The organism is Achromobacter deleyi (assembly GCF_902859705.1).
Taxonomy (GTDB): Bacteria; Pseudomonadota; Gammaproteobacteria; order Burkholderiales; family Burkholderiaceae_B; genus Achromobacter; species Achromobacter deleyi.
Genome location: NZ_CADIJO010000003.1, coordinates 1 through 442,863, shown reverse-complemented (window position 1 = coordinate 442,863; position 442,863 = coordinate 1). Strand labels below are relative to the sequence as shown.

The following is a 442,863-nucleotide window of genomic DNA, read 5'->3' as shown; positions in this document are numbered from 1 at the left end:
CGCCCTCGCAGGCCCAGGCCCCCGACGACGAGCCGCGCCTGCCGCCGCGCAAGCCGGCCCAGTCAGCGCCCGCCCAGTCCGCCCCTGCGCCCGCCCAGGCGCCCGCGCCGGTGCCCAATCCCTATATGCCCAAGGAAACCGCGCCCGCCGCGATTTCCGATGAGCAAAAGGCGATCAATGCCGCCGCCCTGATGATCCAGGCAGGCAGTGGCACCAACGAAGAAGCCATGAACTTCACGCGGGAGTTCTACGCCGATACGGTCGACTACTTCAAGAAGAAGCGCCCGAAGTCCGAGATTCTGGCCGACAAGCAGGCGTATTTCGCCCGCTGGCCGGTGCGGCGCTTCGTGGTGGACCAGAATTCGCTGAAGGCCAAGTGCCAGGATCAGATGTGCATGGTGGTCGGCCTGTACGACTACAAGGTATCCAGCCCGGAACGCGGCAAGACCGCCACCGGAACGTCGAATTTCACCTACGTCCTTGACCTGCGCAACCGTTACCGCATCGTCATGGAAGACAGCGAGGTCATCAGCCGCTAAGGCAGCGGCCGATGCCAGGGAGCATTGCAATGAGTTTGAAAATCCGCACGGCGCAGTTGTTGTGCGTGGTGGGACTGGGTGTGTTGTCCGCGCAGGCCGTGGCCATCAATTGCCAGAAGGCCGGCACGCAGGCCGAGAAGCTGATCTGCTCGGACCGCAAGGCCGTGGCGGCGGACGCCGAGCTGAATCGTGCCTATGCGGCGTTGTTGAAGCAGGCGCCCGACGACGAGATCCGCACGGCGATCAAGGATGGCCAGCGGCAATGGGTGAACGCGCGTGACCGTGAGCTGGAACGGATGGCCGACAACCCGGACTCGCTGCAGGATGATGACGCCACGCCGGGCAGCATCGCGGCCAAGCTGATCGCGGCCCGCACGGCAGACCTGAAGGCGCATCCGAAAAACAGCACCACGCCCGCCATGATCAACGCGGCACTGCGCCAGCGGGAATTCCGCAAGCAGTTCACGGGCGGGCCGTTCTCGGGCTACGACGTGTCTTGCGACGTGTTGCCGCCGTATGAGGTCTACGGCTGCTTTGCGATCCGCCACTACCAGAACAACGACCGCGTCTGCAGCGTGGAAGACTACTGGGCCACGGGTTCGGTATACGTGCAGCGCTATGTGGCCAAGCTGGTCGACAACAAGCCGGTACCGGTGGCCTCGTGCTCGTTCAACGGCAATGACGCCAACTGCCCGGGCGGTATTGCGGACGATGCCCACTGGAACACCGGCCCCGAGGTGCACAAGGTCGATTACCCGACGTCGCCGCTGGCCAGGCTGGCTGTGGATATCGACGACAGCGACGACTACACGTGGCTGCAGGCTTGCCTGACGGACAAGACGTTCCCGCTGTCGAACCCGACGTCCGCCGGCAAGTAACGCGGCGTCAGGCCCTGGCGCGCCGTGTCGCGTGGCGCTTGGCGTAGTCTTGCAACGCGTCCCGCAGTACCACCGCCTGGTTGTGGGCGGTATTGCGGGCGCCGTACAGCAGGGTCAGCGGGCGCTCGCCCGCGGCGTCCAGCAGGGCGGCCATGCGGGCCTGCTGCTCGGGCGTGGCCAGCTCGGCCAGGTATCTTTCGCGAAATTCGTCCCAGCGTTCGTCCACATGGCTGAACCACTTGCACAGTTCGGCGGTGGGGGCGATGTCTTTGGCCCATTCGTCCAGGCCCAGGTCGGCGCGGCGCAGGCCGCGCGGCCACATGCGGTCGACCAGCGCCCGGTAGTGGGTATCCGGGCCGGTGCCTTCATAGACGCGTTGCACTGAAATAGCGGACGGTTTCATGGCGGCTCCTGCAAAGGGTGCGGCCAGTCTACTCCCGCGGCGGCGCCGGTTGGCGCCACCGCGGCGGGGCGGTCAGGCGGGGGCGTCCGCCGCCGGCTTGCCGCTGGCGCGCAGCAGCAGGAAGCCCACTACGGCCGAGGCCAGCGACCCGGTCAACACGCCGATCTTGGTGGCGTCGATGGCAGCCGGGTCGGTAAAGGCCAGCGCGCCGATGAACAGGCTCATCGTGAAGCCGATGCCGCACAGCAGGGCCACGCCGTACAACTGCGTGAAGTTGGCATGGCGCGGCAGACTGGCCATGCCGGTCTTGATGGCCAGCCAGGCAAAGCCGAAGACGCCCAGCTGCTTGCCCAGGAACAGGCCCAGCGCCACGCCCAGCGGCACGGGCTGCGCCAGGCTGGACAGGCCCATGCCGGCAAACGACACACCGGCGTTGGCGAAACCGAACAGCGGCACGATCAGCAGGGCCACGGGCTTGTGCAGCGCGTGTTCCAGCGCATGCAGCGGCGAATGTGCCCCGGCATGGCCCTGGTTCTGCGGACGCAGCGGGATGGTCAGCGCCAGCGCCACGCCGGCCAGCGTGGCGTGCACGCCGGACTTCAGCACGAAATACCACAGCACCACGCCGATCAGCAGGTAGGGCGTCAAGCGCAGCACGCCGGCCCGGTTCAGGCAGAACAGGCAGGCCAGCAGCGCACCGGCCATGGCCAGCGCGAACAGGTTCAGTTCAGACGTGTAGAACAGTGCAATGATGACGATGGCGCCCAGGTCGTCCAGGATGGCCAGGGCCGTCAGGAAGATCTTGAGCGACGTGGGCACGCGGCTGCCCAGCAACGCCAGGATGCCCAGGGCAAAGGCGATGTCGGTGGCGGCGGGAATGGCCCAGCCGCGCAGGGTGTCGGGGCTGCCCAGGTTGATCAGCACGTAGATCAGGGCGGGCATCACCATGCCGCCCAGCGCCGCGATGCCCGGCAGCACGATGCGCGACACGCCGCGCAGTTGGCCGTCGAGGACTTCGCGTTTGATTTCCAGGCCGACCAGCAGGAAGAACACGGCCATCAGGCCGTCGTTGATCCAGTGCAGCACGGATTCCTTGAGCATGACGGTGCCCAGGTGGAAGCCCAGCTTGGTGCCGAGGACGTCGAAATAATGCGGGGCGAGCGGGCTGTTGGCGATGACCAGGGCGGCGGCGGCCGCCAGCATCAACACGTATCCGCCCAGGGCTTCTGAGCGGAGGAATGCCTGCAGGAATGAAACGGGCCGGGACGACGATGGGGGGGCCTGCAGGGTCACTGGAGCATCCTTTATTGCCTTTGAAGCGATTCAATTCAAGAAGCTGAATTTTACCTTAAAGGCAGTAGTCGGTCGTCAAATATCGGGAATTTCGGCGAAACACATGTTAATTATCGGAAATTTCTACAGGCCGGCGGGTGAGGAGATTCAATGCCACAGCAGGGCGTTCATGGCTTCGACCAGCCGGTTGCGGTAGCGCGGCAGCAGCGCCTGCACGCGGGCCTGGCGGTCGGTCCATTCGGCGGGTTCGCTGCCCTTGGCTATGCGCGGGGGCGCCCAGATCGGGTCGGGAAAATGGCGGTCGCCGCGCCAGCGCGGAATCACGTGCCAGTGCAGGTGCGGCACCATGTTGCCCAGGGACGCCAGGTTGATCTTGTCGGGCGACAGGATCGACTGCTGCGCTTCTTCCACCACGTACACCGCCCGCATCAGCAGGTCGCGTCCGTGGGTGGACAGGCTGGTCATTTCGGCCAGGTGGGCGTTCCAGATCACGCGGGTGAAGCCGGGGTAGTCAGGATCGTCGACTTCGATCAGGCGCAGGTGCGGCCCCCGCCACAGCAGCGTGCCGCCATCTTCCTGGCAGAGCGGACAGTTGGGGTCGCGCGCGCTCACGGCAGCACCTTGCGGTATTGAATGAAGCCGGAACGGTCGGCGATGCGGTCGTACAGCTGCATCGCCGTGGCATTGGTTTCGTGGGTCAGCCAGTACACGCGGGCGCAGTTGGCGGCGGCGGCCTGGGCGTAGACGTGTTCGATCAGCTTGCGGCCGGCGCCGGTGCCGCGGGTGTCCGGGTCGACATACAGGTCTTGCAGGTAGCAGTAGTCGCCAGCGGTCCAGGTGGACCGGTGGAAGATCCAGTGCACCATGCCGACCGCCTTGCCGCTGTCGTAGGCCAGGGCCGCGTGCATGGGTTCGGCGGGGTCCAGGAAGCGCGCCCAGGTGTTGCGCGTGACGGCATCGGCGATGTCGACGCGGTAGAAGTCCTGGTAGCCCTTCCAGAGGGGCAGCCAGACGTCGAAATCGGCGGCGACCACGGGGCGGATGTCGGCGGAACTCATGGGGCGGGTCCTCTTGTCGGTCAGAGTTGGCTTTCGAGGGCTTCGACGATGTGCCGCAGCACTTGAAGGCGAGCGTACCGCTTGTCGTTGGCCGACACCAGATGCCAGGGGGCGTGCTGGACGTCGGTGCGGGCCAGCATTTCGTTGGTGGCCGCGGCGTATTCCTTCCATTTGTCGCGGTTGCGCCAGTCGTCGGGGGTGATCTTGAAATTCTTGAAGGGCGATTTCTCGCGATCCTTGAAGCGTTCAAGCTGCACGTCGGCCGTGACGGCCAACCAGAACTTCAGCACCAGCGCGCCGCTGCTTGCCAACTGTGCTTCAAAGTCGTTGATTTCGGCATAGGCGCGGCGCCAGTGCGACGGCGGGGTGATTTTCTCGACGCGCTCGACCAGCACCCGGCCGTACCACGAGCGGTCGAAGATGGCGATGCGCCCCAGGCGCGGCACATGGCGCCAGAAGCGCCACAGGTAGGGGCGCGCCAATTCATAGCTGTTGGGCGCGGCGACCGGCGTGATGTCGAACTGGCGCGCGTCCAGCGCATGGGTGATGCGGCGGATGGCGCCGCCCTTGCCGGCGGCGTCCTGGCCTTCGAACACCAGCACCAGCGAGCGTTCCTGGAATTTCTTCGAGCGGGCAGCGCGCGCCAGCCGGCCTTGCAGCAGGCCGAGTTCGGATTCGTAGTCGTCGCGATCGACCTTGGCGTCGTAGTCCAGCTGGCCCAGGCGGTCCAGGATGCGGGCCGGACCGGTGTGCGCGACGAACGACGCTGGAATGCGCGGCACGGTGTGTTGGCGCAGGGCGGCCAGCACGGCTTCAGCGGTGCGCGCGGCGCGCATGTTCTCGTCGGCGCTGGGAATGACGACCCAGGGCGCGTGGCCGCTGTCGGTGTGGTTGATGACGACCTGGCCGCTGTTGCGGATGCGATCGTATTTCTTGTGGACTTTCAGGTCCACGGGGCTGACCTGCCATGACGTCTCGGGGCTGGCCAACAGGCGCTGCGCGCGAGCCTGCTGGGCTTCGGACGACAGGTGGAACCACAGCTTGATGATCTGCACGCCCTCGGCGGCCAGCATGGCTTCGAAGCGGCGGATGGCCACCGACTGCGCTTCGATGTGATCCTGGTTGGGCTTCTTGCGTGCGGCTTCGCGGATCAGCGGCGTGTACCACGAGCCGAACACGATGCCGGTGCTGCCCTTGGGCGGCAGGTCCTTCCAGTAGCGCCACATGGGCGGGCGGTCGAGCTCGTCGCCTTCGGGCGGGCCGTAGGCCAGCGTCTTGATGTGACGCGGGTCCATCCATTCATTGAGCAGGTTGACCGTGGCGCCCTTGCCGGCGCCATCGATGCCGGCCACCACCACCAGCAGGGATTTCTCGGCCTTCTGCAGGCGCTGGTACTGCGCGTTCAGCAGCGCCACGCGCAGCCGCGCTTCGAGGGGTTTGAAGTCTTCTTTCGACAGGCTGGGGTCGGCTTCGGCTTCGGCGAACATAGGGGATCCGTCAGGTCGGCAATCGTGCGATCGGGCGATCTTGCGGGATATCCCGGCAGCGCGCAAGTGCGCGGCCGACGCGTGCGGCCTACAGCGAGTCGAGCGGAATCTTGAGGTAGCGCACGCCGTTGTCTTCGGGCGGGGGCAGGTGGCCGGCGCGGATGTTGACCTGGATGGCGGGCAGGATCAGGGTGGGCATCGACAGCGTGGCGTCGCGCCGCGTACGCATGGCCACGAAGTCGTCTTCGGCCACGCCGTCGTGCACATGGATGTTGGCGCGACGCTGCTCGGCCACGGTGGTCTGCCAGGCGGCCTCGCGCCCGGCGGGCGGGTAGTCGTGGCACATGTACAGGCGGGTGTCGGCGGGCAGGCCCAGCAGGCGCTGGATGGACTGATACAGCTGATGGGCGTCGCCGCCCGGGAAGTCGCAGCGCGCGGTGCCCACGTCGGGCATGAACAGGGTGTCACCCACGAACACCGCATCGCCGATGCGGTAGGCCATGTCGGCCGGCGTGTGGCCGGGCACGTGCAGAGCGGTGGCCGTCAGGGCGCCGATGCGGAAGGTTTCGCCATCCGTGAACAGATGGCCGAATTGCGAGCCGTCCAGCTGGAACTGCGGTTCCAGGTTGAAGATCTGCTTGAACACGCCCTGCACCGTGCGGATGCTCTGGCCGATGGCGATCACGCCGCCCAGCTGGCGCTGCAGGTAGGGCGCGGCTGACAGGTGATCGGCGTGGGCGTGGGTCTCGAGCAGCCATTCGGTTTTCAGGCCGTGCTCGCGCACGTAGGCCACGACCCGGTCGGCGCTGGCGGTGCTGCTGCGGCCCGACTTGGGGTCGTAGTCCAGCACCGAATCGATGATGGCGCAGGCGCCGCCCGGCGTGGCTTCGTGGACCACGTAGGTGACGGTGGCCGTGGCCGGGTCGAAAAAGGCTTGGATCTGGGGATTCATGGGCAAGGCGCCTTGGCCGCAGGGCGGCCGTCAACATCCATCAATATATATTTTTCAATAATATTGTTGGATAGTTTATGCGTCAATATAATGATCAAATCCTATCCGGCCGGTTGATCCTCATCAAATGAATGCCCCCCTGACCGAATGCGAAGTCGCCGTGCTGCGCGAATCCGCCTCCCAGGCCTGCGCGCTGCTCAAGGCGCTGGCCAACGAAGACCGGCTGCTGCTCTTGTGCCAATTGGTGCAGGGCGAGCGCAATGTGGGTGAACTGGAATCCCTGACCGGCATCCGCCAGCCGACCCTGTCGCAGCAACTGGGTGTACTGCGCGACGAAGGCCTGGTGGCGACGCGCCGTGATGGCAAGTACGTCTATTACCAGATGGCCAGCTTCGAAGTCAGCCAGGTCATGAAAACCCTTTCCAGCCTGTATTGTGGCCGCGCGATGGCGTCGCTGAAATGATGGTCGATTGGGCCGCCTTCACTCCCTGGACGGCTGCGGCGGGAGGCCTGCTGATCGGCGCTGCCGCCGTGGGGTTGATGCTGGGGGCCGGCCGCATTGCCGGCATCAGCGGCATCCTGGGCGGCCTGCTGCCCCCCGGGCGTGACCGCGCCTGGCGCCTGGCATTCCTGTTGGGCCTTGCCGTATCGCCGTGGCTGTATCGCCTGGCGGCGGACTTGCCCGCCATTTCGGTGGATGCCGGCACCGGCCGGTTGATCGTCGCAGGCCTGCTCGTGGGCCTGGGCACCCGGTATGCATCGGGTTGCACCAGCGGCCATGGCGTGTGCGGCCTGTCACGAGGCTCTGCCCGCTCTCTGGTGGCCACCGCGCTCTTCATGGGGGCGGGCTTTGTCACCGTGTATGTGGTGCGCCACCTGATCGGAGCCTGACATGCCTGCGCTGTTCGCCTTCGCTGCTGGGCTGATCTTCGGGCTGGGCCTGATCGTTTCCGGCATGGCCAATCCCGCCAAGGTGCTGGGCTTTCTTGACCTGGCCGGCCCGTGGGACCCGTCCTTGGCGTGGGTGATGGGCGGCGCCGTGCTGGTGTCCGCGCCGGGGCTGGCGTGGTTGCGCCGCCGCCGCGTCAGCCTGTCCGGCGAGCCGTTGCATTGGCCCACCGCGTCGCGCATCGATGTGCGCCTGATGGCCGGCAGCCTGGCGTTCGGCGCGGGCTGGGGACTGGCGGGTTTCTGCCCCGGCCCTGCGCTGGTGGCGGCCGCGGCCGGCGTGCGCGAAGCCGGGGTGTTCGTGGCCGCCATGGTCGTTGGCATGGGGCTGTTTTCAGCCATTGAATATTTCAGGCGCCAGCCCTGACGGGGCGGCGCCGACAACAGGAGACAAGCATGCAGACAGCCGCACAGGCGCAGCGCGATTTCGATGTGGTGGTGGTGGGTGGCGGGTCGGCGGGCATCGGCGTCACCGCCAGCCTGCTGCGCCGCCGGCCCGATCTGCGCATTGCCGTCATCGAGCCCAGCGACAAGCATTACTACCAGCCCGCCTGGACGCTGGTGGGCGGCGGCGCGTTCGACATCGCCAAGACGGTGCGGCCAACGCGCGCGGTGATGCCGGGCCGGGCCACCTGGCTGCAGGCCGCGGCCGCCGGCTTCGAGCCCGAGGCCAACCAGGTCCGGCTGGCCGACGGCAGCGCTGTCAGCTACCAGCAACTGATCGTCTGCCCGGGCTTGCGGTTGGCGTGGGACAAGGTCGACGGCCTGACGGACACGCTGGGCAAGCACAACGTCACGTCCAACTACCGCTTCGACCTGGCGCCCTACACCTGGGAACTGGTGCGCGGCCTGAAGGGCGGCACGGCGCTGTTCACGCAGCCGGCCATGCCCATCAAATGTGCCGGCGCGCCGCAAAAGGCCATGTACCTGGCGTGCGACCACTGGCGCCGCTCCGGCGTGCTGGACCGCATCCAGGTCGAATTCGACCTGGCCGGCGCCGTGCTGTTCGGCGTGCCCACCTTCGTGCCGCCGCTGATGCGCTACGTCGACAGCTACGGCATTTCATTGGCCTTCAATTCGGCGCTGGTGGCCGTGGACGGCCCGGGCCGCAAGGCCTGGTTCGACGTCAAGGACGCCGAAGGCGCCGTGACGCGGGTCGAGAAAACGTTCGACATGCTGCACGCGGTGCCGCCTCAGGTGCCGCACGATTTCCTGCGCCAAAGCCCGCTGGCGGACGCGGCGGGCTGGTGCGAGGTCGACCCGGCCACGTTGCGCCACGTGCGCTACGGCAACGTTTTCGGCCTGGGCGACGGCATCAGCACCACCAACGCCAAGACGGCCGCGGCGGCGCGCAAGCAGATCGTCACGGTGGCCGAGAACCTGCTGGCGGTGCGCGAGAGCCATGCGCTGCCGGTCGCGTACGACGGCTATGGCTCGTGCCCGCTGACGGTCGAGCGCGGTCGCATCGTGCTGGCTGAATTCGGCTACGGCGGCAAGCTTCTGCCCACGTTCCCGCTGGACCCGACCGTGGCGCGCAAGAGCGCCTGGTTCCTCAAGGCCACGATGCTGCCCTGGATCTACTGGAACGGCATGCTCAAGGGCCGCGAGTGGCTGGCCCGTCCGTTGGGCAACTGAGCGGGGCAGCATGATCTATTCGGTGACGCTCATCAGCCTGGGGCTGGGTGGCGGGGTGGGCCTGATCCTGGGGCTGACGGGGGCGGGCGGGGCCATCATGGCGGTGCCGCTGCTGGTGTTCGGGCTGCACCTGAACGTGTCGCAGGCCGCGCCGATCGCGCTGCTGGCCGTGGGCCTGTCGGCGGCGCTGGGGGCGGTGCTGGGGCTGCGGGCCGGCAAGGTCCGCTACCGCGCCGCCGGCTTCATCGCGGCGACCGGCATCGTCGTGTCGCCGCTGGGCCTGTGGGCCGCCCGGCGGCTGCCCAACGCGCCGCTGGCCATCATCTTTGCCGGCGTGCTGGGCATGGTGGCCTGGCGCATGTGGCGCCAGGGTTCCGGTGCGGCGGCTGCCACGGCCGCACCGCCGCGCACGCCGCCCTGCCTGCTCAATGCCGACACCGGGCGCCTGCGCTGGACAGCGCCCTGCGCCCGCGCGCTGGCCGGCACGGGCGTCATTGCCGGCTTCCTGTCGGGTTTGCTGGGGGTGGGCGGAGGCTTTGTCATCGTGCCCGCGCTGCGCCGTGCGACCGACCTGCCGATGCAGGCCATCGTGGGCACGTCATTGGCGGTGATTGCATTGGTGTCGGCCAGCGGCGTGGTGGCTGCGGCCGCGGGCGGCCACCTCGATTGGGCCATCGCGCTGCCGTTCACGCTGGCCGCGGTGGCAGGCATGCTGGCCGGCCGCGCAGTGGCGGATCGCTTTCCGCCGCGGCGGCTGCAGCAAAGCTTCGCGCTGTTCGCGGCGCTGGTGGCCGCGGCCATGCTGGTCAAGGCCGTGATGGCGCTGGCTGCCTAGGCAGGCCCACGGCCGGCGCATGCGGCGCCGGCCGGCTCGCCCCATTACTCGTAGGTACGGATGTCGTCGATGACCTTGCCGTCGTTCGGCAGGGCGCCGGCTTCGGCCCATTCCACATCGCCGCGCAGCTTGGTGACGTCGCGCATGGATTCCGCAATGCGGGCGCTGAGTTCTTCACCGCGCACCCGCGATTCCACTTTCAGCACCATGCGGTCCGAGCCGGTGGTGCCGCTGATGACCAGCCTGGCCCGCTGGATTTCCGGATGGCGCCGCACCACGTCGGCCACCTGCGACGGATGCACGAACATGCCGCGCACCTTGGTGGTCTGGTCCGCGCGGCCCATCCAGCCCTTGATGCGGGTGTTGGTGCGGCCGCAGGGCGAGATGCCGGGCATGACGGCCGACAGGTCGCCGGTGCCGAACCGCACCAGCGGGTAGTCCGGGTTGAGCGTGGTGACGACCACTTCGCCGACCTCGCCGTCGGGCACGGGTTCGCCGGTGCCGGGGCGCACGATCTCGACGATGATGTCTTCGCCCAGCACCAGGCCCTGGCGGGCTGGGGTCTCGAAGGCGATCATGCCCAGGTCCGCGCTGCCGTAGGCCTGGTAGCCCTCGATGCCGCGGGCGGCCAGCCAATCGCGCAGCGATGGCGGAAACGCCTCGCCCGACACCAGCGCGCGGCGCAGCGAATCGAGCTTCACGCCCAGTTCGTCGGCCTTTTCCAGAATGATCTTCAGGAAGCTGGGCGTGCCGGTGTAGCCGCTGGGCGCCAGGTCCTGGATGGCGCGCACCTGCTGTTCGGTCTGGCCGGTTCCGCCAGGAAACACGGTGCAGCCCACGGCATGCGCGGCGGTTTCCATCATGGAGCCGGCCGGGGTGAAGTGATACGAAAAGCAGTTGTACGCCAGTTCACCCGCGCGGAAGCCGGCCGCGTACAGGGCGCGGGCAAAGCGCCAGTAGTCGGCGCGGGCGCTTTCCGGTTCATAGATCGGGCCGGGCGAGGCGAACACGCGCATCGCTTCGCCCCAGCCGATGGCCGAGAAGCCGCCAAAGGCTTTGTCGGGGCCGGCGGCGCGCGCGGCGTCATCGCGGCTGTGCTGCTGGCGTTCCAGCAGTTCGTGCTTGCGCAGCACGGGCAGGCGCGCCAGTGCGGCGCGGGACGTGACCGTGGCGGGATCGATGCCGCGCAGCTGCTCGGCAATCGCCGGTGCACGGGCGATGGCCCGCGCGATGGCGGCGGGCAGGGCTGCCATCAGCTCGCGCTCGCGTTGCTCGGGCGCTCGGGTTTCCAGAACATCGAAAAACTCGGACATGGGATCGCACCCTCTCGTGTGCCGTACTGCGGTGTCGTTGCCGGCGGCAGGCCGGACCGCGCCGGCATGCCGCTCCAGGGATCAGGCCAGCCAGCGTTTGCGGCGGCGGTAGAACTTGTTGTCGCGGAAACTCTTGCGCTCGCCGCTGGATATGCCCAGGTAGAACTCTTTGACGTCCTCGTTCTGGGCCAGGTCCTGCGCGGCGCCGTCCATCATCACGCGCCCGTTTTCCAGGATGTAGCCGTAATCGGCATAGCGCAGCGCGATGTTGGTGTTCTGCTCGGCCAGCAGGAAGCTGACGCGCTCGCGCTGGTTCAGGTCGCGCACGATCTCGAAGATCTCTTCGACGATCTGCGGCGCCAGGCCCATCGACGGTTCGTCCAGCAGGATCATGTTGGGGTTGGCCATCAGTGCGCGGCCGATGGCGGTCATCTGTTGCTCGCCGCCCGACGTGTAGCCGGCCTGGCTGGCGCGGCGTTGCTTCAGGCGAGGAAAGTACTGGTACACGCGGTCCAGCGCGGCGTTGGTGTCGCCGCGGCTGATGTTGCGGGTGTAGGCGCCGGTCAGCAGGTTCTCTTCGATGGTCAGGTGGGCAAAACAATGCCGGCCTTCCATCACCTGCACGACGCCGCGTTTGACCAGCTCGGCCGGCGACAGCCTTTCGATGCGCTGGTCGCGGTACTGGATGTGGCCTTTGGTGACGTCGCCGCGTTCGCCCTTGAGCAGGTTCGAGATCGCGCGCAGCGTGGTGGTCTTGCCGGCGCCGTTGGCGCCCAGCAAGGCCACGATCTTGCCTTCAGGCACCTGCAGGGAAACGCCCTTGAGCACCAGGATGACGTGGTTGTAGATCACCTCGATGCCGTTCACATCGAGCAGCACCTTGGGGGCGCTGGCGGGCGTAGCGGTAGTGGTTGCTGCGGTCATGGCATTTCCTGCGGCATGGTGGCGGCCGACGCGGATGCGCCGGCCGCCGGTTCACATCAGTTCTCGCAAGTGCGGGGCGTGATGTTCTTTTCCTTGGCGTACTTCGCCGCGGCTTCCTTGACCATCGGGTCCAGCAGGGTCTTGTCGGCCTGGTACCAGTCCGAGGCGACCTTGAACTTCGCGCCGTCCCACTGCACGATGCGGGCCCAGTCGTCACCCTTGTGGTTGCTGCAAGAGGTCTTGACCGGACGCATGATCTGGCCAAAGCCCAGCTGGTTCAGACGGTCCTGGGTGATGTTCAGGTTCTCGAAGCCCCAGCGCACCTGCTCGGGCGTCAGCGCCTTGCCCTTGCCGTACTTCTCTTGCGCGGTGCGGATCGCTTCCACCTGCAGCATCGAGATCATCATGCCGCGGGTATGGGCGATGGTGCCCAGCGTGGTCTTGCCCGACTTGTCCGAACCCTGGCCCTTGTCGTAGACGTACTTCTTCAAGTCGTCGTAGACCTTGTCGTGCTCGGCGCCGCTGTTGTGCACGGTGATGGCGTTGTAGCCCTTGGCGACGTCGCCCAGGTCCTTCACGTCACCTTCCGAGCCGGCCCACCAGATGGCGTACATCTTGTCGCGCGGATAGCCGCTGGCCTGCGCTTCGCGGATGGCGGTGGGGGTCATGATGCCCGCGCTCCACAGCAGCACATAGGCCGGACGGGCCTGGCGGATCTGCAGCCAGGTGGACTTCTGTTCCACGCCCGGCGCGGTCACCGGATACAGCAGCAGCTCGAAGCCTTCCTTGGCGGCGCGCTTTTGCAGCAGCGGAATCGGTTCCTTGCCGTACGGCGAGTCGTGGTAGACCAGGGCGATCTTCTTGCCCTTGAGCTTGTCCATGCCGCCTTCTTTCTTGGCGATGTCCTGGATCATCACGTCAGCGGCGGTCCAGTACGTGCCGAGCAGCGGGAAGTTCCACTCGAACACGCTGCCGTCGACCGACTGCGACAGGCCGTAGCCCATCGTCTCGACGGGCACCTTGTCGACCATGGCCTTGTCGCTGACGGCGAAGGTGATGCCGGTGGATTGGGTGTCAAAGCCCGATGCGCCGGTGCCCTTGCTCTTCAGGCGTTCATAGCATTCCACGCCGCGGTCGGTGGCGTAGGCGGTTTCGCATTCCTCGTAGGTGATCTTGACGCCGTTGACGCCGCCGTCGCGCTCGTTGACCAGCTTCAGGTAGTCCAGCTTGCCGTCGGCCCAGGGGATGCCCAGGGGTGCGAAGGACCCGGTGCGGTACACCAGCAACGGAACGAACTGCTCTTCCGCCGCCATCGCCGGCGTGGCCACCGCGGTCACGGCGCCGGCTGCGGCCACTAAGGCTGCCGCCAACTTCAGGTTAAGACGCTTCATCTCCATTTACCTCCTGCGTGGTGTTTGGGTCAATAAACCCTCGGACACCGGGGTTGGCCCGGTCTGGAGCCGGGTATTCAGGATGTGGGCCGCGGCGCTTTTGCCGCCACGGCCCGCAGAAATCAATGCGAAATCAGTGCGGGAACGGCCAGATACGGAGCTTCTCCTTGCCGATGCTCCACAAGCGGGCGAGCCCGTGCGGCTCGGCGATCAGGAAAAACACGATCAGCGCGCCGAACACCATGTGCTCGATGTGCGCGGCGGTGTCCACCGACAGCGGCAGGCCCAGCATGTGCGGCACGTTGGACAACGCCACCGGCACCAGCACGATGAAGGCCGCGCCGAAGAAGCTGCCGATGATCGAGCCCAGGCCGCCGATGATCACCATGAACAGCAGCTGGAAGGAACGGGTCAGGTCGAATGCCAGGGGTTCCCACGAACCCAGGTGGATGTAGCCCCACAGCGCGCCGGCCACGCCCACGATGAACGAGCTGACCGCAAACGCGGTGAGCTTGGCGTACATGGGGCGGATGCCGATGACCGAGGCGGCCACGTCCATGTCGCGGATGGCCATCCACTGGCGGCCGATGGCGCCGCGCACCAGGTTCTTGGCCAACAGGCTGAAGATCACCACCAGGATCAGCACGAACAAGTACTTTTCCAGGGCGCTTTGCACCGGCAGGCCGAAGGCGGTCAGGGGCGGCACCGACACGTTGCCCGACGACGAATAGTTGGTGAAGAACGGAATGCGCAGGAAGGCCCAGTCGACGAAGAACTGCGCCGCCAGGGTCGCCACGGCCAGGTACAGGCCGCGGATACGCAGGCTGGGAATGCCGAAGATGACGCCGACCAGCGTGGCAAAGCAGCCGCCCAGCAGGATCTGGATGATCAGCGGCATGCCGGGAAAGCGCACGCCGAAGTTCCAGGCCGCATAGGCCCCCACCGCCATGAAGGCGCCCGTGCCCAGCGAGATCTGGCCGCAATAGCCCACCAGGATGTTCAGGCCCACCGCGGCCAGCGACAGGATCAGGAACGGAATCAGGATGGCGCGCAGCAGGTAATCGCTGGACAGCGCCGGGATGGCGATGAACGCCACGGCCAGCAGCAGCCAGATGAAGATGCGGTCCTGGCGGATCGGGAAGATCTGCTGGTCAGCGCGATAGCTGGTCTTGAATTGGCCGTTTTCGCGATAGAACATGTTTTTATCCTAGAAGGCCGGGTTCAGACGCGGTCGATGATCTTCTCGCCGAACAGCCCTTGCGGACGGAACAGCAGGAACACCAGCGCCAGCACATAGGCGAACCAGATTTCGATGCCGCCACCCACCAGCGACCCCAGATACACCTCGGACAGCTTTTCGCCCACGCCGATGATCAGGCCACCCAGGATGGCTCCCGGCACGGACGTCAGGCCGCCCAGGATCACCACCGGCAGCGCCCGCAGCGCCGCGGTCGACAGCGTGAACTGCACCCCGAACTTCGATCCCCAGATGATGCCGGCCACCAGCGCGACCAGGCCGGCCACGCACCAGACGATGACCCAGATGCGGTTCAGCGGAATGCCGATGGACTGCGCGGCCTGGTGATCGTCCGCCACGGCGCGCAGCGCGCGGCCGGTGGAGGTGAACTGGAAGAACAGCGCCAGCGCCGCCACCAGCAGCGCCGCGATGACCGCGGCGGTCAGGTCTTCCAGGTTGATCAGCAACCCGCCTTCGAACACCGAGTCCAGGATCATCCACGGATCTTTCGGCATGCCCACGTTGATGGAATACACCGAGCTGCCGAACGAGATCTGGCCCAGGCCGTCCAGGAAGTAGCTGATGCCCAGCGTGGCCATCAGCAGCGTGGTGGCTTCCTGGTTGACCAGGTGGCGCAGCACGAAGCGTTCGATCGCCACCGCCAGGAGGAACATCAGGATCGCGCTGACGATGAACGCCAGCACATTGGCCAGGATCATGTTCTCGAAGCCGAACCAGCGCGGTATCCATTCGGAAAAGCGCGCCATGGACAGGGCGGCCACCAGCACCATGGCGCCCTGCGCGAAGTTGAAGACGCCGGATGCCTTGAAGATCAGCACGAAGCCCAGGCCGATCAGGGCATACATCATGCCGCTCATCAGGCCGCCGAATAAGGTCTCTAGAAAAAATCCCATGTCTCGTCCGCCTTAGTGCGACACGCCGAGGTAGGCGCGGATGACGTCTTCGTTGGCGCGGACTTCGTCCGGCTTGCCGTCGCCGATCTTCTTGCCGTAGTCCAGCACCACCACGCGGTCGGAAATATCCATCACCACGCCCATGTCGTGCTCGATCAGGACGATCGTCGTGCCGAACTCGTCGTTGACATCCAGGATGAAGCGGCTCATGTCCTGCTTCTCTTCGATGTTCATGCCGGCCATCGGCTCGTCCAGCAGCAACAGGCGCGGTTCCATCGCCAGCGCGCGGCCCAGGTCCACGCGCTTTTGCAGGCCATAGGGCAGGCGGCCGACCGGCGTCTTGCGAAACGCCTGGATTTCCAGGAAGTCGATGATGTTCTCGACGAACTGGCGGTGTTCGATCTCTTCACGTTCGGCCGCGCCCAGGCGGAACGCCTGCGACAGCAGGCCGCATTTCATGCGCAGATTGCGGCCCGTCATGATGTTGTCCAGCACGCTCATGCCCTTGAACAACGCCAGGTTCTGGAACGTGCGGGCAATGCCCATTTCGGCTGCACGGCGCGGATTCATGCGCGAAAAGCGCTCGCCGCGAAATTCGATGCCGCCTTGCTGCGGCGTGTAGACGCCGTTGATGACGTTCAGCATCGAGCTCTTGCCCGCGCCGTTGGGCCCGATGATGGCGCGGATTTCGTGTTCGCGCACATTGAAGGAAATGTCCGTCAGCGCCTTGACGCCGCCGAAGGACAGCGAGATGTTCTGCATGTCCAGCATCACGTCGCCGATGCGCTGGTCGCGGTCGTTGTTGCTCATGGTGTCTACGCGGCTCGGGCGGTGATGGCGGGGAACGTCTTGACCGGATGGATGCGCAGGTCGGCGGAAATCTTGCCGGTGCGCCCATCCTCGAACTTCACTTCGGTCTCGATGTACTGCGACGACTTGCCGCCGAACAGCGCATCGATCAGCACGCCGTACTTCTGCGCGATGAAGGCGCGCCGCACCTTGCGGGTGCGCGTCAGCTCGTCGTCGTCCGGATCCAGCTCTTTGTGCAGGATCAGGAACCGGCTGATCTGCGAGGCCGACAGTTTCGGGTCGGTGGCCAGGTCGGCATTGACCTGTTCGACGCACTCGGCGATCAGTTGGTAGACCTCGTCCTTGCCCGCCAGGTCGGTGTAGCCGGCGTAGGGCAGGCCACGGCGCTCGGCCCAGTTGCCCACGGCTTCCAGGTCGATGTTGATGAAGGCGCACACGTCTTCGCGGTCGGCGCCGAAGGCCACCGCTTCCTTGATGTGCTGGAAGAACTTGAGCTTGTTCTCCAGGTACTTGGGCGCGAACAGACTGCCGTTGGCCAGCTTGCCCACGTCCTTGGCGCGATCGATGATCTTGAGCTGGCCGTCGGTGTCCAGGTAGCCCGCATCGCCCGTATGGAACCAGCCGTCGGCGCTGCGCGCCTCTTCGGTGGCCGCGGGGTTGCGGTAGTACTCCTTGAACAGGCCCGGGCTCTTGACCAGGATCTCGCCGTTGTCGGCCACGCGGATTTCCACGCCGGCCACGGGCGGGCCGACGGTGTCGTCACGCACCTGGCCGTCGGGCTGCACGCAGACGAACACCGACGTTTCGGTCGAGCCGTAGAGCTGCTTGAGGTTGATGCCGATGGACCGGTAGAACACGAACAGGTCCGGGCCGATAGCCTCGCCGGCCGTATAGGCCACGCGCACGCGGCTCATGCCCAGCGCATTGCGCAGGGGGCCGTAGATCAGCACATTGCCCAGCGCGTAGCGCAGGCGGTCCCAGGCGTTGACGGATTCGCCATCCAGGATGCGCGTGCCCACGCGGCGGGCCAGCTTCATGCAGGCCTGGAACAGCTTGCGCTTGATGTAGCCCGCGTCTTCCATGCGGATCATCACATGGGTCAGCAGGCCTTCCAGCACGCGCGGCGGCGCGAAATAGTAGGTAGGTCCGATGTCGCGCATGTCGATCGACACCGTGTCGGGCGATTCGGGATGGTTCACGGTAAAGCCCGTGACCAGCAGCTGCGTATACGAGAACATGTTCTGCCCGATCCAGGCCGGGGGCAGATACGCCAGCACGTCTTCCTGGTCCGTCAGCTTTTCCATGTCCGACACCGCACGGGCGCGGTCGATTAGCGCATGGTGCGTCAGCACCACGCCCTTGGGCTTGCCGGTGGTGCCCGACGTATAGAACATCGCCGCCGCGTCATGCGGCTGCACGGCGGCCACGGCGCGCGCGAAGAAGTCGGGATGCTGCGCGGCGTAGCCGCGGCCCAGTTCCTCCAGCTTTTCGTACGACAGCAGCATCGCGTCCGAGTAATGGCGCAGACCGCGCGGATCGTCATACACCACATGCTTGAGCGCGGGACATTGCTCGCGCACTTCCAGCATCTTGTCGACCTGTTCCTGGTCTTCGACCACCGCCACGCTGATCTCGGCGTCCTGCAGCACATAGACCATTTCCTGGGCCACGGCGTCCTGGTAGAGCGGCACGGGAATTGCGCCCAGCGATTGCGCGGCCATCATGGCCATATACAGGCGAGGGCGGTTTTCACCGATGACGGCCACGTGCATGCCGGGCTTGATGCCCAGCGACGCGAATCCGTGGGCCACCTGGCGCACGTGCTCCGCCACATCGGACCAGGTAAGGGTTTGCCAGATCCCCAGATCTTTCTCGCGTATCGCGGGCCGCGACCCGCGCACGTTGGCATGCGCGAACAGCAGCGCTGGAAAGGTGTCCAGCGCGGCCGGCACCTGTGCAGATGCGGGCGATGAATGTGCCACGTTGTCTCCTCCGGTTTGGGCGCGCCGGGCCGGCAGCCGCGAAGAGCGGCGCGGGCGATATCGCGCTTGACCAGTTGGTTTTAGATTTACGGCAGGAGTTAAGGTATAAGGTTGGGTTGCTACCAACTGTCACCATCGCGACATTCAAGGAACTTTTAGGGTATTCCCGATGCAGCTATCCGACTCCCTGCAACTTGCCGCGGCCTGGTTTCGCGTGCTCAACGCCGAGCAGCAAGCGCGCGTCGAGCGAGACCTTTCCGTGCAGCAAGCGGCCGCCGGGTCGATCATAGAGCGCAAAGGCGAACTCGCCCAGGCATGGATCGGCGTGCTGGCCGGCCTGGTGAAAGTATCGGTGGGCAACGCCGAAGGAAAAGTCGCCTCGCTGACCGGCGTGCCTGCCGGCGGCTGGATCGGCGAAGGCTCGTTGCTCAAGCGCGAAGTCCGCAAATACGACATCGTGGCGTTGCGCGATTCCGTCGTCGCGCGCCTGCCGGCGGCCACCTTCGACTGGCTGCTCGATAGCAGCATCCCGTTCAACCGTTACCTGCTGCATCAACTGAACGAGCGCGTCGCGCAATTCATCGGCAAGGCCGAATACGACCGCCTGCTCGACCCCGACGCCCGCGTGGCGCGCTGCCTGGCCGAACTCTTCAACCCGCTGCTGTATCCCGGCATGGGCATGCGCCTGACCATCACCCAGGAAGAAGTCGGCTACCTGGCCCGCGTCTCGCGCCAGCGTGCCAACCAGGCCCTGCGCAAACTGGAAGAGGCGGGCCTGTTGAACGTCGAATACGGCGCCGTACGGGTGCTGGACCTGGACGGCCTGAAACTCTACGGCTCGGACCGCAGCGCGGTCGAAGGCGAGCACATCGCCTGACACGGGCGGCCCCCCAGCCAGTCCGACCCCGGATACCCCTTGCGCAGCGCACCATAAAAAAACGCTTGACGTTAAATAGTGCGCTATTTAATATTGCGCAATGAAATCCAGATCCCAGCCGAAAGGCGCCTTCAACCCGCTGCTGCTAGACAGCCAATTGTGTTTCGCCCTGTACTCGACCTCGCTGGCGATGAACAAGGTGTACCGCAAGCTGCTGCGCGGCCTGGATCTGACCTACCCGCAGTACCTGGTCATGCTGGTGCTGTGGGAAGGCGACGAAATCACCGTCACCGACATCGGCGAACGCCTGTTCCTGGACTCGGCCACCCTCACGCCCCTGCTCAAGCGGCTGGAAGCGGCAGGCCTGGTCACCCGCACGCGGGCCCAGGAAGACGAACGCCAGGTCATCGTGACCCTGACCAAACAAGGCCGCGACCTGCGCAACCAGGCCGAAGCCGTGCCCCACGCCATCGCACAAGCCGCCCAGTGCTCGCTGCAGGAAGCCCAGGGCACCATGAAAGCGTTACACGAATTGCGGGAAAAGCTGGTCAGCAGTCTTTGAACCTTAGTCTTTGAAGTGGATGATGGCAGGTGCCGTCATCCGGCATTAAAGATAGCGCGCGATGAAATTGTGTGCTATTTAATCAGGAAAGGCCGAGCCGGGAAGGGTCCCGCCAGCCTGGCAGTCCCACCATCACCTTCCAAAAGGAACGCATCATGTCCATCGAAAAAGTCCTGTACCGCGCCCACGCCCACGTCACCGGCGGCCGTGAAGGCACCGGCGTATCCAACGACGGCAACCTGAACGTCAAGCTGACCACCCCCAAGGAACTGGGCGGCGCCGGCGCGGCCGGCACCAACCCCGAACAACTCTTCGCCGTCGGCTACTCCGCCTGCTTCATGGGCGCCATGAAGTTCGTCGCCGGCCGCGACAAGATCGCCATGCCCGCCAACGCCACCATCGATGGGTCTGTGGGTATCGGTCCTATCCCGACCGGCTTCGGAATCGAAGCGGAACTGAAGATTTCGTTGCCTGGGATGGATCGGGCTGAAGCGGAGAAGCTTGTCTCCGCCGCTCACATTGTCTGCCCTTACTCGAATGCTACGCGTGGCAATATCGATGTGACGCTGACGATCGAAGTCTGAGTGGGATTGTTTTGATCGCTGCGCGCGATCTGGGGCGCGGCCTGATTGGGCAGATTGGGTTGCTTGGGTAACGCAGTTTGTTCGTAGGCCGCTTCTCGGGGCGGGTGGCTTGTGGGCGAGCGCCCACGATTGCGGTCCGGAGCCTTCGCTCCGGACTGCCCCATCGTCATCCTCGTACGCCTGCGGCTCCCTACGGATTCCCTCGGGCGCATCGAGGTTGCTCGCCCACAAGCCACCCGCCCCGAGAAGCTACCGTTTTCGAGAAATGGGGCGTTGTTAGGCCGGGGTGTGGGGGAGAGGTTTGCGTCGCTCGCCCCAGGCCGGCCGCGCGGGCGGCCTTGTGGGGCTTCGGCACTGTGCGGCGTCGTGACGATGTGCGCGGTGCGCTTGCGTGGAGCGCTTTGTTTGCCAGCGTTACCTTCACGGTACGACCCGGGCAGATTCTGCTGTTTGTCGGCGCTAGCGGCGGGGCATGATCTGGGCAGACGCCTGTGTTGGTCAACGTTACCGACGGGGCACGACCCACGCCAGCAAGTCACCGCCACCCCCCCTTGAACGGCGCTACTTCCTCCATCAGCGCGCAGCGTCACCCGTGACCGCAAGACACCGCGTAAGCCCCAAAAGGCCGCCCGCGCGGCCGACCTGGGGCGGGCCCCGCAAGATCTTTGGCGGAAAGTCAGCGCAGCAAAAAAACGCCAAGCACACAGCTCGCCCCAACGACGCCAAAACCAAAGCAATCCTGAGCCCGGGGCGTCAACAGAACGCCAGCCCAAGCCAGCAAGCAGCCCTTAATGCCCTCCACCCAGATAAGCCGCCACCACCGCCGGATCATGCTTGAGCTTGTCAGCACTTCCATGCACTGAAATCCGCCCGTTCTCCAACACATATCCGTAGTCGGCTACGTTCAGCGCTGCTGCCGCGAACTGTTCGACCAGCAGCATCGTTACGCCTTCGTCCTTCAGGCGGGCAATGATCCGGAAAACCTCTTCCACCAGGATCGGCGCCAGGCCCATCGACGGTTCGTCCAGCAGCACCAGTTCCGGGTTCAGCATCACCGCGCGCGCCATGGCCAGCATCTGTTGCTCGCCGCCAGACAGCGTGCCCGCCAATTGTTCGCGCCGCTCCTTCAGCCGCGGAAACAGATCCATCGCCCGGCCCAGGTCCGCTTGCACGTCTCCTTTAGGCCGGCTGCCCGTCAAACGCGGAAACGCGCCCAGCAGCAGATTGTCTGTCACCGACAGCGTCGGGAACACCCGCCGGCCTTCCGGTGAATGGGCCAGCCCCAGGCGGGCAATGCGATGCGACTCCAGGCCGTCGATCCGCTTGCCGCTTAGCGTCACCTCGCCCGCCGTCGGCCGGATCATCCCTGACAGGGCCCGCATCGTCGTCGTCTTGCCGGCTCCGTTCGAGCCGATCAACGTCACCACCTTCGCCTTCGGGACCTCCATGCTGATGCCGTGCAGCACCTTCACCTTCCCGTAGCCCGCTTCCAGATTCTTGATCGATAGCATGTTGTTGTCCTTGGCGTCAGGCGGGCGCGCCGCCCAGATACGCCTCGATAACCTTGGCGTTGCTCTGCACTTCGTTCGGCAGGCCTTCGGCGATCTTCTGGCCGAAGTCCAGCACCGACACTGTGTCGCATACTCCCATCACCACATCCATATGGTGTTCGATCAGGATCAGCGTAATGCCGTGATCGCGCACCTTGCGGATGATGGCCAGCAGCTCCACGATGTCTGGCGCCGTCAGGCCGGCAGCCGGTTCATCCAGCAGCAGCAGTTGCGGGTCCAGCGCCAGCGCGCGGGCGATTTCCAGCAGGCGTTGCTTGCCGTAGGGCAGGTTGCGCGCCTCTTCGTTGGCCATCGTGTCCAGCCCCACGAATTCCAGCAGCGCCAGTGCGCGGGCTCGCGCCCCTTGCTCTTCGCCCTTCCACTTCGACGTGCGCAGCGCAATGCCCGCCAGCCCCGTCGTGAACGTGTGGTGCAGGCCTACCAGCACGTTCTCCAGCGCCGTCATCTCGCCGAACAGCTGCACGTTCTGGAACGTGCGTGCAATGCCCGTTGCCGCGATATCGGCGGGCGCCAGGCCCACCAGCGACTTGCCCGAGAACTCCACCACGCCCGCCGTCGGCACATAGATGCCCGTCAGCACGTTCATCATCGTGCTCTTGCCCGAGCCGTTCGGCCCGATCAGGCCGTGGATCGTGCCGCGCTTGATCGTCAGGTCCACCTCGTTCAGCGCCTTCAGGCCGCCGAACTGCATCAGCACCCCCTTGGCCGCCAGCAAGGTCTCGCCCTTGCCCTTGGCCGCTTCCGGCACCGCGTCCTGTTCCTTCACCAGGTCCTTCTTCACCGACAGCGCCGCGCGGCGGGTCGAGAAGAACAGGTTGCGCACGAAACCCACGATACCGTCGGGCAGGTAGTACACGACGAACAGGATCATGGCGCCGAAGATCGTCAGGCGCCAGTCCGTTACCGCGTCCAGCCAGTACGAGAACACCGCCAGCAGGATCGTGCCTGCCACCGGCACCGCCACCCGGCGCGCCTCGGTGCGGCCCTTGGACACGGCGATCGCGCTGCCCACCGTCACCAGGATCGCCACGGCCAGCGCGATCAGGCGGAAAGTGCCGATGTCGTCCAGCATCTTGGGCAGCAGCACGATGATCGACGCGCCCAGCAGCGCGCCCGTGCGGCTCTTGCGTCCGCCCATGATGATCGCCAGCAGGAACAGGATCGTCAGTTCGAAGTTGTAGGTGTTGGGCGAAATGTATTGCTCGGAATACGAATACAGAGCGCCTGCCAGCCCCGCGAAACCGGCGCTGATCACGAACGCGAACACCTTGTGCCGGTACACCGACACGCCCATGCAGTCCGACGCGATCGGGCTGTCGCGCAGGGCCTCGAACGAACGGCCCAGGTGTGACTTCAATATCCGGTGCACCACGATCAGCGACAGCACCAGCAGCGCAGCGACCAGCCAGAAGTATTCGCTCTTGGTCAGGATGTGCCCGCCGATCGACGGCTTGGGGATCTTGATGCCCAGCGGCCCTTCGGTCATGAAGGTCATTTCGTTGATCAGGATCTGGATGATCGTGCCGAACGCCAGCGTCACCATCGCCAGGTACGGTCCCGTCACCCGCAGCGCCGGCAGCGCCAGCACCGCGCCGAAGGCCGCCGCGATCAGGATGGCGGCGGGCAGCGTCACCCAGATGGGCATCTGCAGATGGAAGAACAGCACGCCGGCCACGTACGAGCCGATGCCGAACAGGCCGGCGTGGCCCAGCGACACCTGGCCGGTATAGCCCACCACGATATCGAGCCCGAACAGCAGGATCGAATAGATCATGATCGTTTCGATCAAATGCAGGTAATACGTGTTGGTCACGCCCAGCGGCACGGCGGCCAGGCAGGCCACGGCCACGACGGAAAGCAATAGGTGCAGGGGTTTCATCGCTTACACCTTCTTGATCGCGGTCTTGCCGAACAGGCCGGCGGGCTTGAAGGTCAGTACGAGCAGCAGCAGGACCAGTCCCGGCACGTCTTTGTACCCCGTCGAAAGATAGAAGCCGGTGGTCGTCTCGGCGATCCCCAGGATCAGGCCGCCCACCACCACGCCCATGCCGCTGGACAGGCCGCCGATGATGGCGACCGCGAAGGCCTTCAGGCCCAGCACCGCGCCCATGGTGGCGCCGGTCAGCGTCAGCGGCGCCACCAGCACGCCTGCGAAGGCGGCGGTCAGCGACGACAGGGCATACGAAAACGTGATCACCATGCCGGTGTTGATGCCCATCAGGCCGGCGGCGTCGCGGTCGTTCGACGTCGCGACGAAGGCCTTGCCGTAGATGGACTTGCGGTTGAACACTTCCACCAGCAGCATCATGGCCAGCGCGCCGAACACCACCAGCAGTTCCATCGGCAGCACGTTGGCGCCCAGCACCTGGATCGGCGCTTCAGGCAGCGGCGAAGGAAAGCGCAGGTCGTCGCGGCCCCAGATGTTCTCGGCGACGTTCTTGAAAATGATGCCCAGGGCGATCGTGGCCATGATCCAGCCGAACTCCGACCGCGTCTTGATGGCCGGCCGCACGCCGATGCGTTCGACCAGCGCGCCCTGCGCGAATCCGAAAATGCAGACGATGGGAATCATCACCCAGTAGTTCACGCCCAACCCGACGAGCGTCAGCCCGACCAGCGCGCCCAGCATCAGGGCTTCGCCCTGGCCGAAGTTCAAGGTGCCTGAAGTGGCGAAAGTGAGCTGGTATCCGAACGCGATGACGGCATAGATCATGCCTAGCGCGATACCGCTATAGATAAGCTGTAGAAGAATCATGGTGTTTTTCGTGAGGCGCTTTGGTCCGGCCCAACCCCCTTGGGCAGAACGCTGTTGTCAGGCGGCTGCAGGCCGGCGCCCCGGGTGGGAGGCGCCGGCGGCGGCGGCCGGGCAGCCGCCGCGTCGTTGCTTCAGACGAACTTAGTTGGCCTTGACCACGCGGCCGCCCTTGACCTCGCCGATGACCACTTCCTTCGCGGTGATCGCGTCGTGGTTGTCGTGGGTGAACGGCTTGTTGTAGGTCATCACCACGCCTTCGACGGGCGTTTGCAGGTTTTCAAGCGCTTCGCGGATCTTCGGGCCGTCGGTCGAATTGGCCTGCTTGATGGCCGCGGCCAACAGGAAGATCGAGTCGTAGCCCTGGGCTGCCGACACCGGCGAGTCGATGCGGTTGTTCTTGGGCTTGAACTTGGTCAGGTAGGCGTCGATGAACGCCTTGCGCTTGGGGGTGTCCGGGTCCTGGATGAAGGTCTGCGGCATGCGCGCGCCTTCGCCGTTGGCGCCGGAGTTGTCGATGTAGTTGGCCATCGACAGCGTCCAGCTGCCGATGATCGGCACCTTCCAGCCCAGCTTGGTCATGCCGTTGGCGATCTGGGCCAGCTCGGGGCCGATGCCGTAGGTCAGCACGGCTTCAGCACCCGCGGACTTGGCCTTGAGCAACTGGGCCGTCATGTCGACGTCCTTGATGTTGAACTTTTCCACGGCCACGGGCTTGATGCCCTTGGCGTCCAGGGCCTTTTCCAGATCTTCGCGGCCCAGTTGGCCGTAGTTGGTCGAGTCGGCCAGGATCGCGACCTTCTTGAAGCCGCGGCGGGTCACGGCTTCCTCGACGATCATCGGGGCCTGGATGCTGTCATGCGCCGCGTTGCGGAACACATAGTTGTCCGGGAATTCCGGCGCCTTGAACTGGTGCGTGATCACGCTGCCGGTGGCGACGTTGTTGAACACCGGGATCTTGGCGTCCTGGTAGAAGCGTTGCGACGCCAGGGCCACGCCGGTGTTGATGTAGCCGACGGTGGCGGTGACCTGTTCCTTGTTGATCAGTTCCTGGGCGATCTGCACGCCGCGTTCATTCTTGGCCTCGTCATCGCGTTCCACGGCCACCAACTGGCGGCCGAGTACGCCGCCGCTCTTGTTGATTTCCTCGATGGCCAGGCGCACGCCGTCGCGCATGCTCACGCCCATGGACGAAGAGCCACCCGTGTAGGGGCCGGCCACGCCGATCTTGATGGGGTCGGCGGCGTAGCCCGCGGCCGATACGGCAAATGCAAGGGTTCCTGCTAGCAGCTTCAAACGAAAATCCATGGATGTCTCCGTTGTAATTAGTAGAACTGCGTGGAAAACCGTGTGCCGGCGCCTGGCGGCGTGAAATAGGGGGTGAGGCGGCGCGCTCCTGTGTTGCGTGTTGTGACTGTCTGCTTAATCGCTTACGCGAATCTGACCCGGCGGGGTTTTTCCGTGTAAATACCTAGTACGCGTGCACGGGTTGCGGGCCGGGCGCGGCGATGCAGCATGACGCACAAAGGAATCGGGGTGGGGGCCGCGCGCGACGCCGGTTTTGCACGCGCGGCCATGTTCGGCGCATCCTAGCCAGCGATGCGCCTTGGTGCGCGGAATTTCCTTCCGCCCGGGGCTGGAAATTTATTCCGGCTTGGCCGCCAAGCCGCGTGGCCATTGGGCCGCGCGTTCGCAGACCTCGCCCAGCCATAGGGAAAACGCTTGCACCGCGCCACGCGGCGGACGCGAGATCTCGGTGCACAGGTGGTACTGCGATTCGCCGGGCGTCTCGATGTCCAGCACCCGCAGCAATTTGCCCTCGTCCAGCCATTCGGCGGCCAGGGTGCGGCGGGTCAGGGCGATGCCCTGGCCGGCGCGGGCGGCCGCCAGCATCATGCCCAGGTCCACCAGCCAGACGCCGCGCGCCGGCTCGGGCCAGTCCAGGCCGGCGGCAGCCAGCCACGGGCGCCACGGTTCCATGGGGCAACGCAGCAGGGCGGCATTGGCCAGATCGGCGGGGCGCCGGAAGGGGCCGTGCGCATCGCGGTACTCGGGCGAGCAGACCGCGAATATGGGGTCGGATGTCAGCGGCTGTGCATGCAGGCCGGGATACTTGCCGCTGCCGAATCGGACCCAGGCGTCGGCATTGGGCGGCATGATGTCCAGATAGGGAATGGACAGCATGATTTCCAATTCGACCTCCGGATGGGCGGCGGTGAAACTGGGCAGGGCGGGAATCAGGACCTGGCGGGCGAAGGTGGGCGTGGACACGACCCGCAGGGGCTCCAGCTTGGGTTCGCCGCGCTTGTGCAGCGAGGCATCGGACAGCAGGTCCAGCGCCGTGCGCACTTGTTCCAGGTATTCGCGTCCGGCGGCGCTGAGGGTGGCACCGCGGCTGCTGCGGATGAACAGGGAAACGTCCAGCAGGGCTTCCAGCGCGGCGATGCGCTTGCCGATGGCGCTGGCGGTAACGAACAGCTCTTCGCTGGCGCGCTCGAACGAGCCCAGCCGGGCGGCCGCTTCGAACGCCTGGATGGCGGCCAGCGGCGGCAGGCGCACGTCTTTGGAAGGGGAGGGTCCGCGCATGATCGTCTGGCGGGCCGGCCATGCGCCCGACGAAAGAGTGGCAACCCGGCGATTATAAAAGTGCTGGGCCGGGCAGTCTGTCCCCGTATTCCCTAAGTACCTGCGAGATCACGACCCGGTAGCCGTCCAGCCAGCGTGATTGCGCAGCCTTGGCCTGCTGGTGGACGGGGTGCCGGATCAGGGCGTCCAGGGCGTCCAGCGATTCCCAGTAATACACATTGGCATACAGGCCGCGGGCGGCATCTTCCCAGGCTTCTTCGCCCAGGTAGCCCGGCATGCTGCGGGCGGCCTGGGCGATGGCCTGGTCCAGGCGGTGGAAGTCTTCGTCGAACTGTTTCTTGGCGAAGGTGAATGTGGCGGTATAGATGGCGGGCCTCTGAACGCGCTTACACGCCCTTGATGGCCAGGCTGACCGCCAGGCCCGCCATGACCACGGCGATGACGCCGTCCAGCACGCGCCAGGCCGACGCGCTGGCAAAGAAGCGGGCGAACAGGCGCGAGCCGATGCCCAGCACCGCCAGCCACAGCAGGCTGGCCGTGAAGGCGCCGGCGGCGAAGGCCATGCGGGCGTCGTCAAAGCCGTGGGCCAGCGAGCCGACCACCACCATGTCCAGCCAGAAATGCGGGTTCAAGAGCGAAAAGCCCAACGCACCCAGCATGGCGGCGCGGCGCGAGGGCACCACGTCGCGCGCAGCGGCCAGGCCGCCGGTGGCGGTCCAGGCGCGGCGGGCCGACTGCACGGCGTACCAGGACAGGAAGGCCACGCCGAACCACAGCACGGCGGTGGTCAGCCACGGGAACCAGGCGGTCAGTGCCTGCAGGCCCGACACGCTGGCGAAGATGAAGACGGCGTCGATCAGGGCGCAGATGGCGACCACCGACAGCAGATGGGCGCGCATCAGCCCCTGGCGCAGGATGAACGCGCTTTGCGCGCCCACGACGGCGAACAGGCCCAGCCCGGTGGCCGTGCCGCTGGCCCAGGCGGTGAGAAATAGGGGGGATGACAACGTGGCAAACATGACGCGAACCTCTCGACTGCAACGCCTTATGGCGGCGCTTGAAAACCGGGCCGGCAGCGTTGCGCATACCGGCAATGCATCATTTTCGCTTGCGAAGGATATGAAATACAGCTAATTTTCCTTCACTATCTTAAGCAAAACTAATCTCATGAAACTCGATCACGGCAACCTGCGCGCCCTGGCGGCGGTGGTGCGCGAAGGCAGTTTCGACCGCGCCGCGCTGGCCCTCAGCGTGACCCCATCGGCGGTGTCGCAGCGGATCAAGGCGCTGGAAGACCGCATGGGGCGCCTGTTGGTCCAGCGCACCGTGCCGGCGGCCGCCACCGCCGACGGCCAGGTGCTGGTGCAGCTTGCCGAGCAGACGGCGCTGCTCGAGCACGACGCCCTGAACCGCCTGGGCGTGGCGGACGACGACGTGCCCCACGCCAGCATTCCCGTCGCGGTCAACCACGACAGCCTGGAAACCTGGTTCGTCGACGCGGCCCTGCAGTTCGCCAGCCGCACCCGCGCCACGCTGGACATGCTGTCCGAAGACCAGGACCACACCGCCGCATTGCTGCGCAACGGCTCGGTGCTGGGGGCGGTCACGACGCTGGCCGATCCCGTGCAGGGCTGCCGCATCCATGCCTTGGGCAGCATGCGCTACGTGGCCACGTGCAGCCCGGCCTTTCACAAGCGCTACTTCGCGCAGGGCGTGAACGCGCAGACGCTGGCCCAGGCGCCCGTGCTGGTCTTTAACCGCAAGGATGCGTTGCAGGCCCGCTTCGCACACAAGATCTCGGACCCGACGCCGTGGCAGCCGCCGGTCTGGTGGGTGCCGTCCACCCGCGCGTTCGTGCAGGCCACCCTGGGCGGACTGGGCTGGACCATGAATCCGCTGCCGCTGGTGCAGGAACACCTTGACGCAGGTCATCTGGTCTTGCTGCGGGGCCGCGCCTGGGAAGATGTGCCGCTGTATTGGCAGCATTGGCGGGTAAACTCCGAGGCGATGGAAGCTTTGACCGACTCGGTTCTGTCAGCCGCCCGCAGCCTGGTCCGGCGGCGTTAACCCAATAGGAGAACACCCCATGAACATCCGCAAGTTCGCCGCCGTTGCCGCTTTGAGCCTGTGTGCAGCCGGTTCGGCCTGGGCCAAGGACTACAAGGTCGGCGAGGTCGAGATCGACGACCTCTGGGTGCGGGCATCTGCCCCGGGCCAGTCCAACGGCGCCGGCTACATGGATATCGACAACGACGCCAAGACGCCCGACCGCCTGTTGTCCATCACGTCCGACGCCGCCGAGCGCGTCGAGCTGCACACGGTGGAAACCACGAACGGCGTGGCCAAGATGCGCCAGGTCGAAGACGGCATCGCGCTGCCGGCCGACACCGAGGTCAAGCTCAGCCCGGGCGGCTACCACGTCATGTTCATCAAGCTGAAGGCGCCCTTCGCCGACGGCGGCACCGTGCCGGCCACGCTGAAGTTCGAAAAGGCGGGCGAAGTGGCGGTGCAGTTCAAGGTCAAGCCCGCGTCCTACAACCCGGGCATGAGCCACGACCACGGCGCGATGAAGCATTGATCCTGGCGAGCGGCCCTGGCCGCGCCATGTGAAAACGGAGCCTCGCGGCTCCGTTTCTGTTTGGGCGTCGGCCCCGCGCCGGTCGGGCGCGGGAGCGTGGCCTGGCGGCCACGCCGGGCCACGCGGCTTAGTACAGGCCCTGCTGGCGCATCGCGTCGGCCACCTTGACGAAACCGGCGATGTTGGCGCCGTCCAGGTAGTTGACGTATTCACGCTCGCTGTGGCCGTGGCGCACGCAGTTCTCGTGGATGTCGCGCATGATGGCGTGCAGGCGCGTGTCGACCTCTTCGCGGGTCCACGACAGGCGCGCCGAGTTCTGGGCCATTTCCAGGCCCGAGACCGCCACGCCGCCAGCGTTGCTGGCCTTGCCCGGCGCATACAGCACGCGGGCGGCGATGAAGGCCTTGGCGGCGTCCAGGGTGGCCGGCATGTTGGCGCCTTCGGCCACGCACAGCACGCCGTTCTTGATCAGCGTCTGGGCATCGGCCAGTTCCAGTTCGTTCTGGGTGGCGCAGGGCAGGGCCACGTCCACCGGCACGTGCCAGGGGCGCTTGCCGGCTTCGTAGACCAGGCCGAATTGGCGGGCATACGTATCCAGGCGGCCGCGCAGGTCGTTCTTGATGTGCATCAGCGCCACCAGCTTTTCGTGGGTGAAGCCGGCTTCATCGACCACGGTGCCGTTCGAGTCGGACACGGTCACGACCTTGGCGCCCAGCGACATGGCTTTCTCGATGGCGTATTGCGCCACGTTGCCCGACCCCGAGACCGACACGCGCAGGCCGTCGAACGACTTGCCGACGCGCTTGAGCATTTCTTCGGCGAAGTAGACGGTGCCGTAGCCGGTGGCTTCCGGGCGGATCAGGCTGCCGCCGAAGGTCAGGCCCTTGCCGGTGAACACGCTGGCGGTGGAGTTGGACAGCTTTTTCATCATGCCGGCCATGAAGCCGACTTCACGCGCGCCCACGCCGATGTCGCCTGCGGGCACGTCGGTGTCCGGGCCCAGGTGGCGGTACAGCTCGATCATCAGGGCCTGGCAGAAGCGCATGACTTCGGCGTCGGACTTGCCCTTGGGGTCGAAGTCGGAGCCGCCCTTGCCGCCGCCCATGGGCAGCGTGGTCAGCGAGTTCTTCAGCGTCTGTTCGAAGGCCAGGAACTTCAGGATCGACAGGTTCACCGACGGGTGAAAGCGCATGCCGCCCTTGAACGGGCCGATGGCCGAGCTGTGTTGAATGCGGAAAGCGCGGTTGACTTGCGCCTGGCCCCGGTCATCGGTCCAGCACACCCGGAACTGGATCACACGTTCCGGTTCCACCAGACGCTCGAGCAGGGCGTGCTCGGCGTAGTGGGGGTGCTTTTCGATGAAGGGCCACAGGCTCAGCATCACCTCCTGGACGGCTTGCATGAATTCCGGCTGCTGCGGATCGCGCGCGGCAACGCCACGCAGGAAGTCGTCCAGACTCTGCACTTTCAACATGATCTCCTTGGGGGTGCTTCGAATAGGTGCGGACATGCGCCGTTTTGGGGCGGCTTCTGCCCGTTTTGGTGCGTTTGGCACCGGCTTGGTGCGGAATTGTAGGGCTAATTTGTTGCCCTGCGCAAAGCCGAAAGATGCGCCATCACCTTGATATCAAAGCGCTTTTTTCTTTAATAAGTGGGGACGCATTGGGTAATGGCGGGTAAGGGCCAAGACCTGGCTGCCACAGGGAAACCCGGGAGGCCTTGAAATCATAGGGAAATTTAATACGTCCCCAATATGTTAGAAGAGGATATTTCGTCGCCGGATCAGGGCTTCATAGGGAGAGCCGGGGAAAAATGACCCTGTACCGGGAATGCTGACTAAGCGTCAGGTAGTTATATGTCCCTGTTATTATTTTGCGAAAAATCAGACGGACGACCCGGTTCGGGCCGTCCGTCTTCGCGTTACAGCGTGGCGTCGTAGTCGATGGTCAACGGCGCGTGGTCGGAAAAGCGTTCGTCTTTATAGATGGCAACGTTGCGCGCACGGGCGGCGATGCCCGGCGTGGCGATCTGGTAGTCGATACGCCACCCGACGTTCTTGGCCCAGGCCTGGCCACGGTTGCTCCACCAGGTGTATTGGTCCGGGCGGTCGTCGATGGTGCGGAACACGTCCACAAAGCCGCGCTTGTCGAACACGTCGGTCAACCACGCGCGTTCTTCAGGCAGGAAACCGGAGTTCTTCAGGTTGCCCTTCCAGTTCTTCAGGTCGATTTCCTTGTGGGCGATGTTCCAGTCGCCGCAGATGATGAATTCGCGGCCGGTCGTCTTGTGTTCGTGCATCAGCTGGTCGATCCACGGGCCGAAGCGGTCCAGGAAGCGGTACTTGGCCTGCTGGCGTTCGTCGCCGCTGGAGCCCGAGGGCAGGTAGGCGCTGATGACGGACAGGTTCTTCCAGTCGGCACGAATGATGCGGCCTTCTGGATCGAATTCCTCGCAATCCAATCCGCTGACGACGCGCTCGGCCGCGTCGCGCAGGTAGATGCCCACGCCGCTGTAGCCCTTTTTCACGGCATGGTGGAAGTGACCGGTGTAGCCGGGCGGGTGGCGCAGATCTTCGGTCAGGTCTTCGTCCGACACCTTGATTTCCTGCAGGCACAGCACGTCGGCGGCGTGCTTTTCCATCCAGGGTTGCAGGCCCTTGCGAAAGGCGGACCGAATGCCATTGAGGTTGATCGACGTGATGCGCAGCAAAGCGGGACTCCTGTAGAGCGGCCGAGGGCGGCCGGAACAATGCCAGGAATTTAACCGACTCGGCGGCGCGGCCTGGGAAAGCCCCCGACAACGGATAAAATGCGGGGGTTTGCCATCTCTCGGACCTTCCTCGCATGTCTGCCGCCCAATCCGCCCACCACGCTTCCGCTACCTCGCTCGATTTCGTCCGCTTTGCCTTGAACGAAGGCGTGCTGCGCTTCGGCAGCTTCAAGGTCAAATCGGGGCGCATCAGTCCCTATTTCTTCAATGCGGGCCTGTTCAACAGCGGCGGTTCGGTCGGCAAGCTGGCGGGCTTCTATGCCCAGGCGCTGCTGGATTCGGGCGTGTCGTTCGACATGCTGTTCGGCCCCGCCTACAAGGGCATTCCCCTGGCGACGGCCACCGCCGTGGCGCTGGCCGGTCACCCGGCCATGCAAGGCCGCAGCGACGTGCCGTTTGCCTACAACCGCAAGGAAGCCAAGGACCACGGCGAAGGCGGCACCCTGGTCGGCGCGCCGCTCAAGGGCAAGGTCGTGATCATCGACGACGTCATCACGGCGGGCACCTCGGTGCGCGAATCGGTAGAGATCATCCGTAACGCAGGCGCCGAACCGGCGGCGGTGCTGATCGCCATGGACCGGATGGAACGCGCCGGCCCGGACGACGCCCTGTCGGCCCATTCCGCCGTGCAAGACGTGGCCAAGACCTACGGCATTCCGGTAGTGGCCATCGCGTCGCTGGCAGACATCATGGCGCTGCTGCAAGACGATGCCGCGTTTGCCGAGCACCGTGACGCCGTGCTGGCGTATCGGACCAAGTACGGGGTGAAGTAAGGCGCTTGCGAGCCTGAAATGCAGGGCGGCCGAGTGCCGCCCTGTTGTTTTACGGCGGCGTTCAGCCGTAGCGCGCGATCGGTTCGGCCACACCATGGGGCTGGCCGTAGACCGCGATACCACTTGCTCGCGCAGCGTCGGCCAGCTTGCGGTCGAATGTTGCCAGGCAGGCGTTGTTGCGCCACGCCAGTTCGACATAGCTGGCATCGTAGGTGGTTAGCCCGTGAGTCCGAGCCAGTTGATAGACGCGCCATATGCTGGACGTCGCAGCGTCCGGATCGGCGGAAATAGGTAGTCGGTCCAGCAACCGGGCGAACGATAATCGTTGGCCTTCGGTGATGCGTTCGCCGCGTTCGGCGCGCAACATGCCGTTTGCCACTTCCACTGGCCAGATGTGGGGCACCAGGTTCTGTGAGGCGTGGGCCACTTCAAGCAGATGCCGAGCCAGGTTTGACTCATGCATGTCAGTGCGGCCCAGCAGCCAGGCCAGGGCGACGGACGCGTCGGGTACCAATCGGATCGGGTTCATTCGCGGCCTTCTTCGATCCAGGCGCGGATGACTTCGTGCGGGACGGGCGCGCCAGGGGCGAAGTGCTTCATCGCTTCCAGGGCATCATGGCCATCGAGCGTGGTCGTGGACGAAGCAGGCGTGAGCCGGGCATAGGGCACGCCATCGATCGAGATGATGAAATGCTGGCCCTGGGTGACGGCTTGCAGGTGGTCGGCGAACCGGTGCAGCAGATCGCTGCTGCTGAGTTCGATGTAATTCATGGCCAAATCTCCAGTCGGAATCGACCAGATCATTCTTGGCCAAACAAAAGGCCGCGACAAGGTGCCGCGGCCCTAGGATTGGTCTGATCTTGCACGCCGCCCCGTGGCCGGGACGGCGCATGGGGATCAGCTGTCCAGCTTCTGCTTGAGCAGGTCGTTGACCTGCTGCGGGTTGGCCTTGCCGCGGGCGGCCTTCATGATCTGGCCCACCAGCGAGTTGAACGCCTTCTGCTTGCCCGCGCGGTATTCCTCGACGATGGCCGGGTTGGCGGCCAGCACGTCGTCGATCATGGCGCCGATGGCGCCGGTGTCGCTGATCTGCTTCAGGCCGCGGGCCTCGATGATGGCGTCGGCCTGACCGCCGTTTTCGCCGGCCCACATGGCGCCGAACACTTCGCGCGCGATCTTGTTGGAGATCGTGCCGTCGATGATGCGGTTGATCAGGGCCGCCAGGGCGGGGGCCTGCACCGGCGAATCGGCGATGGCCTTTTCTTCCTTGTTCAGCGTGGCGGCCACTTCGCCCATGATCCAGTTGGCGGCCAGCTTGGCCTGGCCGGCCGGCAGCGCGTGCGCCACGGCTTCGAAGTAGGCGGCCAGGTCGCGGCTGACGGTCAGTTGCGCGGCGTCGTAGGCGGGCAGGCCGTATTCGGTTTCGAAGCGGGCGCGCTGGGCAGCCGGCAGCTCGGGCATGGCGGCGCGCACGTCGTCCACCCACTCGCGCGAGATGACCAGCGTGGGCAGGTCGGGGTCGGGGAAGTAGCGGTAGTCGTGCGCGTCTTCCTTGCTGCGCATGCTGCGGGTCTCGTCGCGGTCGGCGTCGTACAGGCGGGTTTCCTGGACCACGGTGCCGCCGTCTTCGATCAGTTCGATCTGGCGCCGCGCTTCATAGACGATGGCGCGCTCGAGGAAGCGGAACGAGTTGACGTTCTTGATCTCGGTGCGGGTGCCGAATTCCTTCTGGCCCACCGGGCGCACGGACACGTTGGCATCGCAGCGGAACGAGCCTTCCTGCATGTTGCCGTCGCAGATGCCCAGCCAGACCACCAGGCTGTGCAGCGCGCGGGCGTAGGCCACGGCCTCGGCGGCCGAGCGCATTTCGGGCTCGGTCACGATTTCCAGCAGCGGCGTGCCGGCGCGGTTCAGGTCGATGCCGCTGGCCGGAGAGCCGTTGGCCAGGGTGAAGTTGTCGTGCGAGGACTTGCCCGCGTCTTCTTCCAGGTGGGCGCGCGTCAGGTTGACGGTTTTTTCTTCCTCGCCCACGAAGAACGACAGCGAGCCGCCCACCACCACCGGTAGCTCGTACTGGCTGATCTGGTAGCCCTTGGGCAGGTCCGGGTAGAAGTAGTTCTTGCGCGCGAACACCGAGCGCGGCGCGATCTCGGCGCCTACCGCCAGGCCGAAGCGGATGGCGCGCTCGGCGGCGCCGCGGTTCATGACCGGCAGGCTGCCCGGCAGGGCCAGGTCGACTTCGTTGGCGTGGGTGTTGGGCGCGGCGCCGAATTGGGTGCTGCTGCCCGAAAAGATCTTGGAGTCGGTGGAAAGCTGCGTATGCGTTTCCAGGCCGATGACGATTTCCCAGTTCATTGTTTAGGCGTCCTGCTGGGCCGGCGAGGCTTTGTGCCAGTCGGTGACTTGTTGGTAGCGGTCGGCGATGGCCAGAAGGCGGCCTTCGTCGAAGTAGTTGCCGATGATCTGCAGGCCGACCGGGCGCTTGGCGCTAGTGGACGAACCGAAGCCGCACGGGATCGACATCGCGGGCAGGCCGGCCAGGCTCACGCCCAGCGTGTAGACGTCGGCCAGCCAGTCGGCAGTGGGATCGTCGCGGTTGTCGCCGATGTTCTTGGCGACCGTCGGGGTCACCGGGCCCATGATGACGTCGCACTGGCCGGCATAGGCGCGCTGGAAGTCCTGCGCGATCATGCGGCGCAGGCGCTGGGCCTGCAGGTAGTAGGCGTCGTAGTAGCCGTGGGACAGCACGTAGGTGCCGATCAGGATGCGGCGCTTGACCTCGTCGCCGAAGCCTTCGGCGCGCGAGCGGCTGATCATTTCGTTCAGGTCGCCGTACTGCGCGGCGCGGTGGCCGTAGCGCACGCCGTCGTAGCGGGCCAGGTTGCTGGACGCTTCGGCGGGGGCAATCACGTAATAGGCGGGAATGGCCAGCTCGGTGCGGGGCAGCGACACCGGCACGCGCACGGCGCCCAGGGCTTCGAACTGGGCCAGGGCGGCTTCCACCGCGGCGGCCACGTCCGGCGCCAGGCCGGCGCCGAAGTATTCGGCGGGCACGCCGATGCGCAGGCCCTTCAGGGGCTGGCTGCCGGCGGCATCGTATTGGGCCTGCGCGGCGTCGAAGTCGCGCCGCACGCGGCCCGGCTCGTTGACGGCGCCGTCGCATTTTTCCAGGCTGGTGGCATCGCGCGGGTCAAAGCCGCTGATGACGTCCAGCAGTTCGAGCAGGTCGCGGCTGCTGGGGGCCAGCGGGCCGGCCTGGTCCAGGCTGGAACCGAAGGCGACCATGCCGTAGCGGGATACGGTGCCATAGGTGGGCTTGATGCCGCTCACGCCGCACAGCGCGGCGGGCTGGCGGACCGAGCCGCCGGTGTCGGTGCCGGTGGTGGCCGCCACCAGGCGGGCCGCCACGGCCGCGGCCGAACCGCCCGACGAGCCGCCGGGCACGGCGGCCGGGTCCCAGGGGTTCTTCACGGGGCCGTAGGCCGAGTTCTCGTTGCCCGAGCCCATGGCGAATTCGTCGCAGTTCAGCTTGCCCAGCGAGACGGCGCCGGCCGCTTGCAGGCGCTCGACCACGGTGGCATCGAACGGGCTGACGTAGCCGTCCAGCATCTTGCTGCCGGCGGTGGTGCGCCAGCCGCGGGTGACGAAGGCGTCTTTGTGGGCGATGGGCACGCCGGCCAGCGGGCCGGCGTTGCCGGCGGCCAGTGCGGCGTCGGCGGCGCGGGCCTGGGCCAGCGTCAATTCGGCGTCAATGTGTAAGAAGGCGTTCAGGCCGCTGGCCGCGTCGGCGGCCGCCAGCGAGCTTTGCGCCAGCTCGACGGCGCTGACCTGGCGTTGGGCGAGGGCCGCGCGCAGGGCGGCGATCCCCTCGAATTGGGTGTGCAAGGCGGGTTTCGTCATGGCTTAATCTAGGACCTTGGGAACCAGGAAGAGGCCGTCCTGGGCGTCGGGGGCGTTGGCCAGCAGGTCTGCGCGGCGGGCCTCCGAGGCGGTTTCGGTCACGGCGTCCTGGCGCAGGCGCAGCACGATGTCTTCGTGGGCCGACAGGGGGTGGGCCAGGGGTTCGACGCCTTGGGTGTCGACGGCTTGCAGCCGTTCGATCAGGTGGAGGATGCCATTGAGCTCGGCCTGCGCGTGGGTGCGCTGGTCCGGGGTCAGTTCGATTCTGGCCAGCTTGGCAATGCGGGCCACATCTGTGTCATTGAGCGCCATGGGGATTGCAAATATCGAGAAGCGAAGGCCGAGGGGCGGGACTGGGCAGTATGCACATGCCAATACCGTTACAAAGCTTGAATAGCCTGCATTTATGCGCTATTTCCGGGGAAATTATAAGTTATGATTCACGGTTTAATCGCCGTGATGACAGGCGGACCCGACCTTTCTCGGGTCGTACGCCCCGCGGCATGACCCCAATTCCCCCCAGAATTTAGCTGAGCTCCCATGTTCGGATTCCTGCGCAGTTATTTTTCCAGCGATATGGCGATCGACCTCGGTACCGCCAATACGCTGATTTACGTCCGCGGCAAGGGCATCGTGCTCGATGAGCCCTCCGTGGTCGCAATCCGTCATGAAGGCGGGCCTCACGGCAAAAAGATCATCCAGGCCGTCGGCCACGAAGCCAAGCAGATGCTTGGTCGAGTGCCCGGCAACATCGAGGCCATCCGGCCCATGAAGGACGGCGTCATCGCCGACTTCACGGTCACCGAACAGATGCTCAAACAGTTCATCCGCATGGTGCACCCCCGCAACATGCTGGCGCCCAGCCCGCGCATCATCGTGTGCGTACCCTGCGGCTCCACCCAGGTTGAACGTCGCGCCATCCGCGAATCGGCGCTTGGCGCCGGTGCGTCCCACGTCTTCCTGATCGAAGAACCCATGGCCGCGGCCATCGGCGCCGGCCTGGCCGTGTCCGACGCCAGCGGCTCCATGGTCGTCGACATCGGCGGCGGCACCACCGAGGTGGCGGTCATCTCGCTGGGCGGCATGGTCTACAAGGGTTCCGTGCGCGTCGGCGGCGACAAGTTCGACGAAGCCATCGTCAACTATATCCGCCGCAACTACGGCATGCTGATCGGCGAACCCACCGCCGAACTCATCAAGAAGGAAATCGGTTCCGCATTCCCGGGTTCCGAAGTCCGCGAAATCGAAGTCAAGGGCCGTAACCTGGCCGAAGGCGTGCCGCGCAGCTTCACGGTCTCGTCCAACGAGATCCTCGAATCCCTGACCGACCCGCTCAACCAGATCGTCTCTGCCGTCAAGATCGCCCTTGAGCAGACCCCGCCCGAACTCGGCGCCGACATCACCGACAAGGGCATCGCCCTGACCGGCGGTGGCGCCCTGCTGCGCGACCTGGACCGCCTGCTCCAAGAAGAAACCGGCCTGCCGGTGGTGGTCGCCGATGATCCCCTGACCTGCGTCGTGCGCGGTTGCGGCGAGGCGCTGGAACACCTTGAGAAACTGGGCGCGATCTTCATCAACGACTAATCCTGCCCGCCAGCCCGGAGCCCCGCTTTTCTACGGCTCCGGCCGCTGCGGGGGCGGCGGGCGCGGGCGCCCGGGCTGAGATTCATGCAACGACAAGGGACTCCCCCCCTATTCAGGCGCGGTCCACCCGCTGAGGTGCGGCTGGTCGTCCTGGTCGCCTTGGCGTTGGCCCTGATCATCATGGATTCGCAATGGCGCATGCTCGAACCGGCGCGCCGTGCGGTATCCGTGGCGCTGTACCCGTTCCAGCGCGCCGTCATGGCGCCGCGCGACCTGGTCCAACAGGTCAACGAATGGGTCAATGCGGCCAACCTTATCCGTAGCGAAAACGAAGCGCTGCAACGCCAGCGCATCGAATTGGCCCAGGTGGCCACCCATGCGGCGCAGCTGGCCGCCGAAAATGCGCAATTGCGCCGCCTGCTCGGCGTGACCGATACCGTGGCCCAGTCGGCCGTGGTGGTGGAAGTGCTGTACGAACCCACCAACGCCTTCAACCAGCGGCTGGTCTTCAACAAGGGCAGCAAGGCTGGCCTGGCCCCGGGCATGCCCGTCATCGACGAAGGCGGCGTGGTCGGCCAGATCGTGCGCGTCACGCCCATGACGGCCGAGGCCGCCCTGGTCACCGACGAACAGGTTTCCATTCCCGTGCAACTGCTGCGCAACGGCCTGCGCCTGATTGCGTTCGGCGGGAACTCTCCGGGCAAGATGGAGGTCCGTTACCTGGCGGCCAATGCCGACATCAAGGAAGGCGATACTATCGTCACCAGTGGCGTCGGCGGCCTGTTTCCCGCCGGCCTGCCGGTGGCCAAGGTAACCTCGGTCGAACGCGACACCGCTTCCGGCTTCGCGCGGGCCGTCTGCGAACCGCTGGCCCACCCTGAACGCTATCGCCACTTCCTGGTCCTGCAGGTGGATGTGGAACGTGCCGAGTCCAACCGTCAGGAGGTCGATTCCGGTGGATCGGACTAATCAATCATCAGGGCAACCCCGGCGCCGCCTGGGCACGCCCAGCAATGTGCACCCCGAACGCCTGTCCGGGCCGGCCCACGGCGTGTTCGTCTGGGGCACCATCGTCCTGGTCTGGCTGGTGTCGCTGCTGCCGTGGCGGCTGTGGCAGGGCGCGCCCGACGTCCTGATCCTGATCATCGCCTTCTGGTGCGTGCACGAGCCGCGCCGCGTGGGCCTGTTCACCGCGTTCTGCTTCGGCCTGCTGATGGACGTGCACGATGCCGGCCTGCTGGGCGAACACGCGCTGTCCTACACCCTGGTCGCCTATGGCGCCGTGGTGCTGCACCGGCGCCTGCAACGCTTTGACCTCTGGAGCCAGGCCATGCACATGCTGCCTGTGTTCCTGATTGCGCGCTTCGTCACCCAGATCATCCATGCGTGGCTTGCCGGCAAGTGGCCGGGCTGGGACTGGGGCATCAGCGTCGCCATCACCGCCGCCTTGTGGCCGCTGGCGGGCTGGGTTCTGCACTTGCCGCAGCGCGGTGCCGACGACGCCGAATCTTCCTCCGCCTGACGGCGGCGCCGCTTCATGTTTGAATTCAAGAAAACCGGCCAGCAGCAGAAGCAGCGTTTCCGCCTGCGCGCCTGGGTGGGCGGCGTGTTCGCGCTGGCCTGCTTCGGTGTGCTGGTGGGCCGGTTCTGGTACTTGCAGGTCGACCGCTACGAAGGCCTGTCCGAGCGCGCCGACCGCAACCGCATCGCGGTGGTGCCGATTCCGCCGCGCCGCGGCGAAATCCTCGACCGCAACGGCGAAGTGCTGGCGCGCAACTACCGCACCTACACGCTTGAAGTGGTGCCGGCCCAGGCCGGCAACATGGCCGCGCTGTTCGAGCGGCTGACCCAGGTGGTGTACATCAGCCCCGCCGACCAGCGCCGTTTCAAGCGCCGCGCGGCAGAATCCAGCCGCTACGCCAGCCTGCAACTGCGCAACAACCTGAACGAAACCGAAGCCGCCTGGTTCGCGGCGCACGCCTTCCAGTTCCCGGGCGTGGAACTGCGCGCCCGCTGGGTCCGCGAGTACCCGCAAGGCGTGTCGGCCGCCCACGTGGTGGGCTACATCGGCCGCATCGCCGAAGGCGACAACGAAGAGCTCGAACGCGCCGGCCTGCTGGGCAATTACCGTGGCACCGATGTCATTGGTAAGAAAGGTATCGAAAAAACCTGGGAAGAAGCGCTGCACGGCCGCACCGGGCTCGAAGAAGTCGAAGTCACCGCCGGCGGACGCCCCATGCGCACGCTGCGCCGCATCGACCCCGTGCCCGGCTCGGACATCATGCTGTCCATCGACCTGGGCCTGCAGAAAGTGGCCGAAGAGGCTTTCGAAGGCCAGCGCGGCGCGCTGGTCGCCATCGACCCGGACACCGGCGAGGTGCTGGCCTTCGTGTCGCAGCCGTCGTTCGACCCCAACCTGTTCGTCGACGGCATCGACGTGGACAACTGGCGCATGCTGAACGAATCGCCGGACCACCCGCTGATCAATCGCCCGCTCTACGGCACCTATCCCATCGGTTCCACCTACAAGCCCTTCGTGGGCCTGGCGGCGCTGGAACTGGGCAAGCGCCGCGCCACCGACCGCATTTCGGACCCCGGCTACTACGAGTTCGGCGGCCAGAAATTCCGCAACGCGGGCGGCGCGGCCTACGGCATGACCGACATGCACAAGGCCATCGTCGTGTCATCCGACACCTACTTCTATTCGCTGGGGCCCGAAATCGGCGTGAACGCGCTGCACGATTTCACCAAGCAGTTCGGCTTCGGCCAGATCACCGGCATCGACCTCGAAGGCGAGAAGCGCGGCGTGCTGCCCTCTACCGACTGGAAGCGCTCGGCCTACAAGGACAAGGACCGCCAGCGCTGGTACGCCGGTGAAACCATTTCGGTGGCTGTGGGCCAGGGCTACAACGCGTTCACGCTGCTGCAGCTGGCGCAGGGCACGTCCACGCTGGCCAACAATGGCCTGTACCGCCGCCCGCACCTGGTGCACGCGGTGCGAGACCCGCGCACCGGCGTGGCCAAGCCCACCGAGTCCGCACCTGACTACCGCATTCCGCTCAAGCAGGCCAACGTGGATGTCATCAAGAACGCCATGGCCGACGTGGTCCGTGCCGGCACGGCCCGCCGCGCCTTTGCCAACGCGCCATACCAGGCCGCCGGCAAGACCGGCACCGCCCAGGTGTTCAGCCTGCGCGGCGGCCACTACCGCGCCAGCGCCATCGACGAACGCCTGCGCGACCACGCGCTGTTCATGGGCTTCGCGCCGCTCGAACACCCGCGCATCGCCGTCTCGCTGATCGTCGAGAACGCCGGCTGGGGCGCCAGCGTGGCCGCCCCGGTCGCCCGCAAGGTGTTCGACTACTGGCTGGCCAAGGATCGGCAGGACAAGATCGTGCGGCCAGACCGCAACGTGCCGCTGGCCACCGTTGAAACCATTACTTCCGACGTGGTGCGCCGACCATGAAGCGTCTCGGCCTGATCCTGTTGCGCGTCTTCACGGCGTTTGACTGGCCGCTGCTGGCCATCCTGATGATGTTCGCCGCGCTGGGCCTGACCGTCATGCACTCGGCGGTGGGCGGCACCGACTGGCGTTTCGCCGAACAGTCGCGCAATTTCATCATCGCGTTCTTTGCCATGTGGATCATGGCGCTGATCCCGCCCAAGTGGCTGATGAAGCTGGCGCTGCCGTTCTATGTGGTGGGCGTGGTGCTGCTGCTGGGCGTGGAATTCTTCGGCGAAACCAGCAAGGGCGCCACCCGCTGGCTGAACCTGGGCGTGACCCGCATCCAGCCCTCCGAGATGATGAAGATCGCCGTGCCCATGATGCTGGCCTGGTACTTCCAGCGCCACGAGGGCGCGGTACGCATCCGCGACTTCCTGGCCGCCGCCGCCATGCTGGCCGCGCCGTTCGGCCTGATCGTGCTGCAGCCCGACCTGGGCACCGCGCTGCTGGTGTTCGGCGCCGGCTTCTTCGTCATCTATTTCGCCGGCCTGTCATTCAAGCTGCTGGTCCCGGTGATGCTGGCCGGCATCATCGGCATCGGCACGCTGGTCTACTACGAAGACCAGCTCTGCGAACCCGACGTCAACTGGGTGGTGCTGCACGACTACCAGAAGCACCGCGTCTGCACGCTGCTCAATCCCAGTTCCGACCCGCTGGGCAAGGGCTTCCACACGATCCAGTCGATGATCGCGGTGGGCTCGGGCGGCGTGTACGGCAAGGGCTACATGAAGGGCACGCAGACGCACCTGGACTTCATCCCCGAACGCACGACCGACTTCATCTTCGCGGTCTACGCCGAGGAATTCGGCCTGTACGGCGGCATTGCGATTCTGGTGCTATACGGCCTGATGATGGCCCGCGGCCTGACGATCGCGTCCCGCGCCTCATCCCAATTCGGCCGCCTGCTATCCGGCGCGCTGACGATGATGCTATTCATCTACGTGTTCGTGAACGTGGGCATGGTGACAGGCATCCTGCCAGTGGTGGGCGTGCCACTCCCCTTCATGAGCTACGGCGGCACAGCCCTCTTCACAATGGGCATAGCATTCGGGATCATGATGAGTATTAGTCGGCATAGATCGGTTAAGGCTTAAAGACGTTGTCTTCGTAGGTCGCCGAGGGCGAGGGGCTTCGTGGTGGCGGGCGCCCACGATTGCGGTCCGGCGCGCCGGCGCCGGACTTCCCCTTCGTCATCCTCGTACGCCTTCGGCTCCCTACGGATTCCCTCGGGCGCATCGAGGTTGCCCGCCACCACGAAGCCCCTCGCCCTCGGCTACGAGCGTGCAGAAATGAGATGCCGCTAGAACTGTTGGGGGCGGAGAGGTTTACGTCGCTCGCCCCAGGCCGGCCGCGCGGGCGGCCTTTTGGGGCTTTCGCATTGCGGTGCGTCGTGACGGTGTTCGCTGCGCGCTGATGGTGGTCCTGCTTGAGGCCATGCGCGCTCTAGGCGCATAGCCCGCAGTGCCACGACGCAAGACGGCGTGTAAGCCCCAAAAGGCCGCCCGCGCGGCCGGCCTGGGGCGAGCCCCGCAAGATCTCTCTCTTCCCCCCGCCGCTGGCAAAAACGCCAAGCACACTGACCGTCCCAGCACCCGGCAAATTGCAGCTGCGGTGAGCCTGTTGCGTTGGTGGCCTGTGAGGGCGGGGCGTGTAGATGCGCCCGAGGGAATCCGTAGGGAAGGCCGAAGGCCTGTACGAGGATGACGAAGGGGCAGTCCGGAGCGAAGGCTCCGGACCGCAATCGTAGCCCCGCCCTCACAGGCCACCAACGCAACAGGCGGCTCAAGAACCCCTGAGCCGCCCGTACAAAACAACCATCAAACCAATACAAAAAAACTACGGCAACGCATCCGCCACACCCAAGTCAGCAGCCAGCGTCTTCAATCCGTCCCAGATGCGGGAGTCGAATTCCAGGGAGTCTGCGTTCAGGGCGCGGTTGCGGGCTTCGTATTCGCCGGGGTATTGGACGCCGTCCACGCCTGGTTGCGGCGGGCAGGCGTGCAGGTAGTCGATGAACGCGCCCACTTCCATCGAGCGCCAGTCCGTATTGAAGTCCACCTGCGGGTCCAGCAGCAGCGCGAACATGTTGTTCGTTGCCACCCCGTTGCGCGGATGTTCCGGCTGGATCGTGCCGCCGCCCGACAGCACGCCGGCCAGCAGTTCCGCCACCAGGCCCATTGCGTAACCCTTGTGGCCGCCGAACGGCAGCAGCGCGCCCGGTGGGTCCGAGAACAGCGCGTTCGGGTCCGTCGTCGGGTTGCCCTGGGCGTCGATCAGCGATCCCGGCGGGGCTTGTTCGCCCTTGGCGGCCAGCACCCGGGCCTTGTTCACCGCGATCGAGCTCGTCGCCATGTCCACGATGAACGGCGGGCGGCCGCCAGGCAGCGGGCCGGCGAAGCACAGCGGGTTCGTCGTCAGGCAGGCGCGGGCACCGCCGAACGGCGCGACTGTGGGGGCGCGATTGATCACGTTGGTGAAGGCCAGCAGGATCAGGCCCTTGGCCGCCACCATCTCGCCGTAGTGGCCCATGCGGCCCAGGTGGTGGCTGCGGCGCAGCGTCAGGATGCACTGGCCGTGTTCCTGCGTGCGTTCGATCGCCTTTTCGATCACGACCTTGCCTACGTGCTGGCCCAGGCCGTTGTGGCCGTCGTATGCCAGCATCGCGCCGCGGTCGTTCAGCAGTTCGGGGCGGCCGTCGGCTTGCGCCAGGCCGTCGCCCAGCACGCGGCGGTAGTTCGTCAGGATCGACAGGCCGTGGCTGGTGTAGCCGACCCGGTCCGATTCCACCAGGTGCTCGGCCACGTCGCGGGCGATGTCTTCCGGCACGCCTTGTGCGACCAGCACGCGGCGTCCGAATTCATTGGCTTGGGCAATAGAGATTTTCATGATGCGGCCTCCTTACAGCCAGCCCAACCAGCGCCAGTAGGTCATGCCCATCAGGATCATCAGCGCGTAGCCGATGATGGTGACCAGAATGCCCACCTTGGCGAACTGCTTGGCATTGAAGGTTTCCGTGCCCAGGCACACCATGTTCTGCGGTGCGTTGATCGGCAGGATGAAGCCGTAGCTCACCACGAAGCCCAGCAGCATCGTCATGCCCAGGCGGCTGAAGTCGCCCGGCAGCGTGGCCAGCACCGAGATCAGGATCGGCAGCATGGCCGAGGTCAGCGCCGTGGCGCTGGCGAAACCCAGGTGGATGACAATCAGGAAGGCAGCCAGGATCGCGAAGATCGCCAGCGGTCCCAGGTGGTCCAGGCCCGTGTGTTGCACGACCTGGTTACCCAGCCATTGGCCGGCCTGCGTCGTCAGCAAGGCGGTGCCCAGGCTGATGCCCACGCCGAACACGATCACCGTGCCCCATGGGATACGCGATTGCACGTCTTTCCAGGTCATCACGCCAAAGCGCGGCAGCATCAGCAGCACCAGGCCGAAGTAGGTGGTCGAGGTCGTGTCGAAGCTGTGCAGCTTGCCTTCGGTGGACCAGAACAGCAGCAGCATCACCGACACCGCCATCAGGCGCTTTTGCGCACCGGTCATGGGGCCCAGTTCAAGCAGCGATTTTTCGACAGCTTCCTTGCCCCCCGCGATGCTGTCGCTTTCCGGCGGCAGCAGCTTGAGCACGATGATGATCAGCACGGCCGACATGATCAGCGACCACGGAGCGCCCGCGATCAGCCAGTCCGACCAGGCCACGCGCTGGCCCAGCATCTTTTCCATGAAGCCGACCGTCAGCAGGTTCTGCGCGGCGGCGGTCTGGATACCGACGTTCCAGATGCTGGTGGCCTGCGCCACGATGATCATGATGCCGGCGGCAATGTTCGAGCGCTTGTCCACGCCGAAAGCGGCAATGACGCCCATCATGATGGGCACCACGGCGGCGCTGCGGGCGGTGGCGCTGGGCACCACCAGGCTCAGTACGATCGTCACTGCGATACACCCGATCAGGATGCGGCGCGTGCTGGTGCCGACCTTGGACAAGGTCACCAGCGCGATGCGCCGGTCCAGTCCGGTGAACGTCATGGCCGCGGCGATGAACAGTGCGCCGGTGACCAGGGCGAGTGCCGAGTTGGCAAAGCCCGTCAGCGCCATGCTGATGGCGGCGGACGTGCCGTACAGCACGCCCGGGTCTTTGATTGTCGGAGCCGTGCCCAGCAGGAAGGCCATCAGCGTCGTGATCATGATCGCGCTGGCTTCGTAGGACACGGCTTCGGTAATCCAGACCACCACCGCGAATGCCAGGATGGCCAGCATGCGGTGGCCGGCGACCGGCAGGTCAGCCGGCAACGGCATCATCAGCACGCCGATCATCACGAGGAAGCCGGCGATGAGTCCGATTGGGATTTTTGCTTTCTTTGGGGCTTGCGAGGCAGGGACAGCGGCTGGCGCAGTCATATCCATCTCCGGTTGAGGTCAAACTGACGGCACATCGCAACCAGGCCTGGGGCGTGATCAAAGCGAAGTGCCGACGCTACAGAATGATCGTGACGGCATTAAGGAAAACCCGTATTGATATGGGTCAAACCGGTGGAGATTCGCGCTTGTGGAAAACCCATCCCGCGCATTATGCTCGTCCGCCCGCGTTGGTCGCAAGCGTGAGATTGTTGCGTATATGCAATCAAATAGCCCAAGGGCGGGCTGCAACAAGCGTTTAATTCGTTCGTGTTATGAAATGAACGGGCGTCAGCCCAGCGCCAGACGCAACTGCTCGTCCAGGTGCAGCGTGGGCGCAACGCGCCAGCCGCTCTGGGCATAGCGCAGCCAACGGCCCAGCACCAGATGCGTCAGCAGGCTGGCATGCGCGGCCACATTGGCCTCGGGCGGCAGGCCGCCGTCGGTGACGGCGATGCGCAGCGATTGCTTGAGCGACGCCTCGATGCGGTCGTTGATGTGGTTGATGCGTTCTTGCAGGCGGTTGTCTTCGGTGACCAGGGCGTCGCCGGTCAGCACCCGCGTCATGCCCTTGTTGCGTTCCGAGAAGGTCAGCAGCATCGACACCGTCTTGTGGGCTTGCGACAGGCCGTAGGGCTCGGCGGTCGCGATCTGGTTCACCAGCGTGAAAATGCTGGTTTCGATGAATTCGATCAACCCTTCGAACATCTGCGCCTTGCTGGCGAAGTGCCGGTACAGCGCGGCTTCGGAGACTTGCAGCCTGGCAGCCAGCGCGGCGGTGGTGATGCGCGACGCGTGCGGCTGCTCCAGCATCTCGGCCAGGGTCTGCAGAATCTGGGTCTTGCGCTCGCCGGGTTTGCTCGCCATGGACGGGTCTGGTCTTACGCAGGCTGACGGTGGATGAGAAGAGGGGGCCGGCCGCTATCCCCGCAAGGGACGCCGGCGCAACAGCAAATCACTGACGGAGTTTACCCGCAAGTCGACGTAAGCCGGCCGCTGCGAACGGCCGCGCGCGAACGGTGTGCCGGGGTGGAAAACGTGCACCGTGCGCAGCCCCGCCTGGCGTGCGCCGCGCAGGTTGGCCAGCGTGTCTTCCACCAGCACGGCCTGGCGCGCCGGCACGCCTTCGCGCGCCAGCACGTAGCGCAGCAGCGCGGGCGAGGGCTTGGGGCGGAACTCGCCGTGCAGGCGCATGTGTTCGATGGCCCACAGGCTGTCGAACTGGCGCAGGATGCCCAGGCGGCGCAGCACCGCGCGCGCATAGTGCAGCGGCGCGTTGGTCAGCAGCACTTTGCGACCGGGCAGCTGGCGCAGCTTGTAGGCCAGCCCCTTTTCGGCGCGCACCAGCGGATTGACGTCGAAGTCGTGGCTGCGGTGCAGGAAGGCGTGGGGGTCCACGCCATGGTTGCGCACCATGCCGATCATGGTGGCGCCGTAGCGCTTCCAGTATTGCTTGCGTACCTGGTTGGCCGTGTCGACATCAACGCCCAGCGCTTCGGCCACCGCCAGGGTCATGCCCTGGTCGATGTGGGGAAAGATCGCGTGCGAGGTGTCGTGCAGCGTGTTGTCCAGGTCGAACAACCACAGGCGCCCGGGGGCGCCCGTGGCCGTGCGGCGCGAGCGGCGCTGGCGCACCGCCGGCCGCAGCAGGGTACGCTGCGCTCGCATCAATGCGAGCTGATCATCGTGCCAACGCCTTGGTCGGTCAGGATTTCCAGCAGCAGGCAGTGCGGCACGCGGCCGTCGACGATGTGCACCGAGTTGACGCCGTTCTTGGCGGCGTCCAGCGCGGACGAGATCTTGGGCAGCATGCCGCCCGAGATCGTGCCGTCGGCGAACAGTTCGTCGATGGTCTGGGCCGACAGGCTGCGCAGCAGCTTGCCCGCCTTGTCCAGCACGCCCGGGGTGTTGGTCAGCATCAGCAGCTTTTCGGCGCCCAGCACTTCGGCCATCTTGCCGGCGACGACGTCGGCATTGATGTTGTAGGCCGTGCCGTCTTCGCCGTAACCGATGGGCGAGATGACGGGGATGAACTGGTCATCCTGCAAGGCCTTGACCACGGCCGGTTCGACCAGCGTGATGTCGCCCACGAAGCCGATGTCGATCGGTTCAGCGGGGTTTTCCTTGTTGGCCATCAGCTTTTTCTGCGCCTGGATCAGACCGCCGTCCTTGCCGGTCAGGCCCACGGCCTTGCCGCCGACCTCGTTGATCATCATGACGATGTCTTGCTGAACCTGGCCGCCCAGCACCCACTCGACCACTTCCATGGTCTCGGCGTCGGTGACGCGCATGCCCTGGATGAAGGTGCCTTGCTTGCCGATGCGGCGCAGCGCGTCGTCGATCTGCGGGCCGCCGCCGTGCACCACCACCGGATTCAGACCCACCAGCTTGAGCAGCACCACGTCATGCGCAAAACTGCGCTGCAATCGCTCTTCCGTCATGGCGTTGCCGCCGTACTTGACCACGATGGTTTTGCCGTGGAATCGTCGGATGTAAGGCAGCGCTTCGGAAAGCACCGCGGCTTTGACAGCAGGAGACGAGACGGCAGCAGGGTCGGGGGTGTCGGTCATGGCAGCTAAGTCGGCAATAAGTAGAGTATGAAAGTTAGAGGTTGGAAGCCCGCGCGCCGCTGGCGGCGCGATGGCGTTGCCCCCCGAGGGGGCGTAGGGTCCCGCAGTAAAAAATGCCTGCACAGGAACGCGTCGGGACGCGGTAGCGCAAGCATACGACGGATTGTAGACCCCACAGGTTCCTTATGCTTTAAACCCATGTTTATATGCCCGACAAATAACCGGCATTCGGGTAAATTGGGGGCGTTTTCACAACGGAGCGCCCCTCACAAGGGGGAATCTCCCCACCGGCTGGGCATATGCCCCCAATTTCTACCTATAAAAGAGGCAACTCATGCGTTTGAATTTCGTCCGCTCTGCCCTGGTGGCGTCGGCCCTCCTGGTGTCGGCCACCGCCGCCCACGCTGAAAAGATCGTGGTGGGCGCCACCCAGGTCCCGCACGCGGAGATCCTGGAAGTGGTCAAGCCCCAGCTCGCTAAGGAAGGCGTGGACCTGGACATCAAGGTCTTCAGCGACTACGTGCAGCCCAACCTGCAATTGGTGGACAAGCAGCTGGATGCGAACTTCTTCCAGCACAAGCCCTACCTGGACAGCTTCAACAAGGACCGCAAGGCCACGCTGGTGCCGGTCGCCCTGGTGCACGTCGAGCCCTTCGGCGGCTACTCCAAGAAGATCAAGAGCCTGGCCGAGCTGAAGGACGGCGCCACTGTCGCCATCCCGAACGACCCGTCCAACGGCGGCCGTGCGCTGGTGCTGCTGCAAAAGCAGGGCGTCATCAAGCTGAAGGACCCGTCCAACATCCTGGCCACCGCCGCCGATGTGGTCGAGAACCCCAAGAAGCTGAAGTTCCGCGAACTCGAGGCCGCCATGCTGCCGCGCTCGCTCGATGACGTCGACCTGGCCCTGATCAACACCAACTACGCGCTGGAAGCCGGCCTGGTGCCGACCAAGGACGCGCTGTTCATCGAGGGCGCCGATTCGCCCTACGCCAACGTGCTGGTGACCCGCTCGGACAACAAAGACGCGCCCGGCATCAAGAAGCTGGTCAACGCGCTGCACTCGGCCGAGGTGAAGAAGTTCATCCAGGAAAAGTACAAGGGCGCGGTGGTCCCGGCGTTCTGATACCCCGCAAGGCCTGACCCCGTTGTTGAAACCGCCCGCTTGCCGGGCGGTTTTCTTTGTCACAGGCGAAAAAAACCGCCCGGTAAACGGGCGGCTTCTGTTGCGATCGGGGCAGGGTCAGCCTGCCGCCAATGCCTTTTCGACGGTGGCGTGGAATTCGGCCACGTCGTATTCGCCCAGATAACGCTTGATGACGTGTCCCTTCTTGTCGATCAGGAACGCCGTGGGCGTCAGGCGGATGTCGCCGAAGGCGCGGGCGATGTCGCCCTTGGTGTCCAGCGCCACCGGGAAGGGCAGCTTGCGGCTTTCGGCGAAGTTCAAGACGAAATTGGGCGGGTCGTAGTTCATGGCGACCGCGATGGCCTCGTAGCCCTTGCCGGCGTATTCGTTATAGGCCGAGATGGTCTCCGGCATCTGCTTGACGCAGGTGACACAGCTGGTGGCCCAGAACTTCACCAGCACCACCTTGCCGCGCAGGTCCTGCATCGAGAAGGTCTTGCCTTCCAGCGTGGTGAAGGTGACGTCGGGCGCGGTTTGCGCCGGCCGCATGACGAACCAGGCGCCAATGCCGACCGCTACCAGGACGGCCAGGGCTACGATGGCTTTTTTCATTTGATGGGCATGGCTTCTACGGCGCTGCCACCGCTGGGCGCGGGAGCGCTGCCGCTGCTGCTGCTGCTGGCTGCGCCCGAGCTGTTCTCGATGGGGGCCTTGGTTTCAGTGGAATTCGACTTGCTGCTGTTCGACAGGCGAATGGCTTCTTCGCGGCTGATGGTTTCGAACAGTTTTACCACCTTTGCGACGCCGCCGACATCGGCGGCCGCGTTGGCGGCGTAGTCGCCTTCGGCCTGGGTCAGCTTGCCCATCAGGTACACGACGCTGTGGTCGGTGGTCAGGGCGATGGTGCCGGACGGCACGTACTTGGTGTTGATCAGCGCCGTCTTGACCTTGGAGGTCAGCCAGGTGTCGTTCGAGCGGACGCCGAACGAGGCGATCGGGCCGACATTGAGCTGGTTGACCACCTGCTTCACGTTTTCGATGCCCTGGGCGATGGCGGTGGCTTGCGACTTGGCTTCTTCGGTGGGCACGTCGCCGGTCAGCAGCAGATGGCCGCCGTAGGCCATGGCATTGACGCGGGCGGTATCGCCCAGCTTCTGGGAGATCTGGCTTTGGGCCTTGAAGGCCATGTTCTGGTCTTCGAGCTGGATGCCCGAGGTGCGCCGGTCGGTCACGACCACCGCCGTGGTGGCGGCGGCGCCGCCCACGATCAAGGGCGCGCAGGCCGACAGCGACAGTACGGCGCCCGACAGGGCGGCGGCAAGCAGCAGGGGGCGGGCGGCGGTTCGGACGTCAGGAATCATTCGGTGTCTCCAAGCAGAAGAGCGTCAATGCCGTCGCAAAGCGCGTGCAGCAGCAGTATATGGACTTCCTGGATGCGCATCGTGCGATCGCTGGGAACACATAGATGGACGTCCATCGGCGTAATGAGTTCCCCCATGACGCCGCCGCCCTTGCCGGTCAAGGCCAGCACATGCATCTCTCGGCTGGCCGCGGCTTCCATGGCGCGGACCACGTTGGGTGAATTGCCGCTGGTGGAAATGGCCACGAGCACGTCGCCGGCCTGGCCGAAGGCGTTGACCTGGCGTTCGTAGACCTCGTCGAAGCCGTAGTCGTTGCCCACGGCCGTCAGGATGGAGGTGTCGGTGTTCAGGGCAATGCCGGCCAGGGGCAGGCGCTCGCGTTCGAAGCGGCCCACCAGTTCAGCGATGAAATGCTGGGCGTCGGCCGCGGAACCGCCGTTGCCGCAAGCCAGAATCTTGCCGTTGTTGGCCAAGGCGCCGAATAGCACGTCCACCGCCACTGCCAGCGGTTCGGCCAGGACGTTCATACTTTGTTCGCACGCAGCCATGGCGTCGCGAAAGTGCGACGTCATACGAGAGGTCATATCCATGGGCGCGATTATCTCACGCGCCAGCAAAAATCAGCCCAGCTCGAATGCGGCGCGCAGCCATTGGACCTGCCCGCCCTCGAAGAGCACGGCGTCAAAGCGCACGGCGGGCGGGGTGCCGCCCCAATGGCGCCGGGTCAGTTCCGGCAGCCAGTGGGCCGCAGCGCGGGCCAGCCGGGCCTGCTTGGCCCGGTCGATGCTCGCGGCGGCCCCGCCGAAAGCGCCCGCCTGCCGCGAGCGGACTTCGACGAAGACCAGGATGTCGCCCTCGCGCATGGCCAGGTCGATTTCCCCCGCGCGGCAGGCCAGGTTGCGGGCCAGCAGCGCCAGGCCGCCCGCCAGCAAGAGGCGCAGCGCCGCATCTTCGTGGCCATCGCCCGTGCGTTGGCGGGGCGAGCGCCGTGGGGGCGGCCGGTCGGGCGGAATCGGACGCCGGGCGCTGCGGCGGCGTCGCTTGTCGGCGCGCTGGCGGACGGCCAGGGCCAGTTCGAAGGCAAGGGTGTCATCCATCAGGCGGGTTCCGGAAGCGGGCGTCGATGGCGGCTACACTGGCATGGTTTTCCGTGTAAGCAGGCAGCAATGAATCAAAATGTCTCACCCCCGGTGGCCGGCGATGCCTGGACCCGCGTCGCTGAACGCGTGGCCGGCCAGCATTGGCCTGCGCAGGCGCTGTATGTGGTGGCCACACCGATCGGCAATCTGGGCGACCTGGGGCTGCGCGCCTGGCACGCGCTGCAGCGCGCCGACGTGATCGCGGCCGAGGACACCCGCGCCAGCCGCACCTTGCTGGACGCCTGGGGGGTCACGACGCCCTTGATGGCCGCCCATCGCCACAACGAGGCCGCGGCGGCGCAGGCCATCTGCGAACGCCTGGCGCAGGGCCAGCGTGTGGCGCTGGTGTCCGATGCCGGTGCGCCCGCCGTCAGCGATCCTGGCGCCCGCGTGGTGCGCGCGGTGCGCGAGGCCGGTTTCACCGTCGTGCCGGTGCCGGGCCCCAGCGCCGTGATCACGGCGCTGATGGGCAGCGGGGTCACCACGGATGAAAACCCCGCCTATGCCTTTGCCGGCTTTCCGCCCTCCAAGGCCGTTGCCCGCCAGCGTTGGCTACGCAGCTGGTGTGCGCTGCCCGCGCCGGTCGTGATGTTCGAATCGCCGCACCGCCTGGCGGCCACGTTGGCCGATCTGCTCGAGGTCTGCGGCCCCGAGCGCCACCTGACCGTTGCGCGCGAGCTGACCAAGCGCTTCGAGGAAATCGCCACGTTCACCCTGGGCGAGGCCGCGGCGTGGCTGGCGGCCGATTCGCACCGCGAGCAAGGCGAGTTCGTGCTGATCGCGCACGCGCGCCCTGGGCAAGAGGCCGACGACGAGGCCGACCCGCGCACCGACGCGTTGCTGGACGCCTTGCTTGAAACGCTGTCCCTGCGCGATGCTTCCAAGGTCGCGGCCAAGGTCACCGGCCTGCCGCGGGACGTCCTGTACAACCGGGCCCTGGCCCGCAAGAATTCGTAAGACATGGTTTACACAGCTGTCGCTCCCAAGCGTTCCGGCCAACCCGACGAACGCATCGTCTATCGCGATATCCCCACGCCGCTGGGTGAAATGCGCCTGGTCGCCAGCGCCAAGGGCTTGCGCGGCGCCTGGTTCACCGACCAGACCCTGCTGCCCTCGGCCGAGGGGTGGACCCGCGTGGACGCCGATCCCATCCTCGAGCAGGCGCGCCGCGAACTGGACGAGTGGTTTGCCGGCCAGCGCCGCGACTTCGACGTGGCGCTCGACCCGGTCGGCACGCCGTTCCAGCATGAAGTGTGGCGCGCGCTGTGCGCCCTGGATTTCGGCCAGCTCGCCAGCTATGGCGAACTGGCGCGCACGGTGGGCCGTCCCAAAGGCGCGCAGGCCATCGGTGGCGCGGTGGGGCGTAATCCCATCATCATCATCATTCCGTGTCACCGCGTGATCGGCGCCGACACCTCGCTCACGGGTTTCGGCGGCGGCTTGCCGCGCAAGCAGGCATTGCTGGAACACGAGGGCAGCCGCTATCTCAGCCGCAACCCGCGCGCGCGGCGCGTGTGCGATGGCCAGGTCGAACTGCCGTTCGAGCCGCCGGCCTTCGACTGGCCGCGGGCCCAGTAAGCCCGCGATACCAAACGGGCTTATTGCGCCGCGATGCTGGGCGTGATGCCGATGCGGTCGGAGACGAGCTGCACGGCATTCATGGCGCTCTGGCGATCAGGGTAGGGCCCGATCTTGACGCGGTACAGGTTGTTGGATTGTTCGACGCTGGCGGGCGGCGCACCCTCGGTGCCCAGCTGCGTATTGATGCGGCTGACCAGCGACTGCGCATTGGCCGGCTGGCTGAAAGCACCCACTTGCAGGTAGACACTGCCGATGCCGCCCGCGGCCGGTTGGCGTACAGGCGCGCTGCCCGGCGCGGGCGCCGGTTGCTGAGCCAGCGGTTGCGGGTCCAGGGAGATGGGCGCGGCGGCCACGGGCGTGGCCACCGGCGTGGAGCCGATGGCCGACGCGGGCGTTGCCGCCGGTGCGCCCGATGAGGCCAGGCGGCGAATCTCGTCTTGCGGAATGCTCTCGACCACGACCTGGCCGCTGCCCGGTCCGATGATGCCCAGCTTGTAGGCCGCCACGTACGACAGGTCCATGATGCGGTCGCTGTGGAACGGGCCGCGGTCGTTGACGCGCACGATGATCGTCTTGCCATTGACCAGGCTGGTGACCCGCGCGTAGCTGGGAATCGGCAGCGTCGTGTGCGCGGCCGTCATGGCGTACATATCGTAGGCTTCGCCGATCGACGTGGAGTTGCCATGGAATTTCTTGCCGTACCACGACGCAATGCCTTGCCGCTTGTACGGCTGGCCGGTGGTGTCGGGCACGTAGCGCTGGCCGAACACCACGTACGGACGATTGGCGCCGCTGGCGTAGGGTTCGATGCGCGGCACCGCGTCCGGCACCTGGTCCAGGTTGGACGGCGGGTTGGCGTCCGGGCCGTCGTCTTTGTAGTACCCGCCGCCTTTCTTGCGGCCTCCGGTGGAAGAGCAGCCGGCCACGGCAATGGCCAGCAACAGCATCATCAGGAAAGTCAGCGGGCGGGGCAGGGTCATGCGGATTCGTCGGGCAGTTGGGTGCGATGGCGCACCAGCAGCGGGTCGTGGTCGGCAAAGCGCTTGGCGAGCTGTTCGACCACGTAGACCGAACGGTGCTGCCCGCCGGTGCAGCCGATGGCGACCGTGAGGTAATTGCGGGTGTCTTGGGTGTACTGCGGCAGCCAGCGGTTCAGGAAGCCGGCGATGTCGTCGATCATCTGTCCCACCTGGTCGTAGCCGGACAGCCAGGTCGCGACGGGCTCATCGCGGCCCGTCAGCGGACGCAGGTTGCGGTCGTAGTAGGGGTTGGGCAGGCAGCGCACGTCGAACACCAGGTCTGCGTCGCGCGGCACGCCGCGCTTGTAGGCGAACGATTCGAAGGTCAGCACCAGCGGGGCGCGATCGGCCTGGATCAGGTCGCGAATCCAGGCGCGCAGCTGGCCCGGGGTCAGTTCCGACGTGTCGATGACGTGTTCCTGCTCGCGCAGCGGCGCCAGCAGTTCGCGTTCCAGTGCGATGCAGTCGGTCAGCGACGGCGCGGTGCCGCCGCGTTGCAGGCGGTCGGTCAGGGGATGGCGGCGGCGCGATTCCGAATAGCGCTGCACCAGGGTGGCGGTGCTGGCATCCAGGAACACCACGCGCAGGCTGGTGCCCATGGCGCGCAAGGCGGTGACGACGTCGGGTAGTTCGGCCAGTTCGCCGGGCGACCGCACGTCGATGGCGACCGCCACGCGCTCCAGGCCGTCGTCGCGGGCGTTGGCGATGAATTCGGTCAGGAACCGGACGGGCAGGTTGTCGACGCAGGTATAGCTGGCGTCCTCGAGCATGCGCAGGGCGACGGATTTGCCTGAGCCTGATATGCCGGTTACGAGGACGACTTTCAACATGGACATGATTGTGGCACGCTTTTCCAGGACGATGCCGGCGGGTTGGCATCTGATATGGCCGTAAACTGCAAATCTGCGCCTGTACCGGTCAGTACGCCCTGACGTAAGCTCGGGCATCCGCACAAGAGAGATTCACCTACGCGCCCCGCCGTCATGCGCCTTGGGGGGGTTGGAATTTGACTTAGTGTTAACTGGTCCTAGATGTTAGCCCTCATTTCCTTTTGTAGTGTTTCACTGCCGCGGCATTGGGCAAAATCCCGCCTGTTGGCCGCCGCGCTTGTCGTGTTTTCGACAGCGCCCGCGATGGCCCAGGACACCGCGCCATCGCTGCAGCCGGGCACGATGCAGGCCCGCGTGGCGGCCTGTACGGCCTGTCACGGCGCACAGGGCCGGGCTGGCGCCGACGGCTACTACCCCCGCCTGGCGGGCAAGCCGCAGGAATACCTCTATCACCAACTGCTGAATTTCCGCGACGACCGCCGCCAGTACCGGCCGATGGCACACCTGCTGGCGGGCTTGCCGGATGCCTATCTGCATGAAATGGCCGCCTACTTTGCGGGCCAGCATGTGCCCTATCCGCCGCCCGCGCGCGTGGACGTCCCCGGCCCCACCTTGGAGGCCGGACGCAGGCTGGCCCTGTCCGGCGACGCTGCCCGCGGCCTGCCGGCCTGTGCGTCCTGTCATGGCGCGTCCCTGGGCGGGCTGCTACCCGCCATTCCTGGCTTGCTGGGCCTGCCGCGCGACTACATCAGTTCGCAGATCGGCAGCTGGAAAAGCGGCCAGCGCCGCGCCGCCACGCCTGATTGCATGGCCGACATTGCCAACAAGCTCACACCCGAAGACATCGGCGCCCTGACGGCATGGCTGTCGTCGCAACCGGTTGCCGACACCTACGGCCCCGAGCCTGCCGGCTCTCTGCACCTGCCCGCCGAATGCGGCAGCCAGGCGCAACGGTAACGGGGGCGCACGATGACATTGATGAAAAGAATCCTGGGGTCCCTGTTGGCGCTGATCGTGGTGGTGCTGGGCGCCCTGTATTGGCTGGGCACGCGCGATGACGCCAGCACAGGTCCTGCCGCCGCGCCGTCGGACCCGCAGCAGCGGATCGAGCGCGGGCGCTACCTGGCGCTGGCCGGCAATTGCGTGGCGTGCCACACGGCGCGCGGCGGCCCGGCCTATGCGGGAGGCACGCCCATTCCCACGCCGTTCGGCACCCTCTACGGGCCCAACATCACGCCCGACGACAAGACCGGCATCGGCGCCTGGACCGCCGATGACTTCTGGCAAGCCCTGCACAATGGCAAGTCGCGCGACGGCACGTTGCTGTATCCCGCCTTTCCGTACACCGAATACACCCGTGTGAGCCGCGCGGATGCCGATGCGCTGTTCGCCTACCTGCGCACCGTCACGCCGGTCAGCCAGGCCAATCGGCCGCCTGAGCTTGAATTCCCGTATGACCAGCGCATCTTGCTGGCGGCGTGGCGCGCGCTGTATTTCAAGCCTGGCGCACTGGAGCCCGATCCCGGTCAATCCGAGCAATGGAATCGCGGCCGCTATCTGGTCGAAGGCGTGGGCCACTGCGCGGCTTGTCACGCACCGCGCAACAGTCTGGGCGCGACCCGTCCGGCTGACGGCCTGACCGGTGGTGTGATTCCGGGACTGGAATGGTATGCGCCACCCCTGACCAACGACCCGCGTACCGGTTTGGGCCGATGGTCCGCGCAAGACATCGCCGATCTGCTGCAAACCGGCATCGCGGCGCATTCCAGCGCCAGCGGCCCGATGGCCGAAGTCGTTCTGGGCAGCACGCAGCACCTGACGGGTGAAGATGCGCTGGCGATGGGGGTGTACCTCAAGTCGCTGCCGGATACCCCGGCATCTACCGCTGCGTCCGCCGCGCCTGTGTCGGCCGCCGCCATGGAACTGGGGGGCAAGCTCTACCGCCAGCAATGCGTGCAGTGCCACCAGGCCGCAGGCGAGGGCAGCGCGGGCGCCTGGCCTGCATTGGCCGGCAACCCCACCGTGACCGCGCCATCGCCCGTCAATGCTATCCGCATCGTGCTCGATGGCGGCTTTGCGCCCGCTACGGCGGCCAACCCCCGGCCGCACGGCATGCCGCCTTTCGGCCAAATGCTGAACGACAACGACATCGCCATGCTGGTGTCCTACATCCGCAACAGCTGGGGCAATTCGGCAGGCGGGGTCACCTCGCTTGAGGTCAAGCGCGCGCGGGCCGCGGCGACCCGTAACTGATCAGCGCGACCGCGTGGCCTGGCTGCAGGCCGCGCGGGCCATGTCGCCCAGGGTGCGAATCGCATCGGCCTGGCCCGGGTCCCAGGGGTGGCCGTAGTTCAGGCGCAGCGCGTTGCCGAATTGGCCGCTGGCCGAGAAGATCGGGCCCGGCGCCACGCTGATGCCGCGCGCCAACGCCTGCCGGTGCAGCGCCAGCGCATCGACGGCAGCGGGCATTTCCAGCCACAGGAAGAAGCCGCCTTGCGGCCGCGTCACTCGGGTGCCCGCCGGAAATTCGCGGGCGATCGCGTTGGCCATCAAGTCCTGCTGGGCCTGCAAGGTCTCGCGCAGCCGCCGCAGGTGACGGTCGTAACCGCCTTGCTCAAGGTATTCGGCGATGGCGCCTTGCGCCGGGCTGGACGCCGACAGCGTGGACGACAGCTTCAGGCGCTGCACGCGTTGTGTGTAGCGCCCCGCGCTGGCCCAGCCAATGCGGTAGCCCGGCGCCAGGCATTTCGAGAACGACGAGCAGTGCAGCACCAGGCCCTGGGTATCAAAGGCCTTGGCGGGCACGGGGCGCGTCGCGCCGAAATACAGCTCGCCGTAGACGTCGTCTTCGATCAGCGCAATGTCATGGCGCGTCAGCAGCTCGACCAGCTGGCGCTTCTTTTCGTCGGGCATCAGGCTGCCCAGCGGATTCTGGAACTGCGTCATCAGCCAGCAGGCCTTGGGCGCATGGCGCGCGATGGCAGCTTCCATGGCGCCCAGGTCTACGCCGGTGCGTGGATGCGTGGGCACTTCCAGCGCTTTCAGCCCCAGGCGTTCCAGCGCTTGCAAGGCGCCATAGAAGGTCGGCGCTTCGACGATGACGGTGTCACCGGGCTGCGTGACCGCTTGCAGGCAAAGATTCAGCGCTTCCAGCGCGCCGTTGGTGATCACGATGTCGCTGGCCGGCACGTTGATGCCCGCGATCAGGTAGCGCAGCGCGATCTGCCTGCGCAGGCCTGGGTTGCCCGGCGACAGGTCTTCCATCGTGGCCAGCGGGTCCTGGCGCTTCAGGTGCGCGGCCATGGCCTGCGCCAGCCGCGGCAAGGGGAACAGCAGCGGCGAGGGAAATGCCGAGCCCAGCGGCGCGACGTCGCGGTTGCGCACCGAATCCAGGATGTCGAAGATGCGTTCGCTGATCGCCAGCTCGGTGGATTCGCCGTCGGGGCAGGATGTGTCAGGCTCGGGCGGCAGGCTGTCGCTGCGCGTGTTGACGTAGTAGCCGGAGCGGGGGCGCGCGCGGATCAGGCCGCGCGCTTCAAGCAGGTAATAGGCCTGGAACACCGTCGACGGGCTGACGCCGCGGCTGGCGCAGGCATCGCGCACCGACGGCAGCTTGTCGCCCACGCGCAGGACGCCATCGCGGATCGACTGGGCGATTTCGTTGGCGAGTTTTTCGTAGAGGCTCACGGGGCCGCTGGGCGACGCGCGATTACTTGCTGCTTTGCAGGATCGCCATAGCCTGGCGTTCCATGAATTCGCCCAGGGTGTCGATGCCGCGCAGCTTCAGGATGGTGTTGCGCACGGCGGCCTCGACCAGCACCGCCAGGTTGCGGCCGGCGGCCACTTGCAGCATGACCTTGCGCACGGGCAAGCCCAGCATGTCCTGGGTGATGTCCTGCAGCGGCAGGCGTTCGAACTTGTCCTGTGCCGTGGCGCGCACCAGGTGCACGATCAGCTTCAGGCGCATCTTGCGGCGTACCGAGGTCTCGCCAAAGATGGTGCGGATGTCGAGCAGGCCCAGGCCGCGCACTTCCAGCAGGTTCTGCAGCAGTTGCGGACAGTGGCCTTCGATCATGTTGGGAGCGGTGCGCGAGAATTCCACCGCGTCGTCGGCCACCAGGCCGTGACCGCGGGAAATGAGTTCCAGCGCCAGTTCGCTCTTGCCCAGGCCCGATTCGCCGGTGATCAGCACGCCCAGGCCCAGCACGTCCAGGAACACGCCATGCACGGTGGTGGTGGGCGCCAGCTTCTTGCCCAGGTAGATGCGCAACAGGTCGATCAGTTGCGCGGCGGCGACCGGCGTGGACAGCAACGGCACCTGATGCTGGTCGCATTGATCGACCAGGTCCTGCGGCGGCGTCAGGCCGTCAGCCAGCAGGATGGCCGGGACGCCGCCGATCAGCAGCTCGTCCATGTGGTGCATGCGGCGGCGCAGGTCGAAGCGGGTGTAGTACGCCAGTTCTTCCTGGCCGAACACCTGGATGCGCGAGGGGTGGATCAGGTTCAGGTGACCCACCAGGTCCGCGGCTGCCATGCCGTCATCGGGAATTGCGCGGTCTGCGGCCCCTTGTCCGGAAATCCAGTTGAAGGGGATTTTGTCGGCGTTGTCGTCGACGAGTTCCTGCACCGTAAGCATGGCAGCGTTTCCGCGAGGGGTCAGAGTTGGCCGGTGGTAAGCATCTTGTGGACGATGGCCGGATCGGCCTCCGTGGCCAGCGCTTCGCGCAATGCCTTGTTGGACATCAGCTGCGCCAGTTCGGCCAGGATATCCAGGTGCTGTTGCGTGGCGGTTTCCGGCACCAGCAGACAGAGCAGCATCGAAACGGGCTGGCCGTCGGGTGCGTCGAATGTGATGGGTTGCGCCAGGCGGATGAACGCGGCCAGGGCTTGTTCCAGGCCCTTCACGCGGCCATGCGGCACCGCGACGCCTTGGCCCAGGGCGGTCGAACCCAGGCGTTCGCGTGCGAACAGGCTGTCGAACACGAGCGCGCGCGCCAAGCCATGGTTGTTTTCAAAGAGAAGGCCAGCCTGTTCGAACGCGCGCTTCTTGCTCGTGGCGAGCATATCGAGGACGACGTTGCCGGCGGGAAGGATGCGCGACAAATGATTCATCGGACCATTATAGGGTTATATGATGCACTGCAAAAATGCCGGGCCAAGATGCCTTGCGCGGCGGGCTTCGGGTGGCCCGGCTCGACGCTTGCCAGGGCGGATGGGCCCCGGGGCGAGAGCGACAGCATAGACCGATCGCGGCGCGTTGTGGGCATTCTCGTGCACCCGCTCGCAGTCCGGGCCGCAAAGTGCGGCGATTTCACGGGCGAGGGATGGGCGAAGCGGATTCGTCGACGCACGTCGAGAATCGGGGACAAAAGATGGGGGCAAATCCGGGGAGGGGCACTGCAGGAGGGGAGTTTGCCGATGCCCCGGCTGGACGAATCGTCTAGCGGGACACCGGGACTTAGGCAGGATTCAAGAATCGCTGTTTAGCTTGGCTCGCACGGCGAGCGGGTCATGAAGCGCGTTACTGCTGGGGTGGCGAGAGGCTCGCCGCTTGCCGCTTCACGGACTCTGCCGTGTGACTTCGTACCTTGTCCTTGTGCTTGATGACCTGACGGTCGACTTTGTCAGCAAGAAGGTCTATCGCTGCGTAGAGATTTTCATCGGTTGCTTCACAATGAATATCCTTGCCGCTAAGACGCATGGTGATTTCGGCTCTGTGCCGCAGGGGCTCTACTGAGAGCATGACCTGGGTATCGATGACGTGATCGAAATGCCGCAGCACTCGCGCCAATTTGTTCATGACATATTCCCGGATGGCCGGGGTGACGTCGAGGTGACGACCGCAGATGCTCAGGTTCATAGTGTGCTCTCCTTCTAAAAGAGGAAAAAATGGTGCGCAAAATGCGCGGTGGGGTCGTTAGGCGTTCTCCTTGTTTGAGAGGGTTCGTTTAGTACTAGTGTATAGACTCGGGCCGATAAAACAAGCTGACCTAGCGCAAGTTCATGGCATTTTTATGGCGGATTCCCAGGGGGCGCTCCCAGGGGGCCACGAAGGGCCCTAGGGGCTTTCCCCAGGGGCCTGTTACATGCGGAAGTGCTCGCCCAGGTAGACGCGCCGCACGGCCGGATCGCCGACGATTTCGTCGGGGTGGCCGTCGGTCAGGACCTTGCCTTCGCTGATGATGTAGGCGCGGTCGCAGATGCCGAGCGTTTCGCGCACGTTGTGGTCGGTGATCAGCACGCCGATGCCGCGGCCCTTCAGGAAGCGCACGATGCGCTGGATTTCGATCACCGCGATGGGGTCCACGCCGGCAAAGGGTTCATCCAGCAGGATGAAGCGCGGGCTGGTGGCCAGTGCGCGCGCGATTTCCACGCGGCGGCGTTCGCCGCCCGACAGCGAGATGGCGGCGTTGCTGCGGATGTGGCCGATCTGCAGTTCTTCGAGCAGCAGTTCCATCTGCTCGTTGATCTTGGGCGTGGACAGCGGGCGGCCATCAGGCCCCAATTGCAGTTCAAGCACTGCGCGGATGTTCTGCTCGACCGTCAGGCGGCGGAACACCGAGGCGTCCTGCGGCAGGTACGACAGCCCCATGCGGGCACGCTTGTGGATCGGCATGGCGGTGATGACCGAGCCGTCGATTTCAATGCGGCCGGCGTCGGCCGGTACCAGGCCCACGATCATGTAGAAGCTGGTGGTCTTGCCGGCGCCGTTGGGGCCGAGCAAACCGACCACTTCGCCGCTGACGACGGACAGGGACACGTCCTGCACCACGGTGCGGCCGTTGTAGGTCTTGCGCAAGCCGGTTGCGCGCAGGCTGCCCTGCTTGACGCCCGAAGGGGCGGAGGTCACAGGAGTCTGCACAGAGGGTTGGTTCATCGTGGCTGCGTATGGTGGTGCATGGGAGGCGCTTTAACGCCCTTTCTTTGATTCTTGCTGCTTGCGGCATTCGGCCACGGCAGCATCGGACTTGGCGCGCGGTTCGGCCACCGAACGGACCCGTCCGCCCGCGGCGGCCGAATTCGGGCCGCCCTGGGCTTCGTAGGTGCCGCTCTTTTCGTTGTAGCGTACCCGTTCCCCGCGGATGGTGTCGAAAGGCTTGCCACAGACGTAGCGCACGACCACGGCCTGGCCGATCAGGTCGAACGTGCTCTTGGTGCCGTCGTATTCGGCGCGCAGGCCCTTGCCTTCGATCAGCTCGAAGGTCTCGGGGCGTTCCTGGCGGATGGTCACGACCTTGCCCTTGTTCGCCGTGGCGGTGCCGTACTGATTGCCGGCGGCGTCTTCGCGCATTTCGAGCACGTCGGAGGTCAGCGTCATCAGGCCGCGCGTCATGTTGACGTTGCCGGTGAAGACGCTTTGCTTCTTGACGTCGTCGTAGTGCAGGGTGTCCGACAGGATCGTGGTGGTGGGTTCCTCGGCGGGCGCGGCCTTGGCCGTGCTCGCGGCCGGCTTGGGGTCGGCCGCAAGCGCCGGCGCAACCGCCGATGCCATCAGCAGCACCGCGCCCAGCAGGCGCGTGGTGGGGGCAATGCGAATCCGAAGGTCGGTCATGGTTTCTTCTGGTCAGAGGTGTTGGCAGGCGTCTCGGTCTGGCGGCGCGACTTGTTTTCCGTGCCGGCGATCTCCACGTCGGTGGAGGCCGATACCTGCAGTTGGCGTGTCTTGTTGTTGTAGTGCATGCCCTTGCCGTTCATGCGCGAGCGTCCCTTGATGACCTCGGCCGGCAGGTCGGTATAGACCACGTCGTCGTCGGGCAACAGGATGAGCTGCTGGCTGCGCACGTCCAGCACGTCGTTGTTGGCGTCGGGCTGGCGGTGCACATGGGCGTCGCCATTCATGACGATGCGCTTGCCGCCCTGTTCCATGACGGCGGTCTTGGACACGCCCACGGTGATCGGGTTGGCTTCGCGCTGGCCAATGGCTCGCGGCTGGGTGATGTGGTACGAGTCGTCGTCCGGGAAATGCTCGGCGTATTCGCCTTCCAGGCGGTTGATCGGACGGCCGGTGGGGTCGGTGCGCAGCATCACGAAATTGCGCGACCACGCGTCCATTTCGTGCGTGACGCGGCGCGGCGGATCCGACTGGATGGCGCGCTGCGCGTAGTCGGCCGCCCAGTACGTGCTGGCGACAAGCACCAGCAGCAGGAACAGCGCGATCAGGGAAGGAAAACGATCTTTCATCAGGTCTGCCGGTCAGGGCGTAGTTAGGGGCGCTTACTGGATGGCGCCCGGGCCGAGCAGGCCCGGCGCCGCCAGGAAGCCGCCCAGGCGGCCTTGCGAGGCCAGCACCAGGTCGCAGCATTCGCGCACCGCGCCGCCGCCGCCCGGTTGCGTGGCGATCCAGTGGGCTGCCTGGCTGACGTAGCCTGGTGCGTTCGGCACGCTGGCGGCAAAGCCGGCGCGTTGCATGGCCGGCAGGTCGATGATGTCATCGCCCATGTAGCCAGTCTGGTTCAGTTGGACCGCACTGCGCTGCGCAAGTTCGGCCAGCGCCGCGCCTTTGTCGCGCACGCCCTGCATGACTTCGGAAATGCCCAGTTCGGCTGCGCGGCGCGCCACGATGGGGCCGGAACGGCCGGTCATCAGCGCTACCTTCAGGCCGCCTTCCATCAGCAGGCGCAGGCCGTGGCCATCCAGCGCATGGAAGCGTTTCAGCGCTTCGCCGGTTTCGCCGTAGTACAGGCTGCCGTCGGTCAGGACGCCATCCACATCGAAAACCATCAGGCGCACGGCGGCGGCGCGTTCGCGCACGGCCGGGGTGATACGGGCCAGGACCAGCGCTTCGGCCGGGTGGGTGATCGAAGGAGGAAGGGTCATAGTCATACCACTTTGGCGGCCATCAGGTCGTGCATGTGCAGGGCGCCGAGCAGGGCGCCGTCGGCGTCCAGCACCAGCATGTGATTGAGCCGCTGGTCGTCCATCTGGCGGGCGGCCTCGACGGCCAGCGCATCCGGATTGACGCTGCGGGGGGAGCGGGTCATGCCTTCGTCGACCGTCAGGCTGCGGATGTCGCCGTAGCGGGCGATCAGGCGGCGCAGGTCGCCGTCGGTGAAGATGCCCAGCGGGCGGTGTTGCGCATCGGTGACCACGGTCATGCCCATGCCTTTGGCGGACATGACTTCCAGCGCCTGCGACACCGGCGTGCCCGCTGCCACGATGGGCAGGGCGTCGCCCTGGCGCATGACGTCGCGCACGTGGGTCAGCAGGCGGCGGCCCAGCGCGCCGCCGGGGTGCGAGCGGGCGAAGTCCTGCGGGCCGAAGCCGCGGGCTTCCAGGCAGGCCACGGCCAGCGCGTCGCCCAGGGCCAGGGCCGCGGTGGTGCTGGCGGTGGGCGCCAGGTTCAGCGGGCAGGCTTCCTGCGCCACGCTGGCGTCCAGGTGGACGTCGGCCAGGCGGGCGAGTTCGGATTGCGGGTTGCCGGTGATGGCGACCAGACCCGCGCCCATGCGGCGCGCCACCGGCAGGATGGTCAGCAATTCCTGGCCGGAGCCGGAATACGAAATGGCGATCAGGACGTCGTCGCGGGTGATCATGCCCAGGTCGCCGTGCACGGCCTCGGCGGCATGCACGAAGAACGCGGGCGTACCCGTGGACGCCAGCGTCGCGGCGATCTTGCGGGCGACGTGGCCGGTCTTGCCGATGCCGCTCACGACCACGCGGCCGCGGCAGGCCAGCAGCATGGCGACAACCTGCGCGAAACTGTCGTCCAGGCGGGCAGACAGGTCGAGGATGCCCTGGCTTTCGATTTGCAGCGTCCGGCGCGCAGATGCCAGCGCGGTGTCGGACGATGTGGTGGGATGGTCGGTCATCAGGGGATTTTAATATCAGGTTGCGGGTTTGCCCCGGGCAGGGGGGTATGGCATCCTGGCGGCTCTTTTATCCGGCTATCAATCTTTCCTTTCCAGGCCCGCTCCATGTCCAGCATTCCCAGCCCCGTCCTTGGCACGCCCCTGTCCCCCCTGGCCACCCGAGTCATGCTGCTCGGATCGGGCGAATTGGGCAAAGAGGTCATCATCGCCCTGCAAAGGCTGGGCGTGGAAGTGATTGCGGTGGACCGGTATGCGGACGCGCCAGGCCACCAGGTGGCGCACCGCGCCCATGTGGTGTCGATGACGGACCCGGAAGCCCTGAAACGGGTCATCCAGCAAGAGCAGCCGCACGTTATTGTCCCCGAAATCGAGGCCATTGCCACCAGTTTGCTGGTGGAACTGGAATCGGCGGGCGTGGCGCGGGTCACCCCGACCGCCCGGGCGGCCCAACTGACCATGAACCGCGAAGGCATCCGCCGCCTGGCGGCCGAGACCCTGGGCCTGCCGACCTCGCCCTACCGTTTCGTGGATACCGAGGACGAACTGCGCCAGGCCATCGACGACGGCATCGGCTATCCGTGCGTCATCAAGCCGGTCATGTCCTCGTCGGGCAAGGGCCAGTCGGTCATCAAGAGCGTGGACGACGTCGCGACCGCCTGGCGCTATGCCCAGGAAGGCGGCCGGGTGGGCGGGGGCCGCGCCATCGTCGAAGGCTTCATCCGCTTCGACTACGAAATCACCCTGCTGACCGTGCGCGCCCGTGGCGCGGACGGCCAGGTCGAGACCCGCTACTGCGAGCCCATCGGCCACAAGCAGGTCGACGGCGACTACGTCGAAAGCTGGCAGCCGCACCCGATGTCGCCCGCCGCGCTGGAGCGGTCGCGCGATATCGCGCTGGCGGTCACGTCCGAGCTGGGCGGCCTGGGCATCTTCGGCGTCGAGCTGTTCGTGGCCGGCGACCAGGTCTGGTTCTCGGAAGTCAGCCCGCGGCCGCACGATACCGGCATGGTCACCATGATCACCCAGGCCCAGAACGAATTCGAGCTGCACGCCCGGGCCCTGTTGGGCCTGCCGGTGGACACCTCGCTGCGCCAGCCCGGCGCCAGCAGCGTCATCTACGGCGGTGTCGATGCGCAGGCCGTGTCGTTCCACAACGTGGCGCAGGCGCTGGCCGAGCCGGGCACCGACATCCGCCTGTTCGGCAAGCCGGAATCCTTTGTCCGCCGCCGCATGGGCGTGGGGCTGGCCGTGGCCGAAGACGTCGCCGCCGCCCGCGCCAAGGCCAAGCGCGTATCGGCCGCCGTGACCGTCAAGGCCGGCTGACCTTTCCTTCGCCGGGCGCCGCGATGGCGCCCCGCAGTTGCGATAACCTCGCCACCCGCCTGACCGGCGGGTGGCTTTTTTTCGTCGTGAGATTGCAACAGGAAGGCTCTAATTTGCAGGGGCGAACGGCGGATTCACCTGCGCTTGCGGCAATACCCCTTCCACGAGTGTGGTTTGCGCTTTCGCACAGTTTGTTCGATAATTTCAGGAATTTCTGAAAACGGCGTAACTAGTTATATCCGACCATTCAGGTCGGGAATGGCCGCCGTGGTTGCTGACTGGTCTGGATTGCCCATGGTGCTTACCCCTCAAAACGAACGTTTCGTCCTGCATTTCGGCGAAATGGGCAGCCGTTGGGGCGTGAACCGCACCGTCGGCCAGATCTACGCCCTGCTGTTCCTGTCGCCCGAGCCGCTGCACGCCGACGACATTGCCGAAACGCTGGGTTTTTCGCGTTCCAACGTCAGCCTGGGCCTCAAAGAGCTGCAGTCCTGGCGCCTGGTCAAGCTGGTGCACCAGGTCGGCGACCGCCGCGACTACTTCGAGACCCCCAAGGACGTCTGGGAGATCTTCCGCATCCTCATGGAAGAAAAGCGCAAGCGCGAAATCGATCCCACCCTGACCCTGCTGCGCGACACACTGCTCGAACCCCCGTCGGGGCCCAACGAAGCCTATGCGCAGCAACGCATGACCGAAATGCTGGAGCTCATCGAACTGTCCACCGGATGGTTCGATGAGGTTCAACGCCTGCCGCCCGAGACGCTGCAGAACCTGATGAAGTTGGGTTCGAAGGTGCAGAAAGTGCTTGGATTCGCCGGCAAATTGCGGGGCAAAAGCTGATTTCGATCCGCCCCGATTTTTCAGGAAACCTCTATGAAGTTGTATACATCGCCCGTATCATGGCGCGAGAGACGGCCTGGGAACCATGCCGGTTGCTGTGGCTACTCACCTGCATGGGAGCGCCCCAATGATTGATCTCGACGTAGTGAACCTGTCGCGATTCCAGTTTGCCGCGACCGCGCTTTACCACTTCCTTTTCGTTCCCCTCACGCTTGGCCTGTCGTTCATCCTGGCCATCATGGAAAGCGTGTACGTCATGACCGGCCGCCCCATCTGGAAGCGGATGACCATGTTCTGGGGCACCCTGTTCGGCATCAACTTCGCGCTGGGCGTGGCCACGGGCGTGGTCATGGAGTTCCAGTTCGGCATGAATTGGTCCTACTACAGCCACTATGTGGGTGACATCTTCGGCGCGCCGCTGGCGCTCGAAGGGCTGATGGCCTTCTTCCTGGAAGCCACCTTCGTCGGCCTGTTCTTCTTTGGTTGGAACCGCATGTCCAAGGTCAGCCACCTGGTGGTGACCTGGCTGGTGGCGTTCGGCACCAACTTCTCGGCGCTGTGGATCCTGATCGCCAACGGCTGGATGCAGAACCCGGTGGGGTCCGTGTTCAACCCGGACACGATGCGCATGGAAATGACCGACTTCGCCGCGGTGATCTTCAACCCGGTGGCCCAGGCCAAGTTCGTGCACACGGTCAGCGCGGGCTACGTGGCCGGCGCCATGTTCGTCATGTCGATCAGCGCCTGGTACCTGCTCAAGGGCCGTCACACCGACCTGGCCAAGCGCTCGATGGCGGTGGCGGCCAGCTTCGGCCTGGCGTCCGCGCTGTCGGTGGTCGTGCTGGGGGACGAAAGCGGCTACCTCACGACCGAACACCAGAAGATGAAGATCGCGGCCATGGAGTCCATGTGGCACACCGAGCCCGCGCCCGCTTCCTTCAACCTGATCGCGATTCCCAATCAGGCCGAGCGCAAGAACGACTTCGCCATCGAGATCCCGTACGTCATGGGCATCATCGGCACGCGTTCGCTGACCACGCCGCTGCTGGGTATCGACGACCTGATCCTGCGCGCAGAAAACCGCATCCGCGATGGCATGGTGGCGTATGACGCCCTGCAGAAGATCCGTGCCAATCCCAAGGATACCGATGCGCGCATGGTGTTCGACCGGACCTGGCCGGACCTGGGCTACGCACTGCTGGTCAAGCGGCATCAGCCCGACATGAGCAAGGTCACGGAAGACGACATCAAGAAGGCGGCCGTGGACACCGTGCCGAACGTGGCGCCGCTGTTCTGGGCGTTCCGCATCATGGTGGCTGTGGGCATGTACCTGATCCTGTTCTTCGGCGTGGCGTTCTGGCTGGCCTCGCGGGGGCGCCTGGACAGCCGCCGCGGCCTGCTCAAGGTTGCGCTGTGGAGCTTGCCGTTGCCGTGGGTGGCGATTGAAAGCGGCTGGTTCGTGGCGGAATACGGCCGCCAGCCCTGGGTGATCGAAGGCGTGCTGCCGACGTATTACGCGGCATCCGGCCTGACCATCGCCGACCTGGCCATCAGCCTGGCGATCTTCTTGGTGCTGTACACGGTGCTGCTCATCATCGGCGTCAAGGTGATGCTGCACGCGATCAAGGCCGGACCGAAATCCGACGCGCCCGCGCCTGCCGGCGCCGCCGCCGATCCTGTCCGCGCCGCCGTGCGCGCTTAAGGGGAGAGAAGCCATGGATACCCTTATTCCTTTCGACTACGCCACCTTGCGGGTGGTCTGGTGGGCGCTCTTGGGCGCGCTGCTGATCGGCTTTGCCGTCATGGACGGCTTTGACCTGGGCGTGGCGGCGCTGCTGCCGGTGGTGGCCAAGACCGACGCCGAGCGCCGGGTCGTCATCAACGTCGTCGGCCCCGTCTGGGAAGGCAACCAGGTGTGGCTGATCACGGCGGGCGGCGCCATCTTCGCCGCATGGCCCTTGCTGTATGCCGCATCGTTCTCGGGCTTCTACCTGGCGATGATGCTGGCGCTGATCGCGCTGATCCTGCGTCCGGTGGGCTTCAAGTACCGCAGCAAGATGGAAGGCACCCGCTGGCGCAATACCTGGGACGGCGTGCTGTGCTTCTCGGGTGTGGTGGCCTCGCTGGTGTTCGGCGTGGCGGTCGGCAACATCATCCTGGGCGTGCCCTTCACGTTCGACGGCAACGCGCTGCGCATGGTCTACCAGGGCCATTTCTACCAGCTGTTCACGCCGTTCGCCTTGCTGTGCGGCGTGCTGAGCGTGGTGATGCTGGCCATGCACGGCGCGGTGCTGCTGGCATGGCGCACCGAAGACCCGATCTCGTCGCGGGCGCGCAACTGGGGCCGCCTGGGCGCGCTGCTGACACTGGCGCTGTTCATCGCGGGCGGCTTCTGGGTGGCTGGCGGCATCGGCGGCCACGCCATCACCAGCACGGTCGACATGCAAGGTCCGTCGGACCCGATGCTCAAGACGGTCGCGGTGCAGACCGGCGCCTGGATGGCCAACTACGCCACCTGGCCGCTGATGTGGATCGCGCCCATCCTGGGCGTGGCCGGTGCGGTGCTGGTGCTGCTGTTCCTGACGCTGCGCGCCAACGTGCTGTCGTTCCTGGCGTCGTCGGTGTCGATTGCCGGCGTCATCCTGACGGTGGGCTTCTCGCTGTTCCCGTTCCTGATGCCGTCCTCGACCAATCCCAAGGCCGGCCTGACCGTCTGGGACGCGTCGTCCAGCCACATGACGCTGTGGATCATGGTGATCGCCGTCGTCATCTTCCTGCCGATCGTGACGCTCTACACCGCCTGGGTGTACCGCGTCATGCGCGGCAAGGTGACCCATGAATCCGTGGGCGACACGCCCAACTCATACTGACAAGGAGCCTGCACCATGTGGTATTTCTCATGGATACTCGGCCTGGGGCTGGCGTGTGCGTTCGCTATTCTCAACGCCATGTGGTTCGAGCTGCGCGAAGGTCACTCGCATGACCCGCGTGCCAGCCGTGAAGACGAGTGAGCGGCGGCGCTAGCAGCCTCGAGCACGACCCTTCGGCAAGCCTGCGCAAGCCGCCGCGCGAGCAATCGCGCTGGCTGATGTCCCTGGCCCGGGCGGCCCGGTTTCCGCTGATGCTGGCGGGGGCCGCGCCGCTGGTGTCGGGCGTGTTGCTGGTGGTGCAGGCCTGGCTGCTGGCGAACGTGCTCGACGCGGCCATTGCCAGGCAGGTGCCGCGCCAGGAACTGCTGGCCGGCATCCTGGCCATCGCGGCCTTGATGGGCGTGCGCGCCTGCATCACCTGGCTGGGCGAGCGCGCGGGGGCCGATGCCTCTGAACGCATCAAGCGCCACGTGCGCCAGGCATTGTTCACACGCTTGCTGGACAAAGGCCCCGACTGGAGCCGCAGAAAGGCGTCGGGCGAAATCGCCAGCGCGCTGGTCGACCAGGTCGAGGCCCTGGACGGATTTTTCGCCAAGTATCTGCCGGCGATGGCCGCGGCGGCATTGCTGCCCGTGGCTTTTGCCGTGGTGCTGTTGCCCGTGGACGTGGTGGCAGGCCTGGTGCTGCTGATCACCGCGCCTCTGATTCCGTTGTTCATGGCGCTGGTGGGGTGGGGCGCGCAAGGCGCCAGCCGCCGGCACCTGCGGGCGTTTGCACGCCTGTCGGGCTTTTTTGCCGACCGGTTGCGCGGCCTGTCCACCCTGAAGCTCTACGGCCGCGCCGAAGCCGAGGCGGCGTCGGTCGCTGCCGCCAGCGACGCGCTGCGCCAGCGCACGATGTCGGTGCTGCGCATTGCCTTCCTGTCGTCCGCGGTGCTGGAATTTTTCGCCGCGCTGGGCGTGGCGGGCGTGGCCGTCTATATCGGCCTGACCTACCTGGGCTTCCTGGACGTGCGCTGGTCGCCGCTGACGCTGCAGGCCGGGCTGTTCTGCCTCTTGATGGCGCCCGAAGTCTATGCGCCGCTGCGCCAGTTCGCGGCCCACTACCATGACCGTGCCGCGGCGCTGGCCGCGGTGACGCAGATCGCCACGCTCTTTGACGGGCTGCCTGAAGGGCTGCCGCAAGACGCAGCCGCCCAGGCCGAGCCGGCCGCGCCTGCGGTTGTCACGCCGGGCGCTGCCGCCTTGGCGGTGGCGGGCCTGAGCGTGACCGCGCCCGGCCGCCCGCTGCCGGTGCTGTCCGATGCCACGCTGTCGCTGGCGGCGGGCGAACACGTCGCGTTGATGGGCGAAAGCGGCATCGGCAAGTCGACGCTGATCGAAGCCATTGCCCGCCTGCGGCCCTGTACCGGCGACGTGCGGATCGACGGCGCGCCGCTCACCCAGTGGCGTGAAGCCGACCTGCGTGCGCGAGTGGCGCTGATCGGCCAGAAGCCGCAATTGCTGGCAGGGTCCATTGCCGACAACATCCGGCTGGGTCGCCCGTCCGCGTCCGACGCCGAGGTGCTGGAGGCCGCGCGCCGCGCTTGCGTGCTGGAATTCGCAGAGAGCCTGCCGCAGGGCCTGGCCACGCCGCTGGGCAGCCGCGGCCATGGCCTGTCGGGCGGCCAGGCGCAACGCGTGGCGCTGGCAAGGCTGTTCCTGCGCGACCCGGGCCTGATCCTGCTGGACGAGCCCACCGCCCACCTGGACGAGGCCACGCAAGCGCGTGTGCTCGATGAAATCCTGGCGTTCGCCGCCGGCCGCACGCTGCTGCTGGCCACGCATTCGCCCGCCGTCGCCGCGCGGTTCTCCCGCGTGCTGCGCATTGCCGACGCGAAAGTGAAAGACGCATGAAGAACCTGTTGTTGCTGTTGCCCCTGTATGTCCGCCGCAAGAGCGGACTGTTGCTGGCCTTGTTTTGTGCCCTGGCGACGGTGGCCGCCGGCGTGGGGCTGCTGGGCGTGTCCGGCTGGTTCCTGACCGGCGCGGCGCTGGCCGGGGCGGGCGGCGCGTTCAACCTGTTCGCGCCGTCGGCGCTGGTGCGCGGGCTGTCGTTCCTGCGCATCGTGTCGCGCTATGCCGACCGGGTGGTGGGCCATTCGGCCACGCTGCGTCTGCTGGCGGACCTGCGCGGGACCGTATTCAACGCCTTGATCCGGCTGACGCCGCGCCAGCTGGCCCGCTACCGCAGCGGTGATCTGGTGGCCCGCATGACGGGCGACGTCGATGCGCTCGATACGGTGTTCCTGTTCGTGTTGGCGCCGTTGGCGACCGCCATCCTGGCCGGCGCAATCCTGACCGCAGTGCTGGGCTACTGGGTGCCGGCGGCGGCGCTGGCGTTCGCGCTGGCCCTGTTGACCGCCTGTCTGCTCGTACCGCTGTGGCTGGTGCGCGCGGCCCGCAAGCCGGGGGCGGCCGCACAGGAAAGCGCGGCCGGGCTGCGCGCAGCGACGCTGGATGCCGTCGATGGCCATGCCGACATGGTCGCGTTGCACGCACAAGCCCAGACCTGCGAGCACTTCGAGCAATTGTGCGCGGCCAGCGCCCGGGCGCGCGCCAGCCAGGCCAGGGTCGCCGCGCGCGGTCAATGGTTTCTGCAGATCGCGGCCGGGTTGTCGGTGCTGGCGCTGCTGTGGTTCGGCCTGGACACCTTCGAGGCGGGCGCGTTGGCGGGGCCGCTGCTGGTGGGGCTGTTGCTGGCGGTCATCGGCATCTTCGAAGTCGCGGGCCCCATCATGCGCGGCGCCTCGCGCATGGGTTCGGCGCTGTCGGCCGCTGCGCGCATCCGTGATGTGGCGCAGCGCGAGCCCGACATGACGGACCCTGCCATGCCAAGCCCGCTGCCGCTGCGCGGGGCGCTGGAACTGGATGGCGTCGATTTTTCCTATCCGGCACGTCTGCAAGGCCAGGCCGTGCCCGTGCTGCGGGATCTGCACCTGCGCGTGGCGCCGGGCGAACGCGTGGCCATCGTCGGCGAGAGCGGCGCGGGAAAATCGACGTTGCTGCATCTATTGCTGCGCCTGGAAGATCCGCTGGGCGGCCACGTGCGCTTTGCCGGCGTGGATGCTCGCGCGTGTGCGCAGGCGGACTGGCATCGGCGCATCGCGCTCTTGTCGCAGGACGCGCCGGTATTTCTGGGCACGCTGCGCACCAATCTCTTGATCGGCGACCCGCAGGCCGACGACGCCGCGCTGTGGCGCGCACTTGATGCCGCGCGCCTGGGCGAGTTCGTGCGCGGCTTGCCCGACGGCCTGGATACCTGGGCCGGAGAAACCGGCTCGCAGCTGTCGGCGGGCCAGGCGCGGCGCCTGTGCCTGGCGCGCGCGCTGCTGTCGCCCGCCGCCGTCATCGTGCTGGACGAACCGACGGCGGGCCTGGACGCGGCGACCGAGGCGCAATTTCTGGCCGACCTGGGCCCGGCAGTGCAGGGGCGCACCGTCGTGCTCGCGACGCATGCGGTGTTGCCGCCCGGCGCGGTCGACCGTCGCTATGCATTACGCGACGGTCGGCTCCATGAATTGTCATCACAGGCGGCAATCCTGGCTTAAGCGCGGTGGCAAGGTTATAGTTCGCCTTGCTTCAATTCTTCAGGGCCGTCTTACCATGCAGACCGACAACGCCGAGTACATCCGGCGCACTATCCGCAGCGTTCCAGACTGGCCCCAACCTGGTGTCATTTTTCGCGACATCACGCCCGTGCTGCAGGATCCTCGCGCATTCCGGGTGCTGATCGATCTCTTCGTCTACCGTTACATGCGCCAGCGCCTGGATCTGGTCGCGGGGGTGGATGCGCGCGGTTTCATCATCGGCAGCGTGCTGGCCTATGAACTGAACCTGGGTTTCGTGCCGGTACGCAAGAAGGGCAAGCTGCCCTATCGCACCGTGGCCGAGGAATACTCGCTGGAATACGGCAATGCGTCGGTCGAGATGCACACCGATTCCGTGCGCACCGGTCAGCGCGTCCTGCTGGTCGACGACCTGATCGCCACCGGCGGCACCATGCTGGCCGCCATCAAGCTGCTGCAGCGCCTGGGCGCCAACGTGGTCGAGGCTGCGGCCATCATCGACCTGCCCGACCTGGGTGGTTCGGCCAAGGTCGCGGCCACGGGCACGCCGCTCTATACCGTCTGTAAATACGACAGCGAAACGGCGTAGTTCGTTCGGTGTGCCTGGGCAGGCAATGCTCAGTTGTCCGACAGGCGCGGCTGGATGAAGTCCAGGAAAGCCTTGGTCTTGGCCGGCAGCATGCGCGACGGCAGCAAGGCAAACAAGGGCAGCGGGGTGAGGCTCCAGTCGGGCAGCACCCGCACCAGGCCCGCTTGATTGATCGCCCGTTCCATTGCATCGAACACCAGCAGCGGCGTGATGCCCAGGCCTTGCCCGGCCAATCGTCCCAGCATGCCGACGTTGTTGGCCGACAGTCGGCCGGATACCTGCACGCGTTCCACCTTCTCGCCCGAATGCAGCATCCAGAAGGATGACTCCTCGCGCATGGTGGGGCGCAGGCATTCGTGGTGGCTCAGGTCGGCGGGCACGCGCGGTTCGCCATGGCGCGCCAGGTAGTCGGGCGAGGCATACAGCTGGTGGGCCATCAGCACGATCTTGCGCGAAATCAGGCTGGAATCAGGCTGCTGGCCAAAGCGCAGGATCAGGTCGAACGGATTGCTGATCGGGTCGATCGGCCGCATGCTCAGGTCGAAGTCGCATTCGATATCCGGATGCTGTTCGCGGAACTCGCGGATCACGGCGGGCAGGAACAATTGCGCCAGGCTGGTGGGCAACGAAATGCGCAGGCGGCCCTTGGGCTGCACCGCCATGTCCAGCAATTGATCGTGTGCGATGCGGGCTTCTTCGACTATGTGGCGGCAGCGCTCGAAATAGATGGCGCCGGCCTCGGTCAGGTCGATCTTGCGGGTGCTGCGGTTGAGCAGGCGCATGCCGACGCTGCGTTCCAGTTCGCTGACACGGCGCGACAGCGTGGAGGTCGGAATATTCAGGGCCTCGGCCGCATGGCTGAAGTTCTTGCGCTTGGCGACTTCGACAAACAACGCGATGTCGTTAAGCTGGATATCCATGGGGCCCTCGAAAGTCAAAATTCCATTTCTGGCAGGTTTGTATCATAAATGGAATTATTGTCCCGGCAGTGGAAATGTCTATTTAGCCACGCCGAATGAATCCCTCATCACGTGGTGAATTCATCTTCCGTTACCTAACTGGCTGGCGCCTGAACGCTTGCCAGCCTTGCCGCCATTGCTTGTGCGAGGGGATTGCGCAATTGATGAGCAGACTGAACCGGATACGGCTTGCAATTGTCCCATCAGTGCAAATATGTTCACCAAAATAAGGGTTTTTACTAGGGCCTAATAACCAGATACTTCATCCCAGCAATCAAATTGTCATATCGCAGCAGCCGTCCCGGCCGCCGACGGTATGCAAGGTTTAGGATGGAGTCATCACAATGAAAGCCCTAGCTACCGCACTCATGGTTACCGCAACGCTGGTGGGTATGTCCGCCGCCCACGCCGACGGCAAGACCCGCGAACAGGTTCAACAGGAACTGCAAGCCGCCAAGGCCGCAGGCCAGGTCACGTTCGGCGAACAGGACTACCCGCCCGCTACCGTGCAGCGCACCAGCCTGTCGCGTGAACAAGTCCAGCAAGAACTGCAAAGCGCCAAGGTTGCCGGCCAGGTCACCAGCGCAGAACTGGATTACCCGCCCCGCGCCGCCGCGCCGGAATCGGTGGGCAAGACCCGCGAACAAGTGCGCGACGAATTGGCCCGCGCCAAGGCCAGCGGCGAATACACGTTTGGCGAACTGGACTACCCGCCCAAGGGCCGTTGAGTCGACGCCGCCGTTGCAGATCGGACAGAACCCCTGGCGCGACTAGGGGTTTTTTGTCTCAGTGGCATGAGTCGATACGGCGCGGGATGTCGCGTTTATGCCGCAAAAACTGTGCGGCCGGCGCAACAAGTGATGTCGCGACACAGCCCGAAATCGCCGCGTCAAACCCCGTCAATAGCGCAATTGCGAGTAAGACTTCACATTTGATATCAAGGCGTTAACACGGATTCCTGCCGGCTGGGCCCAGCCGGGCGACGGGCATTATCCCACCCATGGAAAGTAGTTCGTCGAAATCCGGGTTACTTCAAATTGTTCCAAGATCGACACTAGATTCAGTGCACAGGCCGCTCGCTTTTTCGTAGCGGCCCGCTACCCGCGGCGGCTGTCGCCGTGCGGTTGCGGATTGCCTTTTATCTTGCCATTTTGGGGACTTTTATGAAGAAGACGCTATTGGCTGTCGCGTTGCTGGCCGGCTTTGCCGGCGCTGCGCAAGCCGCCGACTCCGTGACGCTGTACGGCTTGATCGACGCCGGTGTCGGCTACGAGCAAGTGAAGTTCGACGGCGCCAAGCAAAGCCGCTTTGGCGGCACGCAGGGCGTGAGCAGCGGTTCGCGTTTCGGCCTGCGCGGCTCGGAAGATCTGGGCGACGGCCTGCGCGCCGTGTTCAACCTGGAAGCCGGTTTCGGTCCGATGAACGGCCAGTCGTTGCAGAACGGCCGCCTGTGGGGCCGCCAAGCTACCGTGGGCCTGGACAGCGATAGCTGGGGCCGCCTGGAATTCGGCCGCCAGACCAACCTGGCTTCGAAGTACTTCGGTTCGATCGACCCGTTCTCGATCAGCTACAACACCGCCAACCTGGGTACCACGTTCGGCAGCGCCAACACGATGCGCCTGGACAACATGGTGCTGTACCAAACCCCCAGCATGGGTGGCTTCAAGGCCGGCGTGGGCTACTCGTTCAGCGCCGACGACAGCGTCAATGATTCGAAGCAGACCGGCTTTGCCACGGGCAACAACAACCGTGTCATCACCGCTGGCGTGCAATACCTGAACGGCCCGCTGAACCTGGCGGCCGCCTATGACCGTTTCGATCCGTCCAACGATCGCGCCGGCGGCCAGTCCAATGCCCGCATCCAGGAATACATCATCGGCGGTTCGTACGACTTCGAAGTGGTGAAGCTGGCTGCTGCCTTCGGCCAGACCCGCGACGGCTGGTTCATCGGCCAGAACATGGGCACCACGCCGGACGGCATGCAGAAGCTGGGTTCGTTCAAGCTGGCTGACGGTTTCCGCGCCAACTCGTACATGATCGGCGCCACCGTGCCGCTGGGCCGCCACGCGGTGTTCGGTTCGTGGCAGCGCGCCACGGCCAGCAACGACAAGCTGACCGGCGACGATGCAACGTTCAACGTCTACAGCCTGGGCTACACCTACGACTTCACCAAGCGCACCAACCTGTACGCGTACGCCTCGTATGGCGACAACTACGCGTTCCAGAAGGATGCGCGCGACACCGCGTTCGCCGTGGGTGTGCGTCACCGGTTCTAAGCCAAAGCCGGTCCGGCTGCACCTTGCTGAATGCGCGGCACATTCTCCGTGAGCCGCCGAGTGACAGCGAACCCCCCCTTCAGGTTGCAGCCGGGCGGGTCTTGAGCAAAGAAGGGAAGGGCCTCCATCTGGAGGCCCTCTCGCTTTCTACGCGCGGCAAACGCTACAGGAACAGCTTGTAGGCCGGGTTCTCGGTCTCGTTCCAGTGCGGATAGCCCAGTTCGGCCACGAAGTTGCGGAACTGCTTCTTGTCGGCCGCCGGCACCTGGATGCCGATCAGGATGCGGCCATAGTCGGCGCCCTGGTTGCGGTAGTGGAACAGGCTGATGTTCCAGTCCGGATTCATCGCGTTCAAGAAACGCATCAGCGCGCCCGGGCGTTCCGGGAATTCGAAGCGGTACAGAAGCTCGTCGCGCGCCTGCGTCGAACGCCCGCCGACCATGTGGCGCAAGTGGGTCTTGGCCATTTCGTCATGCGTCAGGTCCAGCGTGTCGAAACCGTGGCGGCGAAAGTGGCTGGCGATCTTGTCGGGTTCGGCCGGCGACGAGACTTGCAGGCCGACGAACACATGAGCGCGGTCGGAATCGGAAATGCGGTAGTTGAATTCGGTCACGCTGCGCTCACCCACCAGTTCGCAGAAGCGGCGGAAGCTGCCGCGCTGCTCGGGCATGGTGACGGCGAACACGGCTTCGCGCATTTCGCCGACTTCGGCGCGTTCGGCCACGAAGCGCAGGCGGTCGAAGTTCATGTTGGCGCCGCAGGCAATCGCCACCAGGGTCTTGCCCTTCAGGTTGTGCTCGGCGGCGTACTGCTTGGCGCCGGCCACGGCCATGGCGCCGGCCGGTTCCAGTACGCTGCGGGTGTCCTGGAATACATCCTTGATGGCGGCGCAGATCGAATCGGTGTCCACCACCACGAAGTCGTCGACGTACTTGCGCGTGAGCTTGAAGGTTTCGGCGCCGACCATCTTGACGGCCGTGCCGTCGGAAAACAGCCCCACGTCGTTCAGTTGCACCCGGCGACCGGCGCGCACGCTGCGCAGCATGGCGTCGGAATCTTCGGTCTGCACGCCGATGATCTTGATCTCGGGGCGCAGCTGCTTGATGTAGGTTGCCACGCCCGCGATCAGGCCGCCGCCGCCGATGGCCACGAAGATGGCGTCGATGGGGCCGGGGTGCTGGCGCAGGATTTCCATGCCCACCGTGCCCTGGCCGGCGATCACGTCGGGATCGTCGAAGGGATGCACGAAGGTCAGCTTTTCTTTCTTTTCCAGTACTTGCGCATGGGCGTAGGCGTCGGAAAAGCTCTCGCCCGCCAGCACCACTTCGCCGCCCAGGCGGCGCACGGCGTCGACCTTGACCTGCGGGCTGGTGGTGGGCATGACGATGACGGCGCGGCAACCCAGGCGGGTGGCGGCCAGCGCCACCCCTTGCGCATGGTTGCCGGCCGAGGCCGCGATGACGCCGCGGTTGCGCGCCGCGGGCGTCAGGTTGGCCATCTTGTTGTAGGCCCCGCGCAGCTTGAAGCTGAAGACCGCCTGGGTATCTTCGCGCTTGAGCAGAATCGTGTTCGACAGGCGCTGCGACAGCAGCGGCGCGGCTTCGAGCGACGATTCGACCGCGACGTCGTAGACCTTCGAGGTCAGGATGCGTTTCAGGTAATCAGTGGACATGGACTGCGCTTGGGGGTTGGGGCCAGAAAGGAGGGCCGCGAGGGCGTGGGGCTGATTATTGCAGGGAAAGCCGGGGCAGCCCGCGATTTCGCGGCGGATCGCCACGCATCGGACACGCTTGGCAGGCCGGCCAGGGCCGCGCCGCGGCTACACTCATAGCCCTATGGAAGAAAGTCTCCTCTTTGCCGTTCACTGGCTGCTGGACCTGTTGGCCCTGCCCTCGGTGGGCCTGTCCGCCATTTTTGCCGTCTCGTTGATTTCGGCCACCTTGCTGCCGCTGGGGTCCGAGCCGGCGGTGTTCGGCTACATCAAGCTGTCGCCGGATATGTTCTGGGCGGCGATCCTGGTGGCGACGGTGGGCAACACCATTGGCGGGGCCATCAGCTACGCGATGGGGTTAGGGGCTGAAAAGGCGGTCCACCGTTGGAAGGAGGATAGGGCCCCCACGCCGCACCCGCCTGGCGGGCTTGCTGCCCCCCAAGGGGGCGCTTTCCCCTTGGGGCGGCCCGGCGGGGAAAGGCACCTGGCTGTCGAGCAAACACACCCCGATGCCACCGCAGATGGCCGCATGCGCGGCCGCTGGAACGAACGGGCCCACGCCTGGATCCACCGCATGGGGCCGCCGGCCTTGCTGCTGTCGTGGCTGCCGGTGGTGGGCGATCCGCTGTGCGCGGTGGCCGGCTGGCTGCGGCTGCCGTTCTGGCCCTGCGTGGCCTACATGGCCATCGGCAAGTTCCTGCGCTACCTGGCCATGACGGCCAGCCTGTTGTGGCTGTTCCCGGGGCAGCTCTAGCGCTGACGGTGGGCTTAATGGGGGACGTATAGAGTCGGAATATTCCGGTTTTCGAGCGCTTCCCTGGGGGTATTCGGGGGCAGTTCCGGCCAATGGCATAAAATAATTTTTTAAGGGCCCCCTCTTGCCGCCATGAACGCCCCACTCGCTAGCCACATCTTGAACGGGGCGATGCCGCCCGCCGCTCCCGCGCGACTGCGCGAAATCCCCTACAACTACACGTCGTTCTCCGACCGCGAGATTGTCGGCCGGCTGCTGGGCGATGACGCCTGGAGCCTCCTGGGCGACCTGCGCGGCGAACGCCGCACGGGGCGTTCCGCGCGGATGCTGTACGAGGTGCTGGGCGATATCTGGGTGGTGCGCCGCAACCCCTACCTGCAAGACGACCTGCTCGACAACCCCAAGCGCCGCAAGCAGCTGATCGATGCATTGCACCATCGGCTGGGCGAAATCGACCGCCGCCGCGAACCCGGCGCGCCGGCCGAAGCCGGCCACGACCCGCATCGCGACGAGAAGGTCGTGGGCCTGTTGGGCCGGGCGCGTTCGGCCATTGCCGCGTTCGAAGGCGAGTTCGACCAGACCGCCATGCTGCGCAAGCAGGCGCAAAAGGTGCTGGGCCGCATCACGGCGCGCGACAACATCAAGTTCGACGGCCTGTCGCGGGTGTCGCACGTCACCGACGCCACCGACTGGCGGGTCGAATACCCGTTCGTGGTGCTCACGCCGGACACCGAAGACGAGATCGCCGCGCTGGTCACGGCCTGTATCGAACTGGGCCTGACCATCGTGCCGCGCGGCGGCGGCACCGGCTATACCGGCGGCGCGATTCCGCTGACCTGGAAGTCGGCAGTCATCAATACCGAAAAATTCGACAAGCTGGGCAAGGTCGAGTCCTGTATCTTGCCCGGGCTGACCGAGCCCGTGGCCGTCATCCATGCCGGCGCCGGCGTGGTCACCAAGCGCGTTTCCGAAGCCGCCGAGGCGGCCGGCTTCGTGTTCGCCGTGGACCCGACCTCGGCCGAAGCCTCGTGCGTGGGCGGCAACATCGCCATGAACGCCGGTGGCAAGAAGGCCGTGCTGTGGGGCACCGCGCTGGACAACCTGGCCTGGTGGCGCATGGTCGACCCGGACGGCAACTGGCTGGAAGTCACCCGCCTGGCGCACAACATGGGCAAGATCCACGACGTGGACGTGGCCCGCTTCGAGCTCAAGTGGTTCGATGGCCGCGGCAAGCCCGGCGAGCGCCTGCTCAAGACCGAAACGCTGGAAATCGCCGGCCGCGTGTTCCGCAAGGAAGGCCTGGGCAAGGACGTCACCGACAAGTTCCTGGCCGGCCTGCCGGGTATCCAGAAAGAAGGCTGCGACGGTCTCATTACGTCGGCGCGCTGGGTGCTGCACCGCATGCCCAAGCACACCCGCACGGTCTGCATGGAATTCTTCGGCCAGGCGCGCGACGCCATCCCGTCGATCGTCGAGGTCAAGGGCTACCTGGACGGCGAAGGCCGTGCCCGCGGCGCCATCCTGGCCGGTCTTGAGCACCTGGACGAACGCTATCTGCGTGCGGTGGGCTACGCCACCAAGAGCAAGCGCGGCTCGCTGCCCAAGATGGTCCTGATCGGCGACATCGTCGGTGATGACGACGACGCCGTGGCGGCCGCCGCCAGCGAAGTGGTGCGCCTGGCCAACACGCGCCACGGCGAAGGCTTCGTGGCCGTCAGCGCCGAGGCCCGCAAGAAGTTCTGGCTGGACCGTTCGCGCACCGCCGCCATCGCCCGCCACACCAACGCCTTCAAGATCAACGAAGACGTCGTGATTCCGCTGCCCCGCATGGGCGAATACACGGATCACATCGAACGCATCAACATCGAGCTGTCGACCCGCAACAAGCTGCGGCTGCTCGATGCGCTGGACGACTACCTCTGTACGCCGTTGCCGGTGGGCAAGGCGGAAGACGCGTCCGACGACGACGAAACCCGCGCCCAGGTACTGGCCGAGCGCACTCGCCAGGCGATTGACCTGCTGGCTGCCGCGCGCCAGCGCTGGCAGTGGCTGCTGGACAACCTGGACCTGCCGCTGGCGCAAGCCATGCCACAGCTGGACGGCCTGGGCCTGTCGCCCGTGGCGGCCGCACTGGCCGAGCGCCTGGCGGCCCAGCCGCAGGCGCGCGTGTTCGACGTGGTGCAAGACCGCACGATCCGTGTGTCCTGGAAAGCCGAGGTCCTGGCCGGCCTGCAGGCCGCGTTCTCGGGCGCGGCGCGCAAGCCCATCCTCGACGAACTGATCGCCATCCACGGCCGCGTGCTCAAGAGCCGCGTGTTCGTGGCGCTGCACATGCACGCGGGCGACGGCAACGTGCACACCAACATCCCGGTCAACTCCGACGACTACGGCATGCTGCAAGAGGCCCACCAGGCCGTCGAGCGCATCATGCAGATCGCGCGCGACCTGGACGGCGTCATCTCGGGCGAACACGGCATCGGCCTGACCAAGTACGAATTCCTGACGGAAGCCGAACTGAAGCCGTTCCAGGACTACAAGCGCCGCGTCGACCCCAACGGCCACTTCAACGCCGGCAAGCTGATGCCGGGCGCCGACCTGCGTCACGCCTGGACGCCCAGCTTCAACCTGATGGGCCACGAGTCGCTGATCATGCAGCAAAGCGACATCGGCGCCATCTCGGATTCCATCAAGGACTGCCTGCGCTGCGGCAAGTGCAAGCCGGTGTGCGCGACCCACGTGCCGCGCGCCAACCTGCTGTATTCGCCCCGCAACAAGATCCTGGCGACCTCGCTGCTGGTCGAGGCCTTCCTGTACGAAGAGCAGACCCGCCGCGGCGTCAGCCTGAAGCACTGGGAAGAATTCGAAGACGTGGCCGACCACTGCACGGTCTGCCACAAGTGCTACAACCCCTGTCCGGTCGACATCGACTTCGGCGACGTGTCGATGAACATGCGCGCCGTGCTGCGCCGCATGGGCCGCAAGTCGTTCAACCCCGGCACGGCCAGCGCCATGTTCTTCCTGAACGCCAAGGACCCGGCCACCATCAACGCCACCCGCAAGGCCATGGTGGGCGTGGGCTACAAGGTGCAGCGCGCCGCGCACGACCTGCTGTCGGGCCTGGTCAAGAAGCAGACGGCCGCGCCGCCCGCCACGGTGGGCAAGCCGCCGCTGCGCGAGCAGGTGGTGCACTTCGTCAACAAGAAGATGCCGGGCGGGCTGCCCAAGCAGGCCGCGCGCAAGCTGCTGGACATCGAAGACGCCAACTACGTGCCGATCATCCGCGACCCCAAGGCCACCACGGCCGACACGGAAGCGGTGTTCTACTTCCCGGGTTGCGGTTCCGAGCGCCTGTTCTCGCAGGTCGGCCTGGCCACCCAGGCCATGCTGTGGCATGCCGGCGTGCAGACCGTGCTGCCGCCGGGCTACCTGTGCTGCGGCTATCCCCAGCGCGGCAACGGCATGACCGACAAGGCCGAGCAGATCATCACCGACAACCGGGTGCTGTTCCACCGCGTCGCCAATACGCTGAACTACCTGGACATCAAGACCGTGGTGGTCAGCTGCGGCACCTGCTACGACCAGCTGTCGGGATATGAGTTCGACAAGATCTTCCCCGGCTGCCGCCTGATCGACATCCACGAGTACCTGCTTGAAAAGGGCATCAAGCTCGAAGGTGCCAAGGGCGTGCGCTACATGTATCACGACCCCTGCCACACGCCCATGAAGCTGCAGGACCCGATGAAGACGGTGCGTTCGCTGGTGGGCGACGGCGCCGTCAAGAGCGACCGCTGCTGCGGCGAATCGGGCACGCTGGCGGTCAGCCGGCCCGACATCTCCACGCAGGTGCGCTTTCGCAAGCAGGAAGAGCTCTTGAAGGGCGACGCCGCGCTGCGCACGGACGGTTTCACCGGCGACATCAAGGTGCTGACCTCGTGCCCGTCGTGCCTGCAGGGCCTGTCGCGCTACGAAGGCGATACCGGCATGGACGCCGACTACATCGTGGTCGAAATGGCGCGCCACATCCTGGGCGAAGGCTGGATGGAAGACTACGTGCGCCGCGCCAACGCGGGCGGCATCGAGCGCGTGCTGGTGTAATCCGTGCAATGCCTGCGCGCCGCGGGGCGCGCACGGCACCTGCCAAAAGAAACGCGGCCCTCGGGCCGCGTTTTTTCATTGCCAGGCAGCGCCGGGGCTGCTTATTCCAGCTTGATGTTCGCCTTCTTGATCACGTCTGCCCAGGTGGTGCGTTCCTGTTCGGCGTAGGCCTTGAAGTCCTTGGCCGACAGCGGCATGGGGATCACGCCCATGTCCAGCATCTTCTGCGACACGGCCGGCGACTTCAGCGCGGCATCCAGTTCAGCCGACAGTTTCTTGACGACGGGCTCGGGCAGGCCGCCGGGGGCGACCAAGCCTTGCCAGGCGTAGGCGGTGAAGTCGGGCACGCCCTGTTCGGCCATGGTGGGGGCGTCGGGCAGCACGGCCACGCGCTCGGGCGTGGCCGAGGCCAGCACGCGCAGCTTGCCGGCCTTGACGTTGGGCAGGCCTGCGGCCAGGTCGATGAACATCACGTCCACCTGTCCGCCCAGCAGGTCCTGGATGGCCGGGGCGGCGCCCTTGTAGGGCACGTGCAGCAGGTTGGCGCCCGTGCGCTGCTTGAACAGTTCCAGCGCCAGGTGGTGCGGCGAGCCGGCGCCGGCCGAGGCGGCGGTCAGCTTGCCCGGTTCTTTCTTGGCGGCCTGGATCACGTCGTCCACCGTCTTGTACGGCGAATTGACGTTCACGGCCAAAAGCAGCGGGAACTTGGCGATGCCGCCGATGTACGTGAACTTGGACGGATCGTAGGACAGCTTGGCGTACAGCGACGGGTTGAAGGCCAGGGTGCCCGAGTCGGCCGTGCCGATCACGTAGCCGGTGGGTTCGGCCTGCGAAATGGCGGTGGCGCCGATGATGGTGGCCGCGCCGGGGCGGTTTTCGACCACGATGGTCTGGCCCAGCGGCTTTTCAATGCCGCTGGCAACGGTGCGCGCGACCACGTCGGCGCCGCCGCCGGCCGGGTAGGGCACGATCCAGCGGACGGGCTGGGCAGGCCAGGATTGGGCGGTGGCCGCGGTAGCGGCCAGCGACAGGGCGGCAAGCGCCAGAAGGCGCCGTGCTTGCTTTTGCATGGGGTGTCTCCTCGTTTTTAGCGACGTCATTATGCCCCGCACCCGGGGCAATATGCGTCTGTTTCGAGGCCCGGAATCAGCGGCTTATTGCGGATCGGGGTAGCTGCGGACGCCAAAAATGGCGGTGCCGATGCGGACCTCAGTGGAACCTTCTTCGATCGCCAGCTCGAAATCGCCGCTCATGCCCATCGACAGCCGGTCCAGAGAGACGTCCTCGATGGCGTCCTGGCGCAATTGGTCGCGCAGTTCGCGCAGGGCCCGGAAGCAGGCGCGCACCTCGGCCGGATCGGGCGAATTGACCGCCATGGTCATCAGGCCCTGCACGCGCAGGGTGGGGAATTCGGTGGCGATGCGGCGCAGGAAGGCGGGCACCTCGGCGGCGTCCATGCCGAACTTGCTGGGCTCGGACGAAGTCTTGACCTGCACCAGCACATCCAGGGTCCGGCCCTCATTGACCAGGCGGCGGTGCAGGGCCTCGGCCAGGTCCGCGCGGTCCAGCGACTGCAGCTCGGTGGCGTCGCGCGCCGCGTCCTTGGCCTTGTTGGTCTGCAAGTGGCCGATCAGCACCCACTGCACGCCCTGGCCCGCCAGCGCGGCGGCCTTCTGGCGCAGTTCCTGCGTCTTGTTTTCGCCAAAACGGGTCAGGCCCAGCGCCATGGCTTCGCGCACGGCGTCCACCTCGAACGTCTTGCTGACCGGCAGCAGCGTCACGCTGTCCGGCGCGCGGCCGGCGCGTTCGCAGGCCTGGGCAATGCGTTGCTGGATGCGGGCAAGGCGCCCGGCCAGGGTGTCGACAGCGGTCATGCAGTTCTCTTGGGGTCGGAATGTCCCATAGTGTAGGACCTGGGCAGCCGGTTTCACCACAGTCGGCCTTCTAGGACCGTATCTTCGTTGACCCTGTTTGATCGGCAGGCTTAGAATTTGTGGATATTTGTTTAGATTTCAATGTTTTAAAACCCCGGCGTGGTCTTGAAGGGCTGCGCGGTCCATCCCTTTTCCTTATCCCCTCCGCCATGTCCAGTGTCGCGCCCGACTACGCTTTCGCCACGCCTTTCCTGAATCCCCCCGCGTCCCCGATCCGCTCGCTCATGCCGTACGCGATGCGTCCGGGCACGATTTCGCTGGCGGGCGGCTATCCCGCCCAGGAACTGTTCGACGTGGATGGCCTGTCGATCGCCTCCACCCAGGTCATGGCGCGCCTGGGCGCCTGCCTGCAGTACTCCAACATCGACGGCCAGGCCAGCCTGCGCAATGAGCTGGCGCGCCTGTCGGCGGTGCGCGGCCTGCATTGCAACCCGGATACCGAACTGGCCGTCACCGGCGGCTCGCAGCAAGCCATGGCGCTGTTGACCCGCGTGATGCTGCAACCCGGCGACCACGCCATCATCGAATCGCCCGCCTTCCCCAATTCCGTGCAGGCGCTGCGCTATACCGGCGCCACGGTGCACACGGTGCCGTCGGGCCCCGACGGCATCGACATCGACGCGCTCGACGAACTGGCCGCGCGCATCAAGCCCAAGATGGTCTGCGTGGTGGCGTCGTTCTCGAACCCCTGCGGCGCCACCATCTCGCGTCAGCGCCGCCTGCGCTTGCTGGAGCTGGCGGTCAAGCACCGCTTCCTGATCGTCGAAGACGACCCCTACAGCGAACTGCGCTTTGCCGGCGAAGCCGTGCCGCCCATCATGGCGCTGGCCGAAGGCGAGGCCCGTCACTGGGCCGTGTACCTGGCCAGCATGTCCAAGACCATGGCGCCGGCCCTGCGTATCGGCTGGCTGGTGGCTCCGCCCGAAATCCGCCGCCGCTGCGTCGGCGCCAAGGCTGCCGACGACATGGCTTCGTCCGCCTGGATCCAGGAAGTCGTGGCCCAGTACCTGGCCAACGGCCGCTACGAAGAGCACGTGCCGCGCATCCGCGCGGCCTACGGCCAGCGCTGCGATGCCATGGCCGACGCGCTCACGCGTGAATTGAACGGCCGCATCGTCTTTCGCAAGCCCGAGGGCGGCATGTTCTTCTGGGCCCGCCTGACCGGCGAGGTCGACGCCACCCGCCTGTTGCCCTATGCGATCGAACACGAAGTGGTCTATGTGCCCGGCAAGGCGTTCTACGCCGATGCGGCGCAGGCCGACGTGCATGCCATGCGCATGTCGTTCGCCACCATGAACGAAAGCCAGATCGCGCTGGGCATGCAACGCCTGAGCCGTGCGCTGGACGCCTGCGAGGCCAATCAACCCGTATCCATCTCGCTGGCAGCCTGATATACCTAAATAAGCGCTTGTTATTTGGCGCGGGCGCTTCATGTCTATAAGCTTCTCGCCTTGGCGCGCATGCGCGCCCCGCTACAACAGGGCGCTGGCGCGTCCCGGTACAACAGGAATCCAGGTCATGAATATTGCTAAAGGGTTGGTGGGCGCGGCGCTGCTGTTGGCAGCGGTACAGGGTGCACAGGCGGCGACGCTGGACGTCGTGCGCCAGCGCGGGGCGGTGGCCTGCGGCACCACCACGGGTTTTGCGGGCTTTTCCGCACCCGACGCGCAAGGCAAGTGGCAAGGGCTGGACGTAGACCTGTGCCGGGCGATCGCCGCGGCCGTGTTCGGCGACGCCGACAAAATCAAGGTGGTGCCGCTCAATTCGCAGCAGCGTTTCACCGCGCTGCAGTCCGGCGAAGTCGACGTCCTGACGCGCAACACCACCGTGACGCAGCAGCGCGACACCGCGCTGGGCATCATCCATGCCGGCATCAATTTCTATGACGGCCAGGGCTTCCTGGTGCCCAAGTCGCTGGGCGTCAAGAGCGCCAAGGAAATCAACGGCGCCACGATCTGCCTGCAAACCGGCACGTCCAACGAAAACACGCTGGCTGACTGGGCGCGCGCCAACAACGTGACGTACAAACCGGTCGTGATCGAGACCTTCAACGAAGTGGTCAACGCGTTCGCGGCCGGTCGTTGCGACGTGTTCTCCACCGACGCCTCGGGCCTGGCTTCCATCCGCATTTCCAAGCTGCAGAATCCTGACGATTACGTCGTGCTGCCCGAGATCATCTCGAAAGAGCCGCTGGGCCCGTTCGTGCGCCAGGGCGACGACGCCTGGCTGAACATTGTGCGCTGGTCGTTGTCGGCCATGATCGAAGCCGAGGAATACGGCGTCACGTCCAAGAACGTCGACGAACAGGCCAAGAGCGCCAACCCCAACATCAAGCGCATCCTGGGCGTCACGCCCGGCGGCGGCGCCAACCTGGGGCTGGACGAAAAGTGGGCCTACAATATCGTCAAGCAGGTGGGCAATTACGGCGAAAGCTTCGAGCGCAACGTCGGCCAGGGCAGCCCGCTCAAGATCAAGCGCGGCCTGAATGCGCAATGGACGCAGGGCGGCCTGATGTACGCGCTGCCGATCCGCTGATCTAGTAAATCCCGTAGGGAACCTCGACCGCCAAGGGCTTGCCGCCCTGGGCGGGCCGCAGGGCGTAGGTGTGCACCACGCCGTCGTCGCTGGCAAGCGGCTCTTCCTTGCGCTCTACGGTGTAACGCTTGCCGTCCAGCTGCAGCGTATTCGGCGCGACGGCCTGGGCCTGGGCGGGCAGCAGCAGGCCGCCCAGTTCGTCGGCCATCTCCGAGAATTCGTGATCGACCAGTGCGCCTTCCGCGCGCAGCAACTGCACGTGTGGCCGATATGGCGCGGCGTCCAGGTTCCAGCCGTTCACCAGATCGGTGATCCACGGGCCCGGAATGTTGTAGGTGGTGTCCAGCTCGGCCTCGCTGATCTCAGGCCCGACCACGACCAGGCAGCACACGGTCTTGCCGGCCTTGGGGTCGTAGGCGGCCCATCGGCTGCCCGCAGCCGCCACAGCGGGCAGCATCGAGTAGCGGTATTGCTGATTGAGCTGGGCATCGGACACCTTGCGCCAGGCGCCGACGACGGGCGGCTGCGATGGGGGGGATTCCGATGCGGGTGCCTGCGCGGGCGCTTGCCCCTGGCAGGCCAGCGTCATCGCGATGCCTGCGATCAGGGTGGCGGTCTTGAGCGGTAAACGGATCATTGCCTGTCTTGGGTGTCTGGATGTGATGGATGACGTCAGGGATCGGCCAGCGTGCGGCTGCGTTTTACCCTGGCAGCTTGCCTGGCTTGCGCGTTGCGCGTTCGGCCAGCCGCTGCGCCATGTCCTGCTGGCGCTGCATCAGGTCGGCAATCTGCTCGGCGTAGAGGTCGGTAAAGTCGCCGTCCAGCGGCTGCGGATCGGTCAAGTCATCGATCACCACCACGGTCCCTGTCTGATCCACGCCCCAGATCCGGCCGCCATCGCCCACGATTTTCAGCAGGGGCAGGATGCCGGGCAGACCGGCCTCAGCCAGCCGGCGCTGCTGCGCCGAGATGCTGGCCCATTCGGGCAAGTCCGGGGTGTCGATGCCCAACAGCACCAGGCCGCGCCAGAACGTCCACGCGGGGCCGACCTCGAACTCTTTCGCGTGTGGCCAGACAGCTTCGCGCGCCATCACGCACAAGCCGTTGGTGCGCTGGCAGAAGGCGGCAAACGCTGCCGGCAGCGCAAAGCCCAACGCGGCTTCAAGCGCCCCGATCGCTTCTGCGTCGGGGGCGGGCGCGGCGACGACCTCGAAGAACTGGGTGTCCACGGGCTCCAGGATTTCCCACATGCGTTGGTGAAACTGTTCGGCGGTCTGGGTCATGCAAGTTTCCTTAATCGATTTACAACGCCAGCAGCGCCTTGGCGGCTTTGGCGGCGGCGGACGTGCCAGTAAAGCCCGCCAGCCAGCCGCGCAAGTCTGCGGCCTGGACGGGGTGCGCGTGGCGCAGCGACTCATCCAGCAGCACGGTAAGCAGGGAGCCAATACCGCGCGTCTTGGGGTCCAGGCGTGGCAGCAGACCGCCCAGCACGGCGATGACGGCCGCAGGCGCCATTGTCGCCGCGTCCGTGAAGGACGTTGCCCAGCGGGTCAGGACGATCGCGGGCACGCAGGCGGCGTAGGCCTGCGCCGCAGCGGTTGCATCCACGCGGTGCGGAATCGCGGCGGCAAACGCTTCCACGGCCTGCGCGCGTACCTCGGCCTGCTTGGCCGCCATGCCCAGGGCAAGCAGCTGGACGGTTTCCGCGTGCCACGCGCCCGGATGCCCGGCAAGAACGCGCAGCACGGTGGGGGCGCGATGCTCGGCCTCGTCGCCTGCCGCCGTGTTCATGATCGCCATGCTGGCTGCGGCCAGCGGCAAGGTCGACGCGGGGTTGGCCAGGCCGAGTTCGGCGCAGACCAGCGCGTGGGCGTCGCCCCAGTCGTTGTATTGCAGCGGACCCGACGCAATCAGCGCCGGTTGCGTGGCCGAAGGCGCTTCGTCGGGCGCGGCATGGATCACGGGACTCCACCACACCCACTGCGGCGAGCCGTCGGCCTTCAAGGTGCTCGATCCGCGGCTGCGCCATTCGATCTGCACGGTGTCGGTGATCTGCGGCCACGCGCCACCGGTCGCCTCGACCGCCCGGGCCCGATGCTCGGGATGCACGCGCAGCAATGCCTGGGTGAGATCCACCGGCAGCGGGGCGCCGCTTTCCCGGCCCGCCTCGAAGCGGGCCAGCAGGGCGTCGGCATCGACCCAACCCTGCGTGTCGGTGGGCGTGGCGAGCAGCGGGCGGCGCGACGCCTGGCCCTGCACGATCGCGGCCACCTCGCGCAGGCGGGTGATGAAGCTGGGCAGCAGGGTGGATTGCTCGGCGCTCGGCAGCGCCTGGCGTTTGCCCTCGCGTTCTTGCACCCACTCACCGTTGACCAGGCTGGTGGAGGTGTTCTGCCAATACTGCAGTGGCAGGAATGGGACCTTAGGTTCATGCGCCGCCAGCAGCAGTGCGGCCGCGTAGTGCTGTCTATCGCGCTCGGCCAGGCGGCGGGCGCGCTTGACCAAGGGCGCGATCATCGCCGCCACCTGCCGGGACGTTGCCAGCCACGCCAGTGCAAGCTCGAATTCCAGGGCGTCGGCGGGCGCCTCCAGCAGCGCGGCATAGCGTTCCTGGGCGTCGTCGTCCGTCCAGGGATTCAGGGGCGCGGGTGATGGCAAATCGGATGGCGTGCCCGACAGGCCTGGGGCACTGGCGCTTGCTGCAAGACCTTTGTCCACCGGTTCTTCGGTCTCGGCAGCCTCGGCTTGCGGCAGTAGGACGGCCACCGCTGGCGCCAGGGCGTCGCGCTGCTGTTGCGCCAGATCCACCCGGCCCATCTTCACCAGCGCCTTTACCGCCGCCCGTTGCACGTCGGCATGCGGATGCCCCAGACCCAGGGCCAGCGCCTGCGCCAGGGCCTGCGAATCGACCCGTGCCTGTGCGCCCAGTGCTTCCAGAATGCGCAGCACCGACAGCGCCGCGGCCTTTGGCCCCGAGAATGCGCCGCCGCAAGCGTCCACGAAAGGCGTGGCGTCGAGCAGGTCGTGCTTGTGCAGCGTCTCGAACTGCTTGACTGCCAGCGACACGGTGGCAGTGATCGACGAGCCCAGGCACAGCCGCAGCAGTTGCTGGTCGGCTGCCACCTCGTCGGGCGTGGGGGCCAGCGTGGCATAGACGCGCGAGTACCAGCCGGCGCGATAGGCGGAGAAATCCCGGTTCAGCGCTTCAAGGCAACTGCGCAGCACCCGGCGCCGGTCCAGCGTGCCTTCGTTGGCCAGCAGCACGACCGTGTTGTGCCAGTTGAATTCCTCGCGCGAGAACTTGTCGATGTTCGCCAACGAGATCTCGCCGCCGCCCTCCACCTCGAAGACGCGCCAGAACACGTTGTCCCGCAGCGCGTGGTCGTGGCGCAGCATGAACAGGCGCACTTCCTGTTCGTGGCGTCCGCCCAGCCCGCCGACCAGGGCCAGCACGTAGTCATCCGTCGGGTCGACCTGCAGGCCGTTGAACAGTTCGTTCAGGCGGATCGGCAGGAAATTCGGGCGCTGGGACCAGCTTTGCGTCATTTCACGCAGCCGCTTGGGCGACGCGTCCACTGTGCGCATATCGTCCGACTGTACCTGAAGCAGGGCGTCGTACAGGGTGCGCAGGGTCGCGCCATCTTGAATCAGCCGCGCGGTGTCGCGGTAGTAGTCCCAGAGGTTCTTGTAGGGCGTCATGCGTGTGGTCATCCCTCTTGAGTCTGCCGCGCGGCGGCTGCGGCGGTTTCGGCCAACGGCGTTGCCCGCGATGCGACGGCTTCCAGGCTGCGCAAGGTCACTGCCAGCACGGACGCACCGTTGCGCCGTGCGGCCAGCGCGTCGGGCAGCGCCACCGGCATGCCATAGTCATTGGACAGGCGGGCGGCAAGTTCGATGAGCTTGACCGCCTGGGCCAGCGGCTTGCCTTGGGCGTCGAGCAGATGCGGCAGCAGCGCCGCCAGCGTTTGCAGTACGCGGCAACCGGCAAGTGCGCTGATGGACGCGGCGTCGGCCAGCGTCTGCGCGAGCCGTCCGGCCAAGGCGAAGCCCTGCGCCAGATGCGCCGCGATCTGCTCGGCGAACGGCGCGGGGTCGAGCAGGCCGGCGTCGGCCAGGCGTGCGATTGCCTCGGCGGCCTGGGCGCGCTGCTCGGACATCTTCGCCGATGCCGCCAGGGCCAAGGCCGAGTACACGGGCGTACCGGGCACCTGCCGGGACGCGCCCAGCGCCGTCAGCAACGGTGCAAGGCCGCGCACGTTGATGACCTGCACCGCCGCGCACAGCATCGGATGGAAATGCGCGGCCAGCGTGTCGGGGTTGAACCGCAGCAGCCAGGCCGTCCATTGCACGACCTGGTCGTAGCCGTCCTGCTGCCGGGCCTCCTGGACGCGGAAGGTGAATTCGGCCGCTACGTCGGCGACATCCAGGGCCGGCGAGGCGGACGCGTGGGTCACTGCGGCGGTGTCCGTCGGCATCCAGAACGGCTTGGGGCCCTCTCCCAACACCTCCAGGTCGCGCGAGAACGTGCCTTCGCCCGGCGTGGCAACCATTCGCTGCCAGGCGAAGCGATGCGCCGGCACGGGCGCCGGGGCTACGAAGGGTTCACCCCGTGCCCGACTCGACCGCAGGTCGTGGAAAGCCCCCGCCAGCAGGGCCAGCGGCGAATGCGTCGGAAGGTATTGGTAGCCCGAGCGCGAGGTCCAGGTTTCGTTGACCGTCCAATCTCCGGTCTCGACGTCGTAGCCGCTGCTGGTGAAGGTGTTTTCCTGCAATACCACGCCCACGGGGTCCGGCTTGCCTGCGCTGGCCACGACATACCGGGCATAGCCATTGAAACTGACGTCGTCCCGGCCCAGCAGCGCGGCGGCCAGAAGGCGCCGCGGCGAGGCATTGTGTTCATCCCACACCGACGCGATGATTTCGGCGGCGCGGTGTTGCAGCGCCTCAGGCAGCGCAATCTGCGGACGGCGGGCCAGGTAGTCGAAGAGGCGCGGTAACTCGGCGCCGTGTCCGACGCCCTCGAACTGCGCCCCGATCAAGGCGTGCAGTGCCTCGTCGTTGCTGATGTCGGGCGCAGGCTCGGGAAGGTCCGGCAGCGACGTGCTGCGCGGTGCCGGTATCGTGATTGTGCGGCTGACGTCGTCCTCTTTCGTGCGAGCCTCGCCCTCTGCATCGGCGGGTTGCATCTCGTCTGTCGCAACCATGAGCTTGCGCGCCAGCGGCGCCAGGTCCAACGGCATGCCTTCCAGCGCTTCGCCGAGCATCTGCGAGATGCGATCACTTTGCCCGGCATCCGTCTTGAGCGCGGCAAGCAGCGCGAGCTGGGCCTTGACCAGCTTCTTCTCCGTACGGGTCAGGACGGCGGGCGCGGCCTCGATCATCGCGTCCACGTCCAGTTGTGCGGCGGCGCGCTTGAGCATGTCCTGGGCCAGGCCTACCGCCGTGCTGGGCGCCGTGGCGAGCACCGAGAAATACGTGTGTTGCCTGGCCGCGACTTCGTGCGCGGTCGGATCGGCCAAGCGATGCACGCGCAAGTACCAGGCAATGACTTTCGCCGAGAAGTCTCGCAGCAAGGCGTCCAATGACTCGGCCAGCAGGCGTTCCCGGAACACCGGGCTGGCCTGGCATAGCGTCAGGATGGCGGCGTCCCAGGCAAGGCCGGTGCGCTCGATGAGCTGGTAATCGGCGCCCATGCCATCGACGCGGAACAAGGCCCAGAACTCGCGTTCGACCCAATCGGGGTGCGCCTGCAGATGCGCGGCCATGAGCTTGCCATGGTCTTCGTCCCGTTGCCCATCCGCACCGATGGCGCTGACCTGCTGCACGAAGCACCGAAGATAGGCCTGGGACAGCGGCGCCTCGTCATCCAGCCGAACCAGCGCGTGGCATACGGGCCAGACCAGAGGTTCGGCCCACCAGGACTGTTCCGCAAACAGCTCGACGAATGCGGCCCGCCAGGATGCGTCCCGTTCGCTCGCTGCCGCGATGACGGCTGGCGCCATCACGGTATGGCGTGCGGCATAGTCTTGCTTGCGCGTCATATCCGCAGGCGCCAGGGTCTCGGCCACGAGCTTGGGCTTGCCCAGCGCGGTCAACACGAAACATGCCCTGGGCGTTGGCCCCTCTGCGCTGAACAGGCGCGATGGCGGCAAGGTCTTGGCCAGCGCGGCGCGGTCTTCTTCGTTCGCGCCGGCCAGCGCGCGGGCAATGGCGGTGACGTCCGTCGCGTCGCCGCCAGCGGCCTCGCGCAGCGCCGCGCGGCGTTCGGTCAGGCTCAGGGTCATGCGTCGGCTCCAGGCGCGTTCAGCGGATCGAGAAACATGCGCACAGCCAGTGTGTGCTTGCAGGGGCCGCGCGCGCCTTGGTATTTGGCGTTCCACGGGCAGGTGCAGCGATCGTGCGACGGTTCGACGCCCAGCGCCACGCGGTAGCGCTGCGGCCCCGACTGCACCGTATACCGCCCCTCGCCCTCGGGCAGTACCGCGCCGTCCGTCAACAGCTTGCGCGCATCGGCCAGCCGCGGATGCAGCGTGTCGAGCAGGCCCGCCTGCACCGGCAGCGGACGATGGAAATACGCGCCCGCCGCCAGATCGAAGCCCACCTGGCCGGACGACGCCAGCACGCCCAGCGCAGACGCGATCTGTGCCTGCGGCAGCAGGGCCCGCGCGGCCAATTGGGCAATATCGATGCGGGGTTCGAAGGCCAGCAGCGTCGAGACGAATGCCGCGTCCTCGTTCGCATCGCCGCCCGCGATCAGATGCAGTACCGAACCCTCGCCCGAGAAGCCGCGAGATTTCTCCGGGCTCAGCCCCAACGTGATCCGTGCGCCGGGCAGTTCCAGCACCCAGGCGCTGGCCTGGGGTTGGCCACCCGCCGCTACATCCGCCCCGTAGGCGCGCAGCGCCGTGGCGTAGCGCAGCAGTGGCTCCAGCACCCGCAGCCGCTCTGGGCCCGCCACGCACACCGCGCCGGGCGTCGCCTGCGTGGCCAGCCGCAGCGAACGGGCGGCCTGGGTTGCCCACATCACCGTCTTGGTCGCCGATGAGCGCGGCAGCGCCTGCACGAACTGGCGCAGTGCGGCGCCGGTGAGCTCGTGACGCGCCGTCATGCCCGCCGACAGCATCTGCGTTTCGGCAAACCCCTTGAGCCAGCGCGTGGGCAGCGGGACTTGCTCTTCGACGATCTCGCCCGCTGGCGTCGCCACCCGCAGCGCATCGTTGCCCACGTTCAGGTGCAGGGGTTCGGACGCGCGCAGCCCGGCCAGCGCCTGGCGCAGCGGGGGATTCACGTCTACGTTGGTGACGCCCGGCGCCGAGTGCGTGGCGTCCAGCGCCGCCGCGTCCACGTCCAGGCGCGCGTACACGCCGCAGCACACACTGAAGGACTCGAAGCGCAGGCCCTCGGGCGTGGACGTCACGACCGGGTCTGCCGCCCGCAGCACCGCCGCCAGCGTGTTCGGCGGCACATAGAAGCGCGTGCGCGCCACCCGTGCCTGCATCAGCAGCGCTTGCGCCACCACGGCGGGCTGGGCCACGAATCCGGAAAAGAAAAAGGGATGCGCCACCGCGCCCGACGGGGCAAGCCCGCCGCTGGTGGCCAGGCTCAGGTCGGCCTGGCCCTGCCGTTGGGCGAATTCGGAGGGGGCAAGATAGGCATAGGCCAGCTCCGTCATGCGTCAGGGCTCCTGGGTAGGGGCGCGACGGGCCTCTGCCGTCGCGAGGGCTTGCGGCTCAACTGCGCCGGTACAGTTCGGCAATCTTGGTGAATGCGTTGCGCAGTTCGCGTGTGCCGCCCTGGAAGATCACGGGCCGTCCGCTATGCGTGAACACCACCAGCCGCTTGGAAAACAGCATCGGCACGAACCGCGCGCCGCGCACGTCTTCCCAGGCGACCTCGCGGCGCGCGAACCAGCTTTGGCGCAGGCCATGTTCGTCGATGGTGGTGATGGATGTCTGCATGTGCCAGGAGATGAACAACAGGCCGATGAAGCACAGTCCCACGCCCACGGCCAGCGCAGCGTCGAATGGCTGCGCGGGGGCGCGGATGGCGGTCGTGACGACCTGCACGCCCAGCACGGCCAGGATGACCCAGGTCAGGATGCGGACCCAGTCCGGCCATGCCTGTCCCGACAGGGGCAGGGGGCCGATGGCGCGCAGCAGGGCGGCAAGTTCCTCGGGCGGAGGGGCGGAGACGGGGGACGTCATGCGGCTGCGGAATTCCGATAGCGTTGCGAGAAGATGCGCGCCAGGCGGTCCTGGCGCTCACGCGAAACGCGCGCAGCCATTCTACGAGGTTTCGCGTCAGGCGGCCCGCTTGGCGGCAATGGCGTTGCCGGCCCGGCTGGAGCCCTTGCGGTTCAGGTTGGCCGACATCCATTGGCCGATGTCGACCACGGCGTCGAAGTCCACGCCCGTGTCGATATCCAGGCCGCGCAGCATGTACAGCACGTCTTCGGTGGCCACGTTGCCGGTGGCGCCCTTGGCATAGGGGCAGCCGCCCAGGCCCGCCACCGACGCGTGGAAGATCGAGATGCCGGTTTCCAGCGATGCCAGGATGTTGGCCAATGCCTGGCCGTAGGTGTCGTGGAAATGGCCCGACACGCGCGCCGGGTCCACCACGCGGGTGACCGCCGCCATCACATCGCGCACACGTTGCGGCGTGCCCACGCCGATGGTGTCGGCGACGTCGATTTCATCGACCTGCATGGCCAGGTAGCGCTGGGCCACGTCGACCACCGCGTCGATCGGCACTTCGCCCTGGTAGGGACAGCCCAGCGCGCAACTGATGCTGCCGCGCACGCGGATGCCGGCTTCGCGGGCGGCCTGCACCACGGGCTCGAAGCGCGCGATGGATTCGGCGATGGAGCAATTGATGTTCTTTTGCGAGAAGGCTTCGCTCGCCGCACCGAAAATGACGATCTCGTCTGCGCCGGCGGCCAGCGCGCCTTCGAAGCCCTTCATGTTGGGCGTCAGCACCGAATAGATCGTGCCGGGGCGGCGCTCGATGCGCGCCATGACGTCGGCGCCGTCGGCCATTTGCGGCACCCATTTGGGCGACACGAACGAGGCCGCCTCGACATTGGGAAAGCCGGCCGCGGCCAGGCGGTTGACCAGTTCCACCTTGATGTCGGTGGACACGAATTCTTTTTCATTCTGCAGGCCGTCGCGGGGGGAAACCTCGACGATCTTGACGCGGGAGGGCAAAGCCATGTCTCTTCCTGTATCGGTATCGGGCGGCGGCCGCGGCAACTCGACGGCGCCATCGTCAATATTAGCGCCAACGCCTATTTCAGGCGCTGGAAGCGGCCATCGTCCAGGCGCGCCACGCGGGCGGCCAGTTCCAGTTCCAGCAATTGCGCCTGCAGCGTGGCCGTATCCAGGCCGCAGCGCGCCTGGATGGCATCCAGGTGCAGGGGGTCGAACCCCAGGGCATCGAGCACGGGGTGGTCGGGCAAGGCGGCGGGCGCCGGCGCCTTGGTGCGGGCGGTGCCGGGTGTGGGGCCGCCGCCCAGTTCGTCGGTGATGTCGGCGGCGGTCTCCACCAGCTTGGCGCCCTGGCGGATCAGGGCATGGCAGCCCCGCGACAGCGGCGAATGGATGGAACCCGGAATGGCGAAGACCTCGCGCCCGCTTTCGCCGGCCAGTCGCGCGGTGATGAGGGACCCGCTTTGCTTGGCGGCCTCGACCACCAGCACGCCGCGCGCCAACCCCGCCACGATGCGGTTGCGCTTGGGAAAGTGCTGCGGCAGGGCGCCCGTGCCCAGCGGCAGTTCGGACACCAGCGCGCCGTGGGCGGCAATGCGGTGCGCCAGGTCGCGGTGCTTGGCGGGATAGATGCGGTCGATGCCGGTGCCCATCACTGCGACCGTGCCTGCGCCGCCCGGGCCGGCATCCAGCGCGCCTTCGTGAGCCGCCGCGTCGATGCCCAATGCCAGCCCGCTGATGACCCGCCAGCCGCTGCCCGCCAGGTGGCGAGCGAAGGCGCGGGCATTTTCCTGGCCGCCCGGCGTGGCGTTGCGCGCGCCCACCACGGCCAGCGCCTGTCCTTGCAGATAGGCCGGATCGCCGGTCACGTAGAGCAGGATGGGCGGGTCGGCGATGGTGAGCAGGCTTTGCGGATAGGCGGGGTCGGCCAGGGTCAGGATGTGGTGACCGGGGGTGTCGACCCATTGCAGGGCGCTGTCGACCTGCGCGGCCATGTCGGCGGGCATGGGGGCGGCCAGCTGGCGCGCCAGCGCGTCGGGCACCTGGCGCATCAGGGCGCTGGCCCGCTGCGCGTAGATCTGTTCCGGCAGGCCCAGCGCACCCAGCAAGGTACAGGCTGTGGCGGAGCCGACCCCGGGTTCCAGGGACAGGCGCAGCCAGGCGGACAATTCGGCAACAGTGTGGGTCAGCGGCATGAAAACGAGCGCCGGCGGGCCGGCAGGGACGGTGGGCAGGGGAGGGGCGCGCGGCGCCGGTCGTCCGAGAGTGTCGCACGGCCACGGCACAGGCCAGGATAGGGGCGGATCGATTCGTCCCGGATCGGTGCCCGAAAACGGGGGCAGGTTGATCCGTGCAATCTTCCGTTTAGCCGAAAACTATTAGAAATCAAGACTCTAATGAATTAAACTCTTATCCAGGCACTTATTACTGACGACCCCTTTCAATGGCTTTACTTCCTATTCTTCGCTACCCGGATCCGCGCTTGCACAAAGTGGCCAAGCCGGTCGCCGAGGTCGATGACCGCATCCGCCAACTGGTGCGCGACATGGCCGACACCATGTACGACGCGCCGGGCGTGGGCCTGGCCGCAACCCAGGTCGACGTGCACGAGCGCGTGGTCGTCATCGACGTGTCTGAAGAAGGCAACCAGCTGCTGGTGCTGATCAACCCCGAGATCACCTGGCACAGCGACGACCACAAGATCTACGAAGAAGGCTGCCTGTCCGTGCCCGGCGTGTACGATGAAGTCGAGCGCGCCTCGCGCATTCGCTGCAAGGCGCTGGATATCGACGGCAAGCCTTTCGAATTCGACGCAGACGGCCTCCTGGCGGTGTGCGTGCAGCACGAACTGGATCACCTTGAAGGCAAGGTGTTCGTCGAGTACCTGTCTTCGCTGAAGCAGAACCGCATCAAGACCAAGCTGAAAAAGGCCGAGCGCGAAGCGCTGCGCGCCTGATGCCCGTTTCCTTTCTTCTGGTCAGACCCCCATGCGCCTAGTTTTCGCCGGCACGCCGGAATTCGCCCGTATCGCCTTCGACGCCTTGCGGGCGGCGGGCCACGATATTCCCCTGGTCATGACGCAGCCTGACCGTCCCGCGGGGCGGGGGCTCAAGCTCACGCCCAGCCCGGTCAAGCAGGCCGCGCTGGATGCCGGCATTGAAGTCGCCCAGCCGCGCAGCCTGCGTCTGGACGGCCGCTATCCCGACGAGGCCGCCCAGGCTCGCGAACTGCTCGAGCGCGTGGCGCCCGACGTCATGGTGGTGGCGGCGTACGGCCTGATCCTGCCGCAATGGGTGCTGGACCTGCCGCGCCTGGGCTGCCTGAACATCCACGCCAGCCTGTTGCCGCGCTGGCGCGGCGCCGCGCCCATCCAGCGCGCCATCGAGGCGGGCGATGCCCGTACCGGCGTCACCATCATGCAGATGGATGCGGGCCTGGATACAGGTGACATGCTGCTGGAACGCGTGGTGCCCATTCATGACGACACCACGGCAGCGCAATTGCACGATGCCTTGGCCGTGGCCGGCGGCGAGGCCATCGTCGCCACGCTGGCCGCGCTGGAACAAGGCGGCCTGACGCCGGTTCGCCAGCCCGAGGACGGCGTGACCTACGCCGCCAAGCTGGACAAGGCCGAGGCGGCGCTCGATTGCAGCCAGTCTGCCGCTTTGTTGGCGCGCCGCGTGCGTGCGTTCAATCCCGTGCCTGGCGCCAGCATCCGCTTGCCCGGCCTGGACGACCCGGTGAAGGTGTGGCGCGCCCAGGCGCTGGACCAGGCCGCCGCGGCCGCGCCTGGCAGCGTGCTGCGCGCGGATGCCCAGGGCATCGATATCGCGACCGGCGACGGCGTACTGCGCTTGCTGGAATTGCAGAAGGCGGGTGGCAAGCGCCAGCCCGTGGACGTGTTCGTGCGGGGCTGGCAGCCGGCCTGACGCTGCTTGTGGCGGCCCTGGCGCTCCAGGCGCCGCTCGCCGGCTCTCCAGCGGGTAGGGTTTCAGCCCTGCGTGGCCAATAGATCCAGATACGCACCCGACAGCAACTGTTCGGGCTTGACCTGCAGGCTGGCCAGCAGCTCGTGGGCTTCGGCCATGCCGGCCTCGACGCTTTCGCCGTCGCGCAGCACCACTTCCAGTTCCAGGAAATCCCCCAGCCCTTCGACCCGGTCCAGATGGATGCGGGTGCGGCCTGTCATATGCAGCAGGCGTGTCTTGCGTACGCGGCCCGCAAGGCCATAGGCCAGCGTCAGGGTCTCGCGCAGGGTGTCCGGCGATGAGGTCGGTGAAATGACGTAGAAGCTTTCTTTCGGCCCGGTGGCGTCTGCGCGGCGATAGAAGATCAGCTCGCCGGTGCCGTCGGCAAAGACGCGCAGCTTGAGCCGGCCGTTGGGGCAGGCAAAGAACGTGTCATCCTGCACGATGGTGACAGGCGGCTTGCCGGACAGCGCCGCCGCCAGCGGTTCGACGGCGTCGACGCTGGAGATGCGGGCCTTGATTTCCACATTGCGTGCCATGCGGTTTTCCCTTGGCGACGGGCGCGTCAGTCTGCCAGCGCAGGCAGGTCGGCGACGCGCAGGAACAATTCGTCGGGGCCGCGTTCGCGCAGCGCATCGACGTGGTTGTAGCCCCAGGCCACCGACGCCACCCGTACGCCGGCCTTGCGCGCGGCATCGATGTCACGCATTTCGTCGCCTACCAGCAGGAAGCGTTCGGGCGCGGTGTCGTGGCGCTTGAGCAGCCGGTCGATCTTGGCCGGCTTGCCGAACAGGTCCGTGCCGCATTCGTAGTCGTCGAACAGGGCGACGGTATCGGGGCCCAGCACGCGCTGCACGTTCTCGAGTGAATTCGAGCTGACCACCGCCAACCGCATGCCGGCGGCCTTCAGGCGCGCCAGGGCATCGGGAATGCCGTCGAACAGGTGAACGCTGGGGTCGATTTCCTGCATGAGCGTGCGCACGTGCGCCATGATCGCGGGCAGCTTCCACAGCGGGATGCCCAGGAATTTCAGGATTTCCGAGGCTTCGCGGTGACGCAGCTGGTCGCGTTCGGCCGCGTCGATCTTGCGAAAGCCGTACTTGTCCGCGACCGTGTTCAGGATGGAATTGAACCAGGGCATGGTGTCTGCCAAGGTTCCGTCAAAATCAAAAGCTGCGATGTCGTATTTCAAGTAAGCAATCCGTTGCCGGTCTACATGGGGTGAAGCAGATACTGCACCACGGGGGCCAGGTCTTCAAGCGGCGGGGCGCCGGCCACCACGCGCTGCGCGTTGGTCCAGGGATACTCCAGCGCCAGCAGCCAGCCGAATACCGCCTCGGCATCGCCGGGCGGCAGCGTCACCATGGTCTCGATGGTGATGGTCAGGCGGTTGGCACGATAAGGGTCCGGCTGGAAGCCCCAGTCGTACCGGCCACAGCCCACGCGCACATTGCCGGTGGCCTTTTCCGTCATGCCGACAATCCAGTCGCAACGGTATTCCGGCAGGCACGCGCCGGCCTCGGGCCGGGCCAGGTAGAAGGTGTAGACGTTGTCGTAGGTCTGGCCGAACTTGCGCACCAGCGTGTCGGTGATGGCGGCCAAGCCGTGCGATTCAGGGGGAAAGGCGATGGCCTGTGTGCGCAGGGCCATCTTCAGCACCGCCTGTGGGGCGAAGGCGCGCGCCATGTAGTGCGGGCGGTTTTCGTCCTTGGCGTGGAAGTAGTCACGCAATACAGACTCGGTGCAGGCGAAAGACAACGGGCCGGTGGACATTGCGGGGGCGTTCCTTGGGGCGGGGTTGAGGGGGGCGTCAGGCCTTGACCGGCTCGAACCACTTCGAGACGTTGGGCGGTTCGTAGATCGCGTAGCGGTCCAGCAGCGTGGCGGGGTCGCTTTCGACCACCAGCATGTCGCGGTGCTGGGGGCGCATGAAGGCTTCGTCGACTGCGTGATCGACGAACTGCATCAGGGCGTCGTAGTAGCCGGCAATGTTCAGCAGCCCGCAGGGCTTCTGGTGCATGTTCAGCTGGGCCCAGGTCCAGACTTCGAAGAATTCTTCCAGCGTGCCGGCGCCGCCGGGCAGCGCGATGAAGCCATCGGCCTTTTCCATCATCATGGCCTTGCGCTCGTGCATGCTCTGCACCAGGTGCAATTCGGTCAGGCCGCGGTGCGCCTGCTCTTTCTTTTGCAGCAGTTCGGGAATGACCCCGATCACGCGGCCGCCGCCGGCCAGCACTTCGTTGGCGATCACGCCCATGATGCCGACCACCGAACCGCCATACACCAGGCCCAGGTCGCGCTTGACCAGCTCTCGGGCCAGCACACGGGCCTGTTCCAGGTACTCGGGGCGGGCGCCGGGGTTGGAGCCGCAATACACGCAGATGTTCTTCAGTGTCATATGACGCTATTTATAGCCTAGCCCGTTACAGATTGCGTCACGGGTCTTACGGGAAGCCGATAGTTTACGAGAAGCGTCGCCAGCGGTTTTTACCGGGGAAGCGAGGCCTGCAAACGGGGCCGTGGGCAATGTTTGGACACAGCATCTTTTCGAGCGGTAGGTAGACTGGATCGTTCGGAACGACTGGAAGTCCAGCGTCGTATGACCCACTCAAAAGGAGCTAACGATATGGAAAACACGACCCGCAACCGCGAAGCTGCACACCGCCCCTTCGAGATGGATGTGAAGGCGATCCGCGCCAAGGCGCGCCAGGACATCGAGTCTGGCGCGGTCACCGATACCTACCGCGCCGACCGCGAGCAAGTGCTCAAGCTGCTGAACGAAGCGCTGGCCACCGAAATCGTCTGTGTGCTGCGCTACAAGCGCCACTTCTTCATGGCCCGCGGCCTCAATGCCGAGCCGGTGGCCGCCGAATTCGCCGAACACGCCACCCAGGAACAAGACCACGCCGACAAGCTGGCCGAACGCATCGTGCAGCTGGGCGGCGAGCCCAACCTGTCGCCCAAGGGCCTGCTTGATCGCAGCCACTCGGAGTACGTCGAAGGCAAGACGCTCGAAGAGATGATCAAGGAAAACCTGATCGCCGAACGCATCGCCATCGACAGCTATCGCAAGATGATCGAGTACATCGGCGAACAGGATTCGACCACGCGCCGCTTGCTCGAAGAGATCCTGGCGGTCGAGGAAGAGCACGCCGACGATATGTCGGATTTCCTGGCCAAGCACTAGTCGCGGGGCAGGATGCGCCGGGCGGTACCGCCTGGCGTTCGCGCGGCGGGCATCCCGACGGGGTTGTTCGCCGTTGACGTTTCAGGGCATCGCTGCCCTTCAGTGTGGCGGGTGTGCCGCGTCGTGGCGGCGCGCTGCCGCGTCCAGCTGCGCATGATGCTGCTCGGCCCAGCGGTCCAGCGCCACCAGTGCCACGTTCAACGACCGGCCCAGTTCCGTCAGGTGGTAGCGCACGTGCGGCGGCACCGTGTGCAGGTCTTCGCGCCGCACCAGCCCGTGGCGCTCCAGCTCGCGCAGCGTCTGCGTCATGATCTTCTGCGAGATGCCGTCCAGCCTGCGCAGCAGTTCGCCATTGCGCAGCGGGCCTTGCGCCAGCGCCGGCAGGATCAGCGGCACCCACTTTCCGGAAATCAATTCAAGCGCGCGGCGCGAGGGGCAGGCGGCGTCAAAGACGTCTGCCGGTGCGCGATGCGAGGGGGGTGCCATGGAAGCCTTCCTGTAGTTACCAAAAGGTGCGTACTTGTGCCTGGGTAACTATAGGTCCTAATCTGGCCGCTGGTTGATTCTTGGGAGGCCGCGATGGCCTGGTGGATCTTGCTGGCCGCGAGCGCGGTGGAAATCGTGATGGCGCTGGCGTTGAAGTATGCGGACGGGTGGACGAGGTTCTGGCCCAGCGCCATCGGCATTGCCGCGGCCTTGGGCAGCATCTTCCTGTTGACGCTGGCGATGCGGAACCTGCCCGCGGGCACGGCCTATGCAGTCTGGACCGGCATCGGCTCGGTCGGCATCACGGTGTTGGGGATCGTGCTGTTCGGCGATTCGCCGTCTGCCGCGCGCCTGGCATGCATTGCGCTGATCGTGGGCGGGGTGGCGGGCTTGAAGCTGCTGGAAGCATGAGCGGCCAGCGGCCGGCGGCCAGGGCCGCCGGCAGGGTCTTGCCTCAGATCGTATCGGCCCAGAGGTCGTACTCGTCCGAGTCGGTGACGCGGGCGCGCACCAGATCACCGGGCTTGAGCACGCGGTCCGAGCTGACGTAGACGCAGCCGTCGATTTCCGGCGCGTCGGCGCTGCTGCGGCCCACGGCGCCATCTTCGTCCACTTCGTCGATCAGCACGTCGATCTCGCGGCCGACCTTACGGGCCAGGCGCGCGGTCGAGATGGACTGCTGCAGTTCCATGAAGCGTTCCCAGCGGTCCTGCTTGACGTCGTCGGGCACCGGGTTGTCCAGCAGGTTCGCGGGCGCGCCTTCCACCGGCGAATACTGGAAACAGCCGACGCGGTCGAGCTGGGCCTCTTGCATCCAGTCCAGCAGGTACTGGAAGTCTTCCTCGGTTTCGCCGGGAAAGCCGACGATGAAGGTCGAACGGATGGTCAGGTCCGGACAGATCTCGCGCCACTTCTTGATGCGGGCAAGCGTCTTGTCTTCAAAGGCCGGGCGCTTCATGGCCTTCAGGATGCGCGGGCTGGCGTGCTGGAACGGAATGTCCAGGTAGGGCAGGATCTTGCCCTCGGCCATCAGCGGAATCACTTCGTCCACGTGCGGGTACGGATACACGTAGTGCAGGCGCGTCCAGACGCCCATGTCGGACAAGGCCATACAGAGCTCGGTCATGCGGGTACGTACGGGCCGGCCGTTCCAGAAGCCGCTGCGGAACTTCACGTCCACGCCGTAGGCGCTGGTGTCCTGCGAGATCACCAGCAGTTCCTTCACGCCGGCCTTGACCAGGCGCTCGGCTTCGCTGAGCACGTCGCCCACGGGCCGGCTGACCAGGTCGCCGCGCATCGACGGGATGATGCAGAAGCTGCAGCGGTGATTGCAGCCTTCGGATATCTTCAGGTAGGCGTAGTGGCGCGGCGTGAGCTTGACGCCCTGCGGCGGCACCAGGTCCAGGTAGGGGTTGTGGTCTTTCTTGGGCGGGGCGGCATCGTGCACGGCCCGCACCACTTCTTCGTACTGCTGCGGTCCGGTCACGGACAGCACGCTGGGGTGCACCTTGCGGATCACCGATTCCTCGACGCCCATGCAGCCGGTGACGATGACCTTGCCGTTCTCGGCCAGCGCTTCGCCAATGGCTTCGAGCGATTCGGCCTTGGCGCTGTCGATGAAGCCACAGGTGTTGACCACGACGACGTCGGCGTCGTTGTACTCGGGCGTGACTTCGTACCCTTCGGTGCGCAGTTGGGTCAGGATGCGTTCGGAGTCGACCAGGGCTTTAGGACAGCCCAGGCTGACAAAGCCGACTTTGGGGGAAGACATGGAATACCTCGGTGGGCGCTAGCCGGCGCCAGTGATCAAATACTGCGCAATTTTAGCGCGGCAGGGCGGGGGGCCGTTATTTTAGCGGGTCGTCGGGCGGGACGCCGGATTTAATGCGTCCCTGAATAAATGAAAGGGGGTGGCCTTGGGGCCGACGCGAGGGCCGGTCCGAAGGCGCTTTGGCGCAGTGTCAGCGGCGCTTCTTGTCGCTGTCTGCCTGCTGTTCCAGTTCGTGGATGCGCTGCTGCAACGCGTCCACTTGCTGGCGGTAGTCGCTGACATCGCTGTAGACGCACAGGATACGTCCTTGTGCGTCATCGGCCTGGTCGCGTTGCAGCGCCGCGTGCACGCGCACCCAGGTATAGCTGCCGTCCTTGCGGCGCAGCCGCTTTTCCATGACGCTTTCGGAAATCTCGCCCTTGAGCAGGCGCGACAGGGTCTGCAGGTTGGCGGGCAGGTCGTCGGGGTGGGTGAGGGCCTGGAAAGTCTGCCCGGCAAGTTCCGCCGGGTCATAGCCCAGCAGGGCGCACAAGGGCGGGTTGACCCGCCGCCAGCCGCCGTCCAGGTCCAGCCAGGCCATCGGTACGCCGGCCTGCTCGAAGAAGGTGCGAAAGCGCTCTTCGCTGCGACGCAGTTTTTCTTCCGCCAGCTTGCGGTCGGTGCTTTCCATGCTGATGCCGATCATCTTGACCAGCCGGCCGGCACTATCGCGCAGCGAGGCGCCGCGCGAGGTGATCCAGCGCACCGAGCCATCGCTTTGAATGATCCGGAAATCGTATTCGTAGCTGCTGCCGTCTTCCATGCATTGGCGATAGATGCGTTGCAGCGCTTCGACGTCTTCCGGCACTACGTGAATCCAGAAGTCTTCGTTGCGGCGCACCGGCCAGCCGTACACGTCTTTCACGTTCGCGGAATACGACACCGCGTCCGTCAGCCAATTCCATTCCCACGTGACGATACGGGCGTTTTCCTGCGCCAGTTTCATGCGGGCTTCGTTTTCCATGATTTCGGCCGTGTAGCGACGGCGCACTTCTGTCATGGGCAGTTCGACGACTTCGGTCTGCTGCACATCGCGCAGCGCGTCTTCGCCGTAGCGCAGCCAGATCCAGTTGACGTCCAGCAGTTGCGCCAGCTTGCGCAGATTGCCGTAATCGATTTCGCCGCCGCGGGTCCATTTATGCACGGCCGTGCGGGAGACGTCCAAGGCGTTGGCCACGGACTGCAAGGAGAGTTTGCGGTGTTCCAGTAATTCTTTGAGGTGTAGTGAAAAGCTGTTTTCCGTCATGACTCTGCTGTCCCCGACCAGCGGTCAGTATAGCCGAGCGTCCCATAATGCAGCCTCTTCTATTGACAGTGAAAATGCAATGCAGTAGCGCCTTTTCAAGCGCTTCAAACGTGGTATTTGGCGTGCCATCGGCCGCGATGCCGCGCAGTCAGAATATCGGCAGCGGGTATTCGAAAATCAGGCGAAATTGATTGGATGAGGCGCCTGACGTGCCCTGCGTCATGCGATGCACGGCGTAGCGCAGCCGTATGGCCAGATTGCGTGCGCTGCCCGATTGCACCAAGTAGCGCAGGTCCACGTCGCTTTCCCAGTGCTTTTCACCGCTGGCGTAGTAGGCGTAGGGGCTGGTACGGTCGAGATGGCTGCCATCGGCGCCCGAACCGCGCACGTAGCGCAGCTGCACGCTGGCGCCGGGCACTTGCAGGGCGTCGAGCTTGCCCAGGTCCAGCGCGTAGAAGAATCCCCACGATTTCTCATGCGGGCCATTGAAGTCGGCAAGCTGCGATGAATTGGGCAGGAATATCGAGTCGTGATAAGTGCCTGGCCCCATGCCCAGGTAATCCAGCGGCTGGTCGCCATGCACCTGCTGGCGCGCGATCTTGAAGGTATGGGCGCCGGCTGTGTAGGACAGCGCCAGCCCCCAGGCGGTCACGTCGATGTCGCCCGCGCGCTTGGCGCCGGCATCGACCGACCGGTAGGCGGACAGGCCAGGTTCAAGGCGTTGTCGCGGGGCAGCTTCCAGGTGTGGCCTGCCGATAGGTAGAGCTGCTTCCAGATGTCCCGGAATTCGCTGCCATAGGCACTGAGGCGGGTGGCAGGGTCCAGCTCGTGGCGGCCGCCCAGGAACACCACCTGGTCGGTGCTGACGCCGGAGTAGGACGCATAGAAGCGGCCGTCGTGGCTGACCTGGTTGAAGTCGCGGGCTTTGGTCATGCGGCCTGCTTCCAGGAAGGTGTCCGAGCGAGGCTGGCTGGTCAGCCACAGCCCGGTGGCAGACGAGGGCAACAGACGCGTGTCGGCTGGCGCGAATACCGGGTTGTAGGGGCGCAGGTTGTTGCCGTAGCGCAGCTCGCTGGCAAACCCCTTCAGCTTGAGCGCCCCTTCGGCCGTGCTGGATTCATCGTGCACGCCGCCCTTGCCGTCCGGCACCAGCACGCCCGCCCGTCCAAGATATTGGCTGTCGCCACCCAGCCGCACGACGCCGTAGGCATTCAGATCCACCCCCAGCCCCACCACACCGGGCGTATAGCCGGACTGGAACGCCAGGCGCAAGGCCTGCCCCCACTCGCGGTTGTCGGGCAGCCCATGCTTGCGGTCGTGGTTCCAGTAGAGATTGCGCAGCAGCAGGTCCAGGTGCGAATCCCGCACGAAAACCGGCGTGTGGTCGGGTTCTGCTGGCGAGGTCTGTGGATAGGCCGGTGCGGCCAGCAAGGCGACCAGCAATGCGGCGCCTGCAAACGAACGGCAGATCAGCTTTCTCATCGTTATTCTCTTTGGCTGGGCAAAACGGGGTCTGCGCCGCTTGCCGGCAGGCAAGCGGACGGGGGGGGTGACGGGGTGGGATGACGGGGTGGGTTGACGGGGTGGGTTGACGGGGGATAGGGCCCGGCGGCGCCCGGCTTATAGATCGAGCACGAGGCGATCTCCGCGCGCGCGGGACACGCAGATCATCATGGTCTGTTGGGCGGCTTTTTCTTCGTCGCTGAGGTATTGGTCGAAATGTTCGGCCTGGCCTTCCAGGATGCGGGTCTCGCAGGTGCCGCATACGCCTTCGCGGCACAGGCATTCGACGTCGGCGGCGTTGGATGCCTCGATCGCCTGCAAGATGCTCGAGCCGGCCTCTACGCGCAGCTCGGTGCCCGAGCGGGCCAGCACGACCGTGAACGCCCCGCCGGGGGCGGGCGCGGCGGCAAACTGTTCCCAGTGCACACGGTCAGCCGGGATGCCGACCGCTGTGGCCGCGGCAATGACCGCATCGATCAGCGGCCGGGGGCCGCATACATACAGGTGGTCGTGTTCTTGCAGGCCTTGCGCCAGGGCGGCCAGATCCAGCTTTTCGCCTTGGCTGTCGACGTGAAAGCGCACGCGGGCCGCATACGGACTGCCGATCAGGTCGTCGCGAAACGCGGCGTGTTCGGGCGCGCGGTAGGCGTAGTGCAGTTCGTAGTTGGCCGCGCGGCGATGCAGTTCGGGAAGCTGGGCCAGGAACGGCGTGATGCCGATGCCGCCCGCCACCATCACGTGGCGTCCGTGGCTGTCGGCCAGCGCGAACAGGTTGTTGGGGGCGGTAATGACCAGCTCGCTGCCGGTGCTGACCTGCCCGTGCATGAACGCCGAGCCGCCGCGCGACTGCTCTTCCAGCCGCACGCCGATCTGGTATTGCCGCGTATCGGCCGGGTCGCTCATCAGCGAATAGGCGTTGCTGAACCGCTTGCCCTGGGCATCATGCATCTGCACGATGACGTGGCTGCCGCCCGTGAATGGGGGCAAGGGTTCGCCGTCCAGGCGCTCAAGGGTAAAGCGCTTGACCCGTGCGCTGACCTGTTCGACGTCGGTGACGCGCACGTCGATGTTTTCGTGGGTTTTAGTCATGGGGCATCTCTACGCAGGCCTTAGACGGCCTGGCATACATATTTCATTTCCAGGTAGTCTTCGATGCCATGGCGTGAGCCTTCGCGCCCCAGCCCGGATTGCTTGACGCCACCAAACGGCGCGACCTCGTTCGAGATCATGCCGGTGTTGATGCCGACCATGCCGTACTCGAGCTGTTCAGCGACGCGCCATACGCGGCTGGCGTCGCGGGTGTAGAAGTACGCGGCCAGGCCGAACTCGGTGTCGTTGGCTTGCCGGATGACATCCTGCTCGTCGCGAAAGCGCACCAGCGGCGCCACAGGGCCGAAGATTTCCTCGCGCAGCACCCGCATGCCCGGCCGCACGTCGGCCAGCACGGTGGGGGCCATGAAGGTGCCGCCCAGAACATGCGGATCGCCGCCGGTCAGCAGGCGCGCGCCTTGGGCGCGGGCGTCGTCGACCAGCCCCTGTACCTGGGTCAGGGCCTTGGGGGTGATCAGCGGGCCGATCTGGCTGTCGGCCTGCAGGCCGGGGCCCACGCGCAACGTGGCGGCCTGGTCGGCAAAGCGGCGGGCGAAGGCGTCGTAGACCGCATCCTGCACGTAGATGCGGTTGACGCAGACGCAGGTCTGGCCGGCATTGCGGTACTTGGCCGCGATGGCGCCTTCCACGGCTGCGTCCAGATCGGCATCGTCGAACACGATGAACGGCGCGTTGCCGCCCAGTTCCAGCGACAGCTTCTTGATGGTGGGCGCGCACTGCGCCATCAAGAGCCGGCCGACGGCGGTGGAACCGGTGAAGCTGAGCTTGCGCACATCGGGGTGGCGAGTCAGCTCGCCGCCGATGGCGACCGCGTCGCCGGTGACGATGTTGAACACGCCGTCGGGGACGCCGGCCTGGGCGGCCAGCTCGGCCAGCGCCAGTGCGGAAAAGGGCGTTTCGTTGGCCGGCTTGAGCACCATGGTGCAGCCCGCGGCCAGTGCAGGGGCGACCTTGCGGGTGATCATCGCGGCCGGAAAGTTCCAGGGCGTGATGGCGGCGCAGACGCCGATGCCCTGACGCAGCACCATCAGGCGGCGGTCGGCGCGCGGGGCCGGGATCAATTCGCCGTAGACGCGTTTGCCTTCTTCGGCGAACCATTCCAGGAACGACGCGGCATAGCGGATTTCGCCCAGCGCCTCGGCCAGCGGTTTGCCTTGTTCGCGCGTCATCAAGTGCGCGAGTTCGGCCTCGTGCTGGATCATCAGGTCGAACCAGCGGCGCAGGATGTGCGAGCGTTCCTGGGCGGGGCGCGCGCGCCACGCGGGCAGGGCGCCGTGGGCGGCGGTGATGGCGCGGCGGGTTTCGGCTTCGCCCATGTCGGGCACCTGGCCCAGCGGCTGGCCGGTGGCGGGGTCGGTCACCGTGACCGTGGCGTGATTGTCGGCGTCGCACCAGTGGCCGGCAATGAAGGCCTGCTGGCGAAACAGGGAAGATTCGGTCGTGCGCATGGGAATCCTGGGCAGAATGGAAAAATGGCGTGCCCGGGCGGCAAGGCCTCGGGCACGCGGGCAGATCAGGTGCGGTCCTGGTGCGCTTGGGCCACCAGATGATGGAAGTGCGCAATGCCGTGTTCGCTTTGTCCGCTGCGCTGGCGGTCGACCATGATGCGGCCGCGGCCACGGTAGCCACGAGACTTCAGCCCCTTTTGCACGCTTTCCACCAGGCGCAGGTCTTCGGGGCGGAAGACGTCGCGATACCACTCGATCAGGGATTTCTGCTCGGCGGTCAGTTCCTTGTTCAGGAAGTAGATGTCGTAGTGCTGCAGGGTGATGCCGGCGCTGGACGGGAATTCATAGATGACCGTCATGAAGTTGCCCCCGGGCGGCGCATTGAACATGGTGCACGGCCAGGCCCAGAAGCCGGCGAATGACGGGTCTTTGACGCTGTCGTCGAACTGGAACGACTTGGGGGACGACTTGGCAACGCCGAATTGCAGGCTCCAGTTGCCGTGCATGGTGTGCGTGTACTGGCCGACGTCGACGGAATCGGCAAAGCCGGGGTGGGCCGGCGCGCAGTGGTAGCACTCCATGTAGTTGTCGACGATGCTTTTCCAGTTGGCCGGCGTTTCGGTGACGAAGCGCGCGGCCAGATGCAGGTCGTCGACGACCGGGCAGGCCTGGCGCAGGCGCGCCTGCAGGCCGGGCAGCTGGGATTCGACCGAGCCGGCGTCGGCGTTCATGTTGATGAAGATGAAGCCGGCATATTCCTCGACGCGCAGCCCGACCAGGCTGGAATTGGCCTTGTCGAAATCGACGACGTTGTCGCAGTTGCGCGCGTGGGCCAGGTCGCCATCGAGCTTGAAGGTCCAGGCGTGGTACGGGCAGGTAATGACGTTCTTGGCCTTGCCGTCGCCTTGCAGCAACTGATGGCCGCGATGGGGGCAGACGTTGTAGAAGGCGCGCAGCACGCCGTCGCGGCCGCGCACGACGATGATGCTTTCGCCAATGACGTCGCGGGTGATGTAGGCGTTGTTGTCGGCGACTTCGCTGCGATGGCCCACGCAGATCCAGCTGTTGGCGAAGATCTTTTCCTTCTCGTAGTCGTAGATGGCGTCGCTGGTGTAGTAGCTGGCGGGAATGGTGTGCGCCACGTCGACATTGGTGCAGAAGTCGGCGGGCAGGCGTTCGATGGTGTTCGTATTGGAATTCATGATGGGCTCCATGAGGTCAGGGGTACGGGAAAGCGGGGGTCAGGCCCGGGGGACGGGGATGGCGGCCGGCTCGGCTTGCGTGGCCGCGGCCTCGGCGGGCGGGGCGCCGACGGGGTCGGTGGCTGCCAGGCGGCGGGATTGCTCTTCGATCTGCTGGGCAGACAGGGCGCCGTAGTCTTGCGACAGCCAGCGGAACAGGCCGAACAGCATGATTCCCAGCACCAGCAGGAACGGGATGGTGGTGAGCACCACGGCGGTCTTCATGGTGTTCAGAGACACGTGGGCGAACAGCATGGCCAGCGGCAGCAGCGCCAGCATCACGCACCAGAACAATCGTAGCGTGGGGCTGGGGTCTTGCCCTTCTTTCAGGTTGCGGGTGCTGGTGGCGGCAATGGCGTAGCCGACCGCGTCCATGTGAGAGGCGCAGAACACGGCCATGATGAAAAGGAAGGCCGCCAGGAACACACCGCCCCAGGGCAGGCTGGTCAGCAGGGTGACCACCGCGGTTTCGCCGCTGTGTTCGGCCAGCAGGCGGGGCACGTCGACCGCCTGGGTCAGGTACTGATGCATGCTGAAGCTTTCCAGCGCACCGAAGAAGAACCAGCAGCCGGCGCTGCCGCCCAGCACCAGGGCGGCGATCACTTCCTTCATCGTGCGGCCGCGCGACACGCGGGTGACGAACATGGCGACGCCCGGCGCGTAGGAAATCCACCACAGCCAATAGAACACCGTCCAGCTGCGGGTGAACGCGCCATCGCCGGACGGATCGGTGAACAGGCTCATGCGCACCCAGTTCTGGATCATCAGGCCCAGGCCGTTGGTGATGTTGTTGATGGTGAACTGCGTGGGGCCGACAACCAGCACGATGGCGGAATAGGCCAGCGCGCCGATACAGACGATCTTGCTCAGGCGCTGCATGCCGCCGTCGATGCCGACGTAGGAACTGAGCGAGAACACCACCGAGATGATCGCGATGACGATGAACTGGGTCGTGAAGGTGTCCGGCATGCCGGTCAGCGCGGACAGGCCGCGGGTGAGCGTCGAGGCGGTCAGCGCCAGCGACACCGTCAGGGCGCCGAACATGGTGAAGACGAAGATCAGGTCGACCAGGCGGCCGACCCAGCCGTTGGCGCGCAGGCCGGTGACGGCTTCGACGATGGACGCCATGCCCAGGCCGCTCTTTTTGCGGACATGGAAGTGATACGCCAGGGCCAATGACGCGATGGCGTAGAGCGCCCAGGCGCTGATGCCCCAGTGAAAGAACGAATAGCTGATGCTGTACTCAAGCGCGTCGCGCGAACCGGCTGCCAGGTGCAGCCCGGGCGTCTGGTAGTAGTAGGCCCATTCCATGACGCCCCAGTACAGGGTGGACGAGCCCATGCCGGCACAGATGAACATGAACACCCACGTGGCGGTGGCGTATTCGGGCTTGCCGCTGCCCAGCCGGATGTTGCCGTACTTGCTGAAGGCGAGATACCCGGCGGCCAGCGCCGCCGCGAACACGAACACCAGCACCAGGGTGCCGAAGGCGCGGGTGGAAAACTCGAACAGCGTGCCGGCGAAGGCCTCGGCGGCGGCGGGAAAGGCCGCCAGGCCGATGACGGGAAGGGCGACGGCCACCAGGCTGGCGGCTATCAGGAAAAGGTCTGGCTTGGGGCGGTGCATGGGTTGTCTCCTGCTCCTCGGGGCTGTCCGGGGGAAGCCCCCTTGCAGTCGTGTTGTTAACTTATAGTTTACGTATAACCATAGATTAACTCGCAGGCCATAAGTCGACGAGCTAGGGAAAATCCCAAGCGGCACGGAATGTGTCGGGTCAGAATGCGGGTGGGGCCAGGGCTAGCCTGGGGCGCAGGGGGCAGGTCGCCGGCGGCGTGCAGGGCAAACCAGTGGGGAATATCAGACCGATTCCCGCCGTGGCGGGTCAGTCGACCATCAGGGAACGGCAATGGCGCAGGCAGCATGCCGCTTTTGGGGCGTGCCCCGTATGTCATGCGCCCAATGGCGCGGCCGGCTCAGGAACCGCTGCGGCGATACAACGCCAAGGTGCCGGCCAGGCCGATCATCAGCGTGCCGCAGACGCGGTTCAGCCAGCGCAGGCCCGACCCCTGGAATGCCCGCACCAATTGGGCGCCCAGGGTGGCATAGGCCAGCATGGTCGCCAGGTTCATCAGCGCCAGTACGCAGGCCACGGTCAGGTATTGCGGCAGCAAGGGAGCCTGGGTATTGATGAACTGCGGCAGGAATGCCGACATGAACAGCAGCAATTTCGGATTGGTGACCGCCACGACGAAGCTGCGCAAGCCGAGCTTCAGACCGTCGGGCCGGGCGGCGTCCGGCGCAGCGGCGGGCATGACCAGCGCTGCGTCCGATCGCAACATTTTCCAGCCCAGGTAGGCCAGGTAGGCCGCGCCCGCCCACTTCAGGAGGTGGAAGGCGACTTCGGAGGCCGCCAGCACCACCCCCAGCCCGGACGCCACCGCAGCGACCAGGATCAGGTCCGCCATGATGGCGCCGCCCATGCCCCAGCAGGCGGTGCGCACGCCGTGGCGCGAGCCGTTGCTCATCGCAAGCAGGACGGTGGGGCCGGGCGTCACGATGGCGACGGCCGAGGCCAGGATGAACAGCAGCAGCGTGGCGGTGGACATGGCGGGCTCCGTGGCAAGCGGCCAGTGTGACGCGGGCCGGGCGCTTCGTCCAGAGGGTGGGGCTGGCCGCCAACCTGGCTGCCGGCGCGTCTGGCTGCGCGCTGTCCGGGGCGCGCGGGCCGCGCCGGGCTACCATAGCGGTCTTATCCTTTGATTTCCTGCCATGTCCACGCGTTCCGACACCCCCCATCTCGCCCCGCCGCTTTCCGCCGTCCTGCTTTCCAGCGCGGGGGTGGTCGAGGACGTCCTGGACGGCCGGTCCCTGACTGACGCGCTTGTGGATGTCGATTCGGCCTTGCGGCCCGCCACCCAGGCGGTGTCGTTCCATGCCATGCGTTACCTGGGCTGGGCCGATGCGGTGGGCCGCGAGCTGGTGCAACGCTACCCCAACGTGCTGTTTGAATCCCTGTTACTGGTGTCGCTGACCCTGCTCAAAGCCGAGGGCGATGCTGCGGCGGCCATGCCGGGCATGCCGGTCTACGCGCCGCACACGGTGGTGGACCAGGCCGTGACGGCCGCGTCCAATACGCGCAGCCTGGCCTCGTTCAAGGGCCTGCTCAACGCCTGCCTGCGCCGCTTCCTGCGCGAGCGGGCGGCGCTGGACGCCGCCGTGGCGGACAGCCTGGAAGCCCAGTGGAACCACCCGGGCTGGTGGGTCAAGCAACTGCGCGTGGCCTATCCGCAGCAATGGCAGGCGATTTTGCAGTCGGCCAACGTACCGGCGCCGCTGACCCTGCGCGTGAACCGCCGCCGTGCCAGCCGCGAGCAGGTGCTGGCGGCTTTCGAGGCGGCAGGTCTGGCGGCCGATCCCGTGGGCGTGGCCGGCGTGGTGCTGGCTTCGCCCAAGCCCGTGACCCAGCTGCCCGGCTTTGCCGAAGGCTGGTGGTCGGTGCAGGACGCCGGCGCGCAACGCGCCGCGGAACTGCTGGCGCCCGCCGACGGCATGCGCGTGCTGGACGCCTGCTCGGCGCCCGGCGGCAAGACCGCTCATCTGCTGGAACTGGCCGACATCGACCTGCTGGCCCTGGACGCCGACGCCGATCGCCTAGTGCGGGTCGGCCAGAACCTGGACCGCCTGGGCCTGTCGGGCGACCGCGTGCGCCTGGAGGCGGCCGACGCCGCCGACCTGGACGCCTGGTGGGACGGCAAGCCCTTCGACGCCGTGCTGGCCGACGTGCCCTGCACGGCATCGGGCATCGTGCGGCGCCACCCGGACATCCGCTGGCTGCGCCGCGAAAACGACGTGCGCCGCACCGCCACCCTGCAGGCCAGGATCCTGGACGCGCTGTGGGCGACCGTGGCGCCCGGCGGCCGCCTGCTCTATGTGACGTGCTCGGTCTTTCCGATCGAGGGCGCGCGCCAGGCGCTGGAATTCCTGCAGCGCCACCCCGAGGCCCAGCGACTGGACGCGCCCGGCCAATTGCTGCCAGTTGCGGTCGATGCAACACCTGCGGAGCAACACGACGGGTTTTTCTACGCCTTGTTTGCCAAGGCGTCCTGAATCGCCAAGAATAGGGGCATGACAGGGTTTCGGTGTCGTATGTCCATCATTTCACGCTTATTTCTGGGGTTGTTGTTCGTATCTGCCTTGCTTTCGTTTGCGCCGGTCGGCCAGGCGCATGCGGCCGAACCGAAAGTCGTGCGCGTCGAACCGGTGGTGCGCGGCGACAAGCTTGAAATCGACGCCGATATCCAATTCGAACTGAACCAGCAGCTGCGCGACGCCGCCCAGCGCGGCGTGCCGCTGTATTTCACCGCCGACGTCACCATCACGCGCGAGCGCTGGTGGTGGTTCGACAAATCCCTGGTGGACACCTCGCGCACCTGGCGGGTGATCTACAACGCGCTGACCCGCCAGTGGCGGGCCGGGGTTGGCGAGCTGTCCTTCCCGGTGGCCTCGCTGGACGACGCCATGAGTGTCATCCGCCACGTACGTAATTGGCAGGTCGCCGATGCCGATGATTTCGACGAAGGCGTGGTCTATGGCGGCCAATTGCGGCTGCGGCTGGATACCTCGCTGTTGCCCCGGCCATTCCAGGTCAATGCCCTGAACAGCAGTTCGTGGGCCCAAGGCACGCCGTGGACGGACTTCTCGTTCTCGCTCGGCGACAAGGAGAAAGACCCCTCATGAGGCTGCTGCTTCGGCTGGCCCTGATGGTCGGCGCCGTGAGCGGCCTGGCATTGCTGGGCCTGTTGGCATGGTCCACCGGCAATGCCTCGCGCTTTGCCCGCTATTACGACATCCTGCTGGTGTTGAACGGCATCTTTGCCTTGGCGCTGTTCGTCTGGGTGGTGGCGCTGACGGTCCGGCTGGCCCGGCAGATCCGGCGACGCCAGTTCGGCGCCCGGCTCACGGCCCGGTTTTCCCTGGCGTTCGCCCTGATCGGCGTCGTGCCCGGCGCCCTGATCTATACGGTCTCGGTGCAGTTCATGTCGCGCTCGATCGAGTCCTGGTTCAACGTGCGGGTCGACACCGCCCTTGAGGCTGGCCTGAACCTGGGCCGCGCGGCGCTGGATTCCCTGTTGGCCGACCTGGACGCCCGGGCGCGTTCCATGGCAGCCGAACTGAACCGCAATTCCGATACCGGCGTGACCCTGGCGCTGACGCGCCTGCGTGAAGCCAATGGCGTACAGGAAGCCATGGTGTTCACCGGCAGCGGCCGCATGGTGGCGTTTTCGACCAGCCAATATGGCCAGTTGCTGCCCGCCATGCCCCCGCCCACCGTCATGAACCAGCTGCGCCTGTCGCGCGGCTATTCGGCCGCCGAGGCCGACGACCCCGTCAAGCCCGGCATGGACAGCGGCCTGCACCTGCGGGTCGTGATTCCCCTGACGGGGCCCGACCGCTACGACAACCTGCTGGGCGCCGCGTCCGAACCCCGCTGGCTGCAACTGCTGCAGCCGGTGCCCGAGCAGATCGCGCACAACGCCAACCTGGTGCAGCAAGGCTTTCGCGACTACCAGGAACTGGCCCTGTCGCGGCTGGGCCTGCGCAAGCTCTATGGCATCACGCTGACCCTGGCGCTGCTGCTGGCGGCGTTCGGCGCCATTGCCGTGGCCCTGTCGCTGTCCAAGCGGCTGGTGCGCCCGCTGCTCAGCCTGGCCGGCGGCACCCAGGCGGTGGGCGTGGGCGACTACCGCCCGCTGCCCGAGCCGCCCGAGCGCGACGAAGTCGGCCAGCTCACCCGGTCGTTCAACGCCATGACGCGCCAGCTCGACGAAGCCCGCCGCATGGTCGAAAGCAACCGTCAGCAGCTCGAACGGTCCAACGTCTACCTGGAAAGCGTGCTGTCCAATCTGTCTTCCGGGGTGCTGGTGTTTGACGAGTCGTTCCGCGTCACCACCGTCAACCAGGGTGCGCAGACCATTTTGCAGGCCGATCTGCGGTCGGTGATCGGGCGGCCCCTGGAAACCGTGGACGGCATGCTCGAATTTGCGAACATCGTTCGGCAGGCGTTTTCGACCCACGCGGCGGTCGGGTCCGAGCGCCAGCACTGGCAGCAGCAGTTCGAGATCGCGCCCAAGCAGGGCGATACCCCCAATGGCCCGCAGCCCCTGACGCTGCTGGCGCGCGGGACCCACCTGCGGGTGGACGGCCGCGGCAATGGCTATCTGGTCGTGTTCGACGACATCACCGAAGTCATTTCGGCCAACCGCACCGTCGCCTGGGGCGAGGTCGCGCGCCGCCTGGCCCACGAGATCAAGAACCCGCTGACCCCCATCCAGCTGTCGGCCGAGCGCCTGGCCATGAAGCTGGAAGGCAAGCTGCAGCCTGCCGAGGCCCAGATCGTCGAGCGTTCCACCAACACCATCGTCAACCAGGTGGCCTCGCTCAAGCAGATGGTGGATGACTTCCGCGAATACGCCCGCACGCCGCCCGCGGTGATGCAACGCATCGATTTCAATGCCCTGGTGGCGGACGTGCTGTCGCTGTACGGCTGGGACCCCGATGGCGGCGCGTCCGCCCGTGTGGCCGGCAAGGCCTTGAACCTGGACGTCACCCTGGGCCCGGACCTGCCGGCCATCGAAGGCGACCCGACCCAGTTGCGCCAGGTGATCCACAACCTCTTGTCCAATGCCCGCGACGCCATCGCCGAGAAGGGCGGCGAGGGCCGCGTCAGCGTCACGACCCAGCTGATGCGCAGCGAACAGCCCGACCGCGCCGACCAGCAGGCCCTGCGCTTCACGGTGGCCGACACCGGCCCGGGCTTCCCGCCCCAGGTGATGCAGCGCGCTTTCGAGCCCTACGTAACCACCAAGTCCCACGGGACTGGGTTAGGATTGGCAATCGTACGCAAGATTGTGGAAGAGCATGGCGGGCGAATTGACCTTGCGAACCGCAAGGAAGGGGGCGCGCGGATTTCCATCTTGTTGACCCGGCTTGCAGCCGGGGCCGATACTATGGACGCGACCGCGCAAGAAAAGGATAATGCGGCTACGCAATAGGTGGATGCTTTATGGCCAGAATTCTGGTGGTTGACGACGAAGTCGGTATTCGCGAGCTTTTGTCGGAAATCCTTTACGACGAAGGACACACGGTCGAATTGGCCGAAAACGCGGCGCAAGCGCGCGCCGCGCGCCTTCGCATGCGTCCCGATCTGGTGTTGCTGGACATCTGGATGCCCGACACCGATGGCGTGAGCCTGCTCAAGGAATGGGGCTCGCAGGGCCTGCTGGACATGCCCGTCATCATGATGAGCGGCCACGCCACCATCGATACGGCGGTCGAGGCCACCCGCATCGGTGCGATGGACTTCCTGGAAAAGCCCATTACGCTGCAGCGCCTGCTCAAGACCGTGGCCGCGGGCCTGGCCCGGGGCCGGGCCCCGCATCCGACGCCGGCCGCGGCGCCCGCCATGGCCAGCGCCGCCGTGGCGCTCGAAGACGAACTCGATCCGCCGGTGCTGTCGGCAGCCCCGTCCAACGAAGTCCCGGTCACCGCCAACGGCCAACTGGGCAGCATCTCGCTGGACCAGCCGCTGCGCGAGGCCCGCGACGAATTCGAACGCATCTACTTCGAATACCACCTGGTCCGCGAAAGCCACAGCATGACGCGGGTGTCCGAACGCACCGGCCTTGAACGCACCCATCTTTACCGCAAGCTCAAGCAATTGGGCATCGAATCCGCCCGCAAGCGGGGCGCATGAAGATCCTCATCATGGGCGCTGGTCGCGTAGGCACCAGCGTGGCCGAGAACCTGGTGTCGGAACAGAACGACATCACGGTCATCGACTCGGACCCGGCCCAGCTCCAGTACCTGCAAGAACACTTTGACCTGCGGGTCGTCCATGGCGACGGCTCGCAGGTGTCGGTGCTGGAAGCGGCCGGCGCTGCCGACACCGACCTCTTGATCGCCTGTGCCGCGTCCGACGCGGCCAATATGGTGGCCTGCAAGATCGCACGGCAGCTGTTCAACATTCCCCGCCGCATCGCCCGCATCCGCTCGGCCGAATTCCCTGAACACCCTGAACTGATGAGCGAAGAAGGCTTCTGCATCGACGCCATCATCAGCCCCGAGCGCAGCGTCACCACCTACCTGCACAGCCTGATCGAATTCCCCGAAGCGCTGCAGGTCGTGGAATTCGCCGAAGGCCGGGTCAGCGTCGTGACCGTCCGGGTCGGCCATGGCAGCCCCATGGCGCACCATCCCGTGGACAAGCTGCGCGAAGTCTGGCCCGACGTCACCGCGCGCGTGATCGACGTGCTGCGCGGCGGCCGGCCGCTGCGGGCCGGGTCCGGCACGGTCATCGCGCCCGGCGACGAAGTCGTGCTGGTGGTCGATACTCGCCACGCCCGCCGCGCCGTGCGCCAGCTGCGCGAGGCCGAAAAGGCCGTGCGCCGCGTGATGATCGCGGGCGGCGGCAACATCGGCCTGCGGCTGGCGCGCGCACTGGCCGAAGAAAACTACAGCGTGCGCATCATTGAGCGCGACCTCAAGCGCTGCGAATACCTGGCCACGCAATTGCCCGACAGCGTGCTGGTGCTGCACGGCAGCGGCACCGACGAGGCCCTGCTCGAGCGCGAAAACATCGAAGACATGGACACCTGGCTGGCGCTGACCAGCGACGACGAAGACAACATCATGTCGTCGCTGCTGGCCAAGCGGCTGGGGGCGCGCAAGGTGATCGCGCTGATCAACCGCCAGGCCTATGGCGAACTGATGCAGGGCAGCCATATCGATATCGCCGTGTCGCCGTCGCAGGCCACCATGAGCGAACTGCTGCGCCACGTGCGCCGCGGCGACGTCGCGGCCGTGCACCGGCTGCGCCAGGGCGTGGCCGAGGCGCTCGAGGCCATCGCCCACGGCGATCGGTCCACCTCGAAGGTGGTGGGCCGGCGGGTTGGCGAGATCAGCCTGCCCAAGGGTGCCAGCATCGGCGCCCTGGTGCGCGAAGACGAAATCATCCTGCCCGATGCCGATACCGTGATCGAAACCGACGACCACGTGATCGTCTTCGTGCCCTCGCGCAAGCAGATGCCGCGCGTGGAAAAGCTGTTCCAAGTGTCGGCGTCGTTCTTCTGATGAACCCGCACGCCACCCTCTGCCGCAGGCCCGGGGCGGCTGGATAACTCCCATGAAGCGCGTTCTGGCCACTCTGCATATCCTGGGCCTGACCATGGTGATGTTCGCACTCACCATGCTCATTCCGCTGGTGGTCGCCTATGTGGGCGGCGATGCGGCACGTGACGCCTTCCTGCACGGCTTCCTGATTTCCATCGGCATCGGCGTGGTGCTGGCCGCGGTGACGCGGCGCGCGCGCAGCGAACTGCGGGCCCGCGACGGCTTCGTGCTGGTGTCGGCCGTGTGGGCCGGCCTGCCGCTGCTGGCGGCGATACCCCTGCTGATCTATTTCCACCGCGCCGGCCTGCCGCTGTCGTTCACCGGGGCGTATTTCGAGGCCATGTCGGGGCTGACCACCACCGGCGCCACCGTGCTGACCAACCTGGACGCGCTGCCGGCGTCGATCAACCTGTGGCGGGCGACGCTGGTCTGGATCGGGGGCATGGGCATCCTGGTGCTGGCGGTGGCGATTCTGCCGCTGCTGGGCGTGGGCGGCCACCAGGTGGTGCGGGCCGAAACGCCCGGCCCCATGAAAGATGAACGGCTGACGCCGCGCATCGCCAGCACGGCCAAGGCCCTGTACGCGGTGTACTTTGCGTTTTCGATCCTGTGCCTGCTGGCTTACCGCGCGGTCGGCCTGTCGTGGTTCGAGGCTTGGTGCCACATGGCCACCACCATGGGCCTGGGCGGGTTTTCCACCTGGGACGACGGTTTCGCGCATTTCGATTCGGTTGCGGTCGAAATGGTGGCCATGGTGTTCATGCTGATCGCCGGCATCAACTTCGCCACCCACTTCAATGCGTTCCGCCAGCGCAGTCCGCGGGCCTACCTGCGTTGCCCCGAGGCCATTCCGTACCTGGTCGTGGTGTTGGGCGTGGGGCTGGTGATTTCGGTGTTCCTGTACGTCAAGGGCGTATACCAGGAACCCCTGGAAGCGCTGCGCTACGGCATGTTCAACACCATTTCCATGGCCACAACCACGGGCTACGCCAACACCGATTTCGCCCAGTGGCCGCTGTTCGCGCCGCTGACGATGCTGCTGCTGTCGGGTTTTGCGACGTCGGCGGGGTCGACCGGGGGCGGCATCAAGATGATCCGGGCCATCCTGCTGGTCAAGCAGGCGCGCAACGAGCTGGTAACAATGTTGCATCCGCACGCGGTCAGCCCGGTGCGGATCAACGGCCGGGCCGTGGAATCCCGGACCATGTCGTCGGTGCTGGCGTTCATGCTGTTCTACGGCCTGTCCATCGCCGTCTTCACCAGCCTGCTGCTCCTGTCCGGGCTGGACCCCATCACGGCCTTCTCGGCCGTTTTCGCCAGTGTCAACAACACCGGCCCGGGCCTGGGGCCGGTTGGCCCCATGGGCAACTTCGCGGTGCTGTCGGACTTCCAGATCTGGGTCTGCACGTTCGCGATGCTGATCGGTCGTCTAGAACTGCTGACCGTCCTGGTCTTGTTCACCCCCATCTTCTGGCGAAAGTAGAGGGGCCCCCACGCTGCAGCCGCTGCGCGGCTTTGCTGCCCCCCGAGGGGGCTACCCGGCCTTCGGGCGGCCGGGCGTCCGGGTGGCTATTTTTGTGGGCAAAATTTGTGCGGGTAAACCCTTATAAGGGTTATCCCACCCGCGGCCAAAAGCCCCATCCAGACTGCGATTTCGGGCGGCATCGGCCGGAAAGCCCCATCGTTTCTAGCTTGTGAGTGCTTGCTCACTTTGTTCTAGAGGGCAAAACCGAATGCTTCGCGATGTTGCACACAAATGTCACTATTTTCAATCGTTTTGCCACAAACATGCGGCTATTATGCGTTCACAAGCCGCCGTCTAGTGCCCCCCGGGAAGTTGCCGGGCTTCAAGGTCGAACGGCGCACCCCCTCATCACACATTGAAGGAGTCCGAGATGGAACAGATCCCGTTCATTTCGTCGGCCCCCAACACCCTGGGCATCGAACTCGAGCTGCAACTGATCGACCCCCGCAGTTTTGACCTCACCGCAGCTTCGGACGAGCTGCTGGCCCAGATGGCCAATCACCCCATCGCCGACCGCGTCAAACCGGAAATCACGCGGTCCATGATTGAACTGAATTCCTCGGTGCACGAGCACCCGATGGGCCTGTTGGCCGAAATGCGCGAAATGCGCGACGCCCTGGTCGAAGCGGCCGATGCCGTCGGCGTTTCGGTGGCGGGCGGCGGCGCTCACCCCTTCATGCGCTGGCAAGAGCGCTCCATCTCGGATACCCCGCGCTTCCAGTACCTGGCAGAAATGTATGGTTACCTGGCGCGTCAATTTACGGTCTTCGGCCAGCACATCCACCTGGGCGTGAAAAGCGGCGACGACGCCATCAAGCTGCTGCGCCGGCTGTCGCCCTATGTGCCCCACTTCATTGCGCTGTCGGCCTCGTCGCCGTATTGCGAAGGCGTGGATACCCTGTTCTCGTGCTCGCGCCTGAACGCGGTCAACAGCTTCCCGCTGGCCGGCCACATGCCGCCCGAGGTCAAGGACTGGTATCAGTTCGAGGCCCACCTGTCGCAGTTGCGCGCCTATGGCCTGGCCGAGAGCATCAAGGACCTGTACTGGGACATCCGCCCCAAGCCCGAATTCGGCACGGTGGAAATCCGCGTCTGCGACACCCCGCTGACGGTCGAGCGCGCCTGCCAGATCGCTGCCTTCGCCCAGGCGCTGGCGGTGCTGCTGATGCGTGAGGACGATCCCAGCGACAAGGCCTGGCTGTCCTACCGCAGCAACCACTTCCAGGCCTGCCGCTTTGGCCTGCAGGGCAGCTACGTCACGCCGGACGGCCAGCGTACCCGCCTGATGGACCACCTGCGCGCGCTGTTCCAGCGGCTGATGCCGGTGGCCGAAGAACTGGGCACGGGCGACATGATTGCCGCGCTGCGCGACGAAGCCATGCGCAGCGGCAACGATGCGCGCTGGCTGCGCAGCCAGTTCCATCGCCTGCGCGATCTGCCGTTGGTGGTGGAATCGATGTCGCACGCCTGGCGTGGCGAGGCGCCCCAGGCGGCCGCGCCGGCCGAGCCGACCGCGGTGTTGCGGCGGCGTATCCGGGCCAACTCTGAACCCATGCAGCCCCTCTCGGCGGCGGAGCCGGGCGTGACGGCACCCTTGCCGGAACGCCTGCACTAGGGACAAGGCCAATAGAAGGGCCACGCAAGAAATAGGGCCGCCGATGGGCGGCCCTATTTCTTGTGGGCTCAGGGCGTGCCGCGCTGGCGGCCGCCGATGGCGCTGACCGACAGCCGGGTTTCTCCCGCGATGCCGCGATGGGTCGCGGCGCGCCAGGCATGGCCATAGGCCACTTCGATGCTCAAGGCGATGACGCCGTCGGGCCGGCGCTGCGCTTCCAGTGCCGCGCACAGGCGCTGCTGCCAATCGCGTCCGACCAGGCCGCCGCGGCGGCCTTCTGCCGGGTTGCCGCCCAGGGCGCGCACGTCCTGCAGCAGTTTTTCAGGGGTCCGGTAGGTCAGGGTCAGGATTTCCTGGTCCATCACCGGGTCCGCGAAACCGTTCTCGACCAGCAGGTCGCCAAAGTCATGCATGTCCACGAAGGCCGGCGTGGCGGTGCGCAGGCCGGCATCGGTCAGCGCCTGCCGCAGCTCGCGCAGCGTGGCAGGCCCCAGACAGGAAAACATGGCCAGGCCGCCCACTTTCAGGATGCGGCGCCATTCGGCCAGCACGGCATGCGGTTCGCGATGCCAATGCAGCGCCAGGTTGGACCACACCAGTTCCAGCGATTCCGGCGCCAGGCCGGTTGCGGCCAGGTCGGCATTGACGAAGCCGACGGCCGGGCCACGCCGGGCCAGCTTGCCGATCCAGGCGGTCAGGCCGGCGGGGGCGTGGCGCTTGCGGGCGATGTCCAGCAAGGCCTCGCAGTTGTCCAGTCCGGTGTAGGCGGCGTCGGCATAGCGTTCGCGCAGCAGGGGCAGGTTGTCGCCCGCGCCGCAGCCGGCATCCAGCATGGCCTGCGGCTGCACGCGGATGTATTGCAGCCGGCCGAGCATGCGCCGGGCGACCTCGCCATAGAGGAATTGCGCGTCGGACAGGTCGCCGCGGCGAGCGAACTGGCGCGGCACATCGGCGGCAACGAGGGGAAGGGAAGGCGGGGTGGCGGGTGCTGGCAGGGACATTTCGGTCGCGCCCGGGCCTGCGGCGCGGGGCGGATCATGATTTCATGGGGGATGACAGACATTATTGCGCATCCCGGCGGCCACCGCCGATTGTCCCTACTGGGCATGGGGCGGGGGCTGCTCGCCCGGGTGCCTGGGGATTGCCCGCTGTGCGGGGCGCGGGTGCGCGGTGCCAGGCTGTGCGAAGGGTGCGAGACAGACCTGGCCATCGATCCGCGAACGCCTCGTTGTCGGCGCTGCGCATTGCGGCTGGGCCTGACTGCGCCGCACTGCACGGCCTGCCTGGCGATGCCGCGGGCCTTCGCGCGGACGATCGCGGCGTTCGACTACGAACCGCCGGCCGATGCGCTGGTCAGCCAGCTGAAGACCCAGTTGCGGCTCAGCGCGGCGCCGGTGCTGGCGCACTTGTTGGCGCAGGCGGTGCGGCGCCACGAGGCGTTGCCGCCAGGCCTGTTGCTGGTGCCGGTGCCTGCCAGCCGGGCGTCGCTGCGCCGCCGCGGCATGAACCCGGCGGCAGAGATCGCACGCGGCCTGGCCGCGCAGTTGATGCTGCCGCTGGCGTGCACCGCGCTCAGGCGGCGGCGCGAGACGCCCCGGCAGACGGCGCTGGGGCGGCATGCCCGGGTGCGAGGGGCGACGGGGGCGTTTCACTGTGTGCGAAATCTTGCCGGGCGCCATGTCGGGCTGGTGGACGACGTGATGACCACCGGCAGTACGGTGCACGCGGCGGCCAAGGCGTTGCGGGCGGCGGGAGCGGTCAGCGTGACGGTGCTGGTGGCGGCGCGGACGCCGCGGGCGCCTGGGTAAATCGGCGACAATCCGCCATGCGCGGCCCGTGTGGGCCGCAAGTCTTTCAACGTTTTCGGCCCTATCGCGATGTTCCACGTCATCCTCGTCTGCCCCGAGATTCCGCCCAACACGGGCAACGCCATCCGTCTATGCGCCAATACGGGCGCGCAGTTGCACCTGGTGCGCCCGCTGGGGTTCGAGCTGGACGATGCGCGCATGCGGCGCGCCGGGCTGGATTACCACGAGTGGCAGCCGGTGCGGGTGCACGATACGTTGCAAGAGGCGCTGCAGGATACGGGGGCTGAGGCGTCGCACATTTATGCGTTGACGACGCACGCGCAGCGCAGTGTGGGGGATGTGCGGTTCGAGCCGGGGGATGTGTTTGTGTTCGGGCGGGAGACCGCGGGGTTGTCGGATGAACACCAGGCGATGTTTGCGCCGCAGCAGCGGTTGCGGTTGCCGATGCGGGCGGGGCAGCGGAGCTTGAATCTTTCTAATGCGGTGGCGGTTACTGTGTTTGAGGCTTGGAGGCAGCAGGGATATGAGGGTGGGGTTTGAGTTTTTGTGAGCTTGAGGCGGTTTTTTTGCGTCGGTTTGAGTTCTTGAGCCGCGCGTGACGGGGCAGGCGGGTGAGGGCGGGGCTACGATTGCGGTCCGGAGCCTTCGCTCCGGACTGCCCCTTCGTCATCTTCGTCACCGCCTTCGGCGGTTCCTTCAGATTCCCTCGGGCGCATCTACACGCCCCGCCCTCACCCGCCTGCCCCGTCACGCGCTCTTGATGTGCCTTACTGCCGGACGTTGGGGCGGGCGGTGTGCTTGGCATGCTAGCCAACATCGGAGGGGGTTGGCGGGGTGGGACGGTGCCCGCCTCGTGCCGGCCGCGCGGGCGGCCTTACGAGGCTTACGCGGTGTCTTGCGGGTGCCGATGCCGCTGCGCGCGGTTGGGGGGGGCGGGTGATTGCGCGCAGGGGGGCGTCGGTTATTTGCCTAGTCCAGCGACAGGTTCAGCTTTTGGATCACCTGGTCCCAGCGGGCCTTTTCGTCCTGGATGCGGACGGTCAGGGCTTCGGGGGTGGAGGGGGCGGGGGTGAAGTATTGCAGGGCCATCTGCTTGCGGACCGTGTCGCTGTTGATGATGCGGGTCAGTTCGCTGTTCAGGCGGTCGATGATGGGCATCGGAGTTTCGGCGGGGGCCAGGATGGCGTTCCAGGAGATGGCCTCGAAGTCGGGGTAGCCCTGGGAGGCCATGGTGGGGATGCCGGGCAGGGTGTCGCTGGGTTCCAGGCTGGTGACGGCCAGGACTTTGACTTTGCCGTCGCGGGTCTGGGGCATGGCGATGGCGGGGACCATGAAGCCGGCCTGGATGTCGCCGCCGATGATGGCGCTGATGACCTGCGGGAAGCCTGCGTAGGGGATGTGCGCCATGTCGATGCCGGCGCGTTCCTTGAACATTTCCATGGCCAGGTGGGCCGAGCTGCCGGGGCCGACGGAGCCGTAGTTCAGCGAGCTGCCGTGTTCCTTGACCATCTTGACGAAGTCCTGGACGTTGTTGACGTTCTTCAGGTTGCCGGGCACGGCCAGTACGTTGGGGCTGGTGCCGACCAGGGTCACGGGGGCCAGGTCATTGAGGGGGTCGTAGCCCAGGGTCTTTTTGTAGAGCGTGGGGGCGGTGACCAGGGGGCCGTTGATGGTGTAGAGCAGGGTGTAGCCGTCGGGCTTGGCCTGGGCGACGATGCGGGTGCCGATGTTGCCGCCGGCGCCGGTCTTGTTGTCGATGACGATGGGTTGTCCCAGCGCCTGGGCCAGCGGTTCGGCGATGGTGCGCGCCAGGATGTCGGGCGACGAGCCGGGCGGGAACGGCACCACCATGTGGATGGGGCGATCGGGCCAATCGGCGTGGGCGGCGGCGGGCAGAATGGCCGCCAGGCTCAGGCAAAGGCCGCGCAGCAGGGGGCCGACCCGGAATTTGCGGGTTTGCGTCATGAAGGATGTCTCCTGGGGTGTCGTGCGTCGTGTTGTTCTTGGACGGGAAGGGGGCCTGGCGGCGGGCGGGAATCAGCCGCCGCCGTCGCTTTGTTCGTCACGGGCGTTGCGCGCCAGCAGGGCGGACACCGCGGTCATGGGGGCCACGCCGTCGAACAGCACGGCGCAGACGGCCTCGGTGATCGGTAGCTCGACGTTGATGGCGCGCGCGCGTTCCAGGGCGGCGCGGGCGCAACGCACGCCCTCGGCGGTGATGCCGCTGGCGAGAATGTCGGCCAATTTGCGGCCGGCGCCGATTTCCAGGCCCACGCGGCGGTTGCGCGAGAGTTCGCCCGTGGCGGTCAGCACCAGGTCGCCCAGGCCGGTGAGGCCGGCGAAGGTTTCGGCTTGCGCGCCCAGCGCGACGCCGAAGCGGGTCATTTCGGCCAGGCCGCGGGTGATGAGGGCGGCGCGGGCATTGGTGCCCAAGGCGAGGCCGTCGCCGATGCCACAGGCCACGGCGATGACGTTCTTGAGGGCGCCGCCGACTTCCACGCCGACCAGGTCGCTGCTGGCGTAGACGCGCAGCGCGGCGCCGTGAAAGGCCTGGGTGGTGGCGGCGCGCAGCGCGGCACTGTCGCTGGCGACGGTGAGGGCCACGGGCAGCCCTTGGGCAACCTCGCGGGCGAAGGACGGGCCGGACAGGGCGCCGCCGACGGCGCCGGGCAGGGCTTCGCGGATGATTTCGTGGGGCAGTCTGGCCGTGTCGGCTTCGAAGCCTTTGCACGTCCAGACGATGGGGGTGTCTTGCAGGCCCAGGGCGGGCAGGCGGCGCGAGAGTTCAGCGCAGGTGGCGGCCAGGCCGGCCACGGGTACGCCCAGCACGATCAAGGGGGTGGCGCCGGCTTGCTGCAGGCTGTGCAGCGTGGCGTCCAGGTCGGAAGAAATGTCCAGCGACTGGGGCAGGGCGATGCCGGGCAGGTAGCGCGCGTTTTCGCGGCGAGCGGCCATGTCGGCGGCTTGCGCGGGATTGCGGGCCCACAGTACGGTGGGGTGGCGGCGGCTTGCGGCCGCCGCCAGCGCGGTGCCCCAGCTACCCGCGCCCAGGACGGCGACGCGCAGGCTGGGCGGATTGGGCAGGTTCATGGGGTGCCGCGGCGTGCCTTACTGGCGGGTGGCGCTGGCGGGCAGGATGATGCCCGAGTCGCTGCCATTGCCGTTGCCGTTGGCGCCGCTTTGCTGCTGCTGCAGTTCGGCCAGGCGTTGTTCGTACAGGGCCTGGAAGTTGACTTCCGTCAGGTGCAGCGGCGGCATCGAGGTGCGGGTGATCGCATCGGCGATGTTGGCGCGCAGGTACGGGTACAGCATGGTCGGGCAAACGATGCCCAGCAGCGGGTCGAGCTGCTCTTCGGGGATGTTCGCGGCTTCGAAGATGCCGGCCTGCGTGCCTTCGACCAGGTACACGACCTTGTCGTTGACGCGGGTGGTGACGGTGACGGTGACCGTGGTTTCGAACACGGTTTCGGCCAGGCGCTGGCCGCCCACGGTGATGCTCACTTCAACCTGGGGCGCTTCTTGTTCCAGGAAGACGTGGGGCGCGTTCGGCATTTCCAGCGAAAGGTCTTTCAGGTAGACGCGCTGCAGATTGAACGAGGGCGCGTCGTTGCCGCCTTCTTGCTGGGTGTTTTGGTCTTGATCAGCCATGAGTGTTTCCGTTGGTGGGAGGGGGCAAAAAGGGGCGATGGGCCAGGGCCGGGGCGCTTAGCCGTTGAGCAAGGGGGCAAGGCCGCCCGAGCGGTCCAGGGCCATCAGGTCGTCGCAACCGCCGACATGGGTATCGCCGATGAAGATCTGCGGCACGGTACGCCGGCCGGTGCGTTCGATCATGAGATCGCGCTGGCCGGGTTCCCGGTCGATCTGGATGATTTCCAGGTCGGTCACGCCGCGCTGCTCCAGCAGCGCCTTGGCGCGGGCGCAATAGGGACAATAGTCCTTGCTGTACATGACAACTTTATTCATAGGCGCTCCAGGCGGATTCTATCGGTAAGGTGGGGGCGCGGCGCGCGGGTTCAACCCTTCTGGGTGACCGGCAGGCTGGCGGCCAGCCAGGCGCGCATGCCGCCTTCCAGCGGCACTACGTCGGCAAAGCCCTGGGCGCGCAGCTTGGTGGCGGCGCGGGCCGAATCGCGGCCATTGTCGCAAACCACGACCAGCGGCTTGTTCTTGGGCAGCGAAGCGATCTTTTGTTCCAGGTCGGCGGCCGGCAGGCTGCGGGCCTGGGCGATGTGGCCGGCCTGGAATTGTTCGGCGGGGCGCACGTCGACCCAGACGGCCTGGCGCTGGTTGACCATCTGGATGGCTTCCGTGGTGCTCACGGCCGAGCCGGTACGGCCCTTGCGCAGGGCCGGAATGGCCAGCATGACGCCCGAAACGAGGGTTACGGCGACAATGAAGATGTTGTTTTTATCGAGCAAGAATTGCAGAAGGTCCACGGGGCATCCTGAAGTGCGGCGTCTAGCCTGGTAAAGGCGAACCCTGAAGCGCCGCGCCGGGAAATCGACGGGTGCGCCGGGGCAAAATCAAGGGCAAAATCGCTCAATTATAAAATGAGCGCATTCCCTCACTTTAACCCGCGTTACAAGCGTGCCAAACCATGCATAAACTTGTCCTCATGCGCCACGGCGAAAGCCAGTGGAATCTTGAAAATCGTTTCACCGGCTGGACCGACGTCGACCTGACCGACACGGGCCGCGAACAGGCCCGCAAGGCGGGCGAACTGCTCAAGAAAGAAGGCTACACCTTCGACCTGGCCTATTCGTCGGTGCTCAAGCGCGCCATCCGCACCCTGTGGATCGCCCTGGACGCCATGGACGCCATGTACACCCCCGTGGGCGTGAACTGGCGCCTGAACGAACGCCACTACGGCGCCCTGCAAGGCCTGAACAAGGCCGAAACCGCCGCCAAGTACGGCGACGAGCAGGTGCTGATCTGGCGCCGTGCCTACGCCATTGCGCCCAACCCGTTGTCGCTGGACGACGAACGCCACCCCCGTTTCGACAGCCGCTACGCCAAGATTCCGGCTGACCAGCTGCCGGCCACCGAGTGCCTGAAAGACACCGTGGAACGCGTGCTGCCATTCTGGAACGATTCCATCGCCCCCGCCATCCGGGCCGGCCGCAAGGTCCTGATCGCCGCTCACGGCAACAGCCTGCGCGCCCTGATCAAGCACCTGGACAACGTCTCGGACGACGACATCGTCAACCTGAACATCCCCACCGGGCAGCCGCTGGTGTATGAACTGGATGATGACCTGCGCCCCATCCGCCACTATTATCTGGGCGACGCCGCCGAGATCGAGGCGGCCATGGCCGCGGTCGCGGCTCAAGGCAAGGCTAAGAAGGACTGATATCCATGGTGCGCATGGCGGGGTTGTTGTTGGCGGTCATGCTGGCCGGCGGAGCGCTGTCGGCGCACGCCGCGCCCAACGACCTCGCCGGTCGCCAGTCCGAGGCTGAAAAACAGCAGGCCCAGCTGCGCGACCGCATCGATAACCTGCAAAAGGATATCGACACGCGCGAGGCGGCCCGCAAAGAGGCCGCCGACGCGCTGAAACAGTCCGAATCTTCAATTTCCAAGATCAATCTGCGCCTGAAGGAACTGGCTGACGCCAACCGCCAGGCCACGGCGGACCTGTCCAGCCTGGAAAAGCAGATCTCCGCGCAACAGACCGTGCTGGCCAAGCGCCGCGTGGAACTGGCCGACCAGTTGCGCACCCAGTACACCAGCGGCCTGTCGCCCTGGACCGCGCTGCTGTCGGGCGACGATCCCCAGGTGCTGGGCCGCAACCTCGGCTATCTCGACTACGTGTCGCAGGCCCGCGCCCGCGCCGTCGACGCGCTGCGAGCCGATATCGACCGGCTGGCCGCCTTGCAGGGCCGGGCCGACGCCCGCCGCGCCGAGATCGAAAAAGGCGTGGCCGAGACCTCCGAACAAAAGACCGCGCTGGTGGGCCAGCAAAAGGCCCGCGCGACCTTGCTGGCGCAACTGGAAGGGCAGATCGCCGCCCAGCGCGCCGAAGCCAACAAGCTGGGGCGCGACGACCAGCGCCTGTCGCGCCTGATCACCGATCTGGACGCGGCCATCGTCAAGCAGGCCGAAGAGGCCCGCAAAGCGGAAGAAGCGCGGCGCCGCGCCGAAGAAGTGCGCCGCGCCGAGGAAGCCCGCCGCGCCGAAGAGGCCCGCAAAAAGGCCGAAGCCGACCGCCGCGCGGACGAAGCCCGCAAGAAGGCCGAGGCTGACCGCAAGCTGGCCGCCGACAAGGCCGCGGCCGACAACGCCCGCCGCGACCGTACCGCCCGCGAGGCCCGCGAAGCCGCCGAGGCGCGCGAGCAGGTCGAAGCCGCATCGCGGCAATCCCGCGGCCCCGTCGCCGTGGCCGACCCCGATGCCGCCGGCTTGCGCCCAGCTGAACAGCGCCAGACGCGCCTGACCGGCCCGGCCGAGGCGCCGCCTCCGGTAAAACCCGCGGACCCCCCCAAAAAGGCGGAACCAGTTCCAGAGGAAGCCGCTCCAACCCGTAGTGCATCCACCCAGCCGACCCAGCGTGCGGCGCCGCCCGTGGGCGGTGGCAACGGCTTGCGTCACGGACTGGCCGCGCCGGTGCGGGGGCAGGTGCAGGGTCGTTTCGGGGTCGATCGCCCGGACGGCGGTGTCTGGCGGGGCGTGGTGCTGCGCGCGGCCGAAGGCACGCCCGTCAAGGTGGTGGCCCCCGGCACGGTGGTCTACGCCGATTGGCTGCGAGGTTTCGGCAACCTCATCATTGTGGATCATGGGCAGCAATACCTGACCGTCTATGCTTACAACCAAAGCCTGCTCAAACGGGTGGGCGATTCCGTCGCGGCAGGGGATACTATTGCTACGGTCGGCGCGACCGGCGGCCAAGTGGAATCCGGCCTATACTTTGAAATTCGCCATCGTGGCGCTCCTGTGGATCCGGCCCAGTGGCTGGCGCAGTAAAGCAGTAAAGGGGCTGGTACAGCCAAACCCTCGCCAAACCCTCATCGGCGAAAACAAATTCGGGAAGTGTGCATGAGCACTCGCAAGTTTCGCGGTTTCGGTCTGATTGCCATCGGTGCGGTGGCAGGTGTCTTGCTCAGCGTGGGCGTGACGGCTGTCGCCCAGCGCGGTAGCCCCCTGCCGCTGGACGAACTCAGGCAACTGAGCAACGTCTTTGCCGCGATCAAGAACAACTACGTCGAATCCGTCGACGACAAGACCCTGATCGACAATGCCATCTCGGGCATGGTGTCGAACCTGGACCCGCACTCCGCCTACCTGGACGCCGACGCATTCCGTGAAATGCAGACGGCCACGCAAGGCGAATTCGGCGGCCTGGGCATCGAGGTCGGCGCCGAAGACGGTTTCGTCAAGGTCATCTCGCCCATCGAAGACACGCCCGCCGCGCGCGCAGGCGTCATGGCCGGCGACCTGATCATCAAGATCGACGACACGCCCACCAAGGGCATGTCGCTGAACGACGCCGTCAAGCTCATGCGCGGCGCGCCCAAATCGCCCATCACGCTGACCATCATGCGCGCTGACCGGCCGCAGCCGATCGTGCTCAAGATCGTTCGCGACATCATCAAGGTGCGCAGCGTGCGCAGCAAGATGCTGGACAACAACGTGGCCTACGTGCGCATCGCCCAGTTCCAGGAAAAGACGGGCGTCGACCTGGCCAAGCAGCTCAAGGACCTTGGCGCCAAGGAAGCTCCCAAGGGCCTGGTGCTGGACCTGCGCAATGACCCGGGCGGCCTCTTGACCAGCGCCATCGGCGTGTCCGGCGCGTTCCTGCCGTCCGATGCCCTGGTGGTCTCGACCGATGGCCGTACGCCGGATGCCCGCCACAAGTACCTGGCGGTCCCGTCGGAATACGCCCGTGGCGAAAGCAACTACCTGTCGGGCCTGCCGGCCTGGACCAAGACCGTGCCGATGGTGGTGCTGGTCAACGTCGGTTCGGCCTCGGCCTCGGAAATCGTGGCGGGCGCGCTGCAAGACCACAAGCGCGCCAAGGTGCTGGGCAACCGTACCTTCGGCAAGGGCTCGGTGCAGGTGATCCTGCCGCTGTCCGAAACCACCGCGGTCAAGCTCACCACGTCGCGTTACTTCACGCCCAGCGGCCGTTCGATCCAGGCGACCGGCATCGAACCCGACTACGTCGTGGCCGATACCGCCGATGGCGACCTGTTCCGCCTGCCGCGCGAAGCCGACCTGCAACGCCACCTGTCCAACCCGGGCACGTCCAACGAAGTGAAGTCCAATTCCGACCAGGACAACGTCGACGTTCCGACGAAGGTGTTCGAATTCGGCGGCAAGGACGACTTCCAGCTGCAGCAGGCGCTGAACGTGCTGGCCGGCAAGCCGGTGCAGAAGGGCACGGCCCGCGCCCAGGCCAAGGCGGATGCCAAGCCTGGCACGGGCAACACCCAGCGCATGAAGATCACGCCGACCGGAGTCGAGCCCAGCAAGGACAAATGAACGACGAGCAACTGCTGCGCTACGCCCGCCACATCCTGCTCGACGAGCTGGGTATCGAAGGGCAGGAAAAGCTGCTGGCGGCGCGTGTGCTTATCGTAGGGGCGGGCGGACTGGGTTCGCCTGCCGCGCTCTACCTGGCCACGGCCGGCGTCGGCGACATCACGCTGGCTGACGACGATGTCGTCGAGCTCAGCAACCTGCAGCGCCAGATCCTCCACACCACGGCCAGCGTCGGCCGGCCCAAGGCCGAATCGGGCCGCGACATGCTGGCCGCGTTCAACCCTCAGGCCCGCGTGCATGCCCGCGTCGAGCGCCTGCAGGGCCAGGCCCTGTCCGACGCCGTGGCGCAGGCCGACCTGGTGCTGGACTGCACCGACAACTTCACCACCCGCCACGCCATCAACCGCGCCTGTGTGCAGCACCGCAAGCCGCTGGTGTCGGGCGCGGCCATCCGTTTCGACGGCCAGGTCAGCGTGTACGACCTGCGCGACGACAACGCGCCGTGCTATCACTGCCTGTTCCCCGAAGCCGATGACGTCGAAGAAGCCAATTGCGCCACGATGGGCGTGTTTGCCCCCGTGGTAGGCATCATCGGCAGCATGCAGGCCGCCGAGGCCCTGAAGCTGCTGTCCGGCGTGGGCGAGAGCCTGTCCGGGCGCCTGCTCTGGCTGGACGTGCGCACGATGCAGTGGCGCAGCGTCAATGTGCAGCGTGATCCGGAATGCGCCGTCTGCGGCCATCGCGGACATTGAGCGGGCTGGGGCGCGGGTATTCCGTCCCCCTAAAATCCGGAAGGCATTGCCCTTGCGGACAATATTAAAGGTTTGAAATACCTGCTATAACGCCAGCCAGCCTATCGCATATGGACGGGCAGCTTTGGACGTGACGGTGTGGAAACAGCAGGATTGAGCTTCAGCCTGCCCAAGTGGCGGCTGACCCGTTGGTTGACGCATTCCGGGCAAGATACTCCCGCGGATATCCGCGCCGCGTTGATCGCCAGCCTGTTCGGCACCCTGCCCATCTTTGCCGGCGGTGTCATCAATACCCTGATGATCTCCGGCGTCGTGACCTGGCGGCGCCCCGAGCCGCTCTACATCTCGTGGCTGGTACTGGAAATCGTGCTGGCCCTGGTGCGCGTCACGATCCTGCGATCGGCCCTGCGCAACGCCGCGCGCGGCGGCAATACCCACACCGACATCTACATCCTGCTGGCCTTGCTGTGGGCGTTCAGCGTGGGCTACGGGGTGTTCATCACGTTCCTGAACCACGACTGGCTGGCGGCCACGCTGGCCGGGGTGTCCTGCGGCGCCATGGCCGGGGGCATCTGCTTTCGCAATTACGGCGCGCCGCGGCTGGTTGCCGCGATGATCTTCCTGAGCCTGGGCCCGATGTGCCTGGGCGCGCTGTTCGCCGGTGAAATCGTCACGGCGATTGTCTTCATCCAGATCCCGTTCTACCTGGTCAGCATGAGCATCGCGTCGCAGCGGTTGCGGCGCATTCTGGTGTCCACCATGCTGGCCGAGCGCGAGAACGAGCGTCGCGCCAGCCTGGACGCCCTGACCGGACTGGCCAACCGTGCCGGACTGGAAGCCGCGCTGGAACGCATCTGCACCAGCGCGCGCGAACACGACAGCGCGGCTGCGTTGTTCTACATGGACATGGATGACTTCAAGATCATCAACGACACGCACGGCCACGCGGCCGGCGACCATGTGCTGAAAACCATCGCGCAGCGCATGCGCGCCATGCTGCGGGTGGACGACGTGGCCGCCCGCATCGGCGGCGACGAATTCATCGTGCTGGCCACCGGCATCGATGCAACCGCCGCGCTGCGCCTGGGCAACCACCTGCTGCGCGATGCCACGCAGCCCATCACCCTGGCCGACGGCACGCGCGTCAGCGTGGGGCTGTCCATCGGCATCTCCATCATTTCAGGCGCCAACCGCAAAGCCCAATCGGTATTGGACTCGGCGGATGCGGCGCTTTACCGCGCCAAGGCTCGGGGCGGACGCCGCTGCGCCGTGGCGGGGGCGCCGGAGCTGGAAGAGGCCGAGGCCGGCGGGGCTGCCGCCGCCGCGTGAGGGCAGCGGGGTGTCTCATGGGCATGCCTGCTGGCAGCGGCATGCGGCGAGCCATACCCGTCGCGGTGGGTCGACCAATCGGGTGACCCAGTCTCTTCAAAGTTATCAGATAACCTGAAAAGTCTGCGCTATACTGGCGGCGCCATGCTGACCAAGACCCTTACCCTGACCGAACAGGTCGCCCGCCAGATTGCCGACGACATCGCCCAGGGCGTCTACCCCGTGGGCGCCAAGCTGCCGCCGGGCCGGGTGCTGGCCGAGCAATACGGTGTCAGCGCCGCGGTCATTCGAGAAGTGACCGAGCGCCTGCGCGCCCAGGGCCTGATCCAGAGCCGCCAGGGGTCGGGCAGCGTGGTGCTGTCGCGCACGGGCGCGCAAGGCTTTTTGGTGCCGGCCGATATCGCCGTCAGCCGCGAACAGCTGGCCAACGTCTACGAATTGCGCATGGAACTGGAGGGCGGCGCCGCGGCCCTGGCCGCGCAGCGTCGCACCTCCGCCGACCTGGATGCCATGGCCCGCGCGCTGGCCGACCTGGAACGCGACCTGGATCATCCCGATCACAGCGTGGAACACGACATTGCATTCCACCTGGCCATCGCGACCGCCACGCACAACCCGTTCTACCAAGACTTGCTGCAATACCTGAACCTGCAACTGCGCCTGGCCGTCAGCACCGCGCGTTCGAACAGCCGGCGCCAGGAAGGCATGACCCACTCGGTGCACCAGGAACACGTGGCCGTGTTCGACGCGATTCAAGCGCGCGACGCGGACAGCGCCCGCGCCATGGCGGTGCGCCACCTGCGCCAGGCCGCCGGCCGCCTGCAACTCGATTCCCTTTTCCCCGTTTCTCCATAGACATCATGAGCTCAACCGATATTGCACAGCGCCTGGTCCAGGCCCTGGGTTCCGATACCGTCTACACCGCCCAGGCCGACATCGCCCCGTGGTTGTCCGACTGGCGCGGCCTGTACAACGGCCACGCGCAGGCGGTGGTCCGCCCGCGCACGACGGCCGAGGTCTCGACCTGCCTGGCGATCTGCAACGAGGCCGGCGTGCCGGTGGTGCCGCGCGGCGGCAATACGGGCCTGTGCGGCGGCGCCACGCCGGATGCGGCGCCGGTGAATGTGGTGCTCAGCCTGGATCGCATGAATGCCGTACGGTCGATCGACACGGTGGCCAATACGATGGTGGCCGAAGCCGGTTGCATCCTGGGCAACCTGCGCCGCGCCGCGCAAGACGCCAGCCGCCTGCTGCCGCTGAGCCTGGCCGCGGAAGACTCGAGCCAGATCGGCGGCAACGTCGCCACCAATGCCGGCGGCGTGAATGTGGTGCGCTACGGGATGGCGCGCGAGCTGGTGCTGGGCCTGGAAGCGGTGCTGCCCAACGGCGAGGTCTTCAACGGCCTGCGCACGCTGCGCAAGGACAACACGGGCTACGACCTGAAGCAGCTGCTGATCGGTTCGGAAGGCACGCTGGGCGTGATTACGGCAGTGGCGCTGCGTCTGTTCCCGCGCACGGACGTGCGTTCGGTGGTGCTGGCGGCGGTAGAGTCGCCGGCCCAGGCATTGCAGCTGTTCGAGATCCTGTTCGAGCAATGCGGCGCGCGCCTGCAAGCCTTCGAGTATTTCTCGGGCGACTGCCTGGACCTGGTGCTGACGCACGCGGCAGGCGTACAAGAACCGTTCGACCAGCGCTACCCGGCCTATGTGCTGGTGGAATTGGCGGACACGGCGGACGAGGCTGCGCTGACGGCGTTGCTTGAAAACGTGATCGGCACGGCGCTGGAACGCGGCCTGTGCCTGGACGCGGCGGTGTCGGCATCGCTGGCGCAACTGCAAGCGCTATGGAAACTCCGCGAGGAAATCTCGGAAGCCCAACGCGCGGACGGCCCCCACCTGAAGCACGACGTATCGCTGCCGATCGAAAGCATCCCGGACTTCATGGCATCGGCCGAAGCCCGCATCCGCGCACTCTACCCGGACCTGCGCCCGTTCATCTTCGGCCACTTCGGCGACGGCAACCTGCACTACAACCTGTCCAGGCCGGCGGGCGCAGACAAGGGCTGGGTGGCGGAGCATGGGGCGGCGATTACGGATGCGGTGCTGGATGAGGTGAACCGGTACGGGGGAAGCATCAGTGCGGAACACGGGATCGGGCAGTTGAAGCGGGATCATTTCTTGCATAGCAAGGATGCGTTGGAGTTGCGGGTGATGCGGGAGATCAAGCGGGTGTTGGATCCTAAGGGGATCATGAATCCTGGGAAGCTGCTTTAACGCTTGGCGTTGTAGGTTGGGGATTGCTTCGTCGATTGTCCGGTGTTTCGTCGGTCGCTCGGTGCTTCGTAGGTCACCCGGTGCTTCGTAGGTCGCCCGTCGCGGGGGTGGCTTGCGGAGTGGGCGCCCACGATTGCGGTCCGGAGCGTTCGCTCCGGACTTCCCCTTCGTCATCTTCGTCCGCCTTCGGCTCCCTTCAGATTCCCTCGGGCGCATCGAGGTTGCCCACTTCGCAAGCCACCCCCGCGCCGGGCTACGCGTGTCTCGGTTCGTTGCGCTGCTAGACCTGTGGTCAGGGCATGAGATCTACAGGGTCGCCAAGCCGCGGCCGCGCGGGCGGCCACGTTTGGCATTTGTGTTGCTGACAGTGTTGCGGTTGCGCTTCGCGCTGGTGGAGATTGGTTTTCTAGTGGGTCCGCATGTTGGGGGAGGGGCGGTGATGGGCGGCGCGAGCGGGCACTGGCTTGCGCATGTTGACTGTCTCGCGCGCCGCCCATCGGGCGCTGCACATTGATGTGGAACGCAGCGGCATCCGCGCCGATAGAAGATCGGTGGGAAGGCGGCGTCAATTCAGCTGTGGATTAAAAGATGTGATGCCTCGCAAGCGCGAGAGCGGCATCGGTGCCCGCAAGACACCGCGTAAGCCTCGTAAGGCCGCCCGCGCGGCCGGCACGAGGCGGGCACCGTCCCACCCCGCCAACCCCTCCTCCGATGGTGGCTAGCATGCCAAGCAAACCACTCGCCCCAGCAATCGAGGTTAATCCTCATCGTGAGCGCGTGGCGGGGGCGGTGTGGGGTAGGCGGGGCGTTAGATGCGCCCGACGGAATCCGTAGGGAAGGCCGAAGGCCTGGACGAGGATGAGGACGGGGGAGTCCGGAGCGAAGGCTCCGGACCGCAATCGTAGCCCCGCCTACCCCACACCGCCCCCGTCACGCGCGGCTCAAGAACAGAACCCACGCGCTTCAAACAACGATCAGAAGATCACTGCCGATGATAAACCTCGGCCCCTTTCTTAACGAACTCGATTGATTTTTCCTGCATTCCCTTTTGCAGCGCATCCTTCTCGCTGACGCCCTGGGCAGCCGCGTAATCACGGACGTCCTGCGTGATCTTCATGCTGCAGAAGTGCGGGCCGCACATCGAGCAGAAGTGGGCCACCTTCATCGAGTCTTTGGGCAGCGTTTCGTCGTGGAACTCCTTGGCCGTGTCCGGGTCCAGGCCCAGATTGAACTGGTCGTCCCAGCGGAACTCGAAACGGGCCTTGGACAGCGCGTTGTCGCGGATCGCGGCGCCGGGGTGGCCCTTGGCCAGGTCCGCGGCGTGGGCGGCGATCTTGTACGTGATGATGCCGTCCTTCACGTCCTTCTTGTTCGGCAGGCCCAGGTGTTCCTTGGGCGTCACATAACAGAGCATCGCCGTGCCGTACCAGCCGATCAGCGCCGCGCCGATGCCCGACGTGATGTGGTCGTAGCCGGGGGCGATGTCGGTCGTCAGGGGGCCCAGCGTGTAGAACGGCGCCTCGTGGCAGTGTTCCAGCTGCAGCTCCATGTTTTCCTTGATCATCTGCATCGGCACGTGGCCGGGGCCTTCGATCATCACCTGCACGTCGTGCTTCCAGGCCACTTGCGTCAGTTCGCCCAGCGTCTTCAGTTCGGCGAATTGGGCTTCGTCGTTCGCGTCGTAGCCCGAACCCGGGCGCAGGCCGTCGCCCAGCGAGAAGCTGACGTCGTAGGCCTTCATGATTTCGCAGATTTCCTCGAAGCGCTCGTAGAGGAAGCTCTCCTTGTGGTGCGCCAGACACCACTTGGCCATGATCGAACCGCCGCGCGACACGATGCCGGTCATGCGGTCGGCCGTCATCGGGATGAACGGCAGGCGCACGCCTGCGTGGATCGTGAAGTAGTCCACGCCTTGTTCGGCTTGCTCGATCAGCGTGTCGCGGAAGATTTCCCAGGTCAGTTCTTCGGCCTTGCCGTCGACCTTTTCCAGCGCCTGGTAGATCGGCACCGTGCCGATCGGCACCGGCGAGTTGCGGATGATCCATTCGCGGGTTTCGTGGATGTGCTTGCCGGTGGACAGGTCCATCACGGTGTCGCCGCCCCAGCGGATCGCCCAGGTCATCTTCTCGACTTCTTCGCCGATGCCGGAGCTGACGGCCGAGTTGCCGATGTTGGCGTTGATCTTCACCAGGAAGTTGCGGCCGATGGCCATCGGTTCGACTTCGGGGTGGTTGATGTTCGCGGGGATGATCGCGCGGCCGCGGGCGATTTCGTCGCGCACGAATTCCGGGGTGATCGCGGCGGGGATGGCGGCGCCGAACGATTGGCCGGGGTGCTGGCGCAAGAGGCGCTTGACCATCTTTTCGCCATCCGGGCCGCTGTCGCGCAGCGTTTGCAGGTAGTGCTCGCGGCGCAGGCTTTCGCGGATGGCCACGTATTCCATTTCCGGCGTGATGATGCCGCGGCGGGCGTAGTGCATCTGCGAGACGTTGGCGCCGGCCACCGCACGGCGGGGCGGGCGTTGCAGGTCAAAGCGCATGGCCGTCAGCTTGGGATCGGTCAGGCGTTCCTTGCCGTAATCGCTGGTGGGGCCGGACAGCACTTCCGTGTCGCCGCGCTCTTCGATCCAGGCGCGGCGCAGTTCGGGCAGGCCGCGGCGGATGTCGATCTTGGCGTCCGGGTCGGTGTAGGGACCGCTGCAATCGTAGACGGTCAGCGGCGGATTCTTTTCGCCGCCGAACATGGTGGGGGTGTCGTCTTGCTCGATCTCGCGGAAGGGCACGCGGATGTCGGGGCGGGAACCGACTTCGTAGACCCGGCGGGATTTGGGCAAGGGGGCGACCGCGGCCGCGTCGACTTCGGCGGTGGCGGCCAGGAATTTGGGATTGGCGTTCATGGAAAGCTCCAAGCGAATGGTTTGGAGCCGATCGGGAATGGACTCCCGCCATGCGTGGCATGGCGGGAATACGGCTCCCAGCATCGGCATTATCCGTACTGGTACGAAGGGACTCTCTCAACACGTCGGGCCGTAATGGCGCGACGAGTACCCCTGCGCGAAAGCGAAGTATAGAGCCTGCCAGGGCGGGAGGCGAATGCGGGGCGATGCTGCATCGCGGTAACGCGGGCGGCTGGCGGACGGCAGCAGGCGCATGTGGGGTGGCTCCGTGTCATGGCGCTGGCGGTAGTACCGGTTTACATTTGGAATCAGACTGCGGAGACACTGCCATACATGTTCTGTACACTTTTTCCCGTCAGCCGGGGGTCAGTCCTTCGGCTCCAGTCCACTTAAGAAGGAATCGAGCATGCAACTGACCCTACGCAAATTGGCGCCTGCACTGGTCGTCATGACCCTTGCGCTTGCAGGTTGCAAGACCGCCCCGACCAAACCCGGCGCTGCCGCCGCCACGCCCGACACGGCGGGCCAACAGCAGCCTTCCGGCCAACAACCGGCTACCGCTTCGATCGTCGAGTTCTATGTGGCACAGGCCCAGCCGGGCGCCGGCCTGGTCGAACTGAGCCTGCCGGATGGCAAGATCTACCTGCAGCAGCAACCGGCGCTGACCCGTGCGGATCTGACCGAAGCCGCCGCCCTGGTCGACCGTCAAGGCGCCAACTTCGTTGGCCTGCGCTTCTCGGAAGCCGGCGCTCGCAAGTTGAACGAAATCAGCAGCCAGAACGTTGGCAACATGCTGGCCTTGGTCATCGACCGCGAGTTGATCGCCGCCCCGAAAATCGGCGAACCCCTGAACCGTGGCGTGCTGGCCTTCGGCGTGCCGTCGGCCCAGGCCGCGTCCGACATCGCTGCCAAGATCCGCGGCGAAAGCGCACCGGCTGCAGGTGCCGCGCCGGCTCCGGCGCCCGCCAAGCCCTGATCGGGCCCACGCGCAAGAAACCCGGCCTTGGCCGGGTTTTTTTTGTCCTGCTGCGGTGGGGGCGGGCCGTGGTCAGCCGGCCTTGCGGCCGCGGGGTTTCACGCCGCGGCGCGCTTGCGCCATTTCAATGAAGGTCTGCGTCAGGGCTTCGAGCATGGCCCGGTCGTCCGGGGTCAGCGTATCGAACTGCGCGGGGGCAATGTTGGGAAACGGCCATGGCGCCTGCGGACGCGGACGGCGGCCGGCAGGGCGCGGCAGCGATTCGGATACGCCACTGACAGGCGGCAGCGTATCGGTGAGATCGTAGCCTTCCATGGGAAGCTCCATGGGGCCTTTGCCGGTTTCGAGCCATTCGAGCTCGACCTTCAGGACTTGCGCCAGTTTGCGCAGCGAACGGCTGGAATGCCGCAGCCCGCTTTCATAGCTGCCGATCGCGCTTTGCGAGAGGCGCGCCAGGCGTGCGACGGTCTTCTGCGTGTGGCCACGCAAGAGACGAGCATGCTTCAGTCGGTCTGAAAATGTTTTCACGCGTCGATTGAAGCTTGCGCCGTAGGCACTTTGGTAGCTATAAATATTACTTACGTGATAAGTTCGGGGAGACGATCGCATGCAGGAAATAGGTCACGTCCTCGTCGTGCAACGTGATGGAATGGCGTGCAATAACTTCGTGCATACCTTACGTCAATTTCATTGGCGGGTCAGCCTGTGCGAGTCGCCCGACGATCTGCTGGCGCGGCTGCGTCACACCTGCGCCGAGGCCGTGGTGGTCTTCGGCGCAGGGCAGGATCTGCCGGCATTGATCCTGGCGCTGCGCATCGCGGCACCTGCGGCCGCCGTGGTGTGGCAGCCTGCTTCCGATTGCCCGCAAGCGCGTATCGCCGCGCTGGATGCCGGTGCGCATGCGTGTGTGCCATCCAATGCCACGGACGAAGAGTGGGACGCCGTCCTGCGCAATCTGATCCGCGGCGGGCGTCCTGCACCCGTCGCGCGGCCGCAATGGCGGGTCGATGCGCCGGGCCGCATGCTGGCCGGGCCGGATGGCGAACGCCTGCCCTTGACGCACACCGAGCGCGCTTTTTTTGTCAGCTTGCTGGGCGCGCCGGGCCAATGCCTGCATCGCGAAGGGTTCTTTCCCGACGCGGCGCGGGATCCCCAGGACGGCGCGCGGCGCGTGGATGTCCTGGTGTCACGTCTGCGCACCAAGGCGCGGCGGCGCAATTTCGAATTGCCGGTGCTGGCGGTGCGGGGGTGGGGCTACATGCTGCTGCCGCAGGGCGGGGCGGAGCCGGGCTAGTAGCAGGCCGTCAGGCGGGTGCAGCCCAAAGCCAGCAAGGGAACGCGAGGAGAATAGGGCGGCAGGAAGAGGGCGGCAGGCTGGCGCATGCCAGCCTGCGCAGTGGCTTGCTAGAGCACCACCAGGTTGTCGCGGTGCATGAGCTCGGGGTCGGTCATGCTGCCCAGGATGCGGGCGATCTGCGACGAGGGCTGGCGCAAGATGCGGCGGGTGTCCGCCGACGAATAATTGATCAGGCCGCGGGCGCATTCGCGGCCCTGGCTGTCGACGCAGGCGACGACATCGCCGCGGCCGAATTCGCCTTCGACCTCGACCACGCCGATCGGCAAGAGGCTCTTGCCTTCGCGCAGCAGCGCCTGCACGGCGCCGTCGTCCAGCACCACGCGGCCGCGCAGCCGCAGGTGGTCGGCCAGCCATTGCTTGCGGGCAGACCACACCGGCAGCACGGCGCGCAATTCGCTGCCGATGCATTCGCCTTGTGCCAGGCGGGTCAGCACATTGGGTTCGCGGCCCGAGGCGATGATGGTGTGTGCGCCGCTGTGCGCGGCGCGCTTGGCGGCCAGCACCTTGGTCAGCATGCCGCCGGTGCCGATGCCGCTGCCGGCGCCGCCCGCCATGGCTTCCAGCGACGCATCGCCAGCCTGCGCATGCGCCATGAACTTGGCGTCGGGATTCTTGCGGGGGTCCGAGTCGTACAGGCCACGCTGGTCCGTCAGGATGATCAGCGTGTCGGCTTCGATCAGGTTGGTGACCAGGGCGCCCAGCGTGTCGTTGTCGCCCAGGCGGATTTCGTCGGTGACGACCGTGTCGTTCTCGTTGACGATGGGCACCACGCCCAGGCGCAGCAGCGCGAAGATGGTGCTGCGCGCGTTCAGGTAGCGGTGGCGGTCGGCCAGGTCTTCGTGGGTCAGCAGAATCTGCGCGGTGCGCAGGCCGTATTCGGCGAAGGCGGCTTCATAGGCCTGGCACAGGCCCATCTGGCCTACCGCGGCGGCGGCCTGCAGCTCGTGCATGACCGACGGGCGCTTGCGCCAGCCCAGCCGCGCCATGCCCTCGGCGATGGCGCCGCTGGAAACCAGCACGATCTGCTTGCCCTGCTTGTGCAGGGAAGCGATCTGCGCGGCCCAGTGGGCGACGGCGGCGCGGTCCAGGCCGCGGCCTTCGTTGGTGACCAGCGACGAGCCGACTTTGGCGACCAGGCGCTGGGCGTGGGTGACGACGGAAACGGCGGGTGATTCAGCAGACATGTTGGGGCCCGGCTGCGGCGAGAAAAGACGTAATCGGAAGGACTGCGATTATGGCTTATTCGTCACCGCCACGCGGCGCGGCGGGCTTGTCGGCGTCGGAACGCTTGTCGTCGAAGCGGGGGTCCGGCGCCACGTAGGTGCCGTCGGCCTGGTCTTGCGACACGTGTTCCTTTTCGCGCTCGGCGTCCAGGTAGTCTTGCAGCGCGTACAGCATGTCCTGCGTGCCTTCGCCCGTCAGGCCGGAAATGGCGAACACGGGGCCCTTCCAGTCGTAGAGCTCGAGGAAGCGGCGCTTGGTGTCTTCGGGATCGGGCACCATGTCCAGCTTGTTCAGGACCAGCCAGCGCGGCTTGTCAGCCAGTTCCGGATCGTAGCGGCGCAGTTCTTCGACGATGGCGCGCGCGTCATTGACGGCCTGCTCGACGGGATCGGCGTCCGGATCGGGGGTGGACACGTCCACCAGGTGCAGCAGCACGCGGGTGCGCGCCAGGTGGCGCAGGAACAGGTGGCCCAGGCCCGCGCCTTCGGAGGCGCCTTCGATCAGGCCGGGAATGTCGGCCACGACGAAGCTGCGCGACGGCGAGGTGCGCACGACGCCCAGGTTGGGATGCAGGGTGGTGAAGGGGTAGTCCGCGATCTTCGGCTTGGCATTCGAGATGCGCGTGATCAGCGTGGACTTGCCGGCGTTGGGCAGGCCCAGCAGGCCCACGTCCGCCAGCACCTTCAGTTCCATGCGCAGGTAGCGGTGTTCGCCTTCCTTGCCGGGCGTCCATTGGCGGGGCGCGCGGTTCAGGCTGGACTTGAAGTGGATGTTGCCCATGCCGCCCTGGCCGCCGGCGGCCAGCACGACCTTCTGGTCGTGCGTGTTCAGGTCGAACAGGACTTCGCCGGTTTCGGCGTCATGGATGATGGTGCCAACGGGCACGCGCAGCGTGATGTCCGGGGCGGCGGCGCCGTATTGGTCCGAGCCGCGGCCGTTTTCACCGCCCTTGGCGCGGTGCAGGCGTGCGTAGCGGAAGTCGATCAGCGTGTTGATGTTGCGGTCGGCGACCGCGTAGATCGTGCCGCCGCGTCCGCCGTCGCCGCCGTCCGGGCCGCCTTTGGGGATGAATTTTTCGCGGCGAAAGCTCGCCACGCCATTGCCGCCTTTGCCGGCGACGACTTCAATGGTGGCTTCGTCTACGAATTTCATGATGTCTGCGCGTGTATGAATTTAGAGGCTGCGCCGCGATGGCGCTGGCCTGGAAGGAAAAAAGCCCTGCCGCGTGCGACAGGGCTTTTGCCGTTCTGGCGTGGGGCAGGTCGCCGGGGCGACCTTGCCGTGTGCCGGATCGTGCTGCGTCCGCCGCGTGGGCCGCGGACGCGATTGCCGATTACTCGGCGGCGACGATCGAAACGGTTTGCTTGTTCAACGCGCCCTTGAAGCCGAATTGAACCTTGCCGTCGATCAGCGCGAACAGGGTGTGGTCCTTGCCCATGCCGACGTTCACGCCAGCGTGGAAACGGGTACCGCGCTGACGCACGATGATCGAACCAGCGGGAATCAGTTCACCGCCGAAAGCCTTGACGCCCAGACGCTTCGATTCTGAGTCGCGTCCGTTTCGCGTAGAGCCGCCGCCCTTTTTCTGTGCCATTTTTAGCTCCTGCTAATGTGGTACCGAGTCGCTTCTTAAGCCGTGATGGCTTCGATGCGGATTTCGGTGTAGTTCTGACGGTGGCCCTGACGCTTCTGGTAGTGCTTGCGACGGCGCATCTTGAAGATCTTGACCTTGTCGTGGCGGCCTTGCGCAAGAACCGTTGCCTTGATCACGGCGCCCGAGACGAGGGGCGTGCCAACTTTCAGTTGGTCGCCTTCGCCCACGGACAGCACTTGATCCAGGGTGATTTCTTGCCCAATGTCTGCCGGTATCTGTTCTATCTTGAGTTTTTCGCCAATGGCAACACGGTACTGCTTGCCACCGGTTTTTACGACCGCGTACATGGGGTATTCCTTAAATAGGTAAATGGGCTTATTCGCAGCCGGCCCTGCTGGGCTGGCGGTACTTGCTATAGAGAGATTGCCGGGCCAGGATGTTCTGGCTGGCTGATGCCGGGCGGGGGCCTCGCGCAGATTCTGCGATGCAGAATTTGCGTGGGGCCGCCAGGCATTTCGCTAAGCGCGTAGTGCGTAATTCACCGACGTAATTCGGCCATCACTGACCGAATCCGGGATATTAGCGTGGGGCTGGGGAAAAGTCAAAAAGCGCTTGCAGGGTAAGGGCTTAGGTGTCGCGTGGGCGCCGCGGACAGGCCAGGGTGGCGTCAAATAACGGGGTCTGATCATGGGGCCGCAAGCGCTGGGCGTTGTGCCGTCCGGCCCCTGGGCGCAGGGGCGACGAGGCCCGGCTACGGTTCGTGACACCCCGTATAATCGTTGGTCGAATCCCCCCTGCCATCCCGGCGGGCCCAGCGGTAAGAGCTGTTACATGCGGCTCGTTTCACACTCCGGATACGTCTTGAATCTCCCCGCGCTCATTGCCCCCATAGCTGACGATATGAAAGCCGTCGATGCGGTTATCCGCGAGCGGCTGAATTCCGATGTGGTGCTGATCCGTACGATCGGCGATTACATCATTGGGGCGGGCGGCAAGCGCATGCGCCCGGCGATGGTGCTGATGGTGGCGCGCGCCCTGGGCTATGAAGGGACGCATCACCAGCTGCTGGCCGCCGTGGTGGAATTCATCCATACCGCGACGCTGCTGCACGACGACGTGGTCGATGAATCCGACCTGCGCCGTGGCCGCGAGACCGCCAACGCGGTGTTCGGCAACGCCGCCAGCGTGCTGGTGGGCGACTATCTCTATTCCCGCTCGTTCGAGATGATGGTCGAGGCCGACTCGATGCGCATCATGAGCATCCTGTCCGAGGCCACCACGGTGATCGCCGAGGGCGAGGTGCTGCAGCTCTTGAACGTGCACGACCCGGACGTGTCGCAGGAACGCTACCTGCAAGTGGTGCGCTACAAGACCGCCAAACTGTTCGAGGCCGCTGCCCAGGTCGGCGCGGTGCTGGCCGGCGCCACGCCCGAGCAGGAAGCCGCCGCGGCCGCCTACGGCCGTCATGTGGGCACGGCCTTCCAGTTGGTGGACGACGTGCTGGACTACAGCGGCGACGCCACCGCGCTGGGCAAGAACGTGGGCGACGACCTGCGCGAGGGCAAGCCCACGCTGCCGCTGATCCGCGTGATGGAAGTGGGCACGCCCGAGCAGCAGCAACTGATCCGCGACGCCATCAAGACGGGCGACGCCGACTTCGCCGCCGTGGCCGCCGCCATCCAGGCGACCGACGCGCTGGACCACGCCCGCCAGGCCGCCGTGGCCGAGGCGGATCGCGCCCGCGAAGCCCTGTCGAACTACCCCGTTTCCCCTTTTCTAAATTCTCTGTTAGAATTCTGCGCTTTCGCGGTGAATAGAGATCGCTAACCGAAAGGCAGCGAAAGAAGTTCACCAAAACCCGAGGATCTTGGAACCCCCAAGCCCTTTGGTGGAAAGCGAAAAATGATTTGGTTGCACTGAGCGCAACGAAGTCGAAGTAGTAAGTAGTAAGACTCGGGGCGTAGCTCAGCCTGGTAGAGTACTGCGTTCGGGACGCAGGAGTCGGAGGTTCGAATCCTCTCGCCCCGACCACTTGAAGTGGTCGAATTCTTGAAAGTGTTTCCCGACACTTTTAGCTGAAAGCCGGTATCGCGAAAGCGGGCCGGCTTTTTTGCGTCTGCGCGCTTCGCGCGTTGTTTACTTCGCACGGCTTTTGACGTTTGAGCTACTTGTTATCGGTCAGATAGTCGGCAGTGACTGCCTCGCCTTCGAACCAAGTGTCCCAGGCAGTCTTGGTGGCCGTGGGAGTACCGGACCGATTGGCTTCCGAGGTATCAAGCCGAACAAGGCCAACTGACCGGGTGGTGATTTTGGGCTGGTGCGCCGCGTGGCCCTGATCGGACTTGCAAACATACACGTTGTCCATGGTGTTCTCCTTGTGCCCGTGTGGGTGGTCAATTGTGGGCTGATCGCGCGAGGTATCCAAGGGTGGGTGAACCGCATCACCTCAGGATCACCGTATAGCGGCGCATCGGGGCTTCGAAGAAGGCGTAGCCGATTTCGTTGACCCGGGCGCGCAGCACGATTGTTTTGGTTTCCATTGCGACGTCCTGGCCGTCGTCGGCCTGGATCGTGGCTTCGATGCAGTCGCCGGGGTGGTAGCCGGAGGTTTTGACGACCAGGTTCAGGTCGACGTAGTGATCGACTTCGTCGGTGTCGACGCGGGCGTTGTAGGGGCCTTGGGTCCAGTAGATGTCGTCGACCTTGCCGCCGCTTCTGCGGGTGGTGACGGGGCAGGCGGGGGAAGCGGCAAGAATGCGGATTGGCGTCAGTGATTCGCTTGGGGCAGGAGTGGGCGGGTCGAATGGCGGTTGTCCTGCCGCGCTGGCCTGGGACGCAAAGAGCGTGCTGGCCATGAGCAGGGCGCAGCGCAACGTCAATGGCGCGCGCCGCGTGGTGGGCGATGGCGGGCAGGATGATTTCATGACGGCGCCTTCATGATGCGGACCTGACGATGCTGGCTTGATGATGCCGGCCTCATGGCGAACCGCCAGCTTCGACACCGCCCGCCGTGTCGGCACGCTTGGGCGGCAGCGGAGCGAAGTAGCCGACGACGAGCAGCAAGGCGCCTACGCCGATGAACGAGACGATGCGTGCCAGGCCGCCGCTGTTGCTCAGTTCCACGAAGACCAGCTTGGCGACGACCACCGCGATCAGTGCCGCGCCGGCCAGCCAGACGGTGCGGCGATGGCGCAGGTGGCCGCCGATCATCAGGCCCAGGGCGATCAGGGTCCAGACGAGCGACAGGCTGGCCTGCACCAGCATGGATTCGAGCAAGGCGCTCAGTTCGTAGGGTATGCCTGCCCAATGGTGGGCCGTGCGCATCACGACGGCGGTCAAGAACGCGAACAACGACACGCCGGCAATGGCGTCGAGGTTGATGGCCGGGTACACGAAAGACCCCTTGATGCCCTTGGGGTTCAGCGACAGGGCGGCCTGGCCCTGCGCGCTACGCGACCACCTGACCACGCCGAACAGGGCGAACAGCAAGCCGATATCCAGCGGGTTGAGCAGCGGTACGTAAGGCAACGGCGCGGCGTCGCCCGCGCTGGCGATATTGGCCAGCCAGAACCAGCCCAGCGTGAGCGCGGCGAGCGGCAGTGGGGCAAGCCGTCGATACTCGCGCGCATGGGTGGATACGGGCCATGGCCAGGCGCGTGGCGAGGTCATCAGTACCAGGTACAGGCTGGGCAGGATGGCCCAGCCGAGCCAGCGCCACGCGCTGCCCGGCGGGGATGCCAACACCAGGCCATACCGCAGTTCCAGCGTCAGCACGCCGATCAGCAGCCAGCAGCCCAGGACATGGGCGGCGCTGGCCGCCCATGTCGGCATGCGCGCCGCCAGCAGGCGTTGCGACAGGAAGTGCACGCTGAACACCGCGGCCCACGCGAGCCAGCCAAGGTTTGCCGCGGGGTGGCCGTGCGGCTGCCAGGTCAAGAGCAATACCAGGGCTGCTGCCGGCATGAGCGCGCAGCACAGCGCGCCCAGCGCGGGCCAGTCCAGGCGACGCGCCAGCCCGGTCCACAGCGCCACGCTCAAGGCGGCGGCGCCCAGCCATAGCGTGGCGATGAGTTCTGTGGGGGCGAAGCGCAGCACTTCGGTGGTCAGCGCCAGGGTCCACCACGCGGCGCCCCAGGCGAGCAGCGAGACGGACAGGCGGGGCAGATCCGGCAAGGCGAGTGAACGGGCTCGGTGGGCCGCGTGCAGGCGCCATGCGCCGATCATGGCGGCGAGCGCCAGGGTCATCGGCATCCAGAACAGGCCATTGATGAAGGGTTGCAGCGCGGGGTTGCCGGGGCGGCCCGGCAGATAGGGCGAGGACGCCATCGCGGCCGCGGACGCGCCACCGACGATGCCCAGCCATTGCAAGAGAAAGAGCAGGCTGCCCAGGCCCTGCACGGCCAGGGCGGTGAAGACGAACGTGCGCGACGGCAAACGCAGACCAATGAGCAAGGTGGCCAGCCCGGCCAGCGCCCAGCTGATGGTGGTGCCCTGGTACGAGAAGAACAAGGGCGCCAGCAGATACAGGAAGACCAGGCCGGCGCATGCCAGCAGCGGCAGGATCGGCTTTTCCCAGGCGTGCGTCTGCGTGGGCGGGGTGGTGCGCAGCAGGTTGAAGCTGCACAGCAGCGCCGCACCCAGCATCAGGGCGCCCAGCCACGAACCGTGGATCAGGCTGGCGCCGCCGGCATCCAGTTCGCTGATGAACGCCAGCGCCGAGCCCAGTTGCAAGAGCAAGGCGAAGGCGCGAGCGATGGGGCGGGGCTGGCGCAGGCCCAGCCAATAGACGCCGGCCCCTTCCACCGCCCAGGCGGCGGCGGTCCAGTTGGCGTCCAGCGCCAGGGGGATGGCCAGGCTGGCGAAAATCAGCCCCAGCACCAGGCAGGCCTCGCCCAGCAACGCGCCACGACCGCCGCGCAGAAAGCGGGCAAGGCTCATGTAGAGAATGCCAAGCACCAGCGCGCTGAAGGCCGTTGCGTATTCCAGATGCTGCACCAGCGCCACCTGCAGGCCAAAGCCGACCAGCGGCGGGCCGAATAGCAGCGTGCCGTCGACATAGTCGTTCTTGTGGGCGGCCCAGTGCGAGCGGGCCTGTTGGCTACCGTCAGCGGGCGCTGCGGGAAGGTCGCGCAGTTTCCGGCGGGCGAAAAGAAGGCCAATGGCCAGGTACATCACGAAGAAGAGGATCAGGAACGGTTCGGTGCTCCATAGCAGTGCCGGGGTGTAGGACCGCAGGCCCCAGGTCAGGCCGATGCTGAAGGTGCCGGCAAAGCCGATCACGTTCAGCGTGCGCCAGGCCTTGAACCAGGCGATGGCCAGGATGCCCGCGTTCAGGATGGCGAAGTAGCTGAACAGGGCGATGTGGCTGCCATCGCCGCTTGAGGTCAGGATGGGGGCGGCAAAGCCCCCCAGGGCGGCGGCGCAGGCCAGGGGCAGGGAGTCTTGCCGGACCGCCAGGAGCGCCGAGAACACCGTCACCGCCACCAGCAGGCCGAAGGCCGTTGCCGGGCCGAGCAGGGGATGCAGGCGCATGGCCGCGAAGACGGTCAGGTACAGCACGGCGATGCCGGTGCCCTGCAGCATCAAGGCGTACTGCCGGTTGCGGGGGCGCAGCCAGCCGCCCAGGCCCAGCAGCACCAGGGCGGCTGCCGCGACGCCGGCATAGCGCAGTTCGATCGGCACCACCATGCCTTCGGTGGCGTAGCGCAGCAGGAAGGCCAGGCCGAAGAACAGCAGTACGGCGCCCACGCGCAGCACGGAATTGCCGCCCAGCAGCCAGTCGCGTGCATGGGCGTAGGCTTTTTCCGCCAGGCTGGGGCGCCGCGGTTCGTTGACGGGCGGGCGTGCGGGGATCGGTTCGAGGGGCAGCGCTGGCGGCGCTTGCGTCAGGGGGGCGGCCGTCAGCGGTTCGGCGGGTGCGGATTGAACGTCGGCCGGGGGCGCCGTAAACCGGTGCGAGGTGTGCTCGTCGCGCGGCGCCGTTCTCGGCTCAGGCGCGGCAACCGGGGCCGATTCAAGATCTGGCACGGGGACGACGCTGCGGTCATCCAGTTGGGCCAGGCGCTGCTGGACGGCTTCCATGGCCGCGAGGGTCTGCTTCTGCGCGATGTCCTGCCGTGCCAGCTGCGCTTTCAACTGCCGAAGCGCCAAGGCCTGGCCGATGATCAAGCCGAATAGTCCGCCGGCGATGATTGCCTCGTTGGACCCGTCCAGTTCCAGGCCGAGGCCCATCCCCGCCAGCATCAGTATGAATTGCACGATCGGTGTCCCCGAAGCGCCCGTTTGTGGCCTTCGAGAGAGCATATAGAAATTGATCGCTTTTATGTGTCACTAATTCTTTTGGGCCGGGCCGCTTCACGCTCCGCCATCGATCCGCATGACCGACTTGCCGATCTGCTGGCGCGCCTCGATGCGGGCATGCACCTGCCACACCTCGTCCATGGCGTAGCGGCCTTCGATGTCGATACGCAGCGAGCCTTCGAGGATGGCACCGAAAACGGCGTCGGCGCGGCGCTGCACGGTGGCGCCGTCCTGCAGGTGGTCGGCCAGGCGCGGGCGGGTCAGGAACAGCGAGCCGGCTTCGCCGAGTTCGATGGGGTCCAGGTCGGTGACCGAGCCGGACACGTTGCCGTAGTTGATGACCAGGCCGCGGGTGCGGCAGGCCCGCAAGCTGTGGCGCAAGGTGGCCTTGCCCACCGAGTCGAACACGACGTCGACGCCCTGGCCGCCGGTGGCCTCGCGGATGCGGTCGGCAAAGCCGCCGTCGTCATAGGGCAAGGCGTGGTCGGCGCCGCGTTGCAGGGCGATGGCGCATTTTTGTGCGGTGCTGCCTGTGACGAAGACCGTGGCGCCGCGGCGTTTGGCCATCTGCACCAGCAGTTGGCCGATGCTGCCCGAGGCGGCGTGGATGAGGCAGCTGCAGCCGGGTTGCAGCCGGGCGATGTCTTCGACCAGGTAGTGGGCGGTGGCACCCTGGAAGATCGCCGCCGCGGCCAGGTCGAAGGGGATGGCATCGGGAATCCTGGCGACTTTGGACACCGGCACGCTGGCGTATTCCGCGTAGCTGCCCCAGGCGATGCACCAGGCTACGCGGTCGCCCGGAGCCAGGTGGGTGACGTCCTCAGCCACTTCGACGACCTCGCCTGCGCCTTCCATGCCCAGGATGCAGGGCAGGCGCACGGGGTAGGTGACGGACGTGGCGTATTTGCCCTGGCGGGTGTGCACATCCATGAAGTTGATGCCGGCGCAGGCGACCTTGACCAGGACGTGGCCGGGGGCGGCGACGGGCTTGGGCAGGTCGGTGCGCAGTTGCACGACATCGGGGCCGCCGTAGCTTTCTATGAGGATGGCTTTCATGGATGGGAAGATCCTGATGAGGCAGGCCGGTTCAGGTTGGGAAGCACCGGCGATGAGAAATCTGGGAAAGAATCCGGACTGACCGCATGGTAAAAGCAGCGAAAAGGTTAGAAAATTCCCCAATTGTTCGCCTGATCTGTGCAGGAATAACCCGATGTTCGATTGGCAAGACCTGTATTGCTTCACGGTGCTGGCGCGCACCGGTTCGCTGTCGGCGGCGGCCCGCGAATTGCAGGTCGAACATGCGACGGTGGGGCGGCGCATCGATGCGCTGGAAAAGTCGCTGGGCCTGCGCCTGGTAGATCGCCTGCCCCGCAGCCGGCCATTGACCGAGGACGGTCTGGCGTTGGCCCGGTTGGCCAGCGGCATGCAGGACATCGGCAATGGCATCGCGCAGTTGGCGCGCGTGGCCTCTATCGAGGTGGCCGGCACGGTCAAGGTGAGTGCGCCGCCGTCGCTGGCCAGCCACTGCCTCGCGCCGCGCATGGCCGCGCTGCGCGAGCAGTATCCGAAGCTCAATGTCGTGCTGCTGCCGTCGCTGTCACTGGTGGCGCTGGATCGGGGCGAGGCCGATATCGCCCTGCGCACGGTGCGGCCGGAAGAAGACGCGTTGATGCGCCGGCGCATCGGCGTGGTGCGCTTCGGCCTGTACGCCAGTGCGGCCATGAGCGAGCTGCCGCCCGAGCAGTGGCGCTTCATTGCCTACGACGACAGCGCCGATCATCTGCCGCAGCAGGCCTGGCTGCATCAGGTCCGGCGGCACCGGCCAGTGGTGTTCTCGGCCAGCGACCTGACGGCGCAGCAGATGGCGGCCCGGGCCGGCGTGGGGGCGGTGGTATTGCCGACGATCGTGGGCGATGAAGATGCCGCTTTGCGGCGCTTGCCGGTCGATAGCGCGGCGCCGGTGCGCGACATCTGGCTGACGGTGTATCCCGACCTGCGCCGGTCGCCGTCGGTCAAGGCGGTGATGGATTTCCTGGTGGCTTGCGTGCAAGCGGAACCGCGTTTGCAGGCGTGAACGACCGCAAGGGTTCGTGACCCTCTGAGGCACTGCCCGGACCCGGCAGCGGATGACGTTACTTTGGCGCCGTCGACGCGCCTTGCGCCAACATTTGCCGCAGCCGCGCACGGCGGCGTTCAAGTTCGGCGATCTGCTTTTCCACCGACGCCAGGCGTTGGCGTTGGGTCTCTGACGTTTGTGAGCAGGCCGCCGCCCCTTCGATCATGCGCATGCAGTCGGGAAAGCTCTGGATCTCGGCCAGGCTGAAACCGGTGGCGATCAGGCGCTGGATCTGGCGCACCTGCGTCACTGCCACGGCTGAAAAGGTGCGATAGCCATTGTCGGCGCGGGCCGACGCCAGCAGGCCGTGGTCGTCGTAGTGGCGGATCGAGCGCAGGCTGGCGCCGGTCGCTCGGGCAAGGGCCCCGATCGACATAAGGGGGGCCGCGCTGTCTGGCTGGGCGGCGGAGGGCTTGGGCTTCATGGCTGGCGGGGCGGACGGCGTCCGGCGGGGAAATACACGGCTTGACTCTAACACCGGTGTGAGGGTTGAGACTGGAATCCCCTTATGGAATCCAGGAGTCAGCCTTGATGCTGCATCACTCGCTTTTTCATCGCTTGCGCCCGACGCTGGCGGCGTTTGTCTTGACGGTTGGCGTCGGGGTGGCCCCGGCCATAGGACAGGCCGCAATGATGCCGGCCGCGCCGACGCAGGCCACCGCCATGCCTGTCGCCGCGACATCGCCTGCCCTGAGCAGGCAATACACGGTGACGGCACCCGACGGCGTCACGCTGGCCGTGCAGGAATCCGGCAACCCCGAAGGCCCGCCCGTCGTGTTCGTACACGGCTTGCTGGGCAGCCGCCTCAGCTGGGACGCCCAGGTGGCCAGCCCGCAGCTGCAACGCTACCGCTTGATCACCTATGACCTGCGTGGCCATGGCTTGTCCGGCAAGCCGGTGGCGGCAACGGCCTATACCGATGGCCGCCGCTGGGCGGACGACCTGGCGGCGGTGCTGGCCGCGTCAGGGGCGCGCAACCCCGTGCTGGTGGGCTGGTCGCTGGGCGCGGCTGTCGTGACGAACTACCTGGCGGCCTATGGTGATGGCCACATCGCCGGCGCCGTGTATGTCGGGGGCGTGATCGAACTGGACCCGGCGCAGATCGCGCCCCATCCCGACGTGTATCGCGACCTGGTGTCGCCAGACCTGAAGACGCACCTGGATGCCGAGCGGGCTTTTGTGGCGTTGTGCTTCCATACGCAGCCCGATCCGGTCACGTTCCAGCGCCTGCTCGCCAACGCGGCCTTGGCATCGCCCGAGATGGTGGCCGCAGTGCCGTCGATGTCGATCGCGGCCCAGGCCGGCGTGGGCGGCATGCGCAAGCCGCTGCTGCTGATCTATGGCGCGCGCGATGCGCTGGTGCAGGCGTTGCCGTCGATCGAGCGTGCCAGAGGCTTGAATCCAGGCCTTCGCAGCACGGTCTATGACAAGGCGGGCCACGCGCCGTTCCTGGAGGAAGCGCAACGCTTCAACAGCGATCTGGCTGCGTTCGTCGATGCGGCGGTCTCGCACTAAGGCGGGCAAGGCCGGCTTGCGGCGGGTGTGCCCGGGCGATGGGGCGATCTATGCCTGTATCGACGCCGGCCACGCCACCGTCAACGGGTGCAGCGTGTGACGCAGTGCGTCGACGTCCTCGGGCGTATCCAGGTCCGTCACATACGCGCGTTGGTCGCTTGGGAAAGGCGCCACCCGGTCGCGCTGTTGCTGCATCCAGTCGCGTATCCCCAGCTCGGGCGGCAAGCCGTTGGCGGTTGCGGCACTGTGCGCCGAGAGGATGACCGGGTGGCCACGCACGCCTTCGACGACGGGCTGCAGGATATCGATGCCGGGCGGCCTGGCGTGCCAATGGCGTACCAAGGCCTGCACGGCATGGCTGTCCAGCAGCGGCAAGTCGCCCACCAGCAGCATCAGGTCATGGTCAGGGCGGGCCTGGGCGTGCGCCGCCAGGGCCAGCCGTTGCGAGTCGATGAGGCTGCTGTTGCGCTCTGGATGCGCCAACGGATGGATGGCGCCTCTTGCGGCCAGGGGCAACAAGATGTCGGCATACGGGCCGATGACGACGCTGACGGACGCAATGCCGTTGGCGCGCAACGCCGCCGCCAAGCGTTCGAGCAGGCTGGCGCCGTCGACAAGCAGCGCCGTCTTGGGCCGGCCACCCAGGCGGGAACCCTGGCCTGCGGCCAGGATGGTGGCGGCGATGGGCGGCGTCATGGCGTGCCTACAGGCCGCAGACGCTGTCTTGCGTCAGGGTGTCGGCGTGACCTGCATGGTGCACACGTGCCTTGCCGTCCGCTACGTTTTCCAGGCCGGAACGCTCGGCGCCATTCTTCGCGGCCACCACTTCGGCCATGATGGACAGGGCAATTTCGGCGGGGGTCTTGCTGCCGATATAAATGCCGGCCGGGCCGCGCAATCGGGCGAGGTCGGCATCCGTCATGCCGAAGTGTTCGCGCAGGCGCTCGCGGCGATGCTGGCTGTTTCTGCGCGAGCCGATGGCGCCGATATAGAACGCGTCGGACTGCACGGCGTCGATCAGCGCCAGGTCGTCGAGCTTGGGGTCGTGCGTCAGCGCGACCACGGCGGTGCGCCGGTCGGGTTGCAGCCGCAGGATCAGGTCGTCGGGCATCTCGCGGGTGTAGGCAATGCCTTCGGGCCGCCAGGTGTCGTCGTGCGCGTCGCGGGGATCGCAGACGATGATCTCGAAACCCAGCGTCAGGGCAATCTGGCACAGGAAGCGGGACGTGTCGCCCGCGCCGATCACGATGAGGCGGGCGGTGGGGCCGAAGTGGGACACCAGCGCGGACCGGGTCAGTTGCGGCATGCCGTCGGGCGGACCGTCCTGCAGCATGGCGTGGCCGGTTTCCAGGTCCAGGTGGCGTTCCAGGCAGCGCCGTTGGCGGCAGCCTTCAAGCAGCGCGGGCAACTGGCTTTGCGGCCCGACGCATTCGAGCACCAGTTCTATCGTGCCGCCGCAGGGCAGGCCGAAGCGATGCGCGTCGTCGGCCTGCACGCCGTAGCGCACGACTTCGGTGGGCGCACCGCCGGGGCAGGCCTGCAAGCGGCCTTCGCGGATGCGGTCCAGCAGATCGTCTTCGATGCAGCCGCCGGACACCGAGCCGGCTACCTGGCCCTGCCCGTTGATCGCCATGATGGAGCCGGGCGGGCGGGGCGACGAGCCCCACGTTCGCGCCACGGTGACCAGCCAGACGGGCAGGCCGGCGTTGTGCCAGGCAACGGCTTTTTCGAGAACCAGCAGGTTGATGTCGATCATCGTCGTCTCACGCGTTGAGCACGGCGCGCACGGCGTCGGGCGTGAAGGGGGCGGCATAGAAGCGCCGGCCGGTGGCATCGAACAAGGCGTTGGCGATGGCGGCTGGCCCTGGCACCGACGCGGATTCGCCCGCGCCCATCGGCGGTTCGTCCTGGCGGGGCATCAGCAGCACGTCGATGGGCGGCAGGTCCTTGAAGCCGATGATGGGGTAGCCGCCCCATTCGCGGCTGGCCACGCCGGCCTCGTTGAAGTCCACCTTCTCAAGCAGGCAGCGGCTGAGCGTCTGGTTGATGTTGCCGTGGATCTGGTGGCGCACGCCGTCGGGGTTGACCACCATGCCGGTGTCCTGGCCGACCACGATACGGTCGATGCGGATGCGGCCGCTGTCGGGGTGCACGCGCAGGTCGATGACCCAGGCGGCCCAGGCGGCGCCGAAGCCGGGGAATTTGCTGTGCACATAGCGGGCGTAGGCCACGCCGCGGCCGTGCAGCAGGCCATCGGCGCCCGGCTGGCCGCGGCTGCCGGGCGTTTGGCGGCGCCAGCCGGCGCGGGCAGCGGTGGCCTCGATGAGGTCGACGGCGCGGCGGTCGTCCAGATGGCGGGTGCGGTAGTCGACGGGGTCTTCGCCGGCCGTGTGGGCCAGTTCGTCGATCATGCAGTCGTGCGCGAACGAGTTGGGCAGTGCCGACACGCCGCGCAGCCAGGATGCGCGCATGATCGGCGCCATGTCGTGGCAGACGATGCGCCGATGCGCGTAGCGGTAGGGCGGCGCGGCGGTGCGGTCGCCCATTTCCAGGGTGCGCGGCTCGCCGGACACGCCGCCCGTCAGCAACAGGGCGAGCAGGGGCGCGTCGTTGGACGGGTAGCGCACGCCGAAGTCATAGGCCAGCAGGTTGCCGTCGGCATCGATGGCGGCGGCCACGTCCATGAGCTGGCCCGTGCCCTTGGGTTCCCACTGGTGTTCCTGCTCGCGGGTCAGTTGCACGCGCACCGGCGTGCCCGTTGCGATGGCCAGCAGGGCGGCGTCCGCGCAGACATCGTCGGCGCAGTTGCGGCCATAGCAGCCGGCGGCTTCCAGGCGGACGATGTCGATGTTGCCTTCGCCCAGTTTCACCAGGCGGTCCAGGTCGGTGCGCAGCATGTGCGGGTTCTGGGTGCCGGCCCAGACCGTCAGCCGGCCATCGCGGCAGTCGGCCACGGCGCACGACGGGCCGATGGACGCATGCATCTGGTACGGCCAGACATAGTGGCGTTCAAGGCGGTGCGCCGCGGCGGTACAGGCGTCGTCCAGGCCCGGGTCGTCGATCAGCACGCGGGCGCGGGCCGGGTTGGCGCGGATGGCCCGGGCCAGGTCGCTCAGGTCGGGCGCGGGCGGTACGGGGTGCCAGCGCACCTTCAGCGCCCGCATCGCGGCGATGGCCTGTTCTTCGCGATCGGCCACCACGCCGATGAAATCGCCTTGCACCACCACCTGGACATGGCCGGGCAGGTGGGCGACCGATGCGCGATCCACGTCGATCAGGCAGCGGCCGATGAAGTCGCCCGCGTCGCGGCCGGGATGCGGCGGGCGGATGACGCGGCCGTGGCGCATGCCCGGCACGCGCACGTCGTGCACGAAACTGAGTTCGCCGGTGGCCTTGGCGGGGATGTCCACGCGGGCGGCGCCCTGGCCGACGATACGGTATTCGGCGGCGGGCTTGAGCTTGACGGGCTGGTCGGGCGCGGCCAGTTCCAGCCGCACGTGCTGGCCCCGCAGCAACTCGCCGTAGTGCAGCGTGCGCGTGTCGTCGCCTTGCGCGAAGCGCACCACGCCGTCGCGCGCACACAGCGCATCGGCGCTGACGCCCCAGCGCCCGGCCGCCAGCGTCAGCAGGTGTTCACGCGCCTGGGCCGCGGCGCGGCGCAGCGGCACGGCGGATATCTGGATGCTGGCGCTGGCGATGGTCGGTCCCTGGTTGGGGACGGCGCTGGTGTGCCCCAGCACCATGTCCAGCTGCGGCAGCGGCACCTCGAGTTCTTCCGCCACTATCTGGGCCAGCGAAGTACGAATGCCCGTGCCCAGGTCCACATGCCCATTGAAGGCGGCGGCGCGCCAGCCCGGCTGGGCGTCCTGGGCGATCACGGCTACGAAGATCTCGGGCGTGTCCTGGACGTAATCGGAGGCCGTCCCCGGTTGTCCGGGGGCGGGCTTGGGCGGGGCCGACGGCTTGCGCACCACCAGCAAGGCATCGGGATGCTCGAGCAGGGCGGCGTGCAGCGCGTGGGGCTGGGGCAGGTTCATGAAGCGGCGACGTTCCGGGCCAGGGGCTGATTATGCCGACAATTGCGGGCGCCAGAATCGGGGTCAACCCGCCACGGCGCGTGTGTCGGCCAGCGCCTGGGCCAGCGGCATGACCGCGGCGTATTTCTGCGCCATGTCGAACAGGTTGCTTTCGTGCGGGCCCAGGGCGCGGTCGCCGCAGCAGTCGGACACGACCAGCGGCCGGAAGCCTGACTGCATGGCGTCGACCACGCTGGCACGCACGCAGCCGCTGGTGACGCAGCCGGCCACCAGCAGCGTCTGCACGCCGCGCTGCGCCAGCCACGGCGCCAGCATGGTGCCGAAGAAGGCGGAAGGCGTGCTCTTGCGCACCACGTACTCGCCAGCGGCGGGCGTCAGCTCGGGCACGATGGCGCTGTGCGGGCTGTCTTCTTTCAGGGTGAGCATGCCCGGCACTTTCAGGCAGAAGATGTTGCTGTCAGCGTCGTCGTCCGAGAACACGATGCGGCTGTGCGCCACCGGCCAGCCTTGTTCGCGCGCATGAGCCAGCAGGTGGCGGGTCTGGGCAATCGCCGGGGGGATGTTGCCGCCGCCGAACACGGCTGGGTCGGCGAAACCGTTGACGAAGTCGATGATCAGCAGGCCGAAGGGCGCTTTCAACGGCAGCGGCGTGCCGAAGCCTTGGCGGGCATAGGCCGAGATATCACCGGCAACGCCGTCGGCGGGAATGGTCTGGGTCGAGGAAGTGGATGTCATAGGGTTTCCTTGCGGCGGGCGGCGCGCGAGAGGCCAGCTTCGTCCTGCACCACGCCGTCGATGACGACGGCGCGGCCATCGAGCGCAACGCTGCAATGGCGCATCGGGATGTCGATATGGCATGCGGTGGTGCGGTGGCCGCCGGCCTCGTTGTTGGGCCCCATCGACCACAGGAAGTTGCCTTCGAAGGCGCGCGCATCCATGCCGATGTGGGTTTCCTTGTTGTAGTGGGCCAGCATCGACCAGTGCGCGCGGGGTTGCAGGCCCCAGCCGATGTGCGAGACCGCGTAGGCTTCGGGGTCCTCGTAGCACGCCATGTATTCCTTGAGCAGGTCGGCCTGCAGGCCGCCTTCGATGCGGACCACGTAGCCGTTCTCGATGCTGAGCGTGATGGGGTCGGTGACGTAGTCCTTCATGGGCAGCAGGATGTCGCCGCGGTCGAGCACGACGCGGCCCTGGCTTGCGCCTTCGTCGGGCCAGGTCAGCACGAAGCCGCTGGGCCAGTGGTCCCAGCGGCCGGGCTGGTCGACAAAGCCGTATTCGCTGATCGCTGGAAAATCGCCCAGGCGGCACACCAGGTCGGTGCCGGCGCGGGACGTGATGCGCATCTGGCTGGCCGCTTCGATTTCCTTGGCGGCGGCCTGCACGCGGGCCCGGTCGGCCTCGGTGGGCACCAGCCGGCACAGCACTTCCGGCGGCTCGATGGCCAGCAGGATCTTGGTGCCCGTCTGCAGGATTTCATGCTGTTCGGGCGAGAACAGCAGCGTCATCAGGTCCAGCACCAGGTCGCTGGCCTTGAGCGCGGCGATGGCGGCCGGGTTGCCGGTCAGCGGCGTGGTGCCCAGGTAGGCCAGCGAGTCGCGGCTGAGCGATTTCTCGGCATTGACGGGCGGCAGGTCCAGCCGGTTGACGCGCGCCTGCATGTCGCTGGCGGCGGCGATGGCGCAGCGCAGGGTCTGCGGGTGCGTGTCCGCGCCGGTCAGCACGGTGACGATCTGGCCGGGTTCGAGCCGGGAAAGGGACAGCACCTGCTTCCAGGCGTGGATCAGGTCGGTATCGCTCACGGACATGGCGTGCTCCTAGGGTCGCGAAAGAATGGGGCGGTGCGGCCTCAGGCCACCTTGGCGCCCAGGAAGTCGCCCAGGGCGGCATGGAAACCGGCTTCGTTGTCCCAGGGAATCATGTGGCCGGCATCGGGCACCCGGACGTGCTGGGTCTGCGGCGCCAGGGTCTGCCATTCGGCCACGTCGTCATCGCCGACCACGCCGCCGCGCTCGGCGGTCATGAGCAGCAGCGGCACCGTGACGGCGGGCAGGTTGGCGTGGATGTCGTCGCGGCCGAAGTCTTCGAAGCTCTGGACGATGGCCGGTTCGAAGCAGGTGTGCAGCCACTGGGCCCGCAGGGCGCGCTGTTCGTCGGTCCAGGTGGGGCAGAACGCGCGCATGTCTTCCGCGCTCATGCCGTGCGTGGCCTGGCGGATGGAATCCACGTACCAGGCCAGGTTGGCGGGGTAGGCGCGGCGGCCCGGGCCGGACACCGGCGGGTCGACGATGACCTGGCGCGTCAGCCCCTGCGGCGCCCGGCTGGCGGCGCGCACGGCGATGCGCCCGCCCATGGAGTGGCCGACCAGCGCGTAGCGCGTCAGGCCCAGGGCCTGCGCCAGCGCGATGACGTCGGCGGCTTGCGCATCCAGGCCGTAGTCCAGGTCGGGGCCGGATGAGGTCAGGCCGCGGCCGCGCACGTCCAGCACGTAGGTGTCGAACTGGCGGCCCAGGCGTTCGGCGACGAAGCCCCAGGTGGCGGCGGGGCTGGTGATGCCGGGAATGACGATGACCGCGTCGCGGCCCGCGCGTTCGCCGCCGTAGCGCAGATAGTGCTGGCGGATGCCGTTGGCGTGGACGTGGGCGCCGTAGAGATAGGTGCTGGTGGGCGGATTCATGGATGGCCTCGTTAAGCGGGCTGGGATGTTGAGCAGGCTAGGGTTTTCGATTAATTGAAAAACAGCGTATACGCTCTATTCTTGCAGGCATCGAATCGAATCGCCAACATGAGTTTCATCATGGTTTTCACCTAATTTGCCCTTTATTGGTGCAAGTTTGGAAGGGTAAACACTATGTGGGCACGATTAACCTGGTTCTCTGCCTGACCCGAAAATTAAAGCGTGTACGGGCTAATTTTCAAAACGCTACAAGGAGATATCCGTGTCCAAATCCCCTCGAATCGCCGTTGTCGGCGCCGGCCTTGGCGGCGCGGCCACCGCTGCGCTGCTGCTCAAGGAAGGCCTGAACGTGCGCGTCTATGAGCAGGCGCCGGGCTTTTCGCGTCTGGGGGCCGGCATCCACGTGGGCCCCAACGTCATGAAGATCCTGCGCCGCATCGGCGTCGAAGACGCACTGAACGAGCAGGGTTCGCATCCGGATTACTGGTACAGCCGTCATTGGGAAACGGGCGATGTGCTGGCGCAGATTCCCCTGGGCGACTACGCGGTCAAGCACTATGGCGCGTCGTACCTCACGGTGCATCGCGGCGACTTCCATGCCCTGTTGATCGATGCGCTGCCGTCCAGCGTGATGGCCTATGGCAAGCAGCTGACTCGGGTCGAGGACCGCGGGAACGTCGTCGTGATGCATTTCACCGATGGCACCTCGGAAGAGGCCGACATCGTGATCGGCGCCGATGGCGTGAATTCGTGCATTCGCGAGGAACTGCTGGGCCCTGAATTGCCCAAGTACGCCGGCTACCTGGCGCATCGCGCGGTGTTCCCCACCCCCCAGGTCAAGGCCGGCATGATGCCGTTCGACGACTGCGTGAAGTGGTGGAGCGACGATCGCCACATGATGGTCTACTTCGTCACCAGCAAGCGCGACGAGCTCTATTACGTGACGGGCGTGCCGGTCGAGCATTGGGACCTGAACGACCGCTGGCTGGCCAGCAGCCAGGAAGAAATGCGCGAGGCCTTCCAGGGCTGGCATCCTACGGTGCAGGCGCTGATCGACTCCACCGTGGAGGTGACCAAGTGGTCGCTGCTGGAACGCGACCCGCTGCCTCTCTGGAGCCGCGGCCGCCTGGTGCTGCTGGGCGATGCCTGCCACCCGATGAAGCCGCACATGGCGCAAGGCGCGGCCATGGCCATCGAAGATGGCGCCATGCTGGTGCGCTGCTTCAAGGAAGTGGGCGTGCACAACCACGAACTGGCCTTCGCGCTGTACGAGGCGAACCGCGCCGAGCGCGCCAGCAAGGTGCAGCGCATCTCGCACGACAATACGTGGCTGCGCACCAACGAGGACCCGTCGTGGTGCTTTGGCTACGACGTGTTCTCGGTGCCGCTGGTTGACCCGGCGGCCAAGGCCGTGGCCTGATATTTTTACGGGTTCGGGGAAAACCGTTTTCCCCGACCCGCGCAGCCGCCGCCCGCCGCCACCCTGAAGACCTGCCAAGCCATGGGAACCCCCGCCAATTCCGACTGTGCCGTTTCGCCCATCCGCCTGCGGGTCAATGGCCGCGCCTGCGAGGTGCCGACCGCGCCCGACACGGCGCTGCTGCACGTGCTGCGCAACGATCTGGAACTGAATGGCCCCAAGTACGGCTGCGGACTGGGCGAATGCGGCGCCTGCACGGTATTGATCGACGGCATGGCGGCGCGTTCCTGCGTGATTCCGGTGCGGGCGGCGCAGGGGCGGCAAGTGACCACGCTGGAAGGCCTGGGCACGCGCGAGCAGCCCGGGCCCACGCAGCAGGCGTTCATCGACTGCCAGGCGGCGCAGTGCGGCTATTGCCTGAACGGCATGATCATGACGGTCGAGGCGCTGCTGCGCCGCAATCCGCAGCCGTCCGAAGCGGACCTGCGCAGCGAACTGCATCACAACCTGTGCCGCTGCGGCACGCATGTGGAAATCATGCAGGCCGCATGGCGGGCCGTGCAATTGAAGGCGGAAGCGGCCAAGGCCCTGCCGGCCGGCACCTCGGGCGGGGCGGCATGAATCAGCCCTTGCACGCCTCGGTGACGTTGTCGGGCGGCCTGCCCGCCACGTTGCCGCCCGACACGCTGCATGGCCTGGCCCTGCGTGCCCCCGATGCGGCCTGGGACGGTGCGCGTTATCGCGGGCGCGGCCTGGCCAGCATCGACCTGGCGGGGGCCAGGAAGATGGCGGGCGTGGTGGCGGTGGTGCACCAGGGGCACTTTGCAGGCGTGATCGCGGCGTCGCCGTTGCAGGCGCGCCAGGCGGTGGCCGGCTTGAATCCGGTCTGGCTTGCCGCCGACAGAAATCCGACCGTTCATGCTCCGGCGGGCGACGTCGACGAGGATGCGTATCGCTGGCGTGTGCCGGCCGATGACAATCATCCCGCTGCGCGCGTCGCCGTCTGGTGCCTGAACGGCCACGTGGGCGCTTGGGTGCCGGCCTGCGCGCCGGACGTGCAGCGCCAGGTTCGGCGCGAATTGGCCCAGTTGCTGCAATGTCCCGAAGCCGTCATCGGCCTGACGGTGTGGCATGACGATGCGGCTGCCGGCGACAGCCAGCCCCCGCATCCGTTGAGCGTGCTGGATGCCGCCGCGGACGCGGCGCTGCTGTCACAGGCCATTGGCCGGCCGGTGAGCGTCGCGTGTGTGGCCGTCGCGGGCGGTGAACTCGCGTTGCGGGTGGCGCAGGCGGCGGCGCCTGCGACCGTCATCGATCCCACGAACAGTGACGCCGCAGACGTTGCCCCGGCAATGCCAACCGATGTGGCGCGCGCCGCCGTCGCCGCGCCGGACATGCCGCGTGGGCAACCGGCACACCAGGGTTTCGTGGCGGACGCGCCCTGGGCCGTGCGCCCCAGCCTGGCCCGCCTGCTGAGCCAGCCGAGCATCGCCTCGGCCAGCGCGCAGGCCACGGTACGCACCGATTTCGCCGTGCAGTCGCCCCGGTCGGCGTCGGCACCCGTGCACGCCGGGGTGCACGACCTGAATGCCGCGCAGGTGTTCGCACAGGAAAGCCTGTGGCACGAGCAGGCGCTGGCCCGGGGCGCGGACCCGCTGGCGTGGCGCTTGCAGCACTTGCCGGAAGGCCCGGGCCGCGATCTGGCCATGCAGGTGGCCGAACAGGCGTCGGTCATCGGCGGCGGCATGGCCCAGGGGGCCGACGGCCGCTTGTGGGGCCGCGGCTTCGCCACCGCCGCGGCGCAGGGTGTGGATGACACGGGCGCCGACCAGATGGTGTGGAGCGCCTGGGTGGCCGAAGTGGCCGTGCAGCCGCAGACCGGCCATATCGAAGTGACCCGCGTGGTGGCCGGCCACGACAGCCGGCATCTGCAAGCGGCGCAGGGCGCGCCGATGCAACGAGAGATCACGCATCAAGCGCCGCAATGCCTGGAAGATGCGCGGCGGCTGCTGGCCGCGCCCGCGGCCTTTGACGACTGGGGGGCGACGGCAGCGTCGGTGCCAGACTCGGCCGCGTCGGCCACCCACGCGCTGACCGCCCGCGAGGCGCGCAACGACCTGACCGGCCTTGACGCCAACACGGTAGGCCCGTTGACGCAGGGGCGCCTGGCGCTGGACGGTGTGATGACGCTGCCCGCCGCGGCCGCCATCGCCAATGCCATCCAGGACGCTACCGGCGTGCGCTTGCGCCAGGCGCCGTTCCGGTCCGAACAACTGCGCCTGGCGCTGGCCGGACGCGAGACCGCGCCCGCGGGAAAACTGTGGCGCCGCAGCTGGGGCTGGGCCACGGCCGCGGCGGCCGGGCTGGCGGGCCTGGCCGTCATGGCGTGGCCGGCCAAGCCGGCGTTGCCGCTGACGGCAGGGCCGGATGTGTCGCTGTATTCCCCGCAGGCCATCGCGCGCGGCCGGCTGGTGGCGGCGGCTGGCGATTGCGTGGTCTGCCATACGGCGCCGGGCGGCGCGCCCAATGCCGGCGGTTTTGCGCTGGAAACGCCCTTCGGCACGGTGTATTCCACCAACATCACGCCGGACCACGACACCGGCATCGGCCGCTGGTCATTTGCGGCCTTTGATCGCGCCATGCGGCAAGGCATTCACCAGGACGGCCGCCAGTTGTACCCGGCGTTTCCGTACACGGCTTTCGCCAAGCTCACCGACGCCGACATGCAGGCGCTGTATGGCTACCTGATGTCGCAGCCGGCGGTGGCATCCACGCCGCCCGAGACCCGGCTGGCGTTTCCGTACAACCTGCGCCCGATGATCGCCGGCTGGAACCTGCTGTTCCACGACGCCGCGCCGTATACGCCCGATCCCGACTACAGCCTTGAATGGAACCGCGGCGCCTACCTGGTGCAGGGCGCCGGCCATTGCGCCGCCTGCCATTCGCCGCGCAATGCGCTGGGTGCGGAAAAGGGCGGCCTGGATTACCTGGCCGGCGGCGAGGCCGAAGGCTGGACCGCGCCGCCGCTGAACCGGCTGGCCGACGGCAAGCTGCCCTGGACCCGCGAAGGCCTGACCCAATACCTGCGCACGGGCTATTCGCCCCGGCATGGCGTGGCCGCGGGGCCGATGGCGCCCGTGATCCACGGGCTGGCGGAACTGCCCGAGAGCGATGTGCGGGCGATTGCGACGTACTTGATGGATCTGCCCAGGCCCGCGGGGGCGGCGGTTCAGGCGGTTGCGGAACCCGCGCCCGTTGTTGCCGTGCCTGCCCCGCTTTCGCCGCCGGCCCCCTTTGCCGACCTGTCCGGCCAGGTGCGCAACGCCAAGGGCGAACGTCTCTACCAGAATGCCTGCGCCGCCTGTCACGAGGCAGGCAGCGGCCCCACGCTGTTCGGCGCCAAGCCGCTGCTGGGCCTGAACACCAATCTGCATGCCGCCACGCCGGACAACCTGATCCAGGTGATCCTGCACGGCATCCAGGCGCCCGCCAACGATGAGCTGGGCTACATGCCCGGCTTCAAGGACAGCCTGGACGATCGGCAGGTGGCGGACTTGATCGAATATTTGCGCGAGCGGTTTGCGCCGGAGGAAAAGCACTGGCCAGTGGATATGAAGATGATTAGCACGCTGCGCGAGCACGCGCCGTAGCAGCAAGGGGAAGCACCAGGGCATATCTGCCCGCCACTGTGCACATGCCGCCGGCCATGCTGCACAGCCATGAACATGCGGCTCGTATCGGCCCGGATTTGGCGCCGAGGGGAACGCTTGCGCCGTTGAATTCGCTCAATACAAGGGGAGTCCTCTCATGACAGGTTCATTTGTTTCCGTGGAAAAAGGCATCCAGCTAGCGGGTGTCGGGAAATTCCAGTACCGCTTGTTCGTGATCTTCGGCCTGGTCTGGCTGGCGGATGCGATGCAGGTGCTGTCGATCGGCTTTTCGGCGCCGTCGATCGCCAAGACGTTTGGCGTGACCGTGCCGCAAGCCTTGCAGACCGGCACCGCGTTCTTCGTCGGCATGCTGATCGGCGCCTTCGTGTTCGGCCGCCTGGCCGACCGCATCGGCCGCCGGCCGGTGCTGATGATGGCGGTCGTCATCGACGCCTGCGCGGGTGTGGCGTCGGCCTTTGCGCCGGAACTGAGCTGGCTGCTGTTGCTGCGCTTCGTGACGGGCATCGGCGTGGGCGGCACGCTGCCGGTGGACTACACCATGATGGCCGAATTCCTGCCCAGCGACCGCCGCGGCCGCTGGCTGGTGCTGCTGGAATCGTTCTGGGCCGTGGGCACGATCTGCCTGGCGTTGCTGGCGCTGGCCGCCGTGTCGTGGGGCGACGACGCCTGGCGCGTGATCTTCTTCGTGACCGGCCTGCCGGCCTTGATCGGCGTGGCGCTGCGTTTCTACATTCCCGAATCGCCCATGTACCTGAACCGCAATGGAAAATCGGACCAGGCGCGCAAAGTGCTCGAACGGGTGGCCCGGGTCAACGGCCGCGACGCCGAGATTCCCGCGCTGCAACCTGAACTGCAGGCCCGCAAGCCGCTGTCTGCTCTGTTCTCGGCCGATTACCGCCGCCGCAGCCTGGCGCTGTTCCTGGCGTGGGCGTTGATTTCCATCGCCTACTACGGTGTGTTTGTGTACCTGCCCGTCAAGCTCAGCAGCGAAGGCTTTGCCTTCATGCGCGGCCAGGAATTCCTGGTGCTGCTGGCGCTGGTTCAGTTGCCCGGGTTTGCGCTGTCGGCCTATGGGGTCGAGCGCTGGGGCCGCAAGCCCACGCTGGTCGGCTTCCTGCTCTTGAGCGCGGTGGGCTGCATGCTGTACAGCCTGGGCACCGCGCCGTCGGTGGTGGTGGGGTCGACCTTGCTCATGAGCTTTTCGCTGCTGGGCACGTGGGGCGCGCTGTACGCCTTCACGCCCGAGGTCTATCCGACCGACCTGCGCGCCAGCGGCATGGGCATGGCGGGCGCCGTGGCGCGCTTTGGTGGCCTGTTCGCGCCGGCCATCATTGCGCCGCTGATGGCCAACCATTTCACGCTGTCGCTGGTGGTGCTGTCCAGCATGCTGCTGGCGGGCGCGGTGTCGATCTGGGCGGTGGACGTGGAGTCGCGCAACCGCGCGCTGGACTAAGAGGCCAAGGGACTACGGGGCCCGCGCGACGCCCTGGCCGGCGTCGGCGGGCCCTGTGTCGTTCTCCAGCATCTTCTTGAGCAGGAACACGAGCGCCAGGCGTTCGGCGGGATTGAGCTTGCCGAAAGTGCCTTCGGTGATCTGCTTGGCAAAGGGTTCCATCTGCCGCACCAGTTCGTGGCCGGCCGGGGTCAGGTTGATGACGACTTTGCGGCGGTCTTGCTGGTCGTGGTCCACCTGCACCAATTCGCGCTGCTTGAGCCGGTCGACCACGCCACGCACCGTGGCCTGGTCGATCACCGTGGACTTGACCAGGTCGACCAGCGAACTGGCGCCGTTGTCGCGCACCGAACACAGCACCACGAACTGCGCGGCGGTCAGCTGCGAGTCCGGGATGAACTGCTGAAACAGTGCGGTATGCCGTTGATAGACACGGCGCAGCAGGTGGCCGATCTGATCGGAAAACAAATAGTCATCCCTGGTGGACGCGGACTTGCCTTTCATGTTGCGCTCAAGCCTATTCGAAGCGGTGCAGCAAGCACCATGATCTTGCTCAATGAATCTTGTGCGAGTGTACGGGCACGGTGCGGCGTCATCGGGCGTTTTATTGCGGATCTAGCGGGGTTCTTCAGCGCGGCGGGGCGGCAGGGACGCCAGCAGTGCGCGGACGCGGCCGGCATCGGCGTCGGTGGCGGGGTGGTAGACCACCATCGCCAGGTCCGGCCGGCCGTCGACCGAGAAGCCGGAATATTCCAGTTCGATCTGCCCGGCGCTCGCATGGTGCAGGCGCTTGGTGCCTTCACCGTAGGCGCTCACGTCGTTGTCGCGCCACAGCGCCGCGAATTCGGGGCTGGCCTGGCTGAGTTCCTCGACCAGTTGGGCCGCTTCGGAGGCCGCCCCGGCGCGGATCACGTCCGCGCGAAACGCGCCCACCACAAAGCGTGCAATGCCTTCCCAGTTGTCTTGCGCGCCGCGCACGCGCGGGTTGCAGAACACCAGCCGCAGGATGTTGCGCTGCTCGGGCGGCAAGGCGCCGTAGTCGGTCAGCACGGCGCAGGCCGCGCGGTTCCAGGCAACCACGTCCCAGGTCGGGGTGCGGATGATGGCGGGGCTGACTTCCAGGGCGTCCAGCAAGCGCTGCAGGCGCGGGGTGACGCTTTTGGCGGATTGGTATTTGACGTCCGCCGGGTGCCCGCGGCCCAGCATGAACAGATGCTGCCGTTCGGGTTCGGTCAACATCAAGCCGGTGGCGATGCGGTTCAAGACGTCGACCGACGGGGCGCCGCCCCGACCCTGTTCAAGCCAGGTGTACCAGGTGGCGCTGATGTTCGATAAGTGCGCGACTTCTTCGCGCCGCAGGCCCGGCGTGCGGCGGCGGCGGGTGGAAAAGCCGAAGGTGGCCGGATCGAGCCGGCTTCGGCGATCTTTCAGATAGGCCCCAAGGGGGCTGTCGACAGAAGGTGCCATGGTGAGCCAGTGAAGATTTATACCCCTATAAGCTCACTACTTTAACTGGATATCGCCTGGCCGCAAGATGGCGGCTTCACTATCCAGGAGAGCGGTCATGCGCATCTTTCTGACCGGGGCAACCGGTTTCATCGGCTCGAAAATCGTGCCGGAACTTATCGCGGCGGGGCATCAGGTGCTGGGTCTGTCCCGTTCGGAAGCGGGCGCGCAACAGTTGCGCGCGGCGGGCGCCGAGGTCTATCAGGGCACGATCGAGGCTCCGGACGGCCTGCGCCGCGGCGCCGCCGACTGCGACGGCGTGATCCACACGGCGTTTGATCATGATTTCGACCATTTCGTCGCCAATTGCGAGAAGGACCGCCGAGTCATTCTGGCCCTGGGGGATGCCCTGCAAGGATCGGCCCGGCCCTTGATCATTACGTCCGCCACGCCAATGGGTGTCGCGGTGCCGGGCGAGCCTGCCACCGAAGACTATTTCAATCCCGACCATCCCAATCCTCGCAAGGCGTCGGAGCTGGCGGCTGAGGTCTTGCTGTCGCGTGGGGTCAATGTGTCGGTCGTGCGTCTGTCGCAGATCCACGATGCGCGAAAACAGGGCCTGGTGACCGAATTGGTCGCGCGGGCTCGGGAAAAAGGCGTGTCGGCCTATGTGGGGGATGGCACGAACCCGTGGTCCGCCGCGCACGTGTCGGATACCGCCCGGTTGTACCGGGCGGTGCTGGAAAAAGGCGTGGCGGGGGCGCGGTATCACGCCACCGCGGAAGGCTGCATTCCCTTTATCGAGATTGCGCAGGCCATCGGCAAGCGGTTCGGCGTGCCGGCCGTGAGCGTGCAGGAAACCGAAGCGGCCGCGCATTTTGGCTGGCTGGCCCGGTTTGCGGGACATGACATGTCCGCATCAAGCGTAAAGACACGGGAGCGGCTGCAGTGGCAGCCCGTGGGGCCGGGCCTGCTGGCCAGCCTGGCAGCCATACGGGATTAGTGCCTGAAGGGGGCGTTATGGGCCCTTATAGGACGTTTCCGATTCAGGGTTAGGAAATTTCCTCAATGAAAAAACGGCCGGTTTTCGCGGGGTTGAATCTCCTACCATCCGCAGCTTCATACGAACAGATGAGGGTGCGGCAATGGAAAAGTACGCGGGGTATAGCCAAAAATTTAAGGAGTGCTTTGAGTTCTTTGATCAGCATGGCGCACCGGGAACGCGTCCTTACAGTCAGGCGTTGAAGGCGATGCCTTTCGGCAAGCGATTCTGGTTCATGACCAACTTCATGGCCTTTTTCTTTGGTTTTATCTATTACTTCGTAAAGGGCCTGTGGAAGCAGGGGCTGGTATTGGTCGGCATCACCGTGCTGTTGGGGGCCGTGCTTGCGGTGTTGCCTCAAGGGGCTGGCTACGGCGTGGGTGTGGGGTACTCGATACTCATGGGGATGTCCGCAAACTACCAGTTCTATCTCAAAGAAATAAAAGGCGTGGATACCTGGAATCCGTTCAAGGGCATTGGCTGGCGCTGAAAGCGCGGCGACCTTTGTCAACCCACCGGGAATCCAATGCTATGAATGTTCACCTGAAAAGACTGCTGATCCTCGTCGCCGTTCTTGCGCTCGGCGCATGGGCGGCCTATGCCTATACCATCCACAAGGTGGAATCGACCTTCAAGACCGGCGTGTCCGAAATGCCGCCAGTGATCGACCGCGTGGGCAACATCAAGAAGATCGACATCGAGCTGAGCGAGGACAGCGTCATCGGCCAGCACTGCTCGCGTGACGACGGTTGCGAACGCTACGTGGCGCATGTGTCTGGCGACAAGGGCAGCGTGTGGGTCATCGCTGACGTCGACGCGGCATCGGACACGGTCAGCAGCGCTATCGTCTGCGCCGAAGACCGTTCATTGATCGTCAAAATGGAAGGCGTACCCGACACGGACTGCCGCTGACCACGCAGCGGCCCCGTTGCCACCTGCTGTTGCCGCTTCAGGTGCCGGGCGCCTGCGTGGCAGGGCGCTTGCTTGGCCGGGAACCCCAGTCGCTCGATGCCGTGCCTTCGTCATCCACGGTCAGCCCGTCGCTGGCCATGATGCCCTTGGCGATCTCTTCGGCCGACTTGCCGGCAAAGCCATGTTCGCCTGCGACGATGCGAAAGCTGTCGCCTTCCAGCGGGCTTTGCAGCGTGGCCGATGACAGCAGTACGCCGTTCGAACGCAGCTGCACGCGCTTGCCCACGCGGTTGCGGGTGAAGTCGGCCAGGGCCTGGCGGCTGCCGGGTTTGAGCACCACGTCGACGAAGCGCATCGACGTGACCTGATCCGTGCCGGGGGTGGCGCTTTCGGCTTGCAGCGTCACGGTCTCGGCCAGAACGGCGGCAGGCGCCAGCATCAGCAGCGCGGCGCAGGCGAAGGATCGGAAACCGGTCATGGGGGACTCTCCAGGAAGCGTACGGACAATGCCGGCATCCTAGCCGGGCTGGGCGGGGCAGGGCATTACGAGTTGTATTCAGCCGTTGGTTTCATCGTCGTTCGCCCGCTACTATGGCGGCTCGATCATCGAAGGTGGCCAGCGCAGACCCGGCCGCCACAAGGAACCCTGGTCCATGAAACTGCGTGCGTCCTTCTTCCTGTCTGGCCTGTTGCTGGCGGGCGTTGCCCATGCTGGCTCGGCGCCGGCCGAACTGTCCTGCGTCTCGGAAAGCGGCAAGGTGGCGCTGCGCGGCGTCGTGCCATCGCCTTCGTCCGACGAACTCAACGTGGTCCTGACCTACGTCGGGGCCAAGATGACGTTCGACATCGACAAGCAGCCAGGCTATGTGGTGGCCGATTTTCCGCAGGGAATCTTCACGCTGGTCGCGCCGTATGAGGATTGGCCGCTGACGCTGTACGCCTTGCCGGCCAGCGTCACGGTGAAAAAGCAGGAAAACGGCGACGTGGCGGGCACCTTCCAGGCCAAGCTGTCGGGGCCGCGCCCGGGCGTAACCGTGGCGCCAGGCGCCGCCAATCCGCTCAAGGCTACGTTGAACTGCAAATACAAATACTCGCTGTAAGGCCGTCTTCAGGGCGCTCGCCCGCGGTCTGGCTTTCCGGGTAATCCCGCTATCGGGATTTTCGGCAAGATTTGTATGATGACCATATGACATCAGAATCGCAGGTCCGTGAAGAAATCTGCACCGTCGGCGCCAGCCTATACCAGCGCGGCTACACGGTGGGGGCTGCCGGCAACATCAGCGCCCGGCTCGACGATGGCTGGCTGATCACGCCCACCGATGCGTGCCTGGGCCGGCTCGATCCGGCCGACCTGGCCAAGGTCGATCTTGCCGGGCAACACGTGTCGGGGGGCAAGCCGTCCAAGACATTGGCGTTGCACCAGGGCATCTACCAGGCCGACCCCGCCGCACGCGGCGTGGTGCACACGCATTCGACCCATCTGGTGGCGCTGACGCTGGCCGGCGTGTGGCGCCCGGACGAGGTGCTGCCGCCGATCACGCCGTATCAGGTCATGAAGGTGGGCCGCATTCCGCTCATTCCCTATCGCCGGCCGGGCGATCCCGTTGCGGCGGCGCAGGTGGCGGCGCTGGCGGCGCAAGTGCGCGGCGTGCTGTTCGAACGGCTGGGGCCGGTGGTGTGGGAACGCTCGGTGTCGCACGCCTCGTTCGCGCTGGAAGAACTGGAAGACACGGCGCGCCTGTGGCTGATGTCCGACCCCAGGCCGGCGCCCTTGTCCGAGGCCGCCATTGAAGAATTGCGCACGGTGTTCGGGGCGCGCGACTCCCAACCCCCACTCGCGGGAGGCAAGTCATGAAGATACTGATTACCGGCGGCGCAGGCTTTCTGGGCCAGCGATTGGCGCGCAAGCTGCTTGAGCAGGGCCGCTTGGCGCTGGGCGGTGCGGCGCCCCAACCCATCACGCAGATCGACCTGCTGGACGTCGTGCAGACCGACGCCATCAACGACACCCGGGTGCGTTCGGTCAAGGGCGATGTGGCGGACCCCGCGGTGCTGGAATCGTTGATCGATACCGACACCGCCGCGATCTTTCACCTGGCCGCGATCGTCAGCGGACAGGCCGAGGCCGATTTCGACCTGGGCATGCGCATCAACCTGGATGCTTCGCGCGTGCTGCTGGACACCTGCCGCCTGCGAGGCCACCGGCCGCGCGTGGTCTTCACCAGTTCGGTCGCCGTCTACGGCGGCGCGTTGCCCGACATGGTGCGCGACGATACCGCGCTGAATCCGCAGTCTTCCTACGGCACGCAGAAGGCCATTGCCGAACTGCTGCTGGCCGACTACACGCGCCGCGGCTTCGTCGACGGCCGGGCGCTGCGCCTGCCCACCATCAGCGTGCGGCCGGGGCGGCCCAATGCGGCGGCCTCGTCGTTTGCCAGCGGCATCATTCGCGAGCCCTTGAATGGCGAGCCGGCCGTGTGCCCGGTGGGGGCCGACACCCGGCTGTGGCTGCTGTCGCCGCGCCGCGCAGTGCAGGCGCTGATCGCGGGCTGCGAGCTGGATGCGGCATCCGTGGCAGACCGCCGGCCGATCAACTTGCCTGGCGTGTCGGTGACGGTGGCCGAGATGGTGCAGGCGCTGCGCGACATCGCGGGCGATGCCGTGGCCGACCGCATCAGCGGGCAGGCCGACCCGCGCATCGAGGCCATCGTCGGCAGCTGGCCCGGCCGCTGGGACACCACGCGCGCGACCCAGCTGGGGCTGACGGGCGACGCCAGCTTTGGCGATATCATCCGCGCCTATATCGGCGACGACCTGCGGGGAACGCTATGACCACAGATAGGCAATCCCCGCGCCCGGTCGGCGTGATCGGCCTGGGCGCCATGGGCGCGGGCATCGCGGCCAGCCTGCGGCGCGCGGGATGCCGCGTGCATGCCTACGACATCCGCCCCGGCGTGGCCGCGGCGTTTGCCGAACAGGGCGGGGTGGCCTGCGCGACGCTGGCGGACATGGCGGCCGATTGTGACATCGTGGTCAGCGTAGTCGTGAATGCCTCGCAGACCGAAGCCGTGCTGTTCGGCGAAGGCGGCATCGCGTCGACGCTGCGCCCGGGCAGCGTGTTCGTGATGTGTTCCACCGTGGCCCCGACCTGGTCGGCCGCGCTGGAAACCCGTCTGGCGGCGTTGGGCATTCATTACCTGGACGCGCCGATCTCGGGCGGCGCCGCCAAGGCCGCCGCCGGCCAGATGACGATGATGACCGCCGGCACTGCCGCCGCCTACGCCGCCTGCGGCGACGTGCTGGAATCCATGGCGGGCAAGGTCTATCGGCTGGGCGACCGCGCCGGCGCTGGCAGCAAGGTCAAGATCATCAACCAGCTGCTGGCCGGCGTGCACATTGCGGCCGCGGCCGAAGCCATGGCGCTGGGCCTGCGCGCGGGCGTGGACGCCGAGGCGCTGTATGACGTCATCACGCACAGCGCGGGCAACAGCTGGATGTTCGAGAACCGCATGCCGCACGTGCTGGCGGGCGACTACACGCCCCTATCGGCCGTGGACATCTTCGTCAAGGACCTGGGCCTGGTGCTCGATACCGCGCGCCACAGCAAGTTTCCGCTGCCGCTGGCGTCCACCGCGCACCAGATGTTCATGCAGGCCTCGACCGCGGGGCATGGTGGCGAAGACGACAGCGCGGTCATCAAGATCTTTCCGGGCATCACCTTGCCGGAGTCGCCATGACGATCAAGCTGGGCTGCATTGCCGATGACTTCACCGGAGCCACCGACCTGGCCAACAACCTGGTGCGCGCCGGCATGCGCACAGTACAGGTCATTGGTGTGCCGTTTGCCCCGCTGGACGCTCCCGCTGATGCCGTGGTGGTGGCGCTGAAGACGCGCACGATCGACCCTGCCGAGGCCGTGACGCAGTCGCTGGCGGCATTGGCGTGGCTGCGGGAGCAGGGCGCCGAGCAGATCTATTTCAAGTATTGCTCCACGTTCGACAGCACGCCGCAAGGCAATATCGGGCCGGTCACCGACGCCTTGATGACGGCGCTTGATACTCCCTTCACCATCGCCACGCCCGCCTTTCCGGACAACAAGCGCACGGTGTTCAAGGGCTATCTGTACGCGGGCGACGTGCTGCTGAACGAATCGGGCATGCAGAACCACCCGCTGACGCCGATGACCGACCCGAATCTCGTGCGCGTGCTGTCCGCACAGACGCGGCGCCGTGTCGGGTTGATCGACTACACGGTGGTGGCGCGGGGCAGCGACGCCATCCGCACGCGCATCGGCGCACTGCAAGCCGAGGGCGTGCAGATCGCCATCGTGGACGCGATTTCCAACGATGACCTGCTGGCCCTGGGCCCGGCGTTGCGGGGCATGCCATTGGTGACGGCCGGGTCGGGTGTGGCCATCGGCCTGCCGGCCAACTGGGGCCTGGCCGCGGGCGCGGCGGCCGGCCTGGTGCGCGAACCCGGCTTGCAGGCCGTGGTGGCGGGCAGTTGCTCCACCGCCACCCAGGGGCAGGTCGCCGCCTTTATCGATACCGGGAGGCCGGCGTTGGCGCTGGACCCCTTGCGCATCGCGGCCGATGGCGGCGTCGCGGCGGTCGTGGCCGAGGCCCTGGCCTGGGCCTCGCCGCGGCTGGCGGACGGACCGGTGCTGATCTATTCCACCGCCCGGCCCGCCGCCGTCCAAGCGACGCAAGCCGCACTGGGCGCCCCGCACGCCGGGGCGCTGATCGAAGCGGCGCTGGCGCAGATCGCGAAAGGCCTGGCGGCGCAGGGCGTGCGCCAGTTGATCGTCGCGGGCGGCGAGACGTCGGGGGCGGTGGTGCAGGCGTTGGGGCTGACGCAGTTGGCCATCGGCGAGCAGATCGATCCGGGCGTGCCTTGGTGCGCCGGCCATGCCCAGGCGGTACGGGCGCGGATGAGCGTCGTCTTGAAGTCCGGCAATTTCGGCGGTGCGGACTTCTTTACGCGGGCCTTTCAATAGGGAACGCGATAGGGAATGCGATAGGGCGTGCGCCCGTTGCACGGCCGCAGCCCGCGAGATGAACCCTGGACGGCTAGCGGTACGCCTGCCGCAGCCGCTTGGCCGCATTGACCATATGAACGCGCGCCGCCTCGCGCGCGCCTTCCACGTCTTGCTGTCGGATGGCGTCGACGATGGCCTGGTGTTCTTGCAGCACGGCGCGCATCAGGTCCGCATGGCGGGCTTCGTTGCCGCGCGTGACGCGGGTGGCGGCTTCCAGGAACTGGCTGACGAACGCCAGCGTCGTCAGGAAATACGGGTTGCCGGTGGCCCGCGCAATGCTGCGATGAAACGCCACGTCTTCCTTGACGCCGTCGCCGCCGTTCTCGACCGCCTGCGAAATGGCCGCCAGCGCGTTGTCGATGGCGGTCAGGTCGCGTTTGCTGCGCTGCGCGGCGGCCTGGGCCGCGATCTCGGTTTCCAGCGCGCGGCGCAGGTCCACGATGTGCAGCACCGCGTCCAGTGACGACAGCTCGGTCGCATCGATGCGCAGCGCGCGGTTGCCGCCCTGCGCCGTGACGAACACGCCGCTGCCCTGGCGCGCCTCGACGATGCCATCCTGGCGCAGGCGCGATACGGCCTCGCGGATCACGGTGCGGCTGACGCCGAACTGTTCGGCCAGGCGGGTCTCGGTGGGCAGCTTTTCACCAGGCAGCACGCGGCCTTCGTCGATTTCGGCGCGCAGTTGCTTGGCGACGGTGTCGGTCAGCGTGGGGGGCGTATGCAGTCGGGGAAACGCCATGGAAGGGGGCGGCTGGGAAGGACTTTGCATGATACCCCGCAGCGTCAGGCGGCCGCGCGCGCCGCGTTCAGGCAATCGATGAAACACTGCGCCGCCGGCGTCGGCGGCGATTCGGCCCGCGTCAGGATCGATACCCGTGCGGCCGGCAGCGGATGCGCCAGCGGCATCACGCACAAGGGGTGCGGCACCAGCTCGCGATGAAAGCCGTTGCGCACGAAGAAACCCACTGCATCGCTTTGGGCCAGGATTGCCAGCGCGATGGCGATCGACTGGCACGGAATCACGTCCGTCGGCGTGGGCAGCCCGCGCGACGCGTAGGCCAGGTGCAGCAGGTTGGTGGGCGCCTGCGTATTGCCCGGCATCAGCCACAGCAGGTCGCGCAACTCGGCCAGGTCGGTGGCGTGGCGCAGCGGATGGTCTGCCCGGGCGCCCACCACCAGCGGCAGGGTGAAGAGCGTGGTGCGCGCAAAACCGTCGTAGATGTCGCCGTCGTATTCCGTCTGCACCACCAGGTCGTAGCGGCCGGCGTCCAGCTGTTCATGGCTATAGGGCGCCGCCACTTCGTGGAACGCCACCGCCACCCGCGGCATGCGGGCGCGAAACGCCGCCAGCGCGGCGGGCAGCACGGTCAGTGCCGACGAACTGATGGCCAGGTTCAGCGTGCCGCCTTCGCCGTCGCGCATCTGGTCGATGTCTTCCTGCGCCCGCCGGGCCTCCTGCAGGATCAGCACGGCGCGCTTGTGCAGGGCCTCGCCATAGGGGGTGAGTTCCACCCCCTTGGCGCTGCGCCGCACCAGCTCGGCGCCCAGGCTTTGCTCCAGTTCGCGCAGGCTGCGCGTGGCGGCCGGCTGGGTGACGCACAGGGCGCGCGCGGCGGCGCGGATGCTGCGGTGTTCGGCGATCAGCACGAAGGCGCGTAACTGGCGCAGGTTCATCGGGGCAGGCACGGGACAGGGATATAAGCAAAAGTCATCGCTGCAGCAAAAATACTGTCTTTCGCGTTTCAAGGGCCATCCGTATATTCACTAGCACCGCACGGCGCCCGGGATAGGGCCTGGCGGCCAGAGGATCGGACATCAAGGGGAAAACATGTCTATCGCCATCGCAGCCGGCGCCCGTGCGCCCAGCCTGCATACGCCGTCCATGCGCCGGCGCGTCATTGCCGGCACCACCATCGGCAATGCGCTCGAGTTCTTCGACTTCACCGTCTTCACGTTCCTGATGCTGGTGATCGGGCCGCTGTTCTTTCCGGCGGCCTCCAGCTATGGCCAGCTGCTGCTGACCACCGCCACGTTCGGCGTGGGCTTCCTGATGCGGCCGGTGGGCGGCATGCTGATCGGTTCCTATGCCGACCGCCACGGCCGCCGCGCCGCCATGACGCTGACGCTGTGGCTGATGGGGCTGGGCTGTGCGCTGATCGCCGCTGCGCCCACCTACGCGCAGATGGGCCTGGCCGGCCCGGTCATGATGGTGCTGGCGCGGCTGATCCAGGGCTTCGCCGCGGGCGGGGAAGTCGGCGCGTCGACCACGTTGCTGGTCGAGCATGCGCCGGCCTCGCGGCGCGGCTTCTATTCCAGCTGGCAGTTCGGCAGCCAGTCGCTGGGGGTGGCGCTGGGCGCGCTGGTGGTGGGTGGCCTGACGGCCGTGCTGACCACCGAGCAGATGCAGGCCTGGGGCTGGCGCCTGCCCTTCGTGATCGGCATCCTGACCGTGCCGGTGGGCGCATACATTCGCCGCAACCTGGAAGAGACGCTGACCCCCCAGGATGCACCGGACCGGCCCCGCGCCTCCGGCCACCAGCCGCTGCGCCGCATCTTCGCCGAACACAAGGCCGAGGTCGCCAAGGGCATCCTGCTGATGATCGGCGGCATGGTGTGCGCGCAGATCATCGGCTTCTACATGCCCGCCTATGCGCACCGCGAATTGGGGTTGCCCGCGACTTCCACATTGTCGGCCAGCGTGGTGGTGGGCGCGGTCGGCTTTTTCTGTGCGCCGCTGGTCGGCATGCTGGCCGACCGAGTCGGGCGCAAGCGGGTGATCTTCTGGTCGCGCGTGGTGACGGTGGCGGTATTGCTGCCGTGCTTTCAGTGGCTGGTGGCCGAACCCAGCAGCGCGCGCCTGATGATCGTGGTTGCGCTGCTGTCGGTGCTGCTGGCGCTGCAATCGGCGCCGGGCATCACCATGCTGCCCGAGCTGTTCCCGAAGTCCGTGCGCACGACCGGCATGTCGGTCGTGTACGGACTGGGCATTTCCGTTTTCGGCGGCTTCGCCCAGTTCTTCGTGACCTGGCTGCTGCACGTGACGGGCAACCCCATGGCCCCCGCCTGGTACCTGATGGTGGCGGTGGCGATTTCCACGGTGGTGCTGTTCTGGATACGCGACCGCACCGGCGACGATATCGACAACCAGGAGACCTGATGCAATCCGCAACCCCTTATTTTTCCCGCAGCTACGCCCAGGCGCGCGAACGCTTTGCCGCCGCGGCCCGGCCGCTGGCCGCGCACTTCGCGTCGTATGCCATCGAGCCCAAGGGCCGCGAGGGCGAGGCCTTGGCCACCGATGTGGCGCTGATCGGCGATCCGCGCGCCGAACGGCTGCTGATCATGACGTCGGCCACCCATGGCGTGGAAGGCTTCTGTGGCTCGGGTTGCCAGCTGGCCTTGCTGGACGACGCCGACATGCTGGCGCGCGCCCGCGCAGCCGGCGTGGCGCTGCTGCTGGTGCACGCCGTGAATCCGCATGGTTTTTCGTGGATCGCCCGCACCGACGAAGGCAATGTCGACCTGAACCGCAACGCGCAGCCCTTCGGCGCCCAGCCCTTGCCCGCCAACCCGGGTTATGCGCAGATCCATGATCTGCTGCTGCCCGCGCAGTGGCCGGCAAACGACACCAACCGCGCGCAGATCGGCAGCTATATCGCCGAACACGGCCTGCCGGCGTTCAAGCAGGCGGTCACGCGCGGCCAATACACCCATGCGGATGGCTTGTTCTACGGCGGCGATCGTCCCGCCGCGTCGCTGCTGAACCTGCGGCGCATCCTGGCCGAGCACGCCGCGCGCTACGCGCAGATCGGCTGGATCGACGTGCATACGGGGCTGGGGCCGCGCGGGCATGGCGAGAAGATCTACGCGGGCCGGCGCGACGAGGCCGAAGTGGCGCGCGCCCGCCGCTGGTGGGGCGCCGACATCGCGGTGCCGTACCAGGGCACGTCGGCGTCGGTGGACATCACCGGCCATCTGGCCGGCCTGGTCTACGACGCCTGCCCGGCGTCGGTGCCGACCTTGATGGCGCTGGAATTCGGCACGCTGCCGTCCGAAGACGTGGTGGACGCGCTGCGCGGGCGCAACTGGCTGCGTGCGCACCCCGACGCGGATGCCGCGCAGCGCGATGCGATTCTGCAGGCCACGCTGGAAGCTTTCTATTGCGATGCGCCAGACTGGCACGGTGCGGTGCTGGGCCAAAGCCGCGTGGCGGTGCTGCAAGCGTTGTCCGGGCTGGAAGGCGCGGGCACCTGAGCGCGTGATGGCCTGACGCGGTATCGGCCGATCCTTTCGGATCGGCTTGATTTACTTTCAGAATGTTATATCATCCTTCAGCTATTTGTAATGATATAACATCCAAGAGAGTGACGATGAAAGGCAAAACGCTGGGGATTGCACGGGCAGACGGCAAGCGAGGAGGCGGCAAGGCCGCGGGGCGGCGGGCAGGCCGCAAAAGCGCGCTCAAGCCCTTGATGTGTTCTCTGATGCTGGCCGCGCCGATGGCGCAGGCCGAAACCGAAGCGGACCCCGCCCGCGCCAAGACCCTGGCGCCCATCACGGTGTCGGCCAATCCGCTGGGGCTGGACCTGAACAGCACCACCTTGCCGGCTTCCGTGCTGGAAGGCGATGAATTGATCGAGCGCCGCGCCGGCACCCTGGGCGAATCGCTCAAGAGCCTGCCGGGTGTCAATAGCGACACCTTCGGCGGCGGCGCCAGCCGGCCGGTGATCCGCGGCCAGACCGCGCCGCGCGTGAAGGTGTTGTCCGATGGGTCCGACGTGATGGACGCGTCCGGTATTTCGCCGGACCACGCGGTGACCGTCGAACCGCTCTTGGCCGAGCGCATCGAGGTGCTGCGCGGCCCGGCCACCTTGCTGTACGGCGGTGGCGCGATCGGCGGCGTGGTCAACGTGGTCGACAAGAAGATTCCCACGGCCGTGCCGGAAAAGGGCATCGAAATGGAAGGCGAGCTGCGCGGCGCCACCGGCACCAAGGAACGCGCGGGCGCCATCGGCATCACGGCCGGCGAAGGCCAGTTCGCGGTGCGGGTGGAAGGCATGAAGCGCCGCACCAGCGACTATGACGTGCCGGATTGGCCGGGCGGCAAGCTGGCCGGCTCGTACAGCGAATCCACCCAGGGTTCGGTCGGCCTGTCGTGGATCACGCCGCGCGGCTACGTCGGCCTGGCGTTCACCCACCTGGAAAGCAAGTACGGCCTGCCCGGCCACAACCACGAATACGAAGGCTGCCACCCGCACGGCACGCACCTGCACTGCGGCGGCCATGACCACGATCACGGCGACGAAGAAGCGGGCCACGACCACGACCATGACCACGAGCATGGCGGCGTGCCCTACGTGAAGCTGCGCAGCGACCGCGTCGACCTGCGCGCCGAATACCAGGATCCCTTTGCCGGTTTCGAGAAGATCCGCTTTCGTGGCGGCCTGACCGACTACCAGCACGAGGAAATCGAAGGCGGCCAGGTTGGCACCCGCTTCAAGAACAAGGGCTATGACCTGCGCGTGGAGCTGCAGCACAAGCCGATCGCCGGCTGGCGCGGCGTGGTCGGCCTGCAGAACGCCTACAGCGACTTCCGCGCCGATGGCGAAGAAGCCTTCCTGCCGCGCAGCCGCACGCGTTCGAATGGCCTGTTCGTGCTCGAGGAATACCAGTTGAACGATTGGCGCTTCGAGGTCGGCGCCCGCCAGGACTGGCAGCGCATTTCCCCGTCGGGCGGCGCCTCGCGCAGCAGCCTGTCGGGCACGTCGCTGTCGGCCGCTGCCATCTGGGACTTCGCGCCGCAGTACTCGGTGGCCCTGTCCCTGTCGCGCTCGCAGCGCCTGCCGACCGCGCAGGAACTGTATGCGGACGGCGTGCACCTGGCCACCAATACCTACGAACTGGGCAATGCCGGTCTGACCCGCGAAACGTCGCACAACATCGATCTGACCCTGCGCAAGCATTCGGGCGACACGACGTTCTCGGCCAGCGTGTTCCACAACCGCGTCAAGAACTACATCTACGCCGACACGCTGGACCGCTACGAAGATTTCCGCCTGATCGAATACACCCAGCGCGATGCGGAATTCACCGGCGTCGAAGGCGAGATCCGGCACCAGTTCACGCCGGTGTTCTCGGCCGCGGTGTTCGGTGACTACGTGCGCGGCAAGCTGACCGGCGGCGACGGCAACCTGCCGCGCATTCCGGCGGCGCGTGCCGGGGTGCGGGGCAACGTGAAGTGGCAAGCGTGGTCGGGCGGCCTGGAGTACGCACGCGTGTTCTCGCAAAAGGACATCGCGTCCTACGAGAACAGCACGCCGGGCTACAACCTGGTCAACGCCGTGGTCGCCTACCGGGGCCGCTACGCCGCCACGGGCTACGAGGTCTATCTGCGCGGCACCAACCTGCTGAACAAGCTGGCTTACAACCACGCGTCGTTCATCTCGTCGGTGGCGCCGCTGCCTGGCCGCAGCGTGATGTTGGGCGTGCGCCTGACGTACTGAGCCTGACGGAACCCTGCGTGGCCCATCGGGTGCGCAGGGCTGACAGGCGCGCGGCAGGGCCGCCGCGGCGGGCAGGTGTGCTAATTTCCAGGCATGCTGCCCGTCACGGAAAACGCCATGCTGAAATTCGCCGCCAACCTGTCGATGATGTACACGGAACACGCCTTCCTGGACCGCTACGCGGCGGCCGCCGCCGACGGTTACGCGGGCGTGGAATGCATGTTCCCCTACGAGGCGCCGGCCGCCTTCGTGCGCGAGCGCATGGACGCCGCCGGCGTGTCGCAAGTGCTGTTCAACGCGCCGCCCGGCGTGGCTTCGCGTGGTGAACGCGGACTGGCCGCGCTGCCGGGCCGGCAGGACGAATTCCGCGCCGGCATCGAACAGGCGCTGAGCTATGCCACCGCGCTGGCCTGCTCGCAGGTCCATGTCATGGCGGGCCTGGCGCCCGAAGGCGCCGAACGCGCCGCCTTGCTCGATTGCTACCGCGAGAACCTGGACTGGGCTGCCCGCCAGGCGCGCTCGGCGGGCGTGACCGTGCTGATCGAACCCATCAATACCCGCGACATTCCCGGCTACTTCCTGAACCGGCAGGACGAGGCGCACCAGGTGGTGCAGGCCGTCAACGCGCCCAACCTGAAAGTGCAGATGGATCTCTACCACTGCCAGATCGTCGAAGGCGATGTCACCGCCAAGCTGCGCCAGTACCTGCCCACCGGGCGGGTCGGCCACGTGCAGATCGCCGGGGTGCCGCTGCGCCAGGAACCGGACCGCGGCGAGCTGGATTACGGCTGGATCTTCTCGGTGCTGCGCGAGCTGGAATACAGCGGCTGGATCGGCTGCGAATACCGGCCCGCGGCAGGCACGTCCGCCGGCCTGCGCTGGCTGGCCGCGGCACGCGCCTGAGTTGCGCTGATGTCCCGCGTGTAATGGTCTTTCCGGATGTCAGGCGCTTGCCCCGTCGAAATATAATTAATGTGTTAACTAAATAAAGAACATCAGGAGACAACCCATGTCCAGAAGAGGCTTCATCCGCCGTACGCTGGGAATCGCGGCCGTCTTGGCGCTGGCCACGGGCGCCGGCCCCGCAGCCGCAGAATATCCCGACCATCCCATCCGCTGGCTGGTGCCCTTCAGCGCCGGGGGTGGCAGCGATCTGGCCACCCGCATCGTCGCCCGCCACGTCAGCCAGACGCTGGGCCAGCCTGTGGTGGTGGAAAACCGCCCCGGCGCCGCCACCATCGTGGCCGCCCAGGAAACCGCTCGCGCGGCGCCCGACGGCTACACGCTGATGACCGCGGGCATGAGCACGCTGGCGCTGAACCCCTGGCTGTACAAGCAGTTGCCGTACGACCCCTGGAAGGACCTGAAGCCCGTGTCGACGCTGGTGGCGCTGCCCATCGTGCTGGTGGCCTCGCCCGCGTCCGACCTGGACAACCTGCCCGAAGTCATGGCGTTCCTGAAAAGCGGCAAGCAGGCCAGCTATGCGTCGCTGGGCGTAGGCAGCCCGCACCATCTGGCGATGGAATTGTTCCTGTCGCTGTTCGGCGCGCAGGCCACCGCCATTCCGTACAAGGGAACGCCGCCGGCCTTGCAGGACGTGGCCTCGGGCGTGGTGCCGCTGATGATGGCCGACCTGGCCGCGGCGCGGCCGCTGATCCAGGCGGGCAAGCTGCGCGCCATCGCGGTACCTGCGAACCAGCGGTCGGACCAGTTGCCGGACGTGCCGACCTTCGGCGAGGCCGGCGGCCCGCCGCTGGAAGCCACCGCCTGGCAAGGCGTGGTGGCGCCGCCGCGCACGCCCAAGGCCGTGGTGGAAAAGCTCAGCCAGGCCATCGTGGCGGCGTTGCAGTCACCGGACGTCATCAAGCAGTTGAAGCTGCAAGGCATGGAGCCCATGGGCAGCACGCCTGACGCGTTCTTCGACTATGCCCACCGCGAATACACCAACTGGGGCGTGGTGATCCGGCAGAAGAATATTTCGGTGGATTGATGCGGGCCGAGTCCGGGCGATTGCCCGGACCTGCCTGGGTTGCGGCGAGATTGCGGCCGTGGGCTCAGCCCGCCGCGGCGGCGCGATTCTGGCGGCGGGCGGTGGCCGCGCAGCCGGCCGAGGCGATGATGATGCCGCAGATCGCCAGCCATTGCGTGCTGGACAGGTGTTCGTTCAGCACGATCACGCCGGCCAGCGCGCCCATCGCGGGTTCCATGCTGAGCAGCACGCCGAATGTCTTTTGCGGCAGGCGCCGCAGCGCCACCATTTCCAGCGAATAGGGCAGCGCGCTCGACAGGATGCCCACGCCGATGCCGGCCAGGATCAGCTTGGGGTCCAGCAGCGCCATGCCGGCGTGCGCGGCGCCCACCGGCAATGCCACCATGGTGGCGGCCAGCAGGCCCAGCGACGTGGCCTGGCCGCCGTGCACATTGCCCGCCATCTTGCCGAAGATGATGTACAGCGCCCAGCAGACGGCGGCGGCCAGCGCGAAGCCGATGCCGGCCGGGTCCAGGTCGTGCACCGACTGGCCGGTGGGAATCAGCAGCACCAGCCCGGCCAGCGCGCAGGCAATCCAGACGAAGTCGATGGCGCGGCGCGACAGCACCACCGCCAGCGTCAGCGGCCCGGTGAATTCGATGGCGATGGCCACGCCCAGCGGCAGGGTCCGCAGCGCCATGTAGAACAGCAGGTTCATGCACGCCAGCGTCACGCCGTAGAGCGCGATCTTGGCGGCATTGACGCGCGTCAGCGGAAAGCGCCAGGGGCGCCAGAAGGCCAGCAGGATGATCGCGCCGATGACGATGCGGTACGCGGTGGTGCCTTGCGCGCCCACTTCGGGAAAGAGCGACTTGGCGAACGACGTGCCCACGCAAAGGGATGCCATCGCCGCGATCAGCGACAGCGTCGGCATCAGGGTGGAGGCGGACGCATTGTGTCCGGGAGTGATCGTGGCGGCGGTCATGGTGCTGCTTCAGGAAAATGGCTGAAAATCAAAGGGGAAAACTCAGGGACGTCAGGGACTTCAGGGACTCAGCGTCGCGGCGGTGGAGTAGATCACATACAGCGCCAGGCCCAGCATGATCGCGCCCAGCAAGCCCTGCTGCATCCGCAGGAACCACGGGTTGCGTCCCACCCACCCGCGGATGCGCGAGGCCCCGTAGGCGAAGCAGCTGCCGTACGGCAGGCTCAGCGCCTTCATCGTCACGCCCAGCACCAGCATCTGCACCCAGACCGGCCCATTGTCCGGCGTGGTGAACTGCGGCAGGAAGGCGATCATGAACAGCAGCACCTTCGGGTTCAGCAGATTGGTCATGAAGCCTTGCCAGAACGCATCGCGGGCGTCGCCGGGGCGCGCGGTGAGCGACACGTCGGCGTCGCGGGCGCAGCGCAGCATGGCCTTGATGCCCAGGTAACCCAGGTACAGCCCGCCGGCCGCCTTGATGGCCAAGAACAGCGTGGGAAACGCCTGCAGCACCGAGGCCAGCCCCAGCACCACGGCCGGCACCTGGATGAACCCGGCCGCCACATTGCCCAGCACGCTATGGAACGCCGGCCGGAATCCCTGCGTCATGCCCCGCGACAGCGTCAGCGCCATGTCCGGCCCGGGGGTGAGTTTGAGCGCCGCGTCGGCGGCCAGGAAAAGCAGGAAAAGCTGGAGTGACGGCATGGGAATCGGGCTGCGCCTGGCCGCGAGGTCGACCAGAGGGTTCCCAGTGTAAGCAAGCCGGCTGATTATTTCCTGCAGCCGGCGGGCCGGAAATGAAGTTTCCCGTCAAATTTGGGGGCAGGTCATTGGGCGCACCCGTTTAGAATCCTTGCACAGGCCCGCCCCGCCTGGACCGCCGCCGTCCGAGACGCCCATGGAACTAGACGATTTCGACCTTCAGATCCTGCAAAGCCTGCAGGAAGACAACCAACGCACCAGCCAGGAAGTCGCCGAACGGGTGAACCTGTCGCCCGTGTCGTGCCTGCGCCGCATGAAGCGGCTGCGCGAATCCGGCGTGGTGCTGGGCGACGTGTCGGTGGTGGATCCGGCCGCGGTGGGCCGGGGCATCATGATGGTGGTGCTGGTGTCCCTGGAAAGCGAGCGCGCCGACAAGCTCGACCACTTCAAGCGGGCCATGCAGAGCGCGCCCGAGATCATGCAGTGCCTGGCCGTCACGGGCGAAGTCGATTTCGTGGTCAATATCACCGTGCGCGACATGGCCGAATACGACGCCTTCGCCCAGCGGCACTTCTGGGGCAATCCCAACGTGAAGCGGTTTTCGACGCTGGTGGTGATGAGCCGGGTGAAATACGGCCTGACGGTGCCGGTGGGGCCGGCGGACGAGTGACGCGTCATCGGGCGGGCTTGCTTGGCCGCGGATTGTCGCTGTCCCTGTCTGCCGGTCGCTGACGCTTACGCCGGTTCGCGGGCTCCCAGTTCCTGCGCGAGCGCTTGCATGGCGGGCGTGTGGGGCGCGCCCTTGCGAAACACCAGTTCATAGGGTTCGCTGCGCGAGCGCAAGGCCAGCGGCAGTACGCCGACCATGCCGTGGCTGGCGCAATAGTTGGCCACGTCCACCGACACCAGGGCCACGAACGTGGCATTGCGGTGCAGGAGCGACAGCGTGGCCAGCACCGACGTGGTTTCGACCAGGTGCAGCGGAAACGGCAGGCCGGCCTCGTGGAATTCGCGTTCCAGCAGGCGCCGCATTGGCATGTTGGCGCGATACACCACCCAGCGGCTGTCCGCCAGGTCGGCCAGCGATAGCGGCGCCGCGCCCAGCAGCGGATGCGCCACGTTGGCGATCACGGCCAGCGACTCTTCCTTCACGTGCAGTGACTGATAGAGCTGGGGCGTGCCGCTGACGGTGGTGCGGCACAGGGCGGCATCCAGGCGGCCGCTGTCGATCATGGCCAGCAGGGTTTCGCTGGTGTCTTCCACCACTTCCACCGACAGGTCCGGCTGCGCCGCCAGCAGCGTCGACACCGCGTCCATCAGCAGCGGCACAGCGCCCATGATGCTGCCCACCAGCAGGCGGCCGCCGACGCCTCGGGCGATGGCGTTGAGTTCGAATCGCAGGTGTTCCAGATCGGCCTGGATGAGGCGGGCGCAACGCGCCGCGCTGCGTCCGGCCGCGGTCGGCAGCAGCCCGCGATTGGTGCGGGTGAACAGTTCGGCGCCGAATGTGGTCTCCAGTTCCTTCAGCGCCTTGCTGGCCCCGGGCTGGGTCAGGCCGACTTTTTCGGCAGCGCCCAGGAGCGAGCCCTGTTCTTCCAGCGCGACCAGCAAACGCAGCTGCTTGGCATGCAGGCGGGACATGACGGAGTTCAGTGTAGGGACCATTTGACTTGAGTAAAAGTTATAGCGCTATCGAATGTTCTCAGTATCTCGCGTTCATTTCGCTACGTAAAATTTTCCTCGTTGCCTTGATATGAGGCGTTGTTATGAAACACGAGGGGGAAGGCATGTCGCTCATCGCTTATGTCACGCAGATCCAGTTCGGGCCGGGGGTGTTGTCCACGTTGCGGGAAGAATGCGCCCGGGTGGGCATCCGCCGGCCGTTGATCGTGACCGACCGCGGCGTGCGCGCCAGCGGCATCGTCGACAAGGTGCTGGCCGCGCTGGGCCAGCTGGATGCGCCGGTGTACGACGGCACGCCGCCGAACCCCAACGAGGCGGCGGTGCGCGACAGCGTGGCCGCGTTCACGGCGGGTGATTGCGACGGCATCATCGCCGTGGGCGGCGGTTCGCCTATCGACCTGGCCAAGGGCACGGCGGTCTGTGCCCGCCATCCCGGGCCGCTGCGCAGCTTCGCGCTGATCGAAGGCGGCCTGCAGAACATCACCGCCGCGACCGCACCGGTGATCGCCGTGCCGACCACGGCCGGCACCGGCAGCGAAGTCGGACGTGGCGCGATCCTGATCCTGGACGACGGCCGCAAGGTCGGCATCCTGTCGCCCTTTGTCGTGCCGCGCGCCGCGATCTGCGATCCGGAACTGACGTTCGGCCTGCCGGCCGGGCTGACTGCCGCAACCGGCATGGACGCCATCGCGCATTGCATCGAAACCTTCCTGTCGCCCGCCTTCAATCCACCGGCCGAGGGCATCGCGCTGGATGGCCTGCGCCGCGCCTGGCGCCATATCGAGACCGCCACGCGCGAGCCTGGCAACGTCGAGGCGCGCGTCAACATGATGAGTGCGTCGCTGCAAGGCGCGCTGGCCTTCCAGAAAGGGCTGGGCTGCGTGCACAGCCTGAGCCACTCGCTGGGCGGCATCAATCCGCGGCTGCATCACGGCACGCTGAACGCCATCTTTCTGCCCGCCGTGCTGCGTTTCAACCGTGCAGCTGCCAGCGTGATCGCCGACGACAAGATGGCGCGCCTGGCGCAGGCCATGGACCTGGCGGGCGGCGATCAGCTGGAGCAGGCGCTGAAGGACAAGTCGCGCGCGCTGGGCCTGCCCCAGGGCCTGGCCGCGCTGGGTGTGACCGAAGACCTGTTCCCCCGCATCGTGGCCGGCGCGCTGGCCGATCACAGCCACCGCACCAATCCGCGCGACGCCAGCGCCGACGACTACCTGCGCATGCTGGCCGAATCGATGTAGGGCCCGGCCCGCGCTGCGGGCCCAAAAAAATAGAATTCAAACGGAGGAGACATGAGCAATCTCGACGCAGTGGCGGGCTATCTGCCCAAGGAAAGGCAGATCACCGACCAGGACCGGCGCCGCGCGCTGTTCGGCAGCGCGGTGGGCAGCACCATCGAGTGGTACGACTATTTCCTGTACGGCACGATGTCGTCCATCGTGTTCGCCAAGCTGTTCTTTCCCACGACGGACGCGCTGACCAGCCAGCTGCTGGCGCTGGCGTCATTCGCGCTGGCCTTCCTGGTGCGGCCGCTGGGCGGCATCATCTTTTCGCACATCGGCGACCGCATCGGCCGCAAGAAGACGCTGGCGGTCACGCTGTCGATGATGGGCCTGTCGACGGTGTTCATGGGCCTCTTGCCCACTTACGACCAGATCGGTGTCTGGGCGCCGGTGCTGCTGACCGTGCTGCGCCTGATGCAGGGACTGGCCCTTGGCGGCGAATGGGGTGGGGGCGTGTTGCTGGCGGTGGAGTATTCGCCGCGCGAGAAACGCGGCCTGTACGGCGCCGTGCCGCAGACGGGGGCGGTGCTTGGCCTGGCGCTGGGCAACATCATCACGTCGGCGCTGGCCTCGTCGATGCCGCAAGAGGCCTTCCTGGCCTACGGCTGGCGCATTCCGTTCGTGGCCTCGATCGTGCTGGTGGTGCTGGGCATGTGGCTGCGCAACCGGGTGGATGAAACCCCGTCGTTCAAGAAGATCCTGGCCACGCACGCCGCCGCCAAGGTGCCGCTGGCGCAGACGCTGCGCTATCACTGGCGCGAAGTGCTGATCGCGGTGGGCGCCAAGGTCATCGAGACGTCCACGTTCTTCCTGTACGCCACCTTCTCGGTCGCCTACATGATCGGCCTGGGCTATCCGCAGGCGCAGGTGCTCAACATCGTGCTGGTCTGTGCCTTGCTGGCATTTCCGGTGATGCTGTTCTTTGGCCGGCTGTCCGATCGCATCGGGCGGCGCAAGGTGTTCATGTTCGGCACGGTCGCGTTCATTGTCTGGGTCATGCCGTACTTCTGGCTGCTGAACCAGCACTCCGTTGCTGCCGCCATCCTGGCCATCGGCGTGGGCTTCACGCTGATCTGGTCGTCGTACGGCGCCATGATCGGCACGCTGCTGGCCGAGGCCTTTCCCGCCGCGGTGCGCTACACCGGCATGTCGCTGGGTTACCAGATCGGCGCCGCGCTGGTGGGCGGGCCGATGCCGCTGATCGCCACCGCGCTGGTGGCGCATTACGGCGGCAGCTACGTGCCGGTGGGCGTGTTCCTGATCGGCTGCGGCGTGGTGTCCTTGATCGCCGTGGGCCTGACGCGTGACCGCAGCGGGCAGGAACTGGACGACTGACCCGCTTTTCTTCCGATGCATGAACCCCGGGGCGCCATGATCGGCGCCCCTTTCCTGGAGCCTGATGATGGACCGCTACTTCAACTACATCGCCGGCGAGTGGACCGCCGCCGACGAATACACCGTGAACCGCAACCCGTCCGACCTGGACGACGTCATCGGCGAATACGCTCGCGCTTCCGAGGGTCAGGCGGCGCAGGCCATCGACGCCGCCGACACGGCGTTCGCCGCGTGGTCTCGCACGACCGGCCAGCAGCGCCACGACCTGCTCAAGCGCATCGGGGACCAGATCCTGGCGCGCAAGGAAGAGCTGGGCCGCCTGCTGGCGCGTGAAGAGGGCAAGACCCTGCCCGAGGCCATAGGCGAGGCCGGCCGCGCGGGCCAGATATTCCTGTTCTTTGCCGGCGAAGCGCTGCGCCTGGCCGGTGAGAAACTGCCGCAGACGCGTCCCGGCGTGGATGTCGACGTGACGCGTGAAGCGCTGGGCCCGATCGGCATCATCGCGCCCTGGAATTTCCCGCTGGCGATTCCCGCGTGGAAGATCGCACCCGCACTGGCTTACGGCAATACCGTGGTCTTCAAGCCCGCCGACCTGGTGCCGGGTTCGGCGTATGCCTTGGCCGAGATCATTGCCCAGGCGGGCGTGCCGGCCGGCGTGTTCAACCTGGTAATGGGGCGCGGCTCGCGCATCGGCCAGGCGCTGATCGACAGCCCCAGACTGCGCGGTATTTCCTTCACGGGCTCGGTCGACACTGGCCGCAAGGTGGCCGCCGGCTGCGTGGCCGGCCTGCACATGAAGAAGTTCCAGCTGGAAATGGGCGGCAAGAATCCGCTGGTGGTGCTGGACGACGCCGACCTGGCCACCGCCGTGGAATGCGCCGTCAATGGCGCGTTCTTTTCGACCGGCCAGCGCTGCACCGCGTCGTCGCGCCTGATCGTCACCGACGGCATTCATGATGCGTTCGTCGCGGCGGTCAAGGCGCGCCTGGCGCAACTCAAGGTCGACCATGCGCTCAAGGCCGGCACCGACATCGGCCCGGTGGTGGACGAGCGGCAACTGGCGCAAGACCTGGACTACATCGCCATCGGCCGCTGCGAAGGGGCCGAACTGGTGGCAGGCGGCGAGGTGCTGGCGCGCGACACCCGCGGCCATTTCCTGAGCCCGGCGCTGTTCACCGGTGTGACGGCCGACATGCGCATCGCACGCGAGGAAATCTTCGGGCCGGTCGCCACCGTGACGCGTGTGCGCGACTACGACGAGGCGCTGGCGCTCAGCAATGCCACACCTTTCGGATTGTCGGCGGGCATCTGCAGCACCAGCCTCAAGCACGTGACGCATTTCAAGCGCAACGCCGAAGCCGGCATGGTCATGGTGAACCTGGCGACGGCGGGGGTCGACTATCACGCGCCTTTCGGCGGCCGCAAGGATTCGTCGTATGGGGCGCGAGAGCAAGGTCGGTACGCGGCGGAGTTCTACACCACGGTGAAGACGGCTTATACGTACGCGGGTTAGGGGGCGCTTGGCGGGAGAAATGCCCATCGATGGGGCAATGGGATGGCGCATCGGCCATTGGCAACTGACCCGACGTGGTGGGGATAAGCGCATTGCTCGCCCGCGGAGGCGGCGCTAGACTGGCCGCTTCCATTTCTTTAGCGTCTCGCGCCATGGCCCTGCACAGCTGGCTCATCTACCTGGTTGCCGTCACCGGCCTGTCCGTCACGCCCGGCCCCAACACCCTGCTTGCGCTGACCCATGGCGCCTTGCATGGACATCGCAAGGCCCTGTGCACCATCGCCGGCGGCGCGGTCGGCTTCATCCTGCTCATCGCCTTGTCGATGCTGGGCATCAGCGCGCTGCTCAAGGCCTGGGGGCCGGCGCTCACGGTGCTGAAATGGGCCGGCGGCGCCTACCTGATCTGGCTGGGTATCCAATTGTGGCGCGCGCCAGCCGTGCAGTTGCGCCCGGCGCCCGACATGCCGCGCCTGCGCGGCACGCGCATGTTCAGCCAGGGTTTCCTGTCGGCCATCTCCAATCCCAAGGCCTTGCTGTTCTACGGCGCCTTCCTGCCGCAGTTCATCGACCCGGCGCGCAGCCTGTTTGCGCAATTCGTGATCATGGCCGCGACCTTCGCGGTGATCGAATTCGTGGTCGAGTACGTGCTGGCCCGCCTGGCACACCGCGTACGCCCGTGGCTTGAACGCTGCGGCCGGCGGTTCAACAAGGTGTGTGGGGGATTGTTTGCAGCGATGGGCGTGGCGTTGCCGGGGGCCTGATGAATTGCTGATCACGCCTGGTTGGTACGTGATCAGCGGTCGTCAATGTGCGGGGTGTACGAGTGGCTGGGTCTGATATCGCCGTCGAATCTTGCCTAACATTCTTGCTGAGAGCTGGCCCGCCATTAGAATGGTGCAGATTCCTGCTGCCAGGGTGCTCCAGTACAAATATCGGAAGTCAGACGCAGGAGCAATAATCAAGTAAGGCAGCGCATAAAGTAGTCCCGAGCCGGAAGCCATGATGATCAGCACGCCTGAGCGAATACTCTTGACGGCCATGATCAGGCCGGCCATCAACTCCAGTGTCAACAGCACCACCCAAATCCAACCCGTGTATAGGTCCGACTGCGTTGCCCATACCGTCGAGTCTGCGACAAACTCTTGCGCACTTTGCGCGCCGGGCAATTGGTAGTCCGGAAGCTCAACCTGCTCAGGACGCACCCCATTGGCCTCCAAGACTGCTGTTCGGTCTGTGGCATTCTGAGGCCTTTCGGTCGGATATGCTCCTACCAAAAACATCGATTTCATTACCGCCATGCGGTGCTGAAGATAGGCGAACGGTTCGTCAAAGATCGCAGAAAGCCAAGCCTTGCGTAGCAGGGCCTGTTGATCCGGATCTGTGTTGAGAGGCACCAACGGCTGCGAACCTTCCGGGCCCGAAAAAACCAAATTATTCGCATTTCCGAAGACGCTTATTGACTGAGAATAGCCTGCAGCGATGAGGGGCAAGTCATGCTGAGGCACATTCTTTATGAAGTCGGGAAAATAATCTTGTCCTGAGATGGATGATATACCGGCTATGTCGTAAAGCTCTAGATACTGGATGGGGTAACGTTTTTGCGCGTCCAGGTAGGTATACGTAAAGGCATGCATCCCGCCAACCATCGCTAAAATAATTACGATCGATGCGAACGCGCTGGCAGTCAGCTTGCCTATCTTTGGTAAGAGAGGCTTGCACTGCCTCACAGCCAGCCAAGCAAGCAATCCGACGATTGGCATGATGGAAAAGATGCCATTGGGTCTTACGCCAAACGCGTAAACAAGCAACATGCTTGCCAGGATAGAGTCGATCCACGATAGCGAGTTTCTGATCCATGCCAGACTGATCACCCCGCATGCCAGCAATAATGCGAAAGCAAAGCCCACGTCTTTCCATACGACACCTGAAAAATTCATCACGGTGGGGCCGGCTACGAAGATAGGTATTGCGAATGCCAGGTATCCTATATTTAAGCGTTGAAATACCCGAGCCCAAACAAGTGCTCCTGCAAGCAGCAGTAACAGGTGCAAAAAAAACAGACTTTCGATTCGGGAAGTCGTCGCAATCAATAAGGACCACAACCAAGACATAATCGGCGGGTGCCAGTCATGATAGGTTCCGGTCAGGGCCTGTTTCAGTTGGTCTGCCGAGTCATTCGTGTATACGCCGGGGAAAAATGCCGCAATGGTCAAATAAAGTGAAAAGACGAGCGACAGAAAAAAAATACAGTGATAGGTATATTTCCATCCCAAGTGCACGATTCCGGCGGCTAGACCGATGCCAATAAGAACGAAGCATCCCAGTATTAGAGGGTATAGCGAAGAATTCGTGTAGCTCGAGCGGCCATCGATCGTGAGGGGTTTGGTCGTTGTTGCGCTCGAATACAGATTGATTTTTTTCTGATTCTCTCCCCACTTGACGAGTACCACACCGGAATAAGGGTGAGAGCCGAATTCCAGGCGCGTCGCTCCGCGATAAGTCAGTGTGGCCGTGCTCGGTTTGTCGCCGGGAGCAACATAGGCATCGCCTCGTTGTAGCCACGAGGCGTCCAGTTCTACCTGATCCCATGGAATTCGCCGTCCGTCACTGACGCTAAAGGCTCCATAGAACCAGACTTCGGAGCCTTTCGAACGCATCGACTTGTCGCCTGTCGCCTCGACGCGAATCGTGTCGATGACCTGTGTAGTGTCCGTGGGCCTCAGGAATCCATAATCCAGCAAAAAATTCCCGAATAAACCAAGCAGTGTGGCTAAAAGGAGGGCGTGCAGGAGAAAGGGTTGGAGTGCGGCGAAGTGCTTTGTTTTAACCGCCTCGGCACGTTCGGGATCGCGGCTGATCTCGCGATTTTTGGTCATTTAGGGGAGTAGGATCCAAGGCAAGCGTGGAATAAAATCGAAAGTACCGAGAGATTTCCTCGGAAACTGGAGATCTTGGTCGGCACTTCACCCTTCGGGTAGCGACGGACCGTCGGTAACTCAAGGCACTTATATCCGAGTCTGGGCGCACGATAGGATAAATACGCAAGCAACTCATACGTCATGAATACATCGCGGAAAGGAGCGATCTGCGGATCGAGCAACATTTTTCTGCTGTATGCACGGAAACCCTGCGTGGTGTCGGTCCATTTGAATCCGGAGGAGAAGCTCAGCATCGGGGCGTGGATGTAACGGATAGCGAAATCCCGCGACTTTGGTGTGTTCTCCGCAACACCACCTTTCAGGAAGCGTGACGCTTGCACGAAATCAGCCCCTTGTTGCAGTGCTTCGATGAAGGCCGGAATTGCTGCGGGGTCATCCTTGTCGTTGCCGTCAATGGTCACGATTCCTTCATACCCCTGTCGCAGAGCAAACGCGTAGGCACATCTGAGCTGCGCGCTCAGTTTTCCAGCCCCGGTCTTCAAGATCAGCCCATGGACTTCCATGCTTTGTAGGTCGTCAAGACCCAGTGAGCCGTCTGTACTGCCGCCATCAATGATGATGATGTCGGCAATCTCGGCGATTCGAAGGTTCTTCATCCGTGCGAGCAGATTCTTGATGCGTTCGCCCTCATTGATGACAGGAATGACGACGCAATACGCATGCCCTTTACCTGACCAGAACAAGACGTCCATGGAAGGAACCTGCCAAGCTTCGCTGACAGCTTTGGGGACGCTGGGGGAGGTATCGGTCTCGTTCATGCAACACGTGCCGTGATAAGTGCTACGCCAAGGGCGACAAGGACAATCCCGACTACGGTTGTCCAATGGAATGGTTCACGAAAAAGAAAAAGCGAAAATAGAGCAACAGCTGCGACCGCTCCGCACGTCAACACCGGGTGCGCCACATTCAGGGGGAATCTCGCGAGCGCTGCGGCGTAGAGCAGAAAAGCACCACCATAGAGCGCAAGGCCTAGCCAGAAGGGCCAATTGCTCAAAGCTGCCATCGGCTCGGAGATTGACGGAAATCTTCTGGGGGGTGTCATGGCGATCTTGACCAAGACACTTGCGGTGGAGTTGGCAAGGATGCCGAACAGGAGAATAAGCCACTTCATGCTGCTGGCCCTCCGGTCGGCCGATAATGATTTACAGCAAATGACAGCGCTCGCTCAATAGAGGACAAGTGCCCTTCACTTTTGGTCGCGACCATTTCTATGGATACGATGTGGTCAGGAAGGCGGCGAGCGATGCTCTCATGTAGAACTTCATGATTGGTTTCCGCATCGCCCAGCGGTACCAGATCGGGTTCACTTGCGTGAATGTGGCCGATTAGATCGGCGTATCTGTCCAACATCGGATCTATAGATTCTCCGTTAATCGACAGCGCACCGGTATCGAGCTGCATCCGGATGGAGGGGTGGTTCACGGCCTTTACGACTTCTGCGGTTTCGGCGCTTGTTGTCATGAAATTGGCGCCATAACAGGCTGGATTAGGCTCCAGGCAGATGATCACACCATGCTGAAGCGCGATGTTTCCGGTTCGTCGAAAGAAGGAAACGGCTTTGGCAAGTGCCTGGTCGTCGCTCAATCCCGAGCGGTCTCGATTTTTGGGCGATCCAAATACAAGACGTGTCGCACCCAAGCCCTCTCCGATACGGCAAATGGCCGCCAAGTGCTCTTGCAGGGCATCTTGTACCTCATTTGTGCCGAAGACATTCAGACCCACTGTGCCGAACAGGAGCGCTTGCATGCCAGTGATCTCAATACCGCGGTCGCCCCACCAGTTCTTGACCGCCGCAATGTCAGTCGAGGTGGCACGCATTGGGTTCGCAAAATATTTGGCTGGTGCGACGTCGATCGCATCCACGTCAAAGCGTTGCAGGAGCTTCAGAATTTCGGGATCTTCGAAGACGTCCCACGCGATATTCGAGATAGCGAGTCTCATGCCGTGACTCCGTCTTGCGGTTTGATTGTGATCGGCTCCGATTGGGCATACGACCTGACTGCGAGGATGGTTTCTCGACCGCTGTATTGGTATTGGCCGGAAGCACCAAACAGCGCAGCATGGCGCGTTTGCATATCGTATTTGGCAGGTGTGGAGCCAAGCTGCTGCGTGAATTCTCGACCAAAGCCTTCGCTGGCAATGTCAGCGACGCTGAGAGGGGCTGCCGTGAGATGGATGAGGCTCAAGCCCGCCTGAAGTGCCGTTTTGATGTCATACCAGAGATTCACCATCGGATAGAACTGGAACACTCCGCGGCTCTCAACGGCCTGAAGGTTGTTGTCATTGAGAAAATCGAAAATCACATTTTTTCGCAGGCCGGGTCCGACCAGGCCCGGCAAGCGAACGATCAGGTACTTCGAAAAGTGCTGCTCGACGAATTTCTCGAGCAGCCGGCGGTGTGAGCCGTAGGCGTGGAGATCTGTTTCATCGATCGTCGAGGATTCGTCTACACCCTGCGGGTGTTTGAATACGTCGACGGTGCTGATCAATACGAAGGTGTTGCATTGGATGGTCTTCAAGTGGCCGATGAGGGCTTCGATCTTTTTCAGATCGTCGGCGGGATCCTTGTTGGCAATCCATTTTTGCGCTGGTGCGCCAGCGCAAACGACCAAGTCAAATTGGCCCTTGTCGATCTCGTGGATGTTGGTGGAGCGGTAAAGCTCTTTGAAGTCCGCCTGCTTGCGCAGGGTGCTACCAACGAAACCTGAAAAGCCTATCAGAGCGTTGTTCATCGTCTTACTCCTTGGTGCCCTGGATCGCTTCTGCGTCGAGTTTTTCCAGCACATCGTAAATGTTGTCGATCTTGCCCCCCAGCACGGAAAAACAACCGGGCAATTGCGGATATTTTTCGTACAAGATAGGCCGGCCGTCATCGCTCTCATTCTTGATAAGGACCGTTTTTATCTCGAACAGCGAGTCGACATGTTTGGCCGCGAGTATCGATGGCAGGTAACGGCCCACATCTCTCACCATTCGATCAACCCGCGATTCTTTGTCGTATGCAGCCAATTTTTCATAGGGGTCGATTCCGAGTTGGTCTTGCCAACTGAAATGTGGCGTATAGCGGACATGAGACAGTGTGTGCAAGCCACGGGCCGGAAATGGCATCATGGAAAAAAAAGGGCCATCCATAACAGTGATGCCGATCTCGGCAAGCTCCGTTGGTACCTGGACGAGCGCCATCTCCGTGATTTCCTGTTTGAGTCCGGTATGCGTACCAGGGAAATCGCCGCGCAGTTGATTCAGGCCGCTGTAGGTGCAGTTGAAGACATATCGGCAACTCAAGATTTCAGTTTCGCCCGAGTTGTCGCATGCTGAAACGCTCAGCACATCGTTGATCCGGGAAATTTTCGTGGCTTTTGTCGAAAGACGGACCTGCACTCCGGCCTCTTCGAGTTCACGGGCGGCCCAGGCGGCCAGCAGCGTCGAGTCGAATGCATACTCTTCTACCAAATACACGGCCTCCACAAGCCGTGGCTCGAACATTTTGGCCAAGGAAGATTCCGCCGGCCGCAGCGTGGCACCGATTTCGCCACAAAATCTCTCGAACTGGCGGGCTGTTACCTTCGAGTTGCGTTTTGCGATGGCATAGAGTTTGGTGAAGTCGCGTTTGACGGCGTCAGGCCAATCAAGCACGAATTTGGGCAAATTGACGCGGCTGCGATACGCAGTCGTGAAGCTGCGAGGGTAGTGATAGCCATTGTGAACGCGCGCTTGGTTATGGTACGAGGCGCGTTGCAGCAACTGGGGTTCTCGTTCAAGCAGAACAATACGGCGCAAGCCTCGCTGTTTTGCAAGATAGATTGCAATGGTCGCGCCGTAGAACCCGCCACCGATGATTACTGCGTCTGCGTCAGTCCTGCCCACCGTCATGCACTCACGCGTTCGTAGCGATCATCGGTGCTTTCCGGGTGAGGAGCCACCGTTTCGATATTCAGCTTCTCTTTGCGGGTCAGGCGTGCACTGGTGAACTCTTGGCCCACATGATAGAGAGGGCCTTCGTTGGAAAGGCTCGTCATGTGCAGGATGTATTCGCCCAGCACCAAGAGAACTAGGGAAATCAAAAAAAACATGCCGGATTGTTGCAGTGACAGACTTACCCAGCCTGGAGCGACATTCGTCTTGAAAAGGCCGACGGCGACTACGTAGATGCTGTAAAAGAAATTCGCCGCCGCGCCGAATAGCGACAGTGTTGTCACCAACCGCATGGGTGCCTGGGTCGTGGACACTAGCAAGCGCATGCCGCGGTCAATGCTCTCGCCAAGCTTCTTGGGGGATTTGGCAAGAGGTCTTGCGCTGTAGGTCATATACGCTCGCGCAAAACCTCCCGTCGCAGGCAGGTGCTTGTACGTGACGGAGGGTTGCGGATGCTGCAGGATGAAGTTGATGATCCGCTTGTTCAGGATACGGTAGCTCGGTGCTTCTTTGTCGAGGTGCACCCCATTGAAACGCTGGTAAACCATATTGAAAATGCCAAAGGCAGCACGATAAGCAAGGCTTTGACGTGGCTTCAGTTCGTTGTTGGCGAATACCACATCCGCGCCGGTCACGGCCTTTTCAAGCATCTGAGGCAGAAAGTCAATTTCGTCGACTAGGGGGTCAATGACTGCGACAAAATCGCCTAAAGCATTTTCCAGCCCGACCCACGCGGCTGTGTCGCTACTGACCTCTTTGGTCAGCGCGTAGACCTGTAGATTTGGCAGACCTTCCAGGGAGGTCAGTCCTTTCAGCGAGTGCACGCTACCATCGTTGGATGCATTGTCGACGATGATTAATTCGTAGTCGCTGACATACGAGGAGATACTGGTGTGCGCGCGACGGAGAATGCCTTCCAGTTGCGCTTCCTGGTTACGAACCACGAAGACGACTGATAGAAATACAGGATAAAAAGCCATAAGTTTCTCCGTTTGCCCATGAGACAGCGAGCGCATCGGGCTTAGCTAGCAAAGGGCATGATTTTAAGCTGCCCGAGGCGGAGGGGGCCACCCATATTTTTTGGTGACCCCTGGCTTATAAATATCCTATACGCCTTGATCTGGCGCGACTCGTTGAGGATTTCTTGAGGCCATGTCTAGGGCGTGGAGGGCTGGGCGGCGCCCACCTGCACTGCACCCAGGGCATCAAAGCCATAGCCGGATTGTGCTCTCGGCGGCTCCCCCGGGCGGCTTCCCATGTGAAAAGCCCCAGTGCTCTTGCGAGCGCTGGGGCTTTGTATTCTGGTGGCCTGGGGCGGAATCGAACCACCGACACAAGGATTTTCAATCCTCTGCTCTACCGACTGAGCTACCAGGCCAACGAAGTCCGCAACTATACACAATTTTTTGGACTTGTGCCAGTCGGAGCGAAAAAACTTCAAATATTTTTGCCTGACCTGGAAAGCGGCCTGGCTTGAGGCCGAGCCGCCAACTGTTGGGCGAAAGGCACGCTTGGGTGCGACCCAGGGTCGCGGCCGGGGGGCTGGTTGGTCTGGGGATAACCCGCAGGGGTATAATCATTAGCGGTCTGCTGTTACATGCGTGCTGTACCGCATGACCCGCAGGGACCACCGCTCTTATTACTTACGGCCTCGTCCTTTACATGTCGGTAGCTGTTCTAGCCTTCGGTCTGAATCACACGTCCGCGCCGGTTTCGGTTCGCGAACGCGTGTCCATGCCCGTTGATCTGGTCAAGCCGGCGCTCGAAGGCTTGCGTTCTGCGTTTGGCGGATCGGTGCGCGAAGCGGCCATCCTGTCGACCTGCAACCGCACCGAAATCTATTGCGCTGCCGACGGCCACGTGGCCGACCAGTTGCCCGCGTGGCTGGCCGAGCACAATCGCCTGGACGCCGGCACGCTGCGCCCCCATCTGTATCGCCACCATCAAGACGACGCCGTGCGTCACGCCTTCCGCGTGGCCAGCGGGCTCGATTCCATGGTGCTGGGCGAAACCCAGATCGTCGGCCAGATGAAAGACGCCGTGCGCGCGGCCGGCGAAGCCGGTTCGCTGGGCACGTTGCTGCACCAGATGTTCCAGCGCACCTTCTCGGTGGCCAAGGAAGTGCGGTCACAGACCGCCATCGGCGCGCAGTCGGTGTCCATGGCCGCCGCCGCGGTGCGCCTGGCCGAACGCGTGTTCGGCAATCTGGACCAGGCCCGCACGCTGTTCATCGGCGCGGGCGAAATGATCGAACTGTGCGCCACGCACTTTGCCGCGCAACGTCCGCGCAGCATGGTGGTGGCCAACCGTACGGCCGAGCGTGCCGAGCTGCTGGCCAACCGCTTTTCGGCCAGCACCATGAAGCTGTCGGACCTGACCGACCGGCTGTCCGAATTCGACGTGATCGTCTCCTGTACGGCAAGCTCCCTTCCCATCCTCGGGCTGGGGATGGTGGAACGGGCTACGCGCCTGCGCCGCCACCGCCCGATGGTCATGATCGACCTGGCCGTGCCGCGCGATATCGAACCCGAAGTCGGCCGCCTGGACGACGTCTACCTCTATTCCGTCGATGACCTGGGCCGCCTGGTGCAGACCGGCACCGATGCGCGCCGCGCCGCGGTGGTGCAGGCCGAGGCCATCATCGAAACCCGCGTCCAGGGCTTCATGCACTGGATGCAATCGCGTGAAGTGGTGCCCGTCATTCGCGACCTGCACCAGGCCGCCGAAGACGTGCAGGCCGCCGAACTCGAACGCGCCCGGCGCCTGCTGGCGCGCGGCGAATCGCCCGAGGCCGTGCTCGAACAGCTGGCCCACGGCCTGACCCAGAAGTACCTGCATGGCCCGCTGGCGGCGCTGAACCGCAGCGAAGGCGACGACCGCAAGCAACTGCTTGCCTGGATGCCGCGCCTTTTCCCCGGCCGCGATTCGCGCCGTTAGCGGCGCTGTCCCACGCCCCGCCTCTCGGCGGGCGTTCGTCTTGTGGGCGCCCGCTATCGTCGTTTTTCCTTTGCAGAATCCCCATCATGAAATCTTCCATGCGCAGCCGGCTGGAGCATCTGTGCCACCGCCTCATCGAGGTGGACGCGTTGCTCGCCGAACCGGAAACCGCGTCCGACATGGATCGCTTTCGCAAGCTGTCGCGCGAACGCGCCGAGCTTGAGCCCGTGGTCGAGGCCTTCACGGCCTTCGTGCGTGGCGAGGAAGACCTGGCGGCCGCCCAGGAAATGCTGTCGGACCCCGAACTGAAGTCGATGGCCGAAGACGAGATCAAGACGGGCCGGGTCAAGCTGGAATCGCTGGAAGCGGCGTTGCAGCTGTTGCTGCTGCCGCGCGACCCCAACGACGGCCGCAGCGTGTTCCTGGAAATCCGTGCGGGCACGGGCGGCGACGAAAGCGCGCTGTTCTCGGGCGACCTGCTGCGCATGTACACGCGCTACGCCGAACAGCGCGGCTGGCGCGTCGAGCTGATGTCCGAAAGCCCGTCGGAACTGGGCGGCTACAAGGAAGTGATCGCGCGCATCAATGGCGACGGCGCCTATGGCCGCCTGAAGTTCGAATCGGGCGCGCACCGGGTGCAACGTGTGCCCGCGACCGAGGCGCAGGGCCGCATCCACACGTCGGCCTGCACGGTGGCGATCATGGCGGAAGCCGACGAGGCGTCGGAAATCGTCATCAACGCCAGCGACCTGCGCATCGACACGTTCCGCGCCAGCGGCGCGGGCGGGCAGCACATCAACAAGACCGATTCGGCCGTGCGCATCACGCACTTGCCGACCGGCCTGGTGGTGGAATGTCAGGACGACCGTTCCCAGCACCGCAACAAGGACAAGGCCATGCAGGTGCTGGCTGCGCGCCTGAAAGACAAGGAAACCCGCGAGCGCCAGAGCAAGGAAGCGGCCGAGCGCAAGAGCCTGATCGGCTCGGGCGACCGGTCCGAGCGCATTCGCACCTACAACTTCCCGCAGGGCCGTGTGACCGACCACCGCATCAACCTGACGCTGTACAAGCTGCAGCAGATCATGGAAGGCGACCTCGAAGAACTGACCGGCGCACTGATCGCCGAACACCAGGCCGAGCAGCTGGCGGCGCTGGGCGACGACATCTGACGCATCGCGCTGACATGACCGCACAGATCAAGAGCCTGCTGCTGGATGCGCGCCTGCCGCGCCTGGAAGTACGCATGCTGCTCGAGCACGTGCTGGCCAAGCCGCGCGCCTGGCTGCTGGCGCATGACACCGATCCGCTCGAGCCGGCCACGGCCGCCGCTTATGAGGCGCTGGTGCAGCGCCGCCTGGCCGGTGAGCCCATGGCGTACCTGGTGGGTCAGCGCGAGTTCATGGGGCATACGTTCCGGGTAACGCCCGACGTGCTGATTCCGCGCCCGGACACCGAGGTGCTGGTGGAAACCGCGCTGGAGTGCGTGGCCGGGCAGGCCGCGCCCGCGGTGCTGGATCTGGGCACCGGCAGCGGCGCCATCGCGATCTCGATCGCGCTGGCCCGGCGCGATGCCCGCGTGATGGCCAGCGACGTCAGCGCCAAGGCGCTGGCGGTGGCGGCGGGCAATGCCTGGGACCTGACGGCGTCGCTGCGCTTCGTGGAAGGCAGCTGGTACGACGCGGTGCCGGCCGGCGAAGGCTTTGACCTGATCGTGTCCAACCCGCCCTATGTGGCCAGCGATGATCCGCACCTGGGGCAGGGCGACGTGCGCTTCGAGCCGCGCGGGGCGCTGACGGACGGCGCCGATGGCCTGGAAGACCTGCGCCGCATCGTGGCCGGCGCCCACCGCCACCTGAAGGCAGGCGGGGCGCTGTGGATGGAGCACGGCTGGGACCAGGCCGAGGCCGTGCGGACGCTACTGGCCGACGCGGGCTTTGCCGACGTGCACAGCCGCCAGGACCTGGCGGGCATCGAACGCATCTCCGGCGGCCGCTGGCCGGGGCGCCGCTGACGCGGGTTCCAGCGCCAACGGGTGCCGGCCGTTGCCGCCGAGTCTTGCAAGACCGCTTATCCGGACGTCGCCAGGGCGATTTGTAACTGCCGACCGTCCCATTTCCCGGCCCCGTCCCGGGGAATCCGGGCGGTTTTCCCGCCTGTACCTATAATTGGCGTATTCCGTTATGCCTGTCCAAGAGACCACCATGAGCGACGTTCAAGAATTCATCCGCGAAACCGTGACCCAGCACCCCGTCGTGCTGTTCATGAAGGGCACCGCCCAGTTCCCGCAATGCGGCTTTTCCGGCAAGGCCATCCAGATCCTCAAGGGCTGTGGCGTGAAGAAGCTGGTGACCGTGAATGTGCTGGAGGACGACGAAGTCCGCCAGGGCATCAAGGAATTCTCCAACTGGCCCACGATTCCGCAGCTGTACGTGGCGGGCGAATTCATCGGCGGCTCGGACATCATGAACGAGATGAACGAGTCCGGCGAACTGAAGACCCTGCTGGAGCAATCCGGCGCCACGGCCTGATCCCGTGCGGCGTCTGGTTATCGGCATCACGGGGGCCACGGGGTCCCTTTACGCAGTGCGCATGCTGCAGGCGCTGCGCGGCGTGGACGATGTCGAGACGCACCTGGTGGTATCGGCCTCGGGCGTGCTGAACATCAAGCACGAGCTTGATGTCAGCCGCCATGATGTCTACGCGCTGGCCGACCACGTGCACAGCGTGCGCGATGTGGGCGCCACGCTGGCCAGCGGTGCGTTCCAGACGGCGGGCATGGTGATCGTGCCGTGTTCGATGCGCACGCTGGCGGCGGTGGCGCATGGCCTGTCGGACAACCTCATCACCCGCGCGGCCGACGTGACGTTGAAAGAACGCCGGCGCCTGGTGATGATGGTGCGCGAAACGCCCTTCAACCTGGCGCACCTGCGCAACATGACGGCCGTGACGGAAATGGGTGGTATCGTGTTTCCGCCGTTGCCGGCGTTCTATCACCGGCCTGCCAGCATCGAGGAAATGGTGGACCACACCGTGGCCCGCGTGCTGGAACTGTTCGATATCCACGTGCCCGGCCCGCACTGGGAAGGCACGAAGTAAACACCGCGGCGGCCAGCGCCACCGCGGCAAAACGCCCCGGGGATCCATCCGATCCCCGGGGCGTTTTTCCTGGCGGGGGCGGCGAGCGGCCGCGCGGGTTATTCGACCAGCCCCAGCCCGTTCAGGGCGGCCAGGTTCTCCGGCCAGCGGCGCGCGCGCGCGTTTTGCAATTCGATGCGGGCCCACGCCATCCAGCCGGCCCATTCGATGCGCTTGTCCCAGGCGGTGCCCCAGGCTTGCAGGGCGGCCAGGCCCGCCGCGGCATGGCGTTCGGCGGCGTCGAAATCGTCGGCGGTCAGCGCCAGCTGGGCCAGCAACAGACGCGGCTCGCCCACCCACGGGTTGTGTTCGACTGCGGCTTCCAGCATGTGGCGGGCGCTGTCCATTTCGGTCAGGGGCTGCATGCGCGTGACGACCTGCCAGTACAGCGCGCTGGCCGCGGCTTCGTCGCGCGGCGTGAGCGTGGCGCGGCAGTGGTCGAAGGCCGGCGGCACGGGTATGCCGGTATCGGCCGGCAAGGTGGCCAGCGGCGCCAGCAGGTGCGACAGCATCGACAGGATGTTTGACGGCGGCTTGAGCGGCCCGGGCCAGAGCGACGCGGCCCAATTCGTTTTCAGGTCGCGGCGCTGCTGTTGCGGATAGCCGGCGAAGATCTCGTCTTGCCAGCTGTGCCATTGCTCGCCGATGTCGGCGGCGGACACCACGATGAAGGCGGCGACCTGGCGCGGCGTGAAGGTGAACACCTGGCCGTCGGCGCCTTCGAGCGTGAGGCCATCGGGGCCTGCGCCCTGGCCTTGCAGGATCGCCTGGACGAATCGGGTGCGCGGCATGGCGCAGAACAGGCTGACCCATTCTTCGGCTTCGGCGCCCAGCACGTCGCGCAGGGTGTTGCGTTCGCGTTCGCGGTCGAACAGGGTCAGGTCGACGTATTCGTTGCCATAGACGCTGTGGAACAGGCCCAGCAGCCGGACTTCGCGCGGCTGGTTCCAGAGCGTGAGCGTGCGGTACACGCCCAACAGGTGATGCTTGAACGTGCCGGCCTTGTGCCAGTCTTCGCCCGCGCTGCGGGCGAACAGCAGGTCGAGCAGGGCGGGCAGGTCGGCATCCACCGCGGCGTAGTGATCGGCCAGCAGGGCGCGCGCGTGCGGGTGCAGTTCGGTAGGGGTGGACATGGACGTAGCGGGTGGGTGATGAAGGTCAGCCGCTATTGTGTCGCGCCAGCGCAAGCTTGTCATGGCGATGCGTCTTATATGGGTTTGAACATATCAATATGAAAATTCATCGCTTCCGGTTTTGAAGCGTGGTCACTAGAATCCGGGGCTTCCTCTACCCGTTTGATTCGTCGAGACCCGCCATGCGCCTACGCTACACCCTGGCCGCCTTTGCCACCCTTATCGGATTTGCCGCCGCCGCGCCGGCCCTGGCGCAGGACGCCGAACTGAAGGTCGGCGTGACCGTCGGCCCGCACGCCCAGATCGGCGAAGTGGTGCAGCAGGTGGCCGCCAAGCAGGGCCTGAAGGTCAAGCTGGTGGAGTTCAGCGATTTCATCCAGCCCAACGCCGCGCTGGACGCCAAGGAGCTGGACCTGAACATCTACCAGCACAAGCCTTTCCTGGAATCGCAGAACAAGGCGCGCGGCTACAAGCTGGTGCCGGTGGCGACCGCGGTGGTGCAGCAGATGGGCATCTATTCCAAGCGCGTGAAGTCGCTGGACGACCTGAAGCCGGGCGCCAAGGTGGCGATTCCCAATGACCCGACCAACGGCGCCCGCGCGCTGCTGGTGCTGCAGGCCGCCAAGCTGATCAAGCTGAAAGACGGCGTGACGGTGACGGCATCGTTGTTCGACGTGGTCGAGAACCCCAAGAACCTGAAGTTCGTCGAGATCGAAGCGGCGCAGCTGCCGCATTCGCTGGCCGACGTGGACGCCGCCGCCGTGAATTCGGCCTACGCGATTCCGGCCGGCCTGTCGCCCGCCAAGGACGCACTGGCGCTGGAAAGCAAGGATGCGCCGTTTGCCGCCGTGGTGATCGCCGCCCGCGAAGACAACAAGAACGACCCGCGCATTGCGCGCTTCATCAAGGCGTATCAGTCCGATGAAGTGAAGGCATTCGTGGCCAAGCAGTTCCCCGGCGCGTACACCACGTCCTGGTAAGCGCGGCGCCCATGTCTTCGCTGACGATCTATCCGCAGGATGATCCCGCCGCTGGCCGCCGCATCGACGAGGCCGGCGAGATCCGGCGCGAGTTGGCCGCCATCGGCGTGACCTTCGAGCGTTGGCAGGCGCGGGCGCCCGTTGCGCCGGGCGCGCCGCAGGCCGACGTGCTGGCGGCGTATCGGCCCGAGATCGACCGGCTGGTGGCCGAGCGCGGCTACCGCAGCGTCGACGTGGTCAGCCTGGACCCGTCGCATCCGGACCGCGAGGCGCTGCGCCGCAAGTTCCTGGCCGAGCACACGCATGCGGATGACGAGGTGCGCTTCTTCGTGGCCGGCAGCGGCCTGTTTACCTTGCACGCGGCCGGCCGCGTCTATGCGGTGCTGTGTGAAAAAGACGACCTGATCTCGGTGCCCGCCGGCTTGCCGCACTGGTTCGACATGGGGTCGGCGCCGGCCTTCACCTGTATCCGGCTGTTCAACGACCCGGCCGGCTGGGTGGCGCAGTTCACGGGCGACGCCATCGCGGCCCGTTTCCCGGCGCTGCCGTAGCGCGGCCGCCTGGCCTTACGCGTACTTGCCCGTCAGCCCGCCATCCACCAGCAATTCCGTGCCGGTGATGTAGGACGCTTCGTCCGACATCAGGAACGCCACCGCGTTCGCCACTTCCCAGGGCGTGCCCATGCGGCCCATCGGCACCTGCCGGTCGCGCGCGGCGCGGGCGGCTTGCAGGTCGTCGGCGTCGAACATGCGCGCCACGTTCCTGGCCACGCGCGGGGTGTCGATCAAGCCCGGAATCACCGTGTTCACGCGGATGCCGTCGGCGGCGTACTGCTGGGCCGTCATGCGCGCGAAGTGAATGACGGCGGCCTTGCTGACGCTGTAGGCCAGGTGCGGATAGCCGGTGTAGCGGATGCCGGCCACGGAAGAGACCGTCACGACGGACCCGCCGCCCTGCTGCCGCATCAGCGGCGCCAGCAGGCGCAGGGCGATGAGCAGGCTGGTGACGTTGACCTGCTGGATGCGGTCCCAGTCGGGCAGCGAGATGTCTTCGGGGCCGCCCACCTGGCCGATGCCGGCGTTGGCCTGCAAGGCATCGATGCGGCCGTAGCGGCGCATGGCGGCGTCCACCGCGGCCTGCATGGCGTCCGGATCGGCCACGTCGGCCTGCACGGGCAGGGCGCTGCCGCCAGCCTGTTCGACTTCGTGCGCCGCGTCTTCGGCCGCGGCCAGGCTGGAGTCCAGCGCGATGATCGCGGCGCCCTGGCGCGCCAGCGTCACGCAGCTGGCCTTGCCGATGCTCCAGCCCGCGGCCGACGCGCCGGCGCCGGCCACCAGCACGACCTTGCCGGCCAGGCGGGCGCCGGGCGCGGCGGGCATGGGCATCACGACGCGTCCCCGCTGTTCTGGTGCGACTTGCCCTGGCCGACGTAGGGAATCGCGTGGTCGATGGTTTCCCAGATGTAGCGGCCGGAGGGGCTTTGCTGTTCCTCGGCCACGTGCGACACCAGGCCGGCGGCGCGCGAGATGACGGCAAAGCCGCGCATCAGGGCCGTGGGCACGCCGATTTCACTCAGCAGCGCGGCGACCGCGCCAGTGGCGTTGATGGTGATGTGCTTGCCGTAGACCTCGTCCACCGCCGCCGCCAACAGGCGCAGGGCCCTGAGCGAGTCGCCCGGCAGGTCGGGCTCGGCTTCGGCCAGCGCCAGCAGCTTGATCGAGCGGGGATCGTCAGGCTTGTGCAGGTGGTGGCCGAAGCCGGGCAGGGCCTGGCGGCTTTGGCGGAATTCACGCGCAATCGCCTGGGCCTCGGCCGCGCCGTCGGCGGCCTGGCGGATGCGGTCCAGCAGGCGCGAGCAGTTTTCCATGGTGCCGACGAACTGGCTGCCCACCGCCATCAGGCCGGAGGCCACGGCGCCTTGCAGGTTTTCGGGCGCGCTCATGTAGATCAGCCGCGTGGCGATGGCGCTGGGCGTCATGCCGTGTTCCATCAGCGTGACCAGCACCGCGTCGACGATGCGCATGTCCACCGGCCGTGCCTCGCGCCCCAGGATCTGCATGATCATCACTTCGGTGAAGCTTTTCTTGCCGATCAGGTCTTCGACCAGGTCGACGTCGCGGTACGACATGCCGGTCAGGTGATGGGCGCACAGGCGGGTTTCGGGCGTGTTCATGGGGTCTCCTTCAGGGCCGCGTCGCGCACGGCGTTTTTCAGCACCTTGCCGACGGGCGAACGCGGCAGGCTGTCGTGGATATGGAACTGCTTGGGCGTGGCGACCGGGCCGAGCAGGCCGCGCACGTGGGCCTTGAGGGCTTCGGCATCGGCCATGGCGCCGGGGTGGAACTGCACCGCGGCGTGAACGGCTTCGCCCCATTTGTCGTCGGGCAGGCCGAAGACCGAGCATTCGTACACGGCCGGGTGCGCCGACAGGGCGTTCTCGACGTCCACCGGGTACACGTTGAAGCCGCCGGTGATGATGACGTCGCGCAGGCGGTCTTTCAGGAACAGGTAGCCGCGGGTGTCGATCAAACCGGTATCGCCGGTGTGCAGCCAGCCGTCGATGAGGGTCTCGGCGGTTTTCTCGGGCAGGCGCCAGTAGCCGGACATGACCAGGTCGCCGCGCACCACCACTTCGCCGATCTCGCCGCGCGGCAACAGTGCGCCATCGGGCGCCATGATGGCCACGTCCGACAGCCAGGTGACGCGTCCGACCGAGGCGCGGTTCTCGGGGGCTTCCAGGTCGGCGGGGCGCAGCACGGTGACGATCTGCGGCGCTTCGGTCTGGCCGTAGGTGGTGCCCAGCACGGGGCCGAAGAACGCGCGGGCGCGTTCGATCTTCTCGGGCGGCATGGGCGCGCCGCCGTAGATCAGGTTGCGCAGCCGGGGAAAGTCGGCGCGCGATACGCCCGGCTGCGCCATGATCATGTAGATCAGGGTGGGCGGCATGAAGCTGAGCGTGCCGCCGCGTTCGCGAAAGGCGGCGGTGATGGCGGCGGGCGTGGCGGCATCCAGCAGCACGTGCGCGCCGCCGCTGGCCAGTACCGGCAGCAGGTAGGTGCCCGTGCCGTGCGTGACGGGGGCGGCGACCACATAGCGGTCGTCGGGCGTCAGCCCCCAGTTGGTGATCTGGTTGATGATGCCGGCGTTCCAGGCGTGGTACGGCTGCATCACGCCCTTGGGCAGGCCGGTGGTGCCGCCGGTGAACTTGATGGCCTGGGTGGCCTCGCGCGGCAAGGCATGGCGCAGCGGCTCGCGGCCGGCGGCGCCCGCCAGCAGGGCATCCACGGCCAGGCCGGCCGCGTCGGCCCCCAGGCTGATGCGCTGGCCCACGCCGGCCGGCACCAGCGCGTCGCCGGCCGCATCGACGATGACGATCGACGGCTCGGTAGCATCCAGGATGCGCCCGATTTCACGCGCGGTGCTGCGGTAGTTCAGCGGCACCCAGATCTTGCCGCTGGCCAGCACTGCCAACAGCGCCAGGATATGGCGGCTGGAATTGCCGGCGCACAGGGCCACGCGGGTCTGCGGCAACGGGTCCAGGTCTTGCAGGGCGGCCGCCAGCGCCCGCACGTCCGCGGCCAGCCGCGCATACGTCACCTGGCCTTCGGGCGCGTCCAGCGCCACGCGGTCCGGGTATTGCTCGGCGGCGCGGAAGAAGAAATCAATCGGGTACACCCTGTGCTCCTCAGTTGGCTTTGATGTCGGCGCTCTTGACCACGGCGCCCCATTTGTCGATTTCGCTGGCGATCATCCTGGCGAATGTCTCTTGCGTGTTGGGCGGTTGCGGCGCGTAGAAGCCGGATTGCTTGTAGGACGCTTGCAAGGCCGGATTGGCCAGCGCCTTGTTCATGGCCTGGTTCAGGCGGTCGACGACGGCTTGGGGCGTGCCGGCCGGCGCCATCAGGCCGAACCAGGATTCGACGTCGAAGCCGGCCAGGCCCGATTCGGCCAGCGTCGGCACGTCGGGTACGGCGGGCAGGCGCTCTGGCGAGGTGACGCCGATGGCGCGCAGCTTGCCGGCCTGCACGTGCGGCAGCGACGAGGGCAGGTTGTCGAACATGGAATCCACCTGGCCGCCCAGCAGGTCGGCCACGGCCGGGCCGCTGCCGCGATAGGGCACGTGCAGGATGTCGGTGCCGGTGCGCATCTTGAACAGCTCGCACGACAGGTGGATGGACGAGCCGCTACCCGACGAGGCGCAGGTCAGCTTGCCGGGGTTTTTCTTGGCGTAGGCAATGTATTCCTGCACGCTCTTGATCGGCACCTTGGGGTTGACCACCAGGATGTTCGGAATGGTCGCCAACAGGCCGATGGGCTTGAAGTCTTTGATGAAGTCGTAGTTCAGCTGGCTGTAGAGCGTGCGGTTGATGGTGTTGGCGATGGAACCGACATACAGCGTGTAGCCGTCGGGCGCGGCGCGCGAGACGATTTCGGCGCCGATGTTGCTGTTGGCGCCCGTCTTGTTTTCCACCACGATGGTCTGGCCCAGTTCTTCGGTCAGCGCCTTGGCTACCAGCCGGGCCACGATGTCGGTGGCGCCGCCCGCGGCATAGCCCACCACCAGCGTTACCGGGCGTTCGGGGTAGGGCTTGGCGGCGGTGGCGGGTGCGGCCAGGGCCAGGGCCCCCGCGAGGGCTGCCGCCGCGGCGGTGAGCCGCTTGCTCAATGTCTTCATGGTTGTCTCCGTCCTGTTTGTCTAATATTTGGACAGATCTTTGCCTGCCCGACTTCATAGTGGGCTTTGATAGGCGCGTCATCAACGCAAGGTGTCCAGAAAATGAACAAGACGGAGACAGAGGGCGATGGGCCGCGTGTGCTGCGGCGCGGCCTGCGGGTGCTGGGCGTGTTGCGCCAGGCCGGCGCGGTCGGCATGCACGTGACGGACATTGCGCGGGCGGCGGGCATGCAGCGGTCTACGGTGTACCGCTATCTGGATGTGCTGGCCGAAGAAGGCTATGCGCTGCGCGAGGCCGACGCGCCGCGCTGGCGCATGGCGGAACTGGGCGTGATGATGGCCGGCGATCCGCATGCCCAGGCCGTGCGCAGCCTGCGGCCGGTGCTGCGGCAGATCAGCGATGTCAGCGGCGATTCGGCCTTTCTGATCTGCCGGGCCGGCGGCGATTCACTGTGCCTGCATCGCGAGGTGGGCAACTACCCCGTGCAGGTGCTGGCCGTGACGGTGGGCCATCGCCAGCCGCTGGGCGTGGGCGCGGCCGGGCTGGCGCTGCTGGGGGCGTTGCCCGCGGCCGAAGCCGACGAAGTCATCCTGCAGAACGAACAGGCCTTGCGGGCCTATGGCGGCATGACGGTGGCGCAGATGCGGCGCCTGGCGGAAAACACCCGCGACCGCGGTTGGGCGGTGGTGGGCAATGCGGCGGTGCCGGGCGTGCTGGGCGTAGGGGTGGCGCTGTGCGATGCCAGCGGCTATCCGCGGCTGGCGGTCAGCGTGTCCAGCCTGATCAGCCGCATGCAGGCGCCGCGCCAGCGCAGCATCGCCGACCTGATCCGCGCGCAACTGGCGCAAGACGAGATCAAGCGCCAGCGCTGGACCATGCCGGGGGAGCAGGCCTGAGGGTCGTCAGGAAGGCGGGGGCGCTGTCGACCCAGGTATGAATCCCGGGTCGGCGCGTGGGGATCAGACCTGGGCCGGCGCCGGGGCGCGGTAGGTCTTCTGGTAGTGCACCGTGAACGTCTTGAACGCATCCAGCGCCTTGCGCGGGTCGTGGCCCGGCTTGACCAGGAAGCTGTCGAAGCCGACGCGCGCCTGGTAGTGGATGGTGTCGATCATCACATCGCCGACGGCGCGCAATTCGCCCGTCCAGTGGTAGCGCGTGCGCAGCAGCTGCGCCAGCGAGTAGCCGCGGCCATCGGTGTAGACGGGAAAGTCCACCGCGATGAAGGCGATGCCGGCGGGGTTGAGCGTGCCGTCGGCATCGAGCAGGTCGCGCAGGTCGGCGTCCGGTGCCAGCAGCACGGCCACCGGGTGCTGGTGGCGGCGCAGCGTGGCGTGCGAGGCCTTCCAGGTGGCAAGCGGCACGATCCAGCCCGGTTCGTCGCTGGGCACCTGGCCTTCGGCGGCCACTTCAGGTTCGGGCACGAAGCTGCGCGCGGTGTCGGCTTGCAGCTGGCCGTTGCGGATCAGGTGCGGGCCGGGCGCGTCATGGGCGTAGACCTCAGACATGGGCGGCCTCCTGGGCGGGCTTGGCGAAGGCGGGGTCGGCGTAGACGTCCTGTTTGAAAGGGTCGATGCCGACGCGGTCCACCACGTCGATGAAGCGTTCTTCTTCGCTGTCGCGCAGGCCCAGGTAGGTCTGGATCAGGCGGTCGACCACGCCGGGCACCTGGTCGCGGGCGAACGACGGGCCGATGATGCGGCCGATGGCGGCGCCGCCGCCCTTGGTGGATTCAATGTCGGGCAGCGGCTTGGCGGCGCCGTTCTGGCGTCCGCCGATGGTGACCTGATACCACTCTTCGCCGGCCTTATCGACACCCAGGATGCCGATGTGGCCCACGTGGTGGTGGCCGCAAGAGTTGATGCAGCCGGAGATGTTCAGGTCCAGCTCGCCGATCTCGAACAGGTAGTCCAGGTTGTCGAACTGGCGCTGGATGGCCTCGGCGACGGGGATCGACACGGCATTGGCCAGCGCGCAGAAATCCCCGCCCGGACAGGCGATGATGTTGGTGAGCAGGCCGACGTTGGCCGTGGCCAGGTTCAGCGCGTCCAGCTTGCCCCACAGTTCGTGCAGGCGCGCGCGGCGCACGTCGGCCAGGATCAGGTTCTGTTCATGCGACACGCGCAGTTCGCCAAAGCCGTATTCGTCGGCCAGCGCCGCCACCGCGTCCATCTGGTCGGCGGTGATGTCGCCCGGCGGCACGCCGGTGGCTTTCAGCGACACGGTCACGGCGGCATAGCCGGCCGCCTTGTGGGCATGCACGTTGGTGCGGACCCAGCGCGCGAAGCGCGGGTCGGCGGCGGCCAGGGCGGCCGTGTTGTCGGGTTCGTCCGCGGCGCTGGCGTCGTACTGCGGCCAGACAAAGCGCGCGGCGATGGTGTCGACGAATTCCTGCGTGATGGTGTCCGGGCCGCCCTTGATGAGCTGCCACTGTTCATCCACCTGTTGCGCGTAGACCTCGGGCGTCAGGTCCTTGACCAGGATCTTGATGCGCGCTTTGTACTTGTTGTCGCGGCGGCCGTGCAGGTTGTAGACCCGCAGCGCGGCCTGCATGTAGGTCAGCAGGTCCTGCCATTCGACGAAGGGATTGATCAGCTTGCCGACGATGGGCGTGCGGCCCATGCCGCCGCCCACCCACACGCGAAAGCCCAGCTTGCCGTCGCGCTCGACGGCCTGCAGGCCGATGTCGTGCACGCCGACGGCGGCGCGGTCCTGCACGGCGCCACTGACCGCGATCTTGAACTTGCGCGGCAGGAAGGCGAATTCGGGATGCAGCGTGGACCACTGGCGGATGATCTCGCACCACACGAGCGGATCGATCAGCTCGTCAGGCGCGACGCCCGCGAAATGGTCGGTGGTGGTGTTGCGGATACAGTTGCCGCTGGTCTGGATGGCGTGCATCTGCACCGTGGCCAGCTCGGCCAGGATGTCCGGCACGTCTTCCAGCTTGGGCCAGTTGAACTGGATGTTCTGGCGCGTGCTGAAGTGGCCGTAGCCGCGGTCCCACTTGCGCGCGATGTGCGCCAGGGTGCGCAGCTGGCGCGAGGCCAGGATGCCGTACGGAATCGCCACTCGCAGCATCGGCGCATGGCGCTGGATGTACAGGCCGTTCTGCAGGCGCAGAACGCGGAAATCATCTTCGGTGAGCTGGCCGTCGAGGAAGCGGCGCGTCTGGTCGGCGAACTGCGCCACGCGTTGCTCGACGAGCTGCTGGTCGACGGGGTCATACACGTACATGTCTACTGCCCTTGAAGTCTTCTCGGTCTGAGTCCCCAAGGCAAGGCCCGCCGCAGGCGGGCAATGGGGGGATTCATAACCGTAACAGGCAGCCCGGACGACCGTCTAAGTCATTCTAGTAATAAGTGTATGCCCCCACGCCGCACGTGCTTCGCACGCTTGCTGCCCCCCAAGGGGGCTGTCCGGCCTTCGGGCGGCCGGGCGGCCGGACGGCTGTTCTGGCCATGGGCGGCGCAGGTCGCTCGCGCTGCTTATACATGGGCGTTACAACGCCGCGTTGACGGCCCAGCGGGCGACGAAGACCAGGATGGCGACCAGGCACGCGGCCATCAGCAGCCCGGTGAGAATCAGGGGGGCGGGCTTGTTGTGGGCGATGTCGGCGTCGTAGCCGCGGCCGCGGCGCACGCCGAAAAAGCCCCACAGGACGGATTTGGCCGTGCGCAGGAAGCTGAGCATGAAGGTCTCCAGGCAAGGATGGGGATGCAACCACTGTAGGCGTTGCATCCTGGCGGCGACAGAGGCAGATCCGCGCAAAGAGACCGTATCAGATGCGGCCCGATGCGCCTTCTCAAAGCGCGGAAGACGGCGGGGCGCCGATGCCGCGCACGATATGGTCCAGCAGTTCGCGGGCGGCGGGCGAGATATGCCGTCCGGCCCGGCTGAGCACGTGCAGGCTGCCCTGGTTAAGGATCGGGTTGGCCAGCGGCAGGCTGGCCAGGCGCTGCGCGGCCATGTCGGCGGTGACGGCAATCGGCGGGGTCAGGGCGTAGCCGATGCCGGTGGCGGCGAACTGCCACAGCGCCTTGAAGGAAGACGTCGTCAGCACGTTGCGCAGGCGCACCTGTTCGCTGATCTCGGCGGCCTGGATGTGCTGGCGCACGCCGAAGCCTTCCTGCATGGACGCGCCGGGGTAGTCGACCAGGTCGGTCAGCAGCAGCGGGCGTTGCAGCCGCGTCAGCGGATGGTCCTGCCGCACGATGGCGCGGATGGGTTCGGGCCGCGAGTAGTGGGTACGCAGGCGGGCATCGTTGGGCGGCTGGAACACCAGGCCGATGTAGGCCTGGTCATCCACGATGCGCTGCACGATTTCCGAGGTGCGGGCCACGTCGATGTCCAGCGTCACTTCCGGGTGGCTGCGCCAGTAGCCGGGCAGCACGCGGTCGAACATCAGTTCGACGAAGCCTTCGCCCAGCACCAGGTCGATGTGGCCGCGTTCGGCCTTGCGCAGGCTGTCGATTTCCGAGAAGAAGCTTTCCTGGATGTTCTGCTGGCGCTTCACATAGCGCGCCAGGATGTGGCCGGCATCGGTGGGCACGACGCCGCGGCCCCGGCGCTCGAACAGCGCCATGCCGCAGTCGCGCTCCAGCGCGGCGATGGCGCGGCTGACGGCGGACGGGTCCATGTTCAGCACTTCGGCGGCGCCGCGCACCGAACCCCGGCTCATGACCTGCATGAAGTAGTGGGTGCGGCGGGCGTCGAGTTTTTCGTCCATGGGAGCGGCTCCGTGGCGGCAGGGCATCGAAAAATTTGCAACAATACCGAGGGTTTACCCTGATTTATTGCGTGATCTTGCAAAAAATTCCCAGGAAAAGCCCATCCGTTGCATTTTACGCAACGCAATAGCCCCGGTGGTGTCATGGTTGGCTTGCAGCCCCCCGGCGAAAATCGCCGCTGCCGCCCGCCGCGCCGTGGGCGGCCCTAAAACCTACTCACGTTCATCAGGGGAATTCGATGTCTCATGCCAGCGCCAGCTTGGCCGCGCCCACCATGTCGCTGTCCAGCCGCGTCCGCATGCTCGCCGCCATCTTGCTGGTGGTGATCGTGTCCGAAGCGATCGGCAGCGTCACCTTCGCGGTGGGCCCGGGCAAGATCGTTCTGCAGCCCATGCTCTGGGCCATCTTCATCGGCGCGATCGTGGCCGCCTTCGGCCAACGCCTGCCCGCGGGCGCCGGCATCGACACCGCCATGCAGACCCGCATCAGCGGCTATCTGCAATACGCCCTGCTGCCGTTCCTGGCCAAGCTGGGCCTGATGGTGGGCGGCTCGCTGCCGCAGGTGCGCGAGGCCGGCTGGGCGCTGGTGTTCCAGGAATTCGGCCACTTCTTCGGCACCATGGCCATCGGCCTGCCGCTGGCCCTGCTGCTGGGCATCAAGCGCGAAGCCATCGGCGCCACGTTCTCGGTGGGCCGCGAGCCCAGCCTGGCGATCATCGGCGAGCGCTACGGCATGAATTCGCCCGAAGGCCGCGGCGTGATGGCCGAGTACATCACCGGCACCGTGATCGGCGCGCTGTTCGTGGCGCTGATGGCCGGCTTCATCACCAGCCTGAACATCTTCGATCCGCGTTCGCTCGCCATGGGCGCCGGCGTGGGCTCGGGCAGCATGATGGCCGCGGGCGTGGGCGCGATCGCCTCGCAGCAGACGCCGGAAGTGGCGCACCAGGTAGCCGCGCTGGCCGCCGCCGCCAACCTGCTGACCACCGTGGTGGGCGTGTACTTCACGCTGTTCATCTCGCTGCCGACGACCATCTTCCTGTACGGCAAGCTGGAACCCGTGCTGGGCCGCTTCTCGCGCGCCAAGGACGAACCCGCCGCTGCCGCCGCTGCGGATACGGCGGACGGCGAAGTGCCCTCGCACTCGGTGAAGATGGGCTTTGGCGATCGCCTGACCGCCTACGCCATCTGCGGCCTGTTCGCGCTGGTGGGCAACCGCCTGGGCTACAACGTGCCGTTCCTGGACGCGCTGCCCGGCATGGCCATCATCATCCTGCTGGTCGTGATCGCCGACCTGCTGCTGCGCGTCGTGCCCAAGCTGCCGGCCGTGGCCGTGCTGTCGCTGATCGCGATGACCGTGGGCTGCCCGGGCGTGCTGCCGTACTCGGACCAGATCATCGCCGCCGTCGGCAAGGTGAACTTCCTGCCGTTCACGACGGTGATCCTGGCGATGGCCGGCCTGTCGATCCTGAAAGACCTGCCTGCCTTCCGCAAGCTGGGCTGGAAAATCGTGGTGGTGTCGCTGGCCGCCAACGCCGGCACCTTCATGGGCGCCACCGTGATTGCCGAGTTCTTCCACTGATCGTGACGGGCTGTCCGGCCGATGGCCGGGACGGCAGGGGCGGTGAGACTCACCGCCCGCCCAACAGAAAGCCGCCCTTTGCAGGGCGGCTTTTTTTTCGCGCATCAGGTGCGTGCGCCGGGACGGTAGCGCGCATTGTCGGTGACGTTTTCCGTGGGGCCGATGTTCTCGACCTTGGGAATATTCAGGCCGGCGGCCTTCATGGCAACGGCGGTCTGCAATTCCTGCACTTGCGGATTGCCCATCGCCACGCGATACGGCTGCAACGGCGTCAGGCCTTCGATGGTGCCCAGGTCGTTGGCGGTGTCGCCACGCAGCGCGACGGGATCGGGGCGCGCCGAGAAGTCGTCCACCGCGCGGCGCAGGCGGGCGTCGGCGTACAGGTCGCGCAGTTGGTCGACATTGACGGCGGCGGGGGCAGCCGCCAGCGCTTGCGGCGCTTGCGTCATGGCGGGCTGGGCGGCGCGTACGTCGCGGTCGGCCTGGGCCGAGTCCGTGGCCGTGCGGGCAATGCGCTGGGCTTGCCAGGCGGCCTGGGCCTGGGCGCTGCGCTGGGCCAGGCGGGTGGCGGCGTTGCGCGCGGCCCATTCGGCTTCCCAGACCGGGCGGGTGTCGTCCAGCAAGGGAATGCGCGCGGCATAGGGCGCGGCGACTCGGCTGATGGGGGAGACGGCGGTCACGTTCATGCGTGGCTCCCTGGGCGGGTGGGTCTATCGGTTGGGCTGGCAGGCCCCGCGAAAGTTCAATATAGACGTCGGCTCCGGCACCGTCATTTCCATCTGTAAGAAAAAAAAGCCCCTGGCAAGCGCCAGGGGCCAGCGGCGGGTTCAAGCGAACGCGCCGTACCAGGCAGCCGCCCTTCCTGAAGCCCGGCGGGTTCTTCAGGCGTCGCGGCTGCCCAAACCGTGTTCAGGCGTGCGGCAGCGTGGCCTGCATCGACGGACGTTGGTTGAACGTCTTGAACCAGGCCGCAACGGCGGGGTGGCCGGCGCGCCAGTCGAAGTCGGGATAGCGGAAATCCAGGTAGCCCAGGGCGCAGCCCACGGTGATGGTGCCGATGTCCAGCCGGCCTTCCAGGCTGGCGGCGGTCTTTTCCAGTTGCGCCAGGCCGTCGCGCACCTTGCCCAGCTGGCCTTCGTACCAGCCGTCCCAGCGCAGGGCTTCGGGGCGCAGCACGGTTTCGTAGCGGGCCAGCAGGGCCGCGCCCAGCATGCCGTCGCCCAGCGATTGCTCGGCCAGGGCACGCCAGCGGGCGGCGCCGGCCGGGAACAGCGCGCCGCCGCCCAGCTCGTTCAGGTATTCGCAGATGACGCGGCTGTCGAACAGCGCCTGGCCGTCATCGGTGAGCAGGGTGGGCACCTGGCCCAGCGGATTGCTGGGGATGATGGTCTGGTCGCGGGCCACGGGGCCGGCGGCGCTGGGCAGCTTTTCGATGCGGTCGACCAGCCCCAGCTCGTGCGCGATGACCATGCATTTGCGCACAAAGGGCGAGGCGGGCGAGAAGTAGATCTTCATGTGGGGTCCTTGAGGGTTGGCGTAGCGTCAGTGTTGGCCGTGGGCCAGGTGTTGTCCAGCGACCCAGCCGAAGGTCAGCGCGGGGCCCAGCGTGATGCCGGGCGCGGGATAGGCGCCGCCCATGACCGAGTGCATATCATTGCCGACCACATACAGGCCGGCTATCGGCTGGCCGGCTTCGTCCACGGCCTGGGCGTTGCGGTTTGCCGCAATGCCGCATGCCGTGCCGATGTCGCCGGGGACCACCTTGACCGCGTAGTACGGGCCGGCGCCCAGCGGCGCCAGGCAGGGGTTGGGGGCGTGGTCGGGGTCGCCCAGGTAGCGGTTGTAGGCGGTGCCGCCCTTGCCGAAGTCGGGGTCGTGGCCTTCTTCGGCATGCTGGTTGTAGCGTTGCACCGTGGCGGCCAGCGCGTCGGCGGGCACGCCCAGTTCTTGCGCCAGGGCTTGCAGCGTGGGCGCTTGCAGCAGGTAGCCGGCGTCGATCAAATGCTGCCGCGGCCGGCCGCCGGGCAATGCCAGGCCCAGGCCCCAGGTGTCGATGAAGCGCTGGTCGCACAGCAGGTAGGCGGGCACCGTGGGCGTGTCGGCGTGGCTGCGGTACATGGCTTCGACGAACGCGTGGTACGAGGTCGATTCGTTGACGAAGCGGCGGCCGGCGCCGTTGACGGCAATCAGGCCGGGCTTGGCGCGGTCCCACACCAGGTGCGGATAGTGCAGCGGTGCGCGGCCCGGCTGTTCCAGGATGGACACCGGCGCCCAGAATGCGGGGCTGCAATGGCCCTGGCCCAGCGCGGCACCCGCGCCTTCGGCCAGGCGGATGCCGTCGCCGGTATTGTCGCGCGGCGACATCGACCAGTCGCCGGTAGGATGTGGGTAGGCCTGTTGGCGGCGCGCGGAATCCCACGGAAAGCCGCCCGTGGCCAGCACGACGCCGCGGCGGGTGCGGATGTTCATCTGCCGGCCCTGGTGCTCGACGGTAGCGCCCAGCACCGCGCCGTCGTCGCCGCGCACCAGTCCCAATGCTGGCGTATTAAGCCAGTACGGGATGTTGCGCGACAGCAGGGCATGGAACAGCTGCGCGGCCAGCGCATTGCCCAGCAGCAGGCGGGTGCCGCGGTGATAGCCGCGCAGGCGGTCGGCGTAATAGCGCAGCACCAGCTTCATGGCGTGCCGCCAGGAGGTGAAGGCGCGCGTGGCGCGCAGCAGATGCCGCACGTCGGTGATGTTGACCATCATGCCGCCCAGCACGGTGAATTCCTTGAGCGGGTCGCGCAGCGTCCTGAAGTGGCGGCCAAGCTTGCGGCCGTCGAATTCCACCGGGTCCAGCGACCGGCCGCCCAGGGCAGCGCCGGGCCGGTCGGGGTAGTAGTCGGGCGACGCGGTGCGCGCGGCGACCTGCAGGAAACCGCGTTCGACCAGATCGTCCATCATGCGCGGCCCGGCTTGCAGGTAGGCGCGCTTCATGTCGTCGGACGCCGCGGCGCCGACGGTTTCCTGCAGATAGGTCCAGACCTTGTCGAAACTGTCGGGATGGCCGGCGGCGTCGGTCTGCGCGTTCAGCGGTATCCACAGCGCGCCGCCCGAAATCGCGGTCGAACCGCCGATGTGGCCGGTCTTTTCCACCAACAGTACGTCCAGGCCTTCGACGCTGGCAGTGAGCGCGGCGCTCATGCCGCCCGCGCCCGAGCCGACGACCAGCGCGTCGACTTCCTTGTCCCACTTGATGCTGTCCATGCCGCTTATGCTCCCGACCCGCCCAGCGATTTGCCGCCGTCCACGAAAATGACCTGGCCGGTGATGAAGTCCATGTGCGGCGCGGCCAGGAAGGACACGGCATTGGCGATGTCTTGCGGTTGGCCGGCACGCCCGGTGGGCTGCAAGGCCAGTTGCGCGGCCAGGCGCTCGGCGCTCAGGTTGCGCAGCAGCGGCGTGTCGATCAGGCCGGGCGCGATGGCATTGACCAGGATGCCGCGCGGCGCCAGTTCCATGGCCGAGGCCCGCGTGTAGCCCACCAGCGCGGCTTTCGAGGCCACGTAGTGCGGATGGTTCTTCGCGCCCAGATAGGCGCGCGAGGCGATGTTGACGATCTTGCCGCCAGGGGCCAGGTCGCGCGCGGCTTCCTGCGTGAGCGTTGCCACGGCCAGCAGGTTGACGTTGAACATGCGGCGGTAGTCGTCGCTGGTCACGTCAAAGAACTTGCGCTCGTCGAACAGGCCGGCGTTGTTGACCAGCGCGGCCAGCGGCGCCAGTTCGCGCACCAGCTGGCGGGTGGCGTGTTCGTCGGTCAGGTCCACCACGCGGTAGTCGACGGCAAGGCCCTGCGCTTGCAATGCCTGGGTTTCGCGGGCGGCCAGGTCGGCGTTGCGGTCGGCCATGACCACGCGAAAGCCATCGCGCGCCAGGCGTTCCACGATGGCCAGGCCCATGCCGCTGGCGCCGCCCGTGACCAGCGCGGTGCCTGAAGTGTTGTCTGCTTGCATGTCGATTCCTATACGGCCAGGTAGCCGCCGTCCACGGGCAGCACCACGCCGTTCACGTAGCTGGCCATGTCGGAAGCCAGGAACAGCACGGGGCCGACGATTTCGTCGGCGCGCCCGGCGCGTGCCATCGGGGCGCGCTGCATGTACCAATCGGTGCCGTGCGCTTGCGAGCGCTGGCCGGCCGTCATTTCCGTTTCCATCAGCCCGGGCGCGACGGCGTTCACGCGCACGCCGTGCGGCGCCAGGTCGCGCGCCAACACCTCGGTGAACGAGCGCACGCCGCCCTTGGACACCACGTAGCCCGCCGTCGAGATGCCGCAGCCATACGCCACGATCGAGCACAGATTGACGATGGCGCCGCGCGTGGCCTTGAGCTGTTCGACGAAGGCGTGGGTGACGTTGAACGTGCCTTGCAGGTTCACGCTCATGACGCGGTCCCAGATCTGCGGCGTCTGCGGGTCGTCGAACGGGGCGCGCGCCGAAATGCCGGCGTTGTTGACCAGCACGTCGATATTGCCGTGGCGGCTGGCGGATTCGGCGGCGAAGGCGCGCACCGCATCGGCATCGGTCACGTCCAGCGCAACGTCGAACGCACGGCCGCCCTCAGCCGCGATGGCCTGCGCGCTGGCGCGTGCCAACGCGGGGTCCAGGTCGGCCACGATCACCGTGGCGCCCTGGCGGGCAAAGCCCTGGGCAATGGTGGCGCCCAGGCCGCGGCCGGCGCCGGTGACGAGGACTCGCTTGTCTTGCATCATGCTCATGGCAATTTCCTAGGCGCCCAGGTAGGCGCGTTGCACGGCTTCGTCGCTGGCCAAGGCGGCTGATTCGCCTTCCAGCGCGATTTCGCCGTTTTCCAGGATGTAGGCATAGCTGGACACCGACAGCGCCAGCTTCACGTTCTGTTCGACCAGCAGGATGGTGATGCCCTGTTCACGGTTCAGGCGCAGCACGATGTCGAAGATCTGCTCGACCACCAACGGCGACAAGCCCATGGACGGTTCGTCCAAGAGGATCATGCGCGGGCGCGCCATCATGGCGCGGCCGGTGGCCAGCATCTGCTGCTCGCCGCCCGACAGCGTGGCCGCCTTTTGCTCGAAGCGTTCGCGCAGCCGCGGAAAGGTGTCGCACACCATGTCCAGGTCCTGCTTGACCGCCTGGCGGTCGTGCCGCAGGTAGGCGCCCATTTCCAGGTTTTCGCGCACGCTCATGTCGCGGAAGATTTCGCGGCCCTCGGGCACCTGTACGATGCCGCGGCCGACGATGGCGTCCGCCGGCTGGCGATGGATGGCCTCGCCGTCGAAACGCACGCTACCCGCCGTGGGCGACACCAGCCGCGAGATCACATTGAGCGTGGTGGACTTGCCCGCGCCGTTGGCGCCCAGCAGCGCCACGATGGCGCCTTGCGGCACTTTCAGCGAGACGTCCTGCAAGGCGCGGATGTTGCCGTAGGCGGCGCTGACCGACTCGACTTCAAGCAGATACTCAGCCACCGGCGGCTCCCTTGCCCAGATAGGCTTCGATGACGCGGGGGTTGCTGCGCACCTCCGCGGGCGTGCCTTCGGCGATCTTCTCGCCGAACGACATGACGGTGATGCGATCCGAGATCGACATCACCAGCTGCATCACGTGCTCGACCAGCAGCACCGTGATGCCGTCGCGTTCGCACAGCTCGGTCAGGATGCGGTCCAGCGTTTCGATTTCGCGGTTGCGCAGGCCGGCGGCCGGTTCGTCCAGCAAGAGCAGCTTGGGCGAGATGGCCAGTGCGCGCGCCAGTTCCAGCATCTTCTGGCGGCCGAAGTCCAGGCTGCAGGCGGGGGTGTCCAGGAAGTCGGCCAGCCCCACGCGTTCAAGCAGGTGCTCGACGCGTTCGCGCGCTTCGGCGCGGGCGGGGCGCAGCAGGCGCGACGCCGTGGATGCGCCGTGTGCGTAAGTGCCCAGCAGGGCGTTCTCGCGCACCGTCAGCGCGCTGAACAGCTCCAGGTTCTGGAAAGTGCGCGCCACGCCCAGCGCGGCCATTTCGTGCGGCTTTTTCGTCGTGATGTCGACGCCGTCGAACACGATGCGGCCCTGGGTGGGGCGGTAGTAGCGCGAGACGCAATTGAAGGTGGTGGACTTGCCAGCGCCGTTGGGACCGATCAGCGCGTGGATGCGGCCGCGTTCCACCTGCATGGACAGGCCGTTGATGGCCGTCAGGCCGCCGAACTTCACCGTCAGGCCCTGGACGTCGAGATAAGGCTGGGCGCTCATGCGGCGCTCCTTTGCGTGGGTTTGGCGGCCGGGGCGGCGGCGCCCGTGCGCGTGGGCAGCGGGGTGGCCGGCGGGGGCGCGCGGCGGCGCGCGTCGCGGCTGGCGAACAGGCCCTTGGGCGCGAACATCATGAAGCCCATCAGGATCACGCCGTAGATGATTTCCTGGAACGACAGCGCCTGGCGCAGCAGTTCCGAGATCAGGCCGAAGCCCAGCGCGCCGGCAATGGCGCCGCGCACCGAGCCGATGCCGCCTACGACCACCATGGTGAGAATCAGGATGGTGGTCTGGAAGCCCAGGCTTTCGGGGTGGATGAACGAGGCAAAGGTGGTGTACATGCCGCCCGCGATGCCGGCGTACGCCGCCGACAGCGTGAAGGCGGTGCGCTTGATGGCGTTGACGTTCACGCCCATGGCTTGGGCGGCCACATCGCTTTCACGCACGGCCCGGAAGGCCGACCCCAGCTGCGAGCGCGACAGCGCAATGGTGGCCCACAGCAACAGCGCGGCGATTGCCACGACAAACGGATAGGCCTTGATGTCGGACACCAGCTCGTAGCCGAACAGCGTGGCGGGCGAAATCCGAAAGCCGTTCGAGCCGTTGGTGACCGACTGCCAGTTCAGGAACACCCACTGCATCGCCTCGCCAAAGGCAAAGGTGGACAGCGCCAGGTAGATGTCGCGCATGCGCAGCGCCAGCGCGCCGATGATGTAGCCCAGCACGGCGGCCAGCAGGCCGCCCGCCACGATGGACACGAAGAAGGGCGGATGCCAGAGATTGTTGATGAGGCCCGCGGTGTAGATGCCCACGCCGTAGAACGCGGCATGCGACAGCGCGAACTGCCCGGTTTCTCCGATGACCAGGTGCAGGCCCAGGGCCAGCACCACGAACACCATCAAGAGGTTGACGACGTAGATGACATAGCCGCTGGCCACGAACGGCAGGGCGACGAGCACCACGGCCATCAGCGCCAGCAGGGCGGGATCGAGCTTGGATTTCATACTTTCTTCACCTGCAGTTTGCCGCCCAGGAGGCCTTGCGGACGCAGCAGCAGCACCACCATGATGGCGACAAAGGGCGCCACGACGATGGCATTGGTCGAAATGAACAGCCCCACCAGGTTCTCGGCCACGCCGATCACGAAGCCGCCGACCACGGCGCCCGGCAGGCTGGTGATGCCGCCGACGATGGCGGCCGCGTAGGCCAGGATGGCGATGTGGCCGATGTCGGGCGTGATCAGGATCTTGGGCGTGATGAGCAGGGCCGCCACGGCCGAGATCAGGCCGGACAGCGCCCACACCATCATGCGGATGCGCGTCAGGTTCACACCCACCAGGCGCGCGGCCTTGGGGTTCATGCCGACGGCGCGCATGGCCTTGCCCACGCGGGTGTAGGTGAACATCACGTACAGCAGCAGCATCACGCCGACGGCCACCGCGAAGATCACCAGGTCCAGCTGGGTCAGCACGGCGTCGCCGATGATGACGGCGTCGGTGGGCGCCAGCGGCGGCAGCGAGCGCGGCGTGTCGCCCAGCCCGGTCTGGCGCACCAGGCCCTTCAGGGCATAGGCCAGGCCCAGGGTAGCGATGACCATCTGCACGCCCACGCCCTTGGAGGCGATGACGCGTTCCATCACCACGCGCTGGAACAGGCCGGACACCCCCGCCACGACGGCCAGCGTCACGGGGATGACCACTAGGTAGGGCCAGCCCATGACCAGGGTCAGGAACAGGGCGATGTAGCCGCCGACCATGAAGATTTCGCCTTGCGCGAAATTGGGCACGTCGGTGGTCTTGAAGATGATGACGACGGCAACGGCCAGCAGCGCGTACACGCTGCCCGTCACCAGCCCTGACAGCACCCCTTGCTGCAGGAACAACCAGAAATCGGCAAAGCTCATGATGGTCTCCGGCGGTCCGCGCGGCGCTGCGCCGCGGCGCGGACCTGGCCTGTGGCCGTGGTAGCGGCAGGTTTACGGCTGGTACTTCCAGACGCTCTTGAAGGCGCCGGGCACCAGCGACATGTTGGTGCCGTCGAACTTGATGTAGATGGCCGATTCCTGCGCGGCGCGGTCGTTGGGACCGAATTCGATCGGGCCGGCCATGACGCCGGAATCGAACTTCATCGTTTCCAGCGCCGCCAGCACCTTCTCGCGGGTGGGTTGCGGGCCGGCGGCCTTCAGCGCATTGACGACCGCCATGGCGGGCGGCAGGCCATAAGGCATGTAGGTCTGCGGATGGCCCGGCTTGGCGGCCAGGTCGGGGTAGGCCTGCTTGTACATGTCATAGACCCAGGTCAGCTTGGGGCCGCCTGGCATGTCGGCCAGCACGTCCTGGATGTAGACGTTCTTGAAGGCGTCCTTGTTGCCGACGTTCTCGACCAGCTGCTTGAGGTCGGCGGTGCCGTTCACGGCCAGCACGATGGGCTTGTTCCAGCCCAGTTCCTGCGCCTTCTTGATGATCAGTGCGGCGGGGCGGGCGTAGGTGGTCAGGAGCAGCACGTCGGGGTTGGCGGCGCGGATCTTGAGCATCGGCGCGGTGACGTCGGTGATGTTCGGATTGACCGACTGCACCTGCAAGCCCAGGTTGTCCAGCTGCTTGGCCTGGGCCTGCGCGGCTTCCAGGTTCCAGCCGCCGTAGGCGTCATCGTGGTTGATGTAGCCGATCTTTTTGGCTTTCAGGTGTTCGGCGGCAAACTGCACCATCGATCCGCCCACGGCGTGCTGCGAGATCGAGAACGCGCCATAGATGTACTTGGACGGCGGATACAGCGCGCCGTCGCCGGATGCGTTCAACATCACCAGCGGCATCTTTTCGCGTTCGACGTATTCGCGTGCGGCCACGACCGCGGCCGAACACGAGCCGCCATTCAGCAGAAAGACCTTGTCCTGTTCGGTCAGCTTCTTCACCGCGGCGACCAGGTCATTGGCGTTGCAGCGGTCGTCTTCGATCACCAGTTCGATCTGGCGGCCGTTCACGCCGCCTTCCTTGTTGACCTTGGCGTACCACATCTTGGCGGCGTTCAAGACGTCAAAGCCATAGGCCATGCCGCTGCCCGACAGGGGCGCGAACAGGCCGATCTTGATGGTCTTGTCGGTGATGCCCGGTTCCTGCTGGGCCTGGGCGGTGGCGCCGACGGCCAGGGCGCAGAGCGCGGCGGCCGCATAGCGGCGGGGGTGGATCATGGTGTGTCTCCCGTTTTATGTGTGCGCGCCTTTATGCATGGCGCGTTGCTGCGTAGGCGGCCTGGCCGCCGGATAGGGGTTACTGCATGCGATAGCCGCCGTTGACGTCGATGACGCTGCCGGTGATGTAGCCGGCTTCTTCCGAGGCCAGGAATCGCACGGCGGCGGCCACGTCGTCGACGGTGCCGATGCGGCCCAGCGGAATGGCTTGTGCGGCGGCGGCCAGGGCGCCGCTGCTGGTGACGGTGCTGCGCAGCATGTCGGTGTCGATCAGGCCGGGCGCGATGCCGTTGACGGTGACGCCCAGGTGCGCGGATTCGCGCGCCATGGCCTTGGTCAGGCCCAGCACGGCGGACTTGGCGGCGATGTACGAGGCGCTGGAACGGTAGCCGCCCAACTGCGCGGCGACCGAGGTGAAGGTGACGATGCGGCCATGCGCCAGCGGCGCGGCTTCGCGCCGGCGCAGGTAGGCGCGGCCGCACAGGAAGACGCCGCGCGCGTTGACGGCGAAGCTGCGTTCCCAGATGTCCAGGGTGGTGTCTTTGATGAGCGGGCGTTCGCCGTTGGCCTGGAACAGCAGCAGGCCGGCGGCGCTGACTAGGACGGCGATGGGGCCGTGGGTCTGTTCGATCTGGTCGAAGGCGGTCTCGACGGCGGTTTCGTCGCTGACGTCGAAGGCGTGGGCAGCGTGCGGGGCGCCCAGTTCGTCGGCGACGCGGCGGGCCCGCTGGGCATCGACGTCGGACACAATGACGCGGTAGCCGGCGCGCGCCAGTTCCTGGCAGATGGTGGCGCCGATGCCGCCGCCGCCGCCGGTGACGAGCGCAAGACGCGGGGCCGGGCCCGCGGCCGGCGTGGATACATTGGACATGCTGTCTCCTGTTGCACGGGTCGCCTCGCCTTGGGGAGTGCGCCCGTCTGTCTGAATTTTTTGCGATTATGTATACATGGAGGGTGTGGAGGTATAGGGGGTTTCCCTTGGTTCCATACGGATTGAGGCTATCTCATAGGGGAGATCCCTATCAGCGTTTCGCTTGAGACCGTCGTATGTATTCTTCATGTATACAATGAGGCCATGGATACGCTCTCTCAACACGTTACCGATACGCTGCGGGACTGGGTGCTGCACGGCAAGTTCAGCCCCGGCGCCCGCCTGGAGGAAATCCCGCTGGCCGAGAAACTGGGGGTGTCGCGCACACCGGTGCGGGCGGCCCTGGCGACGCTGGGCAATGAGGGGTTGCTGGAACATCTGCCCAAGCGCGGCTATACGGTGCGGGCTTACGACATTGCCGAGATCGTGGCGGCGTACGAGGTGCGCGCGGCGCTGGAAGGGCTGGCCTGTCGGCAGGCGGCGCTACGCGGACTGTCGAATGATGCGGTGGCGGTGCTGAAGAATTGCCTGGATGAAGGGGATCGGATTCTGGGCAAGGGGGTGCTGCTGGCGGAGGACCATCTGCCTTATCAGCAGGTCAACATTACCTTGCACAACGGGATTCTGGAGGCGGCGGGGAATCCGTGGGTGAAGCGGTTTGCGACGCAGGCGCAGGCGATTCCTTATGCGTCGGATCGGATCATCCTATGGGAGGATCATGGGATTATCTTGCGGTCGCATGATGATCATCACCGGATCGTGAACGCGATCATCGGGCGAGATGGGGCGCGGGCTGAGGATCTCATGCGGGAGCATGTCTACTACGCTGGGATCATTCTTAAGAATAATTATGAGAGGTTGGCGCAGGCTTATCGGGTTTAGGGTTTTGCTTTGGCGGCTGTGGGTTCTTTAGCCGCGCGTGACGGGGCAGGCGGGTGAGGGCGGGGCTACGATTGCGGTCCGGAGCCTTCGCTCCGGACTGCCCCTTCGTCATTCTCGTCCGCCTTCGGCTCCCTTCGAATGCCCTCGGGCGCATCTACACGCCCCGCCCTCACCCGCCTGCCCCGTCACGCGCTCTTGATGTGCATTACTGCCGGTTGTTGGGGTGGGCGGTGTGCTTGGCGTGGTGGCCTGGATCGTTTGGGGTTGGAGCGGGTTGCGGGGCTCGCCTCGTGCCGGCCGCGCGGGCGGCCTTGCTCGGCTTACGCGGTGTCTTGCGTCGGGGGGTGACGCTGCGCGCTTGCGGAGAGTGGGGGGCGCTGGCGACTTGGCGGAGTTTGCGCCGTGAGGCTCGTGCCTGTGTTGTTGCCAGCGTTTGAAAAGTGCGTACGCCTTTGGGCGTGGCGATGTCAGTGCTTGCGTTCAGCACGGCGGCTTGGCCGCCGCGCTGGGGGTGTGGCTTAGGCGGGCAGGCCGGTTTCCAGGCAGGGGTGGAATTCGCCGGTGGCGGGGTCGCGCAGGAAGAGGACGCCGGTGGCGACGCCGAAGTAGGTGCCGTGGAGTTCGAGTTCGCCCTTTTCCACGCGGCGGCGGATGGAGGGGAAGGTCATCAGGTTGTTCAGGCTGTGGCCGATGACGGCGAGTTCCAGGCGCTTGAGGTTGGCGGCGCGGTCGTCGGTGCCGGGGCCGATGGCTTCGGCGACGGGGGCGATCTGGGACATCCACTTGCCGATGAAGTCGCCCTTGGTGAGGGGCTTGGCGTCGTCGAAGAAGGCGCGGATGCCGCCGCAGGAGGCGTGGCCGAGGACGACGATGTGTTTGACGTTCAGGCCGTTGACGGCGAATTCGATGGCGGCGCTGGTGCCGTGGTACGAGGATTCGGAGTCGGGGTCACAGGGCGGGACGAGGTTGGCGACGTTGCGCACGACGAACATTTCGCCGGGGCCGGCATCGAAGATCGCTTCGGGCGAGACGCGGGAGTCGCAGCAGCCGATGATCAGGATTTCCGGGCTTTGCCCAGTTTCGGCCAGTTTTTCGTATCGGCTGCGTTCGGAATGGAAACGTCCTGCGAGAAACGATTGATAGCCTTCGGTGAGTCTTTTGGGAAACATGATCTTCACTTCCTTGGTAACGATGCCAGGCGTGCTGGCGCGCCGCGGACGCAACAAGGGGCTTCGTGTGGAAGCCCCTTTTGTCGAGTCGGCATGCGGAATTTTCCCATACTTGGACCCGGACTTGTTTGACTAAACCCTGATGTCGCCAGGGTTTTTGGTGCCCGCCCCACTATCTAGCCCGGATATCGAGGGCCGTCACTTTGGCGAATTGCAGGGGGGTGATGGCGCGGATCATCTTGATCTGGCCGGGGGCGAGGGGGCCGATGTCGTCGTCGCGGACGCGGCCGACTTCGCGGCCCTGGTCGTCGTAGAGGACGAAGGTGAGCATGACGTTGTTGACGGCGCGGGTGGACTGGTTGGCGAGCGAGCCGGTGATGGTGGAGACGTTTTCGTTGGTGTCGCGGATGGCCTGGATGTTGCCCAGGGTGACGCCGTAGAAGAAGCTTTGCGCGCTGGCAGCGCCGGTCAGGCCGGCCAGCAGGGCGACGAAGGCGAGGGCGGTTTTCATGCGGGTCTCCTGTGAGGCCGGCGCGGCGCGAGCCGGGCTGCCTGGGACGCGGTCTTGTGCTTGGCGTTGCCGCGGGTATGCGCCTATCTCACACCTTTCAGCGCGCGGGCACAACGGCCTAAAAGGATGAATGGGTAACAGGTTGCGCGGGATTGCCGCAGATTTCTCTGCGGATGCCACAAGTGCATCGGAATGTCTCCAAGTTGTGGGTGGTTGGGCGCATTTTCGGGGATGTTCGTGCGCGGGCGTGACGGTGATCTGTGGCGAAGTTGCCGCGTTTTCTCGGGCGGATTGGCGGTGTGGGCCCGGGCGTCTTTGCTGCGCCTTTCCGCAAGCTGAATGGGGCTGCGGCGTTAGCATTTGTTGTCTTTTGGGCGCTTGCGAAGCGGTCTGGTTTGTCCGATGATGACCGGGCCGGCACCTTGGCCGGCGGAACGTGCGGCCCGGTTGTGCGCGTGGATGGCGTCGGCGGGCGCTCAAGGGAGGAACTCATGCTTTCCCGTACTAGCCAGTTGGCTTCGGCCATTGTGTTGTCCGCCAGCTTCCTGGGCGCCGCCTATGCCCAGACGCCCGCCGCCACCACGCCCGCACCCGCCAAGACGCCTACCGCGCAGCAGCAGCGCATGGCCGATTGCAACAAGTCGGCGGAAGGCAAGAAGGGCGACGATCGCAAGACCTACATGAGCGCGTGCCTGAAGGGCGAGGCCCCGGCGCCCGCCAAGCAGCTGACGCCGCAGCAGCAGAAGATGAAGGACTGCAACGCCAAGGCCGGCGAACAGAAGCTGACCGGCGACAAGCGCAAGACGTTCATGAGCACCTGCCTGAAGGGCTGAACGCCGCTTGATGCAAAAAAAGCGCCGACCGTTGAACGGGTCGGCGCTTTTTCTTTGGGGGATACCGCGTGGCTTACACCGTCGCGATCGGCGTGACCGGCGATCCGATCGCGTGCGGCAGGCGCAGCGGCGGGGCGGTCAGCATGAAGCGGTGGCGGCCGTTGGCGTGCAGCCAGTCGGCCAGGTCTTTGAGATACCAGAGTTCGGCCAGGGGCAGGCCCAGCTTGAACAGGCAATGGTGGTGCAGCGGCAGCATGGCGCGCGGGCCGGTCTTTTCGCGGGCGGGGTAGGCCTCGACCGCGTAGTTGTCGGCGCAGATGGCGGCGATGCCGCTGTCGGTGATCCATTGCAGCAGCGCGGCATCGGTGCCGTCCAGCGCGGCGCCGTAGGTGTGCAGCACCTGGGCGTCGGGCGTGCCGTTCATGGCGACGACCGCTTCGGCGTAGCCGGTGCGCAGCACCAGCATGTCGCCGGGTTCGACCTCGATGTGGTCGGTGGTCAGCACGTGCATGAGTTCGGCGTGGCCGATCAGCGTGCGGCCGGGGCCGTAGTGGCGAAACAGGTCGACCAGTACGCCGCGGCCCTGCATGCCTTTCTGGGCCAGGTTTTCCACGCCCAGCTTCAGTGCGGCCGACGGGCCGCCGCTGTTGCAGCCGCAACCGGTGTGGTCGCCATCGGCCGGGCCCAGCACGTCCACGCCGGCCTGGAAGCCGTTGTAGTAGCGCAGTTCGGGCTTGCCGTCGCCGTCGGCGTCGAACAGTGCGCCCACGTGCGCCAGGGCGTCCCACTGGGTGGAATACTGCATGGACAGCAGCACCTGGTCGTCGCTCAGCACGTCCACCGCATCGGGGTTGACGTTGCGCAGCGGGAAGTTCAGGTAGGGCGTGTCCTGCAGCTTCGTCGGGCTCAGCTGCGGCGGATGACGGCGCGGGTTGAGCACGTTGCCGCCGGGCAGGTCCAGCGGCAGGGACAGGCAGAACGTCTTGCCGGCGCGGATTTCGCGCGCGCCCTTCAAGACTTGTTCTTCGGTGATGAGGTTCAGGCGGCCGAGTTGGTCGTCGGGTCCGAAATCGCCCCAATTGGAGCCTTCGGGCCGGTGGGTCCAGCGCTGCATGCGGTTCACTCCGTCAGGAAGTCGACGACCGCGCGGGTGAAGGCTTCCGGTTGCTCCCAGTTGGAAATATGGGAGGTATTCAATTCCAGGTATTGCGCGCCGGCGATGGCATCGGTCAGTTCGCGGCCCTGGGCGGGCGTGGCGGCCAGGTCGTGGGTGCTGGCGATGACCAGCGTGGGGGCCTTGATGGCCGACACCTGTTCGCGGAAATCGGCGTCGCGCAGCGCGGCGCAGTTGCCCGAATAGCCGGCGTCGGGCGTGCGGCGCAGCATGTCGATCAGCACCTGGGTCAGGCCCGGTTCGGCGGCGCGGTAGTCGTCGGTCAGCCAGCGCTGGACCAGCGTGGGCGCCATCTTTTCCAGCGTCTGTTCGGCCACGGCGGCGATGCGGGTGCTCCAGCCTTCGGCCGAGCCGATGCGCGCGGCGGTGTTGCACAGGATCAGTTTGTTGATCAGTTCGGGGCGGTTCAGCGCCAGCCACAGGCCGGTGGGGCCGCCCATCGACAGGCCGCAGAAGTGCGCCTGCTTGATGTTCAGGTGGGCCAGCAGTTCGGCGACGTCGTTGCCCAGCTGGGCAAAGGAGTATTCGCCATCCGGCACCGAGGATTTGCCATGCCCGCGGGTGTCGTAGCGCAGCACGCGAAAGTGCTTGCTCAATTCGGGCACCTGGCGCGCCCACATGTCGGCGCAGGTGCCGAGCGAATTGGACAGCACCAGCACCGGCGCGTCGGCGGGGCCGTCGATGACGTAGAACAGCCTTGCCTGGCTGAGATCGGCGTAAGACATGGGGAAATCCTCGGGAATGGGCAACGGCCGCCCGGGGGCGGCCGTGTCTTGATTACAGATGGCAGGTGCCGTTGACGTAGGCTTTGCGCCAGCGGGTGATGGTCACGCGGTCAAACAGCTGGGCATGGGCGAACGGGTCGGCATCGATGAACTGCTGCGCGGCTTCGCGCGTGTCCAGGTCGACGATGTACAGGCCGCCGCCCGCATCCGTGCCATCGTCCTGCAGCTTGGCGCCGCAGGCCAGCAGCAGGTGCTTGTTGGCATCCAGGTATTCCAGGTGCGCGGCGCGGTGCTGCTGGCGCACGGCCTGGTGGCCGGGCTTGTCGAAGGTTTCGATGATGTAGGGCATGGGCGGCTCCGGTCAGATCGCGGACGGATGGCGCGCCAGCGCCGTGACGTTGATGTCCATGTACGGGAACAGCGGCAGCGACGACAGCAGCGTGTGCAGTTCGTCATTGCTTTCGACGTCGAAGATGCTGACGTTGGCGTAGCGGCCGACCACGCGCCACAGGCTCTTCCATTTGCCATCGCGCTGCAGTTGCTGCGCCAGGGCCTTTTCGTCGGCCTTGAGTTTGTCGGCGCGTTCAGCCGGCATGTCGACGGGCAGGTTGACTTGCATTTGAACCATGAACAGCATTGCTTATCTCCTTATTGGGAAAACTTCAGCGGCAGGCCGGTCAGGCGCAGCAGCTCATCGGCGGTGACCTCGCCGAACATGTCGATGACGGTCACGCCGTCGGCGCGGATGTCGAACACGGCCACGTCCGTGTACACGCGCGACACGCAGCGCACGCCGGTCAGCGGATAGGTGCAGGCCTCGACCAGTTTGCTCTGGCCTTCGCGGGTGGTCAGTTCCATCATGACGAACACGTCCTTGGCGCCGATGGCCAGGTCCATCGCGCCGCCCACGGCGGGGATGGCGTCGGGCGCGCCGGTGTGCCAGTTGGCCAGGTCGCCGTGCTGCGACACCTGGAAGGCGCCCAGCACGCAGATGTCCAGGTGGCCGCCGCGCATCATGGCGAACGAATCGGCATGGTGGAAGAACGAGCAGCCGGGCAGTTCGGTGACGGGCTGCTTGCCGGCGTTGATCAGGTCGTAGTCTTCTTCGCCCTTGGCCGGAGCCGGGCCCATGCCGAGCATGCCGTTTTCGGTATGCAGGATGACTTCGCGGTCGGCCGGCAGGTGGTTGGCCACCAGGGTGGGCAGGCCGATGCCGAGGTTGACGTAGGCGCCTTCAGGGATGTCCTGCGCAACGCGGGCGGCGATCTGGTCGCGGGTCAGTTTGGTGCTCATTGCTGCTCCTTGGCGGCCGGGGTGGCAGCGATCTGCACGACGCGCTGCACGAAGATGCCGGGGGTGACGACGGTTTCCGGGTCCAGCGTGCCCAGTTCAACGACTTCACGCACCTGGGCCACGGCTACGCGCGCGGCGCTGGCCATGATGGGGCCGAAGTTGCGGGCGGTCTTGCGATACACCAGGTTGCCCCAGCGGTCGCCGCGCTCGGCCTTGATCAGCGCGTAGTCGGCGTGCAGCGGATATTCCAGCACGTACTGGCGGCCGTTGATTTCGCGGGTTTCCTTGCCGTCGGCCAGCGGGGTGCCGTAGCCGGTGGGCGAGAAGAACGCGCCGATGCCGGCGCCGGCGGCGCGGATGCGCTCGGCCAGGTTGCCCTGGGGCACCAGTTCAAGCTCGATCTTGCCGCTGCGGTACAGGCCGTCGAAGATCTGCGAGTCCACCTGGCGCGGGAACGAGCAGATGATCTTGCGCACGCGGTTGGCGCCTAGCAGGGCGGCCAGGCCGGTGGTGCCGTTGCCGGCGTTGTTGTTGATGATGACCAGGTCCTTCGCGCCTTGTTCGAGCAGGGCGTCGATCAGTTCCATGGGCTGGCCGGCGGTGCCGAAGCCGCCGATCATGACGGTGGCGCCGTCGGGGACGTCGGCGAGGGCGGCCGCCGCGCTTGCAACAAGCTTAGAAATCATGGTGTTCGCTCATAGGTGGCGTGTCATAATTTGTTCTTAATTAGAACTTTCGTTCTTCTGAAGAACATCGTTTCATGGGGATAGTCGACCGTCAAGGCAAGCCGGCGCGGTGCGATCTCCCCCGTTCAGGGTTGCCGGCAACGGCAACGCTTCTTTTCGCGGTAGACGGATGGCCGAGCAAGAAACCCAGCAACCCAGCGACAGCTACGTTCAATCCTTTGCGCGCGGCCTGTCCGTGATCCGGGCCTTCGGCCCCGAGCGTTCGCAGATGACCTTGTCCGAGGTCGCCGCCGTCACCGGCCTGACCCGCGCGGGCGCGCGCCGCATTCTGTTGACGCTCGAACATCTGGGCTACGTCACGGTCGAAGACCGCAAGTTCGCCCTGACCCCGCGCATCCTGGAACTGGGCTACGCCTATCTGTCGGGCACGCCGCTGTGGAACCTGGCGCTGCCCTACATGGAAGAAGTGGCGGAACTGACGCGCGAGTCGTGTTCCGTGTCGGTGCTGGAAGGCGCCGACATCGTCTACATCCTGCGGCTGTCGACGCACAAGGTCATGACCATCAACCTGGCGGTGGGCAGCCGGCTGCCGGCATGGGCCACGTCGATGGGCCGGGTGCTGCTGGCGGGCTTGTCCGCCACCGAGCTGGACCGCGTGCTGGCCATGAGCCAGATCCAGGCGTACACGCCGCACACTGTGACCGACGTCGCTGAACTGAAGCGGCTGCTGGCCGGCGTGCGCGCCGACGGCTACGCCTGCGTCGCGCAGGAACTGGAACCCGGCCTGCAATCGGTGGCCGTGCCCATCGTGGACCGCAGCGGCCGCGTGATCGCGGCCATGAACGTCAGCGGCCATGCCAATCGCTTTTCGCGCGAGGAAATGCTGGCCGCATTCCTGCCGCCGCTGCGCCGCGCCGCCGACCAGATCAACCACGCGCTGCTGCGCCGCTAGGCGGCGCGTACGCGCGGTGAATAGGTTGCGGGCGCGCATGGCGGCGGGCCTCAGATCGGGGCGACGCCCAGCGTCGTGCCGCCGCAGACATACAGCATCTGGCCGGTGACGAAGCCGTTGTCGGGCGACAGGAAGAACATCGCGGCGCGTGCCACGTCTTCGGGCGTGCCCAGGCGCTTGACCACGATGCTGTTGATGATGCGTTCGGTCTGGGGCGCGCCGGCCGGGTTGCTCTTGGTGAACAAGTCGGTGGCAATGGGGCCGGGGCCGATGGCGTTGACGGTGATGCCGTCGCCGCCCAGTTCCATGGCCAGCGTGCGCGTCAGTCCGACCAGACCTGCCTTGGTGGCCGAATAGACCACGCGGTCCGGCTTGCCCAGCGCGGCGCGCGACGACATGTTGACGATGCGGCCGAAGCCGGCTTCGCGCATGGCGGGCAGCGCGGCCTGCACCAGGATCAGCGCGGTGCGCAGATGCAGGTTCACCACATAGTCCAGGTCGGCCAGCGTGGCCGTATCGGCGGTGCCCGGGCGCGTGGCGCCGGCATTGTTCACCAACCCGACGATGTTGTAGGCCGCGGTGACCTCGGCGGCAACCGCCTTGGTACGCGCTTCATCGGTCAGGTCGGCCTGGTACGACACCAGCCCGGCCGGCGGATTCTCGGGCAGTTTGTAGTCGATATTGACCACCTTGTGCCCCGCGTCCAGCAGCATGCGGATGATGGCGGCGCCGATCCCGGCGCTGCCGCCGGTCACGAGATATGCGGTAGGTTTGCTCATATCGGTTTCCCGTTCCAGTCTTTGGTGCGCGGCGCCCCGCGGGGCGCCGCGGCTATCAGTGGGTCAAGTAGCCCCAGGCCAGCACGGCGGTGATGTGGATCACGCCCACCCACAGCATCATGATGACCGTGTAGCCCATCACGTCGCGCAGCTTCAGCTTGGACAGCGCCAGGGCCGGCAGGATCCAGAAGGGCTGCACGAGGTCGTTCCAGGCGTTGCCCAGCATCACGGCCATGGTGGTCTGGTTCAGCGCGCTGCCGATTTCGCGGGCGGCGTCGATCATGAACGGACCCTGGATGACCCAGTGGCCGCCGGCCGACGGCGCGAAGAAGTTGATGACGAACGAGCTGATCAGGCCCCAGAACGGCAGCGTGGCCGGCGTGGCGACGTCGACGAAGACCTTGGAGATGGTGGTGACCAGGCCCGAGGCGGCCATGATGGCCATGATGCCGGCGTAGAACGGGTACTGCAGGATGATGCCCGAGATCGTCTTGATGCCTTCGGTCAGCTTGGCCACGTAGGCGGCCGGCGTGCCCAGCAGGATGATGCCCAGGAACAGGATGATGAAGTTGATCAGGTTCAGGTCGAGCGAACCGCCGTCGATGAAGTGGAACGCCACGTAGGCCACGCCCAGCGCGCCGATCAGCAGGCTGAGGATGCGGCTGTTGTTGAGCTTGGAGGCAATGGTGCCTTTTTCCAGCATGTCTTCGGCCGCGTTGGACGCGTTGGCGTCGCGGTCGATGGCCGGATCCACTTCGACGATCTTCTCGCCCTTCTTCGGGTGCAGCCAGGCGTTGAGCAGCGGCAGCGTCACGATGATGACCAGGCTGGTGATCAGCATGGGCACCGAGAAGATGGTTTCGGTCAGCGGGATGATGCCCATCTGCTTGGCGGTGGGGTGGCCGGGGGTGGCGACCAGCACGGGGATGCTGGCGGACAGGCCCAGGCCGTACATGGTGAAGCCGCTGTAGGCCGAGGCGATGATCAGGGGGTAGTGCACGCCCTTGACCTTCAGTGCCAGCTTCTTGGCGACGATGCCGCCGATGACCAGGCCGAAGCCCCAGTTCAGGTAGCTGCCCACGCCGCCGACCAGGGTGGCGACGATGATGGCGGTGTGCGGCTTGTGCACGTGGCTGACGATGCGGTTGAGCAGGCGGTCGGTCAGCGGCGCGGTGGCCAGCACGTAGCCCATGGCCAGGATCACGGCCATCTGGGTGGTGAATGCCAGGAGGCTCCAGAAGCCCTTGCCCCAGGCGCGGGTGACGTCGCCGATGCCCTGGCCTTCGATGCCCATGGCCAGCAGCACGGTGAGCAAGGTCAGCGCGATCGCGAAAACGAAAGGATCGGGCAGATACTTGCGCATCAGCTCAGTAAAAAAAGATGCCAATTTATTCATGATGCCTCCAACGAACTCCGGTAAGGCGTATTGCTCTGGTGTCTTGCGCCGCGACGCGCCGGGTAGGGGCGCGCAGCGGGTGGGACGATCGGTTTCTTTGTGTGGTGGGCTCGTGGCCCGCTGGCGCGTCTGGCGGGTTGCCGCGCGCCTTATGTAATGGGTATTCGGGGTGCCTGCGGGGCGGCGTCAGGAATCGCCGGCTTTCTGGTTCAGCCAGGCGGCCAGTTCGCCCAGGGCGGCGCTTTTCTCGCGCAGCACCTGTTCGCGGCGCTCGGGGCTCCAGGTATAGAAACCCTGGCCGCTCTTGGCGCCCAACTGGCCCTGTTCGACTTTGCTCGTGAGCAGGTCGGACGGCGTGGTGCGGTTTTCGAGGTCTTGGTAGAGATAGCTGGCAATGGCGTGATGCACGTCGATGCCGTTCATGTCGCGCTGTTCGAGCGGGCCGGACAGGGCCAGGCGGATGCCGAGGCTCCATTTCACGACTTCGTCGATGTCTTCGGCGCTGGCCACGCCCTTTTCCAGCAGCGAGATGGCTTCGCGGGCCAGGGCGTGCTGGATGCGGTTGGCGATGAAGCCGGGGATGTCCTGGCGCACCAGCACGGGCCGCTTGCCGCCAAAGCGCAGGGTGGCCATGACGCGGGCGACGGTGTCTTCGGACGTGTCGTCGTTGCGCACGACTTCGACCAGCGGGATGACGTCGGCAGGCGTGAAGAAGTGGGTGCCCACGAAGCGGTCGCGGCGCGCCACGGCGCTGGCGATGGCGTTGATGGACAAGCCCGAGGTGTTGGTGGCGAAGATGGCCTGGGGCGGACACAGGGCGTCGAGCTTGGCGAACAGGCTGCGCTTGAGTTCCAGGTTTTCCGGGACGGCCTCGATGATGAGGTCGCTGTCGACGGCGGCGGACAGGTCGGCTTCCATGCGGATGCGCTGCAGGGTCTCTTGCACCTGGCCGGGGGCGTAGACGTTGAGCTGGCGTTCGATGGTGCCGCGGGCGCGTTCGAGGGCGCCGGCCATCGGATCAATCAGGACGATGTTCAGTCCCTTCGAGGCGAAGAGGGCGGCGATGCCGCTGCCCATGGCGCCGGCGCCGATGACGGCGAGATGCTTGAGGGGAGTATCCATGAGGGTTCGCTTGGGCCTTACATGGCGCGCGGCAGGCAGCACAGGCGGAACCAGGGAAATGCGATCTGTCTCTTCCGTCGGTGTCTTCCTGTGCGCGGGCCAGAAAAATCGTTGTGTTCTATATACGAACATTTGTGCGTATATAGAATTTCTGAGGAAGATAGTACTAAAAGTTGCCGGGGGTGGACAAATGGGGTTTTTGGGGTGTACGCCAGGTGGACGGCGGGGGCCGTTCGCCCCCGCCGGTCACGGCGTTACCAGCGATAGCTTGCCGTGCCGATCACCCGACGCGGCTCGCCATAGAAGCAGCCGTAAGTGCAACTGCCGATGTAGGTCTTGTCGGCCAGGTTGGTGGCGTTGAGCGCGAACCGCCATGGTCCGGTGGTGTAGCTGACCATCGCATCGAGCAGCGTGAACGACGGCACCTCGACCGCCGTGCCGTGCGCCATGCCGCGTGTGCTGCCGACATAGCGCACGCCCGCGCCGACTCGCAGCCCCGGCAGGCCGAAGGCGCCGAAGCCATAGTCGCCCCACACCGAGAATTGATTGAAGGGCACCGAGTTCAGGCGCTTGCCGACCTCGTCGGGCTGCAGCGGGCTGGCCTTGAGCGTGCGCGCATCGGTATAGGCGTAGGCGGCGATCAGGTTGGCGTGACGGCCGATGCGGGTGCGGGCTTCCAGCTCAAGGCCGCGTGCACGGGCCTGTCCGGCCTGGATTTCATAGTTCGTGTCGAACGGGTCGGCCACCGTCACGTTCTTGCGCGTCAGCTGGTAGATCGCCGCGGACAGCATGGTGTCCGACCCCGCCGGCTGGTAGCGCAGGCCGGCCTCGTATTGTTGGCCGGTGGTGGGCTTGAAGCGGTTGCCCTGGCGGTCCTGGCCGCTGGTCGGCTCGAACGATTCGCTGTAGCTCAGGAACGGCGCGAGGCCATTGTCGGCCAGGTAGACCACGCCGGCGCGGCCGGTGAAGGCCTGGCTCTTTTCATTGTCCGCGAGCTTTTCACCCGTGAAGAAATTGCGCTCGTTGAGCGTGACCCAGTCGTGCCGCCCCCCCAGCAGCACGACCCATTTGTCGGCGATCTTGATCTGATCCTGGAGATAGACACCCAGACGTTTCATGTCGCTTTTAGAGGACGATCCCGGGAAGGGTTGCGCGGGCCCCAGGGGCACGCCGTAGACCGGGTCGTAGAGATCGATGTTGTTGTTGGCGCGCACATAGCGCTCGGTCTCATGCTTGGGCAGCGAATAGTCCAGGCCGGCCAGCCACGTGTGGTGCAGCGGGCCGGTATCCAGGTCGTACTGCAGCGACGTATCGGCCACCACGGCGGATGAACGGTCCCAGCGCGGCATGGCGCCGCGGTCGGCCGTGTGGCGCTGATCGGCCTGCAACTGCCAGATGTCGGTAGAGAAATAGGTGCTGTCTGCGTGGAAGTAGCGCACGCTGTTGCGCAGCTTGAGCTGGTCCGTGAACGCGTGTTCGAACAGGTAGCCGACCGAATAGCGCTTCATGACGAATTTGTCGAAGCCCGGTTCGCCGGTGTATCGGTTGCGGGGGATCTTGCCGTTGATGTTTGGCAGCACCGTGCCCTGGGCCGGCAGGCCATAGACATAGGCCGTGCGATCTTCCTGGTATTCGGCCAGCAGCGTCAGGGAGGTAGCATCGGTGGGCTGCCACTTGAGCGCCGGGGCCACGTAGGTCCGGTCATCCGGGACGTAATCGATGAAGGCGTCGCTGTCGCGCTTGAGGGCGGTCAGGCGATAAGACCATTTGCCCTCGTCGTCGAGGGCGCCGCCAAAGTCGCCGGAAATCTGCTTGCGGCGAAAGTTGCCCGCCTCGATGTTCAGTTCATGCAGCGGTTCGACAGTGGGCCGCTTGCTGACCGTGTTGATCACGCCGCCCGGCGGCGCGGCACCATAGAGCACCGAGGCTGCGCCCTTGAGGAATTCGACCCGTTCCAGGCCGTACAGCTCCTGGCGCCCGTTGTAGATGTTCACTGTGTACAACGTACCGTCGCGGAAATAGTTGCCCTGGCTGCCGCGAAAGCCGCGCAGGAACAGGCTGTCGGAGGTACGGTCCTGGCCTTCCGCGCGGCTCACGCCCGCCACGTAGCCCAGCGCGTCCTGCAGGCTCTGCGCTTTGAGCGTCTCGATTTCTTCCGCCCCCACCACGGTGATCGATTGGGGCGTTTCGATGATGGGCGTGTCGGTCTTGGTGCCGGTGGCACTGACGCGGGCGGCGTAGCCATGCAGCGGACCGGTGGCGCTTTCCGGCCGTGCGGTGACGGTGACGGCCTCCAGCGTGGTGGCGTCCGACGACGTGGCTGGCGCGGGCGCGAGGGTGTAGCTGCCGTTGGCTTCGCGCCGGGCTTGCAGGCCGTGGCCGCGCAGCAGCGCCGCGAAACCTTCGCCCACGGTGTAGGTTCCGGCGATGCCGTCGCTGCGCTTGCCTTGCAGCAGGCCGTCGTTCATGGTCAGTTCGACGCCTGCCGCGCTGGCGTAGGCATTGAGCGCCTGGCCGAGCGGGCCGGCGGCCACGGTGTAGGGGCGGCGCGCCTCGGCGCTGGCCTGGGCCTGTGCCAGCGGCGCGGTGGCGCAGGCGGCCAGCCCGCCGCCCATCAAGAGCGCCAGCCGGATCGCGGCGGCGCGCTGCGAGGCGGCCAGGCGACGAAGCGGGCGGGAAGACGGCGCGGCAGGTGGGCGGCGACGGAACGGCGGGTGAACGGACATGAAGTAAGCCTTGCTGATCGGGTCGAGGGAAAAGGGAGTCACCCTGTATCCCGAACGAGCCGGCCTGAGGGACAAGCGATCGCGCAGAAAAGTTGTAACGGCGGCGGGCGTCAGTCTGCGGGACGATCCGCCGCGCGCAGCGTGACCCAATAGCGCGTGCGATACACGACGGCCACCGGTAGCCCGCGCGTCAGGTTCTCCAGCGCCCTGTCGGTGTCGCGCAGTGAAAACACGCCGCTCACGCGCAGGTCGGCGACCGCGGGGTCGCAGCGCACGACGCCGGACCGGTAGCGCGCCAGTTCGGCGGTGAAGTCCTCCAGGCGCATGCCGTCGGCCACCAGCAGGCCCCGGCTCCAGGCGGCCGCGTCATCGTTCGCGGCCGCGGGCGGCTCGACGCGGTCGCGCGAAAAGCGCGAGCCCTGGCCGGCATCCAGGCGGACGGCCTGGCCCGGCGCGTCCATGGGGCGGATTTCAACCGCGCCTTCGAACACCGCCACGCGCGTGGTGTCGTCGTCATCGCGCACGCTGTAGCGCGTGCCCAGCGCCTGTACCGAGCCGTGCCGCGTGCGGACCAGGAAGGGGCGCGCCAGGGCGGCGGTATCGGGCGCGGTGGCAATCAGGATTTCGCCTGCGCGCAGCACCACCAGCCGTTCGGTATCGGAAAAGCGCAGGTCGATGGCCGACGCGGTGGACAGGGTGACGCGCGTGCCGTCCGGCAGGGTCAGGTCGCGGATTTCGCCCGTGGCGCTGCGGTAGTCGGCTGTTGCGCGCTGCCAGGTGCCGGTGCTGCGTGCGGCATAGCCGGCGCCCAGCACGATCACTCCCAGGCTCAGCGCGCGCAGGGCGCGGCGCCGGCCGGCGCTGGTTGCGGGTCGGCGCAGGGCATGGCGGGCGGCGTCCCGCGGCAAGCCCAGGAGCTTGCCCTCGAACGCCAGCAGGCGCTGCCAGGCCTGTTCATGATCGGGGTGCCTGGCGCGCCAGCGGGCGCAGTCGGTGCGGTCCTGGTCGGTGACGTCGTCCGACCACAACTGGGCGATCCATTCGGCCGCCTGCTGCAGGATGGCGGGGTCCAGGGCCGGTTGGGCCACGCGGGAGGCGTCTGTCATGGCGTCAACCGTGCGCCGCCCACTGCGCCTGGTAGCAGGCCAGCAGGGCGGCAGCGATGTATTTCTTCACCGACGACACCGACACGCCCAGCCGCGCCGCAATGTCGCTGTAGGGCAGGCCGTCCAGCTTGCACAGCAGCAGCGCTTCGCGCGCCTTGGCCGGCAATTGGTTGAGGATGGCGTCGATCTCGACCAGGGCCTCGATGGCCAGCGCGCGCGCTTCTTCCGACGGCGCCTGCGGGCGCGGCAGGTGGGCGATGGTTTCCAGGTAGGCGGCTTCGATCTGGCGGCGGCGGTGCAGGTCGATCACCAGGCAGCGGGCGATCTGTGCCAGATGCTGGCGCGACTGGTGCGGTTCGGGCAGGCGGCCGCTGTGCAGGATGCGCAGGTAGGTGTCGTGCGCCAGGTCGGCCGCGTCCCAGGCGTCGCCCAGCCGCCGCCGCAACCAGCTGCGCAGCCAGCCATGGTGTTCGGCATACAGGCTCTCGATGCCCTGTCGCGGCACGGCGGATTCGGGGGGGGACATGGCACGGCCTCCGGCGCAAAGGCATGCGGAAGGCCCGGCGCAATGAGATGAGAATAATACTCATTTTATAGCGTAGGCCGGCACCCCCGCAATGCATGGCCGGGCGCCGTGCCCAGCCATGCGCGGTCACTCAACCCGAATTGCGCAGCCCCGCCGCGATGCCGTTGATGGTCAGGTGGATCGCGCGTTGCACGCGTTCGTCGGCGTCGGGATTGGGGTGCTTCAGCGCGGCGCGATGGCGGCGGATCAGGTCGATCTGCAGGTAATTCAGCGGGTCGATGTAGGCGAAGCGCTCGCGCAGCGAGTCTTGCAGCGTGGGGTTGTCGGCCAGGAGTTCGCGGCGGGTCAGCAGTTTCAGCATGGCCAGTGTGCGCGCGTGTTCGGCGCTGATCTGGCCGAAGATCTTTTCGCGCAGGCCGCGCTGGGGCACGAGCTGGGCGTAGCGGGCGGCGATGGCCAGGTCGGATTTGGCCAGCACCATTTCCATGTTGGACAGCAGGGTGCGGAAGGCGGGCCAGTCCTGCGCCATTTCGCGGAGTTGGGCCAGGCGGCCGCGCTTGGAGCGAGGGGCGTCGGGGGCGCCGGTTTCCAGGTAGGCCTCGATGGCCGAACCCATGCCGTACCAGCCGGTGAGCATCAGGCGGCATTGGGCCCAGGAAAAGCCCCAGGGAATGGCGCGCAGGTCTTCGATGCGCTGGCCCTTCTTGCGCGAAGCAGGGCGCGAGCCGATGTTCAGGCCGGCGATTTCGGCGATGGGCGTGGCGGCAAAGAAGTATTCGGCAAAGCGCGGCGTGTCATAGACCAGGCCGCGGTAGCTGCGCTGCGCGGTTTCGGACATGAACGTCATGGCCGGGCCGTGGTGGGCCATGTGCGCGTCTTCGGCGCTGGTGGCTTCGGCGCGCGGCGCCAGGCTGGATTCCAGGGTGGCTGCGACCAGCAGTTCCAGGTGCCAGCGGCCGACCTCGGCGTCTTTGTATTTGCTCTGGATGACTTCGCCCTGTTCGGTCAGGCGGATCTGGCCGGCGACCGTGCCGGGGGGCTGGGCCAGGATGGCGTCGAAGCTGGAGCCGCCGCCCCGGCCGACCGAGCCGCCGCGGCCATGGAACAGGCGCAGCCGCACGTGGCGCGCGGAAAAGACGTCGACCAGGGCGCGTTCGGCCTGGTAGAGCGACCAGTTGGACGTGAGGAAGCCGCCGTCCTTGTTGCTGTCGGAATAGCCCAGCATGACTTCCTGGGCGCCGTTCTGCGCCTGCTTCACGCGCTGGCGGATTTCGGGCAGGTCGAGCCAGGCGGCCATGATCTCGGCGCCGCGCTGCAAGTCGGGAATAGTTTCAAACAGCGGCACGACCATCAGGCCGTCTTCGGGCGGAATGTTCTGGCCCGCGGGGGCGATCAGGCCAGCCTCTTTCTGCAGCACCATCACTTCGAGCAGGTCGCTGAGGGTTTCGGTGTGCGAGACGATGGTCTGGCGCACCGCCTGCTTGCCGTAGCGCTGGCGGCCGGCGGCGGCGGCGCGCAGCACGGCCAGTTCGCGGGTGGTGTCTTCGCTGTAGGCGATCCAGGGCGAGGCCAGCGGGCGGGCCTGCGCCAGTTCGGTGCGCAGCAGCGCGACGCGGGCGGCTTCGTCCAGGGCCAGGTAGTCCAGCGGCTGGCCGTCGTGGGTGGCGCCCGCGCGGGTGAACAGTTCGGCCAGCGCGCGTTCGTGCACGTCGGAGCTTTGGCGCAGGTCGACGGTGGCCAGGTGAAAGCCGAACACTTCCACGGCCTGTTGCAGGCCGGCCAGGCGCAGCTTGCCGATGGGGGCGCCGTGGTGGGCGGCCAGCGATGCGGCGATGACGGCGAGGTCGGCGGCCAGCTCCTGGGGCGCATCGTACGGCGCTGCGGCCACCGTGCTGCGCCGGGCCAGGTTCTGGCCGGTCAGGCGCTGGGCGGTGGCGGCCAGGCGGGCGTAGACGCCGACCAGCGCGCGGCGGTAGGGCTCGTCGCTGCGGTGGGGGGAGTCGTCGCCGCTGCGGTCGGCCAGGGCCAGCAGGTCGGCATCGGCGGCGATGAGCAGGGTGGTGATGGAAAGCTCGGCGCCCAGCGCGTGGACTTCCTGCAGGTAGTGCTCGAACAGCACGGTGGCCTGGCGCAGCAGAGCGCGTTCAAGCGTGCCGGCATCGACGTTGGGGTTGCCGTCGCGGTCGCCGCCGATCCAGCTGCCCATGCGCAGGAAGGGTTCCAGCGGCGCGGGCGGGGCGGCAAAGGGCTTGGGGCCGTCGCGGTTGAGCAGCTTGGACAGGTCGGCGTACACGCGCGGAATGACGGGCAGGAAGGTGCTGCGGTAGTACGACAGCGCGTTCTCGATTTCGTCGGCCACCGTCAGGCGGGTGTAGCGCAGCATGCGGGTCTGCCACAGCGTGGCAACGCGGCCTAGCAGCGCGGCGTCGAGTTCGGCCAGTTCTTCGGGGGTGAGCGGCGTGTCCCGCTGGGCCAGGGCGCTGGCGATTTCGCGGTGCACGTCCAGCGTGCTCTTGCGCTGCACTTCGGTGGGGTGGGCCGTCAGCACTGGCATGACGCAGGCATCGGCCAGCAGGCGGCGGATGCGCGCGGCCGATACGCCTTGGCGGCCCAGCGCTTGCACGGCATCGCGCAGGCTGCCGCGCGCGGGGACGTCACCGGTCAGGGCGCGGGCCCGTTGGCGGCGGTTCTGGTCGCGGTCTTCGGCAATGTTGGCCAGGTGCAGGAAATAGCTGAAGGCGCGCGCGACCGAGTTCGGGTCGCTGCCTTCCAGGCGCTTGACGCGCTGTTCCAGCAGTTTGCCGTCGGCATCGTTGCCTTCGCGGCGGAATTTGACGGCGGTGCGGCGCAGCGTTTCGATGGTGTCGAAGACGCGTTTGCCTTCGCATTCGGCGATGACTTCGCCCAGTAACCGGCCTAGCAGCCGGATGTCGTGACGCAAGGGTTCTGCTGAATCGGACTGCGGGCGGCTGGCATTCATCGGGCGGGAGATCCGTCGGGCTGCGGGAATGGGAAGGGTGGGAACGTGCGCGCTGCTGTGAAACCGTGATGAAAAACGGAATCGATTTTACGCAGGCTTCCTTACGGGAGAGGCGCCTGGCTGCGGTAAAGTCTGGCCTATCCCTTCGTCTTTCCAGAAACCCCCTTTCATGCAAAATCACCAACGTCGCGCGCTCGTGCTGTTTTCGGGCGGCCAGGATTCCACCACTTGCCTGGCCTGGGCGCTGGACCGCTATGCCCATGTGGAAACCGTGGCGTTCGATTACGGCCAACGCCACCGCATCGAGCTCGATGCGCGCCTGAACGTGCTGCGCGAATTCCGTGCGCGCTTTCCCGAGTGGGCGCCGCGCCTGGGCGAAGACCATCTGCTGGACCTGAAGGTGCTGGGCCAGGTGGGCGACACCGCCATGACCAGCGACCGCGCCATCGAGATGCAGGCCAACGGCCTGCCCAATACGTTCGTGCCGGGCCGCAACCTCTTGTTCCTGACGCTGGCCGCCGCGCTGGGCTACCGACGCCAGCTGGACGTGCTGGTGGGCGGCATGTGCGAAACCGATTTTTCCGGCTACCCCGATTGCCGCGACGACACCATCAAGGCGCAGCAGGTGGCGCTGGGCCTGGGCCTGGGCAGCCGGGTCACCATCGAAACCCCGCTCATGTGGATCGACAAGTCCGAAACCTGGGCGCTGGCGCACACCTTGGGCGGCGACGCGCTGGTCGAGACCATCGTCGAAGAAAGCCACACCTGCTACCTGGGCGAGCGCGGCGCGCGGCATGCCTGGGGCTACGGTTGCGGCACCTGCCCGGCCTGCAAGCTGCGGGTGGCCGGTTGGGAAAAATGGGTGGCGGCGAAAGGGGCCTGACAGGCCGCCACGGATATCGCTACGTTTCGCCGATCGCTGAATTCTATTTCGATATATTGAATTTTCTTCATTTTAAAATGAGGAAAATTCAATGATTTAGTTCGTTTAGAACGCTGTTTAAGGATTGAGTGCGCTTTTTTTGCGACCCTGTTCCAAGTGTTGAGATGCAAATAAACATTTCAATACCGTTCGATGGAAAGGCGTCATTAATCAGGGCTCAATCTCATGACTCGGTCGCGCATCATCCTCATCTTCGACAATGAATTTGCCAAGCAGGGCATCTCGAATTCCCTGGAGCAGATCGGTTTCGTCCTGAACCCCGTTTCGTTGCAGGATTCGGCGCCGCCGCGCCATCCCGGCGACATCCAGGTGCACCTGTGCCTGCCTCGGGACCTGGACATCACGATCGGGCAATTGCGAGCGCGTTTCTCGCATTCCACGATCATCGCCATCCGCAACATGGAAAGCCCGGCCGTGCGCATCAATGCGCTCCTGGCCGGCGCCGACAGTTGCTACGGCACCAGCATCAGCTACAGCGAGGTCGCCGCGGCAATCCAGTCGGCGCAGCGCAAGCTGTCGCTGTGCCTGCCGGTGCAACCGGCGGCGCGCCGTGTCGAGGCGCCCGCCTGCGTGCTGGAAACCCGCGTGGCGGACAACGCCTGGCGCCTGTGCGACAACGAGTGGACCTTGCTGTCGCCGGCGGGTGCGGGCGTGAACCTGACGCCGATGGAGCGGGCGGTGCTCAAGGGCATGCAAGGGCATCCCGACAAGGTCGTGCGCCGTAGCGATTTCGCGGTCGACGACATGGACATTCCGGGCAATGGGCGCGCGCTGGACCTGGTCATCAGCCGCCTCAAGCGCAAGGGTGAGGCGGCGGGGCTGTCGATTCCTATCCGCAGCATGCGCGGATCGGGCTATTCGTTTTCGGGCGCGTTGGTGCAGGACGCGGACGATGGCCGCGCGCCCATCATTCTCGCGTCCGGGCGATGAAGCGCCAGCGCAATGCCAGCGCCGCGGCCAGGATGGCCGTGGCCAATCCGGCCGACAGGCCCATCGCGGCGCGTGCCCCGTGCTGTTCGACCACGTAGGCATAGGCTACCGGCGCGGCTGCGGTCAAGAGGAAGCTGGGGATGAGCAGGGCGCCCACCAGCGCGCCGTAGCTGCGAAAGTCGAACAACGCCAGCGGCAACGTGCCGCGGGTGATGGTCATCAGGCCGTTGCAGGCGCCGTACAGCAAGGCGTAGGCGGCCAGCGCAACCAGGCTGCCGCCGGACAGCAGCGCCAGCCCGAAGCACAGCGGCAATAGCGCCGCCACCGCCAGCGTGAGCGTCAGCGGATGCAGGCGCGAGCCCAGCGCCACGTCGGCCAACCGCGAGGCGAACTGCCCGACGCCCCACAGGGCCGCGATATTCACGGCCATTGCGCCGGGCAGGCCCTGCCCCGACAGCAGCGGGATCAGATGAGCCGCGTTGCCGGCCGCCAGGAAGTTGGTGAGCATGGCGATTGCCGCGTACAGCAGGCCAGCCAGACGGCGTTCGGCCTTGTCGCGCGCCAGGCCCGTGCCGGCCTGGCCGGCATCCTTGATGGGCGCGGCGTAGCGGGCGCGCGGCAGCGCCAGGTAGAGCGGCAGCGTGGCCAGCGCCAACGCGCCATAGGCCAGCACGGCGCCGCGCCAGCCCAGCCAGCCCGACAGCGCATGGCCCACCGGCCACATCACCGTGGATGCCAGTCCGCCGAACAGCGTGATCTGCGACATCGGCCGCCGCGCGGCAGGCCCGGCGGCGCGCGCCAGTGACGCGAAGGCAGCGTCGTACAGGCACAGCCGCATGCCCACGCCCAGCAGCATCCAGGCTGCGAAGTACGTCACGACGCCGTGGGTGGCGGCCAGCGCGGCGCAGCCGGCGGCGGCCAACACGGCGCCCGCGGGCATGACGCGGTGGCCGCCCCAGTGGTCGACCGCGCGGCCGGCCAGCGGCGACACCAGCGCCATGACGACGATGGCGGCCGAGAAGCCGCCGTACACGGTGGCGGCGTTCCAGCCCAGGTCCGCGGCCATGTCCGGGCCCAGCGCGCCGATCAGGTAGAAGGTGACGCCCCAGCCGACCAGTTGGGTCAGCCCCAGGCAGACGATGGCCCGCGGGGCGATCACGGGCGTTGCGGCGGCGTCGCGTCGCCCTCGCCCAGCGCGCGTTGCATCAGCACCGTGTCGCGCCATTCGCCATGCTTGTGGCCCACCGACCGCAGCGTGCCGACCGGATGAAAGCCCTGGCGCGCATGCACCGCCAGCGAGGCGGCGTTGCGGCTGTCGCCCACCACCGCCAGCATCTGGCGCCAGCCGGCCGCGGTGCAGCGGTCGATCAGCGCGGCCAGCAGCTTGCCGCCGATGCCCAGGCCGGCGCGGCCGGCCTTGACGTAGACGGAGTCTTCGACGGTGTGGCGATAAGCCGGGCGCGGACGGTAGGCGGTGACGTAGGCATAGCCCACGACTTCGCCGTTGATCTCGGCCACCAGGTAGGGCATTTCCTTTTCCAGGATGCCGGCGCGCCGCTGGCGCATTTCGGCAATGGACGGCGGGTCCAGTTCGAATGACGCGGTGCCGTGCTGCACGTGGTGCGCGTAGATGGCCTTGATGGCGGGCAGGTCGGCTTCCGCGCTATCGCGGATCAGGACGGTGGGGGCGGGTTGCGACATGGAAACGGAATGCGAAAAGGGTGGGCAGGCAAATCGCCATGCAGGCGGGACAAGCAGCCGCCAGTGTGGCGCAACGCCATGCATAAATAAAGCTTTGGTTTATTATGAAAATCATAAGTAAAACTTTGGTTTTTGCCGACCCTTGACCGGTCGCCATGGGGCACGGCACGGGGCCGGGAAATCTCACGGAGCGGGCACATGCGGGGACTGAACCTGGACGCCCTGCGCACCTTTGCGCAGGTCATCGAACTGGGCAGCTTTTCGGCCGCCGCCGAGCGCGGCGGCATCACGCAGCCAGCGGTCAGCCTGCAGGTGCGCCAGCTGGAACGCCGCTTCGGCCTGAAGCTGGTCGAACGTGTGGGCCGCCGCGCGGGTCCCACCGCCGCCGGGCTGGAATTGCTGACCCACATCCGCGCCATCGACGCTGCGCTGACGCAGGCCGAACAGGCCATGACGGCGCATGCCTCCCAGGTGACGGGCCGGGTGCGCCTGGGCACCGGCGCCACCGCCTGCACCTACTTGTTGCCGCCGTTGCTGGCCGACCTGCGGCGCCGTTTTCCGGCGCTGGACGTGGTGGCCAGCACCGGCAACACCGCCGACATGCTGCGAGGTCTGGAAAACAATACGCTGGACATCGGCCTGGTGACGCTGCCGGCGCCGGGCCGCATGATCGAGGCCACGCCGGTACTCGAAGACGAGTTCGTGGCGATCTTTCCCGTCCGCGGCGCGCTGGCCATTCCCGATACGGCTACGCCGCAGGCCTTGGCCGCGCTGCCGCTGGTGCTGTTCGAACCGGGGGCGCGCACCCGCCGGCTGGTGGACGACTGGTTCGAAGCCGCAGGCGTGGCGGCCAAGCCGGTGATGGAACTGGGCAGCACCGAGGCCATGAAGGAAATCGTGGCCGCCGGCCTGGGCTGCGCGGTGCTGCCCAGGCTGGCGGTGTCAGGCGCGGGCCAGCGCAGTGCCTTGGTCGTGCGGTCGTTGACGCCGCGCCTGTCACGCACGCTGGCCATCGTCGTGCGCCGCGACAAGCCGCTCAGCCGGGGCTTGCGGCACCTGCAAGAGGCCTTGCTGGCGCTGCGGCGCTGAACGCATAGGGGTGGAATACGTCCACCGGCAACTGGTTGCAGGCCTCGACACAATCGCGCACGGCCGCCATGTCGGTGAAGTCCAGGCCGCTGGCGATGCCTTGCCTGTCCAGGTTCATGGCCAGCGTCACCAGGTCGACGTTGCCGGTGCGTTCGCCGTTGCCGAACAGGCAGCCTTCCACGCGGTCGGCGCCGGCCAGCACCGCCAGTTCAGCCGAGGCCACGGCGGTGCCGCGATCATTGTGCGGATGCACGCTCAGCACGATGCTGTCGCGCCGCGCCAGGTGCCGGTGCATCCATTCGATCTGGTCCGCATAGACGTTGGCGCTGCTGCATTCCACGGTGGACGGAAGGTTGATGATCATCTTGCGTTCGGGCGTGGGCCCCCAGATGGCGCTGACCGCATCGCAGACCTCCAGCGCGAAATCCAGTTCGGCCAGGCTGAAGGTCTCGGGCGAATACTCGTAGGTCCACGCCGTGTCCGGGTGCGCATCGGCCAGCGCACGGATCTGGCGCGTGCCGGCCAGGGCGATCTCCTTGATCTCGGCGCGGCTCATGCCGAAGACGATGCGACGCCACTGCGGCGCGATGGGGTTGTACAGGTGCACGATGGCGCGGGGCGCGCCGCGCAGCGCCTCGAAGGTGCGGGCGATCAGGTCGGGTCGCGATTGCGTCAGCACTTCAATGGTGACGTCGTCCGGAATGCGCCGCTCTTCGATCAGCTTGCGCACGAAATTGAAGTCGGTGTCCGAGGCCGACGGAAAGGCCACCTCGATTTCCTTGAGTCCCACGGCCACCAGTTGCTCGAAGAAGCGCAGCTTGCGGGCCGCGTCCATCGGTTCGATCAGGGCCTGGTTGCCGTCGCGCATATCGGTGCTCATCCACACGGGCGGCGCTTGCAGGCGCCGGCTGGGCCAGGTGCGCTGGGCGTAGTCGTGCGTGAAGGGTTGGACAGGGCGGTATTTGTGTTGGGGATGGTCAAGCATGCAAACCTCCGGCCGCGCAGGAGAGCGCGGCGTGTGTGGGCCGCCGGTCTGCGGCGGTCGGGCAAGGGAGGTGGCGAACGGGCCCGTCAGAGGGCCCGGGGCTGCCGGGCGGCCACGGGGCGCAAGGCCCGGCAACCGCGCGCTAGTCGTAGCGCGGCACGCTGTCCGTGCCCGGCCACGGCGGCCGTGACCGATCCGCGCAGGGCGGAACGGGTGGGGGCGACGGTCGGGCGGGCAGACATGAATCGGACAGGCCAACAGGGGAATCAGACAGGTTGGCCAGGATGGTAGGTACACTGGAAAAGACCGTCTAACGCCATTCAGGCATCAATCGTCGAGAAATGGACAAATCCAACCCGTCGCCCACGCCGACCAAGGCCCGCAAGCCCGCCGGCCTGGACCTGTTTCCTTATGAATCATCGCTACGCCCGGTGGCCGGGCTGGCGGTGGATTACGAGGACGGCCATCGCGTGCGGCGCCACCGGCATCGCCGGTCGCAGCTGCTGTACGCGATTTCGGGGGTGATGGTGGTGGATACCGACGCGGGCATCTGGGTGGTGCCGCCTACGCGCGGCGTCTGGGTGCCGGCCTGGATGCCGCACGCCATCCGCATGAGCGGCGAGCCGCGCATGCGCACGGTGTTCGTCGAACCGGGCGCGGTGGCGCATCTGCCGGCCGAATGCTGCGTGCTGTCGGTGTCGCCGCTGCTGCGCGAGCTGATGGTGGCGGCTGCCGAGGTGCCGCTGGACTGGAAGCCCGGCACCCGCGACGGCCGCCTGATGATGCTGCTGCTGGACGAACTGAAAGAAGATCCGGTGCTGCCGCTGCACCTGCCGCAGCCGTCCGAGCCGCGCCTGGCCCGCATCTGCCGCGCCATCGTGCGCCATCCCGAGCGCCAGGCGGGCGCGGCCGACTGGGCGCGGGAATTGGGGGTGGATCCCAAGACGGTGCACCGCCTGTTTCTGCGCCATACGGGCATGACCTTCGGCCGCTGGCGCCAGCAGGCGCGGCTGCTGGCGGCGATGGAGCGGCTGGCGCGCGGCGACCGGGTGCTGGACGTGGCGCTGGACCTGGGCTACGAAAGCCCCAGCGCGTTCGCGGCGATGTTTCGCAAGGCGTTGGGCGAGCCGCCCAGCGCATTCGCGGCCCGCGGCACGGCGTCCGCCTGATGGCCATGTAGCGGCCCCAGGGTGGCCTGCGGACGCTGCCGGCCGGAACCAGCGTATTATTTACCGTTTTGCCGCCCACGCTAACCGCCTGAGACAAGATCATGCCGCACTACCGTTCCCGCACCTCGACCCACGGCCGCAATATGGCCGGCGCCCGCGCCCTCTGGCGCGCCACCGGCATGAAGGACGGAGACTTCGGCAAGCCGATCATCGCGGTGGTCAACTCGTTCACGCAGTTCGTGCCGGGCCACGTGCACCTGCGCGACCTGGGCGCGCTGGTCGCCAAGGAAATCGAAGCCGCCGGCGGCGTCGCCAAGGAATTCAACACCATCGCCGTCGATGACGGCATCGCCATGGGCCACGGCGGCATGCTGTATTCGCTGCCGTCGCGCGAACTGATCGCCGACTCGGTCGAATACATGGTGAACGCGCACTGTGCCGACGCGATGGTCTGCATCTCGAACTGCGACAAGATCACCCCGGGGATGCTGATGGCCGCGATGCGCCTGAACATCCCGGTGGTGTTCGTGTCGGGCGGCCCGATGGAAGCGGGCAAGGTCAAGTCGCCGACCGACGGCAAGGTCATCGCCAAGATCGACCTGATCGACGCGATGATCAAGGCGGCCGACCCGAAGGTGTCGGACGCGGAAGTGGCGGAAGTCGAACGCAGCGCATGCCCGACCTGCGGCTCCTGTTCCGGCATGTTCACGGCCAACTCGATGAACTGTCTGACCGAGGCCATCGGCCTGGCGTTGCCGGGCAACGGCACGATCGTGGCCACGCACGCGTGGCGCAAGGGCCTGTTCGAGCAGGCTGGCCGCCTGGTGGTGGACCTGTGCCGCCGCTATTACGTGGAAGAAGACGAATCGGTGCTGCCGCGCAATATCGCGACCAAGTCCGCGTTCCAGAACGCGATGGCGCTGGACGTGGCGATGGGCGGTTCGACGAACACGGTGCTGCATCTGCTGGCCGCGGCGCAGGAAGCGGGCGTGGATTTCACGATGGCGGACATCGACCGCATTTCGCGCAAGGTGCCGTGCCTGTGCAAGGCGGCGCCGGCCACCGACAAGTACCACATCGAAGACGTGCACCGCGCCGGCGGCATCCTGGGCATCCTGGGTGAACTGGCGCGTGCGGACCTGCTGGACCTGTCCTGCGGCAACGTGCACAGCGGCACGCTGGGCAAGGCCATCGAACAATGGGACGTGGCGGGCGGCGCGGGTGAAGCGGCGCAGAAGTTCTACCGCGCGGCCCCCGGCGGCATCCCGACGACGGTGGCGTTCAGCCAGGACGCCACGTTCCTGACGCTGGATACGGACCGCAAGACGGGCTGCATCCGCAGCAAGGAAAACGCCTACTCGAAGGACGGCGGCCTGGCAGTGCTGTACGGCAATCTGGCCGAGAAGGGCTGCATTGTGAAGACGGCTGGCGTGGACGAGTCGCAATGGGTCTTTACGGGCCGTGCGCGGGTGTTCGAGAGCCAGGACGACGCGGTGGAAGGCATTCTGGGCGACAAGATCGTGGCGGGCGACGTGGTGGTGATCCGCTACGAAGGCCCGAAGGGCGGTCCGGGGATGCAAGAGATGCTGTACCCGACGTCGTACTTGAAGTCCAAGGGCCTGGGCAAGACGTGCGCGCTGTTTACGGACGGGCGCTTTTCGGGCGGTTCGTCGGGGCTGGTGATCGGGCATGCGTCGCCGGAAGCGGCGGAAGGCGGCACGATCGGGCTGGTGGAAGACGGCGATACGATCGAGATCGATATTCCGAATCGGAAGATGCATCTGGCGGTTTCTGATTCGGAGCTGGCTCGGCGTCGGGCTGCTATGGAAGCTCGGGAGAATGCTTGGGAGCCTGTGGGGCGGGAGCGGGTTGTGTCGTTGGCGTTGCAGGCTTATGCGGCGTTGGCGACTTCTGCGGATCGGGGGGCTGTGCGGGATTTGTCGCAGTTGAAGCAGAAGCGGTGATGCTTTGCTGGTGAATTAGGGAACGGCGCCTTGAGGGCGCCGTTTTTTTTGTGCGTTGGATTGTTTGTTCTTCGTAGGTCGCCCGGCGCGGGGGTGGCTTGCGGAGTGGGCGCCCACGATTGCGGTCCGGCGCGCCGGCGCCGGACTTCCCCTTCGTCATCCTCGTACGCCTTCGGCTCCCTACGGATTCCCTCGGGCGCATCGAGGTTGCCCACTCCGCAAGCCACCCCCGCGACGGGCTACGGTTTTCGAAGTTTGTCGCGCCGTTAGACCTGTGTTCAGGGAATGGAATCTGCGGGGTCGCCAAGCCGTGGCCGCGCGGGCGGCCACGTTTGGCATTGCGTTTCTAGAAAGTGTTGCGGGGGCGCTTCGCGCTGCTGGAGATCGGTTTGCTAGGGGTTCTGTTCGTCGTGGGGGGGGCGGTGATGGGCGGCGCGGCACGGACTGGCTTGCGCATGGCCTTTGTCTCGCGCGCCGCCCATCCGGCGCTCAAGAGCTTGTTGGGATTCATGGCATCCGCGCCGCTGGATAAGCGGTGGGCGGCTATAGAATTTGGGTATTCGTGACTGGGGGTCAAAAATGAGCCTGAATTCTGATGCTTTGCGGTTGTTCCTGGGCGTGGTCGACGCGGGGTCCATGAGTGCTGCGGCGGAGATGTTGGGGCAGACGGCTTCGGGGGTGAGTCGGGGGTTGTCGCGGTTGGAAGAGGATTTGGGGGTGGCGTTGTTGACGCGGACGACGCGGCGGATGGAGTTGACGGCGGAGGGGGCGCACTTTTTGCAGAAGGCGCGGCAGATTGTGCAGTCGTTGGAAGAAGCTGAGGAATGCATGCGCATCGTGAATCAGCAGCCGGCGGGGCGGTTGCGGGTGGATGCGTCGGTGCCGGTGATGCTGCATTGCGTGGTGCCGCATGTGGCGGATTTTCGGCGGGAGTATCCGGCGATTTCGTTGGAGTTGACCAGCAATGATCGGATTGTGGATCTGATCGAGCATCGTACGGATGTGGCGTTGCGGATGGGGCCGTTGAATGATTCGACGTTGCATGCGCGGCCGTTGCGGCCGCGGCCGCGGTGGTTGATGGCGAGTCCGGATTATCTGGCGCGGCGAGGGGTGCCGAAGACGGTGGACGATCTGGAAGGGCATGAGCTGCTGGGGTTCACGCAGCCTGAAAGCCTGAATGTCTGGCCGCTGCGGCATGCGGGCGGGTCGAGTTATCTGGCGACGCCTACGTTGGCGACGTCCAGCGGTGAAACGCAGCGGCAGCTGGCGTTGCGGGGGGTGGGGATTGCCTGCCTGTCGGACTTTGTGTCGCAGGAAGATCTGGAAGCGGGGCGGCTGGTGCGGATCATGGAAGATATCCACACCGATTACCTGCAGCCGATGCATGCGGTGTACTACCGCAATACGCAGTTGTCGCGGCGGATTGCGTGCTTTCTGGATTTCTTCGCCAGCCGGTTGTGAAAGAGGCGTGCCAGGGGCGATTGCACCCGGCACGCAGCGTTGGGGACGCAGCGCTCAGCTCGCGGCATCCTGCACGCAGGTGGTAGCACGGCATCCTGCACGCAGGCCGTTGCACGGCATGCCGCGCGTCGGGTGCTGCGATGCTTTATCCGTGCAGTGCGCGGCCGAACGCGGACAGCACCGATTCGTGCAGCGTTTCCGACAAGGTCGGGTGCGCGAAGATGGTGTGCATCAGGTCTTCTTCGGTGGCTTCGAGCGCAGTGGCGACGCCGTAGCCGGTGATCAGTTCCGAGGCTTCGGGGTGGATGATGTGGGCGCCGAGCAGTTGGCCGGTGGCGGCGTCGAAGACGGTTTTGACCAGGCCCTGGTCTTCGCCCATGGCGATGGCTTTGCCGTTGCCGGCGAAGGTGAATTTGCCGATGCGGATGTCGCCGCCGGTCTGCCTGGCGTGTTCGCGGGCGCGGGCTTCGGTCATGCCGATGCTGGCGACCTGGGGATGTGAGTAGGTGCAGGCCGGGATGCGCAGCGGGTCGATGGGGTGGACGGGCTGGCCGGCGATGGCTTCGACGCACAGCACGGCTTCGTGGCTGGCCTTGTGGGCCAGCCAGGGGGCGCCGGCCACGTCGCCGATGGCATAGACGCCGGGTTCGGCGGTGCGGCACAGGCCGTCGGTGACGATGTGGGTCTTTTCGACTTTGACGCGGGTTTGTTCCAGGCCCAGGTTTTCGACGTTGCCGACGATGCCGGCGGCGACGATGACGCGGTCGACTTCCAGTTCGGTCTGTCTGCCCTGCTGGTCGAGCACGACCTTGACGCCGGTGGCGGTCAGGCTGGATGACTTGACGGCGCATTGGGTCAGCACGCGGATGCCCTGTTTCTCGAAGGCCTTGCGGGCCAGGGCGGATATGTCGGCGTCTTCCTGCGGCAGGATGTCCGCGGTCATGTCGATCAGCGTGACGTCTACGCCCACGGCGCGGTAGAAGCTGGCGAATTCGGCGCCGATGGCGCCTGCGCCCACGACCAGCAGCGACTCGGGCAGGGCCGGGGGCGTCAGGGCCTGGCGGTAGGTCCAGATGCGCTCGCCGCTGGGCAGGGCGGGCAGTTCGCGGGCGCGGGCGCCGGTGGCCAGGATGATGTGGCGGGCAGACAGCGTCGTGCCGTTGTCCAGCGCCACGCGGCCGCTGCCAGCCAGTTTGGCGTTGGCAGTAAAGACGCTGATGGCATTCTTTTTCATCAGGTGGGCCACGCCCTGGCCCAGGCGGCCGGCGACTTTGCGCGAGCGGGCCACCATGGCGGCAAGGTCGGGCTGGGCGTCGGCGGCGCCCGTCACGCCGTAGTGGGCGGCGTCGCGGCAGGCGCGCAGCACGGTGGCGCTGTGCAGCAGGGCCTTGGTGGGAATGCAGCCCCAGTTCAGGCAGATGCCGCCGAGTTCGGCGCGCTCTACCAGCGCGGTGGACAGGCCTAGTTGCGCCGCGCGGATGGCGGCCACGTAGCCGCCGGGGCCGCCGCCCACGACCACCAGGTCAAACGTCGTTTTGGTCATGGCGGGGCTCACAGCAGGATGCGCACGGGGTTTTCGATCAGCGACTTGAAGGCCGCCAGCCAGCGCGCGCCCACGGCGCCGTCAACGGCCCGGTGGTCGGCCGACAGCGTCACGGTCATCACCGTGGCGGCTGCCAGGTCGCCGTTTTCGGTCACGATGGGGCGGCGTTCGGCGGCACCCACGGCCAGGATCGCGGCTTGCGGCGGGTTGATGATGGCGGCGAACTGCTTGATGCCGTACATGCCCAGGTTGCTGACCGTGAGCGAGCCGCCGGTGAATTCCTCGGGCTTCAACCGGTTGATCTTGGCGCGGCCGGCCAGCTCCACGATTTCCGTGGCGATGGCGGACAGGGGCTTCACGTCGGCGTCGCGCACGATGGGCGTGACCAGGCCGCCGTCGGTGGCCACTGCCACGCTGACGTCGGCGCCGGCATGGAATTCGATGGCGTCGTCGTGCCAGCTGACATTGACCTCGGGCACTTCGCGCAGCGCCAGGGCGGCGGCGCGCACGATGAAGTCATTGACCGACAGCTTGACCGTGCCGCCGTGGTTGGCCTGCGAACGCAGGGCCAGCAGCGCGTCCATGCGGCAGTCCAGCGTCAGGTAGAAATGCGGTACATGCTGCTTGCTTTCGGTCAGGCGGCGGGCAATGGCGCGGCGCATGCCGGTGTGCGGGACGCGGCGGGCGGGCGCGCGGGCGGATGCCGGCTGGGCGATGGCGGCCGGGGCCTGGTCGCGCGCGGCTTCGACGTCGCGGCGCACGATGCGGCCGTGCGGGCCGGTGCCGTTCACGGCCAGCAGGTCCACATGCCATTGCGCGGCCAGGCGGCGGGCCAGGGGGCTGGCGAAGACGCGGGCGCCGGGCGTAGCGGAACGCGATGCGGTGGCGGTCGATGCGACAGCCGACGTTCGGCCGGCCGATGACGAGGCAGAGGCAGCTGCGGCTTCGGCAACTGGCGCTGCCGCCGCGGATGTAGAAGCACCCGTCGACGCGCCGGCCTTGCCGGCCTCTGACGCTTGCGCTGGCGTTCCCGCGCCGCCAGCGGCAGCGCCGCTTTCCGCCAGCGCACGGTCGATATCCGCCGCGCCTTCACCTGGCGCCAGCAGCACGCCGATGACGGTGTTGATGGGCACCGAGGCGGCGCCGGCCTGCACGACGATGCGGCCCAGCACGCCGGCCTGTTCGGCGTTGATCTCGACGATGGCCTTTTCGGTTTCGATTTCGGCCAGCGCGTCGCCGACGGCGACGCTGTCGCCTTCCTGCTTGAGCCACTGGTGCAGCGTGCCGCCATCGGTGTCGGCAGCGACAGAGGGGAGTTTGATCAGGGTTGCCACGTTGTTCGTCCTATTCTGCGTGCGCGGCCAGGTCGGGCCGGTAGGCCGCCGGGTCGTCGTATTCGACCAGTTCCAGCACATTGCCTTCGGGGTCGCGGAAGAACGCCAGCCAGGTGCCGGGGCGCACTTGCATCGGCGCGGGCGCGCTGTCGAACGCCACGCCGCGCGCTTGCAGGCGCGCCACGGTGCCCGCCAGGTCGCGCACGATGAAGGTCAGGTAGGTGGCGCCCTGGCGGTCCAGGATGGCGGCGCCGCGCACCGCGGGTTCCGGGGCTTTGGTGGGTTGCAAGAGCTTGATGCGCTCGCCGTAGCTTGTCTGCAGGCGTGCCACGTCGTAACCGTGTTGCGTCAGGCCGGTGGCCCGGGCCTTGTCGGCGGGCACGCTCACGCGGTTCACCAGCGTCAGGCCGACCACGTCGGTGTAGAACGCCAGCATGGCGTCCAGGTCGGCGCAGCACAGGCCGACTTCCATCGGCACGGTCATGTCCAGGGGGGCGCTCATGCTTGTTCTCCCAGGTCGGCCAGCACGTCGGCCAGGCCGGCGATGACTTCTTCGGTGTCGGCGAAGGCCGCACGTTCCAGCACCTTGGAGATGCTGGGCGAGGCTTCGCCGCCGGTAACGCGCTTGACCGGCTGGTCCAGCCAGTCGAAGTAGCGACGCTGGATTTCGTCGGCCAGCATCGCGCCGTACGAGGTGCCGCGCGCGCCTTGCTCCACGATCAGCACATTGTTGGTCTTCTGGATGCTGGCGCCGATGGTGTCCCAGTCCAGGCTGGCGCGGTCCAGCGTGCGCAGGTCGATCACTTCGGCGTCCACGCCGGCCTCTTCGGCGGCCTTCAGGGCGCGGCTGACCATCGACAGGTAAGTCAGCACCGTGACCTTGTTGCCGCTGCGACGCACGCGTGCCTTGCCAAAGGGAATGGCGTAGTCCAGGTCGCCATCGGGTACGTCGCCCGACGAGGCGTACAGGTCGACGTGTTCGATCACCAGCACCGGGTCCTTGGAGGCCAGCGCGGTGTTCATCAGGCCGATGTATTCGTAGGGCGTGGACGGCGCGACGATGCGCCAGCCGGGCGCGGTGGCGAACACGCCGGCCGGGTCCATCGAGTGCTGCGAGCCGTAGCCCGTGCCCATCGCGACCTTGGTGCGCAAGACGAAAGGCATGTCGATGTCGCCGCCGAACATGTGGCGGGCCTTGCCGATCTGGTTGAAGATCTGGTCGGCCGCGACCCACATGAAGTCGGGGTACATGAATTCCACCACCGGCTTGTAGCGGCCGTCCATGGCCAGGCCGCCGCCCAGGCCGGCGAAGGCGTTTTCGGAAATGGGCGTGCCCAGCACGCGGTCGGGGTACTTGTCCTTCAGGCCGCGCGTGGCGCCGTTGGTGCCGCCCTTCAGGCGGTGCACGTCTTCGCCCAGCACGACGACGCCTGGGTCCGTTTCCATGCGGCGGTCCAGCACGTCGGCCACGGCATCGACGAACTTGCGTTCGACGCGGGCGCCAGTGTGGTCATCAGTATCCTGGTAGCGCAGGCCTTCCAGTTCCGAGCCGTCGCTGCGCAGGCCCACGTCACGGAAGTCGGGGCGCGGCCACAGGTCGGCGCGCACGCGCCGCTTGCCGCCGTCGGCCGCTTCGGTCAGGCGGCCCGATACGTCCTTCATCACGTCCTTGCATTGCTGGCGCAGCGCATCGACCTCGGCCTGCGTGATCAGCTTGCGGCCGATCATCTCGGCAGCGATCCTGTCCAGCGGATCGCGGCGGCGCCACGCGGCTTCTTCTTCCTTGCTGCGGTAGCCGAAGGCGCTGCCGGGGAAGGGGCCGTTCTGGTGGAAGAAGCGGTACACATCCACTTCGATGATGGTCGGGCCGTTGCCGGCGCGCATGTGGGCCACGGCTTCGGACATGGCCAGGTGCACGGCGAGGGGGTCCATGCCGTCGACCTGCCAGGCCGGGATGTTGAAGGCCTGGCCGCGGGCCGACAGGCGCGGCTCGGCGGTGGATTCTTCCACCGTGGTCGACACGGCATAGCGGTTGTTTTCGATGAAGAAGCACAGCGGCGTTTTCCACGCGGCGGTCAGGTTCATCGTTTCCAGCACCGAGCCGATGTTCACCGCGCCGTCGCCGAAGTAGGTGACGGCCACGCGGTCGGTGCCGGCATGGCGATGCGCCCAGGCCGCGCCGGCCGCCAGCGGCACGCCGCCGCCGACGATGGCGTTGGTGCCCAGCGCGCCGGCTTCCAGCCAGCGCAGGTGCATGCTGCCGCCGCGGCCGCGGCAATAACCCTGCGCCAGGCCCATGATCTCGGCCAGCGTCTTGTGCAGCACTTCGTCGATGGCGGGCGTGAGCGGGTGGCGCGGGTCCAGGCCCAGCGGCGCGACATGCTGCAAGGCCTTGGCCAGGAACTGGTGGTGGCCGCGATGCGAGCCGTTGATCTGGTCGCCGGCGCCCAGCGCCAGCACCGAACCGACGGCGCCGCCTTCCTGCCCCACGGACGAATGCGCCGGGCCGTGCACCAGGCCTGCGGCGGCCAGGTCCAGCACCGCCTCTTCAAAGGCGCGAATCCAGTGCAGCTGCGTCAGCATGGTGGCCAGCAGCGCGGGGTCCGCCTGCTGCCAGTCGCTGGCGTCGACCGTCAATTGCCGCCAGGGCGCTTGCGAGCCGAGCGGTTGGTAGGTGGCCATGAATGAATCTCCAGAAGATAGGTAAGCGTCGATGCGGTCAGAGGTAGCTGTAGCGGCTCCAGCCGCCATCGGCCACCAGGGTGTGTCCGGTGATGTAGGCGGCCTGGCGCGAGGCCAGGAAGACCGCCAGGTCGGCCATTTCGGCCGGCTGCGCCATGCGGCGCAGCGGCGTGCGCTGCTTGAGGCGTTCGGGGTCCAGGCGGCCGCGCGCGGCCAGGTCGCGCACCAGGTCCGTTTCCACGTAGCCCGGCGCCAGCGCATTGACGCGCACGCCTTGCGGGCCCCATTCCACGGCCAGGGTCTCGGTCAGCAGCACCACCGCGCCCTTGGTGGCGCAGTAGGCCGCGCGGTCGGGCGCCGCCACCACGCCGTACATGGACGCCAGGTTGATGATGCAGCCTTCGCCCTTGGGCACCATGCGGCGCCCGGCAGCCTGGGCGCACAGGAACACGCCGGTCAGGTTGATGTCGACGGCGCGGCGCCATTCGTCCACGGTGACGTCCAGCGTGGGCTTGTTGGCCGAGATGCCGGCGTTGTTGACCAGCACGTCGATGCGGCCCCAGGCCTGTTCGACCTGGGCGAAGGCGCGCTCCACGGCATCGGCGTCGGTGACCGAGGCCTGCGCGGCCAGGGCTTCGCCGCCGGCGGATTGCAGGCCGGCCACGGCCTCGGCCAGCGCGGCCGGGTCCATGTCCAGCAGCGCGACGCGCGCGCCCTGGCGGACGAAGGCCTGGGCGGTGGCGTAGCCGATGCCTTTGGCGCCGCCGGTGATCACTACGGTCTTGCCGCGCAGATCGGGGTGGATGACGTCGGACTGCGGTACTTCAGGGGTCGTGTCCAAGTGCTTGCCTTTAACGGTGCGTGATAGAGGTCTGTCGTGAGCAGGTTCGCGGGCGGCGTCAGACCGCCAGCCATTCCTGCACGACGTCCTGGCGCTCGTGCAGTTGCGCGGGCGGCCCTTCGAAAACAATGCGGCCGTGGCCCATCACGCTGACGCGGGTCGAGACCTTCAGCGCGATAGTCAACTTCTGTTCGACCAGCACCACCGATACGCCGCGCTGGTGGATGTCGCGGATCACATCGGCGATCACTTCCACGATCTTGGGCGCCAGCCCTTCGGTGGGCTCGTCGATCAGCATGACCTTGGGGTTGCCCAGCAACGAGCGGCACATGGTCAGCATCTGCTGTTCGCCGCCGGACAGGTTGCCGGCGCGGGTGTTGCGCCGCTCTTTCAGACGGGGGAAGTAGCCGAACATCTGCTCGATCGTCCATGCGGGCGCGTCGGGGCGCGGCGGCTGTTCGCCCATGCGCAGGTTCTCGTCCACCGTCAGGTTGGCGAAGACCTCGCGTTCTTCCGGCACGAAGCCCAGTCCGGCGCGCGCGATCTCGAAGGGGCGCTTGCCGGTGATGTCGCGGCCTTCGACGGTGATTTGGCCGGCGGTCACGTCCACCAGCCCCATGATGCTTTTCATGGTGGTGGAGCGGCCGGCGCCGTTGCGGCCCAGCAGGCTGACCACTTCGCCGCGATTCACTGTCAGATCGATGCCATGCAGGATGTGGCTCTTGCCATAGTGGGCGTGCACGCCTTGCAGCGCCAGCAGGGGGGATTGCATGCTCATACCGTTTCCTCTCCCAGGTAGGCTTCGCGCACGCGGGCGTCGCCGCGGATCTCGGCCGGCGTTCCGGTGGCCAGGATTTCGCCGTAGACCAGCACGCTGATGCGGTCGGCCAGCGAGAACACCACCTGCATGTCGTGTTCGACGATCAGCAGCGTGCAGTCGCGCGTCACGTCCTTGATGAGTTCGACGGTGTAGTCGACCTCGTGCTGCGACATGCCCGCCATCGGCTCGTCCAGCAGGATCACCTTGGGACGCGAAGCCAGCGTCATGCCGATTTCCAGCGAACGCTGCTCGGAATAGTTCAGGTCGCCTGCCGCGGTGTGCTGCTTGGGCGCCAGGCGCACCTTTTCCAGCAGCTGGTCGACGTTTTCGTTCACCGCGCGGTGGCGGGCGATGGGGCGCCAGAAGTTGTAGACCAGCCCGTGCATGCGCAGCACCGCCAGGCGCAGGTTCTCGCGCACCGACAGGCGCGGGAACACGTTGGTGATCTGGAACGAGCGTGCCAGGCCCAGGCGGTTGATCTGCTCGGGCGGCAGGCCGCCGATGGAACGCGAACGCAGGGTGATGTCGCCCGAGGTCGGCGCGAACGAGCCGGACATCAGGTGAAACAGCGTTGACTTGCCGGCGCCGTTGGGGCCGATGACGGCATGGCGTTCGCCGGCTTCCACTTGCAGGTTCACGCCGCGGATGATCTGTGCGTCGCCGAACGACTTGCGCACATCCGTCAGTGTCAGGATTTCGTGGCTCATCGCGCGGCCTCCAGCACGGGCGCGGCATCGCTGCCGCTACGCCACAGGGCGATGGCCCAGCGGCAGGCGGCCAGGCCGGCGGCGAACAACGCCAGCGGCACCAGCCAGGTGGACAGCGCCAGCGGCGCCCAATCACGGCCGAACAGCGCGATGGCGGGCCAGCCGGCATCGGGGTTCATCGCCAGCAGCGCACGGTAGTCGCGGGCGAACATGCGTTGCAGCAGTTCCACGCTGAAGACCGTGGCGGCCGTCAGCAACAGGCCGCTGGCGACCGACACGGCGGCGCGCGGCAGCCAGTCGGCCAGGCCGCGCTCGCGCAGCGACTTGGCGGCGCGCTGCACCAGGCCCACCAGCCCGTCCGGCACGAACAGCATCACCAGCACGAACAGCACGCCCTGGTACAGCAGCCACGAACGGGTGATGTCGGCCAGCGTCTGCGACAGGAAGGTCAGGATCGATGCGCCCAGCACCGGGCCCAGGAAGGCGTTGACGCCGCCGATATAGGCGAACAGCACCGCGTCGGTGGACAGCTTGACTTCGAACAGCACGTAGTTGCCGGCTTCGATGTTCAGCGCCTGCAAGCCGCCGGCAATGCCGGCAAACATGGCCGACAAGGCGAACACCAGGGTCTTGAGCGCATGCGGCCGGTAGCCCAGGTAGCGCAGGCGGTTGGCGTTTTCGCGCAGGCCCAGCGTCAGGCGGCCCAGCGGCGTGCGGGTCAGCCCGTACAGCGCGGCCAGCGACACCAGCACCCAGGCCAGCACCAGGAAATACACCTCGATGTCGGACCCGAAGGAAAAGCCCCAGGCCGGCATGCGCATGGCCGACAGGCCCGCTTCGCCGCCGAACACGCCTTTCAGGTGCGGGGCCAGCGCGTGCAGCAGCTCGGCCAGCGCCAGCGTGATCATCGAAAAATACACGCCGGACCGCATGGTGGCGAACCAGCCGGCGACCAGGCCGAACAGCAGGCCGGCCACGCCGCCTGCCAGCGGCATCAAGGGCGTGGGCAACAGGCCCGCGCCGCCCAGTGCGTTCATGGCGTGGATGGTGGCGAAGGTGCCCACGCCGAAATACGCCGCGTGGCCGAACGACAGCATGCCGCCCTGGCCTGCCAGCAGGTTGAAGGCGCAGGCAAACAGCGCCGCGATCAGCATCTGCACTGCCGCGACCAGCTGGCCTGCCGGCAGCAGCCAGGGCAGGGCGCACAGCGCGGCGACACAGACGACAAGCAGCAAGGCGGCCGAGATGCGGCCAGTGGAACTCATGGCCTGGCTCATGCTTGCTCTCCTTTCAGGCCCGACGGCTTGACCAGCAGCACCACCAGCATCAGCAGGAAGGGCAGCGTGGCGGCCAGGCTGGATATCTTCACGGTCATCAAACCGCCCACGCTTTCGGCCCACTCGCCGGCGCCGAACAGGCCGAACAGGGTTGCGAGGCTGGCGTCGATGCCGACCGAGAACGAACTGATCAGGCCGATCAGCAGCGACGCGATCATGGCGCCGCCCAGCGACCCCAGCCCGCCCACCACGACCACCACGAACACCAGCACGCCCAGTTCCAGCGCCATGTTCGGATTGGTGGTGTAGAAGGCGCCGGCCACGGCGCCGGCCAGCCCGGCCATGGCCGCGCCCACGCCGAACACGCTCATGAACACCAGCGGCACGTTGTGGCCCAGGGCTTCTGCCATGCGCGGCCGGTAGATGGCCGAGCGCACCACGATGCCGACGCGGGTGCGCGACAGCAGCAGGTAGATCACGCCGAACATCGCCAGCGACACGCCGCCCATCAGCAGGCGATAGAAGGGGTAGTCGGCATCGAACACGCGGAACGCCGCGAAATTCAGGAAGGCCGGCACGCGGTAGTCGACCGGGAAGTCGCCGTAGAACAGCTTGATGAGCTCGGCGACGATGAACGCCAGGCCGAAGGTCACCAGCAATTCCTGGGCGTGGCCGAACTTGTGCACGCGGCGCAGGAAGAAACGTTCCACCCCCATGCCCAGCACGCCCGCGATGACGGTGGCCAGCACCAGCGCCGTCCAGAACCCGGTGACGGGCGCCAGGGTGTAGGCGGCGTACGCGCCTATCATGTAGAACGAGGCGTGCGCGAAGTTGAGCACGCCCATCATGCCGAAGATCAGCGTCAGGCCTGCCGACACCATGAAAAGTAGCAGGCCGTAGATCACGCCGTTCAACAGCGAGACCGTAAAGTATTCCATGTCCGCTCCAAAATTCTTGCACGCCAGGCGCTGTGCACCTGGCGATTCATCACGCCCTGTTTTTGTCCGGCCCCGCGCCGGTGAGCGTTGTTGTGATGCCGCCGCGAGCCCTGCGGCCCGCGGCGGGGTCCATCAGTCCGGGCGCACCATCTTGCACGTGGCCTGCACCGGCGCGGACACGTCCGCCGCGGCCAGCACCTTGACCGGCTCGAAGCCCATGTCGGTGCCATCGGCCTTGTACTTGGCGTTCTTGCTGACCTTGGACACCACCATCGGCAGTTGCACCTGGTGGTCTTCGGCGCGCATGGTATAGGTGCCCAGCGGCGAGGTGTAGGTGACCTTTTCCAGCGCACGGGCCAGGTCCGGTACCGACAGCTTGCCGTCCTTGGGTTGGACCTGCTTGAGCGCTTCGCCCAGGAAGGTGATGCCGATGACGGTCTGCGGTTCGGTGTAGCTGGGGTAGTGGCCGGTCTTGGCCTTGTAGTCTTCGGCGAACTTGGCGCCGTCTTCGCCCGCGGCTTCGATGTTGTAGGGGTGGGCGATGTAGTGGCCCAGCGCCACGTCGCCTGCATTGGCCAGGTTGCCCACCTGGTCCAGGAACACCGTGGCAAAGCGCACCTTCAGGCCGGCCGATTGCGTGGCCTTCATGAGCAGCAGCAGGTCGTTGGACCAGTTGCCGGTGATGACGGTGTCCGGCGTGGCTGCGCGGATGCGGGCCACGTAGGGCGCGAAGTCCTGGATCTTGTTGACTTCGTGCAGCGTCTTGCCCACCACTTCATAGCCGTACTGCTTGGCAAAGCGCTCGGTGGCGCCTTCCATGTCCTGGCCCCAGGAATAGTTCTGGTTGATGGCGTACACGCGCTTGCCCAGCGTGCCGTCGGCCGACATGACCGAGGCCAGCGCCTTCACGCGCAGGTCGGCATTGGTGGTGAAGCGGAAATGATAGAAGTGGCACTTCTGGCCCGTCAGTTCCAGGGCTTCGCCGCCGACGTTCAGGAAGACGACTTCCTTGCCCGGGTTGCGCAGGTTGTGCTTGCGCACGTCTTCGGTCAGCTGGCCCGATATGGCCGACGACGAGCCTTGCACCAGGATCTGCACGCCTTCGGCGGCCGCTGCGCGGAAGCGATCGGATGCGCCCACCGGGCCGCCCTGGTTGTCGAATTCGACCAGTTCCAGCGGCTGGCCGTTCCAGCCGCCGGCCGCATTGATGCGGTCCAGTTCATATTTGACCGCAGCGCGGAACATCAGGCCGGTCGAGGCCTGCGGGCCCGACAGCGTTTCGATCAGGCCGATCTTGACGGGCGCGGCCTGCGCGGATGCGGCAATGCCGGCCAGGCACAGCAGGCCGGTAGTGAAAGCCAATTTCATGCGTGTCTCCTCCGTGGGACGGGAGTGTGGGGTCCGTGAATCAATCAAGCTGCTTGATGCGGCTCTTGTATGCCCAGGAAGCGGGCAATTTCCGTGAGCTGGCCTTCCAGCATGTACAGGCCGGGATGCGTGCGGCAGCCGCGCGCGGCAGCGGCGCGCAGCAGCGGCGTGTCGACGCGGCTCATCACGGCGTCGGCCACGACGGTGCCGGGCGCCAGGGCGTCCAGCTGGAAGGGCAGGGGATCGGTGTCGGCCAGGCCCAGCGAGGTCGCGTTGATCGCGATGTCACAGGCCTCGGGGCGTGGGCCGCCCACGCGGATGGCCAGCGCGGGGCAATGGCGCGCCAGGCGTTCAGCCAGGGCCTCGGCCTTGTCCGGCGAACGGTTGTACAGGCAGAGGCTGGCCGGGCCGGCCTCGGCGATGGCGCAGGCGATGGCCTTGCCGGCGCCGCCCAGGCCCGCCAGGTAGACGTGGCGTCCGGCCGGGTCGTGGCCCTGGCTGCGCAGGCCGGCCACGAAGCCCAGGCCGTCGAAGTTGCCGCCGGTCAGGCAGCCATCTTGCAGGCGCACGGCGTTGACCGCGCCGATCAATTGCGCGGCCGGGGTCAGTGCATCGCACAGGGCGGCGGCGCTTTCCTTGTGCGGCACGGTCACGACGATGCCGCCCAGGTTGGCCAGGCCGCGCAGGCCCGCGAACAGGGCGGGCAGCGCGGCGGCCTTGACGTGGAAGGGGACCATCACGCCGTCCACGCCGCGCTCGCGCAGCAGGGCATTGAGCCGCTGGGGCGTCCTGACGTGCGCGATCGGGTCTGCCGCGATCGCGAATACGGTAGTGCTGCCGGTGATGTCCACCTGGTTGTCCCCTGCCTGTCCTGCGGCCCTAGGCCGTGCTTTTTGCTGACGCCCTTGCCTGGAAGCGCGGCTTGATTTACGCTTTCATCACAAGTTGTCAGGCAACTTTATTAAGTTGTCCGATAAATCATAGGGCAAGCGTTTTTCCCGTGTCAAGCAACGGATTCGGCGGTTCAATCGAATTCGTGGGCGGCCGCCGGGATCCGGCGCGGGCCGCTCGAACAAAGCTTTGGAGACAGCATGATTTCGTTCGAAGGACAGGTAGTGGCCATCACTGGCGCGGGCAATGGCATCGGTCTGGCGACCGCGCGGCTGATGGCCGCACACGGCGCCCGGCTGGTGCTGACCGATATCGACAAGGCGCGCCTGGAAGAGGTGGCCGCCGAGCTGGACGCCAGCGGCCAGCGGGTCTACACCCATGCGCTGGACGTGGCGGCCTCGGCCGACTGCGACCGCGTGCTGGAACGCGCCGCGCAGCACTTCGGCGGGCTGGACCACCTGGTGCACTGCGCCGGCATCTACCCCGAACAGCTGGTCAAGGACACCAGCGACGAGGCCTGGAAAAAGCTGATGGGCGTGAACCTGGACGGCACCTTCTACGTCTGCCGCGCCGCCCAGCGCCACCTGCGCCAGAATGGTTCGGTGGTGCTCCTGACCTCGCTGGCCGCGCAGCGCGGCAGCTACGCCCACGCCGCCTATTCGGCGTCCAAGGGCGCGGTGCAGAGCTTCACCCGCAGCCTGGCGCTGGAACTGGCGCCGCAGATCCGCGTGAACGCGGTGGCGCCCGGCATCATCGCCACGTCCATGACCCACGATCTGATCGGCCAGAAGGGCGCCCAGTTGCTGGAAAGCACCCCGCTCAAGCGCTTTGGCACCGCCGACGAAATCGCCGGCGCCATCGCCTTCCTGTGCTCGCCCTTGGCGGGCTTCGTCACGGGCGAAGTCATGCAGGTCAACGGCGGCATCTATATCGCGTAAAGTCTCAAACCGCCGTGCCCTTGCAACCCGGCAAAATCCTATAATTTTCAAGGGCGCGGCCGCAGTGAAACGTCGAAAACTCCTATAACCCAAGGCAGCCGCCCAGCGAGCCGCCTTACGTTTTAATGAACCTCATGCAGCCCATATCCGAACAGGACCGGCGGGACCCCGACCCGCAACGCGCCGCGCCCAAGCATTCGCTATCCGCGGGCGTGGCCGACGCGCTGGCCGAGCAGATCCGCCAGGGCGCGCTCGCGCCCGGCGACCGCCTGCCCACCGAAAAGCAACTGACCGAGATCTACTCCGTCAGCCGCGCCGTGGTGCGCGAGGCGCTGGCGCGCCTGAAGTCCGAAGGCCTGATCACGTCGCAGCAAGGCAGCGGCGTCTTCGTCGACCCGAACTTCCAGCGCAACGCCTTCCGTATTGCCGCGCCGTCCCCGGGCGACAGCCAGGACCTGGAACACATCCTGGAACTGATGCTGTCCATCGAAGTCACCGCGGCCCGCTACGCCGCGCAGCGCCGCACCGACGCCGACCTGAAAAAGATGCGCCAGGCGCTGGTCGGCATGGAGTACGCGCTGATCAACGACAAGCTGGGCGACGAAGAGGACTACCAGTTCCACCAGTCCATCGTGCAGGCCACCCACAACCCGCACCTGGTGGCGCTGAACGACTACCTGGAAGCCAATGTGCGGCGCGTCATCCGCAGCGCGCGCAACAACACCGCGCGCCGGTATGCCGAACGCATGGCGGCGGTGCAGAGCGAACACCAGGCGATCTTCGCCGCCATCGAAAACGGCGATCCCGACGCCGCGGGCCGCGCGGCCGAACAGCATCTGCGCAACGCGGCCGACCGGCTGCGGCTGTTCCAGGCGGAACGGCCGGCGCCGGTGTGAACCCGCTAGGCGTGGAAGGATAAGCGCGCTGCGGCGGGCGAGTCGTTGTAGCGACCGCCGCAGGCCAGGCCTCAAGCGAAGGTCTGTTCCATCTCGCGGCGGAATTGCACCGCCTGCGAGCGGTCGTCGTATTCGACGTCGCTCCAGCGGATCGCCTGCGACTGGCGCACCGCGTGCTTGAGCTTGACCTGGTGCGACAGCCCCAGCGGCAGGTAGCCTTCTTCGACCGAATCGCGCGCCGGCATCAAGCGGCCGTACACCGTGTAGCCGCCTTCGCCGTCCAGCAGTTGCCCGGCCTGCAGATCGCGCTTGGCCGTGGCCACCACGTCGCCGTGCCAGCCGGCCGGCGCACCCGTGGGTTCGCGGCGCAATCCCACGCTGGCCACGCTGATGCCCAGTTCCAGCCCGATCAGGTGATAGGGCTTGTACATGGCGGTGTAGTTACCGCCGGGGTCGGTGACCAGCCCGTATTCCTTGAAGCAGCGGCGCACATAATCGCTATCGGCCGCCAGCGTCACGTACACGCCCCAGCGCAGGTCGCGAAACACCGGCCGCCCATCGCGCTCAAGTGAGGAAATCACCTCGACCTGCCCGCGATGATGCAGGATGCCGCCGTCTTCGCGCGGCCGCAGCACCCGCGCCAGGTCATCCACCCCGCAAGGCGGAAAGTGCAGCCCCGACGGCGACGGCAACAGCCCCGTGGCATTGGATACCGCCGCCATTTCGATGGCGCTCTTGGTGCCATCGAGGAAGCTGTTGAACATCTGCGCATTGAAGTCGCCGGCCGCCACCATTTCGGCGGTAAAGCCGTAGTACGGCCACACGGTATCCGGCGTCGACGTATGGAATTCGGGCAGATACTTGGTGCCCTTGCCCGCCGCCATGACCTCGAAGCCACTGGCGCGCGCCCAGTCCACCATTTCGCAGATCAACGCCGGCTGGTCGCCATAGGCCAGCGAATACACAATGCCCGCCTCGCGGGCGCGCCTGGCCAGCAACGGCCCCGCCAGAGAGTCGGCTTCGACATTGACCATGATGATGTGCTTGCCATGTTCGCAGCAGGCCAGCACGTGCCCGATGCCCGCGGCCGCCTGGCCGGTAGCATCGATGACGATATCGACATCCGGGCTGGCGATGACCGCGTACGGGTCGTCGCTGAAATACACCTTGCCGTTCTTGAACGCGTCATTGACGCTGGCCGCATTGAGCGCCGTCGCCGGCCACCCCACCCGGGTCAGCGCCGCGCGGGCGCGGTCGGGCGCCAGGTCAGCCACCGCCACCAGGCGCATGCCCGGCGTGCGCGGAGCCTGGCTCATGAACATCGCGCCAAACTTCCCGGCGCCCAGCAGCGCTACGCGCAAGGGCTTGTGGTCGGCTTCTCGCTGCTTGAGCAGACGGTGCAGATTCATGGTGCAGGCTCCTCCAGGAAATGGGGATACAGCACCACAGAATAGTCCTAAAACATGACGGCTGAACAGGCCCGGATTGGCCACCCATCCGATGTCATTCGTCCGCGGTATAAAGCTCCCCGGCCAGCACGTTGCGCCAGTTGCTCCAGTTGATGCGCGGCCGGTCGGTAACCCCCCGGTTGTAGGGTGCATCGAACAGAATATGCTTCCAGCGCGGCTTGACCGCCCCCTGGATCAGCGGCTTGTCATCGATCAGCAGGTCGCCCTGCACCAGCGTCTTGTCCTTGGTCAGGATCAGCCGGTTGGTCGCCTCGCGCCCCAGGTGCTTTTCCACCCACAGATACTTCTCGGCCACGCAGTTCTCGAATTGCGACAACGGCGACGTGCAGATGCGCACATCCATGCCCAACGCCAGCAATTCCTTCACCGCATCCAGCGCCCCCGGAACGGGAGGCAGATTGCGAATGAACCCCGGCGCCGTATAGATGGCCTCGGCCATACCGCGCAGTTCCGGCGCATAGTCTTCACGAATGTAGAAAGACTTGCGGTCTTCAAACGCCACCGGCGCAATATCGGGATGACGCTCGTGCCAGGCATCGATAAACGCATGTTCGAAGTCGGCGAGCACGCCGTCTTGGTCGAGCAGGATGATCATGAAGATCCTAAGTCGTTGCGACGCGCTCGATTGTGCCAGAGTGCGTCAAGGCCAGTCAGCCGCGCCTACCCAGACCCAGGCGACGCCTAAACCGGCTGCGGCCGCGACTGGGCCACCACGCGATAGCGGCTGCCCCCCGTAGACGACTCCGACGCCACCAGCACCATCCGGTCATAACGCCACACCTGCGGCGCAGGCACCGCCACCGGCGGCTCGACCTGCTCGATGTTGCGCAGCAAGGTCACATGCGGCCGAAAGGGCTGCGTCGGCGGCACCAACCCAAACGCCGACAACCACAGCCACAACCCATCATGAGTCGCCTGCAACAGATCCGGCACCTGACTGGGCCCCGCCCACAAGATGCGCTGCCGCGCAAAAACCCCGTACTGATCCAGGGTCACCGCCCCCGGAATCAACCGATGGTAGGGCGTGGCATCAATCAATTCGTCAGCAATCTCCTGGTCAACCGCCCCAAGAAACGCCAACGTCATATGCAAGGTCTCGGTCCGCATGACCCGCCCCTGCGCGTGCGCCCGAGCTTGATCCGCCCAAGAGGCAAGCGTGGTGGCCAGCTGAGCGTCAGGCCAGAGCGCGTAGAAAAGGCGAGTCGTAGACATGGCGGTGATTGTAGGACCGTGGGGGAGTTTTTGGTGTGCCTTGGCTTTGGTTCTTAAGTCGCGCTTGGCGGGGTCGGCTGGCAGAGGGCGGGGCTACGATTGCGGTCCGGAGCCTTCGCTCCGGACTTCCCCTTCGTCATCCTCGTCCGCCTTCGGCTCCCTACGGATTCCCTCGGGCGCATCTACACGCCCCGCCCTCTGCCAGCCGCCCCCGCCAAGCGCTCACACTGTGGATTAGCTTCGGATTCTGGGGAGGGCGGTGTGCTTGGCATGGTAGCCACGGTCAGAGTGGGGTGGGCGGGGTGGGACGGTGCCCGCTTCGTGCCGGCCGCGCGGGCGGCCTTACGAAGCTTACGCGGCGTCTTGCGAGCGCCGATGCCGCTCTCGCGTGTGGGTAGCGGGGTTGGTGGCATCAGCAATGCTGTTGGCCTGTAGCGGCGCGGATGCCGTGGCGTTCGACATGAATGAGCAGCGCCCGATGGGCGGCGCGCGAGACAGTCAGCATGCGCAAGCAGGACCTTGCCGCGCCGCCCATCACCGCCCCACCCCCACGATGTGGGACCCAATAGAAAACCAATCTCCAACAGCGCGAAGCGCCCCCGCAACACTTTCAGCAACACGAATGCCAAACGTGGCCGCCCGCGCGGCCGCGGCTTGGCGACCCTGTAGATCTCATGCCCTGACCACAGGTCTAGCAGCGCAACGAACCGAGACACGCGTAGCCCGGCGCGGGGGTGGCTTGCGGAGTGGGCAACCTCGATGCGCCCGAGGGAATCTGAAGGGAGCCGAAGGCGGACGAAGATGACGAGGGGGAAGTCCGGAGCGAAGGCTCCGGACCGCAATCGTGGGCGCCCACTCCGCAAGCCACCCCCGCGACGGGCGACCTACGAAGCCCACCCCTCTGCCCAAACATCAAATCACCGCCAAAAAAAAGACCCCGCAGGAACTACTTCCCGCAGGGCCCACCATCCAAACAAACACTCAAGGATTAGCAGCAACAGCATCAGGCACAGGATTCCCCCACCCGCCCCCAATCGCCCGAATCAGATCCACAGCCGACCGCGCCTGCTCACCACTCAACTGCACCGCAACCCGCTGCTGCAACAGCACACTACGGTCAGCCTCGATCACATCCAGATAGCTGATCGAACCTTCACGGTATTGCGTATGCGACAGCTTCGCCGCCCGCGCCGATGCTTCCACTGCTGCATCTTGCGCCCGCGTCTGGTCCGCCAGGATTCGCAGATTTGCCAGATTGTCTTCCACCTCGCGGAACGCGTTCAGGACCGTTTGGCGGTATACCGCCACGTCTTCCTCGTAGACTGCGCGGGCGCGGTCCAGGCCGGCCTGGCGGCGGCCGCCGTCGAAGATCGGCATCGACAGCGCGGCGCCTACCAGCGGGCCCAAGAGGAACGTGCGGCTTGACCATTGGAACAGGTTGCCCAGTTCCGATGATTCGTAGCCGAATGCGCCCGTGATATCCAGACGCGGGAAGAATGCCGACTTGGCTGCGCCCACTCGCGAGTTTGCTGCCGCCATCGCGCGTTCGGCGGCCGCGATGTCCGGACGGCGTTCCAGCAGCGTCGATGGCAGGCCTGCCGGGATCGACAGGGCCACCTTCTGGATCGGTTGCGGCGGCATCGTGAATTCAGACGGCGCGCGGCCCAGCAGCACTGCCAGCGCATGCTCGCCCGCCGCGCGGCGGCGGTCGATGCCCAGCGCTTCCGATTGCGCCGAGGCCAGTTCTGCCTTGGCGCGGGCCAGGTCCAACTCGCTGATATCGCCCGCATCGTAGCGGCGCTGGATCAGCTGCAGCGTGTCCGTGCGCAGCTTCACCGTCTGGTTGTACAGCGCCGATTCTGCGTCTTGCTCGCGCACCAGGAAATACGTGCTTGCCACGTCGGCTTGCAACGCCAGCAGCACCGAGCGGTACAGCGCCTCGCTTTGCTGCGCGTCTGCCGTCGCTGCGTCCGACGTCGAAGCCACGCGGCCGAACAGGTCGGCTTCATAAGACACCGTGCCTTGTGCGCGCCAGGTCGTGCTCGGGCTCGTCGGCGTGCCGTCCGGCAGGCCTTGCGACACGGCCGACGGGCGTTGGCGGCTGGGGCCGAAGGCCGCGTCCAGGCTCGGGAAGAAGCCGGCGCGCGCCTCGCGTTGCAGCGCGCGGGCCTGCTTCAGGCGAGCCGCGGCGGCCTGCAGGTTCTGGTTGGCCTTTTGGGCCTCGTCCTGCAATTGGTTCAGGCCTTCGTCGCCGAACACCTTCCACCAGGCGCCCCGCAGCGCGTCTTCCGACGGCTCGGCGGCCTTCCAGGTGCCCGCTTCCGAAGCGGGCAGGGCGGCTTCCTTGTAGGCCGCCGGCGCGGCGGCCGCGGGCCGTTCATAAGTCGGGCCCACCGCGCAGCCGGCCAGCACGAGCAGGACGGCAAGCAGGGCGGAACCGCGGATCAGTCTTTTGGTCTTCATGACGATTCTCTTGGGCGCGCGCCCCGCCGTTCAAGACGGGGCGCGCTGGCTATTTTTCCAGGCTGGCTCAGGCGTTGTGCTGCGTGGCGGGCGGCGCGTTCGGGTCGATGTGCGGCACGCACACCGGCGCTTCATGCTGCGCGGCCGAGTGCAGCGTCTTGCCGCTCATCGAACGCAGCAGCACGTAGAACACCGGCGTCAGGAACAGGCCGAACAACGTCACGCCCAGCATCCCGAAGAACACCGCGACACCCATGGCATGGCGCATTTCCGAGCCTGCGCCCGACGACAGCACCAGCGGCACGACCCCCATGATGAACGCGATGGACGTCATCAGGATCGGGCGCAGACGCAGGCGGCTGGCCTCGATGGCGGCTTCCAGCGGGGAGCGGCCGTCGTTCATTTCCAGCTCGCGGGCGAACTCCACGATAAGAATCGCGTTCTTCGCCGACAGCCCCACCAGCACCATCAAGCCGATCTGCGTGAAGATGTTGTTGTCGTTGCCCGTCAGGTACACGCCTGTCAGCGCGGCCAGGATGCTCATCGGCACGATCAGGATCACGGCCAGCGGCAGCGTCAGGCTTTCGTACAGCGCCGCCAGCACCAGGAACACCAGCAGCACGCTGATCGGGAACACCCACAGGCCGGCGTTGCCCGCCAGGATCTGCTGGTACGTCAGGTCCGTCCATTCGAACTTCACGCCGCGCGGCAGGGTTTCCGCCGCCACGCGCTCGGCCGCGGCTTGCGCCTGGTCCGACGAATAGCCGGGGGCCGGGCCGCCGTTGATGTCGGCGGCGGTGTAGCCGTTGTAGCGCACCACCATTTCCGGACCGAACGTCTGCTTCACCGTCACCAGCGACGACAGCGGCACCATGTCGCCCGCGGCATTGCGGGTCTTCAGCTGCAGGATGTCGTCGGCGTGGGCGCGGAACGGCGCATCAGCCTGGGCCCGCACCTGGAACACGCGGCCGAAGCGGTTGAAGTCGTTGACATACATGGAACCCAGGTAGATCTGCATGGTGTCGAACACTTCGGTCACCGGCACGCCCAGCTGCTTGGCCTTCACGCGGTCCAGGTCGACGTCCAGCTGCGGCACGTTGATCTCGTAGCTCGAGAACGCGGGGCCCAGTTCAGGCGTCTGGCGAGCCTTGGCCAGGAAGGCCTGCTTGGCCTTGTCCAGCTCGGCATAGCCCAGCGCCGCGCGGTCTTCCAGTTGCAGCTTGAAGCCGCCCAGCGTACCCAGGCCCAGCACCGGCGGGGGCGGGAACACGGCGATGAACGCCTGCTGGATGGCGCCGAACTTCTGGTTCAGCGACGCCGCGATGGCGTTGCCGGACAGCGCCGCGCCCTTGCGTTCGTCGAACGGCTTCAGGGCCACGAACACGATGCCCGCGCTGGAGCTGTTGGTGAAGCCGTTGATCGACAGGCCGGGGAACGCGATCGCGCTTTGCACGCCCGGTTCCTTCAGGGCGATGTCGCTCATCTGGCGGATCACTTCTTCCGTGCGGTCCAGCGACGCGCCGTTGGGCAGCTGGGTAAAGCCGATCAGGTACTGCTTGTCCTGCGCCGGCACGAAACCGCCGGGCACCAGGTACGACACCCCGATCGTGGCCGCCACCAGCACTACGTAGACGCCCATGGCGCCGGCCTTGCGGCGGATCACGCCTGCCACGCCCACGCCGTAGTTCTCGGAGGCGCGGCCGAACATGTTGTTGAACCAGTTGAAGAAGCGGCCGAACACGCGGTTCATGCCCCGGGTCAGCCAGTCCGGCTTGTCGTGGTGGCTCTTGAGCAGCAGGGCCGACAGGGCCGGCGACAGCGTCAGCGAGTTGAAGGCCGAGATCACCGTCGAAATGGCGATGGTCATGGCGAACTGCTTGTAGAACTGGCCGGTCAGGCCGGTCATGAAGGCCAGCGGCACGAACACGGCGCACAGCGTCAGCGCGATGGCGATGATGGGGCCGCTGACTTCACGCATGGCGCGATAGGTCGCATCGCGTGGACTCAAGCCCGCCGCAATGTTGCGTTCGACGTTTTCCACCACCACGATCGCATCGTCGACCACGATCCCGATGGCAAGCACCATCCCGAACAACGACAACGCGTTGATCGAATAGCCGAACATCAGCAGCAGCCCGAAGGTACCGACGATGGACACCGGCACCGCCAGCAGCGGGATGATCGACGCACGCCAGGTCTGCAGGAACAGGATCACCACCAGCACCACCAGCGCGATGGCTTCCAGCAGCGTGTGCACCACGGCTTCGATACTGGAACGCACGAACTGGGTCGGGTCGTATTCGATGCGGTATTCCACGCCCGGCGGGAAGTCCTGGGCCAGCTCGGCCATGGCGGCGCGCACCTTGGACGACACGTCCAGCGCGTTGGCGCCCGGCGACTGCATGATGCCCATGCCGACCGCCTGCTTGTTGTCCAGCAGCGAACGCAGGCCATATTCCTGCGCGTCCAGTTCCACGCGGGCCACGTCCGACAGGTGCGTCACGGCGCCGTCGGGCGAGGTCTTCAGGATTATGTCGCGGAATTCCTCTTCGGTCTGCAAGCGGCCGCGTGCGTTCACGTTCAGCTGCAGCGGCACGTCGCCCTGGGTGGGGGACGCGCCGATCACGCCGGCAGCGACCTGCACGTTCTGTTCGCGGATGGCGGCCACCACTTCGCTGGCCGTCATGCCGCGCTGCGCGACCTTTTGCGGGTCGAGCCAGACGCGCATGGAGTAGTTGCCCGAACCCCACACCGTCACTTCGCCCACCCCGGTAATGCGCGCCAGGCGGTCCTTGACGTTCAGGATCGCGTAGTTGCGCAGGTAGGTGATGTCGTAGCGGTCGTTGGGCGAGATCAGGTGCACCACCAGCGTCAGCGTGGGCGAGCTCTTGGTCGTCGTGACGCCCAGGCGCTGCACGTCCGGCGGCAGGCGCGGCAGCGCCTGCGACACGCGGTTCTGCACCAGCTGCTGCGCCTTGTCCGGGTCCACGCCCAGCTTGAAGTTGACCGTCAGCGTCAGGTTGCCGTCGCTGTTGGCCTGCGACTGCATGTACAGCATGTTTTCCACGCCGTTGATGGATTCCTCCAGCGGCGAGGCGACGGTTTCGGCGATGACCTTGGGGTTGGCGCCCGGATACTGCGCGCGCACCACCACGGACGGCGGCACCACTTCCGGGTATTCCGAGATGGGCAGCTGGAACATGGCCAGCAGGCCGCCCAGCAGCACCAATATTGACAACACCCCGGCGAAGATCGGCCGGTCGATGAAGAATTTCGAGATATTCATGAACGTTCTCGTTCTGCTTGTCTTGTCACCGGCCGCTTAGTTGGCGTTGGCCGATGCGGTCTTGACCGGGTTGCGCTGGGCCGTGACCATGGGCACCACGGTCGGGCTGACGGCGTCGCCGGGGCGTACGCGCTGCAGGCCGTTGACCACGATGCGGTCGCCAGGGGCCAGGCCGGAATCCACGACCCGCAGGCCTTCCTGGTTGGCGCCCAGCTTGATCTGGCGGTAGTTGGCGTGGTTCTTGTCGTCCAGCACCAGCACGTAGCGCTTGTCCTGGTCGGTGCCGATGGCCTTTTCGTCGATCAGCACGGCGCTGCGCGGATCGCTGCCGCCCAGGCGGATGCGGGCGTACAGGCCGGGCAGGAGCGAACCGTCGGCGTTATCGAACTCGGCGCGCACGCGGATGGTGCCGGACGTGGCGTCCAGGCGGTTGTCCACCGATTGCACGAAGCCGGTGCGCGAATAGCCTTCCTCGTTGGCCAGGCCCAGCTCGACCGGCACCGAGCCGGCCTTGCCATTGCGGGCGGGGTTCACGTACTTCAGGAAGGTCTGCTCATCGACGTCGAACGAGGCGTACATCTTCGAGACCGACACCAGCGTCGTCAGCGGCACCGAGGTGGCGCCGGCGGCGACCACGTTGCCCACCGTGACTTCCGCGCGCGACACGCGGCCGGCGACCGGGGCTTCGATGCGGGTGTAGCCCAGGTTCAGCTTGGCGTAGTCCAGTGCGGCTTGGGCGCCTTGCAAGTTGGCGGCGGCTTCGCGGGCGGCGTTCTGCTTTTCCTCGAAGTCGCGGCGGGCGATGGCGTTGTCGGTCAACAGGCGCTGGCCGCGGGCCAGTTCCGTGGCCGTGTACGAGGCGCGGGCCTTGGCGGCGGTCAGGGCAGCGGCGGCGCGGTCCACTTCGGCCGCGTAAGGGCGCGGGTCGATGGTGAACAGGACGTCGCCCTTCTTGACGATGCTGCCGTCCTGGAAGTGCACGGCGGTCAGGGTGCCGGAGACCAGCGGACGGATGTCCACGCGGTCGATGGCTTCCAGTCGGCCGGAATACCGCTGCCAGTCGACAATGGTCTTGCTGACCACTTCGGCCACTTCGACGGGAGGCGCCGCCGGGGCGCCTTGCGCCTGGGCAGCATTGGCGCCGGCAGGGGCGCGAAACAGGGCGTAGCTACCGCCGGCCGCAATGACGGCCGCGAAAACGACGAGCACAGCAATACGATTACGCGAAACCATGATGTTCCTTGAGGGTGGTGTCGGGGTGAAGCGCACTTGCCGGGGACCGCGAGGGGGGCGGGTGGCGGCGGGGGCGGCATCGCGGCGGGTCTGTCAGTCCTGAAACACCGATGTCATACTGCGGTGCAGCATGCAACACTGTTACGTTTCCCTTGGCTGAGAGTGTCTTTGGGGGACGAGCTCTCGCGTGGTCGGAATCTGAGGATTGACAGGCCCTTTGATGGCGCCGGGCGGCACGGGCACTTCAAGATGGTTTGAATTCTGAGTGTTTTGCCCGAGCGGATAAACATGTGTTGTTCGGCAACACTGTTCGGTAGATTTGTCTAATCCCGGCCGGAAACGCGTTATGCTCCGTACACCCCGACCAACTGCCCTAATAGGACACCGTCGCCATGGACCGTTTTCAGGCTATGCAGGTGTTTGTGCGCGTCGTGGATGCCAATAGCTTCACCCGGGCGGCCGACAGCCTCTCGCTTCCGCGCACCACCGTCACGACCATCATCCAGAATCTCGAACGCCTGCTGGGCGTGCGATTGCTCAACCGCACCACGCGCCGTATCGGCCTGACGCCCGACGGCGCGGGCTATTACCAGCACTGCGTGCGCATTCTGGCCGACGTCGAAGAAACCGAGGCCTGCTTCCAGGAAGCGGCCCTGCGCCTGAAGGGGCGCCTGCGCATCGACGTGCCCACGTGTATCGGGCGGCTGATTCTAATCCCGTCATTGTGTGATTTTCACGACAAATACCCGGACGTCGAGCTGGTGCTCGGCCTGGGCGACCGCCCCGTGGATATGGTGCAAGAGGCCGTGGACTGCGTCATCCGCGCCGGCGACCTCGAAGATTCCAGCCTGGTCGCGCGCCGTATCGGCACCTTGCAGACGGTCACCTGCGCGTCGCCCACCTACGTGGCGCGCCACGGCATGCCGCAGACCATCGAAGACCTGCGCGACCACCACGCGGTGCACTATTTCTCCAGCCGCAGCGGCCGCAATTGCCCCTGGGACTTCAAGATCGACGGCAAGCACCAGGAAGTCGACATGCGCGGCACGGTTGCCGTGAACGAAGCCGGCGCCTACCTGGACTGCGGCCTGAAGGGCTTTGGCCTGATCCAGACGCCGCGCTACATGGCGCTGCCGTATCTGCAATCGGGCGAGCTGATCGAAGTGCTGCCTCAGTGGAAACCCAGCACCACGGCAATCTCGGTGCTGTACCCGCAAAGCCGCCAGTTGTCGCCCAAGGTGCGGGCATTTGCCGACTGGGTCGCCGAATTGTTCGCCAGCTGCCCGCTCTTGAGCGGCCGCGACGAAACCGATCCGGCCGCCGTCAGCTGCGGCGTGTTCCAGCAACGCCAGATCAGCCAGGCCAAGCAGATGGCCGTGGCGGGCGTGGCCGCTGCCAATTCGCCCGAAATGCCCCCGCGCCGCCGCACCGCCCGGGAAGAGGCTGCCGAGTACGCGTTGTAGTCGGCAAAAGCGTCGAAAACGCGGGAAACCCCGTAGTAAATACAGGGCTTGCGTCCCTCGTATTTCGTGAAACGTATGTATAGTCCGACAGTCAAAGCCTAAACGCATTCACTGTCGATCTTCTATGCAGCCTGTACTTCCCGCTTACCTGATCGCCCGTTGGCTTTTGCTCCTCGTCCTGCTGGCGGGGGTGTATTTCCTTAGCGGATTCCTGGTGCCCGCGCTGGCCGCGCTGATCATCGGCCTGGCCAGCTGGCCCCTGTATCGGCGCCTGGTCGACCGCTGCGGCGGCCGCACGATGCTGGCCGCCTCGCTGGCGCTGCTGGTGGTCATCGTGGTGCTGATCGTGCCGCTGTCGCTGGCGCTGTCGTACGCCATCAAGGAAGCCAGCACCTTTTTTGCCTGGGCCATCGCGGCCAATCGGCACGGCGTGGCCGTCCCCGCCTGGATCACCTCGATGCCCGTGGTGGGCGACCGCCTGGGTGAGTATTGGGAAGCCTATATCGGCCAGCCCCACGCGCTGGGCGCGCTGGTCGAAGCCGTCAGCGGCGAACACCTGGGCAACATCTACCGCATGGTGCTGGCCGCCACGGGCAACGTGTTCCAGTTGCTGCTGACCGTATTGTTCATGCTGATCACGCTGTTCTTCGTCTACAAGGACGGCGTGCGCATGGTGGCCCAACTGGACGTGCTGGGCGAACGCATCCTGCCCGCGCGCTGGCAGCGCTTTTCGCGCGTGGTGCCGGCCACGATCAATTCCACCGTCACGGGCATGGGCCTGATCGCGCTGGGCGAAGGCCTGGTGCTGGGCATCGCCTACTGGGTGGCGGGCGTGCCGTCGCCGGTGCTGCTGGGCGTGGTGACCGGATTCATGGCGCTGATCCCGGGCGGTGCACCGCTGTCGTTCACGCTGGTGTCGCTGTACCTGGTGGGCTCGGGCCATGTGGTGGCGGGCATCGCGCTGATGGTCTGGGGCAGCGTCGAGCTTTTCATCGTCGACAAGACGCTGCGTCCGCGCCTGGTGGGCGGCCCGGTCAAGCTGCCGTTCCTGCCGACGTTCTTCGGCCTGGTGGGCGGCGTCAAGACCATGGGCATCGTGGGCCTGTTCGTGGGCCCGGTGCTGATGGCGCTGCTGGTGGCGGTGTGGCGCGAATGGGTGCACCACGAAGAAGTCGAACGCGACACCGCACGCTTGCGGGCCGCCGAGGCCCCCGACAAGACACCGGCGGGTTGACGGCAACCTGAGTCCTTGCGCCGGTTATTCGAACGCGCAGGCACGGGCCTGATTGAATGCCGATCCTCGTAGCGCCGACGGCCGCCTTCTTCCCAGGATTGCGGCCGCATTTCTGATAACGGTCCGGCCCGCACATTTGGTAATCTAGCTCTCCCCGCGCTCGCCGGCGCCTTGCCCGGCACGCGCCTGCCGTGTGCGCAGACGCTTTGCAGCTTACGCCGCGGGGTGTGAGGGTCGAGATGTCCGGGTCACTGCAAGATGAAGAGTTAGCGGTCCTGCGCGAGCAGGGCTTTTTCGTGGCGCGCCAGTTCGTGGACGCGGCGCAGGTCCAGGCGCTGCGCGCGCTGTCCGAACGCCATCTGCACGACCACGTGGCGCCCATCGAATACGAAGCGGATCTGCGCTACCCCGGCGCGCCCGAGTCTCGCACGGCCGAAGGCGGCCTGACGGTGCGGCGCCTGCTCAACGCCTACGCGCGCGACCCGCTCTACGCGCAATGGGCCACGGACCCCCGCATCGGCCAGTCGCTGGCGCGCTATTTCGGCGAAGCGCCGCTGCTGTCGACGGTGCACCACAACTGCGTGATGACGAAGCATCCGGCCTACGGCAGCCTGACGGGCTGGCACCAGGACATCCGCTACTGGTCTTTTTCCGACACGGACCTGGTGTCCTGTTGGCTGGCCCTGGGGCCCGAGATGCGCGAAAACGGCGGCCTGTCGTTCATCCCCGGTTCGCACGCGGCGGCGTTTCAGACGCGGCAATTCGACGACAAGAAATTCTTCCGCGACGACGCGCCGGAAAACGCGGACTGGATCGCACGCGCCGTCTGTCCCGAACTGCAAGCGGGCGACGTGGTGTTCTTCCATTGCCGCACGCTGCACGCCGCCCAAGGCAACCGCAGCGACCGCGTGAAGCTGTCGGTGGTGCATACGTATCACCCGCAATCTTGTCACCCGTTGCCGGGCACGCGTTCGGCCAGCCAGCCGGGGGTGCCGTTGGCAGGGTAGGGCGCGGCGAACCGAGCTATTAAGTCATTGGAATTCGCTATTAATAATTGAATTACAATTAAATAGTGTGCACTTCGCGCGGTCGCTGCCGGCAAGACGGCATCGCGCGCCCCCGGCCCGTGCACGTTCCTTCACTGAATAGGCTGTTTCCCGTGCCCAACCGCAAGCCCGACGATACGGACAAGACGCAGGCAACGACCGAAACCCGGTCCTCGCTATTCGTAGGCTCTACCGAAAAAGCCTTCCAGGTGCTGCACGCATTCGACGGCCCGAAGCGCCACATGACGCTGGCCGACATCGCCCGCGCATCGGGCCTGGACCGCAGTGCAACGCAACGCCTGGTCTACACGCTTGAAACGCTGGGCTATCTGCGCCGCATTCCCGACACGCGCAATTACGGCCTGACGCCGAAGGTGCTGCAATTCTCGTACAACTATGTGCGCGCGAACGAGCTGATCGACAAGGCGTCGCCCTACCTGCTGGACATCAGCCGCACGCTGGGCGAAACGACGAACCTGCAAGAGCTGGACGGCCACGAAATCGTATTCGTGGCCCGCTTCCCCGGCCACCACCTGGTCAACGTGGACATCGCCGTAGGCAGCCGCCTGCCGGCCTATTTCACGGCATCTGGCACGGCCATCCTCTCCCGCCTGTCAGACGAGCAGCGCCGCGAAATCCTGTCCCAAACCCGCCTGGACCCCATCACCCCCTACACAGAGGTGAACCCCGAAAAGCTGCTGGAACGCGCGCAACGCGTGGCCGAGAAGGGTTACGCAATCATCGTGAACGAAACGGTGCTTGGGGATATTTCGGTGGCGGCGCCAGTGATAGACCATCGAGGGTTGGCGGTGGCTGCTATCAATATTTCTGTGCCGACGACGCGGTGGACCGTGGCACGAGTCGAGGCTGAATTGGCGCAGCATGTGCAGGTGGCGGCGACTTCTATTTCGAAGTCTAAGTTTTCGGCTTATTCGCGGTAGTTGTGATCTTCGTAGGTCGCCCGTCGTGCAGGGCTTCGTGGCAGCGGGCGCCCACGATTGCGGTCCGGCGCGCCGGCGCCGGACTTCCCCTTCGTCATCCTCGTACGCCTTCGGCTCCCTACGGATTCCCTCGGGCGCATCGAGGTTGCCCGCCGCCACGAAGCCCTGCACGACGGGCTACGCGCGTCTGGGTTCGTTGCGTCGTTAGACCCGTGTTCAGGGCATGAAATCTACAGGGTCGCCAAGCCGCGGCCGCGCGGGCGGCCACGTTTGGCATTGCGTTGCTGGAAAGTGTTGCTGTGGCGCTTCGCGCTGTTGGAGATTGGTTTTCTAATGGTTCGCAGTCAGGGGGGAGGGGGCGGTGATGGGCGGCGCGAGCAGGCACTGGCTTGCGCATGCTGACTGTCTCGCGCGCCGCCCATCAGGCGCTGCACATTGATGTCAACGCCACGGCATCCGCGCCGCTACAGGCCAACAGCATTTCTGATGCCACCTGCTCCGCTCACACGCAAGAGCGACTTCCTGACACCACCAACACCACTACCTACACGCGAGAGCGTCATCGGCGCCCGCAAGACGCCGCGTAAGCTTCGTAAGGCCGCCCGCGCGGCCGGCACGAAGCGGGCACCGTCCCACCCCGCCCACCCCCCTCTGACCGTGGCTAACATGCCAAGCACACTGACCGCCCCAGGGTCCGCCATTAAGTCGCATCAAGAGCGCGTGGCGGTGTCGGGGTGGGGTGGGCGGGGCGTGTAGATGCGCCCGAGGGAATCCGTAGGGAGCCGAAGGCGGACGAGGATGACGAAGGGGGGGGCCGCCTAGGCAAGTCCGGAGCGAAGGCTCCGGACCGCAATCGTAGCCCCGCCCACCCCACCCCGACACCGTCACGCGCGGCTTAAGAACCCAATTCTTCAAACGCCCTCAAACTCCCTCAACAACGGCTCAACAACCGCCCGCAAAGACGCCTGCAACTCAGCCCCCGGCTCCACCAAAGGATCCAAAACACAAGGAGAATCGACGCCGATAAGATCCATCACAGACTTCATCGGTCCAGGATTCGTCTCCGCGAATGCAAGGTTCATCAGGGGGATCAGGCGGCGGTGCAGCAGCATCGCGGCTTGGGTTTGGCCGGCCGCGGCCAGGTCGTAGACCTGGCGCCAGGCCTTGGGCAGCAGGCTTGCCGTCACCACGATGCCGCCGCGGGCACCGGCGGCCAGGTGGACGGGGAGCAGGGTGTCTTCGCCGCTGAAGACGGCGAACGAATCGTCTACGCCTGCCACCGTGCGCAGGAAGTGGTACATGTCCGTGTTGCAGGCCTTCATCCCGATGATGTTCGGGTGGCGCGACAGCTCGTGCAATACCTCCGGGGCAATCGCGATGCGCGTGCGGTACGGGATTTCGTAGATCATGATCGGCAGCGGCGAGGCGTCTGCGTAGCGCAGGAAATACTCGCGGATGCCGGCTTGCGTCGGCGTCGTGTAGTAGGGCGTCAGCACCATCAGTGCGTCCGCGCCTGCGTCGGCGAATTCCTGGCCGGCTTGCAGTGCATCGTAGAAGCCGGGGTCCAGTACGCCGGGGATCACCGGCACGCGGCCGGCGACGGCGTCTACCGTCAGCTTGCACATGCGGATGCGTTCGGCTCGGGCCAGCGCGCCGTATTCGCCCGTGCCGCCCAGCGGCACGATGCCGTCGATGCCTTGCTTGAGCAGATAGGCGATCAGCGCCTGGGCGGCCGGGGCGTTGATCGTGTCGTCGGCGTTGACCGGGGTGGGAATCGCGGGGAACACGCCGCGCAGTTGGCTTGCATTCAACATGGAATAAGTCCTGATAAAGAGGAAACGGCGCCGCGTGTCAGCCCGCCAGGCTGCGGCGGCGCAGCCGGTCGGCGAGCCAGATCAGCGCGGCGATGAAAATGAACAGGCAGGTGGAGACGGCGGCGATCACTGGCGAGATCTGTAGCGTCACCTCGTCCCAGAACTGCTTGGGCAGGGTGGCGTTCAGGCCACCCGAGGCGAACAGCGCGATCGTCAGCTCGTCGAACGACGTTGCAAACGCGAACAGGAACGACGACATCAGGCCCGCGCTCAGGATCGGGAACGTCACGAATCGCAGCGTCGACCACGGGCCGGCCCCCAGGCTTTGCGCCGCCAGGTCCAGCCGTGTGTCGTAGTTGCGCAGCACCGCCATCATCGTGATCACCACGTACGGCACCGCCACCACCGTATGGGCCAGGATCAGGCCGATCGTCGAACCCACCAGGCCGACGCGGGCGAAGAAATAGAACATGCCCACCGCGATGATCATGCGCGGCACCACGATGGGCGATAGCACGAAGGCCAGCATGGCCGACTTGCCGCGCATGTCCGCGCGCACCAGCAGGAAGGCGGCGGGCGTGCCGATCAGCATGGCCAGCAGGCCGGTGCCCACACCCACGATCAAGGATCGCGTGATCGCCTGCATCCATACCGGCGACGTGAACATCTGTTCGTACCATTGCAGCGAGAAGCCCTTGGGCGGCCAGGTCAGGCCGGAACCCGAATCGAACGACAGCGGGATCATCAGGAACGCGGGCGCGGACAGGAAGGCCAGCACCGCCAGCACGATCCACCACAGCGTGCGGGACTGGCCGGTGCCGGACACCGAGCGGCGCAGGCGCGATGGCAGCAGCGAGAACAGGCGGTCCGATAGCGAAGCCAGCAGGTCCAGCAGCGCTTCGCCTGCGCGGCGCATCAGGCCGGGCTTGCTGGACGTGCGGGGGCGCGATGCGCTGCCGCCGGTCATGGTCGACAGGCCCAGGATCTTGTCGTACAGCGCGAACACCGCCAGCACCACCACCAGCAGCAGCACCGAGACCGCGCCGGCGAATTCCCAGTTCATGGTCTGCTGGACCTGGTCGATGATGATCTGCGTGATCATCGTTTCCTTGCGGCCGCCCAGCAGCGCGGGCGTGATGAAAAAGCCGATCGCGGTGACGAACACCATGATGGCCGCGGCGGCCACGCCGGGCATCGACAGCGGGAAATAAATCTTCCAGAACGCCGTGCCGGGACGCGCGCCCAGGGTCGATGCGGCGCGCGGCAGGTTGCGGTCGATGTTCTCCATGACCGACAGCATCGTCAGCACCGCCAGCGGCATCAGCGCATGCACCATGCCGACCAGCACGCTGCCGAAGTTGTAGAGCAGGTTGGCCGGCGCATCCAGGATACCCAGCGCCTGCAACAGCTGGTTGACCACGCCGTTGCGGCCCAGCAGCACGACCCAGGCGAAGGTGCGCACCAGGAAGCTGGTCCAGAACGACAGCAGCACCCAGAACAGCAGCGACGTCTTGCGCCGGGCCGACAGGCTCGAGATCAGGTAGGCGACCGGGTACCCGGCCACCACCGCAAAGAACGTCGTCCACAGCGAGATCTTCAGCGTGATCAGCAGCACGTTGACGTACACCGACGACTCGAACAGCCGGTGGTACTGGGCCAGCGTGAAGCCCTGGTCGCCGTAGAAGCTGAGCAGCAGCAACTGGCCGACCGGATAGATCAGCAGCACCAGCAGCAGGATCACCAGCGGCGCGGCCATCAGGAAATGGCGCCGGCCCTGGCTCATGCGTTTGCGGGGAGGGGCAAGGGGGCTCATGCCGTCACTCCGCGATGGCGACCGCGTCGGCGGCCTGCCAACTGACCGACAAGGGTTGGCCGATGGCGTATTGCTCGGCCTCGCGGCGGGTGGGGTAGGCCACCACGACCGGGGCGCTGTCGGGTACGCCCGTGTCCAGGTAGAGCTTGGTCAGGCTGCCCGTCACCATCACGTCGAGCAGCTTGCCGGTCAAGGCCGGGCCATTCGGGCCAGGGGCCGCGGCGGGGCCGGCCTGCAGGTTCTGCGGCCGCAGCATCAGCGTGACCTTCTGGCCGACCCGGATGGCGGCGCCATTGGACAGCGCCTGGCCGGTGATGCCCTGGTGGGCGAGCTTGACCGTCAGCGTGTCGCCGTTCACCGCGGTGACTTCACCCGGCAGCAGGTTGGATTCGCCCAGGAAGTCGGCCACGAACAGGGTGCGGGGACGGAAATACAGATCGGCCGGGGTGCCCAGTTGCTCGATCGCGCCGCCGTTCATCAGGCAGATGCGGTCGGACATGGTCATGGCCTCTTCCTGGTCATGCGTCACGTAGACGATGGTCGTGCCGAGTTCGCGGTGGATGCGCTTGATCTCCAGCTGCATCTGGTCGCGCAGCTTCTTGTCCAGCGCGCCCAGCGGCTCGTCCATCAGGATGATCGCGGGGCGGTAGACCATGCAGCGCGCCAGTGCGATGCGCTGCTGCTGGCCGCCGGACAGTTCGCGCGGCAGGCGCGCGCCGACCTGGGGCAGGCGCACCATGTCCAGCGCTTCCTGGGCGCGGCGCTTGGCCTCGGCCGCCGGGACCTTGCGCATCTTCAGCGGAAACGCAATGTTCTCCAGGATGGTCATGTGCGGGAACAGCGCGTAGTTCTGGAACACCATGCCGATATCCCGCTCGTACGGCGCGCCGTGGGTGACGTCATTGCCGTCGATCAGCACGCGGCCTTCGTCTGGCCGGGCCAGGCCGGCGATCAGGCTGAGCAGCGTGGTCTTGCCCGACCCGGACGGGCCCAGCAGGGTCAGGAATTCGCCGCGGGCGACGTCCAGGTGGGTCGGCGCCAGGGCGACGAAGTCGCCATAGCGTTTGCCCAGGCCGGAGATTTGCAGATTGGAAGAAGACATGGTGTTCGGCGTTTGCGGAGATTTACTTCAGGACCCAGCCGTTGAAGCGCTCGAGCACATCGCGCTGCTTGTCCAGCCAGTACGCGGCGTTGATGTGCAGGCCGGTCTTGATGTTGTCGGGGTGGGTGGGGCAGTTGCGTGCGACGTCGGCCTTGATGAAATCAAACGCGGCGGGCTGGGTGACGCCGGCGGCGAAGTATTCGACCAGCGCGGCCTGGCGCTTGGGGTCGGACGCGAACTTGATGAATTCGCGGCAGGCGTCGGCGTTGGGCGTGCCCTTCAGAATCGACCAGTTGTCGCAGCCCCAGATGTTCTGGTCCCACACGATCTGCACGGGGGCGCCGTTGGCGATGGCCGATTGCGCGCGCGAGACCCAGGTGGCGATCATGTCGACTTCGCCGGAACCGAGCATCTGTTCGACCTGCGCGCCGGTGTTCCACCACACATCGACCGACGGCTTGATCTTGTCCAGGCTGGCCAGGGCGCGGTCGATGTCGCAGGGGTAGACCTTGTCGGTGGGCACGCCGTCGGCCATCAGCGCCTCTTCGATGGTGTCGAACGGATGCTTGCGCAGGCCACGGCGGCCGGGGATGTTCTTGACGTCCCAGAAGTCGGCCCACGAGGCCGGTGCGCGGCGGCCCTTGAAGGCGTCGGTGCGGTAGGCCAGCACGGTGGTGTAGACGTTGTTGCCCACGCCGTACGGCGACATGTACTGCTTGGGAATCGTGGCCACGACAGGGTCGGATTCCAGGCCGTGCTTTTCCAGGTAGACCTTGCCGCCTTCGGTCAGCATCAGGATGGCAGGCTGGCTGATCTTGGCCATGTCCCAGGTGTAGTTGCCGGTGTCGACCATGCTGCGGATCTGCGCGGTGGGCTCGGCGTTGGCCTGCACGCCCACCACCTGGATGCCGGTGGCCTCGGTGAACGGCTTGTAGAACACGGCGCCGTAGGCCTTGCTGTAGATGCCGCCGTCATCGCGCACGACGATGCGCTTGGAGGCCGCGCGCGACGGCGTCCAGATCATGGGCATGGCCAGGGCGGCGACGCCGGCGGCGGCGGTCTTGAGCGCGCTGCGGCGCGAGGCGTTGTACGAAGTGCGTTTCATGGAAGGCTCCAGCGGGGCGGGGACGGCGGACGGGAAGGGCGCTTCAGGGCAGCAAGCGGCCGGGATTGAAGAGAGCGGCGGGGTCGAAGCCGGCTTTCAGCGTGCGCATCATGGCCAGCTCGACCGGTGACTTGTAGTGCGCCATTTCGGCCAGCGACGTGCGGCCCACGCCGTGCTCGGCGCTGAAGGTGCCGCCCAGTGCATCGGCGGCATCGTTGACGGCGCGGCGGATGGCGGCGGCCGTGGCGTCGCGCTCGGGCAGCGCGTTCCAGGCGTCGAACGTGAAGAACGGAATGAAGTGCACATTGCCGTCGCCCAGGTGGGCCACGATCAGGATGGGCAGGCCTGGCACCAGGCGATGGACGGCTGCGGTGGCGTCGGCAATGAACTGCGGTACGCACGAAACGGGCACGGCGCTGTCGGTGGTCAGGCCGACGCCGGCCTTCTTGTTGCCTTCGGACACGCTATGGCGCACTTCCCAGAGCGCGGCGCGCTGGTTGTCATTGGTGGCTAGTACGGCGTCGTGCAACAGGCCTTGTTCCGAGGCCTGTTCCAGGATCCGTTGCAGCACGTCCTGCAGTTCGGGGCCGTTGCCGGTGTCCGACAATTCCACCAGCACGTGCCACGGATGTGCGCCGGTCAGCGGATTCTTGCGCCCTGGCACGTGCGCCATGACGATATCCAGCTGGTTGCTGTCGATCATTTCGAAGCCGGACAGGCGCGAAGCGCATTGCTGCTGGAACAGGCCCAGGATGTCCAGCGCGGCCTGCGGATCAGTGGGTGCGAGCCACGCGACGGCGTGGCGGGTCGGCAGCGGATGCAGCTTGAGCACTGCCGCGGTCACGATGCCCAGCGTGCCTTCGGAACCGATGAACAGGTGCTTGAGATCAAAGCCGGTGTTGTTCTTGCGCAGCGCGGTCAGGCCGTTCCAGATCGTGCCGTCGGGCAGCACCACTTCCAGCCCCAGGATGTTGTCGCGCGTGTTGCCGTAGCGCAGCACGCCGGTGCCGCCGGCATTGGTGGCGATGGTGCCGCCGATCTGGCATGAGCCTTCGGCGCCCAGGCTGATGGGGTAGAGGCGACCCGCGTCGGCGGCGGCTTGCTGCACGGTAGCCAGCACGCAGCCGGCTTCGACTTCCATGGAGTTGTTGGCGGGGTCGATGCGGCGGATCTTGCGCAGGCGTCCCAGGTTGACGATGACGGGCGGCGGGCCTGCCGCATCGGGGACAGCGCCGCCGCACAGGCTGGTGTTGCCGCCTTGCGGCAGCACGGGAGTGGAGTAGGCATTGCACAGGCGCACGATGTCGGCCACCTGCTGCGTGGACCCCGGCAGCGCCACGCACAGGGCCGGGCCCTTGTAGCGGCCGCGCCAGTCTTCGGTGTAGCCGGCCATGTCGGCGTCATGGCGCAGGATGGCGTCGGCGCCCAGGGCCTGGGTCAGCGCGTCGAGCAGGGAAGTGCTGGTCATTTCTGTCGTCCCGTGGGGATCGGAAGGGAAGGAAACCCCGATCACGTTGAGACACAGCATACGATTACTTAAATCGCTTTTCGATTTGATTAATCGTATATCAATTGATTTTAGGGTATGTCCTAGGGCGGAAGGTCCGAATGGTGGTTTTTAAAATAATCGAAATACAATCGATACGTTCGATATGTAATTTAAACGGAATCCGGCCAACAAGGAAGAGCCATGCTGCCCAGCGTGATGGATTACCGGACGCAGGCGCGCAAGCGACTGCCCCGGCTGGCGTTTGATTATCTGGAAGGCGGGGCCGAGAACGGCGTCACCCTGCGGCGCAATATCGCCGCCTATGGCGAACTGGAATTCCTGCCGCAGGTCCTGGCGGACGTGACCGGCTGCGCGTTGGGAACCACGGTGCTGGGCGCCACCGCGGCGATGCCCGCGATCGTCGGGCCGACCGGCCTGAACGGCCTGTTCTGGCCGGACGCAGACGTGCATCTGGCGCGCGCCGCCCACCAGGCAGGACTGCCGTTCGTGCTGTCCACCGCATCGACCTCGTTGCTGGAAGAGGTGCGTGCGGCCAGCGCGGGCGAACTGTGGCTGCAGCTCTACGTGCAGCGCGACCGCCGCATTGCCGAACACCTGATGGACCGAGCCTGGGCCAGCGGCTATACCGTGCTGCTGCTGACCGTGGATGTGCCGGTGCATGGCAACCGCGACCACGACAAGCGCAACGGCTTCAAGCTGCCGCTGCGCCCGTCCGCCCGCCTGCTGCTGGACCTGGCGGCGCACCCCGGCTGGTGCTGGCGCATGCTGCGTGGCGGCGGCCCGCAATTGAAGAACCTGGCCGTCAGTTCCAACGCACGCGAAGACATCACCGAACAGGCGTCTGCGCTGAGCCGGCAGATGGATATGGCATTGACCTGGGACGACATCGATTGGCTGCGCCGTAAATGGCGGGGGCGTATCGTCGTCAAGGGCATCCAGACGCTGACCGATGCGAGTCGTGCCCGGGCCCGCGGGGTGGACGGCATCGTGCTGTCCAACCATGGCGGCCGGCAACTGGAAAGCGCGCCCTGCGTGCTGGAGGCCCTGCCCGAGGTGGCAGCCGAACTCGGGCAGTCGATCGAAATCCTGGTGGACGGCGGCGTGCGGCGCGGCAGCGACATCGCCAAGGCGGCGGCGCTGGGCGCGCGTGCCGTGTTGCTGGGCCGGGCGCCGTTGTACGGGCTGGCTGGGCGCGGGCCGCGCGGCGCGGGCGAGGTGCTGGCGATTCTGCGCGCCGAGCTGGAAAACACGTTAAGGCTGCTGGGCCGTGATCACATCGGTGCGCTGGACGGCGCTGCGGTGCGCCGGCGCCGGGCCATTTTCGATTGACCTGAGGAACGGAACATCATGCGCGAAAAAATGGTTTTCATCGGCGGCGGCAACATGGCCAGCGCCATCATCGACGGCTTGCTCGGACAAGGCCGCAAGCTCACCGACTTCCTGGTGGTGGAACCCTACGAGCCCACCCGCGCCAGCCTGCTGGCGCGCGGCCTGGCGTGCCGCGAAAGCGTCGGCCCCGAACTGGCCGACGCGGCGTTGTGCGTGCTGGCAACCAAGCCCCAGGGTTTGCGTGAAGCCTGCGCGCAGGTTCAGGCGCACTTGCCGGCGCACGCCACGGTGGTCAGCATCGCGGCCGGCGTGAACCTGGCTTCGCTGTCGCAATGGCTGGGGGGCCACACGCGCATCGTTCGCGCGATGCCCAACACGCCCGCCAAGGTGGGGTTGGGCATGACGGGCCTGTACGCCACCGCGGCTTGCGAAGCGGCGCAGCGCGACCACGTGGACAGCCTCTTTGCGGCGGTGGGCGAACGCATCTGGGTCGACACCGAAGCCATGATCGACGCGGTCACCGCCGTGACCGGCAGCGGCCCGGGCTACGTGTTCTATTTCATGGCGGCGCTGGAAAAGGCAGCGAGGGAATTGGGCTTTGGCGCGGCCGATGCGCGGCGCCTGGCGGTGGCGGCGTTTCGCGGCGCGGCCGAACTGGCCGCGGGCGACGATGCGGCGCTGACCGAGTTGCAGGACCGCGTGACGTCCAAGGGCGGCACCACCTACGCCGCGCTGACGCACCTGCGCGAGGCCGGCGTGGCGCAGGCCATCACCGAGGCGGCCTTGAAGGCCGAGCAACGCGCGCGGGAATTGTCGGCGGGGTAGGTCGACGGGGTCAGCGCTGGCGGCCCAGCCACGTCAACAGCAACACCGATGCTGCGATGGCGGCCACGTTGAATTGCATGGCGCTGGCGAACGCGTGCGCATAGCGATCGCCGACCGCAGCATCGGCATACGCATCCAGCGCGCCGCTGAACAGCATGCCTGCTGCGGATACGCCCAAGGCCGCGCCCACCTGCTGCAAGGTCGCGACCACGCCGGCGGCCATGCCGGCGTGGCGGTCTTCGACCAAGCCCAGCGCCATGTTCACCAGCGGCGTGTTCACCGCGCCTTGCGCCGCACCGAGCCACACCAGCGCGGGCACCAGCGACCAGGGCGCCAGTGCGCCGCCCGCCGCATCCACCTGCAGCATCAACGCCGCCGTCGCGCCGCCATACAGCACCGCCGCCACCAGGATCGCGCGTGTGCTGAAGCGCGCCACCAGCCGCGGCGCCGCCATCGAGCCGGCCACGAAGCCCACGCTGGCCGGTGCGAACACCGTGCCCGCCGTCAGCGCGTCCACGCCCAGGCCGGTCTGCAAGAGCAGGGCGTAGCAAAGGAACATGGCGCTGGCGGTGGAAAACACCAGCGTCACCAGCAGGCAGCCCGCCGCAAAGCGCGGTTGCGTCAGCAAGGCCATGTCCACCAGCGGCGTGCGGCCTGCGGCAGCGGCGCGGCGCTGCAATTGCGTGAACCACGCCAGCAATGCGATCGACGCGACACCCGCGGCCCAGGTCCACACGGGCCAATGGCGCGCGGGGCCTTCGACCAGCGCCAGCAACAGCAAGCCCAGGCCCAGGCCGACCAGCGCGGAACCCGGCCAGTCCATGCTGGCGCCCGCGGCATCGCGCGATTCGGGGATGTGGCGGGCGAGCCGCCACGCGATCAATCCCAGTGGGACGTTGACCAGGAAGATGGTGCGCCAGGCCAGCCCGAACCAATCGGCGTGCACGATCCAGCCGCCCAGCACCTGGCCTGCAATGGCGGCCAGCCCCAGCGTCATGCCGAGCAGGCCGAAGGCGCGGCGGCGCGCATGGCCGTCGTAGCTGACGCGGATCAGCGCATAGACCTGCGGAAACAGCATCGCCGCGGCCGCGCCTTGCAGCACGCGCGCGGCGATCAGCGCGTTGGCGTCCGGCGCCAGGCCGCACAGGGCAGACGCCACTGCAAAGCCCGCCATGCCCAGCATGAACAGGCGTCGTCGGCCGTGGCGGTCGCCCAGCCGGCTGCCCGCGATCAGCAGCACGCCATAGGCCAGCTCGTAGGCCACGATGATGAAATTGATCTGCGCGAAGCTGGCGTCCAGCGTGGCCTGCATGCTGGGAATGGCGACGTTGACCACGAACAGGTCGAAGATCGTGATGAAGCCGCCGGACAGCAGCACGGCCAGGCCGAGCGGACCTGGCGTGGCGGGCGTCGAGGCGGGGGCGGGGCAGGCAGCGGGCAGGGCGTTGGAAGACATGGATTGGCCGGTAGAAAGACGATTGGCGCTATTCTGGAGAGTCCCGCAGCCTTATACAATTTAGCTGTTTATGCTATTACTGAAGGCAATAGCCGATGCCCCGTTCCCGCAAGTCCGATACCGTGAGTGATGCGACGCCTGAGGTGGCGTCTGACGTGACGCCCATTGCGGCATCGGCTGGCGCTGTCGATGCCGTTTTCGCTTCGACGTCTCCATCCGCTGCACGCCTGGATCGCACACGCACCGACCTGGCCGAATTCCTGCGCCTGCGTCGCGAACGGCTGAGTCCGGCCGCGCTGGGCCTGCCCGCAGGAGGCCGCCGCCGCACGCCGGGTTTGCGGCGCGAAGAAGTGGCGGCCCTGGCCGGCGTAGGCCTGGCCTGGTACACCTGGTTCGAGCAAGGCCGCAACATCAGCGTGTCGGCGACGTTCCTGGAAAATCTGGCGCGGGTCCTGAAGCTGGACGCGGCCGAGCGCCGCCACCTGTACCTCCTGGCGCATCAACGGCCGCCGGCCGAACCCGGGCGTACCTGGTGCACCGTGCCGCCGCAGGTGCGCCGGCTGATGGACGATCTGCCCACGCGCCCCGCTTACATCCTGAACCTGCGTTGGGACGTGGTGGTGTGGAACGCCGCGGCCGAGCGCGTGTTCGGTTTCGGTGCGCAAGCGCCGGGGCGACGCAATCTGCTGTGGATGCTGTTCACCGACCCTGCGATGCGGCAGCTGTTCGTCGACTGGCCGGCGCAGGCGCCCGCCATGTTGTCCACGTTTCGGCGTGACTTCGCGTCGGCCGCGGGCGTGCCCGACATCGCCGAACTGGTGGATGAGCTGGAACGCGTGTCGCCGGACTTCAAGACGTGGTGGCGCGAGCACGACGTGCATGGCAACTGCATGGGCGTGCGCAGCCTGCACATCGATCCGCTGGGCGACGTGGCGTTCGAACACTCGACATTGTCGGTGGACGAAAGCCGCCATCTGCGGCTGGTGGTGTATGCGCCCGCGCCGGACGAACCGCAGGCCCGCGCCTTTGCGCAGTGGCTGTCGCGCAAGCCTGCGCGGCAGCCGCGTGGCTCCAGAGAATAAGCGCCGCGTGGGTCTACGGCGGGGGCGCGGCGCACTCCTATAGTCGGCGCCATGCCTACCGAAAACCTGTCTCGCCGCCAAGCCCTGACCCTGCTCGCCATCGTGGTGCTGGCCTGGGGATTCACCTGGGTCGTCAGCAAGCTGCTGCTGCAATACATGACGCCGATCTGGGCGGTGGCGGCGCGCAGCGTGGTCGGCACCGCCGCGTTGCTGGTACTGGGCCTGGCGTTGCGGCGGGTGGTGTGGCCGGTCAAGGCTGACATTCCCGTGATTCTCAGCGTGGGCCTGCTGCACATGGGCGCCTTTGCCGCGCTGGTCAGCCTGGGGCTGCAATACGTGCCCGCAGGCCGATCGGTGGTGCTGGCTTACACCACGCCGCTCTGGGTCATTCCCGCCGCGCGGCTGTTCCTGGACGAACCCATCGGCCGTGGCCGCCGGGCGGGCCTGGCGCTGGGCCTGGCCGGACTGGTGGTCATCTTCAATCCCCTGGCATTTGACTGGCACAACGCCGACGCCGTGTTCGGCAACGGCCTGGTGCTGCTGGCCGCGTTGTGTTGGGCCGCCAACATCGTCTACGTGCGGGCGCATCGCTGGGTCACGCCACCGTTTGAACTGGCGTTCTGGCAGGCGCTGCTGGCGTCCGTGGTGCTGGTGGCGGTGGCGTGGGCGGCCGAGGGCAGGCCGCGCGTGGTCTGGAGCCCGGACCTGGGCTGGCTGCTGGGCTACGGCGGCGTGTTCGGCATTGCCGTGGCGTACTGGGCGGCGGTGAATGTGAACCGCTCGCTGCCCGCCGGCGTCACGTCCATCGGCTTGCTGGGCGTGCCGGTGGTGGGGCTGCTGTGTTCGGCGGCCATCCTGCACGAGCCGCTGAGCACGCCGCTGGTCGTGGGGATGGCGCTGATCGTGGCGGGTATCGCGGCCGGGGTGTTGGACAAGGGGCGCGGCTAGCGAGATTTGAAAAAGGCGCTTGACGCCGGGAAGTCGGGCTGTGTATCGTAAGATATATATCTTAAGATGCATCGTAAGTCATATCCCAGATAACCAGCGAGGCCATGCCATGCGCCACTTCCACTTCCTGGCCGCGTTTTCGCGCGGTCTTCGCCATGAATCCCGCGACGGCCACGGCCGCGGCGGCCACGGCGGCCGCCACCACCACGAACGCGGCAGTCACCATCACGAATACGCCGGGAACCCGTACGCTGGCCATGGCCGGCATCACGATTACCTCGGCAGCCCATACGAACAGCCTGGCTCCCGCCACGCCCAGGACATGCCTGACGGCAATTTCTGCGAAGGCGGCCGTGGCCGTCATCGTCGCCATGCCGGGGGCGGCGGCGGTTGGTTCGGCGGCCCCTGGGGCGGCCGTGGCGGCGATGCCGACGACAGCTTCGGCGGCGATGGCCGCGGCTGGGGCCGTAGCCGCAAGGTGTCTGCCGATGACCTGCAACTGATGCTGCTCGGCCTTCTGGAACAGAACCCCAGCCATGGCTACGAGCTGATCAAGGCGCTGGGCGCACTGTCCAATGGCTTCTACACGCCCAGCCCCGGCATGGTCTACCCCGCGCTGACCTACCTGGAAGAGCTGGGCTACGCCACGGTCGAACAGGAAGGCACCAAAAAGCGCTACCACCTGGCCGAGCCGGGTCGCGCGCACCTGGAGGCCAACCGCGAGCGCCTGTCGGTGATGTTCAACAAGCTCAAGCACGTGGCGCGCAAGATGGACTGGATGCGCCAGGCCTGGAGCGGCGAATCGCGCGCGGCGCCCGCGGACGACGAGAACGCCACCGGCTGGATCGACGAATTCGTGCACGCCCGCCAGGCGATCCGCCATGCGCTGCTGGAACGCACCGAGGCCTCGCCGGCCGAACAGCGCCGCATTGCCGCGATTCTGCGCCGCGCCACCGAGGAAATCACCGGCAAGAAGGACTGTGCCTGATTCCGTTCACCCCATTGGAGTACCCATGACCCGTAGCGACCTGACTGTCGAACGCGTGCGCCATTCGCTGAAGATGCGCATCCTGACCGTGGCGCGCGTCGAGCGCATCGCGGGCCTGCTGGCCCGCGTCACCTTTACCGGCGAAGACCTGCACGACTTCGTCTCGGCGTCTTTCGACGACCACGTGAAACTGTTTTTCCCCGCCGATCCATCCCAGCCGCCGGCCCTGCCCGAAGTCGGTCCCGACGGCATCAAGTTCCCCGAAGGCGTGCCGCGTCCGGCCGCGCGCGACTACACGCCGCGCCGCTTCGATACGGCCCGCCAGGAACTGGATATCGACTTCGTGCTGCATGGCGATGGGCCTGCGTCCACCTGGGCCGAGCAGGCCGAGGCGGGCCAGCGGCTGGGCATCGGCGGCCCGCGGGGTTCGTTCGTCGTGCCCACGGGCTTTGACTGGCATGTGCTGATCGGCGACGAGACCGCGCTGCCGGCCATCGCGCGCCGCCTGGAGGAACTGCCCGCCACCGCGCAGGCGCTGGTGCTGATCGAGGTGCCCGGCGCCGACAATGAAATCTCGCTGGCCACGCGTGCGCAGGCCAATGTGCGCTGGTTGCATCGCAACGGCACGGCCGCCGGCTACAGCACGTTGTTGCTGGAGGCCGCGCGCGAACTGACGTTGCCGCCGGGCGAGGGCTATACCTGGATCGCGGCGGAATCCGCGGCGGCCAAGGCGGTGCGCGAAATCATGGTGGCGCAGCACGGCATCGACAAGAGCCGCATTCGCGCCGCCAGTTATTGGAAGCGCGGCGCGGTGGCCGTGCACGAGTCGCACGAAGACTGACGCAACTCGCCCATCGGCCCCGGGCTGTCGTGCCACCGCGGCGCATGTCGGCCGCGTGCGGGCGTCTATCCCTGCGCCAGCGCCAGCAGATTGGCCACGCGCCCGCCTGGCGTGTCTTCACGCACCGCCAGCCCCAGCACGGCGCGCGGCCAATCCAGCGCGAACGGGCGGAACACCACGCCGTCCGGCCGCAGGTGGCGCAGCGACGCGGGCACGATGGCGACGCCCATGCCCGCAGCCACCAGGTTCACCGCCGATGACAGCTGCGGCGCGCGCTGCCCTGGCAGCGGATTCAGACCGTGCTGGCGGCAGGCCGCCATGATGTCGGCGCTGAGCCCGTAGCCGGATTTGCGCGAATACTGAATGAAGCGTTCCTGCGCCAGGTCGGCCGGCGCCAGCCGCTTGCGTCGCGCCAGCGCGTGGCCCAGCGGCAAGGCCACCATCAACGGCTCTTCGGTCAGTTGCAGAAAGCGCAGCCCGCCGTCCATCGCGAAAGGCGGCCGTACGAATGCCGCGTCGATCTTGCCGTCGCGCAATTGCGTGACCAGCGTTTCGCTGTCGTCCTGCGACAGCGTCATTTCCACGTCGGGATATTGCTGCCGATACAGGCGGATCAGCTCGGTCACGACCGGATGAAACGAGGCCGACTCGGTAAAGCCCAGCGCCAGTTCGCCGACCTCGCCGCGTGCGGCGCGCCGGGCCGTCTGCACGGCGGCTTGTGCGCGTTGCAGGATGTCTTCGGCGCACACCAGGAAGGCGCGGCCGGCGTCGTTCAGGCTGACGCCGCGCCCGCGGCGGTCGAACAGCGGGGTGCCGACTTCTTCTTCCAGTTGCCGGATCTGCTGCGACAACGGCGGCTGCGCCATGCCCAGCTGTTCGGCGGCGCGGGTGAAGTGCTGGGCCTCGGCCGTGGCCACGAAGTAGCGCAGGTGGCGCAGTTCCATATTGATACCTGAAAAGTACTGATTATCAATTTTCCATATATTGGACATTCTATTGCAGCGGAACGATCATGCAGGCATCGATCTTTCGTTTTCAAGGAATGCACATGGCTCCCTCTCTGACCCCCGGCGCGCGGCTGCGCCAGCATCTGGCCCAGGACATCGTCGTGGCCCCCGGCGCCTACGACGGCATGTCGGCCCGCCTGGTGGCGGCCGCCGGCTTCAACGCGGTGTACGCCAGCGGCGGCGCCATTGCCCGCGCGGCCGGCTACCCGGACATCGGGCTGCTCAGCTTCACCGAGGTGATGGACCGTGTGGAAAAGATCGTCGACGCCAGCGGCCTGCCGGTGGTGGCCGACGCGGACACGGGATTCGGCGGTTCGGCCAACGTCGAGCGCACCGTGCGCATCATGGAGCGCGCCGGTGTGGCCGCCTTTCATATCGAAGACCAGTCGTTTCCCAAGCGCTGCGGCCACCTGGACGACAAGAGCCTGGTGGATGCCGAGGAAATGTGCCGCAAGGTGCATATCGCGCGGCAGACGCTGGCCGACGCCGACACTCTGGTGATCGCGCGCACTGACGCCATCGCGGTGGAGGGCTTTGACGCGGCCATCGCGCGCGCCGAGCAATACGTGAAGGCGGGCGCCGACATGGTGTTCGTCGAAGCGCCGGAAACACTGGAGCAGATCCGCGCCATCGCCGACCGGCTGCCCGGGCTGAAGCTCATCAACATGTTCTACGGCGGCAAGACGCCGCTGGTGCCGCTGCCCGACCTGGCGGCCATGGGCTATCGCCTGGCGATCATTCCGTCTGACCTGCAGCGCGCAGCCATTCACGCGATGCAGGCCACGCTGGCCGCCATCCGCGAGACGGGCGACAGCAGCGCGCTGGCCGACCGGCTGACCAGCTTCAAGGAACGCGAAGAAATCGTGCAGACGCGCCGCTACCTGGCGCTGGATACGCAGTAACGGCGCGCTGTGGACCGGGCGTGGAACGTCCGGCCACGGCAATGTATCCGGCAGCCGCAGCGCACCCGGTGACCGCGCCGCTGCGACTGCGCGCTACCGCTGGCAGCGTTGCGGCATCGACAGCGGCCACAGCCGCTGGTTGTACGCACCGTACAGCGTGCGGATGCCGCATTCCATGCCGACCCGCGCCACCATCGCGCCTTGCTGATCCAGGATCATCGACATGTCGCGCGTGGACACCACGGCGCGTTGGCCCGAGAACGGCGTGGCGTATTGGTACACCGGCGCGATCGCCAGCTTGCCCTGGCCGTCGGCATAGCCCAGCAGGCCGCCCACGCGGGCCAGCGCCAGGCCGTCGCGCCGCAAGCCCAGGTATTCAAACACCGGGCCATCGGCCACGGCCTTGTCGTTGACGGCGCGCTCGGTGCCGTTGGGCAGCGTCATGACCGCGCGGCCTTCCGAAAAGCCCGAGCCGAAACCGGCCAGCGTCATGCGCGTCTTGCCCGTCAGGTCCGCGTAGTGGGTGATGTGCTGGCCCTGCTGCTGGTCGCGCCGCACCAGCCAGGGCGAGCCTGTCGGCCAGCTCCATTCGCCCGCAGGCAGCGTGGCCACGGTCTTGCCGTGTTCGTCGATGATGCGTGCGCCTTCGTCGTCGCTGAGCAGCGCGCGAGCGGGCTTGCCCTGGAAGGGCGTGCCCGCGACCGGGCCGGGGGCGATCTGCCAGCGGCCGGCGCCGTCCAGATAGCCGTAGCGATCGGCGCGGCGGATGGACATCCAGTTGCCCATCGGCGTGTAGCTGGCGTCCTGCACGTCCAGCGCATCGGACGCATCGGGCGCGATCATCCAGCGCTGCTTCTGGCTGTAGGCCAGGTAGGCGCCGTCGTCGGTGCGCGAGACGTCCATGCCCGACTGGAACGTGGTCAGCGCGCGGCCGCTGGTGTTGATGACGGCTTGCGGCCGTTGGTAGTCCTCGCCTTTCCAGCCGGCCTGCGATACCAGCCAGAGCTTGTCGTTGACGCGCGTGGCGCCGTGATGGCTGGGCGGCACGACCCACTTGCCTTGCTGGTCGATCACACCGACCTTGTCCGCGCCCAGCGCGGCCACGGCCTGGCCCTTTTGGAAGACGCCTATGAACTGGAATGCCGGCGCCGACACTTCCTTGCCGGCGATGAAGTCGTACAGGCCCCAGGGATCGCCTTCGGCCGCGGTCTTCAGGTAGCGCACCAGGCCGGGCGCCACGACCTCGGCTTCGAAATAGTCGGGCAGCGCATAGGTCTTGCCGGCGCGATCGATCAGGCGCGCTTCGCCCTTGGCGTAGATCAGCGCGTAGCCGTGGCGGAAGGCGCCGATGTGCTGCTGCAAAGGCAGGTCCATCGGTTTGCCGCGTGCATCCAGCAACTGCATGCCGTCTTCGGTCTGCGCGGCGTAGCGCAGCTGGTCGGCGGCGGGCGTGTCGCCGGTCTCGTCTTTCGGGGCGTATTCGTCTTCTGCGCCATCCAGCGGCAGGACGGCGGTCCAGGTCTTGTCGGTGGCTACGCTGCCATCGGCCAGCAGCAGGCCGGCGCTGCTGTCGCCGCACTGGCAGTAGCCCTGGCCCAGCAGGCCCAGCGGGCCACCGGGCACATCCAGCGGCATGTCGCGCAGTTGCGAACCCTGCGCGGCCGCCAGGGCCTCGGGCTGCAGTATCGCGCGGCCCTCGGCATCCAGGGCATTGAACAGCTCACCGTCGTCGCCGGATAGCCACAGCTTGCCCTGGCGCAACGCAAGTCGGCTGACTTGCGCCAGCCACGGCGGCGCGGTGTCGCCATGCAGCCACGTGCCCTTGGGCGTGAGCAGCCCGGCGACGCGGCCCGCGGGGTCGCGGAACAGCACGTAGTTGCCTTCATTCTCGGCGGCCGTCATGCTCGTGCCCAGGGTCACGGGTTCGGCGCGGCCCGGCACGTAGGCCTTGAGCGTGTCGCCCGTGGTGTAGACCAGCGTGTCGCCGTGCAGCACCGTCGACTGCGCCTCGGCGTCGGTCAAGGTGCCCAGCGGCTGGCCGGCGGCGTCGAGCAGCGCATAGCCGCCGCGCGGCAGCTGTGCGCTCCAGAACGCCTCGCCCACCTTGATGATGCGGCGATAGTCCTTGCCCTGGCCGATGACGTTGCCGGCGGTGTCGATCAGCGCCACTTCGTCTTCGCCCATGGCCAGCGCCAGGGTGTCCTTGGACCGCCGGGAAATGTCGAGGTACTGCGGTTTCACGCGCCAGTTCCAGTCGCTGTCGAGCAGGCCATAGCGCCCGCGCGCGTCGGCCGCGATGAACAGGTCGGGGCCGTAGCTGGACAGGATGCGGATGTCGTCGGTGGCGTAGCGGCGTTCGCCGGTGTTGGACCGGTATTCCTCGCGGTACGTGATGGCCGCCTGCGCCGGCTTGCCTTCGCCCAGCTGCACGCTTTGCACGCTGGCGTCGAGCGCATCGCCCACGGCCTTGCCGCTGCGGTCGATCACCTGGTATTGGCCGTCCAGCGTCACCACGGCCAGCCCCGCTTCGACGAAGTCCGACGCGCTGCTGTAGCGCGGCGGCACGGCCATCTTGCCCTTGGCGTCGATGTAGCCCCATTTGCCCTTCCAGCGCACGGCGGCCAGGCCATGGTGAAAGTCGCCTACCGCTTCGAATTGCGGATTGACGGCCAGCTTGCCGTTGCCGTCCAGAAAGCCCCAGGCGTGCCGGCGCAGCGATTCATCGGTGGGCACGCGGTCGATCTCTTCCAGCGCCGACGGCAGCAGCACGGCGGCGCGGTTGTCGGACAGCGCGCGGATGCAGCCCAGGTCTGCATTGCGGGTGCCGTCGCGGTCTTCGACCATGGCCATGGTGTTGACGGCCGACGCATCGACGCAGACGCTGCGCGCCTGGCGGTACTGGGCGTGGACGGACAGGGAGACGCCCAACGCGGCGACGGCGCAGGCGATGCGGGTGGCTTGAAACGCGCGTGAGGTCATGGTCATTCTGCTTTGGCGGAGGCGGGGACGGGCGGCTGTTCGATCTCGGCGGCTTCGGGGCAGGTCAGCTTTTCGCGCGGCCAGGTCTGGTTCTCCTGCGCGTCCAGCACCACGATTTCATCGCACAGCTTGCCGAACAGCGCGGTGGTCTTGCCCTGGGGGTCGATGAATTCCAGCAGGCGGCCACGGCGCACCAGCGCGCGTTCATCCTGGAAGTCGGACGCCCAGCCGAAGTCCGGCGCGATGGCGTAGCGGCCGGTCAGGTCGATGTAGCCGTATTGTTCGCCGGTGCGCTGGGTGCGCTGGGCCAGCGCCCGCCCATTGCGCAGCGGGCCCAGCTTGTCGAAGTAGGGGCCGACGATGCGCTTGCCGTCGGCGTTGATGAAGCCATAGCGGTCGTTCTGGCCGCGATACGGCACGACCCCTTCGCTGGCCTTGCGTTCCTCCAGCGAATACTTGCCCTTGATGCGGGTGATCTCGCGGCCCTGCAGGTCGGTGATGATGCCCTCGGACGTCTCTTCGTCGTCAAACACCAGGCGTTTCATCGACGCCAGCGGCGTGCCGTCGCCGCGCTGCGCAAGCAGCGTCTTGCCGTTTTCGTCCATCAGCCGGTAGCTCTGGCCGTCGTAGACGCGGGCCAGGCCTTCGGGTTGCACGAAGAACGGGTTGAATTCACCGTTCACTGCGGCGATCTTCATGTTGCCGCGCGCATCGATCGCGCCATTGCGCGAGCGGTACTGCACGTAGATCCAGTCGCCATACTGTTCCTTGCGGTCAGGGCTGCCTTCCCACAGGCGGGTCGTGCCGCCCTGGCGGTCGAACAGCAGCGTGGCGCCGTCCTGCCCTTGCCCCAGGAAGCGGCCCTGGCGCAGGTTCTGCGGCTTTTCGCGCAGCACCGGGCTGTGCTGGCCGGTACGCAGGTTGATCAGGCGATAGCCTTCGCGATAGCTGCCGGATGCCCCCTTGGCCCGCGGCTCGCGCGCCAGCAGGTAGCCGTTGCCCAGGTATTCGAGTTCGTAGCTGCCGGAATACGTGGCCGGCACCACCCACTTGCCCTGGCGGTCGATGACGCCCCAGCGGTCATTGTCCTGGGCGTTGGCCCAGTCATCCTTGAATTCCTCGATGCGTTCCAGCGTCGGCTTGACCGCCACGCTCGCGCTGCGGATGTTCCACAGGCCCCAGCGCTGGCGGCGGTTGTCGTCCTGCGTGTAGTAATAGAGCAGGTCGCCGTCGATCTTCTCGCCGTTGACCTCCACTCGGGCGGGCAGCTTCTGCACCTGGCCGCGGGCGTCGATCAGCAAGGCTGCGCGGCGGTCCATGTCGGCCGTACGGGCCCAGGAATACGGGCCATCGAAACCGCGGATGCCTTCGTAGTCGGGCGGCAGCAGCCAGTTGCCTTCCGCGTCGATCAGGCCTGCGCCGCGCTTGCGGGTCTTGACCACCAGCGGCGCGCTGGCGTTGTAGGTATTCATGTCGTCCCAATCCGGGTTGGTGACGATCTTGCCGGATGGCGTCAGGATGCCGGAAGGCTGCGTGTAGTCGTCGGGGCGCAGCAGCGCCAGGGGCAGTTGGGCGTTGTCTTGCGTGCCGGCCTGGGCCTCGTCTGGTGCGGCGTCGGCTGCGGCCCGGGGCGTGAATTCCGACACCCGGTAGCGGGCCAGGCGCGCCGCGGTATCGGCGTCCAGCAGCGTCGTGCCGTCGGGCCGGTAGATCTGCACCAGGCTGGCTTCGGTCTGCGTGCTGCTGCCGGTGACGTCGATCGCGGTTGCGGTGTCGGCGGCAGCAGTGGCGGCGGGGACGGCCTGGTCCGAGGCGGCATCCACCGCGGCATCGGCGACGGTGGCGGTGTCCGCGGCGGCGGTGGCCTCTGCGGGAACCGTGTCGGCGGCAGCGGTGGCCTCGGCCGGGACCGCGGCCGTGACGTCCGTTTCTTGCGGCGGGCGCGCGGCATCGCTGGCGCCGTTGGCGGGCGGCGTCGGGGCAAAGGCGTACACCCAGGCCAGGCCATTCTTGATCGTCACCTGAGGCATGTGGCCGGGAATCTTGCGCATCTTGCCGTTGGGGAAGACGAGCATCACCGCATCGGCGTCGCTCAGGACCTTCCAGCCGTTTCGTTCTTCAACGGCTGCGTAGTTGACCGAGAAGGTGTGCAGCGTGGCCAGCTTGCCGTCGAGCAGCAGGGACGGGCCGTCGTTCTTGGACCTGACCAGCCACAGGCCGGGCGCGACTTGCTGCACGTCGCTGTAGCGGGTGTCGGACAGCGGTGTGCCGTCGGGGCGTACGAAGACCCAGGTCTCGTCGCGGCGCACGGCGATCGTGTCGCCATCGCGTCGCGGCGGTTCGTGCGAACGCAGCACATCGGGGGCAATGGCCCAGCGGCCTTCGGCGTCCAGCAGCCCCCAGGCGCCGCCGTAGCGGGCGCTGCGGCGCTGCGCAGGCAGGTAACCATCGGTGGGCTTGGACAGGGCCATGACGTCGCCGGGCAGCGTCAGGGCGCGTCCCGTCGTCGTGTCGAACAGCCGTGGCGCTTGCGGCACTTCCATCGAGGCCAGTTTCTGGCCGGGCTCGAAGCCCCACGAACGCATGCCCAGCTCGAAGGTCTTGATGATCTGGCCCTGGCGATTGACCAGCACGTCGCGCTCGTCCAGTTCGACCAGCGCGGTGCCTTCGGCATTGAAGCCGGTGGCGCGCGTGAAGCGCGGCTTGATCGCCCACTCGCCGCGGGTATCGATGTAACCCCACAGCTCGCCCTGCTGCACGGCGGCCAGCCCGTTCTGGAAGGATTCGGCTTCCCGGAAGGCGGGCGCGATCGCCATGCGACCTTGCTTGTCGATGTAGCCCCAGGTGCCGGCCGGGTCGCTCGTCTTGCCGACCTGCACGGCCGCCAGCCCGTCGGTATAGGGGCGGTTGCAGGGCGTGTCCGGGTTGATGGCATAGGTGCTGCCGATGCACGCGCGCTGCCAGTCTCTGTCGTATTGGGCGCTGGCGGGGGCCGCATACAGGCCGGCAAGGGCCGTAGCGAGCGCCAACAGGCGGAATGAGCGAAGCCGGACGTGCCGCATGGTCGGTTTGCCTGCCAAAAAATGGGGGAAGGCAGCACTGTAACCAGCAGTAGCAGTCAAAAAACCGAGAAATGTAACGATAGAAAACGAACCGTTAACACCTGGAGAAAGGGCGGGGGACTACGCGGGATTTCCTGGCATGGTCAGTACGCCGCCGGTCGCACAAGTCGCCCGAGCGCCGACGGATCTCAATCGTCCAGCCAGGCGTCCTGGGCGCGCATGCGTGACCGTATCAGTGCACGGGCGCGCGAAAGGCGGCTGCGCACCGTGCCCACCGGCAGGCCCAATTGGATGGCGGCCTCTTCATACGACAGCTCGTCCACGCAGATCAGCACCAGCAGTTCGCCCAGGTCGGAGGGCATCGCCGCTAGCGAGCGGTCCAGGATGCGAATCAGCTGCAGCAGCTCGACGCGGCTGGCCGGATCGGATTGCAGATCGGCCTCGTCGGTCAGCGCGGTGTCGCTCACGAAAGTGAAGCGCCGTTCGGGCGAACGCGACAGGTGGTTGCGGATCAGGTTGCGCGCGATGCCGAACAGCCAGGTCGACGGTTTGCTCTCGCCTCGGAACTGGTCGTAGCAACAGGACATCTCGACGAACGCCTGCTGCGTGATGTCGTCGGCGTCCGAGCCGTTGCCCACGTGCCGCAGCACGAAGCGCCGCAAGCGTTCGGATTCCTCGCGCACCAGCTGGCTGACTGGATCGGGTTGGGGGGAGGCGGCGTAACGGAGAGCAGGGTGCATGGTGACGGTGCAGCTGTACATGGACGGGATGCTCGGCACGCCGGGCAGGGGCCGGCGCCTGGCGCGGGCGCGCAACGTCCCGGCACGGAACCGGAGCGGTCCGCGCACGTTCGGATGGGCGTGGGGGGAATTCAGTGCAGGCCCGTGATCTCCCATGGCCCCTTGCGGAAAGAGAACGCAGGACGCTGCGAAATCAGTCTACGTTTGGAAGATTCGGTAGCAAATACGACGAGTGCCGTATTTTTGGAAGACTTTTTTCTTCAGGCGCTGGGCAGGCCCAGCCGAACCGCATACGCCACCAGTTCGGCCGTGCTGTGCAGCGCCAGCTTGCGCATCAGGTTTTCGCGGTGCTTGCGCGCCGTCAGCGGACTGATGTGCAGCGCCTGGCCGATCTGCGCCGCGGTGGCGCCTTGCGCGGCCAGGGCCAGCACCTGTTGCTCGCGTCGGGTCAGGGTCTCGGCGGGGGCGGGCACGTGGTTGGCGTGGGCGCGGGCCGGCAGGCGGGCCTGCCCATCGTGCAGGCGCTGGATGGCCGCCATCAACTCGCGCGAGCTGCCGATCTTGGCCAGGTATTCGTCGGCGCCGGCTTCCAGGATGGCCTGGCGGCTGCGCGCGTCGGTATTGGCGGTCAGCACCGTGATGTACAGCGACGGATGGCGTTCGCGCAGGGCGCGCACCCAGCCCGATCCCGCCACGCCCGGCATGCCCAGGTCCAGCACCAGTACATCGGCGCCATGGGCGGCCAGCAGGGCCAGCACCTGTTCGCCCGTTGCCGCTTCATCCACCGACCCGATCAGGCCGACCGCCTGCTGCATGACCATTTTCAAACCCTCGCGCACGATGCCGTGGTCGTCGGCCAGCAGGACGCGCAGCAAGGGAGGCGTAGAGGTCAGGGTCATGGCAGGCGGACGAGGGGCGGCGCCGCAAGGTTGTGTCAGAATGATGCACCATTATAGGGACCGATCAACGCGCATGACCGCCCCTTCCGCACTGCCCCCGCCCCGCTTGCCAGGCAAGCCCGACTTCGACGCCCCGGCGGTTGACGACGCCATCGCGGCCGAACTGGCGACGCTGCTCTACAAGCAGTCCCACGGCGTGCTGTTCGCCAATTTCGCCATCGTGGTGCCCGTGGCCTATGTCATGCGCGACAGCGTGCCCGCCTGGCTGCTGGCGTCGTGGGCCGCCATTCTGTATTTGCTGACCTTGCTGCGGGTGGCGGTCAGCCATCGTTTTTCCCGGCGCGGTCTCGGACCGCTGCGGCCCTGGGTCTGGGGGTTCTGCCTGCTGTCCTGGACGTCGGGCCTCTTGTGGGGGCTGGCGGGCGTGGCCGCGGTGCTGTCGGGCCAGGACATGCTGCTGGCCTTCGGCTGCGTCATGCTGGCCGGCATGTGCAGCGGCGCCGTGCCGTCGCTGTCGGCCTATCCGCCCGCGTATGCGGGGTCGGCGCTGGGCATGGTGGCGCCCTTCATCATCGCCTGCCTGGCAGCAGCCGACGGCCTGAACTGGGTGTATGCGGTCTTTGGCGTCTGCCTCCTGGGCGTGAACCTGTACTACAGCGCCGTCACGTATCGCAGCCTGCAGACCACGGTGGCGCTGCGCTTTGAGAACTCCGCCTTGATCCACAGCCTGGAGCGCGAGCGCGACCGGGTGGCGGCGGCCGACCGCGCCAAGACCCGCTTCCTGGCTGCTGCCGGGCACGACCTGCGCCAGCCGGTGCATGCGCTGGGCATGTTCACTGATGTGCTGGCCAGCCGCGCCGAACAGGGCAGCGTCACCCCGCAGGACGCGCTGCACGTGGCCCGTCGCCAACAGACGGTGCTGGACGGCCTGAACCGCCTGCTCGACGGTCTGCTGGACCTGTCGCGCATGGATGCGCATGCGCTGCGGGTGGAACGCCAGGCGGTGGCGCTGGACGCCGTGTTCGACGACGTGCGCCAGGACTTCGAGCCGCAGGCGCGCACGCGCGGCCTGCGGCTGTCGGTGACGCCGACCACCGCAGTGGTGGATACCGATCCCGCCTTGCTGCGCCGCATCCTCGACAACCTGCTGGGCAATGCGCTGGCATACACGCCAGCGGGCGGCGTGCTGTTGGCAGCCCGACGGCGGCGCGGCGGCGTGCTGATCCAGGTGTGGGATACCGGCGTGGGCATCGCGCCCGACCTGCAGGAATCCGTGTTTGCGGAATTCACGCGCGGCGACGCGCCGTCCGGCGTGGCCCCGACCGTCCAGGGGCTGGGCTTGGGGCTGGCCATCGTGCGCCGGTTGACCGACTTGCTGCACGGCCAGGTGTCGCTGCGGTCCGTGCCGGGCAAGGGTTCGGTGTTCTCGTTGTGGTTGCCGCCTGGCATTCCCGCCGCGCATGCAGCGGGCGATAAATAATCAGTTGAACGCTGGCCGCGCCGGCCCTGTAATAGCGCAAGCTGCCCGCGCGTGCGGGCGTTGCCGTTTCCCATCAGAGGTCCGCCATGCCTGCCGCGCCATTTGCCACGCCCGCTCATCCCGCCTCGCGCAATCTATGGGTCATGGTATTGGCCGGCGGCATCGTCATGGGCCTGGCGCTGGGCGTGCGGCACGTGCAGGGCCTGTTCCTCTTGCCCATCACGATGGACCGCGGCTGGTCGCGCGAAACCTTCGCCATGGCGCTGGCATTGCAGAACCTGACCTGGGGTGTCGTGCAGCCGTTCACCGGCATGATCGCCGACCGCTATGGTTCGGCCAAGGTCATCCTGGGCGGCCTGGCGTTCTATGCCCTGGGCCTGGTCGGCATGGCGCACGCCGCCAGTCCGGCGGCCTTCATGTGGACGGCCGGCGTCTGCATCGGCATTGCGCTGTCGGGCACCGCATTCGCCGTCATCTATGGCGTGCTCAGCCGCCTGGTTCCGCCCGAAAAACGGGGCTGGGCGTTGGGGGTGGCGGGGGCGATCGGCGGGTTGGGGCAGTTCACCATGGTGCCGGCCGCGCAATGGCTGATCGGCGGCTGGGGCTGGGTCAGCGCGCTGCTGACCTTTTCGGTGGTGCTGGCGGTGGCGCTGCCCCTGGCCTGGCCGCTCAAGGAAAGCGCGCGGCGTGCGGCGCCGGCCGCCGCAGGCGCTGCCGGCCTAGGCGCCAAGCCGGCCGATCTGCCCATGGGCGCCGCCATCCGCGAAGCCTTTGCTCAACCCGGCTTCTGGCTGTTGAACCTGGGTTTCCTGGCGTGCGGCTTCCAGCTGGCGTTCATCGGCACGCACCTGCCGGCCTACCTGATGGACAAGGGCCTGCGCGCCGCCGATGCTGTCGCGGCCCTGGCCATCATCGCGCTGACCAATGTCATCGGCACCTATGTCTGCGGCATCCTCGGCGCGCATCATCGCCGCAAGTACCTGCTGGCCGGCATCTATCTGCTGCGCACCGCCGCCATGGCGCTGTTCTTCCTGTTGCCGCTGTCGACCTGGTCGGTCTATGCCTTCGCGGCGGTCATGGGGTTCGTGTGGCTGGGCACCGTGCCGCTCACCAACGGCCTGATCGCGCAGGTGTTCGGCGTGCGCTACATCACCACGCTGTTCGGCTTTGTCTTCTTTGGCCATCAGGTGGGGTCATTCCTGGGCGTGTGGCTGGGCGGCGTGGTGTTCGAAGCCACCCATTCCTACGACCTGATCTGGCTGGGGGCGATGGCGCTGGGCGTGCTGTCGGCGGCGCTGCACTGGCCCATCGACGATCGCGAGCTGCCGCGCGTGCGGGCGGCCATGGCCAGTTGACCGGTTGATCCGCCGTCGCGCCCAGGGTGCAAAGGGCGCAAGGGGAATCCGCGCTATAACGGTGGCATGCGCCGCGCTGGCGGCGGCCGTTCTGCCAAGGAGCCCCGCATGCAGATCGAATCCCGTTGGCTGTTTCCGTGCGAGCCGCATCATATCTGGCCGCATTTCCTGCATGCCCGCATGGACGACACCCGGCCGCTGCTGTTTCGCCTGGGCGTGCCCAAGCCCATCAGCTGCAAGGTGCTGGAAGGCGAGGCGGCCGTGGGCAACACGCGCCAGTGCACCACCGACCGCGGCACCATCGATCAGCGCATCCTGATATTGCAGCCGGACGAGCGCCTGCGCTACCAGATGCAGAAAAGCACCGTATGGTGTGCGGACTGGGTCGGCCTGCTGGTCGATACCTTCGAACTGCGCGAGGTGCCCGGGCGGGGTACCGAAGTGCGCCGCACCACCCAGTTCGAAGCCGCGGGCAATTTGCGCTGGGCCAAGCGGCTGGGCCTGTGGGCAGGCCTGCGCCAGGCCCATGCCTACGCCAGCCGCAACTGGCGCCGGCTGGCCATGCAGGCGCAGTTGGCCGAGGCGCAGGCCAGGCTCAACGGTGTCCCAATGCGCTGACGATCGTCGGCAGGCGGGCCGAGGCCTGCTCGTGCAGCTGGGCATACAGGCTGTTGCCGTGCGCATCGATCGCGACGGTGGCCGGCCCCAGGTTTTCGACCTCCAGGGTCAGCAGCCGGAATTGCGAAATGTATTCGGTCCAGTGCATGGCCACCACCCGGCGCAATGACCGCGACAGCAGATTGACCCCGCCTCCCAGGAACGACAGGTACGCGCAGCCGGATTCGCGCATCGCCTGTGCGCTGGCCGCATCCAGCCCGCCCTTGCCGCCCACCAGCCGCAGGCCCAGGCCGCGGATCAGCGTTGGCATCCACGGGTTGTAGCGCGTGCTGGTGCTGGGGTTGAGATACAGCGGCACCGGACCATCGGCGGTCTCGTCGACATAGGTGCTTAAGTGAAAGAACGCGCCGCCCTGAAGATCGAGCGGCGGCGGCTCGCCCTGCGCCACCAGGTCCGCCAGGCGGCGGTGGGTCGGCAGGCCGATGCTGACGGTGATCTGGCCCGACAGGCACACCATGTCGCCCAGTTTCAAGTCCAGCACCTGCGCGGGCGTCAATGGCAGTTGCAGTGTTCGCATGGCGGGCATGGTCAGTCCTCGAGGAATTCGACGCGGCCGTCGCCGTGGATGCGGGCCGCGGTACGCCGGTTGATCCAGCAATTGATGCACACGGCCACCGGCACGAAGCCGTGGCTGGCGGCGTAGTCCACATGCACCGCCATGACCGAGGTATCGCCGCCCGTGCCCATCGGACCGAACCCCATTGCGTTGACGGCATCGCGCAGGCGGTGTTCCATGCGCGCCAGCGCAGGTTCCGGATTGGTCTGGCCAAAGGGCCGCAGCACCTGTTCCTTGGCCAGCCGGGCGGCGTAGTCGAAGGTGCCGCCGATGCCCACCCCGATCACCAGCGGCAGGCAAGGCTGCGAGCCGGCGCGCAGCATGGTGTCCAGCACGAAGCGCTCGATCTGCTCCAGCGTCGGGTAGACGAATGCATCGATGGCTTCCCAGCGGCCGGTGCCCATCGCCTTGGGGGCACAGACGATATCCATGAAGTCGGCGTCATCGAGCAGGTCGACGCTGACGATCGGCATGTCCTTGCCGGCATAGCTGCGTTCATGGGTCAGGGGGTTGGTGACCATCTTCAGGATCGGCGGCGAGATGTGAGCCGCCAGATCGGCGAAGCCGTCGCGGATGGCGGCGCGCACCGGGCCGTCGAACTGCACGCGCGTGCCGATCTTCAGGCTGTAGGTGGGTATGCCGACGTCGGTGCACACCAGGGCATCGTCGCGCTGCGCGCCATCGGCGCTTTCCAGCATGATCGCCAGCGTGGCGCGGCCGGTAGGGCTGGTTTCCGTGCGGGTCGCCCGCTGCAGAAAGGCGCGGGTGTCGCGCGGAATCGTCTTGAGCGAACGTTCGTAGAGCTGGGCCGTGACGCGCTTTATGGTTGCGCTGCTGATGGGCATATCGGGTTCCGGAAAAGAAAAGGGCAGCCCGGGATGGCAGGGCAGATCCCGAGGGAGGGCATTTGCGTTTGGGACGCGGTTTTCCCCCTGGCCAGATTTCGGCAGGAGAAATCTGGCCAGAAAATGCTGGACGGCCAGGGCGGCGTGAGGACAATGGGCAGACCTTGTTTCTGCTGCTGACGCTTCCATGAATCAGACTTCCATTTCTGCCCGTCGCATTGCCATCATCGGGGCCGGCGCCATCGGCGGCCATTTCGCCGCGCGCCTGGCCCTGGCCGGACATCGTGTGTCGATGCTGGCGCGCGGCGCCACCTTGCAGGCATTGACGGCATCGGGGCTGCGCTACGCCGCACCGGGCGAACCGGAACGCACGGTGCCCGTGAATGCCTGCGCGGACTGCGCCGCCATGGGTCCGCAAGACCTGGTGGTCATCGCGCTCAAGTCGCATGCCCTGCCGGGCGTGGTCGATTCGCTTGCGCCGCTGATCGGTCCCGAAACCGTCGTGCTGCCCGTCGGCAACGGGCTGCCATGGTGGTATTTCCTGACGCCCGGCAACCCGCTGCAAGGGTTGCGCCTGGCCAGCGTCGACCCCGACGGCCGAATCGAACGCGCCTTGCCGTTGGGGCAGGTGCTGGGCGGCAGCGTGATGGCGTCGTGCAGTTGCCCGGCCCCCGGTGTGGTGCGGCACCATAGCGGCGGCAAGGTCGTCATCGGCGAACCCGCGGGCGGCGCCAGCGACCGTGCCAGCGATTGGGCACAGGTGCTGACGGCGGCCGGCTTGCCCACCACGGCCAGCACCGACATCCGCCGCGATCTCTGGATGAAGCTGCTGGGCAACGCGTGTTCCAACCCGCTCAGCCTGATCACCCAGGCCACCACGGACCGCATCGTCGACCACCCCGGCACCCGGGCCGTGTTCAAGAACCTGCTGAGCGAATGCCTGGCGCTGGGCCGCCGCGCGGGCCTGACGCTGGATGTCGACGTCACGCAGCGCATCGCCCAGACGCGCGAGCTGGGCGCCATCAAGACTTCGATGTTGCAAGACCTGGAAGCCGGCCGCTGGGTCGAGCTGGACGCCATCCTGGCCGCGCCGCTGGAATGCGCGGCACGGCTGGAGTTCGACGCGCCCTGGATGCGGACGGTGTTCGCGCTGGCCGGACTGCGGGCGGCACAAGCAGGTCTGTATGGCGATCACGGCGTAGCGGGCTGAGCGTCAGGGGCGGCTGTAGTCGGCGGCGTTGGCCACCCAGCCTTTGCCGATGAAGTCCTGGCGGGGCGGCGAGAATACGTCGATCAACAGGTGCCGCCCCGGCCCCACGCCCTCGGTGGTGTGGATCATCTGCACCGGAATCGTCATCATCGATGCGGGTCCGGCTTGCAGGTGCAGGTCGTCGCGCCACTGGTCGGCGTCCGGGCCCCATTGCACCCGCAGGTGGTGAATGAAGTGCCCATCGATGGCCAGTGAGCCTTGTTCGAAATCGGCGTGGCTGTGCGGGCTGAGGCTGCTGCGATCGCGCGCGCCCTGGTATTCGACCCAGTTGATGCTCAGGGTTTCGGTCTGCAGCATCTTCAAGCGCGGTTTGTCGGCCGGCGGCCGGATGGCATCAATGGCAATCACCTGCAATTCACCGGTGCCGCGCATACGCCGATAGCCACTGTCGCCGGCCACGATGCGAGGGTCTGGGGCTGCGTAGTCGGCCGCGTTGGCGATGCCGTCCTGCGCCAGGTCCGGCCGTGACGATGCGAGCAGGGCGGCGCGCACTTTGGGCTTGAGCTGCACTGCCGCGTCGCCGGCAGGCAAGACACAGACGCTGCGGCCGGGCACGGCTTGCCAGTCGCCGTCGCCCACGCGTACCTGTGCGCCGTCATCGGGCAGCAACAGCAGCATTTCGTGGCCGCTGCGGGCGGGATAGGGCGTTTCGCGGCCTTCCAGCCATTGCACGAAGAAATTCTGGCCGCGTGCCACGGCGCCAGGCGCCAGGCCATAAACGGCAGTCTCGCGGACGGCATTGTCGGAAAGCGTAGTCATGTGGGGAATCCGTGGTGTGCAGAAAAGGAAGGGAGTCGGTCGGGGTTCGTGCGCGTCAGTCGCGTCGCGGGCTGGGACGGCCCAACACGTCCAGGGGGCCGACCGTGGCGTAGCGGTTGCCGTCCAGGCGGGTCAGAGGTTCGGTGCGGGCCGTGTCGAAGTAGCCGTCGGCATCGACATAGCGTTCGTCCAGGTGCACGCCCACCACCAGGCCAAGGACGACGTTGCTGCGGGTGTCGTCCGGGCCGATGGGGTCGATGTCGATGATGCGCAGCAGCCGGCATTCCATGCTGGCCGGCGACGCTGCCACCCGCGGCGGCTTCACCAGCACGCAGGGCGCTTTGGCCAGGCCGGCCAGTTCGAACTCGTCGACCCCGCGCGGGGCATTGAACGAACTGGCGTTCATGGGCTGGCGCAACGACCAGGTCACCAGATTGGTGACGAATTCGCCGGTTTCGCGAACATTCGCGATGGTGTCCTTTTCAGGGCGGTCGGCCGGCGCATTGCACGAGAACATCACGACCGGCGGCGCGGTGGACACCAGGTTGAAATGGGAAAAGGGCGCCAGGTTGACGCGGCCCAGGGCATCGACCGTGCTGATCCAGCCGATGGGGCGCGGCGCCACGATGGCATTGAACAGCGTGCGTTTGAAGCCAGGGGTGGCGGCGGGGTCCAGGAACATCGTGGCGTCTCCGGTCAACCGCGCGCGTTGGGCTTGGCGAACACGCGCTTGCCAGTCTGGTACAGCACGGCGTCGCGCTCGGCGTCGGTCAGCAACGCCGTGGCCGCCAGCATGCGCTGCACCATGTCCTGGTAAGTGCCGGATGACGTGCCGATGTCCGACCCCCACATGATGCGGTCGGCGCCGAACAGGTCTACGGCGCTGCGCAGCGCCTGGTCCGCGGGCAGGCCGGCTTCGCGGTACAGGTCCAGGTTGATCGAGGTGAACTTGAAATAGATGTTGGGTTCGGCGGCGAGCGGTTCGAAGCGTTCGTCCAGGCCGAAGTTGGCGTCTTCGGCTTCGGGTTCCAGCATATGGTCCAGCACCACCCGCAACCGCGGATGCCGCCGGGCCAGCGCGATGATGGCCGGCACCGATGGGCCGCCGCCGCCGGCGGCCAGCACTTCGATGTCCATCACGATGCCGTGTTCGTCGGCCACGGCCCACGCCTGCAGCGCGCGGGGGGAATCCAGCCACGGCATGCTGCCGTCGGCCTCGCGGCCGCCGAACAGGCGCACGCCGACCAGGTCGTGGCGCGCAATATAAGACCGGATCAGGTCTGGCGTGCCGGCGTCTTCGGCGTCAAGAATGACGACGGCGGAAAACGTGTCGGGATGCGCGTCGGAAGAATCCAGGATGTAGCGGTTGTCGTAGCGGTAGACCATGCGCTTTTGCACCGCCACCGCGCCTTCGACGCCGGCTTCGCGCATCCAGGGCAGCATGCGGGATACGTCCGGGATCTCGTTGATCGGGTGGTCGCCGTGCTTGCCGCCGGGCAGCCCGATCACGCCGGGCGGGCGCGGCGGCGCCAGCGGCGAACGCTTCATGGGATTGCGCGGGTAGCGGGTCTGGTCGTCGGCGACCAGATGGGCGTGCGAATCGAAGATCCGCTGGGTGGAACGCGGCGAAGAATCGAGTTTTTCCAGGTGGGCGGGCATTGTTTGTCTCCATGCAACGGTGCCAATCCTCCCACGCGGCCAGCCGCCATCCAAGCACGTTTCCGAGACTTTCCGCGTGGCGAAATCACGCGTGGGGGGCGATGCATAAGACCAATCCTAGGCCTCGATTCCGCCACGCGAAATGTCCAAGATTCGCGCTTGGAAAGGGGCGTGTTGGCGGCATAGGATGGCTCGCCGTGGTGGGCTTGAACCTGCCTCGCATCCATCAAATAAAGGCCGGCACTGCGCCCGGCCAGCCCGCAGCAACGGAGAAGACATGGAAACAAAAGCGGCCGCCGCGGCCATCGCGTACAGCGCGCAAGACGAAGCCCTGATACGGCAGGTGTGGTGGCGCATCATGCCGCTCATCCTGGTGACCTACCTGGTTTCCATCATCGACAAGGCCAACGTCAGCTTCGCCAAACTGCAGATGGTGAGCCAGATCGGCCTGTCCGAAACCGCCTATGGCCTGGCGTCGTCGCTGTTCTTCATCGGCTATCTGCTGTTCGAGATTCCCAGTGCGCTGGCGGTGCACCGCTACGGCGCACCCAAGTGGTTCTTTCGCATCATCCTCAGCTGGGGTATCGCCACGGTGCTCATCGCCTACGTGGCCTCGGGGTCGGCCTTTGCGGCGCTGCGGTTCCTGGTTGGCGCGGCCGAGGCCGGCCTGTATCCGGGCGTGGTCTATTACCTGTCGGTGTGGTTTCCTCGCCGCTACCAGATCCGCGCGCTGGCACTGCTGACGCTGGGCAGCGCCCTGGGCAACATGCTGGGCTCGGCATTCGGCGGACTGCTGCTGTCGCTCGATGGCCTGTGGGGCCACGCGGGCTGGCAATGGGTGTTCCTGGTGACCGGCGTGATGGCGTTGGCGCTGGCGCCGGTGGTGCTGTGGCTTCTGCCGCGCAATATCGAAAAGGCCGCATTCCTCGCGCCGCAACAACGCGACAGGCTGGCGCAGATGGTCGCCGTCGAAGCGCCGGCCGCTCGCCACGAAGGCAGTGTGTGGGCGGTGTTGAGCGACCGCAAGGTGCTGGTGCTGGGCGCCGCCTACGCGCTGCTGCTGACGTCGCTGTACGGCATCATCTATTGGCTGCCCACCGTCATCAAGGGCTTTGGCGTGTCCAACAGCCTGAACGGCCTGTTGACCATGGTGCCCTGGGCGTTCACCGGCGCGCTGCTCTTGACGGTGCCGCGCCTGCTCAAGAGCGAACGCCATGTGCAGCTGGCTGCCGCCGTCATCGGCGCGGTCGGCGGGCTGGCATTCCTGACCAGCCTGCTGGTCGCCGACCCGGTGGTGCGCTATATCGCCATCGTGCTGGGTACGCCCTGCACGTCCTTGCTGCTGCCGTGCTTCTGGTCGCTGCCGTCCAAGTACTTCAGCGGCCGGCGCGCCGCCGCCAGCCTGGCCGCCATCAGCTGCATCGGCAACCTGGGCGGGTTCCTGGCACAGAACGCCATGCCGTGGTTGGGCAAGACCCTGGGCCACCCCAGCTACGCCATGCTGTTGCCGGCGTTCTGCCTGCTGCTGGTTGGCGTCATCGCGTTCATCATCCGCGCCACCACCACCCGCCAGCCGGCGCCGGTGGCTTCCTGATCCCTGTTTCCGCCCATCGCCATGCCTATCGACTCCCGCATTCCTGCTTCCCGCCAGACCGGTACCTTCGTCAAGACGGGGGCCCCTCAAATCATCGAGATCCTGGGCGGCGCCGGGCTGGATTTCGCCGTTGTCGACGCCGAACATGCACCGTTCGATCGCGCCACCCTCGACATCCTGGTCATCGCCGCGCGGTCGGTCAGCCTGCCGCTGTTCGTGCGCATTCCCGACGTGGCGCCGGCCACCATCCAGTCCGCGTTGGACCTGGGCGTGGACGGCCTGCTGGTGCCCCATGTGGATTCCGCAGAGGCGGCGCGTGTCGTGGTGGCCCGCAGCCGGTTCATCGGTGGCGAGCGGGGGTTTTCCAGTTCGCCGCGGTTTGCAGGCTACGGCGCGATGGGCATGAAAAAGGCCGTCCAGGCGGGCGATGGCACGGCCATCATGTGTCAGATCGAAAGCCGCGCGGGCTGTGACGCCGCGCGCGACATCGCCGCCGTCGACGGCGTGTCCGGGCTGTTCGTCGGCCGCGCGGATCTTGCCCTGTCCCTGGGCCTGACCGACGCCCGCGCTCCCGAGGTCATGCAGGCCACGGTGGATATTCTTGCCATTGCCCGCCAAGCCGGCAAGATTGCGGGCGTTGCGCTGGGCGACGCCGCCGAGCGTGCGGAATTCGAAAGCATGGGCGCCAGCTGGTTCGTGGTGGGTTCGGACCTATCGCTATTGCGCAAAGGCGCGCTATCCCTGATGCTCTGACGAAACTGCGATAATTCGCGTTTTCGACGGGTCCGCGCCGTGGTGGCTGAAGCGGGCCCGGACAACAGGGCAAGGCGATACGATGGGCGAGCGCGAGTCTTCGATCCGGGCAGTCGAGCGGGCGATTACATTGTTGCGCGCCTTGAACCAGATGCCCATTTCCACTCTGGACGGGCTGCATCAGCTGACCGCGCTGCCCAAGCCTACGCTTATCCGGCTGCTGCGCACCTTTGCCGACCAGGAACTGGTCGCACGCGGTTCCCGCCCTGGCGAATACCGCCTGCTCAACGGCGTCAACGCGCTCAATTCCGGCTACCACCATGTGCCGCGCGTCGTCGAAATCGCCTCGCCACTGGTGCGCGAACTGACCGAAGACATCAAGTGGCCGATCGCCGTGGCAATGCTCGACGTCGACGAAGTCGTCATTCGTTGCAGCACCATTCCCTATTCGCCGCTGTCGCTGCTGCATTCGTCCATCAACATGCGCCTGAGCCTGATCTCCCGGGCGTTGGGGCGCGTCTATCTGGCGTTCTGTTCGCCCGACGAGCAGGAGATGCTGCTCGAAGTCGTGCGCCAGCGTGGCCACCCCGAAGACCAGCTTGCGCACGATCCTGTGGCCGTCAAGGCCATGCTGGACGATATCCGGGCCTGTGGCTACGCGTTGCGAGACCCGGCCTTGCGCCCGGTTTCCGGTACGCTTGCGGTACCTGTCATGGCCCGCGAATTCGTGGCAGCGTCCATCGGGGTCACGTGGTTTTCGTCCGCCTTGACGCCTGCGCAGGCGGTTGAGCGCTACCTGGGGCCGCTGCAGGACGTGGCCCACCGCATATCGGAGCAATTATCGGCATGAACCAAGGGTTCGACGGCGTACGGCCGGCTTCCGAGTCGTCTATCGAGATCGGCTTTGTCTACCAGGGCCGGCATTGCGTGGAACGCATCCGCGTCAAGCCCACGGCGGCCAACCTGAAACGCGCGGCCGAGCGGCGTGCCGCGATCCTGGCCGCCATCGCCCGCGGCGACTTCGACTACGACGCCGAGTTTCCCAAGCGCGCCGCGTCCAGCCTGCGCACGCCATTGGACCCTTCCGCCCCGCCCACCCCTTCCACCAAGGACGACGCATGACCCGCGCTGCCGCATTGCCTGTACACGACCTGACCGACGATGCCTTCAAGCCCTATGGCTGGATGCTGGGCAAGCCCATGCCGCAGGGCAACGGCATCCCGCTGTTCAGCAACGACGCCACCGATTTCTGGCAAGAACACGTGTTCAACACCGGCGCGGGCGGCGATGCGGAAGTGCTGTGGGTCAACTACCGCAGCGCCTCGGCCGACATCGCCAGCCTGGAAAAGCACTTGCTGACGCAGCAGGCCATCGTGCCGCTGACGGGCAACATCATCCAGGTCGTGGCGCGCAGCGCGGCGGACGGCAGCCCCGACCTGTCCACATTGGCCGCCTTTCATGTGCCTCAGGGGCAGGGCGTGTGCATGCGGCCCGGGTGCTGGCATGCCACCCGCGTGACCGACGCTGAAGTCACCTGCCTGATGTTGACGCGCCGCTCCACCACCGTGGACCTGATCCAGCACCTGACCACCGACGCGGCCGCCACCGAAAGCGCCATCACGCCGATTCCCCCGGCCCAGCTTGAAGGGCTGCCCGTGCCCGGTTGAGGCCGTCTGGCGCCAAGGAATCAGACGGCAGGTAGTGCGGCTGGCGGGGCATTGTTTCACTATGGTCACAAAAAGTGTGCCAGAATTTCGGCCACTATTCCGTCTTGCCGCGACGCTGCCGCCATCTGGGCGTTGCCAACATCTGCCCATGTTGGAGCATCGAATGCGCGACCGCCTGGTTGGCACTGCCCTTTTTTTCACCTTGCGCAGCATGGCCGGTGTGGCGTTGGTAGCCGCGTTGGCAGGATGCAGCTTCACATCGCCCGACGCGGCCACGGGGTCGCAATTCGTCGGCATCGACGGCGTCTCGGCGCCCGAGGCGCGCCGCATCGCGAAAGAGGCCTATGTGTACGGCTACCCCATGGTCGCCAGCTACCAGGCCCTGTACGCCACGAATATCGATTCCGCCAGCCCGCAGTATCGCGGTCCCTTCAATACCCTTGACCATGTTGCGCGGGTGTACACGCCCGAAGATGCCGGCATTGCAGCGCCCAATCTCGACGTCGCCACGTCATCCGCCGTGCTGGACCTGCGGGCCGAACCGGTCGTGGTCAGCGTGCCGCCCATGGACTCCCAGCGCTATTTCGCGCTGCAACTGACAGACCTGTACGGCCAGAACTTTGCCTATATCGGCAGCCGCGCCACGGGCAATGGCGGCGGTCATTTCCTGATCGCCGGCCCGCGCTGGAAGGGTACGGCGCCCAAGCACGTGGCCAAGGTCCTCGTCGCCGAGACCGAGCTGGTCACACTGTCGGGGCGCACCTTGCTGTATTCCGCCTCCGACCTGGCCAACGTGAAGCGTATCCAGGCGGGCTACAAGATTCAGCCCTTGTCGGCCTTCCTGAAAAAGGCCGCGCCGCCCGCGCCGGCCCTTGTCGCGTGGATCGCACCCGAAGCCCCGGCGCAGATGCGCAGCTCGCTCGAGTTCTACAACCAGCTGGCCTTCCTGCTGCAGTTCGCGCCCGTCGAGCACAGCGAAAAAACGCTGCGCCGGCGTCTGGACAGCCTGCGCATCCGGCCGGGCGAACCCGTCGTGACCGATCGCATGAACCCCCGCTTGCGGAAGATGATGCAAGAAGGCATGCACGATGGCCAGAACGATATCGACAAGCGCCGCGTGGCGCTGGCCGGCAAGACCGACACGTTGTTCGCCGACCGCCGCACCTTCAAGAATGATTACCTGGCCCGTGCCACGGGCGCCCAGGTCGATCTGGGCGGCAGCAGCCGCGAAGAAGCGCTGGCTCCGGCGATCGACCAGGACAGCGCCGGGCAACCGCTGGATGGCGCGCGCGCCTACACCCTGCGCTTTGCGCCGAAAAGCTTGCCGCCGGTCAATGCCTATTGGTCGGTGACGCTGTATCAACTGCCCGGGCAAACGCTGGTGGCCAACGCAGCCAAGCGCTACACGATCAACGCGGCGACGCTGTCGTCGCTCAAGCGCGACCGCGACGGCGGCGTCACGCTTACCTTGCAACCGACATCGCCGGGCAAGGGCCAGGAGGCCAATTGGCTACCCACGCCACCGGGCCCGTTCATGGTGGCGATGCGCTATTACTGGCCCAAGCCCGCGCTGCTGGATGGCTCGTGGCAAACCCCGTCGCTGCAACGGGTCGCGCAGTAGGGGGAGTGCGGCGCTGCCGTGAATCAAGCGGGCGAATCGGGTGGCGAAGCGCCGGCCGCGCCAAGCAGGCCAGCACGCGTCGGATCGCACGCATGCGATCACGCGCCGCAGACGATCGCGCGCCTCAGAAATCGTCGCTGCGCCACACCTTCAGTACGCGCCCGAAAATCTGCAGGTCCATGTCTTCGGTGATGTCCCAGGCGTCGTACTTGGTGTTCTCGGATTTGGCGCGAATCAACAACCCCTGCGCGCTGGGAATGCGTTGCAGACGCTTGATGAACCCTTCGTTGCCCACCCGAAAGAAATAGATGCCGTCGATGTCGGCCTTGGCCACGCCCAGGTCCACCAGCAGCGGATCGCCGGGGTTGTACATGGGCCGCATGCTGTCGCCAAAGCCGGTGACCACGCACAGGTTGCCCACCGACGTGTAATGCCGCAGGTTCTTGTGCAGCCATTCCTGGCTGACGCGCAGGCTTTGGATCACGCCAGGCTGGTCGCGCAGTTCGACCCCGGCGCCCATGGCGCCTCCGGTATCGAAGCGCGGGATGCGCAAGTCGTCGGCCATGCCGTCGTCCAGACGCACCAGCGCGTCGGGCGCTGACAGCACGGTGTCAGGCGGGTACTGCGCGGCCTCATCCAGCAGCTGTTCCAGCGACAAGCCCAATCCGGCGGCCAGCCGAGCCGCGTATTTCGAGCGTTCGCTGTCGCGCCCTTCAAGCGCGGCGATGGTGCCCACGCCCACGCCTGTACGAGCTTCCAGCTGTTCCAGGGTGAGACCGAGCGCGGCGCGGTAGCGCCTGATTTGTTTTCCGAGAGCCATGGTGCGGACGCTAAACAGTTGTGGAATGTTGTGCAACAACAAGTGTTGAAAAGGCGATTATACACTTGTAGAATTCTAGGCATGAATTACCCAAAACGCGTGCTGTTATCAGACGGAAGCGTAGGTAGCGTTTCGCTACCAGAAGACTTCTCCCGACAACCTTTCCGACCGGCGATTGCGCCGGTCCGCGCACCAGGCGCCCGCGCGGCGCACTCCCGGGACAGCCCTCAGGCAAATCACCCCGGCAACGAACTCAACGGCAAGGAGCGGCATATGGATCAGGCGGCAAACATGGCATTGCGGGCACCGCAAGGCTGGGCAGTGGCGGCATCGCAGGCGGGGGCCGCGATTGCGCGCTCGATCGCCGCGCGGCCGGCGGGCAATGCGGACCGCACGGCCCGCGCAAGCATTCAGAAGGGGCAGGGCATGACGCGAGAAGAATCGGACCAGGTCGAAGCGTTGATCATGGAGTGGTATCACTGGAGCCGTGGCTACCGCCCCAAGTTGGGCGTGGGCCGAGTGTCGGCCTTTGCACGAGGCATGATGCCGGACGACGCCTACATCGACGATGAAGACATCGATGCGCGCCTGACCGCCGCGCGCGGTGAGCAGACCGAACTGTGCATCGACGAACTGCCCTGGCAGCAGCGCTCGGCCATCGGTGTGCACGCCGGCAACAAGGCGGCAGGGGCACGCGTATTCAGCAACCCGCGCATGACGCCCGAACAGCAGCACGCCGCCTACCAAGAGGCCAAGATCGCGCTGTTGCCCGCGCTGCGCCGCCGTTCGCTGGTGACCGCCCCGCAAGTGCGACACGCTGATCGCGCAAACGCTTGCAGCCCCTGCAAGGCCCGCGCATAATTCAGTCGTCGGGGCAAGTTGCGCCCGAAGAAAACAAACCCGCTGGCCTACACGAAACCCGTGCTTGCCCGCGGGTTTTTTCTTTTCAGCATCCGTGCAGCGCCGGTATCGCGCAGCGTGCGGGCGCTGCGGCTTCGACATTTCATCCTCAACACGCTGACCAGGCCTCGTGGCATTCGCCACGGGGCCTTTTTCATGGTTGCGCCGGAACCCCGGGGTAGCCACAGCTGCCCGCCCATGGCGGGCTTTTTTCTGGAGTCTGCAATGGCAGGTACTACCGTTTCGCAATTCGTTCAAACCCAAGGCACGCAGCTGGAAGTGTCCACCACGGCCACCGAAGACCTGGGTGCCGCCGGCCTGACCTACGCCGATCTGGCGATCACCATCAAGGACCCGAACTTCCAGGGCGGCCAGACCACCGAGATCGACGTCACCGTGCTCAAGTCCACGGCCAAGGAATACGCCCTGGGCCTGGACGACAGCGGCACCTTCAGCATGGCCGGCAACTGGAAGGCCGGCGACCCCGCCCAGAAGGCGCTGGTGGCCGCGCGCAGCGACAAGAAGACCCGCGCGTTCCGCGTGACCTTCGCCGACGGCGCCAAGTTCGAGTTCCTGGGCCTGGTCACCCAGTACCAGTGGCAAGGCCAGCTGGACAACGTCGTGTCCGCCACGTTCAACGTGCGCGTCACCGGCGCCGTCAAGCTGACCGACGCACCCGCCAACGGGGGCTGAGCGCCATGACGGACACGTCGATCAATGCCCTGGGCCGCGGCCCGGGCCTGCGCGGCTTGGCCGCTGACCCCCTGGCCGGCTTTCATCACGAAACCGTCACGGTGCCGCAATGGCAGGACGCGCGCGTCATCGTGCGTGCGCCCAGCGCTGGCGACCACCTGTTCCACATCCGCGCCATCTGGGCGGCCGCGGGCGTGGTGGCGGGCGAAGACAACGACACCGTGCGCGCCAAGCTGGATGCGCCGGGCGTGGATTACACCCGCGCCTCGGCCAGCCTGCTGGTGCGCACGCTGTTCGAGCAGACCGCCAATGGTCCGCAGCGTGTCTTTCGCGACGAAGACGTGGATATCGTCGCGGCGGCCTACGGGCTGGCGCACGCCACGCTGGTGGCCAAGGCGATCGAACTGGGCAACCTCGGGGAGGGGGCGCAAGAGCGCGCAAAAAAGCCCTCCAGGAAACGCCAGACCTCCGTTTCCTGATGGTCCTGGCGCTTCGGCTGGGGCGCACGCTGGGCGAGTTGATGCTGGCCATCGACACCCATGAACTGTCGTTGTGGCGCGAACTGGACCGCACGTCTCCCCTGGGCGACGAACGGGCCGACCTGCTCGCCGCCAGCCTGGCCGCCACGGTGGCGCAGGCTGCCGGCGCCAAGGTGCGCGCCACCGACATGCTGGTGCGCTGGGGCGCCGACGACGCGGAAACGCCGGCCGAGGCCGGTGCAGACGCGTTGAAGGCGTTCCTGCTGTCGAAGGTCAAGAAGGGGTCTTGACGACGTGTCCGGCCCGCGCAAGCGGGCCGGAGGCGACGCAATGAAAGAGGCAAACCATGGCAACAAGCAATTCCGGCGGGCTTTCCGCCAGCGACCTGGCACGGCTGGTCAACGCGACCAACCTGCAGACGGCCGCCTACAAGAACATGACGGCCGCCTGCAACGCGTATTCCAAGAGCGTGGCGCAGTCGACCGCGACGGCGAAAGCCGACACGACGGTGCAGCAGAAGTCTGTCGCCGAGCGCGACAAAGTATCGAAGGGACTGAACGAAGAGGCACGGGCGCAGACGCGTCGATCCGCTGCGGTCGAGCAGACACTGGCAGATCTTGATCGGACCTGGCAGTTGTTTGGCATAAAGACCGAAGAAGGAAAGATGCGGTATGAAACTCGCTCCGGCAAGTTCGCGGGGGAGGACGAGAAGACTCGGGAAGAGCTGCTTTGGCGTGCCAGGGAACTGGATCAGCAGCAGCAAGGCAAGGATCGACAGGCATACATCAACGGGATTACCGGAAAGGACCCGGCGAAAGACGCACAGATCATGCAAAAGCGTGACTGGCTGGAAGAGGCACGCAACACGGGCGAAATTACGGAAGGTCAGTACGCACAGTCGTTGAAGGGCCTGGAGGAGAAAAAGCCCGACGAAGACTTCATGTCCAAGCTGAACGGAAAGCTCGTCGAATCCGCGCGCGACGGAGCGGGAAAAATTCAGGACGTCCTGGGCACGAAGATGTACGACTTTGTCGCCGACAAGTTCGACAAGATGGGGCTCTCGTTCCTGAACAACGTGGCCAAGATGGCGACCTCAGCTGCCTCGGCCAAGCTGATGGAAACCCTGCTGGGCGGCGACTTCATGTCGGGCAAGAACGGGGGCGGACTGGGCGGCTGGATCGGTGCGGCAGGCTCGTGGATATCCGGCTTGTTTGGAAGCGGCGCCGGCGCCGGCGCGAGTGCGGCCTCCGGAGTGGCGCAGGCATTTCCAATCTCCATGAACGCCAAAGGCAACGCCTTCACCAACGGCATGGTCAGCAGCCCCGTGGCCTTCCCCATGGGCGTCATGGGCGAGGCCGGCCCCGAAGCCATCATGCCGCTGCATCGCGGCGCTGACGGCTCGCTGGGCATCCGCGCGGCGTTCCCCACTGTGGGTGGCGACACCGGCCAGATGGGCGGCGGCGTATCCGTCAACGTCTATGTGCAGGACGGCAACGTGAATTCCGAAACCGAGTCGGGCGAAGGCGGCTGGAAGCAGTTCGGCCAGCAGATCGGCGAATACGTCAACCAGCTGGTCGACCGCCGCATGACGCAGTCGTACCGCCAGGGCGGCCTCGCATGGCAGGCCAGCAACAACCGTTTAGCAGGGGCATGAGCATGGCAATCGAAACCTTCACTTGGTCGCCGCGCGTCAACCCGCAGGGCCGGACCAAGTTCCGCGTGTTGAACGTGCAGTTCGGCGATGGCTACAGCCAGTCGGCGGCCGATGGCATCAACAACAAGGTCGCATCCTGGCCGTTGCAGTTCGCAGGCTCGGCAGCGCAGATCAGTCCGATCATCGCCTTCCTGGACCGGCACCACGGCTATCGCGGTTTCCAGTGGCAGCCGCCGCTTGGCGAGCTGGGGTTCTATAGCGCGACGGACTACGACCTGACCGCGCTGGGCGGCGAGATGTACACGCTGGCCGTCACCTTCCAACAAGTCTTCAGGCCTTGAAAACCATGGCGAATACGCAACCCATCAATGTCGGCAAGACCGACAACGACCAGACGGGCGATCCGCTGCGCGTCGCCCTGCAGAAGGTGAACGGGAATTTCACCCAGGTGCAGGCAGCGCTGGACGCGGTCTGGAATGCCGCACCGCTCGGCGCCGCGGTGGACTTGAACACGGTCATCGCACCGGGCCGGTATCACCAGAGCACGAACGCCGCGGCACAGACCGGCAGCAATTATCCGCTCGCCAATGCAGGCTTTCTGGAAGTCGGCGCATCCGGCGACGGGGCGTTCGTGTACCAGGAATACACGCAGTACCGTTCGGGCGCGTATTCGCGGCGTTTCTGGCGGTCGTTCTATGGCGGCACCTGGGCGGCCTGGCAGGAACTGGCGCCGTTGTCGCAGAAGGGCGCCGCCAATGGCCTGGCCACGCTGGATGCGAGCGGCAAGGTGCCGGTCGGACAGATTCCGGCCGTGTACTCGGCCGTGTTGCCCACGACCGCGCATGACCTGAACGAGTACGTGACCCCGGGATCGTTCTATCAGACCACGGTCGCCGGTGCCACTGAGGGGGCCAATTACCCGGTCGCCAATGTGGGGTTCCTGGAAGTCACGGCCACCGGCACGCCTGTCGTGCAGGTCTACACCACACGCACCAACGTGCCGGCCGCCATGCAGCGATTCTGGCGTGTGCGCGTATCGACAACGAGCTGGTCAGTGTGGAAAGAGCTGGCAGACACCGCGACCGTGGTGTCGTATGCAGGGGGCATGATCGCCGCGCAAGACCTGAACAGCTACACGCAGCGCGGCCTGTGGGCTGTCGGCGGGTCGGCGATTGCCGCGGGAGGCTCCAACTTTCCAGTCGGGCAGTCGGGCTATCTGCTCGTCATGTCGGCTTCGCCGCTGGGCGGTCCTGGCGTCACCTCGGGCGTGTGCCAGGTCTACTACGCTGCCAATGGCAACAAGGTCTATAACCGTTCGCTGATCAACGGCAGCTGGTCGCCCTGGGTGGCCAGCCTGGATTCCAGTCTGCTCGCGGCACCGAGCGGCGTTGCAACGCTGGACAACAACGGCAGGATTCCGCCCGCACAGGTGCCGGCATTGAACGCCACGCCGCTGGGTGCCACCGAAGACCTCAATACCTATTCGACGCCGGGAGACTATAGCCAGAACGCCAATGCGGGTGCGACGACGGGTACGAATTACCCCGCCCCGCTGGCCGGCCTGCTGTCTGTGAAATTCGGCCCGGGCAGCAACAGCGCGGTGTATCAGGAATACACGACGTACACCTTGGCCAATCCGCGCAGGTTCATCCGCAATCGTTTCCTGGCCGCGGGCGTTGCGACCTGGGGCGCCTGGTTCGAGCTGGCGCGTGCCGACCAAGCCATGGCGCACGTCCTGCTGACGGGTGCTGCGGATGCCAACACGCTGATTGCCGACAATACGTTCTACACCTGGGCTACGGCCACGCCGCTGTCGGCGGGTTCGAACTGGCCCGCCAGCGCGGCCGTGAATGCAGGCTACATGAACGTCTACTGGTTGGCGGCGGGGACCGTGTGCCAGGAACTGTCGATCCTGTTTTCCGGCCAGAAGCCTCGCAAATATGCGCGCTACGGCAACCCCGTCAGCGGCACTTGGCAACCCTGGCTTGCCGTCGGCGCCTGGAGCAATGCGGTCCAGATGCCGATGGCGGATTGCGGCGACATCTACGTTGACGGCCTCGGACCACATCGCTGGAATGGCACGGCGTACACGCGCTTCGATCCGCCGGTCGCGGCGGATCTGTCGCTGCTGCAATCGAATGCCCGCATCCTGGGGAACTGGACGTGGAACCTGGCTGACACCAATGTCGCCGGGTTCAAGAAAAACGGAACAGGGCCTACCTACGTGCAGGCGTTCCCGGCGACCGGCAGCGCCATCAGCGGCTGGATTGCCAATAGCGCCGAAGGCCCGAATCGCGCCTATACCGCCTTGCGTATCGATGGGCAGGGCGGCGTTGTGTCGCTGGAAAGCGTGGGCACGGGCACCAGCCCGACCTTGCCGTTGGTATTCAGGATGGGGGCCTACCACGCCGGCCGCATCACGCCTGCGACGACGTGGGTACTTGGTCCCGATGCCGCCACCGGTCTGTACTGCCGTACGCAAGTCACCTTTGACGGCGCGGGCAGCCAGTACGGCACGGTCTACCGGCCCACGCAGGACGGATCGACGCTGGCGCTCGTGTTCCAGAGTTTCGTGGCCAATACGGTGGGGTCGATTCTGACGACGGCCACCGCCACCGTCTTCAACACGACGTCGGATTATCGCGTCAAGCACGATGTCGTGGACATGGGCGGCGCGTGGGCGCTGGAATCCGTCTTGCGCATGCGGCCGGTCCGATACAAGTGGAACGCGGACAACTCCAACGGCGAGGGCTTTATCGCACACGAGTTGCAAGCCGAGGCGCCGGACGCAGTGTCGGGCGAGAAGGACGCCATGTTGCGTATGCCCGGGATGGAAGAAAAACCGGCGTTGCAAGGCGTCGATCCATCAAAGATTGTCGCCCGCCTGGTGGCGGCGGTGCAGGAACAACAGCGGCAGATCCTGGCGTTGACCCAACGGGTCGAGCTTCTGGAAGGCCGCAGCGCAGTGACGCAAGCGATGGCGATGCCATCGGACAGGGAGAGTTAGAAAATGGGCATCAACGCAGACGTACAGAAACTGGAGCTGGGTGCGCTGGTAGAACTGTTCGAGCTGGACGCCAGCGAAATCGGCGGCGCCGTGCAGAGGTTTCACAGCTATACGCAGGTAGGCCCGATCTACTGGCAAGGCAAGCAGTACGACCCCTGGGCCATCCAGGCCGAAGGCTTCGAGCAGGTGGGTGAAGGCCAGCAACCGTCGCCCACCCTGCGCGTAGGCAACATCGGGCAGGACGAAAAGGGCAACCCGCTGGCCGGGGTGATCTCGGCCCTGTGCATCCACCTGGACGATCTGGTGGGCGCGCGGGTGGTGGTGCGCCGCACGCTGGGCAAGTACCTGGATGCGGCCAACTTCCCCGAAGGCAATCCCACCGCGGACCCGCAGGAAGAGCTGCCGCCCGAAGTGTGGATCGTGCAGCAAAAGACCGCGGAAACCGCCCAGGTGGTGGAATTCTCGCTGTCCAGCGCGCTGGACTTCAACGGCCAGAAGCTGCCCGACCGGCCGATCATTGCAGGCGTGTGCTCGTGGCTGCGCAAGGGCGGCTATCGCGGCCCGTATTGCGGCTACACGGGCAGCCGGATGTTCGACCTGGACGGCAAGCCCGTCAACGATCCGACGCTGGACCGGTGTTCCGGCCTGATGTCGGATTGCAAGAAGCGCTTTGGCGAATACGAAATCATCAACTTCGGCGGCTTTCCGTCCGCCGACCTGGTCAGGGGATAAGCATGCGCAAGAGCACGATGCAGGCCATCCGCGACCATGGCGTGGCGACGTATCCGCAGGAATGCTGCGGGCTGGTGGTCAAGGCCGGCCGCCGCGAATGGTATGTGCCGTGCCGCAATACGGCCGCCAGCGAAGAACATTTCGTCATGTCGGCCGAAGACTACGCGGCCGCCGAGGAAACCGGCAAGATCGCGGCCGTGGTGCATTCGCATCCGGATGCCGCGGCGGTGCCCAGCGAAGCCGATCGGGTGGCCTGCGAGGCCTCCGGCCTGCCCTGGTACATCGTGGCCGTGGACAAAGGCCTGGACGGCAAGGTCCGGGCCGGGGAAATCCGCGGCTTCACGCCTGAAGGTTTCCAGGCGCCGCTGCTGGGCCGCCAGTTCGCCCATGGCGTGCTGGACTGCTATTCGCTGGTACGCGACTGGTATGCGCGGGAACGCGGCATTCGCCTGCGCGACTTTGCGCGCGAGGACGGCTGGTGGGAACCGGGCCGGGCGGGCGATCTGTACATGGACCATTACGCCGAAGCGGGCTTTCGGCCGCTGGCGTCGGATGAAACCCTGGCGCCTGGTGACGTGGTGATCATGCAGGTGCGCTCCGACCGGGCCAACCATGCGGGCGTCTTCATCGGCGCGGAGCCGCTGGCCGAAGCGCCGGGCCTGTTCCCGCTGCCTGATGCCATGCTGCACCACCTGTACGGACGCGATTCCGAACGGGTGGTGTACGGCGGATTCTGGCGCGAGGCGACGCGCATCGTATTGCGTCATGGGGGGATGGCATGAGCGAAAAACTACGTTTGGTGCGGCTGTATGGCTGGCTGGGCGCGCGCTTTGGCCGCGAGCACCGGCTGGCGGTGGCCAGCCCCGCCGAAGCCGTGCGGGCGCTGTGTGCGCTGTTGCCCGGCTTCGAGAAAGCGCTGGCGCATAGCGACGCGCGAGGCGTGCGCTTTGCCTGCTTTGCCGGCCGGCGCAACCTGTCGGAAGACGAGCTGGCGTATCCGGTGGGCGGCGACGCCATCCGCATTGCGCCGGTGATGGCAGGTGCCAAGAACGGCGGTCTGTTCCAGACCGTGCTGGGCGCCGTGCTGATTGCGGCAGCGGCGTGGTACAGCGGCGGTTTGGCGGCGGCCTTCCAGGCTGGGGGCATGGTGCAGGCCACGGCGACGCTGGGCCTGTCGATGATGCTGGGCGGCGTCGCCCAGATGCTGTCGCCGCAGCAACGCATGCTAAGCGCCAAGGACGGCCCGGAAAACGGCGCGTCCTACAACTTCAACGGCCCCGTGAACACTACGGCGCAGGGTAACCCCGTGCCGCTGCTGTACGGGGAAATGTTCGTCGGCAGCGCCACGATCTCCGCAGGCATTTATTCGGAAGACCACGTATGAAACAACGACATCGCATCAGGAACAAGGCGCCCGCGGGCGCTTTTGCTTTTGGCGGCAAGCGGGCGGCCGGCAGCCAGGACCTTATCGGCCACAAGGGCAAGGGCGGCGGCGGCGGGCGAGCCCCGGTGGAATCGCCAGATAGCCTGCACAGCACCGCCTATGCGCGCGTCATCGACCTGCTGGGCGAGGGCGAGATCTACGGCCCCGTGCACGGGCTGGACAACGCCTTGCGCGACGTCTACCTGAACGGCACGCCCGTGGCCAACGAGGACGGCTCGCTGAACTTCACCGGCGCGTCCATCGACTTTCGCACGGGCACGCAGTGGCAGGACCCGCTGCCCGGCTTTCCCGCGTCGGAAAGCACCATCGGCATCAATGCCGAGCTGAAGTCCGGCCAGCCGTGGAACCGCCTGTTCACCAATCTGCAGGCATCCGCCGTGCGCATCACGCTGGCCGTCGAGGGCCTGAGCCAGGCGGATACCAAGAACGGCGACATCAACGGCTATCGGGTGGAATACCTGATCGAGGTGAACACCGACGGCGCCGGCTACCAGGTGGTGCTGTCCACCGCGTTCGACGGCAAGACCACGCAGCGCTATACCCGCTCGCACCGCATCGACCTGCCGCGCGCACGCCAGGGCTGGAACATCCGCGTGCGCCGCATCACGCCCAACGCCAACAGCAACACCATTTCCGACCGCACGGTGGTGGATACGGTGACCGAGATCATCGATGCCAAGCTGCGTTATCCGATGTCGGCCGTGGTGGGCATCAAGATCGATGCGTCGCAGTTCCAGAGCATTCCGACCCGCGCCTACCACGTGCGTGGCCGCATCATCCGGGTGCCATCCAACTACCACACGGACCTGCGCAGCTACGACGGTGTGTGGGACGGCACCTTCAAGCTGGCCTGGACCAACAACCCGGCCTGGGTGTTCTACGACCTGATCAGCAACGACCGCTATGGCCTCGGCACCCGCGTGCCCGCCGGCTGGCTGGACAAGTGGGGCCTGTACCAGATCGGCCGCTATTGCGACGAGATGGTCGACGACGGCTTTGGCGGCAAGGAACCGCGCTTCACCTGCAACGTCTACCTGCAGCAGGCGGCGGATGCGTACCGCGTGGTGCAGGACTTTGCGTCGATCTTTCGCGGCATGGCGTACTGGGCGAACGCCGCGGTGTTCGCGTCGGCCGACATGCCGGGCGACCCGGTCTACACGTTCTCGTCGGCCAACGTGGTCGAAGGCAAATTCAACTACGTCGGGTCCGCGCTGACCACTCGCTATACCGTGGCGCTGGTGTCCTGGAACGACATGTCCGAAATGGGCCGCCAGAAAGTCGAATACGTCGAGAACCGCGAAGGCATTGCGCGCTACGGCATCCAGCAGATCGAGGTGACGGGCTTTGGCTGCACCTCGCGTGGCCAGGCGCATCGCATCGGCAAGTGGATGCTGCTGACGTCCAACATGGAAACGCGCTCGGTGACGTTCTCGGTGGGCCTGGACGCCTGCCGCGTGCGGCCGGGCAGCGTCATCCGCGTGGCCGACCAGCATCTGGCCGGCCGCCGCATCGGCGGCCGCATCCACGAAGGCAGCGCCAGCAAGATCACGGTGGATGCTGAACTGGGCGTGCGCCCGGGCGACCGCCTGACGGTCAACCTGCCCAACGGTCTGTCGGAAACCCGCGTGGTCGCCAAGGCGGTGGGCACCGGCCTGACGGCGGACAACACCGTCTTCACGGTGGATTCCACTGAGTTGACGGCCGACCTGGTAGGCCTGCCCGGCACGGTGCTGCACATCACCGTCGCCACGCCGTTCTCGCAGGCACCGGAAGCGGATTGCGTCTGGACGCTGGAATCCGAAGTGCTGTCGGCCCAGACCTTCCGCGTGCTCAGCGTGAAGCGCAAGGAAGGCCTGGTGGCCGAAATTTCGGCTGTGCAGCACGAGCCCGGCAAATTCGACAACGTGGACTTCGGCACCCGCCTGGACCCCAAGCCCATCACGGTGGTGCCGCCGTCGGTGCAACCCGCGCCGACGAACATCCGCCTGGCCTCGCGCTCGGTGATCGACCAGGGCATGGCGCGGCACGTCGGCGTGATCAGCTGGGATGCGGCGCCGTCGGCCGTGGCCTACCAGGTGCAATGGCGGCGCGACCGGTCCGATTGGGTCGAAGCGGGCCGCACCGGTGCGTTGACGCTGGAACTGCCGGACATTCGCGCCGGTGGCTACATTGCGCGCATACGCGCCATCAACGTGGCGGACGTCTCGTCGGTCTGGGTCAATTCCACCGAGACGCAGCTGGAAGGCGACATCGCGCCGCCGCCCGCGCTGGCGTTGCTGGCCACCAAATCGCTGGTGTTCGGCATCGACCTGCGCTGGGCCTTTCCGGAAGGGCGCTTCACGGCGCAGCGTACCGAGATCTGGTACAGCGCATCCAACGACCGCGCCAGTGCCATCAAGCTGGGCGACTATGCCTTCCCGCAAAGCGCCCACACCTTGATGGGGCTGTCGGCCGGCAAGCGCTTCTACTTCTGGGGGCGCATCGTTGCGCTGAACGGCGAGATCGGCGCCTGGTATCCGGGCGAGCAGGGCGTGATGGGCGAGGCCAGCTGGCAGGCCAGCGAGATCCTGGAATACCTGAACGGCCAGATCAGCCGCGATGAATTGGCCAAGGAACTGGTCGGCACCATCGACGGCCTGACCGACGGGCTGGATGAAACCCGGGCGGCGATCACGGCCGAGGAAATCAAGCGCGCCGACGAGGACGGTGCGCTGTCCTCGCGGGTGGATACGGTGATGGCGACCGCCAACGGCGCGGCTGCCGGGGTGCAGGAGACCCGCTCGGCGCTGGTCGGCGTGGACGGCCAACTGAAGGCCACCTACAGCATCCGCGCCCAGATCACGCAGGGCGGCGATATCTACGCCGCCGGCATGTCGATGGGCGCCTACGCCCAACCCGACGGGACAGTGCAGAGTTCGGTGTACTTCCTGGCAGACCGGTTGGCGCTGTTGAACCTGGCGAACGGCCAGACCACCACGCCTTTCGTGATCCAGAATGGCCAGACCTTCATCAACGATGCGGTGATCGGCACGGGGCGGATCACCGACGCGATGATCCAGAGCCTGGAGGCCAACAAGATCAAGGCGGGGGTCATGAGTGCGGACCGGATCGATGCCGGGTCGTTCAACGCCAAGGTGGCCAATATCGGTCAGGCCTACATCAAGCGCGCGCACATCATCGACGCGCAGGTGGATACGCTGGCCATCGCCGGTAATGCGGTGACGATACCGGTGGCCTGGGGGGGTAAGGGGGCAGGCTCGGTGTCGCTGGTCAGCAATGTGGCGGGGCCCGCGATCATCATTGCCTACCGTGGCGGGTATCCGTCGCAGCCGAGTGCGCTGAGGATCTACGCGAACGGCAGCCAGCTGGATCGGGTGGAACCTGCCTACACCGCCACGACGCCCAACGAGGGCGGTGGCTTCATTTACAACACAATGCCCTTGTCGGTCATGGCGGTGACGCAGTTGCCCTCGGGAACGTCGACCATCACTGTGAACTCCGAGGGTGACACGGGCGACGCAGCGCTGCGGCTGCTTGTCTTGATGGTCAAGAGGTAAAGACATGGAAACCGTTTCTTTCTACGACGCCGACGGCCGCATCGTCGGCGTGATGAGCGCGCCGCACGACTGCATTGTCGCCACCGGCCAGCACAACCAGCAGCAATGGGCCGAAGGGGTCAGCGACCCCGAACTGCACTATGTGACGCAGGGCGTCGTGACGCTCCGGCCGGAGAACCCGGCCCTGCTCGACGGGCGTTCGCTATCCCGTCTTCCCGTTCCCAGCGTCATCAGCATTCGAGGCGTCGACTACCCCTGCGACGAGTCCGTCGCCGAACTGGCTTTCGATCAACCCGGCGTCTATCACGTCATCGTCCGGGCCTGGCCCTATCTGAACAAGGAGTTCACCGTTGAAAATCCGGCACTATGAACCGTATGCGCCGCTGCGCGCGCGCGCCTATCCCGCCATCGGCGATCAGCTGGACGCGATCATGAAGTTCGCCCAGCACCTGCAAACGTCGGGCCAGGTCTTGCCCGACGAAGTGGCGCAGTGGGTGGCGCAATGCAACCACGTCAAGCAGCGCTTTCCGAAGACTGCGGGCAGCGGCGCCGAGCCGCTGCCGGCCGCCTAGCGAGATCAGACCATGACCCAACAACTGACAACCATCCGCCTTTACGGCAGGCTGGGGGCGGAATTCGGCCGGTTGCACCGGCTGGCCGTGTCCAGCACGTCCGAGGCGATCCGTGCGTTGTGCGTCTTGCTGCCCGGTTTTGAAAACCGCCTGCTCGACAGCGAATCCAAGGGGGTGCGCTACGCCTGCTTCATCGGCCGGCGCAACCTGGGCGAAGATGAGCTTGCGCGTCCGGCGGGCAACGAAGACATCCGCATCGCGCCCATGCCGACGGGCGCCAAGCGCGGCGGCCTGATGCAGGTGGTGGTGGGGGTGGCGCTGATCGTCGCGTCCTTCATTCCCGGCCTGAATGTTGCGGTGTGGGGGTCGGCCATGACCATCTCGGGCACCATGATGTCGATGGGCATGGCCATGGCCCTGGGCGGTCTCGTCCAGATGTTGAGCCCCCAGCAGCGGGCGCTGAGCGTCAAGGACGGGCCCAACAACGGCGCCTCGTACAACTTCAACGGCCCGGTCAACACGACGGCACAGGGTAATCCCGTGCCACTGCTGTACGGCGAGCTGATCGTGGGCAGTTCCACCATTTCGGCCGGCATCTACTCGGAAGATCAGGCGTAACGCCAGGGGCTTTCCCGTTGCCGGACGGATTTCCCGTGCGGCAACGGGCGGATCGGCGGCGATACCCCCTAGAATCAGGAACCGGGCGGGGCGTGGCCCCGCCGGCAGTGTTCTACCGGGAGCCGCGATCTCGCATGAAGCGCAACTTCAACATCCACGACCTGCGTATCTTCTACACGGTGGTCATGACCGGGTCCACCCGGCAGGCCGCGCAGGCCATGCACCTGACGCAGCCGGCAGTCAGCCATGCCATTTCGCGGCTGGAAGCCGCCACCGGCGTGCTGCTGTTCGACCGGTCCCACAAGACGCTGCGCCCCACCGAGGCCGGCCAGTACCTGTACAGCGAGGCCAAGTTCGTGCTGGACGAACTGGTGCGCATCGATGAAGCCCTGCACAGCATCGAGCAGTTCGGCGGCCGCAGCCTGCGCATCGCGACGTCGCCCGCATTGGCGCTGGACTACGCATCGGACGCCGTGCGTCGCTACGTGCAGGCCAACGGCACCCGGCCATTCTCGATCGACCTGGAATCGTCCGTGCAGCTCATCAGTGCGGTGGAAACCATGCGCGCCGATGTCGGGCTGGGCGCCGTGTCGCAAGACAGCGCGCGCCTGAGTTTCAGGCCATTCCTGCGCACCGAGGTCATGGCGATTGCCCATCGCGACCATCCGTTGGCGAGTGGCAGCACGGTGGCCGTGGCGGATATCGCGCCGGACACGTATGTGCAGCCCTTGTGGTCTGACTACGTCATGCCCCAGGGCGACATCGCCGATACGCTGCAGCTGCGGTCCGGCATGCAGGCGCACATGACGTTGCTGGCGGGTACGGTCAGGGCAGTGCGCGGCATCAGTCTGGTCAATGCGTTGTCGGCGTCCGACATCGTGTCGGCCTATCCGGATCTGGTCGCCTTGCCGCTGACGTCGCGCCAGTGGTTCGACTTTCTGCTGATCACCCGCAAGGAAAGCGCCAATCAAGACGTAGCCGAGCGCCTGCTGGAAGCCTTGCATGCGGGCGCCCAGGCGCGCCGGCAGGGCGTGTACGCCGATACCATCCAGTTGTTGGACTAGGCGGCGCCTCAATCCGCGGGCGGCTGCCACGGCAGCGACTGCAAGTCGCCGTCGATGCTGATCGCCTGGCCGCTGATCATCGCGCCAAACGGGCTGGCCAGGAACAGCGCCATGTTGGCGATGTCGGCCGCCCGGACGAACTGGCCCAGGCTGACGCCGGCCAGCTCCAGGCGCGTTTCCTCTTCCACCGTCAATCCCATGTTCCTGGCGCGGGCTTCGATGACCCGATCGATGCGCGGCCCCGCCACCAGGCCGGGCAGCAGCGCATTGACGCGGATGCCGTAGCCGCCCAGCTCCACCGCCAGCGAGCGGGTCAGGCCCACCACGCCCCATTTGGTGGCCGCGTAGGGCGTGCGCATCGGCACGCCCATGCGGCCCGCGACCGAACTGATGTTGATGATGCTGCCGCCGCTCGCCTGGCGCAGCGCCGGCAGCGCGTGCCGCACGGTATGGAATTGCGCGGCCAGGTTGATGTCCAGCGTTGCGTCCAGGGCGTCGGGCGCGATGTCGGCGATGCCCGCCGTGGGGCCGGCGATGCCGGCGTTGTTCACCAGCACATCCAGGCCGCCCAGATGCGACAGGGCCTCTTGCATGTAGCGGTCGATTTCGTCGCGGCGGCTGACATCAGCGCGCGACCACGGGTGGGGGCAGGCCGCCAGGGCCTGCTCGTCGACATCGCACACATGGACCCGCGCGCCGCGGGCCGCGAACGCGCCGGCAATGGCGGCGCCGATGCCGCCGGCGCCCGCCGTCACGATCACGCGCTTGCCGGCCAGGTCCACGGGCAGGGCACCGATGTCGCCTTGGACAGGATTTTTCTCAGCCATTCAGGTTCCTTGTATCGGGTCAGGGCTTCATCAGCCGGCAGGTCGATTCCGCGGGCGACGTGTAGATCTGGTCGCCGGGGGCGCGCGCCACCAGCTTGTAGTAGTCCCAGGGCCCCTTGGATTCGGCCGGGGTCTTCACCTGCATCAGGAACATGTCGTGCTGCATCAGGCCGTCGGCGCGAATCTTGCCGTCCTTGACGAAGAAGTCGTTCACCGGATTGGCCTTCAGCCACTTCATGACCGTGTCGCCGTCCGTGGTCTTGGTGGCGGCCACGGCCTTCAAGTAAGTGGTGGCGGCCGAATAATCGCCCGCTTGCAGCATCGACGGCTTTTTCTTCATCCGTTGCTCGAAGCGCGCGGCCCATTGGCGCGAGGCGTCGTCCTGGTCCCAGTACCACGCCGTGGTCAGGTACATGCCCTGTGCGGCTTGCAGGCCCAGGGCGTGGATATCGGTGATCAGCACCAGCAGGCCGGCGATCTTCATCTTGGGCGTCAGGCCGAATTCCGCGGCCGCCTTGACGGCATTGCTGGTGTCGCTGGCCGAGTTGGCCAGCCCCAGCACCGTCGCACCGGACGCCTGCGCCTGCAGGATGAACGACGAGAAGTCGGCGGTGTTCAGCGGATGGCGCACGCGGCCCTTCACGGTGCCGCCATCGGCCGTCACCACCGCCGACGCATCGCGCTCCAGCGCCTGGCCGAAGGCGTGGTCTACCGTCAGGAAAAACCAGTCCTTGTTGCCTTCCTTTAGCATGGCGCGCGCGGTGCCGCGGGCCAGCGACACGGTGTCGTACACGTAATGCACCGTGTAGAGGGTGCACTGCGAATTGGTCAGTTCCGACGCGCCCGCGCTCACCACGAAAAAGGGCGTCTTCTTTTCTTCGGCCACCTTGGCCATGGCCAGCGCCGCGGCCGAATTGGCCCCGGCAATCAGCATGTTCACGCCTTTCTGGTCCAGCCATTCCCGGGCGCGCGACGACGCGATGTCGGCGCGGTTCTGGTGGTCGGCCACCAGCACCTCGATCTTCTTGCCGGCCACCGAGCCGCCGAAATCAGCAATCGCCATCTTGATGGCCTCGGCCCCGCCCGGGCCGTCCGCGTCCGCCGACAGGCCGGACATATCGGTGATGAAGCCGATGCGGATCACGCCGTCATCGGCCTGGGCGGCTGCGCCCCAGCCCAGCGCTGCGGCCAGCGCGGCCGCGCACAATGTCTTTTTCATGGTGTCTCCTTGATCCCTTGGATGTCGTTGTCGCGCACGCCTGGCCGGCGCCCGCGCAGGCTTGCCCGGCGCGTTCAGAACGCGACGTTGCTGCCGCCCTTCAGTTGCAAGGCCTGGCGCGCGTCGTCCGGTGTCGCTACCTGCAGCGACAGCCCTTCCAGGATCTTGCGGATGCGCCGCACCTGGTCGGCGTTGGACTTCGCCAGTTCGCCCGGCCCATCCCACAGCGAGTCTTCCAGCCCCACCCGCACATTGCCGCCCATCGTCGCGGCCTGGGTCGCCAGCGGAATCTGCTTGCGGCCGGCGGCCAGCACCGACCAGGTGTAGTCATCGCCAAACAGCCGGTCGGCCGTGCGCTTCATCATCATCACGTCTTCGGGGTGCGTGCCGATGCCGCCGCGTATCCCGAAGACCGACTGGATCAGGAAGGGGGGCTTGAGCAGCTTGCGGTCCACGAAATGCGCCGCCGTGTACAGGTGGCCGATGTCATAGCACTCGATCTCGAAGCGCGTGCCATTGTCGTTGCACGACCTGAGGATGTGCTCGATGTCCTTGAACGTGTTCTTGAAGATCAGGTCGTTGCTGCCTTCGAGGTAGGGGCGTTCCCAGGCGTGCTGGAATTCCTTGAAGCGCTCCAGCAGCTCATACATGCCGAAGTTCATCGACCCCATGTTCAGCGAGGCCACTTCCGGCTTGAACAGCAGCGCGGGCGCCATGCGGTCGGCCAGCGGCAGGACGGGCGACCCGCCGGTCGTGATGTTGATCACCACGTCGCTCGCGGCCTTGATGCGGGGCAGGAATTGCGCATACAGCGCCGGGTCTTGCGTGGGCTGGCCGGTATCGGGCTGGCGGGCGTGCAGGTGCACGATGGCCGCGCCCGCTTCGGCCGCCTCGATCGCCGATTGCGCGATCTGGTCGGGCGTGACGGGCAGGTGGGGCGACATCGACGGCGTGTGGACCGAGCCGGTGATGGCGCAGGTGATGATGACCTTGTTCCTGGACTGCTTCATGGCCTGGCACCTTCTGGTTTTTTTGCAGGGACCCGGTTGTCTCCTCCGGGTGCAGGCCATTCTGTCGCAGGGTATCGGGGCTGTCACCTGAACAGAAATTATCAATTGATAGGGAATCCGGTGCTGCGATGCAGCGCACCCCTGAAATACAATCGTTGCACGCATAGCCTGCCGGCGCCGGCAGGGCGATTGGATACGCGACCGTGCCTCTGAAGTCCGATTTGTTCTCACTCCCTGATGTCATGGCCCCGCGCGGCATCGTCCGTCTGGCCGAGGCTCTGCCATGAGCTACGTGCTGGCGGTGGACCTGGGCGGCACGCGCTTTCGCGCGGCGCTGGTGGACGAATCGGGCGCCACCGCCCATGCCTGCGCCATCGACAGCCCGTCCGGCGCCGGCCCGCATCCAGGGTGGGACGAGATCGACGCTGATGCCTGGTGGCGCGGTCTGCAAGTGCTGTGCGACACCTTGGCGGTGCAGGCCGGCCCGGCTTTCGATGCCGTGCAAGCGTTGGCCCTGTGCGGCGTTACGCGCACACAGGTGTTCGTGGATGCACAGGGGGCGGCCATCCGGCCCGCGATCACCTGGCGCGATACGCGTGCTGCGGCGGACGTGGGCCAATGGCTGAAGGCCTTGCCTTCGGACCATCCCGAAGTCCGCCAGATCAATGCCTTTCATCCCTGGGCCCGCATCGCGTGGCTGCTGCGTGCGGAACCCGGCCAGGCCGCCCGCGTGCGGGCCGTGCTGGACCCCAAGGACTACCTGAACCTGCGCCTGACGGGCCGGGCGGCCAGCGACACGGTGTCGATGGCCCGCCTGGCGGCATCGGCGCGGCCCGGTCCGACGATCGCTGCCGCCACGGCATCCGCCGCGCAGCCGGCCCCGTCGGCCACCGACCTGCTGACCGCCATCGGCGCCGATCCCGCCTGGGTGCCGGCCTTGCTCGACCCCCTGGATACTGTCGGCCCGGTGCAAGCCGGCCTGCCCGGCGCACTGGCCCGCCTGGCGGGCCGCCCCGTGATTGCCTGCGCCAACGACACCTGGGCCGCTGTGGCGGGCCTGGGCGCGTTGCGGCCGGGCTATGCCTACAACATCTCGGGCACCACCGAAGTGTTCGGCGCCATCGGGGCCGAGCCCGTGCAGGCCCAGGGCCTGATGACCGTGGACTGGGGCGGCGGCAATCACCAGATCGGCGGGCCTGGCCAGAACGGCGCCGACACGCTTGCCTGGCTGCTGCCCCTGCTGGGCCGACTGGGCGACGAAGGCATGGCCGGCGTAGGCGACGCCCTGCACACGCTGCTGGCCGCCCCGCGCGACCCGCAGCCCGCGTTGTTCCTGCCTTATCTGCAAGGCGAGCGCGTGCCGTACTGGGACCCGGACCTGCGCGGCGCCTTCCTGGGCCTGAACCGCCGCCATGGCCCGGGCGACCTCGCCTGGGCCGTGCTGGAAGGCGTGGCCTTCCTGAACCGCATCGTGCTCGAACGCGCCGAAGCCGCCTTGGGGCTCCCCGTGGCGCAGATCCGCTTTGGCGGCGGGGCGGCCTCCAGCCCCGAGTGGTGCCAGCTCAAGGCCGACATCTGCGAACGCCCTGTCGTCGTCGGGCAGGCCGACCAGCCCGGCATCCTGGGCGCCGCGGTCACGGCGTGGACGGGCCTGGGCCTTTTTTCCGGCTTTGCCGCGGCGCAGGATGCCCTGGTGCAGAAGGCGCGGCGCTACGAGCCCCAGGCCGCGCGCGTCGACGTCTATCGCGGCCTGTACGCCCAGTTCCGGGCCGCCGAGGCTGCGCTGGCGCCGGTCTCGCACGCGCTGGCGGCCGCCCGGCTGGGGTAAAACCCTAGGCGTCCAGCCGCGCCTAGCCGCGCCGGCGCCCCATCGCCGGGTATAAACTACGACGCCACAGGCCAGGGCATAGACCCGGTCGGCAGGGCGCAGCCGCCCTGCCATCATCAAACGCAGCAAGGGTCGAGTCGATGCGCGGCATCCTGGAAAAGTACGGTACGGCCATCGCAGGGGTGGCCCTGGTGGTTTTTTTCGCAATCGCCGCCCCGAACTTCGCTGCCCCCAACAACCTGTTGAACATCGCCAAGGAAACCAGCTTCCTGGCCATCATCGCCATCGGCTTTACGCTGGCGCTGGTCACGGCCGAGCTGGACCTGTCGGTGGCCGACGTTGCCAGCCTGGCTGCCGTGGTCACCGGCGCCCTGGTGCATACCGGCCAGCCCGTCGTGCTGGCCATTGCCGCGGGGCTGGGCGTGGGCCTGCTGTGCGGCCTGGTCAACGGCATGGCCGTCACGCGGCTGCGGGTGCCATCGCTGATCGCCACGCTGGGCATGGCCGCCATGGCGCGCGGCTTTGCCTTCATGCTGACCGATGGCGTGTCCTACGTGGGCCGCTGGCCCACCGCCTTTACCAATCTGGCCCGCGCCAAGCCCTTTGGCATTCCGGCATTGGTGCTGTGGATGCTGGGCGCCGTGCTGTTCGCCTTTTTCCTGGTCAAGTGGACCCGCACCGGCGCCCGCATGACCGCCACCGGCGAGGCCGGTGAATCCGCCCGCCTGGCCGGCATCAACATCCATGCCATGAAGGGCATCGGCCTGGCGCTGTCCGGCCTGTGCGCCGGCCTGGCCGCCGTGCTGCTCACGTCCAGCCTGTCGTCGGCCGCGCCCAACATGGCCGGCGACTACTTCCTGTACGCCATCGCGGCCGTGCTGCTGGGCATGACCATGTTCAACCCCGGCCACGCCAACATACCCGGCACCCTGGTCGCGGCGCTGATCCTGAAAGTGCTGGGCAACGGCCTGGTGCTGATGGGGGCGGCCTATTACGTGCAGGACATCGTCCTGGGGTTCATCATCATCGCGTCCGTCGCGGTGTCATCGGCCGTGCTCAAGAAAGCGGCCTTCAAATTCGGATAAGCAAGGGGAAACGCCATGAACCGACTCATCACGCGCACACTGCTGCTGGGCGCTTTTGCCGTGCAGGCGCTGGCCGCGGCCGGCGCCGCCCACGCCTTCGAGGTCGGCGTCATCGCCTTCCAGATGTCTTCGGAAACCCATGCCCGAGCGGCCAACGCTGCCTCGGAAGCGGCCCGCGCCAAGGGCTGGACGGTGACCCAGCTGAACGCCGAAGGCTCGCTGCCCAAGCTGGCTGAACAGCTGGATACCCTGGTCAACAAGAAGGTCGACGCGATTGTCGTTGCCATGGGCAAGCCGGTGGAAACCGACGCGCAATTGCAGGCCGCCAAGGAAAAGGGCATTCCCGTCGTGGGCGTGATGTCCGGCGCCAGCCCGCACATGCTGTTCGACGTCGAGGTCAACGAATACGCCACCGGCGCGCAATCGGTGCTGTACCTGCTGGGCAAGATGGGCTATCAGGGCAATATCCTGTCCGCCCGCTTCGACGGCAATTCCGGCACCCGCATCCGCGGCAAGATGCTCGATGCCGTGCTGTCGGAAAACACCGCCGTCAAGGACCTGGCCAAGTTCAGCATGGCCCGCACCCAGAGCTGGCGCGACGACGTGCGCAACGGCATGCAGGCGCTGTTCCTGCGCCACCAGGGCCAGTTCAAGGGCGTGTGGGCCTCGTTCGACGGCCAGGCCTACGTCATCGACGACCTGCTGCAGGCCCAGGGCCTGAAGAAGGGCGACATCACCCTGGTGTCGGTGGACGGCGGCCCCGAGACGTACCGCCGCATTGCCGACCCCAACAGCCTCATCACCGCCACGATGATGATCCCGTTCGAGCAGCTGGGCGTGACCGCCATCGATGCCATCGACCGCATCGTCGTCAAGAAGGAACCCAAGGACAAGATCGCGTCCGGGCCGTACCTGTTCATGGATTCGGTGCTGGTCGATGCCGGCAATGTGCAGAAGTTCCTCGCGCCTGCGAAGTGACGCGCCGATTTCGTTGATTGATGGTTTTGCCATGACCGCTGCCCCGCCCATCGCCTTGTCGCTACGCCAAGTCCGTAAATCCTACGGCGCCGTCGAGGCCCTGAAGGGCGTCGACCTGGACGTGCCGGAAGGCCGCGTCATGGCCATCTGCGGCGACAATGGCGCCGGCAAGTCCACGCTGATCCGCATCATCTCCGGCGCCCAGGAACCCAGCGGCGGCGAGCTCAGCCTGCGCGGCAAGCCCGCGGTGTTTCGTTCGCCCCATGATGCTCTGGTGCAAGGCATCGCCACCATCTACCAGGACCTGGCGCTGGCCCCGCGCCTGTCCATCTGGGAAAACGTCTTCATGGGCGCCGAACTGGTGCGCCGCATCGGACCGCTGCGCGTGCTGGACAAGCGCCGCATGGCCCAGGAAGCGCGCGGCTACCTGCAACGCCTGTCGGTGCCCATCGATGACATGGATCGGCCCGTCGAGCGCATGTCCGGCGGCCAACGCCAGGCGGTGGCCATCGCCCGCGCCCTGCGCTGGGACGCCCGCGTCGTCATCATGGATGAACCCACCGCGGCCTTGGGCGTCAAGGAAACCGCCCTGGTGCTGAACCTGGTGCGCAAGCTGCGCGAAGAAGGGCGCACCGTCATTCTCATCAGCCACAACATGGCCGACGTGGTGGCGCTGGCCGATCGCGTCGCCATCCTGAAAAGCGGCACCAAGGTCATCGAGCGGGACGTCGCCGGGCTGGATGCCGATGCGCTGGCGCATATGGTGATGACGGGGAAGGCGTAGCCGGCATCTGACGCGTTGCCACGCGGCTCGTCGATGCCGCGCAGCTGGCAGTCGCGATTGGCCAACAGGCAGGGCCATTCGGGGCTCGCGTCACAGACAAAGTCAGCGGCAAACTTCACAGACCTTCACAAGGATCGTGCGTAGCATTGGCGGGTCTGGTTTCCGAGAGACGTCTCACATGCCCCCCACCGCCGCCTTCCACTTCGGGCTGCTCCCTCAACGCGCGCTTGCTCACCGTACCGCACGCCGCCGCACTTGCGCGGCGCTCTTGGCCTTCGCGTCAATGGCCTCTGGCATGGCGGCCGCAGCCGTCGAAACCACGACGGCCGCCGGCACTGTCTCGCCGGAACGCTGCATGCGCATCGGCGTGCACCAGCAGGACGACCGCCTGACGCTGCAATCTTCCTTCGAAACCGCCACGCAAACCGTCAGCCCCGAGCGTTCCGCCGGCATCCTGTCCAAGGAATTTCGACGCGTCTACGACATGCTCGAAGAGAACCGGCGGCTGGACGCGCGCTTCGATGCCCGCATGGCGATCCTGTCCCACGAACTGTTCGGCCCGATGCTGCCGGGCCTGCGCAAAGCGCCCTGCGTCATCTTCCAGATCGAACCTGCGTCCATGCACTTCGCGCTGGACCTGTTGCCCCTGGATGGCGTGCCGCTGTTCGTGCAGAAGCCGGTCGCCTTCAGCTTCGCCGATGCTGGGGGCGCGCCCGTGGTTCAGGAGCAATCAGCGGCGGTTCAAGCCGCCACGCCGGCCGCGGGTCTTGGGCCGCACGCCAAGGGCCTCATCCTGCGCGACCTGGAGACGGATCCCGATGACGGCACCGGCGAAGTGCAGAAGCTCTATCCCGGCTCCAAGTTCCAGCTCATCAGCGGCGCCACGCCGGACATGTTCGCCCGCAGCCGCTACGACTTCCTGCTGATCAGCGGCGAAGGCGTCGTCAGCCCCACCTGGGGCAAGCCCGAAAAAGACGAGAACGACGCCATCGGCCTGGGCGAAGACGACATGTACCCCAAGGACCTGCAAGGCGCCGCTTTCAAGCTGGTCTACCTGGACGCCAGCCAGCTGGCCATGAGCAAGGCCTTCATCGACGCCGCCCGCCGCAGCGGCGCGCGCCATTACGTGGCGCCCCTCATCAGCAACGAAGCCGGGCATTCGTCCACGCTCACGCTGCGCTACTTCTTTGGCGACTTGAACAAGGGCTTGGCGCCGATGGATGCCCTGTACCAGACCCGCCGGCAGCTCTACAAGGAGTTCGAAGGCCGGGTGAACCGGACCGAGCAGATCTACTACGCGTATCCGTTCAGGTTGTATCTGCTGTAGGGGTGCGTTGCCACTGTGTGGCAGGCCAGGCGCTTGCAGCATCGCAAGCGTTCAACCCATGAAAAAGGCCGCCGCCAGGAAACCCTGGCGGCGGCCTTTTTTGCGTGCAGCAGCGGGGACTTAGTCCTTGCGGCTGGTCACTTCAACCAGGTGATAGCCGAACTGCGTCTTGACCGGGCCTTGGACTTCACCGACCGGGGCGCTGAACACCACGGTGTCGAATTCCTTGACCATCTGGCCCGGGCCGAACGTGCCCAGGTTGCCGCCGTCGCGGCTGGACGGGCAGCTGGAGTTTTCCTTGGCGACTTGAGCGAAGTCGGCGCCGTTGGCGATGGCCGTCTTCAGTTCGTTGGCCTTTGCTTCGGTCGAGACGAGGATGTGGCGGGCGGAGGCTTGTGCCATGTTGGGCTCCTTGCGGGGGGAATGATTGGGGAGGGGAGAGTACCGCATTTGCGCGGACTCGCTACCCCGACATCATAAACGGGCGAGGTAAAAAGCCATGGCGGGGACGGATCACGGTTCGGCCAGCCAGTTCCTGAACGGCTCCAGGTCCAGGTGGTCGGGGACATACCAGACCTTCCGGGTGCGGTCCCACTGGGCGCCCAGCGATTTCACCGCGTCCTTGTTGGCATACGCCACCTTCAGGTCGCGGCGGCCGGCGGTGGCCGTGGGTACGGCCAGATTGCGGCGCACGGCGTTGTTGGCGCGGTTGAGCGTGCCGGCCAGCTGCATGCGGGCGATGAACGGGCTGCGCCGTGCGGGATCTTGCGCCGGGATGAGGGTCAGGCGGGCTTTGGCCCGGGTGGCTGCCACATAGAACAGGTTTTCCTCTTCGGACAGCGTGCGCAGCGGATTCGGGAACTCGCCCTGATCCAGGAAGGGCACGATCACGTGGTCGAATTCCTTGCCCTTGACGTTGGCCACGCAGTCCAGCAATACCGTGGCTTTGCCGGGCCGTGGCCCGGCGACTTTCTCCGCGGTTCCGATCCATGCGGAAAAATCGGTCAGGTTCTGGTTCAGGTTGCGCGCCGTGCCGATGAAGCCGTTCACGCATTTGGTCACGACAGAAGCCTCGTAGGGGTGGACATACAGGCGCTGCGCCAGCTTTTCCATTTCCACGAATTCGCAGACCGCTTCCAGCGCGGCATGGGCGGGGGCAGCCGGTTCCAGGCTGCGTAGATACTCCACCGCCTTTTCGATGCGTGCCCGGGCGGCAGGATTGCCGACACGCTTGATCTGGCCTTCGAAGAAATACTCCAGCGTGGCGGGGTCCCTGGCGATCGTCACCTTGGCTTCGCTGAGTTCTTGCGGGGTCAGCGGTACCTCGGCAAACGTCGCCAGCGCTTCCACGATGGCGGCCCGGGTTTCAGGTGAGGCCACATGATGAAAATCGCCCAGCGCAATCGCCAGCATCCCACGCAGAAACAGTATTTCGTCGCGTTGCAGATAGCTGTGCATCGTCAGCGTGCGATATTGAATCTGCGCCTGCATCAGCGCGTTTTCGATGTCGATGGATTGATGCTGATCGCGAAACAGAATGCAGCACGCATCCAGCGGCTTGCCGTCTTGTTTCCATTGCAGAACGGCCTCTACAACCTGCTGCCCGCACGCGCCGGGCTGGTCGGCATAGGGCGCCTCGTGGATTTCCGTGCGCAGCGGCAGATTCGATTCCACGGCCTTGTTCTTGAATGCCTCCATGGCATAGGCCAGATGCGGGCCATGGCGGTAAGTCATCGACAGCGGAAACGTCGCGCAGTCCGGAAAACTGGCCGCAATTCGATATTGCAGAAAGGCGTCGTCGGCGCCCAGGTGCGAATAGATCACCTGGTCTTTATCCCCCACGCCTACAAAGTAGGGCTGGTGGACATTCAGCAGGGTTTCGATGATGCAGAAAGACGCTTCGTTGATGTCGTGCAGCTCGTCGCAGACGACAAGCTTGTATGCGGGCAGGGCCTGGTGCAGTTCAGGCGTCGTGCGCAGCGCGCAGGCCAGGTCATACGTGGCATCGAAAAAACCGCGCGCCTCGACATAGCCGAACAGGTCGATGCGCTGTTTTTCATACTCGATGGCCCACAGATAATCGGTCAGCGGCACGGCAAGGCCTTCCGCCGCGAATTCCGGGTCCATGCCGTCACCGCCACGCATGAGCGTCAGGGTGGCTTTCAGCTTGAGCAGATTGTCCAGAAACTGGCTGACCGCCGTGTTGTGCGTGCGGATATCCAGCACATCGCCCCGGTCGGGATTATTGGGGCCGACGTTTTCCAGGGCATCCAGCGCGAAGGCCTTCTGCTCGCGAACCGACGCCAGCGCGCTGGGCACGGCATCTTCCATCCCGGCCAGCACCTGCCGCGCAAATTCCTCGACTGTTTGCACGCGAACCCGCCGGGCTGTGTTGTACGCAATGCCCACGGCCGTCAGGCGTGCCTGCAGCACTTGCCTGGCTTCGTCGGTGAACGTCAGCGCCAGGATCTCTTCCGGTGCGGTTCCCTTGCTGATGGCTTCGCCAATGCGCAGCGCCAGCGTCGTGGTTTTGGCCGCGCCCGCATTGGCCAGGACCAGATTGATGCGATGGCGGGACGCCTGGATCTTTCTCTGTTCGTCGGTCGGAACAAAACCTGTGGGGATGAATTGAACGGAGATCGATGAAGGGGTCATGTACCTGAGGGAAGGGGAAAGGCCGGGGTCGTCAACGATACTACGTATGTGAAATCCGGGCGCGGTGCCCCGCAACGCCATGCGTCACCGACACGCCAGGCAAAAAAAACGAGCGCACAGGGCGCTCGTTTCTCGGGGGAAGGCGGCCTTAACGTACCGGCCACCCATACATCAACCCGCCATTGCGGTAAGACGCATTCAGGCCGCGCGCCAGCTTCAGCGGGCTGGTTTCGCCCAGGTTCTTCTCGAAGCTTTCGCCGTAGTTGCCGATCGTCTTGATGACGTTGTAGGCCCACTTGTCATCCACGCCCAGGTTCTTGCCCATGCCCGGCGTCACGCCCAGAAGGCGCTGCACGTTCGGGTTGGTGCTTTTGAGCATCTCGTCGACGTTCTTGGACGTCACGCCATATTCTTCGGCTTCCAGCATCGCGAACATCGTCCAGCGAACCACGTTGAACCATTGCTCGTCGCCCTGGCGCACCATCGGGCCCAGCGGTTCCTTCGAGAAGTTCTCGGGCAGGATGTCGTATTGCTCGGGGTTGGCCAGGTTGCTGCGCGCGGCTGCCAACTGCGATTTGTCGCCCGTGAAGGCGTCGCAGCGGCCCACCGCGAAGGCGCGGATGATTTCGTCCAGGCGTTCGACGACGACGGGCTTGAACACGATGTTCTGCGAACGGAACCAGTCGGCCAGGTTCAGTTCGGTGGTGGTGCCCGGCTGCACGCAGACCGTGGCGCCGTCCAGCTCCTTGGCGCTTTTCACGTTCAGCGACTTGTTCACCATGATGCCCTGGCTGTCGTAGTAGTTCACGCCCACGCCGATCAGGCCCAGCGTGGTGTCGCGCGTCAGGGACAAGGTGGTGTTGCGCGGCAGGACGTCCACTTCGCCCGACTGCAGGGCGGTAAAGCGCTGCACGGCGCTGACGGCCATGATCTTGGCCTTGGACGCGTCGCCGAACATGGTCACGGCCAGCGCGCGGCACAGGTCCACGTCCAGGCCCATCCAGCCGCCCTTGCTGTCATTGACCGAAAACCCCGCCACGCCCGTGGACACACCGCATTGGACGAAGCCCTTGTTCTTGACGCTTTCGAACGTCACGCCCGCGCTGGCGCCCCACGACGAAAGAAGCAACGCGGCGCCTGCCGCGACAGTGGTCAAAGTTTTCATGGTGTCTCCGCGCGAGGGGCGCAACGTATGGATTTCATCCCGCCAGCCGGCGGAAGTGCGCCGAATGGTATCGGCCGGGCTGGGGGCGGAGAATCGGGGAATTCCCCTTAAATCCACTGGGCGGAATTTTCTCGGGCGCTTGCAAGAAAGGCCGAAAAAGAATTCGTCGCTACCAGTTATCAATATCTATAACTAGTGAGACCGGCCCATGCTTAATTATAAGCAAATGTCAGTAGTTATTTTTATTGGATACAATCATTGGCTGCTTCATATTGCCCCGCATCACGAGGGACGACCCCATGATTTTTCTATCAACTTGGCTGGTGGCAGGCGCAATTTTCATATTCATTGCGAAAACGAGCCCTGCACCGACACCCATCTTGCTTGCCTATCTGGCCTTCGTGCTTCTGTGCCGTTGGCGTTGGGCATATCGATGGCGGTGGCTTTTGATGATGCGAAAGTATGGTGATGAAGGTGTCGTCGCGAACATCATGCGAGGCGCCATATGGCGTGGAGCGACCGAACAAATGATTCGGGATTCGTTAGGGGCGCCCCACAGCAAGTCGAGCGACGGTAGCCAGTTAAGGTATGGAAAGACCGGTAAAAACCGCTATCGGCATCGCATTACCTTGCGCAATGGCCTGGTTAGTGATTGGACTGACAAGAATGGTGCTTAGCGTTGGCTGTAGGCCCGCTGCGCTAAACAAACTCAAACGATTGTGTCCATGAAAACACACTACGACACGCTGAACGTTGCTAGAACCGCGCCGGCTGAAGTGATTCGCGCGGCGTACAAGGTGCTTGCGCAGAAGTATCACCCTGATAGATCCAACGGCAACCTTGATGACCAGCGCATCATGGCGCAGATAAATGCTGCCTACGATGTCTTGCGATCAGAAAATAAGAAGGACCGCTACGACCGTGAACTTGAAAGTCATGATCGAGCGAGGACCGAAGCCCAGGCGCGTGCAAATGCCCAATCTCGCGCGCAAGCTCAAGCGCAGGCTCGCGCAGAAGCACAGGCCCGTGCGGATGACGTGGCTCGGGCTCAGGCTAATGCGGAACAACGTCGGGCAGCCGAGGGGCCTGCTGTTGATGCGCGCGCCCGCGCAGCTGGCAGGCGGTGGAGTGAGAGCGGATCCGCGCAAAGAATGAATGGAATGGATCGGGTGCTTTTGGGCGCGTTTGTCTTGGCGTCGGCGGTAATGCTGATGCCGATCCATGCCGGTTGGCAGTTTGCCGCCCCAGTGCGTTCCGAGGTGCAGGCACAGTCGTCATCGGCGACCCCGGCCAGTCGGGGGCGTCCCGTTGCGACGCCTGCTGCGCCTGTCCGGGAAAATGCAGCCCCGATAGAGACAGCGCGCGTGGTTACGACGGTGTCAGCTGCGCCAAATGGCCAACCATGGCCCAGCAATGCCGGTTATGTCGACGGCTACCCCTCGACAGATTTCGGGGGCTCGCTAGTGACGGTAGACAATTCGACTTCGCGAACCGCACTGTTCTTGAAACTGTTCAATGAAAAGAAATCGGACGGTACTGCGAGTCGTTACGTCTATGTACCGGCCGGACAGCGCTTCACCATTGTCAACATTGCACCGGGTTCGTATTCTTTGGCATTTCGAGACCTTGGCTCTGGCAAGTTCTACCGATCGAACCGATTTCAACTGCAGGAAATGCCTTCTCCGCAGGATCCAAACAAGTTGCTGTTTTCCACCGTTTCATATGCAGTGACGCGAAAGGCGGGAGGATTTGCTGACGCGAGCCCTATCAGTGCAGCCGAATTTGGCGGATAGACTGGGCATCGACCTGCTGTCGACGTTAAGTGCGAAACCGCCTGAAACCACCAGCCCCCGCCGCGTAACCGTTTCGATAATTCCCGCCGCGCACACTAGCCTCACCGCGCTCGCATCGTCGAGCGCGGCGATTGCAAGGGAGAAACCGTTATGAAAAGCCTCATCAAAGCCGCGATGACCGCGGGCGCCGCGGTGGTGTTGTCCTTGGGGGCGCTGAGCGTGCCGGGCGTCGCGCAGGCCGGCGTGGCCATCAGCATCGACGTGGCGCCGCCGCCACCCCGGGTCGAGGTCGTGCCGCCTCCCCGCGTGGGTTACGTCTGGGCGCCCGGCCATTGGGAATGGGTCGGCGGACGCCACGCCTGGGTCGGCGGCGTGTGGCTACCGGCGCGGCGCGGGTACGTGTACCACGGCCCGGAATGGCGCCAGCGGCATGGGCACTGGGTGTATTACGAGGGTAGGTGGGGGCGGCATTGAGGAAGGCAGTCCTGCGCCGCAGGTGGGGGTGCAGGACTGTCCTTGACGTGCCTTAGTGCGACTTCTGTGCCGGGATCGGGTAGTGGTCGGCTTCGTAACTGCGCAAGCTCGCCGAGAGCAGGTCCAACAAGTCAGCCAGAGGATGTGTTGCATCTTCCCGTGCTGGCTGGTTGCGCGTTTCGTCCAGAATCGCCTCGACCATTGCCAATGTGCGGCTGTAGTCCGCCTCACTGCGGACCGCTCCTACGCCAGCAATGGCACGGAATTCCGCGTAGCTACGGGCCACCTCTATCAAATCGGGGCTTGCTGCATTCATGAGTGGTACTCCACTTGCCGAATACGTCCGTATGGCAATGGTGGAAAGAATTTTGATGGTGCCCGGGGCCGGAATCGAACCGGCACGCCTTGCGGCGGGGGATTTTGAGTCCCCTGCGTCTACCAATTTCACCACCCGGGCAAGGGGGTCGCGAACGCGTCCGGTGCTACTTGAGGACGGCTGCGGGAGAAGCGAAGACCGCGATTATATGCGGTCTGGAAAAAATTGTCAGGCGACGGGCCGGCGCCTGACAAGGCAGGCCGGCCGGGCCTCGCGCGCAATAGCGCCGCGCAAGGCCCGGCCCGCCACCGCTTACTTCTTCTCAGGCAGGAACCAGTTCATCACCAGCGCGCAGATGCCGCCGGTGGCGACGCCGGATTCCAGCACGCTTTTGACGGCATGCGGCAGGTGCGACAGGATTTCCGGCACTTGCGACACGCCCAGGCCCAGGGCCAGGGACACGGCAATGATCAGCAGGGCGCGGCGGTCCAGGTGGATGCCGGCCAGGATGTTGATACCCGATGCGGCCACCGCGCCGAACATGACCATGGCGGCGCCGCCCAGGACCGGTTCGGGCACGGCTTGCAGCACGCCCGCCACCGACGGGAACAGGCCCAGCAGGATCAGCATGCCGGCGATCCACACGCCGACGTGGCGGCTGGCGATGCCGGTCAGCTGGATGACGCCGTTGTTCTGCGCGAAGACCGAGCTGGGAAAGGTGTTGAAAACCCCTGCCAGCAGCGAGTTGGCGCCGTTGACCAGCACGCCGCCCTTGATGCGCTGCATCCACAGCGGGCCTTCGACGGGCTGCTTGGACACCTTGCTGGTGGCGGTGACGTCGCCGATGGCTTCCAGGGACGTGACCAGGTAGATGATCAGCATGGGCACGAACAGGGCCCACGAGAAGCCCAGGCCGAAGTGCAGGGGCATGGGGACCTGGAACAGCGCGGCTTCGCGGGCGCCGGTGAAGTCCAGGCGGCCCATGTAGGCGGCGGCGATGTAGCCCACGGCCAGGGCCAGGACCAGGGCGGTGCTGCGGATCCAGACGACCGGCACGCGGTTCAGCAGGATGATGGTGCCCAGCACCAGGCCGGACAGCGTCAGGTTCTCGGCGCTGGCGAAGGTGCCGCTGGCCATGGCGCCGAAGCCGCCGCCCATGCTGATGAGGCCGACCTTGATGAGGGTCAGGCCGATCAGCAGCACGACGATGCCGGTGACCAGCGGGGTGATCAGGCGTTTGACGAAGGGCAGGATGCGGCTGATGCCCATTTCCACGAAGGACCCGGCAATGACGACGCCGAAGATCGCGGCCATGACGGCTTCGACCGGGGTGCCTTGCTTGACCATGACCGAGCCGCCGGCGATCAGCGGGCCGACGAAGTTGAAGCTGGTGCCCTGCACGATGAGCAGGCCGGCGCCCAGGGGGCCGAAGCGTTTGCACTGGACGAATGTGGCGATGCCGGAGATGACCAGCGACATGGACACGATCAGGGTGGTGTCGCGGCTGCTGACGCCCAGCGCCTGGCAGATGAGCAGGCCGGGGGTGACGATGGGCACCAGGATGGCCAGAAGGTGCTGCAAGGCGGCGACGAAAGCGACGGGGGCGGCGGGGCGGTCGTCGGGGCCGTAGACCAGGTCGTGGCTGGGCTCGGCGTCGTCGGCGGCGCCGTGGGAGGCGGGTTGGGTCAGGGAGGCGGGTTGCATGGCGGAGGGGCCGGCAAGGTGGGGGGATGGGAGAAAGTGCGGGATTTTAGCGGGGAAGGCGGCAATGCGTCCCGGCGCGGTCCGCGAGGGGCGATACACGAGATACCCGCTTGCTAGAATTCCCTGCCGATTACGCGACGTCGCCGAGGGGCTTGAAGCCAAAAATAAATGCGCACACGCTCTAAATGGATCGTGATTGTTCTGGTGTTGATTATCGCCACCCTGCCGCTGGCGTTGCTGATCATGGTGATGGACGGCGACAATTTTTCGGCGGTCGATCGCGGCGAGTCCTATCGAAACAGTATCTACAAGCGTTACCAGGGCGGCGTCTATGCCCTGGTGCCCAGCAATGGCTATTACCGGATGGACGAGGCAGACACGGCCAGTTTCGAGGCGTTCGATACCAAGTCTATCGATGGCCGGCAGGCGGGTCGGGACCGCCGCCATGTGTATTGCGGCAATCGGATCCTGCCTGACCTGCAACCCGCTTCGACGCGGTATCTGGGCAACAGCTATTTCAGCGACGGGTCGATGACGTATTTTTGCGCGTTCTATTCCGTGTTGAATGCCGAGCTGGATGCCTTGCCCGAGGTCTGGCAGAAGATTCTGTACAGGATGGATCGGGGCCCCAAGCCGCAAACCTATCTGTATCCCTTCCGGGCCTTGCCGGCCAGCGCGCAGCCCTATCGGCCGTTGCTGGACCGGGAACTTGCCACCGACGGCGCACGGGTGTTCTACGAGGGCATGGAGATGCCGCAGGCCAACCCGCAGGCGTTGCGGCGGGTCGCGGCGATTCAGGACGGCGAATCGCGGCCGGGCGACCAGTTCTTTGCCGATGGCCGCCACGTGTATTTCCGCGAGACCTTGCTGCCGCTGTCGGATGATCCCAGGCTGTATTCGTTTCAGCTGGAGGGCCTGGACCGCCAGCTGTATCTGTCCGACCCGCGCGACGGCATGATGTACGTGGGCGCGCAGGCTTTCGATGCGGCGCATGCCCCTTACCGTTTGCTCAGCGATAAAGGCCGCCATGTGAATCAGGCCTTGTTCGCCGGCAAGGACGGCATCTATTTCTATAACAGCCAGACCCGGCAAGTCGAACGGGCCGGCGACGATCCGTTTGCGTCGGGGGCATTTACCGCGCTGTCGCCATACGTGTTCACGGATGGCAACCAGGTGCTGTTTCTGCGGGGCAAGGAATCCTGGTACAAGGGCCGCAGCCGCGGCGGGCTGATATCGCGGTCGACTCTGATTTACCGGATGACGCCAGCGCCGGGCGGCCCATGGCAGAAAGTGGGCGACGTATATCACCGCTTCGGTTCGGTCTGGCGCCATGGCGATGCGCTTTATTATTTTGACGAGCTGGGCGCGACCCAGCTGGTCTTCAGCCCCATGTACCGCATCCTGGACCCTGCCGCGGCCGATTTTCTGGTGCGTTCGCAACAGACCCTGCAGATTCGGGCGGACGACATTCGCAAGCTGATCCGCGACGGCAAAATGGCCGCGATCGAGGGCGAGGAAATACTGGAAGCCAAGACGCGCTACCGCAAGTCCTGGGGCATTTTCTGATCGGCCTTGAAATGTTGCCGATGGCCCCCATCACAGTAGGGTTTCCCGGAAACCGCGCGGGCTGTTGCCCCGGTTATCCGATTCTTTTGTCCCTAATTTCTTAGACCTTCACGTAGAACTATGAGCCAAAACGCCGCGTCGTCCCCGTCCGAAACCCTGGGATTCCAGGCCGAGGTGAAGCAACTGCTGCACCTGATGATCCATTCGCTGTACAGCAACAAGGAAATCTTCCTGCGCGAGCTGGTGTCGAACGCTTCTGACGCCTGCGACAAGCTGCGCTTCGAAGCCATCGACCAGCCGGCGCTGCTCGAAGGCGACAGCGAGCTGGCCATCACGGTCAGCTACGACAAGGACGCGCGCACGGTCACGATTTCCGACAACGGCATCGGCCTGTCGCGCGACGAGGCGGTGGCCAACCTGGGCACCATCGCCCGTTCCGGCACTCGTGAATTCTTCTCGCAACTGACCGGCGACAAGCAGAAAGACGCGCAATTGATCGGCCAGTTCGGCGTGGGCTTTTATTCGTCGTTCATCGTGGCCGACAAGGTCACGGTGATCAGCCGCCGCGCCGGTGCGTCGGACGCCATCCGCTGGGAATCCGACGGCCAGGGCGAATTCACGATTGCCGCCGCCGAAAAGGCCACGCGCGGCACCGACGTGACGCTGCACCTGCGCGCCGACGAAGATGAACTGCTCAACGGCTGGAAGCTGCGCGAGATCCTGCGCCGCTATTCCGACCACATCTCGCTGCCGATCCGCATGGCCAAGGAAGAATGGGACGCGGAGAAGGGTGAGCAGGTCAAGAAAGACGAACTGGAAACGGTGAACCAGGCCAATGCGCTGTGGGCCCGCAGCAAGTCGGACGTGACTGAAGATCAGTACCGCGAGTTCTACAAGACCGTCTCGCACGACTACGACGATCCCCTGGCCTGGACGCACAACCGCGTCGAAGGCCGCAGCGAATACACCCAGCTGCTGTACGTGCCCAAGCACGCACCGATGGACCTGTGGGACCGCGACGGCCGCCGCGGCGTGAAGCTGTACGTCAAGCGCGTGTTCATCATGGATGACGCCGACCAGCTGCTGCCGTCGTACCTGCGCTTTGTGCGCGGGGTGATCGATTCGGCGGATCTGCCGCTGAACGTGTCGCGCGAAATCCTGCAGGAAAGCCGCGACGTGCGCGCCATTCGCGAAGGGTCGGCCAAGCGCATCCTGTCGCTGCTGGAAGACCTGGCCGAGAACAAGCCGGAAGACTACGCCACGTTCTGGTCGGAATTCGGCCAGGTGCTGAAAGAAGGCGCGGGCGAAGACCATACCAACCTGGAACGCATTGCCAAGTTGCTGCGCTTTGCATCGACCCACAGTGGTGACCAGGCGCAGACCGTGTCGTTCGCCGACTACGTGGCGCGCATGAAGGAAGGCCAGGACAAGATCTACTACGTCACGGCGGACACGTTCGCCGCGGCCAGCAACAGCCCGCACCTGGAAATCTTCCGCAAGAAGGGCATCGAAGTGCTGCTGTTGTCCGACCGCGTCGACGAATGGATGCTGTCGTACCTGCGCGAATTCGACGGCAAGTCGCTGGTGTCGGTGGCCAAGGGCGGCCTGGACCTGGCCGAACTGGCCGACGAAGAAGAAAAGAAGCACCAGGCCGAAGTCGCCGAAGACTTCAAGCCGCTGGTCGAGCGCCTGCAAAAGACGCTGGAAGACCAGGTCAAGGAAGTGCGCGTGACGCTGCGCCTGGTGGATTCGCCGGCGTGCGTGGTGGTGGGCCAGAACGAACTCAGCCCGCACCTGCTGCGCATGCTCAAGGCCGCCGGCCAGGAAGCGCCCAACGTGAAGCCGGTGCTGGAAATCAACCCTGAACACCCGCTGCTGGCCCGCATCCGCGCGGCTGACGACGGCGAGTTCGACCAGTGGGCCCGCCTGCTGCTCGACCAGGCACTGTTGGCCGAAGGCGCCCAGATCGCCGACCCGGCGGCGTTCGTGAAGCGGTTGAATGCGTTGCTGCTGAAGTAAGCGGCAGTCTGCCCGGAAATGGCGCCCGAGTCCGGGCGCCATTTTTTATTGCTGTGGACGCCATGCGCTTGTTCAGCGCAGATGCGCGGCGAGCATGTCCCTGACGTCGGAGATGAAAGCCGGCTCTTGCCTGCGCGGCGGCGCCAGGCTGAACTCGACATCCGGCAGCGCGGGCAGCCGGGGGTCGCCTTCCACGGCCATCGCGGTAGAGGGAACCGCGGAGGCATTCAGGCAGGCGATTCCCAATCCCGCTGCCAGCGCCAGGTGCAGGCCGCCGATGTCGGACGCCGTGTGCTCGATGCTGTAGGCAACGCCGGCCGCGTCCAGGGTGTGCACGGCAAACCGTTGCAGCGAACAGGTGTCCGGCAACACGATCAGGCCCAGCTTCTGGCCGGCGGGCGGCAAGGCGAACGACTGGTCGGCGATCCAGTGCAGGGGTTCGCGGCGCAGTTTGATGCGTTCCGGTGAGGCGTCGTGCGGCGAATGGCCGTTGTGCAGAATCGTCATCGAAACGCCGATATCGAAACTGGCGGCATTGGCCTCCTGCTCGATCCAGGCGCTCTTGCGGATGCCGACATGCAGGCGCAACTGCGGAAACTGTTCGCGGATGTGCCGGATGATGATCGGCAAAGCGTGCGGCCGGAAGTAATCCGTGATGGCCAGGCGCAGGTCGCCCGTCAATTGGGCGCCCTGCATGTCGCGCCAGGCCGCGTCGCTGAGCGACAGCAGCTTTTGCGCATGCGCCACCAGCCGCTCGCCCGCCGGGGTCAGGCGGGTTCCCGTCTTGGCGCGCACCAGCAGCGAGACGCCGCATAGCTGTTCCAGCTTGCGCACCTGGTCGCTGATCGCCGATTGGGACCGGTACAGCCGGGGCGCCGCGGCCGACAGGCTGCCCGCATCGGCGACCACCACCAGGGTGTTGAGAAGCTCCAGATCCAGAAGGCGTGACATCTATCTGCCTGTTTTTCCGATAGATGTCAGCATAACTTCCCGCTTTTCCGTGAACAAGAGGCATCCGACACTGGCGGCTCACGGTTCAACAAGGAGCAAACATGCCTGGTATCAATGTCATCGTGTCTGGCCACCCCAACGCGGCGCTTACCCGTCAACTGGCAGAACAACTGACCCAACTCACCTGCGACGTGCTGAAGAAAGAGCGCTCGCGTACCCGCGTCATCGTGCAGTACGTGCCGGCCGATCAATGGTTCGTGGCAGGACGGTCGCTGGCCGAAGAGGGCAGAAACTCGTTCCAGCTTGAGGTCACGATCACGGGCGAAACCAATACCCGCGGTGAAAAGGCGGACTATCACAAGGCAGCCTATGAACTGCTGGCCGGCTTATTGGGCAACGTGCACCCGCATTCAAGTATCCACGTCGCGGACTGCCGGCCAACGGCCTACGGGTATGGGGGCGTGACGCAGGAGTGGCGGTATCAGCACGGGTGAATCGTGGTTCGCGCCTTTGGAGGAGGTTTTGTCGCGAATATTCCCGATCGGGAATTTTTCATGGGTTTCTGCCCCCAAATGGCAATAAAATTACCGAACGGTAATTTTGGAGCCGCCCATGTCGACGCAGTCCCCACCCAGCGATGTTCTTGCCACTATCCGGACTGCTGCCGATTTGGGCGAGCTGGTGAGAAGCATGCGGCGCGAGCAGGGCTTGCTGCAGACGGACCTGGCGGGCTTGGCGGGTACCGGCAATCGCTTCGTCGTGGATCTGGAGCGGGGCAAGCCCACCCTGCAATTGCAGAAAGTGCTGCACGTGCTGGATCTGATGGCCCTGGAGGTGGTGATTCGGCCCAAGCGCGTCGGGCGGCGATAAGCGGGCGACACGCGGGACCCCGCCATTCATGACTCCAGGTCAAAAGTGTTTCCCCGTTTAGTCGCTTTTTCCGCAAGGGTATCCCCGGCATACTGGGCGCCTGTCTTCCGATCGGGTTTTCCCTAGGTGCCGACTGGCTCCGCTGGATCGCCCCTGAACCGTCCGGTCGGCGCAATCCATCCAAGGAACCCGCATGTCTACCCATGAATCCCCGCCGGTGAAAGCCGGCTTGCCGTTGCTGGCGCTGGCCGTCGGCGCCTTCGGCATCGGCGTGACCGAATTTTCCCCCATGGGCCTGCTGCCCGTGATTGCCGACGGCGTGGGAGTGTCGATTCCCAGCGCCGGCATGCTGATCAGCGCCTACGCCATCGGCGTGATGGTGGGCGCGCCACTGATGACGCTGGCGTTTTCGCGCTGGTCGCGGCGCAAGGCGCTGATCCTGCTGATGGCGATCTTCACCCTCGGCAACATCCTGTCTGCGCTGTCGCCCAATTACACGACGCTGCTGCTCGCGCGCCTGGTCACCAGCCTGAACCATGGCGCGTTCTTCGGCCTGGGCTCGTTGGTGGCGGCCAGCGTGGTGCCGCGCCACAAGCAGGCGAGCGCGGTGGCGACCATGTTCATGGGGCTGACGATTGCCAACGTGGGCGGGGTGCCCGCCGCGACGTGGCTGGGCCAGGTGATCGGCTGGCGCATGTCGTTTGCCGCGACCGCCGTGCTGGGCCTGGTTGCCATGCTGTCGCTATGGTTCGCGCTGCCTTCGGGTGAAGCGGGCCGCCGCCCGAATGTGCGCCATGAGCTGGCCGTGCTGAAGAGCCCGGTCGTGTTGCTGGCGCTGCTGACCACGGTGCTGGGCGCGGGCGCCATGTTCACGCTGTACACGTATATTGCGCCGACGCTGGCGGACATCACCGGCGCATCGCCCGCCTTCATTACCGGGATGCTGGTGCTGATCGGCCTGGGCTTCACGCTGGGCAACGGCCTGGGCGGCCGCATGGCCGACCGTTCACTGGACGGCACGCTGATCACGTTCCTGGTGATCGTCATCATCGATCTGCTGGCGTTTCCGTGGATCGGCCAGACGTCGGTCGGCGCGGCGATTTCGCTGCTGATCTTCGGCGTGGCGACGTTCGCGGTGGTGCCGCCGTTGCAGATGGGCGTGATGCGCGCCGCGACGGATGCGCCGGGCCTGGCCTCGTCGGTGAACGTGGGCGCCTTCAACCTGGGCAACGCGGTGGGCGCGGCTGCCGGCGGCGCGGTGATCTCGGCGGGCCTGGGCTATGCGGCCGTGCCGATCGCCGGTGCGGTCATCGCCACGGCCGGCCTGGCCCTGGTGCTGGTGCAGCGCGCCGCCAACCAGCGCCGCAGGCTGGCGGTGCAAGGCTGCTGATCGGTCAGAACTCGAACGTAGCCCCCAGCTCATAGGTGCGGCCCGGCGCCAGCAGCACCTGGCTGGTGGCCCGGCCGCCGTAATAGGCATACAGCCGGTCCGTCAGGTTGCGCACCCGGAAGGTCAAGAGAGCGGGCCGGATGCGGTAGCTGATCGCCGCATCGACCGTCGTGTGGCTGTTGATGCGGATCTGGTTGGCGTTGTCGGTGTAGATCTTGCCGGTGTGGTTCAGGCCCACGAAGAGGTTCATCGGCAGGTCTGCCATCCGGTAGTTGGCGTACAGGTTGGCCACCCGCTCGGGCACGTTGGGCGGGGTGTTGCCCACGCGTGAAGCGCCATCGGCCTCGGTCAGGGAATCGAAGCGCGCGTTCAGCACCGCGACGTTGCCCGACAGCGTGAACTGGGGCGTGACGCGCCAGTCGGCCGACAGTTCCACGCCGCGCGACGATTGCCGGCCGTTGTTGACCGTCAGGCGCGCATCGTTCTGGTCGCGCGACAGCACGTTTTCCAGCTTGATGTGATAGACCGCCGCGGTCCATTCGACGTTTTCCAGCGTCTGCTTGAAGCCGGCTTCCCATTGTTCGCCCTTGGCCAGCGGATACGAGGCGTTGGCCTGCGATAGCAGGAACAGAGACCCCACCGGAATGGTGGCGTTTGTGTACTGGGCATACACCGACGACGACGGCGTCAGGTCAAAGACGGTGCCCAGGCGCGCCGAGTTGGCGGAATAACGCGTGCCGAATTCGCTGCGGCTGCCGACGTTCAGGTCCGTCACGCTGCGATCGACGCGGATGCGGTCGTAGCGGTAGCCAGCCACCACCGTCCAGGGCTCGGCAAGCTTGAGCGAGTCTTCCAGGAAGAACGCCGCGCCGCGCACGTCGGTGGTGAAGTCGGTGCGGTTGCCGGGGCCGCTCATCAGCGCCGGATCGTCGTTGAAGTAGCCGACGGCAGGATTGCGCAGCGACACGCGCAGCGCATCGGCGGTGGACGCGCTGCGGTTGGAGAAGCGCCGTTCGCTGTCCAGGCTGGTCTTGCTGAGTTCGCCGCCCACCACGAATTTATTCGACAGCCCGGCAATCGTGCCGCTGTGGGTGGCGTCGAAGCGGTCGATCAGGTAACGCTGGTGGTGCGTGATGATGGTCTGGTCGCGATCGACGAAGCCGGGGGCGCTGTAGGTGGCGGATTCCGAGTTTTTCCACAGGCGGTCGACCTTGTTCATCGCAAATTCGTTGCGTAGGGTCCAGGCGGGCGTCAGCGTGTGGGTCACGCGGGCGCGCAGCCAGTAGGCTTCGGCTTCGTTGCGGTCGTCCAGCACGTTGTAGTTGTTGCGGGCCAGGCTGCGGTCCAGCACGCGGCCGTCGGGCGTGCTGACCACGCCGGTCGGATCGCGGGCGACGCTGCGCGGCACCAGCGGCGTGCCCCAGTAGGCATGGCCGGTGTCGCGCGAGTAGTCGAACGACAGGTCCAGGCGGGTGGCGGGCGCCACGTCGAACGCGATGCCGGTGGTCAGGTGGTCCAGTTTGTTGCTGTTGCGGTCGATAGTGCCGACGCGCGAGTCGTTGTGGCTGTAGTCGATGCGATAGGCGCCGGTCTCGCCGAAGTTGTCGCCCAGGCCGATGCCGGTGCGCGTGCTGCCGTAGCTGCCATACGAGAACATGGCCTCGCGGCTGGGGTTGTCGCGGTCGGGGCGCTTGGTCTGGAAGTTGACGATGCCGCCGATGGCGCTGTCGCCCTGCAAGACCGACGCGGGGCCTTTCAGGACTTCGATGCGTTCGTAGTTCCAGGTGTCTTCGACCCGGTTGGTCGAACCGGCGCCGGACATGCGCAGGCCGTCGTACAGGTACAGGATGTCGGTGAAGCCGCGCGAAGACAGCGTGGTGGGCGAGGACGGCGGGCCGCCGCCGGCCAGGCCCGTGGCGCCGCGCAGGGCATCGCTGAGCGTGCTGGCGCCGCGCTCGCGCAGCGTCTGCTGCGACAGGATTTCGACGGATGCGGGCGTTTCGCGCAGGGTCAGGCCCAGGCGCGACGCGGTGCTGCTGCGCGAATCCAGCCGCAGGCCGTCGGCCTCGCTGGCGGCTTCCACGCGGATGGCGGGCAGCTCGGGTTCCTGTGCCTGGACGCCGGGCACGGCGGCGCACGCCGCGAAGGCGGCGGTGGATACGACTTTCCTCATGACTCTTTCCCGTTGGGCTTGAAGGGGGTACAGCGTGTCTTGGGCGGTGGCCGGCGCTAGACGACCCGGTAGCGGCGCAAGCGCCAGCCGGCCAGGGCCAGTAGCAGCACCGTGGGCGCCAGCAATTGCAGCAGCGCCCGCAAGGCCTGGGCGCGCACGATGCCGGGGTCTTCTTCCTGCCAGCGAAACACAGGCATGGCCGCGAAGTCTTCGGGTGCGATGGCGCGGCCGGCTTCGATGCGGGGCAGGAAAAAGTCCTTCCAGGCCTGGTGGTAGGCGTCGATCTGTTTCATGAAATGGGCATGGCGGCGCTGGCCGGTGCCGGCGAGGGCGGTGATGCCCTCGTAGGCCACGGCCGCGGGCGACAGCACGCTGTAGCGCGCCACCAGCGCCTGCTGGCGGGCCAACTGGGCGTCGAAGCGGTTCAGCTCGGGCTGCATGGCTTCGTCCACCTGGCGCTCGACGCGGGCCTGGCCCATGGGCCGGCCGGTGATCTCCAGGCGGCCGTCGTGGGGGATCAGCACGTCGGGCTTGTCCATGTGCTGGTAGTCGGTGGACAGCAGTGCGGCGTTGTCGCGCATGGCCAGTGCGGTGGCGACTCGGGTGCGGGTGGCCAGTTCGGCGCGTGACGGCGCGGGGCTGGCGAAGGCGGCGGCCAGGTTCAGCAGCACCGGCGCCACCAGCACCAGCAGCACCCACCCCACCATCAGGATCATGGCATTGGCCGCCGACGATTTGCCGAAGGCATTGACGGCTACCACCGCGGCAAACCAGAACAGCGCGTAAGCGCCTACCAGCAGCGCCCACCACAGTGTCGTGCCGGCCGCGTGCAGGGCCTGGGGGCGCACCAGCAGCAGGGCTGCCATGGGCAGCAGCACCGCGGCCCCCAGCAGCACGGCGGCGCGCAGCGAGATCTTGCCGGCGATCAGCGTCAGCAGCGCCAGGGGTTGGGACAACAGCAGCCGCAAGGTACCGTCTTCTTTCTCGCCCGACAGCAGGTTGTAGCTCAGCGCAAAGATCAGCAGCGGTAGCAGGTAGACCACCACGAATGCCAGGTCGAAATGCCCGCTGAGCAGGTGCCAGGGGTTTTCGATGTCGTTGTTGTGGATGAAGTTGACCTTGCTTTGGTAGGTCACCTTGAATTGCGACGGAAACAGATCGGTCTGGCCCAACGCCACCGGCGCCAGGGCCACGCTGGGCATGACGGCGTAGTGCGCGCCCAGGCCGCCGCCCATGTTGGCGGGGCTGGCCGGGTTGCCGAATGGCGTGGGCGTTTCGCGGCCATCCATGATGCGGTTCAGCTGCGCCAGCTGGCCGGCGCGGGCCTGCGCATCGGCGCGCACCAGCGCGGCCTGGGCGTCGTCGCGCAGCGAGGTCTGCCACAGGCCGTTGAAGACGGCATAGGCCACCAGCAGCAGGAACAGCAGTCCACACAGCCACAGGGCGCGCTCGCGGGTCAACAGGCGCAGTTCGTGCCGCAGCACCAGGGTGTAGCGGCGGGATTGTCGGGCGTGCACCAGGGGTCTCCTACAGGGCGGTCTGACGGGCTACGGCGCGCCAGGCAAAGGCCAGGCTCAGCAGCAGCGCCGCGGCCAGCATCAAGAGGCTCAGGCGGGCTTCGTGCAGCGCCCAGCCGGCCGCGGGCGGCTGGTACTGGAAGGGCGGCACGCGGGCCCACAGCGACGGGCTGGCCTGATATGAAAAGTGCTGGTGGTCCAGCGTGTCGGCGTGCGCGACGAGGTCGGCACTGACGATGTCCTGGATCACGCGGCGCTGGCGTTCGGCGGCCACGGTGAAGTCGCGATGGTGCGCGAAGTCGGTGCCGGCCATCGCGGCCGAGAATGCGCGGATGGCCAATAGCGGCATCAGCCAGCCGGCGGATTCCTGCACGGCCTGCTGCCTTTCCCAGGTGTCCCACAGGCCGCCGAAGTGGCGGTCGTAGACGGCGTAGCTGGACTGGTCGTCCAGCTTGAGTGCCAGGCCCCATTGATTCAGCGGCACGTCGCGGCTCCAGCGTTCGGTGGTGCCGAAGGCCTGCATCCACACGCGGTCGGACGTGGCTTTCAGGTCGTCCTGCAAGGCCTGGTTGAATTCCAGCCGGGTGGGGCTGGGATGCACGCCGCGCGAGAGCTCGGCCATGACGCGCGGGGCGACCACGGTGTTGGCGATCCATAGCGCCAGCAGCACCGTGATGGCTACGCGCGATGACCGCGCGGCCGCCGACACGCCCAGCGTGATGAAGACGAAGGTGGCCAGGTACAGCGCATAGCCGGCGCCCAGCGCGACAAGGCGCCATAGCGCGTCGGCGCGTCCGCCGGCCAACCACACGGCCAGGCCTGCGGCGATGGCTGCGGGCACGAGCAGCAGCGCCAGACTCATGCCCAGCGCGCAGGCCTTGCCCCACAGCAGACGCCAGGGCGCGACACCCAGGCTCAGCGTCTGGCGCAGGATGCCCTGTTCGCGTTCGCCCGAGAACGCGTTGAAGCCCAGCACGATCACCAGCAGCGGCCCCAGCGCTTGCAGGATCCAGGCGGCCGACAGGTCGCCAAAGCGTTGCAGGCCGGTGGCGTCCTGCGCCGGTCGGAATTTCACTTCGCTCTGGCGGTGCGCTTGCAGCCACACGGTGCTGCCGATGTAGGGGTTGATGCCTGCGTCCAGCAGCGCCAGGGCCGTGTCGGGCTTGAAGACGTGCATGCCCTGGTGCGCGGCATCGTGCGGATGGCGCGCGCCCTGCTTGAGCCAGTCGCCGTAGTCGGCGTTCTGGGCGGCGGCCTGCTCGGCGCGCGCTTCCTGCTGGTGCAGGTAGCCGACCGCCAGCGCGGTCAGGAGCAGCACGGCCACGATGCCGCCGGCCCAGTAAAGGCGGCCGTCGCGCAACCGTTCGCGCAGGTCCTTGAAGGCGATGAGCAGGATCATGCGTCGGCCTTCATGTGCGCCAGGTACAGGGCTTGCAGGTCGGTGTCGCTGATCTGCCGGCTGTCCAGGCTGTCGACCAGCCGGCCGCGCTTCATGATGCCGACCCGGGTGGCGGTCTGGCGGGCGTGGAACAGATCGTGGGTGGTGTTCAGGATGGCCACGCCGCGTTCGCTGGCGCGTTGCAGGAGCCGCGTGAATTCTGCCGCCGCCGAGGGGTCCAGGCCGGAGGTCGGTTCGTCCAGCAGCAGGGCGCGCGCGTTCTTGGCCATGGCCACCGCGATCCAGACCTTTTGCCGCATGCCCTTGGAATACGCGGCCACGCGCTTGTCGGCCGCCGCCGCTTCCAGCCCCACGTCGGCCATCAGTTCCAGCAGGCGGGCGCGCGGCGGGGCATCGCCCAGCGCCAGCGCGGCAAAGTAGCGCAGGTTTTCCAGGCCCGTCAGCGTGCCGTACAGGTTCACCTGCTCGGGGATGTAGGCCACGTGCTGCTTGGTGGCCAGCGGCTCGCGCGCCGCATCCAGGCCGTTGATCAGGGCCTGGCCGCCGTCGGGCGCGATGAAGTTCAGGAACAGGTTGATGGTGGTGGTCTTGCCGGCGCCGTTGGCGCCCAGCAGGCAATAGATTTCACCCGGCTCGATACGCAGGTCCAGCGGATGCAACGCGATCTGGTCGCCGTAGCGTTTGGTCAGGCCGATGGCTTCAAGCACGGGGTGTCCTTCGTAATTAGTTATGTTATATCATAACAATAATGCCGCCCACGAATCGTCCGCGCATGAAAAAGGGCGCCTTTGCAGGCGCCCTTGAGGGTGGCAAGATGAACGATCAGGCGTCGATCCGCTCGACCTTGCCCACCAGCAGGATGTACGACAGTGCGCCCAGCAAGGCCAGCGACGACACGTACACGATGGCCGGCGCGAAGCTGTCTTTGGACACCAGGAAGCCGATCACGATCGGCGTGCAGATCGACGACAGGTTGCCCACGAAGTTGAACACCCCGCCGGTAAGGCCCAGCAGCCGCACCGGCGCCAGCGTCGATACCAGCGACCACGTGATCGAGGCCAGGCCGTTGCCGAAGAACGCCACGGCCAGAAAGAAGATGACCCAGGGCGTGGAATCGGTGAAGTTGGCGCCGATCATCGACGTTGAAATCAACAGGCCCAGAATGATGGGCAGCTTGCGCGCCAGGCCCACGGTGGCGCCGCGGCGGATCAGGAAGTCGGACAGCACGCCCGAGCACAGCACGCCCACGAAGGCCGCCAGGAAGGGCACCGACGCCAGGAAGCCCGACTTGATGAAGTCCATGCCGCGGTACTTCACCAGGTAGGTGGGGAACCAGGTCAGGAAGAACCACAGCGTGGACGTCAGGCAGAACTGGCCCAGGTACACGCCCCACAGCTTGCGTTTGGTCATCACCAGGCCCAGGTCGTTCCAGTTGAACGAGGCCTTGCTTCGCCGCCGGGCCGCCTCAAGGCGAAGCGCGCCCCCTTGGGGGGCAGGAAGCCCGCTTTGCGGGCGCGCCGTGGGGGCCCCTTTCTCTTTGACGTTGCGGTCCAGGTCGACCACGCCGCCGCCTTTCTGGATGAGTTCGATCTCGGCCGCGTTGGCGCCCTTGAACTGGCGCGGTTCGCGATAGATCAGGTACCACAGCACGCCCCAGATGATGCCCAGGAGGCCGGTGCTGACAAACACCATGTGCCAGCCGTAGTGGTGCTGCAGCCAGGCCAGCACCGGCGTCAGGAACGCCAGGCCGACGAACTGGCCGGACGTGTAGAAGCCGATGGCGGTGGCGCGTTCCTTTTCCGGAAACCAGGTCGTGACGACGCGGTTGTTGATCGGATAGGCCGGCGCTTCCAGCGCGCCCACGGCCAGGCGCAGCACGAACAGGATCACGAAGCTGCCCGCAAAGCCCATGAAGAACGTGGCCGCGGACCACAGGATCAGCGCGGCCGCGTACAGCACGCGCGGCGACACGCGGTCCACCAGCCAGCCGCCGGGGATCTGCATGGCGGCGTAGGTCCAGCCGAAGGCCGACAGGATCAGGCCTTCATGCACCGTGTCCAGGCCGAACTCGTCCTTCAGGGCGGGGGCGGCGATGGACAGGTTGCTGCGGTCCAGGTAGTTGATGACGACGGTGATGAACAGCATCACCATGATGAGATAGCGGCTGCGCGTGGGCCGCTGGGCGCTTTGCAGGCCCGGGTGGGTGGCAGTGGTCAAGGGGGTCTCCTCTCTCTTTTATCGGCGTGCGGGTCGGCGGCTTACCATTCGGCGAAGCTGCCGTCGGCATGGCGCCAGACGGGGTTGCGCCAGCGGTGGCCGACGGCGGCGCGCTCCTTGACGTATTCCTCGTTGACCTCGATGCCCAGGCCCGGGCCTTGCGGAATCGCGACCATGCCGTCTTCATAGGCGAAGACTTCGCGGTTGCTGACGTAGTCCAGCAGGTCGTTGGCGGCGTTGTAGTGAATGCCCAGGCTTTGCTCCTGGATGAACGCGTTGTAGCAGCCGGCGTCGATCTGCAGGCAGGTGGCCAGCGCGATCGGGCCCAGCGGGCAGTGCAGCGCCAGCGCCACGTCATAGGCCTCGGCCATCGCCGCGATCTTGCGGGTTTCGGTGATGCCGCCGGCATGCGACGGATCGGGCTGGATGATGTCGACGTAGCCTTCGGACAGCACGCGCTTGAAGTCCCAGCGCGAGAACAGCCGCTCGCCCAGCGCAATGGGGGTGGACGTCAGCGGCGCCAGTTCCTTCAGGGCCTCGTAGTGCTCGCTCAGCACCGGCTCTTCGATGAACATCAGCTTGAATGGGTCCAGTTCTTTCATCAGCACCTTGGCCATGGGCTTGTGCACGCGGCCATGGAAGTCCACGCCGATGCCCACGTTGGGGCCTACCGCGTCGCGCACGGCGGCCACGTTCTCCAGGCACTTCTCGACCTTGTCGAACGAATCGATGTACTGCAGCTCTTCGGTGCCGTTCATCTTCACGGCGGTGAAGCCGCGTTCGACGGCGCTCTTGGCGGCCGCGGCGGTATCGGCCGGCCGGTCGCCGCCGATCCACGAGTACACGCGGATGCGGTCGCGCACGTTGCCGCCCAACAGCTGCGACACCGGCACGCCCAGATGCTTGCCCTTGATGTCCCACAGCGCCTGGTCAATGCCAGCCAGCGCGCTCATGTGGATGGCCCCGCCGCGGTAGAAGCCGCCGCGGTACAGCACCGTCCAGTGGTCTTCGATATTGCGCGGGTCTTTGCCGATCAGGTAGTCGGACAGTTCTTCGACGGCGGCGGCCACCGAGTGGGCGCGGCCTTCGACGACGGGCTCGCCCCAGCCGACGATGCCGGCGTCGGTTTCAATCTTCAGGAAGCACCACCGCGGCGGCACGATGTAGGTGGTGAGCTTGGTGATCTTCATGCTTGGGTCTCCTGGGCGGGATAGGCGCGTTGCCAGGCCGCGATGAAGGCGCGCGCGTTCTGGCCGACTTCGGTGGCCGACAGGCCGGGTTTGTACAAGGCGGAGCCCAGGCCGAAGCCGCTGGCGCCCGCCTGGGCGTAAGTGGAAAGGTTGTCGGGCGTGATGCCGCCGACCGGCACCAGCGCGATCGGCGGGCGCATCACGGCGCGCCAGGCCTTGAGCACGACGGGGCCGAGCTGTTCGGCGGGGAACATCTTCAACACGTCGGCGCCGGCGGCCAGCGCGGCAAAGGCTTCGGTGGGCGTGGCCACGCCGGGGCAGGACGCGAGGCCAGCGGCCTTGGCCGCACGGATCACGGCCGGGTCGCTGTGCGGCATCACGATGATCTCGCCGCCCGCGTCCTTGATGCGGGCCACGTCGTTGGGGTCGAGCACCGTGCCGGCGCCGACCAGGCAATCGGCCGACAGCGCGTCGCGCATGGCGCGGATGCTGGCCAGCGGCTCGGGCGAATTCAGCGGCACTTCGATCAGACGAAAGCCCGCGGCGTAGAGTTCACGGGCGACGGGCACGGCCTCGGCTGGCGTGATACCGCGCAGGATGGCGATCAGGCCGCAGTGGCCCATGGCGGTTTGCAGTCCGGAATGGATCATGGCGTTTCCTTGTTCGATGCAGGCGATGTCGGGGGGGCCGCTTGGGCGGCGGGCACCAACCCGGCGCAGACCGCCAGGTGCCACAGGCCGCGTTCGGTGGCGTTGCGGGCTTGTTCGGGTGTGCCCAGGCCGTAGTGGCGCAGCGCCAGGATGTAGCGCTGGCACAGCGCGTCGTCGCCGCACAGCACGATGCGCGGCAGGTCGCCTTGCTGGCGCAGCATCTCGGCCAGGGCCGCGACTTCGTGGCCGATCAACAGACCCGACAGGTAATCGGCTTGCGAAGCGCCGGCCAGTTCGCCGGTCAGCCCCAGCGCACGCGTGCTGAAAATCGTCGACAGCACACCGGCGCGGCCGGCGGGGGCGCCCGCCACTTTGACGCCGCGCTCGAAGGCAGCCATGTCGGGCGCGGGGGCTTCGGTCATGGTGCGGCCCAGGATGGTGTGGCCGCGCAGCGCGGCGTAGACCTCGCCGGTCATGAAGGTATCGAAGTGGGTGGCGCGGCCGCGGCGCGCGGTGACCCATTTCGAATGCGTGCCGGGCAGGCCGATCAGCACATCGTCCGCGCCGCTGCCGGCCTGGTCGAACAGTACGCCGAACACCTGGGTCTCTTCGCCGCGCATCACATTGGGCAGGCCGTGGCGCTGGATCAGGCCCGGCACGATATGCACCGGCGTCGCGTCCGCGCGGTCGATGCGGGTCAGCAGCGTGCCGATGCGCGGCAGGTCGACCGGCACGTCCAGGTAGGCGGCTTCCTGCCAGCCTTGCGCGCTGCCGACCATGCCGCAGGCAATCACGGGCAGCGCCGGCTCGGCACGAAGCCAGTCGCCGCAGGCCTGCTCGAAAGCCAGTTCGAAACCCGACTGGGTGCTGGCGGTGGCCGCGCCATCCTGCAGCGGCTGGGGCAGACGCATGATGCCCCAGGGCAGGTGGCGGGTATCCAGCGTGCGGCCGGCGCCGTCCAGGCGATAGGCGCGCAACGAAGAGGTGCCCCAGTCCAGCGCTATCAGCGCCGCGCGGGCAGGCGATCCGGAAGTCATCAGGTGTCTGTCTCGTCTCGGGCCGCCGCGTGGCGCGGTCCGCGTGTGGGGTGCGGAGCGGCGCGCGTCGGCCTTGTTGTCGTCGAGCCCGTGGCGGCGTCTTGGCGCGCCGGGCGGGCAGTGCGAAAAATTCTAGATCAGCGCTTGAAAAATCTCAAAATATAGAATTTAATCCCACATATAGGGAATTATCCTGTGGCAAGATACCGGGCAGCCATCCCGCTTCGCCCGTCTCTTGAATCTGCCGTATCCATGACCGCCTTGCCGTCCCCCGCCTCTTCTTCCCCGATCGATCCCGATGCCGCGGCCCCCGCCGGCACGCAGACGCTCATGCGCGGCCTGGCCGTCATCCAGGCGGTGGCGGGCGGCGCGCGCGACCTGAAGGAAATCTGCGCCCGCATCGGCGTGGCGCGCAGCACCACGCACCGGCTGGCCAGCTGCCTGGTGCAGGAACGCTATCTGCGGTCATTGGCGGGCGTGGGTTACGTGCTGGGCCCCAAGCTGATCGAACTGGGTTTCCAGGCGCGCGAAGCCTTTCCCATGGCGACGCTGGCGCGCCCCTATCTGGACAGCCTGGCCGCACAGACGGGCGACACCATCCACCTGGCGGTGCGCGACAACGACGAAGTGCTGTACCTGGAAAAGATTCCCGGCAAGAAAGGCCTGGAAATGCGGTCGCGCGTGGGCCACCGCATGCCCCTGGCCGCTACCGGCGTGGGCAAGGCGCTGCTGCTGGATGCCGACGAACCGCAATGGAAGGCACTGCACCGCGTGGGCGCGCCGGTGTCGTCGCGCGCGCCCGGCGGCCGCCAGACCTGGGAAGCCTTCCGCGACCGCATGCGCGACTACGCCGCCCACGGCTATGCGTTCGACCTGGAAGACAACGAGCCGTCGATCCGCTGCGTGGCCGCGCCGGTGCGCGACGCGTCCAGCGGCATCGTCGCCGCGATCAGCGTGTCCAGCACGGTGCCGTACATGTCGCTGGACCGCATGCAGGAAATGGTCGCCGTGGTGCAGGGCGCGGCGGCCGATATCTCGGCGGAACTGGGCTGGAAGGTGGCGCGCGGCTGATGGCCGCGTGAGGGTCAGGCGGCCCCTGCCAGCGGCGGCAGCGGCAACAGCTGCCGTGCAATGTTCTCCATGGCGATTTCCAATTCCGCGACCAGCGCCTGAGCGGCGGGCGACAACGAGCGATCGCGCCGGTGCAGCAGGCCAATGTAGCGGCGCGCCGACGCATCGCACAGCGGGGCGGCACGCAGCCCCGCCAGATTCAATTCCGGTAACGCCAGGCGCGGCAGTACGCTCACGCCCAGGCCCTGGCGCACCATGCTGGCCGCGGTGCCCATGTTGGTCACGTCGTAGCGCAGCGCGGTGACCGGCGCACCGACTTCATCACGCACCGCGCGGTCGAATTGCTGCCGCGCGTTCGAACCCTGCGACAGCAACACCAGGTCATAGCGCAGCACGTCGCGCCAATGCAGCATCCCCGGCGCATCCCCCAGCGGATGGCCAGCGGGAAAGATGGCGCAGAAGCAGTCTTCGGCCATCGGCGTGAAAGACAGGTCGGACACCGGCTCGGCCAGCGCGCCCACCGCGAACTCGATCTGGTTGGTGCGCAGCATGGCCATCAACTCATCGTTGTGCGCTTCCACGACCCGTATTTTCAAGGCCGGATGCGCCCGGCTCAGCGTGCCCACGGCCGCGGGCAGCAAGGCCAGGGCGGTTGACGGCAGGGCGCCCAGCGCAACGCTGCCGCGCCGCACGGCCGCCAGGTCCGCCAGGCTGCGGTAGGCCTCTTCCAGGTCGGCGATGGGCCGTTGCACCCGGGCATAGAAGTCCTGGCCCGCGGAAGTCAGGCTGATGCTGCGCGTGGTGCGTTCGAACAGGCGCAGGCCCAGCACTTCTTCCAGGTCCTGGATCAGGGCCGTGAACGACGGCTGCGTGACGCCCAGCTGATTGGCCGCGTGCGTGAATGAACCGGTGTCCACCGCCAGCAGAAAGGCCTTGAGCGGCCGGTATTTGATATTCATAGCCATAGACTAAGAATATTAGAAAAATATCTATTTGTGTCTAATAATCGACCGGCCGATGATGACGCCTACCGAAGAACTCCCGGACCCAAGACGTTATGGACGCATCGAGCCACAAGCCCTTCCGCTTGGGCGCCAACTGGCGCCACAGCCAAGACGGCGACGCCGTCATCACCTCCATCAATCCGGCCGACGGCAGCATTGCCGGCATCGTCACGCGCGCCACGGCGCAGGACGTGGACGCCGCCGTCGCCATTGCCTGGGACGCGTTCCAGAACAAGCCCTGGCGCAAGCTGCGTCCCGACCAGCGCGCCACCACCCTGTATGAGATCGGGCGGCGCCTGTCCGCCGAGCGCGAGCCGCTGGCGCGCTTGCAGATGCAAGACAGTGGCAAGCCCTGGAAAGAATGCCTGAACATGGTCGACAGCGCGGCGGGGCATTTCCGCTATTACGCCGCCGTGTGCGAGACCTGGCAGAACGAGATGACCTCGCCGCGCGGCGAATATTTCTCGATGGCCCTGGCTGAACCGTTCGGCGTCATCGCGGCGATCACACCGTGGAATTCGCCCATCATGAACGAAGCCCAGAAGGCCGCCCCGGCACTGGCTGCCGGCAATGCCGTGCTGCTCAAGCCCTCCGAGGAAACGCCGCAGCTGGCGCTGGAACTGGCGCGGTTGTGCAGTGAAGCCGGCCTGCCCGAAGGGTTGTTGACGGTGCTGCCCGGCCATGGCGAAGACGTGGGCGCGGCGCTGGTCAAGCATCCCGGCGTACGCATGGTGTCGTTCACCGGCGGCACCGAGACCGGCCGCATCATCGGCGGCATCGCGGGCCAGCGCCTGATTCCGGTGGGCCTGGAACTGGGCGGCAAGTCGCCCCACATCGTGTTCGACGACGCCGACCTGGACCGCGCGGTGGCGGGCGTGATCTCGGGCATCTTCGGTTCGGCCGGCCAGAGCTGCGTGGCCGGCTCGCGCCTGTTCGTGCAGAAATCCCTCTACAAGCGTTTCATGGACGAACTCGTGACGCGCACGCAGCAGGTGCGCGTCGGCCTGCCGGACGACCCCGCCACGCAGATGGGCCCGCTGGTGTCGCGCGCCCATCGCGACAAGGTCGCGGGTTACGTGGATATCGGCCGCGCGGAAGGCGGCCGGGTGCTGGTGGGCGGCGCCGCCCCGTCGCAGGCCGCGCTGGCCAACGGCTGGTTCTACCTGCCCACCATCATCGACGGCCTGGGCAACCACGCGCGCGTGTGCCAGGAAGAGATCTTCGGCCCGGTGCTGGTGGCGCTGCCCTTCGACGACGAAGACGACGTGATCCGCCAGGCCAACGACATCCCCTTCGGCCTGGGCGCCGGCATGTGGACGGGCGACTACGCCCGCGCCTGGCGCGTGGCCCGCGACATCGAAGCGGGCTCGGTCTGGATCAACACCTACAAGCAATCGCACATTGCCACGCCGTTCGGCGGCTTCAAGGCCAGCGGCATCGGCCGCGAAAAAGGCCTGCACGGCCTGCGCCTGTACAGCCAGGTCAAGAGCCTGTACTGGGGCATGCACGACAAACCGATGGGACTCTGAACACCATGACGACTGAAAAGAAAAATGCGGCCCTGACGCTGGCCGATTCCCGCATCCTGATCGCTGGCGCCGCCAGCCTGGTGGGCTCGCACACCGCCGACGCGCTGCTGGCCGCCGGTGTGCGCGAGGTGATCCTGCTGGACAACTTCGCCTTCGGCACGCCCGAAGCCATCGCCCACCTGCAGGACAACCCGCGCGTGAAAGTGGTGCGCGGCGACCTGATGCGCCTGCCCGACCTGCTGGCCGCCACCGAAGGCGTGGACGGCGTGCTGCACCTGGCCGCCTACATGACGCTGGGTTTTGCGCAGACGCCGTGGCAGGCGGTCGACGTGAACGTGCGCGGCGCGCAGAACATGCTGGAAGCCTGCCGCGTGAACAAGGTCAGGAAAATCGTCTTCGCCTCGTCCAATGCCGTGTATGGCTACGGCACGGGTATCGCGGGCGCGCTGGTGGAAAACGGGCCCTTCCATTCCGTGGGGGCGCCGCCCGCCGCCATCCTGTACGGCGCGTCCAAGATCATGGGCGAACAGCTGTGCCGCCAGTACTACCAGAAGGCCGGCCTGGACTACGTGGTGCTGCGCTATTCCACCGTGTACGGCGAACGGCAGCACTACCGCGCCGCCAATTCGCTGTACATCATGGAAACCTACGACCGCGTGCGCAAGGGCGAACGCCCCGTGCTGCCGGGCGACGGCACCGACACCAAGCATTTCGTGCACGTTTCGGACGTGGCGCGCGCCAACGTCGCGGCGTTCCAGAGCGCGGCCACCGACGTGGCCGTGAACGTGTCCGGCCCCGCGCCCATCACCACGGGTGAGCTGGTGCGCTTGGTGCTCGACTACTGCAAGAGCGACCTGCAGCCCGAGATCAAGCCCGACCCCCCGGGCACCGTGCGCCTGACCTCGGGCGGCGCGTTTCATATTCCGCACGACCTGGCGGGCCAGCACATTGGCTGGCAGCCCAAGGTCGGCATGGCCGAGGGCGTGGCGCGCCTTCTGGCCTGGCGCGAGCAGCAAGGCGACGGCTGACGTTACGAGCCAGCCGCGCCCGTGCAGTCCCGTGCACCGCGCCATAGAGCGCGGGCACTTAAAAAAAGTGCCGATCAGGCACACCACAAGGAGACAAGGCAATGAGAAAGCTGAAAAGCATGGGCGGGGCGCTGCGGGCCCTGGGACTGGCGTTGGGGCTGGCATTAGGCAGCGCCGTGGCATCGGCCGCGGGCTTTCCCGACAAGCCGGTGACGCTGGTGGTGCCGTATCCGCCGGGCGGCGCCACCGACGTGATCGCGCGGCTGATCGCCGAGAAGCTGCCCGCGGCCTGGGGGCAGCAGGTCATCGTCAACAACCGCCCGGGCGCGGGCACCACCGTGGCCGCCGAAGCCGTGGCCCGTGCGCCCGGCGATGGCTACACGCTGTACATGACGACGGCGGCGCACACCATCAGCGCCAGCCTGTACAAGAAGCTGAACTACGACCCGCTCAAGGACTTCGCGCCGCTGACGCTGACCTCGACGATTCCGCTGGTACTGGTGACCGCGCCGTCGCTGCCGGTAAAGAACCTGGACGAACTCATCGCCTACGGCAAGGCCGCGCCGCAGGGCCTGAGCATGGCGTCCACCGGCAATGGCACGCCCCAGCACCTGACGGGCGAACTGTTCAAGGCCAAGACGGGCATGAAGCTGGTGCACGTGCCGTATCGCGGCGACGCGCCGATGCTGACTGACCTGATCGGCGGCCAGGTGCAGATGGCGTTCGTGACCCTGTCGGCGGCGCTGCCGTACATCCAGTCGGGCAAGTTGCACGCGATTGCGCTGGCGCATCCGCGGCGGGTCGAGGCCATCGGCCAGGTGCCCACGCTGGACGAAGCCGGCATGAAGGGCTTCGAAGCCGCGACCTGGTTCGGCCTGTTCGCGCCCGCCAGCATGCCGGCGGACCTGCGCGAGAAGATCTATCGCGACGTCGCCAAGATCGTCGCCACGCCCGAGATGACCAAGAAGCTGCAGGACATGGGCGGCGAGGTGAACAACAGTTCGCCGCAGCAGTTCCAGTCTTTCATCAACGCCGAAGCGCAGCGCTGGGCCGAGGGCGTCAAGCTTTCCGGCGCACAGATCGATTAACGCCCGTTCACTCCGAGATGGCCGCCGCGCCATCCCGACAGGAGACCCGCAAGATGAGCACTACCGAACACGCTTTGCTGGCGCGTTGCGCCGCCTATGGCACCAGCACCTGGGCCGACGCCATGGATACCCTGGGCATCGCCGGGGTGGTGCAGGGTATCCCGCGGCGCGGCGGGCACGGCCGCATTGCCGGCTTTGCCGTCACGGCCCGCCACGTCAGTGGCGGGCTGGGCGACTTCGACCGCGCCGATTTCGCGGTGGGACGCCTGGTGGCCGCCACCGGCCCCGGCCGCGTGCTGATGGTGGACGCGGGCGGCGCCTGCATATCCACCTTTGGCGGCATTGCCTCGCTGGCCGCATCCAGGCGCGAGGCCACGGGCGTGGTGATCGACGGCGCCTGCCGCGATGTCGACGAAATCGAAGCCACCGGCTTGTGGCTGGCGGCTCGCCATGTCACGCCCTTGACGGGCAAGACGCGGCTGCGCCTGCAAGCCATGGGCCAGCCCGTCACCATTGGCGGCGTGACGGTGGCCGAGGGCGACCTGGTGGTGGGTGATGACACCGGCCTGGTGGTCGTGCCGCGGGCGCAGCTGGAAGCGGTGCTGGCCGCGGCGCAGCACGCACAGGACACCGACGCGCGGGTGGAACAAGGCATTCGCGACGGCCTGTCGTTCGCCGAAGCCGCCGCTGCCGCGAACTACATCCCCGCCCGTGCCGGAGCGCCTGCGTGACTGCCGCCTACGACATCGTCCAGGTGGCATCGCTGGGGCCGGCATTCGACCAGCAGCTGGCGTCGCGCTACCGGGTCCTGCCCGCCTGGCGCGAACCGCAAGGGCTGGCCGCATTCGGAGACGAGCTGCGTGATCTGCGCGTGGCCGTCACCTCGGTGCGTCACGGCTTCACGCAGGCCATGTTCGACGCGCTGCCGGCCTTGCAGGCGGTATGCAGCTGGGGTGTCGGCCACGACACGCTGGACTTGCAGGCGGCGGCGCGGCGCGGCATCGGCGTCAGCGTCACGCCCGATGTCCTGGACGACTGCGTGGCCGACCTGGCCTGGGCGCTGCTCTTGTCCGCCGCCCGCCGCACGGCCGTGGGCGATCGCTACGTCAAGAGCGGCCAGTGGCGCGCCCTGGGGCAGTTTCCAGTGACCACGCGGGTATCCGGCAAGCGGCTCGGCATTCTGGGGTTGGGCCGCATCGGCGAAGCCATCGCGCGGCGGGGGGCGGGGTTCGACATGGACGTGCGCTATCACAACCGTACGCCGCGGCCTCAGGCGCCATACGGCTACGAGGCTCGCCTGGTCGATCTGGCCGAGTGGGCGGATTTCCTGGTGGTCGCCTGCGTCGGCGGCCCCGCCACGCGCCATCTGGTCGACGCCGCCGTCATTCGCGCGCTGGGCCCGCAGGGCATCCTGGTCAACATCGCGCGCGGCAGCGTGGTGGACCAGGCAGCCGCGTTGGCGGCATTGCGCGCGGGCGAACTGGGTGGCGCCGGCCTGGACGTGCTGGAACGCGAACCCACGCCCGCCACGGAATTCGCCGATCTCGATCAGGTATCCCTGATGCCCCACGTGGGCAGCGCCACCCGCGAAACACGCGCCGCCATGGCACAGTTGGTGCTGGACAACGTGGCGGCCTTCATGGAAAGCGGCAAGCTGCTCACGCCGGTGGCCGTGCGGGAATGGCAGCCATGACCGCGCCCGGCGTGCCAAGCCATGCGGCGTTGCTGGCCGACCTGGTCGCCTGCCTGGGCGCCGCCCAGGTCTTGACGGGCGCGGATGCCGAACCCTACCTGACCGATTGGCGCCGGGCCGTCACCGGCCGCGCGCTGGCCGTGCTGCGGCCAGGTTCCTGCGACGAGGTGGCGCACGTGGTGCGCCTGTGCGCCGCCGCTGGCGTGCCCGTGGTGCCCCAAGGCGGTAATACCGGCCAAGTCGCCGCCGCCACGCCGAGCGCGGACGGTGGCGCGGTGGTGCTGTCGCTCGTGCGCATGAATCGCATCCGCGCCGTCGACCTGGATGGCGACACCATCACGGTCGAAGCCGGCTGCGTGTTGCAGGCGGTGCAGGACGCCGCCCGGCAGGTGGGCCGCCTGTTCCCGCTGTCACTGGGGGCCGAGGGTAGCTGCACCATCGGCGGCAACCTGGCCACCAACGCCGGCGGCACGCAGGTGCTGCGCTACGGCAATGCGCGCGAACTGGCGCTGGGGCTGGAAGTCGTCACGCCGCAAGGCGAGATCTGGCATGGGCTGCGCGGACTGCGCAAGGACAACACCGGCTACGACTTGCGCGACCTGTATATCGGCAGCGAGGGCACGCTGGGCGTCATCACTGCCGCGGTGCTCAAGCTGTTTCCGTTGCCGCGGGCGCAGCGCACCGCCCTGATCGTCGTGCCGGACCTGCACGCGGCGCTGCGTCTGCTGCAACGCGCCCGCGCGGGCTTTGGCGCCGCATTGACCGCGTTCGAAGTCATGGCGGCGCCGTGCCTGCACGACGTGGTGCGGGCGTTTCCCGCGCAACGCCTGCCTTTTCCGGCGCTGCACGATAAAGCCTGGTGCGCGCTGCTGGAAATCTCCGACAGCGAAGACGAACAGCATGCGCAGACGCTGCTTGAAACCGTGCTGGCGGTGGCGTTGGAGGCCGGCGAAGCGCTCGATGCCGTCGTGGCGGTATCCCAGGCGCAGAGCGACGCCTTCTGGCACTTGCGCGAAAGCATCACGCTGGCGTTGGCGCAGGCCGATGCGTGCGTCAAACACGATATCTCGCTTGCCGCCTCGCGCATTCCCGATTTCGTGCGGGCCACGGACCAGGCTTTGGCGCAAGCGTTTCCGGGCGTCGCGATGCGCGTGTTCGGCCACCTGGGCGACGGCAACCTGCACTACAACCTGCTGCCCCCGCCGGGCGCGCGGGAAGCCGACATCCAGCGCCTGGTGCACGACCGCGTGCACGCGGCGGGCGGCTCGATCAGTGCCGAACAAGGCATCGGCCAGCGTCGCGTCGACGACCTGCAACGCTACAAGGGTGCGGTGGAACTGGCGCTGATGCACCGCATCAAGCAGGCGCTGGACCCACAGGGCCTGATGAATCCGGGCAAGGTCCTGGCGGCCGATCCCCCCAATACATAAACACAAACAAGAAAGTACCCAGGAGACAAGCATGTTTTTTTCGAGCAAGACCGTCGCGCGCGCCGCGCTTTCCGTCGCGGGACTCTGCGCCGCGTTGCCCGCATGGGCCTGGCCCGATCATCCGATCGAACTGATCGTGGGCTTTGCGCCCGGCGGCGGCACTGACCTGACCGCGCGTTCGCTGGCGGTGTTCCTGGAAAAGGAATTGGGCGCCACGGTGGTGGTGCAGAACAAGCCGGGCGCGTCCAGCGCCATCGCCCTGTCGTACGTGGCCCGTGCCAAGCCCGACGGCTATACGCTGGCGATGACCAACATGCCCGGGCTGGTGTCCCTGCCCATTGAGCGCAAGGCGGGCTTCACCACTGGCGACTTCACCTACCTGGCGAACCTGGTGCGCGACCCCAGCGCCTTCAGCGTGGCGGCCGACAGTCCCTACCAGACGCTGGACGCGCTGATCGCCGCGGCAAAAGCCAAGCCCGGCGCCATCAGCTACGGGTCCACTGGCGTGGGCACCGACGATCACCTGGCCCTGGTGTTGTTCCAGAACCTGACGGGCACGCAGCTGAACCATGTGCCCTACAACGGCGCGGGGCCGCTGCGCAGCTCGGTGCTGGGCGGGCATACCGTGATCGGCGGGTTGAACCTGGGCGAAGTGATGCCCTATCACGGCAAGAACATGCGGGTATTGGCGCAGGCCAGCGCCGAACGGTCGCCGCTGGGGCCGGACGTGCCGACCTTCAAGGAATTGGGCGTGAACCTGGTGTTTGCGTCCGAGCGCGGCATCGTGGCGCCCAAGGGCCTGCCGGCGGACGTGGCCGGCAAGCTGCGCAAGGCCTTGGGCAACGTTGCCGCCAACCCGGAATTCCAGGCCCAGATGAAGCAGCAGTTCACCGAAATGGACTACCTGGACGGCCCGCAATGGCAAGAGCGCCTGAAAGGCGACGACACCCGCCTGCGGGCCATCTGGGCCAAGACGCCCTGGGTCGAATAAGCGGGCTTATTCCAGCGGCAGCGTCAGCACGCCCTGCGGCGCGGGGCGCATCATCACGCGGCGGTACCAGGCCGACAGGGCGGGCGTGTCCGGGCGTTCGATGGGCAGGGCCAGCCAGCGATGCGCCGAACAGACCAGGGCGATGTCACCGATGGTCAGCTGGCGGCCGGCGATGAATTCGCGGCCTTGCAGCGCCTGGTCCAGGATCTGGGCGCGGGCGTTGCTGCGCTTGACCGACAGGTCGATGGCGGCGCGGTCGCGCTTGTCTTCGGGCGTACGGATCAGGCCCAGGAAGGCCGGGCCCATGGCGCCTTGCCATTCGGTCGTCTGCCAATCCATCCAGCGGTCGGAATCGGCCCGCATGCAGGCGTCTTCAGGCCACAGCGTGCCGGCGCCGTAACGCGAGGCCAGGTAGCGCACGATGGCGTTCGATTCCCACAGCACGAAGCCGCCGTCGTCGATGGCGGGTACGGTGCGGTTGGGATTGATCTTGGCGTAGTCCGGCGTGTCGACCACGCCGAACGGGCCGCCCGCCTGGATGAATGTGTGCGGCAGCGCCAGTTCGCGCACCGCCAGCATGACTTTCTGCACGTTGACGGAAGTCAGGCGTCCCCAGATCTTCAACATAACGAATCCTTGTAAGGGTCAGGCGGGCGGCAATTGCCGCCGCGCAAAGCCGCTGTCGCGCGAAAAGCGCGTCCAGTTGAATGCGGGCCCCGGGTCGGTCTTGCGGCCCGGGGCGATGTGCTCGTGGCCCCAGGCGGCCGCCAGGGGATAGCGCGTGCGCAGCACCGGTGTCAGCTTGCGCAGCGCTACGTATTGCTCGTCAGTGTAGGGCAGGGTGTCCGTGCCCTCCAGCTCGATGCCGATCGAAAAATCATTGCAGCGCTCGCGCCCCGCGAACCTGGACACGCCGGCATGCCAGGCGCGGGCGTCGGTGGACACGAACTGCACGATGCGGCCGTCGCGCCGGATGAAGAAGTGCGCCGATACCCGCAGCCCGCGCAGCCGTTCCAGCCAGGGATGCGAGCCGTAGTCCAGCGTGTTCAGGAACAGCCCGGCGACCTCGGGGCCACCGAACTGCCCCGGCGGCAGGCTGATGTTGTGCAGGACCAGCAGCGACACCTGCGTGCCCGGCGGGCGCGCGTCGCAGTTGGGGGAGGGCAGGCGGGAAACACCAGGGGCCGGCGCCAGCCAGCCATGTCGATCCAGAAGCAGGGCCATGGGAAGGAAGCATGCATGTTGTATCCAACATGCATTATGCCTGCGCGGCGCAGCGGGTCGGTTGGAGCGGTTTTGGGCCTGCGTAAACAGCGCACACAGACCCCAACCAGCCCCTTCCGTCCTATTTCGCTGCGGGCCCCAGCCGCGCGTGTTCCAGGCTGCACCAGGTGTGGCCGCCTTGCAGCAGCGCTTCCGAGCGCGGCAGGTGGATGCCGCAGTGGGCGCAGCGGACCATGGATTCGGGGGCGCCGGGGGCGGGTTGGCCGGCCGCGGGGCGCGGCTTGGCGCCTGGGGGCGGGGCCTGGCGGGCGGCGGCCATGCGGCCGGCGATGCGGGCCACGAACAGCACCAGGATGATGACGACGATCCAGAACAGCAGCTTGCCCACGTCAGCCTCGATGCAGAATGACTTCCAGCACAAACCGGCTGCCGGTATAGGCCAGGATAAGGAACCCGAAACCCGTCAGGGTCCAGCGCAGGGCCACGCGGCCGCGCCAGCCCCAGATGTGGCGGCCGGCCAGCAGCACCCCGAAGGTCAGCCAGGACAGCAGGGTGAACACCGTTTTATGGTCGAACGGCAGGATCATGCCGGTCAGCTTCATGGACGCCACCGACCCCGACCCCACGGCCAGCGTCAGCACCACGAAACCGATCCAGATGATGCGGAACAGCAGTTGTTCCTGCACCAGCAGCGGCGGCTGGGAATCGAGCACCCGGCCGATGATGCTGCGTTCAGCGGGGGCGTCCAGGGGGCGGTGCAGATGGCGGTCCAGCAGGGCCATCATCATGGCGTGCAGGGCGGCGATGGTGATCAGGCCGTAGGCCGCCAGGGCGATCAGCAGGTGGACGCGCAGCCAGGGGTTGTCGGCATGGGGCACGAACTGCCCCTGGGGAAACAGGGCCGCCAGGCCGCTGGCCAGGGTGGCGGCGGGCAACAGCAGCAATTGCAGGCCGTCGATGCGCACCAGCAGGCTTTCCAGCCAGAACACCACCAGGCCCAGCCACACGGCGGCGGACAGCGCCAGTGCCCACCCTATGAACAGGTGCGGGGCCCCCAGCATGGATTGTTGCAGGCCGATTCCATGCAAAACCAGGGCCCCCAGCAGGCACGCCCGGGCGATTTTGCCCGTGTGCTCGACTTCCCCGGCGCCCGCCAGGCGCACCCAAAGGGAGCCTCCCAGCACTGCGTACGCCAAGGCAGCCGCTGTGTGAAATACAATGCCTAGTGACATAGAAACCGTTGTCTGGATGGGGCCTTGGGGTGCATACCACCGGAAAGCGCAGAATCCGCGCCTGCGGCCACCGTTCAATCAGCTAGTTTAAGCGGAAACGCCTCTCATGCTCGATAACCTAACTCAACGCCTTTCGCGCGTCGTCAAGACGCTGCGCGGCGAAGCCCGCCTGACCGAGGCCAACACGCAAGAGATGCTGCGCGAAGTGCGCATGGCATTGCTTGAGGCCGACGTGGCGCTGCCCGTGGTGCGCGAATTCGTCGCCCGGGTCAAGGAAAAGGCGCTGGGCGAAGAAGTCGCCGGCAGCCTCAGCCCCGGCCAGGCCCTGGTGGGCGTGGTCCACAAGGAACTGACCGCCCTCATGGGCGGCGACCTGGGCGCCGATTCCGGCGAACTGTCGCTGGCCGTGCAGCCGCCCGCCGTCATCCTGATGGCCGGCCTGCAGGGCGCCGGTAAAACCACCACCACCGGCAAGCTGGCTCGCTGGCTGTCCGAAGGCCAGCACACCCAGCATGGCCGCAAGACCGGCAAGAAAAAGGTCCTGGTGGTGTCCGCCGACGTCTATCGTCCGGCCGCTATCGACCAGTTGAAAAGCGTCGCGGCCCAGGTCGGCGTCGATTTCCTGCCGTCCGACCCCAGCCAGAAGCCCGAAGACATCGCCCGCAACGCGGTCGACCATGCCCGCCGCCACCACTACGACGTCCTGATCCTGGACACGGCCGGCCGCCTGGGCATCGACGAAGCCATGATGCGCGAAATCCGCGCCCTGCATGACCTGGTCAAGCCGATCGAAACGCTGTTCGTGGTCGACGCCATGCAAGGCCAGGACGCGGTCAACACCGCTCGCGCCTTTGCCGAGGCCCTGCCGCTGACCGGCGTGGTGCTGACCAAGCTGGACGGCGACGCCCGCGGCGGCGCAGCCCTGTCGGTACGCCACGTGACCGGCAAGCCGCTCAAGTTCGTCGGCGTCTCGGAAAAGCTGGACGGGCTCGAACCCTTCTACCCCGAGCGTATGGCGCAGCGCGTGCTGGGCATGGGCGACATCGTCTCCCTGGTCGAGCAGGCGCAAAAGAACATCGACATCGCCGAAGCCCAGAAGCTCGCGGCCAAGATCAAGTCGGGCAACAAGTTCGACCTGAACGACTTCCGCGACCAGCTCGGCCAGGTGAAAAAGCTGGGCGACATGGGTTCGCTGCTGGAAAAGCTGCCGGCCCAGTTCCAGCAGGCCGCCGGCCAGCTGCAGGGCGGCCAGGCTGAAAAGCAGTTGCGCCGCACCGAAGGCATCCTCAATTCCATGACCGCCGCCGAACGCGCCAAGCCCGAACTCATCAAGGCCTCGCGCAAGCGCCGCATCGCCGCGGGATCGGGCGTGCCCGTGCAAGAGGTCAACCGCCTCCTGGCCCAGTTCGAACAGATGCAGGGCATGATGAAGCAGATGAAAAAGGGCGGCATGGCCAAGATGATGCGCGCCATGGGCGGCATGAAGGGCATGGGCCGCTTCATGAAGGGCTGATGGGTCAGCGCCAAAAAAATGGCCAGACGTTGCGTCTGGCCAAGTAATCGCGGCGGCAGGGGGTTCTGCGCCGCGATGCAAGCCGACCACTGCAAAGGCGCAGCCGGCTTGTTCGCTGTTCTGATTTACGACAGGGGCGGAATGCGCAGCACCTGGCCCGGGTAGATCTTGTCGGGGCTGGTCAGCATCGGCTTGTTGGCCTCGAAGATCAGGGTGTTCTTGGCGCCCTGGCCCTTGCCGTACTGCGCTTCGGCGATCTTCCACAGGTTGTCGCCCTTTTGCACCGTGTACATCTTGGCTTCGGGGGCGGCCTGCTTGACCTTCAACTGGTTGTCCACCGCGGCCACGCCGACGGTGTTGCCCAGCGCCAGCGAGATCTTCTCGGCGGCTTCGGTGCTGGCGGCTTCGCCCGCCACCGTGACCTTGTCGCCGTCCACGGTGATCTGCAGGCCGTCGGCGTTCAGGCCGTGCTTATCCAGTTCTTTCTTCAGTTCGTCCGCCGTTGCTGCCTTGGCTTCGCTGGCGCCGAAGAGCTTTTCCCCAACATCCTTGATGAAATTGAGCAGACCCATAGTGTTTCCTTTATCTATGTTGCGGTGAGAAAAAGGCGGCCGTAGAACCTCACGGCGGCAACGACGATTATGACCCCCTCTGTCGTCGACAGACGAGGGGTTAACGTGTAACAGGTTGCTAGCCTTCTGTCAGGTTACGCAAGAGTGCAAGGATGTTGCATCAGCCTGCCCGCCATAAAAAAGGGCTGCATCGCTGCAGCCCTTTGTCGACATCCATCGGCGGGTCGCCCCGGGGGCGATCAGCCTCCGCCCACCGCCACGACGATCTCGATCTGGTCGCCGTCGGCAAGCGCAGTCTGGCCGTGCTGGCTCTTGGGGACGATCTCGCCGTTGCGTTCCACCGCCACGCGCTTGCCGGCGTAGCCCAGGGTTTCGAGCAGTTCGTTCACCGTGGTGTCCAGCGGGAACTCGCGGGCGTCTCCGTTCAGGGTGATGTGCATGCTGGTCTCCTTAGCGTTTTGCGTAGGCGTCGGTGGTCGCGATCAGGCGCGCCAGCGTGCCGGGTTCGTCAAAGGCATGGCCCGCGTCGGGCACGATGTGGAAGTCGGCTTCCGGCCACGCGCGGTGCAGGTCCCAGGCCGTGCGCATGGGGGTGCAGGTGTCGTAGCGGCCCTGCACGATGGTGCCGGGAATGCCGCGCAGCTTGTGGGCGTCGCGGATCAGCTGGCCTTCTTCCATGAAGCCGGCATTGACGAAATAGTGGTTCTCGATGCGGGCAAAAGCCAGCGCGGCGCGGTCGGCGGCGTGGCTTTGCTGGTGGCGCGGGCTGGGCAGCAGCGTGATCGTGCTGTCTTCCCATTTGCTCCAGGCCTTGGCCGCGCGCAACTGCTCGGCGGGGTCCGCACCGGTCAGGCGCTTGTGATACGCCGTGACCAGGTCGCCGCGCTCGGCTTCGGGGATGGGCGCCAGATATTCTTCCCAGCGGTCGGGAAACAGCCACGACGCGCCTTCCTGGTAGAACCAGTCGATCTCGGCGCGGCGCAACGCGAAGATGCCGCGCAGCACCAGTTCGCTGACGTGGTCCGGGTGCGTTTCTGCATACGCCAGCGACAGCGTCGAGCCCCACGAGCCGCCGAACACCAGCCACTTGTCGGCGCCCATCACTTCGGCGCGCAGGCGTTCGATGTCGGCGACCAGGTGCCAGGTGGTGTTGTTGTCCAGGCTGGCATGCGGCGTCGAACGGCCGCAACCGCGCTGGTCGAACAGCAGCACGTTGTAGCGCTGCGGGTCGAACAGCTGGCGATGTACCGGCGAGCAGCCGCTGCCCGGGCCGCCATGCAGGAACACCGCCGGCTTGCCCTGCGGATTGCCGCAGAGTTCCCAATAGACCTGGTGGCCGTCGCCGGTATCCAGGAAGCCGTGGCGGTAGGGTTCAATCGACGGATAGAGCATCAGGCGACTCGCTTGAAGATCAGGTCCCAGACGCCGTGGCCCAGGCGCAGGCCGCGTGTCTCGAATTTGGTCAGGGGGCGGTAGTCCGGGCGCGGCGCGTAGCCGTCCGCGGTGTTTTGCAGCAGGGGTTCGTTGCCCAGCACTTCCAGCATCTGCACCGCGTATTCTTCCCAGTCGGTGGCGCAATGGATGTAGCCGCCGGGGGCGATGCGGCTGGCCAGCAGCGCGATGAACGGCGGCTGCACCAGGCGGCGCTTGTGGTGGCGCTTCTTGGGCCAGGGGTCGGGGAAATAGATGTGCACGCCGGCCAGGGAATCGGGCGCGATCATGTCGCGCACGACCTCGACGGCATCGTGCTGGATGATGCGCAGGTTCGGGATGCTGGAATCTTCAATGCGGCGCAGCAGCGAGCCCACGCCGGCGTTGAACACTTCCACGCCCAGGAAATTGTCGCCGGGGCGGGCCAGCGCGATCTTCTCGGTGGTCTCGCCCATGCCGAAGCCGATTTCCAGCACCGTCGGCGCCGCGCGGCCAAAGGCGGCGGCGGGGTCCAGGCGGCGCGGCGCGTACGGAATGGACCATTGGCCCATCAGGCGCTCCAGCGCGGCCAGCTGGCCCTGGGTGATGTGGCCGCGGCGGTGCACGAAGCTGCGGATGTGGGTAGCGCCGGGGCTGTTCGGCGCGTGCGGCGTGCTGGCCAGCGCGGCCTGCGTTTCCGGGGAAATGGGCGCGGCGGCGGCGTCGCCGGCGGGTGTTGCGGGGGTGTTCACAGGCGTGGTCGCGGAGTTGTTCGCGGGGGTGTCCGCGGGCTTGTTCGTAGTCATGGGGGGAATTGTAGTGGCAGGCCAGCCCGGCCGCCGCGCCCCAGGGTGATAAAAATGGGGACATATTTATCCCGAATTGCTCCGGCGATGCGGCTATAGTTCCCTGCCTGGTTCCCTGCACCGCGCCTGCCGCCCCGGTTTCTTTTCATGAACGTTGCCCGCTTCGACCTCGTCACGCTTTCCCTGTTTGTGTCCGTGGCACGCCAGGGCAGCATTTCGGCCGGCGCGCGCCAGTCGCATCTGGCCGTGGGCGCGGCCAGCAAGCGGATTTCCGACCTGGAGGCCGCGCTGGGCACCGCGCTGCTGTACCGCAACGCCGCCGGGGTGGAACTGACCGACGCCGGCCAGGCCTGCCTGGTCCATGCGCTGCGCGTGCTGCAGGAAGTGGAACAGATGGCCGGCGCGCTGTCCGACTTTGCCCAGGGCGTACGCGGCCAGGTGCGCATCGCCGCCAATACCTCGTCGCTGACGCAATTCCTGCCCGAAGACCTGGCCGCCTTCATGGACGGTCACCCGGCCGTGCGCATCGACCTGGAAGAGCAGAACAGCAGCGACATCGTCACCGCCGTGCTGGAAAACCGCGCCGATATCGGCGTGTTTGCCGACCGCACTCCGGCCGACGGCCTGGCCACCTTTCCCTACCGCCTGGACGAACTGGTGCTGATCGTGCCGCAGCGCCATCCGCTGGCCGGTGAACCCCAGGTAGCCTTTGCCGACACGCTGGCCTACGACTACGTCGGCCTGCCGCCCGCCACGTCCCTGGCCACGCGCCTGGCCGATGAAAGCGGGCGCCTGGGCCGAGCGATACGCCTGCGCATCCAGGTGCGCAGCTTCGATGCCATCTGCCGCATGGTGTCGGCCACCCGCGGCGTGGGCATCCTGCCGCGCATCGCCGCCGAGCCGCATGCGCGCTCGATGCCGATCAAGCTGATTCCCCTGACCGACGAGTGGGCGCGCCGCTGGCTGCTGCTGGGCGTGCGCGATGCCGACACGCTGACCGTGGCGGCCCGCCTGCTGCTGGCGCATCTGCGCAGCGACAGCTGATTCCTGCGGTTGCGGGTTTGCCCGGGGTTTCTCGTTCCGGGAATGCCCCTTTCCCCGATTGTCCATTCCGCCCGGCGCCGCTTTGCGCGCACACTGCCGTCCATTGATATCGAGTGTCGCCAGGGAGGCGAAATGGCAGGGCAGATTCTTGCCGGCATCCGCGTGCTGGAGCTGGGCCAACTGATAGCAGGGCCGTTCGCCGCCAAGACGCTGGCGGACTTTGGCGCGCAGGTCATCAAGATCGAGCCGCCAGGGCAGGGCGACCCGCTGCGCAAATGGCGTTTGCTGCATGAAGGCACGTCCGTATGGTGGGAAGCGCAGTCGCGCAACAAGCAGTCGGTGTGCGTGGACCTGCGCCAGCAGGAAGGCCAGGACATCGTGCGCTTGCTGGCCCGGCAGGCCGACGTGCTGATCGAGAACTTCCGCCCCGGCACCCTGGAAAAATGGGGCTTGTCGTGGGAAACCCTGCATGAATTGAACCCCCGCCTGATCATGCTGCGCATTTCGGGTTACGGCCAGACCGGCCCCAAGTCGCGCGAACCCGGCTTTGCCGCCATCGGCGAAGCCATGGCCGGCTTGCGCTACCTGAACGGCGAACCTGGCCGCGCCCCGGTGCGCGCCGGCCTGTCGCTGGGCGACACCATCGCCGGCCTGCACGGCGCGCTGGGCGTGATGCTGGCGCTGTACCAGCGCGATGCGCGCGGCGGCGTGGGGCAGGTGATCGACGCCGCGCTGTACGAAAGCCTGTTCAATCTCAGCGAAAGCCTGCTGCCGGAATATTCCGTGTTCGGCGCCGTGCGTGAACCTGCCGGGGCCGCGCTGCCCGGCATCGCGCCGTCCAACGCCTACCCCTGCGCAGATGGCTACGTGCTCATCGCCGGCAATGGCGATGCCATCTACTCCCGCCTGATGGCTCGCATCGGCCGCAACGACCTCGGGCAGGACCCGGACCTGGCGCACAACGACGGCCGCGCCCGGCGCGTCGCCGAGATCGACGCGGCCATCGGCGCCTGGACGCACACCCGCCACATCGACGACGTGCTGGCCGCCATGCGCGAAGCCGACGTGCCTGCCGGCCGCATCTATTCCGTGGCCGACATCGCCGCCGACCCGCACTACCGCGCCCGCAACGCCATCACCACCGTCGCATCCGCGGCCGGCGTTGCCGTGGAAATGCCGGCCGTCTTCCCCTGCCTGTCGTCCCATCCCGGCGCGGTGCGCGAGCGCGCGCCCACCCTGGGCGAACACACTGACACCGTGCTGGCGCAGGCGGGCCTGACGGACGCACAACGCGACGCGCTGCGCGCCAAGGGAGTCATCGCATGAACACCGGCCCCGCCCAGATAGAAATCAACGAAGTCGGCCCCCGCGACGGCCTGCAGATCGAAAAAGCCCTGGTCGCCACCGACGACAAGGTCGCCCTGGTCGATGCCCTGTCCGACTGCGGTTTCGCGCGCATCGAAGTCACCAGCTTCACCTCACCCAAGGCCATTCCCGCCCTGGCCGACGCCGCCGACGTCATGGGCCGCATCCGCCGCCTGCCCGGCGTGATCTACACCGCGCTGGTGCCCAACATCCGCGGGCTGGAACGCGCGCTGGAAGCCGGCACCGACGAGATGAACCTCGTTATGTCGTGCAGCGAAACCCACAACCGCGCCAACCTGCGCATGACGCGCGACCAGTCCTATGCCGAACTGTCGCAGGTGCTGGCCGCGGCCGCGCAGACCGGCACGCCGTGCAACGTATCCTTGTCCACCGCTTTCGGCTGTCCGTTCGACGGCGACGTCGCGGCCGAGCAGGTGCTGGACCTGGCCGCGCGCCTGGTGGATGCGGGCGCCGCTGGCATCACGCTGTGCGACACCACGGGCATGGCGTTTCCTACGCAAGTGGCCGCGCTGTGCGAACAGGCGTTCACGCGCTTGCCCGGCGTGCCGCTGACCGTGCACCTGCACAACACGCGAGGCATGGCCCTGGCCAACGCGATGGCCGCCTGGCAGACCGGCATTACCCGCTTCGACGCGGCGGCCGGCGGCCTGGGCGGATGCCCCTACGCGCCGGGCGCCAGCGGCAACGTCAACACCGAAGAACTGGTGCATATGTTCGCCTGCATGGGCGTGGACACCGGCGTATCGCTGGAACCCCTGATGGCCATCGTGCGCGGCTTGCCTGCCCTGGTGCAGCGGGACCTGTCCAACGCCTTGCTGCAAGCCGGCCCACGCCTGGCGACGCACGCGGCACCGGCGTGGCTGGCTGAACGATTTCCACCGTAATGCGGCGGCAGTCCCACCGCCGCGCCATAGCAGGCGGCGCTTGTCGCCTGTCAGTACCGCAGTCAGATCCATCGTTTTTGACCACACTATAAAAATCCAAGGAGACACACCCATGGCATTGCCCAGCCTGCCCCTCACCCTGCGCGCCGGTATCGCCGCCGCGCTGACCGTTGCCGCCGGCGCCGCTAGCGCGCAAGCCGACTTTCCCAACCGCCCCGTCACGCTGATCGTGTCCGCCGCGCCCGGCGGCACCACTGACATCGCGGCCCGCCTGATCGCCCAGCCGCTGGGCGTGGCGCTGGGCCAGAGCGTCGTCGTCGAGAACAAGCCGGGCGCTTCCGGCGGCATCGCCGCGCAGGCCGTGGCCCGCGCCAAAGGCGACGGCTACACGCTGCTCTTGCAATACTCGGGCTTTCAGGTCATCACGCCCCACGTTACGCCCGCCACGGGCTGGGACCCCATCAAGGACTTCGCGCCCGTCGCCAACGTGCTGTCGGCGCCGCAAGTCGTGGTCGTGCGCCCGGACCTGCCGATCAAGTCGCTCAAGGATCTGGTGGCTTACGCCAAGGCCAACCCGGGCAAGCTGAATTACGCCTCGTCCGGCAACGGCTCGCTGCAGCAGGTGGCCACCGAACTGCTGAACCAGATGGCCGGCACCCAGATCACCCACATTCCCTACAAGGGCACCGGCCCCGCGCTGAACGACCTGTTGGGCGGCGCCGTCGACATGACCATCACCACGCCGCCGCCGCTGCTGGGCCAGATCGCCGCCGGCAAGCTGCGCGCGCTGGCCGTCACCGGCAACACCCGCCTGCCGTCCCTGCCCGACGTCCCCACCGCCGCCGAAGCCGGATTTCCCGACCTGATCGTGTCGTCGTGGTTCGCCATGTATGCACCCAAGGACACGCCCGCGCCCGTCGTCGACAAGATCGCCGGTGAAATCCAGAAGATCATGAAGACCGACGCCTTCCGCCAGAAAGCCGCCGAACAGGGCGCAGAGGCCATCTTCATGGGGCCGAAGGAACTGGGCGCCTATACGCAGTCGGAACTGGACCGCTGGGGCAAGGTCGTCAAGGCGGCCAACATCACGGCCAACTAAGCGCCGATTGCCGGGAAACCGGGGGGCGGCAGGCCGCCTCCCGGCGCAGAAAAACCCGCGCTATAATTCGCGCCTCTGCCCGGGTTTCAGACCCGGGCACGACACCCGAGCGGGTGTAGTTCAATGGTAGAACGGCAGCTTCCCAAGCTTCATACGAGGGTTCGATTCCCTTCACCCGCTCCAATTTTCCCTTCATCGCTTACGTCGCCGTTCTTGTACTGAGCTGTGCGATCGCCTGATTTTCCTGGCAAATCTCCTGATGGCTCTTTCCGATCGGCGTGCCGCTGCGCGTCCGTGGCTGTACCGCGTGTGCGCCAGGCTGTCTGCGTGAAAATGTAGTCTGGTTCGTTATTTCTTTAGAATCACGAGCATGCAAGAAGATCTATTCGGAGATGCGCTGCCCGTGCCGCCGGCCAAGGCCTCGGAGCATGCCGCCTCTCCTGCCAATCTCGATGTTTCCGCCCTCCGGAACATGGCCAGAGTGCTTCCCGCTCCTGCGGCGCAGGAATGGAGCGCGCTTGCGCAGCAGTTGCCGGCGCAGTTGCGCTTTGGCGTCTCCACCTGGTCATACCCCGGCTGGGAAGGGCTGGTCTGGGACGGCGAATACGATTCGAGCACGCTGTCCAGGCACGGCCTTGGCGCCTACCATCGGCATCCGCTTTTGCGCACGGTTTGCGTGGACCGCACTTTCTGGCAGCCGTTGACGGCGAGCCAGTATGCCGGTTATGCGGGACAGGTCGATGATGATTTCCGTTTCGTCGTCAAATGTCCCTCCAGCATTACAGACGCCCAGGTGCGTGGCGAAGAAGGCAGGACGCGCGACGCCAACCCGGTTTTCCTGGATCCGTCGCTGGCCGTCCAGGAATTCGTACGGCCGGCGCTCGAAGGCCTGGGGGCCAAGCTCGGCGTCCTGGTGTTCCAGCTGAGTCCGCTGCCTCTGGGCTGGCTGAGTCGCCAGGCATCGCTGTTCGAGAAATTGGGGCACATGCTGGCGGCTGTCCGAGAAGCATTGTCCACGCATGAGGCCGTGATCGTCGCGGTGGAAGTACGAGACCCGGAACTACTGGGCCAGGCGCTGGTCGACACGCTCAAGGCGCATGGGGCCACTTTCTGCCTTGGGCTGCATGGCAAGATGCCACCGATCGAAGCGCAATTGCCGATGCTGCGCGCGCTATGGCCGGGGCCGCTGGTCTGCCGCTGGAACCTGAACCGCGTTTTCGGCCCCTATGGGTATGCCGCCGCGCAGAAGAAGCATGATCCGTTCAATGCCATTCTCAGCGAGGACATTCCCACTCGCATGGTGTTGGCGCGCACGGTCCGCGGCATTACGGGCGCGGGCCAACCGGCCTACGTGACGGTCAGCAACGACGCCGAGGGTTGCGCGCCGCTGTCTATCCAGCAACTGGCCCAGGCCATTGCGGGGTAGGTGGGGCTTCTAAAGCTGACAACGGCGGCCCGCTCATTTTTGATCTTTGTGGCTCAGCCCGGCATCAAGCGCATCAGCCTGTGTAAAAAAATCATTTGGGCGTTTTTTGCGGAACGCCTCCAGGTTAGCGAGCTTCCACCGTAAAGCTGGCAGTTGGGCAGCGTGCCGGCATTGCAGTAATGCCCAGTCAGGTTCAGCACGCACTAGCCCGCTCAGGAATTGCTTGTGATGTGCGGTCATTCGTTGCGGCAGTTCTTGCCGCAATCTGGCACGAGCCTTCAGCAGCATTTCTAGCGAGCAGTCCACTTCAGTCATGCCGACGAAAGCACGCTCATACTCTGCCGAAATGTCCTTGTCGTTGCCGAACAGCACTTCATGGGGCGGTCGATTGTGGCCGGCCAGATAGATCACGAAGCACTCGACCATTTCATCGCTGACACCTCCAGATTCGTAAAGCTGCCATACGTCGAACAGATCACGCGGATGCTGCCGGTCCAGGGCCGCGACCAGCTTGCCAGCATATAACTCGTCTCGCGCGAGGATCGGTGCCGTGAACTCGACGCTGAACATCTCACTGGTTCTGGCGCTCAGCGGTCTATGCTCGATAGGCAGCACCGTTCCACGGAATACTACATTGACTTCGATCTTCACCTGGCTGGTATCGTTTCCGATGATCAATTTGGTGTCGCTGAGGTCATTGCCGCGAATCAGACGTGTCTGCACGTCAAGTGGCGCAACGCGCTGCGTGATGGCTGCCAGTTCGCTGTTGATCGCGCCCAGCGCCTCGTCCCGTGCTACATCCCAAGGCCGGTACACCACGTCGATATCGACCGACAGGCGGGGCATGTCCTGCACGAACAGGTTGATCGCCGTGCCTCCCTTCATCGCAAATACGTCGTTAGCGAAGACTTCAGGCGTGACAGCGAGTAGCAGGCGAACCGTATCGGCGTAGTCCTTATCCATATGGGTTCAGACTCAACAGGGTGCCGTCGGCAAGCCGGCTCATCCAGCGTTTCGTACTGCCAGTACGTGGCGAATATCGCGTGAGCAAATCGTCCACATCCACTACCTGGGTCTCGCGGGCCCAGGTAAGGAACAGGCGGACGGTCTTGACGCTCGTGCAGCAGGACAACAATTGGCCCAGCAACTCCTTGCGCGGTGAACGCAAACCATCGAAGAGATTACGGGCCTCTTCCAGGCTTTGCCTGGTGCCAGCGTCATACAGCAGTTCCAGCACGGCGCGTTCGGGTGCTGCCACCGCTAGTCCCTCGGGTAGGCCAGGGGGGGTACCCAGGCTTTTGCTGGCCAGGGCAGAATCCGGCCAATCGAACAGGCTGGCGTGAACATAACGCGCCGGAAAGCGCGATGTGAACCAGGCTGGCAACATGTAGCGGCTACCTCCCCACAATACCAGCGTGTCCCGGCTGCCCAGGTTGTGCCGTACACCCTGGAGGGCTAGCGCACTTCTGCCCCCGATGTGCAGGCCAGGCACGCGCCGTTGCAGAAGCTTCAACGCGCCGTAGGCCCCGAAATCATCATTCGGGAAGGCGTAGACGCCTTGTGCCAGCCGCACGAGCCAGCCCCCCTCAACGTAACGTGCAGCAAGTTGGGGAGACACTCCGAACTGAGCGAGAATGGTCAAGTCAAACGGCGCGCCACGGGGAAGATCCGCTTGGAGTCGCTTGATTACTTGGTGCCTAGAATTTCCTTCCATGGTTGAAAATTAGCACAACATTTAATCGTTTTGTTCTTGTGGACAGAGAAAATGCATTAGAAATAGTCTTATGGGCTATTTCTAATGCTGAATCTAATCGTGAAATCAATCTCACCGATCCGTCACCCCTTGCCTGCTCAGGGCCGCGTTTGATGACTGCAGTTCCAGTCTTAAACCTGCTTAAGGGCTCAAACTACGAACATCTCGACGTCGAGACCATAGCTCGACCTCTCGCTCGCTTCCATAGGCTTTCGACTGATTTTGCCCGCACCGAGCAGAGTAAAATCCGCTCCCCATGCGCTTCTCCGACTTCCACCCCCGCCTCGCCGCCCTCGGCGCCCAGCCGGCTCATCGCGGCCGGGTCATGCGCGCCTGGTTGAGCGGGCAAGCGTTCGACACCGACACCTGGCGCCGGCGTTTCGACAATTACCTGCCGTTGGCGCTGCGGGATGCGCTGCCCGCCTTGGCGTCGGAACTGGACGGCCTTGCGCGAGTCCATTCCGAGCATGCCGGCAACGACGGCGCGCGCCTGCTTCTTGCCCTGGCCGATGGCCAGATGGTGGAAAGCGTGCTGCTGCCGCGCGACGGGCTCTGTGTTTCCACGCAGGTCGGCTGTGCGGTGGGCTGCCGGTTCTGCATGACCGGCAAGAGCGGCCTGATCCGCCAGGTGACCAGCATGGAAATCCTGGCCCAGTTTGTGTTGGCGCGACGCCAGCGAGCGGTGAAGAAAGTGGTCTTCATGGGCATGGGCGAGCCGGCGCACAACCTGGACAACGTGCTCGAAGCCATCGACCTGCTCGGTACGGAAGGCAACATCGGCCACAAGAACTTGGTGTTCTCCACCGTCGGTGACCGGCGCGTGTTCGACGCCTTGCCGCAGCAACGCGTCAAGCCTGCTCTGGCGCTGTCGCTGCACACGACCAAGGCCGACCTGCGCCGGCATCTCTTGCCGCGCGCGCCGCAGATTACGCCCGAAGAACTGGTCGAGCTGGGTGAAGCCTATGCCCGCGATACCGGATACCCGGTGCAGTACCAGTGGACGCTGCTCAAGGGCGTGAACGATGGTGACGACGAACTCGATGCCATCGAGCGCTTGCTCAAGGGCAAGTTCGGCGTGCTCAACGTCATTCCGTTCAACAGCCTGGAAGGCGACGACTACCAGCGTCCCGACACCGAACGCATCCGCGAGATTGTCCGCATCCTGCACCGCAGAGGCGTGCTGACCAAGGTCAGGAATAGCGCGGGGCAGGACGTCGAGGCAGGTTGTGGCCAGCTGCGTGCCCGAGCAGTGGGGGCCGAGCGAGTGGTGGAACTGCGTCGGCGGTCGCGTGGCGCCAGGCTGCAAGCCGCGTAAAGCGCCTGCCCTCGTTGGGCTGAGCGATCGCCATGTGGCCCGAACCGGTCCTTTGATGACGTTTCCCGAGCCGCATGTTTCGGGTCGTCCGGTGCCGTCGCGCTGACTCGTTTTGAGAATTTTCCAATTTCTACCCGCTCGCGCGCACCCTAGCATGGGGAGCTCTGCCCGTGCGAACGCGGTTGGCATCTCGCGTTGTGATTCTCCGTCGGCTCGCTTGGGACTGGGCACGCCATAGGCAACGGCGCATCGCCGTGACGGTCATGGCAACACGAGGAGACAACGATGAGCACACCGGAAAAAGACATGGAACGCCAGCAAGCCGCCTACCTGGATCGCCTGGCCAAGTGTCATTCAGCAATTCTTCACGATGTGATGCGGGCCGAAGGGCTGCGCAACTTCACGCTGCCTTCCACATTGCGGCCATTGATACCGGGGCAAAAGATGGCCGGCCCGGCGTTTACCGTTGCCGGCCGCGTCGATCCCTCGGCCTTTGGGCATGAAACCTTGCTGGGCTGGACAGGCATGCTGTCCAAGGCGAAGCCGGGGCACGTGCTGGTGATACAACCCAACGACTCCACGGTCGCGCATATGGGCGAGCTGTCTGCCGAAACGCTCAAGTACAAGGGGGTGTGCGGCGTGATCGCCGATGGCGGGATTCGTGATTCCCAATCCATCCTGGACATCGGTTTTCAGGTCTGGCATCGCTACCACACGCCACGCGATGTGGTGGGCTATTGGCTGCCGTATGGCATTGATGTGCCGGTCACCATTGGTGAGGTCAGGATATTTCCTGGCGATTACCTGTTTGGCGATCGTGACGGCGTGGTGCGCATTCCACGTGCGAATCTTGATCGCGTGCTGCTGCTGGCAGAAGAGGCCATGGGCAAGGAAAACCTGGTTCGTACGGCAATCCTTGAGGGGGTGGATCCGCAGGAAGCGTATCTGCGGCATGGGAAGTTCTGACGGGCAATCTGGGCGGCTGCCCGCCCGCTGATTGACGGGTCAAATATGAACTCAGTGCGTATTCAAGAGTTCATATTTGACGCTTTATATCGTTGAAGATGACTCGGCGCTACGCTGGCCCGCAGTCCTGAAAACGTGGTCTGGTTCTGTTCGTTATCTGATTCGATACCAGTCAACCAAGTCGCTCGGATAGTGGGGATGGTCTCGGTAGCTGCTGTCGTCGACGTTCCATAGCACCGTGACCAGCGCCGCTTCCAGGCACCAGTAGCCGAAGTGAACGTCGTCGATATGCGAGTCGTGCCAGTAGTTCGGTTCCATTCCGTCGTACCACTCGTCCAGCAGGGTCTTCATGTGAGCCACGCGCTCATCGGGCGGAACCAGCGTGACGCGACCCAGGGAATGATAGGGATCGGGGTGCAGCATGACGCACGGGGTTGCCAGGCGCACGCCGGTCAGCTCGGCGACGACGTTTTCAAACAAGGCGTCGCGGCGTCGGTTGACGTCCCAGGACTGGTCGACCCAGCGGACCACTTCCTGGACCAGGGCCTCGTGCCGCAGCAACTTGCACAAGGCCAGCAGCCAGAACACGTATACGTAGTTATCGAGCTGGGTGATTTCCAGCGTATCTGCGACGTGTTCCGGCGGGCGCTTGCGGGAAGGAGAGGCGTCTTGGCCGAGGTAATTGCCAAAGCGGGCGATGACGGTCGGTAGTTGGGTCCGCAGTTCTTCTATTGGCTTTCCCGCGGTGTAGCCCAGCAAAAGCAACTCAAGGCTTTTGAACGCGACGGTCCATCTGTTGGCCGAAGGCGCGTTCGGGGCCGCGGGGCGGCCTGACGCCAGCGACTCGAAGGCAAGCGTGATGTCAAATTGCAGGGAATGATCTTCTTGCAGGAACGCGCGCTGGTCGAGGGTCTCTTGGCGACGAATACGGTTGAAGTCGAGCATGCTTGTTCCTGAAGGACGGCCTGAGGGAGCGGCAGCGAATAGCCGCCGTGTGAGTCGTCCAGGCTTCGATCCGTCGCTTGCCGCGGTGAATATCCATGAACGGTCCCGGGGATCATGCGCAATCCTTGGGGCTGGGGAAATTGGAAGATTCTGAATTCCGGAGGCGAAGCTGCCCCAGACTGCATACTCGATGCGCTTCTGTTCCGATTTCGCATAAGTGCGAACGTTTTGCCGAGAGCGCTAATCATCGATCAGCGTTCGCAAGAGAGCGATTGGGGGGAGGTAAGGGTGCTGCTACTGCGAGGCCTCAGAACCCGCAGCGGGTTTTCGACTGATCTTCGCAAACCGATACAACGCTTCCGCATCCAGCACCGTCAATCCGCCGTAGTGCGTGCGCAGCACGCCCTCGCGCGCCAGCCGGGTCAGGGTGGCGTTGCAGCGCTGCCTTGATACCCCGCACAGCGCCGCGATCTCTTCCTGCGAGATCTTCAGCCGCCCATCAAAGCCGGAATGCTGCTCGGCATCGCATTGTGCGGCAACGGCGCGGGCCACGGTGGTGTCCACGTCCAGCAGCACGTTGCCCGTATAGCAGGCCATCAGCCAATTGACCCGCTGCGCCAGGTGCATCATCAGCACCTTGGTGAACTCGATGTTGTTGTTCCACAGGCGTTCGCAGGTGTCGCGCGGCAGGATGACGATCCGGCTGGGGCGCAGGGCGACGACTTCGTATTCGAATTGCTCGCGGCGGATCATGGTGGCTTCGCCGAACCAGCTTCCGGTGCTGAAGCCGGCCAGCGACAGGGACCGGCCGTCGGGGCCGCGGGACGACCATTTCACCAGGCCGGCCACCACGCCGTACCAGCCGGGCGAGCGGGAACCTGAGCGGAACAGGTATTCGCCGGCAGCCAGCGAGACGGTGCGCAATTCGGACCGGACCACGCTGCGTTCCAGCGCGGGCAGGCCCTTGTACCAGGGGACGACGTCCAGCATGCGATCGACCGGGCAGGCCGCGGGGCGGCGCTTCCCGGCGGGCGACTCGGTGGCGGTGGCCTGCGCGTTGGCGCTGCCGGCGGGCGATCCACGCATATCCATCCCTTATTTTTTGAAGCGATATCGCTCAGGTAAACCCTAGGGCGCTCTGTCATTGTGATGACTGTTCACATCCCGGGCGGGACGCAGAATAGGCCAGGGCCTGTCGACACCCAAAGTAGCCTGCGTACCCAATGAACGCGTATCAAGGCGCGAGGCGCAGTCGTGACAGGCTCTTGGCCCCAAGAGCCCAAAAACCATAAGAGGAGATAACGATGTTGTCAATGCAACAGGCGGTCTGCCGTGCTGCCGTCGCCTGCGGGGCCGTGGTCTCGCTGCTGAATGCCCCGGTCGCGCAGGCCCAGTATTCCGACGATGTGATCCGGATCGGCTTCATTACGGACCTGTCGGGCGTGTATTCCGGGCCGGACGGCCCGGGCGGGGTGGAAGCCATCAAGATGGCCATCCAGGAGATGGGCGGCGAGATCAACGGCAAGAAGATCGAATTGCTGGTGGCAGACCACCAGAACAAGGCGGACGTGGCGTCGGCCAAGGCCCGCGAGTGGTTCGACCAGAAGGGCCTGGACATGCTGATCGGCGGCACCAATTCCAGCACGGCCCTGGCGATGTCGAAGGTGGCGGCCGACAAGAAGAAGCCGATCATCGTGGTGGGCGCCGGCGCCCCGGCGCTGACGAACGAACAATGCACGCCCTATACGCTGAACTACGCCTACGACACGGTTGCGCTGGCGCGCGGCACGGGGGCGGCGGTGGTGAAGGCGGGCGGCAAGAAGTGGTATTTCCTGACGGCCGACTATGCCTTTGGGCATGCGTTGCAGGCGGACACGACGAAGGTCGTGGAAGCGGGCGGCGGCACGGTGGTGGGGTCGGTGAAGCACCCGCTGTCGTCGGCGGATTTCTCGTCGTTCCTGTTGCAGGCGCAAAGCAGCAAGGCCGAGATCCTGGCGCTGGCGAACGCCGGGGCCGATGCCACCAACGCGATCAAGGCCGCGAACGAGTTCGGCATCACCAAGACGATGCGCCTGGCGGGGCTGATCATGTTCATCAACGACATCCACGCGATGGGCCTGCCGGCCACGCAGGGCATGTACCTGACCGACAGCTGGTACTGGAACGCGTCGGAAGAGACCCGCGCCTGGAGCCAGAAGTTCTTCGAGGCCCGCAAGGCGATGCCGTCGTCGTTGCAGGCGGCCGACTACTCGGCGGCGCTGCAATACCTGCGCGCGGTCAAGGCCACGGGCACGGATGACCCGGACCGCGTGCTGGCCTATCTGCGCCAGACCAAGCTGAACGACCTGTACATCAAGGACGGCGTGGTGCGGCCTGATGGCCGGGTGGTGCACGACATGTATTTGCTGCAGGTGAAGACGCCGGAGCAATCCAAGGAACCGTGGGACTACTTCGACGTGGTGCAGACCATCGACGGCAACGAGGCCTTTACCAAAAAGGACGAGACGCGCTGCGCACTGTGGAAATGAACGGCATCGGCCAACCCAGCTTGAAAGAGAATCTTCATGGCGAAACGTAAAGTGATCGTGACCATTGCCCCGACGGGGGGCATGGCCTTCAAGACCCAGAATCCGCACCTGCCGACGCAGCCGGCCGAGATTGCCGACGACGTCTACCGTTGCTACAACGCGGGCGCCAGCGTGGTGGCGCTGCATGCGCGCCGCCCGGACGACCAGGCGACGTGCGATGCGGGCATCTACCTGGACATGAACCAGCGCATTCGCGAGCGCTGCGACATCGTGCTGAACAATTCCACGGGCGGCGGCGTGCATGGCGACATGGTGCGGGAAAGCTATCCAGGCATGTGGGAAATCGTGTGGGAAGAGCGGCTCAAGGGCATGGATGCCGGCGCCGAGATGTGCACGCTGGATGCCACGACGCTGAACCTGGCGTTTGGCGACCACGAATACCTGATGAACACGCCGTTGACCAAGGCGCGCGAGCTGGCGGCGGGCATGAAGGCGCGCGGCATCAAGCCCGAATGGGAGGTCTTCAGCCCGACCCACATCCTGCAGGACACGACCACGCTGATCAACGAAGGGCTGGATGACGGTCCGCCCTTCGTGAACCTGGTGATGAACGTGCATCGCAATTTCCAGAACGCGATGCCGTTCTCGCCGCGCTATTTGCAGATGATGGTCGACATGCTGCCCAAGGACAGCGTGTTCTGCGTGAGCGGCATCGGGCCGTCGCAGCTGGAAGCCAACATCAGCGCCTTGCTGCTGGGCGGGCACGCGCGGGTGGGGCTGGAAGACAATCTGTACTACCGCCATGGCGAGCTGGCCACCAATGTGCAGCTGGTGGAACGCATCGTGCGCATCATCCGCGAGATGGATATGGAACCGGCCACGCCGGCCGAAGCGCGCGAGATCATGGGCTTGCCGCGCCGCGGTGGCGTGCGCCCCAGGTTTGCTTGCTGACTATTCTTTTACCGGCAGAACAACATGAGTGAATCCTTGAAGGGCAAGCGGGTCCTGGTGACGGCGGGGGCGCAGGGCATCGGCCTGGCGATTGCGAAGAAATTCCTGGCGGCCGGTGCAGACGTGCATATCTGCGACGTGGACGAGGCGGCCGTAAAAGCGGCGGCTGCACTGTCGCCGAGCCTGAGCGCCAGCGTGACGGACGTGTCGCGCGAAGCCGAGGTGCTGGCCATGTTCGCGGACCTGGCCAGGCGCTGGGGCCGGCTGGATGCGCTGGTGAACAACGCGGGCGTGGCTGGCCCCACGTGCCGCCTGGAAGAGATCGCGCTGGATGCCTGGCAGAAGACGCTGGACGTGAACCTGACCGGCACTTTCCTGTGCGCCCGCAGCGCCGTGCCGTTGCTGCGGGAAGCGGGCGGCGGCGCCATCGTCAATATTTCGTCGGTGGCGGGCCGCCTGGGGTTCTCGCTGCGCACGCCGTACAGCGCCACCAAGTTCGGCCTGGCGGGGCTGACGCAGACCTGGGCCATGGAACTGGGGCCAGACAACATCCGCGTCAATTCCGTGCTGCCGGGCGTGGTAGCGGGCGAGCGGGTCGAACGCATCATCGCCGCCCGCGCCGAGGCGGGCGGCGTCAGCCAGGACGAGATGCGCATGCGGCTGGTGGACAAGGTGTCGCTGCGCCGCATGACGCAGCCCGAGGACGTGGCCAATCAAGTGGCGTTTCTGTGCTCGGACGAGGGGGCGATGGTCAGCGGGCAGAGCATTTCGGTGTGCGGGAACGTGGAGTATCTGGGGTGACCTCACCCGATCAGGGCTTCGCGGAGGCGCAGACTTCCACTACCTGATCAATCGCCCCGAACGGCATGGCGCCATCCGGCCCGCGCGCAAAGATCCGCACCCGGTCGCCGTGGCGCAGGTAGGGCGGCAGTTGATCTTCGCGGGCGCCATCCAGCTGCGCGCGCACGCGGGCTTCGGTAATGCAGGCGCTGCCTGAGGCCGGGTCGGCGTTGCTGATGGTGCCGGCGCCGACGATGCTGCCCGCGACCAGGCCGCGCGTGCGGGCCAGGTGTTCGATGATCTGCGCAAAATTGAAGACGACTTCGCTGCTGGCGTTGGGCTCGCCGAAGCGGGCGCCGTTGACGTCGATACGCACGGGCAGGTCCAGCATATTGTCGCGCCAGGCACTGCCCAATGCCGCGGGTGTGACGGCAATGGGAGCAAAGCTGGTGGCGGGCTTGCTTTGGTAGAAGCCGAAGCCCTTGGCCAGCTCGGACGGGATCAGTCCGCGCAGCGAGACATCATTGAGCAACACGACCAGCGCGATCAGGTCGGCCGCCTGCGCGGCGGTCGTGCCCAGGGGAACGTCGCGGGTGATGACGGCGATTTCGGCTTCCAGGTCGATCAGGTGGCTTTGGTCGGTGGCGATGATGGGATCTTGCGGGCCCAGCAGGATGTCGGACCCACCCTGGTAGACCAGGGGTTCGTCTTCATAACGCGGGGGAATGGGTTCCTGGCGCCATTGGTAGATCAGGCGGGCGTGGTTGCGGTAGACGGACGCGTCGGCCCATTGGTAGGCGCGGGGCAGCGGCGCCATGCATTGCGCGGGGTCGAAGGCGCTGGCCGTGGTCCAGGCGCTGGCATCGCGCGCGGCGTGGCGGCGGTCGAGTTCGGGCGCCAGCGTGGTCCAGTTGTCCAGCAGCGCTTGCAGCGTGGGCGCGCCGGGGCCGGCGCTGATCCAGCGGTCGCCCGCCGGACTGACGAGCATCAGTTCGCCGTCACGCGTGCCGTTCTTGCGGGTGGACAGGCGCAGTTGGGGGGCGGGGTGGGTCATGGGCGGTCCTGGTGGGGGGTGACGGGGCGCTGACGGGTCGTCCAGCGGTCGAGCAGGCTGCGCGCCTCGCGGGCATAGCCGTCGACGACGGCCTGGGCGGCGACTTCGACGGTGAGTTCGAGCCGCAACCCATTGGGGTCGAAGAAATAGATCGATTCGATGAAACCGTCGTGGTCGGTGACGCCGACCACGGTGACGCTGTGCGCCTCCAGCCGCGCCTTCATGGCGTGCAGGTCCTCGCGGCTGGCGACGGCGAGGGCGATGTGGTTGACCCAGGCAGGGGTGTTGGCGGACGGCAGGGCGGCCGTGTCGTCGCCCAGGTCGAAGAAGGCGATGCAGCCGCCGTTGCGCATGCGAAAGAAGATGTGCACGTAGGGGCAGTATTCGCCGGTGCTGGGCACGTGGTCGTTCTTGATGACGTGCACCAGCGGCAGGCCCAGCAGGTCTTCGTAGAAGCATCGCGTTTCTTCGGCGTCGCGGCAGCGCCAGGCAAAGTGGTGCAGTCCGTGGACGGGGCGGGCGGAGGGCATGTTCATGGCGATCCTCAATCCAGTGAGATGTTGTTGGCGCGGATGACCTGGCCCCAGCGGGCGGATTCAGACCGCGCGAGTTGCTTGAAGGCGTCGGGCGTGCCGGGTAGCGGTTCAAAGCCGAATTCGGTGAAGCGGCTCAGCACGGCCGGGTCGGCCAGGGCCTGGTTCAGTGCCCGGTTGAGCGTGGCGACGATGGGGGCGGGCAGGCCCGCCGGCCCCAGCAAGCCCTGGAAGGCAAAGACTTCGACGTCGGCAACGCCCACTTCGGCCAGGGTGGGTACATCGGGCAGCAGCGGCGAACGCGTGGCCGAACCGATCGCCAGCGGGCGCACCTTGCCGGACTTGATGATCTGCAGGCCGGACGCCAGGTCCAGGAACATGACGGGCACCTGGCCGCCCATGACGTCCTGCATGGCGGGGGCGGCGCCTCGGTAGGGCACATGGGTCAGCGTAGTGCCGGTCTTGCTCTGGAACAGGGCCATGGCCAGGTGATGCGGCGAGCCATTGCCGACCGAGGCGTAGTCGACCTGGCCGGGCCGGGCGCGCACGTAGGCCATGAACTGGGCGAAGTCCGCCACGGGAAAGGCGGGGCTGGCGACCAGTACCAGGGGGAATTTGCCGATCGCACCGATGTAGGTGAAGTCGTCGGCGGGGCGGTAGGGCAGCTTCTTGAACAGGTGTTCGTTGAAGGCCAGCACGCCGTTGTCGGCGGACATCAGGGTGTAGCCGTCGGGTTTGGCATGCGCAACCTGCTCGGCGCCGATATTGGTGGCCGCGCCGGGCCGGTTGTCGATGATGATGCGTTGGCCCAGGCCGGGGCGGATGCTCTCGGCCAGGGTGCGTGCCAGGGTGTCGGTGCCGCCGCCAGCAGGGTAGGGCACGACCCATTTGATGAGTTGGTCAGGGTAGGCGGACTGGGCTTGCACGGGCGCGGCAACGGCCCACTGGGCGGCGGCGACGGCCAAGGCCGCGGCCATGAATGTTCTTCTGTTCAAGGTTGTCTCCGTTTGGGGGCAGGGCAGGCTTCTTGGCCTGTCTTGGGTATCGCGGCTGAAAACGCCGACGAGCGTGCCGGTCGGGTACGCGCAGGCGGCGTCAGTCCGCCGACAGTGAGGGCATCGGCAGGTCTTGCAGCGCCTGTTCGATGGCGTCCAGGCAGCGCTGTTCGTCCTGCACCTGCTCGAACAGCAGCAGCGCCAGGCGGGCCAGGAACAGGGATTCGCGTTCGCGCCCGGCGCTGGCGATGGCGTTGCTGCAGCGGGCATAGAGACGGTCTTGGACGGCGGCGTCGTAGGTCATTGCAGGGCTCCTGGGGCGCCGCAGGCGCGGGCGAGGGCGGTCAGTACGTCAGGCAGGTCGGGTGCAGGCCAATGGGCGCTGTGATGGCCATCGGGGCGTATCAGGAAGGCCATGTCGGCCAGGGCTTCTTGCGGCAAGCCGAAGCACCGGGCCAGGTTGGCATCGGGCGCCAACGTCACCACGCGGCACGGCAGCCAGGGCCAGTCGGACGCTTGCGTTTGTGTTTCAAGGGCGTCGGCTTGCGGCCAGGGGCCGAATGCCAACAGGGTGAAGCCGTCTGGCGCCAGCCGTCCTGTCAGGTAGCGGCCATCGGGCAGGCGGCCGTCGACCAAGGGCGCGCCGGGGGAGCAGAGAGGTGGGTTCGCTGGCGTGTCGAGCGGCGGGCCGTTCGTGCCTTCCGGCGCATCGGCCATCGCTTGCGGCACAGGGCATTCGGCATACGTGATCGCATGCGTCTGGCGCGGATTGATCAGCCGCGCGATGCCGGGGTGGCGTGCGGCCAGCGACAGGCAGGCCTCGCGCATCAGGTCAAAGCCCCGGTTGGGCGGCGACATGAATTCGGTGCTGCACATGGCGTTCTCGGCGTTGATGTGGAAGGCGTGCAGGCGTTCGGCGCTGTAACGGTCCAGCAGCGCATCGCTGCCCTTGCCTTGCAGCACCGCGGCCAGCTTCCACACCAGATTGTCGGCGTCGTCGAAACCGGAATTCAGGCCGCGCACGCCGAAGATGGGCATGGCGTGCGCGGCGTTGCCGGCGAACAGGATGCGGCCGTGGCGGTAGGCGTCCAGCGTCATGGCGCCGGCGCGGTAGATGGACGACCAGACCGGGGTCCAGGGCAGGTGGCCTTCGCCGATGGCGTCCAGGTGCGTCTGCACGAAGCGTTGAATCTGCTCGGGCTGCATGGCCTGGGCGGCATCCACGCTGCCGGCCAGCTGGAAGTCGATGCGCCAGATGTCGTCGGGCTGGCGGTGCATGAGGATGGTGGTGCCGCGGGCCCAGGGCGGGTCGAACCAGGCGCGGCGCTCGGTGGGGTAGCCGCTGGCCAGCTCGATGTCGACGATGGCGTAGCGGCCCTGATAGCCGGTGCCTGCCAGTTCCAGGCCCAGGCTGGACCGGATGAAGCTCTGGCCGCCGTCGCACGCCACCAGCCAGTCGGCCTGCGCCGGGTAGCTGCCCAGCGCGTTGTCGATGCGCACGGCCACGCCGTCGGCGGCGGGCGTGCAGGCGGTGATCTTGCTGGCCCAGCGGATGTCGACGCGGCCGGGATGCTGTGCATTGACGGCTGCGATGGCGTCGAGCAGAAACTGTTCGATGTAGTACTGCTGCAGATTGATCATGGGCGGATAGCGGTCGTCCGCGCGGGTGGGCATTTCGAATACCAACACCTCGTCGGTGCCGTAATAGCTGCGGCCGCGCGCCCAGGGCAGGCCCTTGCCCAGAAAGGCGGACGCCACGCCCAGCCGGTCCATGATTTCCAGGCTGCGGCGCGAGATGCAGGCGGCGCGGCTGCCTTCGCAGACCGAGTCGTCGGCCTCGATGACGACGCAGTCGAAGCCGCGCCGGGCCAGGCCCAGCGCGACGGCCAGGCCGACGGGGCCGCCGCCGGCAATCATGACGCGATGGCGCCGGGCGTCGGCGCCGTTCGCATCCCGGGGCGGCATCGATGGCGCAAAGCGTGAATAGTGGAAGGGTCCGATTCGTTCAAGCGGCATGCGGATGTCCTGTTCTTATGGCGTTGTCTCTGGGTATATTCTGGCGGCATGGAATCGATAATTTGTCCTAATTAATCAGGACAGGAATACCCGTCATGAAATTGCTGCCGGTGGTGCAGGACACGCCCGCTCCCGCGTTTGCGGTGGCGGCGGCCTTGATGGACGCGATCGGCGCCGACGACTTCGCCGCGCAGGTGCTGCGGGCGCTGGGCGGCATGTTTCCGGCCAGCCACTGCACGGTGTTCGCACTGCGCAGCAGCGGCCGGGTGCAGGCCGTGTCCAGCGCCAGCGCCATTGGCGAGGTGGCGACCCTGACCGCCGTCCAATACATGCGGCTGGGGTTCGACCGCAAGGACTCCAACATGGTGTGGCTGTCGCGGCGCAAGCCGGGCAAGGCGACGCAGTTGTGGATCGGGCTGCAGCAGGCCGAGGATGTGGCCGATGAGCACTACCGCCGCGTCTGCTATGGCGATCCGGGCATTCGCGAGCGGCTGTCGCTGCTGGCGGTGTTTGCCGACGGCTATCGGGTGTCGGTCAGCCTGTACCGCAATCTGGCGTATCCGGCGTTCGTGCCGCAGGACATCGAACGCCTGGCGCAGCATGCGCCGTTGATCGCCACGGCGGTCATGCGTCACGTGCAGGTGACGCGGCGTTCTCCGGCAGACCATGCGCCGCAGGCGCGGCTCATGGAACAGTTGTCGGGCCGCGAGCGGCAGATCGTGACGCATGTGCTGGAAGGCCTGACGACCAAGGAAGCGGCGCGCGAGATGGGGGTGTCGGACACGACGGCGTTGACCTATCGCTACCGCGCGTTCCAGCATCTGGGTGTGCGCAACCACCAGGAACTGTTGGCGCTGGTGGGCGCGGGCCTGCCCAGGCGGGCGTCGGCGCGCGCCGGCGCCATCAAGCCCCGGAAAGCCTGATCTCGCGGCCGCCCAGGCGAATGGGTTGCCCGGGCGCAAGACGCCATTGCGCCGGGCCAGCAACGTGCAAGTTGCCACCCTCTGCATCGACTGCCACCGTCACCGGCATGTCGACCACGTCGAATTCGTAGATGGCTTCCATGCCCAGGTCTTCGAAGGCCACGACGCGCGCGTGGCGGATGGCCCGGGACACGAGAACCGCCGCACCACCGACGGCGATCAGGTAGGCCGCCCGGTGCCGCTGGATGGCGGCGACGGCGTCGGGGCCGCGTTCGGCCTTGCCGATCATCGCGATCAGGCCGGTGTGCGCCAGCATCATGTCGGTGTAGCCGTCCATGCGGGTGGACGTGGTGGGGCCGGCCGGACCCACGGCCTCGTCCCGTACCGCATCGACGGGGCCGACGTAGTAGATGACACGGTTGCGGAAGTCGGCGGGCAGCGGCAGGCCCTGGGCGAGCCGTTCGCGGATGCGCTGGTGCGCGGCATCGCGGCCGGTCAGCATGCGGCCGCTCAGCAGCAAGGTGTCGCCCGCGCGCCAGGTGGCGACCTCTTCCTGGGTGAGCGTGTCCAGGTTCACGCGCCGGCCGACCTGCGCCAGCGCGGCATCGCCCAGGTCGGGCCAGAGATCCAGCGAAGGCGGCTCCAGGTGCACGGGGCCGCTGCCGTCCAGCACGAAGCGGGCGTGACGGGTGGCGGCGCAGTTGGGGATCAGGGCGACGGGTTTGGCGGCGGCGTGCGTGGGGTAGGTCTTGAGCTTGACGTCCAGCACGGTCGTCAGGCCGCCCAGGCCCTGCGCGCCGATGCCCAGCGCGTTGACGCGTGCATGCAGCTCCAGCCGCAGGGCGTCTTCGGGGGCGAGCGCGTCGCCGCGTGCGGCGCGTTCCTGCAGCGTATGCATGTCCAGCGGCTGCATCAGGCTTTCCTTGGCGAGCAGCACGGCCTTTTCCGCAGTGCCGCCCACGCCGATGCCCAGCATGCCGGGCGGACACCAGCCCGCGCCCAGCGTCGGCACCTGCGCGAGCACCCAGTCCACCACGCTGTCGCCCGGGTTCAGCATGGCCAGCCGCGCCTTGTTCTCCGATCCGCCGCCTTTGGCCGCGACGATGACTTCCAGCGTGGCGCCGGGCACGATCCGGGTGCTGATGACGGCGGGCGTGTTGTCGCGGGTATTGGCGCGGCCGAACAGCGGGTCGGCCACCACCGATGCCCGCAGGGGATTGTCGGGGTCCAGGTAGGCGCGGCGTACGCCTTCATTGACGGCGTCTTCCAGGCTGCCGGTGAAACCCGTCCAGCGCACGTCCATGCCGACGTTCAGGAAGACATTGACGATGCCGGTGTCCTGGCAGAGGGGGCGCCGGCCGATGGCGGCCAGACGCGAGCTGGCCAGGATCTGGGCCATGGCGTCGCGGGCGGGCGCGCTGGCCTCGCGGCGGTAGGCGGCGGCCAGGTGCGCGAGGTAGTCGGGGCTGTGATAGTGGCTGATGTATTGCAGGGCGTGGGCGATGGAATCGACCAGGTCTTGTTGGCGGATGCTGGCGGTCATGGGGGCGGGGATGGGTGACAAGGGGAGCGCCGCCGCGATACCGAGCGGCGGCGCGGGGTGTCAGTCGGCGTGCAGCGTCGTGCCGGGCTTGTCCTTGACCAGCGTGACGGCGACGAACGAGACGGCTGCCATGACGACGACGTACACCCCCACCAGCCACGATTGCCCGGTGGCCGAGATGATCGATTGCGCGATCATCGCGGCGAAGGCGCCGCCCAGGATGGACCCCAGCGCGTAGCCGGCCGACACGCCGGAATAGCGCACGTCGGCGGGGAACATCTCGGCATACAGGGCGGCCTGCGGCCCGTAGGTCAGGCCCAGCGGCACCGACAGTACCGCCAGCGCCAACGTGAACAGCGCCGGGTTGCCCGATTCGATCAGCCACCACATCGGAATGGCCCACAGGGCCAGCAGCACATAGCCCACCTGGAAGGTGCGCACGCGGCCGATGCGGTCGCCCAGCCAGCCGCCCAGAAGAGTGGTGCCCAGCCAGCAGGCGGCGGCCAACGTGCAGATCATCAGCACCTGCTGCGCCGGCATGTGCAGCGCGCGGCTGCCGTAGCTGATGAAAAAGCCCACCAGCAGGTAGCCGGCGGTGCTGTTGCCTACGAAGATCAGCGTCGTCAGCGCAATCTGGCGCGGATGCTGGCGCAGCAGCGTGCCCAGCGGCGCCGATGAATGGCTGCGCCGCGACCGCATCTGCAGGAACACCGGCGATTCCTCGACGGCGCGGCGGATGAAGACGCCCACGATGATCAGCGCAATGGACAGCAGGAACGAGATGCGCCAGCCCCAGGCCATGAAGTTGTCGGCGCCGACCAGCGCCGTGATGCACCACAGCACACCCGTGGCGACGATCATGCCCAGCGGCACGCCGATCTGCGGAAAGGCGCCGAACAACGACCGTCGGTCGACCGGGGCGTGTTCGACGGCCATGAGTGCTGCGCCGCCCCATTCGCCGCCAGCCGAAAAGCCTTGCAGCACGCGCAGCCCGACCAGGATGACCGGCGCCCACAGCCCGATCTGCGCATAGGTGGGCAGTACGCCGATCAGCGCGGTCGACACCCCCATCAGGATGAGCGTGGCGGCCAGTACGCGTTTACGGCCATAGCGGTCGCCCAGGTGGCCACAGACTATGGCGCCCAGGGGCCGGAACAGGAACGCCACGCCGACGGTGGCAAACGACAGGATCAGCGACAGCTCAGGATTCTCGCGGGCGAAAGGGGCAAAGAACAGACTGCCCAGCACCAGGCCCGCGGCCTGGACGTAGATGAAGTAGTCGTACCACTCGATGGCCGAACCGACCAGCGTGGCCGCCAGCACTTTGCGGTCTTCTACGCTGACCAGTGGAACTGCCGCCGGCCGGTCGGCAAGCGGGGCGGGCGCAACGGCGCCCTGTCCGGAAAGGTCTGTCTGCATGCGTGTCTCCTTGGGGGCGCGGTCTGGGCCGCTTTTTATGTGAGGGGTTGGGTGAGGGGTCAGGCGGCCTGCGCGGGGCGTGGCGCGTCGGGCTGGTTTTCGGGCCGTGCCGCGTCGAAGGCCGGCAGCGATTCGCAGGCCTGCACGATGGCGCGCACGCGGGCAAACGGCGTCAGGTCGACCTCGTAACGCCGGGCGTTGTAGACCTGCGGCACCAGGCAGCACTCCACCAGCGACGGCGCCGCGCCCAGCGCGTAGTCGCCATGGCTGGCGCCCAACGCCGCCTCAAATGCGCGAAAGCCTTCCTCGCACCAATGACGGTACCAGTCTTGCACTTGCGCGTCATCGGCGCCGAACTGGCCGCGCAGCCGGTTCAAGGTGCGCAGGTTGTTCAGCGGATGCATCTCGCAGGCCACCAGTTGCGCCAGCGCGCGGGCCTGCGCCCGCTGTGCGGGGTCGTCGGGCAGCAGGGCGGGCTCGGGGTGGCGCGCATCCAGGTACTCGATGATGGCCAGCGACTGCTGCAAGCGCAGGCCGTCGATTTCCAGCATGGGCACCAGGCCGAACGGCGCGATCTGGCGGTAGGCGGGCTGCTGGTGTTCGCCTTTGGCCATGTGCCAGGCGACCTGCCGATACGGCAGGCGCTTGATGGCCAGGGCAAGGCGGACCCGATAGGCTGCCGAGCTGCGCCAGTAGCTGTGCAGGGTGGGTAGGGGCGTGTCGGCCATGGCGGCGTCCTGTTCAGGCGGTGACGGCGTGGCGGGCCGGGGCCAGCGGCAGCGGGCGGGTGCCGGGAATGCGGACCTGCTGGTCGATGTCGCCAAACAGGCTGTGGCCGGCGTCGTCCTGCATGGCGATGCGCACCTGGTCGCCATGCTTGAGGAAGGGCGTGCGCATCTGGCCTTCGCGCAGTTGTTCACGCACCCGCGCTTCGACCAGGCAGCACACGCCGACGGCATCGCTGGCGTTCGAGATGGTGCCGCTGCCCACGAGCGTGCCGGCGCCCAGGCGGCGGGTGCGCGCCGCGTGCGCGATCAGCTCGCCGAAATGAAATTGCATTTCCTCGCCGGCCTGGGGCTGGCCCAGCAGTTGGCCGTTCAACCACACCTGCATCGGCCGGTGCAGCTTGCCGTCCCGCCAATAGGGGGCGAGTTCGTCGGGGGTGACCAGCACGGGCGACAGCGCCGACGCCGGCTTGCCTTGCAGAAAGCCAAAGCCCTTGCTCAATTCCGGCAACACCACGTTGCGCAGCGTGACGTCGTTGACCAGGCCCAGCAGCACCACATGATCCAGCGCCGTGTCGGCGTCCACGCCCAGCGGCACGTCGTCGGTGACCACCACGATCTCGGCTTCGAGGTCGACCCCCAGGTCTTCGCTGGCGGCGGTGATCGGGTCGCAGGGGCCCATGAAGTCGTCAGAGGCGCCCTGGTACATCAGCGGGTCGGTGCGAAACGACGGCGGCATTTCGCCGCCGCGCGCGCGCCGCGTCAGGTCGACGTGGTTGAGGTAGGCGGATGCGTCCAGCCACTGGTAGGCGCGCGGTAGCGGCGCGGCGCATTGGGTGGCATCGAACGGCTGGCCGGTGCCGCCGGCTTGCAGGTCGTCATATTCTGCTTGCAGGCGCGGCGCGCAGCGGGCCCAGTCGTCCAGGGCCTGCTGCAAGGTGGCGGCGATGTGCGGCACGGGGCGCAGGCGGGCGAGCGCGCGGTCGACGACGACCAGCTGGCCGTCGCGGGTGCCGTGGTTCAGGGTGGCAAGTTTCATGGTCGGGTTCCGTGGTGATGGCGTCAGGCGGTGAGCTCGGCCCACATTTCGCGGTCGCGCTGAGCCGTCCAGACGCGCGGCTCGGTGATGCCGCTGGCTTCGTCGAAGGCGCGCGAGATGTCAAAGGGAATGGCGTGTTCGTAGATGACGACGTGGCCGAATTCGGGGTCCATCACGCGGCGGGTGTCTTCGTAGACTTGCTTCAAGCCCTTGCCTTCGCTGACGCCCTGGCGGGCGCAGCCGTACAGCGTCTCTACCCAGCGCTTCGTGTAGCCGATGGCCTCGCGGCAGGCGTCGGGTTGCGTGAGCGCGGGGCCGCGCCCTGGTACCAGCTGGCGCGGCTGCAAGGCTTGCAGCGCATCCAGCGTGGCGGGCCAGTCGGCCAGGTAGGCGTCGCCGGTGTAGACGCCGGCATTGAATTCGACCAGGTCGCCGGAAAAACAGATGCCCTGCGATGGAATCCACACGATCGAATCGCCGCGGGTGTGGCCGGCGCCCAGATGCATCATGCGCACTTCCAGATTGCCCAGGTTCACGGTCAGTTCGCGCTCGAACACCACCGTGGGCCAGGTCAGTCCGGGGATGCCTTCGGCGGATTGGAACAATCGGGGAAAGCGGCCGATCTCGGAGTCCATGTCGGCCTGGCCGCGCTCGGCGATCAGTTCGTAGGTGCCGCGGCTGGCGAAGGTGTTGACGGCGCCTTCGGCGGCAAAGGCGGACGCGCCCAGCACGCGCACGGCGTGGTAGTGGGTCAGGGCGACGTGGCGGATGGGCTTGTCGGTGACGCCGCGAATCGCACGGATCAGGGGTTGGGCCATGACCGGCGTGGCCGTCGCGTCGACCACCATCACGCAGTCGTCGCCGATGATGACGCCGGAGTTGGGATCGCCGTCGGCGAGATAGGCGTAGGCGTTGTCGGAAAGGCGGACGAAAGACGTTTTCTTTTCGGCTACGTCGGCCTGGGAGGCAAAGGGCTTGGTCATCGTGTTCCTGTATCGGGTGGGAATGAAGGGGTCAACGGGCCTGGGCCTGGCGGGCCTGGCTGCTGGTGCCCGAGGCGCCGGGCCGCAGGCCGGCGGCCTTGTCGCGGGTCCAGTCGGCCAGGTCGTCATGGGCGCTGCGGCGCTTGCCGGCCACGTAGTCGGGGACGGGCAGGCGGGTGGTCAGTTCCAGCCGGATGCCGTTGGGGTCGAAGAAATAGAGCGAGCGGATGAAGTGGTGGTCGGTGGGGCCGACTACTTCGATGCCCTGGGTCAGCAGGCGTTGGCGCATCCGTTCCAGTTCGGCCTCGCCGCGGATTTCCATGGCGAAGTGGTTGACCCAGCGCGGGGTCGCGGGGTCGGGTTGGCTCACGGCGTTGTCGCCCAGGTCGAAGAAGGCGATGTGCGAGCGGTCGGCGAATTCAAAGAACAAGTGCACGAAGGGGCAGTGTTCGCCGGTGGACGGCACCCGTTCTTCCTTGACCACATGCACCAGCGGCAGGCCCAGGATGTCTTCGTAGAAATGCCGGGTTTCCTCGGCGTCGCGGCAGCGCCAGGCGAAGTGGTGCAGGCCCTGAATGGGCGGGCAGGCGGCGTCGGGCCGCGGGGTCTCAATGGGATGCGTCATGGCGCCGTCTCCGTGGGTCAAGGGATGTGCAGGGCAGGCGGCTCGGCACGCGCCGCGAGGATTTCATCGACGGCCGACTGCACCCGGGCCGCGTCGTCCACGGCTTCGATGAGCAGCAGCGACAGCCGCGCCAGGCTGTCGCGCTGGTCCACGGGGTTGGGCTGGTCGGTCAACGCGATCAGGCGTTCGAGCAGGTCATCAAGCTGTTGCTGTGAAGGCGGCATGTAGCGGGTCTCCGGGGAAATGCTGCAGGCCGTGGGCCGGGGCAGCGGGGAACGTCGGGATAGCGGCCTGGCCCAGCGCGGCGTCGAGCCAGGTCGTGATCTGGGCGGGGGGCAAGGCCTGCGCGTCGCCCGCCGCCATGACGTGCTGATCGGGGCGCACGAGCCAGGTTGCGCCGTCCAGGGCCACGCCAAGCTGATGCGCCAGCGCGGCGCGGCCGCGCGCATCGCACAGCGGGCTGACCGCCACCCAGCGCACCTGGCTATCGGCGTGCGTTGCGCCTGTGGCGTCGGGCGGCAAGGCATCGCCGAATACCAGCGCCGTGAACCAGGGGCCCAGCAACGCATGCAGAGACAGCCCGTCCGCCTGGCGCAGCACGATGTTGGGCAGCGCGCGTCCGGCGTGGGCATGGCTGCCGCGCACCAGCGGCGACGGCGGATACACCGCAGGCATGCACAGGCGGCCGGTGTTGATCAGGCGGGCGGCGGCCTGGTGCTGCGGCGCGAGCGCGATGATGGCGTCCCGCCACAGCGCGGCCGATCGGGCGGCGCCCGGATACACGAAGCGGGACGAGCGCCGCGCCTGGCGGATGTTTTCCATGGCCGCGTGCTTGCGCTCGTCGCTGTAGCTGTCCAGCAGGCAGGCATCGGCACGCCCTTGCAGCAGCAGCGCCAGCTTCCAGCCCAGGTTGTCGGCGTCCTGGATGCCGCCGTTGCCGCCGCGTGCGCCAAAGGGTGCGACCAGGTGGGCCGAATCGCCCGCGAACAGCACGCGGCCATGGCGCAGGCTGTCCAGGCATTCGTGGCGGTAGGCCCAGACGCCGTGCCACGCGATGTCGAAATCGACCGGCTCGCCCACCAGGTCCAGCACGCGCCGGCGCATGCCGGCTTCCGTTGCCGCCGCCTCGGCGTCTTCGTCGGGCCGCAACTGGAAATCCAGCCGCCAGGTGTCGTCGGCCATCTTGTGGCGCCAGACTGCGCGGCCATGGTTGCTGCCCGCGTCCAGCCAGGTCCAGCGTTCTTCGGGCCAGGCCGTGCCGCGCAGGACGATATCGATGATGATCCAGCGGTCTTCGGTGCGGTCGTAGACGCGCGGTTGCAGGCCCAGCATGCCGCGCACCGCGCTGTGCGCGCCGTCACAGGCCACCACCCACTGGGCGCGCGTGGCGTAGATGCCGTCGGGCGTCTGCACGCGCAGCGTGGCGGGGCCATCCGCACCGGCTTCGATGCCGGCGACGGCATTCAACCAGCGCAGGTCGGCCAGCGGTTCGCGCTGCAAGGCGTCGACCAGGAAGGCCTCCAGATAGTATTGCTGCAGGTTCACGAAGCCGTTGTGGCGCATGTCCGGCTGGTCTTGCAGCGTGAACGACGCCACCGCCTTGTCGCGGCACAGCACGCGCCCGACGTTCCAGCGCACGCCCTTGTCGACCACCGCGCTCGCCATGCCCAGCCGGTCGAAGATGTCCAGCGTGCGCTGGGCCCAGACCATGCCGCGCGAGGCCAGGCCGCGCACGCCCACCGTGTTGTCATCGTCCAGCACCACCACGGGAATGCCGCGGCGCACCAGGTCCAGCGCCAGCGTCAGGCCGGAAAGCCCGGCGCCGACGATGGCGACGGGATGCGGCTCGGCGCGCGGGCCGTCCATCTCGGCGGGCCGGATGTAGGGGTAGAGGGGAAGCTCTGTCATCGTTTTCCCTAGTGCTCTGTGGCACGGCGTGTTTGTCTCAGGGCCAAACTCTAGAAGCGCGGCGCGGGCCCGTCATGTCCTCACGGAAGAGGACACACGGACGGCCGGGGTTGACCGTAGAATCGGGAAAAACACGTCCGAACGAGGACCCAGAACCATGGAAGAGACAAGCACGCCGCTGGCTGCGGCCGGGGGGACGGACCAATGGGCCGCGTCCGCCGTGATGGACCTGGGCGGGCCGATGTTCCATGCCGCGCTGCTGCTGGCCCTGCGCGAAACGGTGGCGGCCGATCACGTCGCCCACGTGTTCTACGGGCACGACGGCTCGGTGCAGTATTCGTCGGCCGCCAGCCTCTTGAACCAGTCGCTGATCGAATGGACCACCAACGTCTACGTCGATGACCAGTTCTATCGCCGTGATCCCAACTACGCGCTGCTGCGCGACCTGGCCTGTCGGCCCGAGGGACAGCCGGACCTGATCATCCAGACGCCCGCACCCGGTCACATCCTGGATGCGGAATACCGCCGTCTGCTGTTCGAGCGGCCCGGCTTTGCCAGCAAGATTTCATTGATCGGCGCGCGCAGCGAAGGCATCAGCTACCTGAACCTGTACTTTTCGCGCACGCATTCGGCGGACGTGACCGACCTGATGCGCGGCCGCGCGCCGCTGTTGATCGCGTTGGCGCGGCGCCATCACCAGCTCTGTCGGCGCGAGGCCGCGCCGGCGCCCGTGGCCGCCTGGCCGGCCGACCTGTCGTTTCGCGAGATCCAGGTGGCGAACCTGCTGCGCCAGGGCCACACGGCCAAGGAAGTGGGCCGTGCGCTGGGCCTGTCGCCCACCACGGTGGTGACCTACAAGAACCGCATCTTCAAGAAGAGCAAGGTCGCCAGCCTGAAGGAATTCCTGGTCAAGGCGCCTGGCGATCACGTTGCCAGGTAAGTGTGGCACTCGCGTCATATTTCAGAATCTTCCAATTCCCCATGATCTGCCCGTTGTTCAAACTTGAATTCCGAAAATTTCTTCGAAACCTGGGAAATGAATAATGGAAATCAACGAATACTGGGAATTGGTCGAGAAAGCGCGCAAATCGGTCGACGATCCCGCTGACGCGCACGCCGTCGCCGAGAGCTTGAAGGAAATCATCAAGACGATGGATCTTGAAAGCATCAAGGGTGCGGCCAATGCCTATACGCAATTGACTCGTGCTGCCTACAACCTGCAGCTGTGGGGAGCTGCCTATGTGATCAATGGTGGTTGTTCCGACGATGGCTTCGACTATTTCATCGGATGGCTAATCGGGCAAGGAAAGAAGACCTACGAGAAGGCGTTGGCGGACCCTGATTGGTTGGCCAAGGTCGAGGTGGAAGCGGACGAAGCGTATTGCGAGGACATGCTTTCCGTGGCTACGCAAGCCTACGAGGAATTGACGGGTGGCTATCCGACGGGCTTGACAGTTTTTCCGCTTCCCGAGTTGGGGCCCATTTGGGATTTCGACGACGCTAAGGAGATGCGCCGCCGTTATCCGAAGTTGTACGAGAAGTTCATGTAACGTGACGCGCGATCACGCGGGGAATCGCCTTGTGTCGTGCAATTTCCCGCAGCGCCTTTCACGCCATCTTCGCGTACAGCCGGATCAAATCATCGAACGACGCAGCGACGGGCATGAACCAGCCGTCGTCGATGAAACCGTCGACCAGGGTGTCGACGTCCTGGCCTCGGATATCCAGGTCTTCGTACTCCGAGGCCATCTCGCCATCGGTGTACATGATGCGGCCCTGGTGCGTGCCCTGGCTGATTTCCACGTAGGTACAGAAGTCGCCGCCCAATCCCAGCACCGGGGCGAAAGGCAGGAAGGCACGGTTGTGAAAGCGCATTTTCGGGGTCAGCAACGCCAGGTCCAGGTGCGGGTTGCCGTTGCCGATGCCGAAAAACGTATTCATGTCGGCCAGGGCGGGCGACACGCCCGCCCGGTGGGCCTGGTCGAAATCGAAGCCGAAGCGCAGGCCGTTGCTGCGCGCCAGGAATGCCTTGTAGCCGTCGGAAAAACGCGTTTGCCAGGCTTGCTCGTAGGCCTGGATCGCGGCGCTCTCGGCGCCGGGGAACGATTGCAGGATCTTGTCCGAACGCAGGAGTTTCTCTAGCGGGTCCATGGGGTGGAAGTCCTTTCGAGGGAGGGCGCGGGAATCCGCCGGGCAGGCAGCCGAACAGCAGCCCCAGAATAGCGTGCCTTGTGGGTCACCGGTGTTTCACGATTTTTCACAAATCCCCCACAAATGGCGGCGGATCGCCACCCCGCTTTCTCCCTATGATCCCAAGCCGCCGGCTGTCGGCGCCTGGGCCTTCAATGTTCAAATTCTTCGTTCGATTCTTCATCGTGGTCGTGATCAGCCTGTGCCTGGCGTACCAACTGGTGGACAAGGGCCTGGGCAAGCTGTTCAAGCCGACGGTGGACGAGATTGCCTACCAGTCGCTGCGGGGCCAGGTCTACGAGCTGCACCAGCGGCTCGATGGCGTGGCGCCGGCCGAGCGCGAGGCCGCGCTGCGCGAACAGGTGTTGCCGCACTACGGCCTGTTGCTGCGGCTGCTGCGGTCGGACCAGGTCCGGCTGAGCGGCAACGAACGCGAGCAGCTGGAAAGCCAGGGCTTCGTGATGCGCGACGAATACAACACGCACCTGGTGCCGCTGCCCGGCGAACCCAGGCAATGGCTGGAAGTGCGCCTGCCGGGCGAAGGCCTGGTCGATACCGTGCTGACCTGGACGCTGTGGACCTTCCTGACGGTGATGGTGGGCGTGGGGTTGCTGGCGTTGTGGGCGCTGCCGATGTGGCGCGACATGGACCGGCTGCGCAATGCCGCGGTGCGAATGGGCCAGGGCGACCTGGGCATGCGGGTGCACCTGTCGCGCATTACGGGCATCCGGCACGTGGGGGAAAGCTTCAACGCCATGGCCAGCCGCATCGCCACGCTGATCGAGAACCAGCGCAGCCTGACCAACGCGGTGTCGCATGAATTGCGCACGCCCTTGGCGCGGCTGTCGTTCGAGGTGGACGTGCTGGATCGCAGCGGCCTGCCGCGCGAGCATGGCCGCGTGCTGCGCGACATGCGCGCCGATATCTCAGAACTGGAAAGCATGGTGGCCGAGCTGCTGGTGTATGCGCGGCTGGAGCGGCCGGCCGATGACGCGGTCAAGCAGGAAACCGTGGACACGCGCGACTGGCTGGGCGAGGCGCTGGCCCAGGTGGCGCACCAGGCCGATGCGCGCAATGTGCGCTGCGTGGTGGTGGAGGGGCATCCGCCGCATGTCAGCCTGAACCCGCGCTACATGAGCCGCGCGCTGTTGAACCTGGTGCAGAACGCGGTGCGCTATGCACGCGGCCGCATCGAGATCATGCTGACGCACTGTCCGCAAGGCGGTTTCGAGCTGATCGTGGATGATGACGGGCCGGGCATTCCCGCTGAAGACCGCGACAGGGTCTTCGAACCCTTCACCCGCCTGGATGAAAGCCGCGACCGCGGCACGGGCGGCGCCGGCCTGGGGCTGGCGATCGTGCAGCGCGTGGCGGCCAGCCACCGGGGCACCATTCAGGTGTTCGACAGCCCGCTGGGCGGCGCGCGTTTCGTGCTGCGCTGGGCGGCGCCTACGGGCTAGCCGGAATAATTGCATTTTGATCGCAGTCCGAGCAAAAATGGCGCTTGGCATCGGGGGCTTCCCCGGCCGACTCTCTTTCCCATAACGAGAACGCCATGAGACATTTCCTGCCCGCCCTGGGCGCAGCCCTTGTTTTTTCCCTTGGCAGCCAGGCCGCCCTGGCCCAGCAGGCGCCCGCCGCGCCGGCCGCTGCCAAGCCGCCCGCGCATGATCCGTTCTTCTGGCTGGGCGAGATCAACAAGGCCACGGCGGTGATCAACACCGACGAAGGGCTGCTGGACAAGTCCATGGCGCCGCGCCTGGCGGCCGGCGTGGCCAAGGTGATCAACGACGGCAACCAGCCCGGCGCCAAGCGGCCGGCCAGCGTCATCACGTTCGAGCCGCTGCTGATCAAGGCGGCGGGCGAAGACGTGACGCTGCTGCACGCGGGCCGTTCCAGCCAGGACATGCACGCGACCTACCGCAGCGCAATCCTGCGCGACAAGCTGCTGGAACTGGCGGATCAGCTGAACGCCACGTCCACCACGCTGGTGGAACTGGCGGCCAAGCACGCCGGCACCATCGTGCCGAACTACACCAATGGCGTGGCCGCGCAGCCGAACAGCTACGGCCACTATCTGCTGGGCCAGGCGGCGGGGCTGGCGCGCGATGCCCAGCGCATCCGCGAAGCCTATGTGCGCATCGACCGTTCGCCCATGGGCACCACGGTGCTGAACGGCACCAGCTGGCCGCTGGACAGAAAGCGCATGGCGCAATACCTGGGCTTCACGGCGCTGGTGGACAACGCCTATGACGCGTCGCAGATCTCGTCGATGGACCAGCCGGTGGAAGTGGCGTCCATCGTGACCAGCATCGCATTGCGCACGGGCAATTTCGTGGAAGACGTGATGACGCAATATGCGCAGTCGCGTCCGTGGATTCTGCTGGAAGAGGGCGGCGGCAATACCTATGTGTCCAGCGCCATGCCGCAAAAGCGCAACCCGGGCTTGCTGAACGACACGCGCAGCGATGCGTCCACGGCGGTGACGCTGGCGATGGGCCCGGTGATCCAGACGCACAACATCACCCCGGGCATGAGCGACCCCAAGGACGTGAAGCAGAATTCGGCGATGGTCGACAGCGGCATTTCGGCGCTGAAGCGCTGGGACCGCGTGCTCAAGGCCATGGTCATCAGCCCGGACCGCGCGCTGGAAGAACTGAACAGCGACTGGACGGCTTCGCAGGAACTGGCTGACGTGCTGATGCGCAAGTACAAGCTGCCGTTCCGCGACGGCCACCACTTTGCGTCGGAAGTCGTGAGCTACGCCAAGACCAACAACATCAAGCCGCTGGACTTCCCGTATGACCAGGCGCGCCGTATCTACGCCGAGGCGATGAAGGGGTCGAAGTACCCGAACGAACTGCCGATGAGCGAAGCCGAGTTCCGCTCGACGCTGGACCCGGTGGCCATCGTGAAGAACCGCGCCACCAGTGGCGGCCCGCAGCCCGCCGAGATGGACCGCATGATCAAGGAAGCCCGCGAGCAGTTGGCGTCGCAGGACAAGTGGATCAAGGAACGCCGCGCCCATATCGCCGATTCGCTGGCCAGCCTGGACAAGGCCTTTGACGCGCTGGTGGCCAGCGCGCCGAAAGAGCAGGGCAAGTAAGTCAGCGGCATTCCATCGAATACCCGCAGCGCAACTGATCGGGAATATCCTGCCCCTGCGCGGCATCGCGCAGGTCTGCCGGCACGTCCCAGCTGAGCAACTGCGCGGGTCCGTTGTTGCCCACGGGCCGGGCGTAGATCCACAACCGGTCGCCTGCCCACGAAAAGGCCATGGCGCTGACGCTGTAGTCCTTGGGGGCGCGCAGGTTGAGCCGCATCTTTCCTGCGGCCATATCCATGACCACCACGGTGGTGTCGGCGCCGCTGACGGCAAGCAGGCGGCCGTGGGCGCTGCGCGCCGCGCTGGAAGTGTAGTAGACGGCCGGGGTTTCCAGATCGAAGCGGGCCTGGCCGGTGGCCAGGTCGATGGCGCGCAGACGCCGGCCGTCAGGCGTTTCGGACAGGGCCAGGGCCCAGTTGCCGCGGCGGCTGCCGAAAAAGAGCTTGTCGGCGGTGGTCTTGAAGCTGGCGGCCACGCGGGCGGTGGCCGGATCGATGCCGTAGCCGTCGCGGTCGGCGCCCCAGAACAGGCCATCGCCGAATTGAATGGCTTCGCTGTAGCGCCACGGCAAGGCCTGTTCGAGCGCGTCGCTGGCGGCGCGGCGCAGCGACGCATCCCAGGGGCGCTGGCTCCAGCGGCCCTGGGGCGTCATGGTGTACAGCGTGTCGCCCACGCGCAGCGCGACGCCGCCACGGGCCGGCAGGGTCCAGTCGTCGATGCGGCGGTCGGGCATCGCCGTTGCCAGCGCGAACGGTGTGGCCTGGCGCTGGCCGGGCCGCCAGGCGAGCAGGACGGCTGAGCCGTCTTCACGCAGGCCTTGGCCCCAGACCTGGCCGTCGGCGGCGATCTTCAAGGTGCGCGCCATGCCGAAGCCCGCGGGACCGTTTTCGCGATCGATGGCTGTGCCGGCGCGCGGCACGTAGCGGTGCACGGCGGCGCCGGACGCCAGCAGGCTGCCGTCGGGCAGGGCGATCAGGCGCCAGCTGTCGTTGTCGTAGCGGCGCAGGTCGGATTCGTCGGCCGGCAAGGGCGTGCCCGGCAGGGTGGTTTCCGGCAACGCGGCGACGGCGGGGGCGGGCTGTGTGGTGGCGGCGGCCGCGCCGCGCGCATAGGCGTCGAAGTACGCCTGCATGATCCGGTCGGCATCGCCCTGGGGCAGGGCTTGCAGCCGCTGCGTCAGGCTGTCGATGTAGCGGTCCAGCGCCGGATCGGCGTGTTCGACGGTCTGCGCATTGCGTTCGATATGCGGATCGGGAAAGCAGGCCACGCCGATCATGCAGCTTGTCATGCGGAAATGGCGGGTCACGGTGGTGGCCGCGCCGCCGTACCAGACCAGCGTCAATGGCGCGCGGCCGGCCAGGGCAGAGACGTCCATGACGGTGCCGTAGTCGGCCTGGGTGCGGCGGGATTTCTCGCGTTCGCGCTCGAACGACCAGCGCGCCACCGGCTGCGAGAAGAACGGCAGCGACTTGATGGCTTCGTCGGCATAGTCGGGCTGGCGGGCGATGGCCTGGCGGAAGGCGTCGCGTTCGTCGGCGGTGATGACGCCCGCGGCCAGCGCCTTGTCCAGGACCGGGGTGGCGTGGCCGCTGGCCTGGCCATCCAGCGCCTGTTTCACGGCGGGCAGGTGGCGCGCCGCGACCTGCGCCCAATAGAACTCCATGGCCGAAACGGGGGCGCTGTCGTCGCGCTGGCTGAAGCCGCCCAGGCCCGGGTCAGACAGGCCTTTTTCAAGGTCGGCCTTGACCGCCGCGTAGGGCTGGGGAATCAGGTAATAGCGGCCGTGGACGTAGGTGGCGCCCGGCGCGGGCTGCATCAGGATCGGGGTGGCGTCGGCGGCGGCAGCGGCCGACGCGACCAGTGCGGCGCTGGCCAGGCCAGCCTTGATTCCGCGCAGCGCGCGCGGGGCGCGAGGAAATGCCATGGAGGAGTCCGTCGGTAGGGGGCTGCGGCAGAGAATACCGCAGCCCGGACCTTAGAACCCGACGCGCGGCACGTGCACGCGGCCTTCCATCAGCACGCGGGCGCTGCGGCTCATGATGGCCTTGGTGACGGTCCATTCGCCGTCGACCAATTGGGCCTCGGCGCCCACGCGCAGCGTGCCCGACGGGTGGCCGAAGCAGACCTGGTCGCGCTGGCCGCCGCCGGCCGCCAGGTTGACCAGCGTGCCGGGCACGGCGGCGGCGGTGGCGATGGCGACCGACGCGGTGCCCATCATGGCGTGGTGCAGCTTGCCCATGGACAGCGCGCGCACCAGCACGTCGATGTCATCGGCGCCGATGGGCTTGCCGCTGGACGCGGTGTAGGCCTTGGGGCCGGCCACGAAAGCGACCTTGGGCGTGTGCTGGCGGGCGGCGGCTTCTTCCAGGGACTTGATCAGGCCCATGCGCAGCGCGCCGTGGGCGCGGATGGTCTCGAAGCGAGCCAGCGCGGCGGCGTCGCCATTGATGTCGTCCTGCAGTTCGGCGCCGCTATAGCCCAGGGCGTCGGCATTCAGGAAGATGGTGGGAATGCCGGAGTTGATCATGGTGGCCTTGAAGGAGCCCACGCCGGGCACTTCCAGGTCGTCCACCAGGTTGCCGGTGGGGAACATCGAGCCGCCGTCGCCTTCTTCGGCCGGGTTCATGAATTCCAGCTGCAGCTCGGCCGCGGGGAAGGTCACGCCGTCCAGTTCGAAGTCGCCGGTTTCCTGCACGGCGCCGTCGGTGATGGGTACGTGGGCGATGATGGTCTTCTGGATGTTGGCCTGCCAGATGCGCACCACTGCGATGCCGTTCTGCGGAATGCGGGCCGGGTCGATCAGGCCGTTGGTGATGGCGAAGGGGCCGACCGCGGCGGACAGGTTGCCGCAGTTGCCGCTCCAGTCGACGAAGGCCTGGTCGATCGAGACCTGGCCGAACAGGTAATCCACGTCGTGGTCGGGGCGGGTGCTCTTGCCGACGATGACGGTCTTGCTGGTGCTGGAGGTGGCTGCGCCCATGCCGTCGATCTGCTTGCCGTAGGGGTCCGGGCTGCCGATGACGCGCATCAGCAGCGCGTCGCGGGCCGGGCCCGGCACGCGGGCGGCTTCGGGCAGGTCGTCCAGCTTGAAGAACACGCCTTTGCTGGTGCCGCCGCGCATGTAGGTGGCGGGAATCTTGATCTGGGGTGCGTGGGCCATGGGGCAGTCCTGGTGTCTTGAATGTGGGCGGCGGGCGCGCGGGGCGCCCGCCTTGATGAGGGTTGCGGAGATCAGCCGGCCTGCTTGGCCGAGCCGGCCGATTCGGCCTCCAGGAAGTCCTGGGCAAAGCGCTGCAGCACGCCGCCGGCTTCGTAGATGGAGACTTCCTCGGCGGTGTCCAGGCGGCAGGTCATCGGCACCTGCAGCGTTTCGCCGTTGCGCCGGTGCACGACCAGCGTCAGGTCGGCGCGCGGCTTGCGTTCGCCGGCCACGTCGTAGGTCTCGGTGCCGTCCAGGCCCAGCGTCTTGCGGTTCACGCCCGGCTTGAATTCCAGCGGCAGCACGCCCATGCCGATGAGGTTGGTGCGGTGGATGCGTTCGAAGCCTTCGGCGGCAATGGCTTCAACGCCGGCCAGACGCACGCCCTTGGCGGCCCAGTCGCGCGACGAACCCTGGCCGTAGTCGGCGCCCGCCACGATGATGAGCGGCTGCTTGCGGTCCATGTAGGTTTCGATGGCTTCCCACATGCGCATCTCTTTGCCCTCGGGTTCCACGCGTGCCAGCGACCCCTGTTTGACCGTGCCGTCCGCGTTCTTCACCATTTCGTTGAAGAGCTTGGGGTTGGCGAAGGTGGCGCGTTGCGCCGTCAGGTGGTCGCCGCGGTGGGTGGCGTACGAGTTGAAGTCCTCTTCGGGCAGGCCCATCTTGTGCAGGTATTCGCCCGCGGCGCTGTCCATCAGGATGGCGTTGGACGGCGACAGGTGGTCGGTGGTGATGTTGTCGCCCAGCACGGCCAGCGGCAGCATGCCGCGCAGCGTGCGCGCGCCGGCCAGCGCGCCTTCCCAGTACGGCGGACGGCGGATGTAGGTGCTTTGCGCACGCCAGGCGTACAGCGGGCTGACGCCGGCCTGGCGCTCGTTCTGGATGCCGAACATGGGCGCGTAGACCTTGCGGAACTGCTCGGGCTTGACGGCGGCCTTGACCGTGGCGTCGATCTCGGCATCGGTGGGCCAGATGTCCTTCAGGCGGATCTCGCGGCCATCGGCGGTGGTGCCCAGCACGTCGCGTTCGATGTCGAAGCGGATGGTGCCGGCGATGGCATAGGCCACCACCAGCGGCGGCGAGGCCAGGAAGGCCTGCTTGGCGTAGGGGTGGATGCGGCCGTCGAAGTTGCGGTTGCCGGACAGCACGGCGGTGGCGTACAGGTCGCGGTCGATGATTTCCTGCTGGATCACGGGGTCCAGCGCGCCCGACATGCCGTTGCACGTGGTACAGGCAAACGCCACCACGCCGAAGCCGAGCTTTTCCAGGTCTTCGGTCAGGCCGGCTTCGTCCAGGTACAGGGCCACGGCCTTCGAACCAGGCGCCAGCGAACTCTTGACCCAGGGCTTGCGGGTCAGGCCGGCGCGGTTGGCGTTGCGCGCCAAGAGGCCGGCGGCGATGACGTTGCGCGGGTTGCTGGTGTTGGTACAGCTGGTGATGGCGGCGATGATGACGGCGCCGTCGGGCATCAGGCCGGGCTGGTTTTCGACCACGCCGGAAATGCCGCGTTCGGCCAGGTCGGCCACCGGCAGGCGGCGATGCGGGTTGGACGGGCCAGCCAGGGTGCGCACCACGGTCGACAGGTCAAAGCGCAGTACGCGTTCGTATTCGGCGGTCTTCAGGCTGTCGGACCACAGGCCCGCGGTCTTGGCGTAGGTTTCCACCAGCGCGATCTGCTCGTCTTCGCGGCCGGTCAGGCGCAGGTAGTCGATGGTCTGCTGGTCGATAGAGAACATCGCGGCGGTGGCGCCGTATTCGGGCGCCATGTTCGAGATGGTGGCGCGGTCGCCCAGCGTCAGGCTGGCGGCGCCTTCGCCGTAGAACTCCAGGTAGGCGCCCACGACCTTTTCCTTGCGCAGGAATTCGGTCAGCGTCAGCACCACGTCGGTAGCGGTGATGCCGGGTTGGGCGCGGCCGGACAGTTCGACGCCGATGATGTCGGGCAGGCGCATCCACGAGGCGCGGCCCAGCATGACGTTTTCGGCTTCCAGGCCGCCCACGCCGATGGCGATGACGCCCAGCGCATCCACGTGCGGGGTGTGGCTGTCGGTGCCGACCAGCGTGTCGGGGAAGGCCACGCCGTCTTGCGTGTAGATCACCGGCGACATCCGCTCCAGGTTGATCTGGTGCATGATGCCATTGCCCGGGGGCACGACTTCGATGTTGCGAAAGGCCTGCTTGGTCCAGTCGATGAAGTGGAAGCGGTCTTCGTTGCGGCGGTCTTCGACCGCGCGGTTCTTCTCGAAGGCATCGGGATCGTTGCCGCCGTATTCCACGGCCAGCGAGTGGTCGACGATCAACTGCACCGGCACCACCGGGTTGACCTTGGCGGGGTCGCCGCCCTTGTCGGCGATGGCGTCGCGCAGGCCGGCCAGGTCGACCAGCGCGGTCTGGCCCAGGATGTCATGACAGACCACGCGGGCCGGATACCACGGAAAGTCCAGGTCGCGGCGGCGTTCGATCAGCTGCTTGAGCGCATCGGTCAGCATCGCGGGGTCGCAGCGGCGCACCAGGTTCTCGGCGTGCACGCGCGAGGTATAGGGCAGGCGGTCGTAGGCGCCAGGCGAAATGGCGTCCACGGCGGCGCGGGTGTCGAAGTAGTCCAGGCGGGTGCCGGGCAGGGGCTTGCGATAGGATTTGTTCATGCCTCGGTGCGCTTCAGGTTGCCCTGAGCGATCTGATTTTCGATGTTGAGACGGGATGCGCGGATGTGGCGGCGCATCAGGAGTTCAGCCAGCTCGCCATCGCGGTCGGCGATGGCGTCAAGAATGCGGTGGTGCTCGGCATACGACTGCCGGGGGCGATTCGGGGTGGTCGAATACTGGATGCGGTACATGCGCGCCAGTTGGTAGAGCTCGTCGCAGAGCATGCGAAACAGCATTTCGTTGCCGCTGCCTTTGACGATGCGGTAGTGGAAGTCGTAGTCGCCCTCCTGTTGGTAGTAGCCGATGCCCGCCTGGAAGGCCTCGTCTTTTTCGTGGGCTTGCAGCACCTGGCGCAGTTCTTCGATTTCCGCGGGCGGCATGCGGTCTGCGGCCAGGCGGCAAGCCATGCCTTCCAGGGATTCGCGGATTTCATACAGCTCGGCCAGCTCTTTGGGGCTGAGCGACACGACGCGGGCGCCGGCATGCGGCACGCGCACCAGCAGCTTCTGGCCTTCCAGCCGGTGCAGGGCCTCGCGCAGCGGGCCCCGGCTGACGCCGTGGATGCGCGCCAGTTCCGGTTCGGAGATCTTGCTGCCGGGGGCGATTTCGCCTTTGACGATGGCGGACTGGATCTTGCGGAAGATGTGTTCCGCCAGGGTCTCGTTATCGCCAGGCTCGGCGCTGGGTAGCGTCAGCACTTTGCTCATTGTGTCAACAATCTGTTCTTTATCTGGGTGAAAACCCGGTGTAAGTCGCCTTTGGGCGATAGATTGTCAACAATTTACCCGCGAGGCGGGACGGCTGCAAGCCCTGGTTTTGAATGCAGCGTGACAAATGGAATGTTATTACATATCATTATTGTCTGGCCGCTGATCCCGCTGACGCGAGATCGGGGTCTGCATTTCCCCTTCCTTCCGGAGCCCCGCATGAAAGTCCTTTCCTCTCTCAAAGACGCCAAGACCCGCCACCGGGACTGCCAGGTCGTCAAGCGCCGCGGGCGCATCTACGTGATCTGCAAGTCCAACCCGCGCTTCAAGGCGCGCCAGGGCGGCGCAAAAAACAAGTAACGGCGCATTGTGCAATCGAACGTGCTTGACGTTGCCGTGGTGGGCGCCGGCCCCGCCGGGATCGGCATGGCGATCGCATTGGCGCGGCACGGGGTGCGGCGGTGTGTGGTGATCGACCGGCACCAGGTGGGCGCCTCGTTCCTGGCGTGGCCGCAGGAAACGCGTTTCATCACGCCGTCGTTCTACAGCAATCCGTTTGGCCTGGCGGACTTGAATGCCGTGACCGAGACCAGTTCGCCGGCCTTGTCTGCGGGCATGGAACACCTGGACGGTCCGCGTTATGCGCAATACCTGGAACGGGTGGCACAGGCCCATGAGGTGCCTTTGGCGCTGGGGTGCGATGTGACCGGACTGACGCGCGGGCCGCGCGGCGAGTTTCGGCTGGACACCTCCAAGGGCACAGCGCTGGCGCGGTCGGTGGTGTGGGCGACGGGCGAATACCAGTATCCCGACCTGCGGCCCTTCGCGGGGGCACAGGGTTGCGTGCACTACGCCGAGGTGGACAGCTGGTCTGCTTTCGATGGCGACGAATACCTGGTGATCGGCGGCTATGAAAGCGGCGTGGACGCGGCCGTGAACCTGGTGGCCGGCGGTGCCCGCGTGCAATTGCTGGCGCGCAAGTCGACCTGGGACCCGGCCAGTCCGCACGACCCCAGCCTGTCGCTGTCGCCGTACAGCCGCCAGCGGCTGTACCAGGCGCTGGACAGCGGCCGGCTGCAGATCGCGTTCGGGGTCAATGTGCTGGAGGTGCGGCGCGAGGCCGCGGGCTTCGTGGCGCTGGCCGAGGACGGCCGCGTGTTTGCCAGCGCGCACGAGCCGATCCTGGGCACCGGCTTTCTGCGGGGCGGCGGCGCGCAGTTGATCCGTGAATGCTTCGACTGGACGCCCGATGGCCGGCCCGTATTGAGCGCGCATGACGAATCCACGCTGACGCCCGGCCTGTTCCTGGCGGGGCCGCAGGTGCGGCAGGACCGCCGCATCTATTGCTTCATCTACAAGTTCCGCCAGCGCTTTGACGGCGTGGCGCGGATGGTGGCGCAGCACCTGGGCCTGCCCGCGCAAGACGATGCGCCCGCGGCGGGTGCCTGGGGCCCGTTCGGCAACGCGGATTGCTGCGATGACGCCTGCGAATGCTGACACGGTGGTGTTGGCTGGCCTGGAGAACGCGGGCAAGTCGGCGCTGTTTCGCAGCCTGACGGGCCAGGCGGTCGGCGACGAGAACAACGTGCCGGGGTCCACCGTGGCCTGCCGCGAGGCCTGGCTGCACGATACCGGTACCCGGCTGGTGGATACGCCGGGCGTGCGGTTGCGCGAAGACAGCGCCGCCACCCGACTGGCCCTGGCACGGCTGACGCCCGCCGCCGTGGTGGCGGTGGTGATGCGCGTGACCGATGCGCCGACGCGCATGCGCGAACTGCTGGCCGCGCTGGCGGGAACGCGGCGCGTCTGCGTGGTGCTGACCTTTGCCGACAAATGCGACAACGGGCCCGCGTTGGCCGCGCGTTGCGGCGCCGCGCTGGGTGTGCCGGTGGCGGCCATCAACGCCCGCGCACCCGCGGCGCAGGAACTGGCCGCCGTGCATGCGGCGCTGGCGGGAGCGGTCTTGCTGCCCGCCGCACCCGCGCCGCTGGTGGCCTGGCGGGCCGCGGGATTGCGCCGGCCGCAGCGCACGCCGTTCGACCACGCGCGGTTGGGTGCGTGGTGGGCATTGCTGGCGCTGCTGTCGATGTTTGCGTTGCCGGTGGTACTGGCCTACCTGCTGTCCGGATGGCTGCAACCCTTGGCCGATGCCGCGCTGGTGCAGCCGCTGACCCACGCCCTGGCAGCCACGCCGGCCGCGTTGCAGACGGTGCTGGTCGGCAGCTATGGTTTGGTCAGCCTGGGGCTGTATTCATTCATCTGGGCGTTTCCAGTGGTGGCGCTGATCGGCGTGTCGATGGCGCTGTCCGAAGAAAGCGGGCTGAAGGACCGCATGACCGCAGCGCTGGACCCGGCGCTGCGGCACATCGGCCTGAGCGGACGCGACCTGATCCCGGTGCTGTCGGGCTTTGGCTGCAATGTGGTGGCCACGTTCCAGAGCCGGGGCTGCTCGGCCTGCACGCGGCGCGCCTGCGTCAGCCTGATCGCGTTCGGTTCGGCGTGCAGTTACCAGATCGGCGCGACGCTGTCGGTGTTCGGCGCGGCCGGGCGGCTGTGGCTGTTTGCGCCGTACCTGTTCCTGCTGTTCGCCGTCGGCGCCGTGCACACGCGGCTGTGGCATGGCGCGCTGCGGGCCGATGCCGCCGCGCCGCTGTCCGGTCAGGCGTATCTGCAATGGCCGTCGTGGCGCGGGGTGGCATGGCGTCTGCGCGCCGTGCTGGCGCAATTCCTGAAGCAGGCGATGCCGGTGTTTCTGCTGATCTGCCTGTTCGCTTCCTTGCTGCAAGGCGTGGGCGCGATCCAGGCGCTGTCGTCGTGGATGGCCGCGCCCATGGCGGCGCTGGGCCTGCCGGCGCAGGCGGCGGGCGGGGTGGTGTTTTCGCTGTTGCGCAAGGATGGCCTGCTGGCGCTGAACCAGGGGCAGGGCGCGCTGCTGGCGCAACTGACGGCGGCGCAGACCTTCGTGCTGGTGTGGTTGGCGTCCACCTGTTCGGCGTGCCTGGTGACGCTATGGACCGTTGGCCGCGAACTGGGGGCACGCCATGCCTGGGGCCTGGCCGGACGGCAGGCGGCGACGTCGCTGGCGTCGGCGTGGGTGCTGGCGCAGGTGTTGATCTGATGCGGCCAAGCCGGCGGCCGGCTGACGCCAGGGAAGGCGGGCCGGCGCAGGCAAGGGCGAGTGATTACGGACCGGTGTCCGGATAGTTCGGGCCGGCGTCGCGGAAGCCGCCGCTGCTGTAGGGGTTGACGGCGCCGGGGTGCGGCGGGCCGCCAGGGCCCAGGGACGAACAGCCGCCCAGGATAAGCAGGGCGGCCAGCAAAGCCAGCGCGCGTGTCGTGGTGGGTTTCATGGTGATCTCCGGCGGCTGCCCCTCGGCGGCCGCGTACAGCCTATGGTTGCGCTTCCAGTTTACGCCTGTGTCAGGGTTTGGGCACGATGCCGTGGCGGGCCATCAGGGTCAGGTTGCCGCCCAGCCGGGGGTCCTTGAATGGCCCCTCGGCATGCATGGCGTCGAAGTCGTGCGGGTCGGCGGCATGCTGGCGGTAGAACTCGACCCAGCCGCTGCTGCCATGTGGCCGTTCGGCCTCTTGCGCCGTGCCGGCGTGCTGGGCGAACCAGGCGCTGTCGCGATAGCCATCCGCCACGCGGCGTGCCAGTAGGCCCAGCGCGCCATCGCGGTAGGTGTACCAGTTCTGTCCGGTTTCGTAAGCCAGTTCGGCCATCATGACCAGCGGGGCGGCGGCGTAGTCGTGATAGTGCAGGGCGCGGCGGCCGCGCGCCATTTCCATGGGCAGGCTGCCGTCGGGCTGGATGTCGTCCACGCCCTTGCGGTAAATGGCCTGCGCGCTGCGCAGCAGGTCGGCATCGTGGGTGGCCACCGCCGTGGCCATGATGCCGACGCCGGTCCAGTAATAGTGGTTGTTGCGTTTGTGCCGGGCATCGTCCCAGTAGGCCAGGTTGACGCGGGACAGTTGCTTGAGCCAGGGTTCGATGACGCCCCGCTGCGCCGGCGTGGCCAGCGGCAAGGTCTTCAGGTAGGCCAGGGCAGCGGCGCCGTGCGTCCATTGGCGCAGGTAGTCGGGCTGGTCGTTGTTGTCGCGGATCATCCGGCCCAGCATCGCGCCATCTTGCGCCCACGCGGCCAGCCAGGCCTGGGCGCAGCGGCCGGCGGCGGCGTCGTTGTCGGCCAGGTAGGCGTCGGACATCGTGGCGATGCGCTGCGCGTAGTCGTCCAGGGGGCGCGTCTGGGCGCGGTTGCGGGCCTGTAATTGCGGATCGATCTTTGAGTGGGCCGCATCGGTGTAGTAGCCCGTGCCTTGCAGGTCGCGCGGCCCGGGAGGCGGCGTTGGGCATTGTGTGGCGGCCGCCAGCGCCTGCGCACCGGCCAGGGCCAGCAGCAGACCGGTTGCGTATCGCCAGCGGGGCGACAGGCGGCGCGAGGGGGCCGGCGGGACGCCCGCAATGGATCGGCGCAAAGGCAGTGTCATCTTGTTTTCTCTGTCGTCTGGCGCCGCAACTGCGCATCGATGAAATCCAGAATCACCCGGGTTTCTTCGTTGTCGGCGCCCACGTCGGAATTGATCTGGCCGTGGTCGCGGGCCACCGGCAGCACCTGGGCGTGGCCGCCCTGGGCAGTCAGCCGGTCGGCATATTCCTGCGTGCGTTGGCACGAGAAGCGCCGCAGCGTCGAGCACACCAGCAAGGTGGGGGGATTGGGGCCGCTCAGGTGTTCGGCGGGCGATGCCGGCAGCCAGCGGGCGGGATCGGTGCCGAACGCGTCTTCATAGAACGAGGCATGTTCCTGCGACATGATTTCGGGCAGGTCGAAGGCCGCGCCGTCCAGGATGACGCTGGCAAGCCAGGGGTGTGCGCCCGTGCGCTGGCGCAGGGCGTCGTCGGCGGCCAGCAAGGCCAGCAGATGGCCGCCGGACGAATGCCCCATGAGCAGGATGCGGTTGGGGTCGGCATGCCAGGCGACGGCCTGCCGTTGAATCCAGGCGACGGCCAGGCCCAGGTCTTCGGCCTGCGCCTCGGGCCGGGCCGCGGGCAGCATGCGGGTGTTGACCGAGACGACCACGAAACCCAGGGGCAGCCAGCGCACCAGCTTGTGGTCGATGACGACGGGTTCGGCCTTGTCGCCGTACAGCCACGAGCCGCCGTGCACCATCACCAGGATGGGCGCCGCCGCGGGCGACGCGGCGGCCGTGTCGGGAAGGTAGACGTCGGCCAGCTGCGCGGCATCTGGGCCGTAGCGCAGGTCTTTCTGGGGGGCGGCCAGACAGATGCCGGGCGACGTGCAGGCCAGCGCAAGCGCACAGAGAAATCGGATCGCCTGCATGGTAGGCCCGAAGGGAAAGGGATACCGGATAATGTAGCTTTTTGCCGGCCTTCCTGCCCATGTTCAAGCTGTTTTCGCAGCTTTGCGATGCCCTGTTGCTTGCCGCCGCCGCGGCCCTGTTCGGCGCCTGCCTGACCGCCAAATTGCAGACCGGGTCGTACGGCCTGGCGATTCCCGATGCGCCCTATCTGTACGAGCGGTCGGACTTCTTTCTGGATGCGTCATTCGCCGGGCTGGCGGCCTGGCTGGCGCTGGTTGTGGCCGAACGGTTTACGCCGTTGGGCCGGTCTGCCAGCGGCCGCGCCGCGGCCGGCATGGGGGCGACGCTGCTGGCCATTTATCTGGGGCCGCCGGCCCCGATCGTGTTCGGCAACACCTGGGCGCGCTGGGAACCGACCTTTGAATTGTTCCTGGCCCAGTGGGATATCGCGTTGCCGCTGGCGGTGGCGGTCGTGGCGGCGCGCCAGGGCATTCGCAAGCTGGCGTCCGTCATTTACCCGCGCAGCACCCGATCCAGTTCCAGCACCGTCTGATACAGCACGCGCGTGCCGTCCAGCAGCTGGGCGGGTTCGATCCATTCTTCGGGGCAGTGGCTGCGGCCGTTCAGGCAGGGAATGAAGATCATGCCGATGGGGCCGGTGGGCGCCATGTAGACCGCGTCGTGGCCCGCGCCGCTGGGCAGCCGCATGCTGGCGTAGCCCAACTGGTCGGCGGCGGCCTTCACTGCGTCCATGACTAGCGGCGCGCAGTCGGTGGGCTGGGCGCGGCTCAGCTGGGTGAAGCCGGCGGTCAGGCGCAGCGCCTTCAGGTCGTCGGCCACCGAGGCCATCAGCGTTTCGGGAAACGCGTCCAGCACCGCATTGCTGTCGCTGCGCATTTCCAGCGTCAGTTCGACGCGGCCGGGCACGGCGTTGGCGGCGTTGGGCGTCATGGCCAGTTTGCCCACCGTGGCCACCACGTAATGCGGATTGCCGCTGGCGGCGCTGGCCTGGCGGCTGGCGGCGTCGATGAGGCGGGCCGCGCCCACCAGGGCATCGCGGCGGATGTCCATGGGCGTGGTGCCGGCGTGGTCGGGCTGGCCTTCGACCACGATCTGCACGCGGCGGATGCCGACGATGTTGGTGACCACGCCGATGGGCAGCTGGCGGCTTTCCAGCACGGGGCCC

414 protein-coding genes, 4 tRNA genes and 2 pseudogenes are annotated in these 442,863 nt (G+C 66.5%); 183 read left to right on the top strand and 237 right to left on the bottom strand.

The window, feature by feature from the left end:
• Together HV798_RS07070 and HV798_RS07065 are read left to right on the top strand one after the other, a co-directional pair.
• A pseudogene (locus HV798_RS07070) lies at positions 1–539 on the top strand (hypothetical protein); the annotation flags it as partial.
• A 29-nt stretch (positions 540–568) separates the two neighbouring features.
• Positions 569–1,417 carry a lysozyme inhibitor LprI family protein gene (locus HV798_RS07065; RefSeq protein ID WP_175191509.1) on the top strand — a complete coding sequence of 283 codons (849 nt, stop codon included), beginning with the start codon at positions 569–571 and terminating at the stop codon, positions 1,415–1,417.
• Positions 1,418–1,424: 7 nt separating this feature from the next.
• On the opposite strand, the gene HV798_RS07060 is transcribed toward HV798_RS07065, so the two are convergent.
• The 6 genes from HV798_RS07060 to HV798_RS07035 form a co-directional block, all read right to left on the bottom strand.
• Positions 1,425–1,820 carry a DUF488 domain-containing protein gene (locus tag HV798_RS07060; protein ID WP_175191510.1) on the bottom strand — a complete coding sequence of 132 codons (396 nt, stop codon included), beginning with the start codon at positions 1,818–1,820 and terminating at the stop codon, positions 1,425–1,427.
• Between the two features lie 72 nt (positions 1,821–1,892).
• Positions 1,893–3,113, bottom strand: a complete 1,221-nt coding sequence (gene nhaA, locus HV798_RS07055) for a Na+/H+ antiporter NhaA (protein WP_175191511.1) — start codon at positions 3,111–3,113, stop codon at positions 1,893–1,895.
• Between the two features lie 147 nt (positions 3,114–3,260).
• Positions 3,261–3,725 carry an HIT family protein gene (locus HV798_RS07050; RefSeq protein ID WP_175191512.1) on the bottom strand — a complete coding sequence of 155 codons (465 nt, stop codon included), beginning with the start codon at positions 3,723–3,725 and terminating at the stop codon, positions 3,261–3,263.
• Entirely contained in the window at positions 3,722–4,171 is a 450-nt protein-coding gene (locus HV798_RS07045) for a GNAT family N-acetyltransferase (RefSeq protein WP_025136597.1), read from the bottom strand. Before HV798_RS07045 ends, HV798_RS07050 begins: the two co-directional genes overlap by 4 nt.
• A gap of 20 nt (positions 4,172–4,191) precedes the next feature.
• Positions 4,192–5,658 carry a polyphosphate:AMP phosphotransferase gene (gene pap / locus HV798_RS07040; protein ID WP_175191513.1) on the bottom strand — a complete coding sequence of 489 codons (1,467 nt, stop codon included), beginning with the start codon at positions 5,656–5,658 and terminating at the stop codon, positions 4,192–4,194.
• Positions 5,659–5,746: 88 nt separating this feature from the next.
• The gene (locus HV798_RS07035) at positions 5,747–6,610 is read right to left on the bottom strand and encodes an MBL fold metallo-hydrolase (RefSeq protein ID WP_025136595.1); all 864 of its coding nucleotides are present in this window, start codon (positions 6,608–6,610) and stop codon (positions 5,747–5,749) included.
• A 127-nt stretch (positions 6,611–6,737) separates the two neighbouring features.
• On the opposite strand from HV798_RS07035, the gene HV798_RS07030 reads away from it, so the two are divergent.
• From HV798_RS07030 to HV798_RS07010, 5 genes are read left to right on the top strand one after another with little or no spacing between them, the layout of a single operon-like run.
• Positions 6,738–7,073 (top strand): ArsR/SmtB family transcription factor, encoded by a 336-nt coding sequence (locus tag HV798_RS07030; RefSeq protein WP_025136594.1) that lies wholly within the window; start codon positions 6,738–6,740, stop codon positions 7,071–7,073.
• Positions 7,070–7,501, top strand: a complete 432-nt coding sequence (locus HV798_RS07025; protein WP_175191514.1) for a YeeE/YedE family protein — start codon at positions 7,070–7,072, stop codon at positions 7,499–7,501. The genes HV798_RS07030 and HV798_RS07025 overlap by 4 nt, the downstream gene beginning before the upstream one ends.
• Before the next feature lies 1 nt (position 7,502).
• Entirely contained in the window at positions 7,503–7,925 is a 423-nt protein-coding gene (locus HV798_RS07020; RefSeq protein ID WP_175191515.1) for a YeeE/YedE family protein, read from the top strand.
• A 29-nt stretch (positions 7,926–7,954) separates the two neighbouring features.
• On the top strand, positions 7,955–9,193 hold the full coding sequence (locus HV798_RS07015) for an NAD(P)/FAD-dependent oxidoreductase (protein ID WP_175191516.1): 1,239 nt from the start codon (positions 7,955–7,957) through the stop codon (positions 9,191–9,193).
• A 10-nt stretch (positions 9,194–9,203) separates the two neighbouring features.
• A complete protein-coding gene (locus HV798_RS07010) occupies positions 9,204–10,028 on the top strand; it encodes a sulfite exporter TauE/SafE family protein (RefSeq protein WP_175191517.1) in 825 nt (274 codons plus the stop codon).
• Between the two features lie 44 nt (positions 10,029–10,072).
• On the opposite strand, the gene HV798_RS07005 is transcribed toward HV798_RS07010, so the two are convergent.
• The 7 genes from HV798_RS07005 to HV798_RS06975 all read right to left on the bottom strand — a co-directional run bounded on the left by HV798_RS07005 (position 10,073) and on the right by HV798_RS06975 (position 18,599).
• A complete protein-coding gene (locus HV798_RS07005) occupies positions 10,073–11,341 on the bottom strand; it encodes a phenylacetate--CoA ligase family protein (protein WP_175191518.1) in 1,269 nt (422 codons plus the stop codon).
• Positions 11,342–11,422: 81 nt separating this feature from the next.
• Positions 11,423–12,265: an ABC transporter ATP-binding protein gene (locus tag HV798_RS07000; RefSeq protein WP_025136588.1), complete on the bottom strand. Its 843-nt coding sequence runs from the start codon at positions 12,263–12,265 to the stop codon at positions 11,423–11,425.
• A 56-nt stretch (positions 12,266–12,321) separates the two neighbouring features.
• Positions 12,322–13,662, bottom strand: coding sequence for an ABC transporter substrate-binding protein (locus HV798_RS06995; RefSeq protein ID WP_025136587.1), 1,341 nt, complete (start codon positions 13,660–13,662; stop codon positions 12,322–12,324).
• 127 nt (positions 13,663–13,789) lie between these two features.
• A complete protein-coding gene (locus HV798_RS06990; RefSeq protein WP_025136586.1) occupies positions 13,790–14,854 on the bottom strand; it encodes a branched-chain amino acid ABC transporter permease in 1,065 nt (354 codons plus the stop codon).
• 23 nt (positions 14,855–14,877) lie between these two features.
• Complete coding sequence (locus HV798_RS06985; protein WP_025136585.1) at positions 14,878–15,807, bottom strand: branched-chain amino acid ABC transporter permease; 930 nt, start codon at positions 15,805–15,807, stop codon at positions 14,878–14,880.
• 12 nt (positions 15,808–15,819) lie between these two features.
• On the bottom strand, positions 15,820–16,617 hold the full coding sequence (locus HV798_RS06980) for an ABC transporter ATP-binding protein (RefSeq protein ID WP_025136584.1): 798 nt from the start codon (positions 16,615–16,617) through the stop codon (positions 15,820–15,822).
• Positions 16,618–16,622: 5 nt separating this feature from the next.
• Positions 16,623–18,599 (bottom strand): AMP-dependent synthetase/ligase, encoded by a 1,977-nt coding sequence (locus HV798_RS06975; RefSeq protein ID WP_175191519.1) that lies wholly within the window; start codon positions 18,597–18,599, stop codon positions 16,623–16,625.
• Positions 18,600–18,768: 169 nt separating this feature from the next.
• On the opposite strand from HV798_RS06975, the gene HV798_RS06970 reads away from it, so the two are divergent.
• The 3 genes from HV798_RS06970 (at position 18,769) to HV798_RS06960 (ending at position 20,622) form a co-directional block, all read left to right on the top strand.
• On the top strand, positions 18,769–19,476 hold the full coding sequence (locus tag HV798_RS06970) for a Crp/Fnr family transcriptional regulator (protein WP_175191520.1): 708 nt from the start codon (positions 18,769–18,771) through the stop codon (positions 19,474–19,476).
• A 100-nt stretch (positions 19,477–19,576) separates the two neighbouring features.
• Complete coding sequence (locus HV798_RS06965) at positions 19,577–20,038, top strand: MarR family winged helix-turn-helix transcriptional regulator (protein ID WP_025136581.1); 462 nt, start codon at positions 19,577–19,579, stop codon at positions 20,036–20,038.
• 155 nt (positions 20,039–20,193) lie between these two features.
• A complete protein-coding gene (locus HV798_RS06960; protein WP_175191521.1) occupies positions 20,194–20,622 on the top strand; it encodes an organic hydroperoxide resistance protein in 429 nt (142 codons plus the stop codon).
• Positions 20,623–21,410: 788 nt separating this feature from the next.
• Here HV798_RS06960 and HV798_RS06955 read toward each other — a convergent pair.
• The 7 genes from HV798_RS06955 to HV798_RS06925 all read right to left on the bottom strand — a co-directional run bounded on the left by HV798_RS06955 (position 21,411) and on the right by HV798_RS06925 (position 28,550).
• Positions 21,411–22,133, bottom strand: coding sequence for an ABC transporter ATP-binding protein (locus tag HV798_RS06955; RefSeq protein ID WP_175191522.1), 723 nt, complete (start codon positions 22,131–22,133; stop codon positions 21,411–21,413).
• 16 nt (positions 22,134–22,149) lie between these two features.
• Positions 22,150–24,072 carry a branched-chain amino acid ABC transporter ATP-binding protein/permease gene (locus HV798_RS06950; RefSeq protein WP_175191523.1) on the bottom strand — a complete coding sequence of 641 codons (1,923 nt, stop codon included), beginning with the start codon at positions 24,070–24,072 and terminating at the stop codon, positions 22,150–22,152.
• A 3-nt stretch (positions 24,073–24,075) separates the two neighbouring features.
• The gene (locus HV798_RS06945; RefSeq protein WP_025136577.1) at positions 24,076–24,948 is read right to left on the bottom strand and encodes a branched-chain amino acid ABC transporter permease; all 873 of its coding nucleotides are present in this window, start codon (positions 24,946–24,948) and stop codon (positions 24,076–24,078) included.
• Between the two features lie 141 nt (positions 24,949–25,089).
• Positions 25,090–26,253 (bottom strand): ABC transporter substrate-binding protein, encoded by a 1,164-nt coding sequence (locus HV798_RS06940; protein WP_175191524.1) that lies wholly within the window; start codon positions 26,251–26,253, stop codon positions 25,090–25,092.
• A 336-nt stretch (positions 26,254–26,589) separates the two neighbouring features.
• The gene (locus HV798_RS06935; RefSeq protein WP_175191525.1) at positions 26,590–27,531 is read right to left on the bottom strand and encodes a LysR substrate-binding domain-containing protein; all 942 of its coding nucleotides are present in this window, start codon (positions 27,529–27,531) and stop codon (positions 26,590–26,592) included.
• Positions 27,532–27,583: 52 nt separating this feature from the next.
• Positions 27,584–27,898, bottom strand: coding sequence for an antibiotic biosynthesis monooxygenase family protein (locus HV798_RS06930; protein WP_175191821.1), 315 nt, complete (start codon positions 27,896–27,898; stop codon positions 27,584–27,586).
• A gap of 19 nt (positions 27,899–27,917) precedes the next feature.
• Complete coding sequence (locus tag HV798_RS06925) at positions 27,918–28,550, bottom strand: LysE/ArgO family amino acid transporter (protein WP_025136573.1); 633 nt, start codon at positions 28,548–28,550, stop codon at positions 27,918–27,920.
• Positions 28,551–28,698: 148 nt separating this feature from the next.
• Here HV798_RS06925 and HV798_RS06920 point away from each other — a divergent pair, with 148 nt between their 5' ends.
• Together HV798_RS06920 and HV798_RS06915 are read left to right on the top strand one after the other, a co-directional pair.
• Positions 28,699–29,598: a LysR family transcriptional regulator ArgP gene (locus tag HV798_RS06920; protein ID WP_025136572.1), complete on the top strand. Its 900-nt coding sequence runs from the start codon at positions 28,699–28,701 to the stop codon at positions 29,596–29,598.
• A 19-nt stretch (positions 29,599–29,617) separates the two neighbouring features.
• Positions 29,618–30,109, top strand: a complete 492-nt coding sequence (locus HV798_RS06915; RefSeq protein ID WP_175191526.1) for a copper chaperone PCu(A)C — start codon at positions 29,618–29,620, stop codon at positions 30,107–30,109.
• Positions 30,110–30,236: 127 nt separating this feature from the next.
• On the opposite strand, the gene gdhA is transcribed toward HV798_RS06915, so the two are convergent.
• Together gdhA and HV798_RS06905 are read right to left on the bottom strand one after the other, a co-directional pair.
• Complete coding sequence (gene gdhA, locus HV798_RS06910) at positions 30,237–31,583, bottom strand: NADP-specific glutamate dehydrogenase (protein WP_175191527.1); 1,347 nt, start codon at positions 31,581–31,583, stop codon at positions 30,237–30,239.
• A 446-nt stretch (positions 31,584–32,029) separates the two neighbouring features.
• A complete protein-coding gene (locus HV798_RS06905; RefSeq protein WP_025136569.1) occupies positions 32,030–32,818 on the bottom strand; it encodes an exodeoxyribonuclease III in 789 nt (262 codons plus the stop codon).
• A gap of 134 nt (positions 32,819–32,952) precedes the next feature.
• On the opposite strand from HV798_RS06905, the gene pyrE reads away from it, so the two are divergent.
• Positions 32,953–33,651: an orotate phosphoribosyltransferase gene (gene pyrE / locus HV798_RS06900; RefSeq protein WP_175191528.1), complete on the top strand. Its 699-nt coding sequence runs from the start codon at positions 32,953–32,955 to the stop codon at positions 33,649–33,651.
• Positions 33,652–33,712: 61 nt separating this feature from the next.
• Here the strand turns inward: pyrE and HV798_RS06895 are convergent, their stop codons facing one another.
• From HV798_RS06895 to gatC, 5 genes are all read right to left on the bottom strand, one after another.
• Positions 33,713–34,180 carry a type II toxin-antitoxin system VapC family toxin gene (locus tag HV798_RS06895; RefSeq protein ID WP_175191529.1) on the bottom strand — a complete coding sequence of 156 codons (468 nt, stop codon included), beginning with the start codon at positions 34,178–34,180 and terminating at the stop codon, positions 33,713–33,715.
• Positions 34,177–34,422, bottom strand: coding sequence for a type II toxin-antitoxin system Phd/YefM family antitoxin (locus tag HV798_RS06890; RefSeq protein WP_175191530.1), 246 nt, complete (start codon positions 34,420–34,422; stop codon positions 34,177–34,179). Before HV798_RS06890 ends, HV798_RS06895 begins: the two co-directional genes overlap by 4 nt.
• Before the next feature lie 126 nt (positions 34,423–34,548).
• Complete coding sequence (gatB, locus tag HV798_RS06885) at positions 34,549–36,006, bottom strand: Asp-tRNA(Asn)/Glu-tRNA(Gln) amidotransferase subunit GatB (RefSeq protein ID WP_175191531.1); 1,458 nt, start codon at positions 36,004–36,006, stop codon at positions 34,549–34,551.
• 3 nt (positions 36,007–36,009) lie between these two features.
• On the bottom strand, positions 36,010–37,551 hold the full coding sequence (gene gatA / locus HV798_RS06880) for an Asp-tRNA(Asn)/Glu-tRNA(Gln) amidotransferase subunit GatA (protein ID WP_175191532.1): 1,542 nt from the start codon (positions 37,549–37,551) through the stop codon (positions 36,010–36,012).
• Between the two features lie 3 nt (positions 37,552–37,554).
• Positions 37,555–37,863: an Asp-tRNA(Asn)/Glu-tRNA(Gln) amidotransferase subunit GatC gene (gatC, locus tag HV798_RS06875; RefSeq protein ID WP_025136564.1), complete on the bottom strand. Its 309-nt coding sequence runs from the start codon at positions 37,861–37,863 to the stop codon at positions 37,555–37,557.
• Between the two features lie 228 nt (positions 37,864–38,091).
• On the opposite strand from gatC, the gene HV798_RS06870 reads away from it, so the two are divergent.
• The 5 genes from HV798_RS06870 to rodA all read left to right on the top strand — a co-directional run bounded on the left by HV798_RS06870 (position 38,092) and on the right by rodA (position 43,734).
• Entirely contained in the window at positions 38,092–39,135 is a 1,044-nt protein-coding gene (locus HV798_RS06870) for a rod shape-determining protein (protein WP_006216320.1), read from the top strand.
• Between the two features lie 84 nt (positions 39,136–39,219).
• Entirely contained in the window at positions 39,220–40,104 is an 885-nt protein-coding gene (gene mreC, locus HV798_RS06865; protein ID WP_025136563.1) for a rod shape-determining protein MreC, read from the top strand.
• The gene (mreD, locus tag HV798_RS06860; protein WP_025136562.1) at positions 40,091–40,657 is read left to right on the top strand and encodes a rod shape-determining protein MreD; all 567 of its coding nucleotides are present in this window, start codon (positions 40,091–40,093) and stop codon (positions 40,655–40,657) included. Before mreC ends, mreD begins: the two co-directional genes overlap by 14 nt.
• Positions 40,658–40,672: 15 nt before the next feature.
• On the top strand, positions 40,673–42,601 hold the full coding sequence (gene mrdA, locus HV798_RS06855; RefSeq protein ID WP_025136561.1) for a penicillin-binding protein 2: 1,929 nt from the start codon (positions 40,673–40,675) through the stop codon (positions 42,599–42,601).
• Entirely contained in the window at positions 42,598–43,734 is a 1,137-nt protein-coding gene (gene rodA / locus HV798_RS06850) for a rod shape-determining protein RodA (RefSeq protein WP_175191533.1), read from the top strand. Before mrdA ends, rodA begins: the two co-directional genes overlap by 4 nt.
• Positions 43,735–44,476: 742 nt before the next feature.
• On the opposite strand, the gene HV798_RS06845 is transcribed toward rodA, so the two are convergent.
• From HV798_RS06845 to argB, 5 genes are all read right to left on the bottom strand, one after another.
• The gene (locus HV798_RS06845; protein ID WP_175191534.1) at positions 44,477–45,526 is read right to left on the bottom strand and encodes an Ldh family oxidoreductase; all 1,050 of its coding nucleotides are present in this window, start codon (positions 45,524–45,526) and stop codon (positions 44,477–44,479) included.
• Between the two features lie 12 nt (positions 45,527–45,538).
• Positions 45,539–47,032 carry a DASS family sodium-coupled anion symporter gene (locus tag HV798_RS06840; RefSeq protein ID WP_175191535.1) on the bottom strand — a complete coding sequence of 498 codons (1,494 nt, stop codon included), beginning with the start codon at positions 47,030–47,032 and terminating at the stop codon, positions 45,539–45,541.
• Between the two features lie 288 nt (positions 47,033–47,320).
• Positions 47,321–47,896, bottom strand: a complete 576-nt coding sequence (gene slmA / locus HV798_RS06835) for a nucleoid occlusion factor SlmA (RefSeq protein WP_025141016.1) — start codon at positions 47,894–47,896, stop codon at positions 47,321–47,323.
• Between the two features lie 54 nt (positions 47,897–47,950).
• Positions 47,951–48,697: a pyrimidine 5'-nucleotidase gene (locus HV798_RS06830; protein ID WP_175191536.1), complete on the bottom strand. Its 747-nt coding sequence runs from the start codon at positions 48,695–48,697 to the stop codon at positions 47,951–47,953.
• Positions 48,697–49,599 carry an acetylglutamate kinase gene (gene argB, locus HV798_RS06825; protein WP_006391819.1) on the bottom strand — a complete coding sequence of 301 codons (903 nt, stop codon included), beginning with the start codon at positions 49,597–49,599 and terminating at the stop codon, positions 48,697–48,699. The genes HV798_RS06830 and argB overlap by 1 nt, the downstream gene beginning before the upstream one ends.
• Before the next feature lie 334 nt (positions 49,600–49,933).
• Between argB and HV798_RS06820 the strand changes: the two genes are divergently transcribed.
• The gene (locus HV798_RS06820; RefSeq protein WP_175191537.1) at positions 49,934–50,722 is read left to right on the top strand and encodes a MetQ/NlpA family ABC transporter substrate-binding protein; all 789 of its coding nucleotides are present in this window, start codon (positions 49,934–49,936) and stop codon (positions 50,720–50,722) included.
• 117 nt (positions 50,723–50,839) lie between these two features.
• On the opposite strand, the gene HV798_RS06815 is transcribed toward HV798_RS06820, so the two are convergent.
• The 4 genes from HV798_RS06815 to HV798_RS06800 are packed head-to-tail and all read right to left on the bottom strand — an operon-like array spanning position 50,840 to position 53,180.
• Positions 50,840–51,334 carry a peroxiredoxin family protein gene (locus HV798_RS06815; RefSeq protein WP_025141019.1) on the bottom strand — a complete coding sequence of 165 codons (495 nt, stop codon included), beginning with the start codon at positions 51,332–51,334 and terminating at the stop codon, positions 50,840–50,842.
• On the bottom strand, positions 51,331–52,083 hold the full coding sequence (locus HV798_RS06810) for a BON domain-containing protein (RefSeq protein ID WP_175191538.1): 753 nt from the start codon (positions 52,081–52,083) through the stop codon (positions 51,331–51,333). The genes HV798_RS06815 and HV798_RS06810 overlap by 4 nt, the downstream gene beginning before the upstream one ends.
• A complete protein-coding gene (locus HV798_RS06805) occupies positions 52,080–52,673 on the bottom strand; it encodes a phosphoheptose isomerase (RefSeq protein ID WP_175191539.1) in 594 nt (197 codons plus the stop codon). Before HV798_RS06805 ends, HV798_RS06810 begins: the two co-directional genes overlap by 4 nt.
• 30 nt (positions 52,674–52,703) lie before the next feature.
• On the bottom strand, positions 52,704–53,180 hold the full coding sequence (locus HV798_RS06800) for a YraN family protein (protein ID WP_175191540.1): 477 nt from the start codon (positions 53,178–53,180) through the stop codon (positions 52,704–52,706).
• A gap of 69 nt (positions 53,181–53,249) precedes the next feature.
• Here HV798_RS06800 and rsmI point away from each other — a divergent pair, with 69 nt between their 5' ends.
• Positions 53,250–54,179, top strand: a complete 930-nt coding sequence (gene rsmI, locus HV798_RS06795) for a 16S rRNA (cytidine(1402)-2'-O)-methyltransferase (protein WP_175191541.1) — start codon at positions 53,250–53,252, stop codon at positions 54,177–54,179.
• Between the two features lie 3 nt (positions 54,180–54,182).
• On the top strand, positions 54,183–54,800 hold the full coding sequence (locus tag HV798_RS06790; protein WP_175191542.1) for a methylated-DNA--[protein]-cysteine S-methyltransferase: 618 nt from the start codon (positions 54,183–54,185) through the stop codon (positions 54,798–54,800).
• Positions 54,801–54,820: 20 nt separating this feature from the next.
• On the opposite strand, the gene HV798_RS06785 is transcribed toward HV798_RS06790, so the two are convergent.
• Together HV798_RS06785 and rapZ are read right to left on the bottom strand one after the other, a co-directional pair.
• On the bottom strand, positions 54,821–55,783 hold the full coding sequence (locus HV798_RS06785) for a septal ring lytic transglycosylase RlpA family protein (RefSeq protein ID WP_025141025.1): 963 nt from the start codon (positions 55,781–55,783) through the stop codon (positions 54,821–54,823).
• Positions 55,780–56,652, bottom strand: a complete 873-nt coding sequence (gene rapZ, locus HV798_RS06780) for an RNase adapter RapZ (protein ID WP_175191822.1) — start codon at positions 56,650–56,652, stop codon at positions 55,780–55,782. Before rapZ ends, HV798_RS06785 begins: the two co-directional genes overlap by 4 nt.
• A gap of 201 nt (positions 56,653–56,853) precedes the next feature.
• Between rapZ and HV798_RS06775 the strand changes: the two genes are divergently transcribed.
• Together HV798_RS06775 and HV798_RS06770 are read left to right on the top strand one after the other, a co-directional pair.
• On the top strand, positions 56,854–57,609 hold the full coding sequence (locus HV798_RS06775; protein WP_175191543.1) for a c-type cytochrome: 756 nt from the start codon (positions 56,854–56,856) through the stop codon (positions 57,607–57,609).
• 12 nt (positions 57,610–57,621) lie between these two features.
• Positions 57,622–58,905 (top strand): c-type cytochrome, encoded by a 1,284-nt coding sequence (locus tag HV798_RS06770; RefSeq protein WP_175191544.1) that lies wholly within the window; start codon positions 57,622–57,624, stop codon positions 58,903–58,905.
• Here HV798_RS06770 and HV798_RS06765 read toward each other — a convergent pair whose 3' ends face one another.
• From HV798_RS06765 to HV798_RS06725, 9 genes are all read right to left on the bottom strand, one after another.
• Positions 58,906–60,339: an aminotransferase-like domain-containing protein gene (locus HV798_RS06765; protein WP_175191545.1), complete on the bottom strand. Its 1,434-nt coding sequence runs from the start codon at positions 60,337–60,339 to the stop codon at positions 58,906–58,908. It abuts the gene before it with no gap.
• A gap of 22 nt (positions 60,340–60,361) precedes the next feature.
• On the bottom strand, positions 60,362–61,288 hold the full coding sequence (hprK, locus tag HV798_RS06760) for an HPr(Ser) kinase/phosphatase (protein WP_006216298.1): 927 nt from the start codon (positions 61,286–61,288) through the stop codon (positions 60,362–60,364).
• 20 nt (positions 61,289–61,308) lie between these two features.
• The gene (locus HV798_RS06755) at positions 61,309–61,764 is read right to left on the bottom strand and encodes a PTS sugar transporter subunit IIA (protein ID WP_006224727.1); all 456 of its coding nucleotides are present in this window, start codon (positions 61,762–61,764) and stop codon (positions 61,309–61,311) included.
• Between the two features lie 409 nt (positions 61,765–62,173).
• Positions 62,174–62,512, bottom strand: a complete 339-nt coding sequence (gene hpf / locus HV798_RS06750) for a ribosome hibernation-promoting factor, HPF/YfiA family (protein ID WP_025141030.1) — start codon at positions 62,510–62,512, stop codon at positions 62,174–62,176.
• Positions 62,513–62,734: 222 nt separating this feature from the next.
• Positions 62,735–63,529: an LPS export ABC transporter ATP-binding protein gene (gene lptB / locus HV798_RS06745; protein WP_025141031.1), complete on the bottom strand. Its 795-nt coding sequence runs from the start codon at positions 63,527–63,529 to the stop codon at positions 62,735–62,737.
• A 33-nt stretch (positions 63,530–63,562) separates the two neighbouring features.
• Positions 63,563–64,204 (bottom strand): lipopolysaccharide transport periplasmic protein LptA, encoded by a 642-nt coding sequence (lptA, locus tag HV798_RS06740; RefSeq protein WP_025141032.1) that lies wholly within the window; start codon positions 64,202–64,204, stop codon positions 63,563–63,565.
• Complete coding sequence (gene lptC / locus HV798_RS06735; RefSeq protein ID WP_175191546.1) at positions 64,201–64,833, bottom strand: LPS export ABC transporter periplasmic protein LptC; 633 nt, start codon at positions 64,831–64,833, stop codon at positions 64,201–64,203. Before lptC ends, lptA begins: the two co-directional genes overlap by 4 nt.
• Before the next feature lie 33 nt (positions 64,834–64,866).
• On the bottom strand, positions 64,867–65,475 hold the full coding sequence (locus HV798_RS06730) for a KdsC family phosphatase (RefSeq protein WP_025141034.1): 609 nt from the start codon (positions 65,473–65,475) through the stop codon (positions 64,867–64,869).
• The gene (locus HV798_RS06725) at positions 65,472–66,461 is read right to left on the bottom strand and encodes a KpsF/GutQ family sugar-phosphate isomerase (protein ID WP_175191547.1); all 990 of its coding nucleotides are present in this window, start codon (positions 66,459–66,461) and stop codon (positions 65,472–65,474) included. Before HV798_RS06725 ends, HV798_RS06730 begins: the two co-directional genes overlap by 4 nt.
• 105 nt (positions 66,462–66,566) lie before the next feature.
• Here HV798_RS06725 and purT point away from each other — a divergent pair, with 105 nt between their 5' ends.
• The 8 genes from purT to HV798_RS06685 all read left to right on the top strand — a co-directional run bounded on the left by purT (position 66,567) and on the right by HV798_RS06685 (position 75,690).
• The gene (gene purT / locus HV798_RS06720) at positions 66,567–67,784 is read left to right on the top strand and encodes a formate-dependent phosphoribosylglycinamide formyltransferase (protein WP_175191548.1); all 1,218 of its coding nucleotides are present in this window, start codon (positions 66,567–66,569) and stop codon (positions 67,782–67,784) included.
• 294 nt (positions 67,785–68,078) lie between these two features.
• Positions 68,079–68,624, top strand: a complete 546-nt coding sequence (locus tag HV798_RS06715; protein ID WP_025141037.1) for a GbsR/MarR family transcriptional regulator — start codon at positions 68,079–68,081, stop codon at positions 68,622–68,624.
• Positions 68,625–68,751: 127 nt separating this feature from the next.
• The gene (locus HV798_RS06710; protein ID WP_025141038.1) at positions 68,752–70,326 is read left to right on the top strand and encodes a cytochrome ubiquinol oxidase subunit I; all 1,575 of its coding nucleotides are present in this window, start codon (positions 68,752–68,754) and stop codon (positions 70,324–70,326) included.
• A gap of 13 nt (positions 70,327–70,339) precedes the next feature.
• The gene (gene cydB, locus HV798_RS06705; protein WP_175191549.1) at positions 70,340–71,494 is read left to right on the top strand and encodes a cytochrome d ubiquinol oxidase subunit II; all 1,155 of its coding nucleotides are present in this window, start codon (positions 70,340–70,342) and stop codon (positions 71,492–71,494) included.
• A gap of 15 nt (positions 71,495–71,509) precedes the next feature.
• A complete protein-coding gene (cydX, locus tag HV798_RS06700; protein ID WP_025141040.1) occupies positions 71,510–71,635 on the top strand; it encodes a cytochrome bd-I oxidase subunit CydX in 126 nt (41 codons plus the stop codon).
• Entirely contained in the window at positions 71,632–73,389 is a 1,758-nt protein-coding gene (gene cydD / locus HV798_RS06695; RefSeq protein ID WP_175191550.1) for a thiol reductant ABC exporter subunit CydD, read from the top strand. Before cydX ends, cydD begins: the two co-directional genes overlap by 4 nt.
• Positions 73,386–75,083, top strand: a complete 1,698-nt coding sequence (cydC, locus tag HV798_RS06690; protein WP_175191551.1) for a thiol reductant ABC exporter subunit CydC — start codon at positions 73,386–73,388, stop codon at positions 75,081–75,083. The genes cydD and cydC overlap by 4 nt, the downstream gene beginning before the upstream one ends.
• Before the next feature lie 55 nt (positions 75,084–75,138).
• Entirely contained in the window at positions 75,139–75,690 is a 552-nt protein-coding gene (locus HV798_RS06685) for an adenine phosphoribosyltransferase (protein WP_025141043.1), read from the top strand.
• A 29-nt stretch (positions 75,691–75,719) separates the two neighbouring features.
• Here the strand turns inward: HV798_RS06685 and HV798_RS06680 are convergent, their stop codons facing one another.
• Positions 75,720–76,610 (bottom strand): LysR family transcriptional regulator, encoded by an 891-nt coding sequence (locus tag HV798_RS06680; protein ID WP_175191552.1) that lies wholly within the window; start codon positions 76,608–76,610, stop codon positions 75,720–75,722.
• Between the two features lie 383 nt (positions 76,611–76,993).
• Here HV798_RS06680 and HV798_RS06675 point away from each other — a divergent pair, with 383 nt between their 5' ends.
• Positions 76,994–77,377 (top strand): DUF4148 domain-containing protein, encoded by a 384-nt coding sequence (locus tag HV798_RS06675; protein WP_025141045.1) that lies wholly within the window; start codon positions 76,994–76,996, stop codon positions 77,375–77,377.
• 435 nt (positions 77,378–77,812) lie between these two features.
• Positions 77,813–78,925: a porin gene (locus HV798_RS06670; RefSeq protein ID WP_025141046.1), complete on the top strand. Its 1,113-nt coding sequence runs from the start codon at positions 77,813–77,815 to the stop codon at positions 78,923–78,925.
• Positions 78,926–79,088: 163 nt separating this feature from the next.
• Here the strand turns inward: HV798_RS06670 and ilvA are convergent, their stop codons facing one another.
• Positions 79,089–80,597, bottom strand: coding sequence for a threonine ammonia-lyase, biosynthetic (gene ilvA / locus HV798_RS06665; RefSeq protein WP_175191553.1), 1,509 nt, complete (start codon positions 80,595–80,597; stop codon positions 79,089–79,091).
• 163 nt (positions 80,598–80,760) lie between these two features.
• On the opposite strand from ilvA, the gene HV798_RS06660 reads away from it, so the two are divergent.
• Entirely contained in the window at positions 80,761–81,390 is a 630-nt protein-coding gene (locus tag HV798_RS06660; protein WP_175191554.1) for a YqaA family protein, read from the top strand.
• 132 nt (positions 81,391–81,522) lie between these two features.
• Complete coding sequence (locus HV798_RS06655; RefSeq protein WP_175191555.1) at positions 81,523–85,485, top strand: DUF3683 domain-containing protein; 3,963 nt, start codon at positions 81,523–81,525, stop codon at positions 85,483–85,485.
• A gap of 101 nt (positions 85,486–85,586) precedes the next feature.
• On the opposite strand, the gene HV798_RS06650 is transcribed toward HV798_RS06655, so the two are convergent.
• Positions 85,587–86,555 carry a Bug family tripartite tricarboxylate transporter substrate binding protein gene (locus HV798_RS06650; RefSeq protein WP_025141050.1) on the bottom strand — a complete coding sequence of 323 codons (969 nt, stop codon included), beginning with the start codon at positions 86,553–86,555 and terminating at the stop codon, positions 85,587–85,589.
• Between the two features lie 84 nt (positions 86,556–86,639).
• Positions 86,640–87,359, bottom strand: coding sequence for a YggS family pyridoxal phosphate-dependent enzyme (locus tag HV798_RS06645; protein WP_175191556.1), 720 nt, complete (start codon positions 87,357–87,359; stop codon positions 86,640–86,642).
• A gap of 209 nt (positions 87,360–87,568) precedes the next feature.
• Here HV798_RS06645 and HV798_RS06640 point away from each other — a divergent pair, with 209 nt between their 5' ends.
• Together HV798_RS06640 and HV798_RS06635 are read left to right on the top strand one after the other, a co-directional pair.
• Positions 87,569–88,810 (top strand): aminotransferase-like domain-containing protein, encoded by a 1,242-nt coding sequence (locus HV798_RS06640; RefSeq protein WP_025141052.1) that lies wholly within the window; start codon positions 87,569–87,571, stop codon positions 88,808–88,810.
• 127 nt (positions 88,811–88,937) lie between these two features.
• On the top strand, positions 88,938–89,954 hold the full coding sequence (locus HV798_RS06635) for an amino acid ABC transporter substrate-binding protein (RefSeq protein WP_025141053.1): 1,017 nt from the start codon (positions 88,938–88,940) through the stop codon (positions 89,952–89,954).
• A 1-nt stretch (position 89,955) separates the two neighbouring features.
• On the opposite strand, the gene HV798_RS06630 is transcribed toward HV798_RS06635, so the two are convergent.
• From HV798_RS06630 to dprA, 8 genes are all read right to left on the bottom strand, one after another.
• Complete coding sequence (locus HV798_RS06630; protein ID WP_175191557.1) at positions 89,956–90,591, bottom strand: hypothetical protein; 636 nt, start codon at positions 90,589–90,591, stop codon at positions 89,956–89,958.
• 64 nt (positions 90,592–90,655) lie between these two features.
• Positions 90,656–91,237: an SMI1/KNR4 family protein gene (locus HV798_RS06625; RefSeq protein WP_175191558.1), complete on the bottom strand. Its 582-nt coding sequence runs from the start codon at positions 91,235–91,237 to the stop codon at positions 90,656–90,658.
• Positions 91,238–91,256: 19 nt separating this feature from the next.
• The gene (locus tag HV798_RS06620; protein WP_175191559.1) at positions 91,257–93,665 is read right to left on the bottom strand and encodes a DUF6493 family protein; all 2,409 of its coding nucleotides are present in this window, start codon (positions 93,663–93,665) and stop codon (positions 91,257–91,259) included.
• On the bottom strand, positions 93,662–96,238 hold the full coding sequence (locus tag HV798_RS06615) for a DUF6493 family protein (RefSeq protein ID WP_175191560.1): 2,577 nt from the start codon (positions 96,236–96,238) through the stop codon (positions 93,662–93,664). Before HV798_RS06615 ends, HV798_RS06620 begins: the two co-directional genes overlap by 4 nt.
• Positions 96,235–97,626 carry an SWIM zinc finger family protein gene (locus HV798_RS06610; RefSeq protein ID WP_175191561.1) on the bottom strand — a complete coding sequence of 464 codons (1,392 nt, stop codon included), beginning with the start codon at positions 97,624–97,626 and terminating at the stop codon, positions 96,235–96,237. Before HV798_RS06610 ends, HV798_RS06615 begins: the two co-directional genes overlap by 4 nt.
• 58 nt (positions 97,627–97,684) lie before the next feature.
• Positions 97,685–98,158 carry a PH domain-containing protein gene (locus tag HV798_RS06605; RefSeq protein WP_175191562.1) on the bottom strand — a complete coding sequence of 158 codons (474 nt, stop codon included), beginning with the start codon at positions 98,156–98,158 and terminating at the stop codon, positions 97,685–97,687.
• A gap of 96 nt (positions 98,159–98,254) precedes the next feature.
• Entirely contained in the window at positions 98,255–99,163 is a 909-nt protein-coding gene (locus HV798_RS06600) for a hydroxymethylglutaryl-CoA lyase (RefSeq protein ID WP_025141060.1), read from the bottom strand.
• Between the two features lie 74 nt (positions 99,164–99,237).
• Positions 99,238–100,353 (bottom strand): DNA-processing protein DprA, encoded by a 1,116-nt coding sequence (dprA, locus tag HV798_RS06595; RefSeq protein WP_175191563.1) that lies wholly within the window; start codon positions 100,351–100,353, stop codon positions 99,238–99,240.
• 248 nt (positions 100,354–100,601) lie between these two features.
• On the opposite strand from dprA, the gene def reads away from it, so the two are divergent.
• Positions 100,602–101,114, top strand: a complete 513-nt coding sequence (gene def / locus HV798_RS06590) for a peptide deformylase (protein ID WP_025141062.1) — start codon at positions 100,602–100,604, stop codon at positions 101,112–101,114.
• A gap of 31 nt (positions 101,115–101,145) precedes the next feature.
• Positions 101,146–102,087 carry a methionyl-tRNA formyltransferase gene (gene fmt / locus HV798_RS06585; protein ID WP_175191564.1) on the top strand — a complete coding sequence of 314 codons (942 nt, stop codon included), beginning with the start codon at positions 101,146–101,148 and terminating at the stop codon, positions 102,085–102,087.
• 62 nt (positions 102,088–102,149) lie between these two features.
• Here fmt and HV798_RS06580 read toward each other — a convergent pair whose 3' ends face one another.
• Genes HV798_RS06580 through HV798_RS06565 form a run of 4 tightly spaced genes read right to left on the bottom strand, consistent with a single transcriptional unit; the run spans position 102,150 to position 104,524 of the window.
• Positions 102,150–102,665: a class IV adenylate cyclase gene (locus HV798_RS06580; protein ID WP_025141064.1), complete on the bottom strand. Its 516-nt coding sequence runs from the start codon at positions 102,663–102,665 to the stop codon at positions 102,150–102,152.
• 26 nt (positions 102,666–102,691) lie between these two features.
• Entirely contained in the window at positions 102,692–103,318 is a 627-nt protein-coding gene (locus HV798_RS06575; protein WP_025141065.1) for an HAD-IA family hydrolase, read from the bottom strand.
• Positions 103,319–103,338: 20 nt separating this feature from the next.
• Complete coding sequence (locus HV798_RS06570) at positions 103,339–103,899, bottom strand: hypothetical protein (RefSeq protein ID WP_175191565.1); 561 nt, start codon at positions 103,897–103,899, stop codon at positions 103,339–103,341.
• Positions 103,900–103,936: 37 nt separating this feature from the next.
• Positions 103,937–104,524 carry an LOG family protein gene (locus tag HV798_RS06565; RefSeq protein WP_175191566.1) on the bottom strand — a complete coding sequence of 196 codons (588 nt, stop codon included), beginning with the start codon at positions 104,522–104,524 and terminating at the stop codon, positions 103,937–103,939.
• A 228-nt stretch (positions 104,525–104,752) separates the two neighbouring features.
• On the opposite strand from HV798_RS06565, the gene HV798_RS06560 reads away from it, so the two are divergent.
• The gene (locus HV798_RS06560) at positions 104,753–105,313 is read left to right on the top strand and encodes a ferritin-like domain-containing protein (protein ID WP_425486124.1); all 561 of its coding nucleotides are present in this window, start codon (positions 104,753–104,755) and stop codon (positions 105,311–105,313) included.
• Positions 105,314–105,412: 99 nt separating this feature from the next.
• Here the strand turns inward: HV798_RS06560 and HV798_RS06555 are convergent, their stop codons facing one another.
• Positions 105,413–105,799, bottom strand: coding sequence for a winged helix-turn-helix transcriptional regulator (locus HV798_RS06555; RefSeq protein WP_175191568.1), 387 nt, complete (start codon positions 105,797–105,799; stop codon positions 105,413–105,415).
• Positions 105,800–105,892: 93 nt separating this feature from the next.
• Between HV798_RS06555 and HV798_RS06550 the strand changes: the two genes are divergently transcribed.
• Positions 105,893–106,210 carry a DMT family transporter gene (locus HV798_RS06550; protein ID WP_175191569.1) on the top strand — a complete coding sequence of 106 codons (318 nt, stop codon included), beginning with the start codon at positions 105,893–105,895 and terminating at the stop codon, positions 106,208–106,210.
• Positions 106,211–106,253: 43 nt separating this feature from the next.
• Here the strand turns inward: HV798_RS06550 and rimO are convergent, their stop codons facing one another.
• From rimO to HV798_RS06505, 8 genes and pseudogenes are all read right to left on the bottom strand, one after another.
• A complete protein-coding gene (gene rimO, locus HV798_RS06545; RefSeq protein ID WP_175191570.1) occupies positions 106,254–107,570 on the bottom strand; it encodes a 30S ribosomal protein S12 methylthiotransferase RimO in 1,317 nt (438 codons plus the stop codon).
• Positions 107,571–107,760: 190 nt separating this feature from the next.
• Positions 107,761–108,855 (bottom strand): helix-turn-helix domain-containing protein, encoded by a 1,095-nt coding sequence (locus HV798_RS06540; protein WP_175191571.1) that lies wholly within the window; start codon positions 108,853–108,855, stop codon positions 107,761–107,763.
• 148 nt (positions 108,856–109,003) lie between these two features.
• Positions 109,004–110,337: pseudogene (locus HV798_RS31650) on the bottom strand (OprD family outer membrane porin).
• Positions 110,338–110,475: 138 nt separating this feature from the next.
• Complete coding sequence (locus tag HV798_RS06525; RefSeq protein ID WP_175191573.1) at positions 110,476–111,447, bottom strand: PDR/VanB family oxidoreductase; 972 nt, start codon at positions 111,445–111,447, stop codon at positions 110,476–110,478.
• A 20-nt stretch (positions 111,448–111,467) separates the two neighbouring features.
• Positions 111,468–112,916 (bottom strand): NAD-dependent succinate-semialdehyde dehydrogenase, encoded by a 1,449-nt coding sequence (locus HV798_RS06520; protein WP_175191574.1) that lies wholly within the window; start codon positions 112,914–112,916, stop codon positions 111,468–111,470.
• 65 nt (positions 112,917–112,981) lie between these two features.
• Entirely contained in the window at positions 112,982–114,118 is a 1,137-nt protein-coding gene (locus tag HV798_RS06515) for an aromatic ring-hydroxylating oxygenase subunit alpha (protein ID WP_175191575.1), read from the bottom strand.
• Between the two features lie 39 nt (positions 114,119–114,157).
• Positions 114,158–115,783, bottom strand: a complete 1,626-nt coding sequence (locus tag HV798_RS06510; protein WP_175191576.1) for a BCCT family transporter — start codon at positions 115,781–115,783, stop codon at positions 114,158–114,160.
• Between the two features lie 347 nt (positions 115,784–116,130).
• A complete protein-coding gene (locus tag HV798_RS06505) occupies positions 116,131–116,763 on the bottom strand; it encodes a LysE family translocator (RefSeq protein WP_175191577.1) in 633 nt (210 codons plus the stop codon).
• A 163-nt stretch (positions 116,764–116,926) separates the two neighbouring features.
• Here HV798_RS06505 and rsmB point away from each other — a divergent pair, with 163 nt between their 5' ends.
• The 7 genes from rsmB (at position 116,927) to HV798_RS06470 (ending at position 126,465) form a co-directional block, all read left to right on the top strand.
• Entirely contained in the window at positions 116,927–118,264 is a 1,338-nt protein-coding gene (rsmB, locus tag HV798_RS06500) for a 16S rRNA (cytosine(967)-C(5))-methyltransferase RsmB (RefSeq protein WP_175191578.1), read from the top strand.
• A 39-nt stretch (positions 118,265–118,303) separates the two neighbouring features.
• Positions 118,304–118,894 carry a DUF4390 domain-containing protein gene (locus tag HV798_RS06495; protein ID WP_175191579.1) on the top strand — a complete coding sequence of 197 codons (591 nt, stop codon included), beginning with the start codon at positions 118,304–118,306 and terminating at the stop codon, positions 118,892–118,894.
• Positions 118,891–121,209, top strand: coding sequence for a sensor histidine kinase (locus tag HV798_RS06490; RefSeq protein ID WP_175191580.1), 2,319 nt, complete (start codon positions 118,891–118,893; stop codon positions 121,207–121,209). Before HV798_RS06495 ends, HV798_RS06490 begins: the two co-directional genes overlap by 4 nt.
• Before the next feature lie 11 nt (positions 121,210–121,220).
• The gene (locus HV798_RS06485) at positions 121,221–121,910 is read left to right on the top strand and encodes a response regulator (RefSeq protein ID WP_175191581.1); all 690 of its coding nucleotides are present in this window, start codon (positions 121,221–121,223) and stop codon (positions 121,908–121,910) included.
• Positions 121,907–123,286 carry a Trk system potassium transporter TrkA gene (gene trkA, locus HV798_RS06480; RefSeq protein WP_175191582.1) on the top strand — a complete coding sequence of 460 codons (1,380 nt, stop codon included), beginning with the start codon at positions 121,907–121,909 and terminating at the stop codon, positions 123,284–123,286. The genes HV798_RS06485 and trkA overlap by 4 nt, the downstream gene beginning before the upstream one ends.
• 52 nt (positions 123,287–123,338) lie before the next feature.
• Positions 123,339–124,808, top strand: coding sequence for a TrkH family potassium uptake protein (locus tag HV798_RS06475; RefSeq protein ID WP_175191583.1), 1,470 nt, complete (start codon positions 123,339–123,341; stop codon positions 124,806–124,808).
• Positions 124,809–125,220: 412 nt separating this feature from the next.
• On the top strand, positions 125,221–126,465 hold the full coding sequence (locus HV798_RS06470) for a YbdK family carboxylate-amine ligase (protein ID WP_025141079.1): 1,245 nt from the start codon (positions 125,221–125,223) through the stop codon (positions 126,463–126,465).
• A 68-nt stretch (positions 126,466–126,533) separates the two neighbouring features.
• Here HV798_RS06470 and HV798_RS06465 read toward each other — a convergent pair whose 3' ends face one another.
• A complete protein-coding gene (locus tag HV798_RS06465; protein WP_175191584.1) occupies positions 126,534–127,466 on the bottom strand; it encodes a methyltransferase domain-containing protein in 933 nt (310 codons plus the stop codon).
• Positions 127,467–127,709: 243 nt separating this feature from the next.
• On the opposite strand from HV798_RS06465, the gene HV798_RS06460 reads away from it, so the two are divergent.
• Together HV798_RS06460 and HV798_RS06455 are read left to right on the top strand one after the other, a co-directional pair.
• Positions 127,710–128,273 carry a ComF family protein gene (locus HV798_RS06460; RefSeq protein WP_367647004.1) on the top strand — a complete coding sequence of 188 codons (564 nt, stop codon included), beginning with the start codon at positions 127,710–127,712 and terminating at the stop codon, positions 128,271–128,273.
• A gap of 69 nt (positions 128,274–128,342) precedes the next feature.
• Positions 128,343–128,813, top strand: a complete 471-nt coding sequence (locus tag HV798_RS06455) for a tRNA (cytidine(34)-2'-O)-methyltransferase (protein WP_175191585.1) — start codon at positions 128,343–128,345, stop codon at positions 128,811–128,813.
• A 429-nt stretch (positions 128,814–129,242) separates the two neighbouring features.
• Here HV798_RS06455 and HV798_RS06450 read toward each other — a convergent pair whose 3' ends face one another.
• The 5 genes from HV798_RS06450 to HV798_RS06430 form a co-directional block, all read right to left on the bottom strand.
• The gene (locus HV798_RS06450; protein ID WP_175191586.1) at positions 129,243–130,238 is read right to left on the bottom strand and encodes a Bug family tripartite tricarboxylate transporter substrate binding protein; all 996 of its coding nucleotides are present in this window, start codon (positions 130,236–130,238) and stop codon (positions 129,243–129,245) included.
• A gap of 72 nt (positions 130,239–130,310) precedes the next feature.
• Positions 130,311–131,363, bottom strand: coding sequence for an NAD(P)H-dependent glycerol-3-phosphate dehydrogenase (locus HV798_RS06445; RefSeq protein ID WP_175191587.1), 1,053 nt, complete (start codon positions 131,361–131,363; stop codon positions 130,311–130,313).
• A gap of 18 nt (positions 131,364–131,381) precedes the next feature.
• Positions 131,382–131,921 carry a protein-export chaperone SecB gene (gene secB, locus HV798_RS06440; protein ID WP_025138385.1) on the bottom strand — a complete coding sequence of 180 codons (540 nt, stop codon included), beginning with the start codon at positions 131,919–131,921 and terminating at the stop codon, positions 131,382–131,384.
• Between the two features lie 57 nt (positions 131,922–131,978).
• A complete protein-coding gene (grxC, locus tag HV798_RS06435; RefSeq protein ID WP_025138386.1) occupies positions 131,979–132,236 on the bottom strand; it encodes a glutaredoxin 3 in 258 nt (85 codons plus the stop codon).
• 50 nt (positions 132,237–132,286) lie between these two features.
• Entirely contained in the window at positions 132,287–132,709 is a 423-nt protein-coding gene (locus HV798_RS06430) for a rhodanese-like domain-containing protein (protein ID WP_175191588.1), read from the bottom strand.
• Positions 132,710–132,870: 161 nt separating this feature from the next.
• On the opposite strand from HV798_RS06430, the gene gpmA reads away from it, so the two are divergent.
• The 7 genes from gpmA to HV798_RS06395 all read left to right on the top strand — a co-directional run bounded on the left by gpmA (position 132,871) and on the right by HV798_RS06395 (position 141,105).
• Positions 132,871–133,623, top strand: coding sequence for a 2,3-diphosphoglycerate-dependent phosphoglycerate mutase (gpmA, locus tag HV798_RS06425; protein WP_025138388.1), 753 nt, complete (start codon positions 132,871–132,873; stop codon positions 133,621–133,623).
• A gap of 5 nt (positions 133,624–133,628) precedes the next feature.
• Positions 133,629–135,233: a murein hydrolase activator EnvC family protein gene (locus tag HV798_RS06420; RefSeq protein WP_175191589.1), complete on the top strand. Its 1,605-nt coding sequence runs from the start codon at positions 133,629–133,631 to the stop codon at positions 135,231–135,233.
• A gap of 72 nt (positions 135,234–135,305) precedes the next feature.
• The gene (locus tag HV798_RS06415) at positions 135,306–136,751 is read left to right on the top strand and encodes a S41 family peptidase (RefSeq protein WP_175191590.1); all 1,446 of its coding nucleotides are present in this window, start codon (positions 135,306–135,308) and stop codon (positions 136,749–136,751) included.
• Positions 136,748–137,503 carry a HesA/MoeB/ThiF family protein gene (locus HV798_RS06410; protein WP_025138391.1) on the top strand — a complete coding sequence of 252 codons (756 nt, stop codon included), beginning with the start codon at positions 136,748–136,750 and terminating at the stop codon, positions 137,501–137,503. Before HV798_RS06415 ends, HV798_RS06410 begins: the two co-directional genes overlap by 4 nt.
• Positions 137,504–137,656: 153 nt before the next feature.
• Positions 137,657–138,832, top strand: a complete 1,176-nt coding sequence (locus HV798_RS06405) for a GGDEF domain-containing protein (protein ID WP_175191591.1) — start codon at positions 137,657–137,659, stop codon at positions 138,830–138,832.
• A 144-nt stretch (positions 138,833–138,976) separates the two neighbouring features.
• Positions 138,977–139,687: a FadR/GntR family transcriptional regulator gene (locus HV798_RS06400; protein WP_175191592.1), complete on the top strand. Its 711-nt coding sequence runs from the start codon at positions 138,977–138,979 to the stop codon at positions 139,685–139,687.
• 5 nt (positions 139,688–139,692) lie between these two features.
• Positions 139,693–141,105: an FAD-binding oxidoreductase gene (locus HV798_RS06395; protein ID WP_175191593.1), complete on the top strand. Its 1,413-nt coding sequence runs from the start codon at positions 139,693–139,695 to the stop codon at positions 141,103–141,105.
• Between the two features lie 982 nt (positions 141,106–142,087).
• On the opposite strand, the gene thiC is transcribed toward HV798_RS06395, so the two are convergent.
• Positions 142,088–144,001 (bottom strand): phosphomethylpyrimidine synthase ThiC, encoded by a 1,914-nt coding sequence (gene thiC, locus HV798_RS06390; protein ID WP_175191594.1) that lies wholly within the window; start codon positions 143,999–144,001, stop codon positions 142,088–142,090.
• Positions 144,002–144,407: 406 nt separating this feature from the next.
• On the opposite strand from thiC, the gene HV798_RS06385 reads away from it, so the two are divergent.
• Positions 144,408–144,977: a SecDF P1 head subdomain-containing protein gene (locus HV798_RS06385; RefSeq protein ID WP_175191595.1), complete on the top strand. Its 570-nt coding sequence runs from the start codon at positions 144,408–144,410 to the stop codon at positions 144,975–144,977.
• Between the two features lie 72 nt (positions 144,978–145,049).
• Here HV798_RS06385 and HV798_RS06380 read toward each other — a convergent pair whose 3' ends face one another.
• Entirely contained in the window at positions 145,050–145,505 is a 456-nt protein-coding gene (locus tag HV798_RS06380) for a helix-turn-helix domain-containing protein (protein ID WP_175191596.1), read from the bottom strand.
• Positions 145,506–145,644: 139 nt separating this feature from the next.
• Between HV798_RS06380 and HV798_RS06375 the strand changes: the two genes are divergently transcribed.
• Positions 145,645–146,271, top strand: a complete 627-nt coding sequence (locus tag HV798_RS06375) for a winged helix-turn-helix domain-containing protein (RefSeq protein WP_246288598.1) — start codon at positions 145,645–145,647, stop codon at positions 146,269–146,271.
• A 110-nt stretch (positions 146,272–146,381) separates the two neighbouring features.
• Here HV798_RS06375 and proB read toward each other — a convergent pair whose 3' ends face one another.
• The 4 genes from proB to rplU all read right to left on the bottom strand — a co-directional run bounded on the left by proB (position 146,382) and on the right by rplU (position 149,499).
• Entirely contained in the window at positions 146,382–147,518 is a 1,137-nt protein-coding gene (gene proB / locus HV798_RS06370) for a glutamate 5-kinase (RefSeq protein WP_025138399.1), read from the bottom strand.
• Between the two features lie 55 nt (positions 147,519–147,573).
• Positions 147,574–148,710, bottom strand: a complete 1,137-nt coding sequence (gene obgE / locus HV798_RS06365; protein WP_175191597.1) for a GTPase ObgE — start codon at positions 148,708–148,710, stop codon at positions 147,574–147,576.
• A gap of 181 nt (positions 148,711–148,891) precedes the next feature.
• A complete protein-coding gene (gene rpmA, locus HV798_RS06360) occupies positions 148,892–149,152 on the bottom strand; it encodes a 50S ribosomal protein L27 (RefSeq protein ID WP_006216229.1) in 261 nt (86 codons plus the stop codon).
• 35 nt (positions 149,153–149,187) lie between these two features.
• Entirely contained in the window at positions 149,188–149,499 is a 312-nt protein-coding gene (rplU, locus tag HV798_RS06355) for a 50S ribosomal protein L21 (protein WP_025138401.1), read from the bottom strand.
• Positions 149,500–150,013: 514 nt separating this feature from the next.
• Here rplU and ispB point away from each other — a divergent pair.
• Together ispB and HV798_RS06345 are read left to right on the top strand one after the other, a co-directional pair.
• Positions 150,014–150,979, top strand: coding sequence for an octaprenyl diphosphate synthase (ispB, locus tag HV798_RS06350; RefSeq protein ID WP_175191598.1), 966 nt, complete (start codon positions 150,014–150,016; stop codon positions 150,977–150,979).
• Positions 150,980–151,106: 127 nt separating this feature from the next.
• Positions 151,107–151,183: transfer RNA gene (locus HV798_RS06345), tRNA-Pro, on the top strand.
• Positions 151,184–151,316: 133 nt separating this feature from the next.
• On the opposite strand, the gene HV798_RS06340 is transcribed toward HV798_RS06345, so the two are convergent.
• The 4 genes from HV798_RS06340 to HV798_RS06325 form a co-directional block, all read right to left on the bottom strand.
• On the bottom strand, positions 151,317–151,517 hold the full coding sequence (locus tag HV798_RS06340) for an AbrB/MazE/SpoVT family DNA-binding domain-containing protein (protein ID WP_175191599.1): 201 nt from the start codon (positions 151,515–151,517) through the stop codon (positions 151,317–151,319).
• Positions 151,518–151,593: 76 nt separating this feature from the next.
• The gene (locus HV798_RS06335) at positions 151,594–152,076 is read right to left on the bottom strand and encodes a hypothetical protein (protein ID WP_175191600.1); all 483 of its coding nucleotides are present in this window, start codon (positions 152,074–152,076) and stop codon (positions 151,594–151,596) included.
• Between the two features lie 52 nt (positions 152,077–152,128).
• Positions 152,129–155,410 (bottom strand): DUF2339 domain-containing protein, encoded by a 3,282-nt coding sequence (locus HV798_RS06330; protein WP_175191601.1) that lies wholly within the window; start codon positions 155,408–155,410, stop codon positions 152,129–152,131.
• A 96-nt stretch (positions 155,411–155,506) separates the two neighbouring features.
• Positions 155,507–156,508 carry a quinone oxidoreductase family protein gene (locus tag HV798_RS06325; RefSeq protein WP_175191602.1) on the bottom strand — a complete coding sequence of 334 codons (1,002 nt, stop codon included), beginning with the start codon at positions 156,506–156,508 and terminating at the stop codon, positions 155,507–155,509.
• Between the two features lie 154 nt (positions 156,509–156,662).
• Between HV798_RS06325 and HV798_RS06320 the strand changes: the two genes are divergently transcribed.
• A complete protein-coding gene (locus tag HV798_RS06320) occupies positions 156,663–157,526 on the top strand; it encodes a LysR family transcriptional regulator (RefSeq protein WP_175191603.1) in 864 nt (287 codons plus the stop codon).
• A gap of 58 nt (positions 157,527–157,584) precedes the next feature.
• On the opposite strand, the gene HV798_RS06315 is transcribed toward HV798_RS06320, so the two are convergent.
• Positions 157,585–157,944 carry a MerR family transcriptional regulator gene (locus tag HV798_RS06315; protein WP_025138407.1) on the bottom strand — a complete coding sequence of 120 codons (360 nt, stop codon included), beginning with the start codon at positions 157,942–157,944 and terminating at the stop codon, positions 157,585–157,587.
• Positions 157,945–158,201: 257 nt separating this feature from the next.
• On the opposite strand from HV798_RS06315, the gene HV798_RS06310 reads away from it, so the two are divergent.
• Positions 158,202–159,083 (top strand): alpha/beta fold hydrolase, encoded by an 882-nt coding sequence (locus HV798_RS06310; protein ID WP_425486126.1) that lies wholly within the window; start codon positions 158,202–158,204, stop codon positions 159,081–159,083.
• A gap of 48 nt (positions 159,084–159,131) precedes the next feature.
• Here HV798_RS06310 and HV798_RS06305 read toward each other — a convergent pair whose 3' ends face one another.
• The 6 genes from HV798_RS06305 to HV798_RS06280 all read right to left on the bottom strand — a co-directional run bounded on the left by HV798_RS06305 (position 159,132) and on the right by HV798_RS06280 (position 165,794).
• The gene (locus HV798_RS06305; protein WP_175191606.1) at positions 159,132–159,779 is read right to left on the bottom strand and encodes a nucleotidyltransferase family protein; all 648 of its coding nucleotides are present in this window, start codon (positions 159,777–159,779) and stop codon (positions 159,132–159,134) included.
• A 7-nt stretch (positions 159,780–159,786) separates the two neighbouring features.
• On the bottom strand, positions 159,787–160,839 hold the full coding sequence (locus HV798_RS06300) for an XdhC family protein (RefSeq protein WP_175191607.1): 1,053 nt from the start codon (positions 160,837–160,839) through the stop codon (positions 159,787–159,789).
• Between the two features lie 7 nt (positions 160,840–160,846).
• Positions 160,847–163,120 carry a xanthine dehydrogenase family protein molybdopterin-binding subunit gene (locus HV798_RS06295; RefSeq protein ID WP_175191608.1) on the bottom strand — a complete coding sequence of 758 codons (2,274 nt, stop codon included), beginning with the start codon at positions 163,118–163,120 and terminating at the stop codon, positions 160,847–160,849.
• A gap of 63 nt (positions 163,121–163,183) precedes the next feature.
• Positions 163,184–163,855 (bottom strand): isochorismatase family protein, encoded by a 672-nt coding sequence (locus tag HV798_RS06290; protein ID WP_175191609.1) that lies wholly within the window; start codon positions 163,853–163,855, stop codon positions 163,184–163,186.
• Positions 163,852–164,925 (bottom strand): 2,5-dihydroxypyridine 5,6-dioxygenase NicX family protein, encoded by a 1,074-nt coding sequence (locus tag HV798_RS06285; protein ID WP_175191610.1) that lies wholly within the window; start codon positions 164,923–164,925, stop codon positions 163,852–163,854. The genes HV798_RS06290 and HV798_RS06285 overlap by 4 nt, the downstream gene beginning before the upstream one ends.
• A 41-nt stretch (positions 164,926–164,966) precedes the next feature.
• Positions 164,967–165,794: an alpha/beta fold hydrolase gene (locus HV798_RS06280; RefSeq protein WP_175191611.1), complete on the bottom strand. Its 828-nt coding sequence runs from the start codon at positions 165,792–165,794 to the stop codon at positions 164,967–164,969.
• 262 nt (positions 165,795–166,056) lie between these two features.
• Between HV798_RS06280 and HV798_RS06275 the strand changes: the two genes are divergently transcribed.
• The 4 genes from HV798_RS06275 (at position 166,057) to HV798_RS06260 (ending at position 172,338) form a co-directional block, all read left to right on the top strand.
• Positions 166,057–167,214, top strand: a complete 1,158-nt coding sequence (locus tag HV798_RS06275; RefSeq protein ID WP_175191612.1) for an FAD-dependent monooxygenase — start codon at positions 166,057–166,059, stop codon at positions 167,212–167,214.
• A gap of 81 nt (positions 167,215–167,295) precedes the next feature.
• On the top strand, positions 167,296–167,835 hold the full coding sequence (locus HV798_RS06270) for a (2Fe-2S)-binding protein (RefSeq protein ID WP_175191613.1): 540 nt from the start codon (positions 167,296–167,298) through the stop codon (positions 167,833–167,835).
• Entirely contained in the window at positions 167,832–170,864 is a 3,033-nt protein-coding gene (locus tag HV798_RS06265; RefSeq protein WP_175216344.1) for a molybdopterin-dependent oxidoreductase, read from the top strand. The genes HV798_RS06270 and HV798_RS06265 overlap by 4 nt, the downstream gene beginning before the upstream one ends.
• 157 nt (positions 170,865–171,021) lie before the next feature.
• Positions 171,022–172,338 carry an MFS transporter gene (locus tag HV798_RS06260; RefSeq protein ID WP_175191615.1) on the top strand — a complete coding sequence of 439 codons (1,317 nt, stop codon included), beginning with the start codon at positions 171,022–171,024 and terminating at the stop codon, positions 172,336–172,338.
• A 12-nt stretch (positions 172,339–172,350) separates the two neighbouring features.
• Here the strand turns inward: HV798_RS06260 and HV798_RS06255 are convergent, their stop codons facing one another.
• On the bottom strand, positions 172,351–172,842 hold the full coding sequence (locus HV798_RS06255; protein WP_175191616.1) for a MarR family winged helix-turn-helix transcriptional regulator: 492 nt from the start codon (positions 172,840–172,842) through the stop codon (positions 172,351–172,353).
• A 111-nt stretch (positions 172,843–172,953) separates the two neighbouring features.
• Positions 172,954–173,805 carry a helix-turn-helix transcriptional regulator gene (locus tag HV798_RS06250; RefSeq protein WP_175191617.1) on the bottom strand — a complete coding sequence of 284 codons (852 nt, stop codon included), beginning with the start codon at positions 173,803–173,805 and terminating at the stop codon, positions 172,954–172,956.
• Positions 173,806–173,902: 97 nt separating this feature from the next.
• On the opposite strand from HV798_RS06250, the gene HV798_RS06245 reads away from it, so the two are divergent.
• The 3 genes from HV798_RS06245 (at position 173,903) to HV798_RS06235 (ending at position 175,738) form a co-directional block, all read left to right on the top strand.
• Positions 173,903–174,787 carry an SDR family oxidoreductase gene (locus tag HV798_RS06245; RefSeq protein ID WP_175191618.1) on the top strand — a complete coding sequence of 295 codons (885 nt, stop codon included), beginning with the start codon at positions 173,903–173,905 and terminating at the stop codon, positions 174,785–174,787.
• A 142-nt stretch (positions 174,788–174,929) separates the two neighbouring features.
• Complete coding sequence (locus HV798_RS06240; RefSeq protein WP_175191619.1) at positions 174,930–175,316, top strand: DUF2628 domain-containing protein; 387 nt, start codon at positions 174,930–174,932, stop codon at positions 175,314–175,316.
• Positions 175,317–175,357: 41 nt separating this feature from the next.
• The gene (locus HV798_RS06235; protein WP_175191620.1) at positions 175,358–175,738 is read left to right on the top strand and encodes a hypothetical protein; all 381 of its coding nucleotides are present in this window, start codon (positions 175,358–175,360) and stop codon (positions 175,736–175,738) included.
• Positions 175,739–175,775: 37 nt separating this feature from the next.
• Here HV798_RS06235 and HV798_RS06230 read toward each other — a convergent pair whose 3' ends face one another.
• Positions 175,776–176,216: a SecDF P1 head subdomain-containing protein gene (locus HV798_RS06230; RefSeq protein WP_175191621.1), complete on the bottom strand. Its 441-nt coding sequence runs from the start codon at positions 176,214–176,216 to the stop codon at positions 175,776–175,778.
• A 175-nt stretch (positions 176,217–176,391) separates the two neighbouring features.
• Between HV798_RS06230 and HV798_RS06225 the strand changes: the two genes are divergently transcribed.
• The 5 genes from HV798_RS06225 to otnK all read left to right on the top strand — a co-directional run bounded on the left by HV798_RS06225 (position 176,392) and on the right by otnK (position 180,734).
• Entirely contained in the window at positions 176,392–176,838 is a 447-nt protein-coding gene (locus HV798_RS06225; RefSeq protein WP_025138425.1) for a hypothetical protein, read from the top strand.
• Between the two features lie 86 nt (positions 176,839–176,924).
• The gene (gene otnC / locus HV798_RS06220; protein WP_175191622.1) at positions 176,925–177,593 is read left to right on the top strand and encodes a 3-oxo-tetronate 4-phosphate decarboxylase; all 669 of its coding nucleotides are present in this window, start codon (positions 176,925–176,927) and stop codon (positions 177,591–177,593) included.
• Complete coding sequence (denD, locus tag HV798_RS06215; protein WP_175191623.1) at positions 177,590–178,570, top strand: D-erythronate dehydrogenase; 981 nt, start codon at positions 177,590–177,592, stop codon at positions 178,568–178,570. Before otnC ends, denD begins: the two co-directional genes overlap by 4 nt.
• Positions 178,567–179,475, top strand: a complete 909-nt coding sequence (gene ltnD, locus HV798_RS06210) for an L-threonate dehydrogenase (protein ID WP_175191624.1) — start codon at positions 178,567–178,569, stop codon at positions 179,473–179,475. Before denD ends, ltnD begins: the two co-directional genes overlap by 4 nt.
• Positions 179,472–180,734 carry a 3-oxo-tetronate kinase gene (gene otnK / locus HV798_RS06205; protein WP_175191625.1) on the top strand — a complete coding sequence of 421 codons (1,263 nt, stop codon included), beginning with the start codon at positions 179,472–179,474 and terminating at the stop codon, positions 180,732–180,734. Before ltnD ends, otnK begins: the two co-directional genes overlap by 4 nt.
• 73 nt (positions 180,735–180,807) lie before the next feature.
• Here otnK and HV798_RS06200 read toward each other — a convergent pair whose 3' ends face one another.
• On the bottom strand, positions 180,808–181,515 hold the full coding sequence (locus HV798_RS06200) for a FadR/GntR family transcriptional regulator (RefSeq protein ID WP_175191626.1): 708 nt from the start codon (positions 181,513–181,515) through the stop codon (positions 180,808–180,810).
• 44 nt (positions 181,516–181,559) lie between these two features.
• A complete protein-coding gene (locus HV798_RS06195; protein WP_232786556.1) occupies positions 181,560–182,462 on the bottom strand; it encodes a LysR substrate-binding domain-containing protein in 903 nt (300 codons plus the stop codon).
• 142 nt (positions 182,463–182,604) lie between these two features.
• Between HV798_RS06195 and HV798_RS06190 the strand changes: the two genes are divergently transcribed.
• From HV798_RS06190 to HV798_RS06170, 5 genes are all read left to right on the top strand, one after another.
• Positions 182,605–183,933 carry an MFS transporter gene (locus HV798_RS06190; RefSeq protein ID WP_175191627.1) on the top strand — a complete coding sequence of 443 codons (1,329 nt, stop codon included), beginning with the start codon at positions 182,605–182,607 and terminating at the stop codon, positions 183,931–183,933.
• Entirely contained in the window at positions 183,933–185,030 is a 1,098-nt protein-coding gene (locus tag HV798_RS06185; protein WP_175191628.1) for a M14 family metallopeptidase, read from the top strand. The genes HV798_RS06190 and HV798_RS06185 overlap by 1 nt, the downstream gene beginning before the upstream one ends.
• A gap of 230 nt (positions 185,031–185,260) precedes the next feature.
• Positions 185,261–187,279, top strand: coding sequence for a TonB-dependent receptor domain-containing protein (locus HV798_RS06180; RefSeq protein ID WP_246288601.1), 2,019 nt, complete (start codon positions 185,261–185,263; stop codon positions 187,277–187,279).
• Positions 187,280–187,396: 117 nt separating this feature from the next.
• Positions 187,397–188,182, top strand: coding sequence for a 2-oxo-tetronate isomerase (otnI, locus tag HV798_RS06175; RefSeq protein WP_175191630.1), 786 nt, complete (start codon positions 187,397–187,399; stop codon positions 188,180–188,182).
• Between the two features lie 106 nt (positions 188,183–188,288).
• A complete protein-coding gene (locus HV798_RS06170; protein WP_175191631.1) occupies positions 188,289–189,269 on the top strand; it encodes a Bug family tripartite tricarboxylate transporter substrate binding protein in 981 nt (326 codons plus the stop codon).
• A 64-nt stretch (positions 189,270–189,333) separates the two neighbouring features.
• Here the strand turns inward: HV798_RS06170 and HV798_RS06165 are convergent, their stop codons facing one another.
• Complete coding sequence (locus HV798_RS06165) at positions 189,334–190,233, bottom strand: EamA family transporter (RefSeq protein WP_025138437.1); 900 nt, start codon at positions 190,231–190,233, stop codon at positions 189,334–189,336.
• A gap of 60 nt (positions 190,234–190,293) precedes the next feature.
• A complete protein-coding gene (locus HV798_RS06160; protein ID WP_025138438.1) occupies positions 190,294–190,938 on the bottom strand; it encodes a LysE family translocator in 645 nt (214 codons plus the stop codon).
• Positions 190,939–191,131: 193 nt separating this feature from the next.
• Between HV798_RS06160 and HV798_RS06155 the strand changes: the two genes are divergently transcribed.
• Positions 191,132–191,605, top strand: coding sequence for an Lrp/AsnC family transcriptional regulator (locus tag HV798_RS06155; protein ID WP_175191632.1), 474 nt, complete (start codon positions 191,132–191,134; stop codon positions 191,603–191,605).
• A gap of 65 nt (positions 191,606–191,670) precedes the next feature.
• On the opposite strand, the gene HV798_RS06150 is transcribed toward HV798_RS06155, so the two are convergent.
• Positions 191,671–192,576, bottom strand: coding sequence for a LysR family transcriptional regulator (locus HV798_RS06150; protein ID WP_246288597.1), 906 nt, complete (start codon positions 192,574–192,576; stop codon positions 191,671–191,673).
• A gap of 146 nt (positions 192,577–192,722) precedes the next feature.
• Here HV798_RS06150 and HV798_RS06145 point away from each other — a divergent pair, with 146 nt between their 5' ends.
• From HV798_RS06145 to HV798_RS06130, 4 genes are all read left to right on the top strand, one after another.
• Positions 192,723–193,859 carry an iron-containing alcohol dehydrogenase gene (locus HV798_RS06145; RefSeq protein ID WP_175191634.1) on the top strand — a complete coding sequence of 379 codons (1,137 nt, stop codon included), beginning with the start codon at positions 192,723–192,725 and terminating at the stop codon, positions 193,857–193,859.
• A 51-nt stretch (positions 193,860–193,910) separates the two neighbouring features.
• Positions 193,911–195,236, top strand: a complete 1,326-nt coding sequence (locus HV798_RS06140; protein ID WP_175191635.1) for an MFS transporter — start codon at positions 193,911–193,913, stop codon at positions 195,234–195,236.
• 67 nt (positions 195,237–195,303) lie between these two features.
• Positions 195,304–196,749, top strand: coding sequence for an aldehyde dehydrogenase family protein (locus HV798_RS06135; RefSeq protein WP_217481153.1), 1,446 nt, complete (start codon positions 195,304–195,306; stop codon positions 196,747–196,749).
• A gap of 152 nt (positions 196,750–196,901) precedes the next feature.
• Complete coding sequence (locus HV798_RS06130; protein WP_175191637.1) at positions 196,902–197,510, top strand: LysE family translocator; 609 nt, start codon at positions 196,902–196,904, stop codon at positions 197,508–197,510.
• 42 nt (positions 197,511–197,552) lie between these two features.
• Here HV798_RS06130 and HV798_RS06125 read toward each other — a convergent pair whose 3' ends face one another.
• From HV798_RS06125 to HV798_RS06090, 8 genes are all read right to left on the bottom strand, one after another.
• On the bottom strand, positions 197,553–199,625 hold the full coding sequence (locus tag HV798_RS06125; protein ID WP_175191638.1) for a hypothetical protein: 2,073 nt from the start codon (positions 199,623–199,625) through the stop codon (positions 197,553–197,555).
• Positions 199,622–200,446, bottom strand: a complete 825-nt coding sequence (locus HV798_RS06120; protein WP_175191639.1) for a glycosyltransferase family 2 protein — start codon at positions 200,444–200,446, stop codon at positions 199,622–199,624. The genes HV798_RS06125 and HV798_RS06120 overlap by 4 nt, the downstream gene beginning before the upstream one ends.
• The gene (locus HV798_RS06115) at positions 200,443–200,799 is read right to left on the bottom strand and encodes an SMR family transporter (RefSeq protein ID WP_175191640.1); all 357 of its coding nucleotides are present in this window, start codon (positions 200,797–200,799) and stop codon (positions 200,443–200,445) included. The genes HV798_RS06120 and HV798_RS06115 overlap by 4 nt, the downstream gene beginning before the upstream one ends.
• A complete protein-coding gene (locus HV798_RS06110) occupies positions 200,796–201,629 on the bottom strand; it encodes a sugar phosphate isomerase/epimerase family protein (RefSeq protein WP_175191641.1) in 834 nt (277 codons plus the stop codon). The genes HV798_RS06115 and HV798_RS06110 overlap by 4 nt, the downstream gene beginning before the upstream one ends.
• The gene (locus HV798_RS06105) at positions 201,626–202,420 is read right to left on the bottom strand and encodes an NAD-dependent epimerase/dehydratase family protein (RefSeq protein WP_175191642.1); all 795 of its coding nucleotides are present in this window, start codon (positions 202,418–202,420) and stop codon (positions 201,626–201,628) included. Before HV798_RS06105 ends, HV798_RS06110 begins: the two co-directional genes overlap by 4 nt.
• A 4-nt stretch (positions 202,421–202,424) precedes the next feature.
• Positions 202,425–203,561 carry an FAD-dependent oxidoreductase gene (locus tag HV798_RS06100; protein WP_175191643.1) on the bottom strand — a complete coding sequence of 379 codons (1,137 nt, stop codon included), beginning with the start codon at positions 203,559–203,561 and terminating at the stop codon, positions 202,425–202,427.
• Positions 203,558–204,583, bottom strand: coding sequence for a glycosyltransferase (locus HV798_RS06095; protein ID WP_175191644.1), 1,026 nt, complete (start codon positions 204,581–204,583; stop codon positions 203,558–203,560). The genes HV798_RS06100 and HV798_RS06095 overlap by 4 nt, the downstream gene beginning before the upstream one ends.
• A gap of 322 nt (positions 204,584–204,905) precedes the next feature.
• A tRNA-Phe gene (locus tag HV798_RS06090) sits at positions 204,906–204,981 on the bottom strand.
• 284 nt (positions 204,982–205,265) lie between these two features.
• On the opposite strand from HV798_RS06090, the gene hemA reads away from it, so the two are divergent.
• The 5 genes from hemA to HV798_RS06065 all read left to right on the top strand — a co-directional run bounded on the left by hemA (position 205,266) and on the right by HV798_RS06065 (position 209,636).
• Positions 205,266–206,540: a glutamyl-tRNA reductase gene (gene hemA / locus HV798_RS06085; protein WP_025138452.1), complete on the top strand. Its 1,275-nt coding sequence runs from the start codon at positions 205,266–205,268 to the stop codon at positions 206,538–206,540.
• Between the two features lie 86 nt (positions 206,541–206,626).
• On the top strand, positions 206,627–207,709 hold the full coding sequence (gene prfA / locus HV798_RS06080; RefSeq protein ID WP_025138453.1) for a peptide chain release factor 1: 1,083 nt from the start codon (positions 206,627–206,629) through the stop codon (positions 207,707–207,709).
• 14 nt (positions 207,710–207,723) lie between these two features.
• Positions 207,724–208,551: a peptide chain release factor N(5)-glutamine methyltransferase gene (gene prmC / locus HV798_RS06075; protein ID WP_175191645.1), complete on the top strand. Its 828-nt coding sequence runs from the start codon at positions 207,724–207,726 to the stop codon at positions 208,549–208,551.
• Positions 208,552–208,741: 190 nt separating this feature from the next.
• Positions 208,742–209,068, top strand: a complete 327-nt coding sequence (gene grxD, locus HV798_RS06070) for a Grx4 family monothiol glutaredoxin (protein ID WP_006391696.1) — start codon at positions 208,742–208,744, stop codon at positions 209,066–209,068.
• Positions 209,069–209,072: 4 nt separating this feature from the next.
• On the top strand, positions 209,073–209,636 hold the full coding sequence (locus HV798_RS06065) for a UbiX family flavin prenyltransferase (RefSeq protein WP_025138455.1): 564 nt from the start codon (positions 209,073–209,075) through the stop codon (positions 209,634–209,636).
• Between the two features lie 98 nt (positions 209,637–209,734).
• Here the strand turns inward: HV798_RS06065 and HV798_RS06060 are convergent, their stop codons facing one another.
• Entirely contained in the window at positions 209,735–210,808 is a 1,074-nt protein-coding gene (locus HV798_RS06060; RefSeq protein WP_175191646.1) for a DUF6817 domain-containing protein, read from the bottom strand.
• A gap of 182 nt (positions 210,809–210,990) precedes the next feature.
• Here HV798_RS06060 and HV798_RS06055 point away from each other — a divergent pair, with 182 nt between their 5' ends.
• Positions 210,991–211,788: a MetQ/NlpA family ABC transporter substrate-binding protein gene (locus tag HV798_RS06055; RefSeq protein ID WP_175191647.1), complete on the top strand. Its 798-nt coding sequence runs from the start codon at positions 210,991–210,993 to the stop codon at positions 211,786–211,788.
• A gap of 11 nt (positions 211,789–211,799) precedes the next feature.
• Positions 211,800–212,339, top strand: coding sequence for a 1,2-dihydroxy-3-keto-5-methylthiopentene dioxygenase (locus HV798_RS06050; protein ID WP_175191648.1), 540 nt, complete (start codon positions 211,800–211,802; stop codon positions 212,337–212,339).
• Positions 212,340–212,354: 15 nt separating this feature from the next.
• Here HV798_RS06050 and HV798_RS06045 read toward each other — a convergent pair whose 3' ends face one another.
• From HV798_RS06045 to HV798_RS06030, 4 genes are read right to left on the bottom strand one after another with little or no spacing between them, the layout of a single operon-like run.
• Positions 212,355–213,173, bottom strand: coding sequence for an SDR family NAD(P)-dependent oxidoreductase (locus tag HV798_RS06045; RefSeq protein WP_425486125.1), 819 nt, complete (start codon positions 213,171–213,173; stop codon positions 212,355–212,357).
• Positions 213,173–213,961 (bottom strand): citryl-CoA lyase, encoded by a 789-nt coding sequence (locus HV798_RS06040; RefSeq protein WP_175191650.1) that lies wholly within the window; start codon positions 213,959–213,961, stop codon positions 213,173–213,175. Before HV798_RS06040 ends, HV798_RS06045 begins: the two co-directional genes overlap by 1 nt.
• Positions 213,958–215,463, bottom strand: coding sequence for a class I adenylate-forming enzyme family protein (locus HV798_RS06035; protein ID WP_175191651.1), 1,506 nt, complete (start codon positions 215,461–215,463; stop codon positions 213,958–213,960). Before HV798_RS06035 ends, HV798_RS06040 begins: the two co-directional genes overlap by 4 nt.
• Before the next feature lie 10 nt (positions 215,464–215,473).
• A complete protein-coding gene (locus HV798_RS06030; protein WP_175191652.1) occupies positions 215,474–216,463 on the bottom strand; it encodes a tripartite tricarboxylate transporter substrate binding protein in 990 nt (329 codons plus the stop codon).
• Positions 216,464–216,565: 102 nt separating this feature from the next.
• On the opposite strand from HV798_RS06030, the gene HV798_RS06025 reads away from it, so the two are divergent.
• Entirely contained in the window at positions 216,566–217,360 is a 795-nt protein-coding gene (locus tag HV798_RS06025) for an IclR family transcriptional regulator (protein WP_175191653.1), read from the top strand.
• A 63-nt stretch (positions 217,361–217,423) separates the two neighbouring features.
• On the opposite strand, the gene HV798_RS06020 is transcribed toward HV798_RS06025, so the two are convergent.
• The 4 genes from HV798_RS06020 to HV798_RS06005 all read right to left on the bottom strand — a co-directional run bounded on the left by HV798_RS06020 (position 217,424) and on the right by HV798_RS06005 (position 221,190).
• Positions 217,424–217,969, bottom strand: a complete 546-nt coding sequence (locus HV798_RS06020; RefSeq protein WP_175191654.1) for a DUF934 domain-containing protein — start codon at positions 217,967–217,969, stop codon at positions 217,424–217,426.
• Positions 217,962–219,698: a nitrite/sulfite reductase gene (locus HV798_RS06015; RefSeq protein ID WP_025138465.1), complete on the bottom strand. Its 1,737-nt coding sequence runs from the start codon at positions 219,696–219,698 to the stop codon at positions 217,962–217,964. The genes HV798_RS06020 and HV798_RS06015 overlap by 8 nt, the downstream gene beginning before the upstream one ends.
• Before the next feature lie 264 nt (positions 219,699–219,962).
• A complete protein-coding gene (locus HV798_RS06010; protein ID WP_025138466.1) occupies positions 219,963–220,154 on the bottom strand; it encodes a DUF2970 domain-containing protein in 192 nt (63 codons plus the stop codon).
• A gap of 112 nt (positions 220,155–220,266) precedes the next feature.
• Positions 220,267–221,190 carry a LysR family transcriptional regulator gene (locus HV798_RS06005; RefSeq protein WP_025138467.1) on the bottom strand — a complete coding sequence of 308 codons (924 nt, stop codon included), beginning with the start codon at positions 221,188–221,190 and terminating at the stop codon, positions 220,267–220,269.
• 239 nt (positions 221,191–221,429) lie between these two features.
• Here HV798_RS06005 and HV798_RS06000 point away from each other — a divergent pair, with 239 nt between their 5' ends.
• Complete coding sequence (locus tag HV798_RS06000; RefSeq protein WP_175191655.1) at positions 221,430–222,773, top strand: DUF3100 domain-containing protein; 1,344 nt, start codon at positions 221,430–221,432, stop codon at positions 222,771–222,773.
• A gap of 104 nt (positions 222,774–222,877) precedes the next feature.
• Here the strand turns inward: HV798_RS06000 and HV798_RS05995 are convergent, their stop codons facing one another.
• The 11 genes from HV798_RS05995 to HV798_RS05945 form a co-directional block, all read right to left on the bottom strand.
• Entirely contained in the window at positions 222,878–223,459 is a 582-nt protein-coding gene (locus HV798_RS05995) for a hypothetical protein (protein WP_175191656.1), read from the bottom strand.
• A gap of 223 nt (positions 223,460–223,682) precedes the next feature.
• Positions 223,683–224,288, bottom strand: a complete 606-nt coding sequence (locus tag HV798_RS05990) for a glutathione S-transferase (protein WP_175191657.1) — start codon at positions 224,286–224,288, stop codon at positions 223,683–223,685.
• A gap of 27 nt (positions 224,289–224,315) precedes the next feature.
• Complete coding sequence (locus tag HV798_RS05985) at positions 224,316–226,022, bottom strand: FAD-dependent oxidoreductase (protein ID WP_175191658.1); 1,707 nt, start codon at positions 226,020–226,022, stop codon at positions 224,316–224,318.
• 5 nt (positions 226,023–226,027) lie between these two features.
• Positions 226,028–226,768 carry an SDR family NAD(P)-dependent oxidoreductase gene (locus HV798_RS05980; protein ID WP_175216343.1) on the bottom strand — a complete coding sequence of 247 codons (741 nt, stop codon included), beginning with the start codon at positions 226,766–226,768 and terminating at the stop codon, positions 226,028–226,030.
• Between the two features lie 8 nt (positions 226,769–226,776).
• On the bottom strand, positions 226,777–227,529 hold the full coding sequence (locus HV798_RS05975; RefSeq protein WP_175191660.1) for an SDR family NAD(P)-dependent oxidoreductase: 753 nt from the start codon (positions 227,527–227,529) through the stop codon (positions 226,777–226,779).
• A 9-nt stretch (positions 227,530–227,538) separates the two neighbouring features.
• Entirely contained in the window at positions 227,539–228,258 is a 720-nt protein-coding gene (locus tag HV798_RS05970) for an ABC transporter ATP-binding protein (protein WP_175191661.1), read from the bottom strand.
• Positions 228,251–229,015, bottom strand: coding sequence for an ABC transporter ATP-binding protein (locus HV798_RS05965; protein WP_025138476.1), 765 nt, complete (start codon positions 229,013–229,015; stop codon positions 228,251–228,253). Before HV798_RS05965 ends, HV798_RS05970 begins: the two co-directional genes overlap by 8 nt.
• Positions 229,012–230,016, bottom strand: coding sequence for a branched-chain amino acid ABC transporter permease (locus HV798_RS05960; protein WP_175191662.1), 1,005 nt, complete (start codon positions 230,014–230,016; stop codon positions 229,012–229,014). The genes HV798_RS05965 and HV798_RS05960 overlap by 4 nt, the downstream gene beginning before the upstream one ends.
• Positions 230,013–230,915: a branched-chain amino acid ABC transporter permease gene (locus HV798_RS05955; RefSeq protein ID WP_025138478.1), complete on the bottom strand. Its 903-nt coding sequence runs from the start codon at positions 230,913–230,915 to the stop codon at positions 230,013–230,015. Before HV798_RS05955 ends, HV798_RS05960 begins: the two co-directional genes overlap by 4 nt.
• A gap of 72 nt (positions 230,916–230,987) precedes the next feature.
• Positions 230,988–232,199, bottom strand: coding sequence for an ABC transporter substrate-binding protein (locus tag HV798_RS05950; protein ID WP_025138479.1), 1,212 nt, complete (start codon positions 232,197–232,199; stop codon positions 230,988–230,990).
• 79 nt (positions 232,200–232,278) lie between these two features.
• The gene (locus HV798_RS05945) at positions 232,279–233,070 is read right to left on the bottom strand and encodes an SDR family NAD(P)-dependent oxidoreductase (RefSeq protein ID WP_025138480.1); all 792 of its coding nucleotides are present in this window, start codon (positions 233,068–233,070) and stop codon (positions 232,279–232,281) included.
• Between the two features lie 204 nt (positions 233,071–233,274).
• On the opposite strand from HV798_RS05945, the gene HV798_RS05940 reads away from it, so the two are divergent.
• Positions 233,275–233,952, top strand: a complete 678-nt coding sequence (locus HV798_RS05940) for a GntR family transcriptional regulator (protein ID WP_025138481.1) — start codon at positions 233,275–233,277, stop codon at positions 233,950–233,952.
• Positions 233,953–234,470: 518 nt separating this feature from the next.
• Here HV798_RS05940 and HV798_RS05935 read toward each other — a convergent pair.
• Together HV798_RS05935 and HV798_RS05930 are read right to left on the bottom strand one after the other, a co-directional pair.
• A complete protein-coding gene (locus tag HV798_RS05935) occupies positions 234,471–235,121 on the bottom strand; it encodes a carbonic anhydrase (RefSeq protein ID WP_175191663.1) in 651 nt (216 codons plus the stop codon).
• A 172-nt stretch (positions 235,122–235,293) separates the two neighbouring features.
• Complete coding sequence (locus tag HV798_RS05930) at positions 235,294–235,632, bottom strand: FxLYD domain-containing protein (protein ID WP_025138295.1); 339 nt, start codon at positions 235,630–235,632, stop codon at positions 235,294–235,296.
• 491 nt (positions 235,633–236,123) lie between these two features.
• On the opposite strand from HV798_RS05930, the gene HV798_RS05925 reads away from it, so the two are divergent.
• Positions 236,124–236,465: a PsiF family protein gene (locus HV798_RS05925; RefSeq protein ID WP_175191664.1), complete on the top strand. Its 342-nt coding sequence runs from the start codon at positions 236,124–236,126 to the stop codon at positions 236,463–236,465.
• Positions 236,466–236,538: 73 nt separating this feature from the next.
• Here the strand turns inward: HV798_RS05925 and HV798_RS05920 are convergent, their stop codons facing one another.
• The 6 genes from HV798_RS05920 to HV798_RS05895 are packed head-to-tail and all read right to left on the bottom strand — an operon-like array spanning position 236,539 to position 240,343.
• Positions 236,539–237,579, bottom strand: a complete 1,041-nt coding sequence (locus HV798_RS05920) for a cyclase family protein (protein WP_175191665.1) — start codon at positions 237,577–237,579, stop codon at positions 236,539–236,541.
• 5 nt (positions 237,580–237,584) lie between these two features.
• Positions 237,585–238,364 carry a 3-oxoadipate enol-lactonase gene (gene pcaD / locus HV798_RS05915; RefSeq protein ID WP_025138292.1) on the bottom strand — a complete coding sequence of 260 codons (780 nt, stop codon included), beginning with the start codon at positions 238,362–238,364 and terminating at the stop codon, positions 237,585–237,587.
• Between the two features lie 52 nt (positions 238,365–238,416).
• Positions 238,417–238,713 carry a YciI family protein gene (locus tag HV798_RS05910; protein WP_025138291.1) on the bottom strand — a complete coding sequence of 99 codons (297 nt, stop codon included), beginning with the start codon at positions 238,711–238,713 and terminating at the stop codon, positions 238,417–238,419.
• Positions 238,714–238,725: 12 nt separating this feature from the next.
• A complete protein-coding gene (gene catC / locus HV798_RS05905; RefSeq protein WP_175191666.1) occupies positions 238,726–239,001 on the bottom strand; it encodes a muconolactone Delta-isomerase in 276 nt (91 codons plus the stop codon).
• A gap of 11 nt (positions 239,002–239,012) precedes the next feature.
• Positions 239,013–239,657 (bottom strand): 3-oxoacid CoA-transferase subunit B, encoded by a 645-nt coding sequence (locus HV798_RS05900; protein WP_025138289.1) that lies wholly within the window; start codon positions 239,655–239,657, stop codon positions 239,013–239,015.
• A complete protein-coding gene (locus HV798_RS05895; RefSeq protein ID WP_175191667.1) occupies positions 239,654–240,343 on the bottom strand; it encodes a 3-oxoacid CoA-transferase subunit A in 690 nt (229 codons plus the stop codon). The genes HV798_RS05900 and HV798_RS05895 overlap by 4 nt, the downstream gene beginning before the upstream one ends.
• A 169-nt stretch (positions 240,344–240,512) precedes the next feature.
• Here HV798_RS05895 and HV798_RS05890 point away from each other — a divergent pair, with 169 nt between their 5' ends.
• Entirely contained in the window at positions 240,513–241,295 is a 783-nt protein-coding gene (locus HV798_RS05890) for an IclR family transcriptional regulator (RefSeq protein WP_175191668.1), read from the top strand.
• A 50-nt stretch (positions 241,296–241,345) separates the two neighbouring features.
• Here HV798_RS05890 and HV798_RS05885 read toward each other — a convergent pair whose 3' ends face one another.
• The 7 genes from HV798_RS05885 to ppc form a co-directional block, all read right to left on the bottom strand.
• On the bottom strand, positions 241,346–242,074 hold the full coding sequence (locus HV798_RS05885) for an SDR family NAD(P)-dependent oxidoreductase (RefSeq protein WP_025138286.1): 729 nt from the start codon (positions 242,072–242,074) through the stop codon (positions 241,346–241,348).
• A gap of 55 nt (positions 242,075–242,129) precedes the next feature.
• A complete protein-coding gene (locus tag HV798_RS05880; protein WP_025138285.1) occupies positions 242,130–243,470 on the bottom strand; it encodes a short-chain fatty acid transporter in 1,341 nt (446 codons plus the stop codon).
• 186 nt (positions 243,471–243,656) lie between these two features.
• Positions 243,657–244,592, bottom strand: a complete 936-nt coding sequence (locus HV798_RS05875; RefSeq protein WP_175191669.1) for a 3-hydroxyacyl-CoA dehydrogenase family protein — start codon at positions 244,590–244,592, stop codon at positions 243,657–243,659.
• Between the two features lie 254 nt (positions 244,593–244,846).
• Positions 244,847–247,318, bottom strand: coding sequence for a TonB-dependent siderophore receptor (locus HV798_RS05870; RefSeq protein ID WP_425486122.1), 2,472 nt, complete (start codon positions 247,316–247,318; stop codon positions 244,847–244,849).
• 110 nt (positions 247,319–247,428) lie between these two features.
• Positions 247,429–248,424 (bottom strand): FecR domain-containing protein, encoded by a 996-nt coding sequence (locus HV798_RS05865; RefSeq protein WP_175191670.1) that lies wholly within the window; start codon positions 248,422–248,424, stop codon positions 247,429–247,431.
• Positions 248,425–248,428: 4 nt separating this feature from the next.
• Positions 248,429–248,950: a sigma-70 family RNA polymerase sigma factor gene (locus HV798_RS05860; RefSeq protein ID WP_175191671.1), complete on the bottom strand. Its 522-nt coding sequence runs from the start codon at positions 248,948–248,950 to the stop codon at positions 248,429–248,431.
• Positions 248,951–249,080: 130 nt separating this feature from the next.
• The gene (gene ppc, locus HV798_RS05855) at positions 249,081–251,930 is read right to left on the bottom strand and encodes a phosphoenolpyruvate carboxylase (RefSeq protein ID WP_175191672.1); all 2,850 of its coding nucleotides are present in this window, start codon (positions 251,928–251,930) and stop codon (positions 249,081–249,083) included.
• Positions 251,931–252,099: 169 nt separating this feature from the next.
• Between ppc and queC the strand changes: the two genes are divergently transcribed.
• Positions 252,100–252,813, top strand: a complete 714-nt coding sequence (queC, locus tag HV798_RS05850; protein ID WP_175191673.1) for a 7-cyano-7-deazaguanine synthase QueC — start codon at positions 252,100–252,102, stop codon at positions 252,811–252,813.
• 225 nt (positions 252,814–253,038) lie between these two features.
• Positions 253,039–253,803, top strand: a complete 765-nt coding sequence (locus HV798_RS05845) for a winged helix-turn-helix domain-containing protein (RefSeq protein ID WP_246288596.1) — start codon at positions 253,039–253,041, stop codon at positions 253,801–253,803.
• Here the strand turns inward: HV798_RS05845 and HV798_RS05840 are convergent.
• The gene (locus tag HV798_RS05840) at positions 253,781–254,962 is read right to left on the bottom strand and encodes an MFS transporter (RefSeq protein WP_175191674.1); all 1,182 of its coding nucleotides are present in this window, start codon (positions 254,960–254,962) and stop codon (positions 253,781–253,783) included. The two genes, HV798_RS05845 and HV798_RS05840, sit on opposite strands and share 23 nt — an antisense overlap.
• Positions 254,959–255,504: a GNAT family N-acetyltransferase gene (locus HV798_RS05835; protein WP_175191675.1), complete on the bottom strand. Its 546-nt coding sequence runs from the start codon at positions 255,502–255,504 to the stop codon at positions 254,959–254,961. The genes HV798_RS05840 and HV798_RS05835 overlap by 4 nt, the downstream gene beginning before the upstream one ends.
• Before the next feature lie 198 nt (positions 255,505–255,702).
• Between HV798_RS05835 and HV798_RS05830 the strand changes: the two genes are divergently transcribed.
• Positions 255,703–256,593 carry a LysR family transcriptional regulator gene (locus HV798_RS05830; protein WP_175191676.1) on the top strand — a complete coding sequence of 297 codons (891 nt, stop codon included), beginning with the start codon at positions 255,703–255,705 and terminating at the stop codon, positions 256,591–256,593.
• Here the strand turns inward: HV798_RS05830 and HV798_RS05825 are convergent.
• The gene (locus HV798_RS05825; RefSeq protein ID WP_175191677.1) at positions 256,541–257,578 is read right to left on the bottom strand and encodes a 2-isopropylmalate synthase; all 1,038 of its coding nucleotides are present in this window, start codon (positions 257,576–257,578) and stop codon (positions 256,541–256,543) included. The genes HV798_RS05830 and HV798_RS05825 overlap by 53 nt on opposite strands.
• Before the next feature lie 341 nt (positions 257,579–257,919).
• Here HV798_RS05825 and HV798_RS05820 point away from each other — a divergent pair, with 341 nt between their 5' ends.
• The 3 genes from HV798_RS05820 to HV798_RS05810 all read left to right on the top strand — a co-directional run bounded on the left by HV798_RS05820 (position 257,920) and on the right by HV798_RS05810 (position 262,172).
• On the top strand, positions 257,920–258,747 hold the full coding sequence (locus HV798_RS05820) for an AraC family transcriptional regulator (protein WP_175191678.1): 828 nt from the start codon (positions 257,920–257,922) through the stop codon (positions 258,745–258,747).
• 101 nt (positions 258,748–258,848) lie between these two features.
• Positions 258,849–260,711 (top strand): dihydroxy-acid dehydratase, encoded by a 1,863-nt coding sequence (gene ilvD / locus HV798_RS05815; protein WP_175191679.1) that lies wholly within the window; start codon positions 258,849–258,851, stop codon positions 260,709–260,711.
• Between the two features lie 579 nt (positions 260,712–261,290).
• Complete coding sequence (locus HV798_RS05810) at positions 261,291–262,172, top strand: LysR family transcriptional regulator (protein ID WP_175191680.1); 882 nt, start codon at positions 261,291–261,293, stop codon at positions 262,170–262,172.
• A gap of 145 nt (positions 262,173–262,317) precedes the next feature.
• Here the strand turns inward: HV798_RS05810 and lpdA are convergent, their stop codons facing one another.
• From lpdA to HV798_RS05755, 11 genes are all read right to left on the bottom strand, one after another.
• On the bottom strand, positions 262,318–263,715 hold the full coding sequence (gene lpdA, locus HV798_RS05805; RefSeq protein ID WP_175191681.1) for a dihydrolipoyl dehydrogenase: 1,398 nt from the start codon (positions 263,713–263,715) through the stop codon (positions 262,318–262,320).
• Between the two features lie 8 nt (positions 263,716–263,723).
• Entirely contained in the window at positions 263,724–265,049 is a 1,326-nt protein-coding gene (locus HV798_RS05800) for a pyruvate dehydrogenase complex dihydrolipoamide acetyltransferase (protein WP_175191682.1), read from the bottom strand.
• Between the two features lie 10 nt (positions 265,050–265,059).
• A complete protein-coding gene (locus HV798_RS05795) occupies positions 265,060–265,551 on the bottom strand; it encodes a VOC family protein (protein ID WP_175191683.1) in 492 nt (163 codons plus the stop codon).
• Positions 265,548–267,731 carry an alpha-ketoacid dehydrogenase subunit alpha/beta gene (locus tag HV798_RS05790; protein WP_175191684.1) on the bottom strand — a complete coding sequence of 728 codons (2,184 nt, stop codon included), beginning with the start codon at positions 267,729–267,731 and terminating at the stop codon, positions 265,548–265,550. Before HV798_RS05790 ends, HV798_RS05795 begins: the two co-directional genes overlap by 4 nt.
• Before the next feature lie 37 nt (positions 267,732–267,768).
• Complete coding sequence (locus HV798_RS05785) at positions 267,769–268,572, bottom strand: SDR family NAD(P)-dependent oxidoreductase (RefSeq protein WP_217481151.1); 804 nt, start codon at positions 268,570–268,572, stop codon at positions 267,769–267,771.
• A 58-nt stretch (positions 268,573–268,630) separates the two neighbouring features.
• Positions 268,631–269,350 (bottom strand): ABC transporter ATP-binding protein, encoded by a 720-nt coding sequence (locus tag HV798_RS05780; protein WP_025138266.1) that lies wholly within the window; start codon positions 269,348–269,350, stop codon positions 268,631–268,633.
• Complete coding sequence (locus tag HV798_RS05775) at positions 269,347–270,099, bottom strand: ABC transporter ATP-binding protein (protein ID WP_025138265.1); 753 nt, start codon at positions 270,097–270,099, stop codon at positions 269,347–269,349. Before HV798_RS05775 ends, HV798_RS05780 begins: the two co-directional genes overlap by 4 nt.
• Entirely contained in the window at positions 270,096–271,376 is a 1,281-nt protein-coding gene (locus HV798_RS05770) for a branched-chain amino acid ABC transporter permease (protein ID WP_175191685.1), read from the bottom strand. Before HV798_RS05770 ends, HV798_RS05775 begins: the two co-directional genes overlap by 4 nt.
• Positions 271,373–272,314: a branched-chain amino acid ABC transporter permease gene (locus tag HV798_RS05765; RefSeq protein WP_175191686.1), complete on the bottom strand. Its 942-nt coding sequence runs from the start codon at positions 272,312–272,314 to the stop codon at positions 271,373–271,375. Before HV798_RS05765 ends, HV798_RS05770 begins: the two co-directional genes overlap by 4 nt.
• 132 nt (positions 272,315–272,446) lie before the next feature.
• Positions 272,447–273,682 (bottom strand): branched-chain amino acid ABC transporter substrate-binding protein, encoded by a 1,236-nt coding sequence (locus HV798_RS05760; RefSeq protein ID WP_175191687.1) that lies wholly within the window; start codon positions 273,680–273,682, stop codon positions 272,447–272,449.
• A gap of 44 nt (positions 273,683–273,726) precedes the next feature.
• The gene (locus HV798_RS05755) at positions 273,727–274,533 is read right to left on the bottom strand and encodes a shikimate dehydrogenase family protein (RefSeq protein WP_175191688.1); all 807 of its coding nucleotides are present in this window, start codon (positions 274,531–274,533) and stop codon (positions 273,727–273,729) included.
• A 240-nt stretch (positions 274,534–274,773) separates the two neighbouring features.
• Between HV798_RS05755 and HV798_RS05750 the strand changes: the two genes are divergently transcribed.
• Together HV798_RS05750 and HV798_RS05745 are read left to right on the top strand one after the other, a co-directional pair.
• Positions 274,774–275,511, top strand: a complete 738-nt coding sequence (locus HV798_RS05750; protein WP_025138260.1) for an SDR family NAD(P)-dependent oxidoreductase — start codon at positions 274,774–274,776, stop codon at positions 275,509–275,511.
• Positions 275,512–275,645: 134 nt separating this feature from the next.
• A complete protein-coding gene (locus HV798_RS05745; protein WP_025138259.1) occupies positions 275,646–276,407 on the top strand; it encodes a FadR/GntR family transcriptional regulator in 762 nt (253 codons plus the stop codon).
• A 71-nt stretch (positions 276,408–276,478) separates the two neighbouring features.
• Here the strand turns inward: HV798_RS05745 and HV798_RS05740 are convergent, their stop codons facing one another.
• The 6 genes from HV798_RS05740 to HV798_RS05715 form a co-directional block, all read right to left on the bottom strand.
• Positions 276,479–277,816, bottom strand: a complete 1,338-nt coding sequence (locus HV798_RS05740; protein ID WP_175191689.1) for an NAD(P)H-dependent oxidoreductase — start codon at positions 277,814–277,816, stop codon at positions 276,479–276,481.
• Positions 277,817–277,910: 94 nt separating this feature from the next.
• A complete protein-coding gene (locus HV798_RS05735; RefSeq protein WP_175191690.1) occupies positions 277,911–278,471 on the bottom strand; it encodes a 5'-3'-deoxyribonucleotidase in 561 nt (186 codons plus the stop codon).
• Between the two features lie 86 nt (positions 278,472–278,557).
• Positions 278,558–279,088, bottom strand: coding sequence for an RNA 2',3'-cyclic phosphodiesterase (gene thpR / locus HV798_RS05730; protein ID WP_175191691.1), 531 nt, complete (start codon positions 279,086–279,088; stop codon positions 278,558–278,560).
• A 981-nt stretch (positions 279,089–280,069) separates the two neighbouring features.
• Positions 280,070–281,551, bottom strand: a complete 1,482-nt coding sequence (locus HV798_RS05725) for an efflux transporter outer membrane subunit (protein WP_175191692.1) — start codon at positions 281,549–281,551, stop codon at positions 280,070–280,072.
• A gap of 67 nt (positions 281,552–281,618) precedes the next feature.
• Positions 281,619–284,837, bottom strand: coding sequence for an efflux RND transporter permease subunit (locus tag HV798_RS05720; protein WP_175191693.1), 3,219 nt, complete (start codon positions 284,835–284,837; stop codon positions 281,619–281,621).
• A gap of 36 nt (positions 284,838–284,873) precedes the next feature.
• Positions 284,874–286,070 (bottom strand): efflux RND transporter periplasmic adaptor subunit, encoded by a 1,197-nt coding sequence (locus tag HV798_RS05715; RefSeq protein WP_175191694.1) that lies wholly within the window; start codon positions 286,068–286,070, stop codon positions 284,874–284,876.
• A gap of 392 nt (positions 286,071–286,462) precedes the next feature.
• On the opposite strand from HV798_RS05715, the gene HV798_RS05710 reads away from it, so the two are divergent.
• The 4 genes from HV798_RS05710 (at position 286,463) to HV798_RS05695 (ending at position 290,754) form a co-directional block, all read left to right on the top strand.
• Entirely contained in the window at positions 286,463–287,533 is a 1,071-nt protein-coding gene (locus tag HV798_RS05710) for a LysR family transcriptional regulator (RefSeq protein ID WP_025138252.1), read from the top strand.
• Between the two features lie 124 nt (positions 287,534–287,657).
• Positions 287,658–288,767 carry an AI-2E family transporter gene (locus HV798_RS05705; RefSeq protein WP_175191695.1) on the top strand — a complete coding sequence of 370 codons (1,110 nt, stop codon included), beginning with the start codon at positions 287,658–287,660 and terminating at the stop codon, positions 288,765–288,767.
• A 239-nt stretch (positions 288,768–289,006) separates the two neighbouring features.
• A complete protein-coding gene (locus tag HV798_RS05700) occupies positions 289,007–289,774 on the top strand; it encodes a phytanoyl-CoA dioxygenase family protein (protein WP_175191696.1) in 768 nt (255 codons plus the stop codon).
• Between the two features lie 152 nt (positions 289,775–289,926).
• Positions 289,927–290,754, top strand: coding sequence for an IclR family transcriptional regulator (locus tag HV798_RS05695; protein ID WP_175191697.1), 828 nt, complete (start codon positions 289,927–289,929; stop codon positions 290,752–290,754).
• 911 nt (positions 290,755–291,665) lie between these two features.
• Here the strand turns inward: HV798_RS05695 and dapA are convergent.
• The 5 genes from dapA to HV798_RS05670 are packed head-to-tail and all read right to left on the bottom strand — an operon-like array spanning position 291,666 to position 298,056.
• Positions 291,666–292,568 carry a 4-hydroxy-tetrahydrodipicolinate synthase gene (dapA, locus tag HV798_RS05690; protein WP_175191698.1) on the bottom strand — a complete coding sequence of 301 codons (903 nt, stop codon included), beginning with the start codon at positions 292,566–292,568 and terminating at the stop codon, positions 291,666–291,668.
• A gap of 37 nt (positions 292,569–292,605) precedes the next feature.
• Positions 292,606–294,381, bottom strand: coding sequence for an ABC transporter permease subunit (locus HV798_RS05685; RefSeq protein WP_175191699.1), 1,776 nt, complete (start codon positions 294,379–294,381; stop codon positions 292,606–292,608).
• Positions 294,382–294,385: 4 nt separating this feature from the next.
• Positions 294,386–295,483: an ABC transporter ATP-binding protein gene (locus HV798_RS05680; protein ID WP_175191700.1), complete on the bottom strand. Its 1,098-nt coding sequence runs from the start codon at positions 295,481–295,483 to the stop codon at positions 294,386–294,388.
• 22 nt (positions 295,484–295,505) lie between these two features.
• Positions 295,506–296,588 (bottom strand): ABC transporter substrate-binding protein, encoded by a 1,083-nt coding sequence (locus tag HV798_RS05675; RefSeq protein ID WP_175191701.1) that lies wholly within the window; start codon positions 296,586–296,588, stop codon positions 295,506–295,508.
• Between the two features lie 43 nt (positions 296,589–296,631).
• Positions 296,632–298,056, bottom strand: coding sequence for an FAD-binding oxidoreductase (locus HV798_RS05670; protein WP_175191702.1), 1,425 nt, complete (start codon positions 298,054–298,056; stop codon positions 296,632–296,634).
• A 222-nt stretch (positions 298,057–298,278) separates the two neighbouring features.
• On the opposite strand from HV798_RS05670, the gene HV798_RS05665 reads away from it, so the two are divergent.
• Positions 298,279–299,427, top strand: coding sequence for an alpha-hydroxy acid oxidase (locus HV798_RS05665; RefSeq protein WP_175191703.1), 1,149 nt, complete (start codon positions 298,279–298,281; stop codon positions 299,425–299,427).
• An 18-nt stretch (positions 299,428–299,445) separates the two neighbouring features.
• Entirely contained in the window at positions 299,446–300,252 is an 807-nt protein-coding gene (proC, locus tag HV798_RS05660; RefSeq protein WP_175191704.1) for a pyrroline-5-carboxylate reductase, read from the top strand.
• Positions 300,253–300,262: 10 nt separating this feature from the next.
• Here the strand turns inward: proC and HV798_RS05655 are convergent, their stop codons facing one another.
• Positions 300,263–301,708 (bottom strand): MFS transporter, encoded by a 1,446-nt coding sequence (locus HV798_RS05655; protein WP_175191705.1) that lies wholly within the window; start codon positions 301,706–301,708, stop codon positions 300,263–300,265.
• A 95-nt stretch (positions 301,709–301,803) separates the two neighbouring features.
• Between HV798_RS05655 and HV798_RS05650 the strand changes: the two genes are divergently transcribed.
• Positions 301,804–302,790, top strand: coding sequence for a helix-turn-helix transcriptional regulator (locus HV798_RS05650; RefSeq protein ID WP_246288595.1), 987 nt, complete (start codon positions 301,804–301,806; stop codon positions 302,788–302,790).
• A 51-nt stretch (positions 302,791–302,841) separates the two neighbouring features.
• The gene (locus HV798_RS05645) at positions 302,842–303,738 is read left to right on the top strand and encodes a DMT family transporter (protein ID WP_175191706.1); all 897 of its coding nucleotides are present in this window, start codon (positions 302,842–302,844) and stop codon (positions 303,736–303,738) included.
• Between the two features lie 61 nt (positions 303,739–303,799).
• Here HV798_RS05645 and HV798_RS05640 read toward each other — a convergent pair whose 3' ends face one another.
• A complete protein-coding gene (locus tag HV798_RS05640) occupies positions 303,800–304,006 on the bottom strand; it encodes a hypothetical protein (protein WP_175191707.1) in 207 nt (68 codons plus the stop codon).
• A gap of 54 nt (positions 304,007–304,060) precedes the next feature.
• On the opposite strand from HV798_RS05640, the gene HV798_RS05635 reads away from it, so the two are divergent.
• Positions 304,061–304,726, top strand: a complete 666-nt coding sequence (locus HV798_RS05635) for a PadR family transcriptional regulator (RefSeq protein WP_246288594.1) — start codon at positions 304,061–304,063, stop codon at positions 304,724–304,726.
• 25 nt (positions 304,727–304,751) lie between these two features.
• Positions 304,752–305,567, top strand: a complete 816-nt coding sequence (locus HV798_RS05630) for a siderophore-interacting protein (RefSeq protein ID WP_175191708.1) — start codon at positions 304,752–304,754, stop codon at positions 305,565–305,567.
• A gap of 65 nt (positions 305,568–305,632) precedes the next feature.
• Here the strand turns inward: HV798_RS05630 and HV798_RS05625 are convergent, their stop codons facing one another.
• Entirely contained in the window at positions 305,633–306,511 is an 879-nt protein-coding gene (locus HV798_RS05625) for a LysR family transcriptional regulator (protein WP_175191709.1), read from the bottom strand.
• Positions 306,512–306,615: 104 nt separating this feature from the next.
• On the opposite strand from HV798_RS05625, the gene HV798_RS05620 reads away from it, so the two are divergent.
• Positions 306,616–307,476, top strand: coding sequence for an isocitrate lyase/PEP mutase family protein (locus HV798_RS05620; RefSeq protein WP_175191710.1), 861 nt, complete (start codon positions 306,616–306,618; stop codon positions 307,474–307,476).
• Between the two features lie 93 nt (positions 307,477–307,569).
• On the opposite strand, the gene HV798_RS05615 is transcribed toward HV798_RS05620, so the two are convergent.
• From HV798_RS05615 to HV798_RS05600, 4 genes are all read right to left on the bottom strand, one after another.
• Positions 307,570–310,455, bottom strand: a complete 2,886-nt coding sequence (locus HV798_RS05615; protein ID WP_175191711.1) for a WG repeat-containing protein — start codon at positions 310,453–310,455, stop codon at positions 307,570–307,572.
• 2 nt (positions 310,456–310,457) lie between these two features.
• Positions 310,458–313,517 (bottom strand): WG repeat-containing protein, encoded by a 3,060-nt coding sequence (locus HV798_RS05610; RefSeq protein WP_175191712.1) that lies wholly within the window; start codon positions 313,515–313,517, stop codon positions 310,458–310,460.
• A gap of 188 nt (positions 313,518–313,705) precedes the next feature.
• Positions 313,706–314,278, bottom strand: a complete 573-nt coding sequence (locus tag HV798_RS05605) for an RNA polymerase sigma factor (protein WP_246288593.1) — start codon at positions 314,276–314,278, stop codon at positions 313,706–313,708.
• A gap of 239 nt (positions 314,279–314,517) precedes the next feature.
• Positions 314,518–315,156 (bottom strand): response regulator, encoded by a 639-nt coding sequence (locus tag HV798_RS05600; RefSeq protein WP_175191713.1) that lies wholly within the window; start codon positions 315,154–315,156, stop codon positions 314,518–314,520.
• A gap of 73 nt (positions 315,157–315,229) precedes the next feature.
• Between HV798_RS05600 and HV798_RS05595 the strand changes: the two genes are divergently transcribed.
• From HV798_RS05595 to HV798_RS05585, 3 genes are all read left to right on the top strand, one after another.
• Positions 315,230–316,636, top strand: a complete 1,407-nt coding sequence (locus tag HV798_RS05595; protein ID WP_246288592.1) for a sensor histidine kinase — start codon at positions 315,230–315,232, stop codon at positions 316,634–316,636.
• Positions 316,637–316,722: 86 nt separating this feature from the next.
• On the top strand, positions 316,723–317,991 hold the full coding sequence (locus tag HV798_RS05590; protein WP_425486121.1) for an MFS transporter: 1,269 nt from the start codon (positions 316,723–316,725) through the stop codon (positions 317,989–317,991).
• A 108-nt stretch (positions 317,992–318,099) separates the two neighbouring features.
• Positions 318,100–318,609 (top strand): SRPBCC family protein, encoded by a 510-nt coding sequence (locus HV798_RS05585; protein ID WP_175191715.1) that lies wholly within the window; start codon positions 318,100–318,102, stop codon positions 318,607–318,609.
• Here HV798_RS05585 and HV798_RS05580 read toward each other — a convergent pair.
• Both HV798_RS05580 and HV798_RS05575 read right to left on the bottom strand, forming a co-directional pair.
• A complete protein-coding gene (locus tag HV798_RS05580) occupies positions 318,587–319,195 on the bottom strand; it encodes a fumarate hydratase C-terminal domain-containing protein (protein WP_246288591.1) in 609 nt (202 codons plus the stop codon). The genes HV798_RS05585 and HV798_RS05580 overlap by 23 nt on opposite strands.
• 2 nt (positions 319,196–319,197) lie before the next feature.
• Positions 319,198–320,070: a fumarate hydratase gene (locus HV798_RS05575; protein WP_175191716.1), complete on the bottom strand. Its 873-nt coding sequence runs from the start codon at positions 320,068–320,070 to the stop codon at positions 319,198–319,200.
• A 187-nt stretch (positions 320,071–320,257) separates the two neighbouring features.
• On the opposite strand from HV798_RS05575, the gene HV798_RS05570 reads away from it, so the two are divergent.
• The gene (locus tag HV798_RS05570; protein ID WP_175191717.1) at positions 320,258–321,280 is read left to right on the top strand and encodes a ketopantoate reductase family protein; all 1,023 of its coding nucleotides are present in this window, start codon (positions 320,258–320,260) and stop codon (positions 321,278–321,280) included.
• A 3-nt stretch (positions 321,281–321,283) separates the two neighbouring features.
• On the opposite strand, the gene HV798_RS05565 is transcribed toward HV798_RS05570, so the two are convergent.
• From HV798_RS05565 to HV798_RS05555, 3 genes are read right to left on the bottom strand one after another with little or no spacing between them, the layout of a single operon-like run.
• A complete protein-coding gene (locus tag HV798_RS05565) occupies positions 321,284–322,099 on the bottom strand; it encodes a cupin domain-containing protein (protein WP_175191718.1) in 816 nt (271 codons plus the stop codon).
• A 55-nt stretch (positions 322,100–322,154) separates the two neighbouring features.
• Positions 322,155–322,781, bottom strand: coding sequence for a flavin reductase family protein (locus tag HV798_RS05560; protein WP_175191719.1), 627 nt, complete (start codon positions 322,779–322,781; stop codon positions 322,155–322,157).
• Positions 322,782–322,795: 14 nt separating this feature from the next.
• Positions 322,796–323,758 carry an amidohydrolase family protein gene (locus HV798_RS05555; protein WP_175191720.1) on the bottom strand — a complete coding sequence of 321 codons (963 nt, stop codon included), beginning with the start codon at positions 323,756–323,758 and terminating at the stop codon, positions 322,796–322,798.
• Positions 323,759–324,035: 277 nt separating this feature from the next.
• Here HV798_RS05555 and HV798_RS05550 point away from each other — a divergent pair, with 277 nt between their 5' ends.
• From HV798_RS05550 to HV798_RS05525, 6 genes are all read left to right on the top strand, one after another.
• On the top strand, positions 324,036–325,352 hold the full coding sequence (locus HV798_RS05550; RefSeq protein WP_175191721.1) for an MFS transporter: 1,317 nt from the start codon (positions 324,036–324,038) through the stop codon (positions 325,350–325,352).
• A gap of 21 nt (positions 325,353–325,373) precedes the next feature.
• On the top strand, positions 325,374–326,105 hold the full coding sequence (locus tag HV798_RS05545; RefSeq protein ID WP_246288590.1) for an HpcH/HpaI aldolase family protein: 732 nt from the start codon (positions 325,374–325,376) through the stop codon (positions 326,103–326,105).
• A gap of 82 nt (positions 326,106–326,187) precedes the next feature.
• Positions 326,188–326,955 (top strand): DNA-binding transcriptional regulator, encoded by a 768-nt coding sequence (locus HV798_RS05540; protein ID WP_025138227.1) that lies wholly within the window; start codon positions 326,188–326,190, stop codon positions 326,953–326,955.
• Positions 326,952–327,227, top strand: a complete 276-nt coding sequence (locus HV798_RS05535; RefSeq protein WP_175191722.1) for an Arm DNA-binding domain-containing protein — start codon at positions 326,952–326,954, stop codon at positions 327,225–327,227. The genes HV798_RS05540 and HV798_RS05535 overlap by 4 nt, the downstream gene beginning before the upstream one ends.
• Complete coding sequence (locus HV798_RS05530; RefSeq protein WP_175191723.1) at positions 327,224–327,772, top strand: ureidoglycolate lyase; 549 nt, start codon at positions 327,224–327,226, stop codon at positions 327,770–327,772. Before HV798_RS05535 ends, HV798_RS05530 begins: the two co-directional genes overlap by 4 nt.
• 163 nt (positions 327,773–327,935) lie before the next feature.
• Positions 327,936–329,393 carry a DUF1254 domain-containing protein gene (locus HV798_RS05525; RefSeq protein WP_175191724.1) on the top strand — a complete coding sequence of 486 codons (1,458 nt, stop codon included), beginning with the start codon at positions 327,936–327,938 and terminating at the stop codon, positions 329,391–329,393.
• Positions 329,394–329,517: 124 nt separating this feature from the next.
• Here HV798_RS05525 and HV798_RS05520 read toward each other — a convergent pair whose 3' ends face one another.
• A complete protein-coding gene (locus HV798_RS05520; RefSeq protein ID WP_175191725.1) occupies positions 329,518–330,213 on the bottom strand; it encodes an XRE family transcriptional regulator in 696 nt (231 codons plus the stop codon).
• Positions 330,214–330,486: 273 nt separating this feature from the next.
• Between HV798_RS05520 and HV798_RS05515 the strand changes: the two genes are divergently transcribed.
• The 15 genes from HV798_RS05515 (at position 330,487) to HV798_RS05445 (ending at position 344,933) form a co-directional block, all read left to right on the top strand.
• Positions 330,487–331,074: a hypothetical protein gene (locus HV798_RS05515; RefSeq protein ID WP_246288588.1), complete on the top strand. Its 588-nt coding sequence runs from the start codon at positions 330,487–330,489 to the stop codon at positions 331,072–331,074.
• Positions 331,075–331,338: 264 nt separating this feature from the next.
• Entirely contained in the window at positions 331,339–331,806 is a 468-nt protein-coding gene (locus HV798_RS05510; protein ID WP_049076510.1) for a phage tail tube protein, read from the top strand.
• 5 nt (positions 331,807–331,811) lie between these two features.
• Positions 331,812–332,285, top strand: a complete 474-nt coding sequence (locus HV798_RS05505) for a phage tail assembly chaperone (protein WP_175191726.1) — start codon at positions 331,812–331,814, stop codon at positions 332,283–332,285.
• Positions 332,285–332,575: a phage tail assembly protein T gene (locus HV798_RS05500; RefSeq protein WP_175191727.1), complete on the top strand. Its 291-nt coding sequence runs from the start codon at positions 332,285–332,287 to the stop codon at positions 332,573–332,575. Before HV798_RS05505 ends, HV798_RS05500 begins: the two co-directional genes overlap by 1 nt.
• A gap of 56 nt (positions 332,576–332,631) precedes the next feature.
• Positions 332,632–333,939, top strand: a complete 1,308-nt coding sequence (locus HV798_RS05495) for a phage tail tape measure protein (RefSeq protein WP_175191728.1) — start codon at positions 332,632–332,634, stop codon at positions 333,937–333,939.
• Between the two features lie 2 nt (positions 333,940–333,941).
• Positions 333,942–334,280, top strand: a complete 339-nt coding sequence (locus HV798_RS05490) for a phage tail protein (protein WP_175191729.1) — start codon at positions 333,942–333,944, stop codon at positions 334,278–334,280.
• A 5-nt stretch (positions 334,281–334,285) separates the two neighbouring features.
• Positions 334,286–336,946: a pyocin knob domain-containing S74 family peptidase gene (locus tag HV798_RS05485; RefSeq protein WP_175239465.1), complete on the top strand. Its 2,661-nt coding sequence runs from the start codon at positions 334,286–334,288 to the stop codon at positions 336,944–336,946.
• Positions 336,947–336,949: 3 nt separating this feature from the next.
• Complete coding sequence (locus HV798_RS05480; RefSeq protein WP_175191731.1) at positions 336,950–337,678, top strand: phage minor tail protein L; 729 nt, start codon at positions 336,950–336,952, stop codon at positions 337,676–337,678.
• A gap of 2 nt (positions 337,679–337,680) precedes the next feature.
• Positions 337,681–338,460: a C40 family peptidase gene (locus HV798_RS05475; RefSeq protein WP_175191732.1), complete on the top strand. Its 780-nt coding sequence runs from the start codon at positions 337,681–337,683 to the stop codon at positions 338,458–338,460.
• Positions 338,457–339,062: a tail assembly protein gene (locus HV798_RS05470; protein ID WP_175191733.1), complete on the top strand. Its 606-nt coding sequence runs from the start codon at positions 338,457–338,459 to the stop codon at positions 339,060–339,062. Before HV798_RS05475 ends, HV798_RS05470 begins: the two co-directional genes overlap by 4 nt.
• Entirely contained in the window at positions 339,059–342,679 is a 3,621-nt protein-coding gene (locus HV798_RS05465; protein WP_175191734.1) for a TipJ family phage tail tip protein, read from the top strand. Before HV798_RS05470 ends, HV798_RS05465 begins: the two co-directional genes overlap by 4 nt.
• 4 nt (positions 342,680–342,683) lie before the next feature.
• Positions 342,684–343,049: a hypothetical protein gene (locus HV798_RS05460; RefSeq protein ID WP_175191735.1), complete on the top strand. Its 366-nt coding sequence runs from the start codon at positions 342,684–342,686 to the stop codon at positions 343,047–343,049.
• A complete protein-coding gene (locus tag HV798_RS05455) occupies positions 343,030–343,251 on the top strand; it encodes a hypothetical protein (protein WP_175191736.1) in 222 nt (73 codons plus the stop codon). Before HV798_RS05460 ends, HV798_RS05455 begins: the two co-directional genes overlap by 20 nt.
• A gap of 12 nt (positions 343,252–343,263) precedes the next feature.
• Positions 343,264–343,869 (top strand): tail assembly protein, encoded by a 606-nt coding sequence (locus HV798_RS05450; RefSeq protein ID WP_175191737.1) that lies wholly within the window; start codon positions 343,264–343,266, stop codon positions 343,867–343,869.
• A 134-nt stretch (positions 343,870–344,003) separates the two neighbouring features.
• Entirely contained in the window at positions 344,004–344,933 is a 930-nt protein-coding gene (locus tag HV798_RS05445; protein WP_175191738.1) for a LysR family transcriptional regulator, read from the top strand.
• Between the two features lie 8 nt (positions 344,934–344,941).
• Here HV798_RS05445 and HV798_RS05440 read toward each other — a convergent pair whose 3' ends face one another.
• The 3 genes from HV798_RS05440 to kce form a co-directional block, all read right to left on the bottom strand.
• A complete protein-coding gene (locus HV798_RS05440; RefSeq protein ID WP_175191739.1) occupies positions 344,942–345,760 on the bottom strand; it encodes an SDR family oxidoreductase in 819 nt (272 codons plus the stop codon).
• Between the two features lie 19 nt (positions 345,761–345,779).
• Positions 345,780–346,979, bottom strand: coding sequence for an ABC transporter substrate-binding protein (locus HV798_RS05435; RefSeq protein WP_175191740.1), 1,200 nt, complete (start codon positions 346,977–346,979; stop codon positions 345,780–345,782).
• A gap of 74 nt (positions 346,980–347,053) precedes the next feature.
• A complete protein-coding gene (gene kce, locus HV798_RS05430; RefSeq protein ID WP_175191741.1) occupies positions 347,054–347,989 on the bottom strand; it encodes a 3,5-dioxohexanoate:acetyl-CoA acetone transferase in 936 nt (311 codons plus the stop codon).
• Positions 347,990–348,272: 283 nt separating this feature from the next.
• Here kce and HV798_RS05425 point away from each other — a divergent pair, with 283 nt between their 5' ends.
• From HV798_RS05425 to HV798_RS05405, 5 genes are all read left to right on the top strand, one after another.
• Positions 348,273–349,817: a xylulokinase gene (locus tag HV798_RS05425; protein WP_175191742.1), complete on the top strand. Its 1,545-nt coding sequence runs from the start codon at positions 348,273–348,275 to the stop codon at positions 349,815–349,817.
• Positions 349,818–349,957: 140 nt separating this feature from the next.
• A complete protein-coding gene (locus tag HV798_RS05420; RefSeq protein WP_175191743.1) occupies positions 349,958–350,902 on the top strand; it encodes an ABC transporter permease in 945 nt (314 codons plus the stop codon).
• Positions 350,903–350,917: 15 nt separating this feature from the next.
• Positions 350,918–351,880 (top strand): sugar ABC transporter substrate-binding protein, encoded by a 963-nt coding sequence (locus tag HV798_RS05415; RefSeq protein WP_175191744.1) that lies wholly within the window; start codon positions 350,918–350,920, stop codon positions 351,878–351,880.
• Positions 351,881–351,911: 31 nt separating this feature from the next.
• The gene (locus HV798_RS05410) at positions 351,912–352,664 is read left to right on the top strand and encodes an ATP-binding cassette domain-containing protein (RefSeq protein ID WP_175191745.1); all 753 of its coding nucleotides are present in this window, start codon (positions 351,912–351,914) and stop codon (positions 352,662–352,664) included.
• Between the two features lie 295 nt (positions 352,665–352,959).
• Positions 352,960–353,991, top strand: coding sequence for a hypothetical protein (locus HV798_RS05405; RefSeq protein WP_175191746.1), 1,032 nt, complete (start codon positions 352,960–352,962; stop codon positions 353,989–353,991).
• A gap of 120 nt (positions 353,992–354,111) precedes the next feature.
• Here HV798_RS05405 and HV798_RS05400 read toward each other — a convergent pair whose 3' ends face one another.
• The 3 genes from HV798_RS05400 to HV798_RS05390 form a co-directional block, all read right to left on the bottom strand.
• Entirely contained in the window at positions 354,112–354,393 is a 282-nt protein-coding gene (locus HV798_RS05400; protein WP_175174789.1) for a peptidylprolyl isomerase, read from the bottom strand.
• 111 nt (positions 354,394–354,504) lie between these two features.
• Positions 354,505–356,646 carry an ATP-dependent helicase gene (locus tag HV798_RS05395; protein ID WP_175191747.1) on the bottom strand — a complete coding sequence of 714 codons (2,142 nt, stop codon included), beginning with the start codon at positions 356,644–356,646 and terminating at the stop codon, positions 354,505–354,507.
• 148 nt (positions 356,647–356,794) lie between these two features.
• Positions 356,795–357,811, bottom strand: coding sequence for an amino acid ABC transporter substrate-binding protein (locus tag HV798_RS05390; RefSeq protein ID WP_025138197.1), 1,017 nt, complete (start codon positions 357,809–357,811; stop codon positions 356,795–356,797).
• A gap of 208 nt (positions 357,812–358,019) precedes the next feature.
• On the opposite strand from HV798_RS05390, the gene HV798_RS05385 reads away from it, so the two are divergent.
• The 3 genes from HV798_RS05385 (at position 358,020) to HV798_RS05375 (ending at position 360,078) form a co-directional block, all read left to right on the top strand.
• Complete coding sequence (locus tag HV798_RS05385) at positions 358,020–358,280, top strand: hypothetical protein (protein WP_175191748.1); 261 nt, start codon at positions 358,020–358,022, stop codon at positions 358,278–358,280.
• Positions 358,281–358,536: 256 nt separating this feature from the next.
• On the top strand, positions 358,537–359,604 hold the full coding sequence (locus HV798_RS05380) for a J domain-containing protein (RefSeq protein ID WP_175191749.1): 1,068 nt from the start codon (positions 358,537–358,539) through the stop codon (positions 359,602–359,604).
• 150 nt (positions 359,605–359,754) lie between these two features.
• The gene (locus HV798_RS05375) at positions 359,755–360,078 is read left to right on the top strand and encodes a YXWGXW repeat-containing protein (protein ID WP_175191750.1); all 324 of its coding nucleotides are present in this window, start codon (positions 359,755–359,757) and stop codon (positions 360,076–360,078) included.
• 52 nt (positions 360,079–360,130) lie between these two features.
• Here HV798_RS05375 and HV798_RS05370 read toward each other — a convergent pair whose 3' ends face one another.
• From HV798_RS05370 to HV798_RS05360, 3 genes are all read right to left on the bottom strand, one after another.
• Complete coding sequence (locus HV798_RS05370) at positions 360,131–360,394, bottom strand: hypothetical protein (protein ID WP_025138195.1); 264 nt, start codon at positions 360,392–360,394, stop codon at positions 360,131–360,133.
• A gap of 56 nt (positions 360,395–360,450) precedes the next feature.
• Positions 360,451–360,535, bottom strand: a tRNA-Leu gene (locus HV798_RS05365).
• Positions 360,536–360,706: 171 nt separating this feature from the next.
• The gene (locus HV798_RS05360; protein WP_175191751.1) at positions 360,707–362,098 is read right to left on the bottom strand and encodes a nucleobase:cation symporter-2 family protein; all 1,392 of its coding nucleotides are present in this window, start codon (positions 362,096–362,098) and stop codon (positions 360,707–360,709) included.
• Between the two features lie 168 nt (positions 362,099–362,266).
• Between HV798_RS05360 and HV798_RS05355 the strand changes: the two genes are divergently transcribed.
• Together HV798_RS05355 and htpG are read left to right on the top strand one after the other, a co-directional pair.
• Entirely contained in the window at positions 362,267–363,664 is a 1,398-nt protein-coding gene (locus tag HV798_RS05355; protein ID WP_175191752.1) for a DKNYY domain-containing protein, read from the top strand.
• Positions 363,665–363,784: 120 nt separating this feature from the next.
• Positions 363,785–365,683, top strand: coding sequence for a molecular chaperone HtpG (htpG, locus tag HV798_RS05350; RefSeq protein ID WP_175191753.1), 1,899 nt, complete (start codon positions 363,785–363,787; stop codon positions 365,681–365,683).
• A 72-nt stretch (positions 365,684–365,755) separates the two neighbouring features.
• Here the strand turns inward: htpG and HV798_RS05345 are convergent, their stop codons facing one another.
• Entirely contained in the window at positions 365,756–366,634 is an 879-nt protein-coding gene (locus HV798_RS05345) for a LysR family transcriptional regulator (RefSeq protein WP_175191754.1), read from the bottom strand.
• 101 nt (positions 366,635–366,735) lie between these two features.
• On the opposite strand from HV798_RS05345, the gene HV798_RS05340 reads away from it, so the two are divergent.
• The 3 genes from HV798_RS05340 (at position 366,736) to HV798_RS05330 (ending at position 368,894) form a co-directional block, all read left to right on the top strand.
• Positions 366,736–367,128, top strand: a complete 393-nt coding sequence (locus tag HV798_RS05340; RefSeq protein ID WP_175191755.1) for a tautomerase family protein — start codon at positions 366,736–366,738, stop codon at positions 367,126–367,128.
• A gap of 118 nt (positions 367,129–367,246) precedes the next feature.
• A complete protein-coding gene (locus tag HV798_RS05335) occupies positions 367,247–367,504 on the top strand; it encodes a type II toxin-antitoxin system Y4mF family antitoxin (protein ID WP_175191756.1) in 258 nt (85 codons plus the stop codon).
• A 193-nt stretch (positions 367,505–367,697) separates the two neighbouring features.
• Complete coding sequence (locus HV798_RS05330) at positions 367,698–368,894, top strand: MFS transporter (RefSeq protein ID WP_175191757.1); 1,197 nt, start codon at positions 367,698–367,700, stop codon at positions 368,892–368,894.
• A gap of 4 nt (positions 368,895–368,898) precedes the next feature.
• Here the strand turns inward: HV798_RS05330 and HV798_RS05325 are convergent, their stop codons facing one another.
• From HV798_RS05325 to HV798_RS05290, 8 genes are all read right to left on the bottom strand, one after another.
• Positions 368,899–371,067: a TonB-dependent receptor gene (locus tag HV798_RS05325; RefSeq protein ID WP_175191758.1), complete on the bottom strand. Its 2,169-nt coding sequence runs from the start codon at positions 371,065–371,067 to the stop codon at positions 368,899–368,901.
• A 56-nt stretch (positions 371,068–371,123) separates the two neighbouring features.
• A complete protein-coding gene (locus tag HV798_RS05320; protein WP_175191759.1) occupies positions 371,124–372,584 on the bottom strand; it encodes an ABC transporter permease subunit in 1,461 nt (486 codons plus the stop codon).
• A gap of 10 nt (positions 372,585–372,594) precedes the next feature.
• On the bottom strand, positions 372,595–373,983 hold the full coding sequence (locus HV798_RS05315) for an ABC transporter permease subunit (protein ID WP_025138185.1): 1,389 nt from the start codon (positions 373,981–373,983) through the stop codon (positions 372,595–372,597).
• Positions 373,980–374,690, bottom strand: coding sequence for an ABC transporter ATP-binding protein (locus HV798_RS05310; protein ID WP_175191760.1), 711 nt, complete (start codon positions 374,688–374,690; stop codon positions 373,980–373,982). The genes HV798_RS05315 and HV798_RS05310 overlap by 4 nt, the downstream gene beginning before the upstream one ends.
• A gap of 115 nt (positions 374,691–374,805) precedes the next feature.
• Positions 374,806–376,200 carry an MFS transporter gene (locus HV798_RS05305; protein ID WP_175191761.1) on the bottom strand — a complete coding sequence of 465 codons (1,395 nt, stop codon included), beginning with the start codon at positions 376,198–376,200 and terminating at the stop codon, positions 374,806–374,808.
• Positions 376,201–376,241: 41 nt separating this feature from the next.
• Entirely contained in the window at positions 376,242–377,390 is a 1,149-nt protein-coding gene (gene dgoD / locus HV798_RS05300) for a galactonate dehydratase (protein WP_175191762.1), read from the bottom strand.
• Positions 377,387–378,040 carry a 2-dehydro-3-deoxy-6-phosphogalactonate aldolase gene (locus tag HV798_RS05295; protein ID WP_175191763.1) on the bottom strand — a complete coding sequence of 218 codons (654 nt, stop codon included), beginning with the start codon at positions 378,038–378,040 and terminating at the stop codon, positions 377,387–377,389. The genes dgoD and HV798_RS05295 overlap by 4 nt, the downstream gene beginning before the upstream one ends.
• Positions 378,037–379,077, bottom strand: coding sequence for a 2-dehydro-3-deoxygalactonokinase (locus tag HV798_RS05290; protein ID WP_175191764.1), 1,041 nt, complete (start codon positions 379,075–379,077; stop codon positions 378,037–378,039). The genes HV798_RS05295 and HV798_RS05290 overlap by 4 nt, the downstream gene beginning before the upstream one ends.
• Positions 379,078–379,329: 252 nt before the next feature.
• On the opposite strand from HV798_RS05290, the gene HV798_RS05285 reads away from it, so the two are divergent.
• Positions 379,330–380,148 (top strand): IclR family transcriptional regulator, encoded by an 819-nt coding sequence (locus tag HV798_RS05285; protein ID WP_175191765.1) that lies wholly within the window; start codon positions 379,330–379,332, stop codon positions 380,146–380,148.
• Between the two features lie 14 nt (positions 380,149–380,162).
• Here the strand turns inward: HV798_RS05285 and HV798_RS05280 are convergent, their stop codons facing one another.
• Complete coding sequence (locus HV798_RS05280; RefSeq protein WP_175191766.1) at positions 380,163–381,107, bottom strand: LysR family transcriptional regulator; 945 nt, start codon at positions 381,105–381,107, stop codon at positions 380,163–380,165.
• 98 nt (positions 381,108–381,205) lie between these two features.
• Between HV798_RS05280 and HV798_RS05275 the strand changes: the two genes are divergently transcribed.
• From HV798_RS05275 to HV798_RS05245, 7 genes are all read left to right on the top strand, one after another.
• The gene (locus HV798_RS05275) at positions 381,206–382,681 is read left to right on the top strand and encodes an aldehyde dehydrogenase (RefSeq protein ID WP_175191767.1); all 1,476 of its coding nucleotides are present in this window, start codon (positions 381,206–381,208) and stop codon (positions 382,679–382,681) included.
• A 5-nt stretch (positions 382,682–382,686) separates the two neighbouring features.
• Positions 382,687–383,709, top strand: coding sequence for an NAD-dependent epimerase/dehydratase family protein (locus tag HV798_RS05270; RefSeq protein ID WP_175191768.1), 1,023 nt, complete (start codon positions 382,687–382,689; stop codon positions 383,707–383,709).
• 101 nt (positions 383,710–383,810) lie between these two features.
• Positions 383,811–384,797, top strand: coding sequence for a tripartite tricarboxylate transporter substrate binding protein (locus HV798_RS05265; protein ID WP_175191769.1), 987 nt, complete (start codon positions 383,811–383,813; stop codon positions 384,795–384,797).
• A gap of 53 nt (positions 384,798–384,850) precedes the next feature.
• Positions 384,851–385,528, top strand: coding sequence for an RraA family protein (locus HV798_RS05260; RefSeq protein WP_175191770.1), 678 nt, complete (start codon positions 384,851–384,853; stop codon positions 385,526–385,528).
• Positions 385,525–386,490: a 2-hydroxyacid dehydrogenase gene (locus tag HV798_RS05255; protein ID WP_175191771.1), complete on the top strand. Its 966-nt coding sequence runs from the start codon at positions 385,525–385,527 to the stop codon at positions 386,488–386,490. Before HV798_RS05260 ends, HV798_RS05255 begins: the two co-directional genes overlap by 4 nt.
• The gene (locus HV798_RS05250; protein WP_175191772.1) at positions 386,487–387,920 is read left to right on the top strand and encodes an FAD-binding oxidoreductase; all 1,434 of its coding nucleotides are present in this window, start codon (positions 386,487–386,489) and stop codon (positions 387,918–387,920) included. The genes HV798_RS05255 and HV798_RS05250 overlap by 4 nt, the downstream gene beginning before the upstream one ends.
• A 31-nt stretch (positions 387,921–387,951) precedes the next feature.
• Entirely contained in the window at positions 387,952–388,911 is a 960-nt protein-coding gene (locus HV798_RS05245; protein ID WP_175191773.1) for a tripartite tricarboxylate transporter substrate binding protein, read from the top strand.
• A gap of 6 nt (positions 388,912–388,917) precedes the next feature.
• On the opposite strand, the gene HV798_RS05240 is transcribed toward HV798_RS05245, so the two are convergent.
• From HV798_RS05240 to HV798_RS05225, 4 genes are all read right to left on the bottom strand, one after another.
• Entirely contained in the window at positions 388,918–389,538 is a 621-nt protein-coding gene (locus HV798_RS05240; RefSeq protein WP_175191774.1) for a glutathione S-transferase family protein, read from the bottom strand.
• An 18-nt stretch (positions 389,539–389,556) separates the two neighbouring features.
• Positions 389,557–390,135 (bottom strand): 1,6-anhydro-N-acetylmuramyl-L-alanine amidase AmpD, encoded by a 579-nt coding sequence (ampD, locus tag HV798_RS05235; protein ID WP_175191775.1) that lies wholly within the window; start codon positions 390,133–390,135, stop codon positions 389,557–389,559.
• Positions 390,136–390,256: 121 nt separating this feature from the next.
• Entirely contained in the window at positions 390,257–390,523 is a 267-nt protein-coding gene (locus HV798_RS05230) for a PP0621 family protein (protein ID WP_175191776.1), read from the bottom strand.
• 1 nt (position 390,524) lies between these two features.
• Entirely contained in the window at positions 390,525–391,367 is an 843-nt protein-coding gene (locus HV798_RS05225; RefSeq protein ID WP_025138167.1) for a cytochrome C assembly family protein, read from the bottom strand.
• 106 nt (positions 391,368–391,473) lie between these two features.
• Between HV798_RS05225 and ffh the strand changes: the two genes are divergently transcribed.
• Positions 391,474–392,880 carry a signal recognition particle protein gene (ffh, locus tag HV798_RS05220; RefSeq protein ID WP_025138166.1) on the top strand — a complete coding sequence of 469 codons (1,407 nt, stop codon included), beginning with the start codon at positions 391,474–391,476 and terminating at the stop codon, positions 392,878–392,880.
• Positions 392,881–393,005: 125 nt separating this feature from the next.
• On the opposite strand, the gene lysM is transcribed toward ffh, so the two are convergent.
• From lysM to trmB, 4 genes are all read right to left on the bottom strand, one after another.
• Positions 393,006–393,452: a peptidoglycan-binding protein LysM gene (gene lysM, locus HV798_RS05215; protein ID WP_025138165.1), complete on the bottom strand. Its 447-nt coding sequence runs from the start codon at positions 393,450–393,452 to the stop codon at positions 393,006–393,008.
• 239 nt (positions 393,453–393,691) lie between these two features.
• Positions 393,692–393,892, bottom strand: coding sequence for a sulfur carrier protein ThiS (thiS, locus tag HV798_RS05210; RefSeq protein ID WP_175191777.1), 201 nt, complete (start codon positions 393,890–393,892; stop codon positions 393,692–393,694).
• Positions 393,893–393,902: 10 nt separating this feature from the next.
• The gene (gene pip / locus HV798_RS05205; RefSeq protein WP_175191778.1) at positions 393,903–394,844 is read right to left on the bottom strand and encodes a prolyl aminopeptidase; all 942 of its coding nucleotides are present in this window, start codon (positions 394,842–394,844) and stop codon (positions 393,903–393,905) included.
• A complete protein-coding gene (trmB, locus tag HV798_RS05200; protein ID WP_175191834.1) occupies positions 394,844–395,614 on the bottom strand; it encodes a tRNA (guanosine(46)-N7)-methyltransferase TrmB in 771 nt (256 codons plus the stop codon). Before trmB ends, pip begins: the two co-directional genes overlap by 1 nt.
• 201 nt (positions 395,615–395,815) lie before the next feature.
• Between trmB and HV798_RS05195 the strand changes: the two genes are divergently transcribed.
• From HV798_RS05195 to HV798_RS05170, 6 genes are all read left to right on the top strand, one after another.
• On the top strand, positions 395,816–396,712 hold the full coding sequence (locus tag HV798_RS05195) for a LysR family transcriptional regulator (protein WP_025138160.1): 897 nt from the start codon (positions 395,816–395,818) through the stop codon (positions 396,710–396,712).
• Positions 396,713–396,844: 132 nt separating this feature from the next.
• The gene (locus HV798_RS05190; protein WP_175191779.1) at positions 396,845–398,038 is read left to right on the top strand and encodes a CaiB/BaiF CoA transferase family protein; all 1,194 of its coding nucleotides are present in this window, start codon (positions 396,845–396,847) and stop codon (positions 398,036–398,038) included.
• A complete protein-coding gene (locus tag HV798_RS05185; RefSeq protein ID WP_175191780.1) occupies positions 398,035–398,982 on the top strand; it encodes a hydroxymethylglutaryl-CoA lyase in 948 nt (315 codons plus the stop codon). The genes HV798_RS05190 and HV798_RS05185 overlap by 4 nt, the downstream gene beginning before the upstream one ends.
• Before the next feature lie 112 nt (positions 398,983–399,094).
• Positions 399,095–400,081, top strand: a complete 987-nt coding sequence (locus tag HV798_RS05180) for a Bug family tripartite tricarboxylate transporter substrate binding protein (protein ID WP_175191781.1) — start codon at positions 399,095–399,097, stop codon at positions 400,079–400,081.
• 109 nt (positions 400,082–400,190) lie between these two features.
• Positions 400,191–400,264 (top strand) — tRNA-Gly (locus HV798_RS05175).
• A 187-nt stretch (positions 400,265–400,451) separates the two neighbouring features.
• Entirely contained in the window at positions 400,452–401,507 is a 1,056-nt protein-coding gene (locus HV798_RS05170; RefSeq protein ID WP_175191790.1) for a DUF72 domain-containing protein, read from the top strand.
• A gap of 33 nt (positions 401,508–401,540) precedes the next feature.
• Here the strand turns inward: HV798_RS05170 and HV798_RS05165 are convergent, their stop codons facing one another.
• Both HV798_RS05165 and HV798_RS05160 read right to left on the bottom strand, forming a co-directional pair.
• Positions 401,541–402,470: a nucleotidyl transferase AbiEii/AbiGii toxin family protein gene (locus HV798_RS05165; protein WP_175191791.1), complete on the bottom strand. Its 930-nt coding sequence runs from the start codon at positions 402,468–402,470 to the stop codon at positions 401,541–401,543.
• Positions 402,463–403,221 carry a type IV toxin-antitoxin system AbiEi family antitoxin domain-containing protein gene (locus HV798_RS05160; RefSeq protein ID WP_175191792.1) on the bottom strand — a complete coding sequence of 253 codons (759 nt, stop codon included), beginning with the start codon at positions 403,219–403,221 and terminating at the stop codon, positions 402,463–402,465. The genes HV798_RS05165 and HV798_RS05160 overlap by 8 nt, the downstream gene beginning before the upstream one ends.
• Positions 403,222–403,516: 295 nt before the next feature.
• Here HV798_RS05160 and HV798_RS05155 point away from each other — a divergent pair, with 295 nt between their 5' ends.
• Positions 403,517–404,575, top strand: coding sequence for an RNA methyltransferase (locus HV798_RS05155; RefSeq protein WP_175191793.1), 1,059 nt, complete (start codon positions 403,517–403,519; stop codon positions 404,573–404,575).
• Between the two features lie 285 nt (positions 404,576–404,860).
• Entirely contained in the window at positions 404,861–405,541 is a 681-nt protein-coding gene (locus HV798_RS05150; RefSeq protein ID WP_246288586.1) for an RraA family protein, read from the top strand.
• Positions 405,542–405,694: 153 nt separating this feature from the next.
• On the opposite strand, the gene HV798_RS05145 is transcribed toward HV798_RS05150, so the two are convergent.
• Together HV798_RS05145 and HV798_RS05140 are read right to left on the bottom strand one after the other, a co-directional pair.
• On the bottom strand, positions 405,695–406,486 hold the full coding sequence (locus tag HV798_RS05145; RefSeq protein WP_175191794.1) for a PoNe immunity protein domain-containing protein: 792 nt from the start codon (positions 406,484–406,486) through the stop codon (positions 405,695–405,697).
• A 294-nt stretch (positions 406,487–406,780) separates the two neighbouring features.
• Positions 406,781–407,572, bottom strand: a complete 792-nt coding sequence (locus tag HV798_RS05140) for a Crp/Fnr family transcriptional regulator (RefSeq protein ID WP_246288585.1) — start codon at positions 407,570–407,572, stop codon at positions 406,781–406,783.
• Between the two features lie 218 nt (positions 407,573–407,790).
• Between HV798_RS05140 and HV798_RS05135 the strand changes: the two genes are divergently transcribed.
• Genes HV798_RS05135 through HV798_RS05125 form a run of 3 tightly spaced genes read left to right on the top strand, consistent with a single transcriptional unit; the run spans position 407,791 to position 410,766 of the window.
• Positions 407,791–409,014: an ABC transporter substrate-binding protein gene (locus HV798_RS05135; RefSeq protein WP_175191795.1), complete on the top strand. Its 1,224-nt coding sequence runs from the start codon at positions 407,791–407,793 to the stop codon at positions 409,012–409,014.
• Positions 409,015–409,050: 36 nt separating this feature from the next.
• Positions 409,051–409,965 (top strand): beta-keto acid cleavage family enzyme, encoded by a 915-nt coding sequence (locus tag HV798_RS05130; protein WP_025138146.1) that lies wholly within the window; start codon positions 409,051–409,053, stop codon positions 409,963–409,965.
• 24 nt (positions 409,966–409,989) lie between these two features.
• Positions 409,990–410,766, top strand: a complete 777-nt coding sequence (locus HV798_RS05125; RefSeq protein WP_175191796.1) for an SDR family oxidoreductase — start codon at positions 409,990–409,992, stop codon at positions 410,764–410,766.
• Between the two features lie 10 nt (positions 410,767–410,776).
• On the opposite strand, the gene HV798_RS05120 is transcribed toward HV798_RS05125, so the two are convergent.
• The 5 genes from HV798_RS05120 to HV798_RS05100 all read right to left on the bottom strand — a co-directional run bounded on the left by HV798_RS05120 (position 410,777) and on the right by HV798_RS05100 (position 415,343).
• On the bottom strand, positions 410,777–411,799 hold the full coding sequence (locus HV798_RS05120) for a fumarylacetoacetate hydrolase family protein (RefSeq protein WP_175191797.1): 1,023 nt from the start codon (positions 411,797–411,799) through the stop codon (positions 410,777–410,779).
• Entirely contained in the window at positions 411,796–412,335 is a 540-nt protein-coding gene (locus HV798_RS05115) for a VOC family protein (protein ID WP_425486119.1), read from the bottom strand. The genes HV798_RS05120 and HV798_RS05115 overlap by 4 nt, the downstream gene beginning before the upstream one ends.
• Positions 412,336–412,343: 8 nt before the next feature.
• On the bottom strand, positions 412,344–413,327 hold the full coding sequence (locus HV798_RS05110) for a Bug family tripartite tricarboxylate transporter substrate binding protein (RefSeq protein WP_175191798.1): 984 nt from the start codon (positions 413,325–413,327) through the stop codon (positions 412,344–412,346).
• A 100-nt stretch (positions 413,328–413,427) separates the two neighbouring features.
• Positions 413,428–413,631, bottom strand: a complete 204-nt coding sequence (locus HV798_RS05105; protein ID WP_025138141.1) for a hypothetical protein — start codon at positions 413,629–413,631, stop codon at positions 413,428–413,430.
• Positions 413,628–415,343, bottom strand: a complete 1,716-nt coding sequence (locus tag HV798_RS05100) for an FAD-dependent monooxygenase (protein ID WP_175191799.1) — start codon at positions 415,341–415,343, stop codon at positions 413,628–413,630. The genes HV798_RS05105 and HV798_RS05100 overlap by 4 nt, the downstream gene beginning before the upstream one ends.
• Before the next feature lie 95 nt (positions 415,344–415,438).
• Between HV798_RS05100 and HV798_RS05095 the strand changes: the two genes are divergently transcribed.
• Positions 415,439–416,266, top strand: coding sequence for a LuxR C-terminal-related transcriptional regulator (locus tag HV798_RS05095; protein WP_175191800.1), 828 nt, complete (start codon positions 415,439–415,441; stop codon positions 416,264–416,266).
• On the opposite strand, the gene HV798_RS05090 is transcribed toward HV798_RS05095, so the two are convergent.
• From HV798_RS05090 to HV798_RS05055, 8 genes are read right to left on the bottom strand one after another with little or no spacing between them, the layout of a single operon-like run.
• Positions 416,247–417,809, bottom strand: coding sequence for a fumarate hydratase (locus HV798_RS05090; RefSeq protein ID WP_175191840.1), 1,563 nt, complete (start codon positions 417,807–417,809; stop codon positions 416,247–416,249). The genes HV798_RS05095 and HV798_RS05090 overlap by 20 nt on opposite strands.
• 60 nt (positions 417,810–417,869) lie before the next feature.
• Positions 417,870–419,228 (bottom strand): MFS transporter, encoded by a 1,359-nt coding sequence (locus HV798_RS05085; RefSeq protein WP_175191801.1) that lies wholly within the window; start codon positions 419,226–419,228, stop codon positions 417,870–417,872.
• Between the two features lie 59 nt (positions 419,229–419,287).
• A complete protein-coding gene (gene maiA, locus HV798_RS05080) occupies positions 419,288–419,956 on the bottom strand; it encodes a maleylacetoacetate isomerase (RefSeq protein ID WP_175191802.1) in 669 nt (222 codons plus the stop codon).
• A gap of 13 nt (positions 419,957–419,969) precedes the next feature.
• Entirely contained in the window at positions 419,970–420,992 is a 1,023-nt protein-coding gene (locus tag HV798_RS05075; RefSeq protein WP_175191803.1) for a fumarylacetoacetate hydrolase family protein, read from the bottom strand.
• Between the two features lie 23 nt (positions 420,993–421,015).
• Positions 421,016–421,975 carry an MBL fold metallo-hydrolase gene (locus tag HV798_RS05070; protein ID WP_175191804.1) on the bottom strand — a complete coding sequence of 320 codons (960 nt, stop codon included), beginning with the start codon at positions 421,973–421,975 and terminating at the stop codon, positions 421,016–421,018.
• Positions 421,976–422,006: 31 nt separating this feature from the next.
• The gene (locus HV798_RS05065; RefSeq protein WP_175191805.1) at positions 422,007–422,600 is read right to left on the bottom strand and encodes a VOC family protein; all 594 of its coding nucleotides are present in this window, start codon (positions 422,598–422,600) and stop codon (positions 422,007–422,009) included.
• Positions 422,601–422,617: 17 nt separating this feature from the next.
• Positions 422,618–422,824: a DUF2783 domain-containing protein gene (locus HV798_RS05060; RefSeq protein ID WP_175191806.1), complete on the bottom strand. Its 207-nt coding sequence runs from the start codon at positions 422,822–422,824 to the stop codon at positions 422,618–422,620.
• Positions 422,799–424,508 carry an FAD-dependent monooxygenase gene (locus HV798_RS05055; RefSeq protein WP_175191807.1) on the bottom strand — a complete coding sequence of 570 codons (1,710 nt, stop codon included), beginning with the start codon at positions 424,506–424,508 and terminating at the stop codon, positions 422,799–422,801. Before HV798_RS05055 ends, HV798_RS05060 begins: the two co-directional genes overlap by 26 nt.
• Positions 424,509–424,665: 157 nt before the next feature.
• On the opposite strand from HV798_RS05055, the gene HV798_RS05050 reads away from it, so the two are divergent.
• The gene (locus tag HV798_RS05050) at positions 424,666–425,448 is read left to right on the top strand and encodes a helix-turn-helix transcriptional regulator (protein WP_025138130.1); all 783 of its coding nucleotides are present in this window, start codon (positions 424,666–424,668) and stop codon (positions 425,446–425,448) included.
• A gap of 103 nt (positions 425,449–425,551) precedes the next feature.
• Positions 425,552–426,058, top strand: coding sequence for a DUF4240 domain-containing protein (locus tag HV798_RS05045; protein ID WP_175191808.1), 507 nt, complete (start codon positions 425,552–425,554; stop codon positions 426,056–426,058).
• Between the two features lie 58 nt (positions 426,059–426,116).
• On the opposite strand, the gene HV798_RS05040 is transcribed toward HV798_RS05045, so the two are convergent.
• On the bottom strand, positions 426,117–426,659 hold the full coding sequence (locus HV798_RS05040) for an SMI1/KNR4 family protein (protein ID WP_175191809.1): 543 nt from the start codon (positions 426,657–426,659) through the stop codon (positions 426,117–426,119).
• A 194-nt stretch (positions 426,660–426,853) separates the two neighbouring features.
• Here HV798_RS05040 and HV798_RS05035 point away from each other — a divergent pair, with 194 nt between their 5' ends.
• Together HV798_RS05035 and HV798_RS05030 are read left to right on the top strand one after the other, a co-directional pair.
• Positions 426,854–428,158 (top strand): ATP-binding protein, encoded by a 1,305-nt coding sequence (locus tag HV798_RS05035; protein ID WP_175191810.1) that lies wholly within the window; start codon positions 426,854–426,856, stop codon positions 428,156–428,158.
• A gap of 95 nt (positions 428,159–428,253) precedes the next feature.
• Positions 428,254–429,804: an argininosuccinate lyase gene (locus HV798_RS05030; protein WP_175191811.1), complete on the top strand. Its 1,551-nt coding sequence runs from the start codon at positions 428,254–428,256 to the stop codon at positions 429,802–429,804.
• Between the two features lies 1 nt (position 429,805).
• On the opposite strand, the gene HV798_RS05025 is transcribed toward HV798_RS05030, so the two are convergent.
• The 4 genes from HV798_RS05025 to HV798_RS05010 all read right to left on the bottom strand — a co-directional run bounded on the left by HV798_RS05025 (position 429,806) and on the right by HV798_RS05010 (position 436,358).
• Entirely contained in the window at positions 429,806–431,728 is a 1,923-nt protein-coding gene (locus tag HV798_RS05025; protein WP_175191812.1) for a WD40 repeat domain-containing protein, read from the bottom strand.
• A gap of 51 nt (positions 431,729–431,779) precedes the next feature.
• The gene (gene prpF, locus HV798_RS05020) at positions 431,780–432,964 is read right to left on the bottom strand and encodes a 2-methylaconitate cis-trans isomerase PrpF (RefSeq protein WP_175191813.1); all 1,185 of its coding nucleotides are present in this window, start codon (positions 432,962–432,964) and stop codon (positions 431,780–431,782) included.
• A gap of 71 nt (positions 432,965–433,035) precedes the next feature.
• Positions 433,036–435,651, bottom strand: coding sequence for a Fe/S-dependent 2-methylisocitrate dehydratase AcnD (gene acnD, locus HV798_RS05015; RefSeq protein WP_175191814.1), 2,616 nt, complete (start codon positions 435,649–435,651; stop codon positions 433,036–433,038).
• Positions 435,648–436,358 carry a GntR family transcriptional regulator gene (locus HV798_RS05010; protein WP_175191815.1) on the bottom strand — a complete coding sequence of 237 codons (711 nt, stop codon included), beginning with the start codon at positions 436,356–436,358 and terminating at the stop codon, positions 435,648–435,650. Before HV798_RS05010 ends, acnD begins: the two co-directional genes overlap by 4 nt.
• 219 nt (positions 436,359–436,577) lie before the next feature.
• Between HV798_RS05010 and ykgO the strand changes: the two genes are divergently transcribed.
• From ykgO to HV798_RS31835, 3 genes are read left to right on the top strand one after another with little or no spacing between them, the layout of a single operon-like run.
• On the top strand, positions 436,578–436,718 hold the full coding sequence (gene ykgO / locus HV798_RS05005; protein ID WP_025138121.1) for a type B 50S ribosomal protein L36: 141 nt from the start codon (positions 436,578–436,580) through the stop codon (positions 436,716–436,718).
• Between the two features lie 21 nt (positions 436,719–436,739).
• Positions 436,740–437,855 carry an NAD(P)/FAD-dependent oxidoreductase gene (locus HV798_RS05000; protein WP_246288584.1) on the top strand — a complete coding sequence of 372 codons (1,116 nt, stop codon included), beginning with the start codon at positions 436,740–436,742 and terminating at the stop codon, positions 437,853–437,855.
• On the top strand, positions 437,836–439,476 hold the full coding sequence (locus HV798_RS31835; RefSeq protein WP_175191816.1) for a nucleoside recognition domain-containing protein: 1,641 nt from the start codon (positions 437,836–437,838) through the stop codon (positions 439,474–439,476). Before HV798_RS05000 ends, HV798_RS31835 begins: the two co-directional genes overlap by 20 nt.
• Before the next feature lie 64 nt (positions 439,477–439,540).
• Here HV798_RS31835 and HV798_RS04990 read toward each other — a convergent pair whose 3' ends face one another.
• The 3 genes from HV798_RS04990 to HV798_RS04980 form a co-directional block, all read right to left on the bottom strand.
• Positions 439,541–439,708 (bottom strand): hypothetical protein, encoded by a 168-nt coding sequence (locus tag HV798_RS04990; RefSeq protein WP_115596977.1) that lies wholly within the window; start codon positions 439,706–439,708, stop codon positions 439,541–439,543.
• Between the two features lie 70 nt (positions 439,709–439,778).
• Positions 439,779–440,846 carry an alginate lyase family protein gene (locus HV798_RS04985; RefSeq protein WP_175191817.1) on the bottom strand — a complete coding sequence of 356 codons (1,068 nt, stop codon included), beginning with the start codon at positions 440,844–440,846 and terminating at the stop codon, positions 439,779–439,781.
• The gene (locus HV798_RS04980; RefSeq protein WP_175191818.1) at positions 440,843–441,697 is read right to left on the bottom strand and encodes an alpha/beta hydrolase; all 855 of its coding nucleotides are present in this window, start codon (positions 441,695–441,697) and stop codon (positions 440,843–440,845) included. Before HV798_RS04980 ends, HV798_RS04985 begins: the two co-directional genes overlap by 4 nt.
• A 59-nt stretch (positions 441,698–441,756) precedes the next feature.
• Between HV798_RS04980 and HV798_RS04975 the strand changes: the two genes are divergently transcribed.
• Positions 441,757–442,230 carry a hypothetical protein gene (locus HV798_RS04975; RefSeq protein WP_175191819.1) on the top strand — a complete coding sequence of 158 codons (474 nt, stop codon included), beginning with the start codon at positions 441,757–441,759 and terminating at the stop codon, positions 442,228–442,230.
• Here the strand turns inward: HV798_RS04975 and HV798_RS04970 are convergent.
• On the bottom strand, positions 442,191–442,863 hold a 673-nt coding region (locus HV798_RS04970), incomplete at its 5' end, for a M20/M25/M40 family metallo-hydrolase (protein WP_175191820.1). The genes HV798_RS04975 and HV798_RS04970 overlap by 40 nt on opposite strands.

What these genes read in the sequence shown, in the direction of transcription:
- HV798_RS05930 (WP_025138295.1), bottom strand. Translation starts at nt 235,632, where the DNA reads ATGAAAACCGCCCTCGCCTTCGTCGCCCTGCTGGCCGGCCTGACCGGC.
- HV798_RS05875 (WP_175191669.1), bottom strand. Translation starts at nt 244,592, where the DNA reads ATGGATACTCCCCTCAAGCATCTCGCCGTCATCGGCGCCGGCGCCATG.
- HV798_RS06485 (WP_175191581.1), top strand. Translation starts at nt 121,221, where the DNA reads ATGGCCAGAATTCTGGTGGTTGACGACGAAGTCGGTATTCGCGAGCTT.
- HV798_RS06725 (WP_175191547.1), bottom strand. Translation starts at nt 66,461, where the DNA reads ATGACCGACCATCCCACCACATCGTCCGACACCGCGCTGGCATCTGCG.
- proC (WP_175191704.1), top strand. Translation starts at nt 299,446, where the DNA reads ATGCGCGAAAAAATGGTTTTCATCGGCGGCGGCAACATGGCCAGCGCC.
- dgoD (WP_175191762.1), bottom strand. Translation starts at nt 377,390, where the DNA reads ATGAAGATCACCAAGCTCACCACCTACATCGTGCCGCCGCGGTGGTGC.
- HV798_RS06830 (WP_175191536.1), bottom strand. Translation starts at nt 48,697, where the DNA reads ATGCGAGCGCAGCGTACCCTGCTGCGGCCGGCGGTGCGCCAGCGCCGC.
- HV798_RS06005 (WP_025138467.1), bottom strand. Translation starts at nt 221,190, where the DNA reads ATGGACGAAAAACTCGACGCCCGCCGCACCCACTACTTCATGCAGGTC.
- HV798_RS06800 (WP_175191540.1), bottom strand. Translation starts at nt 53,180, where the DNA reads ATGGATGACACCCTTGCCTTCGAACTGGCCCTGGCCGTCCGCCAGCGC.
- rapZ (WP_175191822.1), bottom strand. Translation starts at nt 56,652, where the DNA reads ATGTTGAAAGTCGTCCTCGTAACCGGCATATCAGGCTCAGGCAAATCC.
- grxC (WP_025138386.1), bottom strand. Translation starts at nt 132,236, where the DNA reads ATGAATAAAGTTGTCATGTACAGCAAGGACTATTGTCCCTATTGCGCC.
- lysM (WP_025138165.1), bottom strand. Translation starts at nt 393,452, where the DNA reads ATGGGTCTGCTCAATTTCATCAAGGATGTTGGGGAAAAGCTCTTCGGC.
- HV798_RS06400 (WP_175191592.1), top strand. Translation starts at nt 138,977, where the DNA reads ATGCTGACCAAGACCCTTACCCTGACCGAACAGGTCGCCCGCCAGATT.
- otnC (WP_175191622.1), top strand. Translation starts at nt 176,925, where the DNA reads ATGACATCAGAATCGCAGGTCCGTGAAGAAATCTGCACCGTCGGCGCC.
- HV798_RS06230 (WP_175191621.1), bottom strand. Translation starts at nt 176,216, where the DNA reads ATGACCGGTTTCCGATCCTTCGCCTGCGCCGCGCTGCTGATGCTGGCG.
- HV798_RS05330 (WP_175191757.1), top strand. Translation starts at nt 367,698, where the DNA reads ATGTCTACCCATGAATCCCCGCCGGTGAAAGCCGGCTTGCCGTTGCTG.
- HV798_RS06250 (WP_175191617.1), bottom strand. Translation starts at nt 173,805, where the DNA reads ATGGCACCTTCTGTCGACAGCCCCCTTGGGGCCTATCTGAAAGATCGC.
- HV798_RS06955 (WP_175191522.1), bottom strand. Translation starts at nt 22,133, where the DNA reads ATGCTATCGATCAAGAATCTGGAAGCGGGCTACGGGAAGGTGAAGGTG.
- HV798_RS06255 (WP_175191616.1), bottom strand. Translation starts at nt 172,842, where the DNA reads ATGAAAGGCAAGTCCGCGTCCACCAGGGATGACTATTTGTTTTCCGAT.
- HV798_RS06340 (WP_175191599.1), bottom strand. Translation starts at nt 151,517, where the DNA reads ATGGACAACGTGTATGTTTGCAAGTCCGATCAGGGCCACGCGGCGCAC.
- ffh (WP_025138166.1), top strand. Translation starts at nt 391,474, where the DNA reads ATGCTCGATAACCTAACTCAACGCCTTTCGCGCGTCGTCAAGACGCTG.
- HV798_RS06925 (WP_025136573.1), bottom strand. Translation starts at nt 28,550, where the DNA reads ATGTTTGCCACGTTGTCATCCCCCCTATTTCTCACCGCCTGGGCCAGC.
- HV798_RS06610 (WP_175191561.1), bottom strand. Translation starts at nt 97,626, where the DNA reads ATGACGGAGCTGGCCTATGCCTATCTTGCCCCCTCCGAATTCGCCCAA.
- lptC (WP_175191546.1), bottom strand. Translation starts at nt 64,833, where the DNA reads ATGAAAGATCGTTTTCCTTCCCTGATCGCGCTGTTCCTGCTGCTGGTG.
- HV798_RS05370 (WP_025138195.1), bottom strand. Translation starts at nt 360,394, where the DNA reads ATGAATGCAGCAAGCCCCGATTTGATAGAGGTGGCCCGTAGCTACGCG.
- HV798_RS06015 (WP_025138465.1), bottom strand. Translation starts at nt 219,698, where the DNA reads ATGTACGTGTATGACCCCGTCGACCAGCAGCTCGTCGAGCAACGCGTG.
- HV798_RS06950 (WP_175191523.1), bottom strand. Translation starts at nt 24,072, where the DNA reads ATGAAACCCCTGCACCTATTGCTTTCCGTCGTGGCCGTGGCCTGCCTG.
- hprK (WP_006216298.1), bottom strand. Translation starts at nt 61,288, where the DNA reads ATGCTTACGGTGCAGGAACTCGTCGACGACAACGCCGACAAAATCCCC.
- HV798_RS05620 (WP_175191710.1), top strand. Translation starts at nt 306,616, where the DNA reads ATGGCTCCCTCTCTGACCCCCGGCGCGCGGCTGCGCCAGCATCTGGCC.
- HV798_RS06200 (WP_175191626.1), bottom strand. Translation starts at nt 181,515, where the DNA reads ATGGCGTTTCCCCGACTGCATACGCCCCCCACGCTGACCGACACCGTC.
- HV798_RS06155 (WP_175191632.1), top strand. Translation starts at nt 191,132, where the DNA reads ATGGAACTAGACGATTTCGACCTTCAGATCCTGCAAAGCCTGCAGGAA.
- HV798_RS05480 (WP_175191731.1), top strand. Translation starts at nt 336,950, where the DNA reads ATGGGCATCAACGCAGACGTACAGAAACTGGAGCTGGGTGCGCTGGTA.
- HV798_RS05540 (WP_025138227.1), top strand. Translation starts at nt 326,188, where the DNA reads ATGGGCGAGCGCGAGTCTTCGATCCGGGCAGTCGAGCGGGCGATTACA.
- HV798_RS06560 (WP_425486124.1), top strand. Translation starts at nt 104,753, where the DNA reads ATGGAAAACACGACCCGCAACCGCGAAGCTGCACACCGCCCCTTCGAG.
- HV798_RS06315 (WP_025138407.1), bottom strand. Translation starts at nt 157,944, where the DNA reads ATGTCGATCGGGGCCCTTGCCCGAGCGACCGGCGCCAGCCTGCGCTCG.
- HV798_RS06145 (WP_175191634.1), top strand. Translation starts at nt 192,723, where the DNA reads ATGTCGCTCATCGCTTATGTCACGCAGATCCAGTTCGGGCCGGGGGTG.
- grxD (WP_006391696.1), top strand. Translation starts at nt 208,742, where the DNA reads ATGAGCGACGTTCAAGAATTCATCCGCGAAACCGTGACCCAGCACCCC.
- HV798_RS05295 (WP_175191763.1), bottom strand. Translation starts at nt 378,040, where the DNA reads ATGATCCATTCCGGACTGCAAACCGCCATGGGCCACTGCGGCCTGATC.
- HV798_RS05420 (WP_175191743.1), top strand. Translation starts at nt 349,958, where the DNA reads ATGCGCGGCATCCTGGAAAAGTACGGTACGGCCATCGCAGGGGTGGCC.
- HV798_RS06450 (WP_175191586.1), bottom strand. Translation starts at nt 130,238, where the DNA reads ATGACGCAAACCCGCAAATTCCGGGTCGGCCCCCTGCTGCGCGGCCTT.
- rsmI (WP_175191541.1), top strand. Translation starts at nt 53,250, where the DNA reads ATGAATCAAAATGTCTCACCCCCGGTGGCCGGCGATGCCTGGACCCGC.
- HV798_RS06465 (WP_175191584.1), bottom strand. Translation starts at nt 127,466, where the DNA reads ATGTCCCTGCCAGCACCCGCCACCCCGCCTTCCCTTCCCCTCGTTGCC.
- HV798_RS06945 (WP_025136577.1), bottom strand. Translation starts at nt 24,948, where the DNA reads ATGATTCTTCTACAGCTTATCTATAGCGGTATCGCGCTAGGCATGATC.
- HV798_RS05615 (WP_175191711.1), bottom strand. Translation starts at nt 310,455, where the DNA reads ATGACCTCACGCGCGTTTCAAGCCACCCGCATCGCCTGCGCCGTCGCC.
- HV798_RS05940 (WP_025138481.1), top strand. Translation starts at nt 233,275, where the DNA reads ATGGATACGCTCTCTCAACACGTTACCGATACGCTGCGGGACTGGGTG.
- HV798_RS05680 (WP_175191700.1), bottom strand. Translation starts at nt 295,483, where the DNA reads ATGTCTTCTTCCAATCTGCAAATCTCCGGCCTGGGCAAACGCTATGGC.
- HV798_RS05250 (WP_175191772.1), top strand. Translation starts at nt 386,487, where the DNA reads ATGACCGCGCCCGGCGTGCCAAGCCATGCGGCGTTGCTGGCCGACCTG.
- HV798_RS07045 (WP_025136597.1), bottom strand. Translation starts at nt 4,171, where the DNA reads ATGAGTTCCGCCGACATCCGCCCCGTGGTCGCCGCCGATTTCGACGTC.
- HV798_RS05470 (WP_175191733.1), top strand. Translation starts at nt 338,457, where the DNA reads ATGAGCGAAAAACTACGTTTGGTGCGGCTGTATGGCTGGCTGGGCGCG.
- fmt (WP_175191564.1), top strand. Translation starts at nt 101,146, where the DNA reads ATGCGCCTAGTTTTCGCCGGCACGCCGGAATTCGCCCGTATCGCCTTC.
- HV798_RS05445 (WP_175191738.1), top strand. Translation starts at nt 344,004, where the DNA reads ATGAAGCGCAACTTCAACATCCACGACCTGCGTATCTTCTACACGGTG.
- pcaD (WP_025138292.1), bottom strand. Translation starts at nt 238,364, where the DNA reads ATGTCTTACGCCGATCTCAGCCAGGCAAGGCTGTTCTACGTCATCGAC.
- HV798_RS06265 (WP_175216344.1), top strand. Translation starts at nt 167,832, where the DNA reads ATGAATCAGCCCTTGCACGCCTCGGTGACGTTGTCGGGCGGCCTGCCC.
- HV798_RS05735 (WP_175191690.1), bottom strand. Translation starts at nt 278,471, where the DNA reads ATGATCATCCTGCTCGACCAAGACGGCGTGCTCGCCGACTTCGAACAT.
- HV798_RS05560 (WP_175191719.1), bottom strand. Translation starts at nt 322,781, where the DNA reads ATGTTCCTGGACCCCGCCGCCACCCCTGGCTTCAAACGCACGCTGTTC.
- HV798_RS05035 (WP_175191810.1), top strand. Translation starts at nt 426,854, where the DNA reads ATGTTCAAATTCTTCGTTCGATTCTTCATCGTGGTCGTGATCAGCCTG.
- HV798_RS06675 (WP_025141045.1), top strand. Translation starts at nt 76,994, where the DNA reads ATGAAAGCCCTAGCTACCGCACTCATGGTTACCGCAACGCTGGTGGGT.
- ilvA (WP_175191553.1), bottom strand. Translation starts at nt 80,597, where the DNA reads ATGTCCACTGATTACCTGAAACGCATCCTGACCTCGAAGGTCTACGAC.
- HV798_RS05380 (WP_175191749.1), top strand. Translation starts at nt 358,537, where the DNA reads ATGAAAACACACTACGACACGCTGAACGTTGCTAGAACCGCGCCGGCT.
- HV798_RS07015 (WP_175191516.1), top strand. Translation starts at nt 7,955, where the DNA reads ATGCAGACAGCCGCACAGGCGCAGCGCGATTTCGATGTGGTGGTGGTG.
- HV798_RS05550 (WP_175191721.1), top strand. Translation starts at nt 324,036, where the DNA reads ATGGAAACAAAAGCGGCCGCCGCGGCCATCGCGTACAGCGCGCAAGAC.
- HV798_RS05285 (WP_175191765.1), top strand. Translation starts at nt 379,330, where the DNA reads ATGACCGCCTTGCCGTCCCCCGCCTCTTCTTCCCCGATCGATCCCGAT.
- HV798_RS05465 (WP_175191734.1), top strand. Translation starts at nt 339,059, where the DNA reads ATGAAACAACGACATCGCATCAGGAACAAGGCGCCCGCGGGCGCTTTT.
- HV798_RS05950 (WP_025138479.1), bottom strand. Translation starts at nt 232,199, where the DNA reads ATGATCCACCCCCGCCGCTATGCGGCCGCCGCGCTCTGCGCCCTGGCC.
- HV798_RS06620 (WP_175191559.1), bottom strand. Translation starts at nt 93,665, where the DNA reads ATGACCACACGCATGACGCCCTACAAGAACCTCTGGGACTACTACCGC.
- HV798_RS06165 (WP_025138437.1), bottom strand. Translation starts at nt 190,233, where the DNA reads ATGACCGCCGCCACGATCACTCCCGGACACAATGCGTCCGCCTCCACC.
- obgE (WP_175191597.1), bottom strand. Translation starts at nt 148,710, where the DNA reads ATGAAATTCGTAGACGAAGCCACCATTGAAGTCGTCGCCGGCAAAGGC.
- HV798_RS06790 (WP_175191542.1), top strand. Translation starts at nt 54,183, where the DNA reads ATGGTTTACACAGCTGTCGCTCCCAAGCGTTCCGGCCAACCCGACGAA.
- HV798_RS05475 (WP_175191732.1), top strand. Translation starts at nt 337,681, where the DNA reads ATGCGCAAGAGCACGATGCAGGCCATCCGCGACCATGGCGTGGCGACG.
- HV798_RS05520 (WP_175191725.1), bottom strand. Translation starts at nt 330,213, where the DNA reads ATGGCTCTCGGAAAACAAATCAGGCGCTACCGCGCCGCGCTCGGTCTC.
- HV798_RS06810 (WP_175191538.1), bottom strand. Translation starts at nt 52,083, where the DNA reads ATGATTCCTGACGTCCGAACCGCCGCCCGCCCCCTGCTGCTTGCCGCC.
- slmA (WP_025141016.1), bottom strand. Translation starts at nt 47,896, where the DNA reads ATGGCGAGCAAACCCGGCGAGCGCAAGACCCAGATTCTGCAGACCCTG.
- HV798_RS06540 (WP_175191571.1), bottom strand. Translation starts at nt 108,855, where the DNA reads ATGACGGAAAACAGCTTTTCACTACACCTCAAAGAATTACTGGAACAC.
- HV798_RS06510 (WP_175191576.1), bottom strand. Translation starts at nt 115,783, where the DNA reads ATGCACCGCCCCAAGCCAGACCTTTTCCTGATAGCCGCCAGCCTGGTG.
- HV798_RS06295 (WP_175191608.1), bottom strand. Translation starts at nt 163,120, where the DNA reads ATGAACCTGCCCCAGCCCCACGCGCTGCACGCCGCCCTGCTCGAGCAT.
- HV798_RS05125 (WP_175191796.1), top strand. Translation starts at nt 409,990, where the DNA reads ATGAGTGAATCCTTGAAGGGCAAGCGGGTCCTGGTGACGGCGGGGGCG.
- ampD (WP_175191775.1), bottom strand. Translation starts at nt 390,135, where the DNA reads ATGGCCCTGCTTCTGGATCGACATGGCTGGCTGGCGCCGGCCCCTGGT.
- pyrE (WP_175191528.1), top strand. Translation starts at nt 32,953, where the DNA reads ATGTCTGCCGCCCAATCCGCCCACCACGCTTCCGCTACCTCGCTCGAT.
- HV798_RS05685 (WP_175191699.1), bottom strand. Translation starts at nt 294,381, where the DNA reads ATGAGCCCCCTTGCCCCTCCCCGCAAACGCATGAGCCAGGGCCGGCGC.
- HV798_RS06565 (WP_175191566.1), bottom strand. Translation starts at nt 104,524, where the DNA reads ATGACACTGAAGAACATCTGCGTGTATTGCGGCTCCAACCCCGGCGCC.
- thpR (WP_175191691.1), bottom strand. Translation starts at nt 279,088, where the DNA reads ATGTCTACGACTCGCCTTTTCTACGCGCTCTGGCCTGACGCTCAGCTG.
- HV798_RS05245 (WP_175191773.1), top strand. Translation starts at nt 387,952, where the DNA reads ATGTTTTTTTCGAGCAAGACCGTCGCGCGCGCCGCGCTTTCCGTCGCG.
- HV798_RS05375 (WP_175191750.1), top strand. Translation starts at nt 359,755, where the DNA reads ATGAAAAGCCTCATCAAAGCCGCGATGACCGCGGGCGCCGCGGTGGTG.
- HV798_RS05265 (WP_175191769.1), top strand. Translation starts at nt 383,811, where the DNA reads ATGAGAAAGCTGAAAAGCATGGGCGGGGCGCTGCGGGCCCTGGGACTG.
- gatA (WP_175191532.1), bottom strand. Translation starts at nt 37,551, where the DNA reads ATGACGAAACCCGCCTTGCACACCCAATTCGAGGGGATCGCCGCCCTG.
- HV798_RS05530 (WP_175191723.1), top strand. Translation starts at nt 327,224, where the DNA reads ATGACCCGCGCTGCCGCATTGCCTGTACACGACCTGACCGACGATGCC.
- HV798_RS06060 (WP_175191646.1), bottom strand. Translation starts at nt 210,808, where the DNA reads ATGTCCACCCCTACCGAACTGCACCCGCACGCGCGCGCCCTGCTGGCC.
- HV798_RS05335 (WP_175191756.1), top strand. Translation starts at nt 367,247, where the DNA reads ATGTCGACGCAGTCCCCACCCAGCGATGTTCTTGCCACTATCCGGACT.
- HV798_RS05490 (WP_175191729.1), top strand. Translation starts at nt 333,942, where the DNA reads ATGGCAATCGAAACCTTCACTTGGTCGCCGCGCGTCAACCCGCAGGGC.
- HV798_RS05495 (WP_175191728.1), top strand. Translation starts at nt 332,632, where the DNA reads ATGGCAACAAGCAATTCCGGCGGGCTTTCCGCCAGCGACCTGGCACGG.
- HV798_RS05925 (WP_175191664.1), top strand. Translation starts at nt 236,124, where the DNA reads ATGCTTTCCCGTACTAGCCAGTTGGCTTCGGCCATTGTGTTGTCCGCC.
- HV798_RS06970 (WP_175191520.1), top strand. Translation starts at nt 18,769, where the DNA reads ATGCAGCTATCCGACTCCCTGCAACTTGCCGCGGCCTGGTTTCGCGTG.
- purT (WP_175191548.1), top strand. Translation starts at nt 66,567, where the DNA reads ATGTCCAGCATTCCCAGCCCCGTCCTTGGCACGCCCCTGTCCCCCCTG.
- HV798_RS06815 (WP_025141019.1), bottom strand. Translation starts at nt 51,334, where the DNA reads ATGAAAAAAGCCATCGTAGCCCTGGCCGTCCTGGTAGCGGTCGGCATT.
- mrdA (WP_025136561.1), top strand. Translation starts at nt 40,673, where the DNA reads ATGTTTGAATTCAAGAAAACCGGCCAGCAGCAGAAGCAGCGTTTCCGC.
- HV798_RS05745 (WP_025138259.1), top strand. Translation starts at nt 275,646, where the DNA reads ATGCAGCCCATATCCGAACAGGACCGGCGGGACCCCGACCCGCAACGC.
- maiA (WP_175191802.1), bottom strand. Translation starts at nt 419,956, where the DNA reads ATGGCCGACACGCCCCTACCCACCCTGCACAGCTACTGGCGCAGCTCG.
- HV798_RS05955 (WP_025138478.1), bottom strand. Translation starts at nt 230,915, where the DNA reads ATGAGCTTTGCCGATTTCTGGTTGTTCCTGCAGCAAGGGGTGCTGTCA.
- pip (WP_175191778.1), bottom strand. Translation starts at nt 394,844, where the DNA reads ATGCTCTATCCGTCGATTGAACCCTACCGCCACGGCTTCCTGGATACC.
- HV798_RS05140 (WP_246288585.1), bottom strand. Translation starts at nt 407,572, where the DNA reads ATGCGTGGATCGCCCGCCGGCAGCGCCAACGCGCAGGCCACCGCCACC.
- gdhA (WP_175191527.1), bottom strand. Translation starts at nt 31,583, where the DNA reads ATGTTGAAAGTGCAGAGTCTGGACGACTTCCTGCGTGGCGTTGCCGCG.
- HV798_RS06040 (WP_175191650.1), bottom strand. Translation starts at nt 213,961, where the DNA reads ATGAACACGCCCGAAACCCGCCTGTGCGCCCATCACCTGACCGGCATG.
- HV798_RS06095 (WP_175191644.1), bottom strand. Translation starts at nt 204,583, where the DNA reads ATGGCTTTTTATCCTGTATTTCTATCAGTCGTCTTCGTGGTTCGTAAC.
- kce (WP_175191741.1), bottom strand. Translation starts at nt 347,989, where the DNA reads ATGAAGCAGTCCAGGAACAAGGTCATCATCACCTGCGCCATCACCGGC.
- HV798_RS05525 (WP_175191724.1), top strand. Translation starts at nt 327,936, where the DNA reads ATGCGCGACCGCCTGGTTGGCACTGCCCTTTTTTTCACCTTGCGCAGC.
- otnK (WP_175191625.1), top strand. Translation starts at nt 179,472, where the DNA reads ATGACGATCAAGCTGGGCTGCATTGCCGATGACTTCACCGGAGCCACC.
- HV798_RS05810 (WP_175191680.1), top strand. Translation starts at nt 261,291, where the DNA reads ATGAGCCTGAATTCTGATGCTTTGCGGTTGTTCCTGGGCGTGGTCGAC.
- HV798_RS06965 (WP_025136581.1), top strand. Translation starts at nt 19,577, where the DNA reads ATGAAATCCAGATCCCAGCCGAAAGGCGCCTTCAACCCGCTGCTGCTA.
- HV798_RS05055 (WP_175191807.1), bottom strand. Translation starts at nt 424,508, where the DNA reads ATGACAGAGCTTCCCCTCTACCCCTACATCCGGCCCGCCGAGATGGAC.
- HV798_RS06490 (WP_175191580.1), top strand. Translation starts at nt 118,891, where the DNA reads ATGAGGCTGCTGCTTCGGCTGGCCCTGATGGTCGGCGCCGTGAGCGGC.
- HV798_RS06055 (WP_175191647.1), top strand. Translation starts at nt 210,991, where the DNA reads ATGCGCCTACGCTACACCCTGGCCGCCTTTGCCACCCTTATCGGATTT.
- HV798_RS06775 (WP_175191543.1), top strand. Translation starts at nt 56,854, where the DNA reads ATGTTAGCCCTCATTTCCTTTTGTAGTGTTTCACTGCCGCGGCATTGG.
- HV798_RS05240 (WP_175191774.1), bottom strand. Translation starts at nt 389,538, where the DNA reads ATGTTGAAGATCTGGGGACGCCTGACTTCCGTCAACGTGCAGAAAGTC.
- HV798_RS05280 (WP_175191766.1), bottom strand. Translation starts at nt 381,107, where the DNA reads ATGAATATCAAATACCGGCCGCTCAAGGCCTTTCTGCTGGCGGTGGAC.
- HV798_RS05740 (WP_175191689.1), bottom strand. Translation starts at nt 277,816, where the DNA reads ATGAATCTGCACCGTCTGCTCAAGCAGCGAGAAGCCGACCACAAGCCC.
- HV798_RS05225 (WP_025138167.1), bottom strand. Translation starts at nt 391,367, where the DNA reads ATGTCACTAGGCATTGTATTTCACACAGCGGCTGCCTTGGCGTACGCA.
- HV798_RS05095 (WP_175191800.1), top strand. Translation starts at nt 415,439, where the DNA reads ATGAAATTGCTGCCGGTGGTGCAGGACACGCCCGCTCCCGCGTTTGCG.
- HV798_RS06475 (WP_175191583.1), top strand. Translation starts at nt 123,339, where the DNA reads ATGAAGCGCGTTCTGGCCACTCTGCATATCCTGGGCCTGACCATGGTG.
- HV798_RS05885 (WP_025138286.1), bottom strand. Translation starts at nt 242,074, where the DNA reads ATGAGCAAACCTACCGCATATCTCGTGACCGGCGGCAGCGCCGGGATC.
- HV798_RS05345 (WP_175191754.1), bottom strand. Translation starts at nt 366,634, where the DNA reads ATGTCACGCCTTCTGGATCTGGAGCTTCTCAACACCCTGGTGGTGGTC.
- HV798_RS07010 (WP_175191517.1), top strand. Translation starts at nt 9,204, where the DNA reads ATGATCTATTCGGTGACGCTCATCAGCCTGGGGCTGGGTGGCGGGGTG.
- HV798_RS07065 (WP_175191509.1), top strand. Translation starts at nt 569, where the DNA reads ATGAGTTTGAAAATCCGCACGGCGCAGTTGTTGTGCGTGGTGGGACTG.
- HV798_RS06455 (WP_175191585.1), top strand. Translation starts at nt 128,343, where the DNA reads ATGTTCCACGTCATCCTCGTCTGCCCCGAGATTCCGCCCAACACGGGC.
- HV798_RS06320 (WP_175191603.1), top strand. Translation starts at nt 156,663, where the DNA reads ATGTTCGATTGGCAAGACCTGTATTGCTTCACGGTGCTGGCGCGCACC.
- gatB (WP_175191531.1), bottom strand. Translation starts at nt 36,006, where the DNA reads ATGAACTGGGAAATCGTCATCGGCCTGGAAACGCATACGCAGCTTTCC.
- HV798_RS05440 (WP_175191739.1), bottom strand. Translation starts at nt 345,760, where the DNA reads ATGGCTGAGAAAAATCCTGTCCAAGGCGACATCGGTGCCCTGCCCGTG.
- HV798_RS05700 (WP_175191696.1), top strand. Translation starts at nt 289,007, where the DNA reads ATGTCCGGGTCACTGCAAGATGAAGAGTTAGCGGTCCTGCGCGAGCAG.
- ilvD (WP_175191679.1), top strand. Translation starts at nt 258,849, where the DNA reads ATGCCGCACTACCGTTCCCGCACCTCGACCCACGGCCGCAATATGGCC.
- HV798_RS06940 (WP_175191524.1), bottom strand. Translation starts at nt 26,253, where the DNA reads ATGGATTTTCGTTTGAAGCTGCTAGCAGGAACCCTTGCATTTGCCGTA.
- HV798_RS05415 (WP_175191744.1), top strand. Translation starts at nt 350,918, where the DNA reads ATGAACCGACTCATCACGCGCACACTGCTGCTGGGCGCTTTTGCCGTG.
- rodA (WP_175191533.1), top strand. Translation starts at nt 42,598, where the DNA reads ATGAAGCGTCTCGGCCTGATCCTGTTGCGCGTCTTCACGGCGTTTGAC.
- HV798_RS05765 (WP_175191686.1), bottom strand. Translation starts at nt 272,314, where the DNA reads ATGGAATACTTTACGGTCTCGCTGTTGAACGGCGTGATCTACGGCCTG.
- HV798_RS06395 (WP_175191593.1), top strand. Translation starts at nt 139,693, where the DNA reads ATGAGCTCAACCGATATTGCACAGCGCCTGGTCCAGGCCCTGGGTTCC.
- htpG (WP_175191753.1), top strand. Translation starts at nt 363,785, where the DNA reads ATGAGCCAAAACGCCGCGTCGTCCCCGTCCGAAACCCTGGGATTCCAG.
- HV798_RS06025 (WP_175191653.1), top strand. Translation starts at nt 216,566, where the DNA reads ATGAACAAGACGGAGACAGAGGGCGATGGGCCGCGTGTGCTGCGGCGC.
- HV798_RS05835 (WP_175191675.1), bottom strand. Translation starts at nt 255,504, where the DNA reads ATGTCGCAACCCGCCCCCACCGTCCTGATCCGCGATAGCGCGGAAGCC.
- HV798_RS05145 (WP_175191794.1), bottom strand. Translation starts at nt 406,486, where the DNA reads ATGCTCGACTTCAACCGTATTCGTCGCCAAGAGACCCTCGACCAGCGC.
- HV798_RS06150 (WP_246288597.1), bottom strand. Translation starts at nt 192,576, where the DNA reads ATGTCCCGCCTGCATGCCAAGCAGCTGCGTTTGCTGGTCGCGCTGGAA.
- HV798_RS06840 (WP_175191535.1), bottom strand. Translation starts at nt 47,032, where the DNA reads ATGACTGCGCCAGCCGCTGTCCCTGCCTCGCAAGCCCCAAAGAAAGCA.
- HV798_RS05085 (WP_175191801.1), bottom strand. Translation starts at nt 419,228, where the DNA reads ATGCAGACAGACCTTTCCGGACAGGGCGCCGTTGCGCCCGCCCCGCTT.
- rsmB (WP_175191578.1), top strand. Translation starts at nt 116,927, where the DNA reads ATGTCCACGCGTTCCGACACCCCCCATCTCGCCCCGCCGCTTTCCGCC.
- catC (WP_175191666.1), bottom strand. Translation starts at nt 239,001, where the DNA reads ATGCTGTTCATGGTTCAAATGCAAGTCAACCTGCCCGTCGACATGCCG.
- mreC (WP_025136563.1), top strand. Translation starts at nt 39,220, where the DNA reads ATGCAACGACAAGGGACTCCCCCCCTATTCAGGCGCGGTCCACCCGCT.
- HV798_RS05670 (WP_175191702.1), bottom strand. Translation starts at nt 298,056, where the DNA reads ATGACCAGCACTTCCCTGCTCGACGCGCTGACCCAGGCCCTGGGCGCC.
- HV798_RS05090 (WP_175191840.1), bottom strand. Translation starts at nt 417,809, where the DNA reads ATGACCGCCAGCATCCGCCAACAAGACCTGGTCGATTCCATCGCCCAC.
- HV798_RS06635 (WP_025141053.1), top strand. Translation starts at nt 88,938, where the DNA reads ATGAATATTGCTAAAGGGTTGGTGGGCGCGGCGCTGCTGTTGGCAGCG.
- HV798_RS06105 (WP_175191642.1), bottom strand. Translation starts at nt 202,420, where the DNA reads ATGAACAACGCTCTGATAGGCTTTTCAGGTTTCGTTGGTAGCACCCTG.
- HV798_RS05165 (WP_175191791.1), bottom strand. Translation starts at nt 402,470, where the DNA reads ATGGATAAGGACTACGCCGATACGGTTCGCCTGCTACTCGCTGTCACG.
- HV798_RS05425 (WP_175191742.1), top strand. Translation starts at nt 348,273, where the DNA reads ATGAGCTACGTGCTGGCGGTGGACCTGGGCGGCACGCGCTTTCGCGCG.
- HV798_RS05260 (WP_175191770.1), top strand. Translation starts at nt 384,851, where the DNA reads ATGAGCACTACCGAACACGCTTTGCTGGCGCGTTGCGCCGCCTATGGC.
- HV798_RS05160 (WP_175191792.1), bottom strand. Translation starts at nt 403,221, where the DNA reads ATGGAAGGAAATTCTAGGCACCAAGTAATCAAGCGACTCCAAGCGGAT.
- HV798_RS06045 (WP_425486125.1), bottom strand. Translation starts at nt 213,173, where the DNA reads ATGCCCATGCCCGCCGCGCCCGGCGCCCGCCTGGCCGGCAAGGTCGTG.
- HV798_RS06730 (WP_025141034.1), bottom strand. Translation starts at nt 65,475, where the DNA reads ATGACTATGACCCTTCCTCCTTCGATCACCCACCCGGCCGAAGCGCTG.
- HV798_RS05555 (WP_175191720.1), bottom strand. Translation starts at nt 323,758, where the DNA reads ATGCCCGCCCACCTGGAAAAACTCGATTCTTCGCCGCGTTCCACCCAG.
- rimO (WP_175191570.1), bottom strand. Translation starts at nt 107,570, where the DNA reads ATGTCTTCCCCCAAAGTCGGCTTTGTCAGCCTGGGCTGTCCTAAAGCC.
- HV798_RS05830 (WP_175191676.1), top strand. Translation starts at nt 255,703, where the DNA reads ATGCGGGGACTGAACCTGGACGCCCTGCGCACCTTTGCGCAGGTCATC.
- HV798_RS06410 (WP_025138391.1), top strand. Translation starts at nt 136,748, where the DNA reads ATGAACGACGAGCAACTGCTGCGCTACGCCCGCCACATCCTGCTCGAC.
- HV798_RS05585 (WP_175191715.1), top strand. Translation starts at nt 318,100, where the DNA reads ATGCAGATCGAATCCCGTTGGCTGTTTCCGTGCGAGCCGCATCATATC.
- HV798_RS06870 (WP_006216320.1), top strand. Translation starts at nt 38,092, where the DNA reads ATGTTCGGATTCCTGCGCAGTTATTTTTCCAGCGATATGGCGATCGAC.
- HV798_RS05960 (WP_175191662.1), bottom strand. Translation starts at nt 230,016, where the DNA reads ATGAAATCCAAGCTCGATCCCGCCCTGCTGGCGCTGATGGCCGTGGTG.
- HV798_RS06520 (WP_175191574.1), bottom strand. Translation starts at nt 112,916, where the DNA reads ATGCGCACGACCGAATCTTCCCTGTTTCGCCAGCAGGCCTTCATTGCC.
- HV798_RS06615 (WP_175191560.1), bottom strand. Translation starts at nt 96,238, where the DNA reads ATGACCCTGAGCCTGACCGAACGCCGCGCGGCGCTGCGCGAGGCCGCT.
- HV798_RS06385 (WP_175191595.1), top strand. Translation starts at nt 144,408, where the DNA reads ATGCAACTGACCCTACGCAAATTGGCGCCTGCACTGGTCGTCATGACC.
- HV798_RS06140 (WP_175191635.1), top strand. Translation starts at nt 193,911, where the DNA reads ATGAGCAATCTCGACGCAGTGGCGGGCTATCTGCCCAAGGAAAGGCAG.
- proB (WP_025138399.1), bottom strand. Translation starts at nt 147,518, where the DNA reads ATGTCTGCTGAATCACCCGCCGTTTCCGTCGTCACCCACGCCCAGCGC.
- HV798_RS07035 (WP_025136595.1), bottom strand. Translation starts at nt 6,610, where the DNA reads ATGAATCCCCAGATCCAAGCCTTTTTCGACCCGGCCACGGCCACCGTC.
- HV798_RS06135 (WP_217481153.1), top strand. Translation starts at nt 195,304, where the DNA reads ATGGACCGCTACTTCAACTACATCGCCGGCGAGTGGACCGCCGCCGAC.
- HV798_RS06985 (WP_025136585.1), bottom strand. Translation starts at nt 15,807, where the DNA reads ATGGGATTTTTTCTAGAGACCTTATTCGGCGGCCTGATGAGCGGCATG.
- HV798_RS05050 (WP_025138130.1), top strand. Translation starts at nt 424,666, where the DNA reads ATGGAAGAGACAAGCACGCCGCTGGCTGCGGCCGGGGGGACGGACCAA.
- pap (WP_175191513.1), bottom strand. Translation starts at nt 5,658, where the DNA reads ATGTTCGCCGAAGCCGAAGCCGACCCCAGCCTGTCGAAAGAAGACTTC.
- HV798_RS05990 (WP_175191657.1), bottom strand. Translation starts at nt 224,288, where the DNA reads ATGAAGATCTACTTCTCGCCCGCCTCGCCCTTTGTGCGCAAATGCATG.
- HV798_RS06605 (WP_175191562.1), bottom strand. Translation starts at nt 98,158, where the DNA reads ATGACGTCCCCCGTCTCCGCCCCTCCGCCCGAGGAACTTGCCGCCCTG.
- HV798_RS05895 (WP_175191667.1), bottom strand. Translation starts at nt 240,343, where the DNA reads ATGATTTCTAAGCTTGTTGCAAGCGCGGCGGCCGCCCTCGCCGACGTC.
- HV798_RS05385 (WP_175191748.1), top strand. Translation starts at nt 358,020, where the DNA reads ATGCTTAATTATAAGCAAATGTCAGTAGTTATTTTTATTGGATACAAT.
- HV798_RS06630 (WP_175191557.1), bottom strand. Translation starts at nt 90,591, where the DNA reads ATGATCCGTTTACCGCTCAAGACCGCCACCCTGATCGCAGGCATCGCG.
- HV798_RS05190 (WP_175191779.1), top strand. Translation starts at nt 396,845, where the DNA reads ATGGCAGGGCAGATTCTTGCCGGCATCCGCGTGCTGGAGCTGGGCCAA.
- HV798_RS06280 (WP_175191611.1), bottom strand. Translation starts at nt 165,794, where the DNA reads ATGAATCCGCCCACCAGCACCTATCTCTACGGCGCCCACGTCCACGCC.
- HV798_RS05775 (WP_025138265.1), bottom strand. Translation starts at nt 270,099, where the DNA reads ATGAGCCACGAAATCCTGACACTGACGGATGTGCGCAAGTCGTTCGGC.
- HV798_RS07025 (WP_175191514.1), top strand. Translation starts at nt 7,070, where the DNA reads ATGATGGTCGATTGGGCCGCCTTCACTCCCTGGACGGCTGCGGCGGGA.
- HV798_RS06050 (WP_175191648.1), top strand. Translation starts at nt 211,800, where the DNA reads ATGTCTTCGCTGACGATCTATCCGCAGGATGATCCCGCCGCTGGCCGC.
- HV798_RS05920 (WP_175191665.1), bottom strand. Translation starts at nt 237,579, where the DNA reads ATGCAGCGCTGGACCCACCGGCCCGAAGGCTCCAATTGGGGCGATTTC.
- HV798_RS06245 (WP_175191618.1), top strand. Translation starts at nt 173,903, where the DNA reads ATGCGCATCTTTCTGACCGGGGCAACCGGTTTCATCGGCTCGAAAATC.
- HV798_RS05360 (WP_175191751.1), bottom strand. Translation starts at nt 362,098, where the DNA reads ATGCAACCCGCCTCCCTGACCCAACCCGCCTCCCACGGCGCCGCCGAC.
- HV798_RS06715 (WP_025141037.1), top strand. Translation starts at nt 68,079, where the DNA reads ATGGTGCTTACCCCTCAAAACGAACGTTTCGTCCTGCATTTCGGCGAA.
- HV798_RS06650 (WP_025141050.1), bottom strand. Translation starts at nt 86,555, where the DNA reads ATGCAAAAGCAAGCACGGCGCCTTCTGGCGCTTGCCGCCCTGTCGCTG.
- HV798_RS05395 (WP_175191747.1), bottom strand. Translation starts at nt 356,646, where the DNA reads ATGACCCCTTCATCGATCTCCGTTCAATTCATCCCCACAGGTTTTGTT.
- HV798_RS05100 (WP_175191799.1), bottom strand. Translation starts at nt 415,343, where the DNA reads ATGCCGCTTGAACGAATCGGACCCTTCCACTATTCACGCTTTGCGCCA.
- HV798_RS05400 (WP_175174789.1), bottom strand. Translation starts at nt 354,393, where the DNA reads ATGGCACAAGCCTCCGCCCGCCACATCCTCGTCTCGACCGAAGCAAAG.
- HV798_RS05985 (WP_175191658.1), bottom strand. Translation starts at nt 226,022, where the DNA reads ATGGACAGCATCAAGTGGGACAAGGAAGTCGACGCGCTGGTCGTCGGC.
- HV798_RS05880 (WP_025138285.1), bottom strand. Translation starts at nt 243,470, where the DNA reads ATGAATAAATTGGCATCTTTTTTTACTGAGCTGATGCGCAAGTATCTG.
- HV798_RS05995 (WP_175191656.1), bottom strand. Translation starts at nt 223,459, where the DNA reads ATGAACGTGACCGCCGTCTCCCCCATCAGCCGAGTCGCCGCGCCCTAT.
- HV798_RS05720 (WP_175191693.1), bottom strand. Translation starts at nt 284,837, where the DNA reads ATGAATATCTCGAAATTCTTCATCGACCGGCCGATCTTCGCCGGGGTG.
- HV798_RS05390 (WP_025138197.1), bottom strand. Translation starts at nt 357,811, where the DNA reads ATGAAAACTTTGACCACTGTCGCGGCAGGCGCCGCGTTGCTTCTTTCG.
- HV798_RS06935 (WP_175191525.1), bottom strand. Translation starts at nt 27,531, where the DNA reads ATGCGCGGACCCTCCCCTTCCAAAGACGTGCGCCTGCCGCCGCTGGCC.
- HV798_RS07005 (WP_175191518.1), bottom strand. Translation starts at nt 11,341, where the DNA reads ATGTCCGAGTTTTTCGATGTTCTGGAAACCCGAGCGCCCGAGCAACGC.
- HV798_RS06235 (WP_175191620.1), top strand. Translation starts at nt 175,358, where the DNA reads ATGAATGTTCACCTGAAAAGACTGCTGATCCTCGTCGCCGTTCTTGCG.
- HV798_RS06785 (WP_025141025.1), bottom strand. Translation starts at nt 55,783, where the DNA reads ATGACCCTGCCCCGCCCGCTGACTTTCCTGATGATGCTGTTGCTGGCC.
- HV798_RS05640 (WP_175191707.1), bottom strand. Translation starts at nt 304,006, where the DNA reads ATGCCGGCCATGGCCAGCGTACGGGTTCCCGGCGTATTCGTGATGGTG.
- HV798_RS05105 (WP_025138141.1), bottom strand. Translation starts at nt 413,631, where the DNA reads ATGACCTACGACGCCGCCGTCCAAGACCGTCTCTATGCCCGCTGCAGC.
- HV798_RS05675 (WP_175191701.1), bottom strand. Translation starts at nt 296,588, where the DNA reads ATGAAACGCACTTCGTACAACGCCTCGCGCCGCAGCGCGCTCAAGACC.
- HV798_RS06300 (WP_175191607.1), bottom strand. Translation starts at nt 160,839, where the DNA reads ATGATCGACATCAACCTGCTGGTTCTCGAAAAAGCCGTTGCCTGGCAC.
- cydX (WP_025141040.1), top strand. Translation starts at nt 71,510, where the DNA reads ATGTGGTATTTCTCATGGATACTCGGCCTGGGGCTGGCGTGTGCGTTC.
- HV798_RS06110 (WP_175191641.1), bottom strand. Translation starts at nt 201,629, where the DNA reads ATGAGACTCGCTATCTCGAATATCGCGTGGGACGTCTTCGAAGATCCC.
- lptA (WP_025141032.1), bottom strand. Translation starts at nt 64,204, where the DNA reads ATGACCGACCTTCGGATTCGCATTGCCCCCACCACGCGCCTGCTGGGC.
- HV798_RS05315 (WP_025138185.1), bottom strand. Translation starts at nt 373,983, where the DNA reads ATGATCCTGCTCATCGCCTTCAAGGACCTGCGCGAACGGTTGCGCGAC.
- HV798_RS05630 (WP_175191708.1), top strand. Translation starts at nt 304,752, where the DNA reads ATGACCCGTAGCGACCTGACTGTCGAACGCGTGCGCCATTCGCTGAAG.
- HV798_RS06270 (WP_175191613.1), top strand. Translation starts at nt 167,296, where the DNA reads ATGGGAACCCCCGCCAATTCCGACTGTGCCGTTTCGCCCATCCGCCTG.
- prpF (WP_175191813.1), bottom strand. Translation starts at nt 432,964, where the DNA reads ATGGCCCACGCACCCCAGATCAAGATTCCCGCCACCTACATGCGCGGC.
- HV798_RS06010 (WP_025138466.1), bottom strand. Translation starts at nt 220,154, where the DNA reads ATGCTCAGCTTCCTGCGCACGGCCAAATCCGTCCTGTGGGGCTTTTTC.
- HV798_RS05010 (WP_175191815.1), bottom strand. Translation starts at nt 436,358, where the DNA reads ATGAGCAAAGTGCTGACGCTACCCAGCGCCGAGCCTGGCGATAACGAG.
- HV798_RS05600 (WP_175191713.1), bottom strand. Translation starts at nt 315,156, where the DNA reads ATGACCCTGACCTCTACGCCTCCCTTGCTGCGCGTCCTGCTGGCCGAC.
- HV798_RS05605 (WP_246288593.1), bottom strand. Translation starts at nt 314,278, where the DNA reads ATGTACAGCTGCACCGTCACCATGCACCCTGCTCTCCGTTACGCCGCC.
- HV798_RS06995 (WP_025136587.1), bottom strand. Translation starts at nt 13,662, where the DNA reads ATGGAGATGAAGCGTCTTAACCTGAAGTTGGCGGCAGCCTTAGTGGCC.
- HV798_RS06225 (WP_025138425.1), top strand. Translation starts at nt 176,392, where the DNA reads ATGAAACTGCGTGCGTCCTTCTTCCTGTCTGGCCTGTTGCTGGCGGGC.
- HV798_RS06845 (WP_175191534.1), bottom strand. Translation starts at nt 45,526, where the DNA reads ATGAAAATCTCTATTGCCCAAGCCAATGAATTCGGACGCCGCGTGCTG.
- HV798_RS06125 (WP_175191638.1), bottom strand. Translation starts at nt 199,625, where the DNA reads ATGACCAAAAATCGCGAGATCAGCCGCGATCCCGAACGTGCCGAGGCG.
- HV798_RS05500 (WP_175191727.1), top strand. Translation starts at nt 332,285, where the DNA reads ATGGTCCTGGCGCTTCGGCTGGGGCGCACGCTGGGCGAGTTGATGCTG.
- HV798_RS05595 (WP_246288592.1), top strand. Translation starts at nt 315,230, where the DNA reads ATGACCGCCCCTTCCGCACTGCCCCCGCCCCGCTTGCCAGGCAAGCCC.
- HV798_RS05565 (WP_175191718.1), bottom strand. Translation starts at nt 322,099, where the DNA reads ATGACTACGCTTTCCGACAATGCCGTCCGCGAGACTGCCGTTTATGGC.
- HV798_RS06890 (WP_175191530.1), bottom strand. Translation starts at nt 34,422, where the DNA reads ATGAATTACATCGAACTCAGCAGCAGCGATCTGCTGCACCGGTTCGCC.
- HV798_RS06000 (WP_175191655.1), top strand. Translation starts at nt 221,430, where the DNA reads ATGTCTCATGCCAGCGCCAGCTTGGCCGCGCCCACCATGTCGCTGTCC.
- HV798_RS05870 (WP_425486122.1), bottom strand. Translation starts at nt 247,318, where the DNA reads ATGTCCGTTCACCCGCCGTTCCGTCGCCGCCCACCTGCCGCGCCGTCT.
- secB (WP_025138385.1), bottom strand. Translation starts at nt 131,921, where the DNA reads ATGGCTGATCAAGACCAAAACACCCAGCAAGAAGGCGGCAACGACGCG.
- HV798_RS06550 (WP_175191569.1), top strand. Translation starts at nt 105,893, where the DNA reads ATGGCCTGGTGGATCTTGCTGGCCGCGAGCGCGGTGGAAATCGTGATG.
- HV798_RS06990 (WP_025136586.1), bottom strand. Translation starts at nt 14,854, where the DNA reads ATGTTCTATCGCGAAAACGGCCAATTCAAGACCAGCTATCGCGCTGAC.
- HV798_RS05665 (WP_175191703.1), top strand. Translation starts at nt 298,279, where the DNA reads ATGCTGCCCAGCGTGATGGATTACCGGACGCAGGCGCGCAAGCGACTG.
- HV798_RS05980 (WP_175216343.1), bottom strand. Translation starts at nt 226,768, where the DNA reads ATGCAAGCAGACAACACTTCAGGCACCGCGCTGGTCACGGGCGGCGCC.
- HV798_RS05045 (WP_175191808.1), top strand. Translation starts at nt 425,552, where the DNA reads ATGGAAATCAACGAATACTGGGAATTGGTCGAGAAAGCGCGCAAATCG.
- HV798_RS06820 (WP_175191537.1), top strand. Translation starts at nt 49,934, where the DNA reads ATGCGTTTGAATTTCGTCCGCTCTGCCCTGGTGGCGTCGGCCCTCCTG.
- HV798_RS06115 (WP_175191640.1), bottom strand. Translation starts at nt 200,799, where the DNA reads ATGAAGTGGCTTATTCTCCTGTTCGGCATCCTTGCCAACTCCACCGCA.
- HV798_RS05405 (WP_175191746.1), top strand. Translation starts at nt 352,960, where the DNA reads ATGGCGGCCGCAGCCGTCGAAACCACGACGGCCGCCGGCACTGTCTCG.
- HV798_RS05650 (WP_246288595.1), top strand. Translation starts at nt 301,804, where the DNA reads ATGCCCCGTTCCCGCAAGTCCGATACCGTGAGTGATGCGACGCCTGAG.
- HV798_RS06310 (WP_425486126.1), top strand. Translation starts at nt 158,202, where the DNA reads ATGCCGGCCGCGCCGACGCAGGCCACCGCCATGCCTGTCGCCGCGACA.
- HV798_RS05845 (WP_246288596.1), top strand. Translation starts at nt 253,039, where the DNA reads ATGACTCGGTCGCGCATCATCCTCATCTTCGACAATGAATTTGCCAAG.
- gpmA (WP_025138388.1), top strand. Translation starts at nt 132,871, where the DNA reads ATGCATAAACTTGTCCTCATGCGCCACGGCGAAAGCCAGTGGAATCTT.
- HV798_RS06160 (WP_025138438.1), bottom strand. Translation starts at nt 190,938, where the DNA reads ATGCCGTCACTCCAGCTTTTCCTGCTTTTCCTGGCCGCCGACGCGGCG.
- HV798_RS06755 (WP_006224727.1), bottom strand. Translation starts at nt 61,764, where the DNA reads ATGAATCATTTGTCGCGCATCCTTCCCGCCGGCAACGTCGTCCTCGAT.
- HV798_RS05580 (WP_246288591.1), bottom strand. Translation starts at nt 319,195, where the DNA reads ATGCCCGCCATGCGAACACTGCAACTGCCATTGACGCCCGCGCAGGTG.
- HV798_RS06555 (WP_175191568.1), bottom strand. Translation starts at nt 105,799, where the DNA reads ATGGCACCCCCCTCGCATCGCGCACCGGCAGACGTCTTTGACGCCGCC.
- HV798_RS06495 (WP_175191579.1), top strand. Translation starts at nt 118,304, where the DNA reads ATGTCCATCATTTCACGCTTATTTCTGGGGTTGTTGTTCGTATCTGCC.
- HV798_RS07030 (WP_025136594.1), top strand. Translation starts at nt 6,738, where the DNA reads ATGAATGCCCCCCTGACCGAATGCGAAGTCGCCGTGCTGCGCGAATCC.
- HV798_RS06920 (WP_025136572.1), top strand. Translation starts at nt 28,699, where the DNA reads ATGAAACTCGATCACGGCAACCTGCGCGCCCTGGCGGCGGTGGTGCGC.
- lpdA (WP_175191681.1), bottom strand. Translation starts at nt 263,715, where the DNA reads ATGACCAAAACGACGTTTGACCTGGTGGTCGTGGGCGGCGGCCCCGGC.
- HV798_RS05060 (WP_175191806.1), bottom strand. Translation starts at nt 422,824, where the DNA reads ATGCCGCCTTCACAGCAACAGCTTGATGACCTGCTCGAACGCCTGATC.
- HV798_RS05705 (WP_175191695.1), top strand. Translation starts at nt 287,658, where the DNA reads ATGCAGCCTGTACTTCCCGCTTACCTGATCGCCCGTTGGCTTTTGCTC.
- HV798_RS04990 (WP_115596977.1), bottom strand. Translation starts at nt 439,708, where the DNA reads ATGAAACCCACCACGACACGCGCGCTGGCTTTGCTGGCCGCCCTGCTT.
- HV798_RS05070 (WP_175191804.1), bottom strand. Translation starts at nt 421,975, where the DNA reads ATGACCAAGCCCTTTGCCTCCCAGGCCGACGTAGCCGAAAAGAAAACG.
- HV798_RS06415 (WP_175191590.1), top strand. Translation starts at nt 135,306, where the DNA reads ATGAGCACTCGCAAGTTTCGCGGTTTCGGTCTGATTGCCATCGGTGCG.
- HV798_RS06570 (WP_175191565.1), bottom strand. Translation starts at nt 103,899, where the DNA reads ATGTCCACCGGCCCGTTGTCTTTCGCCTGCACCGAGTCTGTATTGCGT.
- HV798_RS05860 (WP_175191671.1), bottom strand. Translation starts at nt 248,950, where the DNA reads ATGTCCCCCCCCGAATCCGCCGTGCCGCGACAGGGCATCGAGAGCCTG.
- HV798_RS05825 (WP_175191677.1), bottom strand. Translation starts at nt 257,578, where the DNA reads ATGCTTGACCATCCCCAACACAAATACCGCCCTGTCCAACCCTTCACG.
- HV798_RS05645 (WP_175191706.1), top strand. Translation starts at nt 302,842, where the DNA reads ATGCCTACCGAAAACCTGTCTCGCCGCCAAGCCCTGACCCTGCTCGCC.
- trkA (WP_175191582.1), top strand. Translation starts at nt 121,907, where the DNA reads ATGAAGATCCTCATCATGGGCGCTGGTCGCGTAGGCACCAGCGTGGCC.
- HV798_RS05040 (WP_175191809.1), bottom strand. Translation starts at nt 426,659, where the DNA reads ATGGACCCGCTAGAGAAACTCCTGCGTTCGGACAAGATCCTGCAATCG.
- HV798_RS05515 (WP_246288588.1), top strand. Translation starts at nt 330,487, where the DNA reads ATGGATCAGGCGGCAAACATGGCATTGCGGGCACCGCAAGGCTGGGCA.
- HV798_RS05435 (WP_175191740.1), bottom strand. Translation starts at nt 346,979, where the DNA reads ATGAAAAAGACATTGTGCGCGGCCGCGCTGGCCGCAGCGCTGGGCTGG.
- HV798_RS05025 (WP_175191812.1), bottom strand. Translation starts at nt 431,728, where the DNA reads ATGGCATTTCCTCGCGCCCCGCGCGCGCTGCGCGGAATCAAGGCTGGC.
- HV798_RS06190 (WP_175191627.1), top strand. Translation starts at nt 182,605, where the DNA reads ATGTCTATCGCCATCGCAGCCGGCGCCCGTGCGCCCAGCCTGCATACG.
- HV798_RS06655 (WP_175191555.1), top strand. Translation starts at nt 81,523, where the DNA reads ATGAACGCCCCACTCGCTAGCCACATCTTGAACGGGGCGATGCCGCCC.
- HV798_RS05725 (WP_175191692.1), bottom strand. Translation starts at nt 281,551, where the DNA reads ATGAAGACCAAAAGACTGATCCGCGGTTCCGCCCTGCTTGCCGTCCTG.
- HV798_RS05710 (WP_025138252.1), top strand. Translation starts at nt 286,463, where the DNA reads ATGGACCGTTTTCAGGCTATGCAGGTGTTTGTGCGCGTCGTGGATGCC.
- HV798_RS06640 (WP_025141052.1), top strand. Translation starts at nt 87,569, where the DNA reads ATGTCCAGTGTCGCGCCCGACTACGCTTTCGCCACGCCTTTCCTGAAT.
- HV798_RS05770 (WP_175191685.1), bottom strand. Translation starts at nt 271,376, where the DNA reads ATGAGCCAGGCCATGAGTTCCACTGGCCGCATCTCGGCCGCCTTGCTG.
- HV798_RS06525 (WP_175191573.1), bottom strand. Translation starts at nt 111,447, where the DNA reads ATGACTAAAACCCACGAAAACATCGACGTGCGCGTCACCGACGTCGAA.
- HV798_RS05570 (WP_175191717.1), top strand. Translation starts at nt 320,258, where the DNA reads ATGAATCAGACTTCCATTTCTGCCCGTCGCATTGCCATCATCGGGGCC.
- HV798_RS05935 (WP_175191663.1), bottom strand. Translation starts at nt 235,121, where the DNA reads ATGTTTCCCAAAAGACTCACCGAAGGCTATCAATCGTTTCTCGCAGGA.
- HV798_RS05510 (WP_049076510.1), top strand. Translation starts at nt 331,339, where the DNA reads ATGGCAGGTACTACCGTTTCGCAATTCGTTCAAACCCAAGGCACGCAG.
- HV798_RS05790 (WP_175191684.1), bottom strand. Translation starts at nt 267,731, where the DNA reads ATGGCCACCTACCAACCGCTCGGCTCGCAAGCGCCCTGGCGGCAATTG.
- rplU (WP_025138401.1), bottom strand. Translation starts at nt 149,499, where the DNA reads ATGTACGCGGTCGTAAAAACCGGTGGCAAGCAGTACCGTGTTGCCATT.
- lptB (WP_025141031.1), bottom strand. Translation starts at nt 63,529, where the DNA reads ATGAACCAACCCTCTGTGCAGACTCCTGTGACCTCCGCCCCTTCGGGC.
- denD (WP_175191623.1), top strand. Translation starts at nt 177,590, where the DNA reads ATGAAGATACTGATTACCGGCGGCGCAGGCTTTCTGGGCCAGCGATTG.
- queC (WP_175191673.1), top strand. Translation starts at nt 252,100, where the DNA reads ATGCAAAATCACCAACGTCGCGCGCTCGTGCTGTTTTCGGGCGGCCAG.
- HV798_RS05275 (WP_175191767.1), top strand. Translation starts at nt 381,206, where the DNA reads ATGGACGCATCGAGCCACAAGCCCTTCCGCTTGGGCGCCAACTGGCGC.
- HV798_RS05065 (WP_175191805.1), bottom strand. Translation starts at nt 422,600, where the DNA reads ATGACGCATCCCATTGAGACCCCGCGGCCCGACGCCGCCTGCCCGCCC.
- HV798_RS05575 (WP_175191716.1), bottom strand. Translation starts at nt 320,070, where the DNA reads ATGCCCATCAGCAGCGCAACCATAAAGCGCGTCACGGCCCAGCTCTAC.
- HV798_RS05715 (WP_175191694.1), bottom strand. Translation starts at nt 286,070, where the DNA reads ATGGTTTCGCGTAATCGTATTGCTGTGCTCGTCGTTTTCGCGGCCGTC.
- dprA (WP_175191563.1), bottom strand. Translation starts at nt 100,353, where the DNA reads ATGCCGCTGACCCACACTGTTGCCGAATTGTCCGCCTGGCTGCGCCTG.
- HV798_RS05170 (WP_175191790.1), top strand. Translation starts at nt 400,452, where the DNA reads ATGCAAGAAGATCTATTCGGAGATGCGCTGCCCGTGCCGCCGGCCAAG.
- gatC (WP_025136564.1), bottom strand. Translation starts at nt 37,863, where the DNA reads ATGGCGCTCAATGACACAGATGTGGCCCGCATTGCCAAGCTGGCCAGA.
- HV798_RS05325 (WP_175191758.1), bottom strand. Translation starts at nt 371,067, where the DNA reads ATGAGGAAAGTCGTATCCACCGCCGCCTTCGCGGCGTGCGCCGCCGTG.
- hemA (WP_025138452.1), top strand. Translation starts at nt 205,266, where the DNA reads ATGTCGGTAGCTGTTCTAGCCTTCGGTCTGAATCACACGTCCGCGCCG.
- HV798_RS05030 (WP_175191811.1), top strand. Translation starts at nt 428,254, where the DNA reads ATGAGACATTTCCTGCCCGCCCTGGGCGCAGCCCTTGTTTTTTCCCTT.
- HV798_RS05890 (WP_175191668.1), top strand. Translation starts at nt 240,513, where the DNA reads ATGGCCGAGCAAGAAACCCAGCAACCCAGCGACAGCTACGTTCAATCC.
- HV798_RS06580 (WP_025141064.1), bottom strand. Translation starts at nt 102,665, where the DNA reads ATGGCACGCAATGTGGAAATCAAGGCCCGCATCTCCAGCGTCGACGCC.
- HV798_RS06020 (WP_175191654.1), bottom strand. Translation starts at nt 217,969, where the DNA reads ATGTCTGAGGTCTACGCCCATGACGCGCCCGGCCCGCACCTGATCCGC.
- HV798_RS06685 (WP_025141043.1), top strand. Translation starts at nt 75,139, where the DNA reads ATGCAGACCGACAACGCCGAGTACATCCGGCGCACTATCCGCAGCGTT.
- HV798_RS06915 (WP_175191526.1), top strand. Translation starts at nt 29,618, where the DNA reads ATGAACATCCGCAAGTTCGCCGCCGTTGCCGCTTTGAGCCTGTGTGCA.
- HV798_RS05355 (WP_175191752.1), top strand. Translation starts at nt 362,267, where the DNA reads ATGCGCACACGCTCTAAATGGATCGTGATTGTTCTGGTGTTGATTATC.
- otnI (WP_175191630.1), top strand. Translation starts at nt 187,397, where the DNA reads ATGCTGAAATTCGCCGCCAACCTGTCGATGATGTACACGGAACACGCC.
- HV798_RS05750 (WP_025138260.1), top strand. Translation starts at nt 274,774, where the DNA reads ATGATTTCGTTCGAAGGACAGGTAGTGGCCATCACTGGCGCGGGCAAT.
- HV798_RS05075 (WP_175191803.1), bottom strand. Translation starts at nt 420,992, where the DNA reads ATGAAACTTGCCACCCTGAACCACGGCACCCGCGACGGCCAGCTGGTC.
- HV798_RS04975 (WP_175191819.1), top strand. Translation starts at nt 441,757, where the DNA reads ATGTTCAAGCTGTTTTCGCAGCTTTGCGATGCCCTGTTGCTTGCCGCC.
- HV798_RS06290 (WP_175191609.1), bottom strand. Translation starts at nt 163,855, where the DNA reads ATGACATCCACTTCCTCGACCCAGACCATTCCCGCCGACGGCGTTGCC.
- HV798_RS06470 (WP_025141079.1), top strand. Translation starts at nt 125,221, where the DNA reads ATGGAACAGATCCCGTTCATTTCGTCGGCCCCCAACACCCTGGGCATC.
- HV798_RS06770 (WP_175191544.1), top strand. Translation starts at nt 57,622, where the DNA reads ATGACATTGATGAAAAGAATCCTGGGGTCCCTGTTGGCGCTGATCGTG.
- HV798_RS05965 (WP_025138476.1), bottom strand. Translation starts at nt 229,015, where the DNA reads ATGAGCGCCCAGCCTTATCTCGACGTCCAGGGCCTGACGGTGAAGTTC.
- HV798_RS05185 (WP_175191780.1), top strand. Translation starts at nt 398,035, where the DNA reads ATGAACACCGGCCCCGCCCAGATAGAAATCAACGAAGTCGGCCCCCGC.
- HV798_RS05460 (WP_175191735.1), top strand. Translation starts at nt 342,684, where the DNA reads ATGGAAACCGTTTCTTTCTACGACGCCGACGGCCGCATCGTCGGCGTG.
- HV798_RS07020 (WP_175191515.1), top strand. Translation starts at nt 7,503, where the DNA reads ATGCCTGCGCTGTTCGCCTTCGCTGCTGGGCTGATCTTCGGGCTGGGC.
- HV798_RS05910 (WP_025138291.1), bottom strand. Translation starts at nt 238,713, where the DNA reads ATGCCCTACATCATCGAAACCTTCGACAAGCCCGGCCACCAGGCCGTG.
- prfA (WP_025138453.1), top strand. Translation starts at nt 206,627, where the DNA reads ATGAAATCTTCCATGCGCAGCCGGCTGGAGCATCTGTGCCACCGCCTC.
- ppc (WP_175191672.1), bottom strand. Translation starts at nt 251,930, where the DNA reads ATGAATGCCAGCCGCCCGCAGTCCGATTCAGCAGAACCCTTGCGTCAC.
- HV798_RS05535 (WP_175191722.1), top strand. Translation starts at nt 326,952, where the DNA reads ATGAACCAAGGGTTCGACGGCGTACGGCCGGCTTCCGAGTCGTCTATC.
- HV798_RS05290 (WP_175191764.1), bottom strand. Translation starts at nt 379,077, where the DNA reads ATGACTTCCGGATCGCCTGCCCGCGCGGCGCTGATAGCGCTGGACTGG.
- HV798_RS06305 (WP_175191606.1), bottom strand. Translation starts at nt 159,779, where the DNA reads ATGACGCCGCCCATCGCCGCCACCATCCTGGCCGCAGGCCAGGGTTCC.
- HV798_RS06645 (WP_175191556.1), bottom strand. Translation starts at nt 87,359, where the DNA reads ATGACCGCTGTCGACACCCTGGCCGGGCGCCTTGCCCGCATCCAGCAA.
- HV798_RS07060 (WP_175191510.1), bottom strand. Translation starts at nt 1,820, where the DNA reads ATGAAACCGTCCGCTATTTCAGTGCAACGCGTCTATGAAGGCACCGGC.
- HV798_RS05130 (WP_025138146.1), top strand. Translation starts at nt 409,051, where the DNA reads ATGGCGAAACGTAAAGTGATCGTGACCATTGCCCCGACGGGGGGCATG.
- HV798_RS06240 (WP_175191619.1), top strand. Translation starts at nt 174,930, where the DNA reads ATGGAAAAGTACGCGGGGTATAGCCAAAAATTTAAGGAGTGCTTTGAG.
- prmC (WP_175191645.1), top strand. Translation starts at nt 207,724, where the DNA reads ATGACCGCACAGATCAAGAGCCTGCTGCTGGATGCGCGCCTGCCGCGC.
- HV798_RS05635 (WP_246288594.1), top strand. Translation starts at nt 304,061, where the DNA reads ATGCCTGACGGCAATTTCTGCGAAGGCGGCCGTGGCCGTCATCGTCGC.
- HV798_RS06670 (WP_025141046.1), top strand. Translation starts at nt 77,813, where the DNA reads ATGAAGAAGACGCTATTGGCTGTCGCGTTGCTGGCCGGCTTTGCCGGC.
- HV798_RS06600 (WP_025141060.1), bottom strand. Translation starts at nt 99,163, where the DNA reads ATGGCTTTGCCCTCCCGCGTCAAGATCGTCGAGGTTTCCCCCCGCGAC.
- HV798_RS07000 (WP_025136588.1), bottom strand. Translation starts at nt 12,265, where the DNA reads ATGACCGCAGCAACCACTACCGCTACGCCCGCCAGCGCCCCCAAGGTG.
- HV798_RS05795 (WP_175191683.1), bottom strand. Translation starts at nt 265,551, where the DNA reads ATGAGCGCCCCCCTGGACATGACCGTGCCGATGGAAGTCGGCCTGTGC.
- HV798_RS05340 (WP_175191755.1), top strand. Translation starts at nt 366,736, where the DNA reads ATGCCTGGTATCAATGTCATCGTGTCTGGCCACCCCAACGCGGCGCTT.
- HV798_RS06710 (WP_025141038.1), top strand. Translation starts at nt 68,752, where the DNA reads ATGATTGATCTCGACGTAGTGAACCTGTCGCGATTCCAGTTTGCCGCG.
- HV798_RS05545 (WP_246288590.1), top strand. Translation starts at nt 325,374, where the DNA reads ATGCCTATCGACTCCCGCATTCCTGCTTCCCGCCAGACCGGTACCTTC.
- HV798_RS31835 (WP_175191816.1), top strand. Translation starts at nt 437,836, where the DNA reads ATGACGCCTGCGAATGCTGACACGGTGGTGTTGGCTGGCCTGGAGAAC.
- HV798_RS06895 (WP_175191529.1), bottom strand. Translation starts at nt 34,180, where the DNA reads ATGAACCCGATCCGATTGGTACCCGACGCGTCCGTCGCCCTGGCCTGG.
- HV798_RS06325 (WP_175191602.1), bottom strand. Translation starts at nt 156,508, where the DNA reads ATGAAAGCCATCCTCATAGAAAGCTACGGCGGCCCCGATGTCGTGCAA.
- HV798_RS05150 (WP_246288586.1), top strand. Translation starts at nt 404,861, where the DNA reads ATGAGCACACCGGAAAAAGACATGGAACGCCAGCAAGCCGCCTACCTG.
- HV798_RS06170 (WP_175191631.1), top strand. Translation starts at nt 188,289, where the DNA reads ATGTCCAGAAGAGGCTTCATCCGCCGTACGCTGGGAATCGCGGCCGTC.
- HV798_RS05120 (WP_175191797.1), bottom strand. Translation starts at nt 411,799, where the DNA reads ATGACCCACCCCGCCCCCCAACTGCGCCTGTCCACCCGCAAGAACGGC.
- HV798_RS05485 (WP_175239465.1), top strand. Translation starts at nt 334,286, where the DNA reads ATGGCGAATACGCAACCCATCAATGTCGGCAAGACCGACAACGACCAG.
- HV798_RS05115 (WP_425486119.1), bottom strand. Translation starts at nt 412,335, where the DNA reads ATGAACATGCCCTCCGCCCGCCCCGTCCACGGACTGCACCACTTTGCC.
- HV798_RS06445 (WP_175191587.1), bottom strand. Translation starts at nt 131,363, where the DNA reads ATGAACCTGCCCAATCCGCCCAGCCTGCGCGTCGCCGTCCTGGGCGCG.
- HV798_RS06960 (WP_175191521.1), top strand. Translation starts at nt 20,194, where the DNA reads ATGTCCATCGAAAAAGTCCTGTACCGCGCCCACGCCCACGTCACCGGC.
- HV798_RS05945 (WP_025138480.1), bottom strand. Translation starts at nt 233,070, where the DNA reads ATGTCCAATGTATCCACGCCGGCCGCGGGCCCGGCCCCGCGTCTTGCG.
- HV798_RS06805 (WP_175191539.1), bottom strand. Translation starts at nt 52,673, where the DNA reads ATGGATATGACCTCTCGTATGACGTCGCACTTTCGCGACGCCATGGCT.
- HV798_RS06660 (WP_175191554.1), top strand. Translation starts at nt 80,761, where the DNA reads ATGGAAGAAAGTCTCCTCTTTGCCGTTCACTGGCTGCTGGACCTGTTG.
- cydC (WP_175191551.1), top strand. Translation starts at nt 73,386, where the DNA reads ATGAAGAACCTGTTGTTGCTGTTGCCCCTGTATGTCCGCCGCAAGAGC.
- HV798_RS06100 (WP_175191643.1), bottom strand. Translation starts at nt 203,561, where the DNA reads ATGACGGTGGGCAGGACTGACGCAGACGCAGTAATCATCGGTGGCGGG.
- HV798_RS06680 (WP_175191552.1), bottom strand. Translation starts at nt 76,610, where the DNA reads ATGGATATCCAGCTTAACGACATCGCGTTGTTTGTCGAAGTCGCCAAG.
- HV798_RS05780 (WP_025138266.1), bottom strand. Translation starts at nt 269,350, where the DNA reads ATGAGCATGCAATCCCCCCTGCTGGCGCTGCAAGGCGTGCACGCCCAC.
- dapA (WP_175191698.1), bottom strand. Translation starts at nt 292,568, where the DNA reads ATGTTGAATGCAAGCCAACTGCGCGGCGTGTTCCCCGCGATTCCCACC.
- HV798_RS06515 (WP_175191575.1), bottom strand. Translation starts at nt 114,118, where the DNA reads ATGAATTCCAATACGAACACCATCGAACGCCTGCCCGCCGACTTCTGC.
- HV798_RS05865 (WP_175191670.1), bottom strand. Translation starts at nt 248,424, where the DNA reads ATGACAGACGCCTCCCGCGTGGCCCAACCGGCCCTGGACCCCGCCATC.
- HV798_RS05195 (WP_025138160.1), top strand. Translation starts at nt 395,816, where the DNA reads ATGAACGTTGCCCGCTTCGACCTCGTCACGCTTTCCCTGTTTGTGTCC.
- HV798_RS06505 (WP_175191577.1), bottom strand. Translation starts at nt 116,763, where the DNA reads ATGTCCACCGCCACGCTGCTGCTGTTCATCCTGGCCTCGGCCGTCGCC.
- HV798_RS06120 (WP_175191639.1), bottom strand. Translation starts at nt 200,446, where the DNA reads ATGAACGAGACCGATACCTCCCCCAGCGTCCCCAAAGCTGTCAGCGAA.
- HV798_RS05610 (WP_175191712.1), bottom strand. Translation starts at nt 313,517, where the DNA reads ATGCGGCACGTCCGGCTTCGCTCATTCCGCCTGTTGGCGCTCGCTACG.
- thiS (WP_175191777.1), bottom strand. Translation starts at nt 393,892, where the DNA reads ATGCACATCACCCTGAACGGAGACGCCCGCGAGTTCCCGCTGGACACC.
- HV798_RS06625 (WP_175191558.1), bottom strand. Translation starts at nt 91,237, where the DNA reads ATGACCCAGACCGCCGAACAGTTTCACCAACGCATGTGGGAAATCCTG.
- HV798_RS05590 (WP_425486121.1), top strand. Translation starts at nt 316,723, where the DNA reads ATGCCTGCCGCGCCATTTGCCACGCCCGCTCATCCCGCCTCGCGCAAT.
- thiC (WP_175191594.1), bottom strand. Translation starts at nt 144,001, where the DNA reads ATGAACGCCAATCCCAAATTCCTGGCCGCCACCGCCGAAGTCGACGCG.
- def (WP_025141062.1), top strand. Translation starts at nt 100,602, where the DNA reads ATGGCTTTACTTCCTATTCTTCGCTACCCGGATCCGCGCTTGCACAAA.
- acnD (WP_175191814.1), bottom strand. Translation starts at nt 435,651, where the DNA reads ATGAACAAATCCTATCGCAAGCCCCTGCCCGGCACCCGCCTGGACTAC.
- HV798_RS05180 (WP_175191781.1), top strand. Translation starts at nt 399,095, where the DNA reads ATGGCATTGCCCAGCCTGCCCCTCACCCTGCGCGCCGGTATCGCCGCC.
- HV798_RS05135 (WP_175191795.1), top strand. Translation starts at nt 407,791, where the DNA reads ATGTTGTCAATGCAACAGGCGGTCTGCCGTGCTGCCGTCGCCTGCGGG.
- argB (WP_006391819.1), bottom strand. Translation starts at nt 49,599, where the DNA reads ATGACCGACACCCCCGACCCTGCTGCCGTCTCGTCTCCTGCTGTCAAA.
- HV798_RS05975 (WP_175191660.1), bottom strand. Translation starts at nt 227,529, where the DNA reads ATGAGCATGATGCAAGACAAGCGAGTCCTCGTCACCGGCGCCGGCCGC.
- HV798_RS06030 (WP_175191652.1), bottom strand. Translation starts at nt 216,463, where the DNA reads ATGAAGACATTGAGCAAGCGGCTCACCGCCGCGGCGGCAGCCCTCGCG.
- ltnD (WP_175191624.1), top strand. Translation starts at nt 178,567, where the DNA reads ATGACCACAGATAGGCAATCCCCGCGCCCGGTCGGCGTGATCGGCCTG.
- rpmA (WP_006216229.1), bottom strand. Translation starts at nt 149,152, where the DNA reads ATGGCACAGAAAAAGGGCGGCGGCTCTACGCGAAACGGACGCGACTCA.
- HV798_RS06285 (WP_175191610.1), bottom strand. Translation starts at nt 164,925, where the DNA reads ATGTCCGTGAGCGATACCGACCTGATCCACGCCTGGAAGCAGGTGCTG.
- hpf (WP_025141030.1), bottom strand. Translation starts at nt 62,512, where the DNA reads ATGAACCTGAGCATCTGCGGTCGTCACCTCGACGTCACCCCGGCCATC.
- HV798_RS05625 (WP_175191709.1), bottom strand. Translation starts at nt 306,511, where the DNA reads ATGGAACTGCGCCACCTGCGCTACTTCGTGGCCACGGCCGAGGCCCAG.
- HV798_RS05155 (WP_175191793.1), top strand. Translation starts at nt 403,517, where the DNA reads ATGCGCTTCTCCGACTTCCACCCCCGCCTCGCCGCCCTCGGCGCCCAG.
- cydB (WP_175191549.1), top strand. Translation starts at nt 70,340, where the DNA reads ATGGATACCCTTATTCCTTTCGACTACGCCACCTTGCGGGTGGTCTGG.
- HV798_RS04985 (WP_175191817.1), bottom strand. Translation starts at nt 440,846, where the DNA reads ATGACACTGCCTTTGCGCCGATCCATTGCGGGCGTCCCGCCGGCCCCC.
- HV798_RS06980 (WP_025136584.1), bottom strand. Translation starts at nt 16,617, where the DNA reads ATGAGCAACAACGACCGCGACCAGCGCATCGGCGACGTGATGCTGGAC.
- HV798_RS05760 (WP_175191687.1), bottom strand. Translation starts at nt 273,682, where the DNA reads ATGAAATTGGCTTTCACTACCGGCCTGCTGTGCCTGGCCGGCATTGCC.
- ykgO (WP_025138121.1), top strand. Translation starts at nt 436,578, where the DNA reads ATGAAAGTCCTTTCCTCTCTCAAAGACGCCAAGACCCGCCACCGGGAC.
- HV798_RS05505 (WP_175191726.1), top strand. Translation starts at nt 331,812, where the DNA reads ATGACGGACACGTCGATCAATGCCCTGGGCCGCGGCCCGGGCCTGCGC.
- HV798_RS06185 (WP_175191628.1), top strand. Translation starts at nt 183,933, where the DNA reads ATGCAATCCGCAACCCCTTATTTTTCCCGCAGCTACGCCCAGGCGCGC.
- HV798_RS06335 (WP_175191600.1), bottom strand. Translation starts at nt 152,076, where the DNA reads ATGAAATCATCCTGCCCGCCATCGCCCACCACGCGGCGCGCGCCATTG.
- HV798_RS05450 (WP_175191737.1), top strand. Translation starts at nt 343,264, where the DNA reads ATGACCCAACAACTGACAACCATCCGCCTTTACGGCAGGCTGGGGGCG.
- HV798_RS05410 (WP_175191745.1), top strand. Translation starts at nt 351,912, where the DNA reads ATGACCGCTGCCCCGCCCATCGCCTTGTCGCTACGCCAAGTCCGTAAA.
- HV798_RS05655 (WP_175191705.1), bottom strand. Translation starts at nt 301,708, where the DNA reads ATGTCTTCCAACGCCCTGCCCGCTGCCTGCCCCGCCCCCGCCTCGACG.
- HV798_RS05900 (WP_025138289.1), bottom strand. Translation starts at nt 239,657, where the DNA reads ATGAGCACCAAACTGACCCGCGACCAGATCGCCGCCCGCGTTGCGCAG.
- HV798_RS06420 (WP_175191589.1), top strand. Translation starts at nt 133,629, where the DNA reads ATGGTGCGCATGGCGGGGTTGTTGTTGGCGGTCATGCTGGCCGGCGGA.
- HV798_RS05820 (WP_175191678.1), top strand. Translation starts at nt 257,920, where the DNA reads ATGGACAAATCCAACCCGTCGCCCACGCCGACCAAGGCCCGCAAGCCC.
- HV798_RS04980 (WP_175191818.1), bottom strand. Translation starts at nt 441,697, where the DNA reads ATGCAGGCGATCCGATTTCTCTGTGCGCTTGCGCTGGCCTGCACGTCG.
- HV798_RS06130 (WP_175191637.1), top strand. Translation starts at nt 196,902, where the DNA reads ATGGCCCTGCACAGCTGGCTCATCTACCTGGTTGCCGTCACCGGCCTG.
- HV798_RS06180 (WP_246288601.1), top strand. Translation starts at nt 185,261, where the DNA reads ATGCTGGCCGCGCCGATGGCGCAGGCCGAAACCGAAGCGGACCCCGCC.
- HV798_RS05270 (WP_175191768.1), top strand. Translation starts at nt 382,687, where the DNA reads ATGACGACTGAAAAGAAAAATGCGGCCCTGACGCTGGCCGATTCCCGC.
- HV798_RS06260 (WP_175191615.1), top strand. Translation starts at nt 171,022, where the DNA reads ATGACAGGTTCATTTGTTTCCGTGGAAAAAGGCATCCAGCTAGCGGGT.